The sequence below is a fragment of the Mycolicibacterium sp. SMGY-1XX genome (assembly GCF_059132455.1).
In genome coordinates this window covers 5,276,629-5,735,589 of the sequence record NZ_CP101139.1, presented here as the reverse complement: position 1 = coordinate 5,735,589, position 458,961 = coordinate 5,276,629, and the positions used below count along the sequence as shown (strand labels likewise).

The window sequence follows — 458,961 nt, the reverse complement described above, 5'->3', positions numbered from 1 at the left end:
CAAGCTCAGCCTGGACTACCTGCTGTTCTCTCATACCGCGGTGTGGGATGTGGTGCAGGGCTGGTGGGGCCTGCTGATCGCGGTGGTGCTGGGGCTCGGCGGCGGTATCGGCCAGCTGGCGATCTTCTACCGCCCGCCGGTGAAGTCCTAGAAATCCGTCCGCGGATCGCATGATTTTGGGTGTGCTCGCCCACGGGAACTAGAACACGTTCTAGTCTGAGCTCCATGGGATTTCTGAAGCAGACCACGCCGGAAATCGACTTCGCGGAATGGAGCAAGGGCACCCGCGCCGAACGGATCAAGCCGATGGCCCGGCACTGGGCCGAAGTCGGCTTCGGCACCCCGGTGGCGCTGCACCTGTTCTACGTTCTCAAGATCCTCGCCTACATCCTGGGTGCGTGGCTGGTGGTCCTGACCACCCGCGGTGTCGACGGATTCTTCAACGTCGCCGAATGGTTCAACGAGCCCATCGTGTTCCAGAAGGTGGTGCTCTACACCATGCTGTTCGAGGTCGTCGGCCTCGGCTGCGGATTCGGCCCACTCAACAACCGGTTCTTCCCGCCGATGGGTTCGGCCCTGTACTGGCTGCGGCCCGGCACCATCCGGCTGCCGCCGTGGCCCGACCGGATTCCGCTCACCCGGGGTGACGCCCGCACCCCGTTCGATGCCGCCGTCTACGGCGCGCTGCTGGTGGTGCTGCTGATCGCCCTGTTCTCCGACGGCGTGGGCCCCGGTGTCGGGGTGCTGCCCGCCTGGCAGCTGTGGGCCGTGCTCGGGCTGCTCGCACTCATCGGCCTGCGCGACAAGGTGATCTTCCTGGCCGCGCGCGGCGAGGTGTACGGATCGCTGGCGGTGGCGTGCCTGTTCGCCAGCCACAGCGTGGTCGACATGATCATCGCCGCCAAGCTGGTGTGTCTGGTGATCTGGCTCGGAGCGGCCACCTCGAAACTCAACAAGCACTTCCCGTTCGTCATCTCCACGATGATGAGCAACAACCCGGTGTTCCGGTCGCCGGCGATCAAGCGCAAGTTCTTCGAACACTTCCCCGACGATCTGCGGCCGGGGCGGCGCTCGCGTTTCCTGGCGCATTTCTCGACGGCCGTCGAGGGTCTGGTGCCGCTGGTGCTGTTCTTCTCCCATGGTGGCTGGGCAGGCGCCGTCGCGGCGTTCATCATGCTGTGCTTCCACTTCGGCATCCTCAGCTCGATCCCCATGGGCGTGCCGCTGGAATGGAACGTCTTCATGATGTTCTCGGTGGTCGCACTGTTCCTCGGCCACCCCGGTGTCGGCCTCGCCGACCTGCAGAGCCCGCTGCCGATCCTGCTGTTCGTGGTGGTCGCCGGCACCGTGGTGCTCGGAAACCTGTTCCCGCGCAAAGTGTCTTTCCTGCCCGGGATGCGGTACTACGCGGGCAACTGGGACACCTCACTGTGGTGCATCAAGCCGTCAGCCGATGCCAAGATCGCCGAAGGCATCGTCGCGATCGCGAGCATGCCCGCGGCGCAGCTCGAAAAGTTCTACGGAAGCAAGGAAGCCGCGCAGATCCCGATGTACATGGGGTACGCGTTCCGGTCGTTCAACACCCATGGCCGGGCGCTGTTCACGCTCGCGCACCGGGCGATGGCCGGGCACAACGAGGACGACTACACCCTGACCGACGGTGAGCGCATCGTGTCCACGGCCATCGGCTGGAACTTCGGCGACGGCCACATGAGCAACGAGCAGCTGGTCGCCGCCCTGCAGAAGCGCTGCCACTTCGAACCCGGTGAGGTGCGCATCGTCATGCTCGACGCTCAGCCCATCCACCGGCAGACCCAGCAGTACCGGCTCGTCGACGCCGCCACGGGCGAATTCGAGCGCGGCTACGTCGAGGTCGCCGACATGGTGACCCGTCAACCGTGGGACGACACCGTTCCGGTGCACGTCACCCGCAGCGACTCCCTAGCGTGAAATGGCCTCGGCGATGGGGGTGTCACCGTTGTTGAACTCGATGGTGCGCCCGATCGTCGAATCCTGTGCCAGCACTGCGGCGGCCACCGCGGCGACATCGGCCCGGGACACCTTCCCGTCGGCTGCCTCCGGGCCGACGGTGATGCGCCCGGTGGGCTCGTCGAGTGTCAGCCCACCGGGGCCCAGGATGGTCCAGTCCAGGCCGCTGGCCTTGAGGTACTCATCGGCGGCCGCTTTGGCCTGGGCGTACGCATAGAACGAGTTGTCCTCGGGGACACCGTGATCGGGGCCGGCGCCGAAGTAGGACACCATCACGAATCGGCGCACACCGGCCTGCTTGGCCGCGTCGATCACGCGGATGGCGGCGTCGCGGTCGACGGCGTAGGTGCGCGCCGGGTTGCCACCGCCTGCGCCGGCGGAGAACACCACCGCATCATGGCCCACCAGCAGGCCGGCCAGTGTCTCGGTGTCGGAGTTCTCGATGTCGGCGACGACGGGGTCGGCGCCGGTGGCCGCCACGTCGCCGGTGTGGTCGGCATTGCGGAAGATCGACGACACCTGCTGCCCGTCGGCACTCAGCGTGCGGGCCAGGTGCAGGGCGACCTTGCCGTGGCCCCCGACGATGGCGATGCGAGACATGTTCCTCCTAGTTCGGTTTCGCGGTGCAACTCGACCTCGCGGGTGAGAAATTCCGACCCACTCGTTCCAAGTACCCACAGATGGTGTTATGAACGACGTAGGCAACCAACTAACCGGTTGGGAGTTCGGAACGAGATCTGGAGGAGAGGTTCATGGCTGAAGCCGTGATTGTCGAGGCAGTGCGGTCCCCAGTCGGCAAGCGCAACGGCGGTCTGTCGGGTGTGCACCCGGGTGAGCTGTCGGCGCAGGTCCTCAACGGGTTGGCGGAGCGCGCCGGCATCGATCCCGAGATCGTCGACGACGTGATCTGGGGCTGCGTCATGCAGGCCGGCGAGCAGGCCCTCGACATCGCCCGGACCGCGGTACTGGCCGCAGGTTGGCCGGAGACGGTGCCCGGCGTGACCGTCGACCGCCAGTGCGGGTCCAGCCAGCAGTCGGTGCACTTCGCCGCCGCCGGCGTGATCGCGGGGCACTACGACGTCGTGGTCGCCGGCGGTGTCGAATCGATGTCGCGCACCCCCATGGGCTCGTCGCTGGCCAACGGCGGACACCCCTACCCCGAGGCGTTCCGTAGCCGCTACAGCCAGACCCCGAACCAGGGCATCGGTGCCGAGATGATCGCCCAGCAGTGGGGCCTCGACCGCACCACACTCGACCAGTTCTCCCTCGGCTCGCATGAAAAAGCCGCGGCCGCACAAGATTCCGGCGCATTCGACGACCAGATCGTCGGCATCAAGACCAAGGACGCCGACGGCAACGACGTCGCCATCACCAAGGATGAAGGTATCCGCCGCGGTGGGTCGGTGGAGAAGCTGGCCGGGATCAAGCCGGCGTTCAAGGAGGACGGCGTGATCCACGCCGGCAACTCCTCACAGATCTCCGACGGCTCGGCGGCCCTGCTGTTCATGTCCGCGGAAAAGGCACAGTCGTTGGGACTCAAGCCGATTGCGAAGGTACACACCGCGGTGCTGGCCGGCGCCGACCCGGTGATCATGCTGACCGCGCCCATCCCGGCGACGCAGAAAGCGCTCAAGCGTTCGGGACTCTCGCTGGACGACATCGGCGTCTTCGAGGTCAACGAGGCGTTCGCCCCGGTTCCGCTGGCCTGGCTCAAGGACATCGGCGCCGACGAGAAGAAGCTGAACCCCAACGGTGGCGCCATCGCGCTGGGCCACCCGCTCGGCGGATCCGGCGCCCGCATCATGACCACGATGCTGTACCACATGCGGGACAAGGGAATTCAGTACGGATTGCAGACCATGTGTGAAGGTGGCGGACAGGCCAACGCGACCATCCTCGAACTGCTGTGACCGAGGTGCAGGCACCCGCCGCTCTCACCGAAAGGCGGGGCAACGTCCTGATCATCACCCTCAACCGGCCCGAGGCACGTAACGCCATCAACGCGGCGGTCAGCACCGCGGTGGGTGATGCGCTGGCCGCGGCGCAGGCCGACCCGGAAGTACGGGTGGTGGTGATCACCGGAGCCGGCGACAAGTCCTTCTGCGCCGGTGCCGATCTCAAGGCGATCTCGCGGCGGGAGAACCTCTACCACCCCGAGCATCCGGAATACGGATTCGCCGGCTACGTCAGCCATTTCATCGACAAGCCGACCATCGCCGCCGTCAACGGTACGGCGCTGGGCGGCGGCACCGAACTGGCGCTGGCCAGTGATCTGGTGGTGGCCGAGGAGCGGGCGAAGTTCGGGCTGCCGGAGGTCAAGCGGGGCCTGATCGCCGCCGCGGGCGGGGTGTTCCGGATCGTCGATCAGCTGCCGCGCAAGGTGGGCCTCGAGCTGATCCTCACCGGGGAGCCCATGTCCGCCGCGGACGCACTGAAGTGGGGCCTGATCAATCAGGTGGTGCCCGAAGGCACCGTGGTGGACGCCGCCGTGGCCTTGGCCGAACGGATCGCGGGCAACGCACCGCTGGCGGTGCAGGCCAGCAAGCGGGTGGCCTACGGCGTCGACGACGGTGTGGTCACCGGCGAGAAGGACGGCTGGGCGCGGACCACCAAGGAGATGGTGGGCGTGTTCCGCTCCGAGGACGCCAAGGAAGGGCCGCTGGCGTTCGCCGAGAAACGCCCGCCGGTCTGGAAGGCCCGCTAGCCAAACACGAAAACGGGCGTTTGGGCGCGCAATCTGCGCCCAAACGCCCGTTTTCGGCGTTGATCAGGCGGGGGCCGCGGGCGCGACCGTCGTCGGGGTGACGGACGGGATCTCGGCGGGCAGACCCTCGCTCGGGGCGGCCGGCTCGGTGGTCTCCGACGGCGCTGTCGTTGACGTCGACGTGGTGGTCTCCGACGTGCTGGTGGGCGACGTGGTGGTGGTCGCGGTGCCCGGCAGCGCTTCGGCCGGGTTCAGCACGGTGTCGATCATGTAGATCTTGGCGCTCTGGGCGGTGATGCCGCCGCAGACCACCTTGGCCACGTCGTCGACCTTGATGTCGCCGCCGCTGCCGGTGATGGTGAGCTGCGCACCCTGCTGCGAGGTCAGCTTGCCCTCGATGTTGCTCGGGCCCAGGTAGCCCAGCGCCATGTGGTAGTACAGCACGCTGGTCAGCTGCTCGGGGTTGGCCTTGAGGGTCTCGAGCTCGCCCGGCTCCAGCTTCGCGAACGCGTCGTTGGTGGGGGCGAAGACGTTGTAGGGGCCGTTGTCCAGCACACCCACCAGGTTGACGGCGGGATTGACCTGGCCGGAGATGGCCTGGCTGAAGGTGCTGAGCTCGGGGATCGAGGCGATGGCCGCCGAAGCCGTCAAGCCCGAGGTGGAGGCGAACGACCCGGAGGTCTGCGACTCCTTGTAGGTACCGCACTCCGGGCCCTGCGGCTCGGGGACCTCGCCGGTCTGCACCGGTACCGGGGGCGGGGTGGGCAGGGGCGTCGGCTCTGCGAACGCGTTCACCGCGGTCGGGATGGACAGGGCGATGGCAGCAACAGCTGCGGCAACGCCGTAGGTCTTGGTGCGAGTCGTCACGTTGATTAGGGCTCCTCTCGCCTCTTCACGTCTCCGGGCCTTTGTCGTTCGATCTCAGTCGGCCGTTACGCACAGAAGCTGTGTCTTATCCGGTCGGCGAGACGCGACGGAGGCGCATCAAGCCAGGTCAGATCGTAAACTTTGCCTGACAGCCGCTCAAAAGAGGCTGGTCAGCGCCAGCGTGGTCCAGGATGTCGGGGTGAGCGCGAACGCAGGTGAGGCCGTCGATGAACTGCGGGAACTGGCGCAGCTGCTCGGCCGGATCGACACGGCCGCAGCCGCCGCGCCGTGGTCGGCGGACGGCGAGCTGGAACGCCTGGCCGCCGCGGCCCGAAGGGAGTTGGCGGCCGCGCCCGCAGCCGACATCGCCGCGGTGGGCGCCTCGCCCGCCTGGCGGGACCGCGCTCGGCAACACGCACGTTTGGCCCAGCTGACCCGCGAGCCGGCACCGCCGCGGTACGCCGGGCCCGACGCCGTCCTGGCCGTCGGTCTGGCGCGCACAGCGCTGGCCGAAGCAGTGCTGGCGGTGTCGCGGGCCCAGCGGCTCAGCGACAGCACGGAGGCGCCCGCCCGCCGGCACGTGGTGGCCGGCCTGGGCGCCCGCGTGTGTTCGTTGGCGCCCCGGGTGCTCGACGAGGTGCGCCACATCTGGACCGGCAGACCCCGCTCGATTCTGCTGCGGTTGGTCATCACACTGGCGGTCGCCCTGTCGCTGGTGGTGTTCTACCACTTCACCGGACTGACCCGGTACGACGACGCCGGCCGGCTCACGCTGTATCTGTTCTCCGCGGTGGTGGGCAGCGTGGTGTGCACCAATGCACTGTGTTTCGAAGCGCGGCGGGTGCGCGGCCAGCTTGCGGCCGGTGAACGACTGTGGCGCATCCTGATCGTGAAGAACCTGGCGATGGCGGTGATGGTCACTGTCGCGGCGCTGCCGGTGATCGTGTTCCTGACGATCGCCGACGAGGGAAACCCGGTGGCGCTGGTCGATCAGTTGATCACCATGGTCTTCCTCTGGCTGGGCGTGGGCAATGTGCTGTCGGTGGTGTATCCGCTTCGCCACGAACCGATTTCGGCCCGCCTGCACGACGGCACCTGGAAGCCGTTCCTGCTGTCGTTCGCGGTGTCCTACGGTGTCGGGCTGACGGTCAACCTGATGATCTACTGGCGACTGTGGGCCAAGCAGAAAGCCTCGGCGGAGATGACCGGAGGTACCTGGGCGGCGTTCGCCGTGGTGCTGATCAGCGCCGTCTCGATGTGGATTCTGCTGACGGTGTTCGCGGTCGCCTGCAGTCGTGAACCCCGGCTGCGACGGGTGCTGTCGCGGGAGATGATCTGAGCGATTTCGGCGCGCTCGTAACCGCTCAGCGGTTACGAGCGCGCCGAAATCACAGAGTCGGACTTGCGCACCGCCAGGCACATCAGCGCCGCCACCACGCACAGCCCGGCGGCGAGGTAGAACGCCAGGTCATAGGTGCCCTGCAGATCGCGGATCCACCCGGCGCCGGCCGCCGCGACCGCCGCGCCCAGCTGATGCGAGGCGAACACCCAGCCGAACACGATGGGCGCCTTGGTGCCGAAGTAGTTGCGGCACAACGCGATTGTCGGCGGCACGGTGGCCACCCAGTCCAGGCCGTAGAAGATGATGAACACCCAGGTGCCGGCCTCGGCATGCGGTGACAGCAGGGCGGGTAACGCCACCAGGGACAGCCCGCGCCCGGTGTAGTAGATGACCAGCAGTACCCGCGGATCCACCCGGTCGGTGAGCCAGCCGGAGAACACCGTGCCCGCCACATCCAGGACACCGACCACGGCCAGCAGTCCGGCAGCCACTGTGGTGGGCATACCGTGATCGTTGGCGGCCGGGATGAAATGGGTGCCGATCAGCCCGTTGGTGGTCATGCCGCAGATCGCGAAACTGCCTGCCAGCAACCAGAATGCGGGTACGCGGGCGCCCAGCACCAGCCCGGAGAAGGCGGCGCCGAAGCTCGAACCCGGTGGTTTCGGTACCTCCACGGTGTCGGTGGCGCCGTAGGGGAGCAACCCTTTGTCCTGCGGCCAGTTCCGCATGAACACCAGCACCAGCGGCACCACCGCCAGTGCCGCTGCGGCCACCAGCAGCGACGCCCACCGCCAGCTGTGGTGCGTGGTCACCGCCGCGACGACGGGCAGGAAGATCAGCTGACCCGTGGCGCTGGCGGCCGTCAGCACGCCGGTGACCAGACCGCGCTGCGCGTCGAACCAGCGGGTGGCGACGGTCGCCACGAAACCCATCGAGATCGCCCCGGTGCCCGTGCCGACCAGCACGCCCCACAACAGGACCAGCTGCCAGCTCGCCGTCATCGTCACGCTCAGCGCGCTGCCCGTGGCGATCAGCCCCAGTGCCGCCGTCAGCACCGGGCGCACCCCGAACCGGTCCATCAGGGCTGCGGCGAACGGGGCCGTCAACCCGAACAGGGTCATGTTCACCGACATCGCCAGCCCGACCACGCCGTGCGACCAGCCGAACTCGTGGTGCAGCGGGTTCATCATCACGCCGGGGACGGAGCGGAAGCCGGCGGCGCCCAGCAGGGCGACGAAGCTGACGGCGGCCACCACCCACGCCCAGTGCAGGCGGGTCTGCTCGGTGCGAACAAGGGTCACCGATCGACTATCGCGGACCCGCCGCCGCTGGGCTAGTGGCAAGAATGCCGATATTCGTCAAAAACACGCCAAACGGGGCACACTGGTTTCATGCACCGCGTTGCCGTCCTGCTGCTCGAGCCGGTCATCGGCTTTGATGCCGCGATCGCGCCGACGTTGTTCGGTGCCGCCACCGACGCCGACGGCAACCCGCTCTACGAGGTGGTGACCTGCGGTATCACCGCCGAGGCGGTCCCGTCCACCCACGGGTTCGCGATGGTGCCGCAGGCCGGCGCCGAAGCGCTGGCCACCGCGGACACCGTGGTGATTCCCGGCACCCGATACCGGCCTGCCCGCGCCGACGGTGTCCTCGGCCCCGACGTCGCGGCCGCATTGGCGTCGGTGCGGCCCGGCACCAGAATGGTCTCCATCTGCACCGGCGCCTTTGTCTTGGCCGCCGCGGGTCTGCTCGACGACCGCCCGGCCACCACCCACTGGCAGCACGCGGACACCCTGAGGGCGCTGCATCCTCGGGTGCGGCTGGACGAGAACGTGCTGTTCATCGACGACGGTGACCTGCTCACCTCGGCAGGCCTGGCCGCGGGCGTCGACCTGTGCCTGCACCTGATCCGCCGCGATCACGGCGCCCAGGTGGCCAATACCGTCGCGCGTTACTGCGTGGTGCCGCCGTGGCGCGAAGGCGGCCAGGCGCAGTTCATCGACCGGCACCTACCCCCGCAGGACACTGCGTCCACCGCGGTCGCCCGTACCTGGGCCACGCAGAACCTCGACCAGCCCCTGAGTATCGAGCAGTTGGCGCGGCACGCCGGGATGAGCCCGCGGACCTTCATCCGGCGTTTCCGCGAGGAGACAGGGGAGTCGCCGGGAGCCTGGGTGCGCGCCCGGCGGGTGGATCGGGCCCGCGAACTCCTCGAGCAACGGGATCTGCCGGTCGACGAGATCGCCCGTCTGGCCGGGTTGGGCACCGGCGCCAATCTGCGCCACCACCTGCGGCGCGGGCTGGGGATGTCACCCTCGAGCTACCGCAAGGTATTTCAGGGGCGCTGAGAAAGCAGCGGCGGGTTGATCCGCGCGAACCCCTCCTGGCGGAAGTACGGGAAATACGGATAGGGCGCCTCGCGCTCGCTGATCGCGTCCAGGCGCGCCACCTGCTCGTCGTCGAGTCGCCACCCCGTGGCCCCGAGATTGTCGACGAGTTGCTGATGCGTGCGTGCGCCGATGATGACCGAGGCGACGGTCGGCCGGCGCAGTAGCCAGTTGAGCGCGATCTGCGGTACCGATCGGCCTGTTTCGGCGGCGATGGCATCGAGCACGTCCACGACGGCGAACAGCAGGTCCTCGTCGACGGGTGGGCCGGCGCCGGCGGTCTTGTGCAGCCGGCTGACGCCGGGCAGTGTGGCGCCGCGTCGGATCCGGCCGGTCAGCCGGCCCCAGCCCAGTGGGCTCCACACCAGTGCACCGACGCCTTCGTCCCGGCCGATGGGCATCAGCTCCCATTCGTAATCACGACCTATCAGCGAGTAGTACACCTGGTGGGCGATGTACCGGTTGCGATGGGCGGCGTCGGCGTAGGCCAGTGATTTCGCGAGCTGGCCGCCACTGAAATTGGACACCCCGGTATAGCGGATCTTGCCTTGGGCCACCAGAACGTCGAGCGTGTCGATGACCTCGTCGATCGGGGTGTGGGCGTCGTAACCGTGCAGCTGGAACAGGTCGATCCGGTCGGTGCGCAGCCGGCGCAGCGCGTTGTCGACAGCGCTGATGAGCCGGGCGCGCGACGTGCCCCAGTCGCCGGGGCGGTCTCCGACCGGCAGGGCGGCCTTGGTGGAGATCAGCGCCCGGTCGCGACGGCCCTGCAGTGCCGCACCCAGCACCTGCTCCGAGGCGCCGTCGGAGTAGACGTCGGCGGTGTCGAAGAGGGTGATTCCGGCGTCGAGGCAGACGTCGACCATACGGCGCGCCTCGTCAACCCCCGTGGCGCCCCACTCGCTGAAGAAATCGCCGGATCCGCCGAATGTTGCTGCGCCGAAACTCAATTCGGACACCATGAGCCCTGACCTGCCGACATACCCGTATTCCACCTGACACTCCTTAATGAGACTGAATTCCCATTAGTGACGGTAGCACGGATATGGCGCTAACGAGACCGAGTTCCCATTAGCATGGGGAGGTGACCACCCTCAGTCGGCCCGGCGGCCGCACCGCCGCCGTGCGCGACGCCGTCCTCGCCGCCACCGGCGACCTTCTCGTGGAGCGTGGGCTCGAAGGTGTGGAGCTCACCGAAGTCGCGCAGCGCGCCGGCGTCGGGAAGTCGACCGTTTACCGGCGCTGGGGGACCGTGCCCGCACTGGTGGCCGACCTGCTGCTCGACATGGCTCAGACGTCGTTGCCGCGCGCCCACACGGGCACCCTGCGCGGCGACCTGCTGGCGAACGCCGACCTGATCCGGCGCACGCTGAACGATCCGCGCCAGGGCCGGCTGTTCAAGGCCGTCATCGCCGCTGCCACGTGTGATGCGGATGCGGCCGAGGCGCTGGAAGGCTTCTACGCGGCCCGGCTCGACGAGCTGGCCCCAGTGGTGGCCGACGGTATCGCCCGCGGCGAAGCGCCCCCGGGCACCACCCCCGCGGACGTCATCCGCTACGTCTCGGCTCCGCTGTACTACCAATTCCTCACCACTACCCGGCGGCTCACCCGCCGCGACGCCGAGCGCAGCGTCGACGCCGCCCTGGCCGCCGTCCAGGCCGGGGTGTTTGTCCACACCTGAACCGGACCCGAGTCGGCGGCGGTGTCCTAACTCACGTACGTAGCCGTCGGTCCGGCTGGGTAACCCCTGAAGGTGAAAGCAAAGCGGATCTTGGTCACGGGTGCTACCGGCTATATCGGGTCTCGGCTGGTAGCGGCGCTGCTGGCAGACGGTGATGAGGTGGTTGTCGCCACCCGCAACACCGACAAACTGGCGGCGTTCGGGTGGTCCGACGAGGTCCGCTCCGTCACCCTGGACGCCGGCTCGTCCGATTCGGCGGCCCTCGCGCTGGCCGAGGCCGGCCCCGTCGACGTCATCTACTACCTGGTGCACGGGATCGGGCAGCCCGACTTCCGTGAGCACGACAAGGTCGCCGCGAGCAACGTGGCCCGGGCCGCCGCGAAAGCCGGCGTGGGCCGCATCGTCTATCTGGGCGGTTTCGTGCCCGACGAGGACACCCTGTCGGATCATCTGGCCAGCCGCGCGGAGGTGGCCGAGGCCCTGCACGTCGAGGGTGGCCCAGAGGTGGTGTGGCTGGGGGCGGCGGTGATCATCGGCGCCGGATCCACGTCGTTCGAGATGGTTCGCTACGTGGGTGACCGGTTACCGCTGATCCCGCTGCCGTCGTGGGTGGACCACGCCATCGATCCCATCTCGATCCGCGACGTCCTGTACTACCTGCTCGCGGCCGCCGACCCGGAAGCGGTGCCGGCCGGCTCCTACGACATCACCGGGCCGGACACCACGACCTACCGCGGGTTGATCGGCGGATACGTCCATGCCGCGGGCAACCGGCGGGCCGGTCTACCGCTCAACGGCTGGCATGAGGCGCTGATCCCCAAGTCGCTGACGGCCTGGGTGGCCGGCAACGTGGTGCCGGTGCCGACGGGGCTGGCGGTGGATCTGATCGCCTCGCTGGATCACCCGATGACCGCATCCGATTCCCTGCTGCGGGACGTCGTCGCCGATCCTCGCGGGGGTCTGACGCCGATCGATGACGCCATCGCGGCGTCGGTGGCCTCGCCGCCGCCTCGGCCGGTGGACCGCCTGGCGGACCCGCATCACCTGGCCGACAGTGACGCCGCCTGGGCCGGGGGAGATCGGCTACGGTTACGACGGGTGCTCGGCGCTGTCACACCGCCGGTCGCCCGGCCGGCACTCACCCTGCTGTCGGTGGTACCCAAACCGCTTGCGGCGGTGGCACGTACCGGTTTGGACCTGATGGTGGGCCTGATACCCAAGGCGGATCCCGCGTGACCCAGACAATCAGCCTGCGCGACGAAATCCTCGGCGTGCTGACGAATGTGGCTGTGCCACGGACCGAGCCCCCGGCGGTGGTGCGCAGGCGGCGGATCGTCGTCGCGGCGGTGCTCGTGTTCGGTGCGGTGACGTTGGCCGTGTCGTTGAACCAGGAACCGGGTGACCCCGCGTTCTACTGGTTGACCTTCCTGCTCGCCGCGATCTGGGCCGGTGGCGCCTTGCTGTCCGGGCCGATGCACCTGGGCTGTGTGTCCTGGCGCGGCCGCAGTCAGCGGCCGGTGCTCACCGGGATCGGAATCGGGCTGCTGGTCGGCGGCGCGTTCTTGATCGGGGCGCTGATCGCGCGGGAGATCGACCCGATCGCCGAATTCATCACGCGGGTCCTCCTTTTCGCCAACCAGGGTGCACTGTGGCTGGTGGTGGTCATCACCCTGGTCAACGGTGTGGCCGAGGAGCTGTACTTCCGCGGGGCGCTGTACACCGCCCTCGGTGATCGCGCGCCGGTGGTGATCTCCACCGTCATGTACATCATCGCGACCTCCGCCAGCGGCAATCCGATGCTCGGCTTCGCCGCCATCATCCTGGGCGCCGTATGCGCCCTGGAACGCCGCGCCACCGGCGGCGTGCTGGCGCCGATGCTGACCCATCTGGTGTGGGGCCTGATCATGGTGCTCGCGCTGCCGCCTCTGTTCGGGGTCTAGGAACCGCGCGCCGAGACTGCGGGCAGTGTGCAGATTTCGGCGGAAACCCGCACTGTGTGCAGTCTCGGCGCTCAGTCCAGCGGGTGATCCAACTCGTCGCGCGCCATCCGCGCCGACAGCCACGCGATCGCCGCGATCACCACCGGCGTCACGCCCGCCACCAGGAAGATCACCTCCATCGAGATCACCTTCGACAGCGGCCCGGCGATCGCCATCGACACCGGCATGAACGCCAGCGACACGAAGAAGTCCAGGCTCGAGACCCGGCCCAGCATCGCCGGCGGCACCCGCCGCTGCAGCAGCGTGCCCCAGATGACCATGCCCGCACCATCGGTGACGCCCACGAGGAAGCTGGCGATCATCATCCACACGAACGAGTGCGTCCACCCGATCACCACCAACGGCAGGGAACCGGCACCCCACATCAGCATCATCACCGTCAGGTAGCGCCGCGGCAGCTGCCACGACGACACCCCGAGTGCACCGAGGGCGCTGCCGACACCGAACGCCGCCAGCACGAACCCGTACATCTGGGCGCCGTGCTCGAACCGCTCACCGGTGATGAACGGCAGGAGCACCTCGATCGGCCCGATCACCAGCAGCACGAACAAGCTGGCGAACAACAATGTCGCCAACAGCCACGGGGTACGCACCATGAACGTGAACCCCTCACGCAGATCGGCCAGCGGATGCTGCCTGTCCGACTTCTCCACGGTGCTGCGCACGCCGCGGGTCGACACCAGCAGTACCAAGCTGATCGCGAAGAGCACCGCGACGATCACCGCACCGACAGTGGGGAAGGTGGCGCCGATCAACAGACCGGCCAGCGCCGGGCCCGCCGCCCGCTGCAGCACCGGGCGCATCACCCCTTCGACTCCGTTGGCGGCCAGTAACTGTTCGGCGGGCAGGATCCGCGGCAGGTAGGCACTGTAGGCCGGGAAGAAGAACGCCGCCGCGATGCCGAGCGCCGTCGCTGCCACCGCCATGTGCCAGACCTGCAGGACCGCGAGCAGGCCGAGTGCGGCCACCGCCGTCACCGCGATCAGGTTGACGACCTCGACCGCAATGATGATGGTGCGCTGGGGAATTCGATCTGCGGCGATACCGCCCACCAGAACGAAGGCCACCAGCCCGCCGCCCAGACAGGCCGCCACCAGAGACAGCGCCGCCGGATCGTTGTCCAGTGCGATCACCTGCAGCGCCATCACCACGGCCCACATGCCTTCGGCGAGGATGGTGATCGACACCGCGGCGATCAGTAACCGGTACTCGCGGATACGGAAGGGCGCCAGCACACGCCAACCGTGCATCGTTGCGGCCGGCCCGTTTTCGCCCTCGTGCCTCGGGCTCGACGACCGGCTGTGTTGGTTTGCGGCCGGCCCGTTTTCGCCCTCGTGCCTCGGGCTCGACGACCGGCTGTGTTGGTTTGCGGCCGGCCCGTTTTCGCCCTCGTGCCTCGGGCTCGACGACCGGCCGTGTTGGTTGGCGGCCGGCCCGTTTTCGCCCTCGTTCCTCGGGCTCGACGACCGGCCGGCGGGTGCGCGCACGTCGCGCACCTTCGGCTGATGGTCGGTCTCGATACCCATCGTTCGATGGTCGCCGACGGACCCCCAACGCGTCCAACGATTTTCGCGCGGTGTGGGAGTGTGACCGGCGCTGGAGCGGCGGTCACACTCCACACACCCCTCAGCTGTCGGTGAAGGTGGGGGTGCGGCGCTCCTGGAACGCCTTGATGCCTTCCTTGAAATCGGTGCCGTGCAGCAACGCGATCTGCCCTTCGGTCTCGCGGCCCAGCGCCGGGTCGAACTCGGTCAGTGTCGCGGCGTTGATCGCGTCCTTGGTCTTGGCCAGTGACACCGCCGGACCCACACGCAGCGTCTCCACCACCTTCGCGACCTCGGCGTCGAACTCCGCAGCCGGGTACACGTTGCTCACCAGGCCCCATGCGAAGGCTTCATCGGCCGAGATCCGCTCGGCCAGCAGCGCCATCCGCATCGCCCGGGCCCGACCGACAGACGCCGCCACCAGCGCCGAGGCGCCGCCGTCGGGCATCAAGCCGATCTTGGTGAACGCCAGCATGAAAAACGCCTTGTCGCTCGCGAGGACAACATCACCGGCCAGGGCCAGCGACACCCCCACTCCGGCGGCGGGCCCCTGGACCACCGAGACCACCGGGCGCGGCAGGTTGACGATCGAGCGCACCGCGCGATTGGCCAGGTGCAGCACGTCGACGGGGTCGCCGCCGGCTTCGCTGCTGCCGGGGTCGTCCGCGCCGATACCGGCACCCGAGCTGAAGCCGCGGCCCGCGCCTCCCAGGCGCGCCACCTTAACCCGCGGATCGTTGGCGGCGGCTTCGAAGGTTTCGGCGATACCGGCCAACACCACGGCATTGAGGGAGTTGAGGCTCTCGGGCCGGTTGATCGTCACCGACAGCACGCCGTCGGTGAGATCGACGAGCAGTCCGTCGACGGCTTCCAGGTCATCCAGAACGGCATCGCGCGTTGTCATACGCACACTAAAACACAGCCCACCCGTCGGTTGGTTGGGAGCGATTGACAAGATGCACAGTGATCGCGAATACACACCTTCACCGAAAGGGCGGGACATCGTGGCCGGACCATTACAGGGACTTCGTGTCGTCGAACTGGCCGGGATCGGTCCCGGCCCCCACGCGGCGATGATTCTCGGCGACCTCGGAGCAGACGTCGTCCGCGTCGAACGCCCCGGAGCCGGGCGTAACGGGATCCGCGACGCGATGCTGCGCAACCGGCGCTCGGTGACTGCCGACCTCAAGTCCGAAGAGGGCCGCGAGCTGCTGTTCAAGCTGATCGCCAAGGCCGACGTGCTGATCGAGGGGTTCCGTCCCGGGGTCACCGAACGGCTCGGGCTGGGGCCCGAGGACTGCGCCAAGGTCAACGAGCGGCTGATCTACGGCCGGATGACGGGCTGGGGGCAGACCGGCCCGCGGGCATTGCAGGCCGGCCACGACATCAACTACATCTCGCTCAACGGCGTGCTGCACGCCATCGGCCGCGCCGGTGAGCGGCCGGTACCGCCGCTGAACCTGGCCGGCGATTTCGGTGGCGGGTCGATGTTCCTGCTGCTCGGCATTCTGTCGGCGCTGTGGGAGCGGCAGACCTCCGGCAAGGGCCAGGTGGTCGACGCCGCCATGATCGACGGCTCCAGCGTGCTGATCCAGATGATGTGGGCGTTCCGCGCGGCCGGTCAGTGGTCGGACGTCCGGGGCACCAACATGCTCGACACCGGCGCGCCCTATTACGACACCTACGAAACGGCCGATGGGAAGTACGTCGCCGTGGGCGCCATCGAGCCGCAGTTCTACGCCCAACTCCTGGCCGGCTTGGAGTTGGATCCGGCGGAGCTGCCGGGCCAGAACGACATCACCCGCTGGCCGGAGCTCAAGGCGATCTTCACCGAGACATTCCTGCAGCACGACCGCGATCACTGGGCCAAGGTGTTCGCCGGCACCGACGCCTGCGCCACGCCGGTGCTCTCGTTCGCCGAGGTCCTCGATGAACCGCACATCGCCGAACGCGACACCTTCTACGACGCGGGCACCGACGGGCTGCAGCCCCGGCCCGCGCCGCGCTTCTCCCGCAGCGTGCCGGAGACGCCCACGCCGCCGCGGGAGCCGGGAGAGGACACCGAGGCTGTGCTGCGGGACTGGACGTAAGCCGTAACCACCAGCTAGAAAAGAACCAACCAACCAGTGGGTCGGCGTAGCCGATCAGGAAGGAACATGCCAGTGGAGATCAAGGACGCGGTAGCAGTGGTGACCGGAGGTGCCTCCGGTCTGGGCCTGGCCACCACCAAACGCCTGCTCGACCGGGGTGCCTCGGTGGTGGTGATCGACCTCAAAGGTGAAGACGCCGTCAAGGAACTGGGTCAGCGGGCCCGCTTCGTCGAGGCCAACGTCATCGACCCGGAGTCGGTGACCGCGGCTCTGGACATCGCCGAAGAGCTCGGCCCGGTGCGCATCAACGTCAACTGCGCCGGTATCGGCAACGCCATCAAGACCCTGGGCAAGGACGGGCCGTTCCCGCTCGACGGGTTCCGCAAGGTGGTCGAGGTCAACCTGATCGGCACCTTCAACGTGCTGCGGCTGGCCGCGGAACGGATCGCCAAGACGGAACCCATCGGTGAAGAGCGCGGCGTCATCATCAACACCGCCTCGGTTGCCGCATTCGACGGCCAGATCGGCCAGGCCGCCTACTCGGCGTCCAAGGGCGGCGTCGTCGGTATGACCCTGCCGATTGCCCGCGACCTGTCGCGCGAACTGATCCGCGTGGTCACCATCGCCCCGGGTCTGTTCAAGACCCCGCTGCTGGGTTCGCTGCCCGAAGAGGCGCAGGCGTCGCTGGGCAAGCAGGTGCCACACCCGGCCCGCCTCGGTGACCCCGATGAGTACGGCGCGCTGGCCACCCATATCGTGGAAAATCCGATGCTCAACGGCGAAGTGATCCGCCTGGACGGCGCGATCCGCATGGCGCCCAGGTAGATCGGGGGGAATTCGATGGCTCTCAAGACGAAGTTCACCGAGGCATTCGGGGTCGAGCATCCCATCGCCCAGGGCGGTATGCAGTGGGTCGGTCGCGCGGAACTCGTTGCGGCCGTGGCCAATGCGGGTGCGCTGGGGTTCATCACCGCGCTGACCCAGCCGACGCCGGCGGATCTGGCGCGCGAGATCGCCAAGACGCGTGAGCTCACCGACAAGCCGTTCGGGGTGAATCTGACGATCCTGCCGGCGATCAACCCGCCGCCGTATGACGAGTACCGCCAGGTGATCGTCAACGAGGGTATCAAGATCGTCGAGACCGCAGGGTCCAACCCCGCGCCGCACCTGCCGATGTTCCACGACAACGGCATCAAAGTGCTGCACAAGTGCACCTCGGTGCGGCATGCCGTGAAGGCGCAGAGCCTGGGTGTGGACGGCATCAGCATCGACGGGTTCGAATGTGCCGGTCACCCGGGTGAGGACGACATCCCGGGTCTGGTGCTGATCCCGGCGGCGGCCAAGCAGATCGAGATCCCGATGATCGCTTCCGGCGGGTTCGCCGATGCCCGCGGCCTGGTGGCCGCACTGGCTCTCGGCGCCGACGGCATCAACATGGGGTCACGGTTCATGTGCACCGTCGAGTCGTGCATCCACCAGAACGTCAAGGAAGCCATCGTCGCCGGTGACGAGCGGGGCACGGAGCTCATCTTCCGCTCGCTGCACAACACCGCCCGCGTCGCGTCCAACGAGGTGTCGCGCGAAGTGGTCGACATCCTGCGCAAGGGTGGGCAGTTCGAGGACGTCAAGGATCTGGTGGCCGGCGTACGCGGCCGCAAGGTTTTCGACGACGGTGACATCGACGCCGGAATCTGGACGGTCGGGACGGCCATGGGGCTGATCAACGACATCCCGACAGTCGGTGAGCTGGTCAGCCGCATCGTCTCGGAGTCCGAGGAACTGATCACCGGCCGGCTGGCGGAGATGGTGGCCGGCGACAAGGTTCCCGCCTAGCCCCGCGAGGGGGGTCGGGCCTTCGGCCAGGCAAACCACATAAGTCGGGCGCGCTCACACATCCGAGAGGATGTGAGGGCGCGCCCGTTGGTTGTCGGAACTGCTAGCTGGCGAGCGGATGCCAATCTTCGAGCTGCTCCGAAGTCTCGCCTTCCACCAGGAAATCGCCATGGTAGAGGGCGTCGAAGTCAATCTTGATGACATCAGCGTTGGTGTCGTCGATCCACATGACACTGACTTTATGGGTCACTATTAAGAGGACTTTGAGTCACGGTTCTGAAAACGGTGGCAATTATTACTCCCCAGTAGTCTGACTCGGGAGTCAGATCTGAAACGTGACCGTCATCACACAGTTCTGGCAACGCTGAAATCGACAAAAAGTCGGCTCTACCCTCGCAAAAACGCGCCCGTTGTCGCGTGTGGGCGACGCGGCTCAGGAGCCGGGTGGGGCCTCGAGGTGCAGCGGGTTGACGCCGTTGAGCAACCACCAGGTCGCCACGGCCGCAGCGATCGCGACGACCAGCAGCACCACGCACACCAGAGTGGGCCACTGCGCCCGTCCCCACAGCAGCTCATCCAGCGAGAACCTGCCGGCGCCGGTGAACAGCAGGGCGATCGCCCCGACGGCGAGCAGAAACGGCACGTTGAACGGCTCCGCCCACACGACATCCCCGGAGACGTTCGCGGCCCAGGCATCCAGCATCGCGGCCGTCACGGCACAGGCCGCCAGAGGTGTCAGGATGCCGAGCACCAAGGCGATACCGCCCAGGAGTTCGGTGGCGGTCACCATGATCGCCGCGAGTGTCGCGGGCTTCCACCCGGCCTCACCCATGAACCCGGTGACGGTGCCGAAGTCGGTGAGCTTGATGGCACCGGCCTGGATGACGGCCGCGCCGGCCCCGAGGCGAAGGACAAGCAGCCCGAAATCGCTGGTGGCCGCACTGGTGCGGATGTCGACGTCGCTGACCATGTGGAGAAAGCCTATTGGTGGGGCGACTTTTTTGTCAGGCTTGTGGTGCAACGCAGTCTCTTCATTCAACGCGGTGATTCTGGACGTGGCCACCTACACCAGGTAAGGGTGGGCTATATTCACGCCGTTAACTTATCGGTGATAAGTTCGGCGCCCATCGGGGTGCCGGGAAGGAACCCAGCGTGCTGCACCGAATAGCGCTGATGGCGATCGCCGCCCCGCGGCGGATCCTCGCCGTTGCCGTCTTGTTGATGATCGGCGCGGCAGTATTCGGCGTGCCCGTCACCAAGAGCCTGTCGGCCGGCGGATTCCAGGACCCGACGTCGGAGTCCGCACGAGCCACCCAGGTGCTCAACGACACGTTCGGTGTGGGTGCCATGCAACTGGTGTTCACCGTGACCGCGCCCGGCGGCGCCAGCGGCCCCTCGGCGCGGGCCGCCGGCACCGACATCGTCAAGGTCATCGAGGCGTCGCCGCACTCTGCGGACCTGGTATCGGCGTGGACGTCGCCGTCGGCGGTCGCCAAGGATCTGATGAGTGAAGACGGGTCGTCGGGACTGGTGGTCGCCGGTCTGTTCGGCGGCGAGAACGACGCGCAGAAGTATGCGGAGACGCTGCTCGAGACCATCAACGCCGACGTCCTGCCCAACCACCCGGATGTCGAGGTCACCGCAGGGGGCGCGGCGGTGGTCTACTCGCAGATCAACAAGCAGACCGAACACGACCTGCTGCGGATGGAGTCCATCGCGATCCCGCTGAGCTTCCTGGTGCTGGTCTGGGTGTTCGGTGGACTGCTGGCCGCGGCATTGCCGATGGCGGTCGGCGCGCTGGCCATCGTCGGGTCGATGGCGGTGCTAAGAAGCATCACCTACTTCACCGACGTATCGATCTTCGCGCTGAACCTGTCGATCGCCATGGGCCTGGCCCTGGCCATCGACTACACCCTGCTGATCATCAGCCGTTACCGCGATGAACTGGCCGACGGCGTGGAGCCCCATCAGGCGCTGATCCGCACCATGGCCACGGCCGGTCGCACCGTGCTGTTCTCCGCGGTGACGGTGGCGCTGTCGATGGCGGCGATGGTGCTGTTCCCCATGTACTTCCTCAAGTCGTTCGCCTATGCGGGCATCGCGACGGTGGCGTTCGCCGCGTTCGCGGCGATCGTGGTGACCCCGGCAGCCATCGTGTTCCTCGGTGATCGGCTCAACGCGCTGGACGTGCGACACCTGTTCCGCCGCGTGTTCCGCCGTCCTGAACCGGTCGCGAAACCGGTCACCGAGCAGTTCTGGTACCGCTCGGCCAAAGCGGTGATGAAACGGGCGGTCATCATCGGTGTCGCCGGCGTGGCGTTGCTGCTGTTGCTCGGGGTGCCGTTCCTGGGCGTCAAGTGGGGTATGCCCGACGACCGTGTGCTGCCCCAGTCGGCGTCGGCGCATCAGGTCGGAGACGAGCTGCGGCAGAACTTCGCCAACAACTCCGACACCGCGGTGACCATCGTGCTGCCCGACGTGCAGGGCCTCAACCCGCCGGACCTGGAAGGGTACGCCGCTGATCTGTCCCGTGTGCAGGACGTGACGGCGGTGACGGTGCCGACTGGGACGTTCGTTGCGGGGCAGAAGGTCGGCCCTCCCGCGATGGCCACCGGTTTCGCCGACGGCAGCGCCTATCTGACCGTGGGCAGCTCGGCGACGCTGTACTCCGATGCCTCCTCCGCCCAGCTCGATCGGTTGCACGAGGTGCCGACACCTGGCGATCGGGCCGTCGAGTTCACCGGTGGGGCCCAGGTGAACAAAGACAGCGTCGACGCCATCATGGAGCGGTTGCCGTTGGTGCTCGGCGTCATCGCTGTCATCACCTTCGCCCTGTTGTTCCTCTTGACCGGCAGTGTGGTCCTTCCGCTGAAAGCCCTTGTGCTGAACGTCCTTTCGCTGACGGCCGCATTCGGGGCGCTGGTGTGGATCTTCCAGGACGGGCACCTGGGCGCGCTGGGCACCACGTCGACGGGCACGCTGGTGGCCAACATGCCGGTTCTGCTGTTCTGTATCGCCTTCGGTCTGTCCATGGATTACGAGGTGTTCCTGATCTCGCGTATCCGCGAGTACTGGGTGGAGAGCGACCAGACACAGCAGGACGTCGACGAAAGTGTCGCGCTCGGTCTGGCCCGCACCGCAAAAGTGATCACCGCGGCCGCGCTGGTCATGTCGATCTCGTTCGCCGCGCTGATCGCCGCGGAGGTGTCGTTCATGCGGATGTTCGGACTCGGCCTCACGTTGGCGGTCCTCGTCGACGCGACCCTGGTGCGGATGATGCTGGTGCCGGCGTTCATGCATGTCCTCGGCAGATGGAACTGGTGGGCACCCAGGCCGCTGGTGAAGCTGCACCAGAAGATCGGGATCAGTGAATCGGGGCCGCCGCCGGTGCGGACCCCGGCGTCATCGGTACCGGACAATGGCTAGGTGAGTATCGGCCCGTTGACGAGAAGACGCCGCGCTCCCCGTGGTTCGGGTGAGCTGCTCCGCGACGAGATCATCGACGCGGCCACCGACCTGCTGTTGGCCACCGGCCACGCACGGGACGTGTCGATCCGTGCGGTCGCCGAGCGGGTCGGGGTCACCTCGCCCTCGATCTATCTGCACTTCGCCGACAAGGAGACGCTGCTGGACGCGGTGTGCGCCCGCTACTTCGAGAAGTTCGACGAGGAGATGCAGCGCGCCGCCGCCGAGCAGATCAACAGCCTCGAGATCCTGCGTGCCCAGGGACTGGCCTACGTCCGGTTCGCCACTCAGACCCCGGAGCTGTACCGGATCGCGACGATGGGTGAGGGCCGGCCGGGCAGCGATGTGGACGAGACGCTGGTCAGCTCGGCGTTCGGTCACATCCGCGACTCGGTGCGGCAGCTGATGGACGAGGGGATCTACGCGCACGAGGATCCGACGACGGTGGCGCTGGAGTTGTGGACGGCGGCCCACGGTGTCGCCGCCCTGTTGATCGCCAAACCGTACCTGCCGTTCGGGGACATCGACGCGTTCGCCGACCGGGTGTTCAGTGCGGTGTGCGCGGGCCGGATCGTGGCCGGCATCGTGGGCCCCGATTCGACCCCCACCCAGACCGTCGACTGGTTGTTCGGGCGGTCATGAGTACGGTCGACAACCCTTTCTTCGCTCGTTTGTGGACCACGCTGTCGGCACACGAACCCGAGGTCATGACGGAGTTGCGCCGGGAGAACCTCGCCGGCCTCGGCGGCCGGGTGCTCGAGGTCGGCGCAGGCACCGGTACCAATTTCGCCTTCTACCCCGGCACGGTGGCGCAGGTGGTGGCCGTCGAGCCGGAACCGCGCCTGGCCGCTCGTGCCCGGCGAGCGGCCGCGGCGGCGCCGGTGCCCGTGGAAGTCAGGGAGTGCACCGTCGAGGGCCTGGCCGGCGCCGAACCTTTCGACGCGGTGGTGTGCTCGCTGGTGCTGTGCTCGATCGACGATACCGAACATGTGCTACGCCAACTGTTCTCACAGCTGCGTCCCGGTGGGGAGCTGCGTTACCTCGAGCATGTGGCCAGCGGTGGTGCGCGCGGTGTTCTGCAACGTGTCGCCGACGCGACGGTGTGGCCGCGGCTGCTGGGCAACTGCCACAGCCACCGGCACACCGAGACGGTGATCCGCGGCGTCGGATTCGCCGTTCAGAGCTCGCGGCGTCAGTTCGCCATGCCGGCGTGGGTGCCGCTGCCGGTGTCGGAGTTCGCGCTGGGCCGAGCCATCCGGCCGTAGGTTCCGGCCTCAGGTGCCCAGCAGGTCGGGCAGACGCTGCAGCAGGGTCGGCAACGCGGTGCTGGCGTTCTCCCGCAGCGCGATGGTGGCGCTGCTCGACAGCGGGGTGGGTTCAGGGTTGACCTCGACCACCACGGCGCCGCGCGCCAACGCCAGCTCCGGTAGCCCGGCGGCAGGGTAGACCACCGCGGAGGTGCCCACCACGACCACCACGTCGGCGGTGGTGACCGCCTGCACCGCGGCGTCCCACGGCCCGTCCGGCAGGCCTTCCCCGAACCACACGATGTCCGGCCGGATCAGTCCACCGCAGCCGCAGGTGGGCGGCGTCAACTCCAGCACCGGCTCCGGCACGTCCTCCAGTGGCCCGGTGTACACGGAAGCGCAGCTGTCACAACGAAACTCGAAGAGGCTGCCGTGCAGATGGTGCACCGGTGAGCTGCCCGCCCGTTCGTGCAGATTGTCGACGTTCTGGGTCACCACCGTCACATCTGCGTGGTCCTGCCAGGCCGCCAGCGCGCGATGCCCGTCATTGGGTTCGGTGGCCCGCACCAGGTGATGGCGCCACAGGTACCACGCCCACACCCGTTCCGGGTGTTCCTGCCAGCCCTGGACAGAGGACAGTTCGTACGGGTCGAACTTCGCCCACAGGCCGTTCTTGTCGTCGCGGAAGGTCGGCACGCCGCTTTCGGCGGAGATGCCGGCGCCGCTGAGCACTGCAATGCGCACCCAACCAAAATAGCTGGCCTGTTGGATACTGTTTCCCGTGGAGTTGGGGGAGTGGCTGCGCGTTGATCCGCAGGCGGCTAAGCCGTTGTTCGATCAGTTGAGAACACAGATGATCGACGGGATCCGGGACGGACGGTTACCGCCGGGCACCCGTTTGCCCACGGTCCGCGAACTCGCGGGGCAACTCGGCCTGGCGGTCAACACCGTCGCCAGGGCCTACCGCGAGCTGGAGGCGGCGGGCATCGTCGAAACGCGAGGGCGCTTCGGCAGTTTCGTCGCACGCGCGGATCCGGCCGACGCGGCCATGGCGGCGGCGGCGCACACCTATGTGGAGACCGCCCGCACGCTCGGTCTCGACAAGGCCGCGGCGTTGCGGTACCTGGACCTGGCCTTCGACTGAGGGGGCTCAGCCCGAAGTCGGCGAGGTGTTCAGCCGAATTCGAGCAGGGTGAAGGAGGGGCGCAGCCGGTGCAGCGCGGGGTTGTTGAACACACCGCTGATCACCGCGTTCATCACCAGGCCTCGGCCGCGGGGGGTCGGCATGTCGTGCACGGCGGTGACACCGGGAATGGTGTGGGCGAGTTCGGCCAGTTCCGGCACCGTCCTGGAGAACGGCATCGGCGGCATGGTGTAGCGGCGTGACGGTCGCAGCCAGCCTTTTTTCGCCAACCCGGCGAACCACGGCGGGGCCAGATCGAAGACCATCTGCCCGCCGGGGAACCGGCGTGCGCACTCGGCGATCAACCCCAGAGCCTCGTCGGGCTGCAGGTACATCAGCAGGCCCTCGGCGGTGATGAACACCCCGGTCGACGGATCCACCTGATCCATCCAGCTGTAGTCCAGCGCCGACTGAGCCGCCGTCGTGATGCGCGATGAGGTGGGCAGCAACTGTTCGCGGATGTGCACGATCGGTGGGAAATCCACTGTCAGCCAACGGAACCGGGCCTCGGGCAAGGCGGCGTCGAGACGCCAGAAGCTGGTCTGCAGCCCCTCCGCGAGCGCCACCACGGTTGCCTCGGGGTGCGTCCGCAGGTAGTCCTTCGTGGCCAGGTCGAACGCCTTCGCCCGGATCGCCATGTCCTGGCGGCTGGTCTGGCCGAACTTCGCGAAGTCGAAGTCGATCGAATCTCTGAGCCGAACCGCCACCGGGTCGTCGATGATCGCGTCGGGCCTGCGGGCCTCGGCAGCCCGCACCGCCAGCGTCAGTAGGGCGGTCTCGGATACGCCGGTCAGTTCCGCTTTGTGCCGTGTGGTCTCGTCCATCGCTGTCGAGCGTACCGACGCCCGCGTCAGCCGAAATTCCACCAGCGTCATGCTCGGGCGGTTCCGGCGGAACCGTCCGATCCGGTCCAGTGGGCTTGAACTCAGAACGTCCGGACCGGGGCGGCACAAACGCCGTCGAGGATGCCCCGATGCCAAAGCCGTCAACGGTTGCTCGGGCATCTACCGGCGGGCGGGACTTTGAGTAGGCTCAGCAGATGACCCGACAGGTTTTCGACGACAAGCTCCTGGCCGTGATCAGCGGCAATTCGCTTGGAGTGCTGGCGACGATCAAGCGTGACGGGCGTCCGCAGCTGTCCAATGTCTCCTATCACTTCGACGCTCGCAACGTGGTGATCCAGGTGTCGATCACCGAGCCGCGGGCCAAGACGCGCAACCTGCGACGCGATGCGCGTGCGTCGATTCTGGTGAGTTCCGATGACGGCTGGTCGTATGCGGTGGCCGAGGGCGACGCCGTCCTCACACCGCCCGCCGCCGACCCGCACGACGAGACCGTGGAAGCGTTGGTTGTGTTGTATCGCAACATCGCTGGTGAGCATCCGGACTGGGACGAGTACCGCGAAGCCATGGTGACCGACCGCCGGGTGGTGCTGACCCTGCCGATCGCCCACCTCTACGGCATGCCGCCGGGTATCCGCTGACCCCGATCCCAGGAGCGTGCGACTCCCCGGACGCAGACGCCGTCGCGTTTTATGGTTTGCGCACGTCCGTGCTGGTGGGAAAGAGCGCTAGGCTGTGCGCTATGGCTGACGAAGCGGGCCCGGACGAACTTTCCGAAGACGACACCAAGCGCAAGTTCCGGGAGGCGCTGGAACGCAAGAAAGCCAAGTCGTCTACCGGCGCCGAGCACCGTGACGGCGGCGCCAAGCAGCCCAAACAGCATGGGCCCGTCGAGAACCGTCGCGAATTCCGCCGCAAGAGCGGCTGACCCGGTAGCCACCTGAATCGTGTAGCGCTCTTGGGATTTTGGCGCGCTGACAACCGCTCAGCGGTTGAAAACGCGCCCAAATCACTCGCTGCGGCGCTCCAGACGCAGGATCGCCACCAGACAGAGGACGGCCAGCACGCCGACGATGCCGGCGAACACCTCGCCGGTCAGCTGTAGACCCCAGTGCTGGGCGGCGGCGCCGAAACCGATCACGGGTAGTGACAGCGCCACGTAGGCGACAAGAAAGTACGACGAGCTGACTTCGGCGCGGCGTTCCGGCGGGGTGCACTCCGACACCGCGGCCAGGCCGCGGCCGAAGCTCAGGCCCTGGCCGATACCAGCGACGGCCCCGGCGACGATGAGCCCCCACAGTGACGAGAACCGAAGGGCGACAACGAGCATCACCATGGCGACCACCAGCACCGCACTGCCCACGGCCACCGCGCGCTTCGGCGCAACCAGCAGCGCGACCGGTTGGGTGAAGGCAGCAGCGAGCACCATCAGCCCGGCCACCGCCCCGGCGACCGCGTGGTTGTGCACTCCCATGAGGTTGGCCACCAGCGACGGCACCACCGAGGCGAACAGGGCATTGACCGCGAAGCCCGCGAACGCCGCCGTGGCGGCGACGACGAACACAGACCGGGTCTGCGGTGGCACCGCCAGCCGCTGAATCCCGATACGGCCCTGCCGTTGTGACGTCTCCGGGGCCAGCAACAGCGCTATCACCGCCAGGAGTACCAGCGCGGTGTGCAGGGCGAAACTGAGCTCCAGCGGGGACGGGGCGTACTGCACGAGTAACCCGGCGACCACACTGCCCAGACCCAGGCTGCCGAGGTTGGCGACGGTGGCCACGGCGGCGGCGCGGGGACGCCACTTCGGGGAGGCGGCCTCGATGATCGCCGCGGTGGCGGTGCCGGCGAAAATGCCCACCGACAAGCCCGACAGTGCGCGGCCGATCAGCAGGACGGGAATCGATTCGGCGGTCAAGAACGTCACCGAACTGGCAATGGCCAGCACGGCGCCGGCAACGAGCATCGGCCGCCGCCCGATCGCGTCGGACCACCTGCCGAAGAACAGCAGCGCCGACAACACCGCACCCGCGTAGGTGGCGAAGATGATCGTGGTGGTGAGCACCGAGAACTGCATCCGCTCGCCGTACACCTCGTACATCGGGGTCGGGAGCGTGCCACCTAGCATCACCACCGTCAGCGCATAGGTGATCAGCGCAAACCCGTGACGGCGCCGCGGACGCGCGTCAACCGCTTCCTGCAATGTGGCCACGGACTGATCCAACGCGGCCCGGTGCGGTGTGCTTCCCACCCGAGATCCCATACCCACAAAGACGGCGGCAGACCATCCGGTCCGCCGCCGCCTTCGTGAGGGGTCTTAGTGAGCTACTGCTTTTTCGGCGCCCACACCGGTCAGGGACCGCACCTCCATCTCGGCGGCGATCTCCGAACCTTCGCTGTGCTTGGAGGTCAGGGTGCCGACGATGCCGAGGATGAACGCCAGCGGGATCGACACGATGCCCGGGTTGGCCAGCGGGAACCAGGCGAAGTCGGCGCCGGGGATCATCGCCGTCTTCGCCCCGGAGACCGCCGGGGAGAACACGATCAGCACCAGCGTGGAGATCAGGCCGCCGTACATGCTCCACAGCGCGCCGCGGGTGTTGAACCGTTTCCAGTACAGCGAATACACGATGGTCGGCAGGTTGGCCGCCGCGGCGATGGCGAAGGCCAGCGCCACCAGGAAGGCGACGTTCTGTCCGTTGGCCAGGATGCCGAGGCCGATGGCCAGGACGCCCAGCACCACCGCGGTGATCCGGGAGACCTTCACCTGTTCGTCTTCGGTGACCTTGTGTGACTTCAGGACCGAGGCATAGATGTCGTGGGCGAACGACGCCGACGCGGTGATGGTCAGGCCCGCGACCACAGCCAGGATGGTGGCGAAGGCGACGGCGGAGATGACGCCCAGCAGGACCACACCGCCCAACTCCAGTGCCAGCAGGGGAGCCGCGGAGTTGACGCCGCCGGCCGCACCGAGGATCCGGTCCGGGCCCACCAGCGCCGCGGCGCCATACCCCAGCACCAGGGTGAACAGGTAGAACGCGCCGATCAGGGCAATTGCCCACACCACGGACTTGCGCGCTTCCTTGGCCGTCGGCACGGTGTAGAACCGCATCAGCACGTGCGGCAGGCCGGCGGTGCCGAGCACCAGGGCCAGCGCCAGGGAGATGAAGTTGATCTGTGAAGTCAGCGAACCGCCGTACTGTGCGCCGGGGGCCAGTACGTCACGGCTGGCCACACCCTCGGTGGTGGCACTGGAGATGGCAGCCTGGGCCGAGCCGAGGATCTCGGAGAAGTTCAGCCCGAACTTGGCCAGAACCATCACGGTCATCAAACCGGCGCCGGCGATCAGCAGAACGGCCTTGATGATCTGCACCCAGGTGGTGCCCTTCATGCCGCCGACGAGGACGTAGACGATCATCAGGACGCCGACGACGGCGATGACCACCGACTGGCCGCTGCGGCTGTTGATGTTGAGCAGCAGGGCCACCAGTCCGCCGGCGCCCGCCATCTGCGCCAGCAGGTAGAACAGCGACACCGTCAGCGTCGAGGTGGCGGCGGCCACCCGGACGGGCTTCTGCTTGAGCCGGAAGCTCAGCACGTCGGCCATGGTGAATCTGCCTGTGTTGCGCAGCAATTCGGCGACCAGCAGCAGAGCCACCAGCCAGGCCACCAGGAAGCCGATGGAGTACAGGAAGCCGTCGTAGCCGTACACGGCGATGGCCCCGGCGATGCCGAGGAAGCTGGCCGCCGACAGGTAGTCGCCGGCGATGGCGATGCCGTTCTGCGGGCCGGAGAAGGCACGGCCGCCGGTGAAGAACTCATCAGCGGTGGCGTTGCGCTTGCTGGCGCGGATCACCACGATCATGGTGACGACGACGAACAGGGCGAAGATGCCGATATTGGCCGCCGGGTTACCGACGGTCTCGGTGGCGGCGAGGAGAGTCCGATTCACTGGAGCGGTCCTTCCAGCTCTTCACGGATGGCCGCGGCGCGCGGGTCCAACTCACGGTTGGCGAAACGAACGTAGAGACCGGTGATGACGAAGGTGGACAGGAACTGGCCGAGTCCGATGATGAGGCCCACGTTGATGTTGCCCCAGACCTGGGTGGCCATGAAGTCGTGGGCGAACGCGCCGAGCAGGACATAGACGCCGTACCAGATGAGGAAGAACGCCGTCATCGGGAAGACGAAGCGGCGCAGGCGGCCCTTGAGCTCCTGGAACTCAGGGCTCGCCTGCATGGCGATGAACTCTTGGCCGGTGGGGGCCGGCCGACTTTCGGTGGTGGACACCGCGGGTGCTCCTGACTGGTCGAATGTGAACCGCATATGTGCGTGAGCGTATTGAGACTCACGTCACAACCGAAGTGTTTCCCCAGGTGAACCCGGTGAAACAGGGGCTCGGTGCGGTGAGCGGTCAGTCAGCGGCGACGAACGGTCACCCCGCGTCCGGCAGATCCTTCTCGAACGGGTGCACGCCGACCTCGAGGCTCGGCAGCGACTGGTCATACAGCGGTCGGTAACCGGCCGACAGATACAGGGCCACCGCTTCGGGTTGGCGGGGTCCCGTGGTGAGGTAGACGCGCCGATAACCGCGCTGCCGTGCCACACGTTCCAACTCGGCCACCACGAGTTTGCCGTACCCGCGCTGACGGTGCGAGGACGCCGTCCAGATGCGTTTGAGCTCCGCCGTGGCAGGGTCGTAGCGCCGAAATGCACCGCCCGCCACCGTGATTCCGTCGCGTAGGCCGAGGATCAGTGCGCCGCCGGGGGGCGCGAACTCTTCTGCCGGATAGGCCCGCATGTTCTGGTACTCCAGAGGTAATCGGGCGCCGTAGCGAGAGCTGTACTCGACGGTCAGTTCATCGAGCAGCGGTGCGGCCCGGGGATCGTCCTGGGCGACGGCGATGAACTGCAGTTCGGTGGACGAATCGGGCACGGTCGACGGTACAACGGCATCGGTTCCGGCCGCGATCGCGGTTGCCGGCCGTACCGCGGGGGACGCCGGAAACGCACCTCAGTGCGACTCGCGGGGCAACCGCTCCACACCCATGCCGAGCCGCTCGGGCACGTGCATGCGGGCGAAGATGCGGGCCACATCCGGGGGTCTGGTGGAGGCTGTGAGCCGGCTGACCACGATCATCGTCAGGAAGGCCAGCGGCACCGTGACGGCTGCGGGATAGCCGATGAGCGTCGCGGGCCATCCGCCGAGGGCGCCGTCGTCCAGCCCGCCGATGACGGCCAGGGTCGTTGCGACGCCGGAGAGCACACCGCCCACCAGGAGCCCGCTGATGGCGCCGGCGCTGGTCAGCCCGCGCCACCAGATGCCCAGCACCAGCAGCGGGCACAGGGTGGAAGCGGCGACGGCGAAAGCCAGGCCGACGCTGCGCGACAGTTCCAGTGAGGAGGCCGCCAGCGCCAGCGGGATCGGCACCACGCCGCCCACCACCGCAGCCAGCCGGAAATCGCGGACCCGGCCGCGCAGCACGTCGGTGGACAGCGCACCCGCGATGCTCACCAACAGCCCCGAGGACGTCGCCAGGAACGCCGCGATGGCCCCGGCGGCCACCAGCGCGGCCAGTCCGGCGCCCACCACCCCGCCGATCGCGGCGCTGGGCAGCAGCAGCACTGCGGCGTCGGCGGTGCCGGTGATGAGCAGCTGCGGCACGTAGAGCCGGGCGAAGACCCCGAGCAGGGTGGGAAACAGGTAGAACAGCGCCAGCAGGGCGATCACCGCCAGCGCGGTGCGCCGGGCCGCCCGGCCGTCGGGGTTGGTGTAGAAGCGCACCAGCACATGGGGTAGCCCCATGGTGCCCAGGAAGGTGGCGACGATGATCGAAAGTACTTGGTAGAGCGGATGTTCACCGCCCAGCCCGCCGCCGGAGGAGATCCACGCGGAGCCGGTGGTCGGGGCGCCGGCGACCACCGGGGTGGCGGCACCGGCGGCCAGCGTCATGGTGGTGCCCTCGGTCAGGGTGTAGCGCCCCGGTGCGGGTAAGGGGGCGCCGTCGACGCTGACCCCGGCGGGTTGGTCGACCTGCACCACGACGTCGGTGTCCACGGCCACCGTCGTCTGTTCCTGGACGGTGGGAGGCATCGGTCCACCGAGTTCGGTGCGGTCGGACAGGAACAGCGCCAGCAGGGCGAGCGCCGGAACGGCGATGGCGGTGAGTTTGAGCCAGTACTGGAACGCCTGCACGAAGGTGATCGAGCGCATGCCACCACCCACCACGTTGGCGATCACGATGGCTCCCACGGCCACCGGTCCGATCCACACCGGCACACCGAGCAGGATCTTGAGTGTGAGTCCGGCGCCCTGATACTGCGGCACCAGATAGAACACGCAGATCACCACCACGACCAGCATGGCCACGGTGCGCAAACGCCGTGACCCCATCCGGAACTCGGCGAAATCGGGCACGGTGTAGGCGCCGGAGCGGCGCAGCGGCGCCGCGACGAACAGCAGCAGGCCCAGGTATCCGGCGGTGAATCCGATGGGGTACCAGAGGGCGTCGGCGCCGTACTTGGCCACCAGGCCGGCGACGCCCAGAAACGAGGCCGCCGAGAGGTATTCACCCGAGATGGCCGCAGCGTTCCACCGCGATCCCACCGTGCGCGAAGCCACCAGGAAGTCCGAGGTGGTGCGGGACAGCCGGCCCCCGTAGGCGCCCACCAGCACCGTGGCCAGGGCGGCGGCCACCAGCGCGGCGGCGGTCAGCGGGGTGAGGGCGTTCACGGATTCTCGGACCCTTCGTCCACGATGCCCATGAAATCGCGTTCACTCTGCTCGGCGAGCCGGACGTACAGCCAGCCCACGCCGTAGAACATGGGGTACAGCAGCACCCCCAGGATCAGCCAGTTGGCGCGAATGCCGAACACCGTCAGTTGTTCGAAGGCGGGAAAGGCATTGCCCAGCAACGGAATCGCGACGATGACGCAGACCACCACCGCGGCCAGCCGCAGCGCCAGGCCCAGCTGAGCCCGCACCAGGCCGCGCACCAGGGCGTCGCCCACCTCGGTCTGCTCCTGGACCTCGACGCGGGTGCGGACCATCCGGGCGCCGCGGCGGTGCGCCAGGATCACGCGTTGTCGCGACGGCCGCGGCTCAGTCATCGCGGTAGTTCCGCATTGGGCCGCGCACCAGGCGGTCGCGCAGTTCGCGGGTCTGGCGGCGGCTCACCGGCAACTCGACTGCGGGGGACGCGCCGTTCTCGCGCACCCGCACCAGCACACCGCCGTCGGTGGTGCGCAGCCCCGTCACCAACGGCAGCGAAACCAGATAGGACCGGTGCACCCGCTGGAAACCGAGGTTGCGCCAGCGGGTTTCGAGGGTGGACAGCGGTATCCGCACCAGATGTGAACCCGACGCCGAGTGCAGCCGCGCATAGTCGCCCTCGGCTTCCACCCAACCGATGCTGTCGCGGCGGACCAACCGGGTGATGCCGCCGAGTTCGACGGGCAGTACCTCGTCGGCGTCGTGCGGAGCGGCAGCCTCCACGCTTCGCGCGGCCAACACGCGGCGCACCGCCTCGTCGAGGCGTTGGGTTCGCAGCGGTTTGAGCAGGTAGTCGGTGGCCCCGACCTCGAAGGCCGCCAGAGCCTTGTCGTCGTGCGCGGTCACGAACACCACCGCAGGCGGCTGGGAGAAGTTGGCCAGCACCGCGGCCAATTCCAATCCCGACAGACCCGGCATGTTGATGTCGAGGAAGATCGCATCCAGTGCGCGTTCGGACAGTTCGCGCAGCGCGGCGTTCGCGTCGCCGACACCGTAGACATTGCCGACGCAGGGGTGCCGGCCCAGCAGATAGGTGAGCTCGTCGAGCGCCGGGGCCTCGTCGTCGACGGCGAGCACGTCGAGTAACCGGGTCACTGGTTGTTCCTCCGCGAAGTCATCAGACGTGCACGCCCGTCGCGAACTTGGGCACCCGCATGATCACCTTGGTGCCTGCTCCCGGCGCGGTCTCGACCACCAGACCGTAGTCGTTGCCGAACGCCGCCCGCAGCCGATGGTCCACATTCGTCAGCCCGACGTGGGCGCTGTGGTCGCCGCTGGCGTCGGGCCCCAACGCGTCGGCGTGCGCCGAGCGCAGCGCGTCGGGGTCCATGCCCACCCCGTCGTCCTCGACGGAGATGACGGTGTCGGCGCCTTCGTCGGTGGCGATCAGGGTGATGGTGCCGCCGCGCTGTCCGGCCAGACCATGCCGAACAGCGTTCTCCACCAACGGTTGTAGCGCCAGGAAGGGCACCACGACGTTGAGCACCTCGGGCGCCACCTGGAGTTTGACGTCCAGGGCGGCGCCGAAGCGGGCCCGTTCCAGCGTCAGGTACCGGTCGATGTTGCGCAGCTCGTCGGAGAGCACGGTGTACGGCCCGGCGGCACGGAACGAATAGCGGGTGAAATCGGCGAAGTCCAAGATGAGTTCGCGGGCCCGGTCGGGGTCGGTGCGGACGAATGACGCGATGGTGTTGAGCGCGTTGTACACGAAGTGGGGGCTGATCTGGGCCCGCAACGCCAGCACCTCGGCGCGGTCCAGGCGCGCCCGTGAGGCATCGAGTTCGGCGAGCTCGAGTTGGCTGGTGACATACCGTGCCACTTCACCGACGGCGCCGAGCATCCCGGGGCCGGGCTGCGTCTCGGTGATCACCACCAGCACCCCGACGGTCCCGCCGTCTTCGGGTGACAGCGGCTGGGCGATCAGGGCGGGCAACTCGCCACCCACCAGCACCCGCCGCTGCCCGGAGAGGCAGGCCTCGACGGCACGGCTGCACCGGCGCTGCATCAGCGTCGACCAGTGACGTTCACCCGGCGGGTGGTGGGCGAGTTCGCTGCCGTCGGCGTCGTAGAGCGCCACGGCGTCGGCGCCGGTGAGATCGCGCAGGTAGGGCACCGCGGTCTGCGCGGATTCCGCGTCCAGGCCCTTGCGTAATGCCCGGGCGGCGAGTGAGGCGGTGTGCAGCGCGGCGTGCACGGCGCGTTCGGTCGGGGTGGCGACCACTCGACGGGTCCGGACCACGAGGACGGCTGCGACGAGTGCGGCCAGCAGCAGCGCCGCTGCCAGTGCGACTGCGACCTCGCCCGACATGGCACTGACAGTAACCCGCGAATCTAGAATGATCGCCATGCCGAACCTGCAGCTGGTCCAAGAACCCGAGGCCGATGCACTGCTCGCTGCCAATCCGCTGGCCCTGCTGATCGGGATGCTGCTGGATCAGCAGTTCCCCATGGAGGCGGCGTTCGCCGGGCCGAAGAAGATCGCCGACCGGATCGGCGCCGTGGACGCCGAGCTGATTGCCGGCTACGACCCGGACAAGTTCGTGGCGCTGTGTTCGGAAACTCCTGCCATCCACCGTTTCCCGGGCTCGATGGCCAAGCGGGTGCAGACGCTGGCGCAGCTGATCGTCGACGAGTACGACGGTGACGCCGCCGCCATCTGGACCGACGGCAATCCTGACGGCCGCGAGGTGTACCTGCGGATCAAGCGGCTGCCCGGTTTCGGTGACCAGAAGGCGCGAATCTTCCTGGCGCTGTTGGGCAAACAGTACGGCTTCGACGGCCCGGGCTGGCGTGAGGCGGCCGGTGACTACGGTCCCGACGGCACCTTCAAGTCCGTCGCCGATGTGCGTGACCAGGAGTCACTGGACAAGGTGCGTAGTTACAAGAAGGCGGCGAAAGCGGCCGCGAAGGCCAAGTAACGCGAAAAGCCACGTGCACCGGCACGTGGCTTTTCGGGGCGGTAGCTCTTATGGGACGACGGTCGAACCGATGGTCGGCATGAACTGGCACTGCTTCTCGGTGGTGGTCACCTGGCCGAAGATCGTCGAGATGATGCTGCCCGATCCGGTGTCGACGATGGCGGTCAGCGTGGTCGGGCCGTTGGCGTTGATGTCCGGCCGCGGCTTGAGTGTGGCGCTGCCGGACTTGCCCGTGGACAGGTTGACCCACGTGACATTGAGCGGCAGCTTCTGCACCTCGGCGGGGCCGGCGGTACCGACCGCGGTGAACACGTACGCGGTCTGACCCGCGCCGGGGCCCGGCGTCGGGATCTTGGCCGGTCCGGCCACGGAAATGGCTGTGGCGAGCGAGTTTCCACCGTCGGCCAGGCAGCCGTTGCCGATCGAGGGGTACATGAAGTCCTGCGTCGGCGGGGCGTCGACACCGAACGCGGCCGCCGCCGGGCTCGGTGGGCCGGCGGCCGGCGCCGGTGCCGGCGCCGGACCCGCCTCGACCATGACCGCCGCCTCCGGTGCCGGTGCCGCAGCCTGAGCGACGGGTGCCGCTGCCACTGGCTCGCCGGGCAGATGCGCCACCGGGGCGGTGGGCACCTCGGGGGCGGTGGGCTGCGGACCCACCGCGTGTGCCGGGTCGACACCGGGCGGCAGGTGCGCTTCGGCGCCGGGCACGATGCCGGCCGGCGGCAGATGCTGGGCATCGCCGCCGGCGGTCGGCACCGGCGTGGGGAGAACCGCCCCGCTGGGCAGCGGGATGCCGCCCGGTAGGGACGCAGGCAGCAGGGACGCCGACGCCGGATTCGAAACGAACTGGCTCACCGCGGCGGCCAGGTTCTGGGAATCCGAGGACGCCGCGGAATTACCCGCGAACGCCGACGCCGCGGCCATCAACATGGAGGCGGCGTTGTTCGGGTCGGCGGCCGCCTGCTGCACAGCGGGACTCAAGGATTGAACAGCCGACAGTCCCGGTGCCTGGAGGCCGTCGATCGGTGCGGGTACGGGCATCGGAGCCGGTTCCGCAGCGGCGACGCCGCTGAAGAGCAGTGCAGCCGACGACCCGACCGCGACGGCGGTGGTGGCGAACAGCGTCCGTGACATGGTGGCAGTCCAATCCTGGAGGTGATGGGTCAGGGCAGGGCGGAGACGGGGAACAGGGTCCCCAGACCGGCGCCGACCGGGGCGGCGGGCGTGGGCGGCTGCACCGCGCCGGGCACGGTGGTGGAGTTGCCCAGGATCGGGATGCCGGCCGCGGAGTTCCCGGCCGGGATCAACGAGGTCAGGTTCGGCGGCAGCGAGACGCCGGCCGGCATCGGCACACCGGGGATACCGGGAACGCTCAGTGCCGGCGCCGCGGCGTCGGCCACCGGCAGAGCGCCGGGAGTGCTGGGGACGTTCAGCGACGCGGTGGCCAGCGGAGGCGCGGCCGGGGCAGGTGCCTGCGCCGCGCCGAGTGCGGTCGGGACCGCCGTGAGCAGCGTCTGTGCGGCCTGGATGGCGCCGGTCGGGTTGGCGACGAACTGCTGCAACATGTCCATGCCCGGTACGGCGGGCGCTGGTGCCGGGGCCGGCGCTGGTGCTGGTGCCGGCTCGGCGTTGGCGGACCCCGCTGTCAGCAGCGCGGCGGTCGCCCCCGCCGCGATTGCGGCTCCGGTGAACAAACTCCTGATCCGAGACATGGCTCTCCCTACTTGTCGTTTCGGTATGAGCCCGAAGGTAGCCGTGTTGCTGGTGTTACTCGAGTGACACGTGTGGCATTTATTCAACCGTTACGGGAGCGTTGGACAGAGGTGACCCGGGCCGCGGCGTGTCGGCCGGCCCGCATGGCTGCGCCCGCGCCGCAACCCCCCGCGCCCGCGCGCTCACACCGAGCAGGGCGTCGCCGTCGATAGAGTCGGGCGGATCAACCACATGACTGACAGCCGACCGAGCTCCCGACTGACCGCGCTGGCACCGCTGCTCCTGGTGCTGAGCATCGCGGCGCGGTTGGCGTGGACGTATCTGGTCCCCAACGGCGCCAATTTCGTCGACCTGCACGTCTACATCGGCGGCGGTGACGCGGTAGACGGTCCCGGCGCGGTCTATGACTACGTCTACGGCGAGCAGACGCCCGACTTCCCGCTGCCGTTCACCTATCCGCCGTTCGCCGCGGTGGTGTTCTACCCGCTGCACCTGTTGCCGTTCTGGTTGGTGGCCCTGGGCTGGCAGCTGGGAATCATGGCCGCGCTGTACGGCGTGGTGCGCGTCAGTCAGCGGTTGCTCGGGACCGACCACGATCGGCGTCTTGCGTTCGTGTGGACGGCCGCGGCGATCTGGCTGGAACCGCTGCGCAGCACCTTCGACTACGGCCAGGTCAACGTGCTGCTGGTGTTGGCGGTCCTGGTCGCGGTGGCGAGCAACAGGTGGTGGCTGTCGGGGCTGCTGGTCGGTGTGGCCGCCGGGATCAAGCTGACCCCGGCGATCAGCGGCCTGCATTTCCTGGCCGCCCGCCGCTGGGGTGCGGCGCTGTTCTCCGCCGTCGTCTTCTTCGCCACCATCGCGCTGTCCTGGGTGGTGATGGGAGCCGAAGCAACCCGGTATTTCACCGACCTGCTCGGCGACGCCCAACGGGTCGGTCCCGTCGGGACGTCGTTCAATCAGTCCTGGCGAGGCGCCGTCTCGCGGATTCTCGGTCATGACGCCGGATTCGGTCCGCTGGTGCTGGCGGGCATCGCGCTCACCGCGGTGCTGGCCTGGTTCGCCTGGCGCGCGGTCGGCGCCTTCACCGATGACCTGGACCGGCTCGGCTCGATTCTGGTGGTGAGTCTGTTCGGGCTACTGCTGTCGCCGATCTCCTGGACTCACCACTGGGTGTGGCTGATCCCGCTGATGATCTGGCTGCTGCACGGGCCGTACCGCGCCGTGCCCGGAGCCCGGACGCTGGGGATCGGGTGGTTGGTATTGACCGCCGTCGGTGTGCCGTGGCTGCTGAGTTTCGCCCAGCCCACCATCTGGGAGATCAGCCGGCCCTGGTATCTGGCCTGGGCAGGGTTGGTCTACCTGGTGGCGACGCTGGCCACCCTGGCGTGGATCGCGACGCTGCGGGTCAGGTTGCCACGATCCCGTTGATATCGCGGGCCATCTCCAGGTCCTTGTCGGTGATACCGCCTTCGGAATGGGTCACCAAAACGAAAGTGACTGTCCGCCAGCGGATGTCGATATCCGGATGGTGGTCCTTGGCTTCCGCGTGTTCGCCGACGCGACGCACTGCGTCGATCCCGTCGAGAAATGCGGGGAATTTGATGGACCGCCGCAGCGCGCCGTCGGAGCGCTCCCAGCCGTCGAGCTCTTTCACGGCGGCGTCCACTTGGTCATCGGTCAGCACAGCCATACCCCGACCGTACGCGGTGGACCGACTACCGTCACCGGGTATGCCGACCCAGATCGTTGTCGCCGGTGCGCTGATCAGCGCGGGCCGTCTGCTGGTGGCGCAGCGGGTCCGCCCTCCGGAGCTGGAGGGACTGTGGGAATTGCCGGGCGGAAAGGTGGGGCCGGGGGAGACCGACGCCGAGGCGTTGATCCGTGAGCTGTACGAGGAACTCGGGGCCGACGTGGCCGTGGGTGATCGGATGGGTCTCGACGTCTCCCTCTCCGAGACCATGATGCTGCGGGCCTACCGGGTGTATCAGACCGGCGGCACGGTGGCGGCCCACGATCACCGCGCCGTGCGATGGGTGTCTCGGGCCGAACTGCACGAGCTGTCCTGGGTGCCGGCCGACACGGCCTGGCTACCGGATCTGGCTGCGGCGCTGGCAATTTGAGACTGACCTCAGTCGACAGAAGTAGCCAAATCTGTCGACTGAGGTCAGTCTCAACTGCAGAGCATGGGCTCAGGCGGCGTCGGCGGTGTCCTTGCCGCTGTGCTTGGCGTGCTTGCGGGAACCGACGCGGTCTTTTGCGGAGTCGGCCTTGTCACCGCCGGCCTGGTCCGAGTCATCCTTGTCGCTATCAGCCTTCTCGCTCTTCGTTTCTGCGGGCGTGGCCTCGGGCTCCTTTTCCGAGGCGTCCGCAACGGCTTCGGTCTCGGAATCCGGCGCAGCGGCATCCTCGTCCTTGACCTGGGTGACGTCCCGCTTGGTGTGCAGTGGGGTGGATTCCGCCTCAAAGGCGGCCCCATCGCCGGTTGTGGCGTCGTCGGTTGTGATTTCGTCGCCGACGGTGGCCTGGCCGGCTTCTGCTGCAGATACCTTCTGCGCCGGACCTGCCTCGGCGACCGCGGTGTCCTCTGACTTGTTGTCCAGCAGCGCTTCCGGCGGTGCGGGCACGATCCACGTCGGCTCGCCGCGCAGACCCGCGAGCATCTGGTTGATGCCCTGCGGAATGGCCTTGACGAGATCGACCGCCAGGGTGATCGGGTTGAAGACCGGGATCAACCGGAACCCGGTGGTCGCGCCGTAGGGGATGTCGCGGTTGTACCCGGTCTGCTCGATGAGCACCCGCAATGCGGGTTCGATCAGGTCCGCCAGTGGTTTGAGACCGATACCGTGCAGCGGTGCCACCAACGGCAACACCGTCGGGGTGACGGTGATGTATTCGGTGTCGCCGTACTCCTGGACGTCCACGAGGTCGGGATACAGCTCGGGGTGGTCCATCAACCACTGCCATTGCTCGGTGGTGTAGCCACCCGGGGTGCCGTCGGGTGTGGCCGCCGTCGGGTACGGGTAGGTGCCGTGCACGTATTCGAAGCCCAGGATCGCGTTGAGCATCGCCAACGGATTGGTCACGTACAGCGGGGCGTCGGCGATGATGTCCCACTTCATCGCGATATCGGTGGTCTTGATACCGGTGTCGGTGGGCATCGACGGGCCGAACGGGAATTCCACGATCGGGAACGAGAAGTTGAGCAACCGGGTGTTGAGGCCGCCGTTGGGACGGGAGACGTTACCGATGGCGACGAACTCGATCTGCGCCTTCTCCTGGTCGGACAGCTCGGCCAGGGCTTCCTTCTGGAAGGCCACGATGGCGCCGCTCTGCGAATAGCCGAACAGAACGAGGTGGTCGTCGGTGCCGAGCGCCTCGAGTTGCTGCTCGACGGCCGCACCGAACAATGAGGTGCCCTCCACGATGGACTGTTTCCACGTCAGGGCGTCCGGGCCGCCGTACAAGGGCCACGCGGTTTCGGGGGTGTACACCGCCTGCAGATCGCAGGTGGTCGGGTCGGGTGGCTGGCAGGCCGTGTTGGGATAGATGTAGTACTGCGCGACATTGGGCACGTAGCCGGGGAAGTCGTCCGGATTGGGTCTTCCGGTGCCGCCCATGATCAGGGCGGTGGTCGCCGTCAAGCTGACGGCGGCGGTGGTGACCGAGCCGATGGCCAGCGCCAGGGCCGCGAGCACTGCGACGGCGGTGACCGCCAGGCTCCGAATGAACGCACGCATGCCGGCCACTCCAATCCGCCGACCGCAGCGTCGGACTGTGGGCATGCTCGCACACCGTCGCGGTACCCGGCGGCGAAATCCCTCAGATGTCAGAGACGTTCGTCGCTGGTCAATACCGGAGCTGGTCGCCGACCACCCGCGGCGCTGAGGCCTCACGCCGGTGATGGGCCGCATAGAGCGGATGCATCAGGACCGGGTGCCGGCAATGCGGGCAGGACTGCCGCGGCTGGTTCGCGCCGGAGAACGTCAGATGGTGGCATGCGCCACACCGCACGACGTAGAAAGCGCCGATCCAGTTGAGCAGTCCGAGGTAGATGGCGAGCGTCGCGGCCAGGGCCAGGACGACGATCACCGTGATGGTGAGTACTGCGAAAACCGTCATGATCTCCAACCTCCAGCGAGCCTGAGACGGATAGGTTCAGGCTACTCGTCATACGAGGTCAGGTGACGTTTTCAGGCCTTCCGTGCGCGTTTGAAAACCTTGTCGAGTTCCTTGCCGTGGATACCGACGAGTTCGGCCTTGCGCACCTTGTGCAACACCAGCGGGCACTTCTTGCAGCGGGGTTTGGACCGGCAGCATTTCTTCTTCGGTTTGAGGCCGGCGTACTTGCTGGAAATCAACAGTTCCTTTCCTCGTTTTCGCGAATGCTGACCCGCACTGCGAGAATCATCGACGTGGATTCTCGCCCCAACTTTAGAAACGTCGCGATCGTCGCTCACGTCGACCATGGCAAGACGACTCTGGTCGACGCCATGCTTCGGCAGTCCGGCGCGCTGAGCCATCGGGGTGATGACGCGATCGAACGCCTGATGGACTCTGGTGACCTGGAGAAGGAAAAGGGCATCACCATCCTGGCGAAGAACACCGCCGTCCATCGGCATCACGCCGACGGCACCATGACCGTCATCAACGTCATCGACACACCGGGCCACGCGGACTTCGGCGGTGAAGTCGAGCGCGGCCTGTCCATGGTGGACGGTGTGCTGCTCCTGGTCGACGCCTCCGAGGGCCCGCTGCCGCAGACCCGCTTCGTGCTGCGCAAGGCGCTGGCCGCGCACCTGCCGGTGATCCTGGTGGTCAACAAGACCGACCGCCCGGACGCGCGCATCTCCGAGGTGGTCTCCGAGAGCCACGACCTGCTGCTCGACGTCGCCTCCGATCTCGACGACGAGGCGCAGAAGGCCGCCGAAGAGGCGCTCGGACTGCCCGTCCTGTACGCCTCGGGCCGCGCCGGCATCGCCAGCACCACCGAGCCCGCCAACGGCGAGAACCCCGACGGCGAGAATCTCGACCCCCTCTTCGACGTCCTGCTCGAGCACATCCCGCCGCCGCAGGGTGATCCCGAGGCCCCGTTCCAGGCCCTGGTGACCAACCTCGACGCCTCCGCCTTCCTGGGCCGCCTGGCGCTCATCCGCATCTACAAGGGCCGCATCCGCAAAGGCCAGCAGGTGGCGTGGATGCGTGAGGTGGACGGCCATCCGGTGATCACCAACGCCAAGATCACCGAGCTCCTGGTCACCGAAGGGGTGGAGCGCACCGCCACCGACGAGGCCGTCGCCGGCGACATCGTCGCTGTGGCGGGCATGCCGGAGATCATGATCGGCGACACCCTGGCCGACGTCGACCACGCCCACGCGCTGCCGCGCATCACGGTCGACGAACCCGCCATCTCGGTGACCATCGGCACCAACACCAGTCCGTTGGCCGGCAAGGTCTCCGGGCACAAGCTCACCGCGCGGATGGTCAAGTCGCGGCTGGACTCCGAACTGGTCGGCAACGTGTCGATCAAGGTGGTCGACATCGGCCGCCCCGACGCCTGGGAGGTGCAGGGCCGTGGTGAGCTGGCGCTGGCCGTCCTGGTGGAGCAGATGCGCCGCGAAGGATTCGAGCTGACCGTCGGCAAGCCCCAGGTGGTCACGCAGACCATCGACGGCAAGCTGCACGAACCGTTCGAGGCCATGACCATCGACTGTCCCGAGGAGTTCGTCGGCGCCATCACGCAGCTGATGGCCGCGCGCAAGGGCCGCATGGAGGACATGACCAACCACGCCGCCGGGTGGGTCCGGATGGACTTCATCGTGCCCAGCCGTGGCCTGATCGGGTTCCGCACCGACTTCCTGACGCTGACCCGCGGCACCGGCATCGCCAACGCGGTGTTCGACGGTTACCGTCCGTGGGCGGGGGAGATCCGGGCGCGGCACACCGGTTCGCTGGTGTCCGACCGCACCGGGCAGATCACCCCGTTCGCGATGATCCAGCTGGCCGACCGCGGGCAGTTCTTCGTCGAGCCGGGGCAGGAGACCTACGAGGGCCAGGTCGTCGGGATCAACCCGCGCGCCGAGGATCTCGACATCAACATCACCCGCGAGAAGAAGCTGACCAACATGCGCAGCTCCACCGCCGACGTGATGGAGACGCTGGCCCGGCCGCTGGAGCTCGACCTCGAGAAGGCGATGGAGTTCTGCGCCGAGGACGAGTGTGTCGAGGTGACCCCGGAGATCGTCCGCGTCCGCAAGGTCGAGCTGACTGCCACGCTGCGCGCCCGGGCGAAGTCGCGGGCCAAGGCCGCGGCGAAGAGCTGATCGGGTGCGTCCCGGCGCCCTCGATACCCTGAAGGACGTGCCGAGCCGCTCACCGATCAGGTCTGCCCTGTTGTGGAGCGGCGTGGCGTTGTCGGTGATGCTCGTCGGCGGGTGCACCGTCAGCCCGCCGCCGGCCCCGCAGAGCACCGAAACCACCGAGAGCACACCACCCCCGCCGCCGAAGGCGACCCAGATCATCATGGGTATCGACAACATCGGTGCGGGGTTCAACCCGCATCTGCTGTCCGACCAGTCGCCGGTGAACGCGGCCATTGCCGCGCTGGTACTGCCCAGTGCCTTCCGTCCGGTGCCCGATCCGGCATCGCCCACGGGGTCGCGGTGGGAGATGGACACCACCTTGCTCGAGTCGGCCGAGCAGACCGACGTCGACGGCGAGTTCACCGTCACCTACAAGATCCGCCCCGAGGCGTCCTGGACCGACAACGCACCGATTGCCGCCGACGATTTCTGGTACCTGTGGCGGCAGATGGTCAGCCAGCCCGGCGTCGTCGACCCGGCGGGCTACGACCTGATCACCGGGGTGCAGTCCATCGACGGCGGCAAGACCGCGGTGGTGACGTTTTCTCAGCCGTATCCGGCGTGGCGTGAACTCTTCAGCGACATCTTGCCCGCGCACATCGTCAAGGACGTGCCGGGCGGCTTCCCCGCCGGGCTGGCGCGCGCCCTGCCGGTCACCGGCGGTCAGTTCCGCGTCGACACCATCGATCCGCAGCGCGATGAGATCCTGCTGGCCCGTAACGACCGGTTCTGGGGGGAACCGGCCACCCCCGATCAGATCCTGTTCCGCCGCGCCGGAGCGACTGCGGCACTTGCTGATTCGATCCGCAACGGCGATACCCAGGTGGCCCAGGTGCACGGCGGGGCGGCGGCTTTCGCCCAGCTGTCGGCCATCCCCGACGTGCGGACCGCGCGCATCGTGACGCCACGGGTGATGCAGCTTTCGCTCCGTGCGCAGCAGCCCGCACTCACCGACACCCAGGTGCGCAAGGCCGTTCTGGGTCTGCTGGACGTCGATCTGCTGGCTGCCGTGGGCGCGGGCAGTGACAACACGGTGACGCTGGCGCAGGCTCAGGTGCGCGCCCCGTCGGATCCCGGTTATGTGCCGACGGCACCGCCGGCCATGACACAGGTGGCGGCGCTGGCGCTGTTGGAAGATGCCGGCTATGCCATCGAGCCCGATACGACACCCTCGGCCACGCCCACACCTTCGGCGGGTTCTCGGACCTCGACCACACCCGCGCCGCCGCCGGTGATGACGCGCGGCATCATCAGCAAGGACGGTGAGCAGCTGTCGCTGGTGATAGGCGTCGCGGCCAACGATCCGACGTCGGTGGCGGTGGCCAACACCGCGGCCGATCAGTTGCGCAACGTCGGTATCGCGGCGTCGGTGTCCGCGCTCGATCCGGTGGTGCTGTACGGAGAAGCGTTGGCGGAGAACCAGGTCGACGCCATCGTGGGCTGGCACCGCGCCGGTGGTGATCTGGCGACGTCGCTGTCGTCCAGGTACGGGTGCCGGGCGCTGGAGCCGGTGCCGCTGTCCACCTCGCCTTCGCCCACCCCGCCTTCGCCCACCTCGTCGGGAACCCCGACACCCTCACCGACACCCTCACCGACCCCGTCGGGCACCGGGACCCCGAGTGAGACGCCGACGGCCACCACGTCCTCGGGGGAATCGGCGCCCGACTCCGACACCCTGGTACAGGCGCCCTCGAACATCACGGGTCTGTGCGACCAGAGCATTCAGCCGAATATCGATGCCGCGCTTGACGGTACGACACCCATCGACGAGGTGATCACCGCCGTGGAGCCGAGGCTGTGGAACATGTCGACGGTGTTGCCGATCCTGCAGGACACCACCATCGTCGCGGCCGGGCCGTCGGTGCAGAACGTCAGCCTGACCGGGGCGGTTCCGGTGGGCATCGTCGCCGACGCCGGCGAATGGCTCAAGCCGCCGCAATAGTTCGCGCCCACAACAGAGTTCGGCCCCCGCTCGCTTGCGCGAACGGGGGCCGAATCATCTACCCCTCGTCGATCACTCGGAGCTGGAGTCCGACTTCTTGCTGTCGGACTTGTCGCTGGAGCTGGACTTGCTGTCGGACTTGTCGCTGGATGCCGGCTTGCTGGAAGCCGAATCGCTGTCGGACTTGTCCTTCTTGGTGTCGTCCTTCTTGGTGTCGCTCTTCGCGTCGTCCTTCTTGGTGTCGGTCTTGGCGTCGTCCTTCGCATCCGACTTGGAGTCAGCGCTGCCGCCGGCGGCGGGATCGGCGCTCTCGCTGTCGGATTCGGAGGCTGCGGGCTGCTTGACACCGAGGGCGTTCTCGACGTTCTCGCGCACACCGGCCAGGCTGCTCTCGATCTGCTGACGGGTCTGGTCGAACCCGTCGGTGATCTGCTTGCCGAGCGCATCGAAGCCGGCCTGGGCCTGCTCGATCGGTGTCTTCACCGCTTCCTCGCTGCCCGGGGTCGCCGTCTCCTCGGCGGCGGGCTCGGCCACCGGTGTGGCCGCGGCCGTCTCCTCGGTGGCGGTCTTGGCGGGAGCGCCCGGCGTGGCCAGAGTGAAGACCTGGCCGACCCCGAGACCCGAGGCGCTGGACACGTCCGTCGAGGAAGCGCCCGCACCGGCCTCGACGTCGACGTCGGCATCCACATCGACACCGACACCGAAGTTGAACCCGGCGGCGAGCTGCGCTGCAGCGGCGGTGATTCCGGTGACCAGTGCCTCCAGCGAGTTCTGGCCGTTGGCGATCGCCGTGGCCGTGGTGTCGCGGAAGGCGACGACGACGGCGGTGGCCACCTCGCTGAAGTTGTTGATGGCCGCCTGGATGGTGGCACCGGTGTAGTTGGCTGCCTCGACGATGGACTCGCCGACGGTACCCACCGCCCCGACCACATCGCCCAGGCTCGGCAGGCCCTCCAGAGCCGCCGACAGCGACGCGCTGATCGAGGCACCGATCTCAGCCGAGATGTTGCCCAGCGCCGCGAAGGCGTCGGCACCGAACTGGATGGAGCTCTCGATGCCGGCCACCAGGTTGGCACCCAGATTGGCCAGCACGGGGCCGATCTGGCCGAAGGCGTTGGTGAGCGCCTCGACGAACAGCTGCGGTGACGGGAACAGCTCGAGCACGGCCTGGAAGGAGGCCGCCAGGTCGCCGCTGATGCTCACGACGCCGTTGATCAGCGACTCGAACGCCTGCGCCCCGAAGCCGATACCGGCCTCGATGACACCGGCCAGATCCGCAGACAGGTTGGCGATCGCTGCGGAGGCGGCCGCGGCGATGAACTCCACACCGGGGATGAAGCCGGCGAAAGCGTCGGAGAACGCGGCCACCAGCTCAGCCGGGGTTGGGAAGCCGTCCAGCACCGCGCCGAAGGTGGCGGCCAGGTCGGCGCCGGCGTCGATGAGTGCCTCCGCGATGGCCACCGGGTTGAGGATCTCGGCACCGGTGATGAAGGCGTCGAGCGCCAGTTCCAGCGCAGCGCTCAGCGGCACGTTGATCGCCGCGAACGCGTCGATGAAGGCGTCGAGGAACAGCTGGGGGGTCGGGAACGCGGCGATCGCTGCCGAGAAGGCGGCATACAGCGCGCTACCGGTATCGGTCAGCCCGTCGATGAGGGCCTGGAAACCGGTGCCGCCCAGAGCGATACCGCTTTCGATGGCGGCGGTCAGCGCGGCCGACAGATCGGCGAGCGCGGCGACACCCGCTGCGGCCAGGGCCTCGAAGCCGGGGATGAACGCACCGAAGGCAGACCCGATGACCGCCACCACATCGGCGGGCGTGGGCAGGCTCTCCAGGACGGACTCGAACAGACCCGCCAGCTGGGCGCCGGCGTTCACGAAGGCCTGCGCGATGTTGGCCGGGTTGAGGATTTCGAGACCGGCCGCGAAGGTGTCGAGGGCGAGCTCCAGGGCCGCACCCAACGGAGCGCTGATGGCACCGAACGCACCGACGAAGGCGTCGATGAACTGCTGCGGGGTCGGGAAGGCGGCGATGGCGGCGGCGAACGCGGCGTACAGCTGGCTGCCGGCGTTCTGCAGGCCGTCGACGATCGCGGCGAGGACGTTGCCGCCGAACTCCAGACCGTTGGCGAACACGTCCGACAGTGCGGCTGACAGGTTGGCGATGGCGGTGGCCGCGAAGCTGGTCAGGTCGGCGAACCCGGGCAGGATGCCGGCGAGCGCGTTACCGAAGGCCGCGATCAGGTCGCCCGGTGTCGGGAAGCCTTCGAGGACCAGGTTGAAGACGGCGGCGAGGTTGCCACCGGCGGTGAGCAGGGCCTCGACGATGGCCGGGACATCGAGGTCGAAGCCCAGGCTCAGGGCCACGTCCAGCGCGACGTTGAATGCCGCGGCCAGGGGTGCGTTGACCGCTGCGAGCACATCGAGGAAGACGTCGACGAAGGCCTGCGGGTTCGCGAACGACGCGATGGCGGCGGAGAACGCCTCGGCGAGCGCGCTTCCACCGTTCTGCAGGGCTGCCACCAGGACGTCGAAAGCCGAACCGCCCAAGTCGATTCCGGAAGCCAGCGTGGCGGCCAGGGTGGTGACCAGGTTGGCCAGGGCCTCACCACCGTCGGTCACCAGTCCGCTCAGGGCGGGGAACGCGCCGGAGAGTGCGGTGGCCACGGCGGTGGCGAAGGCGGCCGGCGACGGGAAGTTCGCGACGGCGGCATTGAACGCGGCGGCCAGATCGGCGCCGGCGGCCAGGAGTGCTTCGGCGATGGCTTCCGCGTTCGCGCCGATGCCGAGATCGATGACCGCCTGCAGGGCGACCTCGAGGGCCAGCGACAGGTTGAGATCGACGGAGGCGAATGCCGAAACAAGCGCATCGATGAAGGCTTGCGGAGTCGGGAAGGCGGCAATGGCGGAGTCGACCGCGGTCGCCAGGGTGCTGCCCTCGGCCAGGAGGCCGTCGACCACGGCGCGGAAGGCGGTGCCGCCACCGGCGACACCGGCGGCCACGGTCTCGCTCAACGCGGTGCCCACGTCGCGGATCGCGGTACCGGCGGCGATGGCGCCGGTCTCGACGCCTGCGCCCACCGGGGCGATCGCCTGCTGGGCGGCGGCGATCAGGTCGGCCAACGACGAGAGTGAGACATCTTCGAGCACTGCGACCAACCGGTCACCGCGGAGCGCAAGGTCCGACGGCACAACCTCGATTGGCGCGAGCGTGATGGCGGTGGCCCCCACAACGGCTACACCGGCGGTCAAGTACGACCGAATAGCAATATCCATGACATCCCCTGGCTGAGATCAAGCGAACCCGACGCAGCAAAAAGCTACCTGAGAATGGACTGAGTAACAAACCCATCTCGAGAAGAGTTTTCTCGCAGCGCGCTTGACACTCGTTGAGTTTGCTCGGCGCGACCTGCGTCCGAAGGTAGCTCTGGACAGGAAGCTGTGAGTCGGCTATGCCCGCCGGCAAACTTCAATCGGCGTCTGCCAGTTTCCTGGATGCCCGCAGTTGTTTACCTTGGGCAAGTAGCTGGAAGACCATCTTTCCGGGTAACTTCCTGCCGAGCTGCGATCGACGTCAGCGATAATATTCGCCTGAGGCGACGTCGTGTGGCGGGTGTGGCCATACCGGACCCGCGAGACGCTCCTGTGGTTCGACCAGCGGCCCGCTCTGGCAACGACATGACAGTCGAGCCCATCCGACCAGCGACTTCGCTGGCGATTACGTTGACTAGGTAAGAATCTCGGTGATCGGATCGCGGTCTTGATCGGCGCGTCGGACGCCGGTGTGTCGCGCGATCCGGGGGTATCAGGCGTTGAGCTGTGGTCGTGACCCCTGCTGAAGTGCCCGAAAATCGCTGGTTTGAGAATAAAGGGAAGTGGGTACCGGTGTGCCGAGATTCTGGTGATTGCCCGCAGGGATCCCAGCACAGGGGGAATGCGGGCATCTCCCACCCGTTTATTGTGCGCGAGCTGGGCTGTAACACTTTGCTTCCGGGCGGCGATGTAGTAGCTAGATAACGACTTGGTGACGACGTGTTTGACGCCAACGTAAAACGGTTAATCACCGAAACTTAGCGAAACCTGAGCGTCCAGCTAACTCTTCAGGACGCGTCTTCTAGCGTTGTGCCCGCTGTCGGCCGCGCACCGCGAGCAACCGGAACCTGTCGGTTCACGAGGGTGTGCACCCCGTAGGCGGCGGCAGCGGCGGCCATGAACACGGCAAGAATCCACCAGGGCGGGCGCGCCAGTTCCCAGACGAACAGTGCGGCCCACAGTGGTGCGCGTTGTGTGATGGCCAGAATTGCGGCTGCGCAGGCGAGGGAGATCGCAGGCACGCTCAGCGTCCACGGTGTCCAGGTGTTGACGGTGATCGCGACCAGAGACCCCAGGGCCGCACCCGTCGCCAGAGACGGCGTCAACAGTCCGCCCACCGCGCCGGCCCGGAGGTAGGCCGCTGTCAGCAGCGGCTTGAGTAGCAGTATCGCCGCGGCGCCGGCCAGGGTCATGTCGCTGCTCAGGGTCACCGTCAAGATGCTCTTGCCGTTGCCTGGCAGCTCGGGCCACCAGTGTGAGCAGATTCCGATCAGCAGCCCTGCGCCCGCGATGGCCGGTATCAACAGCCACGACGTGGGCAGCTGGGCGGGGCGTGCCGCCCGCATCAGCCGGTTGAAGACGCTGCCCACCGCCCAGGTCAAGGGCGCCAACAACACCGCGACGGCCACCAACAGATAGGACACGTCCGGATCGGGCCACGGCAGGGGAGTGGCGTCATGAGTCACCGCGGAGGCGACGGCCACACCGAGGCTGGAGGTCAGCAAGGCGGTCCCGAGCACCCGAGGGTGCCAGCTGTGCAACAGGATTCGTGATGCGAACAACGCGCCGCCGAGCGGCACACTGTAGACCGCACCCAATCCGGCGCCGGCCGCGCAGGCCAGCAGGATCTCCCGGTCGCGTGCGGTGAGTGACCACCGGGACGTACCCAGGTCGCCGAGGGCGGCCGAGAACTGCCGCGGTGCACCTTCGCGGCCCAGCGAGGCGCCGGAGCCGACGACCAGCACCTGCAGTCCCGCATCGACTGACAGCGTGATGCGCGGAATCCGTTTGCCTCCCTTGATCACATCGGTGAGTTCCGGAACCGCGGTGCGGCGGCGCAACAGCCACCACCCCGCTCCGGCCAGTGCGCCACCGATCACCGGGCCGGCAACCCGGCGCAGTGGACTGCTGTCGCTCACACCGTCGAGCAGCGAGCCGAAGGAGTAGTGGAAGGCCAGGTGTTCGATCCAGTGCAGCAGCACGGTGGTGGCCATGCCCGCCACTCCGGCGAGCAGGCCGATCACGATGACAGCGCATCCGTATTCGACGTGACGTCGCCTCACCGCCTGAATGTAGGCGGAGTGATGTGATCAGCGCAGCAGACCGGGGGATCTGCCGCCAGGCTAGGGTGGGCCGATGCAGCCAGACGAGGCCCCGCGGTTGTTGTTCGTGCACGCCCACCCCGATGACGAGAGTCTCAACAACGGTGCCACCATTGCGCACTATGCGGCCAAAGGCGCCCGCGTCCATGTGGTGACGTGCACGTTGGGCGAAGAAGGCGAGGTGATCGGCGACCGTTGGGCTCAGCTCGCCGTCACCCATGCCGACCAGCTGGGCGGCTACCGGATCTACGAATTGACTTCTGCCCTGGCGCATCTGGGCGTCGAGGCACCCGTGTTCCTCGGTGGCGCGGGCCGCTGGCGGGACTCCGGAATGGCCGGCGTCGAACCGAATTCCAGTAAGCACCGCTTCGTCGATGCCAATGAGCACGAAGCCGTCGGCGCCTTGGTGGAGATCCTGCGGACCCTGCGGCCTCACGTCGTCGTCACGTATGACCCCGCAGGGGGATACGGACATCCCGATCACATCCGCGCGCACCAGATCACCACGGCTGCGGTGGCCGCGTGCGGCGGCGCCGAGTATCCCGGCGAGCCGTGGACGGTGCCGAAGTTCTATTGGACCGTCATGTCGCGCAGCGCGTGGGATGCGGCGTTCGCCACGCTGCGCCCGGAAGATCTGCAGCCGCACTGGCAATTGGGACTCGACGAACGTGAGCTCGGCTACACCGACGATCGCATCACCGCGGTCGTGGACGCCACCGATACCGTGTCGGCGAAGGTCGCCGCGCTGGCTGCGCACGCGACCCAGGTGGTGGTCGGGCCGACGGGCCGGGCATGCGCGCTGTCGAACGACCTCGCGTTGCCGATCACCGGCGAAGAGCACTACGTGCTGGTGTCGGGGACCCCAGGCGCGGTGGATGATCGAGGCTGGGAGAACGACCTTCTGGCAGGCCTTTCGTTCGGGTGAGATTCGGCGAGGCCGCCCCCTCTACGGCCTCGCCGGAAAAGCACGTCGAACGCCACCTGTGTGCCTGAAGTTACGGCGTTGTGCAGCAGAAACAACCGTCCGCCGCCCAGTCGCGTAGGTGGAGGCGTCGATTCGGGTAATGACTACTTGCGCACATGGCGCCGCGGGTGCGCGGTAAGCTCCCCGAAGCCGGCACCTACGGAAGGGACGACCGTGGACCAGGATCTGGACCCCAACCTGCAGCACTGGCAGGACCGTTTCGACAATCTGCAGTGGGTCATCGGGTCGTTGTCCGGCCTGCTGGACAGCATTCCGACCTGACCGCCGGCACCGTCCGCTCCGCGTCCGATGGGGACCTCGGAGCGGCTGAACCCTCCATACGGGTCGTTGTACTGATCCTGCTCGCCGTGGACGGCGTGTTGTGCGCCGTCGCCGCGGCCCTGCTGCTTCCGTTCCGAGTGTCGGGTGTGCCCCTGCCCGTCAGCGCGTTGGTGGCCGGGGCGATCAACCTGGCGCTGGTCTGGGCGGCGGCGTACTGGGCTCCGTCGAATCGCGCTGCGGCGGTGCCGCTTTGGACCTGGTTGGCGACGGTCGCCGCGTTGACGTTCGGCGGTCCCGGCGGCGACATCGTGTTCGGGGGCACCGGCGTGCTGGCCTATTCGGCAGTGCTGCTGATCCTGTTCGGCGCCGGGCCCGCGGCGTTCTGGCTCTGGGTGCGCAGTCAACGCCGGCAGGTACCGCCGAAACGGTGACAGCCGGCTCAGTCCGTGCTGTCGGCCGAGCCGCTCGTGTCCTTGCTGGTGTCCGAATCAGCGGACGTGGCCGAGTCGTCGTCCCCGGAGGTCTCGGATGCCGGTTCGTCGGTCTTGTCGGTCTTGTCGGTGGCGCCAGCGTCGGTCTTGTCCCTCCCGGACGTGTAGCTGCTGGCGCGATCCCGCTTGCCGACCCGCGGCGCATCCTCGGCGTCCCCGTCGTCGGCGGCCTGCGTCTCGTCCGGTTCGGTGGTTTCGGGCTCTGTCGTTTCGGGCTCTGTCGTCTCGGGGCTCTCCGGCTCCGTCGTCTCCGGCTCGGTGGTCTCCGGCTCGGCGTCGGTGACCTCGTCCGTGGTGTCCGCAACGACGGTCTCGACCTCGTCGCTGGCGGCCGAATCAGTGCGCAGGGGAACCGAACCGAGCTGACCGGACGGCACCAGGCCCGCCAGCGGGCCGAGGACGTCGCGCAGCGCCTCGGGAACGGTGAACCGGATCTCGTCGGGCGGGCCCTGCGGCAGGTCCACCCGCGGACTGGTGGTGTGCGGAACCCAGACACCGGTGAGGTACTGCACCTGATCGAGGGTGAAGTTCTTGACGGCGTCGAAGGCCGCGCCGCCGTGGGTCTGCACCGAGAGCAGCGCCGTGTAGAAGGCGTCCTCCAGGGCGGGGGCCAGGCCGTCCTGCACCGTGTTGGCCACCAGATCGTTGGCGATGTCGATCAGGTCGTTGGCGAATTCGGCGAGTGTGTTGCCCCCGGTGTGGATCAGGCCCCAGACCTCGTTGAGTTGGAAGTCGGCCACCCCCACCAGCGGCAGCCAGGAGAATCCGCCGAGCACATTGCTGACGAACCCCACCCCGCCGTCGACCACCCCTGACGGTGGGTACCAGAGATTGACCAGGCTGTGCGCCAGGCCCGCGGCCACATCGGACACCGCGGTGACGGGGCCGCCGATCAGGCCGGGCAGCAGCGCCTGCGCGGCGACATCCGTGGGCGCGGCCAGGCTCGCCTCCACGGCGGTGGGGAACGGCGGCCACGGCGGGATCGGGGGCAGGGGCGGCAGCCAACCGAGGAAGTAGTCGATGACGAGGTTGATCTCGTTGATGCCCGCATTGAGCAGTGACGCCACCGCGGTGTAGGCGACCGCACTGAGTCCGTCGGCCCACACCGCGAGGTTCAGCGGATCGTTGAGCACCGGGTCCACCAGGTCGTAGACGATGCTGTCGGTGAAGTCGATGAACGGGGGATAGAGCGCGTAGATCTGATCGGAGATGTAACCGCCGAACGGAATCCAGCCCAGCGCCCACGGGGCGAGTTCCAGAGCAAAGTAGTCGGTCCACTCGAGGATGCCCTCGTACACCCAGTCGACGAAGTCCGAGGCGGCGTTCTGCACTGCCACGTCCCCGACGGCCAGGGGCATGTCGAGTTCGTCGGCGATGGCGTTGATCTCGGTCAGTGCCGACGCCACATCTGTCGGGGTCAGCGGTGCCACAGCGGCCGTGAGCTGCACCGGCGCCGAAATCTGGGGCACCGGTTGTTCCGGGACGGGCCGCACCGGCGCGACGGCGATAGAGCTCACAGCCAGGGTGCTCACCCCGGCGATGAGCATCGAACGAAGTGACACACGCATAACCGCTCCCCAGGTGACAGGCTCCAACCAGCGAAGAACTTACGTGGGCGAAAGGCGCTGTGCAGTGCTTTCAGTGCTGATGCGCGTGTCGCCGGCGGTTGACACACGTCCCAGCCGGCCGGTTCCGGGGGCTTTCCGGGGGCTATTGTGGCGGTCGTGGCTGGTGCCCCCGTTCCAGATAGTGAGACGCCAAGGATGAACTGCGATCGCATCGCGGTTACAGAGGAGTGGCTCTGAACCAGCAACACGGCACTTTCCTGCCGAGTCCGGCCTTTCCCACCCGTGAGTCCGAGGCTGCGAGGCCCAGTTCAGCGGCGATGCGCCGGGTGCTGCGGCGGGCTCGCGACGGTGTGGCTCTCAATGTCGACGAGGCCGCGATCGCGCTGACGGCCCGGGGTGAGGACCTCGCCGATCTCTGTGCGTCCGCGGCCCGCGTCCGGGATGCCGGCCTGGAATCCGAGGGCCGTCGCGGCGCTGCGGGGCGGCTGCCGGTCAGTTATTCGCGCAAGGTCTTCATTCCCGTCACGCATCTGTGCCGCGACACCTGTCATTACTGCACCTTCGTGACGGTCCCGGGCCGGCTGCGCGCCCAGGGTAAAGGGATGTATCTCGAACCCGACGAGATCCTCGACATCGCCCGCCGCGGCGCGGAGTTGGGATGCAAGGAAGCGCTGTTCACTCTCGGTGACCGGCCGGAGGCGCGCTGGCCCGAGGCTGCGCAATGGCTCGACGAGCGCGGGTATGACTCCACGCTGGACTACGTGCGGGCCATGGCCATCCGGGTGCTCGAAGAAACGGGACTGTTGCCGCACCTCAACCCGGGTGTCATGAGCTGGGCCGAATTGTCGCGCCTCAAGCCGGTGGCGCCGTCGATGGGCATGATGCTCGAGACCACCTCGCGGCGGCTGTTCGAGACCAAGGGTGAAGCGCACTATGGCTCGCCGGACAAAGACCCCGAGGTCAGGCTACGCACCCTGACCGATGCCGGGCGGCTGTCGGTCCCGTTCACCACCGGCCTGCTGGTCGGTATCGGCGAGACGCTCGAGGAGCGTGCTGAGACCATCCATGCGATTCGCAAGTCGCACAAGGAGTTCGGGCACATCCAAGAAGTGATCGTGCAGAACTTCCGGGCCAAGGACCACACCGCTATGGCTTCGACGCCGGATGCGGGTCTCGACGATTTCCTGGCCACCATCGCCGTCACCCGACTGGTGCTGGGACCGAAGATGCGGGTGCAGGCGCCACCGAATCTGGTGTCGCGGGATGAATGCCTGGCGCTGCTGGGCGCCGGGGTCGACGACTGGGGTGGAGTGTCACCCCTGACACCGGATCACGTGAATCCCGAACGGCCGTGGCCGGCCCTCGACGACCTGGCTCAGGTGACCGCCGAAGCGGGCTATGACCTGGTGCAGCGGCTGACGGCCCAGCCGCGCTACGTGCAGGCCGGTGCGGCGTGGATCGACCCGCGGGTGCGCACCCATGTCAATGCCCTGGCCGATCCGGAGACCGGGTGGGCGCGCGAGGTCAACCCCGTGGGGCTGCCGTGGCAGGAACCCGACGAGGCCACCGAATCCCTGGGCCGGGTGGATCTGCACACCGCTATCGACGCGCAAGGCCGGCTCACCGAGACCCGCTCGGACCTCGACAGTGCCTTCGGTGATTGGGAGTCCATTCGCGACAAGGTGTCCGAGCTGGCGGCGCGGGCACCCGAACGCATCGACACCGACGTGCTCGCGGCGCTGCGCTCGGCCGAACGCGACCCCGCCGGCTGCTCCGATGACGAGTACCTGGCGCTGGCCACCGCCGACGGTCCTGCGTTGGAAGCGGTGACCGCCCTGGCCAATTCGCTGCGCAAGGACGTCGTGGGTGATGACGTCACGTTCGTGGTGAATCGCAACATCAACTTCACCAACATCTGCTACACCGGCTGCCGGTTCTGCGCGTTCGCGCAACGCAAGGGCGACGCCGACGCCTTCTCGCTGTCGACGTCCGAGGTCGCCGACCGGGCGTGGGAGGCCCACGTCGCCGGCGCCACCGAAGTCTGCATGCAAGGCGGTATCGACCCCGAGCTGCCCGTCACCGGGTACGCCGATCTGGTGCGGGCGGTCAAGGCGCGGGTGCCGTCGATGCACGTGCATGCGTTCTCACCGATGGAGATCGCCAACGGTGTGACGCGGGCCGGGTCGTCGATCCGGGATTGGCTGACGCAGTTGCGTGAAGCCGGGCTGGACTCGATTCCGGGTACCGCCGCTGAGATCCTCGACGACGAGGTGCGCTGGGTGCTCACCAAGGGCAAGCTGCCGACGTCGATGTGGATCGACGTGGTGACCACCGCGCATCAGGTGGGGCTCAAGTCGTCGTCGACGATGATGTACGGCCACGTCGACACCCCGCGGCACTGGGTGGGGCATCTGAACATCCTGCGCAAGATCCAGGATGAGACCGGTGGGTTCACCGAGTTCGTGCCGTTGCCGTTCGTGCACCAGAGCTCTCCGCTGTATCTGGCCGGTGCCGCCCGCCCGGGTCCGACGCACCGGGACAACCGTGCTGTGCACGCGCTGGCCCGGATCATGTTGCACGGCAGGATCCCGTCGATCCAGACCAGCTGGGTCAAGCTCGGCGTCGAGCGCACGCAGGTGATGCTCAACGGCGGTGCCAACGATCTGGGCGGCACGTTGATGGAGGAGACCATCTCGCGGATGGCGGGCTCGGAGAACGGGTCGGCCAAGTCGGTGGAAGAACTCGTCGCCATCGCCGCGGGCATCGGCCGCCCGGCCCGCCAACGCACCACCACCTACGCCGAACGCGCCGCCTGATCACTCACTCCTGCCGAGCGAGCGTGTCTGCCCGCGACACGCCGGCGGTTTCCGTACAAAAGCGTGCGTTCGCGCTCTGCTGAGACCAGTGAGCCGGCCTGTGGCTTGAAAGTGGACCATAGTCCGGAATAGATTCGGACCTGGGTCCGGTTGGACTCGACGAGGGCGCCGGACGGACCGACACCCACCTGCCGAAGGAGAACCACATGACCACCGCAGCAGCCACCGGCCTGACCGCCGGAACCTGGGCCATCGACCCGGTGCACTCGTCCATCAGCTTTTCCGTCCGCCACCTCGTGGTCAGCAAGGTCCGCGGCACCTTCGGTGCGTTCAGCGGTGCCATCACCATCGCCGAGGACGGCACCCCCGCAGTGACCGCCGAAATCGACGTCGACTCGCTGCACACCGGCAACGAGCAGCGCGAAGCCCACCTCAAGTCCGCCGATTTCTTCGATGTCGAGAAGTTCCCCACCGCCAGCTTCCGGTCCACCGGCGTACAGGCCAAGGGCGACGACTACGTACTCGACGGCGAGTTCACGCTCAAGGGCATCACCAAGCCGATCAGCCTGGCACTCGAGTTCAACGGCGTGAACCCCGGGATGGGCCACGGCGAGGTGGCCGGCTTCGAGGCCTCAGTGGTGTTGAACCGCAAGGAGTTCGGCATCGACATCGACATGCCGCTGGAGACCGGCGGTGCCGTCGTCGGTGACAAGGTGACCGTCACCCTCGAGATCGAGGCCCTCAAGCAAGCCTGATCCACGCGAGATCCCCTCGGCGAGCGCGCGTGTTGGTACAGAAATGCCCGGCGTTTCGCGTACAAACACGCGCGCTCGCGGGGGAGTGTTTGGTCTGGGGTCAGAGGCGGGCGGCGAGTTCGGTGCCCTGGCGGATGGCCCGCTTGGCGTCGAGCTCGGCCGCCATCGACGCACCCCCGATGACATGCGGGGTTATTCCGTTGGCGCGCAAGGCCTCGTCGAGGTCACGCACCGACTCCTGGCCGGCACACACCACCACATTGTCGACGGCGAGCAGCCGGGACTGCCCCCCGATCCTGATGTGTAGGCCGGCGTCGTCGATGCGCTCATAGCTCACTCCGGAAATCTGCTCCACGCCTTTGGCTTTCAGTGAGGCGCGGTGAACCCAGCCGCTGGTCTTGCCCAGCCGCTTGCCTTGAGAACCCTTGGTGCGCTGCAGCAGATACACCTGGCGGACCGCCGGAGCGGGCAGTGGCGGTACCAACGCCCCGCGGCCGTCCTGGGGATCGCCGGCGCCCCATTCAGCTTTCCATTCCTTGAGGTTCAAGGTGGGGGACTGGTCCGTCGTCAGCAATTCGCTGACGTCGAAACCGATTCCGCCCGCGCCGATCACCGCGACACGGTTGCCGATCGGCCGCACACCGTGGATGGCCTCGGGGTAGGTGAGCACCATCGGGTGATCGATACCCGGGATGTCCGGAAGCCGTGGCGCCACACCGGTGGCCAGCACCACCTCATCGAATCCCGACAGGTCCCCGGCCGTGACCCGGGTGCTCAACCGCGTGGTGACGCCGTGCTTGTCGAGCATGGTCGAGTAGTAGCGAATCGTCTGGTCGAACTCCTCTTTGCCGGGAATGCGCCGGGCCAGGTCGAACTGGCCGCCCAGGAACTCGTTGGCGTCGAACAACGTCACCCGGTGCCCACGTTGTGCGGCGGCCACCGCCGTGGCCAGCCCGGCGGGTCCGGCGCCCACCACAGCGATCGAGCGGGCGCGCTGCGTCGGCCCCAATGTCAGTTCGGTTTCGTGCCCGGCGCGCGGATTCACCAGGCAGGACACCGTTTTGTGCACAAAGGCGTGATCCAGGCAGGCCTGATTGCACGCGATGCAGGTGTTGATCTCATCGGCGGCACCGGCGATCGCTTTGTTCACCCAGTCCGGGTCCGACAGCAGCGGCCGGGCCATCGAGATCAGGGCGACGTCGGTGTCGACCAGGATCTGTTCGGCGGCCTCGGGCATGTTGATGCGGTTCGACGCCATCACCGGGATGCTCACGTGCGCGGCCACCGAATGGGTGATGTCGACGAACGCATTGTTGGGCACCGAGGTGACGATGGTGGGCACTCGCGCCTCGTGCCAGCCGATTCCGGTGTTGATGATCGTCGCACCCGCCGACTCGACTTCGGTTGCCAGCGCGACGATCTCATCCCAGCTCTGGCCGTCCTCCACATAATCGGCCATGGACATGCGGTAGCACAGGATGAAATCCGGCCCGACGGCTGCGCGGGTGCGCCGCACGATCTCCACCGGGAAGCGGCGCCGGTTCCGCGGTGTACCGCCCCAGGCGTCGGTGCGCTTGTTGGTGCGCGGAGCCAGGAACTGGTTGAGCAGGTAGCCCTCACTGCCCATGATCTCCACCCCGTCATACCCGGCCGCCCGGGCCAGCAGTGCACACCGGACGAAATCGTCGATGGTGCCGTCGACGTCGCGCAGCGCGCGCGGGCGGAACGGATTGATCGGGGCCTTGATCGAGGAGGCGCTGACCGAGAACGGGTGGTAGGCATAACGTCCCGCGTGCAGCACCTGCAGCAGGATCTTGGCGCCGGCATCGTGCACGGCCGCGGTGATCGTCTGGTGCCTGCGGGCTTCCGCCGAGGACACCAGTTGCGCGGCGAAGGGCAACAGCCAGCCGGTGCGGTTCGGCGCGTACCCGCCCGTGATGATCAGGCCGACGCCGCCGCGGGCGCGTTCGGCGAAGTAGGCGGCCAGCCGGTCGGTATCACGAGCGCGATCCTCCAGGCCGGTGTGCATGGAGCCCATCACCACGCGGTTGCGCAACGTGGTGAAGCCGAGATCCAACGGGGACAACAACGTGGGGTACGGATGCACGTCAATCTCCCGGTGCCGCGTCGCTCAAGCGGCGGGCCGGCTCGTGACTCGACCCGGCCTGCTCACTGGAAAAGATGTGGTTGACAGCCACCAGCGCAGGCTATGCGGTACCGCCGGTCCCATGCAATGAGTTGCCGTGCCGTGCGGTCGGGAATGTCGGTTGCGCAACTTGTATATGCAACGTCTAGTATCAGTAAACGCGTGTCTCGTCCATCGGGGCACGCAAGTTAGGGCACACTGGCACAGATGTCCGGTTTCAGCCTCCGGATACTGGTCAGACCCACCTAGAACGAGAACGACAGCAGCCCGCCCAGTAACCACTGACAGGAGCACGAGGAGCCCCCGTGACATACGTGATCGCTCAACCCTGCGTCGACGTCAAAGACAAGGCGTGCATCGAGGAATGCCCGGTCGACTGCATCTACGAGGGCGCACGCATGCTGTACATCCACCCCGACGAATGCGTGGACTGCGGCGCTTGTGAGCCCGTTTGCCCCGTCGAAGCCATTTTCTACGAAGACGATGTGCCCGACGAGTGGAGCAGCTACGCACAGTCGAACGCCGACTTCTTCGACGAACTCGGCTCCCCGGGTGGCGCGTCGAAGGTCGGGCAGACCGACAACGATCCCGCGGCGATCAAAGAATTGCCGCCCCAGAGCGAGGGCTGAGCGACGGCATGACCCGACGGAGGGTGTCGGCGTCGCTGCCGGTCTTCCCCTGGGACACGCTGGCCGATGTCACGGCGAAAGCCCGCTCGCACGCGGGCGGCATCGTCGATCTGTCGGTCGGTACGCCGGTCGATCCGGTGGCGCCGGTGATCCGGGAGGCGCTGGCTGCGGCCGGCTCGTCGCCCGGCTATCCGACCACCGCGGGAACGCCCGCGTTGCGGACCTCTGCGGTCAATGCGCTGCAACGTCGGTACGGCATCACAGGTCTGGCCGAGAGCGCGGTACTGCCGGTGATCGGCACCAAGGAGCTGATCGCGTGGTTGCCGACGCTGCTCGGGCTGGGTGCCGGCGATCTGGTGGTGGTGCCGGAGCTGGCGTATCCCACCTATGACGTGGGCGCACGGCTGGCGGGTGCCTCGGTGCTGGCCGCCGACTCGCTGACCCAGATCGGCCCGCAGTCGCCGGCGCTGGTGTTCCTGAACTCGCCCAGCAATCCGACCGGGCGGGTGCTCGGTGTCGACCACCTGCGCAAAGTGGTCGGCTGGGCCAGGGAGCGCGGCGTCATCGTCGCCTCCGACGAGTGCTACCTCGGGCTCGCGTGGGACGCCGAACCGGCATCGGTACTGCATCCCGACGTCTGCGAGGGTGACCACACCGGCCTCCTGGCCATCCACTCGCTGTCGAAGACGTCGTCGCTGGCCGGATACCGCGCGGGTTTCGTGACCGGTGATCCGGCTCTGGTGTCCGAATTGCTCGCCGTGCGCAAACACGCCGGGATGATGATGCCGACGCCGGTGCAGTCGGCGATGGTGGCCGCGCTCGACGACGACGCGCACGAGAAGGAACAGCGCGAGCGGTACGCGCAGCGGCGGGACACCTTGTTACCCGCGGTCCGCGCCGCCGGCTTCACCGTCGACCACTCCGAAGCCGGCCTGTATCTGTGGGCCACCCGCGACGAGCCGTGCCGTGACACGGTGGCCTGGTTCGCCGAGCGTGGCATCCTCGTCGCGCCCGGGGAGTTCTACGGCGCGCGCGGCTCTCGCCACGTGCGCATCGCGCTGACCGCCACCGACGAACGCATCGCCGCCGCCGCGCAACGGCTCACCGACCGGTGACCCGGACCGCCTAGGTTCGCGGCGCCGACGCCAGCGCCCGCAGGCTCAGTGAGAGCACAAGGCGCACATCGGGATCCGACAGTGACGTGGTGAGCACGTCCTCGATGCGCCGTACCCGGTAGCGCACCGTATTGGGGTGGACGTGCAGCGTGCGCGCTGCCGCCGCGACGTCGCCGAAACTGTCCAGGTAGGCCCCCAGGGTTTCGGCCAGCGCCGGGTCGCTGTCCCGCAGCAGCTGCACCCGCGGATCGATCAGATGGTCGTTGCCGGTCAGGAAGGTCACCATCTCGTCGAGCAGCACCGTGGTGCGTGCCTCGGCCAGTGAGGTGACGGTACCCAGCATCCCGGGATGGCGTTTGGCACTGTCGAGCACCCGGTCCACCTCGACTCGGGCGGCAGCCACCGCCGTCAGCCCCGGCACCGGCGCGGCGATGACCGACCACAACTGCAGTCCGAGTTCGTTGTGCAGCGCGGTGATGGTGCCACGGATCCACGAGGTCACCGACGCGATCCGCGTGGTGCTGGGAAACAGCACGTACACCCGCGAGCCGTGTGCCGCCACCTGCGCGTCGGCGCGAAAAGCGCTGGCGCTCAACGCCAGGACGTCGGCAAGCCGGGGCGTCGCGGCAGCGGTGTCAAACCCGATCAGGGCCGCACGGCGGTCCTCGACGATGCCGAGTTCGCGGGCCAGCGCGCCGAGCTGGGCGGAGTCCATCTCGGTGTCGCGCAAACCCAGCAGTTCCTGCACCTGCACGGTGTGCGTCGACGGCGCGGCCGCCAGCCGCGCCATGACACGGGCGGCCAGCACCGCCGCCCCCCGCAATATCTGCTCGGCATCCTCGGCGAGCGGACGTGTTCCCTGCTGTACCCAGATGGTCCCGGCGAATTGCGGGGCGCGGCGGCTGTCGGCGTTCGGTTGCCGGATGCCGACGGCCAGCCGCGGACGCAACCCGAGTTCGGGCCGTTCGGCTACCCGCACCACCTCGTCGCTGGAGCGCAGCGCATCGAAGATGCCCCACTGGCCGATCCATTCCAGGTGTTCCGGGGGCCCGGCTCGACCGAGGATGGACAGTCGACGGAGTTCGTCGGCCTCGTCGTTGGACGCCGAATACGCCAGCACGTGCGAAGTCTGGTCTTCGATGCTGACCATGCCATGGGTGCGGTCGGCGATGGACTGCGCCAGCCCGAACAGATCGGTGCCGGAATCGTGTAACGGGTCGGTGTGATCACCGTGGTGGTCGAACACGTGGTTGACCAAGCGGTACAACCGTTCCCAGCGGGCTCGGGGGTCGACGGCGACGACGGCGGTCCCAGCGCTGACGGCGGCCGCCACCAACGCCTCCGACGGCTCCTTGGCGAACACCGCGATGGGCGGCCGGTCGGCGATCTGGCGCTGCAACCAGCCCGCGGCGTCGTCATCGCTGAGGCCCAGTAGCAGGAACACATCGGCAGAACCGGCAGCGCGGGCCAGGCCGAGCCGTACGTCGTCGGTGTCGATCAGCGCCGCCGACGCCACCGTGGTGTCCAGGCCGCGGGGCGCCTCCACCAGGCTGACCATCGTCGCGTCGAGCGCCAACAGCAGCTGACCGAGGCTCAGGCCCAACTTCATTTGGCTGATCGTACTACCGCGTTGAAGTGTCTTTGTCGGATCGGCTAAGAGCCTGCGGGTGTCGCCGCGGGACCCTTTATCCATGGACGCCATCACCGCTGTGCCGCCGCCGACCAACGAACCGATCCACGATTACGCACCGCGATCCGCCGAGCGCGGGCGCCTCACCACGGCCCTGGCCGACCTGTCCGCGCAACCGCGCGACCTGCCGCACGTCATCGGCGGCCGCCATCAGATGGGCGACGGCCAGCGCATCGACGTCGTGCAACCCCACCGCCACCGCTCGGTGCTCGGCACGCTGACCAACGGCGGGCACGCCGAGGCGACGGCCGCGGTCGAGGCGGCAATCGAGGCGAAAGCCGCCTGGGCCGACACCCCGTTCGACGAGCGCGCCGCGGTGTTCCTGCGCGCAGCGGATCTGCTGTCGGGGCCGTGGCGCGAGAAGATCGCCGCCGCCACCATGTTGGGGCAGTCCAAGACCGCCTATCAGGCCGAGATCGACGCGCCCTGCGAGCTCATCGATTTCTGGCGCTTCAACGTGGCGTTCGCCCGCCAGATCCTGCAACAGCAGCCCGTCAGCGGCCCGGGGGTGTGGAACCGCACCGACTACCGGCCGCTGGAAGGCTTCGTCTACGCCATCACCCCCTTCAACTTCACCGCCATCGCCGGCAACCTCCCGACCGCCCCGGCGTTGATGGGCAACACGGTGGTGTGGAAACCGTCCATCACCCAGACCCTGTCGGCGTACCTGACCATGCAGTTGCTCGAAGCCGCCGGACTGCCTCCCGGCGTGATCAACCTCGTCACCGGCGACGGCTACGCGGTGTCGGAGGTGGTGCTGTCCGACCCCCGGTTGGCCGGCATCCATTTCACCGGGTCCACCCCCACGTTCCAGCATCTGTGGCGCGAGGTGGGCGCCAACATCGACCGGTACCACACCTATCCGAGGCTGGTCGGTGAGACCGGTGGCAAGGATTTTGTGGTGGCTCATGCCAGCGCTCAACCAGATGTGTTGCGCACCGCCCTGATTCGTGGCGCATTCGACTACCAGGGGCAGAAATGCTCGGCCGCCTCCCGTGCGTTCGTGCCGAGATCGGTTTGGCAGAAGATGGGTGACGAGTTCCTGGGCGCCACCGAGGCGCTGACCTACGGTGACGTGACCGACCTGTCCAACTACGGCGGTGCGCTGATCGACGACCGGGCGTTCGCCAAGAACGTCAAGGCCATCGAGCGGGCGAAGGGTGCTCCGGGGGTGACGATCGCCGCCGGAGGTGAATACGACGACACCGAAGGCTATTTCGTGCGTCCCACCGTGCTGCTGTCCGACGACCCGACCGACGAGGCGTTCTCGGCCGAGTACTTCGGCCCCATCCTGGCTGTCCACGTGTACGCCGACGACAAGTACGCCGACATTCTCGACGTGGTGGATCGCGGCTCGAAGTACGGGCTGACCGGCGCGGTGGTGGCCGACGACCGGGCCGCGGTGTTGACCGCCGAGCAGCGATTGCGTTATGCCGCAGGCAACTTCTACGTCAACGACAAGCCGACCGGGGCGGTGGTGGGGCAGCAGCCGTTCGGAGGCTCCCGCGCTTCCGGCACCAACGACAAGGCCGGGTCCTCGTTGAACCTGCTGCGCTGGACCTCCGCCCGATCCATCAAGGAGACGTTCGTGGCGCCCACGCACCACACCTACCCCCACATGGAGGGCTGACCGATGTCCGAACTGTTCACCCGGGTGGCCCGGCCCGCCATCCTCGCCGCGGCGAAGTCCGAGGGCTTACGCCGCACGGCCGAGCGGGTGCCGGCGACCCGGCGCGTGGTGCAGCGGTTTGTGCCGGGGGAGACCACCGCCGAGGCGCTGGATTCTGTTGCCGTGCTGCGGGATTCGGATCGCTTTGTCACCATCGACTACCTCGGCGAGGACGTCACCGACTCCGAGGCCGCCGACGCCACCGTCGCGGCCTACCTGCACCTGCTCGACGGGTTGGGTGGCCGCGGGGACGCCTCGACAGACCCGAAACCCCTGGAGGTGTCGCTGAAGCTGTCGGCACTCGGCCAGGCGCTGCCCCGCGACGGCGCCAAGATCGCCCTGGAGAATGCGCACACCATCTGCGCCAGGGCGCGCGAGGTCGGGGCCTGGGTGACCGTGGACGCCGAGGATCACACCACCACAGATTCCACCCTGGACATCGTGCGGGACCTCCGTGTCGAATTCGACTGGCTGGGCACGGTTCTGCAGGCATACCTGCGCCGCACCCGCGCCGACTGCGCGGAATTCGCCGCATCCGGCGCACGGATCCGGCTGTGCAAGGGCGCCTACGACGAACCCGCGTCGGTGGCGTTCCGTGACCCCGATGACGTCACCGATTCCTATCTGACATGCCTGCAGATCCTGATGCAGGGCCGTGGCTACCCGATGGTGGCCTCGCATGATCCGGAGATCATCCGGCGCGTACCGGGTCTGGTACGTGAATCCGGGCGCGGCGTAACCGATTTCGAGTACCAGATGTTGTACGGCATCCGCGACGCCGAACAGCGACGCCTGGTGGGTGAAGGCAACCACGTCCGCGTCTACGTCCCGTTCGGCACAGAATGGTACGGGTACTTCGTGCGCCGTCTCGCCGAACGCCCGGCGAACCTGACGTTCTTCCTGCGGGCGCTGGCCGAGCGACGTCGGTAGCCCACGGAGTCGCGACCGTGAGGTGGTAACTCCAGGTTCGGCAAGCGGTCGCGTGCTGCGCTGGTGGCACGGCACATCCGGAGCTGACGGGTCTTCCTCAGGCCGGGTAGGCCGCCACCGGCATGATGACGTTGCCGCGGCAGGCTCCGCCGAGGATATCGGTGTGCCAGGTTCCCTGCAGGGAGCCATCCGGCTGTGGGGTGTAGAAGACCCAGGACTGGGCGGGGCTGAACAGGCGCGGCGCATTCTCGCCGTGATAGCACTCCCACTGCCAGTCGTAGGTGAACGACCACTTCGTGCCGTCCCACAGGTAGCGCTGCGGTTGCGGGATCGTCGGATTGCTCGGGGCGGGGCCGTCGACGGCGGTGGCGACACAGCGCGACGAGCACTGTGTGAGGAAGGTGTACTGGGCACTGAAATCCGGCTCCGACTGCCGCGCCGCGGCGCTGGTGCCCGCCTTCTGCGAGGCGTAGGTGACCACCGTGTACCGGCCCGACCAGTTCTGTCCTGCGGCGTGGGCGCTGACCACCGATCCGCACATGCCGACCACGATTGCCAGCACCGCGAACATCACCCGCCGGCGAGTGCGCAGACGACGGACGGCCATGTTTCTTGCGCCCTTCCTCTGCGAAAATCTGTTTGCTCGAACCTCACCGTAATGCGCGGATCTGACAAGTTGTGCCCTCGAATCGACGCCGGCGTCAGTCGTTATGGAGTCGATGCAGGACGGTGTCCGACACGTTGTCGCCGCGGGGAACCCCGGCTCGTTCTCGGCGACGACCACGGGGTGGCCCAGCCCAGTTGGTCGATATCGTGCGGTAGCAGCGTGATACCTGGTGCAACGCAGGGCTTTTCGGGGTTGTCCTGCTCACCGTCGCCCTCGGCGCTGACACCCAAGAGCCCTTTCGCGGGGCGCTGCTGTTTGAGACTGCGGTGACGCCGTCTTTTCGGCCGAATGCGGGCGTGAGCGCAGTCTCAACCCCGGGGAGCGGGGCGCTGCGTTGGCGCAAACCCGTGTCGACGTCTCTTGCTTATATTGTGGGTGTGTGCTCATATTGTAAGCGTGACGTGGTTCGCGTCACACCCCGAGTACCGTGAAGCGGGGATCATGCATCCGCACCGACGCGGTGCGAATTGATGGAGAAAGCGCATGTCAGACATCGCGATCATGATCAACACCGCCGTGGCCATCCTGGCCGTGGTGGTGCTGATCGTCAGGTTCAAGTTCAACCCCGTGGTCTCGCTGGTCCTCGGATCGCTGTACCTCGGACTGTCCACCAAGCTGGGCATCGAGAAGACCATCGAAGCCGTCACCGGCGGTTTCGGCGAGATCATGGCCGAGGTGGGCCTGCTGATCGCCTTCGGTGTCCTGATGGGCGCGATGCTGCAGGAGATGGGCGCCATTCAACGGCTGGTCGGCACCCTGCTGCGGTGGTTCGGCCCCAAACGCATGCCGTACGCGATGTCACTGACCATCGCCACCTTCCTGCAGTCGATCTTCCTGGACGTGCTGCTGGTGATGTCGGCTCCGCTGGCGCGTGACCTCGCCAAGAAGATCGGCAAGAACGGCACCGCCCGGATGGCGACCGCAATGGCGATCGGCTTGGAGTGCGGCATCGTCCTGACCGTTCCCGGCGTGGCGGCGCTGGCGCTGGCCGGCGTGCTCGGTGTCCCGCTGGGCAAGATGCTGCTGTTCGGTGTGGCCCTGGTGATCCCGACGGTGGCCATCTCGGTGGCCATCATGTCGTTCCTGTTCAACCGGGGCTGGTGGGATCCGGAGAAGGACGAGCAGGAATTCCTGGGCGGCGAGCCGGCACCCGAGGACAGCCCTGAGCCCGGCACAGGCGGTGGCGTCGCCGTGGCCACCAAATCCCGGGTGCGGGCCCACACGCCGTTGCTCGTGCTGCTCGGGCCGCTGCTGGTCTCGCTGATCCTGATCGCCACCGGAGCGATCCTCGACGTCGCCGGCGTGCACACACCGGTCATCACCTTCCTCTCACAGCCGGTGGTCGCGCTGCTGCTGGGGCTGATCGGCACCAGCTTGATCGGCCGGTTCGCGTTCGGCGCGCAGCACGTCGAACGGGCCATCGCCACCGGCTTCAAGGAGAGCGGACAGATCCTCATCCTCACGGGTGTGGGCGGTTCCCTGGCCGCGACCATCAAAGCCACCGGCTTGGGCGACATCCTGGGCCAGTACTTCACCGCCAGTCACGCGGCGCCGCTGCTGATGGTGTGGGCCGTCGCCGCGGTGCTGCACATCGCCGTGGGCTCGGTGACCATCTCGGCCATCACCGCGGCGGGGATCCTGGCCCCGGTGGCGCCGATCCTGGGTATCGACCCGGTGATGCTCGCACTGGCTGCCGGCGCCGGTTCGCTGTTCGCCGTGCACGTCACGAGTAACACCTTCTGGCTGCTGCAGTCGCTGCTCGGCCAGACCTCCCGGGGCACCTTGAAGACCTGCACCGTGGGTGTCTCGGTGGCCTCGGTGGTGGCAATCCTGCTCATCCTGCCGATGAGCGCCCTGATCTGACCGATATCGACACCGGAGAAAACTGATGAGTCACAGCGCAATTCGCCCGCTCGAGGGTGTGCGCGTCCTCGAACTCGGCAACTACATCGCCGCCCCCACAGCGGGCCGGATGCTCGCCGACTTCGGCGCCGAAGTCATCAAGGTGGAGCGGCCCGAGACCGGCGACGAACTCCGCAACTGGCGGCTGTACGCCGGCACCACCTCCATGCTGTTCCGCACCATCAACCGGAACAAGAAGTCGATCGTGCTCGACCTGAAGACCGAACGCGGCCGCGAACTGGTCCTCGAACTCGTCGCGCACTGCGACGTGCTGTTGGAGAACTTCCGGCCCGGCACCCTCGAGAAGTGGGGCCTGGGCCCGGACGTGCTCAACGAGGCCAACCCCGAACTGGTGATCACCCGCATCTCCGCGTTCGGGCAGACCGGGCCGCTGTCGGCCCGGCCGGGTTTCGCCGCGGTGGCCGAAGCCGTCGGCGGGCTGCGGGAACTCGTCGGCGACCCCGACCGCCCGCCGGTGCGGGTGGGGGTGTCGATCGGCGATTCGATCGCCGGCATCCACGCCGCGTTCGGCACGGTCATGGCACTGTTCCAGCGTGAGGTCAACCGGTCCGGAACCCCGGTTCCGCTGCAGCAGCGCATCATCGACGTCGCGCTCAACGAGTCGATTCTGTCGGTGATGGAGTCGCTGGTGCCGGACTACCTGGCCTACGGTGTCAAGCGCGAACGTGTGGGCGGGCGGATGGAGGGTATCGCCCCCACCAACGCCTATCCCTGTAATGACGGGTCCAGCATCATCATCGCCGGCAACGGCGACGCCATCTTCGGCCGTTACATGCAGCTGATCGGACGGCCGGACCTCGGAGCCGATCCCGATCTGCAGACCAACGCCGGACGGTGGTTGCGCCGTGACGAACTCGACGGTGCGATCGCTGAATGGACCATGCGGCACAGCCGCGACGAAGCGCTGAGCCTGCTGGACGAGGCCGGGGTTCCGTCGGGGCCGATCTACACTGCGGCCGACATCTGCGCCGACGAACAGTACGCCGCCCGGAACATGATCCAGGACTTCGACGTCGACACCGGCGGGGAACGGCCGGCGTCGGTGGGCTTCCCCGGCATCGTCCCGGTGATCGGCGGCGCCTCGCTGCCCATCCGCACCGTCGGACCCGATCTCGGTGAACACACCGACGATGTGCTCGCAGAACTGTTGGGAGTCAACCGATGAACTATTCGTACCAACCGCACGCGGTCCTGCGCGACGTCACCCTGCGGGACGGACTGCAACTCACCGGCAAGCTGCTGTCCACCGGGCGCAAACTCGAGATCGCCAGGCAACTGCTGGCTCTTGGGGTGCCGGAACTCGAGATCGGCTCGATGGCCCGCGGTGACCTGGTGCCGCCGATGGCCAACACGCTCGAGGTGATCAGTGAGCTGACGGCCGAGGAACTCCAGCGGTGCTGGGTGTGGGTGGCCACCCCGCGCCACATCGAGAAGGCAGCCGCGGCCGGTGCCAGGAAGTTCCAGTACTGCCTGTCGGCCTCCGATGCCCACAACCGGGCCAACATCGGGCGTACCACCGAGGCGAGCCTGGCGGCATTCCCTGACGCCGAACGCATCTCGAAAGACGTGGGCGGCACCATCGAACTGTGCATCGCCACCGCCTTGACCTGTCCCTTCGAAGGCGAGGTGCCGGTAGAACGGGTGATCGCGATCGCCGATGATCCCCGCACCGAGGGCGCTGCCGACCTGGTGCTGTGCGACACCCTCGGTCAAGCCGTGCCCGTCCAGGTGGCCCGGCTGTTCGATGCGGCCCGCACGCGTACCCCGAAGCGCCGCTTGGTGTTTCATGGCCACGACACCTGGGGACTGGGGGTGGCCAACACCCTGGCGGCCATCGGTGCCGGAGCGGAGATGGTCGACGGCTCACTGGGCGGTCTCGGTGGCTGCCCGTTCGCGCCGGGCGCCAGCGGCAACACCTCCACCGAGGACCTGCTGTTCGCCACTCAACCGTCGTGGTTCACCCCCGACACCCTGGAGTCCATGGTCGGCCTCACCGACAAGATGCTGGCCGAACTGGGAGAGCCCAACCGGTCCAAGACCGCCCAGGGCGCGCGCTCCGAAGCACACGCCTTCCCCTGGGTGATCACCTGATGCCCACCGATTTCCTGGTCACCACCGCGTTGCCCGAGCCGGGGATGACGCTGCTGGAACAAGCCGGCAGCGTCGTCGTCCCCGGCACGCGACTCGACAACGACGAGCTCGCCGCGGCATGTCAGTCAGGTGAGTTCCGGGTGGTGGTGGCGCAACTGGGCGATATCTTCGACAAGCCGCTGCTGGACCACGCCGATATCGTGGGTATCAGCAATTTCGCGGTGGGCGTCAACAACATCGACATCGCGGCCGCCACCCGCCGGTCCATCATGGTGGGCAACACCCCCGGTGTTCTCACCGATGCCACCGCCGACATCGCGATCCTGCTGCTGCTGGCCGTGGCCCGAAGGTGTGTGGAGGCTGATCAGTTCTTGCGCGCCGGCAAGTTCACCGGCTGGCAACCCGAGCTGCTGCTGGGTTCCGATATCAGTGGAAAGGTCTTGGGGCTGGCGGGTTTCGGCCGGATCGCCCGGGCCACCGCGCGCCGCGCGATGGCGTTCGGCATGCAGGTGGCGTTCTGCCCCCGCCCGCCCGGCGACCGGCCCGTCACCGATGACGAGCTGGGTGAGTTCGCCGGCCGGGTGCGTCACCTCAGTTGGCCGGAGTTGGTGCAGACCAGTGATTTCCTCTCGCTGCACGTGCCTTTGACCCATCAGACCCGTCATCTGGTGAACGCCGACGTGCTGAGCCGGATGAAACCGTCGGCCATCCTCATCAACACCGCTCGAGGCCCGGTGGTCGACGAGCACGCCCTGGTGCGGGCCCTCGACGCCGGCCAGATCGCCGGCGCGGGGCTCGATGTGTACGAGGCGGAACCGCATCTGGCACCAGGACTGGCGGAACTGTCCAACACCGTGCTGCTGCCGCATGTCGGCAGTGCCACCGTCGCGGTGCGCGCGGAGATGGCCCGGCTGTGTGCCGGTAATGCGGTGGCGATGGCTCGCGGCGAGATCCCACCTCACCCCGTCAACCCGGAGGCCTGGAACCGGTGACGGTCCTGATCGCCCCTGACAGCTTCAAGGGGACCTACAGCGCCGCCGAGGTGGCAAGGGCCATCGCGGACGGTGTGGAATCCGCTGGTGGCCAGGCGATCACGATGCCTGTTGCCGACGGCGGCGAAGGAACACTCGACTGTCTGCGCCAGCCGCTCGGCTTGGCCGTGGTCACCGCCGAGTGCCGCAACCCGTGGGGTGCTCCGATGACCGGGCGTTATGGGCTCTCGGAGAGTGCGGCGCTGATCGAACTCGCCGAGGCAAGCGGAATCACCACCGCGCACAGAGGGTTCCGCGACCCCGTCACCGCCGACACCTACGGCACCGGCATGCTGATCGCCGACGCGGTGCGGCGCGGGGCCCACCACATCATCGTGGCCGCCGGGGGATCCGCCACCACCGACGGTGGCCTGGGTGCGGTCACCGCGTTACACGACGCCGGCGTCGTCCCCGCGAGGGTGAGCGTGCTGACCGACGTCACAACGGTGTTCAATGACGCCGCACGAATTTTCGGGCCGCAGAAGGGCGCCGACCCTGCGCTCGTCCACCAGCTCACCCAGCGGCTGGTCGGATTGGCCGCCGGCTATTCTCGGGATCCCAACGATGTTCCCGGCAGTGGTGCCGCCGGTGGATTCGCCGGCGGTATGTGGGCGCAGCACGCCGCCCAGATCGTTCCGGGCGCCGACTTCGTGCTCGACCACTGCGGGTTCGACGAAGCAGTTCGCGGCGCGACGGCCATCGTCGTGGGCGAAGGCCGCCTGGATTCGCAAACCCTTGTAGGCAAGATCATCTCGGCGATCCTGCGGCGTCGGGGCGACTGCCCGGTGTACGCGGTGGTGGGGTCCGTCGGCGACTACGAGGGGGAGGATTTCCAGAGTGTGATGGTGGCCTCGGACGCCGCGGCGATGACGCGCGCGGGCACCGAGATCGCCGGTCTCACGCGACGATTCGACCGCCGATGGTCCGGGTCACCTGCTCGGCATACCCCACCAGCAGATCGACCCATTCCTCACATTTCTGCCGGGGCAGACGCAGAGTGGGACCGCTGATCATCAACGCGCCCACCACTTCACCGGAGGCGTCGAACACGGGCGCCGACAGCCCGGAAGCCGAGTCTTCGCGTTCACCGGTACTGATGGCGTATCCGTCGGCCTTGGCCCGGGCGATCAGCTCACGCAACTCGGTGGCATCGGTGACCGTGCCGTCGGTCATCGGTTCCAGGGGACCGGACAGGATCTTCTCGGCCAGCACCGGATTCCACGCCAGCAGGACACGGCCGGCCGACCCGGCGTGCAACGGGATGATCTTGCCGACGTGCATCTCCCGACGCAGGGCATGGTGTGTCTCGGCGATGGCCACACACACCCGGTAGGTCTGCTCCACCCGGAAGAAACACGCCGTTTCGCCGGTGATGTCACGCATTTCGGTCAGTACCGGTTTGAGGATCGTCAGGATGTCGAGATCTTTCATGGCCGAGGCCGCCCAGTACGCCATCCGGGTGCCGACGCGCACCTGATCACCGGCCCGGTCCAGGAACCCCTGCGCCGCCATGTTGGTGACCAGCCGTTGCACCGTCGACGTGGGCAGCCCGGTGGCCTGTTGCAGCTCACCCAGAGTCATCGACGGTTTCGCCAATGAGAAGGCGTCGAGGATCTCGGTGATCTTGCCGAGGACCAGCAACGGCTTCTGTTTGCCCGAAGCCCCCTCGGTGTCGAGTGACATGGCGCCATGTTACTCGCGGCTGCGTCTGGAGAACCGGCCCTCGGTCACGTCGTCCCACTTCTGGTAGACGGTGGCGACCTGCGGGTTGCCCTGCCGGCGAATCCATTCGCAGGTCTGCAGGTCCGTCGATGGATTGGTGACGATGATGGTGTGCAGTTCGGGCCGCTGCTCGGCCAGCGTCCGCAGCCGTTCCGGTGGGGTCGAGGGATCTGCGGCGCGCAGCGCGTCCAGCGGGTCGGGCAGCGCTCCACGCGGAGCGTCGAACGCGGCCAGATCCGAATCCTTTTCGGGCTCATCGCTTTTCCTGCTCAACAGCAGATTCAGCACGATCGCGGTGATGGCACCGGCCGAGATACCCGAGTGGAAGATGGTCTGGAACCAGTCGGGGAACTTCGCGTACAGGTCCAATGCCACGTTGACCGGCGCGTCCCCCAATGAGCGGTTGGTGTAGTACAGCTTGGCTTCCGTGAGCATCGCGACACCGATGGAGATGGCCACCACCAGGATGTTGGTGTTGTCGAACTTCACCTTCGTCAGCGTGCGGATGCCGCTGGCGGCCACCATGCCGAACAGAGCCACCCCAGCGCCGCCGAGCACCGGAAGCGGGATGCCTTCGACGACGGCCGCCATCTTCGGCAGCAATCCGAGCAGCACCAGGATCAGCCCGGCGACGGTGGCGACGTGGCGGGTCCGCACGCCGGTGATGGCCACCAGCCCCACGTTCTGCGCGAACGCCGTGTAGGGGAAGGTGTTGAACACGCCGCCCAGCATGGTTCCCAACCCGTCGGCGCGCAGCCCGTCGGCCAGCCGTTGCGGGGTGATCTTCTCGTCGACGATCTCGCCCACGGCCACGATGTCGCCGGTGGTCTCGGTCATGATCACGATCGCCACGATCAGCAGCGCGATGATGGAGCTGACCTGGAACGTCGGCAAGCCGAACTGGAACGGCGTCACGAATCCGATCCAGTTGTACTCACCCATGTGGCTCCAGTCGGTCATGCCCAGCGGCACTGCGACCACGGTGCCGATGATCAGCCCCAGCAGAATCGACACCCGGCGCAGGTTTTCCGGGGCGAACCGTTCGATGGCGATGATGACCGCCAGTGTGAAGAAGCCCATGCCGATCGCGGCGGGATCACCGAAGTCCGGCCCGGTACCGCCGCCGAACCAGCCGGCGGCCACCCGCATCAGCGACACGCCGATGATCAGGATGATGGTGCCCGTCACCAACGGTGGGAAGAACCGGATCAACCGGCCGAACACCGGCGCCAGCACGATCATGAACAGCCCGCAGGCGATCACCGACCCGTAGATCGCCGTCACCCCGTGGTTGGCGCCGATGGTGATCATGGGGCCCACCGCGGCGAACGTCACGCCCTGCATCAGCGGCAACCGCACCCCGAACCGCCAGAACCCGACCGCCTGGATGATGGTCGCGATGCCGGCGACGAACAGGTCGGCCATGATCAGGTGCACGATGTCGGACTGCTGCAGCTGACCGGCGCTGACCATCGCGCCACCCACGATCAGGGGCACCGCCACCGCACCGGCGTACATCGCCAGCACGTGCTGTACCGCCAACGGCAGCAGGCGCTTGAGCGGGGGGATGTCGTCGACCGGCCGCGGCGCGGGCCGGCCCTGGGTGACAATTCTGGCCAGGGTCATCGGCCAATCTTTGGGGCACCGCGTTTCGCGGTGTTCTCGCTGCGGTGACCGCAGCATTACGGGGGCCGCGGGGGTAAGGAGGAGTCATGACCGACGACGCACGCATCTGGCTCATCACCGGTGCCAATTCCGGCTTCGGACGCGCTCTGGCCGAAGCTGCGCTGGGCGCCGGTGGCACCGTGGTTGCGGCCGCCCGCCGTCCCGAGACGCTCGACGATCTGGTGGCGCGCGCACCACAGCAAGTGCGGCCACTGCGCCTCGACCTCACCGACCAGGCGCGGATCGCCGAAGCTGTCGACGAGGTGTTGCAGCAGCACGGCCGGGTCGACGTACTGGTCAACAATGCCGGCCGCGGCGCGATCGGCGCCGCCGAGGAGACCACGGACGCCGAACTGCGCGCCTTGATGGATCTGCACTTCTTCGGGCCGGCGGCGCTCACCAGGGCGGTGCTGCCGCAGATGCGTGAGCGCGGCAGCGGGGCGATCGTCCAGATGAGCAGTATGGGCGGGCGGTTCACCTTCCCCGGTGTCGGCGCCTACTCGGCCACCAAGTTCGCGCTGGAGGGCTGGTCGGAAGCGCTGGCCAAAGAGGTCGACCGGTTCGGTATCCGGGTCATCATCGTCGAGCCGGGCGCGTTCCGGACGTCGTTCAACGGACCGGGCGCACTGCTGATGTCCCGACCCCTCGCGGCCTACGACGAGCTGATCGCGCCGTTGCGCACCGGGTTTCCCGAGGACGACGGGAAACAGCCGGGTGATCCGGCCAAAGCCGCCCAGGCGATCCTGCAGGCGGTGACCGCTCAGACGCCTCCGTTGCGGCTGGTCTTGGGCGAGGACGCGGTCGACGGGATCTACGGGGCGCTCAGTGCCCAGATCGAGGAACTGGACGCCTGGGCCCCGGTGGGCAGGGCAACCGGCTTCTAGCCCACGGCGCGTTCGTGCAGCAACAACAGCGTCCACGCGGCCAGTGACTGGGCATCGGTGATCTCACCGGACCGGATCATCGCCTCGACCTGCTCGCGGCCGAACCACGCGCTGCGCAGGTCCTGCTCCTCGTGTTCGAGATCCGGTTCACCCTCGCGCAGCCCCGTCGCCAGGAAGACCCGGCCGCGCTGGCTGCTCATCCCGGGGGCGACGTCGAGCAGTCCGAGCGGGGTCATGGTGTCGGCGCGCAGGCCTGTTTCCTCCCGCAGCTCACGGGCCGCCAGCTCCGCCGGTTCCAACTCCGCCATGCCGGGAGCGGTGCCCTGCGGGAACTCCCAACGCCGCAGGCCGAGGGGATACCGGTACTGCTCCACCAGGCGGTATTGATCGTCCTTGGTCGCGATCACCAGGGCATACGTCGGCTTGTCCACGACGCCGTAGATGCCGTCTGAGCCGTCGGGGCGGCGAATACTGTCTTCCCGCAACGTCATCCACGGATTCCGGTACACCTCGCGGGACCCTGTCCGCTGGATGTGATTCATCCGGCCATTATCGCGGGGTAGCGTCACCTGCGTGCTGTTGGCCTCTCTGAACCCTGCGGCGGTGGCCGCGGGTGCCGATATCCCGAACGCCGTGACCGTCGGCGGTACCACGCTGAGCCGAAGCGACCTGCTGGGCGCTGCGACGTCGGTCGCCGAACGGGTCGGCGGAGCATCGCGCGTGGCGGTGCTGGCGACTCCCACGATGACGACCGTGCTCGCCGTGACGGGCTGCCTGATCGCCGGGGTGCCGTTCGTCCCGGTGCCGCCGGATGTGGGCGTCGCCGAACGTGCTCACATGCTGACCGACTCCGGTGCCCAGGCCTGGCTCGGGGAACTGCCCGAGGACACCGGCGGGCTGGCGCACATCCCGGTGCGGCTGCACGCGCGGTCCTGGCACCGTTACGCCGAACCGCACCCCGACCGGGCCGCCTACGTCATGTACACCTCGGGCACCACCGGACTGCCCAAGGGAGTGCAGACCTCTCGGCGCGCGGTGGCCGCCGACATCGACGCCTTGGCTGCGGCGTGGCAGTGGAATCCGGACGACGTGTTGGTGCACGGGCTGCCGATGTTCCACGTGCACGGGCTGGTGCTGGGGCTGCTGGGCTCACTGCGCATCGGAAACCCGTTCGTACACACCGGAAAACCGAAACCGGAGCTCTATGCCCAGGCCGGTGGCACGCTGTATTTCGGGGTGCCCACCGTGTGGTCGCGGGTGGTCGCCGACCCGACCTCGGCGCGGGCGTTGTCGTCGGCGCGACTGCTGGTGTCCGGCAGTGCGGCCTTGCCGGTGCCGGTGTTCAACGGCCTGACCGAACTGACCGGCCGCGCGCCCATCGAGCGGTACGGCAGCACCGAGTCGTTGATCACCATCAGCACACTCGCCGGCGGGGAACGCCGGCCCGGCTGGGTGGGTTTGCCGGTGGCCGGTGTGCAGACCAGGCTGGTCGACGACGCCGGTTCTGAGGTTCCGCACGACGGAGAAACCGTGGGGCAGTTGGTGGTTCGAGGGCCGATGCTGTTCGACAAGTACCTGAACCGGCCCGAGGCCACCGCCGAAGTGCTCGACGCCGATGGCTGGTACCGCACCGGGGATGTGGCCGTCATCGACGCCGACGGTATGCACCGCATCGTCGGCAGGGAATCGGTGGACCTGATCAAGTCCGGGGGCTTCCGCATCGGCGCCGGTGAGATCGAGACCGCCCTGCTGGGGCACCCCGGTGTCAGCGAAGCCGCGGTGGTGGGCGTGCCCGACGACGACCTGGGGCAGCGGATCGTCGCCTACGTGGTCGGCGATGCCGCTGCCGACGAGCTCATCGCGTTTGTGGGAGAACAGCTCTCGGCGCACAAGCGGCCACGCGAGGTGCGTTTCGTGGAGGCGTTGCCACGCAACGCGATGGGCAAGGTGCTCAAGAAGGAGCTGATGCAATGACTCTGCGGTTCACCGAGATGTGCATCGACGCCACCGACGTGCACAGCCTGGGGCACTGGTGGGCGGAGGCGCTGGGCTGGCCGTCGGAGGTCACCGAGGACGGCGACGTCCTGTTGCGTCCACCCGACGGCGGGCCGGTGTGGCTGTTCCTCCCGGTTCCCGAGGGCAAGGCCGTCAAGAACCGGCTGCACGTCGACTTCACCCCGGATGATCAGGACGCCGAAGTGGCCCGGCTGATCGGCCTCGGCGCCCGGCATGTCGACATCGGTCAGGGCGAGCAGTCCTGGGTGGTGCTGGCCGATCCCGAGGGCAACGAATTCTGCGTGCTGGCTGGGGACTGACTGACTGCCTGACTGCCTGGTCCCCTGCGCGAGCGCGCGTGTCTGTACGCGACACTCCGTGTCGGGGCGTACAGACACGCGCGCTCGCGCAGGACTGTCAGTTGGCGTGCAGGGCCTCGTTGAGTGTGATGCCCTTGCCTTCGCGGGTGACGACCTCGACGGCGCCGGTCAGCGAATTGCGCCGGAACAGAAGGTTGTTCGCACCGGAGAGCTCGCGGGCCTTGACTGTCTTGCCGTCCGAGAGCGTCACCTTGGTGCCCGCGGTGACGTAGAGACCGGCCTCGATCACGCAGTCGTCGCCCAGCGAGATGCCCAGCCCGGCGTTGGCGCCCAGCAGGCAGCGCTTGCCCACCGAGATCACCTCGCTGCCGCCGCCGGACAGGGTGCCCATGATGGACGCGCCGCCGCCGATATCGGAGCCGTCGTCCACCACGACACCCGCGGAGATGCGGCCCTCGACCATCGACGAGCCGAGCGTGCCGGCATTGAAGTTCACGAAGCCCTCGTGCATCACGGTCGTCCCCGAGGCCAGGTGCGCACCCAGGCGCACCCGATCGGCGTCGGCCACGCGCACGCCCGTGGGCACCACGTAGTCGACCATCCGGGGGAACTTGTCGACGCCGAACACGGTCACCGGGCCGCGCTTGCGGAGGCGGGCGCGCACCAGCTCGAAGCCCTCGACTGCGCACGGGCCGTGGTTCGTCCACACCACATTGGCCAGCAGACCGAAGAACCCGCCGGCGTTCAGGCCGTGCGGTGCCACCAGCCGGTGGGACAGGAGATGGAGACGAAGGTAGACGTCGTAGGCGTCGGTGGGCGCGTCGTCCAGGGAGGCGATCGAGGTGCGCACCAGCACGGTTTCGACATCACGATCCTCGTCGCGGCCCGTCAGCGCCGCCAGATCCTCGGTGGCCTCGGCCACCGACAGGCGCGTGGTGCCCGCGGTATCGACATCTCCGAGTTCCGGCGCCGGGAACCAGGCGTCGAGCACCGTTCCGTCCGCGGCCAGCGTTGCCAAACCAATACCCGAGGCTCCAGTCACGGTGCACCAGGCTACTGGATCTGACAGGGCGGCTAGAGCGAGCCGGGCCGACGATGCGGGTGAGGAACGAGCCCGGGGAGAGAGGGCGCGGCAAGAGAACTAGCCTGGTCCATTGTGTTGGACTTACGCGGGGATCCCATCGCCTTGACCGCAGCGCTGGTCGACATCCCGAGCGAATCGCGCCACGAGAGCCGGATCGCCGATGCCGTGGAAGCGGCCCTGCGTGATCAGACCTCCGGCTTCGAGATTGTGCGCAACGGCAACGCGGTGTTGGCCCGGACCCACCGTGGACTGCCCACCAGGGTGATGCTGGCCGGGCACCTGGACACGGTGCCCGCCGCCGACAACGTGCCGTCGCGCCGCGAGGGGGAGATCCTGCACGGCTGCGGCACCGTCGACATGAAATCCGGCGACGCCGTCTTCTTGCACCTGGCGGCCACCATCACCGACCCCGCGCATGACCTGACGCTGGTGTTCTACGACTGCGAGGAGATCGAGTCGGCCGCCAACGGGCTGGGCCGCATCGAGCGTGACCTCCCCGAGTGGCTGCAGGCCGACGTTGCGGTGCTGGGTGAACCGACGGACGGTTTCATCGAGGCAGGCTGCCAGGGCACGCTGCGGGTGGTGATCAACGCCACCGGCACGCGAGCGCATTCGGCGCGATCGTGGCTGGGCGACAACGCTATTCACAAACTCTCCGACGTGTTGGGCCGGCTTTCCGGGTACCAGGCGCGCAGCGTGGACATCGACGGCTGTGTGTACCGCGAAGGCCTGTCGGCGGTACGCGTGGACGGGGGAGTGGCGGGCAACGTCATTCCCGATGCCGCGTCGGTGACGGTGAACTTCCGCTTCGCGCCCGACCGAACCCCGGCCCAGGCGCTGGCGCATGTGCGCGAGGTGTTCGACGGGCTCGACGTCACCATCGAACAGACCGACTCGGCGGCCGGGGCGCTACCCGGGTTGCGTCAACCCGCCGCCGCGGCGCTGGTGAACGCCGCCGGCGGGCAGGCGCGAGCCAAGTACGGCTGGACCGATGTGTCGCGCTTCGCCGCACTCGGCATCCCCGCCGTCAACTACGGACCCGGCGATCCGAACCTGGCCCATCGGCGCGACGAGCGGGTGCACGTCGGACAGATCACCGAGGCGGTCGACATGCTACGCGGATATCTCAGCAGCTAGCCGCTCCAGCGCGTCGGCGGCGCGGGCATCGCCGAGCCGCGCCGCATCCCGCCACACCAAGATCGCCACCGCCGTCTGACCGGTCCGTTCCGCGGTCTGTGCGGCCTGCCGTGCCGCGGCGATGGCGTCGTGGGGTTGGTGTGCGGCGGCCAGACGCCACGCGCGGGCCAACTCGAGCTCCGGGGCGAACAACCCCGACTTGGTGCCATGACGAGACTCTGCGCCCGACAACGCTTTTGCTGCATCGGGCAGCTGCCCACGGCGCGCGAGCGCGGTGGCCAGCAGCATCAGTGCCAGCGGGCCCCATGAGTAGCCGGTGCGTTCCAGCCTGGGCGCCGCCGGAATCAGGAGTTCGGCCGCCGCGTCATCGTCGCCGCCGGCCATGGCCACCACCGCCATCAGAACGTCGGCGATGGAGCGACCCGGTTGCTGTTGGTGAGCGTCGCGCAGTTCGCGGGCGACGCGCGTGGCGGCGTCCACGTCGTCCGCCAGCAGCGCGGCCGTGATCCGGCCCAAACCGATGGTGTAGCGCAGCAGCCCAGGATGTTCGGCGGCGATGGCGCGCTCGGCGAACGCGTCGACCTGATCGAGCCGGCCGGTGCGGGCGGCGCTCAACGTGGAAGTGCTGGCCGCCCACGCCACCGCCATATCGGCGGCGTCGGGTGCCTCGAGTACGTGGGCGGCGATGTCCAGCGCGCGCACCGGCGCACCGGTGTTCATCGCGAACGTCGCCAACAACGCGTCGACGGTGTGGGCGGTGGTTTCGGTGACGCGGTTACGGACGTTGCGTAAGTAGGCGGTGGCCCGTTCGGGTTCGCCGAGCATCCAGAACTGATTGGCCGCCCGCGGCAGCGCCACGGCCATCAACTCGGTTTCGGAGAGGCCATCGGTCTCGAGGGTTGCCAGCACGGTCTCGGCGTCGCGCCCGCGGCCCTGCCACGCGACGGCCTGGGCCAGCACCAACCGGCACTCGGGATCGTCGTTGTGCTCCGCGGCCTCGCGTGCCAGCTGCTCGGCCAGCACCATGTCACCGGTGCGCAGTGCCTCAGCGGCCGCGGTGATGGACACCGCCGGAGTCTATGGGCGGCGTTGGCGTTTCGAGGCCCAAACCGACTACGTTTTCTCCGGTGCAGTCTGATCGAGAACCCGACCGGCAGTGGGCGGTCTGCGTGTACTGCGCCTCCGGGCCGACACACTCTGACCTGCTGAAATTGGCCACCACCCTGGGAGAGGCGATCGCCGACCGGGGCTGGACGTTGGTGTCCGGGGGAGGCAACGTCTCCGCCATGGGGGCCGTCGCCTCCGGGGCACGCGCCCACGGCGGCCGGACCGTCGGCGTCATCCCGAAAGCTCTGGTGCACCGCGAACTCGCTGACGTCGACGCCGAAGAGCTGATCGTCACCGACACCATGCGGCAGCGCAAGCAGATCATGGAAGACCGGGCCGACGCATTCATCACGTTGCCCGGCGGGATCGGCACCCTCGAGGAACTGTTCGAGACATGGACCGCGGGCTATCTGGGTATGCACGCAAAGCCTGTCGTGATGCTTGACCCCAGCGGGCATTACGACGGGCTCCGCGAGTGGCTGGCGGGACTGGTGGAGACCCGTTACGTCAGCACGGTGGCGTTGGACCGGTTGCTGGTAGTACGCGATGTCGAGGCGGCGCTCGACCTCTGCGCACCCAGATGACAACAACGATTGCCCCTCGCAGTTAGGCTGGCCTGCGAATCCTTGCAGCTGAAGACGAGGGGCGCACGCGCATGTCCGAGCAGAACGGTTCCCGATCCTCTGTCGGTCTGACCGACATCGTCAGCCAGGTGCCGGGGGTGCTGGTCGACGTTCCGCAGATCCTGCGGGGGGTTACGACGGGGTTCCTGGCAAGGCCCACTTCCAAGACATCGATCGGCAAGGTGTTCCAGGAGCGGGCCGAGAAGTACGGTAACCGCACCTTCCTCCGGTTCGAGGATCAGTCGCTGACTTACGCCGAGGCCAATGCCGCCGCCAATCGGTACGCCGCGGTGCTGGCTGCGCGTGGTGTGGGCCACGGCGATGTCGTCGGCATCATGCTGCGCAACTCGCCGGACGCGGTTCTCACCATGCTCGCGGCCGTCAAGTGCGGCGCAGTGGCAGGCATGCTCAATTACCACCAGCGCGGGGAGGTGCTGGCGCACAGCATCGGCCTGTTGAAGGCGACGGTGATCATCGCCGAGGCGGAGTTCGTCGAGCCGATCGTCGAGTGCGGAGCGGTGTCTGACGGTGCGCCCGAGCCCACCACGATCGACGAGTTGCACCGGCTCGCCGAGACCGCGCCGAACACCAACCCGGCGTCGGCGTCGGCGGTGCTGGCCAAGGATGTCGCCTTCTACATCTTCACCTCCGGAACCACCGGGCATCCCAAAGCCAGTGTGATGACCCACTTCCGGTGGCTGCGCGCGCTGGCCGGTTTCGGCGGTCTCGGCCTGCGGCTGCGCAGTGACGACACGCTGTATTCCTGCCTGCCGCTCTACCACAACAACGCACTGACGGTCGCGCTGTCGTCGGTGCTCACCTCGGGTGCGACGCTGGCATTGGGTAAGTCGTTCTCGGCGTCGAAGTTCTGGGACGAAGTGATCCGGTACGACGCAACAGCTTTCGTCTACATCGGCGAGTTGTGCCGTTATCTGTTGAATCAGCCGGAGAAACCGACCGACCGTCAGCACAAGGTGCGCGTGATCGCCGGTAACGGTCTGCGCCCGGAGATCTGGGATGAGTTCACCACCCGGTTCGGTATCAAGCGCGTCGCCGAGTTCTATGCCGCCAGCGAGGGCAACACCGCCTTCATCAACGTCTTCAATGTCCCCAGGAGCACCGGGATCAGCCCGATGCCGTTGGCCTACGTCGAATATGACGCCGAGACCGGCGAACCCAAGCGTGACGAGTCCGGCCGGGTGCGCAAGGTGCCTGCCGGTGAGCCCGGGCTGTTGATCAGCCCGGTGAACAAACTGTCGCCGTTCGACGGCTACACCGACAAGGAAGCCAGCGAGAAGAAGTTGGTGCGCAACGCCTTCAAGGACGGCGACGTGTGGTTCAACACCGGCGACGTGATGAACCCGCAGGGCATGGGGCACGCCGCGTTCGCCGACCGACTGGGCGACACCTTCCGGTGGAAGGGAGAAAACGTCGCCACCACTCAGGTCGAAGGCGCCCTGGTCGATCTGCATGACATCGAGGAATGCACGGTCTACGGCGTCGAGGTGCCTGACACCGGCGGCCGGGCCGGTATGGCGGCCATAAAACTGCGCGACGGTTCGAGCTTTGATGGCAAGGCCCTGGCCGCGGCGGTCTACGGCAAGCTGCCTGCGTACGCGGTGCCGTTGTTCGTGCGGGTGGTGGAGTCACTCGAGCACACCTCGACGTTCAAGAGCCGCAAGGTGGATCTACGTAAAGAAGCCTATGGACCCGACATCGAGGATCCGCTGTATGTACTCGCCGGCCGCGACGAGGGTTACGTGGAGTTCTACGAGGAGTACCCGAACGAGGTGGCGGCCGGGAAGCGTCCGAAGGGCTGAGCTTGCGAAGCCCTGAAGGAGCGCTGACCCATGGACGCGGGAAGCGTCCGAAGGGCTGAGCTTGCGAAGCCCTGACCTGCGGGCAGCATGGAGCCGGCCGCTGACTTTTGTTGCCGGCGGCCGGCTTTGAGCTCACCCTCGGGTTAGGGATCGTCGGGGGCGAGGATTCGGTCGGGGTGGTGATAGACGTTGATGCGGGTTTGTCCGCAGTCCAGTTCCGGGGGCGGAATCCACTCAGTGACACCGTCCTCAGGCCGGTTGCGGGTGGTCCAGCCGGTGGTTTCCACCATCCGGTTGTCCGGCCCGCAGGCCAGGGTGAGGTCTTCGATGTTGGTTTCGCCGCCGTCTTTCCAGTCTTTGGTGGCGTGGTGGACCTGGCAGCGGTACCCGCAGGCGGTGCACCCAGGCATGGTGCAGCCACCGTGTTGGGCCAACAGCATGATCCGCTGCCCGCGGGAGGCGGTCCGGCGGGCCCGACCCAGGTGCAACGGCACCCCCTTCCCGTCGAACAGGGCGAGGTAGTGGAAGGCGTGGGAGGCCATCCGGATCACGTCAGGCATCGGGATCAACGTCCCGTCGGCGGTCAGGCCGTGGCCCACCCCTTTCTCCAGGTCGGTCAGATTCGCTTTGACGATGACGGTGACGGGCAGCCCGTTGTGCTGGCCGAGGCCACCGGAGGCCAACAACGCCCGACCCATCGCCAGCAACGCATCATGATTGCGTTGGCCTTGAGTGCGGGCATCGGTGCGAGCGCGCTCCGGATCCGGTTCCCCGTCCACCTGCGGGGCCTCATCGGCCGGGTTGCACATACCCGGGGCCGCCAGTTTCGCCTGCGCTGCGTGCAGGGTGGCCGCGCACTCCGGGGTCAACCTGCCGTGCACCGGCACGTTACCGTCGGCGTCCTGCTTGCCGATGGTGAAATACCGGCCGGCTTGGCGGTCGACATCGCTGTACTCACCGTCTTGGTTGAGGAGGTATTTCAGTCGGTCGGCGACTTCGGTGAAGCCGTCGACATCCAGGGTCGAGGCGTGGCGGGCCAGGTCGGCTTCGGCGGCCTCACGGGCCGAGAAGTCCACCGATGCCGGGAGGTTCTTGAAGAACGTTTTGACCTTCGCCACATGCTCCGGACCGATCAGGCCGTGGGCTTGGGCGGCGGCGATGTTCGGCAACGCCGGCTCCAACGGTTCCCCGGTCAGCGCGGTCCGCGGGCCCAGCAGGGTGGCGGTGTTGAGGCGGCGGGCGGCTTCGCTGTCACTGATCCGCAGCCGGGCGGCCAGGGCCTTCTTGAAGCTGGCCGCCCCCAACTGTTTCGGCGCGCATTCCGCTCTCAGTCGTTGATACACCTTGTGATCCAGGGTGGGCTGCATCCAGGCGACGGTTTCGCGGCGCTGCATCAGTTCCAACAACTCCAGCGGAGTGAACGCGTCGATCGACAACGAGTTCATCTGCGCGGTCAAGGCTTCGATCTGCGCCTGGGCAGCCAGCATCGCCTCCTTGTCGGCGATGGCGGATGAACTCATGCTTCGAACACTAGTTCGAATCACCGACAAAACGGCACGCCGTGTGACTACTGATACTGAAGTGACACAGGGGTTTTGGCGTAGCTTTCAGCGCCCGCTAGATGAGTTGGCCCGGGGATGTGGTCGCGCAATCCTGTCAACGGCGCGCAGACCTGGTGCAGTGTCGCGAAGTTGAATTCCATCTCGGACTCGACGCCGGTCACTCGGAGCACGCGGCAGTCTGCGGCGTGACCCGCCAGCGCGTCCAGCAGCGCCGTCTTCCCGATGCCCGGCTCGCCACTGACCACCAGCGCATGGCTGCTACCCGCGCGCACGGCGTGCAGCACGCCCTCCACCGCGCGGCATTCCTCGCGCCGACCGACCAGCTCCACCAAGCCCTCCTGCAGGCGAAGTGTGCCCCCGGGCTGACGGTAGCGGTCTGACGTGCGTTTCGGGAGTGACAACGCCCGTGAGCGAGCGTGAACACGCCAAATCCCGCGCGGTTAGCCTGGGTAACGTGCAGGCGACGTTTCTGGGCCGTCCGGTGGCCGCTGATCGTGCTCTCATCATGGCGATCGTCAACCGCACCCCGGATTCCTTTTATGACCGGGGTGCCACCTTCACCGACGAGGCCGCCAAGGCCGCCACGCACCGCGTCGTCGAGGAAGGGGCCGACGTCATCGACATCGGCGGCGTGAAGGCTGGCCCCGGGCAGGTGGTCGACGCCGATGAGGAGATCGCGCGCGTCGTCCCGTTCATCGAGTGGCTCAGGGCCACCTACCCCGATCAGTTGATCAGCGTCGACACCTGGCGTGCGTCGGTGGCCAAACTGGCCTGCGCCGCCGGCGCCGATCTGATCAACGACACGTGGGCCGGCGCAGATCCAGGCCTGCCGGAAGTGGCAGCGGAATTCAGCGCCGGCCTGGTGTGCTCACACACCGGTGGCGCCACCCCGCGGACCCGGCCGTTCCGGGTCAACTACGGCACCAGCACGCGCGGTGTGGTGGACGCCGTGATCGCCGATGTCACCGCGGCGGCGGAGAACGCCGTGAGCAAAGGTGTGGACCGTGAACGGATTCTCATCGATCCGACGCACGATTTCGGCAAGAACACTTACCACAGTCTTAGTTTGTTGCGGCATGTAAAAGATCTTGTTAAGACCGGATGGCCGGTCCTGATGGCCCTGAGTAACAAGGATTTTGTCGGGGAGACTCTAGGGGTGGGCCTGACCGAACGACTGGACGGGACCCTGGCGGCGACTGCCCTGGCAGCCGCCGACGGGGCGCGAATGTTTCGGGTACACGAGGTCGGACCCACTCGGCGCGTTCTCGAAATGGTCGCGTCGATCCAAGGAGTGCGTCCACCGACGCGCACGGTGAGGGGACTGGCATGACGACTACACCTGACCTGGCCATCGAGAGCAGAATGCGCACCGAGACCTGGCTCGCCGAGAACAGTTGGAACCGCCCCACCTGGACCGTCGACGAACTGATCGCCGCCAAGAAAGGCCGGACCATCTCGGTGGTCCTGCCCGCCCTCAACGAGGAAGAGACCGTCGCCTCGGTGATCGACACGATCTCACCCATGCTCGGCGGCCTGGTCGACGAACTCATCGTGCTGGACTCCGGGTCCACCGACGACACCGAGATCCGGGCCATCGCCGCAGGGGCCAAAGTCGTCAGCCGTGAACAGGCACTTCCCGAACTTCCACCCAACCCCGGCAAGGGTGAGGTGCTGTGGCGGTCGCTGGCCGCCACCACCGGCGACATCATCGTCTTCGTCGACTCCGACCTGATCAACCCCTCGCCGATGTTCGTCCCGAATCTCGTCGGACCGCTGCTCGTGCGCGACGGGGTGCACTTGGTCAAAGGTTTCTACCGGCGCCCCCTGAAAGTCAGCGGCAGTGAGGATGCCAACGGCGGCGGACGGGTGACCCAACTGGTCGCGCGCCCGATGCTGGCTGCGTTGCGCCCGGAACTCGGCGGCGTGTTCCAGCCGCTGGGCGGGGAGTACGCCGGCACCCGCGAGCTGCTGATGTCGGTGCCCTTCGCACCCGCCTACGGCGTGGAGATCGGCCTGCTGGTCGACACCTACGACAAGTTGGGGATCAACGCCATCGCCCAGGTGAACCTCGGCGTGCGCGAGCACCGCAATCAGCCGTTGACCGCGCTCGGCGACATGAGCAGACAGGTCATCGCGACGCTGCTGTCACGCTGCGGGATCACCGACTCAGGCGTCGGGTTGACACAGTTCTTCGCCGACGGTGACGGCTTCTCGCCGCGGGTGTCACGGGTGTCGTTGGAGGACCGACCGCCGATGAACACCCTGCGCCCCATGAGGTAGTCCAGGCCTGTCGTACCGGTAAGGCAGTATCGGTGACGTGACAATGGTTCTGCTGTACCTGGTCGTACTCATCCTGATCGCCACTGTGCTGTTCGGGGTGGCCAGTGTGGTGTTCGGCCGCGGCGAGCAGCTGCCGCCCCTGCCGCGGGGCACCACGGCGACGGTGCTGCCGGCGTCCGGCGTCACCGGGGCCGACGTGGAGGCGGTGAAGTTCAGCCAGACGCTTCGCGGTTACAAGACCAGCGAGGTCGACTGGGTGCTCGACCGGCTGGGCCAGGAACTGGACTCGCTGCGGGCCGAAGTGGCGACGCTGCGCGGGGACACACTCGACTCCTCGGCTCTCGACGCCGAGGCCGTTGACGATGCCGCTCGCTGAGGACGGCCGGACCCGCTGCGGTTGGGCCAGCGGCGACTCGCAGCTCTACCGCGACTATCACGACAACGAGTGGGGACGTCCGCTCCGGGGCACCACCGCGCTGTTCGAACGGATCAGTCTCGAGGCGTTCCAGAGCGGGTTGTCCTGGCTGGTGATACTGCGCAAGCGGGACAACTTCCGGGCGGCGTTCGACGGCTTCGACGTCGATGCGGTGGCCGGATACGGCGAGCGTGACATCGACCGGCTGCTGGCCGACACCGGCATCGTCCGCAACCGCGCGAAAATCGAGGCGACAATCGCCAACGCCCGAGCGGTGGCCGCCCTCGACACCGATCTGTCGGACCTGCTGTGGTCCTACGCCCCGGCGGCGCGCCCCCGCCCGGTGACAATGGCTGATGTCCCGGCGATCACGCCGGAGTCCACCGCCATGGCCCGGGACCTCAAGAAGCGGGGGTTCAAATTCGTCGGTCCCACCACGGCTTACGCCTTGATGCAGGCCACCGGCATGGTGGACGACCACGTGCAGTCGTGTTGGGTTCCGGTCTTGGCGGACCGTTAACGGCCGGGTCTTGCACACGTAGCGGGGCCGATAAGGAACAATGGATTCGTGAACTGGCCTTTCGGCGCGGCTGGTTACACGGGTGAGCACCCGGCGCGCCGATGGTCCACGACGGGGACGAGTAGTCCAACTTGGAGGGAGCACTCGATGGCGGCCATGAAGCCCCGGACCGGTGACGGTCCACTGGAAGCAACCAAAGAGGGGCGTGGCATCGTGATGCGGGTGCCGCTCGAGGGCGGTGGCCGTCTCGTCGTAGAACTGACACCCGATGAGGCCGCCGCGCTGGGCGACGAACTGAAGAACGTCACCAGCTGAGGCGGGTCCACTCGAAGATGATCGAACCCCGCGCAGAGGCGCGGGGTTCGATTTACGCCGACACCTTGCGGTAGATCTCCACCGTCTGCTCGGCGATGTGCGCCCAGGAGAATTCGTCGATGCAACGCTGGCGTCCGGCGATGCCGTACTGAGCAGCGCGTTGCGGGTCGGCCACCAGGGCGTTGACGGCATCGGCGATGCCGGCTTCGAATCCCGGCGCATCCGTCGCGTCGTAGTGCACCAACAAACCGGTGATTCCGTGCGCCACCACCTCCGGGATGCCGCCCACGTCAGAGGCCACCACCGCCGTCGAACAGGCCATGGCTTCGAGGTTCACGATGCCCAGCGGCTCGTACACCGACGGGCAGACGAAAACCGTTGCCGCCGAGAGGATTTCCCGGATCTTGCCGATGGGCAGCATGTCCCGGACCCAGTACACGCCGGTGCGAGACGCCGACAGCTGTTCGACGGCACTCGCCACCTCGGCGGCGATCTCCGGAGTGTCGGGTGCGCCGGCGCACAACACCAGCTGGATCTCGGGGGCGAACCGGTGCGCTGCGGCCACCAGGTGCGCCACCCCCTTCTGCCGGGTGATACGTCCGACGAACGCGACCACCGGACGCGACGGGTCGACTCCCAGCTCGGCGAGCACGGACTCGGCTGGATCCGAGGAGGTGGGCGGCGCCGGGTACCAGACGGTGGTGTCGATGCCGTTCTTGACCACGTGCACCCGGTTCGGGTCCAGCGCCGGATACACCTTGAGCACGTCCTCGCGCATCCCCGCGCTCACCGCGATCACGGCGTCGGCGGCTTCCATGGCCGTCTTCTCCACCCACGACGACAGCCGGTAGCCACCGCCGAGCTGCTCTGCCTTCCACGGGCGCAACGGCTCCAGTGAGTGCGCCGTCACCACGTGCGGGATGCCGTACAGCAAGCCGGCCAGGTGGCCCGCCATGCCGGTGTACCAGGTGTGCGAGTGCGCCACATCGGCCTGCCCCGCGGCATTGGTCATCACCAGGTCGGTCGACAACATCGACAGCGCGGCGTTGGCGCCCGCCAATCGCGGGTCGGGTTGATGCACTATCGCGTTCGGCCGGGGCGCGCCCATGCAGTGCACGTCGACCTCGCACAGATGGCGAAGCTGATTGACCAGTTCGGTGACGTGGACGCCAGCGCCCCCGTACACCTCAGGTGGATACTCCCGAGTCATCATCGCCACCCGCATACGCCCGACCGTAGTAGTCCGTGCGCGCGAGCGCAGGCATTGGGTCAACCTGACGGGCATTCTTTGGGGCGCTAACTTCAAATACCTTGACGGGCAAGCGTCCATACCACGTAAGAACCGCCACAAAACTCGGCGATTGCCCTAGCCGCGGCTTGATGGTGCGGATAGGTTTGTCTCATGAGGGAAGCGCCACATGTGCTGGGAATCGTCCTGGCCGGCGGGGAGGGCAAGCGGCTGTACCCGCTGACAGCGGATCGGGCGAAGCCCGCGGTTCCCTTCGGTGGTGGCTACCGTTTGATCGATTTCGTCCTGTCGAATCTCGTCAACGCACGGTTCCTGCGGATCTGTGTGCTCACGCAGTACAAGTCGCACTCGCTGGACCGGCACATCTCGCAGAACTGGCGGTTGTCGGGTCTGGCGGGCGAATACATCACGCCGGTGCCGGCACAGCAACGCCTCGGGCCGCGCTGGTACACGGGTTCGGCGGACGCCATCTACCAGTCGCTGAACCTGATCTACGACGAAGATCCGGACTACATCGTGATCTTCGGCGCCGACCACGTGTACCGGATGGATCCCGAGCAGATGCTGCAGGCGCACATCGAGAGCGGCGCCGGCGCCACCGTCGCTGGGATACGCGTCCCGCGGGCAGAAGCCTCCGCGTTCGGCTGCATCGATGCCGACGACTCGGGACGTATCCGCGGTTGGGTGGAGAAACCTGCCGACCCGCCGGGGACCCCGGACGATCCCGAGATGACGTTCGCGTCCATGGGCAATTACATCTTCACCACCAAGGTGCTCATCGACGCGATCCGGGCCGATGCCGACGAAGACCATTCGGACCACGACATGGGCGGCGACATCATCCCGCGTCTCGTGGCCGACGGAATGGCCGCGGTGTACGACTTCAGCAACAACGAAGTTCCCGGCGCCACCGAACGCGACCACGGGTATTGGCGCGACGTCGGAACCCTGGACGCCTTCTACGACGCCCACATGGACCTGGTGTCGGTGCACCCGATCTTCAACCTCTACAACAAGCGCTGGCCCATCCGCGGTGGCTCGGAGAACCTGGCGCCCGCCAAATTCGTCAACGGCGGCTCCGCGCAGGAGTCCGTCGTCGGCGCGGGCAGCATCATCTCGGCAGCGTCCGTGCGCAATTCGGTGTTGTCGTCCAACGTCGTGATCGATGACGGCGCGATCGTCGAAGGAAGCGTGCTGCATCCTGGCGTACGCGTCGGGCGCGGGGCCGTGGTGCGCCGGGCGATCCTCGACAAGAACGTCGTCGTCGGGCCGGGGGAGATGGTCGGCGTCGACCTCCAAAAGGATCGGGAGCGCTTCGCAGTCAGTCAGGGCGGCATCGTCGCCGTCGGCAAGGGTGTCTGGATCTGACGCTCAGCTGCTGACCGGCACCCGACGCTCGCGATCCGACGACGGCCACACGTAGGGCAGGTCCTCGGGTACGTCGGGGAACAGTGGCCGGTAGTGCGCCGGATCCTTCTTCACCAGCGCGGCCTGATGGCTGCGGTGGAAAGCCGGATCGCCCAGCCAGGGCGGCAATTCCCCGGCGCCGGCCAACTCCGTCTGCGTGCGTACGCGACTCAGCCCCGTGGCGGCGGTGAGATCCACCACGAGCGTGGTGGCACACGTGTCCGCCTTGCCCAGCGCTGACCACACGTCGCAGATGTCGAGTCCGTAGCGCACCAAACCCTCTTCGTAACCCGCCCACATCGCGGCCGCGGGGTGGTGCCGCCAGCCGTACCCCGGAACCGTCAGAGCACGCAGCACCTGGATGGTCTCCACCCGCTGCTTGCCGAGCCGTCGCAGGTCCAGGAGACGCGCCGACTCCGCGAAGCCGGGACACGGCAGGAACGTCTGCATGCCCTGCGGATACCCCGTCTCAGCCGGTGTTGCCCCACTGAGTCTCAGGTTGCTGCGCTCGCCGGCGTCGGCGACGCCGACGCAGCAGTGCAGCACCCGCCCACGCCAGGATCACCACTATCACCAGCACCAGCACCGGGATGAGCAGGGCCACCAGGACCAGCGAGACGCTGACACCGTCTTCGACCGTCGACAACACGGGTGCGGCCACCCCGGCGGTGGCGACGTTGGCCGCCGGACGCACCGCGGTCTTGACCAGGTGGACCACCAGAGCGATCACCACCCCGATCGCGACGGGGATCCACTGGCCCGACCGGGCGAACTCCGCGGGGTCGGCCACCGCAACCGTCTGGGCCGCGGTGCCCGAGCCGAAGACGATGCCGCCGGCGGTGGGCCGCACCAACGTCTGCACGGTGTCGTTCACCGAATCCAGCGCGGGCACCTTGTCAGCGACGATCTCCACCACCAGCAGCACGGCGACGATCGTCAACACCCAGCCGTTCTCCATCCACGCCCAGTTACCGGGCAGCGACACGATATCGGTGAACCGCGCGAGCAGTCCGAGCATCAGCATCGGGATGTAGGCGTTGAGGCCGGCGGCGGTCGCCAGTCCCAGGCCCGTCAGCAGCTGCTCCACGGATTCAGTATGCGACGGCTCGGCGGTCAGCCGGCCGGATCGGCGGTCACCAGATGTGGGGGACCAGGCGGTAGGGCACCCGCCTGGTGTATTCGCGGTAGCCGTCCAGCTCGGCGGACAGCATCTTCTCTTCGTCGACGATGCGCATCGCCAAGGCCAGGAGGCCGGGGATCAACACCACTGTCCCCCAATAGGAGTCCAACGCCGGCGGCGTGCCGATCAGCATCACCAGCGCTCCGAGATACATGGGATGGCGCACCACGCCGTACAGTCCCGTCGAGACCAGGCTCTGTCCGGCTTCGACGGTGATGGTGGCGGCGGCGTACCGGTTCTGGAACACCACCCACTGGGCGACGATCAAACCGGCGGCCACCAGGACATTGCCCGCCACGATCACACTCAGCGGCACGTGCGACCAGCCGAACCGGTGATCGAGGGCGCTGACCACCAACAGTGCCACCACCGAGACCACCGTCGCGGTGACCGCCACCCGCTGTACCGGCCGTTCCTCGGCGACCGGCCCGGCGTGCATCCTCCGTCCCAATGTCGCCGGATCGCTGTACGCCAGATACGCGCTGGGAACCAGGGTGCAGACGGTGAACACCGCGATGAAAAGCCAGGCCTGCCAATAGTCCAACGTCCATGCGGGGACGAACAGGGTGACGCCGAAGAAGATCACGCCGACGACAGTCGAGACCAGTACCTGCGCGACGAGTTTCATGCGGCACCCCCTCAGCGCACGTCACGCCGGCGAAACGTCAGCACTCCCACCGCGATGAGTGCGGCGTCGATCAGCAGTAGCCACAGCAGCGGCACGGCGGTGAACGTGCCGGTCCCGACGTGCGGAACATGGGTGAACGGCTCGAGGTCGATGAGCCACTGCGGGGCACCCGACAGGGAGCCGAGCAGGTAGACCGCGATCACGGCGACCAGCACACCCCAGGCGACCGGAGCGAACCGGGGGAGTGCGCCGAACAGGGCAAGCGCGACGCCGGCCAACAGCCATACCGCCGGAAGCTGTACCGCAGCGGTCCCCAGAACCGTCGGCAGGATGCCTGCCACATCACCTGCGGCCACTCCGTAGGACAGGCCCGCGCCCAGACCGGCGATCAGGATCGCCGCGCCCGAACCAAGCAATGCCATCATGAGATGACCTGCCAGCCAACGGGTTCTGCTGACAGCGCCGGCCAGCACCGTTTCGGCGTGCTGGCTGGTTTCCTCCTGGTGCAGTCGCAGTGTCAGTGACACGGCGAAGGCCCCGGCCACCATGGCCAGCATGGTGAAAGCGACAGCGATGAAAGCCTGCTCCATCGCCGAGGTGCCGCCCAACCGCGTCACGATGTCCTGTGCCAGTTGGCTGTTGCCGATCTCGTCGCCGATACCGTGCACCACACTTCCGATCAACAATCCGTACAGGATCAGCCCGACGGTCCACAGCACGATGGCACCGCGGTCGAGGCGCCACGCCAGGCTGACACTTCCGCGTAACCCCTTGGAGGCCGATCCACGCCCCGGGCGCTCGGCTATCAGCCCGGCGCCGACATCGCGACGGCTCAACAGCACGTAGGCCACGGCGGTCAGCGCCGCCGCGGTGACAAGGTGCAACACCAGCACCCACCACCGGTCGCCGGCGAAGGGGCGCACCTGCAGAGACCAGCCCAGCGGCGAGAGCCAGGACATCCACTCCGCACCGGCGTCACCGACGGCGCGCAAGGTGAATGCTGCGGCGAGCACCGAGAAGGCGGCGCCCCGGGCGAAGCGTGCGCTCGGCGACACCTGCGCGGCCACCGCCGCCACCGCTGCGAACACCAGGCCGGAACCCGTCAGCGCCACGCAGAACGCCAGCGACCCGGCGGCCGGGATGTCCAGGGTGAGCAGCCCGGCGAACCCCACGGCGCCCGTCAACACCACCGCGCCGAAAGTCAGTGTCAGCGCCGCGGTCAACCCCGCGAACCGGCCGACCACCGTCGATTCGAGGAGCTCCGTGCGTCCGCTCTCCTCGTCTGCACGGGTGTGCCGGATGACCGTGAGAATCACCGCCACCGCGATCAGCAGGTGGAACATGCCGGCTTTCCAGATACCGACGGCACCCAGGCTGTCGCCGTACACATTGCCGTACAGCGCGCGTTGCGCCGGGCTCGCCATGATCGACGCCGCGAAGGCCGCGCGGTCGGCGGCATTCGGGTACACCGCTTCGGTGCTGCCGACGTAGACGGTGGCCAATGGGACCGACAGCAACAGGATCCACGCCGGGGCCACGATCCGGTCCCGGCGCAGATACAACCGCAGCAGGCCGGCGGTGCCGGTGAAGCCGGAGGTGCGGGGGACTGCGCGGTGCTGGTTCGGGCGGTCGACGGTTGCGGTGGTCATGCGTGCACCCGGCGCGAATTGTGTTGATTGCCGGACTCTTCCGCGTCGATCCCGTAGTGCCGCAGGAAAAGGTCTTCCAGAGTCGGTGGTTGGCTGATCAGACTCTTGACACCGGCTTCACCCAGGACGCGGATCAACTCGCCGAGGCCGGCGCTGTCCACCTGGGCGTGCAGGGTGTGTCCGTCGACGCTCACATCCTCGACACCGCTGATTCGGCGGACATCACCGGGATCACCGATCATCTCGGCCTTGATCGCCGTGCGGCTCAGGTGCCGCAGCGACTCGAGCGTGCCGCTCTCCACTGTCTTGCCCGCACGGATGATCGTCACGCGGTCGCAGAGGGCCTCGGTCTCGGCCAGGATGTGGCTGGAGAGCAGCACGGTGACGCCACGGTCTCGTGCTTCTGCGACACATTGCTGAAAAACGTTCTCCATCAACGGGTCCAGCCCGGTGCTCGGCTCGTCGAGCAGAAGCAACCGCGCGTGGGACGAGAACGCCGATACCAGTGAGACTTTCTGTCGATTGCCCTTCGAGTAGGTGCGGGCTTTCTTGTGGGGGTCGAGTGCGAATCGTTCGAGCAGTTCCTTGCGGCGGGTGTCATCGATGCCACCGCGCATGCGGGCCAGCAGATCGATGGTCTCACCGCCGGTCAGCGAGGGCCACAGCGTGACATCGCCGGGTACATAGGCGATTTGGCGGTGAAGTTCTACGGCGTCCGTCCACGGATCGCCGCCCAGCAGGACCGCGTGGCCGCTGTCGGCTTTGATCAGGCCGAGCAGAATCCGGATGGTGGTGGACTTGCCGGCGCCGTTGGGGCCGAGGAAGCCGTGCACTTCGCCTTGTTGCACTGTCAGGTTCAAACCGTCCAGTGCGGTCATGCTTCCGAATTTCTTGACCAGGCCTCGAATGTCGATCGCCGGCGCCGTGGCGTCAGACTGTTGGTTCGCTGTCATCGGAGATCCTTTCGGTGGATGTCGGAATGGTCAGTCCCTGCTCCTGCTGCGCTGTAAAGGCGTCGTACATGGTCGAGTCCGTCATCAGGCCCTGGGTGTAGACCTCCAAGGCGGGCAGCACCATGTCCTGTGCGTAGTCGTGCAGCACCTTGCGCATGTCCTCGGGATGCTCGTGCAGCTGTAGATACAGCAGGAATGCGCCCCCGCCGGACATGGCCAGGAAGCGTGCGCGGGCTCGGGGGTTCCGGGAGGGTTTGATGGTCCCGGCGCGCACGCCCTCGTCGATATAGGCCTCGGCGTTGTCGATCATGCTGCGCCACAAGCCTTTCGCCAGGTCGCTGCCGGACTGCATGCTGCGAACCAGGTAGGACATCGCGGGCGCGAAGTCTTCGATCTCGGCAAGCTGGGCGAACCAGGCGGCCGGTTCGTGCGTCTTCAAGGACTCCGACTTCGTATCGCGAATCAACGCGGCGATGTGTTGGTCACAGGCGGCGCGCAAACCGTCCTTGGAGCCGAAATGGTGGATCACCAGCCCTGGACTCACACCCGCTGCTTCGGCGATGGCCCGCACACCCACCCTGAACCCGTGCTCGCCGAACTGGGCGATGGCGGCGTCGCGTATCCGGGCCGGTGCGGTCATGTCCGTTGAACGCATGTTCAGTACTCTAAACGCGCGTTCAGTGGCCGTCAATGGTGCGGTGTGGACGTGCTGGTTTGAGTTTGCTCAGGTGGGGTATTCGGCGGAGTTATTTACGACCCTGACAGAAATTCGGGTGCTCACAGCAATGTGCCGTGACGGGCCCAGCGACTCACTCGCTCCTGAGTCTGAGCTGAGAGAAACGAGTTCACGCACGCTCGCAGGGCCTGTGAGGGGCCAGTCCTCAGGTTCGCCAGAAAGCTCAGTTAGTGCGGCACTGGGTGCTGTTTCGCGAGGTCGTTACATAGCTCTGAGCTCGACCGCGGCATAGCTAGCTCTCTCAGCTTCTCTCAGCATCCAGGTGAACGTCTTAGGCCCAGTTACATGAATTCACACGTTGTGCAAATGACGAATTCAGATTTTGGTTCCGCCGCGAGCGTTCGGGTGATACGTTGCTGCGACATGCTCCAGTTGTGGGGTATGTCGCACCTGTCGTGGAGGGGATCCATACATGTCAAAGCACTCACAGAAACCCGGCGGTCGTAAGCCCTCGTTGCGGGCGACTGGCGCTGCCGTCGCGGGCGCCGGGCTGATCCTCGGCGCACCCGCGGTCGCCATGCTGGCCACCGCGGGCGCGGCACAGGCCGCTCCGGTGGAAGAGGCCTGCGTCCAGCTCTTCGGCTGCGACACCGACACCAGTTCGGTGTTCAGCGCCGCCGCGTCCACTCCGACCCCGAACTCGCTGTTCGGTGCTGCGCTTGCCCCGGACCCCTTCGCCGACCCGATCGAAGACTTCCTCGACTTCGCGGGCACGATTCCCGGGCTGAACTTCTTCATCGGCAACGGTGCGGACGGCAATGCCTTCCACGTCGACGGCTTCAACGGCGGCATCTTCCTGGGCAGCGGCGGCGACGGCTGGACCGACCCGACCGGCATCCAGGCGGGTGGCAACGGCGGTAACGGCGGCCTGTTCTACGGCGACGGCGGTGACGGCGGTGACAGCGCCTTCGGCCGCAACGGCGGCAATGGCGGTAACGCCGGCTTCTTCTCGTTCTTCGGCAACGGCGGTAACGGTGGCAACGGCGGCAACGGCGTCGCCAACCCGCTCGGCCCGAACACCGCCGGCGGCAATGGCGGCAACGCCGGCAACGCCGGATTCTTCGGCCTGTTCGGCCAGGGCGGTAACGGCGGCAATGGCGGCGACGGTGTCGATGGCTCCAACGCCCCGATCAACATCCCGCTCCCAGGGCTGCCCGGGGCGCCCGGCACCCCGCAGGTGCCTGGTGTTATCGGCGCCGGCCCGGGTGGCACGGGCAATCCCAGCCTGACCCCCGGTGGTGCGGGCGGCGCTGGTGGTGTCGGCGGTGCCGGTATCGGTGCAGTCGGGATCCCCGCGGTAGGTGGTAACGGCGGCACAGGCGCCGACGGTAACGCCGGTGTGGACGCCGAGGATGGCACCGCCGGTGGTGCGGGTGGCGCCGGCGGTAGCGGCGGCCTGTTCGGAGGCGGCGGCAAGGGCGGTAACGGTGGCGTCGGCGGCGACGGCGGCGACACCAGCAGCGCCGGCGGGGCCGGCGGTAACGGTGGCGCCGGCGGTGAAGCACTCGGCGCCGTCAGCGATGCGACCGGCGGCGACGGCGGCACGGGCGGCGACGGCGGCCGTGGCGGCAACGGTGGCGACGGTGGCGACGGCGGCAAGGCCGGCGCCGGCGGCGGGTCCGGATTCTTCGGCGACCGTGGCGACGCGGGTAGCGACGGCGAGGGCGGCGAAGGTGGCGCCAGCGGTGCCGGTGGAGCTGCCGGCAGCGGCGGTTCGGGCGGCAGCGGCATTTCGGTCGGCGGCACCGGCACCGATGGCGACGACGGTGCTGACGGCGCTGACGGCGACGACGGCACCTCGACTGACGGCGAGACCGGCGGCAACGACGGCAGCGCGTCCAGCGACAACGACGCCTAGAGGTCAGATATGACAGTGGGGCGCCGGCTCAGCCGGCGCCCCACTTCTGTCAATGGCGTTGTGAACAACCGAGTTACGGGTTATTGCGGTGAGCCGATCTTTCCGTACACGCGCCAGCGCATCTCGATGGGGCTCTCGTCGCGCGGCACGTCGAATACGTCCTGACCGCTGACCCACTCCTCGAACCAGCTCGTCGGCGGCCACGACTCGGGAGGCAGGTGAGCCTTCTCGTAGTCGTACACCGAGTCGTCACTGAGCATGATCAACGGCAAATCAGCCGCCGCCAAGGCGATTTCGTTGTCGGTGAAAATACTGGTGTAGCACTGCTGACCCAGTTGCCGGGCGGCCTCGTCCAGCTCGAAGCCGGGCTTGACCACGAAGGTGTTGAACACCAGCCGGCCGGCGGGGGCAAGGTGGTGGGCCGCGAGTTCGAACAGGTTGCGCAGCTGTTCTGTCGAGCGGAAGTCGGACACCACCTCCGACAGGACGATCAGCTCATAGTCGTCGCGGAGATCCTGTGTGCTCTCGAAGATGTCACCGGCGATCACGCGCACCGGCAGGTTGTCCCGCTGGGCATCGGTGCTGAGCTGTTCGGCGAATTTCGGCGTCAGCTCGACGGAGTCGACCGGGTGGCCGCGCCGCGCCAAAGCCAGTGTGTTGCGGCCGGTTCCGGCACCGACATCGAGCACCGGGGCGGCTGCTGGGTCGGTGGCAGCTTGGGCCAGTGCCATCACCCGGGCATCGGGTTCGCTTCCGAACAGCGGCGGTGTGCGGGTGCTGATCCAGTTTTCGTAGGCCCGCTCCAGCGTCCACCATTCGATGGTGATCTCGTAGTTCAGCAACGACGCGACACCCGCGCTGTACGCGACGATGATGGTCGACCGAGGCGATTTCGCGAACGCCTCATCGAGTTGGCGCTGCAGTAGCTGCTTCAGATTGGCCAACTCATCGTCCGTGAACGCCCTGCCGACATCGGCGAAGACGTTGCCGCACATGGCCACGTAGTCATCGATCATGCTCGGCACCGCCGGCAGCTGGATCTTGCCCGCCACCGCTGACCGGCGGGTCAGGCGGCGCGTCATCGCCTCGCGCAGCGGGCGTTGATTCCGGTGTTGATTCCCCATCACGACCTTTGCTACACCACCGCGTCCCGGTTGGCCAGTCCGGGGGTCAAAACGAGATGTCCTGGTGTCTTTGCGGATTCAATTAGGGACCTTCCAATTTCGTGGGCAACGACCGCTACTATCAGCCCATGGCGGATAACGCGACTAACGATGAAGCTCGTTCTGGTGCAACGTCTGCCGGTCGCCGGCAACGGGGCCAGTCTCCCAGTTGGATCGCGCCGGTGGCCCTGGTGGTGGCACTCGTCGCGGTCGCGGTTTCGGTGTGGGCTCTGACGTCGAAGCCCGCCGAGCAAACCGCGCAGGACTCGGATGCTTCCTCCGCCGCTGATGTCGCCCCCGCCGATCCTGCTGCCGCCAAGACCCAGATCTGCACCGCTGTCGACACCGTGAGCAAAGCCGTTCAGCTGCAGACCAACGGCAACCTCGGTCCGGATCCAGTGGCACAGACCGCCGTCGCCGGTAACGCCCGTTTGGCTCTGTTGGGTGGCGGCCTGTATCTGGAGAATCAGCTCCGCGACGACACCCCCGAGGAATTGGCCGATCCCGTCCGACGGTTCGCGACCACCCTGCAGGACATCGGCGCCAACGCTCTCACCGGGGTGACGAATCAGGATCCGGTTCAGCAGGGTCGGCTCACCGAAGGTGACCGCCTCCGCCAGGAGATCGTGGGCCTCTGCGCGTAGAGGCCCGGTGGTCACTCGCGGGCGGCGGCCAGGATGCCGTCGCCCAGCGGGATCACCACCGGAGTCAGCCGCTCGTCCTCGGCGATCAGTCGTGCCGCCTCACGAACTGCCGACACTTCGGCGTCATGGGCCGCAGGGTCGCCGGCCCGACCGCCCAACGCAGCGCGGTGCACGACGATCACGCCGCCGGGACGCAGCAGACGTATGCCCTGGACCACGAATTCAGGCTGATCCGTCGGCTCGGCGTCGATAAACACCAGGTCATAGGATTCGTCGGCCAGCCGGGTCAGTACCTCTTGAGCGCGGCCACCGATCAACCGGGTGCGCGACGGGCCGATGCCACCTTCGTTGAAAGCCTGTTTGGCGATCCGCTGGTGCTCCGGCTCGATGTCGATCGTCGTCAAGACGCCGTCATCGCGCATTCCGGACAACAGCCACAAGCCGCTGACCCCAGCGCCGGTACCCACTTCGACAACCGCTTTCCCGCCACTGAGTCGGGCGAGCAGGCTCAACAACGCCCCGACCGCCGGGCTCACCGCGCCGGCTCCGATGTCGGTGGCGCGCTCCCGTGCGGCGGCAAGGACCGCGTCCTCGGAGATCGCGTTCTCGGCGTGCGCCACGATCGACTCGACAGCGCTCGGCCGCGGCTGGCCGGATGGTTCGTCTGCGGGAGGCATGCCCCGCAGCGTAGAGGGCGGCAACCGAACCGCATCGCAGGCGCGCCCGCTTCTCGTCGCCGCCGCACCGATGTGCGACACGCCTCTCATTCCGGTGGTTTCGAATTGTATTTTTGGGGCATAACCAGGGCCGACGATCTATTCTCAGGGAAAGTTCAGATTGCTCATATGGCGTGCACACGGCGATAGACGACGGTGTGTTGATGGAACTCGGCGGTCGCTGGTCCGGGAATAGCGCTTACCCCTCACGCGTTCCCGTGATTATCGGCTTGCCGGTTCCATCTGGCAGTGCCAAGCAGAATGCAGATCAGGAGGATCCGACGACCACGATGACGGCGCCGAACAGCATGTCGCACGTCGCTCAGCATGCCGAAGCCGAATGGGCTCAGCCCACGGACGAGTTGCAGGGAACGGCTGTCTTCGACGCCACCGGCGACAAGACCACCATGCCGTCATGGGACGACCTGGTCCGCCAGCACGCCGATCGCGTGTATCGGCTCGCCTATCGCCTCTCCGGTAATCAGCACGACGCCGAGGACCTCACCCAGGAGACCTTCATCCGGGTGTTCCGATCCGTGCAGAACTATCAGCCGGGCACCTTCGAGGGCTGGCTGCACCGCATCACCACGAACCTCTTCCTGGACATGGTGCGTCGCCGCAGCCGCATCCGGATGGAGGCGCTGCCCGAGGACTACGACCGGGTTCCCGCCGACGAGCCCAACCCCGAGCAGATCTACCACGATTCACGGCTCGGTCCTGATCTGCAGGCCGCACTCGACTCGCTGCCGCCGGAGTTCCGCGCCGCCGTGGTCCTGTGCGATATCGAAGGTCTGTCCTACGAGGAAATCGGAGCGACGCTCGGCGTGAAGCTGGGCACGGTCCGCAGCCGGATCCACCGCGGCCGGCAGGCACTGCGCGAATTCCTGGCTGCGCAGCAGGCCAGTGACGCCGCGGAAAATTAACGGCGAACAAGACGACCAGGTGGGGTGTCTCAGGGCCCTGCACGCGCTACATTTGATAAGAGATCGCTAAGGCTCAGGCGAGAGTAGCGCAGCAGTCGGAAGGGGCGGGGTGAATGAGCGACCGGGGGCACGTGTTCCGACGAGCATTCTCGTGGCTTCCCGCGCAGTTCGCCTCCCAGAGTGACGCCCCTGTCGGCGCTCCCCGCCAGTTCGGCTCCACCGAACACCTCTCCATCGAAGCGATAGCGGCCTTCGTCGACGGCGAACTCCGTATGAATGCGCATCTGCGCGCCGCCCACCACCTCTCGATGTGTTCCGATTGCGCCGCCGAGGTGGACGCCCAACGCCAGGCCCGCGAGGCGCTGCGCGACTCCTGTCCGATCCATATCCCGAGCACTCTGCTGGGCATGTTGTCGCAGATCCCGAACGCCCCGCTGACCCCTCCGGACGATGCGCCGGACCGGATCGCCGACCAGTTAGCTGACGACACAGCGCGGCCCCGCCGTCGCCGCCGGTAGGGTGGATGGGGCCGAGTCCGCCCCGCCGCGGGCTCGATAAGTCAGTTTTCGAGTGGCTCGCATTCCGAGCGCCCCCAGAATGAGGATGACGTGAGTTCGGACCAGGACAACTCAGGCCAGGGGCCCAGTGGGCCGCGTTTGGCGCCGCGTCCCGTTTCGAGGCCGCCGGTTGACGACGCACAGCGCCGCGCATTCGGACGACCCAACGGTGTCGATGGCTCGTTCGTCGCCGAGGAACTGCGCCCACAGAGGTTTCAGGACAACTCGGAATACGAACCGCGGGATCAGCCGCCGGACCCGGTCCTCGCCGAGGCATTCGGTCGCCCGCATCCCAATGGAGACTCTCTACAGCGTCACCCCGTCGACCACGGCGCCCTGGAAGCCGAGGAAGCTGCCAGGAAGAACGGCTCGGGACCTGACGCTGCCGAGGACCCGTGGCGTGACCCCTCGGCAGCCGCCGCACTGGGAACGCCGGCCGTCGCAGCGCCCGCACCGCAGCAGGCCGTGGCGCCCCCCGGCAAGCTCGGTGTGCGCGATGTCCTCTTCGGTGGCCGGGTGTCCTACGCCGCGCTCGCGGTTCTGGCTGTCATCGCACTGGTGATCGGTCTGGCGGGCGGCTGGGTCGGACGCAAGACTGCCGAGGTGGTACAGGCGTTCACCACCTCGAAGATCACCCTCGAGACCGACGGCGCCGACGATGTGCCCCCCGGCCAGATCGCTTCCGTTGCGGCGTCGGTGGCGGACTCGGTGGTCACCATCGAGGCCAAGAGCGACGAGGCGGGGTCTCAGGGTTCCGGCGTCATCATCGACGGCCGCGGGTACGTCGTCACCAATAATCACGTCATCTCCGAGGCCGCCACCAACCCCAGCCAGTGGAAGATGTCCGTGGTCTTCAACGACGGCAAGTCCGTGCCCGCCAACTTGGTGGGCCGCGATCCCAAAACCGACCTGGCCGTGCTGAAAGTCGACAATGTCGACAATCTCACCGTCGCGCGTCTCGGCAACTCCGATGACGTGGTGGTCGGTGAAGAAGTGATCGCCGCCGGCGCCCCGCTGGGATTGCGCAGTACGGTGACCTCGGGCATCGTCAGCGCGCTGCACCGCCCGGTGCCGCTGTCCGGCGACGGTTCCGACACCGACACCGTCATCGACGCCATCCAGACCGATGCGTCCATCAACCACGGCAACTCCGGCGGCCCGCTGATCAACATGGAATCCCAGGTGATCGGCATCAACACCGCGGGCAAGTCGCTTTCCGACAGCGCCAGTGGGCTGGGTTTCGCCATACCGGTCAACGAGGTCAAACAGGTCGCCGAGGCGCTGATCAAGGACGGCAAGATCGCGCATCCGACGCTCGGCCTGTCCGCGCGGTCGGTGAGCAATGATCTGGCGTCCGGCGCGCAGGTGGCCAATGTGCGGGCCGGCAGTCCCGCCGAGCGCGCCGGCATCCTGGAGAACGATGTGGTGGTCAAGGTCGGCAACCGCAACGTGGCCGACGCCAACGAATTCACGGTGGCGGTGCGACAGCTGCCGATCGGGCAGGACTCGCCCATCGAGGTGATGCGTGACGGCCGCCGGGTGACGCTGACAGTCAACCCCACGCCGGACAACTGAGATGTTCGCCAACCTCGGTTGGGGAGAGATGGTGCTCCTGGTCCTCATCGGTTTGGTGGTGCTCGGACCGGAGCGGTTGCCCGGCGCCATCCGATGGACCGCCGGAGCCGTGCGTCAGGCCCGGGAGTACGTCACCGGAGCGACGTCGCAGTTGCGCCAAGACCTGGGACCGGAGTTCGACGACCTCCGGGAGCCACTGTCGGAGCTGCAGAAGTTGCGTGGGATGACGCCCCGCGCGGCGATCACCAAACACCTACTCGACGGCGACGATTCGGTGTTCACCGGCAAGTTCGACAACGCTGCGGGTCAAAAGGGCAGCAAGCCCGCCGATTCTTCTCCGTCCGCACCAGCGGTGGAGCGCACCCCGTCGGTCGAGACACCGGCCAGCACCCCGTACGACCCAGACGCCACCTGACGCCCTGGAAGGGGGTCTACGCCTGGAGGTCGGGTTGACGGCGCGTGGTGTCCAGACCCAGCGACATCCCGGCGAGGCCACGCTTGCGCGCGGTCAAACTGTCGGCGATGCCACGCAGTTCCTTGCCCGCGGCCGAGTCCGGAGCGCTGAGCACCAGCGGGATTCCGGAATCGCCGGCGCTGACCAAGGCCGGGTCCAACGGGACCTGCCCCAGCAGCGGAACGTCGCCGCCCACTGAACGGGACAGGCTCTCGGCCACCTGCTTGCCGCCGCCTTCGCCGAACACGTTCATGACGGTGCCGTCGGGCAGTACCAGGCCGGACATGTTCTCTACGACACCGACAACCCGCTGACGCGTCTGCAGCGCGATGGCACCCGCCCGTTCGGCCACCTCGGCGGCGGCCAGTTGCGGTGTCGTCACCACCAGGATCTCCGCGCCGGGAATCAGCTGCGCCACCGAGATCGCGACGTCGCCGGTACCGGGTGGCAGGTCCAGCAGCAGCACATCCAGATCGCCCCAGTACACGTCGGCGAGGAACTGCTGCAGCGCGCGATGCAGCATCGGGCCGCGCCACACGACGGGGGTGTTGCCCTGGGTGAACTGGGCGATCGAGATGACCTTCACGTCGTGGGCCACGGGTGGGACGATCATCGACTCGACCTGGGTGGGCCGGTCGTTGGTGCCCATCATCCGCGGAACCGAGTGGCCGTAGATATCAGCGTCCAGCAGGCCGACCGACAGTCCACGCGCTGCCATGGCCGCGGCCAGGTTCACCGTCACACTGGACTTCCCGACGCCACCCTTGCCGGAGGCCACCGCATAGACCCGGGTGAGCGAGCCCGGCTGGGCGAACGGGATGACAGGCTCGGGGGAGTCACCGCGCAGCTGCTTGCGCAGTTCGGTGCGCTGCTCGTCGTTCATCACGTCGAGGGTGACCTTGACCGCGCCGGTGCCGGGCACGTCGGCGACGGCCTGGGAGACGGTCTCGGTGATCTCCGACTTCTTCGGACAGCTAGCGGTGGTCAGGTAGATCTCGACGTGAACCGCGGAGTCGGGTCCGACGTCGATGCTCTTGACCATGTTGAGCTCGGTGATCGGTCGACGGAGCTCGGGGTCGATCACCTTGCCGAGCGCGGCCCGGATGGCGGAAGTGAGATCGCTGGTTTGAGACATATCACCGCCGAGTGTAGGCGGGGTCGAGCCGGGCGAGGTACGAGCCCGGTGAAGGGCCCCGCCTGGGGGTGGGGCGGGGTCGAGCCGGGCGAGGTACGAGCCCGGTGAAGGGCCCCGCCTGGGGGTGGGGCGGGGTCGAGCCGGGCGAGGTACGAGCCCGGTGAAGGGCGCCGCCTGGGGGTGGGGCGGGGTCGAGCCGGGCGAGGTACGAGCCCGGTGAAGGGCGCCGCCTGGGGGTGGGGCGGGGTCGAGCCGGGCGAGGTACGAGCCCGGTGTGCCCGTCGTAAACGCACACGCGTCAGGGGAATCCGCGCGCGCGTCAGGCGGCGGGACCGGGCAGCGGGCCCGTTGGCGTCGGGCCCACCGGTGCCGGAGCCGGTGGCGGAGGCGGCGGCGCGAACAGGTTCGCCCACGGCGGGGCCGGCGGCGGCAGCGGTGCGGGTGCCGCGGGCAGCGGCACCAGGGGTGCCGCGGGCGCCGGACCGGGCAGGCCCGGCAGACCGGCTGGGGCAAGCGAAGGCGCTGCCGGGGCATTGGTGATGCAGAAGATCACGCACGGACCCGACACCGGGGTGCCGGCGTCGGCCGGCCCCGGTGGCACCGGCAGCCGGTTGGCGACATCGGTCTGGTTCAGGTTCACCAGCGACAGCTGCGCCAGCGGATCGCTTGCGGGAAGGCCGGCCGCGGTCATCGGCAGATCGGGGCCGATCCCGGTGCGGCCGTTCAGGTGGGCGGCGACGAGCTCGGGCACGGATCCGGTGATCGGCGGCAGGTTCACCGGCTCCACACCGGTGGCGTAGGACGCCGCCCAGCCCAGCACGTTGCGGGCGTAGGCCACCGAATTGTTGTAGCGCAGAACAGAACTCATGACTTGTGCGGGATCGCGCAGGTTCAGCCCGCCGCTGCACAGGTACCGGGCGGCGGCCAGTGCCGAGTCGTAGAGGTTCTGCGGATCGGACTTGCCGTCACCGTCACCGTCGGACGCGTACCGCGACCACGTACCGGGCAGGAACTGCATGGGACCCATGGCACGCGCGTAGGTCGTCCGGCCGGCCTGATTGCTCTGGATGATGATCTCGTTGCCGGGCAGCGTGCCGTCGAGGGTGGGACCGTAGATGGGTCGCACCGCGGTGCCGCGGGCGTCCGTCGCACCCCCATTGGCATGCGCCGATTCGATCCGGCCGATTCCGGCCAGCAGGTTCCAGCTGACACCGCAGTTGGGCAGCGCTTTGGCCATCGTCACTTCGGCGTTGCGGTAGGCCGACAGCGCCATCGAGGGAATCCGCAGCGAACCGGGCGCGGAAACGATCGTCGGTGGCGGCGGAGCCGAGCTGGTCGAGGCCGCGACGTGGAAGCGTGGCGGCGGCCTCTTGACCGAGACCACCACCGGGCCAGACATATCGGGAACCGCAGGGGCTACAGCCGCCAGCGGGGTGACGGCCTCCTCCCGCACCGGATGCAGCGAAGGCCCGGCGGCGCCCACAGTGGCGGCGAGCATCAGCGGGGTGAGCACCACCGCGGTGACAACCGGTGCCTTCGGGGCACCAGAAGCCTTACGGCGGACAGACTTCAGCGCACCCGCGAGAACCTGGTGTGCATCCAAGCCTCCCCTGATGCGCACTAGACCGTCCTAGGAATGTGTTGCGGCAGCTCGCCGGTGTAACCGTGTGAACCCAGTCACCATACATATTCCTGTGACGGCTGTGGCGACAATGGTCACGCTTGGTTCGAGGGGTCCAGGGAGGGCCCCAGTGCCGGTTTCTGCCGGGCCTGTTTCTTGGCCTTGCGCTCCTGGCGTTCAGCCTTCGACAACGCCTGCCTCTCGGGCTGCAGCGCCTCGATCATTTCGCGTAGTTCGTCGAGTTCGCGGCGCAGGTAATCGCGGGTGGCGACCTCGCCGACGGCCAGGCGCAGCGCGGCGAGTTCGCGCGCCAGAAACTCGGTGTCGGCCTTGGTCTGCTGGGCCCGGCGCCGGTCCTCTTCCAGTGCCACCCGGTCGCGATTCTCCTGCCGGTTCTGTGCCAGCAGGATCAGCGGCGCCGCGTACGCGGCCTGCGTCGAGAACGCCAGGTTCAGCAGGATGAACGGGTACGGGTCCCACTGCCAGGCGAACGCACCCATGTTCAGCAGGATCCAGACGATCACGACGATCGTCTGGATGGCCAGGTATCGGCCGGTCCCCAGGAACCGCGCGATGGATTCGCTGACCCGTGCTGCAGCCTCGACGTCGATCCGCGGTGTGAACCGCCGCCGCGAGACCCGGGGAGTGCCAAGCCGGTCGCGACTGGAGGTATCGCTCACGAGGCCGAGTCCAGTTCGGGTTCGTCAGGGCGTTCGCGCCAGTCGTGCGGAAGCAGGTGATCCAGCACGTCGTCGACGGTGACCGCGCCGAGCAGGTGGCTCTCGTCGTCGACCACCGGCCCGCACACCAGGTTGTAGGCGGCGAAATACCGGGTCACCCCTGCCAGGGACGTATCCGGGACCAGGCTGGGCAGATCCTTGTCGATCATGCCGCTCACCAGCGCCGCCGGCGGCTCGCGTAACAGGCGCTGTAGGTGCACGCAGCCAAGGTAGCGGCCGGTCGGGGTGGCGGTAGGCGGCCGCACCACGAACACCAGCGACGACAGGGCAGGAGTCAGATCAGGATCGCGCACCCGGGCCAGGGCCTCGGCGACCGTGGTGTCCGGTGCCAGCACCACCGGTTCCGAGGTCATCAGACCGCCGGCGGTGTCGGGGGAGTGCTGCAGCAGGCGTCGCACCGGGTCGGAATCCTCCGGATCCATCCGGGCCAAAAGCATCTCCGCGTCCCCGGGGTTCAGCACGCCGAGCAGGTCGGCCGCGTCGTCGGGATCCATGGCCTCCAGGACGTCGGCGGCGCGTTCGGTGCCCAACTGCAGCAACAGCTGGGTCTGATCGTCTTCGGGGAGCTCCTGCAGGACGTCGGCCAAGCGTTCGTCGTCGAGGGCGTTGACCACTTCGTTGCGGCGTTTGGACGGCAGCTCGCGGAGCGCGTCGGCGACCTCGATCGGACGTTGGCCCTCGAACTGGTGCAGCAGCTGGGCCACATCCTGGCCGGGCATGGCCAACGCCGAGGGGGTGAGCCCGTGCACGTTCTGCCAGTCGACGATGTGCACCGTGGTGCGACGCCCCAGCCGGCGGTGGTTGCGGACGGCCACCCGCGTCACCATCCAGTCCCGCGACCGGACCGGTTCGATACCCAGATCGATCACCACCACGTCCACCGCCTGCAGCTCGGGCAGTTCGGGATCGTTGACCCGTACCCGGGTGTCGAGCACCTGGCCCAGCACCAGCACCTCGCCGGGTCGTTGTGCGAAGCGGCGCAGTGAGAGGTTGGCGGTATTGAGGGTGACGGCCTGTGGCTCGATGGCGGTGACGCGGAGAATCGGAACGAAAATCCTTCGGCGCGAGAGCAATTCGACGACGAGGCCGAGCACCCTCGGTTGTTGCCGGACGATGCTGATGCTGATCACCACGTCACGCACCCGACCCAGCGATTCGCCGTCGGGACCGAGGACGGCCAAGCCCGCGAGACGAGCTGCGAACACCCTGTTGACCGACGCCATAACTACAAAGGGTAGGAGTGAAAGCGTGAATAGCGCGTATCGACCCCGCAGAACGTGTTTGTCCGTGCCCGGCAGCAGCCGCAAGATGATCGACAAGGCCAAGAGCCTGCCCGCCGACGAGGTGTTCCTCGACCTCGAGGATGCGGTGGCGCCCGAGGCCAAACAGGCCGCCCGTCCGGTGGTGGCGGCCGCCCTGGCCGAACCCGGGTGGGGCAACCAGTTGCGTGGTGTGCGGGTCAACGACTGGACCACCCCGTGGACGCACGCCGACGTCATCGAGGTGGTGGCAGGCGCCAAGGAAGCCCTGGACGTCATCGTGCTGCCGAAGGTCACCGAGGTGGCGCACGTGTCGGCGCTGGATCTGCTGCTCACCCAGCTCGAGCACACCCACGGGCTGGAGATCGGCCGTATCGGTATCGATGCCCAGATCGAGGACGCGCGCGGGTTGACCCAGATCAACGCGATCGCAGCGCACCCGCGGGTGCACGCGTTGGTGCTGGGTCCCGCCGACCTGATGGCAAGCCTGAACATGCGCACGCTGGTGGTCGGTGAACAGCCTGAAGGGTACGACGTCGGCGACGCGTATCACCACGTGCTGATGTCGATCCTGGTCGCCGCGCGCGCTCACGGGATCGCCGCCGTCGACGGTCCGTATCTGAAGGTCCGCGACGTCGAGGCGTTCAGGAAGGTGGCGGGCCGGTCAGCCGCGCTGGGTTACGACGGCAAATGGGTGCTGCATCCGGATCAGATCGCGGCGGGCAATGAAATCTTCAGCCCTCGTCAGCAGGACTACGACCACGCGGAGCTGATCCTGGAGGCTTACGAGTGGCACACCTCGCGGGCCGGCGGCGCCAGGGGAGCGGTGATGCTCGGCGACGAGATGATCGACGAAGCCAGTCGCAAGATGGCGTTGGTGATCGCGGGGAAGGGCCGGGCCGCCGGAATGCAGCGGCAGGCCGACCCGTTCGTCCCACCGAGCTAGTGGCTGTAGCTCGGCCCGCTGTCCCCGGGCTCCTCCGTCGCCCGGCTCGGCGACCGAGCTGGTGGCTGTAGCTCGGCCCGCTGTCCCCGGGCTCCTCCGTCGCCCGGCTCGGCGACCGAGCTGGTGGCTGTAGCTCGGCCCGCTGTCCCCGGGCTCCTCCGTCGCCCGGCTCGGCGACCGAGCTAGTACGTCCCGTAGCTGGAACTGTTCGCCGCGACAATGACGATGAACACGATGTACAGGATGCCGAACACCACCACGGCACTGCCGATGATCAGACCGGCCAGCGCCATGCCGTAGCCGTCCTGGCCGGTCTGCTTGGTCTCCCGCATCGCGATGATGCCCAGGATGATTCCGGCGATCGACGGTAGCCCGCACAGCAACAGACCGCCGACGGCGGTGACCAACGCGGCGATCGCCTTGCCGTTGGTGCCCGGGGGCTTGTGCTGGCCGTAGGGGTCGTACGGGTGGTAGCCCGGGTACGGCGGATAACCAGCTGGCGCGCCGGGGTAGGCCGCCGGGTACGGCGGCGGGTACGGCGGGGGATAACCGCCCGACGGCGCGGGATAACCGCCCGACGGCGGGGGGTAATCGCCCGGGGGTACAGGCGGAGGATAGGCCGGCGGCGGGGCGCCGTAGCCCGGGCCCGGATAGTTGGCCGGGTAGTCCACCGGCGCATACGGGTCGGCGGACGGCGCCGAGTCCTCGAGCGGCGGGTACTCCGACCCGCGCGACTGTGGTTCCGGGTTGCCCGGGTTGGTCATATGGTCCCTGCTTCCAGCGTCATCGCAGCGCGAAGATGGTCCAGATCAACGTGACGATGAGCATCGCCACGCCGACCACAATGCCAGCCACGGCGATCCCATAGCCCTCCTGCCGGGTCTCCTTGATCTGACTCAGTGCCACGAGCCCGAGCACGATTCCGACGATGGAGAGGATTCCGCCGCAGAACGGCACGATCCCGAGCACCGAGGTCACCAGCGAAGCGATCGCCATGGTGTTGGTGGTGGTTTGCTGCGGCGGGGCATAGCCGTAGCCGTACTGGTCCGGGCCGGGGAAACCCGACGGGTAGGGCGGACCGTATCCATGTCCGGGTGGGGGGCCGTACTGCGGGGGCTGGGAGGAGAAGTCCGGGTACCCGGACGGGGGCGACTGCGCGGCGTCGTGAACCGGTGACCCGGGGGCCGCAGGAGGCTCGTGTGCCGGAGATGGCTGCTCGGCCCGTGGTGTCTCCTCAGGGCCGGACGGCGGGTCCTCTCCCATCTGCTCACGCGGCTTGTCGCCGGAGTTTCCGCCGGACAGAGTCATGCTTTCAACCTAGCGTATGCGCTGGTCGAGCGGCAGGATCGACAGGTGCGGGCACCAAAGTCCGTGCTGGGGCGTTGACGGTGAAAGGCAAGGACTTCGGGAGTGACGGTGATGTGGGAAACACTGGCCGAAGCGGTGCTCTTAGAGGAGGATGACGAGCTATGACCAGTCCGTTCCAACCGGGGCAGGCGTCCGGCGCAGCGGCAGGCGGCGCGCGAGGACGGCGCGCGCCCGTGGGCCTGCCGACGCCCCCGAAGGGTTGGCCCATCGGGTCCTACCCGACGTACGCGGAGGCGCAGAAGGCCGTCGACCACCTGTCGGACAACGAATTCCCGGTGGAGCAGGTGACCATCGTGGGCGTCGACCTGATGCAGGTGGAGCGGGTCACCGGTCGGCTGAGTTGGCCCAAGGTCCTGGGCGGCGGTGTGCTGACCGGCGCTTGGCTGGGCATCTTCATCGGTTTGGTGCTCGGCTTCTTCAGCCCCAACCCGTGGGCGTCGTTGTTGACCGGTTTGATCGCCGGCGTCTTCTTCGGCTTGATCACCTCGGCGATCCCGTATGCGATGGCGCGGGGTACAAGGGATTTCAGCTCCACGATGCAGCTCGTGGCAGGCCGCTACGACGTGTTGTGCGACCCGCAGAACGCCGAACGGGCCCGCGACATGTTGGCCCGCCTCACCCTCTGACCGTTCGCTGAGGCCGGTGCCCAGCCGTTGATTCGCGGCTGATTAGCTGGTCAGGATTGCGACGCGCGCACTGACAGTGTTGCATCTCACGGTCTTGTCGCTCTACGGTTCTCGCGCGGGACAAGCCCGCCACGAAGCCGGAAGGCGGTGTTCAGCCGTTGGTCGCACCTGGTCGTGTCACGGTTGTCCGGCGGTTCGGCGCTGCCGCCTTGGCGGCTCTCACCTCGGCTTCGCTGGTGTCAGCGTGTAGTTCGGGTCCGGGGGGCCTGGTGGTCAGTTTCTACACGCCGGCGAGCGAGATGGCGACGTTCACCGCGGTTTCCGAGCGTTGCAACGAGCAACTCGGGGGCAAGTTCACCATCCAGCAGATCAGTTTGCCCAAGGGCGCCGACGACCAACGCCTGCAGCTGGCTCGCCGCTTGACCGGTAACGACCGGACGCTCGACGTCATGGCGCTGGATGTCGTGTGGACGGCGGAGTTCGCCGAAGCGGGCTGGGCCGTACCCCTTTCGGAGGATCCGGCGGGCGCGGCAGTCCCGGATGTGACCGGCACCACACTGCCGGGTCCGCAGGAGACCGCGACATGGAACGATCAGCTCTACGCCGCGCCGGTGACGACGAACACCCAATTGCTCTGGTACCGCGCCGATTTGATGCCTGAGCCGCCGACCACGTGGGACGCGATGGTGGCCGAGGCCACCAGGCTGCACTCCGAAGGCAAACCGAGCTGGATTGCGCTGCAAGCCAAGCAGTACGAAGGCTTGGTGGTGTGGTTCAACACCCTGCTGGAAAGCGCAGGCGGACAGGTCCTCTCCGACGACGGCAAGACCGTCACACTCACCGATACCCCCGAGCACCGGGCCGCGACGGTCAAGGCGTTGTCCATCATGAAGGCGGTGGCCACCGCTCCCGGTGCGGATCCGTCGATCACCCAGACCGACGAGGGCACCGCCCGCCTCGCGCTGGAGCAGGGCAACGCCGCGTTGGAGGTCAACTGGCCGTTCGTGCTTCCGTCGATGCTGGAGAACGCCATCAAAGGCGGGGTGTCCTTCCTGCCGCTGAACGAACGCCCCGATCTGCAGAGCGCCATCAACGAAGCGGGCTCCTTCTCCCCGGACGACGCACAGTTCGCCGCGGCCTACGAGGCGAGCCAGGAAGTCTTCGGGTTCGCGAAGTATCCGGCGGTGAACGAGGGCGAGCAGGCCCGGGTGACGCTGGGCGGGCTGAACCTGGCCGTCGCCAGTACCAGTCAGCACAAGGCCGAAGCCTTCGAGGCGATCCGGTGTATCCGCAGCGAGGAGAACCAGAAGCTCACCTCCATCGAAGGCGGTCTGCCCGCGGTACGCACCTCGCTCTACGACGATCCGCAGTTCCAGGCGAAGTACCCGCAGTACGCGATCATTCGCGAACAGCTGACCAACGCCGCCGTACGGCCGGCGACTCCGGTGTACCAGTCGGTGTCCACCCGGATGTCGGCCACCTTGGCGCCGATCAGCGACATCGATCCCGAGAGCATGGCCGACGAGCTCGCCGAACAGGTGCAGAAAGCGATCGACGGTAAGGGGCTCATTCCGTGACCGCGGCAGTCTCCGAACGCAAGCAGACTTTGTCCGATGACAAGAAATCCGAACGCCGACTTGCCTTTCTGCTGATCGCTCCGGCGGTCATCCTCATGGTGGCCGTCACGGGGTACCCGATCGTGTACGCGGTCTGGCTGAGCCTGCAGCGCTACAACCTGGCCACCCCGAACGACGTCGAGTTCGTCGGCCTCGAGAACTACATCACCGTTCTCTCCGACGGTTACTGGTGGACGGCATTCGCGGTCACCTTGGCCATCACCGTCATCTCCGTCACGATCGAGTTCGTCCTCGGTATGGCGCTGGCGCTGGTGATGCACCGGACGATCTTCGGAAAAGGCCTGGTGCGCACCGCGATCCTGATCCCGTACGGCATCGTCACGGTGGCCGCCTCCTACAGCTGGTACTACGCCTGGACCCCAGGCACCGGCTATCTGGCCAACCTGCTGCCCACCGGTTCGGCCCCGCTGACCGAGCAGATTCCGTCACTGGCCATCGTGGTTCTGGCCGAGGTGTGGAAGACGACACCCTTCATGGCGCTGCTGCTGCTGGCTGGATTGGCGCTGGTACCAGACGATCTGCTCAAGGCCGCTCAGATGGACGGGGCAGGTGCCTGGCAGCGGCTGACGAAGATCATCCTGCCGATGATCAAGCCCGCCATCCTGGTGGCGTTGCTGTTCCGCACACTGGATGCGTTCCGCATCTTCGACAACATCTACGTCCTGACGGCGGGATCCAACAACACCGCATCGGTGTCCATCCTGGGCTACAACAACCTCTTCAAGGGTTTCAGCCTGGGCCTGGGGTCGGCGATCAGCGTGTTGGTGTTCCTCTGCGTCGCACTGATCGCGTTCATCTTCATCAAACTCTTCGGGGCCGCGGCACCGGGATCGGACGCTGATCGTGTCTGAACAAGTGAATACGCGCCGGGCCACGGCGTGGATCGTCATCGACGTGTTGGTGGTGCTGTACGCACTGTTCCCGGTGCTGTGGATCCTGTCGCTGTCACTCAAGCCGACCTCGAGTGTCAAGGACGGCAAGCTGATTCCGTCGGAGATCACCTTCGACAACTATAAGGCGATCTTCCGTGGAGATGCTTTCAACTCGGCGCTGATCAACTCGATCGGTATCGGACTGATCACCACGGTGATCGCCGTCGTGATCGGGGCCATGGCGGCCTATGCCATCGCGAGGTTGACCTTCCCCGGCAAGAAACTCTTGGTCGGTGTCGCCCTGCTGATCGCGATGTTCCCGCAGATCTCCTTGGTGACACCGCTGTTCAACATCGAACGGCAGCTGGGGCTGTTCGACACCTGGCCCGGCCTCATCATCCCGTACATCACCTTCGCGCTGCCGCTGGCCATCTACACGTTGTCGGCGTTCTTCAAAGAGATCCCCTGGGACCTGGAGAAGGCCGCCAAGATGGACGGTGCCACCCCGGGTCAGGCGTTCCGTAAGGTGATCGCGCCGCTGGCCGCACCCGGTATCGTCACCGCTGCCATCCTGGTGTTCATCTTCGCGTGGAACGACCTGCTGCTGGCTTTGTCGCTGACCGCCACCAAGGCCGCGATCACCGCACCGGTGGCCATCGCGAACTTCACGGGCAGTTCACAATTCGAGGAACCCACCGGCTCCATCGCGGCGGGCGCCATCGTGATCACCATCCCGATCATCATCTTTGTTCTCATCTTCCAGCGGCGGATCGTCGCTGGATTGACCTCCGGCGCGGTGAAGGGGTAGCGCGATGGCAGAGATCGTGTTGCAGAACGTCAACAAGAGTTACCCCGACGGCAACGGTCAGCGGCAGGCGGTGAAGGACTTCTCGATCTCCATCGCCGACGGCGAGTTCATCATCCTGGTCGGCCCGTCGGGCTGCGGTAAGTCGACCACGCTGAACATGATTGCGGGCCTGGAGGACATCACCTCCGGCGACCTGCTCATCGACGGCTCCCGTGTCAACGACAAGGCGCCCAAGGACCGCGACATCGCGATGGTGTTCCAGTCGTACGCCTTGTACCCGCACATGACGGTGCGCGAGAACATCGCCTTCCCTCTCACCATCGCCGGCGTCCCGAAAGCGGAAATCACCAAGAAGGTGGAGGACACCGCCAAGATCCTCGACCTCGGTGAGTTCCTGGACCGGCGGCCGTCGCAGTTGTCGGGTGGGCAGCGGCAGCGAGTTGCCATGGGCCGCGCCATTGTTCGCAGTCCCAAGGCGTTCCTGATGGACGAGCCGCTGTCCAATCTCGACGCCAAGCTGCGGGTGCAGATGCGGGGTGAGATCGCGCGGCTGCAGCAGCGATTGGGTACCACCACCATCTACGTCACCCACGACCAGACCGAGGCCATGACGCTGGGGGACCGGGTGGTGGTCATGCGAGGCGGGGTCGCCCAGCAGATCGGCACGCCGACCGAGTTGTACGAGCGGCCGGCCAACTTGTTCGTCGCCGGCTTCATCGGGTCGCCGGCCATGAACTTCTTCCCCGCCACGTTGACCGACATCGGCGTCAAACTGCCCTTCGGCGAGGTGACGCTCACCCAGGACGCCTACGACGTGCTGGTCAAACATCCGGCGGCCAAGAATCTGATCGCCGGTATCCGCCCCGAGCATCTCGAGGACGCGGCGCTGTTGGACGGCTACGCCAGAATCCGTGCACTGACGTTCCCGGTCAAGGTCGACCTGGTGGAGTCGCTGGGCCCCGACAAGTACCTGTACTTCACCACCTCGGGATCCGGTGCCCGGGCCGAGCAACTCGCCGAACTGGCGGCCGAATCCGGCGCGGCGGAAAACGAATTCGTCGCACGCGTGTCCACCGAGTCGAAGGCCGGCAAGGGGCAGGACGTCGAGTTGGCGTTCGACACCTCGAAACTGGTCCTCTTCGATGCTGATTCGGGTGCCAACCTCAGCGTGCCGCCCGCCGGAGAGCAGTGACGCAGGTTCTGACCGAGGTCCGCGCACACCTGCGCGGACATTTTGTCGCGGCCGGTATCGACCGGGAACCCGATGCGGCCAGTGTGACGTTCCTGGGCGTCGAACGCATCGAGGTGCTGCGCTTCGGCCCCGACCGCGACGGCGTGGTCCATTACGTGTCCCTGGGATGCTCACGGCATCCGATGGGGGATCCGGCGCAGCTGGCCACCGACCCGCTGCACGGTCCGCGCGCCGAAGTGGTTGTCAGCTTGCGTGATTCAGCGCCGACGCCGGGTATCGCCCGGGCCGTCGCCCTACTGGCCGCCACTCCGGCCGTCGACGGGGTGGTGCTGCAGCCGGACGCGCTGATCGACCTGGGCGCAACGCTGTGGGAAGGGGCCCGGGTGAGCGCGGTGGTGCTCGGAGCCGCCGATATTCCGGACCTGCCCCTGGACGCTCCGCGGGATCCGGTGCGCTTCTTGTCGGCCATCCCGATCTCGGCCAACGAAGCGGCGTGGGTGCGGCTCAAGGGTATCGAGGAGTTGCGGCGTACCTGGGAACAGGACGGCGTCGATGTACGTGACCCCGCGCGGCTCTAGCTTTCCCGAGGTGCGTGAGAGCCCGGTTCCTACAGCCAGTTGTTGCGGCGGAAGGTCCGGTACAACAGCGTGCAGATGGTGAACATCACCAGCAGGACAGCGGGATAGCCCCACGTCCACTGCAATTCGGGCATGTGCTCGAAGTTCATGCCGTAGATGCCGGCGATCATCGTCGGCACGGCGGCGATGGCCACCCACGCAGAGATCTTGCGCATGTCGGTGTTCTGCTGCATCGACACCTTCGCCTGCGCGGCCTGCACCAGTGAACTCAACATCTCGTCGTAGCTGGTGATCTGGTCGGCGGCCTGCGTCTGGTGGTCCATGACGTCGCGGAAATAGCGCAGGATCTCCTTGGAGATCAGGTCCTTGTGTTCGGTGAGCAGCCGCTGCAGTGCCACCGTCAGGGGGCTCACGGCGCGCCGGAGCTCGACCACTTCGCGCTTGAGCAGATAGATCTGCGCGATGTCGGTGTTGCGGGTGGAGAAGGCGTCTTCCTCGATGGCGTCGATATCGCACTCCATCAGCTGGGTGACGTCCCGGTAGCTGTCCACCACGTGGTCGGCGATGGCATGCATCACCGAGTAGGGACCCAGCGCGAGGTGACTCTGCTCGGCTTCCATCGCCTTGCGGACCCCGGCCAGACCCGTGTGGTCGCCGTGGCGCACGGTGACCACGAAATCGGGCCCGACGAACACCATGATCTCCCCGGTCTCGACGATCTCGCGGGCCGCTTGCACCGAATCGTGGGCCACGTAGTTGACGGTCTTGAGCACCATGAACAAGGTGTCGTCGTAGCGCTCGAGCTTGGGGCGCTGATGCGCATGCACGGCATCTTCGACGGCAAGGGGATGCAGGTGGAAGACATCGGCGACGGCTTGCATCTGATGCTCGTCGGGTTCGTGCAGGCCGATCCAGACGAAGGACTTGTGATCGGAGAACTCGATCTCGCGGACCTTGTCCAGCGCCGCACCGTGGGTGTATTTGCCCGGCAGGCGTGCACCGTCGACGTAGATGCCGCAGTCCACCATGGCCCGCGCGACGGGGACGTGGATGCGTTTGGCGTCAATCGCTTCGGGTTCGGTGTGGTCGCGGCGAACTTGCGGACGTGCGCGAAACGTCGGCATGGTGCCTCCCCTGGTTGGTGGTCCGCGCGCATGGTACGCCCGGCACCTGAACGTGAGCCGTCCTCACGAGCAGGGAACCGCCCCCGGTGAGGTTGTGAGGTGAAGTAACGTGACCCGCGTGGCTGAATCAGGGAACCCCCGCCTCGTCATCGACGACGAGGAGATCTTCAAGGCGCACGAGGGCGGCAAGCTCTCCGTGGAGCTCAAGTCGCCGCTGGACACCCAGCGCGCCCTTTCCATTGCCTACACCCCGGGCGTAGCCCAGGTCAGTCGCGCGATCGCCGCCGATGCCACCTTGGCCCAGCGCTACACCTGGGCCAACCGGTTGGTGGCGGTGGTCAGCGACGGCAGCGCGGTGCTGGGCCTCGGCGATATCGGCGCGGCCGCGTCGCTGCCGGTGATGGAAGGCAAGAGCGCGCTGTTCAAGACGTTCGCCGGGTTGGATTCAATCCCTATCGTGCTGGACACCAAGGATCCCGACGAGATCGTCGAGACGCTGGTGCGGCTGCGGCACACGTTCGGTGCGGTGAATCTGGAGGACATCTCGGCGCCGCGCTGCTTCGAGATCGAGCGTCGGGTCATCGAGGCTCTGGACTGCCCGGTGATGCACGACGATCAGCACGGCACCGCGATCGTGGTGCTGGCCGCCCTGCACGGCGCGGCCAAGGTGCTCAACCGGGACATGCACACGCTGCGGGTGGTGATCTCCGGTGCCGGAGCCGCCGGGGTGGCGTGCACCAACATCCTGCTGGCCAAGGGGATCACCGACATCACGGTGCTCGACTCCAAGGGGATCGTGCACACCGGCCGCGACGACCTCAACACATTCAAAGCCGACCTGGCCACTCGCACCAATCCCGCCGGCCGCACCGGTGGCATCGCCGAGGCGCTCGACGGGGCCGACATGTTCCTGGGCCTGTCCGCCGGCGTCGTCCCCGAGGACATCATCGCCACCATGGCACCCGGCGGCATCGTGTTCGCGCTGTCGAACCCGGACCCGGAGATCCACCCCGACGCCGCCAAGAAGTACGCGGCCGTGGTGGCCACCGGGCGAAGCGACTTCGCCAACCAGATCAACAACGTGCTGGCGTTCCCCGGTGTGTTCCGCGGGGCGCTGGACGCTGGTGCCCGCCGGATCACCGAGCGCATGAAAGTGGCTGCGGCCGAAGCGATATTCTCGGTGGTCGGCGACGACCTGACTCCGGAGTACATCGTACCCAGCCCGCTGGACCCCCGGGTGAGTCCGGCGGTGGCGGCGGCAGTTGCAGCGGCGGTCGATGAGGCGCACCGCTAGCCTGCGCCGGTTCGCGCTCGCCCTGGCGGTGGCGGCGCTGACGGCCTGCGGCGCCCAGTCGTCATCGCCGGCGTCGATGGCGGTGGGCGCAGGGCCGAGCCCCGATTCGGAGCTGCTGGCCAACCTGTACGCCGCGGCTCTACGTTCCTACGGCACGCCGGCACATGTCGAGGTGACGCCGGATCCGTTGGCGGGCTTGGATTCCGGCTCGCTGACCGTCGTTCCGGGTTTCACCGGAACGCTGCTCGACCTGTTCGCTCCGGGCATGACCGCGCGTTCCGACGACGAGGTGTACGACGAGATGGTCGGAACCCTGCCGGAGGGCGTGGCGGCAGGTGACTACACCACCGCGGCCGAGGACAAGCCGGCGGCGGCGGTGACCGAGCGAACAGCCACGGCGTGGGGGGACAGCGACCTCGCCGCACTTGTCGAGCATTGCGACGAGGTCACCGCGGGCGCTGTTCGTGGTTACTCGCCGCCGAGCGAGCTGGGTCGCTGCGATATGCCGAAGCCTCGCGAATTCCTCAGTGATTCAGCACTTTTCGACGCGCTACAGTCCGGTGAGATCAACGTTGCCTGGACGTCGACCGCGGACCCGGAGGTGCCCGGCGACGTCGTGGTGCTCGCCGATCACAAGCCGGTGCTGATCAAGGCCGAGAATGCCGTGCCGCTGTACCGGCGCAACGAACTGACCGCACGGCAGGTGCTAGCTGTCAACGAGGTGGCCGGCGTGCTGGACACCGCTGCCCTCAAGCAGATGCGCGCCGACGTCGCCGGCGGCGCCGACCCCAGGCAGGTGGCCGAGGCCTGGCTGGCCGACAACCCGATCGGCCGCTAGCGACCACTGCCGAGCGCGCGTGTCTGTACGGCGACACTCCGTGTCGGGCGTACAAACCCGCGCGCTCAGTGCACGCCGGGCAGGGTCTTGGACACCGCGCCCAGGAACAACCGCTGGTAACCCGAGCCCGTCAGCCGCACGATCACGTCGAGCACCTTGGCGTCGGCGCCGACGAGCACCCGCGCCTTCTTCTTGCGCACCGCCTCGAGGATGATCTTGGCCGCCCGCTCAGGGGTGGTGCTGGCGAGCTTCTTGTCGAAGACCGCAGCCAGTTCCTTGGGGTCCAGCCCTTCGGCGGCCGTCGCGTTGCGGGCGATCGCGGTCTTGATGCCGCCGGGGTGCACCGCCGTGACCGCGACCGGCCGCTTCTTGGCCAGCATCTCCTGGCGCAGCGATTCGGTGAACCCGCGGACAGCGAATTTGGCTGCGTTGTAAGCGGATTGGCCGGGTACCGCGAAGATGCCGAACAGGCTCGAGACGTTGATGACGTGGCCGTCACCGGACTCGATGAGGTGCGGCAGAAACGCCTTGGTGCCGTTGACGACACCCCAGAAATCGACGTCGATCACCCGCTCGATGTCTTTGAACTGGCTGACCTCGACATCGCCGGTGAACGCGATCCCCGCGTTGTTGTAGATCTGGTTGACCTTGCCGAAGTGGGCTTTGACGGCATCGGCGTACAGCAGGAAGGCTTCGCGCTCGGTGACGTCGAGCCGGTCTGCCTTGACCGGCGCGCCGATCGCCTTGAGTCGCTCCTCGGTGACCGCGAGGCCTTCGGTGTCGACGTCGCTGATGGCGAGCTGCGCCCCGCGACGGCCCAGTTCGATGGCGAGCGCCTGACCGATACCCGATCCGGCGCCGGTGACGACGGCGACTTTCCCGGCAAAGCCCTCCATACCCACACTCCCTCGTGTCGTGCCGCTATTTGACTTGTGTTGAGTTTAGTCGGTACCGCGGGTATCGCTACCGCCGGGTAACGAGCGGGTCGGACGGGCCGATGGTCATGGCATGAAGTTCTCGCGTATCGCCACCGCTGCACTGTCGGCCGGCCTGCTGGCCGGCGCCGCCATCGTGGCCCCGCCGGCGCAGGCAGATCCCGGCGACGCTTTCCTGGCCGCCATCACGAATGCCGGCATCACCGGCCTGGATCCGGCCACCGCCGTGTCCGTCGGACAACAGGTGTGCCCCATGCTCGCCGAGCCGGGCCAGCAGATGGCCAACGTCGCTGCCGACGTCTCGGATGCGATCGGCCGCCCACTGGGTCCGGCCACCATGTTCACCGGCCTGGCCATCTCGCTGTTCTGCCCCGGGGCCGTCGCCGCCGTCGGTGACCGGATCGCCAATCCCGTGATCCTGCCGATGCTGGGGTTCTAGACGAAAACGGTTAGCCAAAACGGTTCTACCCAGAAACGACGAGCGCGCGGGTTTGTGCGTCCGACACGGAGTGTCGCCGTACAAACCCGCGCGCTCGCGCTGAAGTGAACTAGCCGAAGGCCTCGTCCAGGATCTCCTGCTGCTCGACGGCGTGCACCTTCGACGAGCCCGACGACGGCGCCGACATGGCCCGCCGCGAGACCCGCTTGATACCGGCCAGCTTCTCCGGCAGCAGCTCCGGCAGCGCCAGGCCGAACGTCGGCCAGGCACCCTGGTTGGCCGGCTCCTCCTGCACCCAGTAGAACTGCTTGGCGTTCGGGTAGGCGTCCAGCGTGCGACCCAGACGACGCGGCGGCAGCGGGTAGAGCTGCTCGATGCGCACGATCGCGATGTCCTCGCGCTTGTCCTTGGCCTTCTTCGCGGCCAGGTCGTAGTACAGCTTGCCGCTGCACAGCAGGATCCGCTGCACCTTCGACCGGTCGCCGTCGCCGTCGGTGTAGAGCGGCTCCTCCATCACCGACTGGAACTTGGCCTCGGTGAACTCCTTGATATCGCTGACCGCGGCCTTGTTCCGCAGCATCGACTTCGGTGTGAAGACGATCAACGGGCGGTGGATCCCGTCCAGCGAATGCCGACGCAGCAGGTGGAAGTAGTTGGCCGGTGTCGACGGCTGAGCCACCGTCATCGACCCTTCCGCGCACAGCTGCAGGAACCGCTCGATGCGGCCCGAGGTGTGGTCCGGACCCTGGCCCTCGTGACCGTGCGGCAGCAGCAGCACCACGTCGGAGAGCTGACCCCACTTGGCTTCGCCCGAGCTGATGAACTCGTCGATGATGGGCTGCGCGCCGTTGACGAAATCGCCGAACTGCGCCTCCCACAGCACCAACGCATCCGGGTTGCCCACGGAGTAGCCGTACTCGAAGCCCACGGCCGCGAATTCCGACAGCGCCGAGTCGTATACCAAGAACTTGCCGCCGGTGGGCTCGCCGTCCTCACCGAGGGCCAGCAGCTGCAGCGGGGTGAACTCCTCGCCCGTCTTGCGGTCGATGATCACCGAGTGCCGCTGGGTGAAGGTGCCGCGGCGGGAGTCCTGGCCGGACAACCGGATCAGCTTGCCCTCGCTCACCAGGGTGCCGAGTGCCAGCAGCTCACCGAACGCCCAGTCGACCTTGCCCTCGTAGGCCATCTCACGGCGCTTCTCCAGCACCGGCTTGACGCGCGGATGCACCGAGAAGCCCTCGGGGATCGCCAGATGTGCGTCGCCGATCTTGGCCAGCAGGGACTTGTCCACCGCGGTGGTAAGGCCCTTGGCCGGCAGCTGCTCCGATTCGACGGACTCACTGGGCTCGACGTCGTGCTTCTCGAGTTCGCGCACTTCGTTGAAGACCCGCTCCAGCTGACCCTGGTAGTCGCGCAGGGCGTCTTCGGCTTCCTTCATCGAGATGTCGCCACGGCCGATCAGCGCTTCGGTGTAGGTCTTGCGGACACCGCGCTTGTGATCGATCACGTCGTACATCGCCGGCTGCGTCATCGACGGGTCGTCGCCCTCGTTGTGCCCGCGGCGGCGGTAGCACAGCATGTCGATCACGACGTCCTTCTTGAACTTCTGCCGGAAGTCCACGGCCAGCTTGGCCACCCACACGCAGGCCTCGGGATCGTCGCCGTTGACGTGGAAGATCGGCGCGCCGATCATCTTCGCCACGTCGGTGCAGTATTCGCTGGAGCGCGAATTCTCCGGCGAGGTGGTGAAGCCGACCTGGTTGTTCACGATCATGTGGATGGTGCCGCCGGTGCGGTACCCGCGCAGCAGCGCCAGGTTCAGCGTCTCGGCCACCACACCCTGACCGGCGAATGCCGCGTCGCCGTGCAGCATCAGCGGAACGACGCTGAACCCCTCGTCGCCGTCACCCTTGTCCAGCAGGTCCTGCTTGGCGCGCACCAAACCCTCGAGCACCGGGTCGACGGCTTCCAGATGCGACGGGTTGGCCGTCAGCGACACCTCGATGTCGTTGTCGCCGAACATCTGGATGTAGGTGCCGGAGGCGCCCAGGTGGTACTTCACGTCGCCGGAGCCGTGCGCCTGCGACGGGTTCAGGTTGCCCTCGAACTCGCTGAAGATCTGCGCGTACGGCTTGCCGACGATGTTGGCCAGCACGTTGAGCCGGCCGCGGTGCGGCATACCGATGACCACCTCGTCGAGGCCGTGCTCGGCGCACTGGTCGATCGCGGCGTCCATCATCGGGATGATGGTCTCGGCGCCTTCCAGCGAGAAGCGTTTCTGCCCGACGTACTTGGTCTGCAGGAACGTCTCGAACGCCTCGGCCGCATTGAGTCGCGACAGGATGTACTTCTGCTGCGCCACGGTGGGCTTGTCGTGCTTGACCTCGATGCGGTCCTGCAGCCACTTCTGCTGCTCGGGCTCGAGGATGTGGGTGTACTCCACACCGATGTGGCGGCAGTACGCGTCACGCAGCACCGAGAGCACGTCGCGCAGCTTCTTGTAGTCGGCACCGGCGAACCCGTCGACCTTGAACTCGCGGTCCAGATCCCACAGCGTCAGGCCATGGCTGAGGACGTCGAGGTCCGGGTGGCTGCGGAAGCGGGTCTTGTCCAGCCGCAGCGGGTCGGTATCGGCCATCAGGTGGCCGCGGTTGCGGTAGGCGGCGATCAGCTCGATGACGCGGGCGTTCTTGTCGGCGATCGAATCCGGGTTGTCGGTGCGCCAGCGCACGGGCTCGTACGGGATGCCCAGTTCGAAGAAGATCTCGTCGTAGAACTCGTCGTCGAGCAGCAGCCGGTGCACGGTCCGCAGGAAGTCGCCGGACTCCGCACCCTGGATGATGCGGTGGTCGTAGGTCGACGTCAGCGTGATCAACTTGCCCATGCCGAGCTCGGCGATCCGCTGCTCACTGGCGCCCTGGAACTCGGCCGGGTACTCCATGGCGCCGGCGCCGATGATCGCACCCTGGCCGGACATCAGCCGCGGCACCGAGTGCACCGTGCCCAAGGTGCCGGGGTTGGTCAGCGAGATCGTCACACCGCTGAAGTCCTCGGCGGTGAGCTTGCCGTCGCGGGCGCGGCGCACGATGTCCTCGTAGGCGGCGATGAACTGCCCGAACTTCATGGCTTCGCAGCGCTTGATGGCCGCGACCACCAGCGAGCGGCTGCCGTTCTTGCCCTGCAGGTCGATGGCCAGGCCCAGGTTGGTGTGCGCAGGCGTGACGGCGTTGGGCTTGCCGTCGATCTCGGCGAAATGCCGGTTCATGTTCGGGAAGCTCTTGACGGCCTGCACGATCGCATACCCCAGTAGGTGGGTGAAGCTGATCTTGCCGCCGCGGGTGCGCTTGAGGTGGTTGTTGATGACGACGCGGTTGTCGATCATCAGCTTGGCCGGGATGGCCCGCACGCTGGTGGCGGTGGGCACCTCCAGCGAGGCGTTCATGTTCTTGACGACGGCCGCGGCGGCACCGCGGAGCACCTGCTTCTCGTCGGCGGGCGCGGAGGTGTCTTTTGTTTCCGAGGCGGAACCGGACTTCTTCTTCTCGGCGGGCGCAGAGGTGGTGGGCTGCGCGGTGGGCGCCGACGCTCCATTGCTGGTGGGCGGAGTCTTGGCGGGCGGGGCCTGCTTGACCGGCGGCGGCGCGGGCTTCGGCTCGGGAGGCGATACCGGCGTGGCAGCGCGGCCGTTGGCGGGCGCCTCAGCCTTGGCGGGCGCCGGCTCGCTCGAGGCGGGGGTGTCACTCAGCGGTTCGGGGTTGTAGTCGACCAGGAATTCGTGCCAACTCGGGTCGACCGAGGAGGGGTCGTCGCGGAACTTCTGGTACATCTCCTCGACCAACCATTCGTTCTGCCCGAATGGTGAACTTGTACTGCTCACAGCAGCTGCTCGCCTCGATTCAGTGCTCTTTGTTCTTCTGTGTTCCGTTTTTCCGGGCAAGCTGTCTGCGGTGGCTGCTTGCCGCATGGTCATCACCGTGCCGGAACCGTTCAATGTCAAACCGACGTTCCAGCGCGACGACGGGCGTGTTGCGCCGCACTAAAGGCTATCGCGTGTGTCGCAGGTCAGACCATGCCCGCAGGGGAGACGTTATGCACAGTTTCGGTTTGCGACACCCGAGACGCTCGAAGCGCCTCAGCTGCGGTGGTCTGCGGGCGGCAGAACACGCAATGCGCCCGGCCAACGACCCGGGGCCGGGCCGAACGCTTTACGGGCATTGTTGACGATCTTCTTGCCCATCAGCCGGTTGCCGCCGCCGCCGATCACAGCGCCGATACCGACCGGCAACATCTTGCCGAACGCCAATGCGCCACGTTTGAGCGCATAACGTTTGACGAAGTACTTCAGCAGCCGCGAATTGAGCTGCGAGACCGCAGGCAACGGCAGCGATGCCGCGCCCTCGGTCAGCCAGGCCCCGCTGGTACGGCCGGGGCCCAGCAGATCGGAGAGCGCCCCTTTGCTCTCTTCGCCGACGAGAACCGACAAGACCAGGGCGCGCCGGCGCTCGCGATGCTCGGCGGGGATGCCGTGGACCTCGGCGACAGCCAACACGAAAACCGCGGTGGCCTCCAGGAACACCACCGTTTCGCCCGCGACCGCCGACATCGCGACCAGGGTGCCGACCCCGGGGAAGGCGGCCGCCGAGCCGACGGCAGCGCCACTGGCCATCACCGCCGCCAGATAGTGCTTCTCCAGTTTGGTGACGATCTCGGCCGGAGTGGCGTTGGGGCTCGCGTCGCGGAGCCGTCCGACGTACGCGCGAATGGCGGGACCCTGCACGCGGGAGCCGGTTTCGATGAGGTGGCTGAGCACCTTGGCTGCGGTGCCCGCATCCTCGTCGACCGTGGCGGGCACAGTGCCGGGGGCCGATCGGGCCTTGGACCGTCCGATGTTCATCGAGCCTCCCCTGAGAGTTCCCTTGTCCAGGCTAGCGAAAGTCCAACGAACGGCGGTCGGGCGCAGTGCCCGCCAGTGAGTCCGGTCACTGTTCGAGGCCCCGGGAAGAATTCATTGACTACCGATGCTGTTCTGAAGCGTGGTTTCTTCCGAGCAGGCGGCACCGAACCGCATCCGAATGATCCTGGTGCTCGGCGCTCTCGTGGCGCTGGGTCCACTGACCATCGACATGTACCTCCCGGCCTTGCCGACCATCGGCGAGGACCTGTCGGTGTCATCGTCGGTGGTGCAACTGACGCTGACGGGCACGCTGGCCGGGTTGGCGCTGGGCCAGCTCATCATCGGCCCGCTCTCGGACTCGCTCGGCCGCCGGCGGCCCCTGATCGCCGGTATCGCGCTGCACATGGTTGCCTCGGTGATCTGCTTGCTGGCCCCCAATGTCGCCGTTCTCGGCCTCGGCCGGGTGCTGCAGGGCATGGGTGCTGCATCGGGGATGGTCGTTGCGCTGGCGGTGGTCGGCGATCTCTACCGCGACCGGGCCGCCGCCACCATGATGTCGCGGCTGATGCTGGTGCTCGGGGTGGCGCCGGTGCTGGCGCCGTCCCTCGGGGCGGCGGTCCTGCTGCACGGATCGTGGCGCTGGGTCTTCGCCGCACTGGTGGTGCTCGCCGGGCTGCTGCTGATCGTGGGTGCGCTCGCACTGCCAGAGACGCTTCCTCCGTCACACCGGCCGCCGCTGCGGGTCCGCGGTGTCGCGGGCACGTACGTCCGACTGCTCGGAGACCTCCGCTTCGTCGTCCTGGTGTTCGTTGCCGCCCTGGCCATGGCAGGACTGTTCGCCTACATCTCGGGTGCGCCTTTCGTGTTGCAGGACCGCTACGGCGTGGATCAGACGGGCTTCGCGCTGCTGTTCGGGGCCGGCGCGGTGGCCCTGATCGCCTCGACCCAGGCCAACGTGGTGCTGCTCAAGTGGTTCTCACCGGCGCGGATCGTGATCTCGGCACTCAGTGTCGCGGTCGTGGCCAGCGTGGTCTTCCTAGGCCTGGCGCTCACCCACACCGGTGGGGTGGTCGGCTTCCTGATCCCGGTATGGACCATCTTGGCGGCCATGGGTCTGGTCATGCCCAACGCGCCGGCGCTGGCCCTGTCGCGGCATTCCGAGTCCGCCGGTACCGCGGCCGCGCTGATGGGCGCGGGCCAGTTCGGGCTCGGTGCCTTGGTCGCACCTCTGGTCGGTGTGCTCGGCAACGACGAGGTGGCGATGGCCGTGGTGATGGCCGTCACCGTTGTCATCGCTCTGGCGGCGCTGCTGGCCGTACGGCCCAGCGCCTCGGTCCCTGCTCACGCCGAGGATGAGTTCGTCGCAGAGCCGGCGTAGCCCTCGGACGTCCCCGCCTCCCCGACAGCCGGACAGGTTGGGGTGGCACTATGGCCACCTTGAGGTGCCTACGGCACAGTGGGCCACCTCGAGGTGCCTACGGCACAGTGGGCCACCTCCTGGGTGCCGCGTGGAAGTGCCGTGGCCCCGCTCCAGATCCGACAGTGAGGTGGCCGAATGACGGAAAGCGGCGGGCTGCTGGCCCGGGGTCTGCCGCGGGCCGCCGAGGCGCAGACCAACCCGTGGAACGCGTTGTGGGCGATGCTCGTCGGCTTCTTCATGATCCTGGTCGACTCGACCATCGTGGCGGTGGCCAATCCGAACATCATGGAGAGCCTGGCCGCGAGCTACGACGCCGTGATCTGGGTGACCAGCGCGTACCTGCTGGCGTATGCAGTACCGCTGCTGGTCGCCGGCCGCTTGGGCGATAGGTACGGTCCGAAGAACCTCTACATCACCGGGCTGGCGGTGTTCACCGTCGCCTCGCTGTGGTGCGGTCTGTCCGACTCGATCGGGATGCTGATCGCCGCCCGCGTCCTACAGGGCGTCGGCGCGGCGCTGCTCACCCCGCAGACCCTGTCGATGATCACCCGGATCTTCCCGCCGCAGCGCCGTGGTGTGGCGATGAGCGTCTGGGGCGCGACGGCCGGGGTGGCGACGCTGGTCGGCCCGCTGGCCGGCGGCGTGCTGGTCGACTCGCTCGGCTGGCAGTGGATCTTCATCGTCAACGTGCCGATCGGTGTCATCGGCATCGCGCTGGCTGTCTGGCTGATCCCCGTCCTGCCCACCCAGATGCATCGCTTCGACATTCTCGGCGTCGTCTTGTCCGGCCTCGGCATGTTCCTGATCGTCTTCGGCTTGCAGGAAGGCCAGTCGCACAGCTGGACGTGGTGGATCTGGGGAATGATCGCCGCCGGCATCGCGGCCATGGGCGCCTTCGTCTACTGGCAGGCGGTCAACAAGAACGAGCCACTGATCCCGCTGCGCATGTTCCGCGACCGCAATTTCAGCCTCGCCAACGCCGGCGGTGCCGTCATCGGCTTCGTCATCACCGCCTTCATCGTGCCGGTGATGTTCTACGCGCAGGCGGTGTGCGGGCTCTCGCCCACCCGATCGGCCTTGCTGACCGCGCCCATGGCTGTCACCACCGGCGTGCTGGCGCCGTTTGTGGGCCGCATCGTCGACCGGGCCCACCCGCGGCCCATCGTCGGTTTCGGCTTCTCCGTGCTGGCGATCGCCTTGACCTGGTTGTCCATCGAGATGACGCCGGACACGGCGATCTGGCGGCTGGTCCTGCCCCTGATGGCGTTGGGCGTGGCGACGGCGTTCATCTTCGCGCCGCTGGCCGCGACGGCCACCCGGAACCTGCCGCCGGACGTCGCGGGCGCCGCCTCCGGGGTGTACAACGCCACCCGGCAGGTCGGTTCGGTGATCGGTAGCGCGGCCATTGCCGCGTTCATGACGGCCCGGATCAGCGCCGAGATGCCCGGCCCGGGCCAAGGACCGCCACCGGGGGAGGGCGCGGTGACCGAGTTGCCGCAGTTCCTGCTGGAACCGTTCGCGGCGGCGCTGTCCCAGTCGCTGTTGTTGCCGGCCTTCATCGGTTTGTTCGGCGTCATCGCGGCGATCTTCCTGCGCGATATGGTCACCGCCCCGGCGGTGCGCGTCTCGATGGATGCCCGCACCGAAGTCATCCCGACGGTGGACGACGACGCCGAAGCCCGGTACCGGCACGAACATTCGGTGTTCGACCACGACTTCGGAGACGACTACGACGACGATTTCGCCGACGACGAGTACGTCGACGTCGATCACGTGCGGGTCGGGAGCACGCGGGAACCGATCACCGAGCAGATCGCCCGGGTCCGCGACGATGTGGGCGTCGACCGCGTTGTCGACGTCGACACCGACCCCCTGCCGGTACGGGTGAGCCATCCGAACTCGATGCCGGCGGTGAGCCTGCGCTCCGACGGCCGGAGCCCGGACTTCCTGGACGATCTCGAGCCCTACGACGGCGTGTACACACTGGCCGATGAGGAGCCGGGGCACAACGGTTTCCATGCCGACGAGACGCCGGTGCCGTCGGTCGAGCGTGATGACGAACCGGGCTCCCGGTTCGACGCGTTGACGGCGGATTTCGCCGATCTCCTCGAAGCTCGCAGTCGGCATCACCGGGATGTCCCCGACGAGCCGCCCACCTACGGCAGGCATTCCCACCCGCGCGAGGATTAGCGCAGCGGTGTCGTCTGAGCGCTCAGCGACAGGAATGCGCCGAGGTCGATCAGGCCGTCCGGTGTGCCGGGCAGGTACTCGGTGAGCAGCGCCGAACGCACGATCACGGCCGCGTACTTGGCCCGGCTGACGGCGACGTTGAGCCGGTTGCGGTTCAGCAGGAACGAGATGCCGCGCGGCACATCGTCGATGGAGGAGGCCGTCATGGACACGAACACCACCGGCGCCTGCTGCCCCTGGAACTTGTCGACGGTGCCGGCGCGCACGTCGGTGAAACCGGCGTCGTCGAGATGCTGGCGCAGCGTCACCACCTGCGCGTTGTAAGGCGTGACGATGAGGATGTCGGCGGGGCGCAGGGCACGGGTGTGGTCCTGGTCGGTCCAGTCCCGGCCGACGAGCCGGCGGATCTCGGCGACGATCGCGGCGGCCTCCTCGCGGCTTTCGGTGGCGTTGCCGTTGTGTTCGACGGCCAGGACGTGCACGCCCGGCGCGTACCCGTCCAGGTGCCGCCGGGTGGTCACCTCGTCCACCGAGGTCAACCGGCCGTCGTAGGACAGCCGCGACACCGCCGCACACACCAGTGGGTGCATCCGCCACGAGCGGTCCAAGAAGTAGCCGCGTTCATCCGACAGGGTGTGCTGGCCGTCGACCAGCCACCCGAGCGCCGATTCGTCCACCGGCTCGGGATGGGTACCCTGGCTGACCTGCGGCAGTTGCTGAGGATCGCCCAGTAACAACAGATTGCGCGCCGCGGGCGCTGCCGCGATGGTGTTGGCCAGGCTGAACTGGCCGGCCTCCTCGACCACCAGCAGGTCCAGGGAGCCCGGGGGTACCCGCGCCGGATTGGCGAAATCCCAACTGGTGCCGCCGATCACGCAACCGTTGTGTGCTTCGATGAACTCGGGGTAGGCCTTGGCGTCGATGTCCTGCCACGGCGCGTCGTCGGTGCGGGTGTCACGCTTGCCGATCACGGCCGGGTCCACACCTGCGTCGAGAAGTCCGCGAAACAGGTTCTCCACCACCGCATGTGACTGTGCCACCACCCCAACTCGCCACTGCGCGTCGGTGACCATCTGCGCGATGACGGCTGCCGCGGTGTGCGTTTTCCCGGTGCCGGGAGGACCGTGTACGGCCAGATACGACGAGTCGAGATCGGCCAGGGCCGTCGTGATGTCCTCGATCGGGGTGCTGCGGTGCGGCAACCCGTTGCCGGAGCGGGTGCGTGGCGCACGGCGCAGCAGCAGGTCGACGACGGCGGTGTCCGGCAGGCGGGGGAGTCCGTCGGCGATCTGCGCCGCGGTGGAGTCGATCGATTCGCGCAGCGCCTTGGTGGAGATGGGCGCCCCGGGTGTGAGTGCGAAGGGCAGCTGGCCGAAGGTGCCGCCGGTCTTGGGTTCTCGTTCGATCACCGTCACGGTGGTGGGCGTCTCGGGGTCGTCGCACTCCACCACCCGTACCGTGCCGCAGGCTCGGCGTTCGGTGTCGTCGGTCAGGCCGGGCGGTGAGGGCGGCGCGTACAGCGCGTACATGTCGGTGCTCAGCTCGCCGGCGGCCACCGCCCCGGTCAACTGCACCCAGCGCTGCGGTTTGCGGGCCCGCGGCGGGGTGTGCCAGTCTTCGACCACCGCAGCATGCTCGGCGAGGAAAACCCCTGTCTCATCGCCCCATTCATCGACGGGGTTGTTCAGCCGGTCGAAATGCGCCCACCAGAACGGCTTGTCCTCACGCCGGTGATAACCGCGCGCCGCGGCGATCATCGCGACAGCGGACTGTTCCGGACTGCGGGTACTCGGGTCGTCCCCGACGAATTTGGCCAGCCGGCGCGCCAGCTGATCGTCTTCGGTGACGTCGCCACCGTCGCGCACCGGTTGGGCGCCGATCGGGGGCACCTCCGATTCGATGGCGCGCGCCACCAGCCAGTCCCGCAGCTTGCGGGTGGACCGGCAGTCGTAGCGGTTGTACTCGGCGATCTCCTTGAGCAGCGCCGCTGCCTCGGCGTCACGACCCTCGTCACGCAGCTCGCAGTAGCGGGCGTACTCGGTGATCGAGTCGGTGGCGTTGGTGACTTCGCCGGTTCGCAGCTCGGCGCCCATGTACAGCGGCTCCAGCGATTTGATGCTGTAGTTCTCGGTTCCCACCCGAATGCTCTTGCGCACCAACGGGAAAAGGTCGACCAGGACGCCGTTGCGCAGCAGGTCGTCCACCTCGTCCTCGCCTACTCCGTGGCGTCCGGCGAGACGCAGCAACGCCGTCTTCTCGTAGGCTGCGTAATGGTAGACGTGCATGTTCGGGTAGCGCTTGCGCCGCTTGGCCACCAGCTTCAGGAAGTGCTGCAACGCTTTTCGCTCCGCGGCGCGGTCGTGTGCCCACAGCGGCTGGAAGTCGTCGGTGCAATCCAGTACGCCGAACAGGTACTCCAAACCCCATTCGGTGCCGTCGGCGGTCCACAGCGGATCACCTTCGAAATCGAAGAACAGGTCCCCTTTGTCCGGGTTGGGCAGCACCATCAACGGTTGGGCGTCGGCCACTTCGTAGGGTGGTTTGCCGTCCACCCGCGGGGTCAGCTGCAGCCGCGCCTGAGCGGTGAGCGCCGTGACGGTGCGCTGCGGCAGGTCCGGCACGGGGTCGGTGAGGGAGGCCAGCTCGGTGACGGTGGTGATCCCGGCCTCGATCAGCCGGGCCCGCTGACTGACCCGCATGCCGGCCACCAGCAGCAGATCGTCGTGTTCGCGGACCTTGACCGTGCATTCGGGACAGCGGAAGCAGGCGCGCACGCCGTTGTCGTCCCACCGCACCGCGGCGCCGCCGGAGAAATGGGTGTCCAGCAGACGCTCCAGGTCGGCGCGCCGCGGCAGGTACACCGGGATGATCTCGTCGAGCCGGTAACGCACCGGGGTGCCGTTGCCCAGGATCAGCTCGGCGTTGTCGTGCACCGGAACTCCGGCACGCGCCAGGGTGTCGGCGTAGGCGGCCAGCTGTAGCAGCGCCTCGACCTTCGCCGACAGGGCGAGTTTGGTGTCGGCGACGCGGTAGCGGCCGTCCTCGAGGATCAGGAAGTCGGCGAAGCCGAGGAACCGGCCGTCGAACATCGCGGCCTGGTACACCACCGGCGCCTGCTCGGCGATGGCCCGCATGGTCTGCCCGGCGGCGGCGGTCAGCCCGTCCGCGGTGTACTTCGGACGTCCGATGACGGTGACCTCGCCGCGCAACTGCGCACGCAGCTCGTCGAGACGACGGTGTTCGTGCTCGTCGCCCAGTGCCGAGGTGCGGGCCAGCAGCTGGTCCGAGGTGGAAACATCCGGGCCCCAGCCCAGTTTGGCGTCAAAGGCCCGCAGCAGGGCGTATTCACAACGCGCGGCGGCGGCCAGGTCGGAGGCGCTGTAGAGCACCCGATCACCGTCGACGAACACGATTCACACTGTAGGTCGAACCCCCGACAGCTCACCCCTCCAGCTCACCCCCCAGCTCACCCCTCCAGCTCACCCCCCCCGCGACCGAGCGTGTTCGTACGCGTTGTGGCGGCGTGTCGCGTACAAATGCGTGCGCTCGCGGAGGCAGCTGATCTTTCAGCCGGTGTTGCCGATCAACTCCACGCCGCTGCCGTTCCAGCGGAACTTCACGATGCTGTCCAGGCCGGTGATGCCGCTGGCGTACTTGAGGGCCACAGTGTCGCCGGTGCTCTGCGCGGTGTCGATGCCGTTGAACCCGTAGGTGTCCGGCACACCCGTCGGGATGAACTTGCCCAGGTGGAACAACACCGCCCTGGTGTTCGGGTTGTCGGCATTGGTGTTGGCCTTGATGATGATCGCCGACAGCGGGGCGCACTCGTTGTAGTTGCCCGCAATCGGCTCGGGGTTCCAGCCCTGCTGGCTGCGCGGGTCCTTGGGCAGCTCCGAGACCGCCGCAACGATCGCGGGCGCGGCCAGGTTAACCGCGCACGGATCGGCGGGTGCGCTGGTGGTGGGTGGCACCGACACGGGCGGCGGGGGTGCCGAGGTCTGCGGGGGTGCGGGGCTGGTGGCCGTGGCCTCCGGGGTCTTGGCCACCGTGGAGTCGCCGGAGCTGCACGCCGGCGCGATCGCCACCGCGATCACGGCCAGCGAGTACCCGATCAGCCGACGCGTGCGCTGCGTCGCTGTCTCCGTCCTCATGTACCTGGACCACACACCGCGCCACGCTACCGGCTCGCCCGTCGCCCGCCGGGACGTCGCATGTCCTCGCGGGCTCTAGACTGATACCCCGATGACCACTCCGGATTCCGACCAGACCGACGCCGCGGTAGCGCCGGCAACCTTCGCCGACCTGCAGATCCACCCCGCGGTGCTCGAGGCGGTCGCGGAGGTCGGCTATGAAACCCCGTCGGCCATTCAGGCCGCCACCATCCCGGCGCTGCTGGCCGGCTCCGACGTCGTGGGCCTGGCGCAGACGGGCACAGGCAAGACCGCGGCTTTCGCGATCCCAATCCTGTCCAAGATCGACGTCGACAGCAAGGCCACCCAGGCCCTGGTGCTGGCGCCCACCCGCGAACTGGCGCTGCAGGTGGCCGAGGCGTTCAGCCGCTACGGTGCCAAGCTGCGGGTCAATGTGCTGCCGGTATACGGCGGGTCCTCGTACGTGCCGCAGTTGGCCGGCCTCAAGCGCGGCGCCCAAGTCGTCGTCGGCACACCCGGCCGCGTGATCGACCATCTGGAGAAGGGCAGCCTGGACCTCTCGCACCTGGACTACATGGTGCTCGACGAGGCCGACGAGATGCTGCAGATGGGTTTCGCCGAGGACGTCGAACGCATTCTCGCCGAAACCCCGGAGTACAAGCAGGTCGCCCTCTTCTCGGCGACCATGCCGCCCGCGATCAAGAAGATCACCGCCAAGTACCTGCACGACCCCGTCGAGGTGACGGTCAAGTCGAAGACCCAGACCGCCGAGAACATCACGCAGCGCTACTTCCAGGTGTCGTATCCGCGCAAGATGGACGCGCTCACCCGGCTGCTCGAGGTCGAGCAGGGTGACGCGATGATCGTGTTCGTCCGCACCAAGCAGGCCACCGAGGAGGTGGCCGAGAAGCTGCGGGCCCGCGGGTTCGCCGCCTCCGCCATCAACGGCGACATCCCGCAGGCGGTGCGCGAGCGCACCATCTCCCAGCTCAAAGACGGGACCATCGACATCCTGGTCGCCACCGACGTGGCTGCCCGTGGCCTCGACGTCGAGCGCATCTCCCATGTGGTGAACTTCGACATCCCGCACGACCCGGAGTCCTACGTGCACCGCATCGGGCGCACCGGCCGCGCGGGACGTTCCGGCACCGCCTTCCTGTTCGTCACGCCGCGCGAGCGGCACCTGCTCGGCGCCATCGAGCGCGTCACCCGGCAAAAGCTGGTCGAATCCGAGCTGCCCTCGGTGGACGACGTCAACGAGAAGCGCGTGCAGAAGTTCAGTGACTCGATCACCGACGCGCTGGCCAAGCCGGGCATCGAGTTGTTCCGCAAGCTGATCGAGGGTTACGAGCGCGATCACGACGTGCCGATGGCCGACATCGCCGCCGCGCTGGCACTGCAGAGCCGCGACGGCGAAGAGTTCCTGCTGACGGAGCCACCGCCGGAGAAGCGCCGCGAGCGTCCGGACCGGCCGCCGCGGCCGGACAAGCCGATGCGCCGCGACGGTGGGTTCGCCACCTATCGCATCGAGGTCGGCAAGCGGCACAAGGTGATGCCCGGTGCGATCGTCGGCGCCATCGCCAATGAGGGTGGGCTGCACCGCAGCGATTTCGGCCACATCACCATCAAGCCGGAGTTCTCCCTGGTGGAGTTGCCGCCGAACCTGCCCGCCGAGACGCTGCAGAAGCTGGCGAAAACACGTATTCAGGGCAACCTGATCAATCTCCAGCTCGAGGACGGACCGGGCCGCTCGTCGAGCGGCAGGTCGGGTCCCAAGCGCGACGGGAAGTTCAAGAAGCCCCGCAAACCGCAATGACCACGTCGCGGGACGCGGAAGCCGTCGGCGGCCTGGAACAGGTCTCGACGGCGGACCGGGTCGCGTCGCTGACCGGTATCCGGGCGGTGGCCGCCATCCTGGTGGTGGCCACGCACGCGGCCTACACGACGGGCAAGTACCCGCAGGGCTACCTCGGGTTGGTCTATTCGCGCATGGAGATCGGCGTGCCGATCTTCTTCGCGCTGTCGGGGTTCCTGTTGTTCCGGCCATGGGTGCAGGCGGCCGCGACCGGTCGCGGAGCCCCCTCGGTCAAGCGCTACGCCTGGCACCGGGTGCGACGGATCATGCCCGCGTATGTGGTGACGGTGCTGCTGGCGTATCTGCTGTATCACTTCCGCACCGCCGGGCCGAATCCCGGTCACACCTGGTACGGCTTGTTCCGCAACCTGACGCTCACCCAGATCTACACCGACAGCTATCTGTATTCGTTTCTGCACCAAGGGCTTACGCAGATGTGGAGCCTGGCCGTGGAAGCCGCGTTCTACGTGGCGCTTCCCGCGCTGGCCTACTTCCTGCTGGTGATGCTGTGCCGGCGGGCGTGGCGCCCGGGCGTGGTGCTGGCCGGGCTGGCCGGGCTGGCGCTGATCTCGCCGCTGTGGTTGACGCTGGTGCATCACACGGACTTCCTGCCCGACGGCGCTCGGCTGTGGTTGCCCACCTACCTGGTGTGGTTCCTGGGCGGCATGCTGCTGGCGGTGCTGCAGGCGATGCGCGTGAGCTGTTACGCGTTCCTGGTGTTGCCGATCGCCTTGATCTGTTTCCTGATCGTGTCGACGCCCATCGGCGGTGAACCGACCACTTCGCCGACGCAGTTGTACGAGGCGCTGTTCAAGACCGGCTTCTATGCGGTCATCTCGACGCTGGTGATCGCGCCGTTGGCACTGGGCAACCGCGGCTTGTACTCGCGGTTCCTGGCCAGCAGGCCGATGGTGTGGTTGGGGGAGATCTCCTACGAGATCTTCCTGGTGCACCTGGTCCTGATGGAGCTGGTGATGGTCGAGGTGCTGCGCAAGCAGGTCTACACCGGTTCGATGTGGCAGCTGTTCGTGGCCACCATGGTGGTCACCATCCCCGTCGCCTGGCTGCTGCACCGTTTCACCCGCGTGCGCACCTGACGCCCAAACCGGCACACGGGCCCGTTTGTGCGAGTGCGCTCCGGCCAAATGTCGGTTTCGGCGGGAACCGAGCAACCCTCGCCCGCGACAAGTTAGGGTAGCCTTCCTAACCATGGCCGAACAGAAACCATCCCGTGGGCTGACCGGCGCGTTGGTCAAACTCTGGCGCGGCGGCGATTACGAGCTGACCGTCACGGGTCGCACCGAGATCAGTCCGCATTACCTTCGGCTGCACTTCGACTCCGGAGACCTGCTCAAAGAACGGTCCATCCACCCGACGATGTGGATCCGTGGCTGGTTTCCCGACGGGGACAAGTCGCATCAACGCGGCTACACGCTGGTCAACCCCGACCCGGTGGCGGGCACGGTCGACATCGACTTCGCCCTGCACGACGGCCTGGCCACGCGGTGGGCGCAGCTGGCCGAGCCCGGCGATGTGCTCGAGGTGACCGTGCTCGGAAGCAACTTCCAGCTACCCACCCCGGCGCCGGCAGGCTGGGTGATCGTCGGTGACACCGCGTCCCTGCCGGCCATCAACTCGCTGCTCGAAGCGATCGGCGACACCCCAGCCAAGGTGTTCCTGGAAGCCGGGTATGACGATGACCGGGGGTTGCCCGTTCACGGCGCTGCGGACGTCACCTGGGTGGACCGCAAAGACGCCGGCGCGGCTCTGGTCGAAGCGGTGCGCTCCGCGGCGTTCGACGCCTCCGATCACTTCGGCTGGGTCGCCTGCGACAACCGCACCACCCGCAGTGTCACCAAGGTGCTCCGCGAGCAGTATTCGATCCCGAAGAAGTCGCTCAAGGCCCTGGCTTACTGGCAGGTCTGACTAACACAACCGGAGTGCGCGCCGATATCCGGGGCATGACCCGTTTGCGTGTCGTCGCCGCACTGCTCGCCGCACCGTGGCTGCTGGCCGCGCCCGCTCAGGCCGACGCCTCCGCCTACCTCGGTGCTGTTCCGGTGGTGGCGTCCCCGACGTGCGCGGGCACCGTCAGCGCGGACTCACAGGTGGCCCCGGTGCAGGTCGACGAACGTGTCGACGACGGCATCCGCGTCGCGATCCACTACGACGCCGGTCGCTACGACGGGTCCTGCACGCTCACCGTGACGGCCACCTGGACCAACCTCGACACCGGAGTCTCCGGCAGCGGCGACATCACCGCGGTGTCGACCATCGACGGGCACTACGGGTTCATCGGCTACGCCAACGCGGTGTTCGAGCCGGGTCCCGGGGCTGTGGTGATCACGCTCAGTTCTCACCCGGGCGCCGAAATGCGGCTCACTGTCTGACATCGTGAGGTGCCGGGGTCATGATCGGCACCAGGAACTCCTCGACCATCGAGCGCTCGTCGTCGGCGTCGCGCCCGGGTAACAGCAGCAGGGATGTCAGGACCCGGACCAGCCACCGGGCTTTCCGCTCGACGGCCGCGGGGTCGTCGTCGCCGAGCGAGACGATGAACGCCGACCCCATCGCCTTGATGACATCGGACTGTTCGGCGATCTCCACCCCGATTGGAGTGCCATTGGTGGCGAACCACGAACTCAGCGCCGGGCTTTGGCGTACCAGCTCCAGTGAGGTGAGGAAACCGGCGATCAGGCGTTCACGCGGATCGGCGATCTCGGCGATCCTCTCGGTCATCCGCGAGTGCAGGGCGTAGGCCTCGCGATGGACGTAGGCGGTGTGCAAGGCTTCGCGATTCTCGAAGTACCGGTACAGCGTCGCGCGCGAACACCCTGCTGCCGAAGCGATTTCATGCATACCGACGGCTCCCGGAGTGCGCTGGGCGAACAGCTCACCCGCCGCGTCGAGAATGCGGTCGGCGGCCACCTCGCTGCGGCGCGAGCCCAGCCAGTCGTTGCCGGCCATCAGGATTTCACCGTGAACGGCACCGACAGCGGACGCCGGACATAGCTCCCGCCGGCCCACACGATCCCGGACTCGTCGACCTCGAAATCCGGGCACCGGGTCAGCAATTCGGTCAACGCGACTCTCGATTGCATGCGGGCGGCTGCGGCGCCCAGGCAGTGGTGGGCGCCGTGGCCGAACGTCAGGATGTTGCGAGGCCTGCGCGTCACATCGAGCTCGGCGGCATCCGGGCCGTACTGTCGCTCGTCGCGGTTGCCGGAGCCGTACAGCAACAGGGCCCGGCGGCCTTGCGGGATGGTGGTGTCGCCGATGGTGACGTCGCGGGTGGCCGTGCGGGTCAATCCCTGCACCGGTGAGGTCAGCCGCAGGAACTCGTCCACGGCATCGGGGATCAGGTCCGGATTCTCGGCGAGCAGCCGGCGCTGATCGGGACGCTGGTGCAGCAATTGCACTGAGCCCCCGAGCATTCCGGTGGTGGTGTCGTTACCGCCGGTGACCATGGTGAAGGTGAACGCCAGCACCGCGAAAGCGTCCACCTCGGCGGCCACCAGGTGCGACACCGTGTCATCGTCCGGTTCGACGCGCCGCCGTTCGATCAGCGCGGTGAAGTAACTCATCATCTCCCCGAGGGTCTCCAGCGCGCCGCCGATCCCGCCGTCGCTGGAGTTCGCCGCGACGATCGCCGCGGTCCACCGGTCGAACCGCGCGCGGTCCTGCTCGGGCACCCCGAGATAGTGCGCAACCACCATCGACGGTAGAGGTTTGAACAGCTCGGCGACGATATCGCCGCCGCCCTCGGCGCGCAGCTTCTCGATGCGCGTTACGACGTACTCGCGGACTTTGGGCTCGACCGCTTCCACCTGCCGTGGGGTGAAACCGCGGGACACCAGTTTCCGAAACGCCGTGTGCACCGGCGGGTCCTGCATCACCATCGGCGGATTGTCCTGCAGGCCGATCATTTCCAGTTCGCCGTAGTTCACCGTCAGGCCTTGCGCCGAGGAGAACGTCTCGTGGTCACGGGCTGCCGCCCAGATGTCGGCGTGCCGGGACAGCACGAAGTAGTCGTCGTCGGGTTTGTTGCCGGGCATGACGTGGTGCACGGGATCGGTATCGCGTAGCGCGCGGTACATCGGCCAGGGGTTGGCCCATGTATCGGCCGACGCCAGTTCGAACCGCACCGGCAGAGCATGAGACAGAGTGGCTGTCATGTCTTATGGATACGACAGAGGGCGCGACATGTCAATGCCAGCGGTCCGCGAACAGCGCCCGGCGCATGAAAGAATGTTGCCGCGAAAACCGGGAGCTGATGATGACGATTCTCTCAGCAGGAGAGTTTGTGGCGTACGGGCCGTCGCACGTGGCGGTCCTCGTCGTGTTCACGATCGGTGCCGGGCTGCTCGTGTGGATCGGACGGCGGCAGACCGAGGCGCAGGCGCGCCTGTTCGGCCGGGGTTTCGCCCTGGTCATCCTGGCGGCGTTCCTGGTGGCGCTGATCTACAAAGCGATCCGCTTCGACCTGCAGACCTCGATTCCGTTGCAACTGTGCGATATCGCCGAACTCATTGCCGCCGTGGCGTTGTGGTCGCAGCGGCGATGGGCCTTCGGGATCACCTATTTCTGGGGCCTGCTGCTCAGTTCGCAGGCGTTGCTGACACCGGATATCGGCACACCACAAGAGGGTGCGCCCGACTTCCCGCACCACCTGTTCCTGACCTTCTTCACCCTCCACGTTCTCGTAGTGTGGGCGGCGATCTATCTCACCTGGGGTCGCCGCCGGCGCCCACAGTGGGGCGACTTCCGGCTGGCGGTGATTGTGGCTCTCGGTTGGGTGGCGTTCACGCTGACGTTCAACACCCTCACCGGGACCAACTACGGCTATCTGAGCCGCAAGCCACCCACCGCCTCGGTGCTGGATGTACTGGGCCCGTGGCCGCTCTACGTCGTGGCCGAGATCGTGATCGTGATCGTGGTCTGGGCGCTGATGACGTGGCCGTGGGAACGCGCCGCGAAGATCACACCACCGCGCCGGGATTCAGGATCCCGTCTGGGTCGAGCGCGGTCTTGATCCGGCGGTTGAGCTCCATCGCCTCCGGGCCCAGATATCCGGCCAGCCAGGGCTTCTTCAACCGGCCCACCCCGTGTTCACCGGTGATGGTGCCGCCCAGGCTGATCGCGAGATCCATGATGTCGCCGAATGCCTTGTTGGCACGCTCGGTTTCGGCGGCGTCGGCGGGGTTGTAGACGATCAGCGGGTGGGTGTTGCCGTCGCCGGCGTGGGCGATCACCGAGATCATCAACCCGGTGTCGGCGGCCATCTTCTCGATGTCGGCCACCAGGTCGGCCAGCGCGGACAGGGGAACCCCGACATCTTCGAGGAGCAGCGAACCCTTGGCCTCCACGGCGGGGATGGCGAAGCGGCGGGCAGCGACAAACGCCTGGCCCTCCTCGGGGTCGGCGGTCGAGAACACCTCGGTGGCACCGTATTCGGTGAAAACAGCCGCCATGAACTCCGTGTCCTCGGCGCCGGTGGGGCCTCGCTCGTCGGACTGGGCCACCAGCATCGCCGCCGCCGTTCGATCCAGGCCCATCTTGAGCTTGTCCTCGACGGCGTTGATCGCCACGGCGTCCATGAACTCGAGCATGGCGGGGCGGATCTTGGCGCTGATGGTGCCCACCGCGTCGCAGGCCGCTCGCACGGAGGCAAACGATGCCACCACGGTGCACGCGTGCGGCTGCGGGGGCAGCAACCGCAACGTCACCTCGGTGATCACACCGAGTGTGCCCTCGCTGCCCACGAACAACTTCGTCAGGCTCAGTCCCGCAACGTCTTTCAGCCGCGGGCCACCGAGACGCACCGCGGTGCCGTCGGCCAGGACCACCTGTAGCCCCAGCACATAGTCGGTGGTGACGCCGTACTTCACGCAGCACAGCCCGCCGGCGTTGGTGGCGATGTTGCCGCCGATGCTGCAGATCTCGAACGACGACGGGTCCGGCGGGTACCAGAGTCCATATTCGGCGACGGCCTTCTTGACCTCGGCGTTGAGCAGTCCCGGTTGGACGACGGCGGTGCGCGTCACGGAGTCGACGGTGATGTCGCGCATCTTCTCGGTCGAGAGCACGATGCCGCCGTTGACGGCGGTCGACCCACCGGACAGCCCGGTGCCCGCGCCCCGCGGCACCACCGCTACACGGTTCTGGGTGGCCCAGCGCAGAACGGTCTGCACCTCCTCAGTGCGACGCGGGCGGACCACCGCCATCGCCGTGCCCGCATCGGGATCCAGCGCCCGGTCCTGGCGGTAGGACGCCACGATGTCGGGGTCGGTGACGACGGTTCCTTCGGGCAGTTGTGCGGCCAAGTCAGAAATCGTGCTGTGGGTCACACTACGATCCTAGGGGTCGGGGGTGCGGTCCAGTTCCCGCAGCGAGGTCATGAACACCGCGATCACCCCGATGACCAGCATGGGCAGCGACAATGCCAGGAAGGTGGCCTGCAGCCCGGCGGCGTCGGCCAGCGGACCGGCGATGATCAGTCCGAGCGGGCCCGCCGCGTAGGCCAGCGATCCCATCACGCCGACCACCCGGCCGCGCAGGTGCTGCGGCGCGCGGGTCTGCATCACGAAGTTGTAGATCGGCGCGATCGGCCCGTACACCAGGCCGACGATCGCGCACAGCACCAGGATGACCGGCAGCGGGGGCAGGAACGCGATCACCGTCATCGCGACACCGAGGGTCAGGACCGCGGTCAGCATGATCGCGCGCTTGCTCGAGTACTTCGACCACACCGCATACCCGAGTGCGCCGATCAGCCCGCCGATCGACAACGCCATCAACACCCAGCCCAGGTGCGCCGGTTCGTTGCGGTCGGTGAAGTACTTCGGAAACAGCACGCTTTCCATCGGCATGTAGAGCCCGGTGACGGTGAGGTCGACGAACGCCAGCCCGCGCAGCACCCTGTTGTTCCACACGAATTTCAGTCCCTCGACGACGCCGGCCCAGACGTTGCCGGGCAGGTGGTCCAGGTCCGGCTTGCCCGCACCTTCCAGGCGCAGGGTCAGGATGGCCGCGATCGACAACACGAACGCCCCAGCCGTCACCCACATGGTGTTGATGCCGCCGATGGTGGCGATCAGCAGCCCGCCGATACCGGGGCCGACGATGTAAGCGAGGTTGAAGATCGCCTCGTAGACCGAGTTGGCGTGATCCAGCGTCCAGCCGGCGCGGGTGGCGGCCTCGGGCAGCATCGTTTCGCGGGCGGTCATCCCGGCCGGGTCGAAGAACGCGCCGAAGGCGGCGAGCACCGCCAGCACGGCGACGTTGATGGTGTCCACGCCGAAGCTCAGCGCCAGAACCGGAACGGTCGCCACGGACAGCGCCGACAAGACGTCGGAGATCATCGACACCCGTCGCCGGCCCAGGTAGTCCACCGCGGCGCCGGCGATCAGCGTAGCGATGAGCAGGGGCAGCGTGCCTGCCATCGCCACGATCGAGGCGTCGACTGCCGAGCCGTTGCGCTGCAGCACCAGCCACGGGAACGCGACCATCGAGATGCCGTTGCCGGTACCGGCCATCAGCGCGGCGAACAGGATGGTGAACACCGGTCCGCGCTTCGTGTTGGTGGCCATGGCGCGCTGAATCTAGCAGCGCACGTCCGCTCAACGCGCTGGATTTTTCGGCGCTGCTTGCCGGCGCGGTTTTTGGCGCCGCTTCTCCTCATCGCTCGTTCCTCGCTCTGCATCGGTCGCCGGCGCGGTTTTTGGCGCCGCTCCTCCTCATCGCTCGTTCCTCGCTCTGCATCGGTCGCCGGCGCGCGCATGCACCATGGACGGGTGCTGCTCGAACACCCCCGCACCGGCAAGCTGTTCCCCTCACCGGTACCGCCCGGCCGCGGCTGGCCCGGTGACCCGGCCCGCCGCACCACCCCGGTGGCCGTCGACGCTCAGGCCGTGTCGCAGCTGGCTGCCGAGGCCACGACCCTGCGGCAGCTGGACGCGGCGATCAGTGTGTGCCGGGCCTGCCCGCGGCTGGTGGAGTGGCGCGAGGAGGTCGCGGTCGTCAAGCGGCGGTCGTTCATCGACCAGCCGTACTGGGGGCGGCCGGTGCCAGGGTGGGGTGCGGCGCGGCCGCGGATCTTCGTCGTCGGGTTGGCGCCGGCGGCCAACGGCGCCAACCGCACGGGCCGGATCTTCACCGGTGACCGCTCTGGCGATCAGCTGTTCGCGGCGCTGCACCGGGCCGGGCTGGTCAACCAGCCGACCAGCGTGGATGCCGCAGACGGGTTGCAGGCCAACGGAATTCGCATCGGCTCGCCGGTGCGGTGCGCGCCGCCGGGCAATGCGCCCACCCCGGCTGAGCGGACGACGTGTGCGCCGTGGCTGGCCGCGGAGTGGGCGCTCATCGGCAAACACGTGCGTGTGGTGGTCGCGTTGGGCGGGTTCGCCTGGCAGGTGGCGCTGTCGATGGTGGGGGAGACGTCTCGACCCAAGTTCGGCCACAACGTGCTGGTCGATCTGAAGCCGGGCCTGCAGCTGCTGGGCTGCTATCACCCCAGCCAGCAGAACATGTTCACGGGCCGGCTCACCCCGGCCATGCTCGACGAGGTTTTCACCCGGGCTTCTGCGATTTCGGCGCGGAAGTAACCGCTGAGCGGTTATCAACGCGCCGAAATCGCAATAAAAGGGGAGTTGATGGTGTTGGTAAGAGTTATGCGGCTTTCTGTGCTCGATCTCGTCCCCGTCCGCGCCGACCAAACCACTGCCCACGCGCTGGCCGCCACGGTCCGGCTGGCGCAGACCGCCGACCGGCTGGGTTACACCCGTTACTGGGTGGCCGAACACCACAACATGCCGGCCGTCGCGGCCACCAGCCCGCCCGTCGTGCTGGCATATCTGGCAGGTCAGACCGACCAGATCCGGCTGGGCTCCGGCGGGGTGATGCTGCCCAACCACGCGCCGCTGGCCGTCGCCGAGCAGTTCGCACTGCTGGAAGCCGCCGCACCGGGACGTGTTGATCTCGGCATCGGTCGCGCCCCCGGTTCGGATCCCGTCACCTCCGTCGCGCTCAGAGGCGCCGCCGGCCGCGACGATTCCGACATCCAGAACTTCCCGCGCTACCTCGATGAGGTGGCCGCCATGATGGGCTCGGGCGGCGTCCGCGTGGAATTGCCGCGCCAGCTGATGCGCCCCGAATACATTCTCAAAGCCACCCCGGCGGCGGCCAGCGAGCCGCGGCTGTGGCTGTTGGGTTCGTCGATGTACTCCGCGCACTTGGCCGCAGCCAAGGGTCTGCCGTACGTCTTCGCCCACCACTTCGCCGGCCAGGGCACCGAAGAGGCGCTGGCCGTCTACCGGGAAGAGTTCCAGCCCAGCGACCTGGCGGCCGAGCCCGTCACGTTCATGACCGTCAACGCCTCCGTGGCGCCCACCCGCGAGGAAGCTGAGGCGCTGCTTCTGCCGCAGCTGGTGATGATGGCCACACTGCGCACCGGAAAGCCCTTGCGTGCACTCGATCTCGTCGAGGACGCCGAAGGTCTGCAGTTCACCGCGCAGGAGAGCGCCATCATCGAGGACGGCCGCGCCCGCGCCGTGGTGGGCGCACCGGCCGAAGCCGCCGACCAGGTGCGTGAGGTGGCCGAGCATTTCGGTGTCGACGAGGTGATGATCAACCCCGTCGGATCCGCCTTCCGCGGTACCGACGCCGCCACCGCGCCGGCCCGAGAGACCACGCTCGAGCTCCTCGCTAAGGAGCTGTTCTAGTCAGCGCGATGATGGCGATGGGCCGGTCGGTCCGCTTCTGGTAATTGGTGTAGCGGTCAGAGTTGTTGGCGTTCACCAGTTTCCAGAGCCGCGGGTAGTCAGCGTCGTCGGGCAGCAGGATCTCGGCGTGTACCGCGAACCGCTGCGGCCCCACGTTGATCTCGACGTCCGGGTGCGCCTTGAGGTTGTGATACCAGGCCGGGTACCGGTTGGCCCCTCCGTTGGAGGCGACGATCAGGTATCGCTCGCCGTCGCGGGCGTACGTCAGCGTGTTGACCCGTGCGGCACCGGTCTTGGCGCCCACCGAATGCAACAGCAGGCTCGGGGGAGCGCCGGGGATGTGATGGCCGATGCGGCCACCGGACTTCTGGTAGACGAAATCGTGCACCCGCAGTAACCGCAGGCCGATCTTCTCCACTGGGGACAGGCTCATGAGGCCAGTCTGTCAGCCCATCCCGACGATGCGTGCCACGGTCAGCGCGGAGGTCAGGCGCAGCAGGTCACGCGGCCTGGCCAACCGTAACCCGGTCAGCCCCTCCAACCGCCGCACGCGTTGGGCGACGGTGTTGGGATGCAGATGCAGTGCGGCTGCGGCTGCTCGCCGGTCGAGTTCGTGATCCAGCAGGACCCGGGCGGTGCGCAGCAGTTCGGTGTCGTGCGCGTCGTCGTAATCGAGCGCGGCACCCAGCGTCGAACGGGCGAAGTCGCGCAGCGCGGCGGGGTCGTCGAGTTGCAGCAGCAGATGGTCGATCATGACCTCCCGCAGGTCGATCACGCCGTCGCCGTCCCCGGCCAGGTCGAGCGCCCCGCGCAACGTGCGGAACAACCCCGGCAGACCTGCCGGCGATTCCGCACCCGTGACGCCGGCGAACGCGTGAGTGACCGCGCCTGCGGCGACCAGCGCTCCCACCACCTGTGCGGCGAAGACGGCGACATCGCCTGCGGCCGGTGACCACACCAGCACCAGATCGCCGCGGTAGATCGCGGCCAGCGGCCGCGGTGACACCCGGGCCACCAGACGGTCCGCTGCCGCCAAGACCCGCGCCCCTGTTCCGCGTTTCTCGACGCACCGCACCGCGACCAGATGCTGGTTCCCGGAAAGGTCCCAGCCGAGCCGACGCGCTCGATCCAGCAGCGCCACGAGGTCGGCGCCCTCGGTACCCAGCAGGTCGGAGACCAGCGAGCCGCGCAGTCGCTGTTCCACCTCCGCGGCGGTGCGGGCGCGCAGCAGTTCCAGGGCGGTCACCACGGCGGCGTGCTCGGCGGCCCGCACGTCGAGACCGGACAGCTGCGCCAGAGGTGCGTCGATCCGTATGTGCGCCACCACGTTTCCGTCGAGCACCACGCCGGCCACGGTGCTCTCGCCTGGGCCGGGGACCACCGCCCCGCCGGTGACTTCGAAACCCTCGGCCAGACTCGCCGGACCGGAGGTGCCGGCCAGCTTCTCGCCATAGACGTCTTCGATCAGCACGTCGCGGCCCAGCAGTTCGGCCAGCGCGGCCGCTACCCCGGCAACGCCCTCGCCGCGCAACGCGGTCGCGGTGAGCAGGGCGTGCACCTCCTCCGCGCGGCGGAGTTCGCGAATGGTGTTCTGCTCGCTGGCGCGCAGTTGCGCGGTGCCCAGGGCGATGGCCACCTGGGTGGCCATTGCGTTCACCAGGCTGATCTCGGCGTGGTCGAAGCGGTGCGGGGCGGCGTGATACCCGTTGAGCGCGCCCACCACGCGGCCGCCGCGGCGCAGCGGCACCGATACCAGGGCGCGATAGCCCTGCTCATGGGCAACCCCGCCCCACGGCCCGATCCCGGGCACCGACTCGATGTCCTCCAGCACCACCACCTCGCCGGTGCGGAAGGCCACGCTGGTGGGCGCTTCCTCGGCGTCGTCGGCGGTCTCCAGCAGGATCGGGCGCTCGGCGTTGACCTTGGCGATGTAGTCGCTCGACAACCCGTGTGAGCCGACGATGGTCAACGCCCGGCCGCTGTCGTCGGGCAGGAACACAGCGCAGAAGTCGAAGCCCAGGAGGGTGCAGGCGGTGCGTGCCACCCGGTCCAGCAGGTCGGCGACGGGCTCGTCGCCGCCCACCGCTTCGCCGATACCCGCCAGGGCGTCCAGCCAGCGTTCGAGGGGCACATCAGGCCTGTGTGTGTCCGTAGACATATCGTCCACCTTAAGTGTGTATCTGCAGACATTGCCCGAGGTGGTCTGGGTCACGCATCGTGTTGCGAGGCGGTGACAGCCGTCACAGGAATGTTAGGAGGTGACTATGCCCCGGGAGACAGGCATCAGGCCCACACGGCGCGTGGCCACAACGGTGGTCGCGCTGGCAGCCACCGCGGTGACGGTCTTGGCGACCGGTTGCTCCGCCGGCCTCGGCGGCCCGGCGTCCTCGCGGGACGCCCGCGACGGCGAGATCCGCTTCACCTTCGCCCCGGACCCGATCTGGGACTACATGCACGACACCGGGCTGGTGCAGGAGTGGCAGGACGAGACCGGCTACACCATCGAGACCAGCGCCACCTGGGACGAATTCGGTTTGTTCGCAGGCGGTCACGCCGACATCATCTCCACCGCCTCGTTCGAGGTGCCCTACCTCGAGGAACAGACCCAACGCGAGACGGTCATCATCGGCCGCTACAACGCCGAGCGCAGCCGCATCCTGGTGCGCACCGATGATCCCGCGCAGTCGGTCGAGGATCTGCGAGGCAAGCGCATCGGTGTTTTCACCACCGTGTCGGGGACCTTGGTGTGGAGTGCGCTGATCAAGCAGATGCACGACATGAACCTCGTGGACGAGGGAGGGTCGGGTTCCGATTTCGAGGTCGTCGTCGCCGACATCCAGAACCTGTCGAATCTGTTGGCCCGCGGTGAGATCGACGCCTGCATCTGCTATCCGGACCTGTCGGCCCGCGAACTGCGTGACGGCGCCGTGCGACCGCTGTATGACGGCAAGTCCTCGGCCGACCTGTTCGCCGAACTCAACGCACCCGGTCACGACGGCCCGATGGGCAACGTCTTCGTCGCCCGCAAGGACTGGGTGGAAGACCATCCGGCCGAAGTGTCGGCCTTCCTCGACCTGTGGGATCAAGGTCTGGCCGAATGGCAGAACCACCGCGGCCAGATGATCGAACAGTATCCGCAGCATTTCGCGGTTGCCACACCGGAGGACATCGAGTTCATGAAACAGTATGTGGCCGACCATGACTGGGTGGTCGACGAGGTGCGGTTCGACCAGGAGTGGGCCGACGACGAGAGTTCCATCTTCGACCTGATGCGCAGCACCGGGATCATCGGCGACGACATCGACGATCCGCAGTTCCTGCCGACCGAAGGAGTCCAGTAGTGACCCAGACGATCGAGGCGCCGCCGGCACCGTCGGTGCACCGCCCGCCCAGAGGTCCCCGACGCTGGCTGGTGTCGGGTATCGCGCTGATCGTCGCGGCGGCCGCGTGGGCGGCCATCGCGGCCTGGATCGACGACCCGATCCTGCCCCGCCCGGCTGCCGTGCTGGAGCAGATCATCGAGATCACCGTATCCGGTGAGGCTTTCGCCAATTTCGCCTCCAGCATCGCCAAGATCGCCGCCGGATTCGTGATCGCCATGGTGGGCGGGTTGGTCATCGGATTCGTGATGGGGCGCAGCAGGTTCATGACGTCCTACTTCTCGCTGCCGCTTTTCGTGCTCGGCAACATGCCCGGGCTGACCTACGCGGTGTTCGGCCTGCTGATCTTCGGCGTCGGAGCCGGCGGACCGATCGTGGTGTCGGCGCTGGTGGCGCTGCCGTTCATCGCCATGAACGTCGCCGAAGGCGTGCGCTCGGTCGACGGCAAACTGCTGGCGATGTGCCAGGCCTTCGAGCGCAACCGTCGCGACGTCCTGCGCCACCTCTACCTTCCGGCGCTGGCCACTTTTGTCTTCGCCGGGGTGCGCTACGGCTTCGCGATGGCGTGGAAGGTCGAGGCACTGACGGAGGTGTTCGGCGCCAGCGACGGTGTTGGCTTCATGATCCGCAAGGCCTACCAGGAGTTCCAGGTGGCCGACATGCTGGCCTGGACCGGCCTTTTCATCATCACCATGATCCTGATCGAGCGCGGCCTCGCCTACACCGAGACCCGTTTCTTCGCATGGCGGAAGGACCTCGCATGACCCTCACGATGCCGGCCCGCAAGTGGCAGCGCCACCTCAAAGCGCAGGGCTCCTCGGCGGTCGCGATCATCGCCTCACTGCTGAGCATCCTGGCCGTCTGGCAGATCGCGGTGATCGTCGGGAACCGGGTGCCCTCACCGGCGCAGTCGGTCGAGCGCCTGGCCAGTGAGGCCGCCGTCGGCGAACTGTGGCACAACCTCGCTCTGAGCATGAACCGGTTCCTGCTCGGGCTGGCGCTCGCGCTGGTGGTCGGTACCGCGATCGGTGTCCTGATGGGAATGTCGAAGCTGGCCGATCTGGCCTTCTCCGATCTCAACGCCGCGGCGCTGGCCATCCCCGCCGTCATCTGGGCGCTGCTGACCACCATGTGGTTCGGGTTCGGCTGGCTCACCCCGGTGGTGACGGTGTTCCTGTCCGGATTGCCGTTCGTCATCGTCAACATCGCCAAAGCCACCCGCGCGGTCCCTGCCGAATTGGTCCTGATGGCACGCTCTTTCGGTGTTTCGCGATCCTATGTACTGCGCCACATCGTGGCGCCGGCGGTCGCCGGGTCCACCGTCGCGGCGGTCCGGTTCGCCATCATGAGCGCCTGGAACGGCCTGCTGCTGGCCGAGTGGTTCGGTTCCACCTCCGGTGTCGGATGGCGTTCGCGGTACTGGTATGACGCCAACCAACTCGACGGCTTCTTCGCCTGGGTGCTGGTGTTCATCCTCGCCCTCGTCATCGCCGACCTGCTGATCCTCGGCCCCATCGAGAAGTACGCCACCCGCTGGCGCACGGTCTGAAAGAGAGAAAACTCATGGCTTCCATCGAAATTCGTGATCTGGTCAAGGACTTCCATGACCGGCAGGGCAACCGCACCCGCGTCATCGACAACATCGACCTGACCATCTCGGGCGAGACGTTCGTCTCCGTCGTCGGTCCGTCCGGCAGCGGTAAGACCACCCTGCTCAACATCGTCTCCGGCATCGAAACGCACACCTCGGGCACCGTGAGCCTGCGTTCGGGCAATCGTGATGCCCGCGTCGGCTACGTGTTCCAGGATCCGCGGCTGCTGCCGTGGCGCACCGTGATGGCCAATCTCGGCTTCGTGCAACACGAACGGGCCGGCTGGCAGGAACGCGCGCGGCATTACCTGGACCTGGTGGGCCTGTCCCATTGCGCCGACCGTTACCCGTCGCAGCTGTCCGGCGGTCAGCAGCAGCGCATCGGCATCGCCCGGGCGTTCGCCGTCGAACCGGATGTGCTGCTGATGGACGAGCCGTTCTCTCACCTGGATGCCATGACCTCACGCACCCTGCGTGAGCACCTGGAGCGCATCTGGCTCGAATCGCGTCGCACCGTCATGTTCGTCACCCACGACGTCACCGAGGCCGTCCAATTGTCGGACCGCATCGTGGTTCTCGAGCCGGGCGGGCGCATCCACGAGATCATCGACGTGGACCTGCCCCGGCCGCGTAAGGCCTCTGACCCAGCGGTCGCGGTGCTACAGGCCGAAGTGCTGGCGCGGTTCGAGCGTCTGGAAGCACGGCAGGCGGCGCTGGCATGACCCTGCGAAAAGGCGTGATCGATGTCCACGCCCACTGGCTGCCCGAAAAGCTGTTCGGCCTGCCACCCGGGTCTCCGTTGCCCGCGCTCAACGGCCGCGACGGGCAACTGCACCTGGGGGAGCTGCCGCTGTCCATCGCGACGGAAGCGATGAGCGATCCGCAGCGGGTGCTGGCCGATACCGACGCCGCGGGTCTGGGGGCGCGGGTGCTCTCGGCGCCGCCGTTCGCCTTCCCGGTGGTCTCCTCTGACGAGCTGACATCAGGTATCGACGAGTACGTGGGCTCGTTCAACGACGCTGTGGCACAGGTCTGCCGGGACAGCGACGGCCGCCTGCTGGGGCTGGGCCTGGTGTCGCTGCACGATCCCGACGCCGCCCGCAAGCAGATGGAGACATTCACCGAACACCTGCGCGGAATCGCCGTCCCGCCCTTGCTGGGCACCACGTCATTCGACGCCTCACCCATGCGCGACATCCTGGCCATCGCCGCCGAACGTGACCTGGCGGTGCTGGTCCATCCCATGCAACTGCCCAGGCCGGAATGGCCGTCGTACTACCTGGCGAACCTGATCGGCAATCCCACCGAGACCGCAACCGCGGCCGCGTCCCTGGTACTCGGCGGCGTGGTGGACGAACTGCCGAACCTGCGGATCGTGTTGCTGCACGGCGGTGGTTGCGCGCCGGCGCTGCTGGGCCGTTGGCAGCACGGTTGGGAGCAGCGCGCCGATGTCCGCAGCGCCGGAACCGCGGCTCCTCGAGAGGGTTTCACGAAGTTGTGGTTCGACACGCTGACCCACGACGGTCCGGCGCTGGACCTGCTCCGGGCGCATGCGGACCCCACCCATCTGGTGTGCGGCAGCGACTACCCGTTCGACATGGGTGTCGAACGGCCCCTTGATCTTCCGCGCAGCGTTGGCCTCGACGACGACGTTCTGGAAGCCAACGCCCGTCGTTTCCTCAAGCTCGAAGGAGATAACGATGACTGACGAAGTGAACACCCGCCACGATTGGTCAGGGCACCGGGCTCTGGTCATCGGCGGCTCGATCGGCGGCCTGACCGCGGCGCTGCTGCTGCGTCGTCTCGGCTTCGACGTCGACGTCTACGAACGCACGCCCACCAGCCTCGACGGCCGCGGCGGCGGTATCGTGCTGCAACCGGACACCATCCGCTGGTTTGCCGAATGCAGCAGCCAGCATCCCGAACAGGTTAGCACGTCAACGCATTACGTGCAGTACCTGGATTCGGACAACAACGTCGTGCACCGGGACAACGCCCCGTGGAGCTACACGTCATGGGGAACGTTCTACCGGGCGCTGCTGGCCGACTTCGGCACCGAGCGTTACCACCTCGGCGAGTACGCCTCGGGGTTCGACGAAGACGACGACGGCGTGGAGGTGCGCTTCGCCTCCGGACTGCGGGAACGCGCGGCGTTGGTGGTGTTCGCCGACGGCATCACCTCACCGAGCCGGCGGCGCATCTCCCCGGAATCAGAGCTGGAGTACTCCGGCTACGTCGGCTGGCGCGGCACCGTCCTCGAAAAAGATGTCTCGCCTGAAACATTCGAGCTGCTGCACGACGCGATCAGCTACAGCGTGGCACCGCACACCCACATCAACGTCTATCCCATCCCGTCGAACGAGGGTGGACTGGCGGTGGGCGAGCGGCTGCTCAACTACGTCTGGTACCGCAATGTGGCCGAGGGACATGAGCTCGACGAGCTGATGACCGACAAGCGTGGCTTCGCCGCGAAGGTGTCCCTGCATCCCGGTGCGGTGCAGGATCGTTTCGTCGACGAGATGCGCACAGCGGCAATCGAACTGCTGGCGCCGGCGGCCGCCGAAGTGGTGGTGCGCACCGAGCAGCCGTATCTGCAGGCGGTGTACGACGCCGGTACCAGCCGGATGGCGATGGGCCGGGTGGCGCTCATCGGTGATGCGGCCAGCGCCGCCCGCCCGCATGCAGCGGCCGGCACCGCGAAGGCCGCCGCCAATGCCTGGGCCCTGTTCGACGCACTGGCCGAGGCCGACAACGTCGCCGACGCACTGGCCAAATGGGAACCGGGACAACTCGAGCTCGGGCAGCGGCTGCTGCACCGCGTCAAGGCGATGGGCACCCGCTCCCAGTTCGACTGCACCTGGACCCCCGGCGACCCCGACCTTCGCTTCGGCCTCTACGGCCCCGGCAAGTAGCGATTTCGGCGCGCTCGTAACCGCTGAGCGGTTACGAGCGCGCCCAAAACACACAAAGGAGAGAGCATGACAACTGAGTTCCTCACCGACGCCCCGCTGGCCGGAACGCTGATCGCCGAGAATTTCGAGGGCTGGAGCGACGAGCTCAAGGCCGAGTTCGAGGCCTACGCGTACGACGGGCACGTCGGTTCGCGACTGCTGTCGGAGAACGACCGGGTGCGGGTCTGGGAGATCCGGCTGGCGCCGGGGCAGCGCTTCCACGTCCACCGCCATGTGCTGGACTACTTCTGGACCGCGGTGAACGCCGGCCGCAGTCTCCAGCACACCTCCGACGGCACCACCCGCGAAGTGTCCTACAACGCCGGTGAGACACGGCATTTCAGCTTCGCCGAAGGGGAGTTCCTGCTGCACGACATCAAGAACGCCGGCACCGAGGAGCTGGTGTTCACCACCGTGGAGCACCTGAACTCCGCCAACGCCCCACTGCCCCTGGCCTGACCCACCTCAATCGCGAGCGCGCGTGTCTGTGCACAACACGCCGAGCCACAACGTACAAACACGCGCGCTCGCGCCAAGCGCCAAGCGCCAAGCGCGCTACAGCCGGGCCAGAGCGTCGCGCAGGATCCGGCCGGTGCCTTCCCGGTCCGGATCGCGGCGCACCACCAAACCCTTGGCGAAGGACAGCTTGTCGCCCTCCTGCCGGGGTGCGACGTGCAGGTGCAGGTGGAAGACGGTCTGGAACGCGGCCTTGCCGTCGTTGATGACGATGTTGTTGCCGTCGGCGGCAAGGTCCGAGGCCCGCGCGGCTTGCCCGATGCGTTGTCCCACCCGCACCAGACCGGCGACGGTATCGGCCGGGGTGTCGGTGAGGTCCACGGTGTGGCGCTTCGGCACCACCAGCGTGTGACCTCGGACGATGGGCCGAATATCGAGAAACGCCAGATAGTCGTCGTCCTCGTAGACCCGGATGGCGTCGGCCTCGCCGGCGACGATGGCACAGAACACGCAAGACATCAGGCCACGGTAACCAATACCGCCTGCCGAACGCCGGGCCCGGCCGGATCGGTCGCTCGACTAGTGCTGGATTGTCTCGCTCCTCACCGGCCTCGTGCCTCGGCCGGATCGGTCGCTCGACTAGGGCTGGATTGTCTCGCTCCTCACCGGCCTCGTGCCTCGGCCGGATCGGTCGCTCGACTAGTGCTGGATTGTCTCGCTCCTCACCGGCCTCGTGCCTCGGCCGGATCGGTCGCTCGACTAGAGGTTCTCCGACGACCACTCCGCCAGCCGGCGGTCTCGCTCCTCGGGGCGGACGTCCTCGACCCGGGTCATCACCGCCCAGCGCTGCCCGAACGGGTCGACGATCGAGGCGAACCGGTCGCCGGTGACGAACGTCGACAGCGGCTCCCGAATCGTGGCGCCCGCAGCTTCGGCGCGCGCCACCACGTCATCGGCGTCGGCGCAGTACAACACGATCGAATGCGTGACGGACTCTCCGACCGTGGGCGCCTCGAGCCCGAATTTCGAGTTCGGATCCGACAGCTGCAACCGCCCGTTGCCGAAGTCCAGTTCAGCGTGGGCCACCAGGTTGTCGGGTCCGTCCATCCGCTCGGTCACCTCGGCGCCGAACACCGAGGTGTAGAAGTCGATGGCCGCGGAAGCCCCGTTGATGACGAGGAACGGAGTCAGACTGGTGTAGCCGGTGGGAATCGGTGAAACGCTCATGTCGCCCAGTTTCGTAGGGTGAGGCAGGTGGACGCTTGTAAAAACGCGCCGCAGCTCGGCCCTCAACAAGGGATCGTGGGCCGGGCCAACTCCGCGGACCAGTTCGAGCTGCGCCGCTGGGCGCCGTCACCGGAGGCCGCCGAGTACGTCGAGCACTTCTGGTCGGTCCACTGGGATCTGCCCCAGGGCGTCAGCCACCACAGCACGGTGATCACTTTCCCCGTCATGCACCTCACCCACGAATGGGGAACCGACCAGCCGCGCCACGGTCATGCACTGCCGAGCACCCTCGTCCAAGGCGTCGTCGGCACCGTCTTCGACACCACGCTGCATCGCCAGGGAACGGTGGTGGGGGCGCGCTTCTATCCCGGTGGATTCGCCGCCCGCTTCGACCGCGACGCATCCGAGTACACCGGCCTGACCCTGCCGGTCGACGACGATCTGTTCGGCTACCCGCTGCGCGTCGACGACGACCGCGAGCGGGCCGCCGCACAACTGGACACCGCGATCGCGCACCACACCGCAGGACCCGACCCCGCCTATCGGGCGCTTCGGGCCCTGCTGGACCGGATCGTCGACGACGCCGGCGTGCATCGGGTGGATCAGGTGATGGAGCGTTCGCCGTGGAGCGCCCGCACCACCCAGAAGGTCTTCAAGCGCTACGTCGGGGTGCCGGTGAAGTGGGTGCTGTGCCGATACCGCTTGCAGCGCGCGGCGCTGCACCTCGAGACCGAACCCCACGTCGACCTGGCCGAACTGGCCGTGCGGCACGGCTGGTACGACCAGGCGCACTTCACCCACGATTTCCGCGCCATGCTGGGTTGCGCCCCAGGCGAATACGTGGCCCGGCACGGCGCCTGAGTTACGCTGCGCCGATGGACAACATCGAGTTGGCCTTCGCCGGCGCCGCCGAGCAGGCGCGCATGCTGGCCGCGGGAGCGCTCACCGCGCCCGCCCTGACGGAGCTGTACCTGGAGCGGATCAAGCGGCTCGACCCTGAGTTGCGGGCATACCGGGTGGTGTTCGCCGAGTCCGCGCGCGCCGAAGCCGAGGCCGCGCAGCAGCGCCTCGACGCGGGGGAGCGGTTGCCGCTGTTGGGCGTGCCGATCGCGATCAAGGACGACGTCGACGTCGCCGGCGCCACCACCACGTATGGCAGCAACGCACACGGACCCGCACCGACGAAAGACGCTGAGGTGGTGCGGCTTCTCCGTGAAGCCGGGGCGGTGCTCCTCGGCAAGACGGCGGTACCGGAGATGATGATCTGGCCGTTCACCGAGACCGTCGCCTTCGGGGCGACGCACAACCCGTGGGATCTGGCCCGCACTCCGGGCGGCAGCAGCGGTGGCAGCGGCGCCGCCGTGGCGGCCGGCTTGGCGCCGATGGCGCTGGGTTCCGACGGTGCCGGGTCCATCCGGATCCCGTCGACGTGGTGTGGGTTGTACGGACTCAAACCGCAACGCGACCGGGTACCGCTGGCCCCGCACGACGACGCCTGGTGCGGAATGTCGGTGTACGGCCCGATGGCGCACACGGTGGAGGACGCGGCCCTGTTCCTCGACGTCACCTGTGACAAGGCGATGCCGGGTCCGCAGGGCGGGTTCGTGCGGGCCGCGTCGCGACCACCCAATCGGCTGCGAATCGCGTTGAGCACCAACGTTCCTCCGATGGTCAGCGCCCACCGCGACGCCGAGCAGCGCGCTGCGGTACACCAGGCGGGCGCTGTTCTCAAAGAGCTCGGCCACGACGTGGTGATGCGTGAGATCGACTACCCGCGAACGGCGGCGTACGGGCATGTGCTGCCACGCTTCTTCCGCGGCATCTACGACGACGTGCGCGCACTGCCGCATGCCGAACGTCTCGATTCCCGTACCCGCGGGATGGCCAGGATCGGACGGATGTTCTCCGACACCCGCATCGCCAAGATCCGGGCCGCCGAAGCGGAAGTGTCCGCACGGGTGATGGCGATATTCGACGACGTCGACGTGGTGATCACCCCCGGTACGGCCACCGGTCCGTCCCGGGTGGGGGCGTACCGCAGGCTCGGGGCGGTCTCGACGTTGGCTCTGGTGGGAGCGCGCACGCCGTATCAGGCGGCGTTCAACGCCACCGGGCAGCCGGCGGCGGTGGTGCCATGGGGACTGGACCGCAGCGGCCTGCCGCTGTCCATCCAGCTGGTCGGTCGGCCCTTCGACGAGGCGACGCTGTTGTCGCTGAGCGCCGAGATCGAAGCCGACCGCCCGTGGGCGGATCGCCGCCCACCGGTCAGCTGACACCCCGCGTTTTCGGCACAACCCTGCGCGTTCCCCGGCGAGCGAGTCACACTGAGCTCATGGCTCTGTTCGGTAGCTCGGATGACGATCTGAAACACCGCATCGAGGATCTGGAGCGCCGGGTCGTCGCCCTGGAACGGGCCGCTTTCACCGGATCGCCGGCCTCGCCGCGACCGATGGCGAGTGAACCCGCCGAGATGTGGGCGAGCGCGAACGTGTTGAACCTGGTGATGCAGGGCAGGAAACTCGAGGCCATCAAACTGCTCCGGGAGGAAACCGGGATGGGCCTCAAGCAGGCCAAGGACATCGTCGACGGTCTCTAGGCCAACGCGTCTCGCCACACCGCGAGCTTGTCGGCGATCGGCATGGTGTGCGCCGGGCTGGTCGACGGCAGCCGGCGATAGATCAGGCGCGGGTCGAAGCCCACCAGCCTGCGGTAGTTCGCCTCGGCCGCGCCGCCGGTGAAGAACACCCGCTCGATGCTGGGGTGTCGGCGATAGAACGCCGCGAACTCGTTGGCCACCATGCTGTCTCGTTCCACTGCGGAGTCCAGGCTGCCGGTGCGACGGCAGAACTTCAGGACGTCCCAGACCGCGATACCGTGTGCGATCAGCGCGGCGGTGCGCTCGGGATACGGTGCCGACGGGTCGAAGCCGAACAACTCACCGGTTATGGCCCAGAACCCGTTGCGCGGATTGCCATAGTACTGCTGGCTTTTCAACGACAACACGCTGGGCGCATTGCCGAGGAACAACCGGGTGGGTCTGCCGCCGACAATCGGCGGCAGACCCACGACTTCCGGTGTGCGCATACCTCCTCTCTATCAGAGTGACTCCTCGAAACTCACGAGAGGTGATGCACCTCCTGCAGCCCGTAGACCGGTGTCGGGATGCCCTCGTAGCGGGCTTTCAACTGCAGGGCCAGGTACAGCGAGTAGTGCCGGGACTGGTGCAGGTTGCCGCCGTGGAACCACAGGTTCTCCTGCTGGGTGGGCTTCCACATGTTGCGCTGTTCACCCTCCCACGGCCCGGGATCCTTGGTGGTGCCGCTGCCCAGGCCCCAGACCTTGCCCACCTTGTCGGCGACGTCCTGACCGATCAGGTCGGCGGCCCAGCCGTTCATCGAGCCGTAGCCCGTCGCATAGACCACGACATCGGCGGGCAACACGGTGCCGTCGGCCAGTACCACTGCGTCCTCGGTCAGATGCGAGACCTGTCCGTGCGCCAGCTTGATCGTCCCGTCGGCCACCAGGTCGCAGGCGCCGACGTCGATGTAGTACCCCGAGCCGCGCCGCAGGTACTTCATGAAGAGCCCGGAACCGTCGTCGCCCCAATCCAATTCGAAACCGGCCGCCGCCAGCCGCTCGTAGAACTCCTTGTCGCGCTCGCGGATGGCGTCGTAGATCGGGATCTGGAACTCGTGCATGATCCGGTACGGCAGTGAGGCGAATGTCAGGTCGGCCTTCTCGGTGGTCATGCCTGCGGCCAGCGCGCGCTCGGAGTACAGATCGCCGAGGCCCAGATCCATCAGCGAATCGGACTTCACGATGTGCGTCGACGACCGCTGCACCATCGTTGCGTCAACACCGTTTTCCACCAGTGCTTTACAGATGTCGTGGGCCGAGTTGTTCGATCCGATCACCACCACTTTCTTACCGGCGTAGCGGTCCGGCCCGGGATGTGCCGACGAATGGTGTTGCTCGCCACGGAAGACATCCTGGCCGTCCAGCGTCGGGATGGACGGTTTGCCGGACATCCCGGTGGCCAGCACCAGATGCGTCGGGTGCAACGTCAGCTTCTCGCCGTCGCGGTCTACCTCGACGGTCCAGCGGGGGCCGTCAGGACCCGAATCAAACACGGCCGAGTGGCAGGTGGTCTTCGACCAGTACGGCACCTCCATCACACGGGTGTAGAACTCCAGCCAGTCGCCGATCTTGTCCTTCGGCGCGAACACCGGCCAGTTCTGCGGGAACGGCAGGTAGGGCAGATGGTCGTACCAGACCGGGTCGTGCAGGCACAGTGACTTGTAGCGTTTGCGCCACTGGTCGCCGGGACGCTCGTGCTTGTCCACGACGATGGCCGGCACGCCGAGCTGGCGCAGCCGCGCCCCCAGCGCGATACCGCCCTGACCGCCGCCGACGACCAGGATGTAGGGCTGTTCGGTCCGGCCCAGCGCCTCGTCTTCGGCGGCCTTCTTCTCGGCCCAGGACCGCGGGTCGGGATCGCTGCCGTGGACGGCGCCCAGGACGCGGTTGGGGCCTTTGCGCTCCTCGTGCCCCTTGAGTTCCTGCAGTGCGGTCAGGAAGGTCCAGGCCTGGTCGTCTTTGAGGCGGAGGTGCCCGACGCCGCGTCCGGCCGCCGTCTCGAACTCGATGAAGGCCGACGTGACGCCGCCCTCCTCGGTCGGGGTCTCCCGGGTCCGGAACCGTGAGGGTTCGGTTCCGGCCACCCGGGATTCCAGCATGTCGGCAATCGCGTCGCGGCCCTCGACGGTCTTGAGATTCCAGGTGAAAGCCACGAGATCGCGCCAGAAGCTGTCGACAGCGAACTTGCTCACGGCGCGCTCGATATCGCGGACGGCCAGCGCGGTCTCGAAATCGGCGAGCCAGGCGTCGACGCGCTCCTGGGGCGTGAGGACGGTGGCGGGGGGTTCAAGAGTGGAAGTCATGTGACCCAGGGCACACCGTGAACACCCTGCTCACAAGAGTTGCGTCACGTTGCAACGTCGACGTGCCGGCGGGCGCAACCCCCTGCAACTCTTTCGGGGTGTGGTCGCGGTCACATAGAACAAGTCGCATGAAAGCAGCTGTGTACTACGGACCGAACAAGGTCGAGGTGGCCGATGTCCCCGAACCGGCGCCCACGCCCGGCACCGTCAAACTCAAGGTCGGCTTCAACGGCATCTGTGGCACCGATCTGCACGAGTACTACGCCGGCCCGATCTTCGTGCCCACCGCGCCGCACCCGCTCACTCATCAGGAACTGCCGCTGACCTTGGGGCATGAGTTCTCCGGCGTGATCACCGATATCGGCGAGGGGGTGACGGGCTGGGCCGAAGGTGACCGGGTGGCCGTGGAGCCCATCTACAAGTGCGGGCACTGCCCGGCTTGCCGCGCCGGCAACTACAACATCTGCGCGCAGATCGGTTTTCACGGCCTGATGTCCGACGGCGGGATGGCCGAGTACTCCGTGGTGCCGACCAGCATGCTGCACAAGCTGCCCGACAACGTATCGCTGCAACTCGGTGCGCTGGTCGAACCGATGTCGGTGGCCTACCACGCCGCCACCCTGGGAGATGTGACGCCGGGGGACACCGCCATGGTGTTCGGTGCCGGACCGATCGGGATCGGGCTGTGGTTCGCGTTGCGCGGCAAGGGGATCGAAGACGTGTTCGTCGTCGAACCGTCGCCAACCCGCAGACAGGCGGTCGAAGCGCTGGGTGCCCGGACCTTGGATCCCACGGCCGCCGACGTGCCCGTCTTCATCGCCGACCACACCTCCGGTAAGAAGGCCGACGCGGTGTTCGACGCGGCCGGTGTGCAACCGGCCATCGAAACCGCGTTGGCCTGCGTCGGCGCCCGGCGCCCGATGGTCAGTGTCGCGATCTACGAAAAGCCGCTCACCACACCGCTTCTCAACCTCGTGATGAACGAGTCCCGGATCCAGGGCTCGCTGTGCTACACCGGCGCCGACTTCGAGGCCGTCATCGCCCTGATGGCGCAGGGCGCCTACGACACCACGGGATGGGTGACGCCCATCGGCATCGACGAGGTGATCGACGAGGGCTTCGAGGCGCTGCACGCCGGAACCAAGATGAAGGTTCTGGTCGACCCGACCATCTGAAGGACATCATGACACTCAACGGAAAAGTAGCTCTGGTGACCGGCGGCGGCCGGGGTATCGGCCGCGGTATCGCCCTGCGGTTGGCGCGCGACGGCGCCGATATCGCGCTGGTGGACGTGCAACCGGACGGTATCAACGCCGTCGCGGACGAGGTCGCTGAAATCGGGCAGAAGGCCACCACATTCGTGGCCGACGTCGGTGACCGCGACCAGGTCTTCGCTGCCGTCGACCATGCCGCGCAAGCGCTCGGCGGCTTCGACATCATGGTGAACAACGCCGGCGTCGCCCTGGTGGGTCCGATCGCCGATGTGACGCCGGAAGAGGTGCAACGGATCTGGTCGATCAACGTCAACGGTGTGCTGTGGGGTATCCAGGCCGCGGCCGCGAAATTCAAGGCCACGGGCAGCAAAGGCAAGATCATCAATGCCTCCTCGATCGCCGGCCACGACGGCTTCGCCATGCTCGGGGTGTACAGCGCCACCAAGTTCGCGGTCCGGGCGCTCACCCAGGCTGCGGCCAAGGAACACGCGGTCGACGGCATCACGGTCAACGCTTATTGCCCGGGGGTGGTGGGCACCGACATGTGGGTGGAGATCGACAAGCGGTTCGCGGAACTCACCGGCGCCGCCGAGGGCGAGACCTATGACAAGTTCGTCGGCGGCATCGCCTTGGGCCGGGCCGAGACCCCCGATGATGTGGCCGGCTTCGTGTCCTACCTCGCCGGACCGGACGCGGATTACATGACCGGCCAGTCCGGGCTGATCGACGGCGGGCTGGTCTACCGGTGAGGCTGACCAGCGGCGCTGGCGCCTGCCTGTGACGGGGAGCACAATCATGGGCGATGCACGTGCCTGAACCCGCCGTCGCCGTCGGCGAAGATCCGCGCAGTTACGCGCGGCTGATGTCGGCGGTCTACGACGCCACCATGGCGGGCAACCGCGCTCCGGCGCGGCCCCGCTCGGTCATCGGAGATTCGTGGCAGCGGATGAAGGCTAAGGGAATCAACCCCGACAATCACACCCCGCCGGTGGTGGAGGCCGGTGCCGTCGACGCACTGCGGCGCTCATCGGGTTTGATGGCGGTGCTCGACGAGGTGTCGCGCGGGTTGGAATCCCTTGTGGCGGAAGGCCACAACATCCTGGTGGTGGCCGACGCGCGCGGCCGGGTGCTGTGGCGCTCGGGTTCGCCGCAGGTGCTCGCCAACGCCGACAGGCTCGGATTCATCGAGGGCGCGCACTGGGGTGAGGACGCGGTGGGCACCAACGCGATCGGCACCGCGCTGGCCTCGCACCGCGCGGTGCAGGTGTTCTGCGCCGAGCACTACCTGCGCAGCCACCACCCGTGGACCTGCGCGGGCGCCCCCATCCGCGACCCCCGCACCGGCCAGGTCATCGGCGTCGTCGACGTCTCCGGCCCCGCCGCCACCGTGCACCCGACCACCGTCGCGTTGGTCGATGTCGTCGCCCGCCTCGCCGAATCGCATCTGCGTGAGCAGCATGACCGCACGCTCAACAGGCTGCGCACCGTCGCCGCGCCGATCCTGGCCCGTATCGGTGCGCCGGCCCTGGCGGTCGACAACGACGGCTGGGTGGCCGCCGTGGATTCGTTGCCCCTGCACAACCGCATCCTGTTGCCGGATGAGCTGCGGCCCGGACGGGCGTGGGTGCCGCCGCTGGGCATGTGCGATATCGAGCTGTTGCCCGGTGGCTGGCTGGTGCGGGTGGCCGATAATGATGCGGTGCCCGCCGTGGCCAACGTGACACTGGATCTGCGGGCTTCGGGTGCGCCGGCGTTGGAGATGGTGGGCCAGTTCGGCAGCTGGCGTCATGACATCTCGCTGCGGCACGCCGAGATCCTGTTGATCCTGGCCCGCCATCCCGACGGCCGGTCCGCACCCGAGCTGGCCACTGATCTCTATGGGGACGCCACCCGGGTGGTCACTGTCAGGGCTGAGATGTCGCGTCTGCGAAAGCAATTCGCCGGGATCGTGTCGGGGCGGCCCTATCGGTTCACCGACACCGCCACGGTCGAGGTGCGCTACCCCGACGACATGGCCGATTTGCTGGCACCGTCGACGGCACCCGCGGTCCGCGACGCCCGCGTTGTACCTTGAGGCGTGGCTGACGAACTCGCGGAACTCCTGGACGGACTGGCGGAGCCGACGCGCTCCGAACGCGCCGAGCTGATCCGGTGGCTGCTGGAGCGGGGGATCACCGCCGGGCAGATCCGTGAATCGTTCTCGCCCATGTTGTTGGCGCCGCGCCGGATCCTCGGAGACGACGGCACTCATGTCTCGACTCGGGAGATCAGTGAGTCCACCGGTATGGACCTGGACCTGGTGCAGCGGGTGCTGCGGGCGGTCGGCCTGCCGCGGGTGGAGGATCCCGACGCGGCGGTGTTCCTGCGCGCCGACGGTGAGATCGCCTCCGTGATACAGAGATTCGCCGAGCTCGGTATCGAACCCGACAACCTGGTGCAGGTGGCTCGGACTCTGGCCGACGGACTGGCCACCGCAGCTGAAGTCATGCGCTTCACCGGGCTCGCGGCGGTGCTCGAGCCCGGCGCCACCGAACTGCAGATCGCGGGGCGACTCGAGGCGCTGGTGACACAGGTCGAGCCGCTGCTGGGCGAGCTGGTGCACGACATGCTGCTGCTGCAACTGCGCCATTCCATGGAAACCGAGGCGGTCAGCGCCAGCGAACGCGCCGCCGGCGCACCGCTTCCCGGGGCCCGCGATATCGCGGTGGCCTTCGCCGATCTCGTCGGTTTCACCCGCCTCGGCGAGGCCGTCGAACCCGAGCAGCTCGAGCGGCTGGCCCATCGCCTGGCCGATATGGCCCGCGATGTCGCAGTCCCACCGGTGCGCCTGGTCAAGACGATCGGCGACGCGGTCATGCTCGTCTGTCCCGACGCTGCGCTGCTGCTCGACGCGATGCTCGAACTCTGTGACGCCGCCCGCGCGGACGAGGATTTCCCGCGGCTGCGGGTGGGGTTGGCTTACGGCGAAGCCGTCAGTCGCGCCGGCGACTGGTTCGGCAGCCCGGTCAACCTCGCCAGCCGGGTCACCGGCGCCGCCCGGCCGGGCGCGGTGCTGGTGGCCGAGTCCGCCCGCGAGGTGATCGGTGACGCCGAGCGGTACCAGTGGTCGTTCGCCGGCGCCAAACACCTCAAGGGGGTGAAAGGCGAGACGAAGCTGTTCCGGGCCCGGCGGGCCTGAGTGCCCGGGACTACTGCGTCGGGATCTGAATCCCTTCCGAGGGTTGCACAATCACGAATCCCTGCCCGTGGAAGGACACCTGCACCGCCTCGCCGGAACCGCGCCCGATCAACGCCCCGGCCTTGAAGCTGGTCTTGAGCTGGGTCTGCAGGCCGGCCGACCACGCGACGATCGCATTGGTGTCGGCGAAGGTGGGGGCTTCGGCGGCGTTGAGCACCACCGGCGGGCCGTCGGTGGTCAGCGCCACCCAACCGGATCCGCGGAATGTGGTGTTGAACAGCCCGCCCGCGGCCATGCTGCCGCCGCGCACCCGCTCGATGTTCCAGTCCAGGCTCGACGAGAACGCCAGGACGTTCTTGCCGCTGATCGACAGACCGGAGTTGGTGATCTGCAGCAGGTGCACGTCGTACGCGCGGTCGGCCAGGAACACATCACCCTGGCCCTGGCACCGCATCAACGGCAGACCCTCACCGGTCAACGCCTTCTTGATGAACTTCGAGGCGCCGCTGCCTTCGAACGCGAAGTCGACGTTGCCTTGATAGGCCACCATCGAACCCTGCCGCGCCATGAACGGTTCGCCGAGGCGCACCCGCAGCATCTTGAGGTTCTGGTTGGCGATCGGTTGGGCTTCTTTCTCGCTGAACCGGCCATCCACCAGTGGGCCGCTGATCCCGGCGAACCCGTCACCGCCCGCAGGGGCGTACGACTGCGGAGTCTGGGGTTCGGATGTGTACTGCGCGGCGGTGAAAGACTGGGGCGTCTGGTCTTCGGGAGCCGGTGACAGCTGCTCCGACGGCGGCGGGGCGCCCAGGGCCGCGGTGCCCATGCGGCCCTGGTGGGAGATCTGGTCAGTCCATTGGTGCCCGTCCCACCACCGGTAGTCGTACCGGCCTTCGGGGTCGGGCTGCCAGCTGCCTTGGTGTGGTCCAGTCACGGTCATCTCCTCGCAGGGGTTACAACGTGCCGGACATCCACCCTAAGACACCGAGGCGGACCGGTGATGGCTTCGCGGTTCGCCGAAGGGGCCTTCGGCACCGCGGCTGAGCTGGCATTCTGAAGGCCATGGCGGGTAAAGAGATCGACCGGGCGCGGGCGCAGAGCGCCTTCGCCGTCCTCAAGCAACATCCGGGTATGGCGCTGTTCGTGGCGTCTCCGGCCGTGATTGCGCTCGGCGTGGTGTGGTGGCTCTTCGGCGCCGGCTGGGCCACGGTCCTGCTGATCGCTCTGCTGCTGGGCGGTGGTGCGGCGCTGCTGCTCCAACGCTGAAAACCGATCCGTTCGCTGACGGTGAACGCCGCTCCCATCCGTTTGTAACGGTGTAATCATGTAATCATGAAACGCCATCACTCCCGGCCTCAGCCGGATGCCGCCGACGCTGCCGACTGGTTCGCCGGCCGGCTTCCCACCGATTGGTTCGACGGTGACCCGACCGTGGCCGTCGACAAGGAAGAGATCACCGTCATCGGGCGGCTGCCCGCTGCCGATGGAGAGACACCCGCCCGTGCCTCGGGCCGGGTCGCCCGATTCCGCGAGGAGACCCGCTCCGAGCGCATGCGGATCGCCGACGAAGCCGAAGACCGCTACCGCCGGAAAGTCTCCTGGGGGGTCGAGGTCGCCGACGGCGACAACACCGAGCGAATCCTGTTCACCCACATCGCCGTACCGGTGATGACCCGGCTCAAGCAGCCGGAGCGTCAGGTGCTGGACACCCTCGTCGACGCCGGTGTGGCCCGCTCACGCTCAGAGGCGCTGGCCTGGTCGGTCAAGCTCGTGGGCGAACATGCCGAGGAATGGCTGGACAAGCTGCGCAACGCCATGACCGAGGTCGACGAACTGCGCAACCAGGGCCCGCAGCTCTGACGCCGAGATCAGGCACCGTCCGCAGTCTCGCGGACTAGGTCTGGGTCATCCGCCAGTAGGTCCCACGCGCGGCCACCAGTTCGGCGTGCGTGCCCTGCTCGACGATGGTGCCGCCGTCCATCACGACGATCACGTGGGCGTCGCGGATCGTCGACAGCCGGTGCGCGATGATGAAACTGGTTCGGTCCCGCCGCAATTCACTCATCGCCTGCTGCACCAACAACTCGGTGCGGGTGTCCACCGAACTGGTCGCCTCATCGAGCACCAGGATGCGGGGCGCAGCCAGGAACGCTCTGGCGATGGTGATCAGCTGCTTCTCACCGGCGCTGATCTTGCCGCCGTCGTCATTGACCCTGGTGTCGTATCCCTCAGGCAGCATGTGCACGAACCGGTCCACGTACGCCGCCCGGGCAGCGGCCATCACCTCGTCGTCGGACGCATCCGGCCGGCCGTAGGCGATGTTGTCGTAGATGGTGCCGGCGAACAACCAGGTGTCCTGCAGCACCATGCCGATTCCTGAGCGCAACGACTCGCGGCTGACGGTGGCGGTGTCCACCCCGTCGATCAGCACCCGCCCGGAATCCAGCTCGTAGAACCGCATCAGCAGATTCACCAGGGTGGTCTTGCCCGCCCCGGTGGGTCCCACGATCGCCACGGTGTGGCCGGGTTCGGCGACCAGCGACAGATTCTCGATCAGCGGGGCGTCCGGCCGGTAACTGAAGTACACATGGTCGAACTCCACGCGCGGAGCGGACCCCGACGGCAGGGTGGCCAGTGCATCGGCCGGTTCCTCTGTTTCGTCGAGGAAGCCGAACACCCGCTCCGCGCTGGCGATCCCGGATTGCAGCGTGTTGAACATCGACGCCAACTGGCCCAGCGGCTGGTTGAACTGCCGTACGTACTGGATGAACGCCTGCATGCTGCCGAGGGTGATCTGCCCGGTCGCCACCTGCAGCCCGCCCACCACGGCGACGGCGACGTAACTCAGATTGCCGATGAACATCGTTGCCGGGCCCACCAGCCCGGAGAAGAACTGGGCGCCGAAGCTGGCATGGAAAACGTCGTCGTTGTACTCGCGGAACCGCTCCTGGGCGCTGGCGCGGTGGCCGTAGGTCTTGACGACGGTGAACCCGCTGTAGGTCTCCTCGATGTGGGCGGCCAGGCGTCCGGTGTTGCGCCACTGCGCGATGAACAGTTTCTGCGAGCGACGCGTGATCGAGCGGATCGCCCACAGCGTCAACGGCACTGTCACCACGGTCAGAAACGCCAGCAGCGGTGAGATGGTCAGCATCATCACCAGCACGGCCACGATGGTCAGCGCCGAGGACAGCAGCTGGTTGATGGTCATCGACACCGAGGTCTGGATGTTGTCGACGTCGTTGGTCACCCGGGACAGCAGCTCACCGCGCTGGCGGGAGTCGAAGTGCGACAACGGCAGCCGGTGCACCTTGTCTTCGACATCGGAGCGCAGCGCCACCATGGTGCGTTGCACCGCGACGTTGAGCAGCCGGGCCTGGATCCAGATGAGCAGTGCGGCAAGCAGATACAAACCCAGCGCGAGCAACAGCGTCCGCGCCACCGCGGCGAAGTCCACGCCCTGGCCGGGGGTCACGTTCATGCCCGACAGCAGATCGGCGAAGGTGGAGTCCCCGCGTTCGCGTGCTGCGTCGATGGCCTGCTCTTTGGTGAGCCCGGCCGGCAGCTGTTTGCCGATCACCCCGTTGAACAACAGATCGGTCGCGTGCCCGAGGATACGCGGCCCGATCACCCCGATCCCGATCCCGGCGATCGACAACAGGATCACGGTGGCGGCCAGCCAGCGGTGCGGCGTCAGCCGTTTGACCAGTCGCAGAGCCGAGCCCTTGAAGTCGCGGGAGCGGTCCGCAGGCTCCTGCTGCATCCGCATCGCTCCACGCATGGGACCCGTCACCGCGGATCTCCCACCCGCAGCGCCTGCGACTCGGCGAACTCCTGGTAGGTGCGGCAGTCGGCCAGCAACGCCTCGTGCGTCCCGGCGCCCACCATCTGGCCGTCCTCGAGGACGAGGATCTGGTCCGCTGTGGTGATCGTGGAGATGCGTTGGGCCACAATGACGACGGTGGCATCGGCAGCCACGGCACGCAGCCGTGCGCGCACCTCGGCGTCGGTGTTGACATCCAGGGCGGACAGGGCGTCGTCGAACAGGTACACCGCGGGACGGCGGATCACCGCCCGGGCGATCGCCAGCCGCTGCCGCTGACCCCCGGAGAAGTTGACACCACCCTGGGCCACCCGCATGTCGAGGCCGTCGGGGGACTTGGCCACGAACTCGTCGGCGCAGGCCACCCGCAGCGCCTCCCACATCTCCTCATCCGAGGAGTCGGCCTTGCCGTACCGCAGGTTGTCGGCGACGGTGCCGGAGAACAGATAACCTCGCTGGGGCACCAATCCGAGGGCCGACCACAGGGTTTCGGTGTTCTGGTCGCGCACGTCGACACCGCCCACCAGCACCGCACCCGCCGTGACGTCGTACATGCGGGTGATCAGCGACAGTAATGTCGACTTACCCGAGCCGGTGCCGCCGACGACGGCGGTGGTGCTGCCGGGCTGGGCGGTGAACGAAACTCCGCGCAGCACAGCGCGGTCGGCGCCGGGGTACCGGAAGGTGACGTCGTCCACCTCGATCACGCCGGTACGGTGCGGCGCCACCGGCTCTGCGGGGTTCGTGATCGCCGGGGTCGTCGACAGCACTTCGGTGATGCGTTCTGCACAGGCTGAGGCCCGGGGGAGGATGGCCAGGAAGATCGTGGCCATCATGACCGCCATCAGGATCTGCATGAAGTAGCTCAGGAACGCGATCAACGAGCCCACCTGCATCTGCCCGGCGTCGATGCGCATACCGCCGAACCAGATCAGCGCGACGCTGGAGAGGTTGATGGTCAAGGTGGTGACCGGCAGCATCAGGGCCTGCCAGCGGCCCGCGTCCAGTGCGGTGTCCGACAACGCCTTGTTGGCGACGGCGAACCGGTCGCGTTCGAACGGTTCGCGGGCGAACGCGCGGATCACCCGGATGCCCGCCAGCTGGTCGCGCATCACCCGGTTGATGCCGTCGATCAGCTGCTGCATCCGGCGGAAGATCGGCAGCAGGTGCCGCACTATCCAGTAGTTGGTCACCCCGAGCACCGGCACACTGATCAGCAGCAGCCACGACAGCCCGGCGTCCTGGTGCACCGCCATCGCGATACCACCGACGCACATGATCGGCGCGGTCACCAACACCGTGAACGTCATCTGCACCAGCACCTGGATCTGCTGCACATCGTTGGTGGTGCGGGTCAGCAGCGACGGTGCGCCGAATCGCGCGGTCTCGTGCTCCGAGAACGTCGTGACGTGGTGGAACATCGCCGCCCGGAGGTCCCGCCCGAACCCCATCCCGGCGCGGGAACCGAAATACACCGCCCCCACGGCACACACCACCTGACACGCGGTCACCGCCAGCATCACCATGCCGAGCCGGATGATCGTACCGGTGTCGCCGGTGGCGATGCCGTCGTCGATGATCGCGGCGTTGACCGTCGGCAGGTAGAGGGAGGCCAGAGTGCTGATGATCTGCAACGCCATCACCCCGGCCACCAGCCGCCGGTACGGCCGCACATAGTGCCGCAACAGCGCTGCAAGCATCTCGTTACTGTCGCACTGCGTTGGTGCCGCAGCAAAGCGCCAGGTCAACGGGCGTGTCGGTGGTTACCGCCAGGTGTGGCCGCTACAGTGCATGGCGGGGGACCCAAGGCACGCACGGGCGGGAAAGTATCGGGAAGAAGAGGTGCGCATAGCTGTGAAGCGCAACGTGACCAAGCTGGCGATCGCAGCCGTGGCTGTGTTGCCGTTGCTGGCCGGTTGTTCCGAGGGCGAGAGCCCCAGTGAGCCTGCGCCCGAATCGTCGTCGCCTCAGCAACAAGGTGGGAACGCTTCCCACGGCCCCATCTTCCCCCAGTGCGGCGGGATCACCGACGAGACCATGCAACAGCTGACCCGGGTCTCCGGCCTGAAGAACACCGCCACCAATTCGGTGGGCTGCCAATGGCTTCAGAACGGTGGCATCGTCGGCCCGCACTTCTCCTTCACCTGGTTCCGCGGCAGCCCCATCGGTCGTGAACGCAAGACGCAGGAACTGTCCCGGACCAGCGTGGAAGACATTTCCATCGAGGGGCATGACGGCTTCGTGGCCATCGGCACCGACCCGACGCTCGGCGACAACCTCTGCGAGATCGGCATCCAGTTCGACGACGACTTCATCGAATGGTCGGTCAGCTTCGCCGCCGACAACTACCCGCCGCCGTGTGATGTGGCCACCGAACTGACCCGGCAATCGATCGTGAACGCGAAATGAGCAACAGATTCCTCGTCACGGCCGCCGTCGTGGTCGCCAGCGTGGGCATGATCGCCGGCTGTTCGCGCACCGTCGACGGCACCGCCCTGCAGGCTGGAGCGGGAAACACCCCGCGCAACAACGATTCCCAGGAGCAGTACCCCAACCTCCTGAAGGAATGTGACGTGCTGACCCAGGACATCCTGGCCGAGACGGTCGGGGCGGATCCGCTGGACATCCAGAGCACGTTCATCGGCGCGGTGTGCCGGTGGCAGGCAGCAAACCCCGCCGGGCTGATCGACATCACCCGGTTCTGGTTCGAGCAGGGCAGCCTCGACAACGAACGTCAGGTTGCCGAGGCCCTGAACTACCAGATCGAGGACCGCCGGATCGCCGGAATCCAGTCCATCGTGATGCGCACCGGGGACGCCACCGGTTCGTGCGGTGTGGCCAGCGACGCCGCGGGCGTGGTGGGCTGGTGGATCAACCCCCAGGCGCCGGGTATCGACGCGTGTGGTCAGGCGATCAAGCTCGCCGAACTCACGCTGGCCACCAACTCCTGACCCCACTCAGCTGACCCCCGTCAGCGCGAGCGCGCGTGTCTGTACACGACTCGCCGCGCCCGGACGTACCAACACGTGCGCTCGCGCCGGCCGGGTGATGGCGCGAACGCGCGCGTTTGCACGCGACACGCCCGCAGAAGGTGTACAGACACGCGCGCTCGGCGGAATGGGGGTCAGCGCAGCCGCAGCGACAGCTGGTGCGCCTGTTCCAGTAGCAGCGCGCCCAGCTCGCGGCGGCGGGCGGGTTTGAACCGGGTCTCGACGCCGGTGAGGCTCAGGGCCCAGGCGGGTTGGCCGTTGCGGTCGAAGACCGCCGCACCGATTCCCCAGCTGCCCTCCACCAACAACGCCGGGTTGACGGCGTATCCGGTGCGCCGGGTCGCGGCGATCCGCTCGCGGATGGCCGTCTCGGAGTGCGGCGCTCCCCACTGGGGTTCGGGGTTCGTGCGGGCGAAGTAGTCGTCGATGTCGCGGTCGGGCAGATGGCTCAGGATCACCAGACCGGCCGAGGCCACCCCGAGGGGGAACCGGATGCCGACGTGCAGCACGTGCGAACGCAGCGGAAAGCTGCCCTCCTGGGAGTGCACGCACACCGTCTCGTCACCGCGGCGGGCCGAGAGGAACGTGCTCTCACCGGACTCGCGGGCCAGGACATCCACGATGTCACGGGCCTGCTCGACGATGTCGTAGCGGTTGGCGGCGCTGGCGCCCAGCAGGTAGAGCTCCGGACCCAGCGACCATCGGCCGGTCTTGAGGTCGCGGTCCACCAGGCCTTCTTCGGCCATGGCCATGAGCAGCCGATGCGCCGTGGGCCGGGCGAGGCCGGCGGCCGTGGCCACCTCGGTGGTGGAACCGCCCGAGGACTCGCGAGCGCCGACGGCCCGCAGCAGTGCGCCCACCCGTGCGATCACTCCGTCCACGCGATCAGCCTAGCGTCCACTCAGTGAACGCAATAGCGTTCACTGCTCACCAAGCGAGCAGCTTGCGCCGAATTCCTGGAGATGGGTTCCGTTACTGCACAGCCCCACTGACAATCGGTGTCAGCGATCAACGGATGTCTGATCAATGAACACAGAACGGAACACTTCATGTCTTCAAAGGTCTACAGCTCGGCGGCGGAAGCTGTCGCCGACATCGGTGACGGTGCACGCGTCGCCGTCGGCGGATTCGGCTTGTGCGGCATTCCCGACGCACTCATCCAGGCTGTCGCCGACGCCGGCGCAGGTGCCCTCGAGGTGTTCTCCAACAACTGCGGGGTCGACGACCACGGGCTCGGAATCCTGCTGGGCCTGGGCCGGATTCGTCGGGTCACCGCGTCCTACGTCGGGGAGAACAAGGAGTTCGCCCGGCAATACCTGGCCGGCGAGCTCGAGGTCGAGCTGACGCCGCAGGGCACGCTCGCCGAGCGGCTGCGGGCCGGCGGCGCCGGCATCCCGGCGTTCTACACCCCCGCCGGCGTGGCCACACCGGTGGCCGAGGGCGGGATCCCCTGGAAGTACGCGCCGGACGGTTCGGTGGCGATCGCCTCCCCCAAGAAGGAGACGCGCACCTTCGGGGACCGCGACTACGTGCTCGAGGAGGCCATCAACGCCGACTTCGCGCTGGTCCACGCCCGGCTCGGGGACACCGCGGGCAACCTCGTGTTCGAGAAGTCGGCCATGAACTTCAACCCACTGGCCGCGATGGCCGGCAAGATCACCGTCGCCCAGGTGGAGACCCTGGTGGAGCCCGGTGACATCGAACCCGGCGCGGTCCATCTGCCCGGGGTCTTCGTCCAGCGCATCGTGCACACCGGCCCGCAGGACAAACGCATCGAGAAGCGCACCGTGCGCGCCACCCAGGAGGCCTGACGATGACTGCAACATTGACCGGATGGTCGCGTAACCAGATGGCCGCCCGCGCGGCTGCCGAGATGATCGACGGCGAGTACGTCAACCTCGGCATCGGCCTGCCCACCCTGATCCCCGATCACCTCAGCCCCGATGTGCGGGTCACGCTGCATTCCGAGAACGGCATCCTGGGCACCGGTGCCTATCCCACCGAGGACGCGGTCGACCCCGACCTCATCAACGCCGGCAAGGAGACGGTCACCGTCAATCCCGGTGCGGCGTTCTTCGATTCGGCCAGCTCCTTCGGCATGATCCGCGGCGGCCACATCAACACCGCCGTGCTCGGCGCCATGCAGGTCTCGCGTTACGGCGATCTGGCCAACTGGATGATCCCCGGCAAGATGGTCAAGGGCATGGGTGGTGCCATGGATCTGGTGCACGGCGCCGACCGGGTGATCGTGTTGATGGAGCACACCGACCGCTCGGGAGCACCGAAGATCGTCGACACCTGCTCGCTGCCGTTGACCGGTGCCCGGGTGGTCAACCGGATCATCACCAACCTCGCCGTGCTCGACGTGACCGGCGACGGCACGCTGGCCGTGCGCGAACTCGCCCCGGGTGTCACCTACGCCGACGTCGTGGCCGCCACCGACGCGCCGCTGACGTGGGTGCTGTCATGACCTCGGTGATCGTCGCCGGCGCGCGCACGCCGGTCGGGAAACTGATGGGGTCACTGGCCGACTTCTCCGGGGCCCAATTGGGCGGTATCGCAATCGAAGCCGCACTGGCCAAGGCGGGTGTCTCCGGTGAGCAGGTGCAGTACGTCATCATGGGCCAGGTGCTCACCGCGGGTGCGGGACAGCTGCCCGCGCGGCAGGCCGCGGTGGCCGGCGGTATCCCCATGTCGGTGCCCGCGCTGACGGTCAACAAGGTGTGCCTGTCCGGGCTGGATTCGATTGCCCTGGCGGATCAGCTGATTCGTGCCGGGGTGGTCGATGTGGTGGTGGCCGGGGGACAGGAGTCGATGACCCAGGCGCCGCACCTGCTGCCGAAATCACGCGGCGGGTTCAAGTACGGCGACGTCACGGTCACCGACCACCTCGCCTATGACGGGCTGCGTGACGTGTTCACCGACGAGGCCATGGGTGCGTTGACCGAGGACGCCAATGACCTGGCCCGCGCCGAACAGGACGAGTTCGCCGCGCGGTCACATCAGCGCGCCGCGGCGGCCTGGAAGGACGGCCTGTTCGACGACGAGGTTGTGCCGGTGGCGATTCCGCAGCGTCGCGGTGAGCCGATCCAGTTCACCGCCGACGAAGGCATCCGCGGCGACACCACCGCGGAGGCGCTGTCCAAGCTGCGGCCCGCGTTCCGCAAGGACGGCACCATCACCGCGGGCAACGCCTCGACCATCAACGACGGCGCGGCCGCCGTGGTGGTGATGAGCAAGCGCAAAGCCGAGGAGCTCGGCCTGGACTGGATCGCCGAGATCGGTGCCCAGGGCATGGTGGCCGGCCCCGACTCGACCTTGCAGCAGCAGCCCGCCAACGCCATCATCGCCGCCTGCGCGCAGGAGGGGATCGACCCGAAAGCGTTGGACCTCATCGAGATCAACGAGGCCTTTGCGGCCGTGGGCATCGCGTCCACCAAGGCGCTGGGGGTTGATCCGGAGAAGGTGAACGTCAACGGTGGCGCCATCTCGATCGGGCACCCCCTCGGCATGTCCGGCGCCCGGGTGGTGCTGCATCTGGCTCTGGAGCTCAAGCGCCGCGGCGGCGGTACGGGTGCCGCGGCATTGTGCGGTGGCACCGGTCAGGGCTCGGCCCTGCTGCTGCACGTCCCCAGTTAGCGATTTGGGCGCGCTGGTAACCGCTGAGCGGTTACCAGCGCGCCCAAATCACACCTTGCCGCCGGTCAGCGAAAGTAGTTGGCGGGCGCGGGCTTTGGCCAGCTCGCAGTAACCCCGGGCGGCGGCACGGGCGGCGGTGGCATCGTTGTTCTCCAGCGCTACCAGCAGGTCCCGCTGTACCGTCAGAAAGGCCGCCGACGACTGCGCGGTGATACCGAAGCTGCGGGTCATCACATTCTTGATACTCAGCGACGAGAACGCGGCGGTCAGCAGTTGATTTCCGGACAACGCCACAATCGCCTCGTGGAACGCGTAATTGGCGTCCAGGTAGGCGTGGAAATCCACAAAATGATCGCCGACCAGGCACCGCGACATCGTCTCCAGATGCGTGCGGGCGGTGGCCAGCAGTTGCGGGTCGACACGGCCGATCACGCAGTCGATCACGCCCAGCTCGATGGCCAGCCGTGCCTCGAAGGTCTGATCAGAGGTGCGCACGTCGAAAGCGGCGATCACATAACCGCGTTCGGGGTCGCGCAACACCAGCCCGTCGGAAGCCAGGCGGGTCAACGCGTAGAACGCTCGCGCCCGGTCGCCGTCCAGCCGCTCGGCCAGATGATCGACGGTGATCACCTCACCGGGACCGAAGACCCGGGACAGCACCATGTCACGCGCCTGCTGATAGGCGCCGTCATTGCGTTCGAACTCGAATCGGCCGAAGCCACCACGGAAATACGTCAGCGGCGAGCCTTCCCGCGCGGTCGCGGCAACCACATGGCCGAGGTAGATGGTGTGTGTGCCGCCGATGACCTGTTCGGTGACCTCGCATTCCAGTGAGGCGATGGCCTCGGCGAGCATCGGCACACCGGCGCCGCCCCGGTCGATTGCCACGCCGGCGAATTTGTCCGGCCGCGGCGAGGCGAACTGGTAGGCGATGTCCCCGTGAGCCTGACCCAGGACGTTGACGGTGTAGCGGCCACTGCGCGAGATCGCCTCCGACGTGGGCACTGCGTTGTTGACACAGGCGAGCATCATCGGTGGATCGGTCGACAGGGATGTCACCGAGCTCGCCGTCATCCCGTGATCGCGTCCGTCGACCCGCGTGGTCAGCACCGTCACACCACTGGCCAGGTGACCGACGACATGACGGAAGAGATCGGCGTCCACCGCCGGCCCCGTGGTCACGTACTCCTGTGTCATGCGTATGTCTCCCGTCAGCCCTGAAGAGCTCAGCCCCGAAGGTGATGCCGAGCTGATTTCATCTAAGGTCCGCGCCGCCCGGGAATCACTCACGGAGTTCGTGAATCTGCCCCTCCGCCACTGGCGTCTAGAGACACGCACCCTCGGCCAATGACGCAATGCGGCAGTTGCACCCCGGAACTTCACGGGAGCAGACACTGTCTGGCCGCGGCCGAAGCCCTTGACTGAGGGCGTGATCAACGTAGCTGTGGTGGGCCTGGGATGGTGGGGCGGCAAGATCGTGCGCGACCTCGCCAACAGCGATCAGGTTCAGGTGATAGCCGGTGTCGACCTCGATCCAGCCGCGCGCGAGGCGGTACGGCCGTGGGTGCGCGACGTGTACGCCGAGTACACCGAGGCGTTGGAGGTCGACGATCTCGACGCCGTGATCCTGTGTACCCCACACAAATTCCACACCGAGCAGATCGTCGACGCCGCCGCGCACGGCAAACATGTGTTCTGCGAGAAGCCGCTGAGCGTCTCCGGCGACGAGGCGCAGCGCGCCGTCGATGCCATGACCACCGCGGGCCTCACATTGGGCATCGGTCACGAACGCCGCTTCGAGCCGGCGGTGCAGAACCTGCGGCGTGCGATCGCCGACGGCGAGCTGGGTACCCCGTTGGTGTTCGAGGGCAACTTCAGCCAAGACAAGTTCCTCGACCTCGCGCCCGACAACTGGCGCCTGTCCGCCGTCGAGGCGCCGGTGGGGCCGCTCTCGGCCACCGGTATCCATCTGGTGGACCTGGCGATCAGCATCTTCGGCAGGCCCACGCAGGTGTGGGCGCGACTGTCGACGCAGGCGACGACGTTCGCCAACGGCGACACCCTGACCATCACCCTGGCTTTCGAGAAGGGGCAGACGGCCCTGATCACCGCCATCTTGACGACGCCGTTCGTCGGCCGGGTGACGGTGCTCGGCTCGCAGGGCTGGGCGGAGATCCGCGACCGTAACCATCCCGAGGAGCCCCGGGGCTGGGACGTCACGCGGCAGATCCGCGGCCAGGAGGCGGAGTCGGAGTTCTTCCCGCCGCACGCGTCGGTGCGCGAGAACATCGAGACCTTCGCCCGAGCCGTCGCCGGTGAGGTCGAGTACCCGGTCCCGATGGAGGAGATGGTGGTCAATGCGCGCACCTTCGAGGCCATCACCCGATCTGCGCTCAGCGGCGCGACCGAAAGTGTGTGACGGGGCCCACCCTCACGGTATATCTGTGACTAGGATCGCTCTACAATCGATTGCAAAGCTGGACAGGGGTGCCCTTTGACGACCACCGTCGACCGAACCCAGGACGTGCCCGCAGGTGAGGCCGTCATGCCCACGCCGTTGCAATTGTGGCGTGACAACCGGCCGCTGCCGGAGTGGGTGCGGTCTCTGGCGCGGGATTTCGACGCCGACAGTCTGGTCGAGGGCATCATCGGTCGCTGCGTCGCGATCGCGTTCCCCACCCACGCTCACGACGACGACTTCCGCGCCGCGCTGACCGCCAGCACCCGCGCCAACGCCCGGGCACTGCGCTCGGTGGTGGCCGGTGAGATCGCCCTGGAGGATGTGTACCTCACCGAGGTGCTGTCCTTCGCCAAAGTGCAAGCCCAGCTGCGCATTCCGCAGAAATCGATGCAACGGTCCTACCGCATCAGCTTTTTCACGATGTGGGAAGCGTGGAGCTCGCACCTGCGTGACATCATCGTGGCGCGCGATGTCGACCGCGACGAGGCGACGCTGGCCCAGCAGTTGCTCACCCAGACCATTCTCGCCTACCAGGACTTCGTGGCATCGCAGGTCGCCGAGACCTACACCCGGGATTACGAGGCGCTCAACCGGTCTCGGGCGCACATGCGACGCAGCCTGGTCAAGGACATCCTGCGTGGCGAGGGGGAGGCGCTCTCGGGATCGGATGCCGCGATCCTGGCCTACGAGCTCGGCGGCCGGCACATCGCCGTCCTGTTGCCCACCGTGGCCGAGGGTGCGGCCACCCAGCTGGCCGTCGGCATGCGCACGGCGGTCAGCTGCCAGTCGTCGCTGGTGTATCCCCTGAGCCTGAATTCCACGGTGGTCTGGCTGGGCCGCATCGGGGAGTGGAAGCGCGCGATGTTCGAATCGCTGGACCAGGTGCTCAGCGAGGCGGGCGTGCCCGCGTCGATCAGTGGTGCACATGCCGGCATCGACGGGTTCCGGGTCACTCTCGACGAGGCGACGGATGCCGAGAGGATCCGCGCCGCCTCGGATCGGCCCGGTGCGCCGTCGGTGGTCCACCACAACGACGTCGGCCTGGAGATCCTGTTGATGCGCGACCCGCGGCTGGCCCGCCAGTTCGTCGAACGCGAGCTGGGCCCGCTGGCCCTGGACACGGTCGACGCCGCGCGGTTACGCGAAACACTGGAAGCTTCTTTCCGTTTCGGCTCCCACGTGGCAGCTGCCGAGCATCTGCAACTGCACGAGCACACGGTGCGTAACCGGCTGCACAAGGCCGAGGAACTGCTGGGTCACCCGATGGGGGAGCGGCGCACCGAGCTGCAGGTGGCTGCCCGGTTGATGCGCCTGCTCCCGCCATCGGAAGACAGCTAGGCGGGAACCGCGCTGCGCAGCACCGCCGCAAACCGGTCCGGGAACTCCACGGCGCAGGCGTGCTTGCCCGGCAGCCAGTACACCGGCCCGGCACCTGTGGTCTGGGCCAGCCATGCGGCGGCCTGCCGGAACGGCGGAGTGTCGTCCTCACCGCACACCACCACCGTCGGCGGCAGCGCACCCGTCAGCCGGTCGCGCAGGTCCGTCTCTGCCAACAGATCGCAGGAACGGGCGTAGCCTTCCGGGTCAGTCGCCCGGAAAGTGCTGCACGCCTGCAATACTCGCGGGTCACCGGCGTCCGCCAGCTCAGGGGTGAACCACATCGCCACCATCGGATCCACCAGCGCCGCCATGCCGTCGGTGCGTGCGGTGTGTGCGCGGTCGCGCCACATCTGTTGCATCGCCTCGGGATAGACGGGGACGGTGTCCACCAGATACGCCGAGGCGACGAGCTCGGGGCGGGTGGCCGCCAGCTGCTGGGCCACCAGCCCACCGAGTGAGATCCCGACCAGGTGCACCGGCGTGCTCAACAGGGCGATCTGGTCGGCCACCACCTCCGAATAGGCGTCGATCCCGGTTCCCGGCGGCAGCGCGGGTGCGCTGCCGTGGCCGGGCAGGTCCAGTGCCACCGAGGGGTGTGGTCCCAGCGCGGCGCGTACCGGATCCCAGAACCGGTGGTCGGACCCGAGGGCGTGTAAGAGTACGAACGGGACAGATGTGGTGCTCATGCGTGACTCCTCGTGTGCGGTAGGCGTTCGTATTCCGGGGGTACCGGTGTGTGCGCGGCATTCATGGTCATCGCCAGCGTCGTGTAGTAACCGGCGACGGCGATGAGGTCGACGACACCGGATTCACCCACGTGATCGCGGGCCCGGTCGAAAACCGCATCGGAGACCCGGCGGGTGTCGAGCAGTTCCCGCACCAGCGTCCACACCGCGTGGACATCTGGAGGTCCGGTGACGGCGGCACCGCGGCTCACGGCCTCGACGACGGCGTCGTCGAGGCCGGCGCAGCGCGCGAGCGGCGCGTGGTAGCCCCATTCGAAATCCTGGTTCCAGTCGCGGGCCACCACCAGGATCACCAACTCCCGCAGGTGCAGGGGAACCGTGGAGTCGAAGCGCAGATAGGCCCCCACCTGTTGCAGTCGGGTCATCAGTTCCGGGCTGCGCAGCAGTGGCAGGAACGGGCCGAACAGTGAACCGCGCGGCCCGGCGGTGATTGCCTCGACGGCTGTCTTCTGCTCGGCCGTCAACGCGTCCGGAAGCGGCAACCGATCAGCCTGCATCGACAAGCGGCATCACCTTCTCGGCCATGAGCTCCATCGACCGCCGCGCCAATCCCGGGTCCACCCAATCCAGCCCCGCGTACACCAATTCACCGAAATCGCCGGTGTGAGAACGGAACTCGATCAACTGCTCGGCCACCGAGTCGGGAGTGCCGGTGATCACCAACTGGTCGAGCACGTGATCGACGGTGATCTCGTCGTCGGGCTGGTCGCGGCGCGACTTGAACAGCTCGAGTCGGCCGATCTTGCGCATCTTGAACAGCATCTTCTCGTAGTAGTACCGGTAGGGGCTGCGCGGGTCGAGCCGGCCGTAGTCCTCGGCGACCTTGGCGTCGTCGGCGACGAACACGGTGCGGGCCACCCGCCAGTCGGCGACATCGGCCGCCTCGCCCGCCGACTCCTTGCCTTGCACGTAATTCGGCCAGTGTGTGGCAACCCATTGCGGCAGAAGGAAGTTCGCGGACAACGGATGAAAGTTCCTGGCGCCCATGGCGATGACACCCTTGGAGAACGGCGCGACGACGGTACCGACGATCTCCGGGCGCGGTTGCTGCAGGGGCTTGGGCAGTATGCCGACACCCATCTGGTCGTTGAACGTCTTCTCGGTGGTGACCGGCCAGCGTCCACCCGGTTTCACCAGCTTGTACGGGGGTTCGCTCTCCCAGATGGCGGTGATGATGTCGATGGACTCGGCGAACATCTCGTTGCGGTCCTCGTCGAGGATGCCCAGCACCTCGGCGTCCGAGGGCAGTGCGCCGGGGCTGACGCCGAGGATGAACCGGCCGTCGGCCAGATGGTCGAACATGGCCGAGTTGGCGGCCACCAGCACCGGGTGCTGCTGGGACAGGTTGGTGGTGCCGGTACCCAGCTTGATCTGCTGGGTGTCACTGATCAGCGTCGCCAGGAACACCAGGCTGTTGGTGATGTTCTCGTGCCGATCGGTCAGGTGTTCGCCGATGAAGGCGTCGTGAAAACCGAGCCGGTCGGCCAGGATCACCGCCTCCCGGTCCTCGCGCAGGGTCTCAGACCACTTGCGGCCGGCGGGATGTAGTGGCATCGAGAAGTAACCGAGTCGCATGGGTCCTCCAGATCGCGACGGACAGGTGGTTCCAGTAGACGGCGCGGGCCCGGCCCAGATCAGTGGCGTGAAACGCGATATCCCGTCTGCCGGGATCACGCGAAACGTCAACGCGCCGGCGCCCACCCGGGGGACGTCACAGGCCGCGACAACGAGTTGACGAGAAATTCACGTGCGACGACATATGCCCTGGCGCGGGCTGGCACTGTACTGAGTGGCACATGTCACAGTCTGCATTCGCCAAAGACGGTGGATGTGCACTTAAGGAGGAGCGCCCGTGACCGTTTTGAAGAAACTCCGCGTCGCCGCGGCCGCCACCATGGCACTGACGCTTGTCGTCGGCTGCGGTGGCGGTGGCTCCGAGAGCGCATCAGGCGGTGACGGAAAGGTCATCCGTTTCGCGTTCGCACCGGATCCGGTCTGGGATCTGCTCTCCGACTCCGGTGAGTTGGCCAAGTGGCAGGACGAGAACGACATCACCATCGAGACCAGCACCACCTGGGACGAATTCACCTACTTCGCCGGCGGCCATGGCGACATCGTGTCGATGTCCACCCAGGAGACCCCGGTCCTGGAGATGCAGACGGGCATCAAGACGGTGACGTTCGGCAAGTACAACTACCAGCGGGTGCCGTTGCTCAAGCGCGCGGGCGATCCGTACGAGACGCTCGAGGACATCCCCAAGGGCAGCAAGATCTGCGTCTCCGGCCCGACGTCGAACACTGCGTTCTGGACCGTGCTCGCCAAGGAGATGCACGACCTCGACTACCGCGTCGGCGGCGGCGACTTCCAGCTGATCGTCAACGACCACTTCGTCAACCCGACCAACCTGCTGCGCGGCGACTGCGAGGCCGCCGCCGTGATTCCCGAGGCGGCCGTACCCCAGCTGCGCAAGGGCGAGCTGGAGATCATGTACGGCGGCCAGCTGCCGTTCCAGCTCTACAAGGAATTCGCTCCCGACAGCGACGACAAGCTTCATGTGGTCGGCAACAACTTCACCGCCACCGAGGAGTGGTACAACGCCAATCCCGATCTCGCGGAGAAGTTCCTCGAACTCTGGCAGCACGGTGTCGAGATGTTCCAGGAGCAGAAGGCCGATGTCATCCGTAAGTACCCGCAGCACTTCTCGGTCGAGTCCGAAGAGGACATCAACTACATGATCGAGTTCATGTCGGGGGACAACGACTGGTTCGTCGACAAGGTGGCGCTGGAGCCCGACTGGATCCCCGTCGAGACCGAGATCTGGAACCTGATGAAGAACCTCAACCCCGAGAACGCCAACTACCTGCCCGCCGACGCGCCCACCCCGCGCTTCGAGGCCGTCAAGACCCCCTGAGCCCGACACTCCCGACAACACGAGAGGCGACAGTGTCCACGACGTTGGAGTCACCACCCAAGACGCCTACGCGGACGAGCGAAGAGGACATCGTTCGCGCGGCGAAACGCAAAGACAGATTGACGACATGGGGCTGGCGTCTGGCCGGTTACGTGTTCTTCCTGGGGATCTGGGAACTGGCCTCCGGGAACCTGATGGACGAGCGGCTGCTTCCCGGCCCGTCGACGGTCTTCGAGACCTTCGGCAGATTGTGGGCCTCGGGTGAAGTGCCCGGTGCCTTCGCCACCACCTTGACCCGCATCGGTATCGGTTTCTTCCTGGCGTTCATCGTCGGTATCGGTATCGGCATCCTGATGCAGAACCGTTTCCTCAACGGGTTCTTCCGTGACGCGGTGACCATCGGTGTGACGACCCCGGGCCTGATCTGGGCGCTCATCACCGCGATCATCTTCGGCAACCGCACTGCCGGCCCCATCATCGCGATCGTGCTGACCACCTTCGCCATCATCACCGTCAACATCTCCGAGGGCATCAAGTCGATACCCAAGGACCTCAATGACATGGCGAAGTCGTTCGACGTCGGGGTGGTGAAACGTAACCGGCACATCGTCATTCCGCACCTGGCGCCGTTCACCTTCACCGCCGTGCGGTTCGGCTTCTCGATCGCGTGGAAGGTGACCGTGCTGACCGAGGTGTTCTCGGCGTCGCAGGGCATCGGCTTCGAAATGCGCACCGCCACCCAGCTTTTCCGGCTCGATGAGTTCCTGACCTGGATTCTCGCCTTCTACTTCGTCGCGCTGTTCCTCGACAAGGTGGTCCTCGAGTCGATCGAACGACGGTTCTTCTCCTGGAGAGGGGAACTCAAGTCATGAGTGTCCTGAACGAAACCCGCGCATCCAGGCACATCGGCCCGCCGCCACCGTCGCCGCTGACCACGCTGTGGCGCAAGCTGACCCGCAGCTCGATGACCGGCCGCATCCTGTTCCCTCTGGTCTGCCTGGTCTTCTGGGTTCTGGCCATCAAGCTCGTCACCACCATCTGGCCGTTCTCCGTCGACGTCCTGCCCACCCCCGGCCAGGTCTTCGGTTTCATGGCCGACGAGATCCGCGGTGACACCCTGGCACCGCACAACATGTACGTGACGTTCGGTATCTCGTTGCAGCGCTTGGCTGTCGGCATGGTGATCGCGTTGATCATCGGCACCGTCATCGGTATCGCGATGGGCCTGTCCAAGGCCGTCGACGCCTTCTTCAACGACTGGGTGGTGGCCATCCTGGCGATGCCGAACCTGGCCTGGGCGCTGTTCTGCAGCCTGGCGTTCGGGTTCGGTGATCTCGGGCCGATCATCACCGTGGTGCTCACCGGTGTGCCGTTCGTGATCATCAACGTCCGCGAGGGCGTGCGGAACACACCGACGGACCTGTTCGACATGGCGCGGGCGTTCGACGTGCCACGCAAACGGGTCATCCGTCAGGTACTCATCCCGTCACTGATGCCGTTCCTGTTCGCTGCTGCCCGCTATTGCTTCGCGCTGGGCTGGAAGGGATTGGTGGTCGCCGAGGTGTTCGGCGGCCAGGACGGCGCCGGCTGGACCATCAAGTTCTGGTACGACGCCCACCGGGCCTACGGCGTGATCGGCTACGCCCTGCTGTTCGTCGTCTTCGCGCTGATCTTCGAGAAGTTCATGTTCGACCAGCTGTCCAAGCGTCTGTTCAAGTGGCGGCCCGCCGTCGACATCGAAGTGGTCGAAGAGCGCTTCGACGGGCCGTCGAAGGCCGCGGTCAAGGCTGCGGAGTCCGCGGGAACCACCACCGGCGCAGCGCTGGGCAGCATCACCCTGGCCACCGAAGGTCCGAAAGCGCTGCCCGACGAGACCGACCCCGACACCCCCGACACCCGAAGGAAAATCTGATGGCCGAGATCATCGTTTCTGACCTGCACAAGGAGTTCGGCCTCGGTGCCGACAAGGTCATCGCCCTCGAGAACGTCAACCTGGAGATCAGCGGCCATACGTTCGTCTCCATCGTCGGCGCCTCCGGCTGCGGCAAGTCCACGCTGCTGAACATCCTCAGCAAGATCGACGTCCCCACCAGCGGCCGGGTGACCATCACCCAGGACGGTAGACCCGCCCGCGCCGGCTACGTGTTCCAGGCGGCCCGGCTCCTGCCGTGGCGGTCGGTGATGGACAACATGCTGTTCGTCCAGAAGGACAGGTCGGAGGCCACCCGCAAGCGCTGCCAGCACTACCTGGAGATGGTGCAGTTGGGCGACAAGGGCGACAAGTATCCCGGTGAGCTGTCCGGCGGTATGCAGCAGCGTGTCGGCATCGCCCGGGCGTTCGCCACCGAGCCCGACGTGCTGTTCATGGACGAGCCGTTCAGCCATCTCGACGCCATCACCTCGCGCACGCTGCGCTCCGAGCTGCACACCATCTGGGCCTCGACCGGCAAGACGGTGGTGTTCGTGACGCACGATGTCGGTGAGGCCGTCGAGCTGTCCGACCGGATCCTGGTGTTCGCCAAGGGCGGCCGGCTCGCGGACGACATCAGACTGACGCTGCCGTTCCCCCGCGACGTCGCCGACGCCGACGTCGCCGTCAAGAAGGCCGAGGTGTTCAAGACCTTCGAGGACATCGGGGCCCTGGCCGTCTCCTAGAGATTGACCTTGAAGGGAGATCCCCAGACAGGCCGAGCGCGCGTGTTTGTACGGTGACACTCCGTGTCAGACGTACAAACCCGCGCGCTCGGCCTTGGGTGTGTGTCCTCAACCCGGTCGGCGGGGGCTGCAGAGTGACACACCGGAGCTACTGATGTTTGATTGGTGAGAGCGCAAACAAAGCTGCGCCATCGCACCGATGAGTTGGAGGCCTGGCTGTTGCCCGTCACCGAAGCCACGAGGATGTTCGCGTGAGCAGTGGTAACGGTCAGCCGGTCGACGGTTTCGTCCCGGTCGGCACCCCGATCGACCTGGACAACTGCGCTCGCGAACCCATTCACATCCCGGGCAGCATCCAGCCGCGCGGTGTGCTGGCGGTGGTGCGTGAACCGGACTTCCACATCCGTCAGGTCAGCGCCAACGTGGAGGAACTGCTGGGCCGCCGGGTCGAGGATGTCCTGGGCCGGCATCTGTCCGCGCTGATCGGCGACGACCAGGCCGCCCTCATCGAGCAGGCGACCTCGACATTCAGCGACTTGCGGCCGCGCAATCCGCTCGATTGTGTCATCGACGTCCACGGCGAGCCGCGGCCGTTCGACGCGATCCTGCACCGCGAACCCGACGGCGTGCTGCTGGTCGAACTCGAAATCGCCTATGGTGCGCGGCCGTTCTCGTTCCCGAACACCTACCAGGCGGTGCGCAGCTCGGTGGAGGAGCTGAACCGGGCCGCCACCCTGACCGAGCTGTATGACACCACCGCCCGGGCGGTCCGCGACCTCACCGGTTTCGACCGGGTGATGGTCTACCGCTACGACGCCGACTACAACGGCGAGGTGGTCGCCGAGGACAAGAGGGAGGACCTCAACTCCTTCCTGGGCCTGCACTACCCGTCCACCGACATCCCGGCCCAGGCGCGCGCGTTGTACGAGAAGAACTGGATCCGGTTGATCTCGGATGTCGGCTACACACCGGCACCGCTGGTCTCAACCGTCGAGTTCGCCGACGGGGCGCCGCTGGACCTCACCTTTGCCACCCTGCGCAGCGTCTCACCCATCCACATCGAGTATCTGCAGAACATGGGCGTGCACGCGTCGATGTCGATCTCGCTGCTGCGTCACGGGCGGCTGTGGGGGCTCATCGCCTGTCATCACTACGCGGGCCCGCATCTTCCGCCGTTCGGTACCCGGGCGGCGGCCGAGTTCCTGGGTTCCACGCTGTCGCTGCGTCTTGTCGACCAATTCGAGGACGACCAGTTGCGCAACCGGCTGGCCGCCCAGGCTGTGTTGACCGAACTCACCGCCGCCACGCTGGATGACCGCCGCCCGCTCGCGCCTGCGCTCCTCGGAACCCCCGGGCTGCTGGATCTGGTGCCCGCCGACGGTGTGGTGGTCGATCTGCACGGGGGTCGCCAGACACGTGGATCGGTGCCCTCGGACGAGGTGGTGGCCGCCGTCGCCGGGTGGGCGAGTGCGGCCGGCGACGAGATCGTGAGCACCGATCACCTGGCCGGCGTGCTGCCTGGGCTCGAGCTGGATCCTCAGGTGGCCGCCGGCGCGCTGGCGCTGAATCTTCCCGACGGCCAGTGCGTCGTCTGGTTCCGGCGTGAGGTGATCCGTTCGGTGGACTGGGGCGGCGACCCGTACAACAAGGCGATCGCCGTGCGCGAGGGCGACGAGGTGCGGCTCAGCCCGCGCAAGTCGTTCGACCGGTGGCGCGAGCTCGTACACCGCCGCAGTCAACCGTGGACACAGACCGAGACGGAGTCCGCTGAGGCGTTGCGCCGTCACCTGGTGGAGTCGCTGTATCACCGCACCCGGGCTGCGCTGCGTGTGGCCGAGCTGCTGCAGCGCAGCCTGATGCCCGATTCCATGCCCGCAGTGGACAATTGGAACCTGTCCGCCCACTACGAACCCGCCGCCGGCGATCGGGTGGGCGGCGACTGGTACGACGTGTTCGCGTTGCGCGACGGCCGGTTGATCGTGGTCGTCGGCGACGTGGCCGGCCATGGTGTCACCGTTGCGGGCACCATGGCCCAGTTGCGCAACGCGTTACGGGCGCAGTTGTTCGCCGGTGTCACGCCGGCCGAGGCGCTGACGCAGCTCAACGGCTTCTCGCTGCACATGTTGCCGCGCGCGTTCGCCACCGTGTTGGTGGCGAAGGTGGACCTGGACTCAGGCCGGGTGGAGGCAGCTTCCGCCGGACATCTCATGCCGTTTCTGACCAACTCGGTGCCGCGGGCCGTTCCGGCGCCCATTCAGCTGTCTCCGCCCATCGGTGTCGCCAAGGGCGCCAAATATGTTCCGAGCACGTTCACCGTCGACCCCGGGCACGGGTTGGTGCTGTACTCCGACGGTTTGGTCGAGCGGCGCGGGTCGGCCATCGACGACGGCCTCGATCGGCTGGCCGTCACCCTGGGCCGCGCCGGCGATGTACCGGCAGCGCACATCTGGTCGGCAATGGGGTTGGGGGATACCGACGACGACGTCACCATCGTGACATTGCGCCGGGATCACACCGCCTGATTGACCAGCGTGCCCAGCCCGTCGATGCTGACCTCCATCACGTCGCCGGGGACCAGGAACTTCGGGGGAGCAAAACCGAGTCCGACACCCACCGGAGTGCCCGTGGCGATCACGTCGCCGGGCTCCAGCAGCACCGCAGCCGAGATGGCCGCGATCAGCCGGGGGATGTCGAAGATGAGCTCTTTGATCGTGGTGTCCTGTCGCAGTTCACCGTTGACCCGCGTCTGCAGGCGCAGGGTGGTCACGTCGGCGATCTCGTCGGCGGTCACCAGTGCCGGCCCCATGGGACAGTAGGTGTGCGCGCTCTTGCCGATGAAGAACTGCACGTGTTTGCGCTGCAGCTCGCGGATGGTGACGTCGTTGACGATGGTGTAGCCGTACACATGCTCCCAGGCATCGGCCTCGCTGATCTGGAACCCGCCCGGCCCGATCACCACCGCCAATTCGCCTTCGTAGTCACTGGTTCCGGTGGGGTCGGCGCTGACGACGACGGGGGCGCCGGGGTCGGTCAGCGAGGACAGCGCCTTGGTGAAGATCACCGGCTCGTCGGGCACCACCTGCTTCTGCGATGCGTCGAAACCGCTGCCGGCGAACTCTTTTGCGTGCTCGTGATAGTTCTTCCCGACGCACATGATGTTGTTGCGCGGCCGGATCGGGGCGAGCAGGTGCACATCCTCCAGCGCGATGCGCGAGGAACCCAGTGCGGCGGCCCGTTGCAGTCCCTGCGCCCCCAGAGCCACGAACTCCACCATGGTGGTCGGCAACGTGTCATCGCCGGCCAGCGGGATCACCTCCGCACCGTCCAGGATGCCGATCCCGACGTCATCGGCATGACGAAAAGTGACCAGCTTCATGGGATCTCCTGTTCGGTGAACGGCGACTCGACGCCCAGCCGGCGGGCCAGCGTATCCAGATCGGTGGCCAGCTTGGCCGGCACGGGGACCCCCCGTTGCTCGTTGTCGCGCCGGGTCGCCGCGGCTCCGTCGCCGGGCAGCCGCACCGGCCCGCCGTCTCTGGTGCCGGAGTCCCGCAACGCCGACAGATGCTCGGTCAGCGCGGACAGCACATCGCCCTGCGGGCGGAACAGATCCGCGCGCAACACAATGATGGCCTGACCGGTGTTGGTGGGGGTGCCCAGCTCGCGGCGGTGATCGATCACCTCGGCGCCGAAGGCGGCGCCGTTGAGTACCCCGGCCAGCAGACCGAAGGCGATGGTCAAGCCGGCGCCCTTGTAACCGCCCATCGGCACCAGAAAACCCTCGTCGGCGCGGGCCGGGTCGGTGATCGGCTTACCCTCGGCGTCGACCACCCAGCCTTCGGGCATCGGAACACCCTGCTGCGCAGCCACTTTGATGCTGCCGTGCGACGCCGCGGTGGACGCGATGTCGAGGACGAAGGGATGGGTTTCGGTGGGGATCGCGATGGCGACCGGGTTGGTCCCCAGGACGGGGCTGGTGCCTCCCCACGGTGGCATGCCGTTGGAGTTCGCCACCGCCAGGTAGATCCCGATGAGACCGGAGTCGGCGGCCATCTCGGCATACAGTCCGGCGGCCCCGGCGTGGTTGGAGTGCACGGTGCCCACCCACGCCAGACCCGAGGCTTTCGCTTTGGTGATGGCGATGTCGGTGGCGTGGGTCATCACCACCTGACCGAGTCCGTTGTCCCCGTCGACCAGCGCCGACACCGGTGTTTCGTGCTGCGTCGTGATAGCCGGTGCCAGGTTGACACCACCGGCCTCGATCCGCGCGACGTACGGCGCCAGCCTGATCAGGCCATGGCCGGTGCGGCCCCGCAGATCGGCCTCGACCAGGCGCCGAGCGGTGATGTCCGCGTGTGCTGCCGACACCCCGCAGGATTGCAGCACCGCGGCCGCGAAGGCCGTCAATTCCTCTGGGCTACGGCGAATCATGGACGCGCCGAGTCGATTCCGAAGAGCCGGGCGGCGTTGCCGCCGAGGATCCGGTTACGGTCAGAACGGTCGAGGTCGACATCGGCGAGGAACCCCACCGGGTCCACGGTACCCATGTCGAAAGGATAGTCCGTACCCATCAGCACATGGTCGGCGCCGAGTGTGGACACCAGGTGCTCGACCATGTGTGGGTCGAACACGTTGGTGTCGACATAGATTCGCTTGAGCACCTCACTGGGCGGGGTGTCGAGATGATGGCGCAGCTCGGGCCGTACCCGCCAGGCGTGGTCGGTGCGGGCCACGTAGAACGGCAGGTAGCCGCCGCCGTGGACCACCAGCACCCGCAGGCCCGGATGCCGGTTCCACACCCCGCCGAGGATCATGCGGGTCACCGCCAGTGTGGAGGCCAGCGGCATGCACATGACGTTCACCAGGTAGTACTCGCTGAACCGCTGGCCGTGGGTGAACCCCTGCGGATGCAGGATCACCGTCATACCCAGCTCGACCGCCGTCTCCCACACGGGGTCGAACCGGCGGTCGTCGAGATCGGTGCCCAGCACGTCGGCACTGATCTCCACCCCATGGAAACCGAAGTCGCGGTGAGCCTCCCGCAGCACCTCCACCGCCAACTGGGGATGCGCAAGAGGCACGTTGGCCACGGCGGCGAAACGCTGCGGCCACGTGGCCACCACCTCGGCGAACCGTTCATGCTGAATCCGGTTGACACGCAATGCTTCTGATTCCGGTAGCCAGTAGAAGTACTCGGTGGGCGGCACGGACAACACCTGCACGTCGACACCCTGGGCATCCATATCGGCCAACCGCTGTTCGGCGTCCTCGAACTGGGCGGTGTTGCGCGGGCTGGCCCGGTACTCCGCGTTGTACCGGGTGGTCTCGGCCGACGAATACAGTGACCGCGGTTCGTACTCGGGCTTGAAGAACGGCTTGGCCAGCGCGGCGGCCGGCTGGACCGACAGGTGGGTGTGCGCATCGACGCACAGTCCGTGCGGTTTGGGAACGCGCGAGGGCATCACCTTGGGCGCCAGCTCCGGCCACCACTCGGTCATGCGTTGGACAATGCCGCTTCGGCAGTGGCCTCACGCAGGTCGGCGGCCGACAACGGCAGCTCCACCACTTGATTGCGTTCGGCGGACAGATCGGCGGCGATGTAGACCTCCATGGTCACCCGGGCCAGCCGGGCATCGACCATCACCGGCCGGTCGTAGGCCACGGCCTCGATGAAATGGGTGGTCTCGCGCTCCATCGGGCCGGCGTACACGTGGTCGACGTACTCACCGGGCATGGTGGACAACGGGAACTGCACGCCATCGGAGACGGTGTTGAGCACGATGTCCCGGTGGCTGGCGTCGGCCAGAATGGCGCCCTCGGTACCGATCACCTCCATCCAGGTGGTCGAGGCGTTCGGATAGCCCGGGGGAAGCGACATTCCGGCGCCGATGGTCACCACCACACCGTCGTCCATGGTGACGACGATGTACTGGGAGTCCGGGCAGCCGAGACTGTCCTTGCGTACCCCCCAGCCGTTCTGGGAGTACACCCGCACCGGTCGCCGCGGCTCCAGGCACCAGAAGGCGAAGTCCAGATCGTGGGTGGCTTCCATGGCCGCCGGGGAGAGCTTGGTGCGCGAGGAGATCTTGGCGCCCAGCGACCGGGTGATGTGGCGACTCAACAGGATGCTGCTGACCTCACCGAGGGTGCCGGCGTTGATGGAGCGCTTGATCATCGCCTGTTTGGCGTTGAAGCGCTGCGAGTACCCGATGGTGAATTTCAGGCCGTTGGCCTCGGCGATGTCGATCAGCTCGTCGGCCTCGTCGAGGGTAACGGCGATCGGCTTCTCCAGCAGCACATGCTTACCCGCTTCCAGCGCGGCCTTGGCCATCGGGAAATGCAGCGTCTCCGGGGTGGCCGAGATGGCCACGGCTTCAACGCCCGGATTCTCGATGATGTCTTCCCACCGGTCGGTGATCGTCGCCGGGTTGGTGAGCCCGGCGATCTCGGTACGCCGGCCGGGGTCGGTCTCGGCGAGGTGAAGCTCGCCGACCAAGGCGCTGTTGGCCGCCGCCACCGCGCGGATGCCACCGCACCAGCCGGTTCCGATGACTCCGAAGTTGATCTGTCGCATGGTGATTGTTCCTCTCAGCTCAGGCCGGCACGTAGTTCGTCAGCCGAAATCGGCAGCGGCACAGGTTTTCCGGTGCGCGCGGACAGGTCCATCGCCATGGTGTGCAGCAGGTTGGCGTGGCCGTCGGCGGCGGTGGCGTGCGGTGTCGGGACACCCCGGCACACGCGGGCGAACCACGTCGTCGTCTCCTCACGCATCGGGCCCCAGAGCAGGCCGTCGGAGACGTCACCGGGCGGGTAGCTACCCACGAAATCGACGTGTCGCGGCGCCGGTGGTTCGAAACCGCGGCTGTTGTAGCCGGCGGGCTGGCCGATCTCGGAGGCCAGGATGACGTCGCGGTGGGTGTCCTCGATGTCGATGACCCCACGGGTGCCGACGATGCCGACCTCCAGTCCGTAGACCGCACCGGGCCACTGGGTGGGCAGAGCCCAGTTGATGTTCATGCTGAACACCACGCCGTCATCCATCGTGAAAATGCCCGACGTCCCGTCCTTGGTGCCGATCGGCCCCAGGGTGCGATCCGTCGAACGGGCGTACACCTCAACGGGTTTGCGGCCTTCGAGTAGCCACATGCTCATGTCCAGGCTGTGGGTGCCGGACACCACCATCGGGGTCAGGCCGGTGGTGTCGCTGACCTTGCGTAGCGTGGCCTCGGGCACCATCCGGTTCATGAACGCGCGGGTGATCACGGTGGTGACGTCACCGATCTGGCCGTCGCGCAGGCGTTGTTTGACGGTCTGGAACCGGCGCCGGAACCGCTGGGTGTAGCCCACCACCGCATCCACCCCGGCATCTTGGATGGCCGCGAGAACACGGGCCGAGTCAACGGGATCGGTGGCCAACGGCTTTTCGATGAACATGGGTTTGCCGAGCTCCACCGCCCGCAGTATCGGATCGACGTGCTCCCGCTCATCGGTCGCGACGATCACCGCACCCACCTCGGGACGGGCCAGCAGCTCGGCCACATTGGTGGTGGCGAAATCGGCGTCGGTGTCTGCTTCGAGGTTCTTCAGCGTCTGCTCGTCGACATCGCACAGACCCAGCCAGCCCACGCCGGGATACTCCCGGGCCAGTTTGGCGCGGATCCGCCCGACGGTGCCGCAGCCGATGACGGCCAGTCCGATGGTGCCATGCGCTTCCAGTGCCGAGCTCATGCGAGTCCTAACAGTCGGGCCGCGTTACCGCCGGCGATGAGGTCGATTTCTTCCTGTTTGAGTCCGGTGCACGCACCCAGCAGAGCCAACGGGTCGTCGTCTCCCATGTCGTAGGGGTAGTCGGTGCCCAGCAGCACGTGGTCGGCGCCGTAGAGGTCGGCCAGGTACTCGACCTGGCCCGGCTCGAACACCATGGTGTCGAAGAAGAACTTGCGCAGATACGTCGTCGGCAGCTGTGGCACTCCTTGACTCACGTCCTCGCGCGCTCGCCACCCGTGGTCGATCCGGCCGGCATAGGCGGGCAGGTAGCCGCCGCCGTGCACCACGACGATCTTCAGGTTCGGATGTCGTTCCACCACACCGTCGAAGATCAGATGCGCGGTGGCCAGGGTGGCTTCGAAGGCGTGACCGATGATGTTGACGAAGTTGTGGTCGGCCAGCCGCTGCGCGTGGGTGGCGCCCTGGGTGTGGATGACGACGACGAGCCCCAGTGCCTCGACCTCTGCCCAGAAGGGTTGCAGCCGTTCGGAGGAGATCTCCTCACCTTCGACGTGGGTGCCGATCTCGATGCCCCGCATGCCGAGTTCGCCGGCCAGATAACGCAATTCCTGGATGGCGGCGTCGGTGTCCTGCAGCGGCACGGTGCCGAACGGCAGGAACCGCCCCGGGTACTTGGCTCCTGCCTCGACGAATTCCTCGTTGACCAGCCGCGCGACCTTGGCGCCCAGTTCCGGCTCGGCCCAGTAGTAGTACTGGTACACCGCCACCGCGACGGCCTGGATGTCGACGCCCATCCGGTCCATGTCCTCGATGCGAACATCGAGGATGTCCATCTTCGGCCGGATGAACTCCAGCTGGCGTTTGTTCACCGCTTGCGTGGTCGGATTGCCATGTCCCAGCGCCACTTTTCCGGCAGCACGGGCGGCTTCGGCCATCAGTTCCGCCGCGGGACCGCATTCCCGGTGGCAGTGGATGTCGATGACCGGCCCGTCGTTACGTGTCGCCCTCGTTGCGCTCAAAGCTTGTCGCCTCCTCAGCTGTCACAGCGAGCCTAGGGCGGCAGTGGCGTGGCACACAGTGTCGTCGTCCGTGAATGTCCGCTGCTTCGGCTCCCGTACCACGACAGTGGCGACGTCGGCGAACCCGTCCGGTCACCGGGGGATGTAGAAGGTCTCCAACACCGCGCTGCCGAGCTGTACGTCACGCCACGGCCCGTCGACACGGAGCACCGCCAGCGCTGACGTCGGGTATTTCAGGGTGATCTGTTCGGCGGCGGTCTCGTTGGTGCCGGGGGCGCCGGCCAGCCCCAGGGCCACTGACGACATGGCCGGTTCGTGGCCGATGACCAGCAGCGTGCGGACGTCATCGACCGCCTTGTTGATCTCGGCGATGACGGTCCCGGGAACCGCGCCGTAGAGCCGGTCGATGAACTGCACCGGTGCGTCGAGCCCGGTCCGGGCCAGTGTTTGCCGGGTGCGGGTGGCCGTCGAGCACAACACTGCCTGCACCGGCGGCGTGACGACACCGCTGCGCAGCCAATCGCCGGCCAGCCCGGCCTCGCGTTCACCTCGCGGCGCCAGCGGGCGCTCATGGTCTCCGACTCCGTCCGGGTAGGCGGACTTGGCATGGCGCAGCAGGATCAGCGTCCGACGGTCGTCGCTCACGCTGCCCAGATTAAGCGACGTCATCAGCGTCGACGGTACGATCCGGCGGTGGCATCCGGCCCCCGATCCGATCGCGTCGCCGCGCGCTGGCGCGGCGGGCTGGTCGGGGCCTGTTCCGCCGCGGTGTCCGTCGGTGCGCACGGAATCGGCGGCGGCATGGTGCCCGGCGGTGCGGCCCTGGCCATCTTGGTCCTGGGGTGCGCGGTGGTCGGTGTCGCCGCCGGCGGCGTATGGGGGCGCGGTGCCGGGGCGGTGGCCGCGTTCCTGATTCTCGGGCAGGCCGTCGGACACCTCACCTTGTCGTTCGCCGCCGGGCACGGCCACGGGGCGTCGCTGCCGCCGGTCATGCTGACCGCACACCTGGCCGCCGCCGTGCTGTGCGCGGCGTTGATCTGTGCCGCGGAACGTTCGTGGTCGGCGCTGGCCACCTATGTGTGGCGGCTGGTGCGGGCGCTCACGGCAACCGCGCCCGCCGACCAGACGCGGCGCCTGTTCGTCTTGGACACCTCCCGCGGAACCCCCGGCGTCAGGCTGGGGTGTACGGCGGGCACCCGCGGTCCACCGCATCTCTTCGTGTAGCGCATTTCTCCTGCCCGAGTCCGCAGAGCCGGCTCGGGTGACCTCGTCTACCCGAAGGACCTTGTCATGGCGACACCCGAAGAAATCCTTGCCCCACCCTCGACCGCACCCCCGACAGCGACCCGCAGCCCACGGCCGTTCATCATGCGGCTGCATTTCTATGCCGGGGTGCTCGTGGCCCCGTTCATTCTCGTCGCGGCGGTCACCGGCGCGTTGTACGCACTGGCGCCGACCCTCGAAAGCGTGGTCTACCGCGACGTTCTCACCGTGGAACCCGGCGGTGCGGCCCTGTCGCTGACGGACCAGGCGACCGCCGCGCGCGCAGCGTTCCCCGACCTGGTGATGGCCGGCGTGCGGCCCGCGCCCGGACCCGCGGACTCCACCCGGGTGTACTTCGCCGATCCGGGGTTACCCGAGGACCTGCAGCGGGCGGTGTTCGTCGATCCCTACACCGGTCGGGTGCTCGGCGACGAGGCCACCTGGCTCGGGTACCTGCCGGTGAGCACCTGGTTGGACGGCCTGCACCGGCATCTGAACCTCGGCGAACCCGGCCGGGTGTACAGCGAACTCGCGGCGTCCTGGCTGTGGGTGGTGGCGCTCGGCGGGCTCTACCTCTGGGTGGTGCGACGCCGCCGGAACAAACCCCACACCGGCCGGGCCAGGACCCTCAACCGGCATGGCAGCCTCGGTGTGTGGGCGCTGGCGTTCCTCCTGTTCCTGTCCGCCACCGGCATCACCTGGTCGACGTACGCGGGTGCGCACGTCAGCGACATCCGTAGCGCCCTGAACTGGCAGCGACCGCAACTGGACACCACGGTCGCCCACCACGCCGAACACCAGGGCCACGGTGGCTCGGCGGTCGGTCCCGCAGCCGTCGATCTCGATGCCGTGGTGCAGGCCGCCGATGCGGTCGGTGTGCACGCTCCGGTGGAGCTGGCCCTGCCCGCCGAGCCCGGTACCGGAGTTTCGGTCAGCGAGATCGATAAGCCGTGGCGGTTGACCACGAACGTCGCCGCGGTGGACCCGGCCACCGCGGAGGTCACCGGAGAGGTCGACTACTGGCGGGACTACTCGCCGGTGGCGATGCTGGCCGACTGGGGCATCCGGATGCACATGGGCTTCCTGTTCGGGTTGCTCAACCAGATGTTGCTGCTGGCCGTCGCGGTGAGCGTCACCGCGGTCATCGTGCTCGGTTACCGGATGTGGTGGCAGCGGCGTCCCACCCGCGGTTCGGGCTGGGTGGTGGGCCGGCCCCCGCCGCGTGGCGGTCTGCGGCGGATCGCGCCGGTGGCGGCTGCCTCGGTGGTCGGCGGTGCGCTCGCGGTGGGCTGGTTCCTGCCGCTGCTGGGGCTGTCACTGGCGGCATTCGTGCTGGTGGACCTGGTGTTGGGAAGGGTGAAGCGCGGACGCGCGCCGCGCTTGACCTGATCTGTCGGCGGTCGGTCCTACACTCGCCATGCCTGCTTGACATGGACCGCGAGGGAGAAGGGACGGCCGCCGAGATGCGATTCGTACACACCGCCGATTGGCAACTCGGTATGACCCGCCATTTCCTCGAAGGGGAAGCCCAGCCCCGTTACTCCGCGGCCCGTCGCGATGCCGTGGCGGGGCTGGGTGCCCTGGTCGCCGAAACCGGTGCGGAGTTCGTGGTGGTGGCCGGAGATGTGTTCGAGGACAACCACCTTGATCCCCGTGTCATCAGCCAGTCGCTGGAAGCCATGCGCGCCATCAAGGTCCCGGTGTACCTGCTGCCCGGAAACCATGACCCTCTCGACGCGTCGTCGGTGTACACCAGCGCGCTGTTCGTCCGGGAATGCCCGGCCAACGTCACCGTGCTCGATCGCCCCGGGCCGCATCAGGTCCGGCCTGGTGTCGAGATCGTCTCGGCACCTTGGCGTTCCAAGAAGCCCACACATGACCTCGTCGCCGAAGCGCTGGCCGGTGTGCAGGCCGACGGCACGGTGCGGGTTCTGGTGGCCCACGGCGGGGTGGACATCCTCGACCCTGATCCCACCCGCCACGGCGCCATCGAACTCTCGGCTCTGGAGAGCGCGCTGAGCGCGGGCGTGGTGCACTATGTGGCGTTGGGCGACAAGCATTCTCGGATGCAGGTGGGGAGCAGCGGCCGGGTCTGGTATTCGGGCAGTCCCGAAGTCACCAATTACGACGACATCGAACCCGATTCCGGACATGTGCTGGTGGTCGACCTCGACGAGGCGCAGGTGTCGGTGACGCCGCACCGGGTGGGCACCTGGCGGTTCGTCACCTTGCGCCGTCCCGTCGATGACAGCCGCGATATCGCGGACCTCGATCTCAACCTCGATCTGCTGCCCGACAAGGACCGCACCGTGGCGCGGCTGGCGCTGACCGGCACCCTGACCGTCACCGAGCGCGCCGCGCTGGATGCGTGCCTGGACAAGTACTCCCGGCTGTTCGCATGGGTGGGGTTGTGGGACAAGCAAAGTGACATCGCGGTGGTGCCGGCCGATCACGAGTTCTCCGACCTGGGCTTCGGCGGGTTCGCCGCATCCGCGGTGGACGAACTGGTGGCCGCCGCACGCGATGAGCAGTCCGAATCCGCCGAAGACGCACAAGCCGCGCTGGCGTTGTTGCTGCGGCTCTCGATGGGAGGTGCCGCATGAGGCTGCATCGGATGGTGCTGACCAACTACCGGGGAATCACGCACCGCGAGATCAACTTTCCCGAGCATGGCGTCACTGTGGTCCACGGCTGCAACGAAGCCGGGAAGTCGTCGATGATCGAAGCCCTCGATCTGCTGTTGGAGTCCAAGGACCGCTCCACGAAGAAGGACGTCAAACAGGTCAAGCCCACCCATGCTGACGTGGGTTCCGAGGTGACGGCCGAGATCAGCACCGGCGCTTACCGATTCGTCTACCGCAAGCGGTTCCACAAGAAGTGTGAGACGGAGCTGACGGTGCTGGCGCCGCGCCGCGAGCAGCTCACCGGCGACGAAGCCCATGAGCGGGTGCTGGCCATCCTCGGTGAAACCGTCGACACCGGCCTGTGGCAGGCGCAGCGGGTGTTGCAGTCGGCGGCGACGGACACCGTGAACGTCTCCGGCTGTGATGCGTTGTCGCGCGCCCTCGACATCGCGGCCGGGGATGACGCCGGCGCGGCGCTCTCGGGTGCCGAGCCGCTGCTGATCGAGAAGATCGACGCCGAATTCGCCCGCTATTTCACGGCCACCGGACGGCCGACGGGGGAGTGGGCGGCGGCGGTCAAGGCGCTGAAGGCGGCCGAGGAGGAAGTGGCCCTGTGCGCGCAGGCGCTCGCCGAGGTCGACGAGAAAACCCGGTTGCACACCCGATTGACCGGTGAGCTCGCCGAGGTCGCCTCGCAACTGGAGCCCGCCGCGCAGCGCTGTGCCGCCTCCGAGGAGGCCGCGGCCCGCATCGCCGTGTTGCGTGATCAGTTGCGCACGGCCGAGTTGGAACGGGATGCCGCCACGGCCACCGCGGCGGCGGCCACCGCGGCGCACAAGGAGCGATTGCGGTTGCGCGCCGACGTGGAAACCCGCAGCGCCGCGGTCGTCGCGGCCGGAGAAGCCGCCGCCCACGCGGCCGAAGCCGAAGCCGTGGGCCGTGAGATGGTCACCGCCGCCGAGGCCGCTGCCGAGGCGGCGGCAACCGAACTCGCCGAGGCGCAGGAACGTGTTGATGCCGCGCGGCGCACGGTCGCGCAGCTGGCTGACCGCGATGAGGCCGACAAGCTGGCCGCCCGGCTCACCAAGATCGACGTACTGAGCCGGGAGCTTGTCGAGGTCACGGCGCAACTGGCACCGATCCTGTTGACCGACAAGATCTTCCGTGCCATCGAGCGGGCCGCCGCGGCGGTCGAGGTGGTTCGTGAACAGGTCGGCCTGATCGCTCCGCGGGTGCAGATCACCGCCGAATCCGCGGTACAGCTGAACGTCGGTGATCAGGTGGTGGCCCTCGAAGCCGGCCAGTCCCACACCCTCAGTGCGCAGGACGTCACCACCATACGGCTGCCGGGGATGCTCGCCGCGCGCGTCCATCCCGGCGCCACCACGGCCGACATCACCGCCAAACTGGCTGCCGCCGAACAGCATCTGCACCAGCAGCTCGCCCAGGGCGGGGTCGCGGGGCTCGAGCAGGCCCGCGCCCTCGACCAGCGCCGTCGCGACCTCGCCGAACGCCATGGCCGGCTCACCGCCACGCTGGAGGGGTTGCGCGGCGACGACGACGTGGCCCAGCTGCGTACCCGTCTGACGGCACTACGCGCCCAAACCCCGGCCGAAGCCGGACTGTGGGATGCGACCTTCGACAGCAGCCAGGCCCGTGCTGAATTGGCCGCAGCCGAAACGTTTCTCACCCAGACGCGCTCGCAGTGCGCCACCCAGCAGAAAGTCGCCGCCGCCGCGGTGGCGCAACTCGGGCAACGGTCCACCCAGGCCCGGGTGTGCCAGGAGAAGTCCACCGCCGCGCAGGCCGAGCTGGTGGCCGCTCAGGAACGCCTCACCGCGCAGCGCGCCGTGGCCGCCGATGACGAGCTGGCGGTGCAGGCTCAGGCCGCACTCGATGCCGCCACCCGCGTCGCCGACCAGGTCGCCGTGGTCTCCACCCGCCTGGCCGAAGCCGGGCCCGAGGCCGTCGCCGCCGAGCTGGCCGCCGCCCGCAGTGCCGCCGCGGCCGTCGAAACCCGCCACCAGCAGCTCACCGGCGCATTACGCGATGTCGCCGTCGAGCTCGCGGTGTTCGGCACCGAGGGCCGCAGCGGGAAATTGGATGCCGCGCAGATCCGGCGCGAACACGCCGCGTCCGCGCATGCCCGGGTCTCCGGCCGGGCACGGGCGGCCAACCTGCTGCGCACCGTGATGGCCCGTCATCGTGACACCACCCGGCAGCGCTACGTCCATCCGTTCCGGACCGAGATCGAACGCCTGGGCCGGGTGGTCTTCGGGCCGACTTTCGAAGTCGACATCGACAGCGACCTGCAGATCCTCAGCCGCACCCTCGACGGGCGCACCGTGCCGTATGAATCACTGTCCGGGGGCGCCAAGGAACAGCTGGGTATCGTGGCGCGGCTGGCGGTCGCGGCACTGGTCGACAGCCAGGATTCGGTGCCGGTGATGATCGACGACGCCCTCGGTTTCACCGACCCGCAGCGGCTCACCAAGATGAACGAGGTACTCGACGTGGCGGGCGCCCAGGGGCAGGTCATCGTCCTGACCTGCACACCCGAGCGCTACCTGGGCGTGGCGGGCGCCCACCACATCGAGGTCACGGCTTAACCGGTCGCCTGCTTGACACGGTCGGGTGCGTGGAAGGTGGCCGGCGCCAAGCCCAGGTGATCACGCAGCGTGGTTCCCGAGTACTCGGTGCGGAACAGCCCGCGCCGCTGCAGTTCCGGGACCACCGCGTCCACAAAATCGTTGAACGTGCCCGGCGTCGACGCTGACGACACCATGAACCCGTCGGCCTCACCGCCGGTGAACGCCTCCTCGATCTGGTCGGCCACCTGGCGGGCGGTGCCCACGAACTGCGGCAGCAGCACGCCCTGGGCATACCACTTGCCCACGTCGCGCAGGGTCAGCTTGTCCCGGTTGGAGACCCGGCGCACGGTGTCGAACAATCCCTGCGTTCCGGTGACCTGCACGTCGTCGACGGGTGCGTCCAGGTCGTAACCGGAGAAGTCGTGGTCGGTGTGCACGCTGAGGGTGATCAGCCCGGAGATCGGGTCGGCCAACTCGTTGTGGAACGCCTGCTTCTCCCGGGCGATCGACTCGGTTTCGCCGATGAACGGGATGAACGCCGGGAAGATCAGCACGTGATCGGGATTGCGGCCGTAGTTCACCGCCCGGGACTTGATGTCGTCGTAGTAGGCGCGCCGGCCCTCGGGGGTGGGGTCGATCTCGAAGATCGCCTCAGCCCAGCGTGCCGCGAAATCCCTTCCGGTATTCGATGACCCGGCCTGGATCAGGACCGGCCTGCCCTGCGGGGAGTGCGGCACGTTGAGCGGTCCGCGGGAGCGGAAGTACGGGCCGGCGTGGTCGATGTGCCGGATCCGCGTCGGGTCGGCGAACACCCCGGACTCCTTGTCCAGCACCAGCGCATCGGGTTCCCAGCTGGACCACAGTTCCAGCGCGGTGCGCACGAACTCGTCAGCGCGCTCGTAGCGGAACTCGTGGCCCAGATGGTCGTCGTGGCCGAAGTTCTGTGCCTCGCCCTGCGTCAGCGACGTGACGATGTTCCAGGCGACGCGACCGCGGGTGATGTGGTCGAGGCTGGAGAAGATCCGCGCCAACTCATACGGGTGAAAGAAGGTGGCGGACTTGGTGATCGCCACACCGAGGTGAGTGGTGACGGCGGCGATGCTGGCCGCCACGATCGACGGGTCCAGCGTGGCGGTGGCCTGGGTGCCGCGCCGCAACGGCTCGGCGATCCCGTCGCCGTAGCGCACCGGGGCCGCCAGCAGGTCGGCGAAGAACAGGAAGTCGAACTTGCCGCGCTCCAGGATGCGTCCGATGCGGTGGTAGTACTCCGGGGTCAGGAAGTTCGGGTCGCTGGCCGGGTGTCGCCACGCGGCGTGTGAATGGGTGACCTGGGAGGCGATCTGAAAACCGCCGAGATGCAGTTGCTTGGTCATGATTTCTCCTTGTGATTTGGGCGCGCTCGTAACCGCTGAGCGGTTACGAGCGCGCCCAAATCCCTCTCAGAAGTAGGCGTTGGCGGGGACGGGGGTGCCGTGCAGCACATTGGCTCCCACTGCGACGGCCTTGAGTGCGACGGGATTGTGCAGGGTGATGGTGCGGACGTTGCGCCAGTGCCGGTCCAGGTTGCGGGCCCGGCTGGCGGCGCTGGCGCCGCCGAGTTCGAGCAACCGGGTGGCGGCCTCGGGGGCGACGGCATCCAGGTGCACCTTCACCTTGGCGGCGCGCAGCTGCGCCTCCTGAGCCGCATCGGCGTCGGGCACCCCGTCGACGGCCGAATCATTGGCCGCGGCAATGGCATCGGCGGCATCGAGTACCGCTGCCCGCGCCACGGAGGCGGTGCTGGCCAACTCGCCGAGCAGCTTCTGGTGGAGCGGATCGTCAACCGGGTTTTCGCTGATCGCATGGCTGAAACTGCGGGTACGCGAGCGCAGCAGCGCCACCCCGTCGTCGACCACCGACGCCAGCACACCGGCCACCACGGCGTGGATGTAAAGCTGCAGTGACGCGTACTGCACGGTGGGGGTGGGCTCGGCGTCGTACGGCGAGTCCACCAGGATCTCCTCGGGCGCCACCGCCACATTGTCGAAAACAGTGGTGCCGGTGCCGGTTCGACGCTGGCCGAAGCCGTCCCAGTCATCAACCAGGCGGACGCCGGTGCGGTCGGTGGGCACCAGTACGGTGGTCACCGAGTCGTGGTCGGTGGTGGCGGCCACGGTCAAATAGTCCGAGAACAGCGTGCCGGTGCTGTAGTACTTCTCGCCGGTGAGCCGGAAGATCCCGTTGTCGCCGGGCAGCAGGCGGGTGTTGAACACCAGGCTGCCGACGGCCAGGCTGCCCTTCTCGCTGAACGCGTTGCCGAAGATCTTGCCGGCGGCCGCTTCGCGCAGCCAGCGCTGTGATATCGGGTCGGTGATGGTGCGCAGCCGCTCTTCGACGAACCAGAAGTGGGTTCGGAAGATGTGCGCCACAATGGGATCCGCGCGAGCCACGTCGATCACGGCTGAGAACAACTCGCGCACCGACAGCCCCGCGCCGCCGTACTCCTGCGGGAGTCGCAGCACACCGAAACCGGCTCGCTTGAGCGCGGCGACCTGATCGAAAGGGTTCTCGTCGTTCAGGTCTCGGTCTTTGGCGCCGGCGCCGATATCGGCGAGCAGCGCGGCGAAGGCGTCGGTGCCTGGCAGGAGGAGATCCACGGCGGATGCTTGTGTCATGCCCCGGTTCTACCGACGGCGCACGGCGCAGGCACTGCTTAGGCTCAGCCCGAACCTAAGGGCTTGCTGACGACCACCCGCTGGAGAATGTTATTCTCAGTATCTGAGAGCCATGTATCCAATGGGGGACCTATGGACGCCGACGACAACATCGACCAGCAGGTAGCCCGCGAAACCGCGAAATTCGATCCGGTGGTCACCGAACAGGTCGCCAAGTACGCCGGCGCGGTCGTGAAGCGATACTTCCGCGCTGAAGTGCGCGGACTCGACAACTTCCCGGCCACCGGGGCGGCGCTGGCGGTGTCCAACCACTCCGGCGGCATGCTCACCCCGGACGTCCTGGTGCTCGCGCCCGAGTTCTACAAGAAATTCGGCTACGACCGGCCGATGTACACCCTGGCTCACTACGGCGTGGTGATGGGGCCGGTGGGGGAGTTGCTGGGGAAAGTGGGCGTCATCGAGGCCAGCCGCGAAAGCGCCGCCAAGGCGTTGCACGACGGGGCAGTGGTCCTGGTGTTCCCCGGAGGCGACTACGACTCCTACCGCCCCACCTTCAGCGCCAACACCATCGATTTCAACGGCCGCACCGGCTACATCCGCACCGCTCTGGAAGCCGGGGTGCCGATCGTGCCTGTGGTGTCCATCGGCGGCCAGGAGAGCCAGCTGTTCCTCACCCGTGGCAACTGGCTGGCCAAACGCCTGGGCCTGACCAAGGCCCGGATGGACATCCTGCCGGTCAGCGTCGGGTTCCCCTTCGGGGTGTCGATGCTCATCCCGCCCAACGTCCCGCTGCCCAGCAAGATCGTCACGGAAGTCCTGGAACCCATCGATGTCGCGGCCCTCTTCGGTGACGACCCCGATATCGCCGAGGCCGACGCTCATGTGCGGGGGGTGATGCAGACCGCGATCGACCGGCTGGCGCGGCAGCGCCGCTTCCCTATCCTCGGGTGAGTGCCGCCGCACGCGGCAGCGCCGACGGCGGTACCTCCAGAATGCCGGAAAACCCAGCGGCCGAACGTAATTGCGCAAACGATTCCACCATGGCATCGGTGACCTCGTGGGTGTCGTCGAACGTGCGGTCATCGGAGAGCACCGCGATGTTCACCAGATCCACATAACTCCAGACCGTGATGTTCAGTCCCACACCGGGCGAGAGCACCCCGGTCGAATAGATCTCGGTGACCACCGCGCCACCCAGATGCCCACGCTCGCGGGGGCCCGGCACATTGGACACCGGCACGTTCATCAGCTTGTTGGTGTCGGCCCGGGCCGCCTGCCATCGGAAGATGCTGGGCGCCAATGCCGTCGGCAGATAGGACATGAACCGGGTGTAGAGATCCGGCCCGATCAGCTCGTGGTTCTCCTTGGCGATCGACGTGGACTGCGCCGTCACCCGCAACCGCTCCAGGGGATCGGCCAGGTGCACCGGCAGGGACACCATCAGCCCGCTGATCATGTTGCCCGCGATGCGCTCCGGTGAGCGGTCGGTGCTCACCGGTACCGACGCCACCAGCGGCTCGTCGGCGCGACCGTCGTAGCGCAACAGCAGCGTCCGCAGCGCCCCGGCCGCGGTCGCCAGGATGAGGTCGTTGATGGTGCTGTCCAGCTTCTTGGCCGTCTCCTTCACCTCCGCCAGCGACAGCGGCGCACTGGCGAACGTCCGGGCCGGTGACACCACATGATTGAGGAACGTGGCCGGAGCGGCAAAGGGTTTGGCCATATCGGGCACCGTGCCGCGCTCCCGGGATCGCTTGCGCACCTCGCGAAATCCCGCGACGGCGTCCATGACCAAGGCCGGCAGGTGCGCGAGCTGGGCCAGATGGTCCTGGGCGGCCGTGCGGATCAGATGCGCCGAGGACGGTGTCGGTACCGAAGCCGGGGTATCGCGCTCGTCGGTGAGCCCCCCGGACAGGTCCATACCCCGTGCCAGCAGATTGGCCGAGGCCACGCCGTCGGCGAGAACGTGGTGCACTTTGCCGATCACCGCAATGCGGTCACCGGCCAGCCCGTCGGCGAAATACAGCTCCCACAACGGCCGGTCGCGGGCCAGCGGGGTACCGGCCACCTCGCCGATCACCTGGTCCAGTTCGCGGCGCCCGCCTGGGGCGGGTACCTGCACCCGGCGCAGGTGGTAGTCGAGGTCGACATCGCTGTCGGTCAACCACATCGGGTGGTGCAGGCGAAAAGGGATGTCGATCAGCCGGTAGCGCAGCGGGTCGAGCAGGTGCAGCCGGCGGCCCACGATCTGCCGGAACAGCTCGAAGGTGAACGGGCCGGGGAACTCACTGGTGTCGACCACCGCCACTTTCAAGGTGTGGGTGTGCAGATTCGGCGTCTCGCTGTAGAGAAGCATCGCGTCCATGCCGTTGAGGCGTTTCATCGTCACCCCGCCTTCCGGTCGGCCGTCCCTATCGAAACACCTGTCGACTCGGGATCCGGCGAATTCGAGCAATCGGACCCCAGGTCGCCGAAGTGCCAGGAATCGGCACCCTCGAGGGTTACGCTTTTCCGATGTTTCGTATCCCGCCGCTCGACGTCGCGCTGGCGATCAGTGATACCGCCGTCCGCCTACCGGTCATCGGCCGGCATTTCACCGCGCTGGGCACGCTGACCGCCGTCGGTGCCTTCGGATCCCGCGTGCTGCCGTCGGTCCTCGCGGGCATGTGCCGGCCGAAAGCCCCGGCCACTCCGCACCCGGATCCGGTGATCGAGCAGCCTGACCTCGAATGGTCGTCGGACACGGTGCCACCCATGCTGCGCGCCATGTCGCAGCGACGGGAATTCCTGTACCGCAGCAACGTCGCCTACGGTCCTGCGCGCGGGCAGCTGCTCGACGTGTGGCGGCGCAAGGATCTGCCGCCGGGTCCGGCGCCGGTACTGGTGTTCCTGCCCGGTGGCGGTTGGGTGCACGGCAGCCGGATCCTGCAGGGGTACGCGCTGATGTCGCACCTGGCCCGGCTGGGATGGGTGTGCCTGTCGATCGACTACCGGGTGGCTCCCCAGCACCGCTGGCCGCGCCACGTCCAGGACGTCAAAGCGGCCATCGCGTGGGCGCGCGAACATGTCGATTCGGTGGGCGGTGACCCGGATTTTGTTGCGGTGGCGGGCTGTTCGGCGGGCGGGCACCTGGCGGCGCTGGCCGGGCTGACAGTGGGCGCGCCGGAGTTCAGCACCGAGCTGGCGTCTGACGCCGACACATCGGTGAACGCCGTGGTCGGGATCTACGGCCGCTACGACTGGGTAGACCGCTCCACCCGGGAACGCGAGGATTTTGTCCGATTCCTCGAACAGATCGTCGTCCGCGGTCGGCTCGAGGACCGGCCCGACGTCTTCGAGCAGGCCTCGCCACTTGCGCGGGTACACGCCGAGGCGCCTCCCTTCTTCGTCGTGCACGGCACCTCGGACGGAATCATCCCCATCGAACAGGCCAGAGCGTTCGTCGACCGGCTCGGTGCGGTGTCCCGGTCGCGCGTCTCCTATCTGGAACTCCCCGGCGCGGGGCACGCCTTCGACCTGATCGACGGCCGCCGCACCGGTACCGCGGTGGACGCCATCGGGGAGTTCCTCGGCCAGGTCCACCGAGATCACCTGATGGGGGCGCCGCGGCGCGCAGGTTGACCACAGCAACGCCAGGCACAATGAGCGGCGATGACGCTGAATGCCAAACGCCGCAAGGTGCACCTCAAGCTCGCTGCCATGCCGGGCGTGCAATCGATCCGCCGGCCGGTGACCCCCGGCAGCGCGGGCGAGTTCGACCTCTACTACGTCCGTTCGGGTGAGCGCTCCGAGCATCCGCTGGTGATCATCCCCGGCGGACCGGGCATGGCATCGGTGCAGCTGTACAAGGGGCTGCGGCGCCGGGCGGCCAGCCAGGGCCTCGACGTCATCATGGTGGAACACCGCGGAATCGGGATGTCGCGCCACGATGACAGCGGCGACGACCTGCCGCTGGAGGCCATCACCGTGCACCAGACGGTCGACGACATCGAGGCGGTACTGGACCACGAGAACATCGACCGGGCCGTCGTATACGGCACGTCCTACGGCAGCTACCTCGCGGCCGGTCTGGGGGTGTCCCACCCGAGCCGCATCACCGCGATGGTGCTCGACTCGCCGGTGCTGTCGGCGCAGGACATCGAGGCCGTGCGGCAAGCGATTCGGGGGTTGTTGCTCGACGGCGACGAACCTGACACCGCCGAGATCGCGCCGAAGGTCCGCCGGCTGGTCGCCGACGGGGTGCTGACCTCGGACGCCAGCGAGATCATCGGCATGATCTACGGCTACGGCGGCCCGGACCTACTGAACAGGCAACTGGACCTGCTTTTGGAAGGCCGCACCCTGTTGTGGCGGGTGATCGACGAACTGAACCGCTTCACCTTGCGCAAGGCGCCTTACCGCAACGAGGTCGATCTGGTGGGCCGCATTGCCTTCCGCGAGCTCGACTTCTCCGGCGAGCCCGATGGGCTGCCCTTGGACCCGTCACCGGCACTGGCGCAGATGGCCGACGAAATGCCCGGCCCGGCACCCAGTTTCGAAGCGGAACCGTATGACCTGGCGGCCAGCATGCCGGCATTCACGTGGCCGACGGTGGTGCTCTCCGGCGGCCGTGACCTGACCACCCCGCCCGCGCTGGCGGAGAAGGTGGCTGCGCTGATCCCGGACTCGGTGCTGGTGCGGATGCCCACGGCCGCCCACAGCATGCTCGACACCCGCGAACGCGCGGCCCTGGAGGTGGCCAAGGCCGTGGTGGACGGCCGCAGCCACGAATTGGCCGACCGGGCAGAGGAACTCGACGCGCTGCCCGCCAACCTGGAGATCCGGGCCCTCGTCGGTGCCGTCACCGCGGCCACGGCCGTCGAGAGCGTTATCCCGAAGGCGGGCCGGAAGGTTGACCCGCCTTCATGAAACCGACCTTGGTGTAGTCGATGTCGCCCAGGCCGGCCGGTCCGAAGTTGGCCACGGTGTCCCGCACCGCGACGTTGCCGGCGGACTGGAACAACGGCAGGCTGAAGCCCTCTTCCCAGATCAGCCCGTCGAATTCGTTGGCCAGTTCCTGCGCCCGCGCCGGGTCGAGCTCGTCGAGCACTTCGTTGGCCTTGGCATCGATCTCAGGGGTGCTGATCTTGCCGAAGTTGCTCTCGGCACCGCTGGTGTAGATCTGGGTGAGGCAGCACAACGCGAATGCATCGCCGGCCCAGGCAAACTGCGCGACATCAAAATTGCCGACGGTGACGAAGTCGGTGAACAGGCTCCCACCCGGTGCGGGGACCAGCTGCATGTTGACGCCGATCTGCGCCAGGCTGTTCTGCGCCACCTGCGCGATCTGGCGGGTCGGCAGCGAGTCGTAGAACACGTTGCGGATCACCAGCTGGCGGCCGTCCTTCTCGCGGAACTGGCCGTTCATGGTCCAGCCCAGCGCGTCGAGTTCCTGCTTGGCCTTCTCCGGGTCGAATGCCACCACCTGGCTGTTGTCCTGGTATCCCTGTTGACCCGCGATGTAGATGTGGTTGTTGAGCGGAACGGGGGTGTCGACCAGCCCGCGCTGGCTGACGTTGGCGATGGCCTGGCGGTCGACCCCCTTCATGATGGCCAGGCGCAGATCCTTGTCCTCCAGGATGGAGCCGGGCGCGCCGTTGAAGGTCAGGTGGTACCAGCTGTTGGCGGGCGTACGCCGGATGGCGATGCCGGGCGTGTTGCGGGCAGTGGTCAGCTCGTCGAGGCTGGCGACGGCGGTGGCATCGAGGGTGTTGTTCTGCAGGGCCGGGATGCGGGCGGCGTCGTCGAGGACGAGGTAGGTGACCCGGTCCAGCAGTGGGGGCTCACCCCACCACTTCGGGTTGCGTACCAAGGTGATTCGCTGTGCGGTGCGGTCCACCGACTCCACCATGAACGGCCCCGCCGAGGGTCCGGGCCGTTCCAGTTGGCCGCGGTTGAACACTTCCGGGTTCTCGGTCATGGACTTGGGCAGCAGCATGTCGTTGCCGGAAAACAGATTCTGCCAGTCGGTGTAGTGCGATCCGAAGGTCACCACGGCCTGACGGTCGTCGACGCCTCGGGTCACCGAGGCCACTCGCTCGGTCAACGCGGCGTTGGAGATGATGAACTCCGGGTTCTTGCCGTTGGTGGCGTTGATCTGCGAGGCGATGTCCTCCCAGGTGATGGGGGTGCCGTCGGACCACACCGCCTCCGGGTTGATGGTGTAGGTGACCACCTGCGGGTCCTCGCTGGTGAGCTCCACGTTCGTGAAGAAGTCGGTGTTGACTTCCGTGGAACTGTCGGGTGCCACCCGGAACGCTCGCGGCATCGTCCACCGCAACATCGCGGCGCCAGTGCCCTCGCTATCCAGGTGCGAGGGGTTGAAATTGTTCGGCATCGCCGGCAGCGTCAACCGCAGGTTGCCGCCCTGCTGCAGGTTCGCCACGTCCTGCGGGTTGATGTCGCTGGTGGTGCCCACCTCGGCGTTGCCGCCTGCCGGGGGCGGCTGTTGCGGCTCGCTGGAGCAGCCCGCCAGCAGCAGGGTGGCGGCCAACAGCGCAGCGGCGCAGCGTCGAAGCGTCATGCCCACTGATGCTATCCGGACACCTGGGGTACCGCGGCCAGCAGCTTCCGGGTGTACTCGTGTTGCGGTCGGCCAAACACCGCCTCGGCGTCACCCTCTTCGACGATCGCGCCCTTGTACATCACCGCCACCCGGTGCGCCAGATGCTTGACCACCGACAGGTCGTGCGAGACGAACAGATAGGAGAGTCCGAATCGCTGCTGCAGATCCAGCAGCAGGTTCAGGATGCCGGCCTGGATCGAGACGTCCAACGCCGACACCGGCTCGTCGAGAGCGAGGATCTTCGGTTGGGTGGCCAGGGCCCGCGCGATGCCGATCCGCTGTTTCTGCCCGCCGGAGAACTCGCCCGGGTAGCGGACGGCGTCCTCGCGGCGCATCCCGACGAGCTCGAGCAGCTCGGCCACCCGGCTGCTGATGGCCCCTTTGTCGAAACCGTTGGCCTGGAGGGGTTCTGCGAGCACGTCGGAGACCGGGAGGCGTGGATCCAGCGATGCCGTGGGGTCCTGGAACACCACCTGGAGGTGGCGTCGCATCGCGCGGCGACGCGTGGTGTCCAGGGTCGCGACATCGGTGCCCAACACGGTGATCGAACCGGCCTGGGGGGCGGCCAGTTCCAGGATCTCGTGCAGGGTGGTCGACTTCCCGGAGCCGGACTCGCCGACGATGCCCAGGGTTTGGCCGCTGCGGAGCTCGAAGCTGATGTCGTCGACGGCCTTCACCTCCCCGATGGCGCGACGGAACACGGCCCCCTTGGTCAGGGTGTAGGTGCGTGACAGGTTCTCCACCTGCACCACCACGTCACCTTCTGCGGAGGGAGCTGCCTGCGGTGCGGTGGCCACACCGAAAAGGTCGGCGGCGCTGCGATTCTCGGTCTGGTCGGTGCGGATGCACGCGGCGGAATGGCCCGCACCGACCTGCACCAGATCCGGTTCCTGGGTGCGGCATTCGTCGATGACCAGGGGGCAGCGCGGGGCGAAGGGGCAGCCCGGCTCCAGCGCGGCCAGCGACGGCGGTGCCCCCGGTATCGGCACCAGACGGGTGCCTTGCACAGCGTCGAGTCTGGGCACCGACCCCAGCAGGCCGATGGTGTAGGGCATCCGCCGGTCGCGGTACAACTCCTGGACAGTCGACGTCTCGACGGCTCTCCCGGCGTACATCACCAGCGACCGGTCGGCGAATTCCGCCACCACGCCGAGGTCGTGGGTGATGATCAGCACCCCGGCCCCGGTGACGTCGCGGGCGGTCTTGAGGACCTCGAGGATCTGCGCCTGCACCGTCACGTCCAGCGCGGTGGTCGGCTCGTCGCAGATCAGCAGGTCGGGGTCGTTGGCGATCGCGATCGCGATCACCACGCGTTGGCGTTCGCCGCCGGACAGCTCGTGGGGAAACGCTCGGGCCCGATGTTCGGGCTGGTTGATCCCGACGAGTTCCAACAGCTCGATCGCGCGCCGGCGCGCCTGGCGCCGGTCCACGCCGCCACGGCGACGCTGGTGCACCACGATCGCCTCGGCGATCTGGTCTCCCACGGTGTAGACGGGGGTCAGCGCCGACATCGGATCCTGGAAGACGGTGCCGATCCGGTTGCCACGGATGTGGGACATCTCGGTGTCGCCCAGACCCAGCAGTTCGGCGCCGCCGAGTCGCACCGACCCGCTGACGTCGGCGTACTCGGGCAGCAGGCCGATCAATGCCATGGCGGTCGCCGATTTTCCCGAACCGGATTCGCCGACCACGGCCACCACCTCGCCCGGGTCCACCCGCAGGCTGACCCCCCGCACCGCCGACACGGGGGCGCCGTCGGTCGGGAAAGTCACCGTCAGATCCTTCACTTCCAACAACGTGCCGGCCGGCTGTGCGCTCACTTCTTCCTCCGACGCAGCTGCCCTGCGCCCGGGTCGACGGCGTCGCGCAGGCCGTCGCCGATCAGGTTGGCGCACAGCACAATCAGCACCAGGACTCCGGCCGGGAACAGGAACACCCACGGAAAGGTGAGCACCGACTTGGTGCCGTCGGCGATCAGGGTGCCCAGCGAGACGTCCGGTGGCTGGACACCGAATCCGAGGAAGCTCAGCCCGGTTTCGGCCAGAATGGCCACCCCGACGTTCAGGGCGGTGTCGATGATCAGGATCGAGGCGACGTTGGGCAGGATGTGGCGAAGGATGATCCGCCGGTTCGATACGCCCATATACCGTGCGGCTCTGACGAATTCGCGATCGCGGAGGCTCATCGTCATACCCCGCACGATCCGTGAGCTGATCATCCAGCTGAACCCGCCGAGCAACACGATCAACAGGATCATGTTACCGCCGGAGTCTCTGATCCGGGGCGACAGGATCGCGATCAGCAGGAAGCTGGGCACCACCAGCAGCAGGTCCACCAGCCACATCAAGGCCCGGTCGCGCCAGCCGCCGAAGTAGCCGGCGACGGCGCCCACCGCGGCCGCGATGACCGTCGAGATGAGTGCCACGCACAGACCGATGAGCAGCGACTTCTGCATACCCCGCAACGTCAGGGCCAGGACGTCCTGGCCCAGGGCGTTGGTACCGAACCAGTGCTGTGGGCTCGGCGGTGCCTGCAGTGCGTAGTAGTCCAGATCGGTGTACGACCACGGCAGCAGCGGCGGCAGGGCGTAGCAGCCCACGAACATGAGCGTGAGCACCGCCAGCGACACCACAGCGGGGCGGTTGCGCAGGAAGCGGCGTACCACCAGCTGGCGCCGCGAGGTGAACCCTTCGGTGTGCAGCCCGGACTGGGCGGAGTCGGTGGTCATCGGGCGCGCACCCGCGGATCGAGGATCGCGTACAAGATGTCCGACAGCAGACCGGACAGCAGGACCACCGCGCCCGAGAACAGCGTGACGGCCACGACGATGTTGGTGTCCTGGGTGTTGATGCCCTGGATGGTCCATTCACCCATGCCGTGCCAGCCGAAGATCTGTTCGACGAACACCGCGCCGGTGACCAACGCCCCGACGCCGTAGGCGAACAGGGTCGCCATCGGGATCAGCGCGGTGCGCAGGCCGTGTTTGAACAATGCCTGGCGGCGGGTCAGGCCTTTGGCGCGGGCGGTGCGGATGAAGTCCTGGCCCAGCACGTCGAGCATGGCGTTGCGCTGGTAGCGGCTGTACCCGGCGATGGCGCCCAACGCCAGCGTCAACGACGGCAGTACGAGATGTTGGATGCGGTCGACGAACTGGTTCCACCATCCGTAGACCGGATCCGGTGACGTCTCGCCGATGTAATCGAACAGCTGGACGCCCAGAACCGAGTTGACCCGCAGCGCCGCCAGGATCAGCAGGTTGGCAACCACGAACGTCGGGGCGCTGATGATCAGCAATGAGGCGATGGTGATGACACGATCCGAGAGCCGGTACTGCCGGATGGCGCTCCAGGCGCCCACGACGACGCCCACCACTGCCCCTACCACGGAGCCGATGAGGAGCAGCCGTGAGCTCACGCCGATGCGCCGCCACAGTTCGTCGGCCACCGGCTGTCCGCCGACGGTGGTGCCGAAGTCGCCCTGGATGGCTCCCGACGCCCAGTCCAGGTAGCGCAGCGGTATCGGCAGGTTCAGCCCCAGCTCGGCGGCTTTGGCATCGATGACCGCCTGCGGTGGTCGTGGGTTGCGCTGCAGCAGGCTGTCCAGCGGCTCGAAGGACAGCGACGCCAAGGTGAAGGTGAAGAACGACGCCAGGAGCAGCAGCACCACGTAGTTGAGGAGACGGCGCGTCAGGAAACGCGTCATGCGCGGCTCACGGGGCTGTGCGGCATTGGCACAGGGTAAGAGATGTCAGCGGACCGGCGCAGATCGTGAGGTCGGCGCGTCCGCTTTGTTCGGATCAGCGTGATCGAAGCCGCTGGGACTGCAGGCCCGCGTTGTTAACGTCGAGCGATGTCCGTCACTGATCAGTACCTGGCCAACAACGCGGAGTACGCCAAGACGTTTCAAGGCCCCCTGCCGCTGCCTCCGAGCAAGCACGTCGCCGTCGTCGCCTGCATGGACGCCCGCCTGGACGTCTACGGCATCCTCGGGCTGCACGACGGCGAGGCCCACGTCATCCGCAATGCCGGGGGAGTGGTGACCGACGACGAGATCCGGTCGCTGGCCATCAGCCAGCGACTGCTCGGCACTCGCGAGATCATCCTGATCCACCACACCGACTGCGGCATGCTCACCTTCACCGACGACGGTTTCAAACAACAGATCCAGGACGAGACCGGCATCAAGCCGGAATGGGCCGCCGAGGCATTCCAAGACCTGGAGGAGGACGTCCGTCAATCACTGCGGCGTATCGAAGCCAGTCCGTTCGTCACCCAGCACGAGTCGCTGCGCGGTTTCGTGTTCGACGTGGCCACCGGGCGCCTGAACGAGGTGCCGCCGACGACAGCCAGCTAGGTCCACTCAGCCAGCACCCGCATCTTGCCGGCTTTGACCGCCGCTTCCCGGCGCAGCCGCCTGAGCTCGGGGGCGAAGGCGTTGCGCTCGTTGTTCTGGAAGTTCAGCGGCAGGTCCAGCGCGGCGAACAGTTTGGGTTCGAGGTACCAGGGTTCGGGGTGCAGCACCCAGGACACCGCGGCGTTCTCGCCCATCCACTGGGTCAGGGTGGCTTCGTCGGCGGCGAAGGTCTGCTTCTTGCCGGAGCCGACGCGGCGTAGCTGGTAGCCCAGCAGCACACCGAGCGATTTGCGCAGGGTGGAGCCGTCGGCGCTGGCATTGCCCGCACCGAAGTGATACCGGATTCGTTTGCTGAGGTCCTGCGGTGGTTGCGGTTTGCCGCTGGCCGGCGGGGGACCGGGGCTGATGCCGACGTAGAGCAGCGTCCAGCCGTTGTCCTGCCGGCACCCGGAGACGTCTAGGTCTCCGGGGATCTCGCGGAACCACCAGCCGTGTGCGCCGGACTTGTTGGGCACCGGTGATTTCTCGGCGAACACCTCATCACGTGTATAGCGCTGAGCTGCAAGGAATTTCGCGACCGCATCGGCGTTCTTCTTCGCGGAGATCGACTCGGCCATGGCTGCCAGCCTAGACCTGGTGGCGGCTCGGGCGTTGACACCGCCCGCCGGTTTTTGGTTCTATTCCCGGTTAAGGTTGTAATCCTGGTCAGTTCTACCAACTTTACGAGGAAAGCATGACCGTAATGCAAGAGCCGGCGGCCGGACAGTACGAGCTGAGCCAGCTGCGCTCGTTGGAAGCCGAGTCGATTCACATCATCCGCGAGGTCGCCGCCGAGTTCGAGCGGCCGGTCCTGCTGTTCTCCGGCGGCAAAGACTCCATCGTGATGCTGCATCTGGCGGTCAAGGCGTTCACGCCCGGGCGGCTGCCGTTCCCGGTGATGCACGTCGACACCGGGCACAACTTCGACGAGGTGATCAGCACCCGCGATGCCCTGGTGGCCCAGCATGGCGTGCGCCTGGTGGTGGCCAGCGTGCAAGACGACATCGACAGTGGCCGGGTGGTCGACAACGGCCCGTCGCGCAACCCGTTGCAGACGGTGACGCTGCTGCGCGGCATCCGGGAGAACAAGTTCGACGCCGCCTTCGGGGGAGCCCGCCGCGACGAGGAGAAGGCGCGCGCCAAGGAGCGGGTGTACAGCTTCCGCGACGAGTTCGGCCAGTGGGACCCCAAGAGCCAACGCCCGGAGTTGTGGAACCTGTACAACGGCCGGCACCGCAAGGGTGAGCACATCCGGGTGTTTCCGCTGTCCAACTGGACCGAATACGACATCTGGGCCTACATCGGCGCCGAGAACATCACGCTGCCCTCGATCTATTACGCGCACACCCGGCCGGTGTTCCAGCGCGACGGCATGCTGCTGGCGGTACACGAGTACATGCAGCCGCGTGACGACGAGCCGGTGTTCGAGACGAGCGTGCGATTCCGCACCGTCGGTGACGTGACGTGCACGGGCTGCGTCGAATCGACCGCTGAGACGGTCGATCAGGTGATCGCCGAGACCGCGGTGTCGCGGCTGACCGAGCGCGGTGCCACCCGCGCCGACGACCGGATCTCCGAAGCCGGGATGGAAGACCGCAAGCGGGAGGGTTACTTCTGATGAGCACGTTGTTGCGTATTGCCACCGCGGGTTCCGTCGACGACGGCAAGTCCACCCTGATCGGCCGGCTGCTCTACGACTCCAAAGCGGTCATGGAAGACCAGCTCGCCGCCGTGGAGCGGACGTCCAAAGAACGCGGCCACGACTACACGGACCTGGCGTTGGTGACCGATGGCCTGCGCAGCGAACGCGAACAGGGCATCACCATCGACGTGGCCTACCGCTACTTCGCCACGCCCAAGCGGAAATTCATCATCGCCGACACCCCCGGGCACCTCCAGTACACCCGCAACATGGTGACCGGCACGTCCACCGCACAACTGGCGATCGTGCTCGTCGACGCCCGGCACGGCCTGCTCGAACAGTCGCGCCGGCACGCGTTCCTGGCGTCGCTGCTCGGCATCCAGCACATCGTGCTGGCCGTCAACAAGATGGACCTGATCGACTGGGATCGACAGAAGTTCGAGGACATCCGCGACGAATTCCACACCTTCGCAGCCCGTTTGGACATCCACGACGTCACCACCATCCCGATGTCGGCGCTGCAGGGCGACAACGTGGTCACCAAATCGGCGAACACCCCGTGGTACGAAGGCCCGGCGCTGCTGAGTCACCTCGAAGAGGTGTACATCGCCGGTGACCGCAACCTGATCGACGTGCGGTTCCCGGTGCAGTACGTGATCCGGCCGCAGACCCACGAACACGCCGACCACCGCAGCTATGCCGGCACCGTGGCCAGCGGAGTCATGCGTCCCGGCGACGAGGTGGTGGTGCTGCCCGGCGGGAAAACCAGTCGCATCACCACCATCGACGGACCCACCGGTCCCGTCGACGAGGCGTTCCCGCCGATGGCCGTGTCGATCAGCCTGGCCGACGATATCGACATCTCGCGCGGCGACATGATCACCCGGGCCAAGAACCAGCCGCACGCCACCCAGGAGTTCGACGCGACGGTGTGCTGGATGGCCGACGGTTCGGCGCTGGAACCCGGCCGCGACTACGTCATCAAACACACCACGCGGACCACCAGAGCCAGGGTCACCGCCCTGGATTACCGCCTCGACGTCAACACCCTGCACCGCGACAAATCGGCAACGGCGTTGAAGCTCAACGAACTCGGCCGGGTCACGCTGCGCACCCAGCAGCCGCTGCTGTTGGACGAGTACTCGCGCAACGCGGCCACCGGCTCGTTCATCCTCATCGACCCCGACACCAACGGCACGGTCGCCGCGGGCATGGTGCGTGACACCACCCCGGTGGCCACCCGCACCGCCACCCCGAACACCGTGCGCCACCAATCGCTGGTGTCCGCCAAGGACCGGCTGTCGCGGGGCCGCACCGTGTGGTTCACCGGCCTGTCCGGGTCGGGGAAGAGTTCGGTGGCAGTGCTGGTGGAGCAGAAGCTCCTCGAAAAGGGTTGCCCGGCCTATGTTCTCGACGGCGACAACCTCCGCCACGGCCTCAACGCCGATCTGGGGTTCTCGATGGCCGACCGCGCCGAGAACCTGCGCCGGCTGGCCCACATCGCCACGCTGATGGCCGATTCCGGCCTCACGGTGCTGGTGCCGGCGATCAGTCCGCTGATCGAGCACCGCGAGCTGGCGCGCGGTGTGCACATCGACCAGGGATTCGATTTCTTCGAGGTGTTCCTCGACACCCCGCTGGCCGACTGCGAGCGGCGCGATCCCAAGGGGCTCTACGCCAAAGCCCGTGCCGGTGAGATCACCCACTTCACCGGGATCGACAGCCCGTACCAGCGGCCCAAGAACCCGGATCTGCGGTTGACACCCGATCACACGCCCGATGAGCTGGCGCAGAAGGTGATCGACATGTTGAGTAGTCAGGCATGAGTGATCACGAGCTGGCCGCGCGGCTGGCCACCGAAGCCGGCGCCCTGCTGCTGACGGTGCGCGAGGAGTTCGCCGACGCCGACGCCAAGGACCGGAAAGACGCCGGGGACAAGCGCGCTCACGATTTCCTGATGGGCGCGTTGGCCGCGGAGCGGCCCGGTGATGTGGTGCTCTCCGAGGAAGGGGCCGACGATCCGGCGCGGCTGAGCGCCGAGCGGGTGTGGATCGTCGACCCGCTGGACGGCACCCGCGAATTCTCCGAGCTGGGCCGCGACGACTGGGCCGTGCACGTCGCGCTGTGGGAACGCGGTGAACTGGTGGCCGGCGCTGTCGCATTGCCCGCGCAGGGCCAGACGCTGGCCACCCCGACGGTGCCCGCACCCGAGGCGGTCGACGGTCCGCCCCGGGTGATCGTCTCGCGCACCCGCCCGCCGGCAATCGCGCTGGCCGTCCGCGACGCCCTCGACGGCACGCTTGTCGAGATGGGTAGCGCGGGCGCCAAGGTGTCCGCGGTGGTGCAGGGCCGCGCCGATGTCTACGTCCACGCCGGCGGCCAGTACGAATGGGATTCCGCGGCGCCGGTGGCCGTGGCCCGGACCGCGGGACTGTTCACCTCACGGATCGACGGCTCGCCACTGGTCTACAACCAGGAGGATCTGTCGCTGCCGGATCTCATCGTGTGCCGCCCCGAACTCGCCGAGGCGGTGCTGGCCGTCACCCGCGGGGGCTAGGGTTTGGTGCATGAGTGAAACGCTGCGCAACCTCGCCGGACTGCCCGCCGCACCGGCGGCACTGGCCGATTCCACACTCATCCTGATCGACTGCCAGAACACCTACACCCGTGGCCCGATGGAGCTCGAGGGCGTGCAGGCCGCACTGGATGAGGCGGCGACGCTGCTCGAGCGGGCCCGTACCGCGGGCATCCCGGTGATCCACATCCAGCACAGCGACGGCCCCGGCTCGCTGTACGACATCGAAGGCGAGTCCGGCGCCATCGTCGCCCAGGTGGCGCCGCGCGGCGACGAACCCGTGGTGGTGAAGTCGTATCCGAACTCGTTCGTGCAGACCGATCTCGACGAACGCCTCAAAGCGGTCGGCGCCTCCAATCTGGTGCTGGCCGGCTTCATGACGCACATGTGCGTCAACTCCACCGCCCGCGGTGCGTTCAACCTCGGCTATGCGCCCACCGTGGTCGCCGCGGCGACGGCAACCCGCGAACTGCCGGGTGTCGACGGCCCGGTCCCGGCGGCCGCACTGCAGTCCGCCAGCCTGGCCGCGCTGTCGGATCTGTTCGCCATCGTGGTGCCCGGCGCCACCGCGGTCTGAGGACCGGCGCGGCGGCAATGGCAGAATTCGCATGATGCGGATGTCGGCCAAGGCGGAGTACGCCGTGCGCGCCATGGTGCAGTTGGCGACGGTGGACGACGGCGTACTGGTCAAGACCGAGGAACTGGCCAACGCCCAAGGCATCCCGTCGCAGTTCTTGGTCGACATCCTGTCCGATCTGCGTACCGACCGGCTGGTCCGCAGCCACCGTGGCCGCGACGGCGGTTACGAGCTGGGGCGCGCGGCTGACCGGATCAGCATCGCCGATGTGCTGCGCTGTATCGACGGCCCGCTGGCCAGCGTCCGCGACATCGGTTTGGGTGACCTGCCGTACTCGGGGCCGACGGCCGCGCTGACCGATGTGTGGCGCGCGCTGCGGGCGAGTATGCGTTCGGTGCTGGAGGAGACGACGTTGGCCGATGTCGCGGGTGGCGAGCTACCCGCGCATGTCACCGGCCTGGCCGACGCCTACAACACCCAGGAGACCGAGCGCGGGCATCGTCGTCCGACCGCGTGACTACCCGCCGTAGGGGCGGGTGATGATCTCCAGGTAGTGACCGGCCGGGTCCTGGAAGTAGACGCCGCGGCCGCCGTCGTTGTGGTTGATCTCGCCGGGATGCCGGCCGCGCGGGTCCGCCCAGTGCGGCAGTCCCCGCGCGGTGATCTTGCCGTAGATGGCGTCGAAATCGTCCTCGCCGACCAGAAAGGCGTAGTGCTGCGGGCGGATCGGCTCCTCTGCGGGAACCTGGGCGTAGTCGAGGGTGGCGCCGTGCTCCAGCCCGACGGCCATGAAGTGGCCCACCGGCCGGGCGTCCGGAAGCCCGAACAGTTCGGTCAGGAACGCCGCCGACGCCGCAGCATCGCGGGCGGCGACAATGGTGTGGTTGAACGCGATCGCCATAACGACTGCCAGTCAACCACTTTCAGTTCTTCTCGGGTTCGTCCTTGCCGAATTTGGGATTGCCGTCGTCATCGAGCCAGTCATTGACCGCGGTTCCGGTCACGGTGTTGTGTGATCCGGGCAGTACCGCGGTGGGCCGGTCCTCGTAGGCCTTGACCATCTCCGCCGCTGCTTCCTTGGCCGATTCGGTGACTTCTACCTTTCCCTCGGCACCCCCGTCTGTGCTCGCGTCATCGCTCACGTCTGGTCACCTTCCGTGTGTGGCCGCCGCTTCTCGACGCCCCCGTCCTGACGGCTGCCCGAAAGTGTGATCCACGAAACAGCCGCAGGTCTCACATATGAATGACGTCTGGGTTGGTTGCGTAAGCAATGGCATGGCGTCGGATCTCAGCGTGCTTGCTCGATGACGATATCGCCGCGCCCGGTCCGGGCCATGACCGTCGCTGCCGCCTCGGCGGGATCACTGGTCTGAGGTACCCGCACCTGGGTGTTGTCGTACTCGGTGCCGGCGATGGCGGTCACCAGGAACGGGCCGTCGCCGGGCAGGTCCAGCGTCACGTCACCGTTGGAGGTCGTCGCCTCGATCGAGCTCGGCGGCTCGTCCCGGAAGGTGACGTCGACATCCCCTTCGATCACGTTGGCCGAGAACGACTCTCGTACCCGAACCGGATCATCGGAGACCACCGCGCCCTGGCGCACCTCGGCTTCGATGACACGCGCGGACCCTTCGAGGATCACCGCGCCGCCGGTGCTGCGCGCCACCAGGCGGTCCAGATCGGCCTCCACCTTGAGCACCCCGAGCTGCTGTTCGGTGGTGACCGTCAGCCGCTGGCCCAGCTGCGGCGGCAACACGATGGTCAGCTGACCGGCGCGGGCCCATTCCATCCAGTCCGGCGTGGTGCCGCGCACCGAGATGCGGGTGTCGGGTCCGGTGGCGATGTCCAGGGTGTGATCGCCGGCATCGGCGGTGCTGATGAACCGCAGTTCGGCACGCGGCTCGCGGGCATCGGCATCGGATTCGATCTGCACCGACATGGGCACCGATCCGGTGTCCACCGTCAGCGTGCGCATGGTGGCCGGCAATGCCTGGCTGTCGGCGACCACCCGCGTGCTGCCCAGGCCCACCGCGACCGCGGTCAGCGCACCGAGGCCGAGCACCAGCAGCAGCGCGGCGGCGATCACCACCAGCGCGCGCAGGCCGGTGCGGCCGGCGGGGGACAGGGCAGGGGGCGGGGTCGGGCCGGGCGGGGGAGGGTCAGCGTCGGACCGGGCGGGGGAGGGTCTGCGTGGGCCCGGGCGGGGGCTGGATCGGCGCGGGCGGGAAGGGAGCGCGGTTGGTCATCAGGTTCTCCGAGTCAGGATTCGAGGTAGCGCAGGACCGCCAGCACACGGCGGTTCTCGGTCTCGTCAGGGGCCAGGTTGAACTTCGTGAAGATCGAGGCGATGTGCTTCTCGGCGGAACCGGTGGAGATGAACAGGGCGGCCGCGATCGCGGAGTTGGTCTTGCCTTCCGCCATCAACTGCAGCACCTCGCGTTCGCGCGGGGTCAGCTGCTCGAGTGCGTTGTGGCGTTGTGAGCGCACCAGGATCTGCGCGACGACCTCGGGGTCGAGCACCGTCCCCCCGCCGCCCACGGTGTCGACGGCCGCCAGGAAGGCGGGCACGTCGGCCACCCGGTCCTTCAGCAGGTAGCCGAATCCGCGGGTGTCCGAGGCGATCAGGTCGGCGGCGTAACGCTCCTCGACATAATGCGAGAGCACCAGCACCGCCGACTCCGGGTTCTGCTTGCGCAGCAGCGCCGCCGCGCGGATGCCTTCGTCGGTGAACGTCGGCGGCATGCGGACATCGACGATCGCCAGGTCGGGCTTGGTGTCGTTGACGATGGTCAGCAGGTTGGTGGCATCGGCGACGCCGGCCACCACTTCGTGGCCGAATTCGGTGAGAATCCGTTCGATGCCGCCCCGCAGCAGTGCCGAGTCCTCGGCGATCACGATGCGCATGGCACCACCGCGGTGATGATGGTGGGACCGGTGATGGGGCTGGACACCGAGAACGTTCCCCCGGCGGCACGCACCCGCTCCTCGAGCCCGCGTAAACCTGTGGCATCCGAGTCCTGATCCCCGTAGACCGCGCCGCCGCGGCCGTCGTCGAACACCGAGACGTAGAGCTGTGGGCCGGCCAGGCTGCTCTCGTCGAAACGCACGGTGACCACGGCCTGGTTGGCCTGGGCGTGTTTGGCGATGTTGGTCAGCGCCTCGGCGACGACGAAGTACGCGACGGCCTCCACCTCGTCGGGCAGGCGCCGCGGCAGGTGGACGTCCAAAGTGGTTGGCACACCCGAGGTCTCGGCGCGCTGGACCACCGATGACAGCGCCGCGTCCAGGCCGCGGTCGGCCAGGATGGTCGGTGCTATCCCACGGACCACGTTGCGCAGTTCGGTCAGCGCCTGTTTGGCGTCGTTGTGTGCCTCGTCGATGAGGGTCTTGGCGGCGGGCAGATCGGTGTCGAGTTTCGTCTGCGCCAGCCCGATCGTCATCGCCAGCGACACCAGCCGAGGTTGCACGCTGTCGTGCAGGTCCCGTTCGATGCGGTGGCGTTCGGTCTGCGCCGACGACACCGCGCCTTGGCGTGCGTCGGCCAGGGCGTTGACCCGGTGCCGCAGTTCGGCGGTGGACGACGGCGGTAACAGCCAGCGGTCGATCCGGGCGTCCAGCGCCGGCGCGAAGACCAGGACCGCGGCGGCGGCCGCCAGTGCGATCACCGCGAGCACCCAGGCCAGTACCGGCGGCAGGAACTGCAAGCCGACGGCATCATCGCTGCCCTCGACCGCGATTGCCGCGGCAGGTCCCAGGAACGCGAACGCGATCAGTGCGAACGCCAGACCGGTGGCGGCCACGTCGTAGAGCATCCGCAGGTAATGGTGAGCACAGCCCTTCCAGAACCGGGCGTTGCTGACATCGAGCCACAGTTGGTGCAGCCACCGCTGGAACCCGGTGTACGGCGACAGCCGGCGGCCGGGCACCGGGATCGCCAGACCGAACACCGCCTCACTGCGCACCCGCTCCACCCAGTTGACGCCGCGCATCAAATAGATGAACACCACCGCGGCCAAGGCGAATCCGACGCCCGACGGAATGGAGGTGACACCAAGGACGAAGATCGCCAACGGAATCCAGAACCAGAACGTCGCCAACGCGGCTCCGGTGATCATCGATGCCGTCGGCACCACACCCAGGTGTGGACTCAACCGCCGGGTTCTGACCGCCGGTGGGGCGGCCGGCGCAACGCTGTCTACAACAACCATGAGTCCAACCTATGGACCTGAGCGCCGGAAGGACACGGCGATTTCCACCCAATCGTCTGGGGGTAAACCTCCGGTGACTGCAGTAGCGTCAGGCAGTTGTGACGAGTCGCCGGCGTGAGGTCCTGGGCAACCTGGGTCCCAACTGGTTCTCGTCCGTGATGGGCACCGGGATCGTCGCCAACTCCGGAGCCATGCTGCCCGTGCACGTGCCGGGACTGCGGGCATTCTCCGAGTTCGTCTGGGTCACCGCAGCGGTGCTGCTGGTGGTGTTGGTGATCGCGGTGGGCGGCCACTGGTTGCGTCACCCGACGGTGGCCCGCACGCACGGACGCAACCCGCAGATGGCGCACTTCTACGGTGCCGCTCCGATGGCCCTGATGACGGTGGGCGCGGGCGCCGTTCTGGTCGGCAAGGACCTCATCGGCGAGCGCGCCGCCGTCGACCTGCACTGGGTGTTGTGGAGCTTCGGCACCGTCGGCGGGCTGTTCACGGCGCTGACCATTCCCTATCTGATGTTCACCCAGCACGCCGTCGAACCGGATGCCGCGTTCGGCGGCTGGTTGATGCCCGTCGTCCCGCCGATGGTGTCCGCCGCCACCGGCGCCCTGCTCATCCCGCACATGGCGCCGGGCACGGGCCGGGCGACCATGCTGTACGGCTGCTACGCGATGTTCGGGCTGTCGCTGGTGGCCTCGCTGATCATCATCACGTTGATCTGGAGCCGGCTGGCCCATTTCGGCACCTCGGGTACGGCGAGGGTGCCCACGTTGTGGATCGTGCTGGGGCCGCTGGGTCAATCCATCGCTGCGGCAGGACTTCTGGGCACCCAGGCCGCTCTGGCGGTGCCGGCCGAGGTGGCGACGGGCATGTACGTCTTCGGCATCCTGTTCGGTGTGCCGGTGTGGGGTTTCGCGGTGCTGTGGATAGGTCTGGCGACGGCGCTGACGGTGCGCACGCTGCGCCGCGGGATGCCGTTCGCGCTGACGTGGTGGAGCTTGACGTTTCCGGTGGGCACCTTCGTCATGGGCACCACTCAGCTTGCCGACCACACCGGGGTACCGATGTTCCGGGTGGCGGCCGTCGTCGCCTTCATCGGGCTGCTGCTGACGTGGGTGCTGGTGGCAGCGCGCACCGCCAGGGGCAGTCTGCGCGGGCACCTGTTCCTGCCGCCGGCCAGCGCCGGCCCTGTCAGGGCCAGCAAGGACCGCATCCTCTGATCACTTCGGTGCCGACAACTCCAGCGCGATGTTGTCCGGGTCGCGGAACTCCAGGATGAACGCCGGGCCGATGTCCTTCACCGGCCCCCGTTCGATGCCGAGTTCGTCGAGATGTCCTGCCGCGGCGTCCAGGTCGGCCCTGCTGTCGAGCTTGAACGCCAGATGGTCCAGACCTGTGCGGTTCTCGTCGAAACGGTCGGTGGACACGGGACGCAACCCGATCAGCCCGTGCCCCATGTCGTAGATGACGCCGCCGAACAGGAAACCCAACCGTTCCTTGGTGGCCTCGTCGGCGCCTTCGGGCACCTCGATCAGGACCGGCCAGCCGAACACCGACTCGTAGAACCACCGGGACCGTTCGATGTCGGTGACGGTCAACCGGAGGTGTGCAATCGAGGTGGGCTTGATCGACATGGCATCCATGCTGCCAAACTCCGGATAGGCTCCGAGCGAACCGGCCGACACCCTTGAACAGAACGGGGCCCGCCATGTCTGGTGGTCGCACGCTCGCGGCCGTTTTCGCCGTACTCCTGCTCGCCGCCGTCCCGGGGCCCACCGCTGTGGCCGCCGATCTGCGCACCGAACTGGATGCCGCGATCGCCGCGAAGGTGGCCGAGATGGACATCCCCGGCGCGATCGTGGGTCTGTCGATTCCCGGCAGGATCGAGTACGCGACGGCCGTCGGGGTCAGTGACACCGCCACCGGCCGGCCGCTGACGGTCAACGATCACACCCGGATCGGCAGCGTCACCAAGACCTTCACCGGCACCGCGGTCCTGCAACTGGTGGATCAGGGCCGCATCCGGCTCACCGACCCCATCTCGCTGTATGTCGACGGTGTGCCCAACGGCGAGCAGATCACCCTCGACATGCTGGGCCGGATGCGCAGCGGCCTGTTCAACTACTCCGACGACGAGGCGTTCCAGGCGCAGTTCTTCGCCGAGGCGCCGACGGGTCCGGACGCTTTCCCCACCACTCCTCGCCAGCTGGTCGACATCGCCTTCCGCCATCCGCCGAACTTCGCGCCGAACGAGAAGTTCGAATACTCCAACACCAACACCGTGCTGTTGGGCATGGTGGTGGCTCGGGTGTCCGGCCAGTCGCTGCCGGACTACGTGCGCCAGCACGTCATCGGACCCCTGGGGTTGTGGCAGACATTCTGGCCCACCAACGGGGCGATGCCGGAACCGTTCACCCACGGCTACCTCGGGATGCCGGACGGCGGGGGCGTCGTCGACTCCACCTTCTGGAATCCGTCGTGGGGCGACGCGGCCGGCGCCATCATCTCCGATCTCGCCGATATGAAGGTCTGGGCCGCCGCGCTGGGCCGCGGTACCCAGTTGCGTCCGGAGACCCAGGCGCAACGGATTTCCGGCGAGGCCGCCTATCCCGGGGTCACCTACGCCTTCACGATCTTCGACACCCACGGCTGGATCGGCCACAACGGAGACATCCCCGGCTACACCACGGTGTCGGTGTACCTGCCCGAGCAGGACGCCACGTTGGTGGTGTTCACCAACTCCGATGTGCCCGCCGACCACGCCGCCGGCCAGATCGCCACGGCGGTGACCTCGGTGGCGACCCCCGATCACGTCTACAACCTGGCGGGCTAGACCCGAAACGCGCGGAAGACCGGTGCGCCCGTGCCAGAATCGCGGTCGTGCAGGTTGGGATGACGCTGCCGGTGATGGAACCGGACCTCGACGCGTCGGTGTTGAAGTCGTGGGCCACCGAAGTCGATCAGGGACCGTTCTCGTCGCTGTGCTGGGGTGAGCGCATCGCCTTCGACAACCCGGACAGCCTCACGCTGCTCGGCGCCGTCGGGGCGTGGACCGACCGGGTGCAGTTGGTGACGACGGTGATCGTGCCGCAGTTGCATGACCCGGTGATGCTGGCCAAGGCGCTGGCCACCGGTGACATGCTCAGCGGCGGGCGTTTGACGGTCGGGATCGGCGTGGGCGGCCGGCACGAGGACTACCGGGCGGTCGGTGCGGATCCGGCGACACAGACGATGCGCGGCATGGCCGAACGGGTGGACATCATGCGCCGGGTGTGGGCGGGGGAGAAGCTCACCGAATCGGTGCTTCCCGTCGGCCCGGCGCCGGTTCGCGACGGCGGACCGTCGCTGTTGGTGGGCACCATCGGGCCCAAGACGGTGCGCAGCGCCGCCGCCTGGGCCGACGGCATGGCGGGCACCACCCTGGATCTGGACGTCACCGCGCAGAACGAACTCTTCGACGTGGCGCGGCAGGCCTGGGCCGAGGCGGGCAAGCCGAAACCCCATCTGGCGACGTCGTTCTGGTTCGCGCTCGGCCCGCAGGAGAGCGCACGCGCGCAGGTGCACACCCACCTGCGCCGCTACATGAACTGGATTCCCGCCGAGTTCGTCGATGCGATGGCGCCTACCACGGGGTGGGCCGGCACCGAGGAGGACCTGGCGGCCGTCCTGCGCCGATTCGCCGATATCGGCACCGACGAAATACATCTCATTCCGACGAGTTCCGACCTCGGCCAACTGAGCCGGGTCGCTGATGTGGTGAAGGACTTCGTGTGACCAGCCCCAATTACGGTGCCTACCAGTACGAGATCTACTTCGCCGGTCTCACCGGGGTGCAGCCGTCGCTGCCGATGACCTACCCGGAATGGGAGGCGCGTGCCGAGCAGTCGTTGCCGCCATCGGTGTGGTCTTATGTCGCGGGCGGCGCCGGTGACGAGACCACCCAGGACGTCAATGTCAGCGCATTCCGGCGGTGGGGCCTGATCCCACGAATGTTGGTGGGCGCCAAGGAACGTGACCTGACCGTCGAGCTGTGGGGGACCACGTGGCCGGTCCCGGTGTTCATGGCGCCGATCGGTGTCACCGCGTTGTGTGACCGGAGCGGCCACGGTGATCTGGCCGCGGCGAGGGCCGCCGCGCGCACCGGGGTGCCGATGTTCGCCTCGACGCTGATGGGTGATCCGCTCGAGGGCGTCGCCGCTGAATTCGGGGATACTCCAGGCTATTTCCAGCTGTACTGCCCCGCTGACCGGGATATCGCCCAAAGCCTGGTCAGCCGGGCCGAGGCCGCGGGGTACACCGGTATCGTCGTCACGCTGGACACCTGGGTGCCCGGCTGGCGGCCCCGCGATCTGAGTACCGCCAACTTCCCGCAATTGCGCGGGCACTGTCTGGCCAACTACACCAGCGACCCGGTGTTCCGGGAGAAATGCGGAGTGGATGCGGCCACGCTGGATGCCGACCCGCGGTCCGTCGTGCCGTACTGGGCCGGGATCTTCGGTAATCCGCTCACCTGGGAGGACCTGCCCTGGCTGCGGTCCCTGACCTCGCTTCCGTTGATCCTCAAGGGAATCTGCCATCCCGATGATGCACGGCGCGCGATCGATCACGGCGCCGACGGGATCTACTGCTCCACTCACGGTGGTCGACAGGCCAACGGCGGCCTGCCCGCGATCGACTGCCTCCCGGGCGTGGTCGATGCCGCAGGGGAGGTGCCGGTGCTGTTCGACTCCGGGGTGCGCTCCGGCGCCGAGGTCATCAAAGCGCTGGCACTCGGCGCGACGGCCGTGGGGATCGGCAGGCCGTACGCCTACGGTCTCGCGATCGCAGGGGAGGACGGACTGGTGCACGTGCTGCGGTCGATCCTCGCCGAGGCGGACCTGATCATGGCCGTCGACGGCTACCGGAGTCTGGCCGAGCTGACACCCGACGCGGTACGCCGGGTGCTCTAGCGTTTTTCGGGTAGTCCGCTACCCGAACCGGTGGGGGTTCAGCGGCCGATACTGACGCGATGAGTATCGAGCAACAGCAGGCGATGGACGCGCTGTACGACATCGACAACGTGCTCACCGTCGAGATCAGCATGGCACCCGCCGACTGGGAGTTCGTCCGCACCGAAGAACCCAGGGGAGGCCGGTGCAACTTCGACTTCAACGACGGCCCCCGCTACACCTGGCGCAAAGCCTCCGCCGTCGAGATCTCGGGCACCACATTCCCTTCCCAGCCGGCGAGGTTCACCGATGTCGGGGTCAAGAAGAAATCCTTCTGTGGCTCGATCAGCAGCGAGAAGCCCTGTCTCCACGTCGATTTCGGGAAGTTCGCCGATTCTGCTGCGGTCGAGGCGCTGATCGGGACGCGGTACCTGACATTGAACAATTCGATCCAGGACGCGTCCTACATCCGGCAGACGCTGGGTTACCGCATGCTGGCCGCAGCCGGGTTGCCGCACTCCCGGTCCAACTACGCACGCGTGTTCGTCAACGGCAACCTGATCGGCAACCCCGGCGTTTATGTCAGTGCCGAGCCCGTGATGAAGCGCTACATCGAGCGCAACTTCGACGGCAACATGAAGGGGAATCTGTACGAGCTTGAGCACCGCGACGATCTGATCGCCGATCGGCTGGACCACATCGGCGTCGAATCGCTGTCGCAGTTCGAGGACAAAGCCGACGTGTCGTTGGCGATCGATCAGATTGCGGCCCACGGGCTGGCCGGGGCTGCTCAGGTGGTGAATCTCGACCAGTTCATCAAGTTCTACGCCATGGAGTTCTTCCTCAAGCACTGGGACAGTTACTCGGAGAACACCAACAACACGTATCTGTACAACGATGTGCAGGCAGTCGCCCAACCGGGTGTCGGCGACGTGAAGTTCGCGATGATCCCCTGGGGAATCGATCAGATCCTGCGTCCTGACAGGGCCTTTCGGCTCGGCCGGGCCGGCGTGGTGGCTGAACTCGTGCGAGCCGACCCCGGGCGCCGCGCGCAGGTGTTCGATCAGATCCGCACCTACCGCGAGACCTTGTTCTCCCGTGACGTCCAGCAGGGCACCTGGACGCCACTGATCAACCGTTTGCAGACGTTGGTAGCGGATCTCGGCGTTCCCGACGCCGCTTCGCGCATCGCCGAGGTTCGTCAGCAACTGCGCCTGGCACTGTCAGCGGGATATCTGTGCGGCGGGCTCCCCGATGACACCGTGGCCTACGTCGTGGATGCCGCGGACCGTTGCCTGCATGCCAGCAACACCGAATCGGTGCCCGCAGGAGCGCCTGCGCCCGTGGACTTCGAGGTCTACCACCTACCTCTGCGCGATGACGATGACAAGACCGACCTGTGGCGGATCACCCCGCTGGGTGCCGGCCGGTCGTTGACCAACGTGGCCTACGGCCGAGCCCTGCACGCCAGCGCCACACTGGTGACGCCGGCGGGACACAAGCAGCTCTACACGTGCGGTGCCGGTAACACCGCGCAGTCCGACGAGTTCGTCTTCCAGAAGGTCGATTCGCCCGGTGATTTCACGTTCAGTGGGTTCGCCGAGCTGACCAGTGTCCGAACCGGGCTGAGCGCGACGTTCGGCTCCGATCTCACTCCCGGTGGACGGCCCCGCGTGCACCAGGGTGATGGTTCGCGAGTCTATCTCTACTGAGCGCCTACTCTTGAGATGCCCGCCTGGCGAGCGACAACTCAGCGACAGTAAAGGCGTTCTGGCACTGCGATTTTGGAGACGCTGATTTGTCGGTGGGTGTCGGTATGGTCGGGGCATGTTCCAGCAATTACCGGCGCTGATCGACGAGCTCAAGGGTGGCAGTGATGCCGCCCCGCTGGTCGATGCCGCTGTCGGTTGGGGCCGGATCGTCGCGGCCGGGGAGGCCCAGCGCCTGGCGTTGCTGGCTGAGTGGGCCGCGCTGTGGCTGGCTGATGCTGATGAAGACAGCTGCCTGGGTGCGGTCGACGAGGAAGACGATGTGGTGGCCGAGATCGCGATGGCCTTCGGGGTCTCCCGCGGCTGGGCGTATCGCGAGCTGCAGATCGGGGTGGCGATGCGGGAGCGTTTCCCCAAGCTGGCGGCGCTGTTTCTGCGCGGCGAGATCTCGGCCAAGGTGATGGCCACCGTGGTGGAACGCACCTTGCTGGTCGTTGACGATGAGGCTCTCGCCGCGATCGACACCGCCTGTGTGGCGGCCGCCCTCGAATGCGGGTGGAGTGGGTTGTCGTACTACAAGTTGAAGAACGCGGTCGACGTGTGGATCGAGCGGTATGACCCGGATGCGGTACGGCGGGTCCGCAACACGATGCGGGGCCGCGAGGTCCGGGTGCACCACAACGATGACCGGTCCGGGGTCACCACCATAGTGATGCGGTTGAGCAAGCCGGGCGCGACGTTGTTCATGGGGCGGGTCCGCACGCTGGCCAAAGGGGTGTGCGCCAATGATCCGCGGACCCTGGATCAGCGGATGGCCGATGCTGCCGAAGCGTTGGGTGCTGATGCAGACCACCTCAAATGCCTGTGCGGGTCGCCCACGTGCACCGCCGCCGCCGATGACGGGGTGGCGTCACGGTTTGTGGTGCACATCTACGGCGAAGCCGCCCTGCTCGAGAGCCAGCCGGATGCGTTGATCCACGGCGCGGGGGTGTTCCCTCGGGCCCCCGAAAACGTGCCCATCGTCGACAGCAGGACGGCTGGTGCGTCCGAGGAGCAGGACGGGGCGGACGCGCCTTCGCCGTCGGACGGTGCGGATGTACGGTCGGGCTCCGCCGCTGGTGCGTCCGAGGAACAGGCCCAAGCCGAAGCGCCTTCGCCGTCGGACGGTGCGGATGTAGGGTCCGGTCCCGCCGCTGGTGCGTCCGAGGAACAGACCGGCGGAGAGCCGGCCCCCGGCGCTCCTCGCCAGTGCGCCGCGCCCGTGAAGACCGAGGCCGTGGACCCGGCGACCGACCAGGACGTGGAGTCAGCGGGCCGGGAGCGCCCCGAGAGGGGATCGCCGCCGGGGTTCATCCCGGGATTCGGGGTGGTGCCCAATGCGTTGATCGCCGCGCTGCTGGCCGCCGGCGCCGAAGTACGGCATGTCAAGCCTCCGCCCGTTGACCCGGCCGACGGGTACCGGATCCGCGACGTGGACCGCGAGTTCGCTCGCGCGCGCGATCTGACATGCCGAATGCCGGGCTGTGACCGGCCGATCGACGAGGCCGATCTCGACCACACCATCGCCTGGGGCGCCGGCGGGCCCACGCACGCCTCCAACATCAAGGGATACTGCCGACACGATCACCTGATCAAGACGTTCCGCGACGGTTGGTCAGATGCGCAAAACCCCGACGGCACAATACGTGTGACCACCCCGACTGGTCACACCTACACCAGCATTCCGCTGAGCCGGCTGCTGTTCCCGGCCGCGGACGTCACCTCGGCTCCGGTGCAGCGGGGCAGCCCGAGAACAAAACCGGCATCCGACAAATCGGTCAAGATGCCGAAACGAAAACGCAGCAAGGCCAAGGACCGCGCTTACCGCATCGCCGCAGAGCGCGCGCTCAACGCCGTCTACCGCGCGGAACGTGATGAGGAATTACCACCGTGAGTGGGTGGGGTGCCTCGGCCCACTGCCGGGACGTGCTAGTCGTCCTCGGAGAGCACTTCGAAAGGCTCGGTGGGCACCTCGACAACGACCATCTCCGCGGCGGAGTCGGCCGGCACCCGGTTACGGGCCAGCGCCACAAGCGCTTTCTCGGTGCCGACGTCATGCCCGGCCTGCTCGGACAGCAGCCAACGCACCTCGAGCAGATCGCAGAACGCCTGGATATCGGAACCGGCGTTGCCCACTGCGGTATGCGCCCGGTGCATGGTCGGGGTGGCCACCTCCATCAACCAGAGCCGCGCCGCGGTGCCCTCGTCGACGTCCTCGCCGGCCTCACGGCACAACTGCGCCTGATAGGCGTGCAGATCACCGAGCAGGATCCTGGCCTGGCCCTCACCGACGTCCAGACCGGTCAGGGCGCGCAGATGCTGGGCGTGGTAGCGGCGGTCGCCGACGGCCACCTTGAGGCGCAACTGGCTCGGGTCGGCGCTGACCGGTTGCAGCGACACCTCGTCCACCGCGAAGCCCAGTTCGTTGAGCTTGCGGATGGTTCCTTCGACCTCGTAGCGGTCGGCGAACCCGAAAACCGGTTCGGTGTGCAGGGTTTCCCACAACCGGTCGTAGGTCTCGCGGACACTGAACGCCTCGGCGATCAGGACATCGTTGAGGTCCTCGGGGCGGTCCAGCCGGGCGGCCAGGTCGATCATGCCCGCCGCCACGTTCTCGACCAGGATCTCCATATCCCATTGTCGTTGACCGTCAGACAGATTCGGATGCACTGCACTGGTTTCGGCGTCTACCAGCGCGGCTTGCAGCACCTGGCCGTCACGGGAGAACAGCGTGTTGGCCAACGAACAGTCACCCCAGAACACCCCGTGGCGGTGCAACTCCACCATCAGCGAGGCCATGGCGTCGAGCAGCCGCGCGCGGTGCCTGGGTTTGTCGGGAGGCAGCCGCATGAACAGCCGGCGATACTGCCACGAGCCCTCGAGATAGCGGGTCACCAGGATCGCGGTCTCGTGTTCGGGTTGCAGCACCACCCCGGCGGGGCGCACGGCGTTGAGTTCCATGTCCTCGAGTTGCCGCAGGACGTCGTACTCCTTGACCGCGATGCGTGGCGGCAGATCCTTCAACGCCCACAGCTTGCCGTCGCATTCAACGAACTTGACCAGGTGCCGGCTCGGCCCGACGGCGATGTCACGCAACGGGACATCGGGCACCATCCACTCGGACAGCGGCAATTCCCAGGGCAGTGCCACCAGGTCGGGTGTCGGTGCCCGCAGCCGCAGCTCCGGTGCGCGCATGGCCTCAGCCGGCGTTGACCGGTTCGCGCTGCTCCGAACCTGCTGTGCGGGTGAGGTTGTTGCCGTTCTGCGGATCGAACAGGTGCAGACGAGAGGTGTCCAGCCACAGTTTGGCTTTGTCGCCCGAACGCACCCGGCTCAACGGGTCCAGCTCGACGCAGAGCTGGGTACGCAGCTGCTCGCTGTCCAGTTCGGAGGCCAACTGCGCCAGATGACTGGTGATCTCGGCGGGCGCCTCGAACGGCACGAACGCGTACTGCTCGTTGCCCAGCCATTCCGTCATGTCGATGTCGACGTCGAAGGAGACACCGCGGTTGCTCTTGTCGGCATCGATCAGGCTGGCGTCTTCGAAGGCACCCGGACGGATCCCGGCGATGTACACCTTGCCCTCTTCGGTGACCTTCTCCCATTCGGGACGCATCGGGATGGACGCGAACGGCAGCTCCAATTGCCTGCCGCGCACCGAGGCCGGTACGAAGTTCATCGGCGGTGAGCCTATGAAGCCCGCCACGAACAGGTTGACCGGCTGGTCGTAGAGCTCACGCGGGCTGGCAACCTGTTGCAGGATGCCCTTTTTCAGCACAGCCACGCGGTCACCGAGGGTCATCGCCTCGGTCTGGTCGTGGGTGACGTACACGGTCGTCACGCCGAGCTTGCGCTGCAGGCGCAGGATTTCCATCCGCATCTGGCCGCGGAGTTTGGCGTCGAGATTGGACAGCGGCTCGTCGAACAGGAATGCGTCGGCGTGGCGGACGATGGCCCGCCCCATGGCGACACGCTGACGCTGGCCGCCCGACAGATTCGCGGGTTTGCGATCCAGATGGTCCTGGAGCTCCAGGGTTTGGGCGGCCTCGGTGACGGTTTTGCGGATCTCGTCATCGGACAGCTTGCCGGCCAGGCGCAGCGGGAACGCGATGTTCTCGAACACGGTCAGATGCGGGTACAGCGCGTAGTTCTGAAACACCATGGCCAGGTTGCGATCCCGGGGGGCCTTGTCATTGACCCTCTTGCCGCCGATGATCATGTCACCGGAGGTGATGTCCTCCAGTCCCACGATCATCCGCAGCAGTGTCGATTTTCCGCAGCCGGAGGGGCCGACGAGGATCATGAACTCGCCGTCGGCGATGTCGAGGCTGACGTCGTTGACCGCTGGAAAGCCGTCGCCGTACTGCTTGACGATGTTTTGCATGGTGATCTCGGCCATGGTTATCCCTTCACTGCTCCTGAGGTCAATCCGGCGACGATCCGGCGCTGGAAGATCAGCACCAGGATCACCACGGGAATAGTGACGATCACTGAGGCCGCCATGATGTAGGGCACTGCTGATTCGAAGTACGACGCGCCCTGGAAGAACGCCAGCGCCGCGGGCACGGTGCGGGCGCTGTTGGTCGACGTCAAGGAGATGGAGAACAGGAAGTCGTTCCAGCAGAAGAAGAACGTCAGGATCGCGGTGGTGAACACTCCGGGTGCGGCCAGCGGGATGATCACCTTGCGGAACGCCTGCCACTGTGTGGCGCCGTCCACCTGGGCGGCATGCTCCATCTCCCAGGGGATCTGCCGGAAGAACGCCGACATGGTCCAGATCGACAGCGGCAGGGCGAAGGTCATGTAGGGGATGATCAGACCCAGCCAGGTGTCATAGATGCCGAGTCCGCGCCACATGTTGAACAACGGCCCCACCAGCGCGGCCTGCGGGAACATCGCGATCCCCAGCGCCAGCGACAGCAGCAGCTTCTTTCCGCGGAACTCCAGCCGGGCGATCGCATAGGAGGCGAACATCGCGATCACCACCGAGATCACGGTCGCGATCAGGGCGATGCCGATGGAGTTGATGAGCGCCCGGGTGAACAACGAGTCGCTGAAGATGGTGGCGAAGTTGTCGAAAGTCCATGAGGTGGGCAGGAATTGAGGGCTCCCGGACACGATGTCGGCCGGCGGCTTGAAGGCCAGGCTGATCATCCACGCCAGTGGGAAGAAGCTGTAGAGGACGATGGCGATGCCGGCGATGGTCCACCATCTGTTGGCCTTGGCCGAGTTCACTGGTCCCCCCTCACCTGAGACAGGTCGGTCTTGAAGCCCTTGACGAAGACAAAGGCGATGGCCACCACCGACAGGAACAGCAGTACCGAGACCGCGGACCCCATGCCGAGGTTCACCAGCGTCACGTTCTGCCGGTAGGCCAGGAAGGAGATGGTCTCGGTGTTGTTGGCGCCGTTGGTCATCACGAACGGGTTGTCGAAGATTCGCCAGGCGTCCAGGGTGCGGAACAGCAGCGCCACCATGATGGCGGCCTTCATGTTCGGCAGCGTCACCTTGTAGAGGCGCTGCCACGCGGTGGCGCCGTCCACCTTCGCCGCTTCCTGCATGTCCTCGGGCACCTGCACCAGGCCGGCGAGCAGCAGCAGTGAGATGAACGGGGTGGTCTTCCAGATCTCGGACAGGCAGATCACGAAGATCGCCGACCAGCGGTCACCGAACCAGTCGAACGCCCCGAGGTTCAACCACTGGTTGACGAACCCCGAGTCGATGGCGAAGGCGTAGCGCCAGATGAACGCCGAGACCACGGTGACGATGCCATAGGGGATCAGGATGGCGGTGCGCAAGGGACCACGACCGCGGATGATCCGCAGCATCACGAACGCGAACCAGAATCCGAGAACCAGTTCGACGGCCACGGTGACGATCGTGATGAGCAGGGTGGTGATGAAGTCGTTCCACCACACCGGGTCGGTGATGATCACCAGATAGTTCGACAGACCCACGAACTCACGCCCGGCCGGATCGGTCAGGCGGTAGTTGTAGAGCGACAACACCAGGGCGTAGCCCAGCGGGTAGGCCGTCACCAGGATCATCACGATGTAGGACGGCAGTGTCAGGTAGAAGCCGAGCCGGCGTTCGCCCTTCACCCGGTCGCTGGTGGTGGCGTCGGCGGCCTTCTGCGACTTGCTCGGTTTTTCCAGGGTGGTCACAGGAGCCGCCTTCCGCTGAGCACATCGGCCATGAATTGATCTGTCCGGGCCGGTGTTTCAGCGGTCACCGAGGCCGGGGGGTGCCAGGTCTGGAAGATCGAGCCGGCGACGTCGACGTAGAACGGGGTGAGCGGGCGTGGGCCGCCCTCGGCGATGGACTCGCGGATCAGGTCGGCATTCGGGTAGTTCTCGCGCACCTCGGGATCGTCGTAGGACGCCGCGTACGGCGAGGGTTCCCCCTCGTCGAGCATGTACTGGGTGGCCTTCTCCAACTCGTTGACGCATTCCACCAAGGCCACCGCTTCCTCGGGATGCTCCGAGTAGGCGCCGATTCCGAGGTTCGCCCCGCCCAGGGGCGGTGCGCTGGGCTGGTCCGGGAACACCCGTGGATACCGGGCCCACCCGATGTCGTCGACCACTTCCTGCGCCAGGCTGCCCTCCTCGGCAGCGCCGCGCGCGGCGGCCAGCACGTACGGCCAGTTGACCATGAAACCGCCACGCTCACCCTGGAATGTCGCCCGGGACTGTTCCTCCTGCGCGTTGGACAGATCCGCCGGCGCGGCGGGGGAGCGGCCGATGTTGCCGATGATCTCGGCGGCCTTCTCGCCGGCCGGGGTGGCCAGTGACGGTCTGGCATTGCGCCCGGCTTCGGAGTCTTCGAGGATCTGGCCGCCCCCGGAGAGCACCAGAGCGTTGACCCACACCATGTAGCCCTCGTACCGGGCGCCCTGGCTGGCGATCGTCTTGTCCTGTGCCACAGCGGCTTTGATCATCTCGTCCCATGTGAAACCCGGACTGGTGGGGTCGACGCCCGCGGCCTGCGCCAGTGACTTTCGGTACCAGAGCAATTGGGCGTTGGTCTTGAACGGTGCGGCGTACAGTTTGTCCTTCCACATGCCGGTCTCGACAGGTGCCGGCAGCATTCCGTTGGTCAGCCGCGCGGTCTCCTGCTCGGTGTAGGGGCGGAGGAAGCCGGCGTTGGCGAACTCGGCGGTGTACACCACATCGACACTGATGACATCGATCGACGTGTCGCCGGCGGCCAGTCGGCGGACCAGCTGCTCCCGCTGACCCGTCGCATTTGCCGGCAGCACTTCCAGGCTGACCTCGTACGCGCCACCGGAGGCGTCGGCGCATTGCTGCGCACGTGTCGCGGCGCCGCCGTTGTCGGGCATCGCGTACCACGTCAGGACCGGCGGCCCCGACGAGCCGCCACAGGCCGTCAACAGCCCGGCGGCCACAACAGGGGCCGCGGCAAGAGCCGTCGCACGCCGAAATGCCAAACGTTTCATCGCGCCTCCACCGCCACGCTGCGGACAGGTCGAAGTGATCTGCGGCTACCGCTTCGGCCAGTGTGGCACAGATCATAACCTGCTGGAAGTGTCCCGCGGGTCTCGAAAGCGTTGCGACGCCGAAACCGGTCGGCGGGGGCAAAACGAAAGTGTGCGCGTCGCATTCGGTTTCGCTTGACACCGAAAAGGGCACAGTCAACGCTGATGACTGTGACAACTGTGACTACGGGCGAAAGCGCCCCGTTGGCCGTCGAGCCCGACGCGGCGTGGTGGAAGACGGCGGTGGTGTATCAGGTCTACATCCGTAGCTTCGCGGACGGCAACGGAGACGGCATCGGTGACATCACCGGCTTGACGTCCCGTTTGCCGTATCTGGCCAAGCTCGGCATCGACGCAGTGTGGATCAATCCCTGGTACCCCTCGCCGATGGCCGATGCCGGCTACGACGTCGCCGATTTCCGGTCGATCGAGCCGACCTACGGCACCCTGGACCAGGCGGAGGCCTTCATCCAGCAGGCTCACACTGTGGGTATCCGGGTGATCCTCGATATCGTCCCGAACCACACCTCGGACCGGCACCCGTGGTTCGCGGCCGCCCTGCGGGACGAGCCCGGCGCCCGGGACCGCTACCTGTTCCGGCCCGGCCGCGGTCCGGACGGTGAACTGCCGCCCAACGATTGGCAGTCGGTGTTCGGCGGTCCGGCGTGGACACGCGTCGATGACGGTCTGTGGTACCTGCATCTGTTCGCGCCGGCGCAGCCGGACCTGAACTGGGAACATCCGGAGGTGCGCGCGGAATTCGAGAGCGTGCTGGCGTTCTGGTTCGACAAGGGGGTCGACGGCTTCCGGATCGATGTGGCCCACGGTCTGGTCAAGGCGGCGGGCCTGCCGGACCGGGGCGCGCCCACCGAAGGCGCCCAACACAACGAATCGCATCCGGCGTGGGATCAAGACGGAGTGCACGAGATCTACCGGGGCTGGCGGTCGGTGGCCAATCGTTATGCGCCGGAACGGGTTTTCATCGCCGAGGCGTGGGTGCCCAGCAATGAGCGGCTGGCGCGGTATCTGCGGCCCGACGAACTCCACACAGCTTTCCAGTTCGACTTCCTGCGTGCGCCGTGGCGGGCGAGCAGCCTGCGGACGGTGATCGACGACGCCATCGCCAGCGCGGCGTCGGTGGGGGCCCCGCCCACCTGGGTGCTGTCCAACCACGACGTGCCACGGACCGTGACCAGGTACTCCCGTTCGCAGCCCGAGGACTCGATCGAAAGCGAGTGGGAGCGGGCCCGCTGGGCCGAGGAAGCGGCTGACCATGCCCTGGGCCGGCGGCGCGCGCGAGCGTGCGCGCTGCTGCAGTTGGCGCTGCCGGGAACCGCGTACGTGTACCAGGGGGAGGAACTGGGGCTCGAGGAGGTCGAGGACCTGCCCGACGAGGTGAGGCAGGATCCCACCTGGGTGCAGTCCGGGTTCACCGATGTCGGCCGAGACGGTTGTCGGGTCCCACTGCCGTGGACCAAGGGTGATGCGCCGTACGGGTTTTCGCCACCGGGGTCGACGTCCTCGACGTGGCTGCCGCAGCCTCCGCATTGGGGTGAGCTGTCCGTCGAGGTCCAGGAAAGTGACGTGGAGTCCTTCCTGCAGCTGTACCGTGCTGCGCTGGCGTCGCGGGATCAGTTGTGGGAGCCCACCGCCCAGGTGCAGTGGCAGGCCACCGGGCCGGATGTGCTGGCCTTCACCCGCGGCGCCGCGCAGTGCTGGGTGAACACCGGCACCACCGATGTCGAACTCCCCGCGGGTGCGACGGTGGTGGTGGCGTCGGTGCCGGAGGTGCTCACCACTTTGCCGCCTGACGCCGCGGCCTGGCTGGCGGTCTGAGCCCGGACGATATTCCCGCGCGCGATCGGCGCCGAGATGGGACGCTTGCACCTGTGTCGCAGCCTTCGACGCGGGTCTCCCGTCTCAGTGAAAAGCAGAACATTTCGCGCGCCGACTTGTACGCGTTGCTCGAAGCCACGCCGCTGGCAACCGTCGCGCTGGTACGTGACGGCCACCCGGTCATCTTTCCCACCGGGTTCGCCCGCATCGGCGACGACCTCGTCATCCACGGTTCCACCGGCTCACCCTGGATGCGTGCGGTGGCCGAGGGCGCCGCGGTGGCGGTGTCGGTGACGACGCTGGACGGGGTTGTGGTGGCGCGCAGCGGATTCGAGTCCTCCTTCCACTATCGCAGCGCAGTGCTGTACGGGAGCTTCGAGGTGGTGGCCGACGACGACAAGGAGTCGTACCTGGAGGCGCTCACCGACTCCTTCATCCCCGGACGTGTTGCCGAACTGCGGGCCAGCAGGAGAAGGGAGCTGGCGGCGACGATGGCCCTGAGGATGGCCATCGGTGAGGACAACTGGTCGCTCAAGGTGAGTGCCGGCTGGCCCGACGACCCCGATGAGGACGTCGCGGCCGGCGCCTGGGCCGGTGTGGTGCCGCTGACCACGGTCTACGGTGAGCCACGACGCGCGCCGGACTGCCCCACCGGTGTGCCGGTGCCGGGGTCGGTGCGCGGCATGACCGGCGGCCTGGCGAACAAGCGCCCGGACGCCTAATCATGGTGCACGACGAGTGCCAAGATTGATACATCCTTTTCTGGATACAGAAAGCCCTGTACTGTCCGGGTATGCACACGGTGGCACACACGGAGGCACTCGCCCGGTTCGGGCATGCGTTGTCCGACCCGACCAGGACCCGAATCCTGTTGCAGCTCAACGATGCACCGAGTTATCCGGCGGAACTGGCCGATCGTCTCGGGGTGTCGCGGCAGATCCTGTCCAATCACCTGGCGTGTCTGCGCGGCTGCGGTCTCGTGGTCGCCGTGCCGGAAGGACGCCGCGCGCGGTACGAGCTGGCCGACCGTCGTATCGGCCACGCCCTCGATGACTTGATGGGTCTGGTGCTGGCGGTCGACCAGGAGTGTGTGTGCATCGGCGCCGACGGCAGCGTCTGCGGGTGCCGGTGACCGCCGTCTCGGCGGATCGCCGCCTCATCCTGCGGCGGCGGATCCGGTGGTTCGTCGCTGCGACCATCACCTACAACGTCGTCGAAGCCGTGGTGGCCCTGACAGAAGGCACGCGGGTGTCCTCCACGGCGCTCATCGGCTTCGGGTTGGACTCCGTCATCGAGGTCTCGTCGGCCGCTGCGGTGGCCTGGCAGTTCGCCGGTCGCGATCCCGAGGCCCGGGAGAAGGCCGCCCTGCGGATCATCGCCCTGTCGTTCTTCGGGCTCGCGGCTTATGTCACGGTGGATGCGGTCCGCTCGCTCGCAGGGGTGGGGGAGCCGGAGCACTCGACGATCGGAATCGTCTTGGCCTCAACGAGTCTCGTGATCATGCCGGTGCTGTCCTACGCGCAGCGCCGGGCGGGCCGCGAACTCGGGTCGGTGTCCGCGGTGGCCGACTCCAAGCAGACCCTGCTGTGCACCTACCTGTCGGCGGTGCTGCTCGCCGGCCTGGTGCTCAACAGCGCGTTCGGCTGGTCCTGGGCCGATCCGGTTGCCGGATTGGTGATCGCCGCCGTCGCCGTGAAAGAGGGCCGCGAGGCGTGGAAAGGCAGGGCCTGCTGCTAGGTGGCGAGCAGCGTGTCACACCACCGGACGCAGTACCACCAGACCCGGAACGGTGGCGAGGTAGTCCGCCAGCGGTGTGTCGACCACTTTGTTGTCCGCGCTCAACGACGAGGCGTTGCGGAACAGGGGTCCCTGCGGCGTGCTGACGAAGATTCCGACATGCGTGACGTCGAGGCCACCGTCGTCGGCGTACGCGCCCAGATAGTCCCCGGTGCGTAACCGGCTCAGCACCTCCTCGTCCACCTGCTCGCTGGGCAGGTAGGACAGGGTGCGCGCGACGACCGGCAGACCCGGCAGGTACACCCCACCGGAGTCTTTCGCGTTCAGGTTCTTCGTGGTCTCGATCGCCTTGTCGCTCAGGCCGGCGGTGATATCGGTGGCGACCGCGGGCGCCGTCGCGGCCCAGTCGGTGAAGAAGTGCTTCCGATTGGCGAATCCGACCACGCCGTCCTTGTACCGAATGTCGATCAGGCTGTCCATGAATGCATTTCGATCGCCACCGGCGCGCTTCAGCGCTTCGACATAGTCGGCGTAGGTGAAACAGTCGACCCGCTGCAGCTCGACCACCAGTTCCTCGGGCTCGTCCGCCGAGCCGACGAGAGTGTTTGCGCCGTAGGGAGTTCCCAGGAAGGCAGCGGAAACCGTGTCCGCGGGCACGGCCAGCATCGTCTGGAGTATCCGCTCACTGTCCGCGGAGATCAGAACCGGCACCGCGGATGCGACGGGCACGGGGCTCAGGGCGAGCACCAGGGCCGCCACCAACCCCAGCCATGCAATACGACACCGGCGCACGCGGCCCACTGTACGTGGCCGTCGGCTGATTGATGTCCGACGGCAGATAGGGGACACTCGGGTGGGTCGACATGCCGGAGAGTGGAGTTTTTGAGCCGTATGCCTTTTCGCGCCGCGGTGCCCGTGATCGTCACGATCATGGTGGCGCTCACCGGCTGCACGCCGCCGGCCACCACACCGCCGGCCGTCACACCACCGTCCACCGAGTCCTCCCAACCCGTCGCCACCCAGCCGGCTGCCCCGCGGCCACCGGAACGCGCCCAACCACGATTGGCGGCCGACCCTGCCCAGCTCGCCGACGATCTCGTCCGCGATGAGCAGGCGCTACGCGACCCGTCGTCGACAGAAGCCGAGCTCGTCGCTGCCGCGCGGCGTCAGCAAGCCGCGTACCGCGCGCTGGGGCGCCATCCCGAGTGGGAGGCGATCGCGCGGGGACGGGTCCCGGCCCCGCTGCTCGAGGCCTACATCCGCAACGTCGACGCACGGCGCGACCTCACCGCCCTGAGCAGTCGCGTCGGCAAACCCACGGTCCCCGCATGGCGGATCGTGTCGCCCCCGCCGGCACAGCAGCTGCTGGGCTACTACCGCCAGGCCGAGGCAGCCACCGGCGTCAGCTGGAACTACCTGGCCGCGATCAACTTCGTGGAGACCGCGTTCGGGCGCGTCGACGGTGTGAGCACCGCCGGTGCGCAAGGGCCGATGCAGTTCCTGCCGTCGACATTCGCCAGCTACGGACAGGGCGGTGACATCCGGTCGCCCCACGACAGCATCATGGCCGCCGGCCGTTTCCTGGCGGCGCACGGTTTCGCCGGCAACCGCGACCAGGCGCTCTACCGCTACAACAACTCCAACCGCTACGTCCGGGCCGTCAGCGCCTACGCGGCGGTGATCGCGTCGAACCCGGGCGCTTTCGGCGGGTACTACCGCTGGGACGTCTACTACGGCACCACCGCCGGCGACGTGGTTCTGCCGGTGGGTTACGCCGCTGCGGCACCGATCCCGGTCGAGGAGTTCCTGGCCACCAATCCGCAGTAGGCCGTCAGTCGTCGCAGGTGTAGTTGAGCTCTCCGTCGCAGGTGTTCGGAGTCGGCATGGGCTGGGCTCGGGTTCCCGGCACGGCTTTGACGTTGCTCCGGACCAGGCCCTGGGTCCCCGAGGTGCGGACATCGCCCTGTACCGCCGCCGTCCGCACCTGACTGCCCGCTCCTGAGCTGGCCGACACCGTTGACGGATCGGCCACGATCTCGCTCGCAGTGGCCGGTGCCGCGGTGCCCATCAGAAGGGCGGCCACGGCGGCTCCCGCGAAGATCAGATTTCTGCCCATGAGTGTCGGTCATTCCCGTCGAGCATCCGATCCATCGGACAGGAGGACGCGTTGTGCTCACGGTAACGAGGCGCCGGCCGCAGCCGCATTGCCCCACAGCGGACCCGGAGGAAACTCCATGGCCGGGCACAGTCGGGAGTACGTGCTCAGCCGTGCCGGCGGCGGTACTCCTGCGCAGCCCCGGGATGTAACGGGATGGCACCGGTGAGGATCAGTGACTGCGCGTCCAGGAACTGGCTGCCCACCGCTTGGGCGGGCACCAGATCCGCTGAATCGTCGATGAGGACGTCCACGATGCTCGCGATGGCGTCGTCGGCGACATCCCGTCGGGCCAACAACAGGTTGGCCACGCCGACGGTGGTGACCGCGGCATGGCGCCCGTAGACGTCGGCCGGGACGGGCACCGCTTCGTAGGTGGTCCCGTACGACTCTCTGAGCCGGGCCACCACTGCGGTGAGGTCCAGCAGCCGGATCCCGGCGTCGGTGGCCGTGAAGGCCGGGGTCGGCAGCCCGCCGGCCCACATCACCGCGTCGACGGTCCCGCCGGCGAGTTCAGTGGTGGCCTCCCGCATCGGCAACTCCACACTGCGGATGTCGCCGGGTTGCGGCAGTCCCGCTGCGGCGAGCACGCGGGCCGACAACGAGGCGGCCCCCGACCCCGGGGCGCCGACGCTCACCAGGCGTCCACGCAGATCGTCGGTCGAGACGATCGGGGAGTCGTGGCGCACCGCCACCTGGAAGTAGTTCTCGTACACACAGCCCACCGCCGTCAGGGTGTCCCGGTCGGCGCTCTCGTAGGCGGTGTCGATCAGGCTCAGCGCCAGTTCGGCGCGTCCGGAGCGCAGCGCCTCGAGGTTGTCGGCCGAGCCCTCGGAATGCAGGGGAGTGACGCGGGCCGCACCGGCCCGGTCGAGGGCGGCGGCCAGCAGTCCGGAGAACTCCCAGAAGAAGCCTCCGGACTCACCTGCCGCCAACCTCAGTTCGGCGTCGGGACGTACCCCGCAGGCCGACGTGGCCAACACGACGCCCAGAACACCCGCGCCGCGAAGCGCCGTCCGCCGATCGAACACCGGTCAAATCTAGGCCGTCAGACGAACGCGCGGCCCTGTTCGCGGTCCAGTTCGGTTTCGGACTTGTTCCGCAGCACGAAGATGTAGACCAACAGCGAGATGGCGATCACGACCGTGACGTAGGCGATGAACCAGGGCACGTGGCCACCGCCCTTGGCGGCCTGATAGATCAGCGGGGCGGTGCCACCGAATGCCGAGTTCGCCAGGGCGTAGCCCAGTCCCACGCCCAGGGCACGCACATTCGACGGGAACAGTTCCGCCTTCACGATGGCATTGATGGACGTGTAGCCGGTGAGGATCACGTAGCCGATGCAGACCAGCGTCAGGGATGCCGCAACCGATGTGGTCTTCGGCAGGAATGTGATCAGGACGTAGGTGTAGAACACCGCGCCGACACCGAAGAACACCAGCACCGGCTTGCGGCCCACCTTGTCGCTGATCAGGCCGCCGATCGGCTGGATCACCATCAGGAATGTCAGGCCGATCAGGTTGAGCCAGGTCGCGGTCATCCCGTGGTCTTCATAGGTGGACTTCACGATCGCGGGTGCGTTGACGCTGTAGGTGTAGAACGCGATGGTGCCGCCGATGGTGACGGCGAAGCAGGTCAGCAGCGCCCGCCAGTGATGGACGAACAGGTTGCGCAGTGAGCCCGACCCGTGGTCGTCGCCCCGGCGCACCGCGTCGAGCTGTTCGGCGGTCAGTGACTCGTCCATGCTGCGCCGCAGCCAGAAGACCACCACCGCTGCCACCCCGCCGATCAAAAAGGCGATGCGCCAACCGAACTCCTCGATCTGTTCCTGGCTGAGGAAGGTCTGCAGCACCAGCAGGGTGAGCTGGGCCAGCACATGGCCGCCGACGAGGGTGACGTACTGGAAGGAGGAGAAGAAACCGCGCCGTTCGCGGGTGGCCGCCTCGGACATGTACGTGGCCGATGCCCCGTACTCACCGCCGGTGGCGAACCCCTGCACCAGCCGGCACAGCACCAGGATCACCGCCGCCCACACCCCGATGCTCTCGCGTCCGGGGGTGAGCGCGATGACCAGTGAGCATGCGGCCATCAGAGACACGCTGAACGTCAGTGCCGCACGTCGGCCGCGGCGGTCGGCGAAGCGGCCGAAGAACCACGAGCCCACCGGGCGCATCACGAAGGTGACGGCGAAGATGGCGTAGACGTAGATGGTCGAGTTCTTGTCCGCGGAATCGAAGAACTGGCTCTCGAAGTACGTCGCGAACACGGTGTAGACGTACACGTCGTACCACTCGACGAGGTTTCCGGACGAGCCCCGCAGCGTGTTCAGCACGGCCCGCCGGGTGGCGGCGGGCGACGACGTCGGCGACTTCTCCGGGCCGAGTGCGGTGGCCGGGTTGCTCATGGGACAGCTCCTCCATTCAAACGACTGCTGCTTCCTCACTGTGAAGGCAGTCACAGCCGAATGGGAAGTTGCTGTCGGGCATCCTTACATTCCCTTAGGACGACGCCGGCAGCACCAGCTCGACTCGAAGTCCCGACGGGACGCGTGCGCTGACGGTCAACGTGCCGCCGGCGCGCTCGGTGAGCGCCCGGGCGATCGCCAGCCCCAGGCCGGTGCCCTGACCGACGGTGCCCGAGGCACGGAAGAACCGGTTGGCCAGCAGGGGAAGGTCCCGTTCCGGAACTCCGCGGCCCGAATCCTCGACCCACACCGTCACCTCGTCGTCGGTTGTGCTGCAGCCGATCTCGACGTGTGAGCCGGCTCCGGCGTATTTCACCGTGTTGCTCAACAGGACGTCCAGGATCTGGTCCATGTCGTCCTGGGGGATTGCCGCAACGGCGTCTGTCGCTAGCGTGACGATCGCCGACGTCATCTGCGCCTCGGCGATGGCGCCCGACCAGAATTCGTATCGCTTTGCCAGCACCGTGCCGATGTCACACGATGTGCGACTGTCTTCCACCGGCCTTGATTCCGCGGATGCCAACGCCAGGAGGTCGGCGACGACGCCGCTGAGCCGATCCACCTCCGTGGTGGTCTTGCGGTGGGCCTCGGCGGATTTACCCGCCAGTCCCATGCCCAGGGTGTCGAGCCGAATGCGTAACGCGGCCAGCGGGTTTCGCAGGGCGTGTGCCGAGTCGGCGACGAGGCGCCGCTGAGCGGCCGCTGCGGCCTCCACGTTGCCGGCCATGACGTCGAACGCCCTCCCGAGTTCGCGGACTTCGGGCGGGCCCGCATAGCGGGTGTCGTGGGACGACGACGTCGCGGCGACGCTGGCGGGCAGACGGTCGAGTACCCGGTCGCTCAGTGAACGCACCCGCATCGACAGCATGGTCAGCGGGCGTACCGTCCACCGTGACAACGCGACCGCGATCACCGAGACCACGGTCAGGAGAGCGACGGCGCCGGCCACGATCACGGCCCAAGCCCGCGCCACGTCACCGGCGGCGGCCGCCGTCGATGCCGACAACACAACCGCGCCGTCCACCTGCGTTCCCGTCCCCACCGGAACGGCGATCAGCACGTCGGGATGTGACCACGGCGTCAACGACGACGGCACATCACTTCGCTGGTTGCGCAGCGCCGCGGACACCGCGTCCGCCACCCCGTCGGACGCGGTGGTGATACCCGCCGACGCGCGCGCGGCCCCGTCCCTGTCGACCACCAGCACGCCTTCGCCGTACAACGAGTGATAGCGCTGTGCGGCTTCCCGCAGTTCCAGATCCCCGGAGTCCTCGTCGCGGGCCGCCAGGTCGGCGAAGTACGCCGCGGCCGCGAATCTGCTCTCCCCGAAACGCTGCAGACGTTCGCGACTGACGGTCAGCGCCAACGGAATTGCGAGAACCATCACCACGATGGCCGAGTACGCCACCAGGACCAGCAACACGCGCCGCCACACGTCATCTACTCCAGCGGTAGCCGTACCCGCGGATGGTGGCGATCGCGTCCGGCCTGCCGAGTTTGGCCCGCAGCGCCGTCATGTGCACGTCGAGACTGCGCGAGATCGCCACATAGGCGTCACCCCAGATGGCATCCATGAGCTGTTGACGGCTCACCGCCTCGCCGCGACGGACCACCAGGTGGGCGAGCAGCTCGAACTCCTTGGGGGTCAGTGCCACCTCCCGGCCGTCGACGTGGACGCGGTGGGCCCCCAGATCGACCACGATGTCGCCCATGGTGATGGTCTCGGGCGCCGGCTCGGCCGCCTGACCGTGCCGTCGGCCCGCAACCTCGAGCCGGGCGCGGAGCTCGCCGAGGCGCGCCGGCTTGACCACGTAGTCGTCGGCGCCGCCGCGCAGTGCCCGCACCACCGAACGCTCGTCGTCGCGGGCGGTCAGCACCACCACCGGGAGCTGACTGACCGCGCGTAACTGCCGCAGCACTGTCAGGCCGTCGACGTCGGGCAGGCCCAGATCCAGCAGGGCGATGTCGACGTCACGGTGTCCGAGCAGCAGGTCAGCGCCGCGACGCATCCTGATCGGGGCGTGGCCGACTTCGGCGAGCGCTTCGACCAGCGCGTCGCCCAGACCGTCGTCGTCTTCCACCACCGCGATTCGCATCGACCTCAACGTACGACACGCCGACCTGCCGATCGGTTGTGTCGCTGGTGAGAAAGTGCCCCCGGCAGGATTCGAACCTGCGGCCTTCTGCTCCGGAGGCAGACGCTCTATCCCCTGAGCTACGGGGGCGCTGAGTTATGCGCCATTGGGCCTGCACAGCCTAACGCATCGAAGTGACTGCTTCGTCCGCGGTAATCGATTCGGGCCCCGACCACCCCAGACCATAGGATGGACCCCCGTGACACCCGCCGATCTGGCCGAGCTGCTCAAGAGCACCGCCGCTGGGGTGCTGGCCGCCCATGACCTGGACACCGACGCTCTCCCCGCGACGGTCACCGTCGAGCGCCCGCGCAACCCCGAGCACGGCGATTACGCCACCAACCTGGCCCTGCGGGTCGGCAAGTTGGTCGGCGCCAACCCCCGTGAGCTGGCCGGCTGGCTGGCCGAGGCGCTGGCCGCCGCCGACGGTATCGCCTCGGCCGAGGTGGCCGGGCCCGGGTTCGTCAACCTGCGCATCGACGCGGCCGCCCAGGGGCGCATCGTCAACAATGTCATCGACGCCGGCCACACCTATGGGAACTCCGCGCTGCTGGACGGGTTGAGCGTCAACCTCGAGTTCGTCTCGGCCAACCCCACCGGCCCCATCCACATCGGCGGTACCCGTTGGGCAGCGGTCGGCGACGCGCTGGGCCGGTTGCTGTCCACGCAGGGCGCCGCGGTGACCCGCGAGTACTACTTCAACGACCACGGCGCCCAGATCGACCGGTTCGCCCGCTCCCTGGTGGCGGCGGCCACCGGCCGGCCCGCCCCGGAGGACGGCTACGCCGGCACCTACATCGCCGATATCGCGGCCAAGGTGCTGGAGCAGGCGCCCGACGTGCTGAGCCTGCCCGCCGAGCAGCAGCAGGAGACGTTCCGCTCGATCGGCGTGGACCTGATGTTCAACCACATCAAGGAATCGCTGCACGAATTCGGCACCGACTTCGACGTCTACACCCACGAAGACTCGATGCACACCTCCGGCCGGGTGGACCAGGCCATCGCGCGGCTGCGCGAAACCGGCAACATCTACGAAAAAGACGGGGCCACCTGGCTGCGCACCACCGAGTTCGGCGACGACAAGGACCGGGTGGTCATCAAGAGCGACGGGCAGCCCGCCTATATCGCCGGCGACCTGGCGTACTACCTGGACAAGCGGCAGCGCGGATTCGACCTGTGCATCTACATGCTGGGCGCCGACCACCACGGTTACATCGCGCGCCTCAAAGCCGCCGCGGCCGCCCTGGGTGACGACCCCAACACCGTCGAGGTGCTGATCGGCCAGATGGTCAATCTGGTGCGCGACGGCCAACCGGTGCGGATGAGCAAGCGGGCGGGCACCGTCATCACCCTCGACGACCTGGTGGACGCCCTCGGCGTGGACGCCGCCCGGTACTCACTGATCCGTAGCTCGGTCGACACCGCGATCGACATCGACCTCGAGCTGTGGTCCTCGGCCTCCAGCGAGAACCCGGTCTATTACGTGCAATACGCGCACGCGCGGCTCTCGGCGCTGGCCCGCAACGCTGCCGAGCTGGGCGTGATTCCCAGCACCGAGCACCTGGAACTGCTGACCCACGACAAAGAGGGCACCCTGATCCGCAACATCGGGGAGTTCTCGCGGGTGCTCGAGACCGCGGCGAATCTGCGTGAGCCGCACCGGGTGTGCCGCTACCTCGAGGACCTCGCCGGGGATTACCACCGTTTCTACGATTCCTGCCGGGTGCTGCCGCAAGGTGACGAAGAGGCAGGCGACCTGCACGCCGCGCGCCTGGCGCTGTGCCAGGCCACCCGTCAGGTGGTCGCCAACGGCCTGGCGATCCTCGGCGTCAGTGCACCGGAGCGCATGTGAACGTCCACCCTGCCGGACCCCGGCACGCCGAGGAGATCCACCACGCGGGTGCGCCGCCGAAACCGCAGACCTCCGACGAGGTGCTGCGGCTGGCCCCGAATGTGTGGCCCCGCAATCTGGTTCGCGGCGCCGACGGTGAAGTCAGCATCGCCGGTGTCACGGTCTCGCAACTGGCTGCCGACTACGGCACGCCGCTGTTCGTCATCGACGAGGACGACTTCCGGTTCCGGTGCCGCAACATCGCGACGGCGTTCGGCGGTGGCGAGTACGTGCGTTATGCGGCAAAAGCCTTCCTGTGCACCGAGATCGCTCGCTGGGTCGACGAGGAAGGCCTCGCGCTGGACGTGTGCAGCGGCGGGGAACTCGCCGTCGCGTTGAACGCCGACTTCCCGCCCCAGCGAATCGCGTTGCACGGCAACAACAAATCGGTGACCGAACTGACCACCGCCGTCAAAGCCGGCGTCGGGCACATTGTCGTCGACTCGATGATCGAGATCGACCGCCTGGACAAGATCGCCGGCGAAGCGGGCGTGGTGCAGGACGTGCTGGTGCGCGTCACCGTCGGCGTCGAAGCGCACACCCACGAGTTCATCTCCACCGCCCACGAGGACCAGAAGTTCGGCCTGTCGCTGGCTTCCGGCGCGGCGCTGGCCGGGGTGCGCCGGGTGTTCGAAACCGACAACCTGCGACTGGTCGGCCTGCACAGTCACATCGGCTCGCAGATCTTCGACGTGGCCGGCTTCGAGATCGCGGCGCACCGCGTTCTCGGCCTGCTGCGTGATGTCGTCGCCGAGTTCGGGGTGGAGAAGACCGCGCAGATCTCGACGGTGGATCTCGGTGGGGGATTGGGCATTTCGTATCTGCCACAGGACGATCCGCCGCCCATGGAGGACTTGGCGGCCAAGCTGAAAGCGATCGTGGCCGACGAGTCGGCGGCGGTGGGCCTGCCCACACCCAAGCTCGTCGTCGAACCCGGCCGTGCCATCGCGGGCCCTGGGACGGTGACGCTCTACGAGGTCGGCACCGTCAAGGACGTGGCGATCAGCCCGACCGCGGCCCGGCGCTACGTCAGCGTCGACGGCGGTATGAGCGACAACATCCGCCCGGCGTTGTACAGCGCCGACTACGACATCCGGTTGGTGTCGCGCACCAGCGAGGCGGCGCCCACGCTGGCCCGCATCGTCGGAAAGCACTGCGAGAGCGGAGACATCATCGTGCGTGACACGTGGGTGTCCGATGACGTCGCACCGGGTGACCTGATGGCCGTCGCGGCCACCGGCGCCTACTGCTATTCCATGTCGAGCCGATACAACCTGCTCGGCCGCCCTGCGGTGGTGGTCGTGCGCGACGGGCGATCACGCCTGATCCTGCGCAGGGAGACGGTCGATGACCTACTGAGTTTGGAAGTGAAGGGGTAGAAGACGTGGCCAACGAGGCAAACACGGAAAAGCCGGTCGGCATAGCGGTATTGGGACTCGGCAACGTCGGCAGCGAAGTCGTGCGCATCATCGAGGAGAGCGCCGACGACCTGGCCGCCCGCATCGGGGCGCCACTGGTGCTGCGCGGTGTGGGTGTCCGGCGGGTGGCCAAGGACCGCGGGGTGCCCGTGGAGCTGCTCACCGAGGACATCGAGGCGCTGGTGGCCCGCGAGGACGTGGACATCGTGGTCGAGGTGATGGGTCCGGTGGAACCGGCGCGCAAGGCCATCCTCACCGCGCTGGAGCGGGGCAAGTCGGTCATCACCGCCAACAAGGCGCTGATGGCGCAGTCCACGGGAGAACTGGCCCAGGCCGCCGAGAAGGCGCGCGTCGACCTGTACTTCGAAGCGGCTGTCGCCGGGGCGATCCCGGTGATCCGCCCGCTGACACAATCGCTGGCCGGTGACACAGTGCTGCGGGTGGCCGGCATCGTCAACGGGACCACCAACTACATCCTGTCCGCCATGAACGAGACGGGTGCCAGCTACGACGACGCACTGGCCGATGCCAGTGCGCTCGGATACGCCGAGGCCGACCCGACCGCCGACGTCGAGGGTTACGACGCCGCCGCCAAGGCGGCCATCCTCGCGTCCATCGCTTTTCACACCCGGGTCACCGCGGACGACGTGTACCGCGAGGGCATCACCAAGGTGACCGCCGAGGACTTCGAGTCGGCGAAAGCGTTGGGTTGCACCATCAAGCTCCTCGCCATCTGCGAACGGCTGACCACCGGCAAAGGCAAACAGCGTGTGTCGGCGCGGGTCTACCCGGCGTTGGTGCCCCTGGATCATCCGCTGGCGTCGGTGGGCGGTGCCTTCAACGCGGTGGTCGTCGAGGCCGAGGCGGCCGGCCGGCTGATGTTCTACGGCCAGGGTGCCGGCGGAGCCCCCACCGCTTCGGCGGTGATGGGTGACCTGGTGATGGCTGCCCGCAACCGGGTGCAGGGTGGACGCGGGCCGCGCGAGTCCAAGTACGCGAAGCTGCCCATCGCCTCCATCGGCGTGATCCCGACGCGCTACTACGTCAGCCTCTATGTCGCCGATCGCCCCGGCGTGTTGTCCTCGGTCGCAGCCGAATTCGCCAAACGCGAGGTCTCCATCGCCGAAGTGCGCCAGGAAGGCGTCGTCAACGAAGGCGGCCAGCGGGTGGGCGCCCGGATCGCCGTGCTGACCCACCAGGCCACCGACGCGGCGTTGTCCGAGACCATCGCCGCGCTGGAGGACCTCGACGTGGTGTCCAGCGTGGCCAGCGTTCTGCGCATGGAAGGGGCCGGCGAATGACGCACAAGCCATGGCCTGGCCTGATCGAGGCCTACCGCGACCGGTTGCCGATCGGCGACGACTGGACGGCCATCACCCTGCTCGAGGGGGCCACCCCGCTCATCCATGCCAAGCGGTTGAGCGAACACACCGGCTGCACAGTGCATCTGAAGGTCGAAGGGCTCAACCCCACCGGCTCCTTCAAGGACCGCGGCATGACCATGGCCGTCACCGACGCGGTGGCCCGCGGCCAGAAAGCCGTGTTGTGCGCCTCGACCGGTAACACCTCGGCCTCGGCGGCGGCGTATGCGGCCCAGGCCGGTATCACCTGTGCGGTGCTGATCCCGCAGGGCAAGATCGCGATGGGCAAGCTGGCGCAGGCAGTGATGCACGGCGCCAAGATCATTCAGATCGACGGCAACTTCGACGACTGCCTGGAACTGGCCCGCAAGCTCACCGCCGACTTCCCGACCATCGCACTGGTCAACAGCGTCAACCCGGTGCGCATCGAGGGGCAGAAGACCGCCGCCTTCGAGATCGTCGACGCCCTGGGTCACGCCCCCGATGTGCACTCGCTTCCGGTCGGCAACGCGGGCAACATCACCGCGTACTGGAAGGGCTACCGCGAATACCACCGCGACGGACTGGCCGACAAGCTGCCGCGGATGCTGGGCACCCAGGCCGCCGGGGCCGCACCGCTGGTGACCGGCGAGCCGGTGAAGAACCCGGAGACCATCGCCACCGCCATCCGGATCGGCGCGCCCGCCTCGTGGAGTGGGGCCGTCGCCGCCCAGCAGGAGTCCGGTGGCCGCTTCCTCGCCGCCACCGATGAGGAGATTCTCGCGGCCTACCACCTGGTGGCCAGCAGTGAGGGTGTCTTCGTCGAACCCGCATCGGCGGCCAGCATCGCCGGGCTGCTCAAGTCGGTGGAAGACGGCTGGGTCGAGCGTGGCTCAGAAGTGGTGTGCACCGTCACCGGCAACGGACTCAAGGATCCCGACACCGCACTCAAGGGCATGCCGACCGTCACGGCCGTGCCCGTCGACCCCGTTGCCGTCGTGGCGCAGTTGGGTCTGGGCTGACTCGATGACTCAGGTCCTGCCTGCTGGACTGACCGCCAGCGCCACCGTCGCCGCGTCCAGCGCCAATCTCGGTCCCGGTTTCGACAGCCTTGGTCTGGCTGTCGGTATGTACGACGAGATCATCGTCGAGACAACGGATTCCGGCCTGATTGTCGAGGTCGAGGGTGAGGGCGCCGGGCAGGTGCCACTGGGGTCCGAGCATCTGGTGGTCAGGGCGATCGAACGAGGGTTGGCTGCTGCGGGTCTGCGCGCTGCGGGTCTGATCGTGCGCTGTCGCAACGTGATTCCGCATTCGCGGGGTCTCGGTTCGTCGGCAGCGGCCGTGGTGGGCGGTCTGGCATCGGTGAATGGGTTTGCGGCGCAGGTCAATTCGACGACCATGGACACGCGCCAGTTGGTGCAGCTGTCATCGGAGTTCGAGGGACATCCCGACAACGCGGCCGCCGCTGTGCTCGGTGGTGCGGTGGTGTCCTGGACCGAGGAGACCGGTGGCGATGAGCCCCGTTACGAGGCAGCCGCCATCCGGGTGCATCCGGAGATCCGCTTGTTCTCGGCCATTCCCCAGGTGCGGTCCTCGACGGCCGAGACCAGGGTGCTGCTGCCCGAGAACGTCAGCCACACGGATGCCCGCTTCAACCTGAGCCGGGCCGCGTTGCTCGTCGTCGCGCTCACCGAGCGTCCCGACCTGCTGATGTCGGCCACCGAGGACGTCCTGCACCAACCGCAGCGCGCGGCGGCGATGCCGGCCTCGGCGGAATATTTGCGGGTACTGCGTAGTTGTGGCATTGCAGCGGTGCTGTCCGGAGCCGGACCTGCGGTGATGGCCCTCAGCGCAGCGCAGGACCTGCCTGCCGAAGCGCTGGAGTTCGGCGCCGCGCATGGATTCACCGTCAAGGAAGTGAACGTAGGCGACGGAGTTCGCTGGAGTTCCGGGGTGGCGGCCCGAGCCTGAGGCCGCCGAAGCCGCCGAAGTGGCGGCCCGGAGAAGCACACGCCGATCACCACATTCTTGCTTCCGCCCAAGAAGCGGGTTATCCTCGGTGCCGTCCCGGCAATCGCAGCATCTTCTGCGCCGACACTAGGACGACCACCAACTTTCTCGTGATCAACTTGTGGACTGACGGTTCGCCCCTTGCCGCGAATCCCGGCGATCACCGTTGCAGAGTCGACGGTGGGACGTCGCGCTCAGCGTTTTGCTGATCGCAGCTAAACCTCCACACCACTCGCTGTGGGGGAAGAAAGGAAATCCGTGACTGATACGGACCTCATCACGGCTGACAGCGCCTCCCAGACCGAGCTGCCGGTTGTGACCTCCGACGTTTCGGCGCCCCGCGGTCGCGCGGAGGTTGCCTCCGGCAAGTCGAGCGGGTCTCTGACCTCGATGGTGCTGCCGGAACTCCGCGCTCTGGCCGCTCAAGTGGGCGTCAAGGGCACGTCGGGAATGCGTAAAGGCGACCTGATCGCCGCCATTCGTGAGCGGCAGTCCAGCGCCGGTGGCGCTGCCCCGGCCGACGGCGGCGGCCGCAATGGCGGCACCGCCGAGGCCGCACCCGCACCCGTGGCAGAAGCCGCCACCCAGACCCCGGAGGCGCCCGCCGAACCTCGGCGCCGTGAACGTCGCAGCGCCTCACGGCAGTCCGGCGCTCCCGCCGAGGCCGCTCCTGAGCAGCCCAAACAGGAGCAGCCCAAACAGGAGCAGCCCAAACAGGACAACCGGACCCGGGCCGACGAGAAACCGGCTACCGAGGACGGTCGCGGTGCCAAGTCGGACAACCGCGCCGAGAGCAGGACTGACACCGAAGCGCCCAAACAGGGTGACCGCGGTGACCAGCAGGGCGGTGAGCAGCCGAACCGCAACCGGAACGACCGCAATACCGATCGGAACAACGACCGCAACAGCGATCGAAACAACGACCGCAACAGCGATCGGAACAGCGATCGGAACAACGACCGCAACAGTGACGACGACGACGGTGACGGTCGGCAGGGCCGGCGCGGGCGTCGATTCCGTGACCGCAAGCGCCGCGGTGAACGTGGTGGCGGCGAAGGCGGCGGTGGCGACACCGAGCTGCGCGAAGACGACGTTGTCCAGCCCGTCGCGGGCATTCTCGATGTGCTGGACAACTACGCGTTCGTCCGGACCTCCGGCTACCTCGCGGGGCCCAACGACGTCTACGTGTCCATGAACATGGTCCGCAAGAACGGTCTGCGCCGCGGTGACGCGGTCACCGGTGCGGTGCGTGTTCCCCGCGAAGGCGAAGGCGGTGGTCAGAACACGCGCCAGAAGTTCAACCCGCTGGTCCGCCTGGACACGGTCAACGGCGGACCGGTCGAGGCCGCCAAGAACCGGCCGGAATTCGGCAAGCTCACCCCGCTGTACCCGAATCAGCGGCTGCGTCTCGAGACCAGCCCGGACAAGCTGACCACACGTGTGATCGACCTGATCATGCCGATCGGCAAGGGCCAGCGTGCGCTGATCGTGTCCCCGCCCAAAGCCGGTAAGACCACGATCATGCAGGACATCGCCAACGCGATCACCCGCAACAACCCCGAATGCCACCTCATGGTCGTGCTCGTCGACGAACGCCCTGAAGAGGTCACCGACATGCAGCGTTCGGTCAAGGGTGAGGTCATCGCCTCCACCTTCGACCGGCCGCCGTCAGACCACACCCAGGCTGCGGAGCTGGCCATCGAGCGGGCCAAACGCCTGGTCGAGCAGGGCAAAGACGTGGTGGTGCTGCTGGACTCGATCACCCGCCTCGGCCGCGCGTACAACAACGCCTCGCCCGCCTCGGGTCGCATCCTGTCCGGTGGTGTGGATTCCACCGCCCTGTACCCGCCGAAGCGATTCCTCGGTGCCGCCCGCAACATCGAGCACGGCGGCTCGCTGACCATCATCGCCACGGCCATGGTCGAGACCGGCTCCACCGGTGACACGGTGATCTTCGAGGAGTTCAAGGGCACCGGTAACGCCGAGCTCAAGCTCGACCGCAAGATCGCCGAGCGCCGGGTGTTCCCGGCCGTCGACGTCAACCCGTCCGGTACCCGCAAGGATGAGCTGCTGCTCTCGACGGACGAATTCGCCGTGGTGCACAAGCTGCGCCGGGTGCTGTCGGGACTCGACTCGCATCAGGCCATCGACCTGCTGATGAGCCAGCTGCGCAAGACGAAGACGAACTACGAGTTCCTGGTCCAGGTCTCCAAGACCGCACCTGGTTCGATGGACGACCGCGACTAGTCCCGTCCGGTTCGCCGAAACGACAAGCCCTCACCTCCGGTGGGGGCTTTTCGTTTCCCGTGGTGGCTAGTCAAACTTGAGTAGTGTGGGGTCATGACGATGACCACGGTGCCGGTCCTGCCCTGCCTCGACCTCGCCGCCACCGTCGAGTTCTACGAAGCGTTGGGTTTTTTCGTCACTCACCGTCAGGAACGGCCGTATCTGTATCTGGCGTTGCAGCTCGAGGACGTGGAAGTGCATTTCAAGGACGCGTCGCCGAACCTGGATCGCACCGAGGAGAACTCGGGTGGCTGCTTGGTCCTGGTTGACGACGTGGCGCCGGTCCATGCCCGGTTCGTCGCGAATCTACGAGCCCGCTACGGACGGGTGCTGGCCCTCGGGTTGCCACGGCTGACGCGGTTGCGGCCCGGTCAGACGAGGTTCTGCCTGTACGACCCGTCGGGAAACTGCCTCATCGTGATCAACCGCGACGAACCCGATGTCGAGTACGGCGGGTCCCGCCAGCTGTCCGGGCTGGCCAAGGCCCATGACAACGTGCGCATCTTCCGCGATTTCAAGAACGACGACGTGCTCGCGGCACGCACGCTCGACGTGGCGCTGCGCCGGCACCGTGCCGACGCCGGCCGCCTCGACATCGCCCGGGCGCTGGCCGATCGTGCCGAGCTGGCGGTTGTGCTCGGCGACCTCCAGGTGGCGGGCGCCATGCGCGCCGAACTCTCGGCGATGGCGCTGACCGACGACGAAAAGACGCAGCTGGCATCCGAGCTGACCGCCCTGGATCAGATCGAGAGGTGGGTGCAGTGAGCGCGGTCCGGCTGTTGGTGCTGGGTGTGGTGCGAATGCACGGCGTGGCGCACGGGTATGCCGTCCACCGTGAGCTGATGTCGTGGCGCGTCGACACCTGGACCGCGGTCAAACCGCCGTCCATCTATCACGCGGTGAAACAGTTGGAGCGCGAGGGCAAGCTGAGCGCCACCGGGCCGCAGAGCAGTCCTCGGGGACCGGCGCGAGTGGCGTACCGGATCACCGCCGCCGGCGCCGACGAATTCTTCACGCTGCTGGAAGCCGCGTTGACCAACCCGGACATCGAGGAGTTCGGCGCCGGCATCGCCTTCATGCAGTGCCTCCCGAAGAGCCGGGTGCGCCACCTGCTGGACCAGCGGTTGCAGACGACGCGGGCCATCGACGGCCAACTCGAGGAGATGAAGGCACTGTGGCCGGATCCGGCTGCGCCACCGCACGCCCAGCATCTGCTCGAGCTGTGGCGGGGGACGTTCGCCTCCCAATCTTCCTGGACGGCGCACTTGTTGGAGAGGCTCGACGACTTCACCTTCACTGGTACGGGTCGGTGATCTCGCGTAGGCGGATCAGGGATTCGCGGAGCCGGCGGTAGTCGGCCGCACCCAGGTGTGCGCGCCAGCCGGCCTCCACCTTCTCCACTTCGGCGGCCGCGGCGCGGCACAGGTCGACGCCTCGTGCGGTCAGCACCACCCGCCGCGCGCGGGCGTCGTCGGGATCGGGCTGCCGCGTCACGTAGCCGTTCCGTTCCAGCTCGTCGACCAACGCACCCGCGGTCTGTTTGGTGATCTGCGCCTGCTCGGCCAGTTCGGTGAGGCGGATGCCGTCAGGTGAAAGTCGTTGCGCCAAACGGCATTGCGCCAAGGTGAGATCGCCGAAGCCCGCGCCGTGCAGAGCGCGGAACACCTGGCTCTCCGCCGCGCGGTGCGCAGTGAACATCAGCAGCGGTGAATTCGGTTGGCCCATGGGTTGACTTTAGTACGAAGTCCTGACCAAAATAGTCAGGTTACCTGACTAGATGAGGTGATCTCCATGGGTCTGACATCCGCTGAGATCTGGCGCTGTGTTGATGAGCAACGGGCTGATCTGGCCGACATGCTGGACGGGCTCACCGCCGAACAGTGGGACGCGCCGTCACTGTGCGAAGGGTGGAGCGTGCGTGACGTCGCGGCTCACCTCACACATCTGCATGCCGACGTCCGGCGCATGATGGTCGCGGGCCTGCGGTCCGGATTCCGGTTCGACGCCATGATGGACCGGCTCGTGGCGATGGATGACCGAACTCGCGAGGAAATCACCGCGGCGTTGCGCGCCATGGTGGGGTCTCGACGCCGTCCGCCCACCCGCACGCCGCTCGATCCGCTGATGGACGTGCTGGTGCACGGGCAGGACATCGCAAAGCCCCTGGGTATCGACCGTCCGATGCCCACTCCTGCGGCGGTCGCTGTCGCACATCACCTGTGGCACATGCGGTTTCCGATGAGCCCTCGCCGAGAGCTTGCGGGTTACCGCCTGGTGGCCGACGACGCGGATTTCGCCGTGGGTACCGGGACCCCTCTGCGCGCCCCGATACGTGACCTGGTGCTGGTGCTCGGTGGTCGATGGGCACCGGGTGTGATCAGCTCTGCCGCAGACCCGGCATGACATAGCGCTGCACGTAACGCAGCACCGCGGCGGAGTCGTCGGGGTCGAGGGTGTTGCCCGGCACGGTGGCGATGGTCAGCAGGCCGCGCGCCACCCACTCGGCGGCTTCGGCCAGATCCTCGACCTGGATCTCGCCGCGGTCCTGCGCCGCCGTGAGGTAGGGCGTCCAGAAGGCCCCCAGGTCGGGAACCAGACCCTGCACGCCGGCTCCCGCGCACGCCGCGAACTCCTCGGGTTCGTCGCGTCGTAATTTCATCAACAGGGCACCGGGGGAGTCGTAGGCGCTGCGGCCCAGTTTCACTCCGGCGGCGATCTGGTCGGCCAACCCGTCGACTTCGGCCAGCACCGCATGGGATTCACCCCAGAACGCGTCGTTCAGGCGGACGATCGCGGCGCCCAACAGGGTGGCCTTGTCGGGGAAGTGCCGGTAGAGCCATCCCCGGGACACACCCGCGGCCTCGGCGACCTCCGACACGGTGGTGGCGCGGATGCCCTTCTCGTGCAGGCAGGCTTCGGCGGCGTCGATCAACCGATCGCGAACGGAGCGCGCCCCCGCGCGCGGTTGGGTGTCTGGACTGGCGGTCACCGTTGTCGATTCCTCGATTCCCCCGACATAGCTGGTGTAACGCTGAATATCTTGACAGAACCCATGACCCGGCCGTGCCAGATGTGGCACCGTGACGATGAACAGATCTGCCAATCTGTTCACTACGACACGAGGGGTGAATCAGTGTCCGACTGCACAACCGTGCAGCAGCTGCTGCGGGAGCGCTTGGACGATCCGGCGGTGGCCGTGCGATTCGGCGATCGGGAATGGACCTGGCGCCAGCACCTCGCCGACGCGCAGGAGCACGCCGCCGCCCTTTTGGGGGTCGCTGACCAGGCTCGGCCGCTGCACATCGGCGCGCTGCTGGGCAACACCCCCGACATGCTGACCGCCATGGCCGCGGCGGCCCTGAGCGGTTATGTGCTCTGCGGTATCAACAACACCCGCCGCGGCAGCGCCCTCGCGGGTGACATCCTGCGGTCGGACTGCCAGATCCTGCTCACCGACGCCGAACACCGCGAGCTGCTGGCCGGACTCGACCTACCCGGGGTACGCATCCTCGACACCGCGACCGCCGAGTGGAACGAGTTGGTGGACAACGCGGGGCCGTTCGCGCCGCACCGCGAGGTGACGGCCACCGACACCTTCATGATGATCTTCACCTCGGGCACCAGCGGCGATCCCAAGGCGGTGCAGGTGGCGCACATGACGGTGCTGTTCGCCGGCACGGCGCTGGTGCAGCGCTTCGACATCGGCGCCGACGACGTCTGTTACCTGTCGATGCCGCTGTTCCACTCGAATGCACTGCTGGCCGGCTGGAGCGTGGCCGTCGCCGCGGGCGCCGCCATGGCACCGGCGACGTTCTCGGCCTCCAGGTTGGTCCATGACCTGCGCCATTACGGCGCCACCTACATGAACTACGTCGGTAAGCCGTTGGCCTATGTCCTGGCCACCCCCGAAGGCCCGGATGACGCCGACAATCCGCTGCGGGTGGCGTTCGGCAATGAAGCCGGCGACCGCGATATCGCCGAGTTCGGCCGGCGCTTCGGATGCACCGTCTGGGATGGCTTCGGATCCACCGAGGGGGCGGTGATCGTCACCAGGGAAGCGGACTGCCCGAGCGGCTCGGTGGGCAGAGGCTTCCCAGGTGTGGCGATCTACAGCCCGGACACACTCGCCGAGTGCCCGGTCGCCGAATTCGATACCTCCGGGGCGTTGGTGAACGGCGACAAAGCTATCGGGGAACTGGTCAACACCACCGGTGCCGGACTGTTCCAGGGTTACTACAACGACAAGTCCGCCACCGACGAGCGGCTCCGCAACGGCATGTACTGGTCGGGCGACCTGGCCTACCGCGACGCCGACGGCTGGATCTACCTGGCCGGGCGCACCGCGGACTGGATGCGCGTCGACGGCGAGAACATGACGTCGGCACCCATCGAACGCATCCTGATGCGGCTACCGGTGCTGGCCCAGGTGGCGGTCTACGCGGTTCCCGACGAGCACGTCGGCGATCAGGTGATGGCCGCGCTGGTCCTGCGCGACCATTCGACGCTGAATCCCGAGGAGTTCGGAGACTTCCTGGCCGGCCAGCCCGATCTGTCGCCCAAGGCGTGGCCGCGCCATGTGTGGGTCACCGACGAACTGCCCGCGACGGCCACCAACAAGGTGCTCAAACGCCAACTGGTGGCCTACGGCACGACGCCTCCCGGCGGTCAGCTCTGGGTACGGGACGCGCGGTCCCGGGTTTATCGCCACGGGAATTAGAGGCGCCCATCCGGCGTTTTGGGAGAGCGACGGCTGACCTGGCATAATCGACCGTCGACCACCTCAGGTTCCGGTTCACGCCCGCTAGCCAGGTTCGACAAGGGCGACCCGGCGGCCATCGATTGAAGAGGACACTATGAAAACCGGCATTCATCCTGCCTACAACGAGACCACTGTGGTCTGCGGTTGCGGCAACAGCTTCACCACCCGCAGCACCAAGGACAGCGGCCACATCGTGGTCGAGGTCTGCTCGCAGTGCCACCCGTTCTACACCGGCAAGCAGAAGATCCTCGACAGCGGCGGCCGCGTTGCCCGCTTCGAGGCTCGTTACGGCAAGCGCAAGACTGCCGACAAGTAGCCACCGGACCGGCGCCCGCCTGTCGTCTCGCACGCACAGGACGGGCGTCGGTTTTGTCTTTCCAGCCGGTTCTCCCGCAGTTGACCCATGGAGGTGAGTGATGACGCAGAGCGCAACCGCGATCGACGCGCTGGTGGCTGAGCACGCCGACCTGGAACGTCAGCTGGCCGACCCGGAGTTGCACGCCGACGCGGTGAACGCCCGCCGCGTCGGTCGGCGTTTCGCGCAGTTGGCGCCCATCGTCTCCACGCATCGCAAGCTCGAAGCGGCGCGCGGCGATCTCGAGGCCGCGCGTGAGCTCGCCGCCGAAGACCCGTCGTTCGCGCAGGAAGTCACCGATCTCGAGACCCGGGTGTCGGAGTTGGAGTCCCAACTCGCCGATCAGCTGGCTCCGCGTGACCCGCACGATGCCGACGACGTGGTGCTCGAGGTGAAATCCGGTGAAGGCGGCGAGGAGTCGGCGCTGTTCGCCGCCGACCTCGCGCGTATGTACATCCGCTACGCCGAACGCCACGGCTGGTCGGTCACGATGCTGGGGGAGACCACCTCGGATCTGGGCGGCTACAAGGACGCGACGCTGTCCATCGCCAGCAAGGGTGACTCCCTCGACGGGGTGTGGTCCCGGCTGAAATTCGAAGGCGGCGTGCACCGCGTGCAGCGGGTCCCGGTCACCGAATCACAGGGCCGGGTGCACACCTCCGCCGCCGGCGTGCTCGTTTACCCCGAACCCGAAGAGGTCGAACAGGTCCAGATCGACGAATCCGACCTGCGCATCGACGTCTACCGGTCCTCCGGCAAGGGAGGCCAGGGCGTGAACACCACCGATTCCGCGGTCCGGATCACCCACCTGCCCACCGGCATCGTCGTCACCTGCCAGAACGAACGGTCGCAGTTGCAGAACAAGGCGCGCGCCATGCAGGTGCTCGCGGCCCGTCTGCAGGCGCTCAAGGAGGAGCAGGCCCAGGCCGACGCCTCCGCCGATCGCGCCAGCCAGATCCGCACCGTCGACCGCAGTGAGCGGATCCGCACCTACAACTTCCCGGAGAACCGGATCGCGGACCACCGGATCAACTTCAAGGCGCACAACCTCGATCAGGTGCTCGACGGCGAGCTGGACCCGCTGTTCGACGCACTGGCGGACGCCGACAAACAGGCCCGGCTCCAGCAGGCGTGATGCGCGCGGCCCTCGACGCAGCGGAGCAGACGTTGGCGGCCGCCGGAATCGGCTCGGCCGCAGCCGAAGCCGAACAACTGGCCGCGCATGTGCTCGGAATCGAGCGCGGCCGGCTGCGTTTCGTCGACGAACCCGGCCCGGAGTTCTACACCCGATTCCGCGAACTCGTCACCGCCCGCGCCCAGCGCATCCCACAGCAGCACCTCACCGGCACCGCCCCCTTCGGGCCGCTGACCCTGCACGTCGGGCCCGGGGTTTTCATTCCCCGCCCCGAGACCGAGGCGATGTTCGAGTGGGCCACGAAAGTGCTTGATGCACAACAAGTCTCGATGGCCCCCGTGGTGGTCGACCTGTGTACCGGTTCGGGTGCACTGGCGGTGGCGCTGGCCCGGCACCGCGCCGACGCCCGGGTGATCGCCGTCGACGATTCGCCCACCGCCTTGGACTACGCGCGGCGCAACGCCCACGGCACCGTCGTGGAGTTCGTGCGGGCCGACGTCACCGCACCGGCTCTGATGCCCGACCTCGACGGCGGGGTCGACCTGCTGGTGGCCAACCCTCCCTACATTCCCGACGGTGCCGTGCTGGACCCCGAGGTCGCCGAGCACGATCCGCACCACGCGCTGTTCGGCGGTCCGGACGGTATGGCGGTGATCCACCCGATCGTGCGGCACGCCGGCCGATGGCTGCGCCCGGGCGGTCACGTGGCGATCGAACACGATGACACCACCTCCGCCGAAACCGTCGACGCGCTCACCGGCACCGGCCTGTTCCGCGACGTGGTGCCACGGCGAGACCTCGCCGGTCGCCCCCGATTCGTGACCGCGACGCGGAATGAGGAAAGGTGCCCCTGATGAGCACGGTGTTCGATTGCTCCGATCCGGCGCAGCGTGACGCGGGTATCGCCTCGGCGGTCAGCGCTGCCAAAGGCGGCAGGCTGGTCGTCCTGCCCACCGACACGGTGTACGGCATCGGCGCCGATGCGTTCGACGCCTCGGCCGTCGCGGCACTGCTGGCCGCCAAGGGCCGCGGCCGCGATATGCCGGTGCCGGTGCTGGTCGGGTCGTGGAACACCATCGATGGCCTGGTCTACACGGTGCCGCACACCGCACGCGAGCTCATTCGCGCCTTCTGGCCCGGTGCGCTGAGTCTGGTGGTGCGGCAGGCGCCGTCCCTGCACTGGGACCTCGGCGACGCCAATGGCACCGTCATGCTGCGGATGCCGTTGCATCCGGTGGCCATCGACGTGTTGCGCGAGGTCGGGCCGATGGCCGTGTCGAGTGCCAACATCTCCGGTCGCCCGCCGGCGGTCACGGTGGACGACGCCCGCAACCAGCTCGCCGATCTCGTCGAGGTGTACCTCGACGGTGGCCCCTCCGAACAGGCTGCCGCGTCCACCATCGTCGACCTCACCGGCGCTGCGCCCAAGATCCTGCGCCAGGGCCCGGTGACCGCAGAACGCGTCGGCGAGGTTCTCGGGATAGATCCCGCCGGCCTGTACGGTTGATCCGGTGTTGAGCGCCGCTCCCGAACTGCTCGCACTCTCCGATCGAGGCGCCGGCGTACCGCTGCGCGAACTCGCGCTCGTGGGCCTCACCGCGGCCATCATCACCTACTTCGCCACCGGCGCCGTCCGGAAATTCGCCACCAGGGTCGGGGCGGTGGCCTATCCGCGCGAACGGGATGTCCACGTCCAGCCCACCCCGCGGATGGGCGGATTGGCGATGTACCTCGGTGTCGCCGCCGCCGTCTTCCTGGCCTCCCAACTCCCGGCGCTCACCCGTGGATTCGTGTACTCCACCGGTATGCCTGCCGTCATCGTGGCGGGCGGGCTCATCATGGGGATCGGGCTGATCGACGACCGCTGGGGCCTGGATGCCCTGACCAAGTTCGCCGGCCAGATCACCGCGGCCAGTGTGCTGGTCACCATGGGTGTGGCGTGGAGCGTCCTGTACATCCCGATCGGCGGTGTCGGCACCATCGTGCTGGATCAGACGGCGTCGATCCTGCTGACGCTGGCGCTAACGGTGTCGATCGTCAACGCGATGAACTTCGTCGACGGACTCGACGGCCTGGCCGCCGGGCTGGGCCTGATCACCGCGCTGGCCATCTGCGTGTTCTCTGTCGGATTGTTGCGCGATCACGGCGGCGACGTGCTGTTCTACCCGCCCGCGGTGATCTCGGTGGTGCTGGCCGGCGCGTGCCTCGGTTTCCTGCCGCACAATTTCCACCGCGCCAAGATCTTCATGGGCGACTCCGGCTCGATGCTGATCGGGCTGATGCTCGCCGCCGCGGCGACGACGGCGGCCGGCCCCATCTCGCAGAACGCCTACGGTGCGCGCGACGTCTTCGCGCTGCTGTCCCCGTTCCTGCTCGTCGTCGCAGTGGTGTTCGTACCGGCCCTGGACATGCTGCTGGCCATCGTCCGCCGTACCCGGGCGGGCCGCAGTCCCTTCAGCCCCGACAAGATGCATCTGCACCACCGGCTGCTGCAGATCGGGCACTCGCATCGACGCGTCGTCCTGCTCATCTATTTGTGGGTGGGCATCGTGGCGTTCGGTGCCGCGAGCACCATTTTCTTCGATCCGGCCGACACCGGTGCGGTGATGCTCGCAGCGATCGCCGTCGCGGTGATCGTCACGCTGATTCCGTTGCTGCGGCGCCGCGAGAGCCGGTCGGGCTGAGCGTACGACCGTTTGTAGTAGGGGGCCCTTTTCGGCGCTCTACCATGTGGTACGGTTCTGGCAGAACCCGAAAAACCTCGCGGGTTGCCGGCCCGGCCCGGTGGCGAGAGAGTCGCCTGGCGCCGAAACACGACCGACATTTAGGGAGCTACCCCTTGGGTGATTCCAGCGCGCCCACCGCCCTCCGATACGCTCAGACGGGCGAGGCACCTGACCATTGGGGGACCGTTCCCGTGACCGTGGGGATAGAGGTGACAAAGTGACGACACCAGCGCACGAAGCGCCGTTGGTGTTTCCGTCCGTGGCATTCCGGCCCGTGCGTCTGCTCATCGTCTGCGTTCTGCTGACCGCTGTCGCCACGGCGGCCGCCGCCTTCGTGGGCACCGTCTGGTTCGGCCTCTTCTTCGGCGCCGGCTTGGGGCTGGGTCTTCTCAACGCGCTCATGGTGCGCCGCGCGGTGGAAGCGATCACGGCCCAGGACCACCCGCTCAAGAAGAAGATGGCCGTCAACTCCGCGATGCGCCTGATGATCATCTCGGTGATCGCACTGGCCATCGCGATCTTCTTCAAGGACCACGGCGGCATCGCAGTGCTGTTCGGACTCGCGATCTTCCAGGCACTGCTGGTGATGAGCACCAGCATTCCCGTGCTGAAGAAGATCCGCGCGGGCGGCCTGGATGTCGAAGACGTATCTGCATCGGAATCGAAGGGTTGAGCTGACTCGCATGTCTCAAGTGCATGAGACCGTTCTGGCTGCCGAAGAGGGCGGCGCCGCCATCCACGTCGGACACCACACCCTGGTGTTCGAGATGTTCGGGATGACGTTCAACGGTGACACCATCCTCGCCACCGCCATCACCGCCGTCATCATCATCGGCCTGGCGTTCTTCCTGAAGGCGAAGGTCACCTCGACCGGCGTCCCCGGTGGCGTGCAGCTGTTCTGGGAGGCGCTGACCATCCAGATGCGGGGGCAGATCGAGAGCTCCGTCGGTATGCGGGTGGCCCCGTTCGTGCTGCCGCTGGCGGTCGCGCTGTTCGCGTTCATCCTGATCTCGAACTGGCTGGCGGTCCTGCCGCTGCAGTACGGCGGATCCGACGGTGCCGCGGCCGAGCTCTACAAGCCGCCCGCGTCCGACATCAACTTCGTGCTGGCCCTGGCGCTGTTCGTGTTCTTCTTCTACCACGCCGCAGGTATCAAGCGTCGCGGCCTCATCGGCCACCCCATCAAGGTGGTCAAGGGTCACGTGGCGTTCCTGGCCCCGATCAACATCGTCGAGGAACTCGCCAAGCCGATCTCGTTGGCACTGCGACTCTTCGGCAACATCTTCGCCGGCGGCATCCTGGTGGCGCTGATCGCGATGTTCCCCTGGTACATCCAGTGGGCACCCAACGCCATCTGGAAGACCTTCGACCTCTTCGTCGGTCTGATCCAGGCGTTCATCTTCTCGCTGCTGACCATCCTGTACTTCAGCCAGGCGATGGAACTCGATCACGACGAACACTGAGCACTGACCACCACAACAGACCGAACGACCACATGAACTCTGGCGGTACTGCCGCCAGTTACCAAGGAGGAAAATAGGAATGGAAATCGATCCCAACGCCATCATCACGGCCGGCGCTCTGATCGGCGGCGGATTGATCCTGGGTGGCGGTGCCATCGGCGCCGGCATCGGCGACGGTATCGCGGGTAACGCGCTGATCTCCGGCATCGCCCGTCAGCCCGAGGCCCAGGGCCGGCTGTTCACGCCCTTCTTCATCACCGTCGGTCTGGTCGAGGCCGCCTACTTCATCAACCTTGCCTTCATGGCGCTGTTCGTCTTCGCGACGCCGGGCCTGCAGTAAACCGTCGGCATGAGTGAACTAACCATCCTCGCAGCGGAAGAAGGCGGGGGGACCAGTAACTTCCTGATCCCCAACGGCACCTTCTTCGTCGTGCTGCTCATTTTCTTGATCACGCTGGCCGTGATCTGGAAATGGGTGGTGCCCCCGGTCAGCAAGGTCCTCGCCGAGCGCGAGGCCATGCTGGCCAAGACCGCTGCGGACAACCGCAAGTCGGCCGAACAGGTGGCAGCCGCCCAAGCCGACTATGACGAGACCATGGCCGGCGCGCGTTCGGAGGCATCCGCCATCCGTGACGACGCGCGCACAGCCGGTCGCCAGGTCATCGACGAGAAGCGGGCCGAGGCCAGCGGTGAAGTCGCCGAGACCGTGCGACAGGCGGACGAACAACTGTCCGCACAACGCTCGTCTACCCAGACCGAACTGCGGTCGTCCGTGGACGGCCTCTCGGCCGTCCTGGCCAGCCGCATCCTCGGCGTTGACGTGAAATCAGGTGGGAGCAGCTAAATGTCGACCTTCATCGGCCAGCTGATCGGCTTCGCGGTGATCGTGTTCATCATCGTGAAGTGGGTCGTGCCGCCCGTCAAAGGCCTGATGCAGAAGCAACAGGAGGCCGTTCGCACGGCGCTGGCCGAAAGTGCCGAGGCGGCACGCAAGCTCGCCGACGCCGACGCCATGCATGCCAAGGCTCTCGCCGACGCCAAGGCGGAATCCGCCAAGGTCACCGAGGAGGCCAAGTCGGACTCGGAGCGCATCGCCGCCCAGCTCGAGGAGCAGGCCGGCACGGAGGCCGAGCGCATCAAGGCCCAGGGGCACCAGCAGGTGCATCTGCTGCGTCAGCAGACCATCCGTGGACTGCGGCACGAGCTCGGTGCCGAATCCGTGCAGAAGGCCGAGGATCTGGTCCGCGATTACGTGGCGGACCCGGCTCGGCAGTCGGCCACCGTCGACCGCTTCCTCGGTGAGCTCGAGTCCATGGCCCCGTCCGCGGCGGTGCTCGAGGCGGGCGCCTCTCTGAACCTGCGGGCCGCCAGCCGCGAGGCCCTGGCCGAAGTGGTCAAGAAGTTCGACGACATCGCGGGCGGCCTCGATAGCGGTGCCCTCACCGCGCTGGCCGACGACCTGACCTCGGTTGCCAAGCTTCTGCTGGCTGAACCGATCCTCAACAAGCATCTCGCGGACCCCACCGACAACCCCGCGCCGAAGGTGGAGCTGGCGCAACGGTTGTTCGACGGAAAGATCAGCGCCCCGGCGGTGGATCTGCTGAAAACCGCGGTGTCGCAACGCTGGTCGGCCGAAGGCAACCTGGTCGACGCCATCGAGCACGTCGCCCGCCTTGCTCTGCTGGTGCGTGCGGAAAAGAACAACGAGGGCGAGGCGGTCGAGGATCAGCTGTTCCGCTTCGGTCGCGTCCTCGACGCGCAGCCGCGGTTGAGCAGCCTGCTCACCGACGAGACCACCGACGCACAGGGTCGAGTCAGCCTGCTGCGCAACGTACTCAGCCGTACCGGTGGCGACGTCAATGACACCGCTGCTGCGCTGCTCGCGCAGACAGTGGAGCTGCTCCGCGGCGAACGCGCCGATGAGGCCGTCGCCGATCTGGCTGAACTCGCTGTCGCCCGGCGCGGCGAAGTGGTCGCTCACGTCACCGCCGCCGCCGATCTCTCGGCCGAGCAGCGCGCCCGGCTCTCGGAGGTCCTCGGCCGGATCTACAGCCATCCGGTGTCGATCCAGCTCAACGTTGATCCGGCAGTGCTGGGCGGGCTCCTGATCACCGTCGGCGACGAAGTGATCGACGGATCCATCTCCACCCGGCTGGATGCCGCCCGCAGCGGGCTGCCGGACTGACGCACGCCAAGCACCCCAGAACATTTGCTCCAACACGAAGGCAGGAAGACGAAAAGCCATGGCAGAGTTGACAATCTCAGCTGCTGATATCGAAGGCGCTATCGAGGACTACGTCTCCTCCTTCAGCGCCGAGTCCGAGCGCGAGGAAATCGGCACAGTGGTCGACGCCGGTGACGGCATCGCCCACGTCGAGGGCCTGCCCTCGGTGATGACCCAGGAACTCCTCGAGTTCGAAGGCGGCGTACTCGGCGTCGCCCTCAACCTCGACGAGCACAGCGTCGGCGCGGTGATCCTCGGCGAATTCGGCAAGATCGAAGAGGGCCAGCAGGTCAAGCGCACCAACGAGGTGCTCTCGGTGCCCGTCGGCGACGGCTTCCTCGGCCGGGTGGTGAACCCGCTGGGTGAGCCCATCGACGGCCAGGGCGACATCGAGCACGAGACCCGTCGCGCCCTCGAGTTGCAGGCGCCGTCGGTGGTGCAGCGCCAAGGAGTCTCCGAGCCGCTGCAGACCGGCATCAAGGCCATCGACTCGCAGACACCCATCGGCCGTGGCCAGCGTCAGCTGATCATCGGCGACCGCAAGACCGGCAAGACCGCCGTCTGCGTCGACACCATCCTCAACCAGAGGGCCGCCTGGGAGACCGGCGACCCGAAGCAGCAGGTGCGCTGCGTGTACGTCGCGATCGGCCAGAAGGGCACCACGATCGCCAGCGTGAAGCGCGCCCTCGAAGAGGGTGGCGCGATGGAGTACACCACCATCGTCGCCGCGCCCGCTTCCGACGCCGCCGGCTTCAAGTGGCTCGCGCCGTACACCGGTTCGGCCATCGGTCAGCACTGGATGTACAACGGCAAGCACGTCCTCATCGTGTTCGACGACCTGTCCAAGCAGGCCGACGCCTACCGCGCCATCTCGCTCCTGCTGCGCCGGCCGCCGGGCCGCGAAGCCTTCCCCGGCGACGTGTTCTACCTGCACTCTCGCCTGCTGGAACGTTGCGCCAAGCTGTCCGACGAACTGGGCGGTGGATCGATGACCGGGCTGCCGATCATCGAGACCAAGGCCAACGACATCTCGGCGTTCATCCCGACCAACGTCATCTCGATCACCGACGGCCAGTGCTTCCTGGAGTCCGACCTGTTCAACCAGGGCGTGCGACCGGCCATCAACGTCGGTGTCTCGGTGTCCCGCGTCGGTGGTGCCGCTCAGATCAAGGCCATGAAAGAGGTGGCGGGCTCGCTGCGTCTCGATCTGTCGCAGTACCGCGAGCTGGAGGCGTTCGCCGCCTTCGCCTCGGACCTGGATGCGGCCTCGAAGGCCCAGCTGGACCGCGGTGCCCGCCTGGTCGAGCTGCTCAAGCAGCCGCAGTACAGCCCCCTGTCCGTCGAGGAGCAGGTGGTCGCGATCTTCCTCGGTACCAAGGGCCATCTGGACTCGGTGCCCGTCGAGGACGTGCAGCGCTTCGAGGCAGACCTGCTGGAGCACGTCAAGGCCTCGCACGACGGCATTCTCAGCGAGATCCGGGAGTCCAAGAAGCTCTCCGAGGACACCGAGAACAAGCTCGTCGAGGTCATCAACGACTTCAAGAAGGGCTTCTCGGCAACCGACGGCAGCTCGGTCGTGGTGAACGAGGCCGAGGCCGACGCACTGGACGCCGATGAGCTCGGACAGGAATCGGTCAAGGTCCGTAAGCCGGCTCCCAAGAAGAAGTAACGAAAAGCGGCACTGGAGAGTCTGGAATCAGATGGCAGCAACACTTCGTGAGCTACGAGGCCGCATCCGTTCCGCCGGGTCGATCAAGAAGATCACCAAGGCCCAGGAGCTGATCGCGACCTCCCGGATCGCCAAGGCGCAGGCGCGGGTCGAAGCGGCCAGGCCTTACGCCGACGAGATCACCAACATGCTCACCAACCTGGCCGGCGCCAGCGCGCTCGATCATCCGCTGCTCGTCGAGCGGGAGAACCCGAAGCGTGCCGGCGTCCTGGTGGTGTCCTCCGACCGCGGGCTCTGCGGCGCCTACAACGCCAACGTGCTGCGGCGCGCCGAGGAGCTCTTCGCTCTGCTGCGTGACGAGGGCAAGCAGCCCGTCCTCTACGCCGTGGGCCGTAAAGCGTTGGGCTACTACAGCTTCCGCGGACGCGAAGTCGTCGAGTCATGGACGGGCTTCTCGGAGCGGCCCACCTACGAGAACGCCAGGGAGATCGCCGACGTACTGGTGACGACCTTCATGTCCGGCGCCGACGACGAAGGTGACGACGCCGGCGACGACGGCATCCTCGGTGTCGACGAGCTGCACATCGTCACCACGGAGTTCCGGTCGATGCTCTCGCAGGTCGCCGAGGCTCGCCGGATCGCACCGATGGTGGTCGAGTACGTCGGCGAGGAGGAGACCGGGCCGCACACCCTGTTCTCCTTCGAGCCCGACGCAGAAACCCTCTTCGGAGCGCTTCTACCCCGGTATGTGGCCACCCGCGTCTACTCCGCGCTGCTGGAGGCCGCAGCGTCGGAATCCGCGTCGCGACGGCGCGCCATGAAGTCCGCGAGCGACAACGCCGACGACCTGATCAAGGCGCTGACGCTGGAAGCCAACCGCGAACGCCAGGCGCAGATCACCCAGGAAATCAGCGAGATCGTCGGTGGCGCCAACGCGCTCGCCGACGCCAAGTAAGCCCACCCAGGAAGCGAAGAAAGATATGACTGCCACCGCTGAAAAGTCCGTGACAGGGCGCGTCGTTCGAATCACCGGCCCCGTTGTGGACGTCGAGTTCCCCCGTGGCTCGGTACCCGAGCTGTTCAACGCTCTGCATGCCGAGATCGTCTACTCGGAACTGGCCAAGACCCTGACCCTGGAGGTCGCGCAGCACCTCGGTGACAACCTGGTGCGCACCATCTCCATGCAGCCCACCGACGGACTGGTCCGCGGCGTCGAGGTCACCGACACCGGTGCCTCGATCTCGGTGCCCGTGGGCGACGGCGTGAAGGGCCACGTGTTCAACGCCCTCGGAGACTGCCTGGACGACCCGGGCTACGCCAAGGACTTCGAGCACTGGTCCATCCACCGCAAGCCGCCGGCCTTCGCCGACCTCGAGCCCCGCACGGAGATGCTCGAGACCGGTCTGAAGGTCGTCGACCTGCTGACCCCGTACGTGCGTGGCGGGAAGATCGCCCTGTTCGGCGGCGCCGGCGTGGGCAAGACGGTGCTCATCCAGGAGATGATCAACCGCATCGCCCGCAACTTCGGTGGTACCTCCGTGTTCGCCGGCGTCGGTGAGCGCACCCGTGAGGGCAACGACCTCTGGGTCGAGCTCGAGGACGCCAACGTGCTCAAGGACACCGCCCTGGTGTTCGGTCAGATGGACGAGCCGCCGGGCACGCGTATGCGCGTCGCGCTGTCGGCGCTGACCATGGCGGAGTACTTCCGCGATGAGCAGAACCAGGACGTGCTGCTGTTCATCGACAACATCTTCCGGTTCACGCAGGCCGGTTCCGAGGTCTCGACCCTGCTGGGTCGTATGCCTTCGGCGGTGGGTTACCAGCCGACGCTGGCCGACGAGATGGGTGAGCTGCAGGAGCGCATCACCTCGACGCGTGGTCGCTCCATCACCTCGATGCAGGCCGTGTATGTGCCCGCCGACGACTACACCGACCCGGCGCCGGCCACCACGTTCGCGCACCTCGATGCCACCACCGAGCTCTCGCGTGCGGTGTTCTCGAAGGGCATCTTCCCCGCGGTGGATCCGCTGGCGTCGAGCTCGACGATTCTGCACCCCAGCGTCGTCGGCGACGAGCACTACCGCGTGGCCCAGGAAGTCATCCGAATCCTGCAGCGCTACAAGGACCTTCAGGACATCATCGCGATTCTCGGCATCGACGAGCTGTCCGAAGAGGACAAGCAGTTGGTCTACCGTGCCCGTCGCATCGAGCGCTTCCTGAGCCAGAACATGATGGCGGCCGAGCAGTTCACCGGCCAGCCGGGTTCGACTGTGCCGCTCAAGGAGACCGTCGAGGCCTTCGACAAGCTGGCCAAGGGCGACTTCGACCACGTGCCGGAGCAGGCTTTCTTCCTCATCGGTGGTCTCGACGATCTGGCCAAGAAGGCCGAGAGCCTCGGCGCCAAGCTGTGATCGTTCTGACGATGAGGGCCCGAAAGGTGGTGTGTGGTGGCTGAATTGGACGTCGACATCGTTGCCGTCGAACGCAAGATCTGGTCAGGTAAGGCGACGTTCGTCTTCACCCGCACCACCGCCGGTGAAATCGGCATCCTGCCCCGGCACATCCCGTTGGTCGCACAGCTCGTCGAAGACGCCATGGTCCGGGTCGAGCGTGAAGGCGACGACGACCTTCGTATCGCCGTCGACGGGGGCTTTCTGTCGGTGACCGAGGAAGGCGTGATCATCCTCGCCGAGTCGGCCGAGTTCGAATCGGAGATCGACGCAGACGCTGCCAAGACCGATTCGCAGTCTGATGACCCCGAAGTAGCGGCCCGGGGACGCGCGCGTCTGCGCGCCGTCGGCCAGCTGGACTAGGGGCGGCCGGTGAGCGCGTCCATGATCTTCATGGTCGTGCTCGTCGGTGTGTTGCTACTGCTGGTGGGCGTGATGGCCTACCGGTTGTGGAATCTGCGCCAGGGCGGAACAGCGGCGATTCTGCGGGACGTCCCCGCAGTCGGCGGTCACGGATGGCGTCACGGCGTCATCCGTTACCGCGGGGGAGAAGCGGTTTTCTACCAGCTCTCCAGCATGCGGTGGTGGCCCAACCGCCGGCTCAGCCGCCGCGGGATCGAGATCGTGTCTCGTCGCTCACCACGCGGCGACGAGTTCGACATCATGACCGAGGAGATCGTCGTCCTCGAATTGCGCGACTCCTCACCGGATCGGCGTCGTGGTTACGAACTCGCCTTGGACCGCGGCGCCTTGACGGCGTTCCTGTCCTGGTTGGAGTCGCGTCCGAACCCCCGCGCACGGCGCCGGATCGTCTAGCTCTTGGTTGCAGTGCCGCCGGGCCGCCACAGCACGTCGCCGTCCGGATTGGCCACCCGCGACAGGATGAAGAGCAGATCCGAGAGCCTGTTGAGGTATTTCGCGGGAAGCACATTCATGTCGTCCGAGTGCGCATCGATGGCGTCCCACGCCGAGCGTTCGGCCCGGCGCGCGACCGTGCGGGCGACATGCAGCAGAGCCGACAGCGGCGTCCCGCCCGGGAGGATGAACGAGTTCAGCGCGGGAAGTGACTCGTTGAACTCGTCGCACCAGCCCTCGAGCCGGTCGATGTACTCACCAGTGATGCGCAGCGGCGGGTACTTGGGGTCTTCGACCACGGGCGTCGACAGGTCTGCACCGGCATCGAAGAGGTCGTTCTGGATCTGCTGCAGCACGGCGAGTATGCGTTGATCGGGTGCGCCGAGCGCAATGGCGGTGCCGATCGCGGCGTTGGTTTCGTCACAGTCGGCGTACGCGACCAGTCGGGGATCCGATTTGGAAACCCGGGAGAAATCGCTCAGACCTGTGGTCCCGTCGTCGCCGGTACGGGTGTAGATGCGGGTCAGGTGCACAGCCATGGAAAAACCGTACGGCAGTCCGTCCAGGGAGTCTGCCTTCGGGCTCTGGGCTGCTTACACTGACCGGCGTGAGTGAGCGTTTCGTTGTGACCGGTGGGAGCCGATTGTCCGGCGAAGTTGCTGTTGGGGGAGCGAAGAACAGCGTGCTCAAGCTGATGGCGGCGAGTCTGCTGGCTGAGGGCACCACGACCATCACGAACTGCCCGGACATCCTGGACGTGCCCCTGATGGCGGAGGTGCTGCGCGGGCTGGGCGCCAACGTCGAACTCGACGGGGATGTCGTGCGCATCACGTCACCCGATGAGCCGAAGTACGACGCCGACTTCGCCGCGGTCAGGCAGTTCCGTGCCTCGGTGTGTGTCCTCGGCCCGTTGGTGGGACGGTGCAAAAAAGCCAGGGTGGCCCTGCCCGGGGGTGACGCGATCGGTTCGCGGCCCCTGGACATGCATCAAGCCGGCCTCCGACAACTGGGCGCGACCTGCAATATCGAGCACGGCTGCGTCGTCGCCCATGCCGACACGCTGCGGGGAGCCGAGATCCAGCTGGAGTTCCCCTCCGTGGGGGCAACCGAGAACATCCTGATGGCGGCGGTGCTCGCCGAGGGCGAGACGACGATCCACAACGCGGCACGCGAGCCCGACGTGGCCGATCTCTGCACGATGCTCAGCCAGATGGGTGCGCAGATCACCGGCGCGGGATCGTCGACTCTGACCATCACCGGCGTGCCGAAGCTGTATCCGACCGAACACCGGGTGATCGGCGACCGCATCGTCGCGGCGACCTGGGGGATTGCGGCCGCGATGACGCGAGGGGACATCTCGGTGACGGGCGTGGATCCCGCGCATCTGCAGCTGGTCCTGCACAAACTGCACGATGTCGGGGCCACGGTGACCCAGAGTGACGACGGCTTCCGCGTGGTGCAGTACGAGCGGCCCAAGGCCGTCAATGTCGCGACGCTGCCGTTTCCGGGTTTCCCGACGGACCTGCAGCCGATGGCGATCGGGCTGGCATCGATCGCCGAGGGCACCTCGATGATCACCGAGAACGTCTTCGAGGCGAGGTTCCGATTCGTCGAAGAGATGATCAGGCTGGGTGCCGACGCACGCACCGATGGTCATCACGCCGTGGTGCGCGGTATCCCTCAGTTGTCGAGTGCACCCGTCTGGTCATCAGACATTCGTGCCGGCGCTGGGCTGGTTCTCGCTGGCCTGGTTGCTGACGGCGACACCGAGGTACACGACGTGTTCCACATCGATCGCGGCTACCCGTTGTTCGTCGAGAACCTGGTCAGCCTGGGTGCCGAGATCGAGCGCGTAAGCTAGTACAGGTCGGCCCCTGAACGAGCGAAACCGCTCTGACCAGGGGATTTGACTTCGGAACGCGGGTAGTTCTAATCTTTTGAAGTCGCCGCGGAGACGCGAGACAGAAAAGCTTGACTCGCTCGACCAGATAGTTTAAGCTGGCAGGGTTGCCCTGAAATGGGACAAGATTTTCACTGCAGGTCTGTTGTTTGAGAACTCAATAGTGTGTTTGGTGGTTTTTGTTTGTTTTTGCCACATCCTGTGGGGGACTCCCCGTCTTCCTGTGTGGGGTGTGGTTTTTGGATGCCAGTTTTGGTGTCTTTTGTTTGTGATCGGATTTTTCTGATTCGAATTCTGCCTTGGCCTGTGGGTTGAGGGGTTTTTGTTTGGAGAGTTTGATCCTGGCTCAGGACGAACGCTGGCGGCGTGCTTAACACATGCAAGTCGAACGGAAAGGCCCTTCGGGGTGCTCGAGTGGCGAACGGGTGAGTAACACGTGGGTGATCTGCCCTGCACTTTGGGATAAGCCTGGGAAACTGGGTCTAATACCGAATAGGATCACGCGCCTCATGGTGTGTGGTGGAAAGCTTTTGCGGTGTGGGATGGGCCCGCGGCCTATCAGCTTGTTGGTGGGGTAATGGCCTACCAAGGCGACGACGGGTAGCCGGCCTGAGAGGGTGACCGGCCACACTGGGACTGAGATACGGCCCAGACTCCTACGGGAGGCAGCAGTGGGGAATATTGCACAATGGGCGCAAGCCTGATGCAGCGACGCCGCGTGAGGGATGACGGCCTTCGGGTTGTAAACCTCTTTCAGCAGGGACGAAGCGCAAGTGACGGTACCTGCAGAAGAAGGACCGGCCAACTACGTGCCAGCAGCCGCGGTAATACGTAGGGTCCGAGCGTTGTCCGGAATTACTGGGCGTAAAGAGCTCGTAGGTGGTTTGTCGCGTTGTTCGTGAAAACTCACAGCTTAACTGTGGGCGTGCGGGCGATACGGGCAGACTGGAGTACTGCAGGGGAGACTGGAATTCCTGGTGTAGCGGTGGAATGCGCAGATATCAGGAGGAACACCGGTGGCGAAGGCGGGTCTCTGGGCAGTAACTGACGCTGAGGAGCGAAAGCGTGGGGAGCGAACAGGATTAGATACCCTGGTAGTCCACGCCGTAAACGGTGGGTACTAGGTGTGGGTTTCCTTCCTTGGGATCCGTGCCGTAGCTAACGCATTAAGTACCCCGCCTGGGGAGTACGGCCGCAAGGCTAAAACTCAAAGGAATTGACGGGGGCCCGCACAAGCGGCGGAGCATGTGGATTAATTCGATGCAACGCGAAGAACCTTACCTGGGTTTGACATGCACAGGACGCCAGTAGAGATATTGGTTCCCTTGTGGCCTGTGTGCAGGTGGTGCATGGCTGTCGTCAGCTCGTGTCGTGAGATGTTGGGTTAAGTCCCGCAACGAGCGCAACCCTTGTCTCATGTTGCCAGCACGTTATGGTGGGGACTCGTGAGAGACTGCCGGGGTCAACTCGGAGGAAGGTGGGGATGACGTCAAGTCATCATGCCCCTTATGTCCAGGGCTTCACACATGCTACAATGGCCGGTACAAAGGGCTGCGATGCCGTGAGGTGGAGCGAATCCTTTCAAAGCCGGTCTCAGTTCGGATCGGGGTCTGCAACTCGACCCCGTGAAGTCGGAGTCGCTAGTAATCGCAGATCAGCAACGCTGCGGTGAATACGTTCCCGGGCCTTGTACACACCGCCCGTCACGTCATGAAAGTCGGTAACACCCGAAGCCGGTGGCCTAACCCCTTGTGGGAGGGAGCCGTCGAAGGTGGGATCGGCGATTGGGACGAAGTCGTAACAAGGTAGCCGTACCGGAAGGTGCGGCTGGATCACCTCCTTTCTAAGGAGCACCACAATGTCTGGGTCGGCCCGCATCGTGCGGATCGCCGAGGTTTCAGACGGATTCTGTGGATGGCCGGTGCCTGTAGTGGGTGTCGGTCTGGTGCATAAATGTTTGAGGAACAAACTCAAAAACCTTGCGTGTCAATTGGTTTCGGCTGGTTGGGGTGTGGGGGTTGCCAAGCACACTGTTGGGCTTTGAGGCAGCAGCCTTGCGGCGTCCTTCCCTGGTGAGGGGGTGTGCCGGCCCGTATCGCGGCACCGTTGGTGTTGTGGTGGTGGGTGTTGTTGTCGCTCCATCTTGGTGGTGGGGTGTGGTGTTTGATTTGTGGATAGTGGTTGCGAGCATCTTGCACGCAGAATGTCTGCCTCCGGGTTGATCCTGGTGGTGGTTTTTGTGTGTGTTGATGTGCAATTTTTGCTCATTTTTGGTTTTTGTAAGTGTTTAAGGGCGCATGGTGGATGCCTTGGCACTGGGAGCCGATGAAGGACGTGGGAGGCTGCGATATGCCTCGGGGAGCTGTCAACCGAGCGTTGATCCGAGGATGTCCGAATGGGGAAACCCGGCACGAGTGATGTCGTGTCACCCAACGCTGAATATATAGGCGTTGGGGGGAACGCGGGGAAGTGAAACATCTCAGTACCCGTAGGAAGAGAAAACAATTGTGATTCCGTGAGTAGTGGCGAGCGAAAGCGGAGGATGGCTAAACCGTATGCATGTGATACCCGGCGGGGGTTGTGTGTGCGGTGTTGTGGGGCGTTTCTTCACTCATCCGCCGATGGGTGCAGGAGTGAGAAATCATGGTGTTAGTTGAAGTGGCCTGGGATGGCCTGCCGTAGACGGTGAGAGCCCGGTAGACGAAAACATTGTGACTCCTGTGGAACTGTCCCCGAGTAGCAGCGGGCCCGTGGAATCTGCTGTGAATCTGCCGGGACCACCCGGTAAGCCTGAATACTTCTCAGTGACCGATAGCGGATTAGTACCGTGAGGGAATGGTGAAAAGTACCCCGGGAGGGGAGTGAAATAGTACCTGAAACCGTGCGCTTACAATCCGTCAGAGCCCTCCTTCGTGGTGGGGTGATGGCGTGCCTTTTGAAGAATGAGCCTGCGAGTCAGGGACATGTCGCGAGGTTAACCCGGGTGGGGTAGCCGTAGCGAAAGCGAGTCTGAATAGGGCGTATCCCCGTTGGGGGTGTAGTGGCGTGTTCTGGACCCGAAGCGGAGTGATCTACCCATGGCCAGGGTGAAGCGCGGGTAAGACCGTGTGGAGGCCCGAACCCACTTAGGTTGAAGACTGAGGGGATGAGTTGTGGGTAGGGGTGAAAGGCCAATCAAACTCCGTGATAGCTGGTTCTCCCCGAAATGCATTTAGGTGCAGCGTTGCGTGTTTCTTGCTGGAGGTAGAGCTACTGGATGGCCGATGGGCCTCACAAGGTTACTGACGTCAGCCAAACTCCGAATGCCGGTAAGTGAAAGCGTGGCAGTGAGACGGCGGGGGATAAGCTCCGTGCGTCGAGAGGGAAACAGCCCAGATCGCCGACTAAGGCCCCTAAGCGTGTGCTAAGTGGAAAAGGATGTGCAGTCGCGAAGACAACCAGGAGGTTGGCTTAGAAGCAGCCACCCTTGAAAGAGTGCGTAATAGCTCACTGGTCAAGTGATTGTGCGCCGATAATGTAGCGGGGCTCAAGCACACCGCCGAAGTCGCGGCATCAACGCAAGTTGATGGGTAGGGGAGCGTCCTGCATCCGGTGAAGCAGCCGCGTAAGCGAGTTGTGGAGGGTGTGGGAGTGAGAATGCAGGCATGAGTAGCGATAAGGCAAGTGAGAACCTTGCCCGCCGAAAGACCAAGGGTTCCTGGGCCAGGCCAGTCCGCCCAGGGTGAGTCGGGACCTAAGGCGAGGCCGACAGGCGTAGTCGATGGACAACGGGTTGATATTCCCGTACCCGTGTGAGCGCGTCCCTGATGAATCAGCGGTACTAACCGCCCAAATCCAGGATCACTGAGCCCTTCGGGGTGACGGTTTCTGGGGCTGCGCGGGACCTTCGTTGGTAGTAGTCAAGCGATGGGGTGACGCAGGAAGGTAGCCGTACCAGTCAGTGGTAATACTGGGGCAAGCCGGTAGGACGAGCGATAGGTAAATCCGTCGTTCACATAGTCCGAGAGGTGATGCATAACCGGATGAGGTGAATTCGGTGATCCTATGCTGCCGAGAAAAGCCTCTAGCGAGCTCTCACACGGCCCGTACCCCAAACCAACACAGGTGGTCAGGTAGAGAATACCAAGGCGTACGAGTGAACTATGGTTAAGGAACTCGGCAAAATACCCCCGTAACTTCGGGAGAAGGGGGACCCACCTACCGTCATGGCCTTCGCGGCCGGCAGCGGGAGTGGGTCGCAGAAACCAGTGAGAAGCGACTGTTTACTAAAAACACAGGTCCGTGCGAAGTCGCAAGACGATGTATACGGACTGACGCCTGCCCGGTGCTGGAAGGTTAAGAGGACCCGTTAACCCTTCGGGGTGAAGCGGAGAATTTAAGCCCCAGTAAACGGCGGTGGTAACTATAACCATCCTAAGGTAGCGAAATTCCTTGTCGGGTAAGTTCCGACCTGCACGAATGGCGTAACGACTTCTCAACTGTCTCAACCATAGACTCGGCGAAATTGCACTACGAGTAAAGATGCTCGTTACGCGCGGCAGGACGAAAAGACCCCGGGACCTTCACTACAACTTGGTATTGGCGTTCGATACGGTTTGTGTAGGATAGGTGGGAGACTGTGAAGCTCACACGCCAGTGTGGGTGGAGTCATTGTTGAAATACCACTCTGATCGTATTGGACTTCTAACTTCGAACCGTATATCCGGTTCAGGGACAGTGCCTGGTGGGTAGTTTAACTGGGGCGGTTGCCTCCCAAAATGTAACGGAGGCGCCCAAAGGTTCCCTCAACCTGGACGGCAATCAGGTGTTGAGTGCAAGTGCACAAGGGAGCTTGACTGTGAGACTGACACGTCGAGCAGGGACGAAAGTCGGGACTAGTGATCCGGCACCCCCGAGTGGAAGGGGTGTCGCTCAACGGATAAAAGGTACCCCGGGGATAACAGGCTGATCTTCCCCAAGAGTCCATATCGACGGGATGGTTTGGCACCTCGATGTCGGCTCGTCGCATCCTGGGGCTGGAGCAGGTCCCAAGGGTTGGGCTGTTCGCCCATTAAAGCGGCACGCGAGCTGGGTTTAGAACGTCGTGAGACAGTTCGGTCTCTATCCGCCGCGCGCGTCAGAAACTTGAGGAAATCTGTCCCTAGTACGAGAGGACCGGGACGGACGAACCTCTGGTATACCAGTTGTTCCACCAGGAGCACGGCTGGATAGCCACGTTCGGACAGGATAACCGCTGAAAGCATCTAAGCGGGAAACCTCTTCCAAGACCAGGTTTCTCACCCTCTAGGAGGGATAAGGCCCCCGCAGACCACGGGATCGATAGGCCAGACCTGTAAACACAGCAATGTGTGAGGGAACTGGCACTAACCGGCCGAAAACTTACAACAACCTTTTGCTTCGCAACCACATCCGCAATGACCAACATTGCATCCCACCACCAAAAACACCTTTCTTGGTGCACACGAAACCCCCACCGGATTCTGGGCCGGCCGCCACCACACCGTGGCGCCACCCGACCACCCCGGGGGAATCACACAAGAAAATAGAGTTACGGCGGTCATAGCGACAGGGAAACGCCCGGTCCCATCCCGAACCCGGAAGCTAAGCCTGCCAGCGCCGATGATACTACCCCTACGGGTGGAAAAGTAGGACACCGCCGAACACACATTCAGAAATACCCCCCACACCCGTGGGGGGTATTTCTATTTCCGGACTTTCAATCGAACAGCGTCAAGGACGCCACATTCTGCTCCAATGCGAGCAGCATCCGCTTTCGATCGAGCCCGCCGCCGAATCCGGTCAAACTGCCATTCGCGCCGATAACCCGGTGGCACGGGACGATCACGGCGATCGGATTATGTCCATTCGCCAAACCGACGGCACGGAAAGCCGTCGGGTTTCCTATTTGAAGCGCAATATCGCCATAGGATCTGGTTTCGCCGTAAGGAATGGTGCGAAGCGCTTCCCAGACTTTCTGCTGAAATGGTGTCCCCTGGAATTCCAGCCGCAGATCGAATTGTTGCAATTCGCCTGCGAAATAGGCAGCCAATTGTTCGACTGCGTCGGGGAATGCGCGATCGTCGAGTGTCCAGTCGGCCCGGTCAGGCTCATACGTTTGATCGACCATTCGCAGATTCGTGAGAACCGGCCCTCTGCCGGCAAGTGTGAGTAGGCCGATGGGACTGTCGATCACGCGGTATCGGATCATGCTGCTTTCTTCGTTTCTTTCTGAGGCCCTCGCGGTGGCCAGTGGTTGACGTCGTGGTCCAGTGCGGTCCAGAGATATTGGGTGGCGTATGAGCGCCACGGGCGCCATCTGCTGCCGTATTCGGTGAGCGCTCGTACGCCGTCGGGTATGTCGAGCTGCGCAGCGGCGGCCCGGACCCCGAGATCCGAGGCGGGGAAGGCGTCTGGATCGCCGAAGCACCGCATCGCAATGATCTCTGTGGTCCACGGCCCCACTCCCGGCAATGCCATCAACAGGTCGCGGGCCCGTTGCCAGTCGCATCCGGCGTCGAGCACGAGCTCGCCGCTGGCCAATGACTCGATGAGCGCGATGACGGTGCGCCGGCGGGTGTGGGGCACGGCGAGGCGCATCGGGTCCAGCTGCAACAGCTCCTCGGGGGTGGGAAAGGTGTGGGTGAGGCCACCGGCTGGGTCGGCGACGGGCATGCCGTAGTGCGCGACCAGCCGGGCCGCGTGCGTCCGTGCCGCTTTCGTGGACACCTGCTGGCCCAGCACGACGCGTATCGCGAGCTCCGCCTCGTCAACGGTGCGGGGTATGCGCTGGCCCGGGGACTTGGCGATCAACGGCTGAAGCGCCGAGTCCTCACCGAGGGCGGCGTCGATGGCTTCGGGGTCGGCGTCGAGGTCGAGTACCCGGCGACACCGTGCCACGGCCGCGGACAGGTCGCGAAAGTCCTCCAGGTGCAGGCTGCACCGCACATGGTCGGTGGCGGGCGTCAGGCTGACGATGCCCGTTCCGCGCGGCAACCGCAGACTGCGGCGATATGCCCCGTCACGAACCTCCTCGCAACCCGGTACCGCCGTGGCGCCCAGATGGCCGAACACCCCGTCGTACGTGAATGGGGCCCGGACCGCAAACCGCAGGGTGAGGGTGCCCGAGTTTCCTGTGCGGGGCGTGCCCTTGGCGGCCTGGCGGCGCAACTCCGTTGGCGTGGAGGAAAAGACCTCGCGCACGGTGTCGTTGAATTGCCGCACACTGGCGAAACCCGCGGCGAACGCAATCTCGCTGAAGGGCAGCGCGGTGGTCTCGATGAGCACTCGCGCGGTCTGTGCGCGTTGGGCTCGGGCCAGCGCCAGTGGCCCGGCACCGGCGTCCGCGTTCAGCAGCCGCTCGAGCTGGCGCGGTGTGTAGCCCAGCTTGGTGGCCAGACCCGTCACGCCCTCTCGGTCCACGGTGCCGTCAGCGATCAGCCGCATGGCCCGGGCCACCACGTCGCCGCGTTCATTCCACTCCGGCGACCCTGGGGAGGCGTCCGGCCGGCAACGCTTACAGGCGCGGAAGCCGGCTTGCTGCGCGGCGGCCGCGGTCGGGAGGAACCGGACATTGCGGGCGAAGGGGGGACGCACCGGGCAGCTGGGCCTGCAATAGATCTTGGTGGTGAGCACGGCTGTCACGAACCAGCCGTCGAATCGCGGATCCTTGGATTGCACGGCGCGATAGCAACGATCGAAGTCGTCATGGATGCCGGGTTGCATGGCTACCACGATTACACCCGGGCACCGACACCGCTGGCGGGTTTACGACATCGCGGTGGCGGCTGCCAATCGGACCTCGGTCCGGTTAAGCTGGTACCGGGAGGTGATCCGATGAACCAGATCAACAAGGCCGAGCTGGCGTCCGATCCTGCGGCGCTCGGCGCATTCAATCGCGGTGTCATTGCCGAGTTCAGGGCGAACCAGGGGGCCATCGCCGGTCTGCCCGGCGGTGACGTCCTGCTGGTGCACACCACGGGCGCCCGGTCCGGGAAGGCGCGAGTGACACCGCTGGCTTATCTGACCGTTGACGGCCGAATGCTCGTGGCGGGCTCGTTTCTCGGATCGGCCAAAGATCCGGCATGGGTGCACAATCTTCGGGCGCATCCGCGTGCACGCGTGGAGGTGGGCACCGAGGTCTACGACATCGACGCGCGGGAGGTGACCGGTGAAGAGCGAAATCGGTTGTACTCCAGGGTGGCCGAACTAGCGCCGGTGCTGGCGGACTATCAGGCCAAAACCGAACGGCCCATCCCGCTGTTCGAACTGCGCAGAGTCTGAACATTCGTGAAAAGAGTTGTCATCGCCTGGCTTTCCGTGACCTGCGGTGATAAATCGTTGGCGCTCTGAGAGCCTGACGTGCCACGCTGGCTGCTGTGGTCGACGTCGACGCGTTCATGGCACAGGGATATCTGAAGATCGAACAGCCCGAGTTGCGCTCCGCGGCGGACGACGCGCGGGCACGGCTGTGGAGACAACTGAACTCGGGGCCTGACGACCCGGACGGGTGGTCCGAGCCGGTGAGGTGGGTGTCCGATCTCACCGGCGGCGGGCCGTTCGGCGCCCTGGTGGGCAGTCGCCGCCTGGCCGAGACTCTGGACATGATCTGCGGCCCCGGCGGGTGGGTGCCGCGCGGTGCGCTGGGCAACATCCCGGTTCGATTCCCGGTGTCACCACCGGCCCAGGACCGAGGGTGGCACATCGATCTGAACACCCCGGGTGCCGACGGCACCTGGTGGGTCAGTGGTGCACCGCACACGCTTCTGCTGTTGACCCTGCTGTCCGAGGTTGGGCCGGACGACGCCCCGACCCGCATCCGGGTCGGCTCTCATCGCGACGTGGCCGGCGTCCTCGGCCCGGCGTTGCTCGACGGTATGGAGGCCGGACCGATTGTCGACGCGGCGAGCGGGGAGCGGCCGGTGGTGCATGCGACGGGTGCACCGGGGGACATGTATCTGCTACATCCGTTCACTGTGCACGCCGCCGACGAACATCGTGGGCGCACACCGCGATTCATGGCGCAGTGCCCGGTGATGCTCACCGCGCCCCTGACGCCGGAACGCTACCCGAGCCTCAACGCGCTCTCATGATGGTCGCAGTACTCAGCCACCGCGAAGCCGGCGACCATACTGGCCGTCTCGAATGACAGGTCATGACCGGCCGACAACTGCTCAACCACGACGGGCAGGGCCTGCCCCGCATCGAAACCGGCGCACACCGACCGTCCCATCTCCGCCGCCGCCGCAGGGCTCTCGGCGGTGACACCGATCATCTCGAGTGCGCCGACGAATGTGTCATCGTCTGCGGCAGCGGGCGCAGCGGTCAGGCACGCAGCAGCGAGCAGGACGGTGGTCGCGGTGATGGTCTTGGGCAGGGTCACGTCTGCGATCTTGCCAGCTAGGATCGCGGCGTGGCGGAGTTGGTGCAGCAGTACCTCGATCGGATCTGTGAAGAGCACGCGATGTGCACCGAGGGGGCATTGGCCGCCTATATCCCGGAGCTCGCCGGTGTCGACCCGAACGGCTTCGGCATGTCCCTGTCGTCAGCAGATGGCCACGTCTATCAATCCGGCGATGCGACAGTCGAATTCACCATCCAGTCGATCTCCAAACCGCTGACCTACGCGCTGGCCCTGCACCAGCTCGGTGAGGAGGCAGTGGATGCGAAGATCGGTGTGGAACCCTCGGGTGAGGCGTTCAACGAGATCAGTGTCGACCGCGTGAGCAAGACTCCGAAGAACCCGATGATCAACGCCGGTGCCATAGCCGCGGTGTCACTGATTGAGGGCGCTGACGCCGACGAGCGATTCGAGTGCATCCGCGATTTCTACTCCGCGTGCGCCGGCCGGCAGTTGCACCTCGACGATCAGGTCTACCTCTCGGAGAAGGCCACCGGCAGCCGCAACCGCGCGATCGCCTACATGCTGCAGAGTTTCGGGGTGCTCGAAGGCGATCCCGACGAGGTTCTCGATGTGTACTTCAGGCAGTGCTCTCTGAAAGTGACGAGCACCGATCTGGCGCGCATCGGTGCCACCCTGGCGCGCGGCGGCGTGAACCCGATGACGGGCAGGCGCGTGACCGACAATCACGTGGCGCAGCGCACGCTCAGCGTCATGGTCACCTGCGGTATGTACGACGCCGCCGGGGACTGGGTGACAGGGGTGGGGTTGCCGGCCAAGAGTGGTGTCGGCGGCGGCATCATGGCGGTACTTCCGGGTCAGCTCGGAATCGGTGTCTACTCACCGCTGTTGGATGCCAAGGGCAACAGTGTTCGTGGGGTTCGGGTGTGCCGCAGCCTGTCTCGCCAGCTCGGGTTGCACTTCCTGACCGTCAGTCGTGAGTCCCGTTCGACCATCCGCGCGGTGTACGAACCCGTCGACAATGTGCGGGTCTATGAGGTGCATGGCGATCTCCTGTTCGCCGGGGCGGAGCAGGTGCTCAGAACGGTCAGCCGGGAGTGCGGCCATCTGGATGTGGCGGTGCTGGACGTATCGCGGTTGGACACCATCAACGACCCGGCCCGGGAATTGTTGGCTGGCATGAGTTCTGCGCTGCGACAGCAGGGGAAGACAGGTCTGCTGGTGGACCGCGATGGGGCGGTGATCCGTTCTCCACACCGGTTCGACGCCACGGCGTTCACGACTCTGGAAGAAGCGGTCAAGGAGGCCGAGCGCTGGTTGCAGGAGCAGTCAGAGCTGGACCGGTAGCGCCAGCCGGGTGGGTTCGTCGTGACCGCGCAGCGTCACGGTCTCACCGAAAGTCCAATGGCGTCTTTCGTTTTCGGTCGCGCCCTCGATGGTGTCCGACGACGCCAGTAGCCGGCCCGGCACGGACTTGGCCAGCTCGCACAACCGCGCTGCTTCGTTGACGGGTTCGCCTATCACGGTGTACTCGAAGCGCTGGCGTGCGCCGACATTGCCGGCCACCACCTGGCCGGCCGCAACGCCGATTCCGGCCTGACACTCGGGGATCTCCTCGACGAGCCGCCTGGCGATGGCCCGGGCCGCCGCCAGCGCGGCGTCCTCGGGACACTCCAGCCGGTTCGGGGCGCCGAACACCGCAAGGCACGCGTCACCCTCGAATTTGTTGAGCAGTCCCTGCTGGCGGTCCACTTCGTCGACGATGACGGCGAAGAATCGGTTGAGCAACTGCACCACCTCGGCCGCGGGGCGGCCCGTGACCAGCTGGGTGGAGCCGATGATGTCGACAAAGATCACCGCGGCGTGCCGCTCCTCACCGCCGAGCTTCGGACGTTCCCGCTCGGCGGCGGCCGCCACCTCGCGACCGACGTGCCGTCCGAACAGATCGCGCACCCGTTCCCGCTCGCGTAGGCCCGCGACCATCGTGTTGAACCCGCGCTGGAGCTGGCCGAGTTCGGTGCCGTCGAACACCACCAGGTTGGTGTTCAGGTTGCCGTGCTCGACGCGGCTGAGGGCGGCGCGCACCACCCGCACCGGTGTCGCCGTGAGCCAGGACAGGATCCACATCAAGGTGAAGCCGAAGATCAACGCGAAGGCGGCCAGGATGATCACCGCGATGGTGAACTGCGTGGGGGTGACGTGTCGCAGCGTCAGGGTGATGATGGCCGCCAGCAGAATGCCCAGCACGGGAACCCCTGAGCCCAGGATCCACACCACCATCGTGCGGCCCATGATTCCGGCGGCGAACCGGCGTGGCGGCGGGCCGGCCTCGAGTGCCTGGGCGGCGACCGGGCGCAACGCGAACTCGGTGAACAGGTAGCAGCTTGCCGACACCACGATGCCGCTGAAACTGATGCCCAAGAGGAACTTCGCGATGTAGCGGGTGTCCTCGAGGCCGAACAGTGTGGTCAGCAGAACGGTGCCGCCGCCCCACAGCGCCAGCAGTACCCGAGTGAGGCGCCACGGCGCGAAGAAGGTGTTGCGCTGATCATCACGGGTCGGCGGGGTTTCTTCGATGGCCCAGCGGACGTTGTTGATCACCCGTCGGGTGGCCCAGAAGATCCCGACCACCAGTGCGGCCGCAATGTAGGCGGGGGCCACGCCGTAGGTGATCCAGCGGACCTCCGGCTCGAACACGCTGGGCTGGGGGAACGCCACCATCACGACGAGCGTGGCCACCCCGATGCCGATCAGGTTGGCCACGATGATCAACAGCGTCAGGATCGCCTGGATGCGCACCCGGCGTCGCGCCTGGGTCTCAGCGACCCGACCGAGAAGCCAGGAGCCGTACTCGGGCGCCTCCGGTAGCCGACCGCTCTGGCGGGTGACGGACTCGAGCACGCGGCCGAGGCGCTGCGCCAGCGTCGGGTTGGCATTCATGGTGGCGCAAGCCTAGTGGGCGCGCCCATCCGTTGAGCTCGACTTGGCGGCTCCTCAACCGTCTCGTCCCTCGACGGTATCGGTCGCCGCTGGGCGGGGTTGGGCGGCTCCTCAACCGTCTCGTCCCTCGACGGTATCGGTCGCCGCTGGGCGGGGTTGGGCGGCTCCTCAACCGTCTCGTCCCTCGACGGTATCGGTCGCCGCCTAAGGTGGTTCGCGTGCGTCTTGTCATCGCCCAGTGCACCGTGAACTACGTCGGCCGTCTGACCGCGCATCTGCCCTCGGCGCGGCGGTTACTGCTCGTCAAGGCGGACGGTTCGGTCAGCATCCACGCCGACGACCGGGCGTACAAACCGTTGAATTGGATGAGCCCGCCGTGCTGGCTCACCGAGGACAGCACCGATGATCGTCTGGTGTGGGTGGTCGAGAACAAGGCCGGCGAACAGCTGCGGATCACACTGGAGGAGATCGAGCACGACTCGAGCCACGACTTGGGTGTTGACCCGGGGCTGGTGAAAGATGGCGTGGAAGCACACCTGCAGGAGTTGCTGGCCGAACACGTGGAGCTCCTGGGTGCGGGGTACACCCTGGTGCGGCGCGAGTACATGACCGCCATCGGTCCGGTGGACCTGCTGTGCCGCGACGAGCAGGGCCGCTCGGTGGCGGTGGAGATCAAGCGGCGCGGGGAGATCGACGGCGTGGAACAGCTCACCCGCTATCTGGAACTGCTCAACCGCGATTCGCTGCTTGCGCCGGTGGCGGGGGTATTTGCGGCCCAGCAGATCAAGCCGCAGGCGCGCACACTTGCCACCGACCGCGGAATCCGCTGTCTGACTTTGGATTACGACCAGATGCGCGGTATGGACAGCGACGAGTTCCGGCTGTTCTGATGGGCCGCAGGCGCAGGGCGGACAGGCGGCAGCAGCCGGTCCGCCCGCTGTTCCAGTCGCGGCGGATCGAGGTGGGGCCGGACGGGTACGACTACGAGGTGGTGCAACTACCCGGCGCCAGAGCCGTCAAGACCTACCGCTGCCCAGGCTGCGACCACGAGATACGAGTCGGCACCGCTCATGTGGTGGTCTGGCCGGCCGATCTGGGGGACAACGCCGTCGACGACCGTCGGCACTGGCACACGCCGTGCTGGGCCAATCGGGCTACCCGCAGCCCGACCCGACGGTGGTCGTGAGAAATCTAGTGTGAATCCGCGGCCGGCTCGACGAGCTCGATGAGCACGCCGCCACCGTCTTTGGGGTGGATGAAGTTGATGCGGGAGTTCGAGGTACCGCGCCGCGGAGCGTCGTAGATCAACCGCACACCCTGGTCGCGCAGACGTGTCGAGAGGGTGTCCAGGTCGCTGGTGCGGTAGGCGAGCTGCTGCAGGCCCGGGCCCTTCTTGTCGAGGAACTTCGCAATGGTCGACGAGTCGTCGATGGGCGCCATCAGCTGGATCTGGGCGCTGCCCTTGGGGGCGCCCCGCACCGACAGCATGGCCTCGACAATGCCCTGCTCCTCATTCACTTCCTCGTGCAGGACGATCATGCCGAGGTGGTCGTGATACCACTTCTTGGCCTCCGCCAGGTCCGGGACCGCGATGCCGACGTGATCGATCGCGGTGACCAGGGCAGAAGGCGTCGTGGTGCCCAGGACGGACTGGGTATCTAGCTGCTCGGTGGTCATAACGCAAAGGTAACCTTTTCAGCAGGATCACACACCTGCCGGTGGCCCGATCGGCCATTCACATCCACTCTGGAGGACTTTATGACGACGTCGGTGATCGTTGCTGGAGCGCGGACCCCGATCGGCAAACTGTCGGGGGCGTTGAAAGATTTTTCGGGGTCTGACCTGGGTGCGGTGGCGATCAAGGGCGCCTTGGAGCGAGCCGGGGTGGATGCCGGGTTGGTGGACTACGTGATCATGGGCCAGGTGTTGACGGCCGGGGCCGGGCAGATGCCGGCGCGCCAGGCCGCGGTGGCGGCCGGCATCGGCTGGGATGTCCCGTCGTTGACGATCAACAAAATGTGCCTGTCGGGCATCGATGCGATTGCACTGGCGGATCAGCTGATTCGGGCCGGGGAGTTCGAGGTGGTGGTCGCCGGTGGGCAGGAGTCGATGACCAAGGCGCCGCACCTGCTGATGGACAGCCGGGCCGGATACAAATACGGCGACGTCACGGTGCTGGACCATCTGGCCTACGACGGCCTGCACGACGTGTTCACCGACCAGCCGATGGGGGCGCTGACCGAACAGCGCAATGATCAGGATCGATTCACCCGCGTTGAGCAGGATGAGTACGCGGCCGGGTCTCATCAGCGCGCCGCGGCGGCGTGGAAGGACGGGGTGTTCGCCGACGAGGTGGTGCCGGTGTCGATTCCGCAGCGCAAGGGTGATCCCATCGAGTTCACCGAGGACGAGGGCATCCGCGCCAACACCACCGCCGAGTCGCTGTCGGGCCTGCGTCCGGCGTTCCGCAAGGACGGCACCATCACCGCCGGGTCGGCGTCGCAGATCTCGGACGGTGCCTGCGCCGTGGTGGTGATGAGCAAGGCCAAGGCCGAGGAGCTGGGCCTGGAGTGGCTGGTCGAGATCGGCGCCCACGGGGTGGTGGCGGGTCCGGACTCGACGTTGCAGAGCCAGCCGGCGAATGCGATCAAGAAGGCGGTGGCCCGGGAGGGCATCAGTGTCGAGGAGCTTGACGTCATCGAGATCAATGAGGCGTTTGCGGCGGTGTCGTTGGCCTCGGCCAGGGAACTCGGCGTGAGCCTGGACAAGGTGAACACCAACGGCGGCGCCATTGCGGTGGGGCACCCGATCGGGATGTCGGGCGCCCGGATCACCCTGCATGCGGCGCTCGAACTCAAGCGCACCGGCGGTAAGTACGCCGTCGCGGCGCTGTGCGGGGCCGGCGGCCAGGGGGACGCCCTGATCCTGCGGGCGCCCTGACCTACGGCACCGATTCGTACGACGTGGCGTAGTAGCCAGCGCGCCGGTCAGGCACAATAGGGGCCATGTCTAGCGCTTATGATCTTCGGTCCACGGCAGGACGCTTCCGGCTCGTGGCTCTCCTGGAAGCCGTCAGCTGGGTCGGATTGCTGGTGGGGATGTTCTTCAAGTACGTCGGATCCCCCCGCACCGAGATCGGCGTGAAGATCTTCGGGCCGGTGCACGGCGGTGTTTTCGTCGCCTTCCTGGTCGCCGCGCTGTTCGCCGGGATCGCCTACAAATGGGGCCTCGGCACATGGTTGCTGGCGTTGCTGGGAAGCATCTTGCCGCTGGGCAGTGTGATCTTCCTCATATGGGCTGACAAGACGGCTCGGCTGGGCGACGCCCCAGCCGTCCGGAGCAGCGTTGCGCCGGGCGGACCAGCGCGGCCCGCACCCGAGGCGACGTGACAGACTTGAGGGCGTGACGAGACCTGGATCTCCTGGGCGCCCCCCGGCCGGGGCCGCATTTGCCGCGTCGATGGCCGGGGCCGTTGACCTGTCGGGGCTCAAGCAGCGGGCACAGCAGCCCGCCGTAGGCGCCGCAGACGGCGCCTCCGCGGGCCCGCCGCCGGGTACAGAGGTCACCGAGGCGACCTTCGAGTCCGACGTGCTGGTGCGGTCCAACGAGGTGCCGGTGGTGGTCGTGCTCTGGACTCCGCGCAGCGACTCCTCGGTGCAGCTGGTGGAGGACTTCTCCGGCCTGGCCGCACAGGACGGCGGCAAGTGGGCGCTGGCCACCGTCAACGTCGACACCACGCCGCGGGTGGCCCAGGCGTTCGGTGTGCAAGCCGTCCCGACTGTGGTGGCGCTGGCAGCCGGCCAGCCGCTGGCCAGCTTCCAGGGTTCGCAGCCGCCTGATCAGCTGCGCAAGTGGATCGACTCGCTGCTGAGTGCCACCGCCGGGAAGCTCAGCGGCGGCGCCGAGGGTGAGCCCGAGGAAGTGGACCCGGCTCTGGCGTCGGCGCGCGAAGCACTCGAAAACGGTGATTTCGCCACCGCCAAGACCGCCTACCAGGCCATCCTGGACAACGATCCAGGCCACGTCGAAGCTAAAGGCGCGGTGCGCCAGATCGACTTCCTCACCCGCGCCACCGCACATCCGCAGAACGCTGTGGCACTCGCCGACGCGGCGCCCTCGGATATCGACGCGGCGTTCGCCGCCGCCGACGTCCAGGTGCTCAGCCAGGACGTCAGTGGCGCTTTCGACCGTCTCACGGCACTGGTGCGGGCCACCTTCGGGGACGACCGCACCCGGGTGCGGACTCGACTGATCGAGTTGTTCGACCTGTTCGACCCCGCGGACCCGGATGTCATCGCCGGGCGCCGCAAGCTGGCCAACGCCCTGTACTGATATCGGCTACTCGGGCCGCTCCGGCTCGAGCCACAACGCCGAGTTGGGCGGCAACACCAGCACCGCAGAGGCGGGCCGGCCGTGCCACGGATCGGCGGTGGCGTCCACCCCGCCCATGTTGCCTGCGCCGCCCCCGTTGTAGATGGTGGCATCGGTGTTGAGCACCTCACGCCAGCGTCCGGCCAACGGAAGTCCGAGCCGGTACTGGCTGTGCTCGGAGCCGGAGAAGTTGAAGATGCACGCCAGCGTCGAGCCGTCCTTGCCGAACCGCAGGAAACTGAGCACGTTGTTACCCGAGTCGTTGGCGTCGATCCAGGAGTAGCCCTCCGGCTGAGTGTCCTGCGTCCACAGCGCGGGGTGGCTCTTGTAGATGCCGTTGAGGTCCCGGGTCAATGCCTGGATGCCGGTGGAGAAGCTCTGCTCGTCGAGCTGGTACCAGTCGACGCCGCGCTCCTCGGACCATTCGGCACGCTGGCCGAATTCCTGGCCCATGAACAGCAGCTGCTTGCCCGGGTGTGACCACTGGTAGGCCAGCAGGGTGCGTAGGCCGGCGGCTTTGACGTGATCGTTGCCGGGCATCCGGCCCCACAGCGTGCCTTTGCCGTGAACCACCTCGTCGTGGCTGATCGGAAGGACGTAGTTCTCGCTGAACGCGTACAGCATGGAGAACGTCATCTCGTGATGGTGGTAGCTGCGGTAGATCGGGTCGCGGCTGATGAACGCCAGGGTGTCGTTCATCCAGCCCATGTTCCACTTCATCGAGAAGCCCAGGCCGCCGAGATTGGTCGGCCTGGTGACACCGGGCCAGGACGTCGACTCCTCCGCGACGGTGACGATGCCCGGGGTGAGCTTGTGCACCGTGGCGTTCATCTCCTGCAGGAATTGCACGGCCTCGAGGTTCTCCCGGCCGCCGTATTTGTTCGGCGACCAGCCGCCCTCGGGGCGGGAGTAGTCCAGGTAGAGCATCGAGGCGACGGCATCCACCCGCAGCCCGTCGATGTGGTATTCCTGCAGCCAGTACAAGGCGTTGGCCACCAGGAAGTTACGCACCTCGGCTCGGCCGAAGTCGAAAACGTAAGTGCCCCAATCGAGTTGCTCCCCCCGACGGGGGTCGCCGTGCTCATAGAGTGGGGTGCCGTCGAATCGGCCCAGCGCCCACGCGTCCTTGGGGAAGTGGGCGGGCACCCAGTCGACGATGACGCCGATGCCGGCCTGGTGCAGCCGGTCCACGAGATAGCGGAAATCGTCGGGCGCGCCGAACCGCGACGACGGTGCGTAATACGACGTCACCTGGTAGCCCCAGGACCCGCCGAACGGGTGCTCGGCCACCGGAAGCATCTCCACGTGTGTGAATCCCTGTTCGACCACGTACTCGGTGAGCTCGTCGGCCAATTGGCGGTAGCTCAGCCCGGGACGCCAGGAACCCAGGTGCACCTCGTAGGTGCTCATCGGTTCGAACACCGGGTTGACCGTGGCGCGCTGGGTCATCCAGTCCTCATCGGACCAGGAGTAGTCGCTGGTGTACACCTTCGAAGCGGTTTGCGGCGGTACCTCGGTGGCGAACGCCATCGGATCGGCACGGTCGGTGACACTGCCGTCGGCGCCGCGGATCCGGAACTTGTACAAGCCCTCCTCCGGGAAACCGGGCCAGAACAGCTCCCACACACCGGTGGAGCCCAGGACACGCATCGGCGCCTGCTGGCCGTCCCAGTGGTTGAAATCGCCGACCAAGCTGACACCCTTGGCGTTGGGCGCCCAGACGGCGAACGACACCCCGTCCACGGTGCCGTCGGCGGTGGTGAACGAGCGGCGGTGCGCGCCCAGCACCTCCCACAGGCGTTCGTGGCGGCCCTCTGCGAACAAGTGCAGATCGATTTCACCCAAGGTGGGCAGGAACCGGTACGCGTCGGCGATCAGATGGGTGTCGATACCGCCGTCGGAGGACTGATAGCTGACCTCGAGCCGGTAGTCGATCAGGTTGGCGAACGGCAGAGCCACCGCGAAGAGCCCGGAGTCGATGTGCTGCAACGGATATCGCACACCTCCGATGACCGCCACCACGTCGGTGGCGTGCGGCCGGAATGCCCGGATGACGGTGTGGTCGCCGTATTCGTGCGCGCCCAGAAGGGCGTGCGGGTCGTGATGGGTACCGGACACCAGCCGGTCCAGATCAGAAGGATCCGGTGCCAGATGCTTGCTGACGGTGTCTTTCTGGGTTCCCGAGTGAGTCATCGTGACGCTCCTTTCACTCGCGCCGCAGCAGAACTGCGCGCTTGTCGGGCGGAATGAGCGGCATGTTCAGCACATGCGCGACTGCCCTGGCCGGGTCGATGCGGACATAGTTGCCCTGACCCCATTGGTATTCCTCTCCGGTGATCTCGTCGCGGACCCAGAATCGCTCGTAGTCCTCCATACCCAGAGCGCTCATGTCCAACCACAGGGTGCCTTCCTCAGGCCCGAATGGATTGAGGGTCACCACCACCAGTACGGTGTCGCCGGTCTCGGGGTCGAACTTGCTGTAGGCCAGCAGCGCGTCGTTGTCGATGTGGTGATAGTGGATGGTGCGCTGCTGGCGCAGTGCCGGATGGATGCGACGAATTTCGTTGAGCCGGGCGATGAATGGCTCCAGCGACCGACCCTCGGCCAGCGCGGCGTCGAAATCGCGGGGCCGCAGTTCGTACTTCTCGGAGTCCAGGTACTCCTCGCTACCTTCCCGTACCGGCTGGTGCTCGAACAACTCGAAGCCGGAGTACACGCCCCACACCGGACTCATGGTCGACGCGAGAACCGCCCGGATGGCGAACATGCCGGGGCCGCCGTGCTGCAGGCTCTCGTGCAGGATGTCCGGCGTGTTGACGAACATGTTGTGCCGGGCTTCGTCGGTGCGGGCGGCGACCTCCTTGCCGAATTCGGCGAGCTCCCACTTGGCGGTGCGCCAGGTGAAGTAGCTGTACGACTGGGTGAAACCCAGCCGGGCCAGGCCGTACAGCCGCGCCGGCCGGGTGAACGCCTCGGCCAGGAACAGGATGTCCGGGTCGTAGGCCTTGGCCTGGCCGATCAGCCACGCCCAGAAGTCCGGCGGCTTGGTGTGGGGGTTGTCCACTCGGAAGGTCTTCACGCCGTGGTCGATCCAGAACTTCACCACCCGCAAGACCTCGTTGTAGAGGCCGGCCGGGTCGTTGTCGAAGTTCAGCGGATAGATGTCCTGGTATTTCTTCGGCGGGTTCTCGGCGTAGGCGATGGTGCCGTCGGGCAGTTCGGTGAACCACTGCCGGTGATCCTTGGCCCACGGGTGGTCGGGCGCGCACTGCAACGCCAGGTCGAGGGCTACCTCCATGCCGAGATCATTTGTGGCGGCAACAAATTCGTCGAAGTCATCGATGGTGCCCAGGTCCGGGTGCACGGCGTCGTGCCCGCCTTCGTCGCTGCCGATCGCCCATGGTGAGCCGACGTCGCCCGGGGCCGCGGTGACGGTGTTGTTGCGGCCTTTGCGGTGCACCTTGCCGATGGGGTGGATGGGCGGCAGGTACACCACGTCGAAACCCATCCTGGCGATACGCGGAAGTGCCTTGATGGCGGTGGTGAAGGTTCCGTGTACGGGGTTGCCGTCGGCGTCCCAGCCGCCGGTGGAACGCGGGAAGAACTCGTACCAGGACGCGAACCGGGCGTCGCTGCGGTCGACCCAGACGCCGTACTGGTCGCCGCGGGTCAACAGTTCGCGCAGCGGGTAGGTCTCGAGCAGGGCGGTGACATCCGCCGACAGTGCGGCAGCGGCGCGCACGAACGGGTCGCCGGGTTCGCGCAGCTTGGTGGCGGCCTGGATCAACGGATAACGATCCTGGCGCGGGACACCCGCGGCGGCGCGCTCCAGGAGTTTGGCGCCGATCAGCAGGTCATTGGACAGCTCGGCTTCGCCTTGGCCGGCGTCGAGCTTTGCGGTGATGGCTTTGCGCCAGGTCGCGATGGGGTCACCCCACCCGTCGACCCGGTAGGTCCACAGGCCCACCGCGTCCGGAACGAACTGCCCGTGGAACACATCCGGTGTGCGCCCGGCCGACATGGGCAGGCGCTGGGGCTTGACCCGCGGTGACGGGGAGACGATCTGGTCGATGGGGATCGGCTCGACCGGTTGCGCGCTCGGGGTAGGACCCGCGACCAACTGCGGATACGAGGTGCCGTGATAGCGCACCACCAAGGTGGCGGCCACGGCGTCATGACCTTCGCGCCACACCGTGGCGGACACCGGCACAACCTCTCCCACCACGGCTTTTGCCGGGAATTTCCCGCCGGATATAACTGGCTGGACGTCGTCGATCTCGATGCGACCGGGCACCCGAGCTCTCCTCTAGGCGTCTAGGGCGCGGCGGGGCCGCGCGGTGAATTGCCGTCTCTGTCGTCCTGACTGGTACTTCGGTTAACCACTTCGCGTCCACCTCAACCGTAGTGTCCGCGCACCGCCGAAGGGAGGGGCGCAATCCGCTGTGTTGCTCACAAGGCGCGGCGCTCGCTCAGTAAGGTGGGGCTACGTGAAGGCTCTCCGACGGTTCACGGTCCGTGCTCATCTGCCTGATCGGTTATCGGCGCTGGAACAGCTGTCGGTCAACCTGCGCTGGTCATGGCACACCCCGACGCAGGAGCTGTTCGCCAGCATCGACCCGCAACTCTGGTCGCGCAGCGGCGGTGATCCAGTTGCCCTGCTCGGGTCGGTGACCCCGGCGCGGCTCGACGAACTGGCCGGCGACGGGTCGTTCCTGCACAGACTCGACGCGCTGGCCGCCGATCTGGACAACTACCTCACCCGCGAGCTGTGGTATCAGCAGCAACAGGACTCGTCGGACGCTGCGCTGCCGGCCGGAATCGCGTACTTCTCGATGGAGTTCGGGGTGGCCGAGGTGCTGCCGAACTACTCCGGCGGCCTGGGGATCCTCGCCGGCGATCACCTGAAATCCGCCTCCGACCTGGGTCTGCCGCTGATCGCGGTCGGCCTGTACTACCGCTCCGGCTACTTCCGGCAGTCGCTGACCGCCGACGGCTGGCAGCACGAGACGTATCCGTCGGTGGATCCCGCCGGCTTGCCGTTGCGGTTGCTCACCGAACACGGCGGCGCGCCGGTGCTGGTGTCGCTGGCGCTGCCCGACGGCGCGCAACTGCACGCCCGGGTGTGGATTGCGCAGGTCGGTCGCATCCCGCTGTTGCTGCTCGACTCCGATATCCCCGAGAACGACCACGACCTGCGCGGCACCACCGACCGGCTGTACGGCGGTGACCAGGAGCATCGCATCAAGCAGGAGATTCTCGCCGGCATCGGTGGGGTGCGCGCCATTCGCGCGTTCACCCGGGTGGAAGGGCTGCCCGCACCCGAGGTCTTCCACATGAACGAGGGTCACGCCGGGTTCCTGGGTGCCGAGCGCATCCGCGAGTACATCAGCGGTTCCGGGCTGGACTTCGGCACCGCGCTGGCCGTGGTGCGGGCCAGTACCGTCTTCACCACGCACACCCCCGTCCCGGCCGGCATCGACCGGTTCCCGACGGACATGGTGAGCCGGTACTTCGCCGATGACGTTGCTGCGCCGCTGTTGCCCGGGGTGACGCTCGAGCAGATCCTGTCCTTCGGCGCCGAGGACGATCCGTCGAAATTCAACATGGCCCATATGGGGTTGCGCCTGGCGCAACGAGCGAACGGTGTGTCGCTGCTGCACGGCCGCGTCAGCCGGGAGATGTTCAACGAACTGTGGCCGGGTTTCGACCCGCGCGAAGTGCCGATCGGGTCGATCACCAACGGTGTGCACGGGCCCACCTGGGCGGCCCCGCAGTGGCTCGAGCTGGGCCGTGAACTGCTCGGGACAGACGACCTGGGTTCACTCAGCGAGCCGGACACCTGGAAGCGGCTGCAGCAGGTGGATCCGGGCCACCTGTGGTGGATCCGGTCTCAGCTGCGGGCGCTGCTGATCGACGACGTCCGGGCCCGGCTGCGGCGCTCCTGGTTGGAGCGTGGCGCTTCGGAGGCCGAATTAGGCTGGATCGCAACAGCATTCGACAAGGACGTGCTGACCATCGGGTTTGCCCGACGGGTTCCGACGTACAAGCGGCTGACACTGATGCTGCGGGATCCGCAGCGGCTGGAACAGCTGCTGCTCGACGACACCCGGCCGCTGCAGTTGATCGTCGCGGGCAAATCGCATCCCGCCGACGACGGCGGCAAGGCGTTGATCCAGCAGGTGGTGCGGTTTGCCGACCGGCCCGAGGTGCGGCACCGGATCGCCTTCCTGCCGGACTACGACATGTCGATGGCACGGCTGCTGTACTGGGGCTGCGACGTGTGGCTGAACAATCCTCTGCGGCCCCTGGAAGCGTGTGGCACGTCGGGCATGAAGAGCGCCCTCAACGGTGGGCTCAACCTGTCGATCCGCGACGGCTGGTGGGACGAGTGGTTCGACGGCGAGAACGGCTGGGAGATCCCCACCGCCGACGGCATCATCGACGACAACCGTCGCGACGACCTGGAAGCGGCGGCACTGTATCGGCTGCTGGCCGAGTCGGTGACCCCGAAGTTCTATGACCGCGACCATTCCGGAGTGCCGGGGCGGTGGGTCGAGATGGTGCGCCACACCCTGCAGGCTCTGGGCCCGAAGGTGCTGGCCTCCCGGATGGTGCGCGACTACACCGAGAAGTACTACATTCCGGCGGCGGCATCGTTGCGGCGCACCATCGAACCTGCCGGGGGAGAGGCATACGGGACGGCCCGCAAGCTGGCCGATTTCCGCGACCGTGTGCAGAAGGCGTGGCCGCATGTCGAGATCACCGACGTCGACAGCAGCGGGCTGCCCGACACGCCGCTGCTGGGTTCGCAGCTGACGCTGACGGCGGTGGTCCAGCTGGCCGGGCTGCGCCCGGATGAGGTGGTGGTCCAGGCGGTGCTCGGCCGTGTCGACACCGGCGACACGCTCATCGATCCCATCACCGTGGTGATGACGCACGTCAGCAGCTCCGACGTCGGTGGTGTGGAGAGCTCGGCGACGTTCGCCACCACCACGCCGCTTCCGGTGGCCGGTTCCGTCGGCTACACCGTCCGCGTGTTGCCGCACAACGATCTGCTGGCCGGCGACAGCGAGCTCGGCCTGGTCACGCTGGCTCGATGAGCACAGCCGGAGGCCGAGGCTGTGAGGGACGAGCAGGCGAAGGAGCTCCGGCTCGATGAGCACAGCTCTGACGGTCGCCGTCGACGGCGGACCGTATGCGCTGGCGGCCGCCCCCGACGGGTCGATGTGGGTGACGTTGGTGCACAGCGGCTCGGTGGCCCGGATAGACAGGGCCGGAAACCCGACCGTGTTCCCGGTGGCGCCGGGTAGCAAGCCGTCGATCATCACGGCGGGACCGGACGGGGCGATGTGGTTCACCTGCGCCGGCAGCGACCGGATCGGCCGCATCACCGCGTCAGGTGAGTTGCGTTTTGTCGAATTACCGGACGGCAGTGGGCCTTTCGGGCTGACGGTCGGGCCGGACTCGGCGCTGTGGTTCACCACGATGACGCGCGGCACTCTCGGGCGGGTCACGACCGAGGGTGAGGTCACCGACGAGGCCCACCTCGGTGGGATGCCCTCGATGGTGATCACCGGCCCGGACAATGCGCTGTGGTGCACGCTCAACGAGCGAAATGCGGTGGCGCGAGTGGATCCGCGTACCGGGAAATCCACCGTGCGTGAACTGCCGACCCCGAACGCCGGACCGGTCGGGATCACGGCCACCCACGACGATGCGGTGTGGTTCACCGAGATCCGCGCCGGCAGACTCGGCCGCATCCCACTGCACGAGGCCATCCAGGAGATCGACCTTCCGGGCAAACCGCACGCCGTGGTGGCCGACATGGTCGACGGTGTCTGGGTGAGTCTGTGGGGTGCCGATCAGCTGGCCCGCGTCACCGGCGACGGTGAGATCACGACGTTCGATCTGCCCGCAGGCAGTGAGCCCCACGGCTTGGCCGTCGACGCCGACGGAGCGCCCTGGGTGGCGCTGGAGTCGGGATTTGTTGTCCGCCTGCCGCTTTAGGGGAACCGCCGCATACAGCGGTCCTGGTCGCCGAGGACGCCGATCCGGAACGCGTCGATGCGGGAGAAGCCGGCCGGAACCGACTCGCCGTTGACATCGCCGGCGGCCAGACCGTTGGTCAACAGTCCCGCCACCGCTTCGTCGAGATCGCCCGCGGTGAGGGCGAAGGTGTTGCCGTCGGGGGTTTTCACCTGCTCGGCGAGTTTGGTGGTGGCCACGCCGGTCAGGCACGCCGTCCGCAGCCCGGCGGCGGCGTTGTCGAGCACCAGCCCGCCGTGCTCGCGCTGCACGGCCATCATGTACCGCGACATCAGGATCGAGTAGGCGGTGTTGTCACCCGACAGTGCTGCCGAGAACTCGTCGTCGCCGCTCGGGGTGCCGATCGCCTCGAGTTCCGGCAGATCGACGGCAAGGGTGTTCGTGGCTGGACAGTACGACACCGGCGGGCTGGGCCGGGCGTCTTCGCAGTCCTTCGCCGACTCCGCGTCGAAGCTCAGCGCGGCCGGGTTGGTCGGCTGGAACAGGATGGTCAGGGCATCCACCAGCGTGCGCACCGATTCCTCCGAGACCGGCCATTCGCCGGTTTGGCCGCCCTGCAGCTGCACCGGCAGCTCGCCGCGTCGCTGCGCCACCTCCTTGGCGTCGATGTTGGCGCACGCGGAGGGCCCGTCGCTGAAACCGAACTGGAAGGCGGAGATCCGCTCGAACGCCGATCCGTGCTCGTCGCCGCCGCCGCCGCTGTAGAGGTCGTCTTCGGTGAGGAGCGGATCGCGGAACGTGATGATGCCGGCCAACAGATTGTTCAAGCCGTCACCGGTGCTCAACGAGAACCGCGAGGAATTGCCCTCGGCGACCCAGCGCATGTACGAGCCCGCGAAACAGTCGGCCTGCTGTTCGCCGACCAGCACGGCGGTGCCGCGTTTGTTCAGTTTGGCCTGACGCTGGATGGAATGGCCGTACTCGTGGGCCAGCACCATGGTGATGCCCATGTCGCCGTTGGCGCGTCGCAACGACGGCAACAGCACTCCGCGATCCCAGCCGATGGTGCGGTCCATCGAACAGAAACCCGCGTTGACGAATCCATAGGTTTCCAGGTCGCAGAAAGTGCCGTCGTAGTCGTCGGCGTCCCAGGAGATCAGGGCCGATACCGGACGGAACTCCCCGGGGAAGACGTCACTGTAGACGCTGTTCCAATACTCCTCGATATCGCTGATGGACTGGCCGGCGACCTCGTCGATGTCCCCGCCGTCGGTGCCCTCGACATCGCGGGTCGGTTCCTTGGCGTCGGGGCGCAGGCCGGAGGGCCCGTCGACAGCCGGCAGGCCAGCGACGCGGAACGGGTCGGCGAACACCGAGACCGGAGTGCCCTCCAACGTCGTCGAGCAGGAGGTGAGCGCCGCCGTGACGGCAAGGACGGCGCCGGCCGATACGAGTGTGCGGGGTCGTCGCAGGCGCATGGGCCACCTCTCGCGTGAACACATCCGGGGTTGCCCCGTCCGGTGTTCGCCAGGATAGTGCGGGAGCGGGTCAGCCCGTGGTGCTGTCGAGAGTCGCGCGCAGCCGGCTCAACGCCTGCCGGGCGGCGCCGGGGTCGGTGGTGGTCCAGAACGGAGGCAGCGACGCGCGCAGGTACCCGCCGTAGCGGGCGGTGGCCATCCTCGAGTCCAGGACGGCGACGACGCCGCGGTCGTCGGCGCGCCGCAGGAGCCGACCTGCTCCCTGGGCCAGCAACAGCGCGGCGTGGTTGGCCGCCACCGCCATGAACCCGTTGCCACCTCGCGCTCCGATGGCGCGCTGGCGCGCCGTCAGCAGCGGGTCGTCGGGGCGCGGGAACGGGATGCGGTCGATCAGCACCAGCGACAGCGACGGCCCCGGCACGTCGACGCCCTGCCACAGCGACAGCGTGCCGAACAGCGACGTCGCCGGATCAGCGGCGAACTGTTCGATGAGTGCCGACATACCTTCTTCGCCCTGGCACAGCACCGGGGTGTCGAGCCGCTCGCGCATGGCCTCGGCGGTGGCACGGGCGGCACGCATGGATGAGAAGAGCCCGAGGGTGCGACCGCCCAGTGCGGTGATCAGGCCTTCGATCTCGTCGAGTTGCTCCGCGGAGCCCACACCGTCGCGACCCGGGGGCGGCAGGTGTTTGGCGATGTAGAGGATGCCGGACTTGGCGTGCTCGAACGGCGATCCCACGTCCAGTCCCCGCCACTTCGGCGCCTCGTCGCCGGCCAGCCCCCACGCGCCGGCCATCGCCTGGAAGTTGCCCCCCAGCGTCAAGGTGGCCGAGGTCAGCACCGCCGTGGACCGGGAGAACAACCGGGTGCGCAGGAGACCGGCCACCGACAGCGGGCCCACCCGCAGGATGGAACGCACCGAACCCCGGTTGTCCTCGCGGTCGAGCCAGACGATGTCCAGCCGCTCGGTCAGCGGCGGCTCGAACGAGGTGAGGATTCTGGTTGCGGTGTCGGCGATCTCGGTCAGCGCGGCGACTGCCTCGGTGCGCGCGGCCGCGGCCTGCGGATCCCGCGGTGCCGGGTCGATCGACTGCCGCGCGGCGCTGGCGGCATCGCGCAACGACGTCAGATACGTCGCGAGTTCGTCATCGAGGTGATCCATCCGGCCGGGTTCGGTGTCGTGGATCGCCGAGGAGAACACGGCCGCCGCCGCTTCGAGTCGCGAGGTCAGTTCGGGGCCCACCAGGCGGGTGGCGCGCCGCGTCGCGGCGCCCAGAGCGGCGGAGGTCAACTCACCGGTGGCCACACCGGTCACTCGGTCGACGAGTTCGTGGGCTTCGTCGACGACCAGCAGCTCGTGCTCGGGCAGCACGGCGGCATCGGCGATCGCGTCGATGGCCAGCAACGCGTGGTTGGTCACCACCACATCCGCCAAACCGGCTTGGCCACGGGCTTTTTCGGAGAAGCACTCGGTGCCGAACGGGCACCGCTGCGCGCCGATGCACTCCCGGGCCGACACGCTGACCTGCGCCCAGGCCCGGTCGGACACACCGGGTTTCACTTCGTCGCGGTCGCCGCTGCGGGTCTCCGACGCCCACTCGGTGAGCCGGGCGACGTCGCGGCCCAGGGCGGAGGCCGCCATGGGTTCGAACAGCAGTTCCTGCGGCGGGGTGTCGGCATCGGTGCCCGCTGAACCGTTGTGGATCTTGTTCAGGCACACGTAGTTCGAGCGACCTTTCAAGAGCGCGAAACTCGGCTCCCGTGGCAGCGACTCGGCCAGCGCGGCGCTGAGCCGGGGCAGATCCCGGTCGACCAGCTGGCGCTGCAAGGCGATGGTGGCGGTGGAGACCACCACCGGACCACGCTCGTCGGCGGCCTTGGCCAGCGCGGGCACCAGGTAGGCCAGCGATTTCCCGGTTCCGGTCCCGGCCTGCACGGCCAGGTGTTCGCCCTTGTCGAAGGCGCGCGACACCGCCTCGGCCATCTCGACCTGTCCGCTGCGCTCAGTTCCTCCGAGGGCGGATACCGCGAGCGCCAGCAGCTCGGTCACATCGAGCGTGCTCAGGGTGCGACGACCCGGGTCGAGATGGCCGGCTCACCCGCCGACAGTTTGAGGCCCTCCCACGGAATGCTGGTCAGTCCGGCGGCCACGCGGGCACGGGCCTCGGCCAGCTCGGTGGACGCCACGACGTCGCCGCCGCGGACCAGCGGCACCGTCAGCAACCGGCCTTCCTCGACGTCGGCGGGCGGAGTGTGCGCGGGGAAGATCACTTCTTCGACGATGGTGCCCGACGACCTGGCGTAGCGGACCGCTTGTTTGCGACCGCCATGGGATTCCTTGTGGCTGCTGCGTTTCTGCACCGGGATACCGTCGACCTCGACCAGCTTGTACACCATGCCCGCGGTGGGGGCGCCCGAGCCGGTGACCAGTGAGGTGCCGACGCCGTAACTGTCGACGGGCTCGGCGCGCAGCGCGGCGATGGAGTATTCGTCGAGATCGCCCGACAGCACGATCCTGGTGTTGGTGGCGCCCAGCGCGTCGAGCTGTGCCCGCGCCTGCCGGGCCAGCACACCCAGGTCACCGGAATCGATGCGCACCGCTCCCAGCTCGGTGCCGGCCGCGGCGATGGCGTTCTCGATACCGGTGGTGACGTCGTAGGTGTCCACCAGCAGGGTGGTGCTCACGCCCAGTGCGGCGACCTGGGCGCGGAAGGCAGCCAGCTCGTCGGAACCCTCGGCGGTGGTGTGCAGCATGGTGAAGGCGTGTGCGCTGGTGCCCAGCGCCGGCACACCGTGCACCCGCTGGGCCTCCAGATTCGACGAGCCGTCGAACCCGGCGATGTAGGCGGCGCGGGCAGCGGCCACGGCCGCACGTTCGTGGGTGCGCCGCGAGCCCATCTCGATGAGGGTTCGGCCCTGGGCGGCGCTGACCATCCGGGCGGCGGCCGAGGCGATGGCGGCGTCGTGATTGAAGATCGACAGCGCCAGCGTCTCGAACAGCACGCATTCGGCGAAGCTGCCGTGGACCGAGAGCACGGGCGAGCCCGGAAAGTACAGCTCGCCCTCGGGGTAGCCGTCGATGTCGCCGGTGAACCGGAAGTCACGCAGATACAGCAGCGTGTCGGGATCGAGGAACTCCGAGAGCAGATCGAGGGCCTGTTGGTCAAAGGTGAACTCCGCCAACGCCTCCAGGAACCTGCCGGTGCCCGCGACCACGCCGTAGCGGCGACCCGGGGGCAGCCTGCGGGCGAACAGCTCGAAGCTGGTTCGGCGTTGCGCTGTACCGTCGCGCAGCGCAGCCGACAGCATGGTCAGCTCGTACTTGTCGGTCAGCAGCGCCACCGTCACGGCCATTACGCTAACGTCCGGGCGCCGGTTCCCGTTTACGGGTATCACAAGCGTGTCCGTGAGGCCGGTTACCCGCGCCTGCCGCCCTCGGTATCCTCATAGCCATGGCTTCGCCAGCATCGACCAAACCGGGGTCTGTCGGGCAGCGGCATGGCGACACCGTGGATTCGACACAACGGCCCTGGGTGACGATCGTCTGGGATGACCCGGTCAACCTGATGAACTACGTCACCTACATCCTGCAGAAGCTGTTCGGGTACTCCGAACCCAAAGCCACCGAGTTGATGCTGCAGGTGCACAACGAGGGCAAGGCGGTGGTGTCGTCGGGCACGCGGGAATCCATGGAGGTCGACGTCTCGAAGCTGCACGCCGCCGGGCTGTGGGCCACCATGCAGCAGGACCGCTGACGGACGGTGCGCAAATGGAAGCGAGTGGACACCGCTGACGGTCCCCGGTTTCGGTCCGCCCTCGACCCGCATGAAGCCGCGTTGCTGCAGAACATGGTGACCTCGCTGGTGGGCATGCTCGACGAGCGGGAATCGTCGTCGCCCAGCGACGAACTCGAACAGATCACCGGGATGCGCACCGGACACACCGCAGCCCCCGAGGACGCCACGCTGGGACGTCTGCTGCCGGACTTCTTCCGTCCGCAGAACGACCACCCGGCCGGCTCGGCGGCCGCCGAGAGTTTGAACAGCGCGCTGCGCAGCCTGCATGAACCCGACATCATCGACGCGAAACGTCAAGCAGCGCAACGTTTGTTGGACACCTGCCCGCAGGGTGGCGGTCGCTTCGAGCTCTCCGAGGACGACGCGTTCGCGTGGGTGGCCTCGGTGAACGACGTCCGGCTGGCGCTGGGCACCATGCTCGACATCGGTCCGGGCGGGCCCGACTCGTTGCCGCCGGGTCATCCGATGGCCGGGCACCTGGACGTCTATCAATGGCTGACCGTGCTGCAGGAGTATCTGGTGCTGAGCCTGATGGGCAAGAGCACGCGATGACGGGGTCGATCACCGACGTCGCCGGCATCCTGGTGGGCAACCACCACAGACTCGATCCCGACGCCACGCTCGGATCCGGCTGGGCCGTCGGCACCACCGTGATCGTCACCCCACCCGGCACGGTCGGGGCCGTCGATGTGCGCGGCGGGGCTCCCGGCAGCCGGGAGACCGACCTCCTGGAACCGGCGAACAGTGTGCGCTACGTGGACGCTGTGTTGCTCACCGGTGGCAGCGCGTACGGGCTGGCCGCTGCCGATGGCGTGATGCACTGGCTCGAGGAGCAGGGCCGCGGTGTCGCCATGGACGGCGGTGTGGTGCCGATCGTGCCCGGGGCGGTGATCTTCGATCTGCCGGTGGGGGGCTGGCGGTGCCGTCCCACCGCTGAATTCGGCTATGCCGCCGCGGCGGCCGCCGGGATCGATTTCGAACTGGGCACCGCCGGCGCCGGCGTCGGAGCCCGCGCCGGGGTTCTCAAAGGCGGTCTGGGAACCGCATCGGTGACGCTGCCGGGACTCGGCGTGACGGTCGGCGCCGTCGTTGCCGTCAACGCGGCGGGCAACGTCGTCGACCCCGAGACCGGGCTGCCCTGGATGGCGCATCTGATCAAGGCGTTCGGCCTGGTGACACCACCGGCTGAGCAGGTGGCCGCGCTCGCCGACCTCGACCGCGAGAAGGGGTCGCTCAACACCACCATCGCGGTGGTGGCCACCGACGCGGCATTGAGCCCGGCGGCCTGTCAGCGCATGGCCGTCGCCGCCCACGACGGTCTGGCGCACAGCATCCGCCCGGCTCACACACCCATCGACGGTGACACGGTGTTCGCGCTGGCCACCGGTGCCATCGAGGTGCCGCCAGACCCGGCCACCCCGGCTTCCATGTCACCGGAGACCAAATTGGTGGCCGCCATCGGCGCCGCCGCGGCCGACTGTCTGGCTGTGGCCGTGCTCACTGGGGTGCTGGCCGCTGAGCCCATCGCCGGAATACCGACCTACCGTGGCATGTTGCCCGGAGCGTTCGGTATCGGGGCGACGGGGAATGTTCACGAGGGAGTTTGAGAGTTGTTGACGATCCGTGCCGACCTGGTCGACGCGATGGTGGCGCACGCTCGCGCCGATCATCCCGACGAAGCGTGCGGTGTCCTGGCGGGCCCCGAAGGGTCCGACCGGCCGGAGCGGCACGTACCGATGGTGAACGCGGAGCGTTCGCCGACGTTCTACCGATTCGATTCCGGGGAACAGCTCAAAGTGTGGCGCGCCATGGACGATGCGGACGAGGTCCCGGTCGTCATCTACCACTCCCACACGGCCACCGAGGCATATCCGAGCCGCACCGACATCTCGTATGCCTCCGAGCCCGACGCCCACTACGTGCTGGTGTCCACCCGGGACCCTGAAAAGCACGAGCTGCGCAGCTACCGGATCCTCGACGGGGTGGTCACCGAGGAACCCGTCAACATCGTCAGTCAGTACTAGGAAGGCCCAACCCATGTCTGTTTCCGTGTCGATCCCCACGATCCTGCGCACCCACACCGGCGGTGAGAAGCGCGTCACCGCCGACGGTGCCACCCTGCAGGCCGTGATCAGCGACCTCGAGGCCAACTACTCCGGGATCTCCGAGCGCCTGGTGGACAACGGCAAGCTGCACCGGTTCGTCAACATCTACGTCAATGACGAGGACGTGCGCTTCTCGGGCGGACTGGACACCGCGATCTCCGACGGCGACTCGGTCACCATCTTGCCCGCTGTCGCTGGTGGGGCATGAGATACAACTCGCTTCTCGAGTCCGTCGGTGACACCCCGATCGTCGGGCTGCAGCGGCTGTCGCCGCGGTGGGACGATTCGGACCCGGCAACTGGGGGAGGCCCGCACGTGCGGTTGTGGGCCAAGCTCGAAGACCGCAACCCCACCGGGTCCATCAAGGACCGGCCCGCGCTGCGGATGATCGAACAGGCCGAACGGGACGGTCTGGTCAAACCTGGTGACACCATCCTGGAACCCACCAGCGGCAACACCGGGATCTCGTTGGCCATGGCCGCCCGTCTCAAGGGTTACCACCTGATCTGCGTCATGCCGGAGAACACCTCCATCGAGCGGCGTCAGATCTTGGAGCTCTACGGAGCGCAGATCATCTTCAGCCCCGCCGAGGGCGGCTCCAACACTGCCGTCGCCACCGCCAAGAAGCTTGCTGCCGAACATCCGGACTGGGTGATGCTCTACCAGTACGGCAACCCGGCGAACGCCGACGCGCACTATTACGGCACCGGCCCGGAGATCGTGGCCGACCTGCCCGAGATCACCCACTTCGTCGCGGGCCTGGGCACCACCGGGACGTTGATGGGCACCGGCCGTTACCTGCGCGAGCACGTCCCAGGCGTGCAGATCGTGGCGGCCGAGCCCCGGTACGGCGAAGGGGTGTACGCACTGCGCAACATCGACGAGGGCTTCGTGCCGGAGCTCTATGACCCCGAGGTGTTGACCACCCGGTATTCGGTGGGCGCGTTCGAAGCGGTCAAACGGACCCGGGAGTTGGTGCAGGTCGAAGGGATCTTCGCCGGAATCTCCACCGGAGCGATCCTGCACGCCGCGCTCGGTATGGGCGCCAAGGCGCTCAAAGCGGGGGAGCGCGCCGACATCCTGTTCACGGTGTGCGATGCCGGCTGGAAGTATCTGTCGACCGGGGCGTACGCCGGTAGCCTGGACGAAGCCGAAGACGCTTTGGAAGGGCAGCTATGGGCTTGATCTTCGCAACGGTGTCCATGTGAACCAGCCACTCGGATACACCCAGCAACCACAACCGAAGAAACGCCCACCCTGGATGGTGGGCGGCGCGACGGTCATCTCGTTCGTCGTGCTGCTCTACGTCATCGAGCTGTGGGATCAGCTGTCGGGACACACCCTGGACCGCAACGGGATTCGGCCGCTGGAGACCGACGGCCTCAAAGGCATCATCTTCGCCCCGCTGTTGCACGCCGACTGGCAGCATCTGGTGGCCAACACCGCGCCGGCCCTGGTGCTCGGTTTCCTGGTGTCGTTGGCCGGGATGTCGCGCTTCGTCTGGGCCACCGCCATCATCTGGATCCTGGGTGGGGTGGGCACCTGGCTGATCGGTGACCTGGGGTCGGCCTACGAGACCAACCACATCGGCGCCTCCGGGCTGATCTTCGGCTGGCTGACCTTCCTGTTGGTGTTCGGCTTCTTCGTCCGCAGTGCCGTGCAGATCACCATCGGCATCGTGGTGCTGTTCGTCTACGGCGGCATCCTGTGGGGTGTGCTGCCCGGGACGTTCGGAGTGTCCTGGCAAGGCCATCTGTGCGGTGCCGTCGCGGGCGTCATCGCGGCGTACCTGCTGTCCAAGCCGGAACGGGAATCACGACAGAACAAGCGTCTGACGCGGTGAGCGACCCGTCCTCGCCGGTCGGGGTGTTCGACTCGGGCGTCGGTGGATTGACCGTCGCGCGGTCGATCATCGACCAGTTGCCCGACGAGAACATGATCTACGTCGGTGACACCGGTAACGGGCCGTACGGCCCGCTGTCCATCGCGCAGATCCGGGCCCACGCCCTGGCCATCATGGACGACCTCGTCGACCGCGGGGTCAAGGCGTTGGTGATCGCCTGCAACTCAGCGTCGTCGGCGTGTCTTCGGGATGCCCGCGAGCGTTACGACGTCCCCGTCATCGAGGTCATCCTGCCCGCGGTGCGGCGGGCGGTCGCCACCACCCGCACGGGGCGCATCGGCGTCATCGGTACCCAGGCCACCATCACCTCGCACGCCTACCAGGATGCGTTCGCCGCGGCGCGCGACACCGAGATCACCGCGGTGGCCTGCCCCCGGTTCGTCGATTTCGTCGAACGCGGAGTCACCAGCGGGCGGCAGGTGCTCGGGCTCGCCGAGGGTTACCTCGAGCCGCTGCAGCGCGCCGATGTCGACACCTTGGTGCTGGGATGCACGCACTATCCCTTGCTGTCCGGCCTCATCCAGTTGGCGATGGGTGACCACGTGACCTTGGTGTCCAGTGCCGAGGAGACGGCCAAGGACCTGCTGCGGGTGCTGACCGAACAGGATCTGCTGCGCCCTCACGAGGAGGGCCCGGCGGCGCTCAAATTCGAGGCCACCGGCGATCCTGACGCGTTCACCGGATTGGCCGCGCGTTTTCTCGGACCAGCGGTCACCGGCGTTGCTCCAGTGCAACGGCACGCGGCCACCCGAGGCTGATTTTCTGCGAATCCAATGCGGTGATGTTTTCATCGGGGTGATACCGGGCATGGCAAGCTAGTGACCGTGCGAATCACCGTGCTCGGCTGCTCCGGCAGTGTGGTGGGCCCTGATTCGCCCGCGTCCGGGTACTTGCTCAACGCCCCTGACACCCCGCCCCTGGTGATCGATTTCGGCGGCGGCGTGCTCGGCGCCCTGCAGCGGTACGCCGATCCGGGCGAGGTGAACATCCTGCTGTCGCATCTGCACGCGGACCATTGCCTTGATCTACCCGGCCTCTTCGTCTGGCGGCGGTATCACCCGAACCCGCCGGTGGGGCGCAAGTTGATGTACGGCCCGAGTGACACCTGGTCGCGGCTGGGCGGCGCATCGTCGCCGGAGGGCACCGAGGTCGACGATTTCAGCGACATCTTCGACGTGCATCAGTGGGTCGACGGGCAGTCGGTGGAGTTCGGCGCGCTGACGGTGCAGCCGCGGCTGGTGTCACACCCCACCGAGTCCTACGGCATGCGGTTCACCCACTCGTCCGGTGCGGTGCTGGTCTACAGCGGCGACACCGGGATCTGTGATTCGGTGATCGAGCTGGCCCGCGACGCCGATGTGTTTCTGTGCGAAGCATCGTGGACCCACGCGCCCGATCGGCCCGAGGCCGTCCATCTGTCGGGCACCGAGGCCGGTCAGATCGCGACGAAGGCCAACGTGTCGGAACTGTTGCTGACCCACATCCCGCCGTGGACGTCGCGCGAGGACGTCATCAGTGAAGCCAAGGCGGAGTTCGACGGCCCGGTGCGGGCCGTGGTGTGCGGCGAGACGTTCGACGTCCGAGTCGCCTGATCCTTGGGTCCGGGCGCACCGGCTCGACCATTTTGTAGCGGTGCCCGCTCTCCCCGGCTCCTTCGTCGCCGCCTCGGCGACACCGATAGGGTTGCCTGATGTCGAGTCGCGAAGACGGCCGCCGTGACGACGAGTTGCGGCCCGTGGTCCTCACCCGTGGATTCACCTCGCACCCCGCCGGTTCGGTGTTGGTCGAGTTCGGCGAGACCCGGGTCATGTGCACTGCCAGCGTCACCGAAGGTGTGCCCCGGTGGCGCAAGGGGTCGGGGCTGGGTTGGCTGACCGCCGAGTACGCCATGCTGCCTGCGGCCACGCACACCCGCTCCGACCGTGAGTCGGTCAAGGGCCGGGTCGGCGGTCGCACGCAGGAGATCAGCCGGTTGGTCGGCCGGTCGCTGCGAGCCTGTATCGACCTGCGGTCGCTGGGGGAGAACACCATCGCCATCGACTGCGATGTGCTGCAGGCCGACGGTGGTACCCGCACCGCGGCCATCACCGGGGCCTACGTCGCGTTGGCCGATGCCGTCACCTACCTGGGCGCGGCGGGCAAGCTGTCGGATCCCCGGCCGCTGTCGTGCGCCATCGCGGCGGTGAGCGTCGGCGTGGTCGACGGCCGGGTGCGCGTCGACCTGCCCTACACCGAGGACTCGCGCGCGGAGGTCGACATGAACGTCGTCGCCACCGACACCGGCACGCTCGTCGAGGTTCAGGGCACCGGCGAAGGCGCGACGTTCCCGCGCTCCACCCTGGACAAGCTGCTCGACGCCGCGCTGGGTGCATGCGACCAGCTGTTCGCCATCCAGTCGAAGGCCCTCGAGCTGCCGTACCCGGGTGAGCTTCCGGAGGGGCCGGCCCCCAAGAAGGCGTTCGGAAGCTGACGCAGCGGATGTCTCGGATCCTGGTTGCCTCGCGAAACGCCAAGAAGCTGGCCGAACTACAGCGCATTCTCGACGGCGCGGGTATCACCGGCATCGAGCTGGTGTCGCTCGCCGATGTCCCGCCGTATGACGAAGCTCCGGAGACCGGCGCGACCTTCGAGGAGAACGCGCTGGCCAAAGCGCGTGACGGTTTCGCTGCCACCGGATTGCCGTGTGTGGCCGACGATTCCGGGATCTCCGTGGATGCGCTGAACGGTATGCCCGGGGTGCTGTCGGCGCGCTGGTCGGGCCGGCACGGCGACGATCCCGCCAACACGGCTCTGCTGTTGGGTCAGCTGGCCGACGTGCCTGCCGACCGCCGTGGTGCGGCGTTCGTGTCGGCCTGCGCTCTGGTGTGGCAAGACGGCGAAACCGTGGTGCGCGGTGAGTGGCCGGGAACCGTGGCCCACGCGCCGCGCGGGGACGGCGGGTTCGGGTACGACCCGGTGTTCGTGCCCGTGGGTTCGGATCGTTCGGCGGCAGAGCTGACGCCGGCGGAGAAGGACGCCGCGTCACATCGTGGCCGCGCCTTGGTGCAGCTGCTGCCGGTCCTGGCGGACCTGGCCCAAAAGAATCGATAGCCTATCTAAGGTAGAGTCCGGGTGATGCCCCGGTCTTCGCATCCCGGCGTTCTGATCGCCGCGCTCTGTCTGGCCGGTATCGGCGTTTCGTTGATGCAGACCCTGATGATTCCCGTCATTCCGGAACTGCCCCGCCTGCTCGACACCAGTGCCGACAATGCGAGCTGGGCCATCACCGCCACCTTGTTGGTGGCCGCGGTCGCGACACCGATGTTCGGGCGCCTCGGCGACATGTACGGCCCACAACGGGTTCTCGTGGTGTGTGCGGTGCTACTGACGTGTGGTGCCCTGGTCGCGGCGACGTCCACGTCGCTGTTGCCGCTGATCATCGGTCGCGGACTGCAGGGCTTCGGCATGCCGATCATCCCGCTGGGCATCAGTGTGCTCAGGGCGAGTGTGCCCGCCGATCGGGTCGGCTCGGCGATGGGCATGATGAGCTCGTCGCTCGGAGTCGGTGGCGCACTTGGTCTTCCGCTGGGAGCCGTGATTGCCGAGAACCTGAACTGGCATGCGCTGTTCTGGTTCGCCACCGGACTCGGTGTGGTCTGTGTCGTGGTGTTCCTGACGATGGTCCCGCATGTCCCGGCGACTGCCCGCGACCGCTTCGATCCGCTCGGGGCGCTGCTGCTGGCGGCCGGGCTGGTGTGCTTGTTGCTGCCGATCTCCAAGGGGGGCGCGTGGGGGTGGACAAGCCCCACGACGGTGTCGCTGTTCGGTGCCTCCGCGGTGATCCTCGCGCTGTTCGGCCTGTGGCAACTGCGTTTTCCGTCACCGATCGTCGATCTCCGCACCACCGCGCGGCTGCCTGTTCTGACCACGAACATCGCCTCGGTCGGCGTCGGTGTCTCGCTCTACGGCATCTCGCTGGTGGCGCCGCAGATCCTCGAGCTGCCTCGCGAAACCGGGTACGGCCTCGGTCAATCCGTCCTGCACGCCGGGCTGTGGATGGCCCCCGGTGGCCTGGCGATGATGTTCGCCTCCAACATCGCGGCCCGGGTGGCGGCCAGACGTGGCCCGAAGTTCACGCTGGTGCTCGGTTGCCTGATCGTCGCCGCCGGCTACCTCACCGGATTCGTGCTCGTCACCAGCGCGCCCGGGGTCATGGTGATGAACATCGTGGTGAGCGTCGGCGTCGGCTTCGCCTTCTCCTCGCTGCCCGCGCTGATCAATGCCGCGGTGCCCGTGTCGGAAACCGCGGCAGCCAACGGGATCAACTCGCTGGCGCGGGCGTTGGGAACGTCACTGTCCAGCGCGGTGATCGGAGCGATCCTCGGCGGTATGACGATGGCCTACTCCGGGCGGGAGATCCCGACGGAGAACGCCCTGCACTTCGCGCTCGGGTTCGTCACCTGCGCCGCCGTCGTCGCCGCGCTACTGGCGCTGCTGATCCCGAAAGCGGCGGCGCCGGATCTCAGAGATCGAAGCGCGCCTTCAGTGCCTTCGTCTGTTTCTGCTCGACGATGATGCCGAGGAGCGGGATGGTGCCGGCCAGCAGGATGCCCACCGTCTTGCCCAGCGGCCACCGCACCTTCACCGCCAGGTTGGCCGCGAACAACAGGTAGATGAAGTAGGCCCAGCCGTGCACGATCGCGATCCAGTTCCACCGTTCATCGCCGAAGCCGTACTTCATCACCATCTCGAAGCACAGGGCGATCAGCCACAGACCCGTCACCCAGGCCAGCACCCGGTATCCCGTCAGCGCCTTGCGGATCTGATCGACAGGAGCCGTCACGATCGGGGCGTCGGGGGTGTTGGGAGCGGTCATGCGGTGGTCCTGTCCTGTTTCTCGTTGTCACCCTTGGCCAGCTCGGCCAGGTAAGCGTTGTACTCGCGGAGGGCGGGGTCGTCGGAGTCCTTGTCGGCCTCGGCCGACTTGGGACGCTCCGGCAGCAGACCCTCGGGAATCTCGGTCAAGTCGGTGCTCGACTTCCGCTCGGGCGGCGCCGCCTCCAGCACCACGAACTTGCGGTAGGCGTACACGCAGAACCCGGCGAAGAACGGCCACTGCAGCGCGTAGCCCAGGTTCTGGAAAGTGCCCGATGCCGACTCGTAGCGGGTCCACTGCCACCAGCCCAGAGCAAGGCAGCCGCAGGCAGCGACGATGACGAGCGCTATCAGCGCCCATCTCCGACGCTGTGTAGTGGGCATGCTTAGACGGTACCGCGATCGCCATTGCCACTGGTAATCAGCATTTCGGTCCGATGAACTCGTCGAGCCGCGCGGTGTCGGCTTTGCGGTACACGGCGATGGTGTGCCAGCTGTTCTGCGTCCAATGGATGCCCAGCAGGTCGAGGGTCCAGCGGAACAGGCCGCGGATGTCTTCGGAGTGATTGGTGAAGTGGTAGCGGATGCTGGCCACCCCGCGGTCGTTGGCCACCACGAGGCAGCCATCGCTTTCAATGAGGCCGCGGACAAAACTGTTCGGGTTCCTGTGTGATCAGGTCCTCTTGCCACGGTTCGAGCTTGATTGGGCGGAGGTGCTTCTTACCCGGGCCATGCTGAGGTAGAAGGCATGGCCAATGCGCCGAGTAGAGATTGACCTCGACCCAGTTCCCGGCACAGGCCTGGACTGCCGCTCGTTGTCCTCGCATCACCGCGTCGATCGCGTCGCGGCACCGCTGGATGATGGCTGGGTACTTCGCGTCGAGTGCGATGCGCAGTTTCCAGACCTGTCGAGCCCGCGAGATGCATCCATCACCGAGGTACATGGCCAGGAGGTAGGCGTAGGGAGCCGCGGGCAATCCGGAGAAATCGTGATCGCAGATACCTGAATCCATCCATCGTCGGCGGATACCTCGCTCTTGCCTCCAGTCGCGGATAGTGGGCCGTGGAATACCGGTTGCGCGCGAAATCGCGCAGTCATTCATGCCGGCGGCAATGAGCCTGTGCAACGGCTTCGTATTCGTCGTGTGACCGCATGACTCAACGTATTCGCGGGCACCGACAAGTTCTCCGCCATAGAAAGGCGGTACGATCACACCCGCTTGCGGGCGTGGCGGAATTGGCAGACGCCATGGCTTTAGGTGCCATTGTCCGGAAGGACGTGGGGGTTCGAGTCCCCCCGCCCGCACTCACAAGGGGAGCAGTTGTCCGCGGCTAGCTCACCGAATCCTCGGCACAGTGGTGTGCCACTTGGTTCCCGCCATTGCGTTTCGCGCGGTACATCGCGGCATCGGCGTCGGCGGTGAGACGGGCGATCAGCGCCTGGTGGCTGGCGTCGTCGTTGTGGTCCAGCGGAGCGCTCGCCGTGCCGACACTGGCGGTGATCTTGACGGGCAGCGCGGCGATGGCATCGCAGATCCGTTGTGCCAGCCGGTCGGGTTCGCGGTGCGCCGACACGTGCGCGATCAGGAACTCCTCGCCGCCGCTGCGGGCAAGCACGTCGGCCTTGGCGGTGCTGGCGCGTAACGCGTGCGCCACTCGCACCAGCGCGCGGTCACCCGCCAGATGCCCGTGTGTGTCGTTCAGCGCTTTGAAACTGTCCAGATCGACCATGACCACGGTCAGGCAGACATCCGCGGCGTCGCGGGCCACTACCAGCCCGAGGGTCTTGTGTTCGAACGATCGGCGGTTGAACAACCCGGTCAGTGGATCGCGGTCCGAGTGCAGTAGATCCACGCCCAACGCGTTCACCAGCGCCCGGATGGCCAGCGGCATGGCGATGTTGATCTGCAGCACCAACAACAGATCCACCACCCCCAGCACCGGATGGCCCGACAGCGCCAGTCGCAGAGCCAGAGCCGACCCCACGGTCGCCGCGACCGCGAAGTTGTAGAGCACCACCCGGGTGGAGTGGAAGAAGGCGAAGTAGGCGCCGATCACGGCGAACGCATTACAGCCGATCAGGGCAGCGATCGGCTGGGGGTGCGCCAGGCAGGCCAGGGCGATGGCCAGACTGGACGTCAGACCGAACAGCATCGACTGCCGTTCGGTGGGCCAGCGCCAGATCCACAGCAGCGCCGACGCCAGGCCACCCGCGATCGCGAGCCAGGTCATGGCGACGGGCACGGTTCCGCGGGCCCCGTCGGGGCTCAGCAGCAGGGCCACCAGACACAGCGCCATCGAGCCGGCGATGCTGCCCATCATGATGCGCGCGGCTCCGCTCATACCGCGGGCGTGCAGGTAGCCGCTGAGCCAGTCGTAATGATCGGGGCGCTGCTGCCACCGACCGGGCTGCCACCACCGGTTCGACCACCGCATCGTCACTCCCTGGGCCAGCTACCGAACTCACAGCAGCAAAGAACCCGAGAGTACCAAGCAAAGACAGCGATGCAGGTCGGAAGCCTTTGCAGGGCAAGCTGGCTACGGGTGTGGCCAGCCGGCTACCGAGTGGCCGGCTGCGTGGCGTCGCGGCCCGCCAGCCGGTCTTCCCAGATCTGCAGTACCTGGGCATCGGTGCGGGGGCTGGTGAGACTGCCGACCACGTAGGCGATCAGGCTGGCGGCCAGGCCGTAGTAGATGGGCTCGTTGGCCAGCACGTCACCCACCACCACCATGGTGGTCAGGGTGACGACCGTGCCCGCGGCCATCGACCACAGCGCGCCGGCGCCGGTAGCGCGTTTCCACAGGAACCCGCCGAGAATCGCCACCAGCAGACCGCCGACCAGGATGTCGTAGGCGATGGTCAGCGCTGCCACCACGTCGTTGAGCAGTGCCGCGATGACGATCACGGCGACGCCGAGCACCACGACGTACAGCCGGTCCGAATGCACGTCCCGTTCGGCGTCGGGGGATTCGTCGACGGTGCGGCCCACCAGCCGGGCCAGCAGTGGCTTGACGTCGGTGCGTGCGACGGTGGCGGTGGCGATCAGCGCGCCGGACGCGGTGGACATCATGGCGGCGACGGCCGCGGCCAGCACCAGACCGCTGATGCCGACCGGCAGGATGGTCTCGGCGATCTGGGCGTACACATCGTCGCTGACCTCGATGTCGGTCAGGAATGTCGACGCGGCTGCGCCGATCAGGGCACCGGCGACGCCGTAGAACAGGCAGTAGATGGCGGCGGCGGTGCCACCCCATTTCGCGACGGCCGGGGTGCGGGCGGTGAAGACGCGCTGCCAGATGTCCTGCCCGATCAGCATGCCGAAGCTGTAGACGACAAAGAACGTGATGATGGTCTGGGTGCCGATGGCACCGAAATCGAAGATGGAGTCGCTGGCGCGTTCCCGGATGCCGTCCAGGCCGCCGGCTTCATTCCACGTGAACGGCAGCAGCAGGCAGAAGATGCCGATGGTCTTGAGCATGAACTGCACCATGTCGGTCAGCGTGATCGACCACATGCCACCGATCGACGAGTAGAGCATCACGACGGCCCCACCGATGATGACGGATACGGTCCGGTTGGTGCCGAACAGCACGTTGAACACCGTCGCATAGGCGATCGTCGAGGTCACCGACAGCATGAGCGTGTAGGCCACCATCACCAGCCCGGAGGCGGCGGTGGCATCCACCCCGTAGCGCAATCGCAGCATCTGGGCGACGGTGTAGACGCGCAGCCGCTGGATGGGCCCGGCGAAGAACAGGCTCAGCAGCAACAGGCCCACGGCGATGGCGACCACCAGCCACATGCCCGAGATGCCGTACTCGTAGCCCAGACCGACGCCGCCCACCGTCGACGCACCGCCGAGTACGACGGCCGCCATGGTGCCGGTGTACAGCGCGGGCCCGAGCCGGCGGCCGGCGACCAGGAAGTCGGCCGAGTCCTTGGTTCTGGTCTTGCCCCAGAAGCCGAACGCCAACATGGCGATCAGATAGACGACAATGATGGCGATGTCGATGGGCTTTCCCATGGGATCTCCTGTGGTCAGGTGGCTGCGAACATGCGCAGCGTTGTCGGTAGGACCACGAGGGCGGGTCCAGGGCGGGTGAACGTCTCGGCGATGGCATCGCCGACGGTATCCGGGGTGGAGACTGTGGCGGGAACGCCGAAACTGCTTGCGAGCGCGGCGAAATCGGGGCGTGCCAGTTCGGTGGCGGTGGCCTGGCCGAAGGCTTCGGTCATGTACTCCCGCAGGATGCCGTAGCCGCCGTCGTCGACAATCAGCCAGGTGACATCGGCGTTGTGTTGGCGGGCGGTGGCCAGTTCGGCGATCGAGTACATGGCGCCGCCATCGCCGGATACGGCGAATGTGCGTGTGCCCGAGCCGATTGCCGCCCCCAGAGCGGCGGGGTAGGCGAAGCCGAGCCCACCTGCACCCTGCGCGGAATGGAAGCCACCGTCGCGCGGGTCCCACGCCGACCACGCCCAGTAGCCGGCGATCGTCATGTCCCAGAAGGTGTGGACATGCGACGGTACGGCCGCACGAAGATCGCGCATCAGGTTCAGCTCGAGGTCGAGATCCTGCTCGGAAAGTCTGTGCTGCACCGATTTCCGAAGTTCTGAGGCGACGACGGCGCCGCGTCCGCCGTCTCGCGGGGTGACAGCCTTTCCGATGGCCTGCAGTGCGGCGGCTGCGTCGGCGTGAATGCCCAACCCCGGGTGGTTGGATTCCAGCACCCGCGACTCGGCGTCGATGTGGATGATCCGGCCCCGCGGCGTGAACGTGAAGTAGTTACTGGTGACCTCGCCGAAGGAGGTGCCCACCGCCAGCAGAACGTCGGCGTTTTCCAGCAGTTCGGTGGTGTGGCGGTCCTCGATCCAGGAGGCCGCCGACAGCGGGTGATCGAACGGCATCGCGCCCTTGCCGCCCACGGTGGAAATCACAGGTGCGTCAAGGGTTTCCGCCAACGACACAAGTGCCGGCGGTCCGCCAGGGGAACGACGTACCCCGCCGCCGGCCAGGATGACGGGGCGCGCGGCGCTGTTCAGCAGCGCCGCCGCTTCGTCGACGAGCTCGGTGCGCGCCGGGCGCTCGGCGATGTGTGTCACCACCGACGTCACCGGCGGCACGTGGGTGGCTTCCAGCAGTACGTCCTGCGGGATCTCCACCCATGTCGGTCCGGCCGGCGCGGACTGCGCGAGCGCCCACGCGTCGGCCAGCAGGCTGGGGATCTGCGCGGCCTCGCGCACCACCGCCGTGCTCTTGGTGACGTTGAGCGCGCTGCGCTGCTGGTCGTCGAGTTGGTGCAGCATGCCTTTGCGCTGCCCGAGCCCGGCACGTGGGACCTGGCTGGTGATCACCAGCAGTGGCACGCCGGTGGCGTAGGCCTCCTGCACTGCGCCCAGTGCCGTCAGCGCGCCCGGGCCGGTGGACAGGAACAGCACACCCACCTCGCCGGTGGCCCGGGTGTAGCCGTCGGCTTCGAACGCGGAGTTGTTCTCCACCCGCGAGCTCACGAACTTCAGGCGGCTGCGCCGGATCGCGTCGAACAGTCCGAGCGCATGCTGACCTGGAATGCCGAACACATGCGAAACCCCGAGAGCAGCAAGTGTTTCCACAACAACGTCGCCACCGTTGCGCTCAGCCACCGGAGTTCTCCTCGTGGCGTAACGCCAGCAGCGACACCAGGTCGTAGGCGACGTGTGACGCGGCCACACCGGTGAGTTGGGCGTGATCGTAGGCGGGGGAGACCTCCACGACGTCGGCTCCGATGACATTCAGCCCGCGGAACCCGCGCAGTATCTCCAGCAGCTCACGGCTGGTGATGCCGCCGGCTTCGGGGGTGCCGGTGCCGGGGGCGTGGGCGGGATCGAGGACATCGATGTCGATGGACAGGTAGACCGGCCGGTTGCCCAGCCGCTGGCGCAGCTTGTCGACGACCTCCCGGACACCTTGGTAGTACACGTCGGACGAGGTGACGATGCCGAAGCCGAACCGGCGGTCGTCCTCGAGGTCCTTCTTCCCGTACAACGGACCCCGGATTCCCACATGGCTCAGCGCTTCGGTGTCGAGGATGCCTTCCTCGACGGCGCGGCGGAACGGGGTGCCGTGGGTGTATTCGGCGCCGAAATAGGTGTCCCAGGTGTCGAGGTGGGCGTCGAAGTGCACGAGCGCGACGGGGCCGTGCCGGTGGGCGGCCGCGCGCAACAGCGGCAGCGCGATGGTGTGATCGCCACCGATCGTCACCAGGCTGGCGCCACCTGCGGTCAGTTCGAGTGCGGCGGCCTCGACCGTCTCGATGGCCTCGTGGATGTTGAACGGATTCGCCGCGATATCGCCGGCGTCGGCCACCTGTGCGATGTCGAACGGCGACACGTCCAGTGCGGGGTTGTAGGGCCGGATGAGCCGCGACGATTCCCGGACGTGGCTGGGGCCGAAGCGCGCGCCGGGACGGTAGGACACCCCCGAGTCGAACGGCACCCCGGCGATCACGACGTCAGCAGAGGGCACCTGATCCAGCCGAGGCAGACGGGCGAACGAGGCGATACCGGCGAAGCGCGGGTTCTTCGAGGCGTCGACGGGACCGATGGGGCTGTTCATGAACCAATCTTTCTACGCAGGAACGGAATCAGGTTTGTCGATGGAAGTGATGGGGTGGTTGGCGGGAGCGCCGGTGGGTACCACCCGCGGACCGTCGGGGCCGAAGGCGTCGCGCGGTTCGGGGAAAGCGAACAGCAGCGCCGGGTACAGGACGGCGGCAATGCCCAAGCCCACCGGGATGCTGAGATCGATTCCGGCTGCCAGGTTTCCGAACGGGCCGACGAACTGGCCCGGCAGGTTGACAAAGCAGATGCTCATGGCCGCGGCGGCCAGCCACGCGCCGAGGCCACGCCAGTTCCAGCCGTGGCGAAACCAGTACCGACCGCCTCGCTGACGGCGGTTGAACACCTGCAGTGCGTCGGAGTCGTACCATCCGCGGCGGACGAACCAGCCGATCATCATGACCACCATCCACGGTGCGGTGCAGGTGACGATCAGGACGGCGAACGTCGAGATGCTTTGCACCACATTGAAAGCGAAGCGACCCACGAAGATGAACCCGATCGCCAGCACCCCGATGAACACCGTTGCCTGGACCCGACTGAAACGGGGGAAGACACTGGAGAAGTCCAGGCCGGTGCCATAGAGCGCGGTGGTACCGGTGGACATGCCGCCGATGAGGGCGATGAGGCAGACCGGAATGAAGTACCACCCCGGGGACACTGCGAGCAGACCACCGATGTAATTGCCCTCGTCGAGGTATTCGGTGGCGTTGGTGGCCACGACGGTGGCGGTGACCAACCCGAACAGGAAGGGGACCAGCGTCGCGATCTGGGCCAGGAACGCCGCCGTCATCGACTTCCAGGCCGGGGTGTCGCGGGGGATATAGCGGGCCCAGTCGCCCAGGAAGGCGCCGAACGACACGGGGTTGGACATCACGATCAGCGCCGCGCCGACAAACGACGGCCAGTACAGCGCGTTGGTGTCGGGATCGGCATCAGGCCCGAAAATGCCGGCGTAGCCGGGATCGAATGTGTCTGCAAAGGCGAAGATGCCGAGGACGAACAGCAGGGTGGCGGCGATGACGGCCACCTTGTTCACCAGCAGCATGAATCGGAAGCCGTAGATGCAGACCGTCAACACCAGCAGCGCGAAGATCCCGTAGGCCACGGCCACCGCAAGATCGTTCTGGGCGCCGCTCTCGTCTGAACCGATGGCTCGGGTCGCTCCGCCCACCAGCACATCGCCGGAGGTCCATACCGAGATCGAGAAGAACGCGACGGCGGTCAGCAGGGACAGGAACGAGCCGATGACACGGCCGTGCACACCGAGGTGCGCTGAGGAAGACACCGCGTTGTTGGTGCCGTTGCGGGGCCCGAAAAGCGCCATCGGGGCGAGGATCAGTGCGCCGAGCACCAGGCCGGCCAGCGTCGCCAGCAGCGCATCGCGGAAGGACAGCCCGAAGATGATGGGGAAGCTGCCGAGTACCACGGTGGCGATCGTGTTGGCACCGCCGAACGTCAACCGGAACAGATCGAGCGGCCCTGCGGTGCGTTCGGCGTCGGGAATGGGCTCGACGCCGTGGGTCTCGACCTGGGTCACCTTGGGCGGTGTTCCCTCGGGTGGGATTGTCGCGTTCACGCTGTTGTCTTTCCTGCCGGCGCGGGGCTCAGGTGTTCGTGGACGGCCAGTAGGCGGTCGCCGTCGCGGATGTAGACGATCGTCTCGCGCTCGCGGGTGGCGCTGAGCTGTCCGTCGATCGAGGTGACGGTCTCTACGGTGTGGGTGAGCACGGCGGTGTCCCCGAGAAGCTGGACCAGGCGGTCGCTGCTGACGCACGACTCAACCCGCCAACCGCTGTCGAGCCAGGACGCCCACAGCGCTTCGTAGCTGGCCCGGTCGTCGAGGCGGGCGTCCTCGGGGTGGAACACGAACGTCGCGGCGGGAGAGAAACCGGCGAAGTAGGCCGAGGTGTCGGTGGCGGCGAACGCCGCGACCAGCGACTCGGTAGCTGTGAGCACCTGCTCGGTGGTCAGGGCCATCTTGTTCCGATCAGTCAGAAGATCTGGGTGATGAACATCGGGGTGATGTGGTGCGGGTCACTGTAAAGCCGCGTTGGACGTGTCGCAAGCAGTTCGATCGTTACGCGGGTGTTTCTGATCAGGATCTGACGGCATTAGGTAGATGATGCGTACAACGATGCTCCAGAGGGGTTATCTGGCGCACGATATGGTGTTGACGGCCGTCGCAAAAATCTTCGGGCGAGTTTGGGTGGGAGGGCGGATATGGACGAAATCGACGAGGCGATCGTGGCTCTGCTCGAGGTGGACGGCCGCCTCACCAACGGCGAGATCGCCCGCGCCGTGGGATTGTCCCGGTCGGCAGCGGCGGCTCGGGTGCAACGGCTGATCGCGAGCGGGCAGGTGATCATCCGGGGGGCGGTTCATCCGGCAGTTCTCGGCCGTGGCGCCCTGGCGCACGTGGGCCTGGCGCTGAACGGGCCTGCCGCGGCCGTCGCGCAGCTCATCAGCCAGCGGCCCGACGTGCCGTTCCTGTCCTTGACCAGCGGTCCGCACGGTATCGTCGCCGAACTCAGAGCGGCGTCGCTTCGCGACATCGACTGCAGCATCAACGAACTGCGCGCACTGGACGGCGTTGTCGGTGTCGACACCCTGACTTACGTCGAGGTGGTCCGCGACGTGATCGGACCGGTAGGTGACGTGCGCACCGAGATCGACGACGTGGACCGGGTTCTGCTGCGGGCATTGCAGGACGACGGCCGCGCTTCCTTCGTCGACCTGGCTGCGGTGGTGGGTTTGTCGGCCGCGGGTGCGCGCCGGCGCGTGTTGAGGTTGATGGACTCGCAGGTGGTACGCGTCGGCGCGGTGGTACGGCACTCGGGCCGGGACCGGCAGAGCGCCATGGGCCTCGGGGTGCGTCTGGCCGGTGACCATGATGATGTGGTGGCCGCCATCGCGGCCATGCCGTCGGCCATCTTCGTCGCCCGCACGTTGGGTCGTTACGACATCCTGGTCACGGTCCGAGCCTTCTCCAACACCCAACTTGTCGAGGCGCTGGACGCGGTGCGCGCTCTGCCCGGCGTCCTCGCCGTCGACAGCTGGGCTCACCTGGAAGTGGTGAAGGAAAGCTACGCCGCCGGATTCGAGGGACCGGAACTCGGGAATTCGCCACGCGCCGGCGCTGGGCGGCTTAACGTTTCGTTCGATGCAGAGGGCAGCTCCGAGTGAGCCACGCAGCGCCGATCAGCCGGCCCTGCCGCAGGTTGATGACCAGGAGCGCCCGGGGCGCGAACTCGGGGGCAGGGTCGACGGATTCGTCGCGATCGTCGCCTTCGCAGTTGCGGTGCTCACCATCTGGCAGGTGTTCCGCCCGCTGCCGCAGGGCAGCCAGTTCTATCTGATCGTCTTCCTGGCCGGCACGCTACCGCTGATCTTCCTGGTGTACCGGTCCGGTTGGCGGCGCCTGGATCCGGCCGACCGGCCGGGTGCCGTCGACTGGCTGCTGGCGGCGGTCACACTGGTGGTCTGCCTGTATCCGGTGCTGCCGATGACGATCGGTTCCGGCGGTGGCGGCTACAACGCCTTCCTGGACCGCCAGGGGCTGCTCGAGCCGACCGACGTGGTGATGGGCGCTCTGCTGCTGGTGCTGATCCTCGAAGCCTGTCGGCGCACGACGGGGTGGGCGTTGCCCGTCGTCGCGGGTGCGTTCCTGGCGTACGGGTATTACGGCGGGCTGCTTCCGCAGAGCTGGACCATCGCCCACGTGGGTCTGGATTTCAACCAGATCGTCGATGCCCTGTACAACTCAGGCAGTGGGTTCTTCGGCACGCCGCTGGACGTCGCCGCCACCTACATCGTGTTGTTCACCATCTACGGCGCGGTGCTCGAACTGTCAGGCGGCGCAAGGTTCTTCGTCGCGCTGTCGGTGGCGGCCTTCCGCAGGTCCCGCAGCGCAGCGGGCCGCACCACCGTGGCCTCCGGCTTCCTGCTCGGCACCGTGTCGGGTTCGGGCACCGCAACAGCCGTCACCGTGGGCGCGGTCACCTGGCCGATCATGCGGCAGTCGGGATACACCCCGGAACGGGCCGGCGGTGTCCTGGCTGCCGCCGGTGTGGGCGCACTGCTGTCGCCGCCGACGTTGGGCGCGGCGGCCTTCATCGTCGCGGAGTATCTGGAGGTCTCGTACCTGGTGGTGCTCGGCTGGGCCACCATTCCGACCATCCTCTACTACCTGGGCATCCTGCTCGCGGTCGAGATCGATGCCCGCCGTTTCGGTATGCGCAATACCGAGATCGAGGCAGAGTCCGCGTGGAAGCTGCTGGCCAGGTTCGGTTATCACTTCTCCTCGTTGATCGCCATCGTGGTGCTGCTGGCTGTCGGAGTCTCGGCAACCCGCGCCGTCGTGTACGCCACCGCACTGGCTTTTGTGCTGTCCTTCCTCGACCGTCGCGGTCGACTGACACCGCGGCGGCTGTTCGTGGCGCTCAGCTCGGGAGTGCGGGGGGTGCTGCCCGTGGTCGCGGTGTGTGCGGCGGCCGGTGTCATCACCGCGATGACCACGAAAACTGGCCTGGGCGCGCAATTCTCGTCGCTTCTGGTGGGCGGTGTCAGTGCGCTCACCGACAACCGGACGCTCATGCTGGCGTTGACGGCGGTATTCGCCGCTATCGCGCTGGCGTTGCTGGGGCTGGCCGTTCCGGTGACGGCGTCGTTCGTCATCGGCTGGGTGATCATCGGGCCCGCGTTGCTGGCTCTCGACGTGCCTGCCCCGGCTGCGGCCATGTTCGTCTTCTACTACTCGGTGTTGTCCGAGGTGACCCCTCCGACTGCCCTTGCAGCCGTGGGTGCTTCCGCGGTCACCGGCGGTCGGGCGTTCCCGACGATGTGGCAGGCGTTGCGGTATGCCGCGCCCGCGTTCCTGGTTCCCATCGCCTTCGTGCTGACCGATCCGGGTGAATACCTGCTGGGCCGGGGGCCGATCCTCGGCGTGGTGTGGGCGCTGGCCGCCGCCTGTGTGGGCATCGTGGCGTTGTCCTTCGCCGCCGGCGGCTGGGTGCTCGGCGTCGGGTCGGCAGGGGTGATTCCGCGCATCCTGGCCGCTGCGGCGGCTCTTCTGCTGCTGTTTCTGCAGCCGGTCACCATCGTGGCCGGTCTGGCGTGCCTGCTGATCGCGGTCGCGCTCACTTTCATCGACCGAAGGAGATCGACGTGAGAAGTGCTGCAACAGTTTTCGCGCTGCTAGCGCTGGCCGGTGCGGCCGTCACCGGCTGCGGTGGTCGCCAGGACGCCCCGACGGCCGACTCCGGGGGCGAGGTCACCTGCGAGGTCAGCGGCGACACCAGGGTCAGCATCGCAACCGGTAATGCCACCGGCGTGTACTTCTCACTGGGCAACGCGTTCGCCGAGCAGGTCTCGGACGCCACCGCGGGCAAGGTGAAAGCCACCGCCGCTGAGACCGGAGCGTCGGTGCAGAACATCCAGCAGCTGGTCAGCGGCACCTATCAGGTGGCGTTCTCGCTGGCCGACACCGCTGCCGACGCGGTGGAGGGTGAAGGTAGCTTCGACGGCAAAGAGCAACCGGTGCAGGCGCTTTCCCGCATCTACCCCAACTACACGCAGGTGATCGTGCGCAACGACGCCGGCATCTCGACCATCGCGGACATGCGCGGCAAGCGGGTGTCGACGGGGTCGCCCGGCTCCGGCACCGAGGTGATCGCGAACCGTCTGCTGGAGGCGGCCGGCTTGAATCCCAGCGCCGACGTCTCCGCCCAGCGGCTGGATCTCACCAAGACCGTCGACGGTATGAAGGACGGTTCGATCGATGCCCTGTTCTGGTCGGGCGGTCTGCCCACCCCGGGTATCACCGACCTGTTCACCTCGGCGCGCAATGACGTCACGTTCCTCGACATCACGCCGGAGCTGCCCAAGATGCAGGAAATCAGCCAGGTGTACGAGGAAGGGGTGATCCCGGCTGCGACCTATGGGCTGCCCGCTGACGCCAAGACCATCGTGGTGCCGAACCTGCTGTTGGTCCGCGACGACCTGGACGCCAACGTGGCGTGCGTGCTGACCAAAACGCTGTTCGAGCGTCAACCGCAGCTCGCCGAGGTGGTGGGTGCGGCCAAGGGAATCGAGCTCGACAACGCGCGCAACACCGATCCCGTCCCGCTGAACCGGGGTGCCGAGACCGCACTCGATCAGCTCGGCGGGGCCTCCTAGTTTCTGCCTCGCTCCTCCAATCAGAAGGGCGGTGGGTCGTTGGGGTCGGCGTTTTGGGTGTGGTCTTCGAAGAAGAGGCGGTAGCCCCAGTTGTCTTTGGGGGTGGCCGCGCGGTGGGTGGGGGTGCCACCGCTGGCGCGGTGGGCAGCGTTGAGTGCGCGCTCTGCGGCGATGCGGTAGGCGCGGTCTTTGGCTTTACTGCGTTTTCGTTTCGGCATCTTCACCGACTTGTCGGCGGCCGCTTCTTGTCTCGGGCTGCCCCGCTGCACCGGCGCCGAGCTGGTGTTCACACTCGGGAACAGGATGCGGCTCAGCGGGATGCTGGTGTAGGTGTGGCCGGTGGGGGTGGTGAAGAGGACGGTGCCGTCGGGTTGTTGGACTTCGGACCAGCCGTCGCGGAAGGTTTTGATCAGGTGGTGATGGCGGCAGTGGCCCTTGAGGTTGGAGGCATGGGTGGGCCCGCCCTCGCCCCAGGGGATGGTGTGGTCGAGGTCGGCGTCGCGGATGGGGCGGTCGCAACCCGGAACCCGGCAGGTCAGGTCACGGGCTTGCACGAATTCGCGATCCGCGGCGCGGACGCGGTAGCTCTCGGTCGGGTCGACCGCCGGGGTCTTGATGTGGCGGACTTCGGCACCGGCGGCGATCAGGGCCGCGATCAACGCATTCGGCACCACCCCGTAGCCGGGGATGAACCCCGGCGCAGGGCCCGTCTTGGGAGCTGGTGTGGCAGAGATGATTTCGTCAGCCGCTGGCGCTTCTGGGGCCGCGGGCTCTGACCCGGGCTCCTCGGCTGCCGGTAGCTCGGCTTCTCGGTCGGTAGGAGCCGGGCAGTGCCGCGGAGCCGACGACGGCGGCTCCTGGTCCTGGTCCTGGCCCGGGTCCGGGTGCACCGGTTGCCCGTGCGGTGTCGCGGGATCGTCGCCGGCGCTGGGCTCGGCTGCGTCAGCCTGCTCGGGCTTGCTGACAGCAGGCTTGGTGTCCTTGGTGGGGTATGTGATGGTGACGTTGGTGGGGCCGGTGGGGAACACGCCTTCGCCGTGGATCAGCGGATCGGGGTCACCCTCCAGCGCAGGGGCGTCGGCGTAGATGTGCACCACGAACCGCGAGGCCACCCCGTCCTCGGCGGCCGCGGGGCAGATCTCGGAGCCGCACAGGCATTTCAGGTGATCGGCATCAGCGCCGAGGGCTTCGGCGGCGTCGGCGAGCCGCTGGTCCAGCGTGCGGGGATCATTGGGGCACACCGCTTTGGCCATGGTGCGCAGTTTGCCCATCAGCAGGGCGCCGCCGGGTTTGGTCAACCGCATCGTGAGGGTGGTGATGCCGGCCTTGTCGTCGGTGTGCTCCACGGTGACTCCACGCCCGCGCACGGTGTTACGGACCCGCCGCACCGCATCCGGGTCGAAGCGTTCGACCCACACATCGACGGCGTTCTTCAACTTGTAGTACGACAGCCCGCTCCACCCGCACGTGGTGGCGGCCTCGACGCACGCGGAATCGATGTTGGCCAGAGCCTGGTCGTCGACCACCAGTAGGGTGCGTTCCACCACGGTGGCCATCACCCGCGCGGAGATTTCCCCACGGTGGAACAGGGCGGCGAGTTGGGGGAAGCGGTCTCGCATCGCGGCGCCGACTTGTAGATCGTTGAACGCCCAGCGCGCCGAGATGCCGAAGGCGATCCCCATCTGGGCCACCACGTCGTCTTCGTCATCCACGGCACCCAGGCAGGTGTCCTCATCGGCATCAGCGAGCCACCGCGCGGCCCACTCCGCCAACAACGCCAACCGCTGTGCTTCCGCGGCGGCGGCCACCCGAGCCCAGCTCACCGCGGCATCGACGACCGGGGCGGCATCACTGCCACCTCGCAACTCGTCGATCATCGTCGGTAACTGGGGGAACATGCCCCGACCATACCGACCACCACCGACAAAAAACCTTCGCGAAAAGGTAAGCAGCAGAACCCTTTTACTGTCGCTCAATTGTCGCTCCCAGGCGGGCACGCCCGCACTACAACCCCGCGACCACCGCCCAGCTCCCCTCAGCATCACCGAATCCACAACTACCTCCGAGTCGCTGAAAAGTCGCTCAAAGGCGGGCACTAGGTGAATCGCTCCCAGAGTTGACGCAACAGACTCTTGGCCTCGGGTGCCTGCCGAGCCGCATACGGCCACGGTTGATTGCGTTCCGGCACCGACGCCGCGCGGGACTGCTTCAGCCGCGTGCGCAGGTACGTGCGTAGCTCGAGCAGGCAGGGATCGGTCCAGCGGTTCACACTCTCGATCGGGTCGGCGGTGAGGTCGTAGAGTTCCCACTGATCGTCGAGCGGATCGGTGCGGTAGGCCGGCCCGCCCATCCCGGTGGCGGCCAGGTGCCGTACGCCCGGTTCGGTCCAGGTGGCGGGGTCGTCGAAACACCGCACCAGTTTCCACAGGTGTCCGGCGGCCCCGGGTGCCGCGGCATCGTCGACGCGTACCACCAGGCCCTCGAAGTTCGCGGCGACGTGCGCAGGCAGCTTGATACGCAGTGGCGCAGGCGGATTGGAGGTGATGCCGAGCTGGCGCGCACTCGCGGAAGCGCCGGTGTCGCCCTCGAGGACGTTGTCCCGGGTCATGAGGTAGATCGCGCGGTCCTCGTCGGCTGCAGCGCCGTGCACCACCGGCATCAGATCGCGACCAGGAAGGGGATGGACCTCGGAGAATGATTCGGCCAACTCCGACGCCACCGCACCAACGTCCACGCCGGCCGCGGCCAACAACGTCGGCACCAGGTCCACGTGTGATGTCGGCGCTGACACGGTGCGCGGTTGCGTCGCCTGCTCGCCGATCCGCGCGATGACGAATGGCACGCGGGTGGCCTCGTCGTAGAGGTTGAACCACTTCTGGTGGAGGCCACCGTGCGCCCCCAGCAGGTCGCCGTGGTCGGAAGTACGCACCAGCACGGCATTTTCGGACCCGCCCTCGGTGACGGCGCGGCGCACCCGGTCAAGTGGACCGTCGACTTCGGCGTGCAGGCGGTAGTAGAGATCCCGGTAGCGCTGCGCCTTCTTCCGGTAGGTCCGGCTGATTGCGGCAGCCGGGCCGTATCCGGAGTAGTAGGACTCACGGAAGGCGATCTGCGCTGCGGGTTTGGTCGACAGATCTTCGTTCGCGGTGGGTGGTGCCGGAACCGGGGGCGGATCAAGCGGTGAAGCCACCACCGGGCTGCGTCGCGTCCACGCCGGAAACAGCACGATGTCGTGGGGATTGACGAAACTGGCCACCAGCAGGAAGGGGCGCAGGGCAGGTTCGTCGCCCGCGCGTCTGCGCTCGTAACGGTCGTTCAGCCACGCGACGATGCGGTCGGCGAACAGGCCGTCGCGGCGAAACCCGCTGTTGGACAGGGCAGCACCATGCGGCTCGGGTCCCACCCAGCCGGAGAACCCGTACGGCGCCAGTGGGTCGGCATCGAGGTAGCGCTGTACGGCGGCGGGGTCGATCACGCCGGCGTCGTCGTTGGTGGCCAGCGGCCGGCCGGTGTCGGGATCGGTGAGATCGGCGTGGGAGATGTGCCACTTTCCGTCGTAGTGGGTGTCGTATCCGGCTGCGCGGAACCAGTTCCCAAGGGTTGGCACTTCACCGGCGCGCAGCCAGCGCAGCCGCGAGTCGTCGTAACGCTTGCCGATGCCGTCGGTCTGGGTGACACCGTGGAGGTCGGGGTACTGCCCGGTGAAGATGGTCGGACGACTCGGCACACACGCCAACGATCCGGTGTAGTGCCGGGTGAACGAAACCCCGTGATCGTCGAACCACTTTCGTCCCGTCAGCACGCGGTCGCGCCAGGACCGCACCTCGTCGGATTCGTAGGGTGGGATGGCGCGTTCCTCATCGGTCATGATGATCACGATGTCGGGACGGTCAGGCGACATAGGTGTCCTTCCACTGTGCTGCGAGCCCGGCGAGAAGCTTGCCGGACTGTTGGGCCGAGACGGTGGTGGTGAGCGTCACCGTGGTCAAATCCGAGGCATGCGCTCGACAGTGGTTGCCCATCCGCTGAGCGCTCCGAAATCGGCGAGCACGTCCCAGATCGCTTGTCGGCTGGCAGCTGGTGCGGCCGCGGCTGATGTGCGCCACTGTCAGATCATCTCGTTCTTGCCCAGCCAGCGCATGACCTGCCAACCGACGATCACCGGCAGCCAGCAGGTGAGCACCCGGTAGAGCAGTACCGACGGAACGGCCACGGCGGCGGGCACACCGAACGCGGCCAGGCCGCCGATCAGAGCGGCTTCCACCGCGCCCACTCCGCCCGGTGTCGGGGCCGCCGAGGCCAGTGTTCCGCCCACCATCGTGACCACCGTGACGGTCACGAAGGTGGCGTCACCGCCGAACGCCTCGACGCTGGCCCACAGTGCCAACGCCTGCCCGAGTGTGGTTGTGGCACAACCCAGCACGATCACCGCCAGCCTTTTGGGCTCGCGGGCCAGGTCTTTGAGGTCTTTGAGCACCTCGTTGAGCCGCGGCCGGACGGCGTCCTTGAGCCAGCGGCGCAGTTTCGGCACGAACATGAACACCCCGACCAGCCCGAGTGCCGCACCCGCGATCAGGTACAGCACGGTGGCGTCGGGGACGAATTTCGCCAGGTCGGCCGGTACGGCCGCGGCGAGGCTGAACGCGATGAGCAGCGCGATGTGCGTCATCACCTGAACCGACTGCTGCAGTGCCACCGCGGTGGTGGCGCGCAACGCACCCAAACCGCCCTTCTGCAGGAACCTCGTCGACAGCGCGAGGCCGCCGACGCCGGCGGGGGTGGTGGTAGCGGCGAAGGTGTTGGCTACCTGCATCAAGGTGAGCTTCCAGAAACTCACCAATCCCGCCGCGGACGCCCACAACGCCGCTGCCGCACCGGTGTAGCGCAGCGACGAGATCGCCAGGCCGGCCACTGCCCACCACCAGTTGGCGTTGCTCAGCTCGTCGAAGAAGGCCGGCACGGTACTGATGAACGGATAGGCGACGTAGACGAGTGCGACCAGCAGGACCAGCTGGATCAGCTGATTGCGGGTGAACCGGGTGATGGTCTCTTTCTTGATCTGGTCGGCGCCGGTCTGGCGCATCACCTCGTCACGGGCGTCGGCCATCACCGCCTTGTCGTCGGGAATCTCCTTGAGCAGCCGCGAGGGCATCGCAGCCTTGGTCAGCCGGCGTGAGGCGGTGAGCACCGCGTCGGAGTCGAAGGCCGCGATCGCCGCGGCCACAGCGGGCTGAGCACCGTAGAGATGCGTGGTGGTCACCAGCAACTGCGCGATGTCGGCTTGCAGGTGCACATCGGATGCCCCGAACTCGGCGCTGTCGAAGCCGCCGAAGAGGGTGGCGCCCTCGTCGACGGTCAGCTCCTTGGTCCGCAGATCGCCGTGGGCGATCACGTGGTCGTGCAGCTGCCGCAGGGAGGCCCACGCGCTGGCCGCGGTGTCGCGGCTGGTGCATTCTTCGATGGGCACGCCGCGCGCCGGCGTGTGGGCATACAGTGTCCAGCCCCGGTTGAGGTCGGCGACGGCGATCGTGGTGGTGTTGGCCACGCCGATGTCGTCGATGGCAATGCCCATCAGGGCCCGGTGTTCGACCGCGCGCCGCTGGGAAGCGTGCAAGGGGGCGATCTCCCGTTTGCGCAGGCGCGCCCATCGCCAGAATTGGCGCAACGCGCCCCCACTTCGCTGATTGGGGCCGTACAACTCGACGACGGCGGGTTCGTCGGGCCCGAAGGCCGAGATCACCAAGGGTCCCGCCCCGGCCGGACGCACCACCGTCAGCCCCGTCACCGCGAGACCGCGGCGGGCCAGGGCGCGCACCGCGCCGTCGAGGGGCACCTCCAGTGCGGGGGTTCCCACCACCAGCACCGTGAACGCCCCGACGAACCAGCCGACCGACAGCCCGAGCAACGACCGGGCGGGCACCACGGCGCTGACCACCAGGTGGATGGGGACGAACGCCAGCAGCAGCCCCCACCACCAGCGCCGCCACCGCGCGGGCAGCCACGGCCCGGAGACGGTCAGCACCGCGGCCAGCATCGCGATCCAGCGCGGGTCGTCGAGGAACTGAGACAGCAGGGTGTCCAGCCGGTCGGAGAGGTCGAAGTGCCATCGCGGTGCGGCGATGCCGTTGCCGGTGATCGACAGCGACAGCACGGCCACCACCCCGGCGGCTGCGTACGCGCCGAGTAGTTTCCATTGCCTGCCGACGATCAGCCCGATCAGGATGGCGAACGGCAGCGCCAGGATGGCCACGCCATAACCCAGGTAGACCAGGTTCGACTGGGTGGGGGTGAGCACGCCGACGATCTCGGAGATGGACCGTTCCAGCTGCTCCCATTCGTTGCGGGTGATCAGCGAGCTGGTCACCACGAAGATCAGGAATGCGGTGGCGAAACCGAGCCGGATGATGTCATTGGTGCGTCGGGTCAGTGGCTGCAGCAAGCTGCCCGAAACGGCGATCTCCCGCCCGTCAACTCGCATAGTGCCGGAATTCTTTCAGATCCCCCGAGGCTGGCCTAGCAGGCGACGTCGGCGGGCCGTCAGGCAACCAGCGAGCGGGCCTCGGTTCGCCGAAGCTTCCCCGACGGGGTTTTGGGGATCATGCCGGGGCTGAGGACGACGACGTTTCGCGGGCGCACGTTGGTCTCGAGGAAGACTTCGTGGGCCACCTGATGCTGGATGGCGCGGACCCGCTGGGGGTCGTCGTGGGACTTCGACTCGACCACCACTGCGAAGCTCTCCCGCTGATCGGACTCCAGCCGCACAGCGACAGCGCAGCCGGGCCGTACGCCCGATACCCGCGCTGCAGCGCGCTCGATGTCGGTGGGGAAGACGTTGCGCCCGCCCATGATGATGATGTCCTTCACCCGCCCGCACACCACCAGCTGGCCGTCCTCGGTGAGGTAGCCGAGGTCTCCGGTGTCGAACCAGCCCTGCGAGTCCTGGGTGGCCATCGCGCCCGCCACCGTCCGGTAGCCACGCGTGACGGAGTCCCCGCGCACCTGGATCACGCCGACTCCGCGGATCGGCAGCGTTGCGGCATCTTCGTCGACGATCCGCGCCTGCAGTCCCGGCAGCGGCGGCCCCAGGCGCGCCAGCCGCCGCATGTGGCCTTTGGTGTGCGGCACAGCGCGGCCGAGTGCCGCCAGGATGTCGGCATCGACCTCGTCCACCTGCAGTCCGCCACCGCACGCCGAGAACGACACCGCGACGGTGGTCTCCGCCATGCCGTAGGCGGGCAGGATCGCTTCGGCCCGCAGTCCGAACGGAGCGCCCGCGGCGCACAGCGATTCGACGTCCGCGGGTTCCACCTGCTCGGCTCCCGACAACGCCCACCGCAGCGAAGACAGATCCAGCGAAGCCGGGTCCGCGTGACGCAGCCGCTTGGCCAGCAGCGCATAGGCGAAGTTGGGTGCCGCGGTCATGGTGCCGCGGTACTTGTCGATCAGCCTGGCCCACAACAGGATATCGGTCAGGAAGTCCATCGGCATGATCTTCACCAGCTCGGCCCCGAAAAGCATGGGCACCACCAGGAATCCCGTCATCCCCATGTCATGGAACAACGGCAGCCAGCTCACGATCACGTCGGTGCCCAGGTCGTATTCCGCTCCGGCGAACATGGCTTCGGCGTTGGCGAACAGGTTTCGGTGCGTGATGGTCACCGCCTTGGGCGGGCCTGTCGAGCCGGATGTCAACTGCAGCAAGGCCACATCGTCCTCGTCCGACGGCAATGGCTCCGCAGCAGAAGAATTCAAGAGGTGCTCGACGGTGAGAGTGCGCAGACCGAGTGCCTCGAGGATGGGCACCGCCGCCAGGAACGGCTCGGACACGACCACCACGTCGGCCTCGATCAGCTTGATGACGCCGGCAGTCTCCTCGGCCCATCGCTGCAGATCGGTGCGCGGCGTGGGTTGGTGCAGCATGGTGAGGCTGGCTGCGCGCATCCAAATGCCTTGTGCAACAGGGGCAATGTCCGCAGGTGCCCCAGCCAGGACGGCAACGGCGGCGCCGCGGCTCACACCGGCGCCGCTCAGGCCACCGGCTACGCGGCATGCCCGGTCGTGAACTTCGCGCCAGGTGCGCCGAACGGGTGCACCCGGTTCACCGGTCACCATTCCGCGTTCGTCGGTCGCATTGCTGGACATGGTGTCGGTGAATCGGCTCATGAGCTCTTTCCTGAATGGAGAAGTGGTGCGATCACGGATGCAACGTGATATCGGGATGAGGTCGCAGGAGCCGCCTGACCATCGCAACGGTCATCGGTTGGGTTGAGTTCGCGACCGCAGTCAGGACGCACCTGGCGGTGGCCTCGGGTTCTGCTGCCGGTACGACGAACAGCACGGCGTCGCGGGAATGGGTGCCGAGCAGCAGCACGGTGTCGCTGGCCCGCAAACGGTACGGATCGACGGCCACCGAAGTGTCGCCGCGGATGATGCGCGCGGGTGCGGGCGGCCACATTCGGTGGTCGTACACGACGCGACGGACCGGCCCGATCCACGAACCCACAACGGAAACCAGGTCCGGTAACGCGGTGCTCAGATCCTGTGCCGCCGGCCACCAAGCGCCGTCGACACCACCGGATCCGGTTGCCCGGTCACAGATGGCCAACCGCGGAAGGTCCGTAATACTGTGAGCGATACGCACGCTCCTGCCGGCTAAGTAGCCCTTCGCGAACGGCACCACCTACGGTGGTGCACGACGAACCCGCGACCGACTCAGCGTAACAGCCGCGCTGCGGCGCTGAGTGTTACCGCCGAGCTCGGCGATTCGATTGTTTATTGACAGTTCAAAAGTCGTCATCTGCAACGTTTTTGCGTGCTCTGGGGCGTTTCTCCGGGTGTGGGGCGAGTCGCGGACGCTAGTGTGGGCACCGTGTCAGCACACTGGTCGCCGAGCCGCCTCGGCAACTTGGCAGGCAAGCGCATCATCGTCACCGGTGCCACCAACGGAGTGGGTCTGGCCACGGCCCGCGCGCTGGTGAACGCGGGTGCGCACGTGATCCTGGCGGTGCGCAACACCACGCTGGGCGCCCAGCGGGCCACCGAGATCGGCGGCTCCACCGAGGTGCTCCACCTGGATCTGGCCGATCTGTCGTCGGTTCGGGCGTTTCCGGACGCGCTCGCCGGGGATATCGACATCCTGATCAACAACGCGGGCGGGCTCACGCAGCACCGCCGCGACACCGCCGACGGTTTCGAGACGACGATCGCCACCAATCTGCTCGGTCCGTTCGCGTTGACGAATCTGCTGTTGCCGCGAATTCGCTCGCAGATCATCACGGTGGGCTCAGAGGCTCACAAGCGCGCGACGCTGCGCTTGGAGGACATGCACCTGCGCACGGCGAAGTGGACGGTGATGGGGGCTTATTCGCGGTCGAAGCTGGCGACGATGCTGTGGGGGCTGGAACTCGACCGGCGGCTGCGCGTGGCGGGCTCGCCGGTCACCAGTCAGCTCACCGACCCGGGCTGGGTGTCGTCGAACATCTCCAATGTCGCCGACAGCGGGCCCATGGCGCTGGTGCACCGAGGCGTCAAAGCGGTGGGGGACCGGTTGGCCAATGACATCGATCAGGGTGCGGCGCCGACGCTGTACTGCATCAGTGAGCCGATTCCCCCCGGCAGCTATGTCGGCGTCGACGGCATCATGGGCCTGCGGGGCGGACCGGTCCTGATCGGGCGGTCCGCTGTGGCGTGCGACTACGAGCTGGCCGCCCGTGTGGTGGCCTTTGCTGAAAAGGAAACGGGCACAAGCATTCCGGTGTGATTCAGCGTGGGCCCATCGCCCAGCGGATACCGCCGACCAGTACCTGGCCGGACCATCGCACCGTGGTCGCTTCGGTGAGCGGCAGATACGGGAGCCGCAGCGGAAACCGGGCCCACGACGGCAGCATGGCCACTGCCGCTGCCGACAGCGCGGCGTAGGGCCCGCGGGCCACCAGAGGCAGCGGCGGGGTCAACAGCAGGAACCGGGCCGCATCGCGTGCCTCGGCGGTGCCGCGCAGCTCGGGCCGGAACTGCTGAATGCGTTGTGCCAGTTCAGCTTCGGTGCGCGGTGGATCCGCGACGCCCAGTGCGGTGGCTATCCGGGCGGTGTCGGCGACGTACCCGTCGCGGCCAGCCTGGTCCAAAGGTGTTGCGCCGTAACGCTGGAACGCCGTCAGGAAGCTGTCGATCTCGGCGATGTGCACCCACTCCAACAGATGCGGGTCCGAGGCTTCATAGGGCGTGCCGTCAGAGGCGGCGCCATGGACGCGGCGGTGGATGCCGCGGACCTTGTCCACGGCGCGCTGGGCATCGACCGCGGTGCCGTAGGTGGTGACCGCCAGGAAGGTGCTGGTGCGTTGAAGCCGACCCCACGGATCGCCGCGGTAATCGGAATGCTGGGCGACGCCGGCCATCGCCAGGGGATGCAACGACTGCAGCAGCAGCGCGCGCAAGCCGCCGACGAACATCGACGCGTCGCCGTGGACCCGGCGGATGGGCCGGTCCTCGGCGAACCAGCGTGGGCCCGGCGTCTGGTGGATGCGGGCGCGGTTGGAGGGGCCGTCGGGGCCGGCAACCAGGCCGAACAGGCCCCGCCCCAGGCTCTCGCGCACACCGTCGAGGCTGACCATGTAGTCGACGGTACGCGCGGTCGGCCGTCGGTGCGGTGGGCCCCACCGTCGATCTGCACCGCCCGACCAGGGATCTTGACGAACCACAGCGAGCGTTCTACTGTGACCGTACTCACGGGATTGAAACGTTTCAATCTTCAGACAGCGAAGGGGCTGGGATGCCGGAGACGTCGACGACGCCGGACACCGCGATTCAGCGGGTCTGTTTTCTCCTCCAGTTGAAACCCGACCGTGTGCAGGACTACCTGCACGCCCACGAAGAGGTGTGGCCGGAGATGCTCGACGCACTCCGTGCGGCCGGCTGGCGCAACTACTCGCTGTTCGTCCGGCCTGACGACGGCCTGGTGGTCGGGTACCTCGAGACGCCGGACTTCGAGGCCGCGCAGCGGGCCATGGCCGCCACCGACGTCAACTCCAAGTGGCAGGCCGGTATGAGCCAGTACTTCCAGGACAGTGCCCACCCTGATGAGGCCATGCGCCCGCTACAGCACTACTTCCATCTCGCCTGAACCGACACCTGATCCCCACCGCCTACTGAGACCAGAGGACATCGTATGAAAATCGGAGCACGCTCCACGACCGGCTGGCGGGCCACCATCGCCGTCGCCATGTCGAACTACATCGAGGCCGGCTCGATCATCGCCATCGCCACCAGCCTCGCGTTCTGGCAGGCCGAATTCGGCATCAGCAATTTCGCGGTGGGGTTGCTGGCGGCACTGAGCGCCAACGCCTTCGGCGCGGCCATCGGCGCCATCCTCGGCGGACCCCTGTGCGACCGCTTCGGCCGCAAGGCGATCTACACCTACGATCTGCTGGTTTACATGGCCGGCGTGCTGTTGGCCGCCTTCGCCGTCAACTTCACCATGCTGTTGGTGGCGTTCATCGTGACCGGTATCGCCGTCGGCGCCGGTGTGCCCGCATCGTGGACCTACATCGCCGAACAGGCGCCCTCGGTGGAGCGCGCCAAGCACGTCGGTACCGCGCAGCTGGCCTGGTCGGTGGGCCCGCTGATCGGCTTCGCGCTGGCCGCCGCCCTGGCCCCGATGGGCCTGCTCGGTTCCCGGCTGATCTTCCTGCACCTGTTCGTGGTCGCCGCGATCGTCTGGTGGGTGCGCCAGGGGCTGGAAGAGTCGAAGATCTGGTCCGAAGAAGGGAAAGCCGAAGCGTCCGTGACCCTGGGCGCCCGCGGTCTGCGCGGCCTGTTCTCCCGCAAGGTCAACATCACCGCCCTGCTCTTCCTCGGCGGCATCTACCTGTTCTGGAACACCGTCGCCGGCCAGGCCGGCATCTTCATGCCCCGCGTCTACGACACCGCCGGCCTGCACAGCCCGGTGGCGCAGAACCTGCTGCAGGTGCTGGTGTGGGGTTGCACGGTGCTGGCCACCTACTTCGGCTTCATGCGCTACGGCGACCGGGTGTCGCAGAAGAAGCTCTACATCGGTGGCGCCGCGCTGGGAATCGTCGGCTGGATCGTCCTGGTGGCCTTCACCGACGGCGGCGTGCCCACCATGCTGATCTTCGCGGTGCTGTGGGGAATCTCGTCCGGCCTCGGCGCGCAGGCCTTCTACAGCCTGTGGACCAGTGAGCTGTTCGCCACGCCGTACCGGGCCAGCGCCCAGGGCGTGATGTTCTTCGCGGTGCGTACCGCGACGGGCCTGCTGAGCTACTTCTTCCCGACCCTGCTGGCCGCCACCGGCCTGACGGTCGTCGGCCTGTTGCTGGTCGGTCTGCTGACGGTAGCCTTGATCATCGGGGCCATCTGGGCGCCCCAGACGCAGGGAAAGACGTTGCAGCAGATCGAAATCGAGCGCTATGGCCAACCGGTGCAGGATCCGGCGGCCGGAAAGGCAGTGGTCTGAAGTGACGCAGAAAACCTTCACTGGCGAGACCTTCGACAACCTCGCGATCGAACTCCCGTCGTGGGCGTTCGGTAACTCCGGGACACGTTTCAAGGTGTTCGGGACACCGGGCACGCCGCGCACCATCGAGGAGAAGATCGCCGACGCCGCCACGGTGCACCGCTTCACCGGGCTGGCGCCCGTGGTGGCTTTGCACATCCCGTGGGACAAGGTGGACGACTACACCAAGCTGGGCGCCTACGCCCGCGAGCACGGGGTGGCGCTGGGGACCATCAACTCCAACACCTTCCAGGACGACGAGTACAAGTTCGGCAGCCTGACCCATACCGACAAGATGGTGCGGCAGAAGGCGATCGATCACCATCTGGCGTGTATCGAGATCATGGACCAGACCGGCTCGCGGGATCTGAAGATCTGGCTGGCCGACGGCACCAACTATCCGGGCCAGGGCGATATCCGCGGCCGCCAGGACCGGCTCGCCGAATCGCTGGCCGCCATCTACCAGCACATCGGCGAAGGGCAGCGCCTGGTGTTGGAGTACAAGTTCTTCGAGCCGGCCATGTACATGACCGACGTCCCGGACTGGGGCACGTCCTACGCACAGGTCAGCGCACTGGGAGACCGGGCCAAGGTCTGCCTGGACACCGGCCACCACGCGCCGGGCACCAACATCGAGTTCATCGTCGCTCAGCTGCTGCGGCTCCGGAAGCTGGGTTCCTTCGACTTCAACTCACGGTTCTACGCCGACGACGACCTGATCGTCGGGGCCGCTGATCCGTTCCAGCTGTTCCGCATCATGTTCGAGGTGATCCGGGGCGGTGGGCTGGAGAGCGGGTCGGATCTGGCGCTGATGCTGGATCAGTGCCACAACGTCGAAGCCAAGATCCCGGGGCAGATCCGCTCGGTGCTCAACGTCCAGGAGATGACCGCGCGCGCCCTGCTGGTCGACACCGAGGCGCTGACCACAGCGCAGGAGACCGGTGACGTGCTGGGCGCCAACGGAATCTTCATGGACGCCTTCTACACCGATGTCCGTCCCACGCTGGCTCAATGGCGCAGCGAACGGGGGCTGCCGGAGGACCCCATGCGTGCCTTCGCCGAATCCGGATACCAGAACACCATCAACGCCGAACGTGTCGGCGGAACCCAATCCTCGTGGGGAGCCTGAGAAACATGACCAACCAGACCGTCCAAGACCTGATCGCCCGGTCAAACCGGCTGGGCTCTGACCCGAAGAATACCAACTACGCCGGTGGCAACACCTCGGCCAAGGGCAGCGAGACCGACCCGGTCACCGGCGAGCCCGTGGAACTGTTGTGGGTCAAGGGTTCCGGGGGAGACCTCGGCACCCTCACCGAGAAGGGCCTGGCGGTACTGCGGCTGGACCGGATGCGCGCGCTGGTGAACGTCTACCCCGGCGTGGAACGCGAAGACGAGATGGTGGCGGCGTTCGACTACTGCCTGCACGGCAAGGGTGGCGCGGCGCCGTCCATCGACACCGCCATGCACGGTCTCGTCGACGCCCCCCATGTCGATCACCTGCACCCGGACTCCGGTATCGCGCTGGCCACCGCCGCCGACGGTGAGGCGCTGACCAAGCAGATCTTCGGTGACCGCGTGGTGTGGGTGCCGTGGCGGCGTCCCGGATTCCAGCTCGGCCTCGACATCGCAGACATCAAGAAGCGCAACCCGCAGGCCATCGGCACCATCCTCGGCGGTCACGGCATCACGGCGTGGGGTGACACCTCCGCCGAAGCCGAGGCGCATTCGCTGGAGATCATCGAGACCGCGCAGCGCTACATCGACGCCAACGGGAAACCGCAGCCCTTCGGCGGCGCACTGGAGGGCTACGCGGCCCTGCCCGACGAACAGCGGCGCACCAAGGCCGCCGAGCTGGCCCCGTTCATCCGCGGTCTGGCGTCCACCGACAAGGCGCAGGTCGGTCATTTCAACGATGACCCCCGGGTGCTCGAATTCCTTGCCAGCAGCGAACATCCGCGACTGGCCGCGCTGGGTACCAGCTGTCCCGACCACTTCCTGCGCACCAAGGTCAAGCCGTTGGTGCTGGACCTGCCCGCCGACGCCCCGGTCGACAAGTGCCGCGAGCGGCTCACCGAACTGCACGAGGCTTACCGCGCCGACTACCAGGCCTACTACGACCGGCACGCCGACGCCGACAGCCCAGCGATTCGAGGCGCCGATCCGGCGATCGTGCTGATCCCCGGCGTGGGGATGTTCAGTTACGGCAAGGACAAACAGACCGCGCGGGTGGCCGGCGAGTTCTACCTCAACGCCATCAACGTGATGCGCGGCGCCGAGGCCATCTCCACCTACGCCCCGATCGACGAGTCGGAGAAATTCCGCATCGAGTACTGGGCGCTGGAAGAGGCAAAACTGCAGCGGATGCCGAAGCCCAAGCCGCTGGCCACGCGCATCGCGCTGGTCACCGGTGCGGCCTCGGGTATCGGCAAGGCCATCGCCACCCGGTTGGCCGCCGAAGGCGCCTGCGTCGTCATCGCCGACCTGAACGCCGACAAGGCTGCCGAAGCCGCGAAGGAGATCGGCAACTCCGACGTCGCCGTCGGGATCGCCGCCGACGTCACCGACGAGGATGCCGTGCAGGCCGCCGTCGACGCCTGCGTGCTGGCCTTCGGTGGCATCGACATCGTGGTCAACAATGCCGGTCTGTCGCTGTCGAAGTCGCTGCTGGAGACCACGGCCGCGGACTGGGACCTGCAGCACAACGTGATGGCCCGCGGGTCGTTCCTGGTGTCGAAAGCGGCCGCCAAAGCGCTGATCGACCAGAAGCTCGGCGGCGACATCATCTACATCTCGAGTAAGAACTCGGTGTTCGCCGGCCCCAACAACATCGCCTACTCCGCCACCAAAGCCGATCAGGCGCACCAGGTTCGGTTGCTGGCCGCCGAGCTGGGCGAGCACGGGGTCAAGGTCAACGGCATCAACCCCGACGGTGTGGTGCGCGGATCCGGCATCTTCGCCGGCGGCTGGGGCGCCAAACGTGCTGCGGTGTATGGGGTTCCGGAAGAGGAGCTGGGCAAGTACTACGCGCAGCGCACGTTGCTCAAGCGTGAGGTGCTGCCGGAGAACATCGCGAACGCGGCGTTCGCGTTGTGCACGTCGGACTTCTCCCACACCACCGGGCTGCACGTGCCGGTGGACGCCGGTGTGGCCGCCGCCTTCCTGCGATGACGGGGTCCGTCGCCGCGGTCGACCTGGGGGCCACCAGCGGTCGGGTGATGCTCGCCGAGGTCGGGCCGGACCGGCTCGAGATGCGGTCGGTGGCCCGGTTCGCCAACGATCCGGTGTCACTGTGGAACGGCCGCCGCGACGCTCTGCACTGGGATATCGCGGGTCTCTACCGCAACGTCGGCGAAGGTCTGGCCGCGGCCGGACACGAGGCGCCGGACCTGGCGGGTATCGGTGTGTGCTCGTGGGCCGTCGACTACGGCCTGCTGCGCGACGGCCGGCTGTTGTCGACGCCGCACCACTACCGTGACGAGCGCACCTCGCGCGGTGTGAAGTTGGTGCACGCCCAGATCGGCCCCGAGGAGCTCTACCGTCGCAACGGTATTCAGTTCCTGCCGTTCAACACCGTCTACCAGCTGGCCGCGGAGAAGGCCGACGGGCTGCTCGATCTGGCCGACACCGCGCTGCTGGTGCCCGACCTGATCAACTACTGGCTCACCGGTGTCCGCGCCGCCGAACGCACCAACGTCTCCACCACAGCGTTGTTGACGTTGGAGGGGGCGTGGGACACCGAGCTGATGCAGCGGCTGGGCCTGCCGACATCGCTGCTGCCGGAGCTGGTGGAGGCCGGCAGTGTGCGCGGGCCGCTGTTGGCCGACGTCCGTGCCCGGCTGAGCCTGCCGGTGAGCGCCGAAGTGGTGTCGGTGGCCTCGCACGACACCGCTTCCGCAGTTGCCGCCATCCCGATGCGTTCGGAGCGGGCCGCCTACATCTCCTGTGGCACGTGGGGGCTGGTGGGTGTCGAGCTGCCCGCTCCCGTCGTCACCGATGCGGCGCGGCAGGCGAACTTCACCAACGAGGTGGGCACCGACGGCCGGATCCGGTTCCTGCACAACGTCATGGGCATGTGGCTGCTCAGTGAGACCATGCGCCAGTTCGACCGCGACGGGCATCGCCTCGAACTCGGTGTCCTTCTGTCCGAGGCCGCCGAAATGCCCAGACCCGCTGAGGTTTTCGACACCGACGACCCTCGTTTCCTGCCACCCGGCGACATTCCCGGTCGGATCGCGCAGTGGTACACCGAGCGCGACCTGCCCGCACCGAACGGCCCCGCCGCGATGGTGCGGGCCATCGTGGAGAGCCTGGCCGCGGCGTTTGCCGGCGCGGTGCGCACCGCGGCGGAGCTGACGGGTGTGGACGTCAGCGAGGTACACATCGTCGGCGGTGGTTCACAGAACGAACTGCTGTGCCAGCTCACCGCCGACCGGCTGGGGATGCCGCTGCTGGCGGGCCCCGTCGAAGCGACCGCGCTGGGCAATGTGCTGCTGACCGCGCGAGCGCGTGGCTTGGTGACCGGTGACCTGGAATCGCTGCGGGCCCTGGTGGCCACCCGCTTCCCGGTGCGGCGCTTCGAACCCCAGGCGGCTGCCGTCGGTTGAAGTCATCTGGTGTGATGGTCGCGTGGTGAGCATGCGTGACGTGGCCGCGGCCGCTTCGGTGTCGATCGGGACCGTCTCCAACGTCCTCAACGCTCCGGGCAAGGTCGCACCTGCCACGGTGGCGCGTGTCCAGGCGGCGATCGACGAGCTCGGCTTCGTCCGCAATGACGTGGCCCGTCAGCTGCGGGCGGGCCGGTCCCGCAGCGTCGGGCTGGTGGTACTCGACGTCGGCAACCCGTTCTTCACCGATATCGCGCGTGCCGCCGAGCACCGGGCGGGGGAGCTCGACCTGACCATCCTGCTCGGCACCTCCGATGACGACCCCCACCGCGAACGCACCTACATCGACACCTTCGACGAGCAGCGGGTGTTCGGCCTGCTGGTCTCACCGATCGGCGACGACCTGAGCCGGCTGGCCGCGCTGCAACGGCGCGGTACGCCGGTGGTGCTCGTCGACCGGGACGGCAGCGGCACCCCCTTCGATTCGGTGGCCGTCGACGACATCGCCGGCGCGCGGATGGCGGTGGCGCACCTCGGCGAGGTCGGCCGTCGCCGGATCGCCTTCGTCGGCGGGCCCGCCGAGCTGCGGCAGGTCCGTGATCGGCGGACCGGCGCCCAGCAGGCCGTCGACGCCATTCCCGGCGCGCAGCTCGAGGTGATCAGCACTCCGGCCCTGACGGTGCTCGAGGGCCGCGCCGTCGGAGAGCTGTTGCGTGACCGGCCGGCGAGGCTGCGCCCGGACGCCGTGTTCTGTGCCAACGACCTGCTGGCCATCGGTGTGTTGCAGGCGCTGACGCTGATCGGGGACCTCCGGGTGCCCGAGGACATCGCCCTCGTCGGTTACGACGACATCGACTTCGCCCGGTCTGCGGTGATCCCGCTGAGCTCGATCCGCCAGCCCACCGCCCGGATCGGCGGCACCGCGGTGGACCTGCTGATCGACGCCGCCGAAGATCCGGCCAACCACCGCCCGGATCATGTGGTGTTCCAACCGGAACTGGTGATCAGGGCCTCCACCCAGGGCGGGTGAGGTTCCGTTATTCGGCCGGCGGTGGGGAGTCGGTGAGCTTGGAGCCGGTGGTCTGGAAGATGATCCGCCGGGCGATGTCGACGGTGTGGTCGGCGAACCGCTCGTAGAACCGGCCCAGCAGCACCAGGTCCACGGCCGCGGCCACCCCGTGGCGCCAGTCCGCCCCCAGCACGACCGTGAACAGGTGCCGGTGCAGGCTGTCCATGGTTTCGTCGTCTTGCAGGATCTGTTTCGCCCGCCCCACATCGCCGGAGAGCACCACCTCTTGTGCACTGCGGGCCAGGGCGACCGCCACCTCACCCATCTCGGCGAAGTATCCGTCCACCTCTTCGGGCAGGACCCGGGCGGGATGACGGCGACGGACGATGCGCGCGACGTGTGCGGCCAGACCGCCCATCCGATCGGCGTCGGCCGAGGTCTGCAAGGCGCCGACGACGGCCCGCAGGTCGGACGCGACGGGGGACTGCAGGGCCAGCAATTGGAAGGCGTCGTGCTCGACCTGATTTTTCATGGTGGTCAGCTGGTCCAGTTGCGTGATGACATCTTCGGCGGCTTCCAGATCCGCCTGCAGCAGCGCATGCGTGGCCCGCTCGATTGCGCCACCTGCCAGCGCACACATCCTCGCCAGGTTGGACGCCAAGTCATCGAGGTGCTGGTGGAATTCGGTGCGCATGCTTTCTCACGGTCAAGATCAGCTAATAAAGCCGCATATTACCCACTGCGCTGGCAGGTAAACCGAACGGTCACCGCGGCGGTGCCGCTGCCTGCTCGATCAGCTCTTTGCCGGCGTCGTAGTCGTCGTCTGCGTGGTAGGTGAGCACCCCGACGGCGGCGCCTCCGTCGTCGGTGTACCAGACCGTGAATCCGCTGCCGTGCTCGACCAGCCTCGCATCCGAGAACCCGTCACCCCACGCGTGGTACTTGATGGTGGCTTCGCCGATGGTGCTCCAGAACCCCGGCGCCGAATCCCACCGAGCTGCTTCCCCGGCGGCCACCGTCCCGGCGATGCTGCCCTGGTCGACGGCGTCTTGCCAGTGCTCGACGGCGAGATGACGCCCGGCGGTGTCGTTGAAGGCGAAGGCGAGATCGCCCGCGGCGAAAACATCGGGGGCAGAGGTGCGCATATCGCTGCCCACCACGATCCGGGAATCCCGCACGTCGAGTCCGGCGGCCTCGGCGGGACCGCTCTGCGGCGCGACACCGGTGGCGGCCAGCACCAGGTCTGCTACCAGGCGGGTGCCGTCCTCGAGCAGCACCGCGGTGCGGTCGGCGCTCTTCTCCAATGCCTTCACCGTCGACTCGGGGTGGTAACGCACCCCGGCGCGCTCGACCAGTTGCCGCACCCGCTGACCGGCCTCGTGGCCCAGGCGCTTGACCTGAGGCGCCGGATCGGGGGCCACCAGGTCAACCGAAATGCCCTGCGCGGCAAGCGAAGCCGCCGCCTCGCATCCGATGAAGCCGGCACCGATCACCACCGCGGTCTCCGCGCGCTTCGCCGCTGCCTTCAAGGTCACCGCGTCGGTGGCCGACCGTAACTGCAGAGCCAACTCGGAGCCGGGCACCGGTAACGGCACCGGCGCGGCGCCGCAGGCCAACACCAAGGTGTCGTACTCGAAGCGACGGTCCCCGGCCGTCACGGATTTCTGCGCGACGTCCACGGCTTCGACCCGCACCCCATGGATCACCTCGATGGACCGGTCGCGGTACCACTGCGGCGGGTGCAGGGCGATGTCGTCGTCGTCCCCGCGCAAAAACTCCTTGCTCAGCGGAGGACGCGCGTAGGGCGGGTCCGGGTCAAATGTCAAGATGCGCACGGGTGCGTCCGGGCGGTGTTCGCGAAACGCTTCCGCGGCGCTGACACCGGCGGGACCGCTGCCGATGATCAGCAGGCCGGCGGGCATGGGACTCACACCGGACGCAGCGAGGCCAGGTTCTCCACGGACCTGCGCACGTCGGATTCGAGCACCCTGGCCACCAGCGACCCGACCGGGCCGTTGAGCAGCCCGCCGGTCAGGCGCGCGACCAGGTGGAACGTGGAGCCCGGGTTGTTGTCGCTGATCGTCATATCCAGCGCGATGTGCACGCCGCCCCGGCCGCTGCCCCTCATCTCGAGGCGTTTGAACAGCTCGAAGCTGGTCACTTCCCAGTGGATGACGTTGCGGAAACCCTTGACCTTGATCAGTGAGGACACCTTCGTGCCCAGTTGGACCTCGGCCGGAACCTCGCTCTTCCAGCCGCCGAAGATCGTCATCCATTCACCGAAGCGGTCGAGGTCGGATGCCAGCGCCCAGGCTTCGCGCGGTGACTGGTCGGAGGAGACAGACACGTCAACTGTGGCCATGGGTGTCTCTCTACCCGTTGCCCGTCGCCGCTAACCGCCTCATTGGTGGCGGCGCGTCAGTTGCACCCACCACTCCCGTCCGGCGCAGTCGGGACTGACGCAGCGCCGCTGGTCGCGTTTACCGTCGAGCGGAGCCGGTTCGGTCTGCCCGCCGCACACCAGACAACAACGTTCGTCCTGGCTTCTGGCCATGAGGACGGATATCCACCCGGGTCGCAGCCCTATCGGGAACAGCGAGGACGTTGTTGTCCGGTTGGTCACATCGGCGCTGTCAGCCAACCTTGATCTCACCCATCTCCGACCATCCGTCAGCGTCGATCGTGTGGCTGATGATCAGCGGTGTGGAAGCCAGCGCGTTCGGCGCTTCGGCGACGAACTTCTTGAAGTGCTCGCTGGTGACATGTTCCTTACCGGCATCACCGTCGCGGAACCCTTCGACCAGAACGTATTCCGATGGATCGTCGAGGCTGCGGGACCACTCGAAGAACAGGTTGCCGGGCTCGTTGCGGGTTGCCTGGGTGAACTCGGCGACGACGTCGGGGAATGTCTCGAGATACTCCTGTTTCGGCTTCCACTTGACCACGATGAATATCATCTGAGAACTCCTAAGGGGTGAGGATGGCGCGCCCGCGGACGTTGCCGGCGTCGAGATCGTTGATGGCGGACTGGAAGTCGTCGAGGGCGTACTTCTGGGTGTGCAGATTGACCGCGCCGCGGGCGGCCAGTGCCATCAGGTCGCAGAGGTCGTTGTACGAGCCCACCAGGTTGCCGATGAAGTTGATCTCCGTCGAGATGATGTCAATCGTGGGCACGTTGATGTTCTCGCCGTACCCGACGACGTGATAGTCACCGGCCCGCCGCAGCATCGCCACGCCTTCGCTGGTGGCACCCCCTTCGCCCACGAAATCGACGACGGTCTCCGCACCGTGCCCACCGGTGAGGGTCAGCACCTGGTCCACCTGGGTGCCGTCGGCGACCACCCCATGGTCGGCGCCGATGGCTTCGGCGAGCTTGAGTGCCTCCGGATTACGGTCGACGACGATGAGTTCGGCGGGGGACAGGGCCTTGAGTACCTGAATCCCGATGTGGCCCAAACCGCCGGCGCCGATCACCACACACCGGTCCCGCGGGGTGAGGCGGCGCGCGGCCTTGGCTGCGGCGTGGTAGGCGGTCAGGCCGGCGTCGGCCAGTGCCGCCACATCCGAGGGTTCCAAGGAGTCGTCGATCTTGACCACGCTGCGCGCCGAGGTCCTCAGGTACTCGGCATAACCACCGTTGGTGTCGATTCCGGGAAAAGCGTTGGCCTCACAGTGCACATCGTCACCGGATCGGCAGGCGCGGCACAGCCCGCAGGTGATCAGCGGGTGGACGATCACCTTGTCGCCCTCGGCGACGTTGGTGACCGCGGCGCCGACGGCATGAACCCAGCCGGCGTTCTCGTGACCGATGGTGTACGGCAACTGGACTTGCGATTTCTCTGCCCACTGTCCCTCGAGGATGTGCAGGTCGGTACGGCACACGCCGGCGCCGCCGATCTTGATCACCACGTCGAAGGGGCCGGTGGGGGTGGGGACCGGGACTTCCTTCATCTCCAGATTCTGGTGGTAGCCGACCACTTGGACGGCGCGCATCGTGCTCATGACAGTGCTCCTTGCAGGGGGGACAGGGGAATCAGGGTGTGCGCCGAGGTGGGCGTGACGGGGTCGTCGTAGCGCGTCTGCAGCAGGCCGCGGCAGAAATGGGCGTTACCGTCGATCGAGATCCGGGTGGACCGGGCCCGGCGCAGGGCCAGCGGGACGTCACCGGCCGAGTAACCGCGGCCGGCATGGTCGACCATGACGAGATCGTCTGGCCAAGTTGACAATCCGAGCGCGACCCGGCGCCGTAACAGCGCTGCCGTGGTGCTGTCGTCGGGCAGCTCGCAGAGTGTGACAGCGCCCAGGCCCTCCTCGGTGCGGTCGGGGTCGGCCCTCAGCAGCGCGGTCAGGCAGCGTTCCATCGCCGCGGTGTGGGCCTTGCGCTTGAAGGTCTCGCGCAGCTCGTCCAGCGACTGGTCGGCTTCATGGCCGAAGGTGCCGCGATACCCGGCGTCGGTGGCCAGTCCGGTGTTGATGATGTCGGAGTCGTGGTGGTCGTCGAGCTCGACCACCACGTTGTTGGTCCAATCCAGCGCCGACAGAGCGTCTTTGGCGTCCGACGCCATCAGGTAGGCGAAGTTGGGTGAGCAGAACGAGGTCGGAAGACGCAGGTGCAGTTTCACGTTGAGCGCCGGACTGATCACCAGTGTGTGCACGAAACCGAGGTCGGTGATCGGTTCGTCGAGCTCCGGGTCGACCACCGTCGACAGCGCGGCCATCGCTTGTTGGTGGCGGCTCATTCTCACGCCCCCACCAGGTGGTCGGCATTCTCGGCGGTGTTGTCGGCGCCGCGCGGGCCGACTGCCGGGTCGTCTGCGGAGGGGATCTGCAGTTCGGCCGGCACCGGGATGTCGTACATCTTGGCTGCGTTGAGCCCGAGGATCTTGCGCTTCTGGTCTTCGGTGGTCGCGGGGTATTCGCCGAGCTCGTCGGGAATCTGGAAGTCGACGAACGCCTCGATCAGCCAACGTGGCGTCCACAGCGCGTAGTCCGAGGAGAATTGGATGCGGTCTTCGCCGACCCAGTAGAGCAGCTCGCCCATGATCTGTGCGAAGTACTTGGGCCGGGTGTGGATGAAGGGCATCGCCACCGCCAGCCCGGCATGCACGTTCGGTTCCTGCGTGGCGATCCAGCAGAAGTCCTCCAGCCGGGGCAGGCCGCAGTGTTCGACGACGAAGTTCAGGTCGGTGAAGTCCGAGGCCACGTGGTCGATGTCGGCCACGTCGAACGCGTCGCGGTCCAGCGGGCGGATGGTCGGCCCCTTGTGTACGTGGATGTTGCGCACGCCGAGTTCGCGGCAGGCCTCGAAATAGCGGTAGGCCCACGGGTCGTCCATCCGCCAGCCGCGGGAGTCGCCGTGCCATTCGGCGGTGTAGAGCTTGACGCCTTTGAGGTTGTACTTCTTGGCGTCTTCACGGAACTGGTGCAGGCCCGCTTCGCCGTTGCGGGGGTCGAAGTTGTGGTTGTAGGTCAGCTTGTCCGGGTGCTTGGTGGCCAGCTCGAACGCTTCGTCGGTCTGGCCGAAACCCTTGTAGTAGAACTCGCCCAGCTGGGCGGGCTGAAAGATCGCGTGGTCGACATAGCCGTCGGTGAACAGGTCTTTCATCAGGCGTTCGCCGCCCTGATAGAGGTATTCCTCGTAGCTCCAGACTTCCGATTCGGGCGACAGGTTGCGGTGATAGTCGTAGAAGCAGTCGATGAACTGTTTGCCGTGGATGTTGCGCTGATTCTCCGGGCGCGCATCCCACAAGGCGATGTGGGCGTCGACGATGAAGTACGTGGTGTCGTCCTTGCGGTACATGGGCTGGCCTCTCTCTCCTGTGACGGCTGTCACAGCACTGGCCTGAGAGTAGGTTCGCGAACCGGCTTCGCGGAGGGTCTGGGCGTCTCAATCTGAGACGCCACCCCGGCGGCGTGGAACCGGGCTCGATGTAATCTGGGTCACAGCGAAGGAGGGGCCGGCGGAGTGTCTGACGGAGTACCGGACCGAGTGCAACGGCAGCAGGAGGTGGACCGCGCGCTGCCGCGGCGCCTGCTGGCTTCCTGGCAGCGCAGCGAGGAGTACGGCGTGCCCCTGGAGTCGGTGGAACCGGTGTTCGCCGGCACCGAGAACCTGGAATCGCTGTTCGTCGAGTGCGGCAACGAGGTGCTCACCGACCTGCATCGGACGCTGTCGGCCGAACCGGTCAGCATGATGCTGACCGACGCCGAGGGAGTGGTGTTGAGCCGGCTCTCCGGTGACCACAGCCTGCTGCGGGCCCTCGATGACGTGCACCTGGCGCCCGGGTTCGCCTACTCCGAACGCGAGGTCGGCACCAACGGGCTGGGACTCGCGTTGGCCGACCGGGTGCCGACGCTGGTGCGTGCCGACGAGCACTACGCGTTGAATCTGTGCTCGTTCACCTGCGCGGCGGTACCGGTGCTGGATCCGGTCAGCGGGCGGCTGGAGGGCAGCGTCAACTTCACCACGTGGTCGCAGTCGTCCAGCGACTTGTTGCTGGCCCTGGCGCGTTCGGCGGCCAGCAACACCGCCGCGCTGATGCTGGCCCGCTCCAGCGGCCGGCGGCCCCGGCCGACCTCCCGTGGTCAGGTGTTCCGGGTCGAGATGCCGCGGCTGGAACCGGGATCCGGCACGCTGCACCAGTTGTCCGAGGCGTGGAACCAGGTGGTGGCCCGGGCCGAACGCGCCATGGCGTCGCGCCACGTGGTGGCCGCCATCGGTGAGCCCGGCGTGGGCCGGGCGACGCTGCTGGCCCAGGCGGCCCGCCATGTGTATCCGCGGGATCGCATCCTGTCCGCGGGGGTGCCCGCGCCGTCGGACACCTCGACCTGGCTCGAACTGTGGGCGCCGGAGCTCGGCAAGGCCCACACCGCCGTCGTCGTGCGTGACGTCGACACCCTGCCCACCTGGGCGGCCGAGCGGCTCCGCGACCTGGTGGCGCAGACTTCCAGCGTGCCGTTCGCGATGACCGCCGAGCGGTTCACCGACATCCCGGTCGCCCTGTCCGGGCTCGTCGACACCGTGGTGGAAGTGCCGCCATTGCGTGACCGCAGTGCCGATGTGCTTCCCCTGGCCGCACACATCGCCAGACGCACCCGCGGTCGTGACGTCCAGATCAGCCCGGCCGCCGCGCGTGCTCTGCAGAACTACGGCTGGCCCGGCAACGTCGATCAGCTGTCCCGGGTGGTGGCACAGGCGGCGGGCCGTTCCGACGTCGTCGACGTGGCGATGCTGCCGTCGGAAGTCCTCGCCGGCGACACCCGGCACCTGTCCCGGATCGAGGCGTTCGAGCGCGGCGAGATTGTCCGGGTCCTCGGTACCGGGGCGCCCACCATGGCCGAAGCGGCGCACGAGCTGGGGATGAGCCGGGCCACGCTGTATCGCAAAGCGGCGCAGTACGGTATCGACGTCTCGCGGCCTAAGTAGGCACGCTGAGGTCGGTGGCACTGGAGCGGCCGCGCAGCACTTCGGAAACCTCGGTGCGCCAGTTCTTCTGCTCTGCCCCATCGGCGCGGGTCAGGGCGGCGCCCGAACACGCCACGCGGCCCGTCAGCGTCTTGGCCCGGTCGGCGAGCCGCGCTGCTTCGTTGACCGGGTCACCGACGACGGTGTACTCGAAGCGGTTCAGTGCGCCGAGATATCCGGCGAACACCGGCCCGGCCGACACTCCGATACCGAAATCGACCTCGGGGACATCACGCATGCGCTGTGCCAGGTCGCGGGCGGTGGCCAGGGCGTCCGTGGCGGCTGCGGCGTTGTGGATCGGGGCGCCGAACACCGCGAGTGCGGCATCACCTTGGAACTTGTTCACGAATCCGTGGCCCTGATCCACCGCGGCCACCACGGTCTGGAAGAAGCGGTTGAGGGTGTCGGCCACGTCCTGCGGTGGGCGGGCCGCCGCGAACTGGGTACTGCCGGTCAGATCGACGAACAGCACCGCGACCTCCCGGACATCGCGGTAGAGCGTGGTGTCGCGCTGCACCAGCAATGTCACCAGATCCGCGCCGACGTGCCTGCTGAACAGGTCGCGCAACCGGTCACGTTCGCGCAGACCGGCCACCATCCGATTGAAACCGCTTTGTAGGCGCCCTATTTCGGAACGCTCGTAGACGTCCACGGTGCGCCTGATGTCACCGCGCTCCACGTGGGCCATCGCGTCCACGACATCACGCACCGGGTCGGAGATCGACCTCGACACCACGATGATCGCCCGCAAGCCCCACAACACCGCCACCACCGACAGCACCAGCACGGGCACCTCGATGGAGCCGGAGTCGGAGATCACCACCCCACGCGCGCGGGCGACGATCAGCAGCGCGATACCGACATTGGGCAGCGCACAACACAACACCCACATGGTGATCAACCGGGCCAGCACGCCGGGCGCGGTGTCGCGGGACCCCAGTGTCGGGGCGGCGGCAGCGGTGATGGGCCGCAGCGTGCGCATCGTCAGCAACAGTGCGGTGCACACCGCGGCGGTGACCCCGAAGAACACCGCGGGTGCGGTCAGCAGTGCCACGTCCGCGGCGTGGCGTGGATCGGCCAGGACCGTGACGGCGCCACTGGCCACCCAGACACCGAGCAACAGCAGCGACTGCCGCCTGGCGATCCCGATGGCGGCACGGCGTTGTCGCGCAGTGGGTTCCGACGCCGGCACGAACCAACGCAGCGACGGCGTCACGTTGGCGATGCTGCCCACGGCGACGACGGTGATCGCCGCGACCACCACGGTGACGATCAGCACCGCGTTCTGGTCCCGGAACAGGGCCTGCGCCGAACCGGTGGTCTCGGGGCGCAGGGTGGTCATGATGAACAGGACCTCGGTGACGGCCAGGATGTGGGCGATGGTGACGCCGGCCGCGTAGCGAAACACCAGGCGGGCCGCCTCAGGTGAGAGTCGCTTCACCCACCCGGACCCCGATGCCGCTGAGGCAGAACCGCACCAGGTGTTCGACATCTTCCTGCGGTGGCTGCCGCCCCGAGCCCACGTAACGACGCAAGGTGCCCATGGTGCAGTGGAACACCGCGTCCGCGTCGCGGCCGGCGTCGACGCGGCCCATCTGCTGCAGTGGCGCGGTCAGCAGTTCGCGCAGCGGCTGCATCATCTCGTCATCGGGGGCCGACATCTGCGCCACGGTGGCGTGGCACAGGGTGAACAGGTGCGGGTCGGTGACCTGGTCCAGCAGCCCGCGCACCCAACGGCCGAGCTTGGCCGCCGGCTCGCATTCGCTGTCCATCTGCTGATGCAGGTGCGCGGTCACCCGGCCGATACCGCGTTGCATCACGGCGAGTATCAGGTCGTCCTTGCCGGCGAAGTGGCGGTAGAACGCCTTGTTGCAGGTGCCGGCTTCGCCGATGATGTCGCTGACCTTGGGTGCATCCGGCGCGGTGCGCGACATCACCCGGACCGCGGCGGCCAGGATTCTCTCGATTTCCTCGGCGGCCTCGGTGCGTCGCTCGATCTGCTCGATCGTCATGGTGGCCGTCACCTCCATTCGCGTGTGAGAATAGTCCTCTCGTTATGCGCAATGGAGGTTTCCGCGAACTAGTCCGCGTCGAGGAAGAGATCGAGGATCGGCTTGTCCCCGCCGCCGTAGCGGGAAAGGTCGGTGACGCCGGCGTCGCCCAGCACCTCGGAGTCGATGAAAGCCTGCCCCGTCGTGCGTCCGCGCAGGATCGCAACGGCGGCATCAGCCATGATCTGCGGGCTGCGGGACGCCTGCGCCAGTTCGTCTCCGCCGGCGAGATTGCTCACGGCGGAGGTGGCGATGTAGGTCTGCGGCCACAGGCAGTTGGCCGCGATTCCGGCCTCGCGAAATTCTTCCGCCCAGCCCAGGGTCAGCAGCGTCATCCCGTACTTCGACAGGGTGTAGGTGGGATGGGCGCCGAGCCAGTACGGGTTGAGGTTCAGTGGCGGCGCGATGGTGAGAATGTGCGGATTCGACGATACCCGCAGGTGCGGAAGGCACGCCTTGGTCAACAAAAACGTTCCGCGGCAATTGATGTCGAGCATCAGATCGTACTTCTTGGCGGAAAGCTGCTCGGTGCCGTCGGTGGCGATGGCGCTGGCGTTGTTGACGCAGATGTCGACACCGCCGAACCGCTCGACGGCCGCGGCCACGGCGCGCTGCACGTCGTCCTCGTCGCGGACGTCACCCACCACGGCAACCGCCTGACCGCCGGCCGCCTCGATGTCGCGCACCGCGGTGTAGACCGTGCCGGGCAGCTTCGGGTGCGGCTCGGCGGTCTTGGCCAGTAGCACCACGTTGGCACCTTCGCGGGCCGCGCCCACCGCGATCGCCAGACCGATTCCGCGGCTGGCGCCGGAGATCACAAGGGTGGCGCCACGAAGGCTGGAGCTGTTCTCGGGCATGTTTCTCCGATGGTCGGGTCCGGCTATGAGCGGGCATTGCTCAGCGATGGTATTGGCATTCTCTTTTTTTGCAAGTACGTTATCCGTGTGGATTCACCGCCGAAGAACGGAGCTCAGACGCCCCGGTTCGACTACAGCACCCAGACGTCGTCCGGTATCCCACTCGAGCCGGTCTACGGGCCGGCCGATCGCAGCGACGCGCACGGCGAACCACCCGCACCGGGGGAGTATCCGTTCACCCGCGGCAACTTCGCGACCGGCTACCGGGGGCGGCTGTGGACGTTCCGGCAGTACTCGGGTTTCGGCACCGCCGAAGAGTCCAACCGGCGCTACCGCTACCTACTGGACCAGGGCGGCACCGGGCTGTCGGTGGCCCTCGATCTTCCGACACAGTGCGGCTACGACTCCGACGATGCCGAATACGGCGAGGAAGTGGGCCGGGTCGGGGTGGCCGTGGACACGCTGGCCGACGCCGAGGTCCTGTTCGACGGCATTCCGCTGGACAAGATCAGCACCAGTTTCACCATCAACGGCACCGCGGCGATCCTGCTGGCCTTCTATGTCGCGGCCGCCGAGAAGAAAGGTGTGCCACGCGAGAAGCTCACCGGCACCATCCAGAACGACATCCTCAAGGAATACGCCTCCCGCGGCACCTGGATCTGGCCACCTGAGCCGTCACTTCGCCTGATCGCCGACACCATCGAATTCTGTGCCGCCGAAGTGCCGCGCTTCAACGCGATCTCGGTGGCGGGCGCGCATTTCCGGGACGCCGGTGCCAGCGCGGTACAGGAGATGGCGTTCACCTTGGCCGACGGTGTGACCTACTGTGACACCGTGGTCGAACGCGGCCGGATGAGTATCGACAAGTTCGCCCCGCAGGTGTCGTTCTTCTTCTACACCCACGGTGACTTCTTCGAAGAGATCGCCAAATACCGTGCGGGGCGCCGCCGATGGGCCACCATCGTGCGGGAACGCTACGGGTCCACCCACGACAAGGCGTCGATGTTCCGCTTCGGCTGCGTCTCCGGCGGTGCCTCGCTGTACGCGCCGCAGGCGCAGAACAACGTCGTCCGGATCGCCTATGAGGCAATGGCATCCGTGCTCGGCGGAGTACAGTCCATGTTCACCGCCGCCTGGGACGAACCGTTTGCGTTGCCCAGTGAGGAGTCGGCCACACTGGCACTGCGCACCCAGCAGATCCTGGCCTACGAGACCGGCGTGACCCGGGTGGCCGACCCGCTCGGTGGTTCCTATTTCGTCGAGGCGCTGACCGACGCCACCGAAGAGAAGATCGTCGAGATCATGGCTGATCTCGAGCAACACGGCGGCATGGTGCGCTGCATCGAAGACGGCTACCTGCAGGGCCTGATCGCCGACGAGGCGTACCGCACCCACCAGGACGTCGAGTCCGGGGTGCGGCCGGTGGTCGGGGTCAACAAGTTCGTCTCCGATGAGCCGCCCCCCGATATCGACACCTACGAACTCGATGCCGAAGGTCGTGAGCTGCAGTTGAAACGGCTGGCGCGGGTGAAAGCCGAGCGTGATTCGGCGGCTGTCGCCGCTGCGCTGGCGGCGCTGTCGCGCGCCGCCGAAGGAACCGACAATCTGATGCACACGCTGATCGACTGCGCGAACGCATATTGCACGGTGGGTGAGATGGTCAGTGCGCTCAAGGCGGTCTGGGGCGAGTTCCAGCAACCGGTCGTTTTCTAGGAACGAAGCTTTCTCGGAAGGGGAGTGATCTGGTGGGTGTGCGTGTACTGGTCGCCAAGCCGGGTCTGGACGGCCATGATCGCGGCGCCAAGATAGTCGCGCGAACCCTGCGCGACGCCGGCTTCGAGGTCATCTACACCGGGATCCGGCAGCGTATCGAGGACATCGTGTCCATCGCACTGCAGGAAGACGTTGCGGTGGTGGGCCTTTCGATCCTGTCCGGGGCGCATCTGGCGTTGACCGCACGCACCGTCGAGGCGCTGCGTGCCGCCGATGCCGGCGATATCGCCGTCGTGGTGGGCGGCACCATCCCCGCCGGTGACGTACCGAAGCTGAAAGAGGCGGGCGCGGCGGCGGTGTTCCCCACCGGCACGTCACTGGACACGTTGGTCACCGAGGTGCGTGCGCTGACGGGTGAGGCGGTCAAATGAGACTGGGTGTGATGATCGGGGCCGAGCGCGGCGACATGGCGCGCAAGGTCAACAAGCTGCTCGCCGACATCGAGTGGGCCGAGTCGGCGGGGATGGACACCGCGTGGATGCCACAGGTGCCCAACGACTTCGACGCCCTGACCATGGTGTCGCTGATGGGTGCCCGCAGTACCCGCATCGAGCTCGGCACCGCCGTGGTGCCGCTGCAGGCCCAGCACCCCATCGCCCTTGCCCGGCAGGCCCTTTCGGTGCATGCCGGAACGGGCGGTCGGCTGGCGCTGGGGGTGGGGCCGTCGCACCACTGGATCGTGCGGGACATGCTCGGCCTCCCGTACGACAAGCCGGCCGCCTACACCCGGGACTACCTGCAGGTGCTCAACGCCGCGGTGGCCGGCCCCGGTGACGTCGATGTCGAGAACAACTCGTTCACCGTGCACAACCCCACCGTGCTGGGTGCAGACCAGCCCATGCCGGTCCTGGTGGCCGCGCTGGGGCCCGTCATGCTCCAGATCGCAGGTGAACTGGCCGACGGCACGGTGTTGTGGATGGCCGACGAACGTGCCATCGGTGATCACATCGCCCCGCGGATCACCAGAGCCGCCGAGAGCGCCGGGCGCCCGGCGCCCCGGATCGTCGCGGGTATCCCGGTGTGTCTGTGTGCCAACTCCGAGATCGACGCAGCCAAGGAACGTGCGAATCGTATTCTCGCCGAGGCGGAGACGTCGCCGAACTACCAGAAGTTGTTGGACCGAGGGGACGCCCGCAATGTCGGTGATCTGTGTGCGGCCGGTGACGAAGATGCCATCCTGGCGCGGTTCCAGCAGTTCGCCGACGCCGGCGTGACAGATCTGTCGGTACGGCTGCTGCCGATCGGCGACACCCGGGACGAACTCGTCGCCTCGAAGTACCGCACCCGCGAGGTGATCGCCGAACTGGGGAAGGCCATCCGGTGAGCGCACCGTTGGCCGGCATCAAGATCCTCGAGGTCGGCACCATGCTGGCCGGCCCCTACGCCACCATGATGCTGGCCGACCTGGGTGCCGAGGTCACCAAGATCGAACCCCCCACCGGTGACATCTCCCGGCAGGTTTCCGACAGCTACTTCGCCAGCCTCAACCGCGGTAAACGCAGTGTCTGCCTGGAGCTGGCCACGGACGCGGGACAGCAGCGCCTGGGGGAGCTGGTGGCGGATTCCCATGCGCTGTTGGTGAATCTGAAGCCGTCGGCCATCCACAAACTGGGACTGACCTATGAGGCGCTGCAACGCCACAACCCGGGGATCGTGTGTGTGGCCATCACGGGCTTCGGCCTCTACGGCGGCGATGACCCCGCGTTCGACTACATCGTGCAGGCCTCGACGGGGATCGCCGCGCTGACCGGTGATCCGGATGGCCCACCCACGTTGCCGGGTTACTCGTCGGCCGACAACTCCACGGGGTTGACGGCCGCCCTGGGGTTGCTGGCGATGGTCGTGTCCGGGCGCGGCGGGCAGGTTGATGTCTGCCTGCGCGATGTGATGCTCTCGCAACTGAACTATCGTGCCGCGGCCTACCTCAACGACGGGATCCACCCGCAGCGATACCCCCATGGTGCGCACTCCTATTATGTTCCGGCGCAGCTGTTTCCCACCGCCGCCGGATATCTTGCGCTGTTCGTCACGCACGACGGATTCTGGCGGTCCTTCGCCGGAGAGGCGGGTATCGAGGGTTTTGCCACCATGGCCGAACGCGTCGCCCACCGGGACGAGGTGTTGGCGGTGGTGTCCGAGGCCCTGCTGACCGACACCGCGGTCAACTGGGAGGCCCGGTTGCGTCCACTGGGGCTCCCGGCCGCGGCCGTGCGGTCGCTGCCCGAGGCGTTGGACGCACTACCGGAGGTGGTGGTGACGGCGGGGACGCACCGGTTGGTGCGCAGCTCGGTCAACGTCGATGGGTACCAACCGGATTACCGTCCGTACCCACGTCTGGGTGAGCACGATGTCGAGCATGCGGCTCAGCAGTCGTAATCGCACACGACGGGACCTTCGGGGACGGCCTGGCAGGTCAGCACGTAGCCTTCCTCGACCTCGTCGTCGTCCAGGGCGTCGTTGATCCGCATGGTCGCGGTGCCCTCGGTGAGTTTGGCCATGCACGTGCCGCAGTTGCCCGCTTCGCACGAGAACGGTGGTGACATCCCAGCCCGTCGACCGCTTTCCAGCAGCGTTTCGCCCGGGTTGGGGCGGATGGTCGCCGACCTGCCGTCCAGCAGGATCGTGATCGCCCCGGCTTCCTGTGTGTCGGTCGTGGCGTCCGTTTCTGTGGCCGAATTCGTCGAGCTCAACTCCGTCACCCTCCTCGGCTTCCGTTCGGCGTGGTCTGGTATGTGAATTCTACCCCAAAGAGAATATAGTTCTCCGTGAGCGATAGGATCTTCTCACCATGACTTCGACGCAGGCCACGTCTCGCCTTGCCGCGCATGCGGACGATGCCGAGGTGCTTGCCTTCGAGGACAGGCGGATTCGTCGCTCCGAACTCGACGGCCTGGTCGCGCACTTCGCCGCCGCGCTGCACCGACACGGAGTCCGGCCGGGACAGCGCGTGGCGCTCATGTCCTCCAACCGTCCTGAGTTCGTCGTCGCGCTGCGCGCCATCTGGAGGCTCGGCGCGTCCGTGGTCCTGATCAGTCCGGCCTGGAAACGCGCCGAGGTCACCGCCGCACTCGACCTCACCCGGCCCGTCCACGCGGTGGGTGACCAACCGGTGCTGGGCGAGCTGATGCCGATGATCTCTCTCGATGACCCGGTACCGGCGGCGGCCCCGGTGCCCGGCGTCACCCCCGCCCCCGGCGATGAGGCCGTGCTGGTGTTCAGCTCGGGGACCACCGGTCTGCCCAAGGCGGTCCGGCACACCCACGGCGCGTTCGCCGAAGCGGTGCGGCACTGGCGGCGGGCACTGGATCTGAGGCCCACGGACCGCCTGCAGATCGTCACTCCGCCCTCACACATCCTGGGGCTGCTCAACATCGTCACCGTGCTGGACTCCGGTGGCTGGCTGCGATTGCACCGCCGCTTCGACATCGATGCGCTGCTGGCGCACATCGAGTCCGACGGCATCACCATCGAGATGGCCGTGGCGCCCATCGCGCTGGCCATTGCCGCCCATCCGAAGCTGGAAGAGTACGACCTTTCCTCACTGCGTTTCATCATGTGGTGTGCCACCCCGGTGACCGCCAGCGTGGCCGAGGCCGTCACCCGCCGCTGTGGCGCCAACTGGGTGACGGCGTACGGGGCCAGTGAGCTGCCGGTGCTGGCCTGCAACGTCCTGACCGACGCACAGCTGGACACCGTGGGACGGGCCGTCCCCGGGGTGCGGCTGCGCATCGTGTCGCTGGAGACCGGGGAGCCGGTCGCCGCCGGTGAAGTGGGCGAGATTCAGGCGCAATCGGATTCGGTGATGTCGGGCTATCTACCGGATTCCGCGAATGCCGGCGCCTTCGACCACGGTTGGTATCGCACCGGCGACGTCGGCTACCTCGATGCCGAGGGCTGGTTGCGAATCACCGACCGCGCCAAGGAGATGATCAAGGTGCGCGGTTTCCAGGTGGCACCCGCCGAGATCGAGGCGGTGTTGCACGGCCATCCCGCGGTACGCGATTGTGCGGTGTTCGGTGTCGCACATGACGCGCACGGTGAAGCCGTGGTGGCGGCCGTGCAAGGCACCGCCTCAGCCGACGAACTCGCCGCACTGGTGGCCGACCGGCTGGCGTCGTACAAGCGGCTGCACGACGTCGTGTTCGTTTCCGAGATCCCGCGCCTGCCGTCGGGCAAGGTGCTCCGTCGCGTACTGAAGGAGAGGTATGGACGTACGTCTGACCAGTGAACAGCAACAGCTGCGTGATGCGGCCGCGAAACTGGCCGACGATCTCGGTCCCCATTCGGTGGCCGATCTCGCTGACCAGAGCCGAATCACCCGCCTGGACAAGCAGATCGCGGCGACGGGGTGGCGGTCACTGCGCACCGACGAAGCCTCCGGCGTCGAGGTGGCCATCGTCGCCGAGGAGTTCGGCCGGGGTTTGGTGGACGCGCCCTTCCTGGGGCCGGTGCTGGCCGATGACCTGCTGCGCCGGCTCGGCCTGGAAGCCGGCACCGATACCGTTGCTCACAACCGCATTGCCGCCGACGCCCGCGGGCACACCCACTCGCTGTCACTGCGCGGCACCGTCGTGCTGCGTGGCGAACTCGATGGCCACACCGTGGATGTCGACCTGACCCGGGTCGGCGCCGGCGCAGGCACCCTCACCGTTGTCGGTGAAGTCACCGAGGACGACGCCGCGCGCTGTCAGGCCCTGGCCGTCGCCACCACGGCCGCCGATCTGGTGGGCGTCTCCCGCGGGGCCCTGGCCCTGGCCAACGACTACGCAAAAATCCGTGAGCAATACGGCAATTCGATCGGCTCGTACCAGGCCGTCGCGCATCTGCTGGCCGAGAGCCTGGCGCTGACCGAGGGTGCGGTGAGCATAATGCGCTACGCCGCGTGGGCCGTCGACGAGCTGCCAGCCGCCGAGGCCCTGCGCGCGGCGCGGATGGCCAAGGTCTACTGCGCGCGCACCGCCCGCACCGTATGTGAGACCTCCATCCAGGTGCACGGCGGGATCGGCAACACCTGGGAATGCCTGGCGCACGTCTTCCTGCGGCGTGCCCTCGTCTCGACCGAACTGTGGCCCGTCAAGCTGGAGGAGATCGATCTTGGACTTTCGTGATTCACCCGACGAGGCCGCATTCCGGGACCGACTGCGCGCATGGCTTGCCCTGCACGCGAAAGACTTCCCGACCTCCGGTGACGAGTACTGGGCCAACGCGGGGAAGTGGCACCGCGCCCTGTACGAGGGGGGATTTTTCGGACTGTCGTGGCCCAAGGAGTACGGCGGGCAGGAGTTGCCGCCGGTGTATGACGTCATCCTCGATGAGGAGCTGACCCGCGCGGGCGCACCGGCGCGGCCCAGCCTGGGGTATCTGGTGGTCGGCCTGGGCCGGCACGGCAGCAGGGAGCTGCAGCAGCGGTTTTTGCCCGGCATGATCAACGGCACCGAACGGTGGTGCCAGGGTTTCAGTGAGCCCGGTGCCGGCTCGGACCTGGCGTCGTTGACCACCACGGCCACCCGGGATGGTGACAACTACATCATTCATGGCCACAAGATCTGGACCAGCTACTCCGACGAGGCCGACTGGTGTCTGCTGCTGGCCCGCACCGACCCGGAGGCCAAACGCCACCGCGGTATCTCGGCGTTCATCATCTCCATGCACCAGGACGGCATCGAACAGCGGCCGCTGAAGATGATCAGTGGCGTCACCAAGGAGTTCGGGCAGGTGTCGTTCGACGGCGCGGTGGTGCCGGCCGATCAGATGGTGGGCGCTCCCGGCGAGGGCTGGCCGTTGGCGATGACGGTGGTCGGCCACGAACGCGAGCCCTCCACGCTGGGCTTCGCCGCGCGTTACGGCAAGACCGTACGCGATTTGGTCAGACGCTCGGATGGCGAGGTGCCCGCGGAATTGGCATGGGCCGCAGTCGAAACCGAGATGCTCACCCGTCACGTGCAACGTCGACTGTCCGAACAACTCGACGGGGTGGTGCACGGTTCCGACGGGTCCATCGACAAGCTGTTGATGACGTGGGCCGAGCAGTCGGTGGGCCATGCCGTGCTGGCGGTGACGGGCACTCGTGACGATGACCTGCTGGGTGCGTACCTCTACAGCCGCGCCCAGAGCGTCATGGGCGGCACCTCGCAGATCCAGAAGAACATCATCGCGGCACGCATTTTGGGACAAGGAGTCTAGATGTACGGAATGCCCGACGAGATCCAGGTGACCGCCGACGGACCGCTGCGGATCATCACGCTCAACCGGCCCGACGAACTCAATGCCGTCAACGATGCCCTGCATGTCGGCTTGGCGAGGATCTGGGAGGAGCTCAACGAGGACACCGAGGCGCGTGCGGCCGTCATCACCGGTGCGGGACGGGCGTTTTCGGCCGGCGGTGACTTCAACTACCTCGACGAGCTACGCGGTGACGAGGCGTTGCGCACCAAGACGATCAAACACGGTCGCGACCTGGTGATCGGCATGGTGCGCTGCCGCATCCCTGTGATCGCCGCCGTCAACGGCCCGGCCGTCGGATTGGGCTGCAGCCTGGCCGCGTTGAGCGATATCGTCTACATCGCCGAGAATGCGTTCTTCTCCGACCCGCACGTCCAGATCGGGCTGGTGGCCGCCGACGGTGGGCCACTGGTGTGGCCGTCGCAGATCTCGCTGTTGCAGGCCAAGGAGTTTGCGCTCACGGGTGTGCGCATCAAGGCGGCACGGGCCGTCGAGCTGGGCCTGGCCAATCACGTGGTCGCCGACCCGCTGGCAGCGGCGATCGCATGCGCGCAGAAGATTCTCGAACTGCCGCAGCAGGCGGTGGAAAGCACCAAGCGCCTGATGAACATCCAGCTGGAGAAGTCGGTGTTGGCGTCGCTGGATTACGCCAACCTCGCCGAGTACGTGTCGTTCGGGACCGCCGACTTCAACAAGATCGTCGACGGCCTGATCTCCAAGTGATTTCGGCGCGCTGGTAACCGCTCAGCGGTTACCAGCGCGCCCAAATCGCAACTATTTGGGTGGGAAGCGCAGGGCGCCGTCGAGGCGGATGACCTCGCCGTTGAGGTAGTCGTTCTCGATGATGGACGCGGCGAGTTGGCCGTATTCGAGCGAGCGGCCCATCCGTTTGGGGAAGGGGATCTGCGAGCTCCAGTAGGCTTCGAGCTGGTCGGCGGCCTGACCGTACGCCGGGGTGTTGATGGTGCCCGGAGCGATGGTGACGACGCGAATGCCCAACGGCGACAAGTCCCGTGCGGCCACCAGCGTCATCCCGATGACGCCACCCTTGGCGGCCGAGTAGGGCACCTGGCCGATCTGGCCCTCGTAGCCGGCGATGGAGGCGGTGTTGATGACGACGCCGCGCTGACCTTCCTCCAGCGGCTCCTGCTTGGCGATGGCCGCCGCCGAGAGCCGCAGCACGTTGAACACCGCGGTGAGGTAGAACTCGATGGTGGTCTTGAAGCCCTCGAGGCTCAGCGGGCTGCCGTCCTTGCCGACCAGTCGGCCACCGCTGGCCGGCCCGCCGTGAGTGTCCACCGAGATACGCAGCGGGCCAAGCGATTCCGCTTCGGCCAGGGCGGCCTGCACGCTCTCCTCGCTGGTCGCGTCGGTGCGGACATAGCGCACGCCGAGTTCGGATTCCAGCGCGTTGCCTTTGTCGTCGGCCATGTCGGCGACGACGACCTTGGCCCCGGCGCCGTGCAGTCGACGCACGGTGGCCTCGCCGAGCCCGCCTGCCCCGCCGACGACGATCGCGGACGCCCCACTGATCTGCATACTGCTCCCCTTCTTGCAATTACTACTCTCGTTGAACGAGAATACTATTCTCGCAGTGAGGTGCGTGCGAGGGTGGCGATCCAGTTCGGAAAGGCGATGAACCGATTCGATGACCATGAACATCGCCGAACTGGTGGAAGCGGCGCGTGGCGGTTCCATCCGGGCCGCAGGGCGCCTGCTGAGCCTTGTCGAGAGCGAGCGCCGCGACGAACTGCTGCCCTTGCTGGCCGGCGCGCCTGCGCACGTCGTCGGTATCACCGGGCCTCCGGGTGCGGGTAAGTCCACGACGGTCGCCGTCCTGGTGGGTGCCTACCGACGCCGTGGTCTGAGGGTGGCCGTCCTGGCGGTGGACCCGTCATCGCCGTACAGCGGTGGGGCGCTGCTGGGGGACCGGATCCGAATGGCCGCGCACATCAACGACTCCGGGGTGCTGATCCGGTCGATCGCCACCCGCGGCCACCTGGGTGGTCTGGCCGCCGCAGTGCCCGCCGCCATCCGGCTGCTGTCCACGCTGGCCTATGACCTGATCCTGATCGAGACGGTGGGTGTCGGGCAGTCGGAGATCGAGATCGCCGCCGTCGCCGACCCGACGGTCGTCATCCTCAATCCCGGGGCGGGCGACGCCATCCAGGCCGCCAAGGCGGGGCTGCTCGAGGTGGCCGATCTGGTGGTGATCAACAAAGCCGATCGCGAGGGTGCCGACCAGACGATGCGGGATCTGCACGCCGAGACCAGCGCGCCGATCCTGAAGCTGATCGCCGCCCGCGGGGAGGGGGTCGACGACTTGGTCGAGGCCATCGACGCCCATCGCCGGTCGGATTCGCCCGAGCGACGGCGGGCAAGGGCGCGGGCGCAGATCCTGTCGCTGGCGCAAACCCGGCTCCATCACCACCCCGACCTGGAGCGGTTGGCGGCTGATGTTGCCGAGGGCACCAGCGATCCCTACCAGGCGGCGGTGTCCCTCCTGGCCGAGCATGAGATCGCCGGCCACCCTCGACGTGAGAGCGGCTCTTGATTACAGAGAATCGAATTCTCTAGTCGGCGGCGAAGCCTTGGGCGCAGAAGTTCCACACTTCTTCGGAGGTGATGGGATGCGCGATGTCGTCGTCGGCCGGCGCGCTGGACTGTGCGGTGAACATCACCGTCTGCATCGTCATCGCGGCCATCCGCTTGGGGTTCACACCGGCGCGCAGTACTCCGGCTTCGGCGGCGGCGTCCATCAGTTCCGTGAACAGCTGGATCACCGGCGCGTGGGCCACCCGCACCTCGGTGGGGTGGGAGATGAGCAACTGGGGAGCGAAGTCGGTGAACAGCGGCCGCTTGGCGGTGGGGTCCGGCCGAGAAAGCTCGAACAGCAACTCAATTGCGACTTTCAACCGGTCCAACGGATCGGACTGCCCGGTGGTAGCGGCGCGGATCTGATCGGCGGCGCGGCTCAGCGCATCCTCGAACAATGCCAGCAGCAGCTCGTGCTTGCCGTCGAACTGGAGGTAGAAACTGCGCAGTGACTGACGCGAGCGGTCGACGACTTCTTGCACCGTGAAATCGGTGCTCCCCTTCTCGGTGATGATCGCCTGAGCGGCATCCAAGAAGCGCTGCACTCGTTGGGCGGCACGGAGCTTGGCGGTCTTGATCGACCGCTCGACCGCGCGCTGCTTCCATGCGGGTTCCTCGCTGGGGCTGCTCACCGGATCACCGAGCCGTGCCGGGTCGGAAGGCCCGCATGAAGAGAGACATGGAAGAACTGTACCGGAGAACAGAGTGACATTGGGTCTCCAGGCCCCCACCTGTCGATGATTCTTGAGATCAATCCTTCCGCAGGTAGAGAATGGTATTCTCCGTCAGCGGGAGATCACTCTGGAATTGTGAGGTGGACGGATGCTGTTGGAGCTCGATTCCGACCAGCGCTTGTGGCGTGACACCGCCCGCGAAGCCTTGGCCAAACAGTGCCCGGCATCGCTGGTTCGGAAGGTCGCCGAAGCGGACAGCGACGACGCGGGCACCGAGACCGGTCAGCTCTGGCGAAGTTACATCGACCAGGGGTGGACCGAACTCACCGACGCCACCGAGATGGTGGAGTTGGGCCTGCTCGTCGAGGAACTCGGCCGCGCCACCGATCCCACCCCGTATCTGGCGACACTGACACAGTTCACGCCCCTGGCGCCCGAACTCGCCGATCCCACCGCCTCGGGGGCGGCCGTGTTCAGCGGGGTCAGCGCGGCTCGCTCCGGTGAAGGCTGGGTGCTCGACGGCACCGCACGTCACGTACTCGACGGTGACCGGGCCGACCGGCTCGCGGTGGTGACACCGGCGGGGGTGTTCGTCGTCACGGCCGATCAGGTGAGGGCACGCCGCGTTCCGGTGTTCGATCCGGTGTTGCACGTCAGTGAAGTCACGTTCGACGGGGTACGGGTCGGGCACGGTGAGCGCGTGGCCTCCGATCCGGACCGCGCCCGTCACGTCGCCCTGACGGGGCTGGCGCTGACGATGGTCGGGGCCTGCCAGCGTGTCCTGGATCTGGTGCTCGATCATGTGCGCAGCCGTCAGCAGTTCGGCGTGGCCATCGGCTCGTTCCAGGCCGTCCAGCACAAGGCCGCGGATATGCACGTCGCTGTCGAACGGGCCCGCGCACTGTCCTATTTCGCCGCGCTGACCATCGCCGCCGACGACCCGCGCCGCGCCCTGGCCGCCGCCATGGCGAAGGCGTCCGCTGGGGAGTGCCAGTCGCTGGTGTTCCGGCACGGTGTACAGCTGTTCGGCGCAATGGGTTTCACGTGGGAGAACGATGTGCAGTTCGCGTTGAAGCGAGCCAAGGCTGGCGAGCTGCTGCTCGGCGGTGCCGCCGAACACCGCGCCCGCATCACCGAGCTGACCCTGGCGGGGAGGGTCTGATGCAGCTGAGCTTCGACGCCGAGGTCGAAGCGTTCCGGGCAGAGTTCGTCGCGTTCCTCGATGAGCATCTTCCCGACGCTGCCGAGACCACACAGCGGTCGCACTCCAGTGCCGACATCCCGGAGTGGGCACGTCGCTGGCAGCGCACCCAGTTCGACCACGGCTGGCTGTTACCCGGTAACCCGCCGGAGTTCGGCGGGCGCAACGCCTCGATCCTGCAGCAGTACGTACACCTCGAGGAACTGTCGCGGCGCCGGATCTACCACAGCTTCAACCCGCAGGGCCTCGGCATCATCGCGGCGTCACTGCTGTCGTTCGGCACCGACGAGCAGAAGCACCGGTGGGCGGTGCCGATCCTGCGCGCCGAAATCACTGCGGCCCTTGGCATGAGCGAGCCCGGCGCCGGCTCCGATCTGGCGTCACTGCGCACGTCCGCGGTGCGCGACGGCGACCACTTCGTGGTCAATGGCCAGAAGGTGTGGACCTCGGGCGCCCACCACGCGGACGTGCTGTTGACGTTCGTGCGCACCGACCCCGACGCTCCCAAACACAAGGGCATCAGTGTGCTGTTGATCCCCACCGACACCGAAGGGGTGACCCGGCGGCCGTTCGCCTCGTGGTGCGACCGCGACGACCTGGACTTCAACGAGGTCTTCTTCAGCGACGCCAGGGTGCCGGCGGAGAACCTCGTCGGCCCGCTCGACGGCGGTTGGGGAGTGGCCAACGGCTCGCTCGGGCACGAGCGGACGTTGTTGTGGCTCAGCTTCGCCGACCGGCTCGACGGTCTGGTCGCCGATTTCACGCCGCAGCGTGTGCTGGACCGCGACCATTACGCAAAACTGGTGATGGACGTGCAGGCGCTGCGGCTACTGGGCTCGGCGGCGCTGGCCCGGGAAGCCCGCGGCGAACAGGATGTGGCGTCGCTGTCGGTGCTGAAACTGCTTGGCTCCGAGGCCATTCAAGAGGCTGCCGAGCATGCTCTCGATGCCGCGGGTCCGGACGGGCTGGCACACCCGTCGCGGACATCGCCGTTCGCCCCGTACAACGAGGACAGTGAAGGGGTGGGTTGGTTCGAGCGCTACCAGCGCAGCTTCGCCGGCACCATCGCAGGCGGTACCTCGGAGATCCAGCGTTCCATCATCGCCGGCCGGGTACTGGGACTACCGCGCAGCTGATGACCCGCCCACGCGAGTGGGCGGTTTATCAGAGGTGCGCCAGACGCGGCGTCGAACCGCGCGCCCGCAGGCCGGCTCCGGCCTTGCGGGTGAGTTCGCGTGAGCTGCCCAGCAATCCGTCGAGCACCAGCACCCGCTTGACGTGGTGCTGCACCTGGTGCTCCTCGGTGAACCCGATACCGCCCAGGACCTGCTGGCAGTGTTTGGCCGCGGTCAGTGCGGCCTTGCCCGCGGCGGCCTTCGCCAGCAGTGCGGTCAGGTCGGGGTTGTCCGCCCCCGGCAGGGTCAGGGTCGCCTCGGCGCCTTCGATGGCGACCAGCGTCTCGGCCAGCCGGTGCCGGACCGCCTGGAACGACGCGATCGGCTTGCCGAACTGCACACGGTCCAGCGCGTGTTGGCGGGCCAGCGCCAACATCGCTTTCGAGGCGCCGATCAGCCACCAGCTGACGGCCAGGCGTGCCTCGGCCACCCGGATGGGGTAGCCCTCGTCTTCGCGGCGCAGCGGTAGCCCGCCGAGTGTGCTGCTGGCACCGTCGGTGCGGTCCCACACCACCCAGGTGTTACCGGCGTAGGGGATCGGCAGCTCCAAGGTCCCGCCGATCTCGTTACCCGTCGCATGCAGTACCACGTCGACGAGAACCGAGGCATGCGAACCGGTTTCACCCAGCAGCCGGAACACCAGCGGTACCGCCAACCCGGGCATGTCGCGCAGCATGTCGGCCCAGCCGAGTTCCGTCAGCGCGGCGTCCAGCTCGGCGCCGGAGGCCGACAACATGGTCTTACGCAATGCGGTTTCGAGCATCTGCAGTGATTCGTGGTCCACTGTCGCTCACTCCTTACCGAGGTCGAGCAGCCGGCGGGCGATGATGTTGCGCTGTACCTCTGCGGTGCCGCCGTAGATGGTGGCCGCCCGCGAGTACAGGTATTCGGTACGCCACTCGGTATCGTCGAGTTCGATCACACCCGGCAGGAGATCGCGGGCCGTGTCGTACAGCCGTTGTTCGGCGCCGGCCAGCAGTACCTTGTCGATCGAGGTGTCCGGCCCCAGCTTGTGGCCCTCGGCCAGCCGGTGCTGGGTGGCACGCGACCGGCAGCGCAGCGTGTGCAACGCCAGATACACCTCACCGATATCCGAGTCGGCCGCCTGGCCAACACTTTTCACGTCCTTGATCAGGGCATCGAACCGCGAGTACAGGTAGGCGATGCGCTGCCAGAAGCAGGTCGAGCGCTCATACGGCAGCAGGTCCATGGCCAGCTGCCAGCCGTCGCCCGGCTTGCCGAGCATGCGGCCGGCATCCACGGTGACGTCATCGAAGTACACCTCGCAGAACTCGTCCACACCGTGCATGGTCCGCAGTGGGCGCACGGTGATACCCGGGGTGTCCAGGTCGACGAAGAACGCGGTGATGGCTTGGTGGTTCGGGGTGTCGGCATCGCCGGTGCGCGTGAGCAGGATGCACCGGTGCGAGTACTGGGCGAAGCTGGTCCACACCTTCTGGCCGTTGATCGTCCATCGATCACCGTCGCGCACGGCGCGCGTGGTCAGCGAGGCCAGGTCGCTGCCCGACCCTGGCTCGGAAAACCCTTGGCACCACTGCTCTTCGCCGCGCAGCAGCTTCGGCACCATCTCGGCGGCCAGCTCCGGGGTGGCGTAGTCGATCATGGTGGGTGCCAGGACCTCGAGCATCGAGTAGGGCCCGGGCTCGGCCAGTCGCCGGCCCACCACCTCTTCGCCCACGATGGCGCGCAGGATCGCCGGGCCACCGAGGCCGCCGGCGTGCTCGGGCCAGCCGTAGCGGCTCCACCCGGCGTCGTACAGCGCCCGCTGCACCCGCGCGAACTGACGGATGTGGCCCTGCAGAGTGTGGTCGTCGCCGGGAGTCAGGTCGTTCTCGGAGAGCCAGGCCGTCAGGGCGGTCCGGAATGCCGCGGGTTCGAAAAGGTCCGTCATGCGCTGGGCCGCCCGATCGCATGCGGGCGCCCGGAATCGTGCTCGCCACTGCGCCGGATGAAGGTCATGGCCCGGGTTTTCAGCCGCCATCCGGCATCGGTACGCAGATAGGTGTCACGGTAGTAGCCGATGCGCATGTCATGCGCGGAGTGCTCGATGAAGCACAGCGTCTGCGTACCGGAGGCCGTGTCCTCGGATTCGAATTCGACCAGCGGTGTGCCTGTCATGAACAGGCCCTTGGGTGCCGCATCCACGAGTACCGGAAAACGTTCCAGCGCATAGGTTTCGCCGAACGCACTGTAGGTTCCGTCGGGGGTGAACACCGAGACCAGCCCCTCGATGTCGCCTTGGGTGATGGTGACCGCGTACTTTGCGAGCAGTTGCTGGATCGCGACGAGATCATCAGTGCGCGGTGCTGAATCATGGTGTGGAGTCATGTCGGTAGACCTTGCCCCCTTTCATGACAAAACTTACGTTCTTTGTAACGGTGATGTCCAGTAGGGGGTCACCCGGCACCGCGATGACGTCGGCCAGATACCCTTCGGCGAGGCGGCCCAGGTCCGGTTTGTTGATCAGATCCGCGGCCACCACCGTGGCCGCCCGCAGCACCGCCGCCGGCGGCATGCCCCAGTCGACCAGGGTCACCAGTTCGTCGGCGTTCTTGCCGTGTGGGATGGCCGGGGCATCGGTGCCCACGGCGATCTTCACCCCGGCTTCATAGGCCGCCTTGATGGACGTGCGGGCCTTGGGGAACATCTCGGCGGCCTTGGCCTGCAGTTCCGGCGGCGCCTTCGACACGTCCATGTATTCGGCCAGCCGGCGGGTGGTCACCAGGAACCGGTCGTTGTCGACGAGCATCTGGATGGCCTCGTCGTCCATCAGGAAACCGTGTTCGATGCAGTCGATCCCGCAGGCCACCGCGTGTTTGACGGCCTCGGCGCCGTGGGTGTGTGCGGCCACCCGCAGCCCACGCCGGTGCGCCTCGTCGACGATGACACGCAGTTCCTCATCCGAATAGTGTTGCGCGCCGGCTTCTCCCGTGAGCGACATGACCCCGCCGGAACAGCAGACCTTGATCAGCTGCGCGCCGTGCTTGATCTGGTAGCGGACGGCTTTGCGGATCTCGTCGTTGCCGTTGGCGATACCCTCCTCGACGGTCAGCTCGAGCACCCCGGGCATGAACGCGGCGAACATGGTCGGGTCGAGATGGCCGCCGGTGGGGGTGATGGCATGCCCCGCGGGGATCACCCGCGGACCTTCGATCCACCCGGCGTCGATCGCCTTGCCCAGCGCCACGTCCAGCAGATAGCCGCCGGTCTTGACGAACAATCCGAGGTTGCGGACGGTGGTGAACCCGGCCCGCAGCGTGCGGCGGGCATTGCCCACCGCACGCAGTACCCGGGTCGGGGGATCGTCCTGGACCTGGGACAGGCCGGGGTTCTCACCCCGGCCACCCATCAGCAGGTTGACCTCCATGTCCATCAGGCCGGGAAGCAGGATGACGTCGCCGAGATCGAGGACCTGCCCGCGCGATTCGCCTCCGACGCCGACGATCCTGTCCTCGTCGATGTGCAGCACTCCGGGCCGGATGATCTCGCCGGCGTCGACGTCGAGCAGACCTGCGGCGCGCAGTGTCAGCACGTCAGACCACCGGCTCCTTGACCAGCTGGATGTACGCCGCGCCGCTGTCGAGGACTCGGGGTTGCTTCCAGACCTCGACCGGGAAACTCACCATGACGATCGACTGCCCAAGGTGCACCAGGGCTTTGGCGTCCTCGGGCATGCCCTTGAGGGGGAAGCGCGCGTCGACGTAGACCATGATGTCCTCGAGTCGCGCCATGCCGGCGTCGTAGAGTTCCTGCATCTCCTCCATCGACGACGCCAGTCGCTTGCTGTACCGCTCTTCCTCGGTGGGCAGGCACCAGTCGGAGAAGCGCTCCAGATCGGCGAATTCCTCTGGCAGCTTAGACATGTGCAGCATCCTTTTCGGTGGCCTTGTCGCTTGCAGCGGCATGTTTGCCGTTCGACGATCCGCTCCCGTTGGCGAGGGACTCCTTGTACCGGTCCACGTACTTGTGAGCGGTGTGGTGCAGGTGGCGCAGCAGGATCTCCTGGTCGCACAGCGGGAAGTCGAGTACCGCGCGGGTGCCGATCTGCGTCTGTGTGGCTTCCAGCGTGTTGGCGTCCTGGAACGCGTATTCCTTGAACGTTACCGCGGCCAACTCCTGGGAGAGCCGTTCACGAAGGTTCTTCGGCGGCACGAAGTACAGGTCCGCCTCGAAGATATGGGTGTCGACACCGGTGGGCCAGTAGTTGTAGGTCAGATACCAGCCCGGCACCCAGAACAGCAGGGTGAAGTTCGGGAAGAACTCGAAAGAGTCCTGACCCCAGGTCTTGTGACGGCCCGGGTTGATGGCCGGCGGCAACTCGTCGGGCAGGATGCCCTTGATGTCCGGGCGGTCCCACGGTCCGAACAGGCCGCTGTGCAGGATGCGCTCGATGGGCTTGACCATGTTCAGGTCCTTGGGCGGGCTCATGCCACCCCAGGACGAGATCATCGAGTGATCGCCCTTGATGTCGTAGTGCAGGGCCTCGAAGCCGAACTTGGCCAGCTTTTCGGCCTCCTCCTTTTCCGCCTGCTTCATGTGCAGGATCGGTGCGTGGTAGAACTCGACGAAGGCGTCGATGAACAGCTTCCAGTTCGACTTGATCTCCGAGCGGTAGCTGTAGTGCTCGGTCATCTCATGGAACGGGTAGCCCTTGAGGCCTTGGCCGAACTCGCCGAGGTATTCCTCGAGCGAGACCGCGTCGTCGTCGAAGTTGACGAAGATGAAGCCTTCCCACACCTCGCAGCGCACCGGCTTGAGCGGGTAGTCGGCCTTGTCGAGGTCGAAGAATTCCTGCTCCTGCTGGACGAACGTCAGGTCGCCCTTGAGGTCGTAGCGCCACGCGTGGTACTTGCAGACGAACTGGCGGCAGCTGCCCGAGGTCTCCTCACCGGGGTAGTCGTTCCACACCAGCTTGTTACCGCGATGGCGGCACAGGTTGTAGAACGCGCGGATCTGGTCGCCGTCATTGACGATGATGATCGACACCCCGGGGCCGACCGACGGAAGCTCGCGGGTGATGTAGCGGCCCTTCTTGGGAACCAGTTCGATGCGGCCCATCTGCAGCCAGGTCTTGCGGAAAATGGCCTGCTGCTCCAACTTCCAGTGCTCGGGATCGATCGAGTCCTCGTAGTTCACCGGCGCGGTGCCGAGTTCGGGCCAGTTCTCGGTCCAGCTGCCCACCGCGGGCTTCGGGAAAAACGCCACTTGTCTACCTCTCCTCTAACGAGTCGTTCGTGCCGGGCCGGATGCCGAGCGGCCGCACCGGGAGGAGGCACGTCAAGACCGCGGCGACGTTCATGTCCTGACTCCTCTCGGTTGTGAGAATCATATTCTCATATCGGGATAACAGATTTCCACGAAGTCGCCGATTGGTCAACGCCTGGCATCGCCGCCGCTCCGGGGTGTCGCTCCGGCCGCGCCGGCTTTGTGCAGGTGGCGGGGCCGAGACGGGGTGCGGGCCGGTTGTCCGCGTGTTGATTCTCTCAGGATGAGAAGCTAGTTTCCTAGTTCAGAGAACCCTTGAGCCAATCGGACCCGAGGCAGCCCAGACGAAGGGATGTGTGTCGTGCACAAGGATGAGATGGTCTTGATTTCGGTGGATGATCACATCATCGAGCCGCCGGATATGTTCAAAGGGCATCTGCCGGAGCGCTACCGCGATGAGGCGCCGCGGTTGGTGCACAATCCGGATGGTTCCGATACCTGGCAGTTCCGGGACACGGTGATCCCGAATGTGGCGCTCAATGCGGTGGCCGGGCGGCCCAAAGAGGAGTACGGGCTGGAGCCGCAGGGTCTCGATGAGATCCGCAAGGGCTGTTATGACGCCGCCGAGCGGGTCAAGGACATGAATGCCGGTGGGGTGTTGGCGACGATGAATTTCCCGTCGTTTCCGGGGTTCGCGGCGCGTCTGTTTGCCACCGAGGATGCCGAGTTTTCGTTGGCGTTGGTGCAGGCCTACAACGACTGGCATATCGATGAGTGGTGTGGGGCGCATCCGGGGCGGTTCATCCCGATGGCGATCCCGGCGATCTGGGATCCGGGGTTGTGTGCCGCGGAGGTGCGGCGGGTGGCCGACAAGGGGGTGCATTCGTTGACGTTCACCGAGAATCCGTCGACGCTGGGGTATCCGTCGTTTCATGATCTGGAGTACTGGCGGCCGTTGTGGCAGGCGTTGGTGGATACCGAGACGGTGATGAATGTGCACATCGGCTCGTCGGGGCGGTTGGCGATCACCGCTCCGGATGCGCCGATGGATGTGATGATCACGTTGCAGCCGATGAACATCGTGCAGGCGGCGGCGGATTTGTTGTGGTCAGCGCCCATCAAGGAGTTCCCGACGCTCAAGATCGCCTTGAGTGAGGGTGGGACGGGCTGGATTCCGTATTTTCTGGATCGGGTGGATCGCACCTATGAGATGCATTCGACGTGGACGCATCAGGATTTCGGGGGAAGTTGCCGTCGGAGGTGTTTCGGGAGCATTTCATGACGTGTTTCATCTCCGATCCGGTGGGGGTGAAGAACCGGCATCTGATCGGGATCGACAACATCTGCTGGGAGATGGATTACCCGCACAGCGATTCGATGTGGCCCGGTGCCCCGGAGGAATTGATGGCGGTGTTCGAGACCTATGAGGTCCCCGATGAGGAGATCAACAAGATCACCCACGAAAACGCGATGCGGCTCTATCACTTCGACCCGTTCACCCACATCCCCCGCGAGCAGGCCACCGTCGGGGCGTTACGCAAAGCCGCCGAAGGACACGACGTCTCCATCCAAGCCCTGTCCCACCACCGCGACGGCAACAAAACCAGCTTCGCCGACTTCGCCGCCAACGCCAAAGCCGTCGCGGGCGCCGAGTAGCGGTAACCGACACCAACCCTGAGGAAACCAAACAATGCCCGGCGGAATGAGTTTCGAGCTCACCGAGGATCAGGAGCTGATCCGCAAATCGGTCGCAGAGCTGGCGTCGAGGTTCGACGACCACTACTGGATGGAGAAGGATCAGGCCCACGAATTCCCGCAGGAGTTCTACGACGCCATCGCCAAGGGCGGCTGGCTGGGGATGACCATTCCCGAGGAGTACGGCGGGCACGGCCTCGGCATCACCGAGGCCACCCTGCTGCTGGAGGAGATCTCCCGCTCGGGGGCGGCGATGAACGGTGCCAGCGCCATCCACCTCTCCATCTTCGGCATGCAGCCGGTGGTCAAACACGGCTCCGACGAACTCAAGGCCGCCACCCTGCCCAGGATCGTCAACGGCGACCTGCACGTCTGCTTCGGTGTCACCGAACCCGGTGCGGGACTGGACACCTCGCGTATCACCACCTTCGCCAAGCGCGAGGGGGACAAGTACCGCATCAACGGCCGCAAGGTCTGGATCTCCAAGGCGCTGGAGTCGGAGAAGATCCTGCTGCTGACCCGCAGCACCCCGTATGACGAGGTCACCAAGAAGACCGAGGGCATGACGCTCTTCCTCACCGACCTCGACCGCGACCACATCGACATCCGGCCCATCAAGAAGATGGGTCGCAACGCCGTCAGCTCCAACGAGCTGTTCATCGACGACCTGATCGTTCCCGTCGAGGACCGGGTGGGCGAGGAGGGCCAAGGGTTCAAGTACATCCTCGACGGTCTCAACCCCGAGCGCATGCTGATCGCCGCCGAAGCGCTCGGCATCGGACGTGTCGCGCTGGAGAAGGCCGTCAAGTACGGCAACGAACGGGTGGTGTTCAATCGGCCCATCGGCATGAACCAGGGGCTGCAGTTCCCGCTGGCCGACTCGCTGGCCCGTCTCGACGCCGCCGAACTGGTGCTGCGCAAGGCGACATGGCTGTACGACAACGGCAAACCCTGTGGCCGGGAGGCCAATACCGCAAAATATCTGTGCGCCGACGCGGGTTTCGGTGCTGCCGATCGCGCTCTGCAACTACACGGCGGCATGGGCTATTCCGAGGAGTACCACGTGTCGCGGTACTTCCGGGAATCCCGGCTGATGAAGATCGCCCCCGTCAGCCAGGAGATGATCCTGAACTTCCTGGGCGAACACGTCCTGGGCCTGCCGAGGAGTTACTGAGTTGTCCTATTTCGACCTGACCGGCCGCGCCGCCCTGGTGACCGGTGCCGGTGCGGGCGGAGGTATCGGTGCCGCGGTGGCCGCAGCGCTGGCCGACGCCGGTGCCGCCGTGCTCGTCACCGATATCGACGCGAACGCGGCGTCCGCTGTCGCCGAACGTATTTCGGCCGGAGGCGGTAAAGCCGACAGCATGGCCCTGGACGTCGCCGACCGCGATGCCGCCGACGCCGCGGCCGCGCGAGCGGCCGGGTTGGCGGAGGGCAAGCTGCACATCGTCGTCAACAACGCCGGCGTCACCTCCCCGGCCATGTTTCCCAAACTGACCGACGAGGCGTTTCGGCGCACCTTCGACGTCCACGTCATGGGCACCTTCCACGTCACGCAGGCCGCGCTGCCGCACATTCCCACCGACGGAACCGGCCGCGTCATCAATGTCACCTCCTCGGCGGGGCTCACCGGCACCCTCGGTCAGGTGAATTACTCGGCCGCCAAAGCGGGCATCATCGGCTTCACCAAGTCGCTGGCCAGAGAGCTCGCCGCCAGCAACATCCTGGTCAATGCGCTGGCCCCCCTGGCCGCCACTCCCATGACCGAGACCATTCGCACCAACGAGAAGTTCGCCGCCGCCATGATGAACCGGATCCCGTTGAAGCGCTGGGCCGAACCCGGCGAGGTGGCAGGGGCTTTCGTGTTCCTGGCCTCGGATGCGGCGTCCTACATCACCGGGCAGGTGCTGCCGGTCGACGGCGGCATGGTGATGTGACGGTCATGGGAACAGCACCACTTGCCGGCGTCACCGTCGTCGCCATGGAACAGGCGGTGGCCGCCCCCATGTGCACGCGGGTGCTCGCCGACTTCGGCGCCCGCGTCATCAAGGTGGAGAATCCGCGGGGCGGTGACTTCGCCCGTGACTACGACGACGTGGTCAACGGTCCGGGTGGCCTGGCCGCGCACTTCGTGTGGTGCAACCGGGGCAAGGAGTCCGTCACCCTCAACACCAAATCCGCACAGGGCATGGAGGTCCTGCACCGGCTGCTCGACCGGGCCGATGCCTTCGTGTCCAACCTGGCGCCGGGAGCGACGACCCGGCTGGGGCTCACCGCCCGGGAGTTGACGCAACGGCACCCGAACGTCATCCCACTCGAGATCGACGGATACGGCCCCGGCGGGCCCATCTCACACAAACGGGCCTACGACCTGCTGGTGCAGGCGGAGTCGGGATCGTGTGCCATCACCGGTCATCCCGGCATGCCGGCCAAACCCGGACCCGCGATGGCAGATTTCACCACCGGGCTCTACGGCGCCATCTCCATCCTGGCGCTGCTGTTCGCGCGTAAAGAAGGCGCCACCGCACGGCCGTCTGTGGAACTGAGCCTGTTCGACGTGATGACCGACGTGATGGGTTACGCGCTGACCTACACCCAGCACTCCGGCATCGATCAGCAGCCACTCGGGGTGGGATCTCCGGCGGTGGCGCCCTATGGGGCGTTCCTCACCCGGGACGGGCAGACCGTCGTGCTCGGCACCACCAACGACCGCGAATGGCAGCGGGTGGCGCGGGAGATCATCAACCGGCCCGACCTTGCCGGCGATCCGCGTTTCCAGACGAACTCCGGCCGGTGCCAACACCGAGACGTTCTCGACGAGGCCATCGGAACCTGGTGTGCGCAACACGATCTCGCCGAGATCCAGAAGGTGGCCGACGAGGCCGGTATCGGCAATTCGAGGTACAACCTCCCCAGTGAGGTGGTGGAGCACCCACAGCTGACCGCCCGCGACCGTTGGCGCACGGTGGGCACACCCAAGGGCGACATCAAGGCGTTGCGGCCTCCTCCGGTGATCAGCGGGTTCGACCAACCGATGGGGGCCGTGCCCGGTCTGGGGCAGCACACCGACGCCGTGCTGACCGAATTGGGCTACACAACAGAGGAGTTGGTGCAGCTGCGGGCCGGCGGTGCGATCGGTCCGGTCTACGGGTGACGGACACGCTGCTGATTCACGACAGCGGCGGAGTGCGAACGCTGACCCTGAATCGTCCTGAGCGCAAGAACGCGATCGACGCCGAACTGTGGGTTGCACTGGCCGACGCGCTGCGCAGTACCGCCCGGGACCGCACCACACGGGCGCTGGTCCTCACCGGAGCCGGTGGCGCCTTCTGCTCGGGTGCCGATATCGGCACCGGTGAAGACCTGCACCCGCGGTACAAGCTGCAGCGTCTGACCGAAGTGGCGCTGGCCTTGCACGAGCTGGCCGTACCGACGATCGCCAAGGTCTGCGGTGTCGCTGTCGGCGCCGGCTGGAACCTGGCCTTGGGGTGTGATCTGGTGGTCGCCACCCCCGAGTCGCGTTTCTGTCAGATCTTCGCCAAGCGTGGTCTGTCGGTGGACCTGGGCGGCTCGTGGCTGCTGCCCAAACTCGTGGGTCTGCAACAAGCCAAACGCCTTGTGCTACTGGGGGAGACGATCACCGCTGCGGAGGCCCTCGATCTGGGGCTGGTCACCTGGGTGAAACCCGATCCGGAGATCGGCACGTTCGTCGACGGCCTTGCGGCGCGGCTGGCCGCTGGACCTCCCTTTGCGCTGGCCCAGAGCAAGGCGCTCCTCAACGACGGGGCCAACACCACGCTGCGCGACGCGCTGGGCAATGAAGCCCGGGCGCAGCCCGGCAATTTCGCCACGGCAGACTCAGCGGAGGCCTACGCCGCATTCGCCGCCAAACGGGATGCGGAGTTCACCGGCGAGTGGGCCATCCGACCCGCGGCCATGGAAACCAGAACGGAGCACAAGTGATGCGGGAAACGGTCATCGTCGGTGCGGTGCGCACGCCGGTCGGAAAACGCAACGGCGGGCTGTCTTCTCAGCATGCCGCAGACCTGTCTGCGCTGGTGCTCGACGAACTGGCGCAGCGCACCGGAGTCGACCCGGGGATCGTCGACGACGTGGTGTGGGGCTGCGTATCGCAGGTGGGAGACCAGTCCAGCAATATCGGCCGTTACTCGGTGCTGGCCGCCGGATGGCCCGAGAGCATCCCCGGCACCACCGTCAACCGCGCCTGCGGTTCCAGCCAGCAAGCCCTCGACTTCGCCGCCCAGGCCGTCATGTCCGGGCAGCAGGAGGTGGTGGTGGCCGGCGGCGTCGAGGTGATGAGCCGGGTGCCGTTGGGGGCGGCCCGGGCCACTGGCATGCCGTACGGGCCCAAAGTGCTTGCCCGGTACGACGATTTCTCCTTCAACCAGGGCATCTCCGCGGAGCTGATCGCGCAGAAGTGGGGCCTGTCGCGCACCGATCTCGACGAGTACTCGGCCCGGTCCCACGCGAGGGCGGCGGCGGCCCTCGACAGCGGTGCGTTCGAGGATCAAGTCGTCTTCGTTCCGACCGAGGACGGCGCCGTCACCGCGGACGAGGGTGTCCGCCGCGGCACCACCGCGGAGAAACTGGCGGGGCTCAAGCCCGCTTTCCAGGAAGACGGGATCATCCACGCCGGCAACTCGTCTCAGATCTCCGACGGAGCGGCAGCGCTGCTGGTCACCACCGCCGAGAAGGCCCGTGAGTTGGGTCTGTCGCCGTTGGTGCGTTATGTCGCGGGCGCGGTCACCGGAGCCGACCCGGTGCTGATGCTCACCGGGCCCATCCCGGCCACAGCAAAAGTGTTGAGCAAGGCCGGGATCGGAGTGGGTGACGTCGGCGTCTTCGAGGTCAACGAGGCGTTCGCCTCGGTGCCCCTGGCCTGGCAGGCCGAGACGGGCGCCGACGAGGCCCTGGTCAATCCACTGGGCGGGGCGATCGCGCTGGGACACCCGCTGGGAGCCTCGGGGGCGGTGTTGATGACCCGGATGATCCATCACATGCGTGACAACGGGATTCGTTACGGGTTGCAAACCATGTGTGAGGGCGGCGGCACCGCCAACGCCACCGTCGTCGAGCTTGTCGGATAGGGAGCGCCGTGCGCAGGGATCTGTTCACCGAGGACCACGAAGCCTTCCGGCAACTCGCCAAGGATTTCATCGAGAAGGAGGTCGTGCCCGACTATCCGTTGTGGGAGAAGGCGGGCCGGATGCCCCGGGAGGCGTTCGCGAAGCTCGGCGACCTCGGCATGATGGGCATGGCCATCCCCGAGCAGTACGGCGGCAGCGGCCAGCCCGACTACCGGTACAACGTGGTGCTGCAGGAAGAAGCGGCGCGGGCCCTGGTCACGCTGTCGACGGTGCGCACCCAGCTGGAGGTGATCCTGCCGTACTTCCTGCACTATGCGAACGACGAACAGCGGCAGCGGTGGTTCCCCGGTCTGGCAGCGGGCACGCTGTTGACGGCGGTGGCGATGACCGAGCCGGGTACCGGCTCAGATCTGGCCGGGGTGCGCACCACCGCGGTGCGGGACGGGGATCACTACGTCGTCAACGGTGCGAAGACATTCATCACCGGCGGTATGCAGGCCGACCTGGTGGTGGTCGTCGCGCGTACGTCCACCGACCCGGAGAACCGGCGCAAAGGTCTGTCCCTGCTCGTCGTCGAGGACGGTATGCCCGGGTTCACCCGCGGCCGCGAGCTGGACAAGATGGGCTGCAAGGTGCAGGACACCGCAGAGCTGTCGTTCGCCGATGTGCGGGTCCCGGTCGAGAACCTCCTCGGTGAGGAGGGTGCGGCGTTCAGCTATCTGGGACACAACCTGGCCCAGGAGCGGCTGACGGTGGCGGTGGGCTCGGTGGCGCAGGCGCGCAGCGCGATCGCCGCGGCCATCGACTACACCCGGGACCGCAAGGCGTTCGGCACACCGGTGGCGTCGTTTCAGAACACGAAGTTCGAATTGGCCGCGTGTTCCACGGAGGTCGAGGCGGCGCAGGCGATGCTGGACCGTGCCGTCACCTTGCACGTCGACGGTGAGCTGCCCGCGGCCGACGCCGCGCGGGTGAAGTTGTTCTGCACCGAGATGCAGGCCCGGGTGGTGGACCGCTGTCTGCAGCTGTTCGGCGGCTACGGCTACATGATGGAATATCCGATCGCCCGGCTGTACACGGATGCGCGAGTGGCCAGGATCTATGCGGGCACCAGCGAGGTCATGAAAGTGATCATCGCCAAGTCGCTGGGGCTGTAGCGAACGGGTGAACCACCGGTATCGCCATTCGGCGGTATTGGCGGCTGCGGCTGGTTAGCCTCATGGCGTCACCCGCGTGACGCCCTCCCAAAATGAATTTCAGTGAGACCCTTGTCACAGGCGTCAAACCAACCTACTGTGTGTTCACTAGGTTGGTTTACACATCAGGAAGCAACTGTCAGCCCATGACTTCGCCTGCGCCTGCTACCAGGCCGTATGCCGCGCTCTTCGCCAAAGGCGACGAGCGCAAACAGCGCATCCTGGCCGTCGCACTGCGGCTGCTGACGCGTAACGGCTGGCGCAACACGTCGCTGGCGCAGATCGCCAAGGAGGCCGGGGTGACACCGGCCGGGCTGCTGCACCACTTCGAATCCAAGGAGCAGCTGCTGCACGCGGTGGTCGATGCGCGCGACGCCGACGACGACGCCCACGCTGACCGCAGCGGCGACCTGATCGAGGAGATCGCCCGTGTCGGCGAGCGCATCGACCGGGCGCCGCAGCTGGTGGGGACCTTCGCGGTGCTGCTGGTGGAGAACCTGACTCCCGATGCGCCTCTGCACGACCGCCTGCTCGGCAGGCACAAAGCGGCGATCGACATCGTCGCCGAGCTCATCAGACGTGGCCAGAAGGCTGGCCGGTACCGCAGCGATTTCGACCCAGCCCTCAAAGCGGTGCAGATCGTGTCCCTCGTCAACGGATTGGAAATCTCATGGTTGCTGGACCCATCAATTCCCTTGAAAGAGACGATTCAGGAGTACGCGCAGTCACTGGCGCGGGAATTCGCCCCGGTCGCACCATCGTGAGGTACCGGCTCGACGTCATCGCCTCGAGCGTGGTCGAGGTGGTGCAGTCTGCCGGCGGGTGGCTGTTCGACCGCGCGATGGCCGGTTGGGATGTGACTGTGTTGGTGGACGACCGGGGATACGACCCCCTGCCCCTGCACATCCTCGGGGCCGAGGTGCTCGACCTCGAGGCCGCGGTGCAGATGGAGGCGCGGCCGCGCCCCGACGCGCTGGCGGTGGCCACCGACCTCTACGGCCGGGACAGCCGGATCGAAGCAGGCGTGCGCAAGGCGCTGGACAGTGGTCGTACGGAGGTGACGCTGTGGGGTCAGGCGTGGCCGGCCGAGCTGAGTCGCACCGGTTCGGTGGAGCACCGGCTCAGTGTGGCGGCGCGAGCCTTCAAGGCGCGGGCGCTGGCCGCGGCGGCCCTGCCGGTGGAGTCGGATGTGGTCGAGGTGTTCCGCAGCGGCGCGCACCTGTGCTGTCCGGTGGCCGCCGACCTCGTTCCCGCCAGCTAGTTGATGTGTGGAGTTCCAGCGCCGCTGGGACTCCACACAGCTCCTAATCCTTGATGTAGATCGCCTGCCGGGGGCATTGCCGGACGGCTTCGCGGATCTGCTCCTCGTTGTCCGGCGTGATCTCGTCTTGCAGCACATGCAGGTCGTCCTGGTCGTCGAGGTCGAATACCTCGGGAATGACGCTCATACACACGCCGTTGCTCTCACACAGGCCGTAGTCCACTTCGACTTTCGACATGAGCATCACCTCAGCACCTTCACCGGCACATGGGAGTAGCCGGAGACATTCTGCATCTTGACTCGTTGCAGCCCATCCCATTTCACCTCGTAGCGCGGCATGAAGTCCAGCAGGTGTTCCAGCGCGACGACGCTTTCGAGCCGGGCCAGAGCCGCGCCGAGGCAACTGTGGATTCCGTAACCCAGCCCGAGGTTCTGAGCCTCGGTGCGATCACGTTCGATGTCGAACTTGTCCGCGTTGGTGAACGCCCGGGGGTCGCGGTTGGCGGCGGCCTTCATCAGGAACACGGCCTTACCCGCGGGGATGGTCACCCCGTGCAGGGTGGATTCCTTGAGTGTGTACCGCACGTTGTACTGCACGGGGCCGACGAAGCGCAGCAATTCCTCGACGGCGGCTGGCACCTTGTCGCGGTCGTCGAGCAGCAGCTGCCACTGGTCCGGGTTCTCGGCGAACACCACCATGGCGCTGCCGATCAGCTTGGTCACGGTTTCCGCGCCGGCCCCGCCGAGAAGCGTTGCGAATCCGGTGATCTCGAGATCGTCGAGCTTCTGCATCTCGCCGGCCTCGCCGCGCGGGATCTCCGCGGTGATCAGCCGGCTGATCATGTCGTCCTGCGGGTTGGCGCGCCGCTCCTGGACCAGTTGGTAGTAGTACATCGCGGTGTCCATGGTGGCCTTCATGCCGGCCTCCGAGTAGCCGATCTGGCCCGGTTCGCGGTGCAGCGACGCGTCGATCCAGTGCCGTACCTGCTGGCGATACTCCTCGGGTACCCCGGCCATCCGGGTGATCACCTCGACGGGGAACGGGCCCGAGAAGTCCTGCACCACATCGAATTCGTCGGAGTCGATCATGCCGAGATAGTGCTCGATCAGTTCGACCACGGACTCTTTCTGCGATTGCACCGCCCGCGGTGTGAAGGCCTTGTTGAGCAGGCTGCGCAGGGCGCGGTGGTCCGGCGGGTCCATGAAGATGATGGATTTCTGCGGCAGCTCACCGGACTGCACCATGTGCAGATCGCATCCGCGCGACGACGAATAGGTCTCGTAGTCCTTGAGCGCGTTCGCGACGTCCTCATGCCGGGTGAGTGCGTAGAAGTCGCGTTCTTCGTCGTAGTAGACCGGTGCGTCGTCCTGCATTCGCTTGTAGATGTCGAAGGGGTACGCGAAGTACTCCTCGGAGAACGGGTCGAACACGACCTGCGGCTTTGTCATGGCATTCCTCCTCCGCAACGCCTGGGCTGGCGTAGAGTTACGAATGGCGGATCAACTGTAACGGTAACAGTTGAGGGGTCAGTTGGGCGCCGAAACGAGATTTCCGGTCTCGTTTGTCGTGACGGGCTCCAGCAGGTCACCGGGGGGATCCCGTCGCGACCAGGCGCTCCAGTGCACCCAGATCCGTACCGAGGTCGGCCAGAGTCTTCCGCACCACCGCGATGTCCTTGCCCACGAAGGGGCCGGTCATGGCGATGAACGACGACACCGAACCGCGTCCCGCCACGCCGGACAGGGCGCGGCTGCTGCCACTTCCGTGCGGTAACGCCTGCAGCAGCGCGGTCTCGTCGATGCCGAGACTGTCGCCGAGCTTCACCGCCTCGGCGAGCAGGCCGATCTGCGCGGCGAACAGCGTGTTGTTGACGAGCTTGACCTTCTGCCCGGCGCCCAGTTCCCCGACGTGGACGATGGGGTCGCCGTAGCTGGCCAGTGCGGGCCTGACCCGCTCGAGCGCGTCTGTCGCACCGCCGACGAACAGCGTCACCCGGCCCGCCGCAATGTCGTGCGGGCCGCCGCTGACCGGGGCGTCGAGCACGTCGGCACCGGTGCGGCCGGCGATGTCGGCAGCGGTGCGCGGGTTGCCGGTGGTGTGCACGACGAGCACGCTGCCTGCGGGCAGGGCCGCCGCCAGCCCGTCGTCGACACAGATCCGGCGCACCTGCTCGTCGGTGAACACGCACACGATCACCGCTTCGGCGCCTTCGATGACCGCCGGCGTCGAGGTCACCGGGGTAGCGCCCAGACCCGCCAGGGCCGCGCACTTCCCGTCGGTGCGGCCGAGCGCACGCACCTGGTGGCCGGCACCCACCAGCCGGGCCACCATCGGTGCACCCATCCGGCCCGCGCCGATGAACCCCACCTTCATCGCGGATAGCCCATGGAATCCAGTGCGGCGTCGGCGGCGTCGAACACCGCGCCCTGCGGCGCGGTCGCGGCGTCGGCGAGGCCGGCCGCCAGCCGCACATCCTTCTGCAACAGGGCACCGGCGATGGGCGCCAGGTTCTCCAAAGTGCCGCCGAACAGCGCGATACTGCCCAGGGCCTTGCTGTTGGCCGAGCCGCGCGTGACGACCTCGCACATCTTGGCCCGCGGCACGCCGAGCGACTCGCCGAGCTCCAAAAGGCTCAGGGCACTGCCCAGGTTCGCCGAGAACAACAGGTTGTTGAGGATCTTGGTGACCTGCCCGGCGCCCACCGGACCCAGGTGCACGATCGGGTCGGCGTAGGTCTCGAACACCGGCCGGCAGCGCGCCACCACGTCGTCGTCGCCGCCGATCATCACCAGCAACTGCTTCTGCTCGACCGCGGGTGCACCCCCGCTGACCGGGGCGTCCAGTACCGAAATGCCCTGCGCGGCAGCCTTGTCCGCAAGCTCACGGCAGGTGTCGGGGTGGACCGTACTGTGAATCACGATGGTGCCGCCCGGCGACATCCCGGCCAGCAATCCCTCTGCGCCGTAAGCCAGTTCACGAACGTCCTCGTCGCCGATCACACACAGGCAGGCGATATCGCTGGCGGCGGCCAGTTCAGCCGGTGAAGCCGCCGTCTTGGCGGCCGTGTCGGAGTACGGCTCCAGCGACGCGGGGCGGCGCGCCCACAGCGTCGTCTCGAATCCGGCGTCGACGATGGCCCGGGCCATCGGCGCGCCCTGACTGCCCAGACCTATGAATCCGACTCGCATCAGCTGGCCTCCACGGTGAATTGTGTTGTGCTGCGGGACTGAACGCACTCTTCGACAAAAGCCAGCGCGCTCAGGTGGTAGGCGGTGGCGGCGTAGCCCAGAGACAGGTTGTGTCCGGCGCCGGCCTGCTCGTGCAGCGCCACCCGCGGCGCCGCGGTGAACAGGGCGCCGACCTCGGTGAGCGCCCGAGGGCCGTTCTCCCAGACCCGTTCGTACTCGGCGAGGCTGAACCGCACCGGGACACGCACCTGGGCGGCGAGCTCCGGAAAGTCCCGCAGCCAGTTGGTCACCAGGGCGGCTTCGTAGTCGGGGGAGACGGGCCCGGACTTGATCCGGACCGAGCCGGCGATCCCGTCGGGATACAGATGAGCCGGCTCCCAGAGCAACTCGCGCAGACCGCTGGGGATGTTCTCCCGCGACGCGCCGGCCAGGACGGCGCGGGCGGTGTCCTGTTGGCGGATGCCGGTGCCGGAGATCTCGATGCCCAGCAGTTCGTCACCGCGGTCACCGGTGGCCATGCGCAGCGCCAGTTCGCTGCCGTTGGAGTGTGCGAGCAGGAAGAGGCCGGCGCCGCGGTCCCGGCCGCCCAGCATGGCGTCGACGGCACGGTACGTCATGTCGATACGCCGTGCGGTGTCGTCGAATTCGCGCGAGTACAACGCCGAGCTGCCGAACCCCGGGCGGTCCAGTGCGAGAACGGTGAAGCCCATGGCGGCGCCGGCCCGCAGCAGTGAAAGCCGGGGATGGTCGGGGCAGTCGAAGTACGCGCTGGTGGTGGCCCCGCCGTGCAACGCCACGATCACCGCAGCTGCTCCCGGCACCTCGGCCAGCAGACCGGACATCGGCACGGCGTCGACGAGGACCACCCTCGGTGTCGGTGCACTCACGAGTCGCTCCGCAACAGCAGCACCCCGCTGGGGGTCAGTCCGCCGCTGCTGGCGACGGCCACCTTCGCGTCGGCCACCTGGCGGGCACCGGCTTCCCCACGCAATTGGGTGACGGCTTCGTGGATCAACCCCATGCCGTGGGTGCGGCCGTGGGACAGCTGGCCGCCATGGGTGTTCAGCGGCAGCAGGCCGTCGCGGGCGATGTTGTGGCCGCCGTCCAGGAAATCCTTCGCCTCGCCGATTCCGCAGAAGCCCAGCGCCTCCAGCCAGGACAGGCAGTTGAAGGTGAAGCCGTCGTAGAGTTGGGCGACGTCGACATCGTTGGGCCGCAACGACGTTCGGGTCCACAGATGCGCCGCTTGGCCGAGTACCTGTGGCTCGTGGGTCAGTGTGCTCTGATCCCAGTCGGTGCGCTCGACGATCTGGGTGCCGACGGCCTCCACCAGCACCGGTGGCTTGGCCAGGTCCCGCGCGACGTCCACGGCCGAGACGATGACGGCCACCGCGCCGTCACACGGCACGTCGCAGTCGTAGAGCCCGAACGGTGTGGTGATCATCCGCGCCGACAGGTAGTCGTCCATGGTCATCGGATCGCGGTAGATGGCAGTCGGATTCAGCGCGGCGTTGGCGCGCTGGTTGAGCGCGATCCAGCCGAGTGTCTCGCGGGTGGTGCCGTAGCGGTGGAAGTGCCGCTGGGCGTTCTGCGCCAGGGTGTGTGCCGCCGAGGTGGCCCCGAACGGCATCTGCCAGCTGGTGGTGCGGGCGCCCCCGGGTGGTGCGGCCTTGCCCTCCTTCATCAGCTGGCTGAAGGTGGCCTCCCACAACGTCCGGAAACACAGCACGTGGCGGGCCAGTCCGGTGGCGACGGCCATCATCGCGGCGATCACCGAGCCGCCGGGTCCGAAGGTGTCCATGCCGCCGTTGATCCACGTCGGCCGGATTCCCAGTGCACCTTCGAGCGCGCTCACCCCGCCCTCGCCCATGCCGGCGACGTCGATACCCGGATAGGTGGACAGTCCGTCGATGTCCTCGAGTGTCAGCCCGGCATCGGCGATCGCCGCTTCGCAGGCTTCGATGGTCAAAGACAGCGGCGGCACCATCAGCCGCCGGCCCATCTGCGATGCGCCGATGCCGGTGATCGCCGAGAGCTCTTCGAATTTCGTGGTGCGTGCCGGTGCGCGGACGAATCGGTGGAAGTCGGTGGGGGCGATCTCGTCGTCGGGCAGTGGGGCCAGCTCGGTGTCGGCGCTCGGGCGGAACAACGGCAGCCACACGTCGGCGGCCTGCTCGAACACCACCTCCATCTGTCGGCCCAGTTGCAGCTCGGCGGGATCACACTCCACGGCGTTGGTGGTCAGGCGGACGCGGGGGTCCTCCTCGATGGCGACCTGTGCGACGACGTAGGGCGCGGGCAGGCCGGGGAGGCTGAAGCGGTGGTTCACGGTGAACCCCACCAGCGTGGCGCGGCCCGAGACCGCGCGGGGGCCGAGATTGTGGCTGCGGCAGTACCGGCAGACCGGCGCCGGGGGATGGATCAGTGACTTGCAGTCGCCGCATTCCTGCAGCCGGAGCTGGCCGTCGGCACCCGAGGTCCAGAAGAACTCGTTGTCCAGCGTGAGTTGCGGCAGGATCGCGCGACCGGATTCCTGGGAAATCGCCGACCTCCGTAAATAGTGCCGTTATCCGCTTTGGAGAATCACGTTATCAGTGGCTGTGGGTCGAATCCAGGGCCGTGGGGGAGATCAGCGCGCCCGCCGTGCCAACCGCGGCCGGTCGAGGATCAGCACGGTCTTTCCCCGGATCTGGATCCAGCCGCGCTCGGTGAACTCGCCGAGTGCCTTGTTCACGGTTTCGCGCGACGAGCCGACCAGTTGCGCGAGTTCCTCCTGAGTGAGGTCGTGCAGAACGCGGATCGACCCGTCCGGCCCGTCGATGCCGAAGCGCACGGCCAGCTGGAGCAGCAGTTTGGCCACGCGGCCCGGAACGTCGGTGAACACCAGATCGGTGACACAGTCGTTGGTCTCGCGCAACCGGCGCGCCAGCACCCGCAGCAACTGCTCACCCGCTTCGGGAGCGGCAGCGATCCAGGTGCGCAGCGCCTGCCGGTCGATCGACACCACGCGCACCGTGGTCAGCGCGGTGACCGTCGAAGTCCTGGCCCCGAAGTCGAATACCGACAGTTCGCCGAAGACCTCGGAGGGGCCCAGGACCGCCAGCAGGTTCTGCCGGCCGTCGGCGGTGCGCCGCCCGACCTTCACCTTGCCCTCGACGATCACGTACATGCAGTCACCGGGTTCACCTTCGGTGACGATGACGTGTCCGCGCCGGAACTCCACCGGGGAGAGCCGACGGGTGAGCGCGGCCAGTGTCGGTCGCTGTACACGGGGAAGGCTGTCGGGTTGCTCGAGCACCGAGGCCGTAGGGGTGGTCATGTCCGGCCGAGCGTCGATGTGGCTGCTGTGTCCGACGGCATCGCGATGATCGCGTGCACCGGGCAGTCCAGCAGCGCCCGGGTCACCGCGTCGCGGTCGGCCTCGGGGATCCGGCCGTTGCCTTCCAGCGAGGCGTAACCCCAGTCGTCGAGGCTGAAGTACTCGGGGGCATGCTTGGCGCACAGCCCGAATCCGTCGCACAGCGTCCGGTCCAGGCGGATGCGCATACCGTCGCTCATTTCGTCTCCACCTCGAACGGCCGTTCGGCGCGAAACATGCTGTCGGCGCATGTTTCACAGCTGTTCTCGAGGTGGCGGGCCACCTCTGCGGGGAATTTGCGCAACAGACTGGCGGCGGCGTTGGTCGCCGCGTCCAGGGTCGCGCATGCACCGCGCCCCCGCAGAACCACCGACCAGCGCTCGAGCCGGGCCAGGTCGTCGTCGGCCGCCACGCCGTCGCGCAGGGCGACGCCCACCGCCGCCATGGCGGCGGTGCCGTTGAAACACGACCCGCACTGGCCCGCGTTCTCGCGATCGAAGTAACTCAGCACCGAGGCGGCCACCGCGACCGGGCATTCGTCGGTGAGCAACGAGATGGCCCCGCACCCCAATCCGCTGTCGAGCCGGCGCAGGTTCTCGTGATCCACGGTGACGTCGAGGATCTCGGTGTTGAGCAGGCCTGCGAAGTAGCCGCCCATCAGGACACCGCGCACCGACTCGGCGGATACTCCGTGCACCGCCAGCAGATCGCTGAACGCGATACCGAAGGGCACTTCGTAGAGTGTCGCCGGCCGTCCGCCTCCGGTGAGCGTCACCAACAGGGTGCCCGGTGAGGCCGACGTCCCCGCCGCCCGGTACTGCTGCGCGCCGTGCCGGTGCAGGTACGGCAGATTGGCCAGAGTCTCCACATTGCTCACCATGGTGGGCAGCCCGCCGACACCCTCTTCGAACGGCCGCGGTGGCTTGTCTGTCGGTTTGGCGGGCCCGCCGTTGATGGCGTGCACGGCCGCGGTCTCCTCACCGGCCACATACCCGGGTTCCACCACGCGAACGCTCACCGTCACCCCGTCGAGCATCGTGCCCCCGAGCTCGCTCAGGGCGTGTTCGACAGCCTGGGCCGACGATGGGTCCGCCACGTACACGTGCGTGTGTTCGGCACCCACCAGCCGCGCCGCGAGCCGCAGTCCGTCGAGTACCAGGTGAGGCCGGTTGCGAAGCAGCCAGCGGTCTTTGATCGACGCCGGCTCACCTTCTTCGCCATTGGCGACGACGACGGTCGCCCGGCCCTGCTGCCACGCGCCACGCACCGTGCCGACCTTCACCCCGAGGGGGAAAGCGGCGCCACCGCGGCCCACGATGCCCGACAACTCGACCGCCGACAGCAAGCCGTCGATATCGTCGAGTGCCAGGTAGCCGTCCGCGGCGCGATAGGTCGCGAGATCCTCCGGCCCGGGGCCGGTGCGCAGCAGGCGCGGTGTCAGCTGCGGCCATGCGGCGACGGCGATCTCGGCGGGGCCGGCGAAGTCCATCGCGGCGGTCATGGGTGCCTCCTCACGTGCAGCCGGCCGCTACGCTTGCGCGCATGCGTACGGCGGTGGTGCGAATCGGTGTCGATCCCTGCGGCGACCTGACCGCCGAACAACTGCGTTCCGGCATGGCCGCGCTGGCCGACCTGGCGCGCACCGCGGGAGCCGGTCTGGTGGACACCGACCTCTCCGGCGTGCCGGCCAGCCGGCGTGAGGTCGAGCTGCTGATGACCGGACCCGACCCCGACGAGCTGCAGCGCGCGGCGATGGACCTGTGCGCCAGAGCTTTCGACAGCACGCCGGTGGCGGGTGTGGTCACCTACATCAGCCGGGGCACCGACCACGACGCGCTCGGGGTGTTGGCCGGCTTCGGCCTCACCGGCCGGATCGAACGCACCGACGGCCCCGACGGCTGGGACATCGTCGACGTGACCCTGCGGGAGCAGGATCTGGAACGCATACCGGAGAGCCGCATCCACACCGCGCTGGAGGCGTCGCTGAACTGCGAGGTCCGCATCCACACGCAGTAGCTTCACCGTCAGCGCCCCAGGAAATCGAGGATGGCCGGCGCCGCCTGCACCCAGGTGTCGAACATGTTGAACCGCTTGACTTTTCCTTGCGCACGCTTTTCCCCGGCGCGCTCCCAGGCATCCTCCGGCCACGGTGGGTCGATCAGGGTCGAGCCCTTGATCAGGCAGCTCACCTCCAGCGATGTCCGCTTGGGATGGTCGAGGTCGTTCTCCCCGCCGCGGATGATCAGGGTGGGCACGGTGATGTTGTCGAACAGCTCGTCGTCGACACCCGGGATGGTCTGGCCGGGCTTGGAGACGAAGGCGTTGAGCCAGCGCAACATCAGCTTGAGGAACTCGTCGGGATCCTGGGCCAGGATGCGGTCCCGGTTCACCGGGTTCTCGGCCGCACGTTCCTTCCATTCGTCGATGTGGGCCACGGCCTTCATGCCGGCGCCGCGCACGGCGAGGATGCTCGGCACGATGTAATACGAGCCGAGGACAAACGAGCCGTACACCCCACCGACGATGTTCCACACCACCAGTTTTCGGACGATCTCGGGGTAGAGCATCGTCGTGAGCATGGAGTCGCGGGCCCCACCGGAGCCACCCGCCAGGATGCACGGGCCGATGTCGAGCCCGGTGATCAGCTTGTAGAGCGTCTCGGCCCGCATGTGCGACTCACTTTGGCCGTAGAACTGCACGTCGGACTTGCCGCAGTTCGGCCGGTCCCACAGCAGCACGCGGTAACCGCCCTTGACCAGCTCCTGAGCCAGCGGCCGAAGGCCGGGGATGTCTTTGCTGAACCGGCCGCCGGGCGTCAGAGCGATGAAATCGCCCTGTTTGCCCAAGATCTCGTACACGACCTGGCCGCCGTTGATCTCGAAGCTCTTCTCGCCGCGCTTGAGCTCCAGACTCGCAGTCATGCCATCACCAGCACTTCGTTGTCGACGACCCGCACCGGGTAGGTACGGATACTCCATTCGGGTTTCACGGCAGTGGTGCCGGTGGCGAGTTCGAACCCCCATTGGTGCCACGGGCAGTAGATGTACTCCAGATCGCGCACCATCACCGCGTCACCGGGCACCGTCTCGTCGACGATGTTGCGGCCGCGCGCACGGCCCGCGCACAGCGGGCCGCCCTCGTGGGGACAGTAATTGGCGATCGCGTAGAAGGTTCCGTTGACGTTGTAGACGCCCACCCCGTGGCGCCCGATCGGCACCACTTTGTGGGCACCGGGGGGGATCTCGTCAACCGTGGCGACGACGTGTTCCCGCCCCTGGGCGAGCCGGGGCGTCGTGTTGTCTGTGCTCATCCCTAGAAGACCCGCACCTGTCCTTCGAGCACCGGCACGGTGTCGGGGAGCTTGTAGGTCTCGATCCCGTTGCGGAACATGATCGCTTCACGGGCATGCTGGGGCAGGTGCTTGACCAGCCAGCGTGGGTCGTCGAACGTCCAGTGCGGATAGTCAGAGCTGTACAACAGGATCTTGTCGCACTCCATCCATTCGAACGCCCTCGACAGCTCGGTCTTGTCCTCGGGGTAGTCCAGCGGTTGAGTGCTGAACTTGATGTGGTCCTTGACGTACTCGGACGGTTTGCGCTTGATGTCCAGTCCGGACTTACGTTTTTCGTAGATGGCGTCCATGCGCCACATCAGCGGGAGGATCCACGTGAACGCGTGCTCGATGAACACGATGCGCAGGGTCGGGTGCCGATCGAAGGTACCGTCGAAGATCAGGCTCATCACCTGGTTGGCCGCCAGGAGTGAGTAGGTGACCATGAAGTCGTGGTTGTAGCTCGGCAGCCCCACCGGGGGGATCGGAAGTGTCTCGTAGACACCACGACTCAGGTGGCAGCTGACCGGCATGTCGTACTTGGTGGCCGCCGCCCACACCTGGTCATAGACCGGGTCGCCCCAGGACGGCCGCGGTTCGGCCTTGATCAGGATCTGCGACATGAACGGGTGTTCGGCCCACTTCTCGATTTCCCGAACGGAGCTCTCCGGATCCTCGATGGCCACGCAGATGGAGCCGCGCCACCGTTCGTGCCAGTTGTTGTGGCTGTCCAGCCAGTTGTCCGCGAGCCAGGAGTTGGTGGCGGTGCAGTAGGCCGCGGTGGCCTCGGCCAGGCGGCTCTCCCCATGGGTGGGCTCCAGGATGGCGATATCGGAGCCGGCCTCCATGATGAGCTGCCGCAGTGCCATATCGGGGTCACTGCACGCGAATTCGCCGTCGGGTGGGAAGCTGTCCACCCGCATGGCATAGGAGTGGGCGTAATCGGGGGCGTCATAGTAGATCTGGTCGCCCACCGGGTGGTTCAGGAAGTACTTGCTACGCCAGGGCTCGGGGATGTAGTCGATCAACTGGCCGCGTTTGGGCATCGGGTGGACATCGGAGTCGACGCACCGGACCGCGATGCGTTCGGTGGGTGTCGATCTCGAGGTGAAGGTCATCGTGATCTCTTTCCTACTGCGCGACCAGGCCCGCTGGGACATCGATTCCGTACAGCTCGGCGGCATTGCGCCAACAGAGTTTGTCGCGCTGCTCGACGGTGTAGCTGCTGGGTACGGTCAGCTGGTTGGCATCCCAGTGCGGATAGCTGGAACCGAACATCGTCATATCGTCCTTGCCGGTGAAACCTGCCCATTCACCGGCGAATTCGACGTCACCGGGTCCGTCGAACAAGCCCTGCACGAAGTAGGTGTGGCCGGGTAGGTAGTCGCTGGGCATCTTGGGTGCCCACGGAGTCTGTTCCAGGTGCGGGCGGCCGAAGCAGTCCATCCGCCAGATGAACGGGGTCAACAGGTCCGCGGCGCCGTCGGCCCAGACGAATCTCAACGACGGTGTCCGTTCGAACACGCCTTCGGCGATCATGTTCATCAGGTGATACAGGTAGTTCAGCGCCATGAAGCTCAGGTACTGCTCGTAGGTCCTGGTCTTGCCGGACGGTGTGGGCGGGAAGGCGATACCTGCGCCCACCTCGATGTGCACGGCCACAGGGAGATTCGCGGCGGCCGCGGCCTCCCACAGCGGCCAGAACTGCGGCTTGCCGTACAGTTCGCGAGACTGCAGTGGGATACCGATCTGCACCACCCGGGGATGGTCGGAGTACTTCGCGATCTCGCGGAGGGCCCCGGTGATGTCGTCCGGATTGACCCGCAAGGTACCGCGGAACCTGCTGCCGAACTCCTCGTGTTCGAGCCAGCGCGTCACCATCATGTCGTTGTGTGCCGAGGCGATCGCGGTGCCGAGGTGGCGGTCCGGCATGATGCCGCGGGTCATGGGGTGCAGAATCGCGATGTCGACACCACGGTTGCCGAACAGCTCTTCGGCCACCAACTCTGGATCCGAACCCGGGTATTGGCGGTCCGGGCCCATGCTGCCCTTGACGTATTCACCGCCCGGCGCCCCGTACCAGTCCATCTCGTAGTCAGGGAAACCGCGGCTGCGAAACGGTTCCCGCATGAACGTCTGCCGCAGGTCCTTGTTGGACTTGCAGAAGATGTGGACGCTGGCATCGATGACGGGGATCTTCGAGACGTTCCCCGTGCCGTCCGGCAGTTCGATCATCGGACCCGTCCCGGCGCTGCTGGGCGCGACGATGCGAAGCCACAGTCGGACATGTGATCCATGATACAACCTCGTTCTTCAACAGCAAGAATGGAATTCTCATACCGTTCGGCCGGACCCTCGGAGCTGGTCTACCCTCCCGAATGTACGACGCGCGAGATCGTGATTCCAACTTTTGAAGAATGCTATTCTCCGATCACGACGAGCGCCGAGGAGAATCGTGCAACTCACGTTTGACGCCGATGTCGAGGAGTTCCGCGCCGAGTTCGTGGCCTTCCTGGATGAACACCTGCCGCCCGAGGCCGAGACCGCCGAGCGCCCCCAGTCGTGTTCACACATCCCGGAGTGGGCCCGGCGCTGGCAGCGGCTGCAGTTCGACCACGGCTGGCTGCTGCCCGGCAACCCGCCCGAGTACGGCGGCCGCAACGTCTCGGTGGTGCAGCAATACGTGCACCAGGAGGAGCTCTCCCGGCGGCGGATCTACCACAGCTTCAACCCGCAGGGTGTCGGCATCGTCGCGGCGTCGATCCTGTCCTTCGGCACCGAGGAGCAGAAGCAGCGGTGGGCGGTGCCCATCCTGCGCGCGGAGATGACGGCCTCGGTCGGTATGAGCGAACCGAGCTCCGGCTCGGATCTGGCGTCACTGCGCACCAAGGCGGTGCCAGACGGCGACGACTTCGTGGTCAACGGCCAGAAGGTCTGGACCTCCGGTGCGCATCACGCCGATGTGCTGCTGACGCTGGTGCGTACCGACCCGGATGTGGCCAAACACAAGGGGATCAGCGTGCTGCTGATCCCCACCGACAGTGACGGTCTGGTCCGCCGGCCGTTCGCCACGATCTGCGATCAAGACGATCTCGATTTCAACGAAGTGTTCTTCACCGACGTCCGGGTGCCCCAGGAGAATCTCGTCGGGCCACTCAACGGCGGGTGGAAGGTCGCCAACGGCGCGCTGGGCCACGAACGGACCATGATGTGGATCCAGTTCGCCGACCGGCTGCACAATCTGATCCGCGATTTCCATCCCGTCGACGAGCTGGACCGCGACCGTTACGCCACGCTGGTGATGGACCGGCAGGCATTGCAGTTGATCGGGTCCCGGGCCATCGCGGGTGCCGCCCGCGGCGAGGATGATCTGGGCGCGATCGCGGTGCTCAAGGTGCTGGGCTCCGAAGCCGAGCGCGAAGCCTCCGAATACGCCTTAGCCGCAGCCGGTTCCGACGGGCTGGCGCACCCGGCCACCACGTCGCCCTACGCACCCTACGACCTGGATTATCTGTCGGCCAGCTGGTTCGAACGGTATGCCCGCAGCTTCGGCGGCACCATCGCCGGCGGCACCTCGGAGATCCAGCGCAACATCATCGCGACGCGCGTGCTGGGTCTGCCGCTGAGCTGAGGCCGAGATTGCACAATTGGTCGTCGATCCACAGGGATCGCCGCCACTCACGCAATCTCGGGGCCGGAGAACCAATCGTGTCGTGGCGTTCGGCGACTGTCCATCCATGCCACTTCCTTTTCTTGCAACCGAAGCGCTGAGCGCCGGCGTGCTGACCCGCGGCCGGCTCAGATGGAACTACCGCGCGCTCTATCCCGGTGTCTACGTGCACAAGGCGCAGGTGGTCACACTCACAGACCGCATCTACGGCGCATGGCTGTGGTCGGGGCGGCGCGCCATCATCGCGGGCCGGGCCGCAGCGGCCCTCCACGGAGCGCTGTGGGTCTCTGCGCAGGCACCGGTCGAATTGATCTGGCATGTGGCCGCCCTCCAGCGGGCATCATCGCCCGCAATGAGCGCATCAGCGATGCCGAGGTGGTGCAACAGCGCGGGATGTCCGTCACCAGTGAGGTCAGGACCGCCCTGGATCTGGCACGGTTCCTGAAACGTGTGGAGGCCGTTACGCACCTCGATGCGCTGGGCCGTGCGGCCGGATTGGCGAAACTGCCGATTCCGGAACTGGCACAACGGTATCCAGGAGCGCGCGGTGTGGCGCACGCTGTTGACGCAATCGACCTGATGGACATCGGCGCTCAGTCACCGAAGGAAAGCTGGCTGTGGCTCGTCCTCATCGACGCGGGGTTGCCGCGCCCCCGGACGCAGATCAGGGTCAGCGACGGGTTCAACATCGCATACCTCGACATGGGGTGGGAAGAGCCCAAGATCGGTGTCGATTAGGAGGGACAACACCATCGCAACGAGCGGCCCACCTACGTCAGCGACATCGGGCGCTACGACATGATCGAGCGTCAAGGTTGGCATGACTTACGCGTGGTGAAGGAACACAGTGCACGCTATGTCGTTCACCGAGTGGTCGAGGCGTTCACCCGCCGGGGATTCGACCACCGAAGCCTGCGTCGTCGAGATTGCGCTAGGGCTGCGCAACGCCGGCAGTCACAGCCCTGTCAGCAATCTCGGGGCGGGAACTCAGTCGATGACGGCCGCTTCTTTGCGCTCGGTGATGGGCCGGGCCAGCTCCTGCTCGTTGCAGATGCGCTGCAGCTTCTCGATCGTCTCGTCGAGGCCCGGTCCCAGCTTCTCACCCGGGGTGAACGTCGCAGGCAGATTACGCATGCCCTGGATGACGCCGATGGTGTCGTAGTGCACGGTGCCCTCGGGATCGCACACGTAATCGGGCATCCGGTCCAGCACCGCGGTGAGCATCGACTTGAACACGGTGCGCGCCACGTTGGAACCGACGCAGCGGTGCACACCGATACCGAAGCTGAAGTGCCGGTTACCCTTCCGGTCCAGCACGATCTCGTTGGGCCGCTCGAACACCGACGGATCCCGGTTGGCCATCGCCCAGGACAGCCACAACCGCTCGAACTTCTTGAAACGCTGTCCCTCGACCTCGACGTCATCGGAGAATGTCCGCCCGTCACCGGGTGCGGGGGTGAAGAAGCGCAGGAACTCTTCGGTGGCCGGATGCAGCAGCGTGGCCCGCTCCCGCGACAGCCGCTCGCGTTCGTCGGGGTGCTCGCCCAGCCATTCCAGCGCGTGCGCGGTCAGCGCGGTGGTGGTGTCGAAGCCGCCCCCGATCACCAGGCCCAGATTGCCCAGGATCTCCATGTCGGGTGCGGGCTCACCGTCGATCCTCAACTGCAGCAACGCGTTGACCAGGCCGGGACGCGGGTTCTCCCGGATCTCCATCATGTTGTTGATGAGGTCGATCCCCATGTCGCGGTGCTGCTCGTTGATCTTCTCGCGATCGGGAGAGTGCTCCGGGGTGTACACCGAGGCGTGGGTGGGCTCGCTGTAGACGTTCCACTTCTTGAGCTCGATGCCCATCATGGCGAGGGTGAACACCGCGGGCACCACGTTGGCCAGGTGTTCGACGAAATCGATGTGCCCGGACTCGATGTGTTCGTCCAGTGCGGCGCGGGTGATCTCGTCGACGAATGGTTCCCACCGTTTGATCGCCGCGGGCGACAGATACGGGTTGAGCGCGCCGCGGTACTGGCTGTGCTCCGGTTCGTCCATCTCGAGGATCCCGCCGCGAACCACGGTGGCGCGGCTGGCTTTCGGAATGGTGATGCCCTTGTACGGGGTCTCCCCGGAGATGTCGTGGTGATTGGACACCACCGGGCAGCGGGCCAACTCGAAGACATGCTTGCTGTCGGCGGCCACCCAGTGTCCGTCGTAGACATCGGTCCACGCCATCGGGCACTTGGTGTGCATCTCTTCGGTGATCTTGTCGAACTGGACGCGATACTCCGGAGTGTGCCGATCGAAGTGGTAGGTGTTCTTCTTGCGATCGTCGTCGGTGGTGTCGGCCGAGATGTGATCGGTGGTCAACGTCTGGGTCCTCTATTCCAGGATGATGGCTTGTTCCGGGCACGATTGAGCGGCCTCGCGGACGGCGTCCTGCTGGTCGTCGGGAACGATCTCGTTGACGGCGCTGGCATGCCCGTCGACGTCGTCGAGCTCGAAGGAGTCGGGGGCGATCATCGAGCACAGGGTGTGCCCCTGGCACTTCGCGCCGTCAACCCAGACCTTCATCGTCACTTCCTTCCACACCGAAAGATGTTGTGCACCAGTGCTAGACGTGGTAGTCGTACCACTTGAGGTAGCCGCCGGCGTCGACGCGCAGTTGCATGCCGGTGACGAAGCGGGACTCATCCGAGGCCAGCCACAGCACCGCGTTGCTGATGTCCTCGGGTTCGATGTACGGAACGGGCATGGCCTGCTGCACGCCGAAGGCCAACTCGGCGTCAGCGCGGGTCGGGTGATCGAGGTCGGGGCGGAACGACCGGTACATCGGTTCGCTCTGCAGCATGTCGGTGTTGCAGTTGGTCGGGTGGATCACGTTGGCGCGCATACCCCGCACGGCCAGTTCCGTCGCCAGATCGTGCACGTACTGCGAGATGAGGCGCTTGGAGGTCATGTAACCCATCCCGCCGGGGTCGGCGCCGGGGCGGTCCTTCTTCGACGCGTCCATCAGCGCGGCCGCCGATGCGGTGGCGATGATCGAGGCGCCCTCCTTCAAGTGCGGCAGCGCCACCTGGATGGCGTTGATGGTGCCGACGAAGTTGGTGTTTATGCCGTCGGTCCACGCCTGCATCGCGGGAGTGCCCTTCATGGCGGCGATTCCGGCCTGGGCCACCACGATGTCCAGGTGGCCCAGCTCGGCCACACCGTTGTCCAACGCGGTCTTGAGCGCGGCCGCATCGCGGACGTCGGCCTGGGCGATGACGGCCTTGCGGCCGGCCTTCTCGACGAACTGTGCCGTCTCTTCCAGGTCTTCGGGGGTGGCCAGAGGGTAGCCCACGGTGTCGATGTCGGCGCAGATGTCGACGGCGATGATGTCGGCACCTTCTTCGGCGAGGCGGATGGCGTGGCTTCGCCCCTGCCCGCGCGCGGCGCCGGTGATGAATGCGACCTTGCCCTCAACACGGCCCATGGATGTCCCTTTCGTTGTCAGCGAGCTGGTGATCGTCGGAGAGGCCGTGCGGGAGGGGGCCGGAGTATGTGGCCACGCAGCCGTGATGGCGACCTCGTATACGAGGCCGGCTTCGGGGGGCGACGGTCTCCGGCATCAAGAACATCCCTTTCGATTATGAGAACCGTACTCTCGCCGCCGTAGGTCCCGCAAGGTTTGTGAACGACCAGTCTTGAAATGCGCGAATACTCCGCACCCTATCGATCTGCGGCTTTGACAGGGCCGTGTTCGGCCTGCTTAGTTTCTTGAGTTCTCGTGTGGCGAATGTAAGATTCGCGCATTATGAGAATCGAGTTTTCAACTCGACGAGGAGGGTGAATGGGATCGGCGGAGACAGTCGCGGGCAGTGACACGGCTACCGACACGACGAGGCGTCCGGCGGATCGCCGGCTGCTGATCAACGGGGAGCTGGTGGACACCGGGCGGACGTTTCCGAGCCGGAATCCCGCCACCGGCGACGTACTGGGCTACGCGCCCGATGCCGGCGTCGCCGACGCGGAGGCGGCCGTCGCCGCGGCACGGCGGGCTTTCGACACCACGGACTGGTCGACGAACGTGGAACTGCGGATCCGCTGCCTCGAGCAACTTCACCAGGCTTTGGTGGATCACCGCGACGAGCTCGGCCAATTGACCACCGACGAGGTGGGTGCCACTCCGGCACTGCTCGCCGGGGCGCAGCTGGATCAACCGGTGGCCATCGTCAAGTACTACGCCGATCTGCTGAAGACCTATCCGATGACCGAGGACCTCGGCAACATCGAGAGCCGCGGCATGCAGCATCACCGGTGGGTGGAGAAGGAAGCCGCCGGCGTCGTCGCGGCGATCATCGCCTACAACTACCCGAATCAGCTGGCGCTGGCCAAGCTCGCACCCGCACTCGCGGCCGGCTGCACCCTCGTTCTCAAAGCCGCGCCCGACACACCCCTGGTCACACTGGCTCTGGGGGAGTTGATCGCCCAACACACCGACATCCCGGCCGGCGTCGTCAATGTGCTCTCCGGAGCCGACCCCGAAGTGGGGGCCGTGCTGACCACCAGCCCGGACGTCGACATGGTGACGTTCACCGGTTCGACGCCGACGGGCCGGCGAATCATGGCCGCCGCCAGCGACACGCTCAAGCGGGTCTTCCTCGAACTCGGCGGCAAGTCGGCGGCGATCGTGCTCGACGACGCCGACTTCAACACCGCTGCGGTGTTCTCGGCGTTCAGCATGGTCACCCACGCCGGCCAGGGCTGTGCGCTGACCTCCCGGCTGCTGGTGCCGAAGGCCCATCACGACGAGATCGTCGAACTGATCAAGACGAACTTCTCGTTCGTGCGGTACGGCGATCCGAACGATCCCAAGACCTACATGGGGCCGCTCATCAGTGAGAAGCAGCGCGACAAGGTCGACGCGATGGTGCGCCGCGCGGTCGAGGCGGGCGCCACCTTGGTCACCGGTGGGGAGAAGAAAGATCCCGGCTACTTCTATACGCCCACGCTGCTCACCGACGTCGACCCGGACGCCGAGATCGCGCAGGAGGAAGTCTTCGGGCCGGTGCTCGTGGTGATCGCCTACGACGGGGACGACGACGCAGTGCGTATCGCCAACAACTCCATCTACGGCTTGTCGGGGGCGATCTTCGGCAGCGAGGAGCGGGCGCTGGCCATGGCGCGGCGCATCCGCACGGGCACCTTCTCCATCAACGGCGGCAACTACTTCAGCCCCGACGCGCCGTTCGGCGGATACAAGCAGTCCGGTATCGGCCGCGAGATGGGCGAGGCCGGACTCGAAGAGTTCCAGGAACGCAAGACGTTCGCCACGGTGGTTGCTTCATGAGTGGGCCTACCGCGAGCCCCGAGGAGGAGCGAGCAATGAGTGGGCCTACCGCGAGTCGACCGATGCGGGGCGAGGCACGAGCCCCGAGGAGGAGCGAGCAATGAGTGGGCCTACCGCGAGTCGACCGATGCGGGGCGAGGCACGAGCCCCGAGGAGGAGCGAGCAATGAGTGGGCCTTTGGACGGGATCCGCGTCCTCGAAGTCGCGATGTACGGGTTCGTCCCGTCGGCGGGTGCGGTGCTGGCCGAATGGGGTGCCGATGTCATCAAGATCGAGCACGCCGTCACCGGCGACCCGCAGCGCGGGCTGCGCCAGACCGGGCCCCTGAAAGTGGAGGGCGACCCGAACCCCAACATCGAGCACGCCAACCGTGGCAAGCGCAGTGTCGGCCTGGACATCTCGATTCCCGAGGGCCGGGAGATCCTGCTGGAACTCGCCCGTCGTTCGGATGTGTTCCTGACGAGTTTTCTTCCGGGGCACCGCAAGAAGTTCGGCATCGACGTCGACGACATCCGTGCGGTGAACCCCGACATCATCTACGCCAGGGGCAGCGCGCTCGGCCCGCGGGGCATCGAGGCGGAGAAGGGCGGGTACGACATGACGGCCTTCTGGTGCCGGGCCGGTACCGCCGCCACCATCACCCCGCCGGGGCTCGAAGGCATGATCGGCCCGCCCGGGCCGGCCTACGGTGACACCATCTCCGGCACCAACCTTGCCGGCGGCATCGCCGCAGCGCTGCTCAAGCGCGAACGCACCGGCGAACCGTCCACCGTCGACGTCTCACTGCTGGGCAGCGGGCTGTGGGCCATGGGCCACACCATCGCCTTGACCTCGCACCTGCACGAGCGGCTGGTCGCGCAACCGCCCGGGGTGCACGGTTCCCCGATCAATCCGCTGGTGGGGGTGTATGCCACGAAGGACGACCGCTACATCTCACTGGTGATGATGCAGCCGACCAAGTTCTGGGCCGACGTGTGCACGCACATCGACCGCGAGGATCTGATCGACGACCCTCGCTTTGCCACCGCGCAGTCCATCGCCGAACACACCGCAGATGCCGTCGCAATCCTGCGCGAGGTGATCGGCAGCCGCACCCTGCCGGAATGGAGCGAGCGCTTCGCCACCCTGGCCGGGCCGTGGGCGCCGGTGCAGGACACCCTGCAGGCAGCCGAAGACGCCCAGATCCGGGCCAACCAATATCTGGTCCAGGCGGGAGAACTCGAGTTGGTGGCCAACCCGGTCCAGTTCGATGTGAGCGCACCCAGCACCGGACCCGCCCCGGGGTTCGCCGAACAGACCGACGAGGTGCTCGAGGAGCTGGGCCTGGACTGGGACCGCATCATCGAGCTCAAGACTGCCGGCGCCGTCACCTAGAACACGACAACGGACCAGAGACCAGCCCATGCCATTCATCGCCGCGATAGGCACCTACCTGCCCTGCTGGGGGTGTGATGCACGTCGCATTGCCGGTGACGATGAGGACGCGATCACTCTCGCGGTGGAAGCCGGACGTGCCGCGCTGCGCGGCGGCGCCGCGGTCGAGAACGTCGTCCTGGTGACCCGCGATCTGCCCCTCACCGACAGCAGCAATGCCGCGGTGTTGTTGGCGGGTCTGGGGCTCGACCCCGAACTCGAGGTCGCCGAACGGCTCGGCGGGGCGCCGGCGGCACTGGACGCGTTGAGCTCGGCCCGGCCGCGGACCATGATCGTCGGGGTCGACCTCGACCCGGCAGGGGCGGCGGCGGTCATCACCGCCGACCGTGGATTGAAGGTCCGCACCGCGGCCCGGGTGGCGCGCAGCCTTCCGGTACGCACACGCAACGCCAGTGGCGCGGTTCATGATTACGGTGATCCGCGCCTGCTCCACGAACGTGGCCTGGTCGCGTCGTTGGAGGCGGCCTGGCTGGACACTCCGGTGGCGGTCGCCGGGGTGGAGCACAAGCAGGCCGTCGACCTGTGCCAAGGGGTTCCACCACTGCTGCCCACCCACGGTGCCAGCGCTGGCTTCTTCGCGCTGGCACATCTCTCCGAGGCTGGGACGACGGGGCCGTTGGTGGCCGTCGAACAGGCCAGCTTGTCCGGTATCACCGTCGTGGGCGGCGTGGCGCCCACGTTCCGGCAGGAACCCTCCGCCCGCCCGCAACCGGAGACCTGCTACGCCGATGACGCCGACATCCCGATCTCGCTGGCGGCCTACGAGCGCGCCTTCGAGGCCAAGACGCGGTGGGAAGCCGGCAAATTTGCTGAAAGTGAGCATCTGGACTTCCCGCCACGGTACCGTGTGGCGCAGGACGGTGCGCTGGCCCGGGATTACGAGCTGGTGGCGCTGCCCCGTACCGGAACGGTGTATACCACTGTCTCCGTTCATATTCCGGTTCCCGGGCTGCGCACTCCGTATGACTTGGTGATCGTCGAACTCGATGGGGTCGACGTGCGCGCACTCGTGAAGTCCACCGGCGCCGCACCTGATTCGGTGAACATCGGTGACCGTGGCCGACTTGTTTTGCGCAGAGTGGCAGTGCGATCGGGAGTTCCGGATTACGGTTATGCCTTCCAAGTGGAATCGGAGGCAGCGTGAGACGGGCAGCCATCGTCGGTGCCGGCATGACGCCGTTCGGTGAACACTTTGCGTTGGGCATCAAAGATTTGCTGCCGATGGCGTTCGCCGACTGCGCCGCGAGCGTCGACAAGGGTGTGCAGAAGGCCGATCTGCAAGCGGCGTGGTTCGGCTCGATGGGTACCACCGACGGATTCCCTTCCGGCATCCTCGCCGACAGTCTGGGCCTGCCCGACCTGCCGGTCACGCGGGTCGAGAACTCCTGCGCCACCGGCAATGACGCGGTGCGCAACGCAGTGTTCGGGATCGCGTCGGGTGCGTATGACGTGGCGCTGGTGATGGGCGCGGACAAGCTCCGCGACACCACGTCGAAAACCATGCTCTGGGAGTGGGAGGCCATGACCCGGGACATGGCGTGGGACTACCCGCTGGGGCTGGTGGCGCCGGCCGGATTCGCGCTTCACCTCAACCGCTATCTCCACGAGTCACCGGCCACGCGTGAGCACATGGCGATGGTCGCGGTGAAGAACCACCGCCACGGAGTGACGAATCCGAAGGCGCGGTTGCGTTTCGAGATCACCGTCGAGGAGGCGCTGGCGGCGCCCACGGTGGTCACCCCGTTCGGCGTCTACGACTGCGCTCCGCAGAGCGACGGCGCGGCCGCGGTGATTCTGGCCGCCGAGGACGTGGTGGACCGCTTCACCGCCCGCCCCGTCTGGGTGCGGGGAGTCGGGCTGGGCCTGGACTCGGTGATGCATCAACACAAACGGGACATGACCACCTTTCCGTCCACCGTGCGGGCGGCCAAACAGGCCTTCACCATGGCGGGGCTCACGCCATCGGACATCGATGTCGCCGAGGTGCACGACTTCTTCACCGGCGTGGAGATGATCAGTTACGAGGATCTGGGCTTCGCCAACCGTTTCGAGGCCTACAAGCTGCTCGAAACCGAGGTCACCACCGTCGGCGGTGCATTGCCGGTCAACCCCAGCGGGGGACTCAAGGCCAAGGGGCATCCGCCGGGTGCCACCGGCGTGGCCCAGTGTGTGGAGCTTTTTGCGCAGCTGCGCGGTGAGGCGGTCAATCAAGTGGACGGAGCGCGAATCGCTCTGGCGCACAACATCGGCGGTCCGACCGCTGTCTCAGCGGTGACGATTCTGGAGGGGCCCGGCGATGGCGAGTAAGGGAGCCGAGCGGTGGTCGCCGGGGATCGGGCGGATCCAGAACCTGTCCGGTCCGATGCAGGCCGTCGGCGGGTTGTTCTCGATGTCGTCCGACGCGGTGAGGTTCGTGTTCCGGCGGCCGTTCCAGTGGCGGGAGTTCCTGGAGCAGTCGTGGTTCGTGGCCAAGGTGTCGCTGGCGCCGACGCTGCTGGTGGCCATCCCGTTCACCGTGCTGGTGAGCTTCACGTTGAACATCCTGCTGCGCGAGCTCGGTGCGGCCGACTTGTCCGGGGCGGGTGCGGCTTTCGGTGCGGTCACCCAGGTCGGCCCGCTGGTGACGGTGCTGATCGTGGCCGGCGCCGGGGCGACGGCGATGTGCGCCGACCTGGGGTCGCGGACCATCCGCGAGGAGATCGACGCCATGGAGGTGCTGGGCATCAACCCGGTGCAGCGGTTGGTGACCCCGCGGATGCTCGCCTCCGGGCTGGTGGCGCTGCTGCTCAACAGCCTGGTGGTGATCGTCGGCATCCTCGGCGGCTACATCTTCTCGGTGTTCGTCCAGGACGTGAACCCGGGTGCGTTCGCGGCCGGGATCACCTTGCTCACGGGTGTTCCCGAGGTGATCATCTCCTGTGTCAAGGCAGCGCTGTTCGGGCTGATCGCCGGACTGGTTGCCTGCTATCGCGGACTGACCATCACCGGCGGCGGAGCCAAAGCGGTGGGTAACGCCGTCAACGAGACAGTGGTCTACGCGTTCATGGCGTTGTTCGTGATCAACGTCGTGGTGACGGCCATCGGCATCCAGATGACGAACGGCTGAGAGGCGGTAATCATGGGCACCTCAGCGGTATTGCGGTCGCGGTTCCCGCGGGTGGTGAACCACCTCGGCCGGCCGGTTTCCCTGCTGTCCCGGATCGGTGACCACACCCTGTTCTACGGGCGCGCACTGGCGGGGATCCCCCACGCGACGGTCCATTTCCGCAAGGAGGTCATCCGGCTGATCGCCGAGATCTCGATGGGCGCAGGCACCCTCGCCATGATCGGTGGCACCGTGGTGATCGTCGGGTTCCTGACCCTGGCCACAGGCGGGGTGTTGGCCATCCAGGGGTACAGCTCACTGGGCAACATCGGGATCGAGGCGCTGACGGGATTCCTGGCGGCGTTCATCAACGTGCGAATCTCGGCACCCATCGTCGCCGGCATCGGCCTGGCGGCGACATTCGGTGCGGGCGTCACCGCGCAACTGGGTGCCATGCGGATCAACGAGGAGATCGATGCCCTGGAGTCGATGGGGATCCGGCCCGTCGAGTACCTGGTCTCGACACGCATCGTGGCCGGCATGGTGGCCATCACGCCGCTGTACTCGATCGCGGTGATCCTGTCGTTTCTGGCATCGCAGTTCACCACCACGGTGCTGCTCGGTCAGTCCGGCGGCCTGTACGACCACTACTTCACGACATTCCTCAACCCGGTCGATCTGCTGTGGTCTTTCCTGCAGGCGACGTTGATGGCGGTGTCGATCCTGTTGATCCACACCTATTTCGGTTACTTCGCCTCGGGCGGGCCGTCGGGGGTGGGAGTGGCCGTCGGCAATGCGGTGCGTACCTCGCTGATCGTGGTGGTCTCGGTGACGCTGCTGGTCTCGCTGTCGGTGTACGGCTCCAACGGCAACTTCAACCTGTCGGGTTAGGGGGCGACAACATGGCACACAATCTCGGCCCGGGCCCCATGCACCGCTCGGAGACCACCACGGCCGCGAGCCCGGTGGCTGCACGATCGGGTGGCAGCTTCGGGTCGTCGAGCAAGGCGCGACCCATCGCCGGACTGGTGACCGTGCTGGTGATCCTCGCCGTCGTCGTGGTGGCGATCGGCCTGTTCAACGGCAGCTTCACCAAATCGGTTCCGGTGACTGTGCTCTCGCCACGGGCCGGTCTGGTGATGAACGCCGACGCCAAGGTCAAGATGCGCGGCGTGCAGGTCGGGACCGTCCGCTCGATCGCCTACCAGCCCGACGGTATGGCCGCCCTGCACCTCGACATGGATCCCGGTCAGCTGCACCTCATCCCGGCCAACGTGCAGGTGGACGTCGCGTCCTCGACGGTGTTCGGTGCCAAGTTCGTCAACCTGGTCCCGCCGGATGACCCCTCGCCACAGACGATGCACGCCGGCCAAGTGTTCGAGGGCCAGCACGTCACCGTCGAGATCAACACGGTGTTCCAACAGCTCACCCGGGTGCTCAACAGGATCGACCCGGTGAAGCTCAACGAGACCCTGGGTGCGATGTCGGAGGCGTTCGCCGGCCGCGGCGAGCGATTCGGCAACTCGCTCACCGAGTTCGAGGCCCTGCTGGAGAAGCTGGAGCCCAGTTTGCCGAACCTGAGCCGCGATATCGAACTGACCGCCCCGGTGGCCACCGCCTACGCCGACGCCGGACCCGACCTGGTGCGCACCGTCGACAACGCCACCCGCATCAGTGACAGCATCGTCGACGAGCAGCAGAATCTGGATGCCTTCCTGGTCAGCATGATCGGCCTGGCCGACATGGGCAACGACGTGGTGGGCACCAATCAACCCGCCCTGTCGGAGCTGCTGCGTCTGCTGGTGCCCACCACCGACACCCTCTCCGAATACGCTCCGGCGCTCAACTGTGCACTCGCCGGCATGGCGGTGCTGTCCCGGCAGCCACCGGCGCCGGATCCGGGTGTGGCCGTCAACGTCGCCTTCACCCTCGGTATCGAGCGCTACCGCTACCCGTCGAGCCTGCCCAAGGTGGCGGCCTCGGGTGGTCCGCAGTGCATGCAGCTGCCGCGTGTGCCGTTCGGCCAGCGGGCGCCCTACCTGGTGACCGATACCGGAGCCAACCCGTGGCAGTACGGCAACCAGGGCATCCTGCTGAACTCCGACGGCCTCAAGCAGTTGTTGTTCGGTCCGTTGGACGGCCCGCCCCGCAACACCGCACAGATCGGACAACCGGGATGACGGGCTCGACTCGCACCATCGTCAAGTTCGGTGTGTTCGCGGCAGTCATGTTGCTGCTCACCGGGTTTCTGTTCGCCACATTCGGCGAGTACCGCGGCGGTTCGTCCTCGGGTTACTCAGCGGTCTTCGACGACGCGTCCCGGCTGGAGTCGGGCGACTCGGTGCGAGTCGCCGGAGTCCGGGTGGGAACGGTCGAATCGGTGTCGCTGCGAGACGACCGGAAGGTCCTGGTCGAATTCGACGCAGACCGCAGCATCGTGCTCACCACCGGCACCAAGGCCGCGGTCCGCTACCTGAATCTGGTGGGGGACCGGTATCTCGAGCTGATCGACGGCCCCGGTTCCACCCGCGTCATGCCGTCGGGTTCGCAGATCCCGGAGGACCGCACCCAGTCGGCGCTGGACCTCGACCTGCTGCTGGGCGGGTTGCGGCCGGTCATCCGAGGCCTCAACCCCCAGGACGTGAACGCGCTGACGGCGTCACTGATCCAGATCCTGCAGGGCCAGGGGGGCACGCTGGACTCGCTGTTGAGCAAGACCTCCTCGTTCTCCACCACATTGGCCGACAACAACCAGGTGGTCGAGCAGCTGATCGACAACCTCAACACCGTGGTCAAGACCTTGTCCCAGGACGGCGACAAGTTCTCCGGCACGGTCGACAAACTGGAACAGCTGATCGCCGGACTCTCCGAGGACCGCGACCCGATCGGTGCGGCCATCACCTCCCTGGACAACGGAACCTCGTCCATCGCAAGCCTTCTCACCGCGGCGCGGCCACCGCTGAACGCCACCGTCGACCGGCTCAACGTACTGGCTCCGCTGCTCGACGACGGCAAGGCCAATCTGGACGCCGCGCTGCAGAAGGGCCCCGACAACTACCGCAAACTGCGGCGGCTGGGGGCCTACGGCAGCTGGATCATGTACTACATCTGCGGCCTGTCCTTCCGAGTCACCGATCTGCAAGGCCGGACCGCGGTGTTCCCGTGGATCAAACAAGAAAGCGGGAGGTGCGCGGAGCCGTAATGTTGAAATACCGCGAATCCAACCTCGTCAAAGCCGGTTTCATCGGCGTGGTGCTGATGGTCCTGGTCATCGCTGTCGGTCTGCAACCCGAGCGGTTGCTGCAATGGGCGACCTCGATCCGCCATCAGGCGCTGTTCACCGAAGCCGGTGGCATCACCGTCGGCAACGACGTCACCGTCTCGGGTATCAAAGTGGGCTCGGTGTCTGACATCTCGCTGAGCAACGGTGACGCTCTGGTGTCGTTCACCGTGCAGGGCAAGTACCCCCTGGGGTCCCTGACCACCGCCCACATCCGCACCGGCTCCCTGCTCGGCGAGCGGGTGCTCACGCTGGAATCGGACGGCAGCGGCTCCCTGGACGGCGTGATCCCGACGTCGCGTACGTCCTCGCCGTATTCACTGACCGACGCGGTCAGCGAGCTCACCTCCAACACGGCCGGCACCGACACGGTGTCGTTGAACCAGTCGCTGGACACGCTGTCGGCCACCATCGACCAGCTGGCCCCGCAGCTGGGTCCGACGTTCGACGGGTTGAGCCGGTTGTCGCAGTCGATCAACAGCCGCAACGAGAATCTGGCCAGTCTGCTCAAGAGCGCGGCCGACGTCACCGACGTCCTGTCCCAGCGCAGCGATCAACTCAACACCTTGATCCTGAACGCCAATGACCTGCTGGGGGTGCTCAACGACCGGCGGCAGGCCATCGTCGACCTGCTCGCGAACACCGCCGCGGTCGCCGATCAACTGACCGGCCTGGTGGCGGACAACGAGGCCGAACTGGCACCCACCCTGGAGCGGTTGAACTCGGTGACGGCAATGCTGGAGCGCAACCGCGACAACATCGGCAAGATCCTGCCGGGCGTCGCGAAATTTCAAGTGACACAGGGCGAGACGCTGGCCAACGGGCCGTACTACAACGCCTACGTGCCCAACCTGCAGCCGGCGCAGTTGCTGCAGCCGTTCTTCGACTACGCGCTCGGCTTCCGGCGTGGTGTCAACGCCGGTCAGCCACCTGACAATGCGGGTCCGCGCGCTGAGCTGCCGCTGCCCTACAACGGCATCCCGGGAGGTTCACGCTGATGAGCAGACGAGTGGCCCTCTGGCTGGCGGTCGCGGTCGCGGCCGCCCTGGTGGTGGGCGGAGCGTTCGTGGCCCGGCAGCTGTTCTTCGCCCCGAAGACCATCAGCGCCCTGTTCACCTCCGCCACCGGCATCTACCCGGGGGATGAGGTACGTGTCTCCGGCGTGAAGGTCGGAACCATCGAATCCATTGCCCCGGAAGGGGAACAGATCCGGGTGACGCTCAGGGTCGACCCCGATGTTCCGATCCCCGCGGACGCCAAAGCGGTCATCGTGGCGCAGAACCTGGTGGCGGCCCGCTACGTGCAGTTGGCTCCGGCCTACCGGGACAGCGGTCCCACCATGTCCGACGACTCGGTGATCCCACTCGACCGCACCGCCATTCCCATCGAATGGGATGAGGTCAAAGAGCAGTTGATGAGGCTGTCGACCGAGCTGGGTCCGCAGAACGGGGTGGACGGCACGTCGGTGTCGCGGTTCATCGACAGCGCCGCCAGCGCGATGGACGGCAACGGCGACAAACTGCGCCAGACCATCTCGCAGCTGTCCGGGGTGGCGCGCATCCTCGCCGACGGCAGCGGCAACATCGTCGACATCATCAAGAACCTGCAGACATTCGTCACCGCCCTGCGCGACAGCAATCAGCAGGTCGTGGCGTTCCAGAACCGGTTGGCCACCCTGACCAGCGTGGTCGACGGCAGCCGCTCCGATCTGGATGCGGCGCTGAACAATCTGTCGGTGTCCATCGTCGAGGTGCAGCGATTCGTCGCGGGTAGCCGCAACCAGACTTCGGAGCAGATCGAGCGCCTCAACAACGTCGTGCAGAATCTCGTCGACCACAAGATGGATCTGGAGAACGTCCTGCACGTCGCACCCAACGCGTTCGCCAACGGTTACAACATCTACAACCCGGATGCCGGCAGCGCGGTCGGTCAGTTCGTCCTCAACAACTTCACCAATCCGGTCGAGTTCATCTGCGGGGCAATCGGAGCCGTCGAGAACACCACCGCCCCGGAGACGGCGAAGCTGTGTGCCGACTACCTGGGCCCGGCGTTGCGGCTGCTGAATTTCAACTACCTGCCGCTGCCCATCCAGCCGTACCTGATGCCGTCGGCCAGCCCGGAGAACATCATCTACTCCGAACCCGACCTGGCGCCCACCGACGGACCGCCACCGGCGCCCCCGGCGGAGCCACCGCCACCGATCTCGGCCTACGAAGGAGTGGCACCCGGTCCGGCTCCCTACACCGGTCGCGCGCCCGGCGAGTTACCGCCCGGTGCACAGCAACTGCTGCCGGGTGCCCCGGCCGGTCCGCCGCCGAACGTGCCGCCCAGCGTCTACAACCTGCTGGCGCCCGCCGGCCCGCCGCCGGGACCCCCGTTGGCCGCCGAGATGCCCGCAGGAGGTACACCATGACGAGGCGCTGGAAACGAATGGTTACCGCCGGTGCGTGTGCCGCGGTGTTCACCAGTGGTTGCGCTTTCCAGGGCGTCAACTCGTTGCCGTTGCCCGGCGCTGTCGGACGCGGCGCCGAAGCCAGCGTCTACCACGTTCAGATCGCCAATGTGGCTCAGCTGGAGCCCAATTCGCCGGTGATGATCAACGATGTCATCGTCGGCAGCGTGCGGAAGATGACCGTCGAGAACTGGCATGCCGATGTCGAGTTCTCGGTGCAGCCCGACGTCGTGGTCCCGGCCAACGTCGTGGCCAGCGTCGGGCAGACCAGCCTGCTGGGGTCGATGCACCTGGCGCTGAACCCGCCGATCGGGGAGCAACCCGAGGGGAAACTGCAACCGGGCGCCACCATCGCGTTGAACGCGACCTCGACCTATCCGACCACCGAACAGACGCTCTCGTCGCTGGCGGCGGTGGTCAACGGTGGCGGGCTGGGCCAGATCGGCGACGTCATCCACAACTTCAGTGCGGCGCTGGCCGGCCGGGAGACCGACGTGCGCGACCTCATCACGCGCCTGGACACTTTCGTGGGCACGCTGGACGCCCAGCGTGACAACATCGTCGCGTCCATCGAGTCACTGAACCGGTTGTCGGCGACCTTCGCCGGGCAGCGTGACACGATCACCCAGGCGCTGGAACGCATTCCGCCGGCCATCGACGTACTCATCGCCGAACGGCCCCGGCTGACCACCGCACTGCAGAAGCTCGGGACGTTCAGCGACACCGCCACGCGGCTGGCCAACGAGTCCCAGGACGACCTGGTGGCGAACCTGAAGAATCTCGAGCCGGTGATCAAGGCGTTGTCCGACCTCGGCCCCGACCTCGCGCCGGTGCTGGGATACGCGCCCACCTTCCCGTACACGCAGAGCTTCATGGATCGCGGTATCCGCGGTGACTACTACAACCTGTTCGCCTCGGTGGACTTCACCATTCCGCGGCTCAAGCGGTCACTGTTTCTGGGGACCCGTTGGGAAAAGGAAGGCGCGCAGCTGGTTCCGGCGCCGGGGGACCCGTACTACCTCAACTACACCTATGACCCGCTCAAGACCGGTGTCACCCCGCCGCCACCGGATGCGTTCCCGCCGGACACCGCCGCTCCGCCGGCGGCACCGCCGCCGCCGATTCCGGCCAACGTGGGCCCGATCCTGCCCGTGACACCGCCGCCGGCGATGACCATGCCGGGCGCTCCGGTACCGGCGCCGGTGGCCGATGCCGGTGGGTCCGCACCCATCTTCGCCGGTCCCTACGGCACACCGCCGCCTGCTCCCGTCCCGCCGACCCCCGGGGGTGGCTGATGCTCACACGCTTTGTCAGAACTCAGTTGATCCTGTTCACCATCGCCTCGATCGTCGGTGTCGCCGTCATGGTGTTCGCCTACATCCAGGCGCCGACGCTGTTGGGGATCGGCCGGATCACCGTGAAGGTCGAGCTGCCGGCCTCGGGTGGGTTGTACCGCTTCAGCAACGTGACCTACCGCGGCGTCCAGATCGGCAAGGTAACGGCCGTGACGCTGACGGACAAGGGCGCCGAGGCCACGCTGTCGCTGGACACCTCGCCGCGGATCCCGGCCGACCTGCACGCCGAGGTGCGTAGCATCTCAGCGGTCGGCGAACAGTACGTGGATCTGTTGCCGCGCACCGATTCCGGCCCCTATCTGGAGAACGGTTCGGTGGTCGCGATGGCCGACACCGCGGTTCCGCAGCCCGTCGGGCCGATGCTGGACCAGGTGAGCCAACTGGTCGACAGCATCCCCGAAGGCCGGCTCAGCGATCTGCTCGACGAGACCTACAACGCGTTCAACGGCGCCGGTTACGACTTCGGCTCGCTGCTGGATTCGGCGTCCACCATCACCACCGACGCCAACAATGTCTCCGACCAGATGCGGGCGTTGATCGATGATTCCGGCCCGTTCCTGGATGCCCAGGCTCAGACCGTCGACTCCACCAGGACGTGGGCGGCCAGCCTGGCAGGGATCACCGGTCAGGTGTCCGACAACGACCAGCAGTTCCGCGACATCCTGGCCAACGGACCGGCTTTCGCGCAGGAGACCTCCAAACTGCTCGACCAGGTGAAGCCGACATTGCCGGTGTTCCTGGCGAACCTGACCACCATCGGACAGATCGCGGTGACCTACAACCCGTCGATCGAGCAGCTGCTGGTACTGCTGCCGCCGTATGTGGCCCAGGTGCAGACCTACGCGCCGATCAACAACCCGACGGGTATGCCCAACGGTGAGTTCTCACTGGGCCTCGGCGACCCGGCCGCCTGCACGGTCGGCTTCCTGCCGCCGTCGGCGTGGCGGTCACCGTCGGACACCAGCATCATCGACACCCCGGACGACATCTATTGCAAGCTGCCCCAGGATTCGCCGATCGCGGTGCGCGGGGCGCGCAACTATCCGTGTATGGGCCACCCGGGCAAGCGGGCGCCGACGGTCGAATTGTGCAACAGCCCGGAGGGATTCAAGCCGCTGGCGCAACGCCAGCATGCGCTGGGCCCGTACCCGATCGACCCGAACCTGATCGCACAGGGCATTCCGCCGGATGACCGGGTGAATCCGGACGCCAATATCTACGGGCCGCTGCAGGGGTCCCCCTTGCCGCCGGGAGTCGATGTCCGGCCTCCGATGCCGCCACCGCTGCCCGCGCCGCCGCCGAACTTCGCCGGCACCGGGCCGGGTCCGCTGCTGCCGGGACAACCGCTGTACAACACGCCTCCGGTGCCACCACCGCCGTACGATCCGAGGTCGCATCTGGATCCCGCCGTCGTGCCGGCGCCGCCGGCGGAGCTGCCCCGCGCCACCGAGGTTCCGATTCCGCCCGGGGCCAGCCCGGCCGATGTGCCGCTGCCGCCGACGGCGGTCCCCGCGCCACCGCCCGCACCGGCACCTCAGGGTCCGTTGCCGGGTCCGGCGCCGATGGCCGCCCCGGCCGCGTTCGATGCCGGATCGGACGGCCCGTCGTTGGCCATCAAGCAGTACAACCCGCGCACGGGGGAGTACCTGGGAACCGACGGAAAGCTCTATGCGCAAACGGATCTGACCGGGAAAACCGCCAGGTCGTGGCAGGACCTGATGCCCACCTAGGGGATTAGGGCGCGCTGGTAACCGCTCCGCGGTTACCAGCGCGCCGAAATCGCTAGATCTTCTTCATGTAGAAGGGCATGCGGACCGCCGGCCACTGGTTGCGGCCGCAGGAGCCGCTGGGCCCGGTGGTCTGGTCCTCGCCGGTGTACTCGTCGGAATTCGGGTCCACCAGACCCGTCTCGCCCACGGGGTAGATCCGGTATACCTGCAGGCCCTCGACCGGGGCGCCGTCGGCGCAGAACTTCCAGTTCGGCACAACACGTTTGATGTACCAGACGCCGTTGGTGGTGTAGATGGGAGCGCTCCAGCCGGCGTCACTGTTGACGGTGCCCGCGCAGTCCACGGGTGTGGTGCAGACGGTGGTGATGGTCCAGGTGCTCCGCACCACGGGCTCGTCCTGATAACGCTCGTTGACCTTGGCCCAGTCGCCGTTGGACGAGGTGGCGAAGGTCCCGTTGATACCCCACTCTTTCGCGCCGGCCGGGGCGGCCGCGCCGATACTCAGCACCCCCGCCATGACTGTGGCCGCCGCGATCGCCGTCGTCCGCGTCGTGGCTGACATGGGCATGCTCCTCTACCAGCGAAATCAACGTTCTCGAATCGGGAGAATAGCATTTCACCGGCACGCGCCACGGTGCATCGGCGAACTACAGGAAGTCCACCTGGGACATCTTGAGCGCACCACTGTCTCTGGCCAACGTGACCGCCACCCGGAACTGCTGCGGATCCTGGCGGGGGTCGGTGGCGTTGCTGGCCTTCGACTGCGCCGCCACCAGCACCACGGCGGCGTCATCGCTGACCGACTCGACGGCCACCCCGTTGACGGTGACCTCGGTGACGACCTTGGACTCCTCCAGGGCTTTGATCAGGAACTCGGACTCGGACTGGAAGTCGTCCCTGAACTTGCCGGTGGCGCTGTCGAGTACCCGCTGCACATCGCCCTGGGCATTGGTGAAGTCCAGAGACATGATGTTGACCACGCCCTGGCGTGCGACGGCGGCCGCTTCGGCTTCACTCTGTCGAAGCTGTTCTGCGCCATGCCCTTTCCAGGCCATGAAGCCGCTGAGCCCCAGGAGGGCGAACAACACGACGACGGCCGCGCCGACGGCGACGAGCCGGCGCGCGGACCGCCGGCCGGTGGGGGTTGCCTCGTCGATGTGCGCCGGTTCGGCTTCGGGGGCGGGCGTGGACTCGGTTTGCGCGTGCACCTGGCGGCGCAGGTGGTCGGCGCGCGCTCGGGCCGCTTTGGCCCGCGCTTCGGCCAGCGCGGCCTCCGCCTCCGCCTCGGCTTCCTCGGCCAGGGTGAGCGCATCGCGGTCGTCGGGGGAGTCCGTCGTCATGGCGACCTCCTCGGGTGGCTGCATTCTCCCGGAAACCGCCGCCACCTCCGATTGGGGAGAAGGGCGTTTCCGCTTCTCATGCAGCGTACAGGGTGCGTCCTGCGGCGGAGGGTGCAGTAATCTTCTCGGAAACGGAGAGTTTCGTTTCCCGGTGTGCGAAGGTAGAGCGGTGCGTGTGTCCCAGCGTATGACTTCGATGGCTGCTGCCCCCCTGATGGTGGCCGGAATGATGACCGGGATGCTGCCGGGGCCGGTGGCGGCCGCCGCGCCGCAAACCTGCAATGACGCGTTCTGCACCCCTGGGATCACTCCGAACGTGGTGCTCGGTTCGTACTGCGCCAACACGACGTACTTCGTGTACGGCACCACCTCATGGGGCCGGTTGGTGTTCTGCGGGTCGCCACGCCGGTACGAACCGCGGTGGTTCCGCTCCCCGCCGATGCACGGCATCAAAGACGAGAACAGCCCGTGCGACGGCTATCTCAACGATGTCGCCCAGGCGCCCGACGGCATGTTCCTGAGCTGCGTGCCACTCAACGGCGCCAGCCTGTGGCGCCGCGGCGACGCCTGAGGCCCTACCAGTTGCGAATCGAGCACAGCGCGCCTTTGGGGCCGCTGTCGGTCTTGACCACCACACCGTCGACCTCGAGGGTGCAGTTGAAACCTGGTGTGGGGAAACCGAACGTCTCGCCGCTCTGCACCACCACCATCGCCCACATGCTCGGGTCGGCCAGCATGGCATCGTGGACCCAGGGTTGGTTCGGGCCGATGTCCACCCGCGCCCTGGGGCTGTACACGTACGGGTCGTGGCTGTAGTCGGCGAACACCGCGGGTTCGCGATCCCGGTAGTAGATATCGGCGAAGAACGGTTCGTTGGCCGTCACGGTGTAACGGACGTGATGCAGTGGTGGTTCGGCGGTGGCCGGTGCCACGGTCAGGCCGCACACCGTCAGCAGCGCAGCACTCGAGGCGGCGACGACCCCGCCACGCGGAAACATCATTTCCATATCTTAGAACGCCACTTCCGTTCACGGTTCGGAACGGTCACACTGGCAGTACGGGTGCCCGTGCCCGGCCGCTGACGGAGGTGCCAGGAGACCGATGCGCAACATCCCCGACGACCTCGTCGAACGCTACGAGCGGGAGGGCTGGTGGACGTCGGACACGTTGGGCGATCTCCTGGCGCGTGGTCTGGCGGCAACACCCGGTGCCGAGTTCCGCGTGCATTCGGCGGTGCGTCCCTATGACGGGACGTTCGCCGATGTGGAACTGATGGCGCGCCGGCTCGCGGCCGGCCTGCGGTCCCGTGGCGTCGGCGCGGGGGACGTGGTGGCCATGCAGCTGCCCAACTGGGTGGAGGCCGCCGCGACGTTCTGGGCGTCAGCGCTGCTGGGTGCGGTGGTGGTGCCGATCGTGCACTTCTACGGCCGCAAAGAACTGACCCACATCGTCGGTGACTGCCGCCCCCGCGTTTTCGTCACCGCGGAAAGCTTCGGGCGCATGACATTCGATCGCGATGTTGTTGCCGGAGTGCCTGTGGTCGGTGTGGTGGGGCGCGATTTCGAGGAGCTGCTGGCCGACGAACCGATGGCCGGTGTCGTGCCGGTGCATCCCGGCCGCCCGGCACTGATCGCCTACACCTCCGGAACCACCAGCGCGCCAAAAGGAGTGGTGCACAGTCACCGGAGCCTGGTGCACGAGACGCATCAGCTGGTGGCGCAGAGCAGCCACGACCGGGGCAAGCAGCTCACCGCCACCCCGGTCGGTCATTTCATCGGAATGGTGGGTGCATTCCTGATTCCCGTCATCGGTGGCAAGGCGATCAACCTGGCCGACGTATGGGACCCGGCCCTGGCGCTGGCGCTGATGAAAAGCGACGGCCTGGCGGTCGGTGGAGGGCCGCCGTATTTCGTGACCAGCTTGCTCGACCACCCCGATTTCACCCGCGAGCATCTCGACGGGGTTCGGTCGGTGGGCCTGGGCGGCTCCACCGTCCCGGTGGCCGTCACCCGGCGCCTGGCCGACCTCGGCATCAACGTCTACCGCTCCTACGGCAGCACCGAGCATCCGTCGATCACGGGCTCGCGGTTCGATGCTCCCGAGGACAAGCGGCTCTACACCGACGGCGCACCTCTGAGCGGCGTCGAGGTGAAACTGGCCGACGATGGCGAGATCCTCTCCCGCGGACCCGATCTGTGCCTGGGCTACACCGATGCGGCGCTGACTGCCGGCGCGTTCGACGCCGACGGCTGGTATCACACCGGGGATGTGGGCGTGCTGGACGAGGACGGCTACCTGACGATCACCGACCGCAAGTCCGATGTGATCATCCGCGGCGGTGAGAACATCAGTGCGGTCGAGGTGGAAGAAGCGCTGTTGGCCATGCCGGGGGTGGCCGAGGCGGTGGTGGTGGCAGCGCCCGACGCCCGCCTGGGCGAGCATGCCGCCGCGGTGTTGCGGATGCAGCCCGGTTGTGAGCTGCCGTGCCTGGACGACGTGCGCGCCCACTTCAGCACCCTCGGGATGGCCAGGCAGAAGTGGCCCGAGGAGCTGCGCGCGGTGGATGAGTTCCCCCGCACCGCCAGCGGCAAGGTCCAGAAGTTCAAGGTGCGCAGCGCGATTCGCGAGAAGGCCGGCACGGTGTGACGTCTCTGGTGATCGGTGCCAGTGGGTTCCTCGGTTCCCACGTCACGCGGCAACTGGTGCGGGCCGGTCGCGACGTGCGGATCATGGTGCGCCGGACCAGCGTGACGCGCGGAGTCGACGACCTCGACGTGCAACGCTGCCTTGGGGACATCTTCGATGACACCGCCCTGCGCGCGGCGATGACGGGATGCGATGTCGTCTACTACTGCGTGGTCGACGCCCGCATGTGGTTACGCGATCCGGCGCCGTTGTTCCGCACCAACGTCGAGGGCTTGCGCCACGTGCTGGACGCCGCCGTGGACGTCGGTGTGCCGAAGTTCGTGTTCACCAGCACCACCGGAACATTGGCGGTCAACGAGCTGCGGCCGGTCACCGAGACCGATGCCCACAACTGGACCGGCGGTGGCCCCTACATCGATGCGCGGGTGGCCGCCGAAGAGCTGGTGATGCGTTACGTGCGCGAGCACGATCTGCCGGCGGTGGCGATGTGCGTCTCGACGACGTACGGACCCGGGGACTGGGCGCCCACCCCGCATGGCGGCGCACTGATGCGGGTCGCCGCGGGGACCATGCCGTTCAACATGGGTTTCTCGATGGAGGTCGTCGGTATCGAGGACGCCGCCCGGGCCATGCTGCTGGCCGCCGAGCACGGCCGCCCCGGCCAGCGTTACATCATCTCCGACAGCTATCTGAGCACCCGCGAGATCCACCAGATCGCCGCTCGCGCAGTGGGAGTACGGCCACCGAGGATCGACATTCCGCTGCCGGTGCTGTACGCCGGCGCGCGGGTCAACGATCTGGCGTCGGTCCTGTTACGCCGTGATCTGCCGTTCGCCACGGCCGGGGTGCGGATGGCCGATCAGATGTCGCGCCTGGACCACGGCAAGGCCGAGCGCGAGCTGGGCTGGACACCCGAGCCGGTGCAGGACTCCATCGCCCGGGCCGCGCGGTTCTTCGTCCACGTCCGGCGTTAGGACACCGAGGTTCCGCTGCCGGCGTGGTGCCCGGCGCGAAAGCCGAACACCATCGCCGGCCCGATGGTCCCGCCTGCGCCGCCGTAGGCGCGCCCGGTCACCCCGGCCATGGCATTGCCCGCGGCGTACAGGCCGGGGATCGGCGCGCCCGACACATGCAGCACCCGGCCATCGCGGTCCGTGCGCGGGCCGCCTTTGGTGCCCATGGCGCCCACGGTGACCGGCACCGCGTAGTAGGGTGCGGTGTCCAGCGGACCAAGGGTCTTGCCCGCGGTCGTCGTCGCCTGGTCATCACCCCAATATCCGTCGTAAGCGCTTGCCCCGCGGCCGAAGTCGGGATCCACGCCGTCGGCGACGTGCTGGTTCCACGCGGCCAGCGTCACCGCCAGCCCGGCTGCGTCGATACCGGTCTTGTCGCCCAGCTCCTCGAGATCGGCGGACTTGCAGAACCAGTCGGGAACCTCGTCGCCCGGGTCGACGCCCAGGAACCCGTACTTCTTCAGGTGGAGGTCGTCGAAGACGATCCAGGCCGGGTCGTTGACGTAACCGCCGCGGGGATCGAGGTAGTGGAACGCGCCGGCCATCGAGTTGTAGTCACACGCCTCGTTGACGAATCTCTTGCCGGCACGGTTGACGATGATGCTGCGTGGTCGGGTGCGTTCCAGCCGGACGCTGCGGCTGCGTTGTTTACCGAGATGGGTGTCCCCGGGAATCGACACCACCGGAACCCACCATGCCTCACCCATGTTCGCCAGGTCAGCACCGTGCGCCATCGCCATCCGCAGTGCGTCCCCGGTGTTGTACGGCGGTGACACCGGCCCGTGCATGGGACCGCGCAGGAATGCGTCGACCAGGCGCGGATCCCACTCGAAACCACCGTTGGCCAGGATGACGCCGCGCCGGGCTCGTACGGTGCTGCCGTCGCCGAGCCGGACACCGGTGATGGTGCCGTCGTCGGCCAGCAGCGCCGCGGCCTGAGTCCCGGTCTTCGGCGAAATGCCGCGATCCAACAGGCCTTTGAGTAGTCCGGCGATCAAGGCGGCGCCGGCCACGACAGTGTTGTCCGGGTCCCCTGTGCTCCCCAAGTCCGCATGCAGCCGCGCCCGCGTCTCCGCATCCAGGCCGACATTGCTGAAATCGGCGGGGAACGAGGTGATCCGGTCACGCCATTGGCCCAGTCGGGCCAGGTCATACGGCTTGGGTCCCAGCGAGCGGCCGCCGCCGGGGCGCCCACCGGGGAGTTCCGGCTTGTAATCCGGGAATCCGGTGGCGATCTCGAGCCGTACCTCGCTGTGGGCCTCGACGAAGTCGATCATCGCCTGGCCGGTGCGCACGAATGTCTCGACCAGGGTCTCGTCCATGGCGCCGAAGCTCTGCGCGCGCAGGTAGTCCAGCGCGGCCTCGACGGTCAGGTCCTGATCGGGGGCGCGATGGTGCGCCGGGATCCAGGCGATACCACCTGAGACGGCGGTGGTGCCACCGACGGTGGGCGCCTTCTCGTAGAGCCGGATGTCGGCTCCGGTGGCGGCCGCACTCAGGGCGGCGGTCAAACCGGCGGCCCCGGTCCCGAGCACCACCACGTCGGTCTCGTCATTCCATTCTGTGGGCACTGGAACGTCCTTTCACGCCAGGATGTCGGACAGTCGAGCGGCGGCGCGCACCACCGCATCCTTGCCGCGCTTCACCACGTCCTCGCGGTGTGAGATCAGGTTGATGCAGGTGGGCGGCGACGGTGGCAGTCGGTGCACCGGAACCGCGAGTCCGTAGGTATTGGGTTCGACTTCGCCGTGGGTGAGCACCCAGCCCTGCTCCCGGGTGAGTGTCACAAGATCGCGCTCATCGGGGCGCGGAGGCATGCTCGCCAGCAGCGCGATACCGGCGGCGCCCCGGTCGAGGGGATACCGACTGCCTTCGTGGAATGACAGTTGATAGGCGACGTGGGTGGGCACGATCACCGCGATGGCCACCTGTTGGTCCCCCTCGGCGACCAGCAGGGAGACCGTGGTGCTCAAATCGTCTGCCAGCGCCCGCAAGTGGGGCAGGCACGCCTGGCGCAGACCGTTGTCGAAAGATGCGCCCAGCACGGCCAGTCCCGACGCGGAACGGTAGCGGCCGTCTTCGGCTTTGGCGACGAACCGGAACTGCGCCAGCGTCGACAGCAGTCGGTAGGCGATGGTGCGGTGCACCCCGATGTGATCGGCCACCTGCGCGACGGTGAGACCGCCGGGCGCGGCGGCCACCGCCTGCAATGCGGTCAGTCCGCGGGCCAGGGTCTGTGACCCGGGCATACCGGGGCCGGAGACTGCCGGACCCACGGCATCCCCACCGGGAGCTCCCTTGACAGACGTCATCCTGAGAGTGATGCTCTATAGATAGTGCACATTGATGTGCGATTTTAGCACACAATGTTGGCAAGAAAAGAGAATGGCATATTCGCAGGCAGAGGGGCCTAGAGTGGCGGAGTTCGAAAGCATCTGGAGTGATCTGCAGGGTGTTTCCTTCTCCCAGGGCTACCTGGATGCCGCCGGGGTGCGGACCCGCTACCTGCACGCGGGCGATCCCGCCTTGCCCGCACTGGTGTTGCTGCACGGATCCGGCGGGCACGCCGAGGCGTACGTGCGCAATCTGGAGTCGCACGCCGAGCACTTCTCCACCTGGTCCATCGACATGCTCGGCCACGGCTACACCGCCAAACCGGGACACCCGCTGGAAGTCGCGCACTACGTCGACCATCTGCTCGCCGTCTTCGACGCCATCGCGGCGGACACGGTGTATCTGTCGGGGGAGTCGCTCGGCGGCTGGGTCGCGGCCCGGACCGCGGCCGATCACCCCGACCGGATCGAGCGGTTGGTACTCAACACCGCAGGCGGCTCGCAAGCCGATCCCGTGGTGATGCAACGGATCATCACCTTGTCCATGGCCGCTGTCGAGGACCCGGCCTGGGAGACCGTTCAAGCGCGCATCAAGTGGCTGATGGCCGACAAGACAAAGGATTACGACGATATCGTGGCCAGCAGGCAACGGATCTACCGGCAGCCCGGCTTCGTCGCCGCCATGCGCGACATCATGGCGTTGCAGGATCCCAAGATCCGGGCCCGCAACATCCTGGGTGCCGAGGTCTACGGCAAGATCACCGCGCCCACGCTGGTGTTGTGGACCAGTGACGACCCCACCGCCGATGTCAGCGAGGGGCAGCGCATCGCGTCGATGATTCCGGGCGCACGGTTCGAGGTGATGCCGGACTGTGGGCACTGGCCGCAGTACGAAGACCCCAAGACCTTCGACAGACTGCACCTGGACTTCTTGCTGGGGCGCGCGTGAGCACCGATACCGATGTCCTGATCGTCGGCGCGGGGCCGGTGGGTCTGACGCTGGCGAACACCCTTGGCCAGCAGGGTGTTCGCACACTGATCGCCGAAGAACGCGCCACGCTGATCGACTACCCGCGCGGCGTCGGCCTGGATGACGAATCGCTGCGGACGTTTCAGTCCATCGGGCTGGTCGACGCGGTGCTCCCGCACACGGTGCCCAACCAGATCCTGCGCTTCTTCGATGCACACCGGCGTCTGCTGGTCGAAATGGCGCCGCCGGACGCACGGTTCGGCTGGCCCAAGCGCAACGGTTTCGTCCAACCGCTGGTCGATGCCGAACTGCTCAAGGGGCTGGACCGATTCCAGCACGTCGAGGTGCTGTGGGGCCGGCAGATGACGGCGGTCACGCAGGACGCCGACGGGGTGAGTGTCGACCTCGGTGACGGGACGACGGTGCGGGCGCGTTACGTGGTGGGCTGCGACGGCGGGCGCAGCGCCACCCGGCGCGCCATGGGCGTGACCTTCGACGGCACCACCTCGGCCACCCGCTGGGTGGTCGTCGACCTCGCCAACGACCCGTTGGGGCATCCCAACAGCGAGGTCGGCGCCGACCCGGACCGGCCGTATGTCTCCATCTCCATCGCGCACGGTATCCGCCGGTTCGAGTTCATGATCCACGCCCACGAGACCGACGAGCAGGCCGAGGACCCGGCCTTCGTCGCGCAGTTGTTGGCACCGCTGGTGCCCTACCCGGACAAGGTGGATGTGATCCGGCGCCGTGTCTACACCCATCACTCCCGGATCGCCAGCGCCTTCCGGGACCGGCGTCTGCTGATCGCCGGCGATGCCGCTCACCTGATGCCGGTGTGGCAGGGCCAGGGTTACAACAGCGGGATCCGCGACGCGGCCAACCTCGGATGGAAGCTGGCGGCAGTGGTCAACGGCGCCGCCGGTGACGCCCTGCTGGACACCTATGACACCGAACGACGCAAACACGCCCGGGCGATGATCGACCTGTCCACCATGGTCGGGCGGGTGATCTCACCGACCAACCGGCGTGTTGCGACTCTGCGCGACAAGCTGATTCGCGGCGCCTCCATCGTCCCGTCACTCAAGCGGTACGTGCTGGAGATGCGGTTCAAGCCGATGCCCCGCTATGAGCAGGGCGCGGTGGTGCACGCGGAGTCGCCGCCGCCGCCGACGTCCATGGTCGGCACCCTGTTCATCCAGCCGCGGGTGGACACCCGCACCCAGGCCGGCGTTCTGCTCGACGACGTTCTGGGCCACGGATTCGCGGTGCTGTGCTGGAGCAACAACCCCCGCCAGTTCCTCGGAGACGACGCGTTCGCGGCGTGGAAGGCGTTGGGCGCCAGCTTCGTCGTGGCCCGGCCGATGTCTCAGCTGCACTGGCCGGGGAATGACGACCCCGATGTCACGGTGGTCGGTGACCGGACCGGCGCCCTCAAAGGCTGGTTCGATGCGCACACCGATTCGGTGCTGTTCCTGCGGCCGGACCGGTGCATCGCCGCCTCGTGTGTTGCCCAACTCGCCGCCGAACGCAGTTCGGCGATCTTCGGCGCACTCGCGCTGCACCCAGGAGGAGGTGACGCCGACAATGCCGATCGCTCTGTGCTGTATGTCCCACAGCCCGCTGCTGAATCTTCCGGGACCGTCAGCTGAACTGCTGGGCGACATCGACGCCCAGCTCGGTGAAACCCGGTCATTCGTCGCTGATTTCGATCCCGAGCTGGTGGTCGTCTTCGCACCCGATCACTACAACGGCTTCTTCTACAAGCTGATGCCGCCGTTCTGCATCGGCACCGCCGCCTCCGGCGTCGGGGACTACGGATCCCATCTCGGTGCACTCGACGTGCCGGCCGAAATCGCCACGGCGTGCGCTGCGGCGGTACTCGACGCCGGTGTTGATGTGGCGATCTCGGCGAGCATGGAGGTGGATCACGGCGCGGTACAGCCGTTGCAGACACTGTTCGGCGACGCCACGGCGGTCCCCGTGATCCCGGTGTTCCTCAACTCGGTGGCCACCCCGCTGGGCCCGTTGTCGCGGGCGCGAGCGCTCGGTACGGCCGTGGGGCAGTTCCTGTCGACGCGCACCGAGCGGGTGCTGGTGGTGGGGTCCGGCGGGCTGTCCCACGATCCGCCGGTGCCGACGTTGGCCACCGCGCCGCCCGCGGCGCTGGACCGGATCGTGCACGGAGCGCCGATGAGCACCGAGGCGCGACAGGCCCGCCAGTCGGCGGTGATGGCGGCCGCCCATGATTTCGCCAACGGAGAAAGCCCCTTGCGACCCTTGAACCCTGACTTCGACCGCGCCTTCCTCGAACTCCTCGACACCGGGCGCCTCGCCGAGACAGACAGCTGGACCAACACCTGGATTGCCTCCGAAGCCGGGAACTCAGCGCACGAGATCCGCACCTGGGTAACGGCGTTCGCGGCATTGTCCGCGGCAGGACCCTATCGCACGGTGCAGCGCTACTACCGCCCCGCACCTGAACTGATCGCCGGGTTCGCGATCCGGACGGCGGTGGCGGCATGAACTTCCAGTACAGCGTCGATGTGCTGATCATCGGCTCCGGCGGTGGAGGCATGACGGCGGCGCTGGCGGCCGACGCCGCCGGACTGGACACCCTGGTGGTGGAGAAGGCGTCGTACTTCGGCGGATCCACGGCCCTGTCCGGCGGCGGCATCTGGGTGCCCGGGGCGCCGGCGCAACGCCGTGGCGGCTACTCACCTGACCCCGATGCGGTGGTCGGTTATCTACGCAGGATCACCGGTGGACTGGTCACCGAAGAACGGCTGCGGGCCTATGTCGAGAAGGCCCCGGAGATGATGGAGTTCCTCGAAAAGCTCAGTCCTTGGTTCGAATTCGTGTGGAAGCCCGGTTACGCCGACTACTATCCCGAGTTGCCCGGCGGATCCGAGCGGGGCAGCACCATCAACGTGCCCGCCATCGACCTGCGCAAGCTCGGTGACCTCGAGAACGAACTACTGCAACCCCTGGCCCTGGCGCCCCGCGGAATCTGGTTCGCACCGAAAGACCTTCGGCTGTTCTACCAGGTGCGGCAGAACTGGCGCGGTAAGGCCGTGCTGGTGAAACTGATCTGGCGGATGCTGCGGGCCCGGGTGTTCGGTGACCGGATGGCGGCCATCGGTCAGTCACTGGCCGCCAGGATGCGGTTGGCGATGAAGGACAAGCGCATTCCGCTGTGGCTCGACTCGCCGATGACCGAACTCATCACCGACGCCGACGGCCGCGTCACCGGCGCCGTCGTCGAACGTGACGGGGCACCGCAGCGCATCGAGGCGCGGCGCGGGGTCATCATCGCCAGCGGCGGCTTCGACCACGACATGGCGTGGCGGCGCGAACACCTCCCGGTGCTGGATAAGGACTGGAGTTTCGGCAACCCGGCCAACCTCGGCGACGGTATCCGCGCCGGTGAGAAGGTTGGCGGGGCGCTCGATCTGCTCGACGAAGCGTGGTGGTTCCCGGCGATCTGCTGGCCGGACGGCCGGCTGCAGTTCATGCTCAACGAACGGATGATGCCGTCGCAGTTCGTCGTGAACGGCGCCGGGAAACGGTTCGTCAACGAAGCCGCCCCGTACATGGACTTCGCGCATGCCATGCTCAACGGCCAGGACACCGGTATCAGCCACATCCCGTGCTGGCTGATCACCGATCAGCGGTCCTTCCACTCCTACGTGGTGGCCGGTCACCTGCCCATTCCGAAGGTGCCGTTCGCGCCGGTGCCCACGGGTCGCAAGGTGCCCGCGGCATGGCTGGAGTCCGGTGTGGTCAAGTCGGCGGCCACCTTCGAGGAACTGGCGGTCAAGATCGGGGTGCCGCCGGCGCAGTTGCGTTCCACCGCAGCACGGTTCAACGAACTGGCCCGCAAGGGCCACGACGACGATTTCAACCGCGGAGACAGCGTCTACGACAACTACTACGGTGACCCGACGCTGCCGAACCCCAACCTGCATCCGCTGACCACACCGCCGTACTTCGCCTTCCAGATCATCCTCGGCGATCTGGGCACCTCGGGCGGATTGCGCACCGATGAGTTCGCCCGCGTGCTGCGGCCAGACGACACCGTGATCGAGGGGCTGTACGCCATCGGCAACGCGTCGGCCGCCGTGATGGGCCGTAGTTACGCCGGTGCCGGTGCCACCATCGGCCCCGCCATGACATTCGGTTACATCGCCGCACAACACATCTCGCGCTCCACCAGCCGACCAGACATCGCCAGTGATCCCATCGGAGGTAAAGCATGAAGATCTCGCTGTTCTACGAGTTCCCGCTGCCGCGGCCATGGTCCGACGACGACGAGCACCAGCTCTTCCAGCACGGTCTCGATGAGGTCGAAGCCGCCGACAAGGCCGGGTTCTCCACGGTGTGGCTCACCGAGCACCACTTCCTCGAGGAGTACTGCCACTCGACCGCCCCCGAGATGTTCCTGGCCGCCGCCAGCCAGCGCACCAAGGACATCCGCCTCGGCTTCGGTGTCATGCACCTGCCGCCGTCGATCAACCACCCGGCGCGGATCGCCGAACGCGTCGCCACGCTGGATCACCTGTCGAACGGCCGCGTCGAATTCGGTACCGGCGAAGGCTCATCCGTGGCCGAGCTCGGCGGCTTCAACATCGACCCGGCCGACAAGCGGGCGCAGTGGGAAGAAGCGCTCGAGGTGGTGATCCGGTCGATGGTCGAGGCGCCGTTCAGCGGATTCAAGGGCGAGCACATCGAGATGCCGGCCCGCAACGTCATTCCCAAGCCGTTGCAGAAGCCGCACCCGCCGGTGTGGGTGGCGTGTACCCGGCCGTCCTCGGTCCAGATGGCTGCCCAGAAAGCCATCGGCGCACTGAGTTTCGCCTACACCGGGCCGGAAGCGCTCAAGGAGCGGGTGGACGGCTACTACAAAGAGTTCGAAGAAAAGGGCACGCCCGTCACACCCGCCATCAATCCGAACCTGCTGGCCATCGGTGGTGACCTGTCGATGATGGTCGCCAAATCCGACGAGGAAGCGCTCAAGCGGCTCGGCATCGGCGGCGGCTTCTTCTCGTTCGGGATCATGCACTACTACATGACCGGTATGCACACTCCCGGCCGCACCGGTGTGTGGGAGCTCTACGAGGAAGCGGTCAAAGAGGATCCGACACTGGCCTACGGTCCGGGCCGTGGCGCCATCGGCTCACCCGACACCGTGCGTGAGTTCCTCCGGGGCTATGAGGCCAGCGGCGTCGACGAGATCATCCTGCTGCTGAACCCGCGCAGCCACGAAGGCACCATGGAGTCCATCGAGATCATGGGCAAGGAGATCCTGCCCGAGTTCATCGAACGTGATGCCGCCGCCGTGGCGGACAAGGCCAAGCGCCTCGAACCCGTCATCGAGAAGGTCGAGGGCCGCCGCCAGGCCTCGGATGCGCCCCTGTTCGACGAGACCTACTCGTTCGGCGGTCTGCCCACCGGCCGCGGTGGCAAGTTCACCGCGGGGGAGATCCCCGAGGCCATGGCCGAGATCAACGAAGGTCGCGTCAAAGCAGCGCAGGCTGAGAAGGAAGCCCGCGAGAAGGCGGGTTAGCCGACGTGTTGTGGCGTTATGACGGCAAACGGGTGGTGGTCACCGGGTGCGCCTCGGGTATCGGCGCCCATGTGGCGCAGCAGCTCACCGAACTCGGTGCCGAGGTGATCGGACTCGACATCCGCCAGCCCGCTGCCGACCTCAGTCAGTTCGTTCCCCTGGATCTGTCCGACGCCGCCGCCGTCGACCAGGCCGCGGCCACACTGTCCGGGCCGGTGGACGCACTGTTCAACATCGCGGGTGTGTCATCGGGCATCGGGGACCCGCTGCGCGTGGTGACCATCAACTTCCTGGGCACCCGGCAGTTCACCGAGGCCGTGATCCCGTTGATGCCGCCGGGATCGGCGATCGCCAACGTGTCGTCGCTGGCGGCTTCGGGGTACCGACGCAACGCCGAGGTGACCTCGGGTCTGGTGGAAACAGCCGATGTGGACCAGGGCATCGAGTGGTGCGACAACCACCCGGACGCCCTGAAGGACGGCGGCGGGTATCGGTTGGCCAAGGAAGCCCTCATCCTGTACGGCATGGCCAACGTCGCTGCGCTGGGTGCCAAAGGCATCCGGATCAACTGCACCGCACCGGGAGTCACCGACACACCGATTCTCGACCAGCTGCGTAGCGCCTACGGGCAGGGTTTCCTCGACTCGTTCCAGACGCCACTGGGGCGGGCCGCCGAACCCGAGGAACAGGCCAGCGTGCTGGTCTTCCTGAACAGCGCCGCCGCCAGTTACCTGACGGGTCAGGTCATCTGGGTGGATGGCGGCACCTTCGGTGAGACAGAGAGGCACGAACTATGGCGTTAGGTCCAGGAACGATGACCGACTTCCGGCGGACCGCCGACGATGTGCGCAACTGGGGGCGCTGGGGTGAGGCCGACGAACTCGGCACGTTGAACTTCATCAGCGCCGACAAGGTCGCCGAGGCCGCGTCGCTGGCCCGGCAGGGCAAGGTGTTCGCCCTCGGTGCCGACTTCTGCTCCGGGGGACCGCAGGGGGCGTTCCAGTTCCGGCACAACCCGGTCCATGTGATGACCGTCGACGGTGGCGATGCCAACACGCTGGTGGAGTACGGCCCGAAGTGGCTGAAGAAGTCGGTGGCGCAGGAACTCTCGGGGTTCTTCGTCGACAACCCGTTCCGGTTCAACGACGACATGATCGTCATGCCGTTGCAGGCCGCCTCCCAATGGGACGCGCTGTCGCACGTGTACTACGAGGACAAGCTCTACAACGGTTTCCCGGCATCGTCGGTGACCAGCTTCGGCGCCTACCATTGCGGCATCGACAAGGTGGACGTCAAGGGCATCACCTCGAGGGGTGTGTTGCTCGACGTCGTCAAACACCGTGGCGCCGAGGTGTTCCTACCGCCGGGAGAGCCGGTGACCGCAGACGAACTCGACGCGGTGGCCAGGGCTCAGGGTGTCACCGTGGGCCGCGGCGACATCGTCGTCGTCCACACCGGCTGGTGGACGCGGTTCCAGAGCACGGGTGACGGCGCCGAACCGGGTTCCGGGCTGGACTGGCGGTGCGCCTCCTGGCTGCATGATCTCGAGGTCGCGGCGGTGGCCGCCGACAACCTCATGGTCGAGGATCCCGACCCCGCGATGGGGGTGGAAGGCACGTTCCTGCCCATGCACATGCTGTGTCTGCGCGATATGGGCCTGATGTTCGGCGAGTACTGGGATCTGACGGCGCTGGCGGCCGATTGCGCGGCCGACGGCATCTACGAGTTCCAGCTCGTCGCGCCGCCGCTGCGGGTGATCGGCGCGGTGGGCTCTCCGGTCAATCCGATCGCCATCAAATAGGAGACTGGCATGACATCGACAACGCCTCTGGTGGTGGGTCTGGGCGGCACGCTGCGGGCCGGGTCGTCGACCGAACGTGCGCTGCGGTACTGCCTTTCCGCTGTGGAGGCGCAAGGTGGCCGCACCAAGCTCTACGCCGGACCCGACCTCGAACTGCCGATGTACGCCCCCCACGAACTCGAACGCACCCCCGGCGCCGTCGAACTGGTCGGGTCCCTGCGCGCCGCGGACGCCGTCGTCGTCGCGTCCCCGGGCTACCACGGCGCGATCTCCGGACTGGTGAAGAACGCACTGGACTACATCGAGGATCTGCGTGAAGATCCCCGCGTCTACCTGGACAACACCCCCTGGGGGTGCATCACCTGCGCCTACGGCTGGCAGGCGGCGGTGGGCACGCTGGGGCAGCTCCGCGGTATCGGGCATGCCCTGCGGGCCTGGCCGACACCGCTGGGCGTGGCCATCAACTCCGCGGACCCGGTGTGGGACGAGGCCGGAAACCTGGTGGACAGCACGGTGCGCGGGCAGTTGGAGATGTTGGCCACCCAGCTGTTGACCTTCACGATCGAGCGCCGTGTCCCAGCGTAGAACCCTCATGGTCGACGGTCTGGTCACCAGCTATCTGGAGGCCGGCGCCGGCGACCCGGTGGTGCTGCTGCACGGTGGTGAGTTCGGCGCCAGCGCCGAAATCGGCTGGGAGCACACCATTCCGGTTCTGGCATCGCGGTACCGCGTGCTGGCACCGGATATGCTCGGCTACGGCCACTCGGCCAAGGTGCTGGATTTTGTCGACGGCCGCGGACTGCGGATCCGTCACATCGCCCGGTTCTGTGCGGTGCTGGGGATCGAGTCCGCGGTCTTCATCGGCAATTCGATGGGCGCGATCAACCTCCTGGTCGATGCCACCTCGGATTACCCGCGACTACCTATGCGCGCCCTGGTGGCCATCTGTGGCGGCGGTGAGATCCAAGCCAGCCGGCACATGACCGCGCTCTACGAGTACGACGCCACCGTGGCCGCCATGCGGGCGATCGTGGAGGCGCTGTTTCACTCGTCGCGGTTTCCGGATGACGAGGACTACGTGCTGCGCCGCCATGTTTCGGCGACGCTGCCGGGAGCGTGGGAAGCCATCGCGGCGGCCCGCTTTCGCCGCCCGGATTCCGCGGCGCCGGCCCCGGTCTCGAGTAAGCGGGCATACGATCGCATTGCGGTGCCGACACTGGTGATCGAAGGAGGCGGGGACAAACTGCTTCCGTCGGGGTGGGCGGCGGAGATCGCCGGCCAGATTCCCGATGCGCGGTCCGTGGTCATCGACGACGCCGGGCACTGCCCGCAGATCGAACAACCCCAGGCGACCAACGAGGTGTTGATGAACTTCCTGGCCAACAAGTCACAGGATGGGAGAGCGCATGAGTGAACTGGCGGGGAAGGTCGCTGTCGTCACCGGCGGGGCGTCCGGACTGGGTGAGGGACTGGTGCGCCGGTTCGCCGCCGAGGGTGCTGCGGTGGTGATCGGTGACGTCGAGACCGCGCGCGGTGAGGCCCTGGCCGCTCTGCTGCCGGAAGCGCTGTTCCTGCAGACCGATGTCGCCGATGTCGATCAGGTCGGTGCGCTGGTGAACGCCGCGGTGGACCGGTTCGGTGGACTGGATGTGATGGTGAACAACGCCGGCGTCTCCGGCAAGATGCACCGTCGTTTTCTCGAGGACGACCTCGCCGACTTTCACCAGGTGATGGCCGTCAACGTCCTGGGCGTGATGGCAGGCACTCGCGACGCGGCCCGGTACATGGCGCAGCACGGTGGGGGCTCGATCATCAACCTCACGTCGATCGGCGGTATCCAGGCCGGCGGCGGCGTCATGACCTACCGGGCGTCCAAGGCCGCGGTCATCCAGTTCACCAAGTCCGCGGCAATCGAGTTGGCCTATCACGAGATCCGTGTGAATGCGATCGCGCCCGGCAACATCCGCACCGCCATCGTCTCGAAGTCGGCAACAGGGGAGGACCTGGCCCGCCTGGAGCAGTTTGAGGAGGGTATCCGCGCGCAGATGCGGGCGGACCGCCCGCTCAAGCGGGAGGGCACCGTCGACGACGTCGCCGAGGCGGCGCTGTACTTCGCCGGTGAGCGTTCCCGGTACGTCACCGGCACCGTACTGCCCATCGACGGCGGCACCGTCGCGGGCAAGGTGCTGGCGTCCAAAGCCCGCGCGTCTTCGAACGGCGCCGGTTAAATCAGTCGCTTGACTTAAAAGGAGTGGCTTGGTTGACTTGCCCCATGGCATCCCGGACGAAGGCATCCCGGACCAGCCCGCGGGGTGGGCGTACCGACCGCACCCGCGACGCGATCCTGACCGCCGCCGAGCAGCTCTTCGCCGAACACGGGGTGTTCGCCGTGTCCAACCGGCAGGTCAGTGAGGCTGCGGGACAAGGGAACAACGCTGCCGTCGGTTATCACTTCGGCACCAAGGCCGATCTGCTGCGGGCGATCGTCCGCAGGCACAACGGGGCCGTCGAGCGCCGCTGCCAGGAAATGGTGGACCGGTTGGGTGCCGAACCCGTGCTGCGCGACTGGGTGGAATGCCTGGTGCGGCCGTTGGCCGCGCATCTGACCGAACTCGGCCACCCCACCTGGTACGCACGGTTTTCCGCCCAGCTGATGCCCGATCCGGCGCATCGCGACCTCGTGTCCGAGGAATCGCTCACGTCGTCGGCGGTACTGGCGGTCATCCAAGGGCTGCATGCCTGCCTGCCGGACATGCCCGCCGAGGTTCGCGTGGAACGCAATGCGATGGCACGCCAACTGATCGTCGGGATGTTCGCCGAGCGGGAGCGCGCGCTGGCCGCCGGTGATCCGACCCCGCACGACACCTGGGATTCGATGGCCACCAGCTTGGTCGACGCTATCACCGGCTTGATGGCGGCGCCGGTGTCACGATGAAAGTCCATGCAGACCAAGCCAAATGCGTGTCCGCGGGCAACTGTGTGGCGCACGCACCCCAGGTGTTCGACCAAGACGAGGACGACGGCAGCGTGATCCTGCTGGACGCCACCCCACCCGGCGAACTGGCCGATGCCGTTCGCGAAGCCGCCGCCGCCTGCCCAGCCATGGCCATTCACGTCGAGGACCACCCGTCAGGAGTTTCATGACCGACATCGTTGACGCCACCCGGACCGACATTCCCGAGTATCCGATGGAGCGCGCCGCAGCATGCCCGTTCTCGCCGCCACCGCAGATGCTGGAACTCGGAGCGGACAAGGGACTTTTCCGAGTGCGCATCTGGGACGGCAGCACCCCCTGGCTCATCACCGGGCACGAGGAGGCGCGGACGTTGTTCGCCGACTCCCGCGTCAGCGTCGACGACCGTCGCCCCGGTTTCCCGCACTGGAACGAGCACATGCTCTCGACCGTGGAGAAGCGGCCGCGCTCGGTGTTCACCTCCGATGCCGAAGAGCACACCCGCTTTCGCCGGATGTTGTCCAAGCCCTTCACGTTCCGGCGCGTCGAGGGCTTGCGAACTGCCATCCAGGAAGTCACCGACGAGTGCATCGACACCATCCTCGCCGGCGACCAGCCCGCCGACATCGTCACACAGCTGGCACTGCCGGTGCCCACCCGGGTGATCAGCGAGATGCTCGGAGTGCCCTACGAGGACCACGAGTTCTTCCAGCACCACGCCAATGTGGGTCTGGCCCGGTACGCCTCGGCGGAGGACGGCCAGAAAGGCGCCATGAGTCTGGCGCAGTACCTGATCGATCTGGTGCAGAAGAAGATGCAGACGCCCGGTGAGGATGCCGTCTCCGATCTGGCCGAGCGCGTCAACGCCGGAGAGATCAGCGTCAAGGAAGCCGCGCAACTGGGCACCGGGCTGCTGATCGCCGGGCACGAGACCACCGCCAACATGATCGGTATCGGTGTGTTGGCGCTGCTACAGAATCCCGAACAGGCTGCGCTGCTGCGGGATACAGATGACCCGAAGGTGGTGGCCAACGCGGTCGAGGAACTGATGCGTTACCTCAGCATCATCCAGAACGGTCAGCGGCGCATTGCCATCGAGGACATCGAGATCTCCGGTGAGGTGATCAAGGCCGGCGACGGCATCATCATCGATCTGGCACCGGCGAACTGGGACGCCAAAGCGTTCCCGGAACCGGACAAGCTCGACCTGCAGCGCGTCAACGCCAAGGATGAAGTGGGCTTTGGCTTCGGCCGGCACCAATGCGTCGGCCAGCAGTTGGCGCGCGCCGAGATGCAGATCGTTTTCCACACCCTGGTGCGCCGCATCCCCACCATGAAGCTGGCGATCCCGTTCGACGAGATCCCGTTCAAGCACGACCGCCTGGCATTCGGCGTCTACAGCCTGCCCGTCACCTGGTAGACGGCGTCCAGCCGGCCGCTGACTTGTGTTGCCGGCGGCCGGCTTTGAGCTCACCCTCGGGTTAGGGATCGTCGGGGGCGAGGATCCGGTCGGGGTGGTGATAGACGTTGATGCGGGTTTGGCCGCAGTCCAGTTCCGGGGGCGGGATCCATTCGGTGATGCCGTCCTCGGGTCGGTTGCGGGTGGTCCAACCGCTGGTCTCCACCATCCGGTTATCCGGCCCACACGCCAGGGTGAGGTCTTCGATATTGGTGTCGCCGCCGTCTTTCCAATCGCGGTTGGCGTGGTGGACCTGGCAGCGGTACCCGCAAGCGGTGCACCCAGGCATGGTGCAACCACCGTGTTGGGCCAACAGCATGATCCGCTGCCCGCGGGAGGCGGTCCGGCGGGCCCGGCCCAGGTGCAACGGCACCCCCTTCCCGTCGAACAGGGCGAGGTAGTGGAAGGCGTGGGAGGCCATCCGGATCACGTCAGGCATCGGGATCAACGTCCCGTCGGCGGTCAGGCCGTGGCCCACCCCTTTCTCCAGGTCGGTCAGATTCGCTTTGACGATGACGGTGACGGGCAGCCCGTTGTGCTGGCCGAGGCCACCGGAGGCCAACAACGCCCGCCCCATCGCCAGCAACGCATCATGATTGCGTTGCCCCTGGGTGCGGGCATCGGTGCGGGCGCGCTCCGGATCGGGTTCCCCGTCGACCTGCGGGGCCTCATCGGCCGGGTTGCACATACCCGGGGCCGCCAGTTTCGCCTGCGCTGCGTGCAGGGTGGCCGCGCATTCCGGGGTGAGCCTGCCGTGCACCGGCACGTTGCCGTCGGCGTCCTGCTTACCGATGGTGAAGTACCGGCCGGCTTGGCGGTCGACATCGCTGTACTCGCCGTCTTGGTTGAGGAGGTATTTCAGTCGGTCGGCGACTTCGGTGAAGCCGTCGACATCCAGGGTCGAGGCGTGGCGGGCCAGGTCGGCTTCGGCGGCTTCACGGGCCGAGAAGTCCACCGATGCCGGGAGGTTCTTGAAGAACGTTTTGACCTTGGCTACGTGTTCGGGGCCGATCAGGCCGTGGGCTTGGGCGGCGGCGATGTTCGGCAACGCCGGCTCCAACGGTTCCCCGGTCAGCGCGGTCCGCGGGCCCAAAAGTTTGGCCGACGTGAGGCGTCGTCCGGCCTCGGCCTCGCTGATCCGCAGCCGGGCCGCCAGGACCTTTTTGAAGCTGGTCGCCCCCAACTGTTTCGGCGCGCATTCCGACCTCAGCCGTTGATACACCTTGTGATCCAGGGCCGGCTGCATCCAGGTGACGGTTTCGCGGCGCTGCATCAATTCCAATAACTCCAGCGGAGTGAACGCGTCGATCGACAACGAGTTCATCTGCGCGGTCAAGACTTCGATCTGCGCTTGGGCAGCCAGCATCGCCTCCTTGTCGGCGATCGCTGAAGTACCCATACCCTGAAGCTAGACCCAGCCTCTGACAAGAATCCCCCGTTTGTGACTTCTGATACTGAAGTGGCGCAGCAGGTTTCGTGATTCGTCGAGATGCACGCCAGGGTCGTGAAGTGCGCCTGAAAGCAACCCTCTGCGAGATCTCGACGGCCCAGACTAGCGGGCGACGTCGATGATCACCTTCCCGAGAGCCTGGCGGTCGGCGACGTGCCGCAGCGCGGTGGCGGTGTCGGCCAGCGGGAACCGCGCGCCGATGTGGGGTCGCACCGCCCCGGAGACGAACAGCGCTGCCAACTCGGCGTTGTCGCGGGCCGTCTCGTCGGGGTGGTCGCCCATGAACGTCCGGATCTCCATGCCCTGCAGGGTGATTCCCTTGAGTAGTACCAGGTTCAACGGAATGGAGGGAATCACCCCGGAGGCATAACCCAGCGTCACGAACACCCCGCCGCGGCGCAAACCGCGTAACGCCGGCTCGGCGTACGCGCCGCCCACCGGGTCCAACACCACCTGCGCGCCGGAACCGGTGATTTCGCGGATCCGGTCCCGGAGGTTCTCGTGGCTGTAGTCGATCACCGCCTGCGCACCACGCGACTGACACAACGTCAACTTCTCGGTGTTGGACGCCGCCGCGACAACCCGGGCGCCGAGCGCCAGCGCCAGATCCACCGCCGCCAGGCCGACGCCGCCGGCGGCACCCAGCACCACCACCCAATCCCCGGGCTGCACCCGGGCCACCGAGCGCAGCGCGTAGTAGGCGGTGCGGTAGGTGACCCCGAAGGCAGCGGCGGAGGCGAAGTCCACCCCATCGGGCACGGGCGTCAACGAATCCGAGCGCACCACAACCTGTTCGGCGAAGGCGCCCACCATCACCGAGCCGGACACCCGGTCGCCGGGGGAGTAGCCGGCGCCATCACCTACGGAAAGCACCTCGCCGGCGAATTCACTTCCCGGCGCGAACGGCGGCGGCACCTTGACCTGGTACCCGCCCGAGATGAACAGCACATCGGGGAAATTCACCGCGGCCGCCCGCACGGCCACCACCACCTCACCGGGACCCGGCAGCGGATCGGGGAGTTCGGCGAGCTCCAGCTCCTCCGGCACACCGTAGCGGCGGCACAGCACGGCCTTCATCCGTTCTCCAATCCGCGCAGGCAGAAGCGCACCAGGTGGGTGACGTCGCCGGGGGCAGGCTGCTCACCGGAACCCACATATCTGCGCATGGTCGCTGCGGTGAGCTGGAAGACCGTGGCGATGTCCCGCTCGGGATCGTCGCCTCCGAGGGCGGTGATGGGTGCGATCAACAGGTCCCGCATCGGGGCCATGATGTCGTCTGCGTGCACACGGTCGGACAGTTGTTCGTGCACCGCCCGGCTCATCGTCATCAGATGTGGGTCGGAGACTTGTGCCAGGGCGCCTTCGATCCACTGTGCGATCTGGTCCCGGGGCCGTGGCGCCTTGGCCATCTGATGTTCCAGGTAGGACACGATGATGCCGACACCGCGCTCCAGGACCGCCAGCATCAGCTCGTCCTTGCTCGAGAAGTACCGGTAGAACGCCTTTTTGGATGACCCTGCCTCGGCGATGATGTCATTGACACGAGGTTCCTCGGGCGCCACCCGCTGCATCACCGTGATGGTGGCGGCCAGGATGCGTTCCACCTCGGCACTTGCTTCGCGGTGCCGCTCGTCGAGGGCGCGGTCGACGGCGGCCGAGGCGCGCGTCATGGTAGTGCGGGCACGCGGTCGATCACCCCGGCGTACTTGGCGCGCGCGGCCTGGATCCGGTTGTCGAGGAACTCACTGGGCCACTCCGGGTCCTCGGCGTCGTAGTCCTTGAGCAGCAGCCGCGCGAGGTTCACCTTGTGGGCTTCCGTGGGTCCGTCGGCCAGGCCCAGCACAACGCCTCCCAGGAGCACATTGGTCAGCGGGAGTTGCTCGGTGACACCCATTGCCCCGTGCACTTGAATGGCGCGCAACCCGATCGACTTGAGTACCTGCGACGCCAGGATCTTGCACACGCCGATCTCCGCACGGGCGGCATGCTCACCGGCAGTGTCGATGAGCCAGGCGGTGTGCAGCACGGTGAGCCGGAACTGCAGCAGCTCGGCATAGGAGTCGGCGATCATCGCCTGCACCAGTTGCTTGTCGGCCAGCGAGGTCCCCTGCGTGAAGCGGCTTTTCGCCCGTCGCGCCATCATGTCGACGGAGCGCTGGGCCAGTCCGATCGACCGCATGGCGTGGTGGATACGGCCCCCGGCCAGCCGCGACTGTGCGACGTGGAAGCCCTGCCCGGGCGAGCCCAGCATGGCCGAGGAGGGCACCCGGACATCGCGGTACCGCACCAGCGAATGCCCGGGATCGTGGGGAAGCGCACCGACCAGATGGTGGGTGGCCTCGATGTGGATCCCGGGAGTGTCCGCGGGGAGCAGGAACGTCGAGGCGCCCTTGTGGACGGGAACATCCGGGTCGGTGATGGCGACGACGATGATGAACGACGCCACCGAGGCGTTCGACGAGAAGTACTTGCAGCCGTTGATCACCCAGTCGTCACCGTCGGGGACCGCCGTGGTGGTGAACACCCGCGGGTCGGAACCGCCTTGGGGTTCTGTCATGGAGAAGCAGGAGAAGATCTCGCCGCTCAGCAGTGCTGCGAGGTAGGTGTCCTTCTGTTCCTGGGTGCCGAAGCGGGCCAGGATCTCGGCATTGCCGGTGTCGGGGGCCTGGGTGCCGAAAATGATCGGCGCCCACGAACTGCGGCCCAGTATTTCGTTGATCAGTGTCAGCTTGACGACGCCGAAGCCCTGGCCGCCGAGCTCGGGTCCCAGATGCGGGGCCCACAGACCACGGTCGCGCACCTGTTGCTTGAGCGGGTCGACGATACGGCGCCGCTCGTCGTTCAAGGGAAGGAATTCACACCCGGGGAACAGCACCTCGAGTGGTTCCACCTCGTCGGTGACGAACGCCCGGATCCAGTCCAGCTTCTCCTGGAACTCGGGTTCGGTGCAGAAATCCCATGCCATGGTCAACCTTTCGGGCTATCAGGGGATGCCGCCGTCGGCCCGCAGGATCGAACCGGTGGTGTAGCTGGACGCATCGGACATCAGGAACAGGGCCGCGCCGACGATTTCGGGCGGTTCCCCGGCGCGCTGCAGCGCGAAGTGTGTGAACGGGTTGCCGGAGCCGAAGTTCCACGCCTTGCTGATATCGGTCAGGAACGGCCCGGGCATCAAGGTGTTGACTCGCACCGTCGGTCCGAAGGCCTGCGCCATGGCCTCGGTCATCGCGTTCAGCCCCGCCTTGGAGGCGGCATAGGGGATGAACGACGGGTGCGGACGCAGTGAGCCGTGGGTGCTGACATTGATGATCACACCCTTGCCTGCAGTGACCATCCGTTCGCCCACCAGAGCCGACAGCCGGAACGGCCCTTTGAGATTGAGGTTGACGACGGCATCGAACATCTTCTCGGTGACGTCGGTCTGTTTGTCGTAGACCGGGGACATGCCGGCGTTGTTGACCAGTACGTCTATCTTTCCGAAACGCTGGTACACCGCCTCCACCAGGCCGTCGAGCTGATCCCAGCGACCAACGTGCACGGCATACGGCATCGCGGTGCGGCCGGTCTCGGCTTCGATCTCGGCGGCGGTGGCTTCGCAGGACTCGAGATTGCGGCTGGCGATCACGACGTCGGCCCCGCACCGTGCCGCGGCCAATGCCATCTCCCGGCCGAGCCCACGGCTGCCGCCGGTCACCAGGACGACACGGTCGGTGAGGTCGAAGAGCTCTGCGGGAAAAGTCATTTCGCACTCCTCGCCAGTTCCGCGGCTTTGGCGGTCAGCTGGGGGATCATCGGCCCCATCGCGGCGGCCACCTGGGGGTCGACCTTGCTGTTGGGGGCCAGCGAGGCCGCATAGGTCTTCTCCAGGACGATGCCCAGCTTCCAGTTCGCCAACACCAGGTAGTACTGGATGTGCGTGGTGGACAGTCCACTGACCTGTTCGTAGTGGGCCAGCAACTCCGAACGGGTGGGCATCCCCGTCATGTCCAGATAGAAACCGTCCGCACTGGGTTCCTCGCCGTCATACCCCAGGAGGCACCAGCCGAGGTCCAGTAGCGGGTCGCCGATGGTGGTCATCTCCCAGTCCACGATGGCCGCCAGCCGGGCCGGGGCTCCGTGGGCGAACATGACGTTGGCGAATTGGTAGTCGCCGTGCATGATGCCGGGCCGGAAGTGCCCGGGCCGGTTGCGGCGCAGCCAGTCCGCCGCTTCGTCGAGCCCCGGCAGCTCACGCACCTGATAGGACTGCAGGAAGCTCAACCACCGATCCACCTGGCGTTCGTGGAAACCGTCGGGCCTGCCGAATCCTTCGAGACCGTGGGTGCGCCAGTCCACGCGGCCGAGCTTGGCGGCACCGTCGACGAGCTCGAAGGCCAGGCGGCGGCGGGCATCCAGATCGGTGTCGAACGGCGGTTGCCATCCGCCGCTCATCGGGCTCCAGCCGTCGATCTCGGCCATGACGTAGAACGGCTTTCCGAGCAGTGCTCCGGATTCGTCGGCGGCGATGAGTTCGGCGTGTGGAACGTCGGTGCCCTTCAGGCCGCGCACCAGGCGGATCTCTCGCAGCAGTCCGTCGAAGCGGGTGGAGTCGGCGCGCGCTCCCGGCATGCGAAGCACCATCCGCTGATCGCCGCGCTGGATCCGAAGCAATGTGTTCTGCGAACCGCCGGACAGCAGCTCGAGGGTGGGACGTTCCCCGATTCCGGGTGCCCGATGCTCGTCGAGCCAGTGACCCAGCGCGTCCGCGTCGACCCCGATGGTTGTTTCAGTCATGAAACCCTCACTCTCGTTTCGGAGAATAGCAGTCTCGGAGCCGAAACCAATAGTCCCCGCTCCCGTGGATCTGTACCCAACGCGAGATCGAATTATCAAAAATGAGAATGGCATTACCGCTGGAAGGGGTGAGAAGTGCGGTATTTACAACCAGGGATCCGCTATTGGACACGCGCGTAAGCTGATAACGTCATTATCCGTCAGTGAGCATGGCGCTTACCGGTCCGGCGTGCGTCGGCCGCGTCATCGCGGCACTCGGGGACAGCCACTCCCCGCGAGCAGAACCAGATCTGAATGGAGGGCCATAGATGTCCAGCCAATCCAGCACAGCGACGCTCTACCCGCCGGAAGGTTTCGGAGCACCCAAGAACCGGCAGGGTCACTCCAGTGGCGGTGGACTGACTGGGCTTCCTGAAGGGACCGAGATCTTCTCCGCCGACAACCACATCTCGGTGGCCGATGACATCTTCTACGAGCGCTTCCCCGACGAGCTCAAGGGCGCCGCGCCGCGCATCTGGTACGAGGACGGCGCGTACATGGTCGGGATGAAAGGCAAGGCCTGGACGGGTGGGGATTTCGGGCGGGTGCTGATGCAGTACGACGACCTCGCCGGCGCCGCGTCCAACAACATCGACGCACGTATCCGGGAGCTCAAAGAGGACGGAATCGACAAGGAGTTGGCGTTCCCCAACGCCGTTCTGGCGTTGTTCCACTACCCGGACAAGTCGTTGCGCGAGCGTGTCTTTCGCATCTACAACGAGCACATCGCCGACCTGCAGGAGCGTTCGAACGGGCACTTCTACGGCGTCGGGTTGATCAACTGGTGGGATCCAAAAGGTACCCGCAGCACGCTCGCGGAACTCAAGGCCTTGGGGCTCAAGACGTTCCTGCTTCCGCTGAACCCCGGGAAAGACGACGACGGCAACATCTACGACTACGGCGGCGCCGCCATGGACGCGGTGTGGGATGAGATCGAGGAGGCCGGCCTGCCGGTCAGTCACCACATCGGCGAGACGCCGCCGAAGACGCCGTGTGAGAACAACAGCGTGGTCGTCGGCATGATGGTCAATGTCGACTCCTTCCGGGAGCAGTTCGCCAAGTATGTGTTCTCCGGAATCCTCGACCGTCACCCCCAGCTCAGGGTCGGCTGGTTCGAGGGTGGAATCGCCTGGGTGCCAACGGCTCTGCAGGACGCCCAGCACATGCTCGCTTCCTACCGGCACATGTTCAACCACCAACTGCAGCACGACGTCCGGCACTATTGGGACAACCACATGAGCGCCTCGTTCATGGTCGACCCTCTCGGGTTGCACCTGATCGACCACATCGGCGTCGACAACGTGATGTGGTCGAGTGACTACCCGCACAACGAGAGCACGTTCGGCTACTCGGAGAAGTCGCTGGCAGCAGTCGTCGACGCGGTTGGGCCCGACAACGCCGCCAAGATCGTCAGCTCCAACATCAAGAACTTCCTGGGGGTATGACCATTGACCACAACCGAACCGGCTTTCACCCAGACACCGGTCAGAACCGACGCCGACATCCCGGAGTGGCCCGACAAGTCCCGCATGTACCGGGAGATCGGTGCGCGGCTGCGGGCGACCATGAAGGACAAGGGCGTTGATGCCCTGATCCTGCTGGGCAACGGCAACGTGGTGTACGCCACCGGGGTCAGCTGGCCCCTCCTGGACGCCGGTCTGTCCCATGTGGAGCGGCCGGTGGCCGTGGTGCTGGCCGATGACGAGCATCCGCACCTGTTCATGCCGCGGCGGGAAAGTCTGATCGTCGATACCGATATCCCTCCCGACCACCTGCATGACGCCCTGTACCTCGAATTCGACGAAGGTGTACAGCATTTCGCGCGCATCATCGGCGGGTTGATCTCCGCGGATGCCTCTGTGGCCGTCGACGAGCTGACCGGGGCCATGCGCCGGGCGTCGACCACGATCTTCCCGGCCGGCCCGCCGTCGGATGCCGCGCAGGTGATCGGGCCCGCGAAGCTGGTCAAGACACCGGATCAGATGTCGTGCGTGCGACGGGCCTGCCGGATCACCGAACAGGCCGTGGTGGACGTGCAGAGATCGCTGGCGCCGGGGGTCCGCCAGATCGATCTGTCAGCGCAGTTCGTCCGGCGTGCCTTCGAACTCGGCGCCACGGCGAACATGCTGGAGGCCATCTGGCAGGTGATGCCCACCTCGAAAGCCGAAGGCACCTGGACCACCACGGGTGATCTCGCACTGCCGCTGCTCACCACCGAGAAGGAACTGGAAGCCGGCGACGTGCTGTGGACCGACGTCAGCATCACCTACAACGGGTACTGCTCGGACTTCGGTCGCACCTGGATCGTCGGCCAGGAACCGACTGCACGCCAACATGATCAGTTCCACAAGTGGCGGTTCATCCTCGACGAGGTACTCAAGGTCACCAAGGCCGGCGCAACCTGCGGGGATCTGGCGCGGGCGGCCATTGCCGCCAACGGCGGCACCAAGCCATGGCTGCCGCACTTCTATCTCGGTCACGGTATCGGGACCAACGCGGCCGAGATGCCGATGATCGGAACGGATCTCGGCCAGGAATTCGACGACAACTTCGTGTTCCCGGCCGGGATGTTGTTGGTGCTGGAGCCGGTGGTCTGGGAGGACGGCACCGGAGGCTACCGCAGTGAGGAGATCGTGGTGATCACCGAAGACGGCTACGCGTCGTTGACCGACTATCCGTACAGTCCGTATGGAACCCGCTCATGAAGCTGGAGATCCTGCCGGACCCCAAGACGCTGCGAAGCGGCCGACGGAACCGGGCGCTGGCCCAGATGGAGGCCTACGACCTCGACATCCTGATCCTGGGCCGCCAGGCCAACGTCCGTTATGTCACCGGCGCGCCCCAACTCTGGGTCGCCGGCACCCGGCCGTTCGGGCCCATCTGCGCGGTTATCCGGGGCACCGGCGAGATCCATTTGAACAGCACCTGGGACGAGGGCATCCCCGACGAAATCGCCCACGATCACCTGTACGGTCTGGCCTGGAACCCGATGACGTTGATCGGAGTGCTCACACAGATCACCGGCGCCGCCGAGGCCAAACGCGTCGGAACCGACGCGCTCACACCGACATTCGCGCAATTGCTGCCGATGGCTTTCCCCAATGCCGAACTGGTCGATGCCGAACCCGCGATGCGCGCCGCGCGCCGGCTCAAGACCACCGACGAGGTGCGAACCCTCACAGCGGCGCTGCGCGTCGCTGAGTCGGCGCTGGCCAGCACCGTCGCCGAGCTGAAGCCGGGAATCACCGAACAGGCGCTGGCAGGGGTGCTCTTCGAAGCCGAAGCGGCCGGCGGTGTCTGCACGCCGGCCACCCAGGACGCCGCGTGGGTCACCTCTCGTGAGGAGCCTGGCCGCCGCGCTGGCGGGGACGGCCGAGTGCAGGACGGCGACCTGGTGGCCATCGCCGCCGGGGTGCTTGCCGACGGATATGTCGGTGAAGTGGGCCGCACCTGGCCGGTGGGGGACATCGACAGCGGGCGCACCCAGAAGCTCTACCGGCGCTCAGAAGAGCTGTGGGAGCGCCTGGTCGCGGCGTGCCGGCCGGGAGCGGCCGCCACCGAACTGCTCGATGCCTACGACGTGGCGGGGGAACCGCTACCGCAGATGCCGGTGGCACACGGTCTCGGGTTGGGCTTCGACCCTCCGGTGGTCTCGCCCCACCTACCGGCCACCGCCGCCGCAGAGCGCCTGGAGTGCGGCATGGTGCTGGCGGTGACCGGTTACGTCTGGGAACCGGGTCTCGGCGCGGTGTTCACCCGTGATGCGGTGCTGGTGGCCGACGACGGTCCGCGGGTCCTCACCGAAGCGCCGTCCTATACCGCGAGTTGTGGAGCGTGACCGGCGCGTACCCCCGCTGATACTCCACAAATCCCTCGAACAAGGAGTGCATGGATGGCGGAACGTCCCTCGCCGGAGGAGATCATCCTCTACGAGAAGGATCCCAAGACCAAGATCGCCACGATCACGTTCAACCGGCCCGAATTCCTCAATGCTCCCACCTCGCTGGCCCGGTTGCGTTACGCCGACGTGCTGCGTGCCGCGTCGGTGGACAACGACGTCAAGGTCGTCGTCATCCGTGGAGTCGGTGACAATCTGGGCAGCGGGGCTGACCTACCGGAGTTCATGGAAGGCGTCGACCAACCCGACAAGCGCCTTGCCGAGCTGAAACTGCAGGATCCGAGTCTGGGGGATATCAACTACCCGCCCAAGGGAACATTCCGCAATGGCTCCACGATCAGCGGGTGGTACGCCAATGTGCAGGCCGGCAACCGGCCGCTGCAAGAGCTGAAGAAGATCAGCATCGTGGAGGCCAAGGGTTACTGCTACGGCTGGCACTTCTACCAATGCGCCGATGCCGATCTCGTGATCTCCAGCGACGACGCGCTTTTCGGGCATCCCTCGTTCCGGTATTACGGCTGGGGACCGCGGATGTGGACCTGGGTGCAGATGATGGGCCTGCGCAAGTTCCAGGAGATGGTCTTCACCGGAAGGCCGTTCACCGCCGAGGACATGGAGAAGTGCAACTTCCTCAACAAGGTGGTTCCGCGCGGGCAACTCGAGGCCGAGACGCAGAAGTACGCGCTGGCATGCGCGCGGAACCGTCCGGTCGACACCGTGTTCATGCAGAAGATGTTCTTCGAGGTCTACAAACAGCATCAGGGTGAGTACATGGGTTCGCTGCTGTCGGCGTTCTTCGAATCGATGGGCAGCGGCGTGGCCAACGACGACGCCGACGATCTCGACATGGGCGAAGCCATCGACAGCGGCCTGGCCGCCGCGGTCAACGACAACGACAGCAAGTTCCCACCCGACTTCCGGCTGAGCAAGTCGAACCGCAATAAGGACTGACCCATGGCGCCGCTCGAGGGCTACACCGTGGTGGACCTGTCCAGCGGGATCGCCGGCGGCTACTGCACCAAGCTGCTCGCCGACGCGGGCGCAACGATCATCAAAGTCGAAGCACCCGAGGGTGACCCGCTTCGGGCATGGTCGGCGTCGGGTTCGCCGGTGGACTCGATCGCCGGCGGGCCGCTGTTCAGCTTCCTGGCCGGCGGCAAGCACAGTGTGATCGCCGACGATCATCTTCTCGAGAAGCTGCTGTCCGGCGCCGACGCGGTGGTGTGGTCACCTGGGCCCGGTGTCACGCCGCAGGAGATCCGGGATCGCCACCCGCATCTGGTCGTCACCACCCTCACCCCGTTCGGCCTCGAGGGGCCCTGGAAAGACAGGGCCGCAACAGAATTCACGCTGCAGGCCTGGTCCGGTGGCGCGATGGGGCTGGGCCGGGGCTCCCAGGACAGGGCGCCGGTCCATGTCGGCGGTCAGGTCGGTGAGTGGTTGGCCGGCGCCTACGCCTCGGCGATGACCTTGGCCGCCCGAGCCGCGGGCGGCGGTCGGCTGGTCGACCTGTCCATGCTGGAAGCACAGATCATGGGCCTGACCTACTACCCGGTGACGTTCTTCGAGGTGCTGGGCCGGCCGTGGCGCACCGAGCGGCGGCCGACGGTACCCGGGGTGGCGCAGGCCTCCGACGGATTGGTGGCGCTGGGCTGCGGCACCGCCCAGCAGTGGTTCGATCTGTGCGCGATGTCCGGCCACGTCGAATGGATCGACGAGCAGTCCCCGCTGTCGATCACCGAACAAGCCAACCTGCACGCCACGGAACTCTACGAGTGGCTGGCCGGTGAAAAGGTCGACGACATCCGTGACCTCGCATCGGCGTTCCGGATCCCGAACTCGCCGGTGGGCAACGGCGCGAATGTCACCACCTTCGACCACTACCAGGAACGCGGTGTGTTCGTCCGCAACCCGCGCGACGGGTTCATCCAGCCCGGCCACCCGTACCGGTTCAGCAGGAGCGCACTGCGCGCACCGCAGCCGGCACCCCGGCTGGGGGAGCACACCGATCTTTACCGCGATCGCCGGTCCCAGCCGACGCGCGTCGAGACCCCCGGGTTGCCCTTTGCCGGGCTCCGGGTTCTCGACATGACGACGTTCTGGGCGGGGCCGTCCTGCACCCACATACTGGCGATGCTCGGCGCCGAGGTGATCCATCTCGAGTCCACCCCACGACCCGACGGAACCCGGCTGATCGCCGGGGTGGCGGTCACCGAACCGCAGTGGTGGGAGAAGTCCCCGATCTTCTCGTCGCTCAACACCAACAAACAGGGATTGACCCTCGACTTCCAGACCGAGCGCGGAAAAGAGCTGCTGCGCAAGCTCATCGCCACCTGCGACGTGGTGGTGGAGAACTTCACCCCACGGGTGATCGACCAGCTGGGCCTGGACTACGACAGTGTGCGGGCGCTGCGTGACGATGTGATCATGCTGCGGATGCCCGGCTTCGGGCTCGACGGCCCGTGGCGGGACAACCCAGCCTTCGCCTACATCATCGAAGATGCCTCCGGGCTGGCCTGGCTCACCGGTTACCCCGACCGCAACCCGTACGAGCCGTACTCCGTCGGCGACCCGAACGCCGGCATCCATGCCCTCAACGCGCTGCTGCTGGCGCTGGAACACCGGCGGCGCACCGGCGAGGGCCAACTGGTCGAGGCGGCCATGGTGGACGCGGCCCTCAACGTCGCCGCCGAGCAGGTCATCGAATACACCGCCCACGGCGCGCTGCTGCAACGCGCAGGCAATCGGGGCCCGGCGGCCGCACCGCAGAACTTCTATCTGACCGCGGACATCGACGAGTTCGGGCGCCAGGACTGCTGGGTGGCGATCGCGGTGGCCACCGATGACCAGTGGTCGGCGCTGCGGGCCGCGCTGGGCGAGCCGGAATGGGCGAAAGGCATACTGACCGCTCAGGATCGGCGCGCTCAGCACGACATGCTCGACGACGAGCTCTCGGCGTGGTGCCGCCGGCGCAGCACCGACGCCGTGGTGGAGGCACTGTGGCCCGCCGGGGTGCCGGTGGCCAAGGTGATGCAACCGCACCGCCAGACCGAGCTCGAGCAGCTCACCCACCGCGGCTTCTTCGAACCCGTCACCCATCCGGTCAACGGCACCGCACCCCACACCACACTGCCGGTTCCTGAACCGTTCGGCGTCAGTCGATTCCACCGCGAACCGGCACCCTTGCTCGGCCAGCACAACCGCCAGATCCTGGCGAGTCTCGGACTCACCGACGACGAGATCGACGCGGCCGAAGCCGACGGGGTGATCGGCACCGAACCCGCGATGGGCGGCCGTTCGAGAAAGGCCAGCAAGGCGGCACGCTGAGTGCCCACCGCGGGGGCTGATGGTGCCGGCTCTCCTCCTCGACTGCTCGTTCCCCGCAGTCGCATCGTCGCCCGGCGGGGTTGGCTACGCTGGCGTCGTGCTCGCCGACCAGAAGCGCACCGCCGCGCAACGCCGCATCATGGCGGCGACACTCGACCTGATCGTCGAGCACGGCGTCGGAGGCACCTCGCTGCAGATGATCGCCGACGCCATCGGCGTCACCAAGGCCGCGGTCTATCACCAGTTCCGCACCAAAGAAGAGATCGTCATCGCCGTCACGGCCGACGAACTCAGCCGCCTGGAGAAGGCGCTGATCGCCGCCGAAGCCGAACCCAGCCGGCCGATGGCCCGGAAGCTGTTGCTGGGCAACGTCATCGACATGACGGTGGCGCGCCGGCGCTGGGTGGCGACGCTGCAGTTCGATCCCGTGATCATCCGGCTGCTCGGCGAACACGAGCCGTTCCGCGCGTTCATGACCCGGCTGTACGCGGTTTTGCTCGACGAGGACGACGATCTGGAGGCGCGGGTATCGGCAGCGGTGTTGTCGGCGGCGATCGCCGGTGCGGTGGCCAACCCGTTGATCGCCGATGTAGACGACGACACCCTCAGAGCTGCGCTGCTGAGCCTCACCCAACGCATGCTGAACCTGCCTGTCGGAGGTGTCTAGCGTGGCAGCGCCCCGTCCACTACGTGCCGATGCCCAGCGCAGCCGGGCGCGGTTGATCGCCGCGGCCACCGAGGTGTTCCTGCGCGACGGCGCCGACGGCTCGCTCGAGGAGATCGCCCGCCGTGCAGGTGTCGGCTCGGCGACGCTGCACCGCCATTTCCCGTCGCGGTGGGAGCTCATCGATGCGGTGTTCGCCGATACCGTCCGGGAGCTGTGTGAGCGGGCCGGCTCCTACGCCCGGGAGCGGGACCCGGCGGAGGCCTTGACGCAGTGGTTACACGCGGTGGGTGAGTACTTCGCCGAAGTCCGGGGCCTGGCCGCCGCAGTGCTGCACACCGGTGGCCACGCGTCCTGCCAGGCCTGCCATCAACTGCTGGCGGAGGCGGGCGGCCCGCTTCTCGAACGGGCGATCGCCGCGGGCGCGGTGCGGTCGGAGGTCACCGTCGAGGACCTGTATGCGCTCGTCGGCGGGGTGGCGTTGGCCACCGAGCATGACCGGGCCAGCGGGCCACGACTGCGGTCGTTGGCCTTCGACGGCATCAAAGCGCGGTGACGTGGGCGGCGATGGACTCCAATCTGTCCACGCCACTGCCGAAGTCGGGTGCTAACGGCATCAAGACCACATGGTCGGCGCCGGCGTCGAGATAGCGTTTGGCAGCTGCGGCGACGGCGGCCCCCGAGCCTGCCGCGGTGATGTCCGCAGTCAGGCGCGCGCCGCCGGTGGCCCGTTCCTCGGCGGTGTAGCCCAGGCTGTCCAGTGCCCGCGCGTAGGGAAGGTCCGGCCGGCCGAAGATCTCGACGACACTGCGCTGGGCGGCGGCTCGGGCGGCCGCTTCATCGTCGTCCACATACGCCGTCAGTCCCACGATGACGAGCTTCTCGCTGCCCGTCACAGACCGGATCTCCTTAACGTACGACGGCGGAATCAAGGACGGGAACACACCGTCGGCGATCTCGTGGGCCTGGCGCACCGAGCGCCGGCCGTTGGCCGCCAGGACAGTGGGGTAATCGACCGCGGGCACGTCGAAAAGGGGGACGGGTTCGGGCATGGTCGCCACATAGCGGCGCAACTGCGCCAGGGGCTTGTGGTATTCGAGGCCCGCCAGCGGGGCCATGAAGTCGTAACCGGAGCCGAGGCCCAGGAGGAAGCGCCCCGGAAACGCCTCGGCCAGTTGATGTGAGGCAGCGTGCAGGACCATCGGCGGACGAGCCCACATCGGGGTCACCGACGTTCCGAAGGTCATGTGCTCGGTGGCGGCCAGCAGCACGGCCAGCTGCACGAAGACGTCTTTACCGCCGACACCTTCGTTCGCCCAGCCGTTGCGATAGCCCGCGGCTTCGAGCCGCCGGACCGCATCGATCTGCTGCCGCACCGGTGGGACCGCGCTCAGACCGATGCTGGGCATGGCGAACCCCACCGGGCCCAGACTGCGACGGACTGCGACGAGGTGTTGTGCGTCGAGCATGTAGACGTGCTCCTCAGGGTAAAAGCGGGGTGCCACCCCACTTATGCCGATGACGCTACGTGCGGGGGTTCGGGCAGTCAAGGGGCGTAACAGAACCAATCCCTTGTGTCACGGCTAGCCGATCGGCTACTGTCGGGTGCGGGCCCCTCGTGGTGTGACGTCCGAGGACGACGGAAGTGGGTGCAGCGCAAGTGAATACCCGCGCACAATGGATCAGCTTGTGGCTGACGGCATTCTTCGGTGCCATCCTGGTCATCGCTTTCGCGACGTTCCCCGGGTTTTGGCCGCCGATGTCGCCGCAGTTGAGCGCCGACGACGTGGCGGCGTTCTACGCCGACAATTCGGCGATGATCCGGTTCTCGATGATCACGTTCAACCTCTGCGCCATCATGCTGGTGCCCTTCTTCATGGTGGTCGTCGTACAGATGAAGCGGATGGCGACGCCGAGCCATGTCTTCGCCTACAGCTACCTGGCCGCGGTCGCCACCGGGGCGACGCTGTTCGCGATCGCCGACATCTTCTGGTTGGTCGCCGCGTTCCGGCCCGAGCGCAATCCCGAATTGACCCTGCTGCTCAACGATCTGGCGTGGCTGATCTTCATCGCCCCGGTGGGGATGCTGGTGGTGCAGAATCTGTCGCTGGCCGCAGGCATCTACTTCGACACCCGCCCACAGCCGGTTTTCCCGCGCTGGGTCGCCCACCTGGCGATCGTCTGCGCGGCGGCCATGACACCAGCGGTCTGCGCCGTCGTGTTCACCTCGGGGCCACTGGCATGGAACGGCCTCATCTCGTTCTGGGGCCGGCTCGGGGCGTTCACGGTGTTCCTCGTGGTGATGTTCGTGATGGTGCGCCGCGCGATCACGCAACAGGAGATCGACGAGGCCGCGGTGCGCACCGAAAGTGTCGCGGCGTGACCACTGTCGCGCCAGGCAGGAATCTCGACCAGCTGATCTGCTGGTGGACGATTCCGGTGTTCTACAACATCTTCGGGCTCATCTTCGTCGTCCTCACCCGTGTCATGCCTCCGCCGCGCCCCGATATCACCGAAGCGCAGATGGTGGCGTTCTTCGCCGAAAACGCGTCGACCATCAAGATCGGTTTCGGCCTGCTGATGTTCTTCATCGGCTTCACCTCGGTGGCCAACGCCCTGATCGCGCTGCAGATCAAACGGATGTCGGTGTCGCCGGTGTTCGCCTACGGCTACATCGTCTCGCTCGCAGTCGGCGCCCTGCCCGGATGCCTCTTCGCGGCATTCGCGTTCCTCGCGGCGGCGTTTCGGCCCGATCGAGATCCGGCGCTCATCGCCATGCTCTACGATCTCGGGCTGCTGTCCTTCGTCGGCTCGCTGGGGTGCTTTGTGGCCCAGAACGCCGTGCTGGCGCTGGCCATCTTCCTGGACAGCAACAACGTCTTCCCGAAGTGGCTTGCCTACATGTCGATCTGGATGATCGTCACCGAACTGCTGGCCGGTCCGGTCTTCGTCTTCCGCTCCGGGCCGCTCGCGTGGAACGGCTCCATCAGCTTCTGGCTGGGCACCGCGGTCTTCGTCGTGTGGGAGTTCTGCATCATCCGCCTGCTCTATGTGGCCATCAAGAATCAGCGTCCCGGTGAAGTGATCCAAGACTGATGACGACAACGACAGCGCGCGACGAACGGCACCTGCGCGATCATCTGCCGAGTGATGTGAGCATGTGGGTGTTCGTGCTCGGCGACCTGGTCATCTTCGGTGCGTACTTCCTGATCTTCATGGTGCACCGGCACCAGGAGCGCGATCTGTTCCTGGCTTCCCAACAGCACCTGAGCCTGACGGCCGGGGTGGCGAACACCCTCGTGCTGCTGGCCAGTTCGTGGTTCGTGGCCACCAGCGTGGCGGTCACGCGCGCAGGCGAGTATCGGCGGGCGCTGCGGCTCACGTTGTGCGGCGGTGCCTGCGGTGTGCTGTTCCTGGTGATCAAGGCCTACGAGTGGACGTCGAAAGTAGCTGCCGGATATACCTTTCCGAGCAACGACTTCTTCATGTTCTACTACATGCTCACCGGTGTACATCTGTTCCACGTGGTGTTGGGTCTGGTGTTTCTCGGTGTGGTGGTCGTGGAACTGCGTACGCAGCGCCGGGTGTCCATGGTGGAAACGGGTGCGACGTACTGGCATATGGTCGATCTGCTCTGGATCGTCATCTTCGCGCTGGTGTATGTGATGAGGTGATGAGGTGACGGCGTTACGTTCGTCCATCACGGTGGTGTGGTTGGTTCTCTCGCTCATCACGGTGGTGTCCTGGTGGCTTGGCCCGGCGCGGCACGCCGGTCCGCCGGCGCCCAGCACCACCATCACCGTCGTGGTCTTGGTGCTCGGTCTTGTGAAGGCCCGGTTGATCATTCGGCACTTCATGGAGGTGCGAACCGCGCCGGTGTGGCTGCGGCTGGCCACCGACGGCTGGCTGGTCGTGCTCTGGGGCGGTGTGCTGGTGGTCTACCTCTACTGAGGCTCGAACATGCCGACGACATCGTGGGCAGCCCAGAGGCCGAGGAAGTTCGTCAGCATCCGTAGCTGTGTTCGTGCCACTTCGCTACCGCTGAACCGGGGGTCGTACCTGTCGCGCACGCCGCTGAGATCGGGTACCACCGCCGCGATGTAGGCGGGCGCGTCGAGCAGCCACGTCACGCCCATCACGGTCGCGTACAGCACCACCTGGGTATGCAGCAGGTCGAGGTCCAGCTCGGGTCCACCGGCGCGGCGGAACTCGTCGGCGAAGTGTCCCAACAGGACGTTGAGGGAGCGCTCCCAGATCTCGCTTTCGGCGCTGCACAGCGCACCCCACAGCGCCATCGCGACGTTCATCTCGCTCACGCAACCCCAGTCGAGCAAGCCGCAGGTGATGGCACCGGCGCTGCGCCAGAACCAGGCGTTGTCGACGTTGGCGTTCCAATGGCACAGCGCCACATGGTCCCTCGTCGCGGACAACGTGGTGATGATCGCGTCGTAGCGGCGGTGGATCAGCGCCACCTCCTTGGCCATCCGGTCGATGAACGCGGTGCTGCGCAGGTCGTTCGGCAGCAGACCCGGGTGGGCGCCGGCGAAGGTGCCGTACCGCGCCACCTTGTCACGCAGTTCGGCGTCTGTCACGGGTAGTCGCCGGCCGACGGTGACCCGGTCGGGGTCGAATGCGAAGTCCCTCGACACGGCAGGGCCCAGCGTGCCGGCCTTGTGCGCACCGGCCACCGCGGCCACGGCGGACAACAGCGCCCGGTAGTGCGCCAGAGGTTCGGGCATCTGGTAGTCGAGGCACTTGTCGTAGTGCGGTTCCACCGGCCCTGTGCCGAACGGAATGCGTTCGGTGACAAGCAGTCCGGTGCCGGAGTCCTGGTGATAGCCGGCAAACAGGCTGCGCGGAACCGCCACGGGTACCGGGTGGTCGCGGCACAGGCGGGCGAACCGTACTTCGAAGTCCATCTGGGTTCGGCCGCGGTCGCGTCTGGGATTGTCGAAATCGCGGGAGAACTTGACGAACAGCTCGGTCGGCAGGCCGTTGTGGGTGTCGGCGTATTCGACGCCGAGCAGCAGTTTGCGACCGGTGCTGCCACCGCCGCATTCAGCGAACTCGGTGATCGCGGTGACCCGGTCCGCGCCGGTCAGTGCGCCGAAACGACGGAACGCATCGGTGAGGAATTCGGGTCCGCCGCGCCGGAGGTACTCGGCGTCGGCGGGAATCGGCAGGGCGGTGCCGTCATCGGGCACCCAGCGAGATGTCACGGACAAACCCCCGCGAGTGAACGCATTTGTACGCAACACGCCGACAGGATCGGTACAGACACGCTCGCTCGCGGGGGAGGGGAAGTTACTTGAGGCAGCTGCCGCCGTCGACGGGCAGCGTGACCCCGGTGATGTAGCGGGCTTCGTCGGAGGCCAGGAACAGCACCGCGTTGGCGATGTCCTCGGGCTCGACCCAGCCGATGGGCAGGGTGTGCATCAGCTGTCCGACGACCTTCATATCGTCGGGGCCCGGGTTCTCCAGGTCGGGGCGGAAAAGCCGCATGGTGCCGTCGTTCATGAACAGCGGGGTGTTCACGTTGGTGGGGTGCACCGAATTCACCCGGATGTTCTGCGCGCCGAGCTCGACGGCGAACGTCCGCATCAGGCCCACGACACCGTGCTTGGCGGCGACGTAGTGACCGGTGTGCGGGTAGGCCTTCAACCCGCCGACCGAACTGGTCAGGATGATCGATCCGCCCCGGCCGCCGGCAAGGATATGCGGCACACCGGCTTTCACGGTCTTCCACACACCGCCGAGGTTGACGTCGATCATGTCCGACCAGTCACCCTCGCTGGTCTTGTCCAGAGTCTCGCCGCCGTTGCCGATACCGGCGTTGGCCACGATGATGTCGAGCCGGCCCAGTTGCTCGACGCCGGCGTCGACGGCGGCCTTGAGGCCGTCGAAGTCGCGGGTGTCCACCTCGGCGGTGTACACCCGCCGGTTGAGGCCCTTCACCAGATCGGCGGTCTCGGCCAGGTCCTCGGGCGTCGACAGCGGAATCCGCACGCTGTCGATCTGCTTGCAGATGTCGACGGCGATGATGTCGGCGCCCTCCTGCGCCAACCGCACGGCATGCGCGCGGCCCTGGCCGCGGGCCGCGCCGGTGATGAACGCGACCTTCCCCTCAACTCTTCCAGCCATGGGTGGTTCCTTTCGTTGATTGGGTGAGAAAACGTCAGTGGACGACGGTGGGCATCGATTCCCACCCGCGCACCGCGGTGGTGGTGGACATCTTCGCGGCGTCGTAGTCGACCTCCCAGGTGGGGAAGCGGGTCAGCACTTCCTCCAGGGCGATCCGGCCTTCGAGTCGTGCCAGCGCGTTACCCATGCAGAAGTGGGTACCGACACCGAAGGTCATGTGCTGCTTGAGTTCCCGATTGATGTCGAAGACGTCGCCGTCGGGCCCGAACCGGCGGTGGTCGCGGTTGGCGGCGCCGATCAGCAGCAGGATCGCGCTTCCTTGCGGCACCGTCTGCCCGTAGAACTCGACGTCACGAGTGACATAACGCGCCAACTGCAGCGCCGGCGGTTCGAACCGCAACAGCTCCTCGATGGCCTGCGGCAGCAGTGTGCGGTCCTCGACGAGCTGACGGCGCTGGTCGGGATGTTCTGCCAGAACCTTTCCGGCCCAACCGATCAGCCGGGTGGTGGTCTCACTGCCGGCGGTGGAGATCACGGTCAGGTACAGCAGCAGTTCATCGCGGCGCAGCGTGCGCCGGGTGCCGGTCTCATCGGTGAACTCCGCGTTGAGCAGTTCGGTCATGATGTCGTCGGACGGGTGCTTGGAGCGGAAATCGATGTAGTCGGCGAACACCTCCCCGGTGGCGAAACTGTCCATCCGCTCGGTCTTGAGTGTGGCCTCGCCGTGATCCACCACATTCTTCTGATCGGCCTCGGGGATACCGAGCAGCATGCCGATGACCCGCATCGGCATCTCGGCGCCGAGGTCCTGTACGAAGTCGAAGCGGCCGGTATCGGCACAGGCGTCCAGGCAGCGGGCGGTGAACTCACGGATCCGCGGTTCCAGCGCCATCACCTTGCGCGGGGTGAACATCCGCGACAGCAAGTTGCGGTGGATATTGTGGACCGGGGGATCCTCGAAGATCAGTGTCCCAGAGGGGATCTCCATACCGGACTTGATGATCTCCAGCACCGCTCCGCGGGCCGAACTGAACGTGGCGTGGTCGAACGCCGCGGAGTTGACGTCGTCGAAGCGGCTCACCGCGTAGAAGTCGTGCTCGGGGTTGTAGTAGAGCGGCGCCTCCTCCCGGATCCGCTTGAACATGGGATACGGGTTGGCGTTGAGCTCCAGGTCGTAGGGGTCGTAGCGGATGTCGGATGCGGTACTGGCGGTCACGGTGGTCACTGGCCTTTGGCAGTGGGCCGCGCAGTGAACTCGATGTGGATGTCGGTCAGACCCCGGACGATGAACGTCGGCTCGTAGGTGAAGCGCCGGGCGTCGGCGGGACCGTGCTTCTCATCGGAGATGCGGAAGTCATCGAGTCGATCGAGCAGCCGTTCGACGGTGACCCTGCCCTCCACCCGGGCCAGCGGACCCCCTGGGCACGAGTGGTTTCCGCGCCCGAATGCCAGGTGTTCCCGGACATTCGGCCGGTCGACCTTCAACTCGTGGGGGTTGTCGAATTTGCGGGGATCGCGGTTGAGGCCGCCGGGGCACAGCATGATGGTGGTGCCCGCCGGGATCTCGACGCCCCCGATCTCGGTGGACCTGGTGGCGAGCCGGAAGGCGCTCTTGACGGGGCTCTCCAGTCGCAGCATCTCCTCGACGAAGCTGGGGATCTTGCTGCGGTCGGCCCGCAGTGCCGTCACCACGTCGGGTTGTTCGGCGAACACCCGGATGATGGCGCACAGCAGTTTGGTGGTGGTGTGCTGACCGGCGGCGAACAGGAACGTCGCGCTCTTGACCACGTCGTCGATCTCGGGGGTGTCACCCTCGGGGTACAACGCTGTGGCCAGCCCCGTCAGGATGTCCTCGCGCGGGGTGTCGCGGCGCTCCTGCAGATAGTTGGCGAACTTGTCGTCCAGCCAGGCAAGTGGGTTGTGCGCCAACGGTTCATGGTCCAGTGCCCCCACCCGCATTCCTTCCCGCGGGG

At 67.1% G+C, this 458,961-nt stretch carries 430 protein-coding genes, 2 tRNA genes, 3 rRNA genes and 2 pseudogenes (2 of these 437 cut by a window edge); 250 read left to right on the top strand and 187 right to left on the bottom strand.

Annotated features, from left to right (window positions below; genetic code table 11):
- Positions 1-151, top strand: partial view of a DoxX family protein gene (locus tag NL241_RS27380; RefSeq protein ID WP_494395565.1) — the 3' portion only. 365 nt of this gene lie to the left of the window's left edge; only the last 151 of its 516 coding nucleotides appear in the window; its start codon lies beyond the left edge, outside the window; it ends in the stop codon at positions 149-151.
- Positions 152-225: 74 nt separating this feature from the next.
- Positions 226-1,950 (top strand): DUF3556 domain-containing protein, encoded by a 1,725-nt coding sequence (locus NL241_RS27375; RefSeq protein WP_487692932.1) that lies wholly within the window; start codon positions 226-228, stop codon positions 1,948-1,950.
- Here NL241_RS27375 and NL241_RS27370 read toward each other — a convergent pair.
- Positions 1,942-2,589 carry an SDR family oxidoreductase gene (locus tag NL241_RS27370; RefSeq protein ID WP_494395564.1) on the bottom strand — a complete coding sequence of 216 codons (648 nt, stop codon included), beginning with the start codon at positions 2,587-2,589 and terminating at the stop codon, positions 1,942-1,944. The genes NL241_RS27375 and NL241_RS27370 overlap by 9 nt on opposite strands.
- Before the next feature lie 152 nt (positions 2,590-2,741).
- On the opposite strand from NL241_RS27370, the gene NL241_RS27365 reads away from it, so the two are divergent.
- Positions 2,742-3,899 (top strand): thiolase family protein, encoded by a 1,158-nt coding sequence (locus NL241_RS27365; RefSeq protein ID WP_487692934.1) that lies wholly within the window; start codon positions 2,742-2,744, stop codon positions 3,897-3,899.
- Entirely contained in the window at positions 3,896-4,693 is a 798-nt protein-coding gene (locus tag NL241_RS27360) for a crotonase/enoyl-CoA hydratase family protein (protein ID WP_494395563.1), read from the top strand. The genes NL241_RS27365 and NL241_RS27360 overlap by 4 nt, the downstream gene beginning before the upstream one ends.
- 63 nt (positions 4,694-4,756) lie before the next feature.
- Here the strand turns inward: NL241_RS27360 and NL241_RS27355 are convergent, their stop codons facing one another.
- Positions 4,757-5,560, bottom strand: coding sequence for a fasciclin domain-containing protein (locus NL241_RS27355; protein WP_487692936.1), 804 nt, complete (start codon positions 5,558-5,560; stop codon positions 4,757-4,759).
- 199 nt (positions 5,561-5,759) lie between these two features.
- Between NL241_RS27355 and NL241_RS27350 the strand changes: the two genes are divergently transcribed.
- Complete coding sequence (locus NL241_RS27350) at positions 5,760-6,899, top strand: ABC transporter permease (RefSeq protein ID WP_494395562.1); 1,140 nt, start codon at positions 5,760-5,762, stop codon at positions 6,897-6,899.
- A gap of 32 nt (positions 6,900-6,931) precedes the next feature.
- On the opposite strand, the gene NL241_RS27345 is transcribed toward NL241_RS27350, so the two are convergent.
- Entirely contained in the window at positions 6,932-8,203 is a 1,272-nt protein-coding gene (locus NL241_RS27345; RefSeq protein ID WP_494395561.1) for an MFS transporter, read from the bottom strand.
- A gap of 90 nt (positions 8,204-8,293) precedes the next feature.
- On the opposite strand from NL241_RS27345, the gene NL241_RS27340 reads away from it, so the two are divergent.
- Positions 8,294-9,250 carry a GlxA family transcriptional regulator gene (locus NL241_RS27340; protein WP_487692939.1) on the top strand — a complete coding sequence of 319 codons (957 nt, stop codon included), beginning with the start codon at positions 8,294-8,296 and terminating at the stop codon, positions 9,248-9,250.
- Here NL241_RS27340 and NL241_RS27335 read toward each other — a convergent pair.
- The gene (locus tag NL241_RS27335) at positions 9,238-10,284 is read right to left on the bottom strand and encodes an aldo/keto reductase (protein ID WP_494395560.1); all 1,047 of its coding nucleotides are present in this window, start codon (positions 10,282-10,284) and stop codon (positions 9,238-9,240) included. The genes NL241_RS27340 and NL241_RS27335 overlap by 13 nt on opposite strands.
- An 89-nt stretch (positions 10,285-10,373) precedes the next feature.
- On the opposite strand from NL241_RS27335, the gene NL241_RS27330 reads away from it, so the two are divergent.
- The 3 genes from NL241_RS27330 (at position 10,374) to NL241_RS27320 (ending at position 12,910) form a co-directional block, all read left to right on the top strand.
- Positions 10,374-10,970, top strand: coding sequence for a TetR/AcrR family transcriptional regulator (locus NL241_RS27330; protein WP_487692941.1), 597 nt, complete (start codon positions 10,374-10,376; stop codon positions 10,968-10,970).
- Positions 10,971-11,042: 72 nt separating this feature from the next.
- Positions 11,043-12,206, top strand: a complete 1,164-nt coding sequence (locus NL241_RS27325) for an NAD(P)H-binding protein (RefSeq protein WP_494395559.1) — start codon at positions 11,043-11,045, stop codon at positions 12,204-12,206.
- Positions 12,203-12,910: a CPBP family intramembrane glutamic endopeptidase gene (locus NL241_RS27320; RefSeq protein ID WP_494395558.1), complete on the top strand. Its 708-nt coding sequence runs from the start codon at positions 12,203-12,205 to the stop codon at positions 12,908-12,910. The genes NL241_RS27325 and NL241_RS27320 overlap by 4 nt, the downstream gene beginning before the upstream one ends.
- A gap of 71 nt (positions 12,911-12,981) precedes the next feature.
- Here the strand turns inward: NL241_RS27320 and tet(V) are convergent, their stop codons facing one another.
- Together tet(V) and NL241_RS27310 are read right to left on the bottom strand one after the other, a co-directional pair.
- The gene (gene tet(V), locus NL241_RS27315; RefSeq protein WP_494395557.1) at positions 12,982-14,220 is read right to left on the bottom strand and encodes a tetracycline efflux MFS transporter Tet(V); all 1,239 of its coding nucleotides are present in this window, start codon (positions 14,218-14,220) and stop codon (positions 12,982-12,984) included.
- Positions 14,221-14,596: 376 nt separating this feature from the next.
- Positions 14,597-15,418, bottom strand: coding sequence for an enoyl-CoA hydratase (locus NL241_RS27310; protein WP_487692945.1), 822 nt, complete (start codon positions 15,416-15,418; stop codon positions 14,597-14,599).
- A gap of 100 nt (positions 15,419-15,518) precedes the next feature.
- Between NL241_RS27310 and NL241_RS27305 the strand changes: the two genes are divergently transcribed.
- The 3 genes from NL241_RS27305 to NL241_RS27295 all read left to right on the top strand — a co-directional run bounded on the left by NL241_RS27305 (position 15,519) and on the right by NL241_RS27295 (position 18,437).
- Positions 15,519-16,604: a CaiB/BaiF CoA transferase family protein gene (locus tag NL241_RS27305; protein WP_494395556.1), complete on the top strand. Its 1,086-nt coding sequence runs from the start codon at positions 15,519-15,521 to the stop codon at positions 16,602-16,604.
- A 72-nt stretch (positions 16,605-16,676) separates the two neighbouring features.
- Positions 16,677-17,429 carry a 3-hydroxyacyl-CoA dehydrogenase gene (locus NL241_RS27300; protein WP_494398399.1) on the top strand — a complete coding sequence of 251 codons (753 nt, stop codon included), beginning with the start codon at positions 16,677-16,679 and terminating at the stop codon, positions 17,427-17,429.
- Positions 17,430-17,444: 15 nt separating this feature from the next.
- A complete protein-coding gene (locus tag NL241_RS27295; protein ID WP_487692947.1) occupies positions 17,445-18,437 on the top strand; it encodes an NAD(P)H-dependent flavin oxidoreductase in 993 nt (330 codons plus the stop codon).
- A gap of 103 nt (positions 18,438-18,540) precedes the next feature.
- Here the strand turns inward: NL241_RS27295 and NL241_RS27290 are convergent, their stop codons facing one another.
- Positions 18,541-18,666: a hypothetical protein gene (locus tag NL241_RS27290; protein WP_487692948.1), complete on the bottom strand. Its 126-nt coding sequence runs from the start codon at positions 18,664-18,666 to the stop codon at positions 18,541-18,543.
- Between the two features lie 204 nt (positions 18,667-18,870).
- Complete coding sequence (locus NL241_RS27285; RefSeq protein WP_487692949.1) at positions 18,871-19,407, bottom strand: DoxX family protein; 537 nt, start codon at positions 19,405-19,407, stop codon at positions 18,871-18,873.
- 182 nt (positions 19,408-19,589) lie between these two features.
- Between NL241_RS27285 and NL241_RS27280 the strand changes: the two genes are divergently transcribed.
- From NL241_RS27280 to NL241_RS27270, 3 genes are read left to right on the top strand one after another with little or no spacing between them, the layout of a single operon-like run.
- A complete protein-coding gene (locus tag NL241_RS27280) occupies positions 19,590-21,863 on the top strand; it encodes an MMPL family transporter (RefSeq protein WP_487692950.1) in 2,274 nt (757 codons plus the stop codon).
- Positions 21,864-22,544: a TetR/AcrR family transcriptional regulator gene (locus NL241_RS27275; protein ID WP_487692951.1), complete on the top strand. Its 681-nt coding sequence runs from the start codon at positions 21,864-21,866 to the stop codon at positions 22,542-22,544.
- Positions 22,541-23,167, top strand: coding sequence for a class I SAM-dependent methyltransferase (locus NL241_RS27270; protein WP_494395555.1), 627 nt, complete (start codon positions 22,541-22,543; stop codon positions 23,165-23,167). The genes NL241_RS27275 and NL241_RS27270 overlap by 4 nt, the downstream gene beginning before the upstream one ends.
- Positions 23,168-23,176: 9 nt before the next feature.
- Here the strand turns inward: NL241_RS27270 and NL241_RS27265 are convergent, their stop codons facing one another.
- On the bottom strand, positions 23,177-23,893 hold the full coding sequence (locus tag NL241_RS27265; protein ID WP_494395554.1) for an SIR2 family NAD-dependent protein deacylase: 717 nt from the start codon (positions 23,891-23,893) through the stop codon (positions 23,177-23,179).
- A gap of 37 nt (positions 23,894-23,930) precedes the next feature.
- On the opposite strand from NL241_RS27265, the gene NL241_RS27260 reads away from it, so the two are divergent.
- Positions 23,931-24,293 (top strand): Rv1152 family transcriptional regulator, encoded by a 363-nt coding sequence (locus tag NL241_RS27260; RefSeq protein ID WP_487692954.1) that lies wholly within the window; start codon positions 23,931-23,933, stop codon positions 24,291-24,293.
- 29 nt (positions 24,294-24,322) lie between these two features.
- On the opposite strand, the gene NL241_RS27255 is transcribed toward NL241_RS27260, so the two are convergent.
- Positions 24,323-25,156: a class I SAM-dependent methyltransferase gene (locus NL241_RS27255; RefSeq protein ID WP_494395553.1), complete on the bottom strand. Its 834-nt coding sequence runs from the start codon at positions 25,154-25,156 to the stop codon at positions 24,323-24,325.
- 215 nt (positions 25,157-25,371) lie between these two features.
- Here NL241_RS27255 and NL241_RS27250 point away from each other — a divergent pair, with 215 nt between their 5' ends.
- Both NL241_RS27250 and NL241_RS27245 read left to right on the top strand, forming a co-directional pair.
- A complete protein-coding gene (locus NL241_RS27250) occupies positions 25,372-25,815 on the top strand; it encodes a PPOX class F420-dependent oxidoreductase (protein WP_494395552.1) in 444 nt (147 codons plus the stop codon).
- A gap of 101 nt (positions 25,816-25,916) precedes the next feature.
- Positions 25,917-26,102 (top strand): DUF5302 domain-containing protein, encoded by a 186-nt coding sequence (locus NL241_RS27245; RefSeq protein ID WP_487692957.1) that lies wholly within the window; start codon positions 25,917-25,919, stop codon positions 26,100-26,102.
- Between the two features lie 81 nt (positions 26,103-26,183).
- On the opposite strand, the gene NL241_RS27240 is transcribed toward NL241_RS27245, so the two are convergent.
- The 8 genes from NL241_RS27240 to NL241_RS27205 all read right to left on the bottom strand — a co-directional run bounded on the left by NL241_RS27240 (position 26,184) and on the right by NL241_RS27205 (position 34,251).
- A complete protein-coding gene (locus NL241_RS27240) occupies positions 26,184-27,422 on the bottom strand; it encodes an MFS transporter (protein WP_487692958.1) in 1,239 nt (412 codons plus the stop codon).
- A gap of 66 nt (positions 27,423-27,488) precedes the next feature.
- On the bottom strand, positions 27,489-29,123 hold the full coding sequence (locus NL241_RS27235) for a monocarboxylic acid transporter (RefSeq protein WP_494395551.1): 1,635 nt from the start codon (positions 29,121-29,123) through the stop codon (positions 27,489-27,491).
- Positions 29,120-29,497, bottom strand: coding sequence for a DUF485 domain-containing protein (locus tag NL241_RS27230; protein ID WP_494395550.1), 378 nt, complete (start codon positions 29,495-29,497; stop codon positions 29,120-29,122). The genes NL241_RS27235 and NL241_RS27230 overlap by 4 nt, the downstream gene beginning before the upstream one ends.
- Positions 29,498-29,606: 109 nt before the next feature.
- Entirely contained in the window at positions 29,607-30,107 is a 501-nt protein-coding gene (locus NL241_RS27225; protein ID WP_494395549.1) for a GNAT family N-acetyltransferase, read from the bottom strand.
- Between the two features lie 78 nt (positions 30,108-30,185).
- Positions 30,186-31,904: a sodium/solute symporter gene (locus NL241_RS27220; RefSeq protein WP_487692962.1), complete on the bottom strand. Its 1,719-nt coding sequence runs from the start codon at positions 31,902-31,904 to the stop codon at positions 30,186-30,188.
- Positions 31,901-32,281, bottom strand: coding sequence for a hypothetical protein (locus NL241_RS27215; protein WP_487692963.1), 381 nt, complete (start codon positions 32,279-32,281; stop codon positions 31,901-31,903). The genes NL241_RS27220 and NL241_RS27215 overlap by 4 nt, the downstream gene beginning before the upstream one ends.
- Positions 32,274-33,038 carry a LytR/AlgR family response regulator transcription factor gene (locus NL241_RS27210; RefSeq protein WP_487692964.1) on the bottom strand — a complete coding sequence of 255 codons (765 nt, stop codon included), beginning with the start codon at positions 33,036-33,038 and terminating at the stop codon, positions 32,274-32,276. Before NL241_RS27210 ends, NL241_RS27215 begins: the two co-directional genes overlap by 8 nt.
- A 22-nt stretch (positions 33,039-33,060) precedes the next feature.
- The gene (locus NL241_RS27205) at positions 33,061-34,251 is read right to left on the bottom strand and encodes a sensor histidine kinase (protein ID WP_494395548.1); all 1,191 of its coding nucleotides are present in this window, start codon (positions 34,249-34,251) and stop codon (positions 33,061-33,063) included.
- A gap of 37 nt (positions 34,252-34,288) precedes the next feature.
- On the opposite strand from NL241_RS27205, the gene NL241_RS27200 reads away from it, so the two are divergent.
- The gene (locus tag NL241_RS27200; RefSeq protein WP_494395547.1) at positions 34,289-34,861 is read left to right on the top strand and encodes an HhH-GPD-type base excision DNA repair protein; all 573 of its coding nucleotides are present in this window, start codon (positions 34,289-34,291) and stop codon (positions 34,859-34,861) included.
- A 48-nt stretch (positions 34,862-34,909) separates the two neighbouring features.
- Here the strand turns inward: NL241_RS27200 and NL241_RS27195 are convergent, their stop codons facing one another.
- On the bottom strand, positions 34,910-35,995 hold the full coding sequence (locus tag NL241_RS27195) for an Rv1157c family protein (protein ID WP_487692982.1): 1,086 nt from the start codon (positions 35,993-35,995) through the stop codon (positions 34,910-34,912).
- Positions 35,996-36,024: 29 nt separating this feature from the next.
- Complete coding sequence (locus NL241_RS27190; protein ID WP_487692983.1) at positions 36,025-36,573, bottom strand: hypothetical protein; 549 nt, start codon at positions 36,571-36,573, stop codon at positions 36,025-36,027.
- A 232-nt stretch (positions 36,574-36,805) separates the two neighbouring features.
- Between NL241_RS27190 and NL241_RS27185 the strand changes: the two genes are divergently transcribed.
- Positions 36,806-38,002 carry a mannosyltransferase gene (locus NL241_RS27185; protein WP_494395546.1) on the top strand — a complete coding sequence of 399 codons (1,197 nt, stop codon included), beginning with the start codon at positions 36,806-36,808 and terminating at the stop codon, positions 38,000-38,002.
- Here NL241_RS27185 and NL241_RS27180 read toward each other — a convergent pair.
- On the bottom strand, positions 37,980-38,264 hold the full coding sequence (locus NL241_RS27180) for a 4a-hydroxytetrahydrobiopterin dehydratase (protein ID WP_494395545.1): 285 nt from the start codon (positions 38,262-38,264) through the stop codon (positions 37,980-37,982). The two genes, NL241_RS27185 and NL241_RS27180, sit on opposite strands and share 23 nt — an antisense overlap.
- 40 nt (positions 38,265-38,304) lie before the next feature.
- Between NL241_RS27180 and NL241_RS27175 the strand changes: the two genes are divergently transcribed.
- Entirely contained in the window at positions 38,305-38,694 is a 390-nt protein-coding gene (locus NL241_RS27175) for a (deoxy)nucleoside triphosphate pyrophosphohydrolase (protein ID WP_494395544.1), read from the top strand.
- A gap of 69 nt (positions 38,695-38,763) precedes the next feature.
- On the opposite strand, the gene NL241_RS27170 is transcribed toward NL241_RS27175, so the two are convergent.
- Positions 38,764-40,311, bottom strand: coding sequence for a PE-PPE domain-containing protein (locus NL241_RS27170; RefSeq protein WP_494395543.1), 1,548 nt, complete (start codon positions 40,309-40,311; stop codon positions 38,764-38,766).
- A gap of 109 nt (positions 40,312-40,420) precedes the next feature.
- A complete protein-coding gene (locus NL241_RS27165) occupies positions 40,421-40,693 on the bottom strand; it encodes a hypothetical protein (protein WP_487692988.1) in 273 nt (90 codons plus the stop codon).
- 263 nt (positions 40,694-40,956) lie between these two features.
- Here NL241_RS27165 and typA point away from each other — a divergent pair, with 263 nt between their 5' ends.
- Positions 40,957-42,894, top strand: coding sequence for a translational GTPase TypA (gene typA / locus NL241_RS27160; protein WP_487692989.1), 1,938 nt, complete (start codon positions 40,957-40,959; stop codon positions 42,892-42,894).
- A gap of 97 nt (positions 42,895-42,991) precedes the next feature.
- On the top strand, positions 42,992-44,875 hold the full coding sequence (locus NL241_RS27155) for an ABC transporter family substrate-binding protein (RefSeq protein ID WP_494398398.1): 1,884 nt from the start codon (positions 42,992-42,994) through the stop codon (positions 44,873-44,875).
- Positions 44,876-44,947: 72 nt separating this feature from the next.
- On the opposite strand, the gene NL241_RS27150 is transcribed toward NL241_RS27155, so the two are convergent.
- Positions 44,948-48,148: a hypothetical protein gene (locus NL241_RS27150; protein WP_487692990.1), complete on the bottom strand. Its 3,201-nt coding sequence runs from the start codon at positions 48,146-48,148 to the stop codon at positions 44,948-44,950.
- An 824-nt stretch (positions 48,149-48,972) separates the two neighbouring features.
- Positions 48,973-50,247, bottom strand: a complete 1,275-nt coding sequence (locus NL241_RS27145; protein ID WP_494395542.1) for a chloride channel protein — start codon at positions 50,245-50,247, stop codon at positions 48,973-48,975.
- A gap of 73 nt (positions 50,248-50,320) precedes the next feature.
- Here NL241_RS27145 and mshB point away from each other — a divergent pair, with 73 nt between their 5' ends.
- Both mshB and NL241_RS27135 read left to right on the top strand, forming a co-directional pair.
- Positions 50,321-51,211 carry an N-acetyl-1-D-myo-inositol-2-amino-2-deoxy-alpha-D-glucopyranoside deacetylase gene (mshB, locus tag NL241_RS27140; protein WP_487692992.1) on the top strand — a complete coding sequence of 297 codons (891 nt, stop codon included), beginning with the start codon at positions 50,321-50,323 and terminating at the stop codon, positions 51,209-51,211.
- Between the two features lie 272 nt (positions 51,212-51,483).
- Positions 51,484-51,963 carry a hypothetical protein gene (locus NL241_RS27135; RefSeq protein ID WP_487692993.1) on the top strand — a complete coding sequence of 160 codons (480 nt, stop codon included), beginning with the start codon at positions 51,484-51,486 and terminating at the stop codon, positions 51,961-51,963.
- An 8-nt stretch (positions 51,964-51,971) separates the two neighbouring features.
- Here NL241_RS27135 and NL241_RS27130 read toward each other — a convergent pair whose 3' ends face one another.
- Positions 51,972-53,591, bottom strand: coding sequence for a hypothetical protein (locus tag NL241_RS27130; protein WP_494395541.1), 1,620 nt, complete (start codon positions 53,589-53,591; stop codon positions 51,972-51,974).
- A gap of 227 nt (positions 53,592-53,818) precedes the next feature.
- Between NL241_RS27130 and NL241_RS27125 the strand changes: the two genes are divergently transcribed.
- Together NL241_RS27125 and NL241_RS27120 are read left to right on the top strand one after the other, a co-directional pair.
- Positions 53,819-56,407 carry a bifunctional FO biosynthesis protein CofGH gene (locus NL241_RS27125; RefSeq protein ID WP_494395540.1) on the top strand — a complete coding sequence of 863 codons (2,589 nt, stop codon included), beginning with the start codon at positions 53,819-53,821 and terminating at the stop codon, positions 56,405-56,407.
- A gap of 206 nt (positions 56,408-56,613) precedes the next feature.
- Entirely contained in the window at positions 56,614-57,162 is a 549-nt protein-coding gene (locus NL241_RS27120; RefSeq protein ID WP_487697036.1) for a YceI family protein, read from the top strand.
- Positions 57,163-57,262: 100 nt separating this feature from the next.
- On the opposite strand, the gene NL241_RS27115 is transcribed toward NL241_RS27120, so the two are convergent.
- Positions 57,263-59,275 (bottom strand): FAD-dependent oxidoreductase, encoded by a 2,013-nt coding sequence (locus NL241_RS27115; protein ID WP_494398397.1) that lies wholly within the window; start codon positions 59,273-59,275, stop codon positions 57,263-57,265.
- Positions 59,276-59,613: 338 nt separating this feature from the next.
- Between NL241_RS27115 and fdxA the strand changes: the two genes are divergently transcribed.
- Positions 59,614-59,937: a ferredoxin gene (gene fdxA, locus NL241_RS27110; protein WP_487697038.1), complete on the top strand. Its 324-nt coding sequence runs from the start codon at positions 59,614-59,616 to the stop codon at positions 59,935-59,937.
- 8 nt (positions 59,938-59,945) lie between these two features.
- Positions 59,946-61,052 carry a succinyldiaminopimelate transaminase gene (gene dapC, locus NL241_RS27105; protein ID WP_494395539.1) on the top strand — a complete coding sequence of 369 codons (1,107 nt, stop codon included), beginning with the start codon at positions 59,946-59,948 and terminating at the stop codon, positions 61,050-61,052.
- 10 nt (positions 61,053-61,062) lie between these two features.
- Here the strand turns inward: dapC and NL241_RS27100 are convergent, their stop codons facing one another.
- The gene (locus tag NL241_RS27100; RefSeq protein ID WP_494395538.1) at positions 61,063-62,661 is read right to left on the bottom strand and encodes a PucR family transcriptional regulator; all 1,599 of its coding nucleotides are present in this window, start codon (positions 62,659-62,661) and stop codon (positions 61,063-61,065) included.
- Between the two features lie 82 nt (positions 62,662-62,743).
- Between NL241_RS27100 and pruA the strand changes: the two genes are divergently transcribed.
- Together pruA and NL241_RS27090 are read left to right on the top strand one after the other, a co-directional pair.
- Entirely contained in the window at positions 62,744-64,372 is a 1,629-nt protein-coding gene (gene pruA, locus NL241_RS27095) for an L-glutamate gamma-semialdehyde dehydrogenase (RefSeq protein WP_487697041.1), read from the top strand.
- Between the two features lie 3 nt (positions 64,373-64,375).
- Entirely contained in the window at positions 64,376-65,341 is a 966-nt protein-coding gene (locus NL241_RS27090; RefSeq protein ID WP_494395537.1) for a proline dehydrogenase family protein, read from the top strand.
- A 97-nt stretch (positions 65,342-65,438) separates the two neighbouring features.
- Here the strand turns inward: NL241_RS27090 and NL241_RS27085 are convergent, their stop codons facing one another.
- Complete coding sequence (locus NL241_RS27085) at positions 65,439-65,912, bottom strand: Rv2253 family sensor-like surface protein (protein WP_487697138.1); 474 nt, start codon at positions 65,910-65,912, stop codon at positions 65,439-65,441.
- 579 nt (positions 65,913-66,491) lie between these two features.
- On the opposite strand from NL241_RS27085, the gene NL241_RS27080 reads away from it, so the two are divergent.
- The 5 genes from NL241_RS27080 to NL241_RS27060 are packed head-to-tail and all read left to right on the top strand — an operon-like array spanning position 66,492 to position 72,063.
- Positions 66,492-67,871 (top strand): GntP family permease, encoded by a 1,380-nt coding sequence (locus NL241_RS27080; RefSeq protein WP_487697044.1) that lies wholly within the window; start codon positions 66,492-66,494, stop codon positions 67,869-67,871.
- Positions 67,872-67,896: 25 nt separating this feature from the next.
- On the top strand, positions 67,897-69,096 hold the full coding sequence (locus tag NL241_RS27075) for a CaiB/BaiF CoA transferase family protein (protein ID WP_494395536.1): 1,200 nt from the start codon (positions 67,897-67,899) through the stop codon (positions 69,094-69,096).
- Positions 69,093-70,022, top strand: coding sequence for a hydroxymethylglutaryl-CoA lyase-like TIM-barrel protein (locus NL241_RS27070; RefSeq protein WP_494395535.1), 930 nt, complete (start codon positions 69,093-69,095; stop codon positions 70,020-70,022). Before NL241_RS27075 ends, NL241_RS27070 begins: the two co-directional genes overlap by 4 nt.
- Positions 70,022-71,014, top strand: a complete 993-nt coding sequence (locus NL241_RS27065; protein WP_494395534.1) for a 2-hydroxyacid dehydrogenase — start codon at positions 70,022-70,024, stop codon at positions 71,012-71,014. Before NL241_RS27070 ends, NL241_RS27065 begins: the two co-directional genes overlap by 1 nt.
- The gene (locus NL241_RS27060) at positions 71,011-72,063 is read left to right on the top strand and encodes a glycerate kinase family protein (protein ID WP_494395533.1); all 1,053 of its coding nucleotides are present in this window, start codon (positions 71,011-71,013) and stop codon (positions 72,061-72,063) included. Before NL241_RS27065 ends, NL241_RS27060 begins: the two co-directional genes overlap by 4 nt.
- Here NL241_RS27060 and NL241_RS27055 read toward each other — a convergent pair.
- Both NL241_RS27055 and NL241_RS27050 read right to left on the bottom strand, forming a co-directional pair.
- Positions 71,951-72,736, bottom strand: coding sequence for an IclR family transcriptional regulator (locus tag NL241_RS27055; RefSeq protein WP_487697053.1), 786 nt, complete (start codon positions 72,734-72,736; stop codon positions 71,951-71,953). The two genes, NL241_RS27060 and NL241_RS27055, sit on opposite strands and share 113 nt — an antisense overlap.
- Before the next feature lie 9 nt (positions 72,737-72,745).
- On the bottom strand, positions 72,746-74,401 hold the full coding sequence (locus NL241_RS27050; protein ID WP_487697055.1) for a nucleobase:cation symporter-2 family protein: 1,656 nt from the start codon (positions 74,399-74,401) through the stop codon (positions 72,746-72,748).
- An 86-nt stretch (positions 74,402-74,487) separates the two neighbouring features.
- Between NL241_RS27050 and NL241_RS27045 the strand changes: the two genes are divergently transcribed.
- Positions 74,488-75,324 carry an oxidoreductase gene (locus tag NL241_RS27045; RefSeq protein WP_494395532.1) on the top strand — a complete coding sequence of 279 codons (837 nt, stop codon included), beginning with the start codon at positions 74,488-74,490 and terminating at the stop codon, positions 75,322-75,324.
- Here the strand turns inward: NL241_RS27045 and NL241_RS27040 are convergent.
- Positions 75,321-75,866, bottom strand: a complete 546-nt coding sequence (locus tag NL241_RS27040) for an NUDIX domain-containing protein (RefSeq protein WP_487697058.1) — start codon at positions 75,864-75,866, stop codon at positions 75,321-75,323. The two genes, NL241_RS27045 and NL241_RS27040, sit on opposite strands and share 4 nt — an antisense overlap.
- 31 nt (positions 75,867-75,897) lie before the next feature.
- On the opposite strand from NL241_RS27040, the gene NL241_RS27035 reads away from it, so the two are divergent.
- Both NL241_RS27035 and NL241_RS27030 read left to right on the top strand, forming a co-directional pair.
- Entirely contained in the window at positions 75,898-77,298 is a 1,401-nt protein-coding gene (locus tag NL241_RS27035) for an acyl-CoA synthetase (RefSeq protein WP_494395531.1), read from the top strand.
- The gene (locus NL241_RS27030) at positions 77,295-77,639 is read left to right on the top strand and encodes a VOC family protein (protein WP_487697062.1); all 345 of its coding nucleotides are present in this window, start codon (positions 77,295-77,297) and stop codon (positions 77,637-77,639) included. The genes NL241_RS27035 and NL241_RS27030 overlap by 4 nt, the downstream gene beginning before the upstream one ends.
- Positions 77,640-77,736: 97 nt before the next feature.
- Here the strand turns inward: NL241_RS27030 and dapD are convergent, their stop codons facing one another.
- Positions 77,737-78,708: a 2,3,4,5-tetrahydropyridine-2,6-dicarboxylate N-succinyltransferase gene (gene dapD, locus NL241_RS27025; protein WP_487697139.1), complete on the bottom strand. Its 972-nt coding sequence runs from the start codon at positions 78,706-78,708 to the stop codon at positions 77,737-77,739.
- 87 nt (positions 78,709-78,795) lie between these two features.
- On the opposite strand from dapD, the gene dapE reads away from it, so the two are divergent.
- Positions 78,796-79,860 carry a succinyl-diaminopimelate desuccinylase gene (gene dapE / locus NL241_RS27020; RefSeq protein WP_494395530.1) on the top strand — a complete coding sequence of 355 codons (1,065 nt, stop codon included), beginning with the start codon at positions 78,796-78,798 and terminating at the stop codon, positions 79,858-79,860.
- Here the strand turns inward: dapE and NL241_RS27015 are convergent.
- Complete coding sequence (locus NL241_RS27015; protein ID WP_494395529.1) at positions 79,837-80,928, bottom strand: hypothetical protein; 1,092 nt, start codon at positions 80,926-80,928, stop codon at positions 79,837-79,839. The genes dapE and NL241_RS27015 overlap by 24 nt on opposite strands.
- Before the next feature lie 59 nt (positions 80,929-80,987).
- Between NL241_RS27015 and log the strand changes: the two genes are divergently transcribed.
- Both log and fadD6 read left to right on the top strand, forming a co-directional pair.
- Positions 80,988-81,551, top strand: a complete 564-nt coding sequence (gene log, locus NL241_RS27010; RefSeq protein WP_487697066.1) for a cytokinin riboside 5'-monophosphate phosphoribohydrolase — start codon at positions 80,988-80,990, stop codon at positions 81,549-81,551.
- Between the two features lie 71 nt (positions 81,552-81,622).
- Positions 81,623-83,410 carry a long-chain-acyl-CoA synthetase FadD6 gene (fadD6, locus tag NL241_RS27005; protein ID WP_494395528.1) on the top strand — a complete coding sequence of 596 codons (1,788 nt, stop codon included), beginning with the start codon at positions 81,623-81,625 and terminating at the stop codon, positions 83,408-83,410.
- Positions 83,411-83,553: 143 nt separating this feature from the next.
- Here the strand turns inward: fadD6 and NL241_RS27000 are convergent, their stop codons facing one another.
- Positions 83,554-84,930, bottom strand: coding sequence for an HNH endonuclease signature motif containing protein (locus NL241_RS27000; RefSeq protein WP_494395527.1), 1,377 nt, complete (start codon positions 84,928-84,930; stop codon positions 83,554-83,556).
- Positions 84,931-84,977: 47 nt separating this feature from the next.
- Positions 84,978-85,301 (bottom strand): AAA family ATPase, encoded by a 324-nt coding sequence (locus tag NL241_RS26995; protein WP_494395526.1) that lies wholly within the window; start codon positions 85,299-85,301, stop codon positions 84,978-84,980.
- A 176-nt stretch (positions 85,302-85,477) separates the two neighbouring features.
- On the opposite strand from NL241_RS26995, the gene folP reads away from it, so the two are divergent.
- From folP to NL241_RS26970, 5 genes are all read left to right on the top strand, one after another.
- Complete coding sequence (gene folP / locus NL241_RS26990) at positions 85,478-86,302, top strand: dihydropteroate synthase (RefSeq protein WP_487697141.1); 825 nt, start codon at positions 85,478-85,480, stop codon at positions 86,300-86,302.
- Positions 86,299-87,252, top strand: a complete 954-nt coding sequence (locus NL241_RS26985) for a glucosyl-3-phosphoglycerate synthase (protein ID WP_487697074.1) — start codon at positions 86,299-86,301, stop codon at positions 87,250-87,252. The genes folP and NL241_RS26985 overlap by 4 nt, the downstream gene beginning before the upstream one ends.
- A gap of 37 nt (positions 87,253-87,289) precedes the next feature.
- Positions 87,290-87,628, top strand: a complete 339-nt coding sequence (locus tag NL241_RS26980) for a DivIVA domain-containing protein (RefSeq protein WP_487697076.1) — start codon at positions 87,290-87,292, stop codon at positions 87,626-87,628.
- On the top strand, positions 87,615-88,187 hold the full coding sequence (locus tag NL241_RS26975; protein ID WP_487697078.1) for a DNA-3-methyladenine glycosylase I: 573 nt from the start codon (positions 87,615-87,617) through the stop codon (positions 88,185-88,187). Before NL241_RS26980 ends, NL241_RS26975 begins: the two co-directional genes overlap by 14 nt.
- A gap of 147 nt (positions 88,188-88,334) precedes the next feature.
- Entirely contained in the window at positions 88,335-88,502 is a 168-nt protein-coding gene (locus NL241_RS26970) for a DUF3117 domain-containing protein (protein WP_005059648.1), read from the top strand.
- 52 nt (positions 88,503-88,554) lie between these two features.
- Here NL241_RS26970 and glgA read toward each other — a convergent pair whose 3' ends face one another.
- A complete protein-coding gene (glgA, locus tag NL241_RS26965) occupies positions 88,555-89,727 on the bottom strand; it encodes a glycogen synthase (protein WP_494395525.1) in 1,173 nt (390 codons plus the stop codon).
- Between the two features lie 177 nt (positions 89,728-89,904).
- On the opposite strand from glgA, the gene glgC reads away from it, so the two are divergent.
- Positions 89,905-91,119, top strand: a complete 1,215-nt coding sequence (glgC, locus tag NL241_RS26960; protein WP_487697120.1) for a glucose-1-phosphate adenylyltransferase — start codon at positions 89,905-89,907, stop codon at positions 91,117-91,119.
- Positions 91,120-91,122: 3 nt separating this feature from the next.
- On the opposite strand, the gene NL241_RS26955 is transcribed toward glgC, so the two are convergent.
- From NL241_RS26955 to NL241_RS26930, 6 genes are read right to left on the bottom strand one after another with little or no spacing between them, the layout of a single operon-like run.
- Positions 91,123-91,608, bottom strand: coding sequence for an MSMEG_6728 family protein (locus NL241_RS26955; protein ID WP_487697122.1), 486 nt, complete (start codon positions 91,606-91,608; stop codon positions 91,123-91,125).
- Between the two features lie 19 nt (positions 91,609-91,627).
- A complete protein-coding gene (locus NL241_RS26950; RefSeq protein WP_494395524.1) occupies positions 91,628-92,245 on the bottom strand; it encodes a DUF4126 domain-containing protein in 618 nt (205 codons plus the stop codon).
- 46 nt (positions 92,246-92,291) lie between these two features.
- Positions 92,292-92,966, bottom strand: a complete 675-nt coding sequence (locus NL241_RS26945; RefSeq protein WP_494395523.1) for a methyltransferase family protein — start codon at positions 92,964-92,966, stop codon at positions 92,292-92,294.
- 11 nt (positions 92,967-92,977) lie between these two features.
- Positions 92,978-94,615, bottom strand: a complete 1,638-nt coding sequence (locus NL241_RS26940) for an ABC transporter permease (protein WP_487697128.1) — start codon at positions 94,613-94,615, stop codon at positions 92,978-92,980.
- Positions 94,612-95,568, bottom strand: coding sequence for an ABC transporter ATP-binding protein (locus NL241_RS26935; RefSeq protein ID WP_494395522.1), 957 nt, complete (start codon positions 95,566-95,568; stop codon positions 94,612-94,614). Before NL241_RS26935 ends, NL241_RS26940 begins: the two co-directional genes overlap by 4 nt.
- Positions 95,546-96,223 (bottom strand): TetR/AcrR family transcriptional regulator, encoded by a 678-nt coding sequence (locus tag NL241_RS26930; RefSeq protein WP_487697131.1) that lies wholly within the window; start codon positions 96,221-96,223, stop codon positions 95,546-95,548. The genes NL241_RS26935 and NL241_RS26930 overlap by 23 nt, the downstream gene beginning before the upstream one ends.
- 493 nt (positions 96,224-96,716) lie before the next feature.
- Here NL241_RS26930 and NL241_RS26925 point away from each other — a divergent pair, with 493 nt between their 5' ends.
- Positions 96,717-98,162 carry a PGRS repeat-containing protein gene (locus NL241_RS26925; RefSeq protein WP_494395521.1) on the top strand — a complete coding sequence of 482 codons (1,446 nt, stop codon included), beginning with the start codon at positions 96,717-96,719 and terminating at the stop codon, positions 98,160-98,162.
- 80 nt (positions 98,163-98,242) lie between these two features.
- On the opposite strand, the gene NL241_RS26920 is transcribed toward NL241_RS26925, so the two are convergent.
- A complete protein-coding gene (locus NL241_RS26920) occupies positions 98,243-99,286 on the bottom strand; it encodes a class I SAM-dependent methyltransferase (RefSeq protein WP_487697330.1) in 1,044 nt (347 codons plus the stop codon).
- A gap of 221 nt (positions 99,287-99,507) precedes the next feature.
- Between NL241_RS26920 and NL241_RS26915 the strand changes: the two genes are divergently transcribed.
- Positions 99,508-99,969, top strand: coding sequence for a hypothetical protein (locus NL241_RS26915; protein WP_487697332.1), 462 nt, complete (start codon positions 99,508-99,510; stop codon positions 99,967-99,969).
- 11 nt (positions 99,970-99,980) lie between these two features.
- On the opposite strand, the gene NL241_RS26910 is transcribed toward NL241_RS26915, so the two are convergent.
- Positions 99,981-100,646 carry an O-methyltransferase gene (locus NL241_RS26910; protein ID WP_487697334.1) on the bottom strand — a complete coding sequence of 222 codons (666 nt, stop codon included), beginning with the start codon at positions 100,644-100,646 and terminating at the stop codon, positions 99,981-99,983.
- A 203-nt stretch (positions 100,647-100,849) separates the two neighbouring features.
- Here NL241_RS26910 and sigE point away from each other — a divergent pair, with 203 nt between their 5' ends.
- From sigE to tatB, 4 genes are all read left to right on the top strand, one after another.
- Complete coding sequence (gene sigE, locus NL241_RS26905) at positions 100,850-101,608, top strand: RNA polymerase sigma factor SigE (RefSeq protein ID WP_487697374.1); 759 nt, start codon at positions 100,850-100,852, stop codon at positions 101,606-101,608.
- A gap of 113 nt (positions 101,609-101,721) precedes the next feature.
- A complete protein-coding gene (gene rseA, locus NL241_RS26900; protein WP_487697335.1) occupies positions 101,722-102,126 on the top strand; it encodes an anti-sigma E factor RseA in 405 nt (134 codons plus the stop codon).
- Between the two features lie 90 nt (positions 102,127-102,216).
- A complete protein-coding gene (htrA, locus tag NL241_RS26895; RefSeq protein ID WP_487697336.1) occupies positions 102,217-103,740 on the top strand; it encodes a serine protease HtrA in 1,524 nt (507 codons plus the stop codon).
- A 1-nt stretch (position 103,741) separates the two neighbouring features.
- The gene (gene tatB, locus NL241_RS26890) at positions 103,742-104,155 is read left to right on the top strand and encodes a Sec-independent protein translocase protein TatB (protein WP_494395520.1); all 414 of its coding nucleotides are present in this window, start codon (positions 103,742-103,744) and stop codon (positions 104,153-104,155) included.
- A 16-nt stretch (positions 104,156-104,171) separates the two neighbouring features.
- On the opposite strand, the gene NL241_RS26885 is transcribed toward tatB, so the two are convergent.
- The 4 genes from NL241_RS26885 to NL241_RS26870 form a co-directional block, all read right to left on the bottom strand.
- Positions 104,172-105,329 (bottom strand): Mrp/NBP35 family ATP-binding protein, encoded by a 1,158-nt coding sequence (locus NL241_RS26885; RefSeq protein WP_494395519.1) that lies wholly within the window; start codon positions 105,327-105,329, stop codon positions 104,172-104,174.
- A 319-nt stretch (positions 105,330-105,648) separates the two neighbouring features.
- Positions 105,649-106,950 carry a lytic transglycosylase domain-containing protein gene (locus tag NL241_RS26880; protein WP_494395518.1) on the bottom strand — a complete coding sequence of 434 codons (1,302 nt, stop codon included), beginning with the start codon at positions 106,948-106,950 and terminating at the stop codon, positions 105,649-105,651.
- 95 nt (positions 106,951-107,045) lie between these two features.
- A complete protein-coding gene (locus NL241_RS26875; RefSeq protein WP_487697342.1) occupies positions 107,046-107,630 on the bottom strand; it encodes a DUF1003 domain-containing protein in 585 nt (194 codons plus the stop codon).
- The gene (locus NL241_RS26870) at positions 107,627-108,913 is read right to left on the bottom strand and encodes a magnesium transporter MgtE N-terminal domain-containing protein (protein WP_487697344.1); all 1,287 of its coding nucleotides are present in this window, start codon (positions 108,911-108,913) and stop codon (positions 107,627-107,629) included. Before NL241_RS26870 ends, NL241_RS26875 begins: the two co-directional genes overlap by 4 nt.
- A 25-nt stretch (positions 108,914-108,938) precedes the next feature.
- On the opposite strand from NL241_RS26870, the gene NL241_RS26865 reads away from it, so the two are divergent.
- Positions 108,939-109,895, top strand: coding sequence for an HpcH/HpaI aldolase/citrate lyase family protein (locus NL241_RS26865; RefSeq protein WP_487697346.1), 957 nt, complete (start codon positions 108,939-108,941; stop codon positions 109,893-109,895).
- 182 nt (positions 109,896-110,077) lie between these two features.
- On the opposite strand, the gene NL241_RS26860 is transcribed toward NL241_RS26865, so the two are convergent.
- A complete protein-coding gene (locus tag NL241_RS26860) occupies positions 110,078-110,659 on the bottom strand; it encodes a DUF4190 domain-containing protein (protein WP_494395517.1) in 582 nt (193 codons plus the stop codon).
- Between the two features lie 19 nt (positions 110,660-110,678).
- The gene (locus tag NL241_RS26855) at positions 110,679-111,203 is read right to left on the bottom strand and encodes a DUF4190 domain-containing protein (RefSeq protein WP_494395516.1); all 525 of its coding nucleotides are present in this window, start codon (positions 111,201-111,203) and stop codon (positions 110,679-110,681) included.
- Positions 111,204-111,364: 161 nt separating this feature from the next.
- Between NL241_RS26855 and NL241_RS26850 the strand changes: the two genes are divergently transcribed.
- The 6 genes from NL241_RS26850 (at position 111,365) to NL241_RS26825 (ending at position 116,976) form a co-directional block, all read left to right on the top strand.
- A complete protein-coding gene (locus NL241_RS26850; protein WP_487697351.1) occupies positions 111,365-111,889 on the top strand; it encodes a YflT domain-containing protein in 525 nt (174 codons plus the stop codon).
- Between the two features lie 269 nt (positions 111,890-112,158).
- On the top strand, positions 112,159-113,466 hold the full coding sequence (locus NL241_RS26845) for an ABC transporter substrate-binding protein (RefSeq protein WP_494395515.1): 1,308 nt from the start codon (positions 112,159-112,161) through the stop codon (positions 113,464-113,466).
- Complete coding sequence (locus NL241_RS26840) at positions 113,463-114,377, top strand: carbohydrate ABC transporter permease (RefSeq protein WP_494395514.1); 915 nt, start codon at positions 113,463-113,465, stop codon at positions 114,375-114,377. Before NL241_RS26845 ends, NL241_RS26840 begins: the two co-directional genes overlap by 4 nt.
- 4 nt (positions 114,378-114,381) lie before the next feature.
- Complete coding sequence (locus NL241_RS26835; RefSeq protein ID WP_487697376.1) at positions 114,382-115,206, top strand: carbohydrate ABC transporter permease; 825 nt, start codon at positions 114,382-114,384, stop codon at positions 115,204-115,206.
- 4 nt (positions 115,207-115,210) lie between these two features.
- A complete protein-coding gene (locus tag NL241_RS26830; protein ID WP_494395513.1) occupies positions 115,211-116,398 on the top strand; it encodes an ABC transporter ATP-binding protein in 1,188 nt (395 codons plus the stop codon).
- Positions 116,395-116,976 carry a suppressor of fused domain protein gene (locus NL241_RS26825; RefSeq protein ID WP_487697358.1) on the top strand — a complete coding sequence of 194 codons (582 nt, stop codon included), beginning with the start codon at positions 116,395-116,397 and terminating at the stop codon, positions 116,974-116,976. Before NL241_RS26830 ends, NL241_RS26825 begins: the two co-directional genes overlap by 4 nt.
- A 29-nt stretch (positions 116,977-117,005) precedes the next feature.
- Here NL241_RS26825 and corA read toward each other — a convergent pair whose 3' ends face one another.
- A complete protein-coding gene (gene corA / locus NL241_RS26820) occupies positions 117,006-118,100 on the bottom strand; it encodes a magnesium/cobalt transporter CorA (RefSeq protein ID WP_487697359.1) in 1,095 nt (364 codons plus the stop codon).
- Between the two features lie 118 nt (positions 118,101-118,218).
- Between corA and NL241_RS26815 the strand changes: the two genes are divergently transcribed.
- Entirely contained in the window at positions 118,219-119,394 is a 1,176-nt protein-coding gene (locus tag NL241_RS26815; protein WP_494395512.1) for an NAD(P)-dependent malic enzyme, read from the top strand.
- Positions 119,378-120,232, top strand: a complete 855-nt coding sequence (locus tag NL241_RS26810) for a glycine betaine ABC transporter substrate-binding protein (protein WP_494395511.1) — start codon at positions 119,378-119,380, stop codon at positions 120,230-120,232. Before NL241_RS26815 ends, NL241_RS26810 begins: the two co-directional genes overlap by 17 nt.
- Before the next feature lie 65 nt (positions 120,233-120,297).
- On the opposite strand, the gene NL241_RS26805 is transcribed toward NL241_RS26810, so the two are convergent.
- Positions 120,298-121,128, bottom strand: coding sequence for an SDR family NAD(P)-dependent oxidoreductase (locus NL241_RS26805; protein WP_487697364.1), 831 nt, complete (start codon positions 121,126-121,128; stop codon positions 120,298-120,300).
- A 112-nt stretch (positions 121,129-121,240) separates the two neighbouring features.
- Between NL241_RS26805 and NL241_RS26800 the strand changes: the two genes are divergently transcribed.
- Positions 121,241-121,606, top strand: coding sequence for a DUF732 domain-containing protein (locus NL241_RS26800; RefSeq protein WP_487697365.1), 366 nt, complete (start codon positions 121,241-121,243; stop codon positions 121,604-121,606).
- A 109-nt stretch (positions 121,607-121,715) separates the two neighbouring features.
- On the opposite strand, the gene NL241_RS26795 is transcribed toward NL241_RS26800, so the two are convergent.
- Both NL241_RS26795 and NL241_RS26790 read right to left on the bottom strand, forming a co-directional pair.
- Positions 121,716-125,483, bottom strand: a complete 3,768-nt coding sequence (locus NL241_RS26795; RefSeq protein WP_494395510.1) for a multifunctional oxoglutarate decarboxylase/oxoglutarate dehydrogenase thiamine pyrophosphate-binding subunit/dihydrolipoyllysine-residue succinyltransferase subunit — start codon at positions 125,481-125,483, stop codon at positions 121,716-121,718.
- 255 nt (positions 125,484-125,738) lie between these two features.
- Positions 125,739-126,500: a hypothetical protein gene (locus NL241_RS26790; RefSeq protein ID WP_487697369.1), complete on the bottom strand. Its 762-nt coding sequence runs from the start codon at positions 126,498-126,500 to the stop codon at positions 125,739-125,741.
- A 178-nt stretch (positions 126,501-126,678) separates the two neighbouring features.
- On the opposite strand from NL241_RS26790, the gene NL241_RS26785 reads away from it, so the two are divergent.
- Both NL241_RS26785 and NL241_RS26780 read left to right on the top strand, forming a co-directional pair.
- On the top strand, positions 126,679-127,878 hold the full coding sequence (locus NL241_RS26785) for a multidrug effflux MFS transporter (protein WP_487697378.1): 1,200 nt from the start codon (positions 126,679-126,681) through the stop codon (positions 127,876-127,878).
- Between the two features lie 177 nt (positions 127,879-128,055).
- Entirely contained in the window at positions 128,056-130,110 is a 2,055-nt protein-coding gene (locus NL241_RS26780; RefSeq protein ID WP_494395509.1) for an MFS transporter, read from the top strand.
- Here the strand turns inward: NL241_RS26780 and NL241_RS26775 are convergent.
- Together NL241_RS26775 and NL241_RS26770 are read right to left on the bottom strand one after the other, a co-directional pair.
- Positions 130,107-133,520, bottom strand: coding sequence for a TM0106 family RecB-like putative nuclease (locus NL241_RS26775; RefSeq protein ID WP_494395508.1), 3,414 nt, complete (start codon positions 133,518-133,520; stop codon positions 130,107-130,109). The two genes, NL241_RS26780 and NL241_RS26775, sit on opposite strands and share 4 nt — an antisense overlap.
- Positions 133,521-133,676: 156 nt before the next feature.
- A complete protein-coding gene (locus NL241_RS26770) occupies positions 133,677-134,261 on the bottom strand; it encodes an LppP/LprE family lipoprotein (protein ID WP_494395507.1) in 585 nt (194 codons plus the stop codon).
- A gap of 91 nt (positions 134,262-134,352) precedes the next feature.
- Between NL241_RS26770 and NL241_RS26765 the strand changes: the two genes are divergently transcribed.
- The 4 genes from NL241_RS26765 to NL241_RS26750 all read left to right on the top strand — a co-directional run bounded on the left by NL241_RS26765 (position 134,353) and on the right by NL241_RS26750 (position 138,506).
- On the top strand, positions 134,353-136,077 hold the full coding sequence (locus NL241_RS26765) for a DEAD/DEAH box helicase (RefSeq protein ID WP_487694584.1): 1,725 nt from the start codon (positions 134,353-134,355) through the stop codon (positions 136,075-136,077).
- Positions 136,074-137,213 carry an acyltransferase family protein gene (locus tag NL241_RS26760; protein ID WP_494395506.1) on the top strand — a complete coding sequence of 380 codons (1,140 nt, stop codon included), beginning with the start codon at positions 136,074-136,076 and terminating at the stop codon, positions 137,211-137,213. The genes NL241_RS26765 and NL241_RS26760 overlap by 4 nt, the downstream gene beginning before the upstream one ends.
- Before the next feature lie 112 nt (positions 137,214-137,325).
- The gene (locus NL241_RS26755) at positions 137,326-138,042 is read left to right on the top strand and encodes a siderophore-interacting protein (protein ID WP_494395505.1); all 717 of its coding nucleotides are present in this window, start codon (positions 137,326-137,328) and stop codon (positions 138,040-138,042) included.
- Positions 138,043-138,077: 35 nt separating this feature from the next.
- Positions 138,078-138,506, top strand: a complete 429-nt coding sequence (locus NL241_RS26750; RefSeq protein WP_494395504.1) for a hypothetical protein — start codon at positions 138,078-138,080, stop codon at positions 138,504-138,506.
- Here the strand turns inward: NL241_RS26750 and NL241_RS26745 are convergent.
- Both NL241_RS26745 and NL241_RS26740 read right to left on the bottom strand, forming a co-directional pair.
- Positions 138,496-139,083 carry a TetR/AcrR family transcriptional regulator gene (locus NL241_RS26745; RefSeq protein WP_487694577.1) on the bottom strand — a complete coding sequence of 196 codons (588 nt, stop codon included), beginning with the start codon at positions 139,081-139,083 and terminating at the stop codon, positions 138,496-138,498. The genes NL241_RS26750 and NL241_RS26745 overlap by 11 nt on opposite strands.
- Positions 139,083-140,291 (bottom strand): cytochrome P450, encoded by a 1,209-nt coding sequence (locus NL241_RS26740; RefSeq protein ID WP_494395503.1) that lies wholly within the window; start codon positions 140,289-140,291, stop codon positions 139,083-139,085. The genes NL241_RS26745 and NL241_RS26740 overlap by 1 nt, the downstream gene beginning before the upstream one ends.
- A gap of 98 nt (positions 140,292-140,389) precedes the next feature.
- Between NL241_RS26740 and NL241_RS26735 the strand changes: the two genes are divergently transcribed.
- On the top strand, positions 140,390-141,148 hold the full coding sequence (locus NL241_RS26735) for a YwaF family protein (RefSeq protein WP_494395502.1): 759 nt from the start codon (positions 140,390-140,392) through the stop codon (positions 141,146-141,148).
- Here the strand turns inward: NL241_RS26735 and NL241_RS26730 are convergent.
- The gene (locus NL241_RS26730; protein ID WP_494395501.1) at positions 141,096-142,463 is read right to left on the bottom strand and encodes an FAD-binding oxidoreductase; all 1,368 of its coding nucleotides are present in this window, start codon (positions 142,461-142,463) and stop codon (positions 141,096-141,098) included. The genes NL241_RS26735 and NL241_RS26730 overlap by 53 nt on opposite strands.
- 9 nt (positions 142,464-142,472) lie before the next feature.
- Complete coding sequence (gene tap / locus NL241_RS26725; protein ID WP_494395500.1) at positions 142,473-143,705, bottom strand: multidrug efflux MFS transporter Tap; 1,233 nt, start codon at positions 143,703-143,705, stop codon at positions 142,473-142,475.
- 189 nt (positions 143,706-143,894) lie between these two features.
- Here tap and NL241_RS26720 point away from each other — a divergent pair, with 189 nt between their 5' ends.
- Both NL241_RS26720 and NL241_RS26715 read left to right on the top strand, forming a co-directional pair.
- Positions 143,895-144,719 (top strand): uracil-DNA glycosylase, encoded by an 825-nt coding sequence (locus NL241_RS26720; RefSeq protein WP_494395499.1) that lies wholly within the window; start codon positions 143,895-143,897, stop codon positions 144,717-144,719.
- A 66-nt stretch (positions 144,720-144,785) separates the two neighbouring features.
- The gene (locus NL241_RS26715) at positions 144,786-145,835 is read left to right on the top strand and encodes an LLM class flavin-dependent oxidoreductase (RefSeq protein ID WP_487694565.1); all 1,050 of its coding nucleotides are present in this window, start codon (positions 144,786-144,788) and stop codon (positions 145,833-145,835) included.
- On the opposite strand, the gene NL241_RS26710 is transcribed toward NL241_RS26715, so the two are convergent.
- Together NL241_RS26710 and NL241_RS26705 are read right to left on the bottom strand one after the other, a co-directional pair.
- Positions 145,819-146,268 carry a nitroreductase family deazaflavin-dependent oxidoreductase gene (locus tag NL241_RS26710; protein WP_487694563.1) on the bottom strand — a complete coding sequence of 150 codons (450 nt, stop codon included), beginning with the start codon at positions 146,266-146,268 and terminating at the stop codon, positions 145,819-145,821. The genes NL241_RS26715 and NL241_RS26710 overlap by 17 nt on opposite strands.
- A gap of 12 nt (positions 146,269-146,280) precedes the next feature.
- Positions 146,281-147,993, bottom strand: coding sequence for a helix-turn-helix domain-containing protein (locus tag NL241_RS26705; RefSeq protein WP_494395498.1), 1,713 nt, complete (start codon positions 147,991-147,993; stop codon positions 146,281-146,283).
- A 106-nt stretch (positions 147,994-148,099) separates the two neighbouring features.
- Between NL241_RS26705 and NL241_RS26700 the strand changes: the two genes are divergently transcribed.
- The 7 genes from NL241_RS26700 to NL241_RS26670 all read left to right on the top strand — a co-directional run bounded on the left by NL241_RS26700 (position 148,100) and on the right by NL241_RS26670 (position 154,216).
- On the top strand, positions 148,100-149,176 hold the full coding sequence (locus NL241_RS26700) for an ABC transporter substrate-binding protein (protein WP_494395497.1): 1,077 nt from the start codon (positions 148,100-148,102) through the stop codon (positions 149,174-149,176).
- On the top strand, positions 149,176-149,979 hold the full coding sequence (locus NL241_RS26695) for an ABC transporter permease (protein WP_487694558.1): 804 nt from the start codon (positions 149,176-149,178) through the stop codon (positions 149,977-149,979). The genes NL241_RS26700 and NL241_RS26695 overlap by 1 nt, the downstream gene beginning before the upstream one ends.
- Positions 149,976-150,764: an ABC transporter permease gene (locus NL241_RS26690; protein ID WP_487694557.1), complete on the top strand. Its 789-nt coding sequence runs from the start codon at positions 149,976-149,978 to the stop codon at positions 150,762-150,764. The genes NL241_RS26695 and NL241_RS26690 overlap by 4 nt, the downstream gene beginning before the upstream one ends.
- A gap of 14 nt (positions 150,765-150,778) precedes the next feature.
- On the top strand, positions 150,779-151,528 hold the full coding sequence (locus NL241_RS26685; protein WP_487694556.1) for an ABC transporter ATP-binding protein: 750 nt from the start codon (positions 150,779-150,781) through the stop codon (positions 151,526-151,528).
- Positions 151,525-152,514, top strand: a complete 990-nt coding sequence (locus tag NL241_RS26680; protein WP_494395496.1) for an amidohydrolase family protein — start codon at positions 151,525-151,527, stop codon at positions 152,512-152,514. The genes NL241_RS26685 and NL241_RS26680 overlap by 4 nt, the downstream gene beginning before the upstream one ends.
- Positions 152,507-153,718 carry an FAD binding domain-containing protein gene (locus tag NL241_RS26675; RefSeq protein ID WP_494395495.1) on the top strand — a complete coding sequence of 404 codons (1,212 nt, stop codon included), beginning with the start codon at positions 152,507-152,509 and terminating at the stop codon, positions 153,716-153,718. Before NL241_RS26680 ends, NL241_RS26675 begins: the two co-directional genes overlap by 8 nt.
- 66 nt (positions 153,719-153,784) lie before the next feature.
- Positions 153,785-154,216 carry a cupin domain-containing protein gene (locus NL241_RS26670; RefSeq protein ID WP_494395494.1) on the top strand — a complete coding sequence of 144 codons (432 nt, stop codon included), beginning with the start codon at positions 153,785-153,787 and terminating at the stop codon, positions 154,214-154,216.
- A 96-nt stretch (positions 154,217-154,312) separates the two neighbouring features.
- Here NL241_RS26670 and NL241_RS26665 read toward each other — a convergent pair whose 3' ends face one another.
- Both NL241_RS26665 and NL241_RS26660 read right to left on the bottom strand, forming a co-directional pair.
- Positions 154,313-154,732, bottom strand: a complete 420-nt coding sequence (locus NL241_RS26665; RefSeq protein WP_487694550.1) for an HIT family protein — start codon at positions 154,730-154,732, stop codon at positions 154,313-154,315.
- Positions 154,733-154,972: 240 nt separating this feature from the next.
- Positions 154,973-155,440 carry a VOC family protein gene (locus NL241_RS26660; RefSeq protein WP_494395493.1) on the bottom strand — a complete coding sequence of 156 codons (468 nt, stop codon included), beginning with the start codon at positions 155,438-155,440 and terminating at the stop codon, positions 154,973-154,975.
- A gap of 27 nt (positions 155,441-155,467) precedes the next feature.
- Between NL241_RS26660 and NL241_RS26655 the strand changes: the two genes are divergently transcribed.
- From NL241_RS26655 to NL241_RS26645, 3 genes are read left to right on the top strand one after another with little or no spacing between them, the layout of a single operon-like run.
- Complete coding sequence (locus NL241_RS26655) at positions 155,468-156,301, top strand: AraC family transcriptional regulator (protein ID WP_494395492.1); 834 nt, start codon at positions 155,468-155,470, stop codon at positions 156,299-156,301.
- Between the two features lie 14 nt (positions 156,302-156,315).
- Positions 156,316-157,713 carry an amidase gene (locus NL241_RS26650; protein WP_494395491.1) on the top strand — a complete coding sequence of 466 codons (1,398 nt, stop codon included), beginning with the start codon at positions 156,316-156,318 and terminating at the stop codon, positions 157,711-157,713.
- A 59-nt stretch (positions 157,714-157,772) separates the two neighbouring features.
- Positions 157,773-158,036 (top strand): ribosomal protein L7/L12, encoded by a 264-nt coding sequence (locus NL241_RS26645; protein WP_487694546.1) that lies wholly within the window; start codon positions 157,773-157,775, stop codon positions 158,034-158,036.
- On the opposite strand, the gene NL241_RS26640 is transcribed toward NL241_RS26645, so the two are convergent.
- A complete protein-coding gene (locus NL241_RS26640; protein WP_494395490.1) occupies positions 158,033-158,524 on the bottom strand; it encodes a DNA-deoxyinosine glycosylase in 492 nt (163 codons plus the stop codon). The genes NL241_RS26645 and NL241_RS26640 overlap by 4 nt on opposite strands.
- 32 nt (positions 158,525-158,556) lie before the next feature.
- Entirely contained in the window at positions 158,557-160,380 is a 1,824-nt protein-coding gene (locus NL241_RS26635; protein ID WP_487694542.1) for an NAD(P)-binding domain-containing protein, read from the bottom strand.
- Positions 160,381-160,508: 128 nt separating this feature from the next.
- Here NL241_RS26635 and NL241_RS26630 point away from each other — a divergent pair, with 128 nt between their 5' ends.
- The 4 genes from NL241_RS26630 to NL241_RS26615 are packed head-to-tail and all read left to right on the top strand — an operon-like array spanning position 160,509 to position 164,772.
- The gene (locus NL241_RS26630) at positions 160,509-161,555 is read left to right on the top strand and encodes a 2,3-butanediol dehydrogenase (protein ID WP_494395489.1); all 1,047 of its coding nucleotides are present in this window, start codon (positions 160,509-160,511) and stop codon (positions 161,553-161,555) included.
- A gap of 8 nt (positions 161,556-161,563) precedes the next feature.
- Positions 161,564-162,343: an acetoin reductase gene (locus NL241_RS26625; protein WP_487694540.1), complete on the top strand. Its 780-nt coding sequence runs from the start codon at positions 161,564-161,566 to the stop codon at positions 162,341-162,343.
- Between the two features lie 53 nt (positions 162,344-162,396).
- Positions 162,397-163,668, top strand: a complete 1,272-nt coding sequence (locus tag NL241_RS26620) for a helix-turn-helix domain-containing protein (RefSeq protein ID WP_487694539.1) — start codon at positions 162,397-162,399, stop codon at positions 163,666-163,668.
- Between the two features lie 3 nt (positions 163,669-163,671).
- On the top strand, positions 163,672-164,772 hold the full coding sequence (locus NL241_RS26615) for an adenylate/guanylate cyclase domain-containing protein (protein WP_494395488.1): 1,101 nt from the start codon (positions 163,672-163,674) through the stop codon (positions 164,770-164,772).
- A 10-nt stretch (positions 164,773-164,782) separates the two neighbouring features.
- Here NL241_RS26615 and NL241_RS26610 read toward each other — a convergent pair whose 3' ends face one another.
- On the bottom strand, positions 164,783-165,712 hold the full coding sequence (locus NL241_RS26610; protein WP_487694536.1) for an AIM24 family protein: 930 nt from the start codon (positions 165,710-165,712) through the stop codon (positions 164,783-164,785).
- A 122-nt stretch (positions 165,713-165,834) separates the two neighbouring features.
- On the opposite strand from NL241_RS26610, the gene NL241_RS26605 reads away from it, so the two are divergent.
- Together NL241_RS26605 and abmR are read left to right on the top strand one after the other, a co-directional pair.
- On the top strand, positions 165,835-166,038 hold the full coding sequence (locus tag NL241_RS26605) for a hypothetical protein (protein ID WP_494395487.1): 204 nt from the start codon (positions 165,835-165,837) through the stop codon (positions 166,036-166,038).
- A 66-nt stretch (positions 166,039-166,104) separates the two neighbouring features.
- Entirely contained in the window at positions 166,105-166,632 is a 528-nt protein-coding gene (abmR, locus tag NL241_RS26600) for an ATP-binding transcription factor AbmR (protein ID WP_494395486.1), read from the top strand.
- Between the two features lie 34 nt (positions 166,633-166,666).
- Here the strand turns inward: abmR and NL241_RS26595 are convergent, their stop codons facing one another.
- On the bottom strand, positions 166,667-168,562 hold the full coding sequence (locus NL241_RS26595) for an ABC transporter ATP-binding protein (RefSeq protein ID WP_494395485.1): 1,896 nt from the start codon (positions 168,560-168,562) through the stop codon (positions 166,667-166,669).
- Complete coding sequence (locus tag NL241_RS26590; protein WP_494395484.1) at positions 168,559-170,292, bottom strand: ABC transporter ATP-binding protein; 1,734 nt, start codon at positions 170,290-170,292, stop codon at positions 168,559-168,561. Before NL241_RS26590 ends, NL241_RS26595 begins: the two co-directional genes overlap by 4 nt.
- A gap of 154 nt (positions 170,293-170,446) precedes the next feature.
- On the opposite strand from NL241_RS26590, the gene NL241_RS26585 reads away from it, so the two are divergent.
- Both NL241_RS26585 and NL241_RS26580 read left to right on the top strand, forming a co-directional pair.
- Positions 170,447-171,001, top strand: a complete 555-nt coding sequence (locus tag NL241_RS26585) for a DUF3558 domain-containing protein (RefSeq protein WP_487694531.1) — start codon at positions 170,447-170,449, stop codon at positions 170,999-171,001.
- The gene (locus NL241_RS26580; RefSeq protein WP_487694530.1) at positions 170,998-171,543 is read left to right on the top strand and encodes a DUF3558 domain-containing protein; all 546 of its coding nucleotides are present in this window, start codon (positions 170,998-171,000) and stop codon (positions 171,541-171,543) included. Before NL241_RS26585 ends, NL241_RS26580 begins: the two co-directional genes overlap by 4 nt.
- A gap of 173 nt (positions 171,544-171,716) precedes the next feature.
- On the opposite strand, the gene NL241_RS26575 is transcribed toward NL241_RS26580, so the two are convergent.
- The gene (locus NL241_RS26575) at positions 171,717-172,463 is read right to left on the bottom strand and encodes an IclR family transcriptional regulator (protein WP_487694529.1); all 747 of its coding nucleotides are present in this window, start codon (positions 172,461-172,463) and stop codon (positions 171,717-171,719) included.
- A 168-nt stretch (positions 172,464-172,631) separates the two neighbouring features.
- On the opposite strand from NL241_RS26575, the gene NL241_RS26570 reads away from it, so the two are divergent.
- The 3 genes from NL241_RS26570 to NL241_RS26560 are packed head-to-tail and all read left to right on the top strand — an operon-like array spanning position 172,632 to position 175,221.
- Entirely contained in the window at positions 172,632-173,393 is a 762-nt protein-coding gene (locus NL241_RS26570) for a CoA transferase subunit A (RefSeq protein ID WP_494395483.1), read from the top strand.
- 2 nt (positions 173,394-173,395) lie between these two features.
- The gene (locus NL241_RS26565; protein WP_494395482.1) at positions 173,396-174,052 is read left to right on the top strand and encodes a 3-oxoacid CoA-transferase subunit B; all 657 of its coding nucleotides are present in this window, start codon (positions 173,396-173,398) and stop codon (positions 174,050-174,052) included.
- Positions 174,049-175,221 carry an acetyl-CoA C-acetyltransferase gene (locus tag NL241_RS26560; protein WP_494395481.1) on the top strand — a complete coding sequence of 391 codons (1,173 nt, stop codon included), beginning with the start codon at positions 174,049-174,051 and terminating at the stop codon, positions 175,219-175,221. The genes NL241_RS26565 and NL241_RS26560 overlap by 4 nt, the downstream gene beginning before the upstream one ends.
- A 48-nt stretch (positions 175,222-175,269) precedes the next feature.
- Here the strand turns inward: NL241_RS26560 and NL241_RS26555 are convergent, their stop codons facing one another.
- Positions 175,270-176,418: a flavin reductase gene (locus NL241_RS26555; RefSeq protein ID WP_487694524.1), complete on the bottom strand. Its 1,149-nt coding sequence runs from the start codon at positions 176,416-176,418 to the stop codon at positions 175,270-175,272.
- 232 nt (positions 176,419-176,650) lie between these two features.
- On the opposite strand from NL241_RS26555, the gene NL241_RS26550 reads away from it, so the two are divergent.
- Entirely contained in the window at positions 176,651-177,640 is a 990-nt protein-coding gene (locus NL241_RS26550) for a Gfo/Idh/MocA family protein (protein WP_487694523.1), read from the top strand.
- 75 nt (positions 177,641-177,715) lie between these two features.
- Positions 177,716-179,020 carry a PucR family transcriptional regulator gene (locus tag NL241_RS26545; RefSeq protein ID WP_487694522.1) on the top strand — a complete coding sequence of 435 codons (1,305 nt, stop codon included), beginning with the start codon at positions 177,716-177,718 and terminating at the stop codon, positions 179,018-179,020.
- Here NL241_RS26545 and NL241_RS26540 read toward each other — a convergent pair.
- Genes NL241_RS26540 through NL241_RS26530 form a run of 3 tightly spaced genes read right to left on the bottom strand, consistent with a single transcriptional unit; the run spans position 179,017 to position 181,383 of the window.
- Positions 179,017-179,748 (bottom strand): alpha/beta fold hydrolase, encoded by a 732-nt coding sequence (locus tag NL241_RS26540; protein WP_494395480.1) that lies wholly within the window; start codon positions 179,746-179,748, stop codon positions 179,017-179,019. The genes NL241_RS26545 and NL241_RS26540 overlap by 4 nt on opposite strands.
- Positions 179,745-180,305 (bottom strand): carboxymuconolactone decarboxylase family protein, encoded by a 561-nt coding sequence (locus tag NL241_RS26535; protein WP_494395479.1) that lies wholly within the window; start codon positions 180,303-180,305, stop codon positions 179,745-179,747. The genes NL241_RS26540 and NL241_RS26535 overlap by 4 nt, the downstream gene beginning before the upstream one ends.
- Positions 180,295-181,383 carry an LLM class flavin-dependent oxidoreductase gene (locus NL241_RS26530; protein WP_494395478.1) on the bottom strand — a complete coding sequence of 363 codons (1,089 nt, stop codon included), beginning with the start codon at positions 181,381-181,383 and terminating at the stop codon, positions 180,295-180,297. The genes NL241_RS26535 and NL241_RS26530 overlap by 11 nt, the downstream gene beginning before the upstream one ends.
- Before the next feature lie 277 nt (positions 181,384-181,660).
- On the opposite strand from NL241_RS26530, the gene NL241_RS26525 reads away from it, so the two are divergent.
- The 5 genes from NL241_RS26525 to NL241_RS26505 all read left to right on the top strand — a co-directional run bounded on the left by NL241_RS26525 (position 181,661) and on the right by NL241_RS26505 (position 187,896).
- Entirely contained in the window at positions 181,661-182,719 is a 1,059-nt protein-coding gene (locus NL241_RS26525; RefSeq protein ID WP_487694518.1) for a substrate-binding domain-containing protein, read from the top strand.
- Between the two features lie 32 nt (positions 182,720-182,751).
- Entirely contained in the window at positions 182,752-183,591 is an 840-nt protein-coding gene (locus tag NL241_RS26520; protein WP_487694517.1) for an ABC transporter permease, read from the top strand.
- Positions 183,588-184,631 carry an ABC transporter permease gene (locus NL241_RS26515; protein ID WP_494395477.1) on the top strand — a complete coding sequence of 348 codons (1,044 nt, stop codon included), beginning with the start codon at positions 183,588-183,590 and terminating at the stop codon, positions 184,629-184,631. Before NL241_RS26520 ends, NL241_RS26515 begins: the two co-directional genes overlap by 4 nt.
- Positions 184,631-185,374, top strand: a complete 744-nt coding sequence (locus NL241_RS26510; protein WP_494395476.1) for an ABC transporter ATP-binding protein — start codon at positions 184,631-184,633, stop codon at positions 185,372-185,374. The genes NL241_RS26515 and NL241_RS26510 overlap by 1 nt, the downstream gene beginning before the upstream one ends.
- 251 nt (positions 185,375-185,625) lie before the next feature.
- Entirely contained in the window at positions 185,626-187,896 is a 2,271-nt protein-coding gene (locus tag NL241_RS26505) for a SpoIIE family protein phosphatase (RefSeq protein WP_494395475.1), read from the top strand.
- Here the strand turns inward: NL241_RS26505 and NL241_RS26500 are convergent.
- From NL241_RS26500 to NL241_RS26470, 7 genes are all read right to left on the bottom strand, one after another.
- Positions 187,884-188,750, bottom strand: a complete 867-nt coding sequence (locus NL241_RS26500; protein WP_494395474.1) for a fumarylacetoacetate hydrolase family protein — start codon at positions 188,748-188,750, stop codon at positions 187,884-187,886. The genes NL241_RS26505 and NL241_RS26500 overlap by 13 nt on opposite strands.
- Positions 188,747-189,781: an Ldh family oxidoreductase gene (locus tag NL241_RS26495; protein ID WP_494395473.1), complete on the bottom strand. Its 1,035-nt coding sequence runs from the start codon at positions 189,779-189,781 to the stop codon at positions 188,747-188,749. The genes NL241_RS26500 and NL241_RS26495 overlap by 4 nt, the downstream gene beginning before the upstream one ends.
- A gap of 20 nt (positions 189,782-189,801) precedes the next feature.
- Positions 189,802-190,872: an amidohydrolase family protein gene (locus tag NL241_RS26490; protein WP_494395472.1), complete on the bottom strand. Its 1,071-nt coding sequence runs from the start codon at positions 190,870-190,872 to the stop codon at positions 189,802-189,804.
- Positions 190,869-191,948 (bottom strand): Gfo/Idh/MocA family protein, encoded by a 1,080-nt coding sequence (locus NL241_RS26485; protein ID WP_494395471.1) that lies wholly within the window; start codon positions 191,946-191,948, stop codon positions 190,869-190,871. The genes NL241_RS26490 and NL241_RS26485 overlap by 4 nt, the downstream gene beginning before the upstream one ends.
- Positions 191,949-191,962: 14 nt before the next feature.
- Positions 191,963-193,102 carry a Gfo/Idh/MocA family protein gene (locus NL241_RS26480; protein ID WP_494395470.1) on the bottom strand — a complete coding sequence of 380 codons (1,140 nt, stop codon included), beginning with the start codon at positions 193,100-193,102 and terminating at the stop codon, positions 191,963-191,965.
- Positions 193,099-194,121, bottom strand: coding sequence for an amidohydrolase family protein (locus tag NL241_RS26475; RefSeq protein WP_494395469.1), 1,023 nt, complete (start codon positions 194,119-194,121; stop codon positions 193,099-193,101). Before NL241_RS26475 ends, NL241_RS26480 begins: the two co-directional genes overlap by 4 nt.
- A 132-nt stretch (positions 194,122-194,253) precedes the next feature.
- The gene (locus NL241_RS26470; RefSeq protein ID WP_487694593.1) at positions 194,254-194,766 is read right to left on the bottom strand and encodes a SixA phosphatase family protein; all 513 of its coding nucleotides are present in this window, start codon (positions 194,764-194,766) and stop codon (positions 194,254-194,256) included.
- A gap of 48 nt (positions 194,767-194,814) precedes the next feature.
- Here NL241_RS26470 and NL241_RS26465 point away from each other — a divergent pair, with 48 nt between their 5' ends.
- The 4 genes from NL241_RS26465 (at position 194,815) to NL241_RS26450 (ending at position 200,617) form a co-directional block, all read left to right on the top strand.
- Positions 194,815-195,345: a hypothetical protein gene (locus NL241_RS26465; RefSeq protein WP_494395468.1), complete on the top strand. Its 531-nt coding sequence runs from the start codon at positions 194,815-194,817 to the stop codon at positions 195,343-195,345.
- 66 nt (positions 195,346-195,411) lie between these two features.
- Positions 195,412-196,773, top strand: a complete 1,362-nt coding sequence (locus NL241_RS26460; RefSeq protein ID WP_494395467.1) for a PepSY-associated TM helix domain-containing protein — start codon at positions 195,412-195,414, stop codon at positions 196,771-196,773.
- A 74-nt stretch (positions 196,774-196,847) separates the two neighbouring features.
- Positions 196,848-197,987, top strand: coding sequence for a metallophosphoesterase family protein (locus NL241_RS26455; protein ID WP_487694592.1), 1,140 nt, complete (start codon positions 196,848-196,850; stop codon positions 197,985-197,987).
- A complete protein-coding gene (locus tag NL241_RS26450; RefSeq protein ID WP_494395466.1) occupies positions 197,984-200,617 on the top strand; it encodes an AAA family ATPase in 2,634 nt (877 codons plus the stop codon). Before NL241_RS26455 ends, NL241_RS26450 begins: the two co-directional genes overlap by 4 nt.
- Here the strand turns inward: NL241_RS26450 and NL241_RS26445 are convergent.
- Together NL241_RS26445 and NL241_RS26440 are read right to left on the bottom strand one after the other, a co-directional pair.
- Positions 200,614-201,972 (bottom strand): LLM class flavin-dependent oxidoreductase, encoded by a 1,359-nt coding sequence (locus NL241_RS26445; protein WP_494395465.1) that lies wholly within the window; start codon positions 201,970-201,972, stop codon positions 200,614-200,616. The two genes, NL241_RS26450 and NL241_RS26445, sit on opposite strands and share 4 nt — an antisense overlap.
- Before the next feature lie 66 nt (positions 201,973-202,038).
- Positions 202,039-203,253, bottom strand: coding sequence for an acyl-CoA dehydrogenase family protein (locus NL241_RS26440; protein ID WP_487694499.1), 1,215 nt, complete (start codon positions 203,251-203,253; stop codon positions 202,039-202,041).
- Positions 203,254-203,385: 132 nt separating this feature from the next.
- Between NL241_RS26440 and NL241_RS26435 the strand changes: the two genes are divergently transcribed.
- Positions 203,386-204,204, top strand: coding sequence for a lysophospholipid acyltransferase family protein (locus tag NL241_RS26435; protein ID WP_487694498.1), 819 nt, complete (start codon positions 203,386-203,388; stop codon positions 204,202-204,204).
- Here the strand turns inward: NL241_RS26435 and NL241_RS26430 are convergent.
- The gene (locus NL241_RS26430; RefSeq protein WP_494395464.1) at positions 204,191-205,633 is read right to left on the bottom strand and encodes a WS/DGAT/MGAT family O-acyltransferase; all 1,443 of its coding nucleotides are present in this window, start codon (positions 205,631-205,633) and stop codon (positions 204,191-204,193) included. The genes NL241_RS26435 and NL241_RS26430 overlap by 14 nt on opposite strands.
- A gap of 131 nt (positions 205,634-205,764) precedes the next feature.
- On the opposite strand from NL241_RS26430, the gene NL241_RS26425 reads away from it, so the two are divergent.
- A complete protein-coding gene (locus NL241_RS26425) occupies positions 205,765-206,871 on the top strand; it encodes an alpha/beta fold hydrolase (RefSeq protein WP_494395463.1) in 1,107 nt (368 codons plus the stop codon).
- Positions 206,872-206,901: 30 nt separating this feature from the next.
- Positions 206,902-208,158 (top strand): alpha/beta hydrolase, encoded by a 1,257-nt coding sequence (locus NL241_RS26420; protein WP_494395462.1) that lies wholly within the window; start codon positions 206,902-206,904, stop codon positions 208,156-208,158.
- Here NL241_RS26420 and NL241_RS26415 read toward each other — a convergent pair.
- Genes NL241_RS26415 through NL241_RS26400 form a run of 4 tightly spaced genes read right to left on the bottom strand, consistent with a single transcriptional unit; the run spans position 208,118 to position 213,556 of the window.
- The gene (locus NL241_RS26415; RefSeq protein ID WP_487694491.1) at positions 208,118-209,812 is read right to left on the bottom strand and encodes an oligopeptide ABC transporter substrate-binding protein OppA; all 1,695 of its coding nucleotides are present in this window, start codon (positions 209,810-209,812) and stop codon (positions 208,118-208,120) included. The genes NL241_RS26420 and NL241_RS26415 overlap by 41 nt on opposite strands.
- Before the next feature lie 11 nt (positions 209,813-209,823).
- A complete protein-coding gene (locus NL241_RS26410) occupies positions 209,824-211,650 on the bottom strand; it encodes an oligopeptide ABC transporter ATP-binding protein OppD (protein WP_494398396.1) in 1,827 nt (608 codons plus the stop codon).
- A 20-nt stretch (positions 211,651-211,670) separates the two neighbouring features.
- A complete protein-coding gene (locus NL241_RS26405) occupies positions 211,671-212,582 on the bottom strand; it encodes an oligopeptide ABC transporter permease OppC (protein ID WP_487694490.1) in 912 nt (303 codons plus the stop codon).
- Positions 212,579-213,556 (bottom strand): oligopeptide ABC transporter permease OppB, encoded by a 978-nt coding sequence (locus NL241_RS26400; RefSeq protein ID WP_487694489.1) that lies wholly within the window; start codon positions 213,554-213,556, stop codon positions 212,579-212,581. The genes NL241_RS26405 and NL241_RS26400 overlap by 4 nt, the downstream gene beginning before the upstream one ends.
- 147 nt (positions 213,557-213,703) lie before the next feature.
- On the opposite strand from NL241_RS26400, the gene NL241_RS26395 reads away from it, so the two are divergent.
- Entirely contained in the window at positions 213,704-214,207 is a 504-nt protein-coding gene (locus NL241_RS26395) for a beta-class carbonic anhydrase (protein ID WP_494395461.1), read from the top strand.
- On the opposite strand, the gene NL241_RS26390 is transcribed toward NL241_RS26395, so the two are convergent.
- The gene (locus NL241_RS26390) at positions 214,204-214,824 is read right to left on the bottom strand and encodes a GIY-YIG nuclease family protein (protein WP_494395460.1); all 621 of its coding nucleotides are present in this window, start codon (positions 214,822-214,824) and stop codon (positions 214,204-214,206) included. The two genes, NL241_RS26395 and NL241_RS26390, sit on opposite strands and share 4 nt — an antisense overlap.
- Before the next feature lie 116 nt (positions 214,825-214,940).
- Here NL241_RS26390 and cysD point away from each other — a divergent pair, with 116 nt between their 5' ends.
- Genes cysD through NL241_RS26365 form a run of 5 tightly spaced genes read left to right on the top strand, consistent with a single transcriptional unit; the run spans position 214,941 to position 219,557 of the window.
- Positions 214,941-215,864 (top strand): sulfate adenylyltransferase subunit CysD, encoded by a 924-nt coding sequence (gene cysD, locus NL241_RS26385; RefSeq protein ID WP_487694478.1) that lies wholly within the window; start codon positions 214,941-214,943, stop codon positions 215,862-215,864.
- A complete protein-coding gene (gene cysN, locus NL241_RS26380) occupies positions 215,864-217,714 on the top strand; it encodes a sulfate adenylyltransferase subunit CysN (RefSeq protein WP_494395459.1) in 1,851 nt (616 codons plus the stop codon). The genes cysD and cysN overlap by 1 nt, the downstream gene beginning before the upstream one ends.
- Positions 217,711-218,445, top strand: a complete 735-nt coding sequence (locus NL241_RS26375) for a 3'(2'),5'-bisphosphate nucleotidase CysQ (RefSeq protein ID WP_494395458.1) — start codon at positions 217,711-217,713, stop codon at positions 218,443-218,445. Before cysN ends, NL241_RS26375 begins: the two co-directional genes overlap by 4 nt.
- A 10-nt stretch (positions 218,446-218,455) precedes the next feature.
- Positions 218,456-219,040, top strand: coding sequence for a cysteine hydrolase family protein (locus NL241_RS26370; RefSeq protein ID WP_487694474.1), 585 nt, complete (start codon positions 218,456-218,458; stop codon positions 219,038-219,040).
- A gap of 34 nt (positions 219,041-219,074) precedes the next feature.
- On the top strand, positions 219,075-219,557 hold the full coding sequence (locus NL241_RS26365; protein ID WP_487694473.1) for an Rrf2 family transcriptional regulator: 483 nt from the start codon (positions 219,075-219,077) through the stop codon (positions 219,555-219,557).
- Here NL241_RS26365 and NL241_RS26360 read toward each other — a convergent pair whose 3' ends face one another.
- The 5 genes and pseudogenes from NL241_RS26360 to NL241_RS26340 all read right to left on the bottom strand — a co-directional run bounded on the left by NL241_RS26360 (position 219,558) and on the right by NL241_RS26340 (position 223,245).
- Positions 219,558-219,941 (bottom strand): VOC family protein, encoded by a 384-nt coding sequence (locus NL241_RS26360; RefSeq protein WP_487694471.1) that lies wholly within the window; start codon positions 219,939-219,941, stop codon positions 219,558-219,560.
- Between the two features lie 52 nt (positions 219,942-219,993).
- A pseudogene (locus NL241_RS26355) lies at positions 219,994-220,182 on the bottom strand (hypothetical protein); the annotation flags it as partial.
- Positions 220,183-220,328: 146 nt separating this feature from the next.
- On the bottom strand, positions 220,329-221,126 hold the full coding sequence (locus tag NL241_RS26350; RefSeq protein WP_494395457.1) for a DUF4097 family beta strand repeat-containing protein: 798 nt from the start codon (positions 221,124-221,126) through the stop codon (positions 220,329-220,331).
- Positions 221,127-221,296: 170 nt separating this feature from the next.
- A complete protein-coding gene (locus NL241_RS26345) occupies positions 221,297-221,941 on the bottom strand; it encodes a response regulator transcription factor (protein WP_487694467.1) in 645 nt (214 codons plus the stop codon).
- A complete protein-coding gene (locus tag NL241_RS26340) occupies positions 221,929-223,245 on the bottom strand; it encodes a sensor histidine kinase (protein WP_494395456.1) in 1,317 nt (438 codons plus the stop codon). The genes NL241_RS26345 and NL241_RS26340 overlap by 13 nt, the downstream gene beginning before the upstream one ends.
- Positions 223,246-223,343: 98 nt before the next feature.
- Between NL241_RS26340 and NL241_RS26335 the strand changes: the two genes are divergently transcribed.
- Positions 223,344-224,462 (top strand): TDT family transporter, encoded by a 1,119-nt coding sequence (locus tag NL241_RS26335; protein WP_494395455.1) that lies wholly within the window; start codon positions 223,344-223,346, stop codon positions 224,460-224,462.
- Here NL241_RS26335 and NL241_RS26330 read toward each other — a convergent pair whose 3' ends face one another.
- Positions 224,463-224,876 (bottom strand): VOC family protein, encoded by a 414-nt coding sequence (locus tag NL241_RS26330; protein WP_487694462.1) that lies wholly within the window; start codon positions 224,874-224,876, stop codon positions 224,463-224,465.
- A 74-nt stretch (positions 224,877-224,950) separates the two neighbouring features.
- Here NL241_RS26330 and NL241_RS26325 point away from each other — a divergent pair, with 74 nt between their 5' ends.
- The 5 genes from NL241_RS26325 (at position 224,951) to NL241_RS26305 (ending at position 231,812) form a co-directional block, all read left to right on the top strand.
- Entirely contained in the window at positions 224,951-226,075 is a 1,125-nt protein-coding gene (locus NL241_RS26325) for a serine hydrolase domain-containing protein (RefSeq protein WP_487694461.1), read from the top strand.
- A gap of 59 nt (positions 226,076-226,134) precedes the next feature.
- Positions 226,135-227,016 carry an LLM class flavin-dependent oxidoreductase gene (locus NL241_RS26320; protein ID WP_494398395.1) on the top strand — a complete coding sequence of 294 codons (882 nt, stop codon included), beginning with the start codon at positions 226,135-226,137 and terminating at the stop codon, positions 227,014-227,016.
- Entirely contained in the window at positions 227,013-228,191 is a 1,179-nt protein-coding gene (locus tag NL241_RS26315; protein ID WP_487694460.1) for an alpha-hydroxy-acid oxidizing protein, read from the top strand. The genes NL241_RS26320 and NL241_RS26315 overlap by 4 nt, the downstream gene beginning before the upstream one ends.
- 59 nt (positions 228,192-228,250) lie before the next feature.
- Positions 228,251-229,882, top strand: a complete 1,632-nt coding sequence (locus NL241_RS26310; RefSeq protein ID WP_494395454.1) for a CotH kinase family protein — start codon at positions 228,251-228,253, stop codon at positions 229,880-229,882.
- 115 nt (positions 229,883-229,997) lie between these two features.
- Positions 229,998-231,812 carry an HNH endonuclease signature motif containing protein gene (locus NL241_RS26305; RefSeq protein ID WP_494395453.1) on the top strand — a complete coding sequence of 605 codons (1,815 nt, stop codon included), beginning with the start codon at positions 229,998-230,000 and terminating at the stop codon, positions 231,810-231,812.
- A gap of 35 nt (positions 231,813-231,847) precedes the next feature.
- On the opposite strand, the gene NL241_RS26300 is transcribed toward NL241_RS26305, so the two are convergent.
- Genes NL241_RS26300 through NL241_RS26280 form a run of 5 tightly spaced genes read right to left on the bottom strand, consistent with a single transcriptional unit; the run spans position 231,848 to position 237,374 of the window.
- Positions 231,848-233,113, bottom strand: coding sequence for a DUF4032 domain-containing protein (locus NL241_RS26300; protein WP_487694457.1), 1,266 nt, complete (start codon positions 233,111-233,113; stop codon positions 231,848-231,850).
- Between the two features lie 4 nt (positions 233,114-233,117).
- Complete coding sequence (locus NL241_RS26295; protein ID WP_487694456.1) at positions 233,118-234,317, bottom strand: ABC transporter ATP-binding protein; 1,200 nt, start codon at positions 234,315-234,317, stop codon at positions 233,118-233,120.
- Between the two features lie 2 nt (positions 234,318-234,319).
- Complete coding sequence (locus tag NL241_RS26290; RefSeq protein ID WP_487694455.1) at positions 234,320-235,153, bottom strand: carbohydrate ABC transporter permease; 834 nt, start codon at positions 235,151-235,153, stop codon at positions 234,320-234,322.
- The gene (locus tag NL241_RS26285) at positions 235,150-236,082 is read right to left on the bottom strand and encodes a carbohydrate ABC transporter permease (protein WP_494395452.1); all 933 of its coding nucleotides are present in this window, start codon (positions 236,080-236,082) and stop codon (positions 235,150-235,152) included. Before NL241_RS26285 ends, NL241_RS26290 begins: the two co-directional genes overlap by 4 nt.
- Positions 236,079-237,374 carry an extracellular solute-binding protein gene (locus tag NL241_RS26280; protein ID WP_487694453.1) on the bottom strand — a complete coding sequence of 432 codons (1,296 nt, stop codon included), beginning with the start codon at positions 237,372-237,374 and terminating at the stop codon, positions 236,079-236,081. The genes NL241_RS26285 and NL241_RS26280 overlap by 4 nt, the downstream gene beginning before the upstream one ends.
- 204 nt (positions 237,375-237,578) lie before the next feature.
- Here NL241_RS26280 and NL241_RS26275 point away from each other — a divergent pair, with 204 nt between their 5' ends.
- From NL241_RS26275 to NL241_RS26260, 4 genes are all read left to right on the top strand, one after another.
- The gene (locus NL241_RS26275; protein WP_494395451.1) at positions 237,579-239,249 is read left to right on the top strand and encodes a glycoside hydrolase family 13 protein; all 1,671 of its coding nucleotides are present in this window, start codon (positions 237,579-237,581) and stop codon (positions 239,247-239,249) included.
- A gap of 53 nt (positions 239,250-239,302) precedes the next feature.
- Positions 239,303-239,971, top strand: coding sequence for a pyridoxamine 5'-phosphate oxidase family protein (locus NL241_RS26270; RefSeq protein WP_487694450.1), 669 nt, complete (start codon positions 239,303-239,305; stop codon positions 239,969-239,971).
- A 71-nt stretch (positions 239,972-240,042) separates the two neighbouring features.
- A complete protein-coding gene (locus NL241_RS26265) occupies positions 240,043-240,381 on the top strand; it encodes an ArsR/SmtB family transcription factor (protein ID WP_494395450.1) in 339 nt (112 codons plus the stop codon).
- On the top strand, positions 240,342-240,986 hold the full coding sequence (locus NL241_RS26260; protein ID WP_494395449.1) for a cation efflux transmembrane domain-containing protein: 645 nt from the start codon (positions 240,342-240,344) through the stop codon (positions 240,984-240,986). The genes NL241_RS26265 and NL241_RS26260 overlap by 40 nt, the downstream gene beginning before the upstream one ends.
- Positions 240,987-241,001: 15 nt before the next feature.
- On the opposite strand, the gene NL241_RS26255 is transcribed toward NL241_RS26260, so the two are convergent.
- On the bottom strand, positions 241,002-241,835 hold the full coding sequence (locus tag NL241_RS26255) for a DUF1460 domain-containing protein (protein WP_494395448.1): 834 nt from the start codon (positions 241,833-241,835) through the stop codon (positions 241,002-241,004).
- A gap of 42 nt (positions 241,836-241,877) precedes the next feature.
- Here NL241_RS26255 and NL241_RS26250 point away from each other — a divergent pair, with 42 nt between their 5' ends.
- Entirely contained in the window at positions 241,878-242,813 is a 936-nt protein-coding gene (locus NL241_RS26250; RefSeq protein WP_494395447.1) for a lytic transglycosylase domain-containing protein, read from the top strand.
- A 4-nt stretch (positions 242,814-242,817) separates the two neighbouring features.
- Here NL241_RS26250 and NL241_RS26245 read toward each other — a convergent pair whose 3' ends face one another.
- The 6 genes from NL241_RS26245 to NL241_RS26220 form a co-directional block, all read right to left on the bottom strand.
- Positions 242,818-243,102 carry a hypothetical protein gene (locus NL241_RS26245; RefSeq protein ID WP_487694444.1) on the bottom strand — a complete coding sequence of 95 codons (285 nt, stop codon included), beginning with the start codon at positions 243,100-243,102 and terminating at the stop codon, positions 242,818-242,820.
- Between the two features lie 146 nt (positions 243,103-243,248).
- Entirely contained in the window at positions 243,249-244,172 is a 924-nt protein-coding gene (locus NL241_RS26240; RefSeq protein ID WP_494395446.1) for a TAXI family TRAP transporter solute-binding subunit, read from the bottom strand.
- Between the two features lie 17 nt (positions 244,173-244,189).
- On the bottom strand, positions 244,190-245,545 hold the full coding sequence (locus NL241_RS26235) for an MFS transporter (RefSeq protein ID WP_487694441.1): 1,356 nt from the start codon (positions 245,543-245,545) through the stop codon (positions 244,190-244,192).
- 94 nt (positions 245,546-245,639) lie between these two features.
- Positions 245,640-247,040, bottom strand: coding sequence for a sensor histidine kinase (locus NL241_RS26230; RefSeq protein WP_494395445.1), 1,401 nt, complete (start codon positions 247,038-247,040; stop codon positions 245,640-245,642).
- Position 247,041: 1 nt separating this feature from the next.
- Entirely contained in the window at positions 247,042-247,701 is a 660-nt protein-coding gene (locus tag NL241_RS26225; protein ID WP_487694439.1) for a response regulator transcription factor, read from the bottom strand.
- Positions 247,702-247,757: 56 nt separating this feature from the next.
- Positions 247,758-247,830, bottom strand: a tRNA-Arg gene (locus NL241_RS26220).
- Between the two features lie 109 nt (positions 247,831-247,939).
- Between NL241_RS26220 and argS the strand changes: the two genes are divergently transcribed.
- The 8 genes from argS (at position 247,940) to NL241_RS26180 (ending at position 258,001) form a co-directional block, all read left to right on the top strand.
- Positions 247,940-249,592 (top strand): arginine--tRNA ligase, encoded by a 1,653-nt coding sequence (gene argS / locus NL241_RS26215; protein WP_487694424.1) that lies wholly within the window; start codon positions 247,940-247,942, stop codon positions 249,590-249,592.
- On the top strand, positions 249,589-251,010 hold the full coding sequence (lysA, locus tag NL241_RS26210) for a diaminopimelate decarboxylase (RefSeq protein WP_494395444.1): 1,422 nt from the start codon (positions 249,589-249,591) through the stop codon (positions 251,008-251,010). The genes argS and lysA overlap by 4 nt, the downstream gene beginning before the upstream one ends.
- 5 nt (positions 251,011-251,015) lie before the next feature.
- Positions 251,016-252,350, top strand: a complete 1,335-nt coding sequence (locus NL241_RS26205) for a homoserine dehydrogenase (protein ID WP_487694422.1) — start codon at positions 251,016-251,018, stop codon at positions 252,348-252,350.
- Entirely contained in the window at positions 252,347-253,411 is a 1,065-nt protein-coding gene (gene thrC / locus NL241_RS26200; RefSeq protein ID WP_487694420.1) for a threonine synthase, read from the top strand. Before NL241_RS26205 ends, thrC begins: the two co-directional genes overlap by 4 nt.
- Positions 253,412-253,415: 4 nt before the next feature.
- Positions 253,416-254,363 (top strand): homoserine kinase, encoded by a 948-nt coding sequence (gene thrB / locus NL241_RS26195; protein WP_487694419.1) that lies wholly within the window; start codon positions 253,416-253,418, stop codon positions 254,361-254,363.
- A gap of 297 nt (positions 254,364-254,660) precedes the next feature.
- On the top strand, positions 254,661-256,649 hold the full coding sequence (gene rho / locus NL241_RS26190; RefSeq protein ID WP_494395443.1) for a transcription termination factor Rho: 1,989 nt from the start codon (positions 254,661-254,663) through the stop codon (positions 256,647-256,649).
- Positions 256,650-256,742: 93 nt separating this feature from the next.
- The gene (locus NL241_RS26185) at positions 256,743-257,453 is read left to right on the top strand and encodes a DUF8817 family protein (protein ID WP_494395442.1); all 711 of its coding nucleotides are present in this window, start codon (positions 256,743-256,745) and stop codon (positions 257,451-257,453) included.
- Complete coding sequence (locus tag NL241_RS26180) at positions 257,450-258,001, top strand: PadR family transcriptional regulator (protein ID WP_487694416.1); 552 nt, start codon at positions 257,450-257,452, stop codon at positions 257,999-258,001. Before NL241_RS26185 ends, NL241_RS26180 begins: the two co-directional genes overlap by 4 nt.
- Here NL241_RS26180 and NL241_RS26175 read toward each other — a convergent pair.
- On the bottom strand, positions 257,982-258,413 hold the full coding sequence (locus NL241_RS26175) for a MarR family winged helix-turn-helix transcriptional regulator (protein WP_494395441.1): 432 nt from the start codon (positions 258,411-258,413) through the stop codon (positions 257,982-257,984). The genes NL241_RS26180 and NL241_RS26175 overlap by 20 nt on opposite strands.
- A 72-nt stretch (positions 258,414-258,485) precedes the next feature.
- On the opposite strand from NL241_RS26175, the gene NL241_RS26170 reads away from it, so the two are divergent.
- Positions 258,486-259,091 (top strand): maleylpyruvate isomerase family mycothiol-dependent enzyme, encoded by a 606-nt coding sequence (locus NL241_RS26170; protein ID WP_494398394.1) that lies wholly within the window; start codon positions 258,486-258,488, stop codon positions 259,089-259,091.
- Here NL241_RS26170 and NL241_RS26165 read toward each other — a convergent pair.
- A complete protein-coding gene (locus NL241_RS26165) occupies positions 259,066-259,677 on the bottom strand; it encodes a TetR/AcrR family transcriptional regulator (RefSeq protein WP_487694413.1) in 612 nt (203 codons plus the stop codon). The genes NL241_RS26170 and NL241_RS26165 overlap by 26 nt on opposite strands.
- Before the next feature lie 144 nt (positions 259,678-259,821).
- Here NL241_RS26165 and fadD1 point away from each other — a divergent pair, with 144 nt between their 5' ends.
- The 16 genes from fadD1 to NL241_RS26085 all read left to right on the top strand — a co-directional run bounded on the left by fadD1 (position 259,822) and on the right by NL241_RS26085 (position 274,285).
- Positions 259,822-261,405: a fatty-acid--CoA ligase FadD1 gene (fadD1, locus tag NL241_RS26160; RefSeq protein ID WP_494395440.1), complete on the top strand. Its 1,584-nt coding sequence runs from the start codon at positions 259,822-259,824 to the stop codon at positions 261,403-261,405.
- Positions 261,406-261,541: 136 nt separating this feature from the next.
- Positions 261,542-261,763 carry a 50S ribosomal protein L31 gene (gene rpmE, locus NL241_RS26155; protein WP_487694410.1) on the top strand — a complete coding sequence of 74 codons (222 nt, stop codon included), beginning with the start codon at positions 261,542-261,544 and terminating at the stop codon, positions 261,761-261,763.
- Positions 261,764-261,863: 100 nt separating this feature from the next.
- Positions 261,864-262,937 carry a peptide chain release factor 1 gene (gene prfA, locus NL241_RS26150; RefSeq protein WP_487694409.1) on the top strand — a complete coding sequence of 358 codons (1,074 nt, stop codon included), beginning with the start codon at positions 261,864-261,866 and terminating at the stop codon, positions 262,935-262,937.
- Positions 262,937-263,791, top strand: coding sequence for a peptide chain release factor N(5)-glutamine methyltransferase (gene prmC / locus NL241_RS26145; protein WP_494395439.1), 855 nt, complete (start codon positions 262,937-262,939; stop codon positions 263,789-263,791). The genes prfA and prmC overlap by 1 nt, the downstream gene beginning before the upstream one ends.
- Positions 263,791-264,444, top strand: coding sequence for an L-threonylcarbamoyladenylate synthase (locus NL241_RS26140; protein ID WP_494395438.1), 654 nt, complete (start codon positions 263,791-263,793; stop codon positions 264,442-264,444). The genes prmC and NL241_RS26140 overlap by 1 nt, the downstream gene beginning before the upstream one ends.
- A gap of 4 nt (positions 264,445-264,448) precedes the next feature.
- Positions 264,449-265,621, top strand: a complete 1,173-nt coding sequence (locus NL241_RS26135; RefSeq protein ID WP_487694404.1) for a glycosyltransferase family 4 protein — start codon at positions 264,449-264,451, stop codon at positions 265,619-265,621.
- Between the two features lie 259 nt (positions 265,622-265,880).
- Positions 265,881-266,336, top strand: a complete 456-nt coding sequence (locus NL241_RS26130) for an ATP synthase subunit I (protein WP_487694403.1) — start codon at positions 265,881-265,883, stop codon at positions 266,334-266,336.
- A gap of 10 nt (positions 266,337-266,346) precedes the next feature.
- Positions 266,347-267,126 carry a F0F1 ATP synthase subunit A gene (gene atpB / locus NL241_RS26125; protein ID WP_487694401.1) on the top strand — a complete coding sequence of 260 codons (780 nt, stop codon included), beginning with the start codon at positions 266,347-266,349 and terminating at the stop codon, positions 267,124-267,126.
- Positions 267,127-267,205: 79 nt separating this feature from the next.
- Positions 267,206-267,466 carry a F0F1 ATP synthase subunit C gene (locus NL241_RS26120; RefSeq protein ID WP_068918160.1) on the top strand — a complete coding sequence of 87 codons (261 nt, stop codon included), beginning with the start codon at positions 267,206-267,208 and terminating at the stop codon, positions 267,464-267,466.
- Between the two features lie 9 nt (positions 267,467-267,475).
- Complete coding sequence (locus NL241_RS26115; RefSeq protein ID WP_487694400.1) at positions 267,476-267,970, top strand: F0F1 ATP synthase subunit B; 495 nt, start codon at positions 267,476-267,478, stop codon at positions 267,968-267,970.
- The gene (locus NL241_RS26110; RefSeq protein WP_487694399.1) at positions 267,971-269,311 is read left to right on the top strand and encodes a F0F1 ATP synthase subunit B/delta; all 1,341 of its coding nucleotides are present in this window, start codon (positions 267,971-267,973) and stop codon (positions 269,309-269,311) included.
- Between the two features lie 58 nt (positions 269,312-269,369).
- Positions 269,370-271,019 carry a F0F1 ATP synthase subunit alpha gene (gene atpA / locus NL241_RS26105; protein ID WP_487694398.1) on the top strand — a complete coding sequence of 550 codons (1,650 nt, stop codon included), beginning with the start codon at positions 269,370-269,372 and terminating at the stop codon, positions 271,017-271,019.
- A gap of 31 nt (positions 271,020-271,050) precedes the next feature.
- Entirely contained in the window at positions 271,051-271,974 is a 924-nt protein-coding gene (locus NL241_RS26100) for a F0F1 ATP synthase subunit gamma (RefSeq protein WP_494395437.1), read from the top strand.
- A 25-nt stretch (positions 271,975-271,999) separates the two neighbouring features.
- The gene (atpD, locus tag NL241_RS26095) at positions 272,000-273,430 is read left to right on the top strand and encodes a F0F1 ATP synthase subunit beta (RefSeq protein ID WP_487694396.1); all 1,431 of its coding nucleotides are present in this window, start codon (positions 272,000-272,002) and stop codon (positions 273,428-273,430) included.
- 36 nt (positions 273,431-273,466) lie between these two features.
- Positions 273,467-273,832: a F0F1 ATP synthase subunit epsilon gene (locus tag NL241_RS26090; RefSeq protein ID WP_487694394.1), complete on the top strand. Its 366-nt coding sequence runs from the start codon at positions 273,467-273,469 to the stop codon at positions 273,830-273,832.
- A 9-nt stretch (positions 273,833-273,841) separates the two neighbouring features.
- On the top strand, positions 273,842-274,285 hold the full coding sequence (locus NL241_RS26085) for a DUF2550 domain-containing protein (RefSeq protein ID WP_487694393.1): 444 nt from the start codon (positions 273,842-273,844) through the stop codon (positions 274,283-274,285).
- On the opposite strand, the gene NL241_RS26080 is transcribed toward NL241_RS26085, so the two are convergent.
- Positions 274,282-274,863 carry a cob(I)yrinic acid a,c-diamide adenosyltransferase gene (locus NL241_RS26080; protein WP_487694392.1) on the bottom strand — a complete coding sequence of 194 codons (582 nt, stop codon included), beginning with the start codon at positions 274,861-274,863 and terminating at the stop codon, positions 274,282-274,284. The two genes, NL241_RS26085 and NL241_RS26080, sit on opposite strands and share 4 nt — an antisense overlap.
- 68 nt (positions 274,864-274,931) lie before the next feature.
- Between NL241_RS26080 and murA the strand changes: the two genes are divergently transcribed.
- The 4 genes from murA to rrf all read left to right on the top strand — a co-directional run bounded on the left by murA (position 274,932) and on the right by rrf (position 281,886).
- Positions 274,932-276,185 carry a UDP-N-acetylglucosamine 1-carboxyvinyltransferase gene (murA, locus tag NL241_RS26075; RefSeq protein ID WP_487694391.1) on the top strand — a complete coding sequence of 418 codons (1,254 nt, stop codon included), beginning with the start codon at positions 274,932-274,934 and terminating at the stop codon, positions 276,183-276,185.
- Positions 276,186-276,547: 362 nt separating this feature from the next.
- A 16S ribosomal RNA gene (locus NL241_RS26070) occupies positions 276,548-278,067 on the top strand.
- 434 nt (positions 278,068-278,501) lie between these two features.
- Positions 278,502-281,611, top strand: a 23S ribosomal RNA gene (locus tag NL241_RS26065).
- 162 nt (positions 281,612-281,773) lie between these two features.
- Positions 281,774-281,886: ribosomal RNA gene (rrf, locus tag NL241_RS26060) — 5S ribosomal RNA — on the top strand.
- The 16S, 23S and 5S rRNA genes sit together here, the layout of an rRNA operon.
- Positions 281,887-281,940: 54 nt before the next feature.
- Here rrf and NL241_RS26055 read toward each other — a convergent pair.
- Both NL241_RS26055 and NL241_RS26050 read right to left on the bottom strand, forming a co-directional pair.
- Positions 281,941-282,432, bottom strand: a complete 492-nt coding sequence (locus NL241_RS26055; RefSeq protein WP_494395436.1) for a methylated-DNA--[protein]-cysteine S-methyltransferase — start codon at positions 282,430-282,432, stop codon at positions 281,941-281,943.
- Positions 282,429-283,934 carry an AlkA N-terminal domain-containing protein gene (locus tag NL241_RS26050; RefSeq protein ID WP_494398393.1) on the bottom strand — a complete coding sequence of 502 codons (1,506 nt, stop codon included), beginning with the start codon at positions 283,932-283,934 and terminating at the stop codon, positions 282,429-282,431. Before NL241_RS26050 ends, NL241_RS26055 begins: the two co-directional genes overlap by 4 nt.
- A 123-nt stretch (positions 283,935-284,057) precedes the next feature.
- Between NL241_RS26050 and NL241_RS26045 the strand changes: the two genes are divergently transcribed.
- Together NL241_RS26045 and NL241_RS26040 are read left to right on the top strand one after the other, a co-directional pair.
- Positions 284,058-284,504, top strand: coding sequence for a nitroreductase family deazaflavin-dependent oxidoreductase (locus tag NL241_RS26045; protein ID WP_494395435.1), 447 nt, complete (start codon positions 284,058-284,060; stop codon positions 284,502-284,504).
- 95 nt (positions 284,505-284,599) lie between these two features.
- Positions 284,600-285,313, top strand: coding sequence for a phytanoyl-CoA dioxygenase family protein (locus NL241_RS26040; protein ID WP_494395434.1), 714 nt, complete (start codon positions 284,600-284,602; stop codon positions 285,311-285,313).
- On the opposite strand, the gene NL241_RS26035 is transcribed toward NL241_RS26040, so the two are convergent.
- Positions 285,286-285,603 carry a DUF732 domain-containing protein gene (locus NL241_RS26035; protein WP_487696655.1) on the bottom strand — a complete coding sequence of 106 codons (318 nt, stop codon included), beginning with the start codon at positions 285,601-285,603 and terminating at the stop codon, positions 285,286-285,288. The genes NL241_RS26040 and NL241_RS26035 overlap by 28 nt on opposite strands.
- 30 nt (positions 285,604-285,633) lie before the next feature.
- Between NL241_RS26035 and glsA the strand changes: the two genes are divergently transcribed.
- Positions 285,634-286,929 carry a glutaminase A gene (gene glsA, locus NL241_RS26030; protein WP_494395433.1) on the top strand — a complete coding sequence of 432 codons (1,296 nt, stop codon included), beginning with the start codon at positions 285,634-285,636 and terminating at the stop codon, positions 286,927-286,929.
- On the opposite strand, the gene NL241_RS26025 is transcribed toward glsA, so the two are convergent.
- Entirely contained in the window at positions 286,912-288,522 is a 1,611-nt protein-coding gene (locus NL241_RS26025) for an adenylate/guanylate cyclase domain-containing protein (RefSeq protein WP_494395432.1), read from the bottom strand. The genes glsA and NL241_RS26025 overlap by 18 nt on opposite strands.
- 218 nt (positions 288,523-288,740) lie before the next feature.
- Between NL241_RS26025 and nucS the strand changes: the two genes are divergently transcribed.
- Together nucS and NL241_RS26015 are read left to right on the top strand one after the other, a co-directional pair.
- Entirely contained in the window at positions 288,741-289,412 is a 672-nt protein-coding gene (nucS, locus tag NL241_RS26020) for an endonuclease NucS (protein WP_487696652.1), read from the top strand.
- Entirely contained in the window at positions 289,412-289,708 is a 297-nt protein-coding gene (locus NL241_RS26015) for an Rv1322 family protein (RefSeq protein ID WP_487696651.1), read from the top strand. The genes nucS and NL241_RS26015 overlap by 1 nt, the downstream gene beginning before the upstream one ends.
- 5 nt (positions 289,709-289,713) lie before the next feature.
- Here the strand turns inward: NL241_RS26015 and mce are convergent, their stop codons facing one another.
- Positions 289,714-290,199, bottom strand: a complete 486-nt coding sequence (gene mce, locus NL241_RS26010) for a methylmalonyl-CoA epimerase (protein ID WP_487696650.1) — start codon at positions 290,197-290,199, stop codon at positions 289,714-289,716.
- A gap of 81 nt (positions 290,200-290,280) precedes the next feature.
- Between mce and NL241_RS26005 the strand changes: the two genes are divergently transcribed.
- The 3 genes from NL241_RS26005 to NL241_RS25995 all read left to right on the top strand — a co-directional run bounded on the left by NL241_RS26005 (position 290,281) and on the right by NL241_RS25995 (position 292,854).
- The gene (locus NL241_RS26005) at positions 290,281-291,462 is read left to right on the top strand and encodes an acetyl-CoA C-acetyltransferase (protein ID WP_494395431.1); all 1,182 of its coding nucleotides are present in this window, start codon (positions 290,281-290,283) and stop codon (positions 291,460-291,462) included.
- Positions 291,463-291,527: 65 nt separating this feature from the next.
- The gene (locus NL241_RS26000; protein ID WP_494395430.1) at positions 291,528-291,911 is read left to right on the top strand and encodes a DUF3817 domain-containing protein; all 384 of its coding nucleotides are present in this window, start codon (positions 291,528-291,530) and stop codon (positions 291,909-291,911) included.
- A 13-nt stretch (positions 291,912-291,924) separates the two neighbouring features.
- A complete protein-coding gene (locus NL241_RS25995) occupies positions 291,925-292,854 on the top strand; it encodes a tetratricopeptide repeat protein (RefSeq protein WP_494395429.1) in 930 nt (309 codons plus the stop codon).
- 6 nt (positions 292,855-292,860) lie between these two features.
- On the opposite strand, the gene glgB is transcribed toward NL241_RS25995, so the two are convergent.
- Both glgB and NL241_RS25985 read right to left on the bottom strand, forming a co-directional pair.
- Complete coding sequence (gene glgB / locus NL241_RS25990) at positions 292,861-295,086, bottom strand: 1,4-alpha-glucan branching protein GlgB (protein ID WP_494395428.1); 2,226 nt, start codon at positions 295,084-295,086, stop codon at positions 292,861-292,863.
- A gap of 13 nt (positions 295,087-295,099) precedes the next feature.
- Complete coding sequence (locus tag NL241_RS25985; RefSeq protein WP_494395427.1) at positions 295,100-297,187, bottom strand: alpha-1,4-glucan--maltose-1-phosphate maltosyltransferase; 2,088 nt, start codon at positions 297,185-297,187, stop codon at positions 295,100-295,102.
- A 193-nt stretch (positions 297,188-297,380) separates the two neighbouring features.
- On the opposite strand from NL241_RS25985, the gene glgP reads away from it, so the two are divergent.
- Positions 297,381-299,993, top strand: a complete 2,613-nt coding sequence (glgP, locus tag NL241_RS25980; protein ID WP_494395426.1) for an alpha-glucan family phosphorylase — start codon at positions 297,381-297,383, stop codon at positions 299,991-299,993.
- Between the two features lie 55 nt (positions 299,994-300,048).
- A complete protein-coding gene (locus NL241_RS25975) occupies positions 300,049-300,900 on the top strand; it encodes a virginiamycin B lyase family protein (RefSeq protein ID WP_487696643.1) in 852 nt (283 codons plus the stop codon).
- On the opposite strand, the gene NL241_RS25970 is transcribed toward NL241_RS25975, so the two are convergent.
- The 3 genes from NL241_RS25970 to NL241_RS25960 form a co-directional block, all read right to left on the bottom strand.
- Positions 300,897-302,357 carry a neutral zinc metallopeptidase gene (locus NL241_RS25970; protein WP_494395425.1) on the bottom strand — a complete coding sequence of 487 codons (1,461 nt, stop codon included), beginning with the start codon at positions 302,355-302,357 and terminating at the stop codon, positions 300,897-300,899. The two genes, NL241_RS25975 and NL241_RS25970, sit on opposite strands and share 4 nt — an antisense overlap.
- 70 nt (positions 302,358-302,427) lie before the next feature.
- Positions 302,428-304,407: an ATP-dependent DNA helicase gene (locus NL241_RS25965; RefSeq protein ID WP_494395424.1), complete on the bottom strand. Its 1,980-nt coding sequence runs from the start codon at positions 304,405-304,407 to the stop codon at positions 302,428-302,430.
- Positions 304,408-304,418: 11 nt separating this feature from the next.
- Positions 304,419-305,711 carry a nicotinate phosphoribosyltransferase gene (locus NL241_RS25960; RefSeq protein WP_494395423.1) on the bottom strand — a complete coding sequence of 431 codons (1,293 nt, stop codon included), beginning with the start codon at positions 305,709-305,711 and terminating at the stop codon, positions 304,419-304,421.
- Between the two features lie 98 nt (positions 305,712-305,809).
- Here NL241_RS25960 and clpS point away from each other — a divergent pair, with 98 nt between their 5' ends.
- From clpS to NL241_RS25900, 12 genes are all read left to right on the top strand, one after another.
- Positions 305,810-306,112 carry an ATP-dependent Clp protease adapter ClpS gene (gene clpS / locus NL241_RS25955; RefSeq protein ID WP_487696639.1) on the top strand — a complete coding sequence of 101 codons (303 nt, stop codon included), beginning with the start codon at positions 305,810-305,812 and terminating at the stop codon, positions 306,110-306,112.
- Between the two features lie 6 nt (positions 306,113-306,118).
- Complete coding sequence (aosR, locus tag NL241_RS25950; RefSeq protein ID WP_487696638.1) at positions 306,119-306,706, top strand: oxidative stress transcriptional regulator AosR; 588 nt, start codon at positions 306,119-306,121, stop codon at positions 306,704-306,706.
- A complete protein-coding gene (locus tag NL241_RS25945) occupies positions 306,703-307,761 on the top strand; it encodes a P1 family peptidase (RefSeq protein ID WP_494395422.1) in 1,059 nt (352 codons plus the stop codon). Before aosR ends, NL241_RS25945 begins: the two co-directional genes overlap by 4 nt.
- Positions 307,762-307,764: 3 nt before the next feature.
- The gene (locus NL241_RS25940; protein ID WP_494395421.1) at positions 307,765-308,178 is read left to right on the top strand and encodes a M67 family metallopeptidase; all 414 of its coding nucleotides are present in this window, start codon (positions 307,765-307,767) and stop codon (positions 308,176-308,178) included.
- A 13-nt stretch (positions 308,179-308,191) separates the two neighbouring features.
- Positions 308,192-308,467 carry a MoaD/ThiS family protein gene (locus NL241_RS25935; RefSeq protein ID WP_487696635.1) on the top strand — a complete coding sequence of 92 codons (276 nt, stop codon included), beginning with the start codon at positions 308,192-308,194 and terminating at the stop codon, positions 308,465-308,467.
- Positions 308,464-309,444 (top strand): cysteine synthase, encoded by a 981-nt coding sequence (locus tag NL241_RS25930; protein WP_487696634.1) that lies wholly within the window; start codon positions 308,464-308,466, stop codon positions 309,442-309,444. Before NL241_RS25935 ends, NL241_RS25930 begins: the two co-directional genes overlap by 4 nt.
- Before the next feature lie 76 nt (positions 309,445-309,520).
- Positions 309,521-310,102 carry a rhomboid family intramembrane serine protease gene (locus NL241_RS25925; protein ID WP_494398392.1) on the top strand — a complete coding sequence of 194 codons (582 nt, stop codon included), beginning with the start codon at positions 309,521-309,523 and terminating at the stop codon, positions 310,100-310,102.
- Entirely contained in the window at positions 310,099-310,920 is an 822-nt protein-coding gene (murI, locus tag NL241_RS25920; RefSeq protein ID WP_487696633.1) for a glutamate racemase, read from the top strand. The genes NL241_RS25925 and murI overlap by 4 nt, the downstream gene beginning before the upstream one ends.
- Before the next feature lie 60 nt (positions 310,921-310,980).
- Positions 310,981-311,754, top strand: a complete 774-nt coding sequence (locus NL241_RS25915) for a cyclic nucleotide-degrading phosphodiesterase (RefSeq protein WP_487696632.1) — start codon at positions 310,981-310,983, stop codon at positions 311,752-311,754.
- Positions 311,755-311,852: 98 nt separating this feature from the next.
- Positions 311,853-312,632 carry a ribonuclease PH gene (gene rph, locus NL241_RS25910; protein ID WP_487696631.1) on the top strand — a complete coding sequence of 260 codons (780 nt, stop codon included), beginning with the start codon at positions 311,853-311,855 and terminating at the stop codon, positions 312,630-312,632.
- An 8-nt stretch (positions 312,633-312,640) separates the two neighbouring features.
- Complete coding sequence (rdgB, locus tag NL241_RS25905; protein WP_487696630.1) at positions 312,641-313,252, top strand: RdgB/HAM1 family non-canonical purine NTP pyrophosphatase; 612 nt, start codon at positions 312,641-312,643, stop codon at positions 313,250-313,252.
- Between the two features lie 24 nt (positions 313,253-313,276).
- Positions 313,277-314,716 (top strand): MFS transporter, encoded by a 1,440-nt coding sequence (locus NL241_RS25900; RefSeq protein ID WP_494395420.1) that lies wholly within the window; start codon positions 313,277-313,279, stop codon positions 314,714-314,716.
- Here NL241_RS25900 and NL241_RS25895 read toward each other — a convergent pair.
- From NL241_RS25895 to NL241_RS25885, 3 genes are read right to left on the bottom strand one after another with little or no spacing between them, the layout of a single operon-like run.
- Positions 314,664-315,017, bottom strand: coding sequence for a DUF3817 domain-containing protein (locus NL241_RS25895; protein ID WP_487696627.1), 354 nt, complete (start codon positions 315,015-315,017; stop codon positions 314,664-314,666). The genes NL241_RS25900 and NL241_RS25895 overlap by 53 nt on opposite strands.
- The gene (locus NL241_RS25890) at positions 315,014-315,400 is read right to left on the bottom strand and encodes a hypothetical protein (protein WP_494395419.1); all 387 of its coding nucleotides are present in this window, start codon (positions 315,398-315,400) and stop codon (positions 315,014-315,016) included. Before NL241_RS25890 ends, NL241_RS25895 begins: the two co-directional genes overlap by 4 nt.
- A gap of 37 nt (positions 315,401-315,437) precedes the next feature.
- Entirely contained in the window at positions 315,438-315,629 is a 192-nt protein-coding gene (locus tag NL241_RS25885) for a hypothetical protein (protein ID WP_494395418.1), read from the bottom strand.
- A gap of 609 nt (positions 315,630-316,238) precedes the next feature.
- On the opposite strand from NL241_RS25885, the gene NL241_RS25880 reads away from it, so the two are divergent.
- Positions 316,239-316,322, top strand: a tRNA-Leu gene (locus tag NL241_RS25880).
- A 26-nt stretch (positions 316,323-316,348) separates the two neighbouring features.
- Here NL241_RS25880 and NL241_RS25875 read toward each other — a convergent pair.
- From NL241_RS25875 to NL241_RS25850, 6 genes are all read right to left on the bottom strand, one after another.
- On the bottom strand, positions 316,349-317,452 hold the full coding sequence (locus NL241_RS25875) for a GGDEF domain-containing protein (protein ID WP_487696624.1): 1,104 nt from the start codon (positions 317,450-317,452) through the stop codon (positions 316,349-316,351).
- A gap of 122 nt (positions 317,453-317,574) precedes the next feature.
- On the bottom strand, positions 317,575-319,041 hold the full coding sequence (locus NL241_RS25870) for a sodium:solute symporter family protein (protein WP_494395417.1): 1,467 nt from the start codon (positions 319,039-319,041) through the stop codon (positions 317,575-317,577).
- 14 nt (positions 319,042-319,055) lie between these two features.
- Complete coding sequence (locus NL241_RS25865) at positions 319,056-320,660, bottom strand: thiamine pyrophosphate-binding protein (protein ID WP_494395416.1); 1,605 nt, start codon at positions 320,658-320,660, stop codon at positions 319,056-319,058.
- Positions 320,653-321,612, bottom strand: a complete 960-nt coding sequence (gene speB / locus NL241_RS25860) for an agmatinase (RefSeq protein ID WP_487696621.1) — start codon at positions 321,610-321,612, stop codon at positions 320,653-320,655. The genes NL241_RS25865 and speB overlap by 8 nt, the downstream gene beginning before the upstream one ends.
- A gap of 12 nt (positions 321,613-321,624) precedes the next feature.
- The gene (locus NL241_RS25855; protein ID WP_494395415.1) at positions 321,625-323,193 is read right to left on the bottom strand and encodes a purine-cytosine permease family protein; all 1,569 of its coding nucleotides are present in this window, start codon (positions 323,191-323,193) and stop codon (positions 321,625-321,627) included.
- The gene (locus NL241_RS25850; protein WP_494395414.1) at positions 323,190-323,594 is read right to left on the bottom strand and encodes a YybH family protein; all 405 of its coding nucleotides are present in this window, start codon (positions 323,592-323,594) and stop codon (positions 323,190-323,192) included. The genes NL241_RS25855 and NL241_RS25850 overlap by 4 nt, the downstream gene beginning before the upstream one ends.
- A gap of 243 nt (positions 323,595-323,837) precedes the next feature.
- Here NL241_RS25850 and NL241_RS25845 point away from each other — a divergent pair, with 243 nt between their 5' ends.
- The 3 genes from NL241_RS25845 to NL241_RS25835 are packed head-to-tail and all read left to right on the top strand — an operon-like array spanning position 323,838 to position 327,791.
- Positions 323,838-324,800 (top strand): Lrp/AsnC family transcriptional regulator, encoded by a 963-nt coding sequence (locus NL241_RS25845; protein WP_487696618.1) that lies wholly within the window; start codon positions 323,838-323,840, stop codon positions 324,798-324,800.
- Entirely contained in the window at positions 324,778-326,784 is a 2,007-nt protein-coding gene (locus tag NL241_RS25840) for a TRAP transporter permease (protein WP_494395413.1), read from the top strand. Before NL241_RS25845 ends, NL241_RS25840 begins: the two co-directional genes overlap by 23 nt.
- The gene (locus tag NL241_RS25835; protein ID WP_494395412.1) at positions 326,781-327,791 is read left to right on the top strand and encodes a TAXI family TRAP transporter solute-binding subunit; all 1,011 of its coding nucleotides are present in this window, start codon (positions 326,781-326,783) and stop codon (positions 327,789-327,791) included. Before NL241_RS25840 ends, NL241_RS25835 begins: the two co-directional genes overlap by 4 nt.
- A gap of 20 nt (positions 327,792-327,811) precedes the next feature.
- Here the strand turns inward: NL241_RS25835 and NL241_RS25830 are convergent, their stop codons facing one another.
- The 5 genes from NL241_RS25830 to NL241_RS25810 form a co-directional block, all read right to left on the bottom strand.
- Positions 327,812-329,689, bottom strand: a complete 1,878-nt coding sequence (locus tag NL241_RS25830; RefSeq protein ID WP_494395411.1) for an HNH endonuclease signature motif containing protein — start codon at positions 329,687-329,689, stop codon at positions 327,812-327,814.
- Positions 329,690-329,886: 197 nt separating this feature from the next.
- Positions 329,887-331,692 carry a sulfatase-like hydrolase/transferase gene (locus NL241_RS25825; RefSeq protein WP_494395410.1) on the bottom strand — a complete coding sequence of 602 codons (1,806 nt, stop codon included), beginning with the start codon at positions 331,690-331,692 and terminating at the stop codon, positions 329,887-329,889.
- Between the two features lie 207 nt (positions 331,693-331,899).
- Entirely contained in the window at positions 331,900-334,269 is a 2,370-nt protein-coding gene (locus NL241_RS25820) for a lysylphosphatidylglycerol synthase transmembrane domain-containing protein (protein WP_487696613.1), read from the bottom strand.
- 59 nt (positions 334,270-334,328) lie between these two features.
- The gene (locus NL241_RS25815) at positions 334,329-335,954 is read right to left on the bottom strand and encodes a fatty acyl-AMP ligase (RefSeq protein ID WP_487696612.1); all 1,626 of its coding nucleotides are present in this window, start codon (positions 335,952-335,954) and stop codon (positions 334,329-334,331) included.
- A 31-nt stretch (positions 335,955-335,985) separates the two neighbouring features.
- Entirely contained in the window at positions 335,986-336,396 is a 411-nt protein-coding gene (locus NL241_RS25810; RefSeq protein ID WP_487696611.1) for a DUF5994 family protein, read from the bottom strand.
- Between the two features lie 264 nt (positions 336,397-336,660).
- Between NL241_RS25810 and NL241_RS25805 the strand changes: the two genes are divergently transcribed.
- On the top strand, positions 336,661-337,551 hold the full coding sequence (locus tag NL241_RS25805; protein WP_494395409.1) for an SDR family NAD(P)-dependent oxidoreductase: 891 nt from the start codon (positions 336,661-336,663) through the stop codon (positions 337,549-337,551).
- Between the two features lies 1 nt (position 337,552).
- Here NL241_RS25805 and NL241_RS25800 read toward each other — a convergent pair whose 3' ends face one another.
- Complete coding sequence (locus NL241_RS25800) at positions 337,553-338,401, bottom strand: oxygenase MpaB family protein (RefSeq protein WP_487696609.1); 849 nt, start codon at positions 338,399-338,401, stop codon at positions 337,553-337,555.
- 158 nt (positions 338,402-338,559) lie between these two features.
- Between NL241_RS25800 and NL241_RS25795 the strand changes: the two genes are divergently transcribed.
- Genes NL241_RS25795 through NL241_RS25770 form a run of 6 tightly spaced genes read left to right on the top strand, consistent with a single transcriptional unit; the run spans position 338,560 to position 345,936 of the window.
- Positions 338,560-338,910: an L-rhamnose mutarotase gene (locus tag NL241_RS25795; protein WP_487696608.1), complete on the top strand. Its 351-nt coding sequence runs from the start codon at positions 338,560-338,562 to the stop codon at positions 338,908-338,910.
- 45 nt (positions 338,911-338,955) lie between these two features.
- Positions 338,956-340,260 (top strand): MFS transporter, encoded by a 1,305-nt coding sequence (locus NL241_RS25790; protein WP_487696607.1) that lies wholly within the window; start codon positions 338,956-338,958, stop codon positions 340,258-340,260.
- Between the two features lies 1 nt (position 340,261).
- A complete protein-coding gene (rhaI, locus tag NL241_RS25785; RefSeq protein ID WP_487696606.1) occupies positions 340,262-341,428 on the top strand; it encodes an L-rhamnose isomerase in 1,167 nt (388 codons plus the stop codon).
- Between the two features lie 5 nt (positions 341,429-341,433).
- Entirely contained in the window at positions 341,434-343,470 is a 2,037-nt protein-coding gene (locus tag NL241_RS25780) for a bifunctional aldolase/short-chain dehydrogenase (RefSeq protein WP_487696605.1), read from the top strand.
- Positions 343,467-344,906: a rhamnulokinase gene (locus tag NL241_RS25775; RefSeq protein WP_494395408.1), complete on the top strand. Its 1,440-nt coding sequence runs from the start codon at positions 343,467-343,469 to the stop codon at positions 344,904-344,906. The genes NL241_RS25780 and NL241_RS25775 overlap by 4 nt, the downstream gene beginning before the upstream one ends.
- 31 nt (positions 344,907-344,937) lie before the next feature.
- Complete coding sequence (locus NL241_RS25770) at positions 344,938-345,936, top strand: LacI family DNA-binding transcriptional regulator (protein ID WP_487696662.1); 999 nt, start codon at positions 344,938-344,940, stop codon at positions 345,934-345,936.
- 7 nt (positions 345,937-345,943) lie between these two features.
- Here NL241_RS25770 and phoU read toward each other — a convergent pair whose 3' ends face one another.
- The 7 genes from phoU to NL241_RS25735 all read right to left on the bottom strand — a co-directional run bounded on the left by phoU (position 345,944) and on the right by NL241_RS25735 (position 351,715).
- Positions 345,944-346,609 (bottom strand): phosphate signaling complex protein PhoU, encoded by a 666-nt coding sequence (gene phoU / locus NL241_RS25765; protein WP_487696603.1) that lies wholly within the window; start codon positions 346,607-346,609, stop codon positions 345,944-345,946.
- Between the two features lie 70 nt (positions 346,610-346,679).
- Positions 346,680-347,837: an NAD(P)/FAD-dependent oxidoreductase gene (locus NL241_RS25760; protein ID WP_494395407.1), complete on the bottom strand. Its 1,158-nt coding sequence runs from the start codon at positions 347,835-347,837 to the stop codon at positions 346,680-346,682.
- Between the two features lie 5 nt (positions 347,838-347,842).
- Complete coding sequence (locus NL241_RS25755; protein ID WP_487696601.1) at positions 347,843-348,277, bottom strand: type II toxin-antitoxin system Rv0910 family toxin; 435 nt, start codon at positions 348,275-348,277, stop codon at positions 347,843-347,845.
- Between the two features lie 271 nt (positions 348,278-348,548).
- Positions 348,549-348,872 (bottom strand): putative quinol monooxygenase, encoded by a 324-nt coding sequence (locus NL241_RS25750; RefSeq protein ID WP_487696600.1) that lies wholly within the window; start codon positions 348,870-348,872, stop codon positions 348,549-348,551.
- Positions 348,873-348,882: 10 nt separating this feature from the next.
- Positions 348,883-349,908, bottom strand: coding sequence for an NAD(P)-dependent alcohol dehydrogenase (locus NL241_RS25745; RefSeq protein ID WP_494398391.1), 1,026 nt, complete (start codon positions 349,906-349,908; stop codon positions 348,883-348,885).
- A 5-nt stretch (positions 349,909-349,913) separates the two neighbouring features.
- Entirely contained in the window at positions 349,914-350,654 is a 741-nt protein-coding gene (locus NL241_RS25740) for an iron-sulfur cluster assembly protein (protein WP_494395406.1), read from the bottom strand.
- 2 nt (positions 350,655-350,656) lie between these two features.
- Positions 350,657-351,715: an amidohydrolase family protein gene (locus tag NL241_RS25735; protein WP_494395405.1), complete on the bottom strand. Its 1,059-nt coding sequence runs from the start codon at positions 351,713-351,715 to the stop codon at positions 350,657-350,659.
- Positions 351,716-351,880: 165 nt separating this feature from the next.
- Here NL241_RS25735 and NL241_RS25730 point away from each other — a divergent pair, with 165 nt between their 5' ends.
- Positions 351,881-353,341: an AAA-type ATPase lid domain-containing protein gene (locus tag NL241_RS25730; RefSeq protein ID WP_494395404.1), complete on the top strand. Its 1,461-nt coding sequence runs from the start codon at positions 351,881-351,883 to the stop codon at positions 353,339-353,341.
- Here NL241_RS25730 and NL241_RS25725 read toward each other — a convergent pair.
- The 3 genes from NL241_RS25725 to NL241_RS25715 all read right to left on the bottom strand — a co-directional run bounded on the left by NL241_RS25725 (position 353,334) and on the right by NL241_RS25715 (position 356,288).
- Positions 353,334-354,788, bottom strand: coding sequence for an adenylate/guanylate cyclase domain-containing protein (locus tag NL241_RS25725; protein WP_494398390.1), 1,455 nt, complete (start codon positions 354,786-354,788; stop codon positions 353,334-353,336). The genes NL241_RS25730 and NL241_RS25725 overlap by 8 nt on opposite strands.
- A gap of 13 nt (positions 354,789-354,801) precedes the next feature.
- Positions 354,802-355,392, bottom strand: a complete 591-nt coding sequence (locus NL241_RS25720; protein ID WP_494395403.1) for a TetR/AcrR family transcriptional regulator — start codon at positions 355,390-355,392, stop codon at positions 354,802-354,804.
- Positions 355,393-355,460: 68 nt separating this feature from the next.
- On the bottom strand, positions 355,461-356,288 hold the full coding sequence (locus tag NL241_RS25715; RefSeq protein WP_494395402.1) for an SDR family oxidoreductase: 828 nt from the start codon (positions 356,286-356,288) through the stop codon (positions 355,461-355,463).
- An 87-nt stretch (positions 356,289-356,375) separates the two neighbouring features.
- Between NL241_RS25715 and NL241_RS25710 the strand changes: the two genes are divergently transcribed.
- The 4 genes from NL241_RS25710 to NL241_RS25695 are packed head-to-tail and all read left to right on the top strand — an operon-like array spanning position 356,376 to position 360,437.
- On the top strand, positions 356,376-358,001 hold the full coding sequence (locus NL241_RS25710) for a methylmalonyl-CoA mutase family protein (protein WP_494395401.1): 1,626 nt from the start codon (positions 356,376-356,378) through the stop codon (positions 357,999-358,001).
- A 32-nt stretch (positions 358,002-358,033) separates the two neighbouring features.
- Complete coding sequence (locus NL241_RS25705; protein WP_487696593.1) at positions 358,034-358,432, top strand: cobalamin B12-binding domain-containing protein; 399 nt, start codon at positions 358,034-358,036, stop codon at positions 358,430-358,432.
- Positions 358,429-359,385 (top strand): LLM class F420-dependent oxidoreductase, encoded by a 957-nt coding sequence (locus tag NL241_RS25700; protein ID WP_494395400.1) that lies wholly within the window; start codon positions 358,429-358,431, stop codon positions 359,383-359,385. The genes NL241_RS25705 and NL241_RS25700 overlap by 4 nt, the downstream gene beginning before the upstream one ends.
- Positions 359,382-360,437 carry a CaiB/BaiF CoA transferase family protein gene (locus NL241_RS25695; RefSeq protein WP_487696591.1) on the top strand — a complete coding sequence of 352 codons (1,056 nt, stop codon included), beginning with the start codon at positions 359,382-359,384 and terminating at the stop codon, positions 360,435-360,437. The genes NL241_RS25700 and NL241_RS25695 overlap by 4 nt, the downstream gene beginning before the upstream one ends.
- On the opposite strand, the gene NL241_RS25690 is transcribed toward NL241_RS25695, so the two are convergent.
- Positions 360,425-360,751, bottom strand: a complete 327-nt coding sequence (locus NL241_RS25690; protein ID WP_487696590.1) for a 2Fe-2S iron-sulfur cluster-binding protein — start codon at positions 360,749-360,751, stop codon at positions 360,425-360,427. The two genes, NL241_RS25695 and NL241_RS25690, sit on opposite strands and share 13 nt — an antisense overlap.
- A 98-nt stretch (positions 360,752-360,849) precedes the next feature.
- On the opposite strand from NL241_RS25690, the gene NL241_RS25685 reads away from it, so the two are divergent.
- The 4 genes from NL241_RS25685 to NL241_RS25670 are packed head-to-tail and all read left to right on the top strand — an operon-like array spanning position 360,850 to position 365,006.
- A complete protein-coding gene (locus NL241_RS25685; protein WP_494395399.1) occupies positions 360,850-362,289 on the top strand; it encodes a class I adenylate-forming enzyme family protein in 1,440 nt (479 codons plus the stop codon).
- Positions 362,267-363,169 carry an acyl-CoA dehydrogenase family protein gene (locus NL241_RS25680; protein ID WP_494395398.1) on the top strand — a complete coding sequence of 301 codons (903 nt, stop codon included), beginning with the start codon at positions 362,267-362,269 and terminating at the stop codon, positions 363,167-363,169. The genes NL241_RS25685 and NL241_RS25680 overlap by 23 nt, the downstream gene beginning before the upstream one ends.
- Positions 363,156-364,244 carry an acyl-CoA dehydrogenase family protein gene (locus tag NL241_RS25675; RefSeq protein ID WP_487696587.1) on the top strand — a complete coding sequence of 363 codons (1,089 nt, stop codon included), beginning with the start codon at positions 363,156-363,158 and terminating at the stop codon, positions 364,242-364,244. Before NL241_RS25680 ends, NL241_RS25675 begins: the two co-directional genes overlap by 14 nt.
- Positions 364,245-365,006, top strand: coding sequence for an enoyl-CoA hydratase/isomerase family protein (locus NL241_RS25670; protein ID WP_494395397.1), 762 nt, complete (start codon positions 364,245-364,247; stop codon positions 365,004-365,006). It abuts the gene before it with no gap.
- A 51-nt stretch (positions 365,007-365,057) separates the two neighbouring features.
- On the opposite strand, the gene NL241_RS25665 is transcribed toward NL241_RS25670, so the two are convergent.
- The gene (locus NL241_RS25665) at positions 365,058-365,822 is read right to left on the bottom strand and encodes an SDR family NAD(P)-dependent oxidoreductase (RefSeq protein ID WP_487696585.1); all 765 of its coding nucleotides are present in this window, start codon (positions 365,820-365,822) and stop codon (positions 365,058-365,060) included.
- Positions 365,823-365,937: 115 nt separating this feature from the next.
- On the opposite strand from NL241_RS25665, the gene meaB reads away from it, so the two are divergent.
- On the top strand, positions 365,938-366,837 hold the full coding sequence (gene meaB, locus NL241_RS25660; protein ID WP_494398389.1) for a methylmalonyl Co-A mutase-associated GTPase MeaB: 900 nt from the start codon (positions 365,938-365,940) through the stop codon (positions 366,835-366,837).
- 19 nt (positions 366,838-366,856) lie between these two features.
- Here meaB and NL241_RS25655 read toward each other — a convergent pair whose 3' ends face one another.
- Positions 366,857-367,510, bottom strand: coding sequence for a TetR/AcrR family transcriptional regulator (locus NL241_RS25655; protein ID WP_487696584.1), 654 nt, complete (start codon positions 367,508-367,510; stop codon positions 366,857-366,859).
- Between the two features lie 190 nt (positions 367,511-367,700).
- Between NL241_RS25655 and NL241_RS25650 the strand changes: the two genes are divergently transcribed.
- On the top strand, positions 367,701-368,714 hold the full coding sequence (locus NL241_RS25650) for an acyl-CoA dehydrogenase family protein (RefSeq protein WP_494395396.1): 1,014 nt from the start codon (positions 367,701-367,703) through the stop codon (positions 368,712-368,714).
- Positions 368,714-369,889 carry an acyl-CoA dehydrogenase family protein gene (locus NL241_RS25645; protein ID WP_494395395.1) on the top strand — a complete coding sequence of 392 codons (1,176 nt, stop codon included), beginning with the start codon at positions 368,714-368,716 and terminating at the stop codon, positions 369,887-369,889. The genes NL241_RS25650 and NL241_RS25645 overlap by 1 nt, the downstream gene beginning before the upstream one ends.
- Positions 369,890-369,917: 28 nt before the next feature.
- On the opposite strand, the gene NL241_RS25640 is transcribed toward NL241_RS25645, so the two are convergent.
- From NL241_RS25640 to NL241_RS25615, 6 genes are read right to left on the bottom strand one after another with little or no spacing between them, the layout of a single operon-like run.
- On the bottom strand, positions 369,918-370,712 hold the full coding sequence (locus NL241_RS25640) for an acyl-CoA dehydrogenase family protein (protein ID WP_487696581.1): 795 nt from the start codon (positions 370,710-370,712) through the stop codon (positions 369,918-369,920).
- A 6-nt stretch (positions 370,713-370,718) separates the two neighbouring features.
- Complete coding sequence (locus tag NL241_RS25635; protein ID WP_487696580.1) at positions 370,719-371,840, bottom strand: acyl-CoA dehydrogenase family protein; 1,122 nt, start codon at positions 371,838-371,840, stop codon at positions 370,719-370,721.
- Positions 371,837-372,277, bottom strand: a complete 441-nt coding sequence (locus NL241_RS25630; protein WP_487696579.1) for a nuclear transport factor 2 family protein — start codon at positions 372,275-372,277, stop codon at positions 371,837-371,839. Before NL241_RS25630 ends, NL241_RS25635 begins: the two co-directional genes overlap by 4 nt.
- On the bottom strand, positions 372,261-373,481 hold the full coding sequence (locus NL241_RS25625; RefSeq protein ID WP_494395394.1) for a metal-dependent hydrolase family protein: 1,221 nt from the start codon (positions 373,479-373,481) through the stop codon (positions 372,261-372,263). The genes NL241_RS25630 and NL241_RS25625 overlap by 17 nt, the downstream gene beginning before the upstream one ends.
- Position 373,482: 1 nt before the next feature.
- Entirely contained in the window at positions 373,483-373,812 is a 330-nt protein-coding gene (locus NL241_RS25620) for a hypothetical protein (protein WP_487696577.1), read from the bottom strand.
- Positions 373,805-375,154 (bottom strand): aromatic ring-hydroxylating oxygenase subunit alpha, encoded by a 1,350-nt coding sequence (locus NL241_RS25615; RefSeq protein WP_487696576.1) that lies wholly within the window; start codon positions 375,152-375,154, stop codon positions 373,805-373,807. Before NL241_RS25615 ends, NL241_RS25620 begins: the two co-directional genes overlap by 8 nt.
- 352 nt (positions 375,155-375,506) lie before the next feature.
- Between NL241_RS25615 and NL241_RS25610 the strand changes: the two are divergent.
- The 9 genes and pseudogenes from NL241_RS25610 to NL241_RS25570 all read left to right on the top strand — a co-directional run bounded on the left by NL241_RS25610 (position 375,507) and on the right by NL241_RS25570 (position 384,414).
- Positions 375,507-376,810: pseudogene (locus tag NL241_RS25610) on the top strand (amidohydrolase family protein).
- Between the two features lie 46 nt (positions 376,811-376,856).
- Positions 376,857-378,023, top strand: a complete 1,167-nt coding sequence (locus NL241_RS25605) for an acyl-CoA dehydrogenase family protein (protein WP_494395393.1) — start codon at positions 376,857-376,859, stop codon at positions 378,021-378,023.
- Position 378,024: 1 nt separating this feature from the next.
- Complete coding sequence (locus NL241_RS25600) at positions 378,025-378,786, top strand: SDR family NAD(P)-dependent oxidoreductase (protein WP_494395392.1); 762 nt, start codon at positions 378,025-378,027, stop codon at positions 378,784-378,786.
- A gap of 5 nt (positions 378,787-378,791) precedes the next feature.
- Positions 378,792-380,003: a CaiB/BaiF CoA transferase family protein gene (locus NL241_RS25595; RefSeq protein ID WP_487693274.1), complete on the top strand. Its 1,212-nt coding sequence runs from the start codon at positions 378,792-378,794 to the stop codon at positions 380,001-380,003.
- Positions 380,000-380,812 (top strand): enoyl-CoA hydratase/isomerase family protein, encoded by an 813-nt coding sequence (locus NL241_RS25590; RefSeq protein ID WP_487693275.1) that lies wholly within the window; start codon positions 380,000-380,002, stop codon positions 380,810-380,812. The genes NL241_RS25595 and NL241_RS25590 overlap by 4 nt, the downstream gene beginning before the upstream one ends.
- Positions 380,812-381,957, top strand: a complete 1,146-nt coding sequence (locus tag NL241_RS25585) for a thiolase family protein (protein ID WP_494395391.1) — start codon at positions 380,812-380,814, stop codon at positions 381,955-381,957. The genes NL241_RS25590 and NL241_RS25585 overlap by 1 nt, the downstream gene beginning before the upstream one ends.
- A gap of 8 nt (positions 381,958-381,965) precedes the next feature.
- Positions 381,966-383,114 (top strand): acyl-CoA dehydrogenase family protein, encoded by a 1,149-nt coding sequence (locus NL241_RS25580; protein ID WP_487693277.1) that lies wholly within the window; start codon positions 381,966-381,968, stop codon positions 383,112-383,114.
- A gap of 185 nt (positions 383,115-383,299) precedes the next feature.
- A complete protein-coding gene (locus NL241_RS25575; RefSeq protein WP_487693278.1) occupies positions 383,300-383,917 on the top strand; it encodes a TetR/AcrR family transcriptional regulator in 618 nt (205 codons plus the stop codon).
- Entirely contained in the window at positions 383,914-384,414 is a 501-nt protein-coding gene (locus NL241_RS25570) for a hypothetical protein (RefSeq protein ID WP_487693279.1), read from the top strand. The genes NL241_RS25575 and NL241_RS25570 overlap by 4 nt, the downstream gene beginning before the upstream one ends.
- Positions 384,415-384,457: 43 nt before the next feature.
- Here the strand turns inward: NL241_RS25570 and NL241_RS25565 are convergent, their stop codons facing one another.
- The 9 genes from NL241_RS25565 to NL241_RS25525 form a co-directional block, all read right to left on the bottom strand.
- A complete protein-coding gene (locus tag NL241_RS25565) occupies positions 384,458-384,652 on the bottom strand; it encodes a ferredoxin (protein ID WP_494395390.1) in 195 nt (64 codons plus the stop codon).
- 5 nt (positions 384,653-384,657) lie between these two features.
- Positions 384,658-385,863 carry a cytochrome P450 gene (locus NL241_RS25560; protein ID WP_494395389.1) on the bottom strand — a complete coding sequence of 402 codons (1,206 nt, stop codon included), beginning with the start codon at positions 385,861-385,863 and terminating at the stop codon, positions 384,658-384,660.
- 136 nt (positions 385,864-385,999) lie between these two features.
- Positions 386,000-386,788 (bottom strand): NAD(P)-dependent oxidoreductase, encoded by a 789-nt coding sequence (locus tag NL241_RS25555; RefSeq protein WP_494395388.1) that lies wholly within the window; start codon positions 386,786-386,788, stop codon positions 386,000-386,002.
- Positions 386,785-387,603 carry an NAD(P)-dependent oxidoreductase gene (locus NL241_RS25550; RefSeq protein ID WP_487693283.1) on the bottom strand — a complete coding sequence of 273 codons (819 nt, stop codon included), beginning with the start codon at positions 387,601-387,603 and terminating at the stop codon, positions 386,785-386,787. The genes NL241_RS25555 and NL241_RS25550 overlap by 4 nt, the downstream gene beginning before the upstream one ends.
- Positions 387,603-388,490, bottom strand: coding sequence for an alpha/beta fold hydrolase (locus NL241_RS25545; RefSeq protein WP_494395387.1), 888 nt, complete (start codon positions 388,488-388,490; stop codon positions 387,603-387,605). Before NL241_RS25545 ends, NL241_RS25550 begins: the two co-directional genes overlap by 1 nt.
- Positions 388,487-390,145, bottom strand: coding sequence for a thiolase C-terminal domain-containing protein (locus NL241_RS25540; protein WP_487693495.1), 1,659 nt, complete (start codon positions 390,143-390,145; stop codon positions 388,487-388,489). Before NL241_RS25540 ends, NL241_RS25545 begins: the two co-directional genes overlap by 4 nt.
- A gap of 87 nt (positions 390,146-390,232) precedes the next feature.
- Complete coding sequence (locus NL241_RS25535; protein WP_487693285.1) at positions 390,233-390,922, bottom strand: Crp/Fnr family transcriptional regulator; 690 nt, start codon at positions 390,920-390,922, stop codon at positions 390,233-390,235.
- Positions 390,919-391,161 (bottom strand): ferredoxin, encoded by a 243-nt coding sequence (locus tag NL241_RS25530; RefSeq protein WP_487693286.1) that lies wholly within the window; start codon positions 391,159-391,161, stop codon positions 390,919-390,921. The genes NL241_RS25535 and NL241_RS25530 overlap by 4 nt, the downstream gene beginning before the upstream one ends.
- Positions 391,158-392,450, bottom strand: coding sequence for an NADH-ubiquinone oxidoreductase-F iron-sulfur binding region domain-containing protein (locus NL241_RS25525; protein ID WP_494398388.1), 1,293 nt, complete (start codon positions 392,448-392,450; stop codon positions 391,158-391,160). The genes NL241_RS25530 and NL241_RS25525 overlap by 4 nt, the downstream gene beginning before the upstream one ends.
- A 53-nt stretch (positions 392,451-392,503) precedes the next feature.
- On the opposite strand from NL241_RS25525, the gene NL241_RS25520 reads away from it, so the two are divergent.
- A complete protein-coding gene (locus NL241_RS25520; protein ID WP_487693288.1) occupies positions 392,504-392,977 on the top strand; it encodes a hypothetical protein in 474 nt (157 codons plus the stop codon).
- An 8-nt stretch (positions 392,978-392,985) separates the two neighbouring features.
- Here NL241_RS25520 and NL241_RS25515 read toward each other — a convergent pair whose 3' ends face one another.
- Genes NL241_RS25515 through NL241_RS25500 form a run of 4 tightly spaced genes read right to left on the bottom strand, consistent with a single transcriptional unit; the run spans position 392,986 to position 396,527 of the window.
- Positions 392,986-393,882, bottom strand: coding sequence for an alpha/beta fold hydrolase (locus tag NL241_RS25515; RefSeq protein ID WP_487693289.1), 897 nt, complete (start codon positions 393,880-393,882; stop codon positions 392,986-392,988).
- Positions 393,879-394,271: a Rieske (2Fe-2S) protein gene (locus NL241_RS25510; protein ID WP_487693290.1), complete on the bottom strand. Its 393-nt coding sequence runs from the start codon at positions 394,269-394,271 to the stop codon at positions 393,879-393,881. The genes NL241_RS25515 and NL241_RS25510 overlap by 4 nt, the downstream gene beginning before the upstream one ends.
- Positions 394,272-394,273: 2 nt before the next feature.
- A complete protein-coding gene (locus NL241_RS25505; protein ID WP_494395386.1) occupies positions 394,274-395,410 on the bottom strand; it encodes an amidohydrolase family protein in 1,137 nt (378 codons plus the stop codon).
- Between the two features lie 13 nt (positions 395,411-395,423).
- Positions 395,424-396,527: an amidohydrolase family protein gene (locus NL241_RS25500; RefSeq protein ID WP_487693292.1), complete on the bottom strand. Its 1,104-nt coding sequence runs from the start codon at positions 396,525-396,527 to the stop codon at positions 395,424-395,426.
- 220 nt (positions 396,528-396,747) lie between these two features.
- Here NL241_RS25500 and NL241_RS25495 point away from each other — a divergent pair, with 220 nt between their 5' ends.
- Positions 396,748-397,923, top strand: coding sequence for an acyl-CoA dehydrogenase family protein (locus NL241_RS25495; RefSeq protein ID WP_494395385.1), 1,176 nt, complete (start codon positions 396,748-396,750; stop codon positions 397,921-397,923).
- Between the two features lie 318 nt (positions 397,924-398,241).
- Positions 398,242-398,700, top strand: coding sequence for a hypothetical protein (locus tag NL241_RS25490; RefSeq protein ID WP_494395384.1), 459 nt, complete (start codon positions 398,242-398,244; stop codon positions 398,698-398,700).
- Positions 398,701-398,949: 249 nt separating this feature from the next.
- On the opposite strand, the gene NL241_RS25485 is transcribed toward NL241_RS25490, so the two are convergent.
- The 3 genes from NL241_RS25485 to NL241_RS25475 are packed head-to-tail and all read right to left on the bottom strand — an operon-like array spanning position 398,950 to position 401,425.
- Positions 398,950-400,320: a cytochrome P450 gene (locus NL241_RS25485; protein WP_487693296.1), complete on the bottom strand. Its 1,371-nt coding sequence runs from the start codon at positions 400,318-400,320 to the stop codon at positions 398,950-398,952.
- A gap of 12 nt (positions 400,321-400,332) precedes the next feature.
- Positions 400,333-400,524, bottom strand: coding sequence for a ferredoxin (locus NL241_RS25480; RefSeq protein ID WP_487693298.1), 192 nt, complete (start codon positions 400,522-400,524; stop codon positions 400,333-400,335).
- A gap of 40 nt (positions 400,525-400,564) precedes the next feature.
- Positions 400,565-401,425, bottom strand: a complete 861-nt coding sequence (locus NL241_RS25475) for a mycofactocin-coupled SDR family oxidoreductase (RefSeq protein ID WP_487693300.1) — start codon at positions 401,423-401,425, stop codon at positions 400,565-400,567.
- A gap of 357 nt (positions 401,426-401,782) precedes the next feature.
- Here NL241_RS25475 and NL241_RS25470 point away from each other — a divergent pair, with 357 nt between their 5' ends.
- The 12 genes from NL241_RS25470 (at position 401,783) to NL241_RS25415 (ending at position 416,618) form a co-directional block, all read left to right on the top strand.
- Positions 401,783-403,282, top strand: a complete 1,500-nt coding sequence (locus NL241_RS25470) for an aldehyde dehydrogenase family protein (RefSeq protein ID WP_494395383.1) — start codon at positions 401,783-401,785, stop codon at positions 403,280-403,282.
- A 165-nt stretch (positions 403,283-403,447) separates the two neighbouring features.
- A complete protein-coding gene (locus tag NL241_RS25465; RefSeq protein ID WP_487693302.1) occupies positions 403,448-404,656 on the top strand; it encodes a CaiB/BaiF CoA transferase family protein in 1,209 nt (402 codons plus the stop codon).
- A 28-nt stretch (positions 404,657-404,684) separates the two neighbouring features.
- Positions 404,685-405,860, top strand: coding sequence for a Zn-ribbon domain-containing OB-fold protein (locus NL241_RS25460; protein ID WP_494395382.1), 1,176 nt, complete (start codon positions 404,685-404,687; stop codon positions 405,858-405,860).
- On the top strand, positions 405,857-407,023 hold the full coding sequence (locus tag NL241_RS25455) for a thiolase C-terminal domain-containing protein (protein WP_494395381.1): 1,167 nt from the start codon (positions 405,857-405,859) through the stop codon (positions 407,021-407,023). The genes NL241_RS25460 and NL241_RS25455 overlap by 4 nt, the downstream gene beginning before the upstream one ends.
- Positions 407,013-407,822 carry an MlaE family ABC transporter permease gene (locus NL241_RS25450; protein ID WP_487693305.1) on the top strand — a complete coding sequence of 270 codons (810 nt, stop codon included), beginning with the start codon at positions 407,013-407,015 and terminating at the stop codon, positions 407,820-407,822. The genes NL241_RS25455 and NL241_RS25450 overlap by 11 nt, the downstream gene beginning before the upstream one ends.
- 12 nt (positions 407,823-407,834) lie before the next feature.
- On the top strand, positions 407,835-408,692 hold the full coding sequence (locus tag NL241_RS25445; RefSeq protein WP_487693306.1) for an MlaE family ABC transporter permease: 858 nt from the start codon (positions 407,835-407,837) through the stop codon (positions 408,690-408,692).
- Between the two features lie 11 nt (positions 408,693-408,703).
- Entirely contained in the window at positions 408,704-409,981 is a 1,278-nt protein-coding gene (locus NL241_RS25440) for an MCE family protein (RefSeq protein ID WP_494395380.1), read from the top strand.
- A complete protein-coding gene (locus NL241_RS25435; RefSeq protein ID WP_487693308.1) occupies positions 409,978-411,003 on the top strand; it encodes an MCE family protein in 1,026 nt (341 codons plus the stop codon). Before NL241_RS25440 ends, NL241_RS25435 begins: the two co-directional genes overlap by 4 nt.
- Positions 411,003-412,079, top strand: coding sequence for an MCE family protein (locus NL241_RS25430; RefSeq protein WP_487693310.1), 1,077 nt, complete (start codon positions 411,003-411,005; stop codon positions 412,077-412,079). The genes NL241_RS25435 and NL241_RS25430 overlap by 1 nt, the downstream gene beginning before the upstream one ends.
- Positions 412,079-413,494 carry an MCE family protein gene (locus tag NL241_RS25425; protein ID WP_494395379.1) on the top strand — a complete coding sequence of 472 codons (1,416 nt, stop codon included), beginning with the start codon at positions 412,079-412,081 and terminating at the stop codon, positions 413,492-413,494. The genes NL241_RS25430 and NL241_RS25425 overlap by 1 nt, the downstream gene beginning before the upstream one ends.
- Positions 413,491-414,828 carry an MCE family protein gene (locus NL241_RS25420; RefSeq protein ID WP_487693313.1) on the top strand — a complete coding sequence of 446 codons (1,338 nt, stop codon included), beginning with the start codon at positions 413,491-413,493 and terminating at the stop codon, positions 414,826-414,828. Before NL241_RS25425 ends, NL241_RS25420 begins: the two co-directional genes overlap by 4 nt.
- Positions 414,828-416,618: an MCE family protein gene (locus tag NL241_RS25415; RefSeq protein WP_487693314.1), complete on the top strand. Its 1,791-nt coding sequence runs from the start codon at positions 414,828-414,830 to the stop codon at positions 416,616-416,618. Before NL241_RS25420 ends, NL241_RS25415 begins: the two co-directional genes overlap by 1 nt.
- A gap of 52 nt (positions 416,619-416,670) precedes the next feature.
- Here NL241_RS25415 and NL241_RS25410 read toward each other — a convergent pair whose 3' ends face one another.
- Positions 416,671-417,180, bottom strand: coding sequence for an Rv2253/PknI dimerization domain-containing protein (locus NL241_RS25410; protein WP_487693316.1), 510 nt, complete (start codon positions 417,178-417,180; stop codon positions 416,671-416,673).
- An 85-nt stretch (positions 417,181-417,265) separates the two neighbouring features.
- Positions 417,266-417,958 carry an Rv1363c family protein gene (locus tag NL241_RS25405; RefSeq protein ID WP_494395378.1) on the bottom strand — a complete coding sequence of 231 codons (693 nt, stop codon included), beginning with the start codon at positions 417,956-417,958 and terminating at the stop codon, positions 417,266-417,268.
- Between the two features lie 187 nt (positions 417,959-418,145).
- Here NL241_RS25405 and NL241_RS25400 point away from each other — a divergent pair, with 187 nt between their 5' ends.
- Positions 418,146-418,529 carry a hypothetical protein gene (locus tag NL241_RS25400; RefSeq protein WP_487693496.1) on the top strand — a complete coding sequence of 128 codons (384 nt, stop codon included), beginning with the start codon at positions 418,146-418,148 and terminating at the stop codon, positions 418,527-418,529.
- Positions 418,530-418,533: 4 nt separating this feature from the next.
- Here NL241_RS25400 and NL241_RS25395 read toward each other — a convergent pair whose 3' ends face one another.
- Positions 418,534-418,959: an Rv2576c family protein gene (locus NL241_RS25395; protein WP_487693319.1), complete on the bottom strand. Its 426-nt coding sequence runs from the start codon at positions 418,957-418,959 to the stop codon at positions 418,534-418,536.
- Between the two features lie 100 nt (positions 418,960-419,059).
- On the opposite strand from NL241_RS25395, the gene NL241_RS25390 reads away from it, so the two are divergent.
- Both NL241_RS25390 and NL241_RS25385 read left to right on the top strand, forming a co-directional pair.
- Positions 419,060-420,604: an AMP-binding protein gene (locus NL241_RS25390; protein WP_494395377.1), complete on the top strand. Its 1,545-nt coding sequence runs from the start codon at positions 419,060-419,062 to the stop codon at positions 420,602-420,604.
- Positions 420,601-421,578, top strand: a complete 978-nt coding sequence (locus NL241_RS25385; protein ID WP_487693321.1) for an NAD-dependent epimerase/dehydratase family protein — start codon at positions 420,601-420,603, stop codon at positions 421,576-421,578. The genes NL241_RS25390 and NL241_RS25385 overlap by 4 nt, the downstream gene beginning before the upstream one ends.
- Here the strand turns inward: NL241_RS25385 and NL241_RS25380 are convergent.
- Positions 421,575-423,188, bottom strand: a complete 1,614-nt coding sequence (locus NL241_RS25380; RefSeq protein WP_494395376.1) for an FAD-dependent oxidoreductase — start codon at positions 423,186-423,188, stop codon at positions 421,575-421,577. The genes NL241_RS25385 and NL241_RS25380 overlap by 4 nt on opposite strands.
- 12 nt (positions 423,189-423,200) lie before the next feature.
- Positions 423,201-423,929 (bottom strand): IclR family transcriptional regulator, encoded by a 729-nt coding sequence (locus NL241_RS25375; protein WP_487693323.1) that lies wholly within the window; start codon positions 423,927-423,929, stop codon positions 423,201-423,203.
- A 103-nt stretch (positions 423,930-424,032) separates the two neighbouring features.
- Here NL241_RS25375 and NL241_RS25370 point away from each other — a divergent pair, with 103 nt between their 5' ends.
- From NL241_RS25370 to NL241_RS25310, 13 genes are read left to right on the top strand one after another with little or no spacing between them, the layout of a single operon-like run.
- Positions 424,033-424,899: an alpha/beta fold hydrolase gene (locus NL241_RS25370; RefSeq protein ID WP_494395375.1), complete on the top strand. Its 867-nt coding sequence runs from the start codon at positions 424,033-424,035 to the stop codon at positions 424,897-424,899.
- Positions 424,896-426,569 carry a bifunctional 3-(3-hydroxy-phenyl)propionate/3-hydroxycinnamic acid hydroxylase gene (locus tag NL241_RS25365; RefSeq protein WP_487693325.1) on the top strand — a complete coding sequence of 558 codons (1,674 nt, stop codon included), beginning with the start codon at positions 424,896-424,898 and terminating at the stop codon, positions 426,567-426,569. The genes NL241_RS25370 and NL241_RS25365 overlap by 4 nt, the downstream gene beginning before the upstream one ends.
- Positions 426,526-427,443: a 3-carboxyethylcatechol 2,3-dioxygenase gene (locus NL241_RS25360; protein ID WP_494395374.1), complete on the top strand. Its 918-nt coding sequence runs from the start codon at positions 426,526-426,528 to the stop codon at positions 427,441-427,443. The genes NL241_RS25365 and NL241_RS25360 overlap by 44 nt, the downstream gene beginning before the upstream one ends.
- Positions 427,440-429,176 carry an FAD-binding protein gene (locus tag NL241_RS25355; RefSeq protein WP_494395373.1) on the top strand — a complete coding sequence of 579 codons (1,737 nt, stop codon included), beginning with the start codon at positions 427,440-427,442 and terminating at the stop codon, positions 429,174-429,176. Before NL241_RS25360 ends, NL241_RS25355 begins: the two co-directional genes overlap by 4 nt.
- Positions 429,173-430,483 carry an LLM class flavin-dependent oxidoreductase gene (locus tag NL241_RS25350; protein WP_487693329.1) on the top strand — a complete coding sequence of 437 codons (1,311 nt, stop codon included), beginning with the start codon at positions 429,173-429,175 and terminating at the stop codon, positions 430,481-430,483. The genes NL241_RS25355 and NL241_RS25350 overlap by 4 nt, the downstream gene beginning before the upstream one ends.
- A 5-nt stretch (positions 430,484-430,488) precedes the next feature.
- Positions 430,489-431,286: a coniferyl-alcohol dehydrogenase gene (locus NL241_RS25345; protein ID WP_487693331.1), complete on the top strand. Its 798-nt coding sequence runs from the start codon at positions 430,489-430,491 to the stop codon at positions 431,284-431,286.
- 11 nt (positions 431,287-431,297) lie between these two features.
- Positions 431,298-432,284 carry a cyclase family protein gene (locus tag NL241_RS25340; protein ID WP_487693332.1) on the top strand — a complete coding sequence of 329 codons (987 nt, stop codon included), beginning with the start codon at positions 431,298-431,300 and terminating at the stop codon, positions 432,282-432,284.
- Between the two features lie 9 nt (positions 432,285-432,293).
- Positions 432,294-432,869: an NADPH-dependent FMN reductase gene (locus NL241_RS25335; RefSeq protein ID WP_487693333.1), complete on the top strand. Its 576-nt coding sequence runs from the start codon at positions 432,294-432,296 to the stop codon at positions 432,867-432,869.
- 7 nt (positions 432,870-432,876) lie between these two features.
- On the top strand, positions 432,877-433,698 hold the full coding sequence (locus NL241_RS25330) for an alpha/beta fold hydrolase (RefSeq protein ID WP_494398387.1): 822 nt from the start codon (positions 432,877-432,879) through the stop codon (positions 433,696-433,698).
- Positions 433,691-434,512 carry an SDR family NAD(P)-dependent oxidoreductase gene (locus NL241_RS25325; protein WP_487693334.1) on the top strand — a complete coding sequence of 274 codons (822 nt, stop codon included), beginning with the start codon at positions 433,691-433,693 and terminating at the stop codon, positions 434,510-434,512. Before NL241_RS25330 ends, NL241_RS25325 begins: the two co-directional genes overlap by 8 nt.
- 44 nt (positions 434,513-434,556) lie before the next feature.
- Positions 434,557-435,219 carry a TetR/AcrR family transcriptional regulator gene (locus NL241_RS25320; protein WP_494395372.1) on the top strand — a complete coding sequence of 221 codons (663 nt, stop codon included), beginning with the start codon at positions 434,557-434,559 and terminating at the stop codon, positions 435,217-435,219.
- Entirely contained in the window at positions 435,216-435,428 is a 213-nt protein-coding gene (locus tag NL241_RS25315) for a ferredoxin (RefSeq protein WP_487693336.1), read from the top strand. The genes NL241_RS25320 and NL241_RS25315 overlap by 4 nt, the downstream gene beginning before the upstream one ends.
- Positions 435,425-436,657 carry a cytochrome P450 gene (locus NL241_RS25310; RefSeq protein ID WP_487693337.1) on the top strand — a complete coding sequence of 411 codons (1,233 nt, stop codon included), beginning with the start codon at positions 435,425-435,427 and terminating at the stop codon, positions 436,655-436,657. The genes NL241_RS25315 and NL241_RS25310 overlap by 4 nt, the downstream gene beginning before the upstream one ends.
- A gap of 61 nt (positions 436,658-436,718) precedes the next feature.
- Here the strand turns inward: NL241_RS25310 and NL241_RS25305 are convergent, their stop codons facing one another.
- From NL241_RS25305 to NL241_RS25280, 6 genes are all read right to left on the bottom strand, one after another.
- A complete protein-coding gene (locus NL241_RS25305) occupies positions 436,719-438,095 on the bottom strand; it encodes an HNH endonuclease signature motif containing protein (RefSeq protein WP_494395371.1) in 1,377 nt (458 codons plus the stop codon).
- Between the two features lie 153 nt (positions 438,096-438,248).
- Entirely contained in the window at positions 438,249-439,223 is a 975-nt protein-coding gene (locus tag NL241_RS25300) for an NADPH:quinone oxidoreductase family protein (protein WP_494395370.1), read from the bottom strand.
- Positions 439,220-439,816 (bottom strand): TetR/AcrR family transcriptional regulator, encoded by a 597-nt coding sequence (locus tag NL241_RS25295; protein ID WP_487693340.1) that lies wholly within the window; start codon positions 439,814-439,816, stop codon positions 439,220-439,222. The genes NL241_RS25300 and NL241_RS25295 overlap by 4 nt, the downstream gene beginning before the upstream one ends.
- Entirely contained in the window at positions 439,813-441,111 is a 1,299-nt protein-coding gene (locus NL241_RS25290) for an acyl-CoA dehydrogenase family protein (protein ID WP_487693341.1), read from the bottom strand. The genes NL241_RS25295 and NL241_RS25290 overlap by 4 nt, the downstream gene beginning before the upstream one ends.
- Positions 441,112-441,129: 18 nt before the next feature.
- Positions 441,130-441,888, bottom strand: a complete 759-nt coding sequence (locus NL241_RS25285; protein WP_494395369.1) for an SDR family NAD(P)-dependent oxidoreductase — start codon at positions 441,886-441,888, stop codon at positions 441,130-441,132.
- Positions 441,885-442,919, bottom strand: coding sequence for a phosphotransferase family protein (locus NL241_RS25280; protein ID WP_494395368.1), 1,035 nt, complete (start codon positions 442,917-442,919; stop codon positions 441,885-441,887). The genes NL241_RS25285 and NL241_RS25280 overlap by 4 nt, the downstream gene beginning before the upstream one ends.
- A 308-nt stretch (positions 442,920-443,227) precedes the next feature.
- On the opposite strand from NL241_RS25280, the gene NL241_RS25275 reads away from it, so the two are divergent.
- The 7 genes from NL241_RS25275 (at position 443,228) to NL241_RS25245 (ending at position 451,403) form a co-directional block, all read left to right on the top strand.
- Positions 443,228-444,403: an amidohydrolase family protein gene (locus NL241_RS25275; RefSeq protein ID WP_494395367.1), complete on the top strand. Its 1,176-nt coding sequence runs from the start codon at positions 443,228-443,230 to the stop codon at positions 444,401-444,403.
- 84 nt (positions 444,404-444,487) lie between these two features.
- The gene (locus tag NL241_RS25270; protein WP_494398386.1) at positions 444,488-445,663 is read left to right on the top strand and encodes a M24 family metallopeptidase; all 1,176 of its coding nucleotides are present in this window, start codon (positions 444,488-444,490) and stop codon (positions 445,661-445,663) included.
- Complete coding sequence (locus NL241_RS25265; RefSeq protein WP_494395366.1) at positions 445,660-446,796, top strand: M24 family metallopeptidase; 1,137 nt, start codon at positions 445,660-445,662, stop codon at positions 446,794-446,796. Before NL241_RS25270 ends, NL241_RS25265 begins: the two co-directional genes overlap by 4 nt.
- Positions 446,797-446,850: 54 nt before the next feature.
- The gene (locus tag NL241_RS25260; RefSeq protein WP_487693346.1) at positions 446,851-447,807 is read left to right on the top strand and encodes an enoyl-CoA hydratase/isomerase family protein; all 957 of its coding nucleotides are present in this window, start codon (positions 446,851-446,853) and stop codon (positions 447,805-447,807) included.
- Between the two features lie 3 nt (positions 447,808-447,810).
- Positions 447,811-450,183, top strand: a complete 2,373-nt coding sequence (locus tag NL241_RS25255) for a CaiB/BaiF CoA-transferase family protein (RefSeq protein ID WP_494395365.1) — start codon at positions 447,811-447,813, stop codon at positions 450,181-450,183.
- A 139-nt stretch (positions 450,184-450,322) separates the two neighbouring features.
- On the top strand, positions 450,323-450,850 hold the full coding sequence (locus NL241_RS25250) for a TetR/AcrR family transcriptional regulator (RefSeq protein WP_487693499.1): 528 nt from the start codon (positions 450,323-450,325) through the stop codon (positions 450,848-450,850).
- Position 450,851: 1 nt separating this feature from the next.
- Positions 450,852-451,403: a TetR/AcrR family transcriptional regulator gene (locus NL241_RS25245; RefSeq protein ID WP_494395364.1), complete on the top strand. Its 552-nt coding sequence runs from the start codon at positions 450,852-450,854 to the stop codon at positions 451,401-451,403.
- On the opposite strand, the gene NL241_RS25240 is transcribed toward NL241_RS25245, so the two are convergent.
- Positions 451,390-452,316, bottom strand: coding sequence for an LLM class flavin-dependent oxidoreductase (locus NL241_RS25240; protein ID WP_494395363.1), 927 nt, complete (start codon positions 452,314-452,316; stop codon positions 451,390-451,392). The genes NL241_RS25245 and NL241_RS25240 overlap by 14 nt on opposite strands.
- Before the next feature lie 191 nt (positions 452,317-452,507).
- Here NL241_RS25240 and NL241_RS25235 point away from each other — a divergent pair, with 191 nt between their 5' ends.
- The 4 genes from NL241_RS25235 to NL241_RS25220 are packed head-to-tail and all read left to right on the top strand — an operon-like array spanning position 452,508 to position 454,798.
- On the top strand, positions 452,508-453,230 hold the full coding sequence (locus NL241_RS25235; RefSeq protein WP_494395362.1) for a hypothetical protein: 723 nt from the start codon (positions 452,508-452,510) through the stop codon (positions 453,228-453,230).
- A complete protein-coding gene (locus tag NL241_RS25230) occupies positions 453,227-453,943 on the top strand; it encodes a hypothetical protein (protein ID WP_487693351.1) in 717 nt (238 codons plus the stop codon). The genes NL241_RS25235 and NL241_RS25230 overlap by 4 nt, the downstream gene beginning before the upstream one ends.
- Complete coding sequence (locus tag NL241_RS25225) at positions 453,943-454,521, top strand: cytochrome c oxidase subunit 3 (RefSeq protein WP_494395361.1); 579 nt, start codon at positions 453,943-453,945, stop codon at positions 454,519-454,521. The genes NL241_RS25230 and NL241_RS25225 overlap by 1 nt, the downstream gene beginning before the upstream one ends.
- Before the next feature lie 4 nt (positions 454,522-454,525).
- Positions 454,526-454,798 carry a cytochrome C oxidase subunit IV family protein gene (locus NL241_RS25220; RefSeq protein ID WP_494395360.1) on the top strand — a complete coding sequence of 91 codons (273 nt, stop codon included), beginning with the start codon at positions 454,526-454,528 and terminating at the stop codon, positions 454,796-454,798.
- Here NL241_RS25220 and NL241_RS25215 read toward each other — a convergent pair.
- From NL241_RS25215 to NL241_RS25200, 4 genes are all read right to left on the bottom strand, one after another.
- A complete protein-coding gene (locus NL241_RS25215; RefSeq protein ID WP_494395359.1) occupies positions 454,792-456,066 on the bottom strand; it encodes a hypothetical protein in 1,275 nt (424 codons plus the stop codon). The two genes, NL241_RS25220 and NL241_RS25215, sit on opposite strands and share 7 nt — an antisense overlap.
- A gap of 85 nt (positions 456,067-456,151) precedes the next feature.
- Entirely contained in the window at positions 456,152-456,988 is an 837-nt protein-coding gene (locus NL241_RS25210; RefSeq protein WP_487693356.1) for a mycofactocin-coupled SDR family oxidoreductase, read from the bottom strand.
- Positions 456,989-457,022: 34 nt separating this feature from the next.
- Positions 457,023-458,213: a cytochrome P450 gene (locus NL241_RS25205; RefSeq protein ID WP_487693357.1), complete on the bottom strand. Its 1,191-nt coding sequence runs from the start codon at positions 458,211-458,213 to the stop codon at positions 457,023-457,025.
- A protein-coding gene (locus tag NL241_RS25200; protein ID WP_487693500.1) for a cytochrome P450 crosses the window boundary here: on the bottom strand, positions 458,210-458,961 show its 3' portion. Its footprint extends 541 nt past the window's final position; only the last 752 of its 1,293 coding nucleotides appear in the window; its start codon lies beyond the right edge, outside the window — the gene reads right to left on this strand; it ends in the stop codon at positions 458,210-458,212. Before NL241_RS25200 ends, NL241_RS25205 begins: the two co-directional genes overlap by 4 nt.

What these genes read in the sequence shown, in the direction of transcription:
- cysD (WP_487694478.1), top strand. Translation starts at nt 214,941, where the DNA reads ATGACCGTAATGCAAGAGCCGGCGGCCGGACAGTACGAGCTGAGCCAG.
- NL241_RS26975 (WP_487697078.1), top strand. Translation starts at nt 87,615, where the DNA reads ATGCCGCTCGCTGAGGACGGCCGGACCCGCTGCGGTTGGGCCAGCGGC.
- NL241_RS26805 (WP_487697364.1), bottom strand. Translation starts at nt 121,128, where the DNA reads ATGGAGGGCTTTGCCGGGAAAGTCGCCGTCGTCACCGGCGCCGGATCG.
- NL241_RS25325 (WP_487693334.1), top strand. Translation starts at nt 433,691, where the DNA reads ATGAGTGAACTGGCGGGGAAGGTCGCTGTCGTCACCGGCGGGGCGTCC.
- NL241_RS25715 (WP_494395402.1), bottom strand. Translation starts at nt 356,288, where the DNA reads ATGCCCGAGAACAGCTCCAGCCTTCGTGGCGCCACCCTTGTGATCTCC.
- NL241_RS26530 (WP_494395478.1), bottom strand. Translation starts at nt 181,383, where the DNA reads ATGCGACTCGGTTACTTCTCGATGCCACTACATCCCGCCGGCCGCAAG.
- NL241_RS25825 (WP_494395410.1), bottom strand. Translation starts at nt 331,692, where the DNA reads ATGTCGCCTGACCGTCCCGACATCGTGATCATCATGACCGATGAGGAA.
- NL241_RS26235 (WP_487694441.1), bottom strand. Translation starts at nt 245,545, where the DNA reads ATGAGCAACCCGGCCACCGCACTCGGCCCGGAGAAGTCGCCGACGTCG.
- NL241_RS26295 (WP_487694456.1), bottom strand. Translation starts at nt 234,317, where the DNA reads ATGGCCGAGATCACCATGCAAAACATCGTCAAGCAGTACGGCGACGGC.
- clpS (WP_487696639.1), top strand. Translation starts at nt 305,810, where the DNA reads ATGGCTTCGCCAGCATCGACCAAACCGGGGTCTGTCGGGCAGCGGCAT.
- fadD6 (WP_494395528.1), top strand. Translation starts at nt 81,623, where the DNA reads ATGTCCGAGCAGAACGGTTCCCGATCCTCTGTCGGTCTGACCGACATC.
- NL241_RS26590 (WP_494395484.1), bottom strand. Translation starts at nt 170,292, where the DNA reads ATGCTTGCAGCGCTGTTGCGGCACTATGTGCGGCCGTACCGGCGGCTG.
- NL241_RS25260 (WP_487693346.1), top strand. Translation starts at nt 446,851, where the DNA reads ATGGCGGAACGTCCCTCGCCGGAGGAGATCATCCTCTACGAGAAGGAT.
- NL241_RS26640 (WP_494395490.1), bottom strand. Translation starts at nt 158,524, where the DNA reads ATGCGCACACCGGAAGTCGTGGGTCTGCCGCCGATTGTCGGCGGCAGA.
- NL241_RS26120 (WP_068918160.1), top strand. Translation starts at nt 267,206, where the DNA reads ATGGAAATCGATCCCAACGCCATCATCACGGCCGGCGCTCTGATCGGC.
- NL241_RS26800 (WP_487697365.1), top strand. Translation starts at nt 121,241, where the DNA reads ATGAAGTTCTCGCGTATCGCCACCGCTGCACTGTCGGCCGGCCTGCTG.
- atpB (WP_487694401.1), top strand. Translation starts at nt 266,347, where the DNA reads ATGTCTCAAGTGCATGAGACCGTTCTGGCTGCCGAAGAGGGCGGCGCC.
- NL241_RS26515 (WP_494395477.1), top strand. Translation starts at nt 183,588, where the DNA reads ATGAGTGTCCTGAACGAAACCCGCGCATCCAGGCACATCGGCCCGCCG.
- NL241_RS25895 (WP_487696627.1), bottom strand. Translation starts at nt 315,017, where the DNA reads ATGACCGCTCCCAACACCCCCGACGCCCCGATCGTGACGGCTCCTGTC.
- NL241_RS26555 (WP_487694524.1), bottom strand. Translation starts at nt 176,418, where the DNA reads ATGACACAGGAGTACGTGACCACGGGGCCGGCGGTGGACGCCGATCTC.
- NL241_RS26360 (WP_487694471.1), bottom strand. Translation starts at nt 219,941, where the DNA reads ATGGCGATCGCGTTCAACCACACCATTGTCGCCGCCCGCGATGCTGCG.
- NL241_RS25890 (WP_494395419.1), bottom strand. Translation starts at nt 315,400, where the DNA reads ATGCCCACTACACAGCGTCGGAGATGGGCGCTGATAGCGCTCGTCATC.
- NL241_RS25415 (WP_487693314.1), top strand. Translation starts at nt 414,828, where the DNA reads ATGCTCACACGCTTTGTCAGAACTCAGTTGATCCTGTTCACCATCGCC.
- NL241_RS27090 (WP_494395537.1), top strand. Translation starts at nt 64,376, where the DNA reads ATGTCCGAACTGTTCACCCGGGTGGCCCGGCCCGCCATCCTCGCCGCG.
- NL241_RS25275 (WP_494395367.1), top strand. Translation starts at nt 443,228, where the DNA reads ATGTCCAGCCAATCCAGCACAGCGACGCTCTACCCGCCGGAAGGTTTC.
- NL241_RS26885 (WP_494395519.1), bottom strand. Translation starts at nt 105,329, where the DNA reads ATGTCTCAAACCAGCGATCTCACTTCCGCCATCCGGGCCGCGCTCGGC.
- NL241_RS26925 (WP_494395521.1), top strand. Translation starts at nt 96,717, where the DNA reads ATGTCAAAGCACTCACAGAAACCCGGCGGTCGTAAGCCCTCGTTGCGG.
- prfA (WP_487694409.1), top strand. Translation starts at nt 261,864, where the DNA reads ATGACGCAGAGCGCAACCGCGATCGACGCGCTGGTGGCTGAGCACGCC.
- NL241_RS27195 (WP_487692982.1), bottom strand. Translation starts at nt 35,995, where the DNA reads ATGTCACGGACGCTGTTCGCCACCACCGCCGTCGCGGTCGGGTCGTCG.
- NL241_RS26405 (WP_487694490.1), bottom strand. Translation starts at nt 212,582, where the DNA reads ATGACCACCGACTCCGCCCAGTCCGGGCTGCACACCGAAGGGTTCACC.
- NL241_RS26415 (WP_487694491.1), bottom strand. Translation starts at nt 209,812, where the DNA reads ATGACGCTTCGACGCTGCGCCGCTGCGCTGTTGGCCGCCACCCTGCTG.
- NL241_RS25700 (WP_494395400.1), top strand. Translation starts at nt 358,429, where the DNA reads ATGAGACTGGGTGTGATGATCGGGGCCGAGCGCGGCGACATGGCGCGC.
- NL241_RS26375 (WP_494395458.1), top strand. Translation starts at nt 217,711, where the DNA reads ATGAGTGATCACGAGCTGGCCGCGCGGCTGGCCACCGAAGCCGGCGCC.
- NL241_RS27070 (WP_494395535.1), top strand. Translation starts at nt 69,093, where the DNA reads ATGAACTATTCGTACCAACCGCACGCGGTCCTGCGCGACGTCACCCTG.
- NL241_RS27120 (WP_487697036.1), top strand. Translation starts at nt 56,614, where the DNA reads ATGACCACCGCAGCAGCCACCGGCCTGACCGCCGGAACCTGGGCCATC.
- NL241_RS26860 (WP_494395517.1), bottom strand. Translation starts at nt 110,659, where the DNA reads ATGACCAACCCGGGCAACCCGGAACCACAGTCGCGCGGGTCGGAGTAC.
- NL241_RS25400 (WP_487693496.1), top strand. Translation starts at nt 418,146, where the DNA reads ATGACTTCGATGGCTGCTGCCCCCCTGATGGTGGCCGGAATGATGACC.
- NL241_RS25555 (WP_494395388.1), bottom strand. Translation starts at nt 386,788, where the DNA reads ATGAAGGTGGGGTTCATCGGCGCGGGCCGGATGGGTGCACCGATGGTG.
- NL241_RS27295 (WP_487692947.1), top strand. Translation starts at nt 17,445, where the DNA reads ATGGCTCTCAAGACGAAGTTCACCGAGGCATTCGGGGTCGAGCATCCC.
- NL241_RS26780 (WP_494395509.1), top strand. Translation starts at nt 128,056, where the DNA reads ATGACGGAAAGCGGCGGGCTGCTGGCCCGGGGTCTGCCGCGGGCCGCC.
- NL241_RS26280 (WP_487694453.1), bottom strand. Translation starts at nt 237,374, where the DNA reads ATGAAACGTTTGGCATTTCGGCGTGCGACGGCTCTTGCCGCGGCCCCT.
- NL241_RS26425 (WP_494395463.1), top strand. Translation starts at nt 205,765, where the DNA reads ATGTTTCGTATCCCGCCGCTCGACGTCGCGCTGGCGATCAGTGATACC.
- NL241_RS25925 (WP_494398392.1), top strand. Translation starts at nt 309,521, where the DNA reads ATGGTGGGCGGCGCGACGGTCATCTCGTTCGTCGTGCTGCTCTACGTC.
- NL241_RS25395 (WP_487693319.1), bottom strand. Translation starts at nt 418,959, where the DNA reads ATGATGTTTCCGCGTGGCGGGGTCGTCGCCGCCTCGAGTGCTGCGCTG.
- NL241_RS27340 (WP_487692939.1), top strand. Translation starts at nt 8,294, where the DNA reads ATGCACCGCGTTGCCGTCCTGCTGCTCGAGCCGGTCATCGGCTTTGAT.
- NL241_RS25305 (WP_494395371.1), bottom strand. Translation starts at nt 438,095, where the DNA reads ATGGGTACTTCAGCGATCGCCGACAAGGAGGCGATGCTGGCTGCCCAA.
- NL241_RS26345 (WP_487694467.1), bottom strand. Translation starts at nt 221,941, where the DNA reads ATGCGCATCGTGATCGCCGAGGACTCGGCACTGCTGCGGGGCGGCATC.
- NL241_RS27290 (WP_487692948.1), bottom strand. Translation starts at nt 18,666, where the DNA reads ATGTGGATCGACGACACCAACGCTGATGTCATCAAGATTGACTTCGAC.
- NL241_RS26320 (WP_494398395.1), top strand. Translation starts at nt 226,135, where the DNA reads ATGACGCTGCCGGTGATGGAACCGGACCTCGACGCGTCGGTGTTGAAG.
- NL241_RS25520 (WP_487693288.1), top strand. Translation starts at nt 392,504, where the DNA reads ATGCGTACGGCGGTGGTGCGAATCGGTGTCGATCCCTGCGGCGACCTG.
- thrB (WP_487694419.1), top strand. Translation starts at nt 253,416, where the DNA reads ATGACTCAGGTCCTGCCTGCTGGACTGACCGCCAGCGCCACCGTCGCC.
- NL241_RS25830 (WP_494395411.1), bottom strand. Translation starts at nt 329,689, where the DNA reads ATGTTCCCCCAGTTACCGACGATGATCGACGAGTTGCGAGGTGGCAGT.
- NL241_RS25285 (WP_494395369.1), bottom strand. Translation starts at nt 441,888, where the DNA reads ATGACTTTTCCCGCAGAGCTCTTCGACCTCACCGACCGTGTCGTCCTG.
- NL241_RS25775 (WP_494395408.1), top strand. Translation starts at nt 343,467, where the DNA reads ATGACGGGGTCCGTCGCCGCGGTCGACCTGGGGGCCACCAGCGGTCGG.
- NL241_RS27075 (WP_494395536.1), top strand. Translation starts at nt 67,897, where the DNA reads ATGAGTCACAGCGCAATTCGCCCGCTCGAGGGTGTGCGCGTCCTCGAA.
- NL241_RS26025 (WP_494395432.1), bottom strand. Translation starts at nt 288,522, where the DNA reads ATGAATGCCAACCCGACGCTGGCGCAGCGCCTCGGCCGCGTGCTCGAG.
- NL241_RS27150 (WP_487692990.1), bottom strand. Translation starts at nt 48,148, where the DNA reads ATGGATATTGCTATTCGGTCGTACTTGACCGCCGGTGTAGCCGTTGTG.
- NL241_RS26560 (WP_494395481.1), top strand. Translation starts at nt 174,049, where the DNA reads ATGACCTCGGTGATCGTCGCCGGCGCGCGCACGCCGGTCGGGAAACTG.
- NL241_RS25815 (WP_487696612.1), bottom strand. Translation starts at nt 335,954, where the DNA reads ATGAGCCGATTCACCGACACCATGTCCAGCAATGCGACCGACGAACGC.
- NL241_RS26455 (WP_487694592.1), top strand. Translation starts at nt 196,848, where the DNA reads ATGCGATTCGTACACACCGCCGATTGGCAACTCGGTATGACCCGCCAT.
- NL241_RS27215 (WP_487692963.1), bottom strand. Translation starts at nt 32,281, where the DNA reads ATGACTGAGCCGCGGCCGTCGCGACAACGCGTGATCCTGGCGCACCGC.
- NL241_RS27285 (WP_487692949.1), bottom strand. Translation starts at nt 19,407, where the DNA reads ATGGTCAGCGACGTCGACATCCGCACCAGTGCGGCCACCAGCGATTTC.
- glgB (WP_494395428.1), bottom strand. Translation starts at nt 295,086, where the DNA reads ATGACTCACTCGGGAACCCAGAAAGACACCGTCAGCAAGCATCTGGCA.
- corA (WP_487697359.1), bottom strand. Translation starts at nt 118,100, where the DNA reads ATGCCGACGTTTCGCGCACGTCCGCAAGTTCGCCGCGACCACACCGAA.
- NL241_RS25630 (WP_487696579.1), bottom strand. Translation starts at nt 372,277, where the DNA reads ATGACTCCACACCATGATTCAGCACCGCGCACTGATGATCTCGTCGCG.
- NL241_RS27175 (WP_494395544.1), top strand. Translation starts at nt 38,305, where the DNA reads ATGCCGACCCAGATCGTTGTCGCCGGTGCGCTGATCAGCGCGGGCCGT.
- NL241_RS25870 (WP_494395417.1), bottom strand. Translation starts at nt 319,041, where the DNA reads ATGGGAAAGCCCATCGACATCGCCATCATTGTCGTCTATCTGATCGCC.
- NL241_RS26930 (WP_487697131.1), bottom strand. Translation starts at nt 96,223, where the DNA reads ATGCGTTCAACGGACATGACCGCACCGGCCCGGATACGCGACGCCGCC.
- NL241_RS25755 (WP_487696601.1), bottom strand. Translation starts at nt 348,277, where the DNA reads ATGGCCACAGTTGACGTGTCTGTCTCCTCCGACCAGTCACCGCGCGAA.
- NL241_RS25270 (WP_494398386.1), top strand. Translation starts at nt 444,488, where the DNA reads ATGTACCGGGAGATCGGTGCGCGGCTGCGGGCGACCATGAAGGACAAG.
- NL241_RS25605 (WP_494395393.1), top strand. Translation starts at nt 376,857, where the DNA reads ATGAGTTTCGAGCTCACCGAGGATCAGGAGCTGATCCGCAAATCGGTC.
- NL241_RS25795 (WP_487696608.1), top strand. Translation starts at nt 338,560, where the DNA reads ATGCCGGAGACGTCGACGACGCCGGACACCGCGATTCAGCGGGTCTGT.
- NL241_RS26110 (WP_487694399.1), top strand. Translation starts at nt 267,971, where the DNA reads ATGTCGACCTTCATCGGCCAGCTGATCGGCTTCGCGGTGATCGTGTTC.
- NL241_RS26490 (WP_494395472.1), bottom strand. Translation starts at nt 190,872, where the DNA reads ATGACCGAGTGGTGGCCGGAGCTGGCGCCCAAGGTGATGCCCTCGCGC.
- NL241_RS25670 (WP_494395397.1), top strand. Translation starts at nt 364,245, where the DNA reads ATGTACGGAATGCCCGACGAGATCCAGGTGACCGCCGACGGACCGCTG.
- NL241_RS25225 (WP_494395361.1), top strand. Translation starts at nt 453,943, where the DNA reads ATGACGACAACGACAGCGCGCGACGAACGGCACCTGCGCGATCATCTG.
- rdgB (WP_487696630.1), top strand. Translation starts at nt 312,641, where the DNA reads ATGTCTCGGATCCTGGTTGCCTCGCGAAACGCCAAGAAGCTGGCCGAA.
- NL241_RS25790 (WP_487696607.1), top strand. Translation starts at nt 338,956, where the DNA reads ATGAAAATCGGAGCACGCTCCACGACCGGCTGGCGGGCCACCATCGCC.
- NL241_RS27180 (WP_494395545.1), bottom strand. Translation starts at nt 38,264, where the DNA reads ATGGCTGTGCTGACCGATGACCAAGTGGACGCCGCCGTGAAAGAGCTC.
- mshB (WP_487692992.1), top strand. Translation starts at nt 50,321, where the DNA reads ATGCAGCCAGACGAGGCCCCGCGGTTGTTGTTCGTGCACGCCCACCCC.
- NL241_RS26400 (WP_487694489.1), bottom strand. Translation starts at nt 213,556, where the DNA reads ATGACGCGTTTCCTGACGCGCCGTCTCCTCAACTACGTGGTGCTGCTG.
- NL241_RS27200 (WP_494395547.1), top strand. Translation starts at nt 34,289, where the DNA reads ATGCCGAACCTGCAGCTGGTCCAAGAACCCGAGGCCGATGCACTGCTC.
- NL241_RS25350 (WP_487693329.1), top strand. Translation starts at nt 429,173, where the DNA reads ATGAAGATCTCGCTGTTCTACGAGTTCCCGCTGCCGCGGCCATGGTCC.
- NL241_RS25310 (WP_487693337.1), top strand. Translation starts at nt 435,425, where the DNA reads ATGACCGACATCGTTGACGCCACCCGGACCGACATTCCCGAGTATCCG.
- NL241_RS27100 (WP_494395538.1), bottom strand. Translation starts at nt 62,661, where the DNA reads ATGAAGTTGGGCCTGAGCCTCGGTCAGCTGCTGTTGGCGCTCGACGCG.
- NL241_RS26540 (WP_494395480.1), bottom strand. Translation starts at nt 179,748, where the DNA reads ATGAGCACCACATCTGTCCCGTTCGTACTCTTACACGCCCTCGGGTCC.
- NL241_RS25900 (WP_494395420.1), top strand. Translation starts at nt 313,277, where the DNA reads ATGCCCCGGTCTTCGCATCCCGGCGTTCTGATCGCCGCGCTCTGTCTG.
- NL241_RS25300 (WP_494395370.1), bottom strand. Translation starts at nt 439,223, where the DNA reads ATGAAGGCCGTGCTGTGCCGCCGCTACGGTGTGCCGGAGGAGCTGGAG.
- NL241_RS25430 (WP_487693310.1), top strand. Translation starts at nt 411,003, where the DNA reads ATGTTGAAATACCGCGAATCCAACCTCGTCAAAGCCGGTTTCATCGGC.
- NL241_RS26015 (WP_487696651.1), top strand. Translation starts at nt 289,412, where the DNA reads ATGGGCCGCAGGCGCAGGGCGGACAGGCGGCAGCAGCCGGTCCGCCCG.
- NL241_RS25240 (WP_494395363.1), bottom strand. Translation starts at nt 452,316, where the DNA reads ATGCTCGACGCACAACACCTCGTCGCAGTCCGTCGCAGTCTGGGCCCG.
- NL241_RS25510 (WP_487693290.1), bottom strand. Translation starts at nt 394,271, where the DNA reads ATGAGCACAGACAACACGACGCCCCGGCTCGCCCAGGGGCGGGAACAC.
- tatB (WP_494395520.1), top strand. Translation starts at nt 103,742, where the DNA reads ATGTTCGCCAACCTCGGTTGGGGAGAGATGGTGCTCCTGGTCCTCATC.
- NL241_RS26910 (WP_487697334.1), bottom strand. Translation starts at nt 100,646, where the DNA reads ATGCCTCCCGCAGACGAACCATCCGGCCAGCCGCGGCCGAGCGCTGTC.
- NL241_RS26985 (WP_487697074.1), top strand. Translation starts at nt 86,299, where the DNA reads ATGACGACTACACCTGACCTGGCCATCGAGAGCAGAATGCGCACCGAG.
- NL241_RS25500 (WP_487693292.1), bottom strand. Translation starts at nt 396,527, where the DNA reads ATGATCGAACTGCCGGACGGCACGGGGAACGTCTCGAAGATCCCCGTC.
- NL241_RS26250 (WP_494395447.1), top strand. Translation starts at nt 241,878, where the DNA reads ATGCCTTTTCGCGCCGCGGTGCCCGTGATCGTCACGATCATGGTGGCG.
- NL241_RS25745 (WP_494398391.1), bottom strand. Translation starts at nt 349,908, where the DNA reads ATGCGCGCCGTCCAAGTGGTCGGCTACCACCAGAATCTGGAGATGAAG.
- NL241_RS25935 (WP_487696635.1), top strand. Translation starts at nt 308,192, where the DNA reads ATGTCTGTTTCCGTGTCGATCCCCACGATCCTGCGCACCCACACCGGC.
- NL241_RS26735 (WP_494395502.1), top strand. Translation starts at nt 140,390, where the DNA reads ATGATGACGATTCTCTCAGCAGGAGAGTTTGTGGCGTACGGGCCGTCG.
- rph (WP_487696631.1), top strand. Translation starts at nt 311,853, where the DNA reads ATGTCGAGTCGCGAAGACGGCCGCCGTGACGACGAGTTGCGGCCCGTG.
- NL241_RS26275 (WP_494395451.1), top strand. Translation starts at nt 237,579, where the DNA reads ATGACTGTGACAACTGTGACTACGGGCGAAAGCGCCCCGTTGGCCGTC.
- NL241_RS27055 (WP_487697053.1), bottom strand. Translation starts at nt 72,736, where the DNA reads ATGTCACTCGACACCGAGGGGGCTTCGGGCAAACAGAAGCCGTTGCTG.
- NL241_RS25525 (WP_494398388.1), bottom strand. Translation starts at nt 392,450, where the DNA reads ATGGACTTCGCCGGCCCCGCCGAGATCGCCGTCGCCGCATGGCCGCAG.
- NL241_RS25650 (WP_494395396.1), top strand. Translation starts at nt 367,701, where the DNA reads ATGCTGTTGGAGCTCGATTCCGACCAGCGCTTGTGGCGTGACACCGCC.
- NL241_RS25800 (WP_487696609.1), bottom strand. Translation starts at nt 338,401, where the DNA reads ATGGTCAGCCTCGACGGTGTGCGCGAGAGCCTGGGGCGGGGCCTGTTC.
- NL241_RS25820 (WP_487696613.1), bottom strand. Translation starts at nt 334,269, where the DNA reads ATGCGAGTTGACGGGCGGGAGATCGCCGTTTCGGGCAGCTTGCTGCAG.
- NL241_RS26645 (WP_487694546.1), top strand. Translation starts at nt 157,773, where the DNA reads ATGGCTCTGTTCGGTAGCTCGGATGACGATCTGAAACACCGCATCGAG.
- NL241_RS27085 (WP_487697138.1), bottom strand. Translation starts at nt 65,912, where the DNA reads ATGTTCGCGGTGCTGGCAATCGTGGTCGGCATGTGCGGATCGGTGGTC.
- NL241_RS25330 (WP_494398387.1), top strand. Translation starts at nt 432,877, where the DNA reads ATGGTCGACGGTCTGGTCACCAGCTATCTGGAGGCCGGCGCCGGCGAC.
- NL241_RS26700 (WP_494395497.1), top strand. Translation starts at nt 148,100, where the DNA reads ATGCCCCGGGAGACAGGCATCAGGCCCACACGGCGCGTGGCCACAACG.
- NL241_RS25635 (WP_487696580.1), bottom strand. Translation starts at nt 371,840, where the DNA reads ATGACGGACCTTTTCGAACCCGCGGCATTCCGGACCGCCCTGACGGCC.
- NL241_RS26245 (WP_487694444.1), bottom strand. Translation starts at nt 243,102, where the DNA reads ATGGGCAGAAATCTGATCTTCGCGGGAGCCGCCGTGGCCGCCCTTCTG.
- NL241_RS26935 (WP_494395522.1), bottom strand. Translation starts at nt 95,568, where the DNA reads ATGACAGCGAACCAACAGTCTGACGCCACGGCGCCGGCGATCGACATT.
- NL241_RS25535 (WP_487693285.1), bottom strand. Translation starts at nt 390,922, where the DNA reads ATGACCACCCCTACGGCCTCGGTGCTCGAGCAACCCGACAGCCTTCCC.
- NL241_RS26100 (WP_494395437.1), top strand. Translation starts at nt 271,051, where the DNA reads ATGGCAGCAACACTTCGTGAGCTACGAGGCCGCATCCGTTCCGCCGGG.
- NL241_RS26790 (WP_487697369.1), bottom strand. Translation starts at nt 126,500, where the DNA reads ATGAACATCGGACGGTCCAAGGCCCGATCGGCCCCCGGCACTGTGCCC.
- NL241_RS27080 (WP_487697044.1), top strand. Translation starts at nt 66,492, where the DNA reads ATGTCAGACATCGCGATCATGATCAACACCGCCGTGGCCATCCTGGCC.
- NL241_RS25315 (WP_487693336.1), top strand. Translation starts at nt 435,216, where the DNA reads ATGAAAGTCCATGCAGACCAAGCCAAATGCGTGTCCGCGGGCAACTGT.
- NL241_RS26535 (WP_494395479.1), bottom strand. Translation starts at nt 180,305, where the DNA reads ATGCAGGCTGATCGGTTGCCGCTTCCGGACGCGTTGACGGCCGAGCAG.
- NL241_RS26435 (WP_487694498.1), top strand. Translation starts at nt 203,386, where the DNA reads ATGGACGCCGACGACAACATCGACCAGCAGGTAGCCCGCGAAACCGCG.
- NL241_RS25440 (WP_494395380.1), top strand. Translation starts at nt 408,704, where the DNA reads ATGGCACACAATCTCGGCCCGGGCCCCATGCACCGCTCGGAGACCACC.
- NL241_RS25945 (WP_494395422.1), top strand. Translation starts at nt 306,703, where the DNA reads ATGACGGGGTCGATCACCGACGTCGCCGGCATCCTGGTGGGCAACCAC.
- NL241_RS26080 (WP_487694392.1), bottom strand. Translation starts at nt 274,863, where the DNA reads ATGGCTGTGCACCTGACCCGCATCTACACCCGTACCGGCGACGACGGG.
- NL241_RS25595 (WP_487693274.1), top strand. Translation starts at nt 378,792, where the DNA reads ATGGGAACAGCACCACTTGCCGGCGTCACCGTCGTCGCCATGGAACAG.
- NL241_RS27250 (WP_494395552.1), top strand. Translation starts at nt 25,372, where the DNA reads ATGACCCGACAGGTTTTCGACGACAAGCTCCTGGCCGTGATCAGCGGC.
- NL241_RS26660 (WP_494395493.1), bottom strand. Translation starts at nt 155,440, where the DNA reads ATGAGCGTTTCACCGATTCCCACCGGCTACACCAGTCTGACTCCGTTC.
- NL241_RS25620 (WP_487696577.1), bottom strand. Translation starts at nt 373,812, where the DNA reads ATGTCTAAGCTGCCAGAGGAATTCGCCGATCTGGAGCGCTTCTCCGAC.
- NL241_RS25505 (WP_494395386.1), bottom strand. Translation starts at nt 395,410, where the DNA reads ATGACCTTCACCTCGAGATCGACACCCACCGAACGCATCGCGGTCCGG.
- NL241_RS25960 (WP_494395423.1), bottom strand. Translation starts at nt 305,711, where the DNA reads ATGGCCGTGACGGTGGCGCTGCTGACCGACAAGTACGAGCTGACCATG.
- NL241_RS25840 (WP_494395413.1), top strand. Translation starts at nt 324,778, where the DNA reads ATGCAGAGGGCAGCTCCGAGTGAGCCACGCAGCGCCGATCAGCCGGCC.
- NL241_RS25875 (WP_487696624.1), bottom strand. Translation starts at nt 317,452, where the DNA reads ATGCGGTGGTCGAACCGGTGGTGGCAGCCCGGTCGGTGGCAGCAGCGC.
- tap (WP_494395500.1), bottom strand. Translation starts at nt 143,705, where the DNA reads ATGGCCACCAACACGAAGCGCGGACCGGTGTTCACCATCCTGTTCGCC.
- NL241_RS26765 (WP_487694584.1), top strand. Translation starts at nt 134,353, where the DNA reads ATGACCACTCCGGATTCCGACCAGACCGACGCCGCGGTAGCGCCGGCA.
- NL241_RS25680 (WP_494395398.1), top strand. Translation starts at nt 362,267, where the DNA reads ATGGACGTACGTCTGACCAGTGAACAGCAACAGCTGCGTGATGCGGCC.
- NL241_RS26175 (WP_494395441.1), bottom strand. Translation starts at nt 258,413, where the DNA reads ATGGGCCAACCGAATTCACCGCTGCTGATGTTCACTGCGCACCGCGCG.
- NL241_RS26310 (WP_494395454.1), top strand. Translation starts at nt 228,251, where the DNA reads ATGAGTATCGAGCAACAGCAGGCGATGGACGCGCTGTACGACATCGAC.
- NL241_RS26855 (WP_494395516.1), bottom strand. Translation starts at nt 111,203, where the DNA reads ATGACTCTGTCCGGCGGAAACTCCGGCGACAAGCCGCGTGAGCAGATG.
- NL241_RS26265 (WP_494395450.1), top strand. Translation starts at nt 240,043, where the DNA reads ATGCACACGGTGGCACACACGGAGGCACTCGCCCGGTTCGGGCATGCG.
- NL241_RS25515 (WP_487693289.1), bottom strand. Translation starts at nt 393,882, where the DNA reads ATGACTGCGAGTCTGGAGCTCAAGCGCGGCGAGAAGAGCTTCGAGATC.
- NL241_RS27130 (WP_494395541.1), bottom strand. Translation starts at nt 53,591, where the DNA reads ATGCGTGTGTCACTTCGTTCGATGCTCATCGCCGGGGTGAGCACCCTG.
- NL241_RS25780 (WP_487696605.1), top strand. Translation starts at nt 341,434, where the DNA reads ATGACCAACCAGACCGTCCAAGACCTGATCGCCCGGTCAAACCGGCTG.
- NL241_RS25720 (WP_494395403.1), bottom strand. Translation starts at nt 355,392, where the DNA reads ATGACGATCGAGCAGATCGAGCGACGCACCGAGGCCGCCGAGGAAATC.
- NL241_RS26745 (WP_487694577.1), bottom strand. Translation starts at nt 139,083, where the DNA reads ATGGCCGGCAACGACTGGCTGGGCTCGCGCCGCAGCGAGGTGGCCGCC.
- NL241_RS26185 (WP_494395442.1), top strand. Translation starts at nt 256,743, where the DNA reads ATGACGATGACCACGGTGCCGGTCCTGCCCTGCCTCGACCTCGCCGCC.
- NL241_RS26390 (WP_494395460.1), bottom strand. Translation starts at nt 214,824, where the DNA reads ATGGCCGAGTCGATCTCCGCGAAGAAGAACGCCGATGCGGTCGCGAAA.
- abmR (WP_494395486.1), top strand. Translation starts at nt 166,105, where the DNA reads ATGAAACGCCATCACTCCCGGCCTCAGCCGGATGCCGCCGACGCTGCC.
- rseA (WP_487697335.1), top strand. Translation starts at nt 101,722, where the DNA reads ATGAGCGACCGGGGGCACGTGTTCCGACGAGCATTCTCGTGGCTTCCC.
- NL241_RS27065 (WP_494395534.1), top strand. Translation starts at nt 70,022, where the DNA reads ATGCCCACCGATTTCCTGGTCACCACCGCGTTGCCCGAGCCGGGGATG.
- NL241_RS26760 (WP_494395506.1), top strand. Translation starts at nt 136,074, where the DNA reads ATGACCACGTCGCGGGACGCGGAAGCCGTCGGCGGCCTGGAACAGGTC.
- NL241_RS26670 (WP_494395494.1), top strand. Translation starts at nt 153,785, where the DNA reads ATGACAACTGAGTTCCTCACCGACGCCCCGCTGGCCGGAACGCTGATC.
- NL241_RS26565 (WP_494395482.1), top strand. Translation starts at nt 173,396, where the DNA reads ATGACTGCAACATTGACCGGATGGTCGCGTAACCAGATGGCCGCCCGC.
- atpD (WP_487694396.1), top strand. Translation starts at nt 272,000, where the DNA reads ATGACTGCCACCGCTGAAAAGTCCGTGACAGGGCGCGTCGTTCGAATC.
- NL241_RS25970 (WP_494395425.1), bottom strand. Translation starts at nt 302,357, where the DNA reads ATGCGCCTGCGACGACCCCGCACACTCGTATCGGCCGGCGCCGTCCTT.
- NL241_RS25665 (WP_487696585.1), bottom strand. Translation starts at nt 365,822, where the DNA reads ATGCAGATCAGTGGGGCGTCCGCGATCGTCGTCGGCGGGGCAGGCGGG.
- NL241_RS26005 (WP_494395431.1), top strand. Translation starts at nt 290,281, where the DNA reads ATGACGACGTCGGTGATCGTTGCTGGAGCGCGGACCCCGATCGGCAAA.
- NL241_RS25450 (WP_487693305.1), top strand. Translation starts at nt 407,013, where the DNA reads ATGGCGAGTAAGGGAGCCGAGCGGTGGTCGCCGGGGATCGGGCGGATC.
- NL241_RS25295 (WP_487693340.1), bottom strand. Translation starts at nt 439,816, where the DNA reads ATGACGCGCGCCTCGGCCGCCGTCGACCGCGCCCTCGACGAGCGGCAC.
- NL241_RS25360 (WP_494395374.1), top strand. Translation starts at nt 426,526, where the DNA reads ATGTCCCACAGCCCGCTGCTGAATCTTCCGGGACCGTCAGCTGAACTG.
- NL241_RS25480 (WP_487693298.1), bottom strand. Translation starts at nt 400,524, where the DNA reads ATGAAGGTCTGGGTTGACGGCGCGAAGTGCCAGGGGCACACCCTGTGC.
- NL241_RS26635 (WP_487694542.1), bottom strand. Translation starts at nt 160,380, where the DNA reads ATGACTTCCACTCTTGAACCCCCCGCCACCGTCCTCACGCCCCAGGAG.
- NL241_RS27155 (WP_494398398.1), top strand. Translation starts at nt 42,992, where the DNA reads ATGCTCGTCGGCGGGTGCACCGTCAGCCCGCCGCCGGCCCCGCAGAGC.
- NL241_RS26140 (WP_494395438.1), top strand. Translation starts at nt 263,791, where the DNA reads ATGAGCACGGTGTTCGATTGCTCCGATCCGGCGCAGCGTGACGCGGGT.
- NL241_RS25735 (WP_494395405.1), bottom strand. Translation starts at nt 351,715, where the DNA reads ATGTACCGCAAGGACGACACCACGTACTTCATCGTCGACGCCCACATC.
- NL241_RS25770 (WP_487696662.1), top strand. Translation starts at nt 344,938, where the DNA reads ATGCGTGACGTGGCCGCGGCCGCTTCGGTGTCGATCGGGACCGTCTCC.
- NL241_RS26000 (WP_494395430.1), top strand. Translation starts at nt 291,528, where the DNA reads ATGTCTAGCGCTTATGATCTTCGGTCCACGGCAGGACGCTTCCGGCTC.
- NL241_RS26680 (WP_494395496.1), top strand. Translation starts at nt 151,525, where the DNA reads ATGACCCTGCGAAAAGGCGTGATCGATGTCCACGCCCACTGGCTGCCC.
- NL241_RS25645 (WP_494395395.1), top strand. Translation starts at nt 368,714, where the DNA reads ATGCAGCTGAGCTTCGACGCCGAGGTCGAAGCGTTCCGGGCAGAGTTC.
- mce (WP_487696650.1), bottom strand. Translation starts at nt 290,199, where the DNA reads ATGACCACCGAGCAGCTAGATACCCAGTCCGTCCTGGGCACCACGACG.
- NL241_RS25685 (WP_494395399.1), top strand. Translation starts at nt 360,850, where the DNA reads ATGACTTCGACGCAGGCCACGTCTCGCCTTGCCGCGCATGCGGACGAT.
- glgA (WP_494395525.1), bottom strand. Translation starts at nt 89,727, where the DNA reads ATGCGGGTGGCGATGATGACTCGGGAGTATCCACCTGAGGTGTACGGG.
- NL241_RS26325 (WP_487694461.1), top strand. Translation starts at nt 224,951, where the DNA reads ATGTCTGGTGGTCGCACGCTCGCGGCCGTTTTCGCCGTACTCCTGCTC.
- phoU (WP_487696603.1), bottom strand. Translation starts at nt 346,609, where the DNA reads ATGCGCACCGAATTCCACCAGCACCTCGATGACTTGGCGTCCAACCTG.
- NL241_RS26460 (WP_494395467.1), top strand. Translation starts at nt 195,412, where the DNA reads ATGGCGACACCCGAAGAAATCCTTGCCCCACCCTCGACCGCACCCCCG.
- NL241_RS26340 (WP_494395456.1), bottom strand. Translation starts at nt 223,245, where the DNA reads ATGGTTGTTGTAGACAGCGTTGCGCCGGCCGCCCCACCGGCGGTCAGA.
- NL241_RS25575 (WP_487693278.1), top strand. Translation starts at nt 383,300, where the DNA reads ATGACTTCGCCTGCGCCTGCTACCAGGCCGTATGCCGCGCTCTTCGCC.
- NL241_RS26480 (WP_494395470.1), bottom strand. Translation starts at nt 193,102, where the DNA reads ATGAGCTCGGCACTGGAAGCGCATGGCACCATCGGACTGGCCGTCATC.
- NL241_RS26720 (WP_494395499.1), top strand. Translation starts at nt 143,895, where the DNA reads ATGCACCATGGACGGGTGCTGCTCGAACACCCCCGCACCGGCAAGCTG.
- NL241_RS25475 (WP_487693300.1), bottom strand. Translation starts at nt 401,425, where the DNA reads ATGGGCCGTGTTGAGGGCAAGGTCGCATTCATCACCGGCGCCGCGCGC.
- NL241_RS25585 (WP_494395391.1), top strand. Translation starts at nt 380,812, where the DNA reads ATGCGGGAAACGGTCATCGTCGGTGCGGTGCGCACGCCGGTCGGAAAA.
- NL241_RS26570 (WP_494395483.1), top strand. Translation starts at nt 172,632, where the DNA reads ATGTCTTCAAAGGTCTACAGCTCGGCGGCGGAAGCTGTCGCCGACATC.
- NL241_RS27370 (WP_494395564.1), bottom strand. Translation starts at nt 2,589, where the DNA reads ATGTCTCGCATCGCCATCGTCGGGGGCCACGGCAAGGTCGCCCTGCAC.
- NL241_RS26665 (WP_487694550.1), bottom strand. Translation starts at nt 154,732, where the DNA reads ATGTCTTGCGTGTTCTGTGCCATCGTCGCCGGCGAGGCCGACGCCATC.
- NL241_RS26750 (WP_494395504.1), top strand. Translation starts at nt 138,078, where the DNA reads ATGACCCGTTTGCGTGTCGTCGCCGCACTGCTCGCCGCACCGTGGCTG.
- NL241_RS25560 (WP_494395389.1), bottom strand. Translation starts at nt 385,863, where the DNA reads ATGACAAAGCCGCAGGTCGTGTTCGACCCGTTCTCCGAGGAGTACTTC.
- NL241_RS25335 (WP_487693333.1), top strand. Translation starts at nt 432,294, where the DNA reads ATGACATCGACAACGCCTCTGGTGGTGGGTCTGGGCGGCACGCTGCGG.
- NL241_RS25445 (WP_487693306.1), top strand. Translation starts at nt 407,835, where the DNA reads ATGGGCACCTCAGCGGTATTGCGGTCGCGGTTCCCGCGGGTGGTGAAC.
- prmC (WP_494395439.1), top strand. Translation starts at nt 262,937, where the DNA reads ATGCGCGCGGCCCTCGACGCAGCGGAGCAGACGTTGGCGGCCGCCGGA.
- NL241_RS26810 (WP_494395511.1), top strand. Translation starts at nt 119,378, where the DNA reads ATGAGGCGCACCGCTAGCCTGCGCCGGTTCGCGCTCGCCCTGGCGGTG.
- thrC (WP_487694420.1), top strand. Translation starts at nt 252,347, where the DNA reads ATGACGCACAAGCCATGGCCTGGCCTGATCGAGGCCTACCGCGACCGG.
- NL241_RS25425 (WP_494395379.1), top strand. Translation starts at nt 412,079, where the DNA reads ATGAGCAGACGAGTGGCCCTCTGGCTGGCGGTCGCGGTCGCGGCCGCC.
- speB (WP_487696621.1), bottom strand. Translation starts at nt 321,612, where the DNA reads ATGAACAGCCCCATCGGTCCCGTCGACGCCTCGAAGAACCCGCGCTTC.
- NL241_RS26690 (WP_487694557.1), top strand. Translation starts at nt 149,976, where the DNA reads ATGACCCTCACGATGCCGGCCCGCAAGTGGCAGCGCCACCTCAAAGCG.
- NL241_RS25355 (WP_494395373.1), top strand. Translation starts at nt 427,440, where the DNA reads ATGAACTTCCAGTACAGCGTCGATGTGCTGATCATCGGCTCCGGCGGT.
- NL241_RS26970 (WP_005059648.1), top strand. Translation starts at nt 88,335, where the DNA reads ATGGCGGCCATGAAGCCCCGGACCGGTGACGGTCCACTGGAAGCAACC.
- NL241_RS26705 (WP_494395498.1), bottom strand. Translation starts at nt 147,993, where the DNA reads ATGTCTACGGACACACACAGGCCTGATGTGCCCCTCGAACGCTGGCTG.
- NL241_RS26675 (WP_494395495.1), top strand. Translation starts at nt 152,507, where the DNA reads ATGACTGACGAAGTGAACACCCGCCACGATTGGTCAGGGCACCGGGCT.
- NL241_RS25465 (WP_487693302.1), top strand. Translation starts at nt 403,448, where the DNA reads ATGAGTGGGCCTTTGGACGGGATCCGCGTCCTCGAAGTCGCGATGTAC.
- NL241_RS25420 (WP_487693313.1), top strand. Translation starts at nt 413,491, where the DNA reads ATGACGAGGCGCTGGAAACGAATGGTTACCGCCGGTGCGTGTGCCGCG.
- NL241_RS26620 (WP_487694539.1), top strand. Translation starts at nt 162,397, where the DNA reads ATGCACGTGCCTGAACCCGCCGTCGCCGTCGGCGAAGATCCGCGCAGT.
- atpA (WP_487694398.1), top strand. Translation starts at nt 269,370, where the DNA reads ATGGCAGAGTTGACAATCTCAGCTGCTGATATCGAAGGCGCTATCGAG.
- NL241_RS25460 (WP_494395382.1), top strand. Translation starts at nt 404,685, where the DNA reads ATGCCATTCATCGCCGCGATAGGCACCTACCTGCCCTGCTGGGGGTGT.
- NL241_RS26115 (WP_487694400.1), top strand. Translation starts at nt 267,476, where the DNA reads ATGAGTGAACTAACCATCCTCGCAGCGGAAGAAGGCGGGGGGACCAGT.
- glgC (WP_487697120.1), top strand. Translation starts at nt 89,905, where the DNA reads ATGAGGGAAGCGCCACATGTGCTGGGAATCGTCCTGGCCGGCGGGGAG.
- NL241_RS26605 (WP_494395487.1), top strand. Translation starts at nt 165,835, where the DNA reads ATGGCGGGTAAAGAGATCGACCGGGCGCGGGCGCAGAGCGCCTTCGCC.
- NL241_RS26850 (WP_487697351.1), top strand. Translation starts at nt 111,365, where the DNA reads ATGACCAGTCCGTTCCAACCGGGGCAGGCGTCCGGCGCAGCGGCAGGC.
- NL241_RS27270 (WP_494395555.1), top strand. Translation starts at nt 22,541, where the DNA reads ATGAGTACGGTCGACAACCCTTTCTTCGCTCGTTTGTGGACCACGCTG.
- NL241_RS25320 (WP_494395372.1), top strand. Translation starts at nt 434,557, where the DNA reads ATGGCATCCCGGACGAAGGCATCCCGGACCAGCCCGCGGGGTGGGCGT.
- NL241_RS25975 (WP_487696643.1), top strand. Translation starts at nt 300,049, where the DNA reads ATGAGCACAGCTCTGACGGTCGCCGTCGACGGCGGACCGTATGCGCTG.
- NL241_RS25750 (WP_487696600.1), bottom strand. Translation starts at nt 348,872, where the DNA reads ATGATATTCATCGTGGTCAAGTGGAAGCCGAAACAGGAGTATCTCGAG.
- NL241_RS26610 (WP_487694536.1), bottom strand. Translation starts at nt 165,712, where the DNA reads ATGACCGTGACTGGACCACACCAAGGCAGCTGGCAGCCCGACCCCGAA.
- NL241_RS25290 (WP_487693341.1), bottom strand. Translation starts at nt 441,111, where the DNA reads ATGGCATGGGATTTCTGCACCGAACCCGAGTTCCAGGAGAAGCTGGAC.
- NL241_RS26940 (WP_487697128.1), bottom strand. Translation starts at nt 94,615, where the DNA reads ATGACCACCGCAACCGTCGACCGCCCGAACCAGCACCGCGCAGTCCCC.
- rpmE (WP_487694410.1), top strand. Translation starts at nt 261,542, where the DNA reads ATGAAAACCGGCATTCATCCTGCCTACAACGAGACCACTGTGGTCTGC.
- NL241_RS26330 (WP_487694462.1), bottom strand. Translation starts at nt 224,876, where the DNA reads ATGTCGATCAAGCCCACCTCGATTGCACACCTCCGGTTGACCGTCACC.
- NL241_RS27185 (WP_494395546.1), top strand. Translation starts at nt 36,806, where the DNA reads ATGACTGACAGCCGACCGAGCTCCCGACTGACCGCGCTGGCACCGCTG.
- NL241_RS26430 (WP_494395464.1), bottom strand. Translation starts at nt 205,633, where the DNA reads ATGAAACGCCTCAACGGCATGGACGCGATGCTTCTCTACAGCGAGACG.
- NL241_RS26445 (WP_494395465.1), bottom strand. Translation starts at nt 201,972, where the DNA reads ATGACCAAGCAACTGCATCTCGGCGGTTTTCAGATCGCCTCCCAGGTC.
- NL241_RS26685 (WP_487694556.1), top strand. Translation starts at nt 150,779, where the DNA reads ATGGCTTCCATCGAAATTCGTGATCTGGTCAAGGACTTCCATGACCGG.
- NL241_RS27245 (WP_487692957.1), top strand. Translation starts at nt 25,917, where the DNA reads ATGGCTGACGAAGCGGGCCCGGACGAACTTTCCGAAGACGACACCAAG.
- NL241_RS27190 (WP_487692983.1), bottom strand. Translation starts at nt 36,573, where the DNA reads ATGTCTCGGATCAGGAGTTTGTTCACCGGAGCCGCAATCGCGGCGGGG.
- NL241_RS25740 (WP_494395406.1), bottom strand. Translation starts at nt 350,654, where the DNA reads ATGAGCCGCCACCAACAAGCGATGGCCGCGCTGTCGACGGTGGTCGAC.
- NL241_RS26755 (WP_494395505.1), top strand. Translation starts at nt 137,326, where the DNA reads ATGGCCGAACAGAAACCATCCCGTGGGCTGACCGGCGCGTTGGTCAAA.
- NL241_RS25565 (WP_494395390.1), bottom strand. Translation starts at nt 384,652, where the DNA reads ATGTCGAAAGTCGAAGTGGACTACGGCCTGTGTGAGAGCAACGGCGTG.
- NL241_RS25340 (WP_487693332.1), top strand. Translation starts at nt 431,298, where the DNA reads ATGACCGACTTCCGGCGGACCGCCGACGATGTGCGCAACTGGGGGCGC.
- NL241_RS26955 (WP_487697122.1), bottom strand. Translation starts at nt 91,608, where the DNA reads ATGCAGACGTTCCTGCCGTGTCCCGGCTTCGCGGAGTCGGCGCGTCTC.
- NL241_RS26440 (WP_487694499.1), bottom strand. Translation starts at nt 203,253, where the DNA reads ATGACACAAGCATCCGCCGTGGATCTCCTCCTGCCAGGCACCGACGCC.
- NL241_RS26300 (WP_487694457.1), bottom strand. Translation starts at nt 233,113, where the DNA reads ATGCGCGCACCGGAGCTGCGGCTGCGGGCACCGACACCCGACCTGGTG.
- NL241_RS25210 (WP_487693356.1), bottom strand. Translation starts at nt 456,988, where the DNA reads ATGGCTGGAAGAGTTGAGGGGAAGGTCGCGTTCATCACCGGCGCGGCC.
- NL241_RS27205 (WP_494395548.1), bottom strand. Translation starts at nt 34,251, where the DNA reads ATGTCGGGCGAGGTCGCAGTCGCACTGGCAGCGGCGCTGCTGCTGGCC.
- NL241_RS26710 (WP_487694563.1), bottom strand. Translation starts at nt 146,268, where the DNA reads ATGAGCCTGTCCCCAGTGGAGAAGATCGGCCTGCGGTTACTGCGGGTG.
- NL241_RS27365 (WP_487692934.1), top strand. Translation starts at nt 2,742, where the DNA reads ATGGCTGAAGCCGTGATTGTCGAGGCAGTGCGGTCCCCAGTCGGCAAG.
- NL241_RS26740 (WP_494395503.1), bottom strand. Translation starts at nt 140,291, where the DNA reads ATGACAGCCACTCTGTCTCATGCTCTGCCGGTGCGGTTCGAACTGGCG.
- NL241_RS25405 (WP_494395378.1), bottom strand. Translation starts at nt 417,958, where the DNA reads ATGACGACGGACTCCCCCGACGACCGCGATGCGCTCACCCTGGCCGAG.
- NL241_RS26785 (WP_487697378.1), top strand. Translation starts at nt 126,679, where the DNA reads ATGATCCTGGTGCTCGGCGCTCTCGTGGCGCTGGGTCCACTGACCATC.
- NL241_RS25930 (WP_487696634.1), top strand. Translation starts at nt 308,464, where the DNA reads ATGAGATACAACTCGCTTCTCGAGTCCGTCGGTGACACCCCGATCGTC.
- NL241_RS26630 (WP_494395489.1), top strand. Translation starts at nt 160,509, where the DNA reads ATGAAAGCAGCTGTGTACTACGGACCGAACAAGGTCGAGGTGGCCGAT.
- NL241_RS26625 (WP_487694540.1), top strand. Translation starts at nt 161,564, where the DNA reads ATGACACTCAACGGAAAAGTAGCTCTGGTGACCGGCGGCGGCCGGGGT.
- NL241_RS26715 (WP_487694565.1), top strand. Translation starts at nt 144,786, where the DNA reads ATGCGGCTTTCTGTGCTCGATCTCGTCCCCGTCCGCGCCGACCAAACC.
- folP (WP_487697141.1), top strand. Translation starts at nt 85,478, where the DNA reads ATGGCGATCGTCAACCGCACCCCGGATTCCTTTTATGACCGGGGTGCC.
- NL241_RS27050 (WP_487697055.1), bottom strand. Translation starts at nt 74,401, where the DNA reads ATGACCCTGGCCAGAATTGTCACCCAGGGCCGGCCCGCGCCGCGGCCG.
- NL241_RS26045 (WP_494395435.1), top strand. Translation starts at nt 284,058, where the DNA reads ATGAACCAGATCAACAAGGCCGAGCTGGCGTCCGATCCTGCGGCGCTC.
- NL241_RS25760 (WP_494395407.1), bottom strand. Translation starts at nt 347,837, where the DNA reads ATGCCCGCCGGCCTGCTGATCATCGGCAGCGGTCCCGCCGGTGTCAGC.
- NL241_RS26830 (WP_494395513.1), top strand. Translation starts at nt 115,211, where the DNA reads ATGGCAGAGATCGTGTTGCAGAACGTCAACAAGAGTTACCCCGACGGC.
- cysN (WP_494395459.1), top strand. Translation starts at nt 215,864, where the DNA reads ATGAGCACGTTGTTGCGTATTGCCACCGCGGGTTCCGTCGACGACGGC.
- NL241_RS26500 (WP_494395474.1), bottom strand. Translation starts at nt 188,750, where the DNA reads ATGAAGCTGGTCACTTTTCGTCATGCCGATGACGTCGGGATCGGCATC.
- NL241_RS26420 (WP_494395462.1), top strand. Translation starts at nt 206,902, where the DNA reads ATGACGCTGAATGCCAAACGCCGCAAGGTGCACCTCAAGCTCGCTGCC.
- NL241_RS26370 (WP_487694474.1), top strand. Translation starts at nt 218,456, where the DNA reads ATGAGTGAAACGCTGCGCAACCTCGCCGGACTGCCCGCCGCACCGGCG.
- NL241_RS25390 (WP_494395377.1), top strand. Translation starts at nt 419,060, where the DNA reads ATGCGCAACATCCCCGACGACCTCGTCGAACGCTACGAGCGGGAGGGC.
- NL241_RS26945 (WP_494395523.1), bottom strand. Translation starts at nt 92,966, where the DNA reads ATGAAACTCGTCGCGCAGGTACTGGTCTCGACTGTCGTCGGCGTGATC.
- NL241_RS26870 (WP_487697344.1), bottom strand. Translation starts at nt 108,913, where the DNA reads ATGGCGTCGGTCAACAGGGTGTTCGCAGCTCGTCTCGCGGGCTTGGCC.
- NL241_RS27030 (WP_487697062.1), top strand. Translation starts at nt 77,295, where the DNA reads ATGACTCTGCGGTTCACCGAGATGTGCATCGACGCCACCGACGTGCAC.
- NL241_RS25410 (WP_487693316.1), bottom strand. Translation starts at nt 417,180, where the DNA reads ATGTCAGCCACGACGCGGACGACGGCGATCGCGGCGGCCACAGTCATG.
- NL241_RS27170 (WP_494395543.1), bottom strand. Translation starts at nt 40,311, where the DNA reads ATGCGTGCGTTCATTCGGAGCCTGGCGGTCACCGCCGTCGCAGTGCTC.
- NL241_RS25265 (WP_494395366.1), top strand. Translation starts at nt 445,660, where the DNA reads ATGAAGCTGGAGATCCTGCCGGACCCCAAGACGCTGCGAAGCGGCCGA.
- NL241_RS27310 (WP_487692945.1), bottom strand. Translation starts at nt 15,418, where the DNA reads ATGACAACGCGCGATGCCGTTCTGGATGACCTGGAAGCCGTCGACGGA.
- NL241_RS27040 (WP_487697058.1), bottom strand. Translation starts at nt 75,866, where the DNA reads ATGAATCACATCCAGCGGACAGGGTCCCGCGAGGTGTACCGGAATCCG.
- NL241_RS25250 (WP_487693499.1), top strand. Translation starts at nt 450,323, where the DNA reads ATGGCGGCGACACTCGACCTGATCGTCGAGCACGGCGTCGGAGGCACC.
- NL241_RS26770 (WP_494395507.1), bottom strand. Translation starts at nt 134,261, where the DNA reads ATGAGGACGGAGACAGCGACGCAGCGCACGCGTCGGCTGATCGGGTAC.
- NL241_RS25375 (WP_487693323.1), bottom strand. Translation starts at nt 423,929, where the DNA reads ATGACGTCTGTCAAGGGAGCTCCCGGTGGGGATGCCGTGGGTCCGGCA.
- NL241_RS25470 (WP_494395383.1), top strand. Translation starts at nt 401,783, where the DNA reads ATGGGATCGGCGGAGACAGTCGCGGGCAGTGACACGGCTACCGACACG.
- typA (WP_487692989.1), top strand. Translation starts at nt 40,957, where the DNA reads ATGCTGACCCGCACTGCGAGAATCATCGACGTGGATTCTCGCCCCAAC.
- NL241_RS26485 (WP_494395471.1), bottom strand. Translation starts at nt 191,948, where the DNA reads ATGCGACAGATCAACTTCGGAGTCATCGGAACCGGCTGGTGCGGTGGC.
- NL241_RS26920 (WP_487697330.1), bottom strand. Translation starts at nt 99,286, where the DNA reads ATGGGGAATCAACACCGGAATCAACGCCCGCTGCGCGAGGCGATGACG.
- dapC (WP_494395539.1), top strand. Translation starts at nt 59,946, where the DNA reads ATGACCCGACGGAGGGTGTCGGCGTCGCTGCCGGTCTTCCCCTGGGAC.
- NL241_RS26395 (WP_494395461.1), top strand. Translation starts at nt 213,704, where the DNA reads ATGTCCGTCACTGATCAGTACCTGGCCAACAACGCGGAGTACGCCAAG.
- NL241_RS25845 (WP_487696618.1), top strand. Translation starts at nt 323,838, where the DNA reads ATGGACGAAATCGACGAGGCGATCGTGGCTCTGCTCGAGGTGGACGGC.
- NL241_RS26055 (WP_494395436.1), bottom strand. Translation starts at nt 282,432, where the DNA reads ATGATCCGATACCGCGTGATCGACAGTCCCATCGGCCTACTCACACTT.
- NL241_RS27230 (WP_494395550.1), bottom strand. Translation starts at nt 29,497, where the DNA reads ATGCGGTTCACATTCGACCAGTCAGGAGCACCCGCGGTGTCCACCACC.
- NL241_RS26365 (WP_487694473.1), top strand. Translation starts at nt 219,075, where the DNA reads ATGCGGATGTCGGCCAAGGCGGAGTACGCCGTGCGCGCCATGGTGCAG.
- NL241_RS26510 (WP_494395476.1), top strand. Translation starts at nt 184,631, where the DNA reads ATGGCCGAGATCATCGTTTCTGACCTGCACAAGGAGTTCGGCCTCGGT.
- NL241_RS25255 (WP_494395365.1), top strand. Translation starts at nt 447,811, where the DNA reads ATGGCGCCGCTCGAGGGCTACACCGTGGTGGACCTGTCCAGCGGGATC.
- NL241_RS27375 (WP_487692932.1), top strand. Translation starts at nt 226, where the DNA reads ATGGGATTTCTGAAGCAGACCACGCCGGAAATCGACTTCGCGGAATGG.
- NL241_RS25530 (WP_487693286.1), bottom strand. Translation starts at nt 391,161, where the DNA reads ATGAGCGACGGTATGCGCATCCGCCTGGACCGGACGCTGTGCGACGGA.
- sigE (WP_487697374.1), top strand. Translation starts at nt 100,850, where the DNA reads ATGGAACTCGGCGGTCGCTGGTCCGGGAATAGCGCTTACCCCTCACGC.
- NL241_RS26305 (WP_494395453.1), top strand. Translation starts at nt 229,998, where the DNA reads ATGTTCCAGCAATTACCGGCGCTGATCGACGAGCTCAAGGGTGGCAGT.
- meaB (WP_494398389.1), top strand. Translation starts at nt 365,938, where the DNA reads ATGAACATCGCCGAACTGGTGGAAGCGGCGCGTGGCGGTTCCATCCGG.
- NL241_RS25850 (WP_494395414.1), bottom strand. Translation starts at nt 323,594, where the DNA reads ATGGCCCTGACCACCGAGCAGGTGCTCACAGCTACCGAGTCGCTGGTC.
- NL241_RS25435 (WP_487693308.1), top strand. Translation starts at nt 409,978, where the DNA reads ATGACGGGCTCGACTCGCACCATCGTCAAGTTCGGTGTGTTCGCGGCA.
- NL241_RS25550 (WP_487693283.1), bottom strand. Translation starts at nt 387,603, where the DNA reads ATGCGAGTCGGATTCATAGGTCTGGGCAGTCAGGGCGCGCCGATGGCC.
- NL241_RS27045 (WP_494395532.1), top strand. Translation starts at nt 74,488, where the DNA reads ATGACCGACGACGCACGCATCTGGCTCATCACCGGTGCCAATTCCGGC.
- NL241_RS26225 (WP_487694439.1), bottom strand. Translation starts at nt 247,701, where the DNA reads ATGCGAATCGCGGTGGTGGAAGACGACGACGGTCTGGGCGACGCGCTG.
- pruA (WP_487697041.1), top strand. Translation starts at nt 62,744, where the DNA reads ATGGACGCCATCACCGCTGTGCCGCCGCCGACCAACGAACCGATCCAC.
- NL241_RS25280 (WP_494395368.1), bottom strand. Translation starts at nt 442,919, where the DNA reads ATGACTGAAACAACCATCGGGGTCGACGCGGACGCGCTGGGTCACTGG.
- NL241_RS26650 (WP_494395491.1), top strand. Translation starts at nt 156,316, where the DNA reads ATGGACAACATCGAGTTGGCCTTCGCCGGCGCCGCCGAGCAGGCGCGC.
- NL241_RS27165 (WP_487692988.1), bottom strand. Translation starts at nt 40,693, where the DNA reads ATGACGGTTTTCGCAGTACTCACCATCACGGTGATCGTCGTCCTGGCC.
- NL241_RS27255 (WP_494395553.1), bottom strand. Translation starts at nt 25,156, where the DNA reads ATGGACGAGACCACACGGCACAAAGCGGAACTGACCGGCGTATCCGAG.
- NL241_RS27000 (WP_494395527.1), bottom strand. Translation starts at nt 84,930, where the DNA reads ATGAGTTCATCCGCCATCGCCGACAAGGAGGCGATGCTGGCTGCCCAG.
- NL241_RS26450 (WP_494395466.1), top strand. Translation starts at nt 197,984, where the DNA reads ATGAGGCTGCATCGGATGGTGCTGACCAACTACCGGGGAATCACGCAC.
- NL241_RS26580 (WP_487694530.1), top strand. Translation starts at nt 170,998, where the DNA reads ATGAGCAACAGATTCCTCGTCACGGCCGCCGTCGTGGTCGCCAGCGTG.